The sequence below is a fragment of the Caulobacter sp. FG121 genome (assembly GCF_057809815.1).
Genome location: NZ_JBMDKR010000003.1, coordinates 1 through 440140, shown reverse-complemented (window position 1 = coordinate 440140; position 440140 = coordinate 1). Strand labels below are relative to the sequence as shown.

At 67.1% G+C, this 440140-nt stretch carries 454 protein-coding genes, 8 tRNA genes, 3 rRNA genes and 2 pseudogenes (1 of these 467 cut by a window edge); 270 read left to right on the top strand and 197 right to left on the bottom strand.

Annotation, left to right across the window (positions count from 1 at the left end):
• Positions 1–352, bottom strand: the 5' portion of a protein-coding gene (locus tag ACODSL_RS11105; RefSeq protein ID WP_488900736.1) for an aminopeptidase P family protein. Its footprint begins 1460 nt before the window's first position; 352 of the gene's 1812 nt are visible here — the first part of the coding sequence; the start codon lies at positions 350–352; the stop codon falls past the left edge of the window.
• 105 nt (positions 353–457) lie between these two features.
• Between ACODSL_RS11105 and ACODSL_RS11100 the strand changes: the two genes are divergently transcribed.
• Positions 458–994 (top strand): carbonic anhydrase, encoded by a 537-nt coding sequence (locus ACODSL_RS11100; protein ID WP_488900735.1) that lies wholly within the window; start codon positions 458–460, stop codon positions 992–994.
• A gap of 4 nt (positions 995–998) precedes the next feature.
• Here the strand turns inward: ACODSL_RS11100 and ACODSL_RS11095 are convergent, their stop codons facing one another.
• The 4 genes from ACODSL_RS11095 to ACODSL_RS11080 form a co-directional block, all read right to left on the bottom strand.
• A complete protein-coding gene (locus ACODSL_RS11095; protein WP_488900734.1) occupies positions 999–1409 on the bottom strand; it encodes a hypothetical protein in 411 nt (136 codons plus the stop codon).
• Between the two features lie 67 nt (positions 1410–1476).
• Entirely contained in the window at positions 1477–2343 is an 867-nt protein-coding gene (locus ACODSL_RS11090) for a 50S ribosomal protein L11 methyltransferase (RefSeq protein WP_488900733.1), read from the bottom strand.
• A gap of 141 nt (positions 2344–2484) precedes the next feature.
• Positions 2485–3459: a hypothetical protein gene (locus ACODSL_RS11085; RefSeq protein ID WP_488900732.1), complete on the bottom strand. Its 975-nt coding sequence runs from the start codon at positions 3457–3459 to the stop codon at positions 2485–2487.
• Between the two features lie 195 nt (positions 3460–3654).
• The gene (locus ACODSL_RS11080; RefSeq protein WP_488900731.1) at positions 3655–3984 is read right to left on the bottom strand and encodes a hypothetical protein; all 330 of its coding nucleotides are present in this window, start codon (positions 3982–3984) and stop codon (positions 3655–3657) included.
• Between the two features lie 118 nt (positions 3985–4102).
• Between ACODSL_RS11080 and ACODSL_RS11075 the strand changes: the two genes are divergently transcribed.
• Complete coding sequence (locus ACODSL_RS11075; RefSeq protein WP_488900730.1) at positions 4103–5275, top strand: low temperature requirement protein A; 1173 nt, start codon at positions 4103–4105, stop codon at positions 5273–5275.
• A gap of 3 nt (positions 5276–5278) precedes the next feature.
• Here the strand turns inward: ACODSL_RS11075 and ACODSL_RS11070 are convergent, their stop codons facing one another.
• Complete coding sequence (locus ACODSL_RS11070) at positions 5279–7600, bottom strand: ATP-dependent helicase (RefSeq protein WP_488900729.1); 2322 nt, start codon at positions 7598–7600, stop codon at positions 5279–5281.
• A 98-nt stretch (positions 7601–7698) separates the two neighbouring features.
• On the opposite strand from ACODSL_RS11070, the gene ACODSL_RS11065 reads away from it, so the two are divergent.
• Complete coding sequence (locus ACODSL_RS11065) at positions 7699–7902, top strand: hypothetical protein (RefSeq protein WP_488900728.1); 204 nt, start codon at positions 7699–7701, stop codon at positions 7900–7902.
• Between the two features lie 102 nt (positions 7903–8004).
• The gene (locus tag ACODSL_RS11060; protein WP_488900727.1) at positions 8005–8796 is read left to right on the top strand and encodes a Coq4 family protein; all 792 of its coding nucleotides are present in this window, start codon (positions 8005–8007) and stop codon (positions 8794–8796) included.
• Here ACODSL_RS11060 and ACODSL_RS11055 read toward each other — a convergent pair.
• From ACODSL_RS11055 to ACODSL_RS11045, 3 genes are read right to left on the bottom strand one after another with little or no spacing between them, the layout of a single operon-like run.
• Positions 8793–9020, bottom strand: a complete 228-nt coding sequence (locus ACODSL_RS11055) for a ribbon-helix-helix domain-containing protein (protein WP_488900830.1) — start codon at positions 9018–9020, stop codon at positions 8793–8795. The two genes, ACODSL_RS11060 and ACODSL_RS11055, sit on opposite strands and share 4 nt — an antisense overlap.
• Before the next feature lie 5 nt (positions 9021–9025).
• Positions 9026–9202, bottom strand: a complete 177-nt coding sequence (locus ACODSL_RS11050) for a DUF4169 family protein (protein WP_488900726.1) — start codon at positions 9200–9202, stop codon at positions 9026–9028.
• Positions 9199–10077: a DUF6807 family protein gene (locus ACODSL_RS11045; protein WP_488900725.1), complete on the bottom strand. Its 879-nt coding sequence runs from the start codon at positions 10075–10077 to the stop codon at positions 9199–9201. The genes ACODSL_RS11050 and ACODSL_RS11045 overlap by 4 nt, the downstream gene beginning before the upstream one ends.
• Before the next feature lie 125 nt (positions 10078–10202).
• Between ACODSL_RS11045 and ACODSL_RS11040 the strand changes: the two genes are divergently transcribed.
• The 5 genes from ACODSL_RS11040 (at position 10203) to ACODSL_RS11020 (ending at position 13073) form a co-directional block, all read left to right on the top strand.
• The gene (locus ACODSL_RS11040; protein WP_488900724.1) at positions 10203–10439 is read left to right on the top strand and encodes a DUF2171 domain-containing protein; all 237 of its coding nucleotides are present in this window, start codon (positions 10203–10205) and stop codon (positions 10437–10439) included.
• 67 nt (positions 10440–10506) lie between these two features.
• Positions 10507–11127: a glutathione S-transferase family protein gene (locus ACODSL_RS11035; protein WP_488900723.1), complete on the top strand. Its 621-nt coding sequence runs from the start codon at positions 10507–10509 to the stop codon at positions 11125–11127.
• A gap of 63 nt (positions 11128–11190) precedes the next feature.
• On the top strand, positions 11191–11433 hold the full coding sequence (locus ACODSL_RS11030; protein ID WP_488900722.1) for a DUF3297 family protein: 243 nt from the start codon (positions 11191–11193) through the stop codon (positions 11431–11433).
• Positions 11434–11481: 48 nt separating this feature from the next.
• Positions 11482–12564: a class A beta-lactamase gene (gene bla / locus ACODSL_RS11025; RefSeq protein ID WP_488900721.1), complete on the top strand. Its 1083-nt coding sequence runs from the start codon at positions 11482–11484 to the stop codon at positions 12562–12564.
• A 32-nt stretch (positions 12565–12596) separates the two neighbouring features.
• On the top strand, positions 12597–13073 hold the full coding sequence (locus ACODSL_RS11020) for a hypothetical protein (protein ID WP_488900720.1): 477 nt from the start codon (positions 12597–12599) through the stop codon (positions 13071–13073).
• On the opposite strand, the gene ACODSL_RS11015 is transcribed toward ACODSL_RS11020, so the two are convergent.
• Positions 13070–14155, bottom strand: coding sequence for an alkene reductase (locus tag ACODSL_RS11015; protein ID WP_488900719.1), 1086 nt, complete (start codon positions 14153–14155; stop codon positions 13070–13072). The two genes, ACODSL_RS11020 and ACODSL_RS11015, sit on opposite strands and share 4 nt — an antisense overlap.
• Positions 14156–14287: 132 nt before the next feature.
• Between ACODSL_RS11015 and ACODSL_RS11010 the strand changes: the two genes are divergently transcribed.
• On the top strand, positions 14288–15079 hold the full coding sequence (locus ACODSL_RS11010; RefSeq protein WP_488900718.1) for an acid phosphatase: 792 nt from the start codon (positions 14288–14290) through the stop codon (positions 15077–15079).
• Position 15080: 1 nt separating this feature from the next.
• On the opposite strand, the gene ACODSL_RS11005 is transcribed toward ACODSL_RS11010, so the two are convergent.
• The 3 genes from ACODSL_RS11005 to ACODSL_RS10995 all read right to left on the bottom strand — a co-directional run bounded on the left by ACODSL_RS11005 (position 15081) and on the right by ACODSL_RS10995 (position 17484).
• Positions 15081–15521 (bottom strand): DUF695 domain-containing protein, encoded by a 441-nt coding sequence (locus ACODSL_RS11005; RefSeq protein ID WP_488900717.1) that lies wholly within the window; start codon positions 15519–15521, stop codon positions 15081–15083.
• Between the two features lie 4 nt (positions 15522–15525).
• Positions 15526–16728: a pyridoxal phosphate-dependent aminotransferase gene (locus tag ACODSL_RS11000; RefSeq protein ID WP_488900716.1), complete on the bottom strand. Its 1203-nt coding sequence runs from the start codon at positions 16726–16728 to the stop codon at positions 15526–15528.
• A gap of 99 nt (positions 16729–16827) precedes the next feature.
• Positions 16828–17484 carry an AAA family ATPase gene (locus tag ACODSL_RS10995; protein ID WP_488900715.1) on the bottom strand — a complete coding sequence of 219 codons (657 nt, stop codon included), beginning with the start codon at positions 17482–17484 and terminating at the stop codon, positions 16828–16830.
• Between the two features lie 208 nt (positions 17485–17692).
• Here ACODSL_RS10995 and ACODSL_RS10990 point away from each other — a divergent pair, with 208 nt between their 5' ends.
• The 11 genes from ACODSL_RS10990 to ACODSL_RS10940 all read left to right on the top strand — a co-directional run bounded on the left by ACODSL_RS10990 (position 17693) and on the right by ACODSL_RS10940 (position 30194).
• Positions 17693–18418 (top strand): TVP38/TMEM64 family protein, encoded by a 726-nt coding sequence (locus tag ACODSL_RS10990; RefSeq protein WP_488900829.1) that lies wholly within the window; start codon positions 17693–17695, stop codon positions 18416–18418.
• 74 nt (positions 18419–18492) lie between these two features.
• Positions 18493–20439, top strand: a complete 1947-nt coding sequence (locus tag ACODSL_RS10985; protein ID WP_488900714.1) for an alkyl/aryl-sulfatase — start codon at positions 18493–18495, stop codon at positions 20437–20439.
• 11 nt (positions 20440–20450) lie between these two features.
• Positions 20451–21101 carry a glutathione S-transferase family protein gene (locus ACODSL_RS10980; protein WP_488900713.1) on the top strand — a complete coding sequence of 217 codons (651 nt, stop codon included), beginning with the start codon at positions 20451–20453 and terminating at the stop codon, positions 21099–21101.
• A gap of 178 nt (positions 21102–21279) precedes the next feature.
• Positions 21280–22848: a 2-isopropylmalate synthase gene (locus ACODSL_RS10975; RefSeq protein WP_488900712.1), complete on the top strand. Its 1569-nt coding sequence runs from the start codon at positions 21280–21282 to the stop codon at positions 22846–22848.
• A 9-nt stretch (positions 22849–22857) separates the two neighbouring features.
• Positions 22858–23736 carry a DMT family transporter gene (locus tag ACODSL_RS10970; RefSeq protein ID WP_488900711.1) on the top strand — a complete coding sequence of 293 codons (879 nt, stop codon included), beginning with the start codon at positions 22858–22860 and terminating at the stop codon, positions 23734–23736.
• A gap of 170 nt (positions 23737–23906) precedes the next feature.
• Positions 23907–24950: a rod shape-determining protein gene (locus tag ACODSL_RS10965; protein WP_488900710.1), complete on the top strand. Its 1044-nt coding sequence runs from the start codon at positions 23907–23909 to the stop codon at positions 24948–24950.
• A 48-nt stretch (positions 24951–24998) separates the two neighbouring features.
• A complete protein-coding gene (mreC, locus tag ACODSL_RS10960) occupies positions 24999–26087 on the top strand; it encodes a rod shape-determining protein MreC (protein WP_488900709.1) in 1089 nt (362 codons plus the stop codon).
• The gene (locus ACODSL_RS10955; RefSeq protein WP_488900708.1) at positions 26084–26599 is read left to right on the top strand and encodes a hypothetical protein; all 516 of its coding nucleotides are present in this window, start codon (positions 26084–26086) and stop codon (positions 26597–26599) included. Before mreC ends, ACODSL_RS10955 begins: the two co-directional genes overlap by 4 nt.
• Positions 26596–28584 carry a penicillin-binding protein 2 gene (mrdA, locus tag ACODSL_RS10950; RefSeq protein WP_488900707.1) on the top strand — a complete coding sequence of 663 codons (1989 nt, stop codon included), beginning with the start codon at positions 26596–26598 and terminating at the stop codon, positions 28582–28584. Before ACODSL_RS10955 ends, mrdA begins: the two co-directional genes overlap by 4 nt.
• On the top strand, positions 28581–29738 hold the full coding sequence (rodA, locus tag ACODSL_RS10945) for a rod shape-determining protein RodA (protein WP_488900706.1): 1158 nt from the start codon (positions 28581–28583) through the stop codon (positions 29736–29738). Before mrdA ends, rodA begins: the two co-directional genes overlap by 4 nt.
• 84 nt (positions 29739–29822) lie before the next feature.
• On the top strand, positions 29823–30194 hold the full coding sequence (locus tag ACODSL_RS10940) for a four helix bundle protein (RefSeq protein ID WP_488900705.1): 372 nt from the start codon (positions 29823–29825) through the stop codon (positions 30192–30194).
• A 31-nt stretch (positions 30195–30225) separates the two neighbouring features.
• On the opposite strand, the gene pip is transcribed toward ACODSL_RS10940, so the two are convergent.
• Both pip and ACODSL_RS10930 read right to left on the bottom strand, forming a co-directional pair.
• Positions 30226–31221 (bottom strand): prolyl aminopeptidase, encoded by a 996-nt coding sequence (gene pip, locus ACODSL_RS10935; RefSeq protein ID WP_488900704.1) that lies wholly within the window; start codon positions 31219–31221, stop codon positions 30226–30228.
• Between the two features lie 80 nt (positions 31222–31301).
• Positions 31302–32303, bottom strand: coding sequence for an alpha/beta fold hydrolase (locus ACODSL_RS10930; RefSeq protein ID WP_488900703.1), 1002 nt, complete (start codon positions 32301–32303; stop codon positions 31302–31304).
• A gap of 99 nt (positions 32304–32402) precedes the next feature.
• Between ACODSL_RS10930 and ACODSL_RS10925 the strand changes: the two genes are divergently transcribed.
• Complete coding sequence (locus tag ACODSL_RS10925; RefSeq protein WP_488900702.1) at positions 32403–33629, top strand: multidrug effflux MFS transporter; 1227 nt, start codon at positions 32403–32405, stop codon at positions 33627–33629.
• Here the strand turns inward: ACODSL_RS10925 and ACODSL_RS10920 are convergent.
• Positions 33614–33997: a DUF423 domain-containing protein gene (locus ACODSL_RS10920; protein WP_488900701.1), complete on the bottom strand. Its 384-nt coding sequence runs from the start codon at positions 33995–33997 to the stop codon at positions 33614–33616. The two genes, ACODSL_RS10925 and ACODSL_RS10920, sit on opposite strands and share 16 nt — an antisense overlap.
• A 109-nt stretch (positions 33998–34106) precedes the next feature.
• On the opposite strand from ACODSL_RS10920, the gene ACODSL_RS10915 reads away from it, so the two are divergent.
• The 9 genes from ACODSL_RS10915 (at position 34107) to ACODSL_RS10875 (ending at position 45839) form a co-directional block, all read left to right on the top strand.
• A complete protein-coding gene (locus ACODSL_RS10915; protein WP_488900700.1) occupies positions 34107–35216 on the top strand; it encodes an Rv3169 family protein in 1110 nt (369 codons plus the stop codon).
• Complete coding sequence (locus ACODSL_RS10910; RefSeq protein WP_488900699.1) at positions 35213–36226, top strand: phosphotransferase family protein; 1014 nt, start codon at positions 35213–35215, stop codon at positions 36224–36226. Before ACODSL_RS10915 ends, ACODSL_RS10910 begins: the two co-directional genes overlap by 4 nt.
• Positions 36223–36654 (top strand): hypothetical protein, encoded by a 432-nt coding sequence (locus ACODSL_RS10905; RefSeq protein ID WP_488900698.1) that lies wholly within the window; start codon positions 36223–36225, stop codon positions 36652–36654. Before ACODSL_RS10910 ends, ACODSL_RS10905 begins: the two co-directional genes overlap by 4 nt.
• Before the next feature lie 2 nt (positions 36655–36656).
• Positions 36657–37697 (top strand): DUF1176 domain-containing protein, encoded by a 1041-nt coding sequence (locus ACODSL_RS10900; protein ID WP_488900697.1) that lies wholly within the window; start codon positions 36657–36659, stop codon positions 37695–37697.
• Positions 37698–37724: 27 nt separating this feature from the next.
• Positions 37725–38897, top strand: coding sequence for an MFS transporter (locus tag ACODSL_RS10895; RefSeq protein ID WP_488900696.1), 1173 nt, complete (start codon positions 37725–37727; stop codon positions 38895–38897).
• Between the two features lie 81 nt (positions 38898–38978).
• On the top strand, positions 38979–39191 hold the full coding sequence (locus ACODSL_RS10890; protein ID WP_488900695.1) for a hypothetical protein: 213 nt from the start codon (positions 38979–38981) through the stop codon (positions 39189–39191).
• 160 nt (positions 39192–39351) lie between these two features.
• Positions 39352–41832, top strand: coding sequence for a coiled-coil domain-containing protein (locus ACODSL_RS10885; protein WP_488900694.1), 2481 nt, complete (start codon positions 39352–39354; stop codon positions 41830–41832).
• Between the two features lie 129 nt (positions 41833–41961).
• On the top strand, positions 41962–44610 hold the full coding sequence (ppc, locus tag ACODSL_RS10880; protein ID WP_488900693.1) for a phosphoenolpyruvate carboxylase: 2649 nt from the start codon (positions 41962–41964) through the stop codon (positions 44608–44610).
• 80 nt (positions 44611–44690) lie between these two features.
• A complete protein-coding gene (locus ACODSL_RS10875; RefSeq protein WP_488900692.1) occupies positions 44691–45839 on the top strand; it encodes an acyl-CoA dehydrogenase family protein in 1149 nt (382 codons plus the stop codon).
• 13 nt (positions 45840–45852) lie between these two features.
• On the opposite strand, the gene ACODSL_RS10870 is transcribed toward ACODSL_RS10875, so the two are convergent.
• The 6 genes from ACODSL_RS10870 to ACODSL_RS10845 form a co-directional block, all read right to left on the bottom strand.
• Entirely contained in the window at positions 45853–46515 is a 663-nt protein-coding gene (locus ACODSL_RS10870) for a TetR/AcrR family transcriptional regulator (protein WP_488900691.1), read from the bottom strand.
• Positions 46516–46600: 85 nt separating this feature from the next.
• On the bottom strand, positions 46601–47884 hold the full coding sequence (locus tag ACODSL_RS10865) for a sulfatase family protein (protein WP_488900690.1): 1284 nt from the start codon (positions 47882–47884) through the stop codon (positions 46601–46603).
• Positions 47885–47894: 10 nt separating this feature from the next.
• Complete coding sequence (locus ACODSL_RS10860) at positions 47895–48749, bottom strand: class I SAM-dependent methyltransferase (protein ID WP_488900689.1); 855 nt, start codon at positions 48747–48749, stop codon at positions 47895–47897.
• Positions 48739–49920: a vWA domain-containing protein gene (locus ACODSL_RS10855; RefSeq protein ID WP_488900688.1), complete on the bottom strand. Its 1182-nt coding sequence runs from the start codon at positions 49918–49920 to the stop codon at positions 48739–48741. Before ACODSL_RS10855 ends, ACODSL_RS10860 begins: the two co-directional genes overlap by 11 nt.
• A gap of 203 nt (positions 49921–50123) precedes the next feature.
• Positions 50124–50639 carry a GNAT family N-acetyltransferase gene (locus ACODSL_RS10850; protein WP_488900687.1) on the bottom strand — a complete coding sequence of 172 codons (516 nt, stop codon included), beginning with the start codon at positions 50637–50639 and terminating at the stop codon, positions 50124–50126.
• A 42-nt stretch (positions 50640–50681) separates the two neighbouring features.
• Positions 50682–51722 (bottom strand): alpha/beta hydrolase family protein, encoded by a 1041-nt coding sequence (locus ACODSL_RS10845; RefSeq protein ID WP_488900686.1) that lies wholly within the window; start codon positions 51720–51722, stop codon positions 50682–50684.
• Between the two features lie 102 nt (positions 51723–51824).
• Here ACODSL_RS10845 and ACODSL_RS10840 point away from each other — a divergent pair, with 102 nt between their 5' ends.
• The 5 genes from ACODSL_RS10840 to dxs all read left to right on the top strand — a co-directional run bounded on the left by ACODSL_RS10840 (position 51825) and on the right by dxs (position 56592).
• Positions 51825–52745, top strand: coding sequence for a histone deacetylase family protein (locus tag ACODSL_RS10840; protein ID WP_488900685.1), 921 nt, complete (start codon positions 51825–51827; stop codon positions 52743–52745).
• Positions 52746–52806: 61 nt separating this feature from the next.
• The gene (locus tag ACODSL_RS10835; RefSeq protein WP_488900684.1) at positions 52807–53427 is read left to right on the top strand and encodes a phosphoglycerate mutase family protein; all 621 of its coding nucleotides are present in this window, start codon (positions 52807–52809) and stop codon (positions 53425–53427) included.
• A gap of 74 nt (positions 53428–53501) precedes the next feature.
• On the top strand, positions 53502–53756 hold the full coding sequence (locus ACODSL_RS10830; RefSeq protein WP_488900683.1) for an exodeoxyribonuclease VII small subunit: 255 nt from the start codon (positions 53502–53504) through the stop codon (positions 53754–53756).
• Positions 53753–54634: a polyprenyl synthetase family protein gene (locus ACODSL_RS10825; RefSeq protein WP_488900682.1), complete on the top strand. Its 882-nt coding sequence runs from the start codon at positions 53753–53755 to the stop codon at positions 54632–54634. The genes ACODSL_RS10830 and ACODSL_RS10825 overlap by 4 nt, the downstream gene beginning before the upstream one ends.
• 41 nt (positions 54635–54675) lie before the next feature.
• Positions 54676–56592: a 1-deoxy-D-xylulose-5-phosphate synthase gene (gene dxs / locus ACODSL_RS10820; protein ID WP_488900681.1), complete on the top strand. Its 1917-nt coding sequence runs from the start codon at positions 54676–54678 to the stop codon at positions 56590–56592.
• A 1-nt stretch (position 56593) separates the two neighbouring features.
• On the opposite strand, the gene ACODSL_RS10815 is transcribed toward dxs, so the two are convergent.
• From ACODSL_RS10815 to flgF, 5 genes are all read right to left on the bottom strand, one after another.
• Positions 56594–57055, bottom strand: a complete 462-nt coding sequence (locus ACODSL_RS10815; protein ID WP_488900680.1) for a hypothetical protein — start codon at positions 57053–57055, stop codon at positions 56594–56596.
• Positions 57056–57129: 74 nt separating this feature from the next.
• On the bottom strand, positions 57130–57858 hold the full coding sequence (gene flgH / locus ACODSL_RS10810; RefSeq protein WP_488900679.1) for a flagellar basal body L-ring protein FlgH: 729 nt from the start codon (positions 57856–57858) through the stop codon (positions 57130–57132).
• A gap of 12 nt (positions 57859–57870) precedes the next feature.
• Positions 57871–58611, bottom strand: a complete 741-nt coding sequence (gene flgA, locus ACODSL_RS10805; RefSeq protein WP_488900678.1) for a flagellar basal body P-ring formation chaperone FlgA — start codon at positions 58609–58611, stop codon at positions 57871–57873.
• A 1-nt stretch (position 58612) separates the two neighbouring features.
• Positions 58613–59401: a flagellar basal-body rod protein FlgG gene (gene flgG, locus ACODSL_RS10800; RefSeq protein ID WP_488900677.1), complete on the bottom strand. Its 789-nt coding sequence runs from the start codon at positions 59399–59401 to the stop codon at positions 58613–58615.
• A 14-nt stretch (positions 59402–59415) separates the two neighbouring features.
• The gene (gene flgF, locus ACODSL_RS10795; RefSeq protein WP_488900676.1) at positions 59416–60150 is read right to left on the bottom strand and encodes a flagellar basal-body rod protein FlgF; all 735 of its coding nucleotides are present in this window, start codon (positions 60148–60150) and stop codon (positions 59416–59418) included.
• A 214-nt stretch (positions 60151–60364) separates the two neighbouring features.
• Here flgF and ACODSL_RS10790 point away from each other — a divergent pair, with 214 nt between their 5' ends.
• From ACODSL_RS10790 to ACODSL_RS10770, 5 genes are read left to right on the top strand one after another with little or no spacing between them, the layout of a single operon-like run.
• Positions 60365–60985 (top strand): flagellar basal body-associated FliL family protein, encoded by a 621-nt coding sequence (locus tag ACODSL_RS10790; protein WP_488900675.1) that lies wholly within the window; start codon positions 60365–60367, stop codon positions 60983–60985.
• A gap of 26 nt (positions 60986–61011) precedes the next feature.
• On the top strand, positions 61012–62127 hold the full coding sequence (fliM, locus tag ACODSL_RS10785; protein ID WP_488900674.1) for a flagellar motor switch protein FliM: 1116 nt from the start codon (positions 61012–61014) through the stop codon (positions 62125–62127).
• Positions 62124–62585, top strand: coding sequence for a DUF6468 domain-containing protein (locus tag ACODSL_RS10780; protein WP_488900673.1), 462 nt, complete (start codon positions 62124–62126; stop codon positions 62583–62585). The genes fliM and ACODSL_RS10780 overlap by 4 nt, the downstream gene beginning before the upstream one ends.
• The gene (locus tag ACODSL_RS10775; protein WP_488900672.1) at positions 62582–63508 is read left to right on the top strand and encodes a MotE family protein; all 927 of its coding nucleotides are present in this window, start codon (positions 62582–62584) and stop codon (positions 63506–63508) included. The genes ACODSL_RS10780 and ACODSL_RS10775 overlap by 4 nt, the downstream gene beginning before the upstream one ends.
• Positions 63509–66457 (top strand): tetratricopeptide repeat protein, encoded by a 2949-nt coding sequence (locus ACODSL_RS10770; RefSeq protein WP_488900671.1) that lies wholly within the window; start codon positions 63509–63511, stop codon positions 66455–66457. It begins immediately after the preceding gene.
• Between the two features lie 22 nt (positions 66458–66479).
• Here ACODSL_RS10770 and ACODSL_RS10765 read toward each other — a convergent pair whose 3' ends face one another.
• The 3 genes from ACODSL_RS10765 to ACODSL_RS10755 form a co-directional block, all read right to left on the bottom strand.
• Positions 66480–67247, bottom strand: a complete 768-nt coding sequence (locus ACODSL_RS10765) for a hypothetical protein (protein WP_488900670.1) — start codon at positions 67245–67247, stop codon at positions 66480–66482.
• A 149-nt stretch (positions 67248–67396) separates the two neighbouring features.
• Positions 67397–68212, bottom strand: coding sequence for a flagellar type III secretion system pore protein FliP (gene fliP, locus ACODSL_RS10760; protein ID WP_488900669.1), 816 nt, complete (start codon positions 68210–68212; stop codon positions 67397–67399).
• Positions 68212–68508, bottom strand: coding sequence for a flagellar biosynthetic protein FliO (locus ACODSL_RS10755; protein ID WP_488900668.1), 297 nt, complete (start codon positions 68506–68508; stop codon positions 68212–68214). Before ACODSL_RS10755 ends, fliP begins: the two co-directional genes overlap by 1 nt.
• A 127-nt stretch (positions 68509–68635) precedes the next feature.
• On the opposite strand from ACODSL_RS10755, the gene ACODSL_RS10750 reads away from it, so the two are divergent.
• The 4 genes from ACODSL_RS10750 (at position 68636) to ACODSL_RS10735 (ending at position 70362) form a co-directional block, all read left to right on the top strand.
• A complete protein-coding gene (locus ACODSL_RS10750) occupies positions 68636–69028 on the top strand; it encodes a flagellar basal body rod protein FlgB (protein ID WP_488900667.1) in 393 nt (130 codons plus the stop codon).
• Between the two features lie 11 nt (positions 69029–69039).
• Positions 69040–69459 carry a flagellar basal body rod protein FlgC gene (flgC, locus tag ACODSL_RS10745; protein ID WP_488900666.1) on the top strand — a complete coding sequence of 140 codons (420 nt, stop codon included), beginning with the start codon at positions 69040–69042 and terminating at the stop codon, positions 69457–69459.
• 13 nt (positions 69460–69472) lie between these two features.
• A complete protein-coding gene (gene fliE, locus ACODSL_RS10740; protein WP_488900665.1) occupies positions 69473–69781 on the top strand; it encodes a flagellar hook-basal body complex protein FliE in 309 nt (102 codons plus the stop codon).
• Between the two features lie 134 nt (positions 69782–69915).
• Positions 69916–70362, top strand: coding sequence for a hypothetical protein (locus ACODSL_RS10735; protein ID WP_488900664.1), 447 nt, complete (start codon positions 69916–69918; stop codon positions 70360–70362).
• A 56-nt stretch (positions 70363–70418) separates the two neighbouring features.
• Here the strand turns inward: ACODSL_RS10735 and ACODSL_RS10730 are convergent, their stop codons facing one another.
• Complete coding sequence (locus ACODSL_RS10730) at positions 70419–71216, bottom strand: kinase (RefSeq protein WP_488900663.1); 798 nt, start codon at positions 71214–71216, stop codon at positions 70419–70421.
• A 101-nt stretch (positions 71217–71317) separates the two neighbouring features.
• On the opposite strand from ACODSL_RS10730, the gene fliQ reads away from it, so the two are divergent.
• The 5 genes from fliQ to ACODSL_RS10705 all read left to right on the top strand — a co-directional run bounded on the left by fliQ (position 71318) and on the right by ACODSL_RS10705 (position 77553).
• Entirely contained in the window at positions 71318–71581 is a 264-nt protein-coding gene (fliQ, locus tag ACODSL_RS10725; RefSeq protein ID WP_488900662.1) for a flagellar biosynthesis protein FliQ, read from the top strand.
• A 3-nt stretch (positions 71582–71584) separates the two neighbouring features.
• Positions 71585–72337 (top strand): flagellar biosynthetic protein FliR, encoded by a 753-nt coding sequence (gene fliR, locus ACODSL_RS10720; protein ID WP_488900661.1) that lies wholly within the window; start codon positions 71585–71587, stop codon positions 72335–72337.
• On the top strand, positions 72338–73441 hold the full coding sequence (gene flhB, locus ACODSL_RS10715; protein WP_488900660.1) for a flagellar biosynthesis protein FlhB: 1104 nt from the start codon (positions 72338–72340) through the stop codon (positions 73439–73441).
• A gap of 45 nt (positions 73442–73486) precedes the next feature.
• Complete coding sequence (gene cckA / locus ACODSL_RS10710) at positions 73487–75592, top strand: cell cycle histidine kinase CckA (RefSeq protein ID WP_488900828.1); 2106 nt, start codon at positions 73487–73489, stop codon at positions 75590–75592.
• 113 nt (positions 75593–75705) lie between these two features.
• Positions 75706–77553, top strand: coding sequence for a DUF885 domain-containing protein (locus ACODSL_RS10705; protein WP_488900659.1), 1848 nt, complete (start codon positions 75706–75708; stop codon positions 77551–77553).
• 43 nt (positions 77554–77596) lie between these two features.
• Here ACODSL_RS10705 and ACODSL_RS10700 read toward each other — a convergent pair whose 3' ends face one another.
• Positions 77597–78340, bottom strand: a complete 744-nt coding sequence (locus ACODSL_RS10700; protein ID WP_488900658.1) for a site-2 protease family protein — start codon at positions 78338–78340, stop codon at positions 77597–77599.
• A gap of 64 nt (positions 78341–78404) precedes the next feature.
• Here ACODSL_RS10700 and ACODSL_RS10695 point away from each other — a divergent pair, with 64 nt between their 5' ends.
• A complete protein-coding gene (locus tag ACODSL_RS10695) occupies positions 78405–79502 on the top strand; it encodes a phosphatidylinositol-specific phospholipase C1-like protein (protein ID WP_488900657.1) in 1098 nt (365 codons plus the stop codon).
• Here ACODSL_RS10695 and ACODSL_RS10690 read toward each other — a convergent pair.
• Positions 79499–81127 (bottom strand): EAL domain-containing protein, encoded by a 1629-nt coding sequence (locus ACODSL_RS10690; RefSeq protein ID WP_488900656.1) that lies wholly within the window; start codon positions 81125–81127, stop codon positions 79499–79501. The genes ACODSL_RS10695 and ACODSL_RS10690 overlap by 4 nt on opposite strands.
• A 321-nt stretch (positions 81128–81448) precedes the next feature.
• Between ACODSL_RS10690 and recA the strand changes: the two genes are divergently transcribed.
• The 6 genes from recA (at position 81449) to ACODSL_RS10660 (ending at position 88176) form a co-directional block, all read left to right on the top strand.
• Positions 81449–82516 (top strand): recombinase RecA, encoded by a 1068-nt coding sequence (recA, locus tag ACODSL_RS10685; RefSeq protein WP_488900655.1) that lies wholly within the window; start codon positions 81449–81451, stop codon positions 82514–82516.
• A 411-nt stretch (positions 82517–82927) separates the two neighbouring features.
• Entirely contained in the window at positions 82928–85561 is a 2634-nt protein-coding gene (gene alaS, locus ACODSL_RS10680; RefSeq protein ID WP_488900654.1) for an alanine--tRNA ligase, read from the top strand.
• Positions 85562–85621: 60 nt separating this feature from the next.
• Positions 85622–86077 (top strand): hypothetical protein, encoded by a 456-nt coding sequence (locus tag ACODSL_RS10675; RefSeq protein WP_488900653.1) that lies wholly within the window; start codon positions 85622–85624, stop codon positions 86075–86077.
• 626 nt (positions 86078–86703) lie between these two features.
• Positions 86704–87270, top strand: a complete 567-nt coding sequence (locus ACODSL_RS10670) for a DUF2939 domain-containing protein (protein WP_488900652.1) — start codon at positions 86704–86706, stop codon at positions 87268–87270.
• 112 nt (positions 87271–87382) lie between these two features.
• Complete coding sequence (locus ACODSL_RS10665; protein WP_488900651.1) at positions 87383–87766, top strand: VOC family protein; 384 nt, start codon at positions 87383–87385, stop codon at positions 87764–87766.
• Positions 87766–88176, top strand: a complete 411-nt coding sequence (locus ACODSL_RS10660) for a VOC family protein (RefSeq protein WP_488900650.1) — start codon at positions 87766–87768, stop codon at positions 88174–88176. The genes ACODSL_RS10665 and ACODSL_RS10660 overlap by 1 nt, the downstream gene beginning before the upstream one ends.
• 102 nt (positions 88177–88278) lie before the next feature.
• Here the strand turns inward: ACODSL_RS10660 and ACODSL_RS10655 are convergent, their stop codons facing one another.
• Positions 88279–89490: an NADP-dependent isocitrate dehydrogenase gene (locus ACODSL_RS10655; RefSeq protein ID WP_488900649.1), complete on the bottom strand. Its 1212-nt coding sequence runs from the start codon at positions 89488–89490 to the stop codon at positions 88279–88281.
• A 183-nt stretch (positions 89491–89673) separates the two neighbouring features.
• Here ACODSL_RS10655 and ACODSL_RS10650 point away from each other — a divergent pair, with 183 nt between their 5' ends.
• On the top strand, positions 89674–92163 hold the full coding sequence (locus ACODSL_RS10650; RefSeq protein ID WP_488900648.1) for an ATP-binding protein: 2490 nt from the start codon (positions 89674–89676) through the stop codon (positions 92161–92163).
• Here ACODSL_RS10650 and bla (ACODSL_RS10645) read toward each other — a convergent pair.
• Positions 92160–93173: a class A beta-lactamase gene (gene bla / locus ACODSL_RS10645; RefSeq protein ID WP_488900647.1), complete on the bottom strand. Its 1014-nt coding sequence runs from the start codon at positions 93171–93173 to the stop codon at positions 92160–92162. The genes ACODSL_RS10650 and bla (ACODSL_RS10645) overlap by 4 nt on opposite strands.
• Before the next feature lie 125 nt (positions 93174–93298).
• Between bla (ACODSL_RS10645) and ACODSL_RS10640 the strand changes: the two genes are divergently transcribed.
• The 5 genes from ACODSL_RS10640 to fghA all read left to right on the top strand — a co-directional run bounded on the left by ACODSL_RS10640 (position 93299) and on the right by fghA (position 98799).
• A complete protein-coding gene (locus ACODSL_RS10640) occupies positions 93299–94081 on the top strand; it encodes an RNA methyltransferase (protein ID WP_488900646.1) in 783 nt (260 codons plus the stop codon).
• Positions 94082–94104: 23 nt separating this feature from the next.
• Positions 94105–95385 carry a DUF1254 domain-containing protein gene (locus tag ACODSL_RS10635; RefSeq protein WP_488900645.1) on the top strand — a complete coding sequence of 427 codons (1281 nt, stop codon included), beginning with the start codon at positions 94105–94107 and terminating at the stop codon, positions 95383–95385.
• A 7-nt stretch (positions 95386–95392) separates the two neighbouring features.
• Positions 95393–96637 carry a DUF1254 domain-containing protein gene (locus tag ACODSL_RS10630; RefSeq protein WP_488900644.1) on the top strand — a complete coding sequence of 415 codons (1245 nt, stop codon included), beginning with the start codon at positions 95393–95395 and terminating at the stop codon, positions 96635–96637.
• A 62-nt stretch (positions 96638–96699) separates the two neighbouring features.
• The gene (locus tag ACODSL_RS10625; RefSeq protein ID WP_488900643.1) at positions 96700–97809 is read left to right on the top strand and encodes an S-(hydroxymethyl)glutathione dehydrogenase/class III alcohol dehydrogenase; all 1110 of its coding nucleotides are present in this window, start codon (positions 96700–96702) and stop codon (positions 97807–97809) included.
• 150 nt (positions 97810–97959) lie between these two features.
• The gene (gene fghA, locus ACODSL_RS10620) at positions 97960–98799 is read left to right on the top strand and encodes an S-formylglutathione hydrolase (RefSeq protein WP_488900642.1); all 840 of its coding nucleotides are present in this window, start codon (positions 97960–97962) and stop codon (positions 98797–98799) included.
• Positions 98800–98909: 110 nt separating this feature from the next.
• On the opposite strand, the gene ACODSL_RS10615 is transcribed toward fghA, so the two are convergent.
• Entirely contained in the window at positions 98910–100352 is a 1443-nt protein-coding gene (locus tag ACODSL_RS10615) for an FAD/NAD(P)-binding protein (RefSeq protein WP_488900641.1), read from the bottom strand.
• Between the two features lie 178 nt (positions 100353–100530).
• On the opposite strand from ACODSL_RS10615, the gene ACODSL_RS10610 reads away from it, so the two are divergent.
• The 5 genes from ACODSL_RS10610 to ACODSL_RS10590 all read left to right on the top strand — a co-directional run bounded on the left by ACODSL_RS10610 (position 100531) and on the right by ACODSL_RS10590 (position 103817).
• Positions 100531–100953, top strand: coding sequence for a hypothetical protein (locus ACODSL_RS10610; protein ID WP_488900640.1), 423 nt, complete (start codon positions 100531–100533; stop codon positions 100951–100953).
• A gap of 61 nt (positions 100954–101014) precedes the next feature.
• Positions 101015–101383 carry an ExbD/TolR family protein gene (locus tag ACODSL_RS10605; RefSeq protein ID WP_488900639.1) on the top strand — a complete coding sequence of 123 codons (369 nt, stop codon included), beginning with the start codon at positions 101015–101017 and terminating at the stop codon, positions 101381–101383.
• Between the two features lie 180 nt (positions 101384–101563).
• Positions 101564–102181, top strand: coding sequence for a 30S ribosomal protein S4 (rpsD, locus tag ACODSL_RS10600; protein ID WP_488900638.1), 618 nt, complete (start codon positions 101564–101566; stop codon positions 102179–102181).
• A gap of 145 nt (positions 102182–102326) precedes the next feature.
• Positions 102327–103403, top strand: a complete 1077-nt coding sequence (locus ACODSL_RS10595; RefSeq protein ID WP_488900637.1) for a WD40/YVTN/BNR-like repeat-containing protein — start codon at positions 102327–102329, stop codon at positions 103401–103403.
• A 42-nt stretch (positions 103404–103445) separates the two neighbouring features.
• Complete coding sequence (locus tag ACODSL_RS10590; protein ID WP_488900636.1) at positions 103446–103817, top strand: hypothetical protein; 372 nt, start codon at positions 103446–103448, stop codon at positions 103815–103817.
• Here ACODSL_RS10590 and ACODSL_RS10585 read toward each other — a convergent pair.
• From ACODSL_RS10585 to ACODSL_RS10565, 5 genes are read right to left on the bottom strand one after another with little or no spacing between them, the layout of a single operon-like run.
• On the bottom strand, positions 103777–104112 hold the full coding sequence (locus ACODSL_RS10585) for a hypothetical protein (protein ID WP_488900635.1): 336 nt from the start codon (positions 104110–104112) through the stop codon (positions 103777–103779). The two genes, ACODSL_RS10590 and ACODSL_RS10585, sit on opposite strands and share 41 nt — an antisense overlap.
• 5 nt (positions 104113–104117) lie before the next feature.
• Positions 104118–104531 (bottom strand): acyl-CoA thioesterase, encoded by a 414-nt coding sequence (locus tag ACODSL_RS10580; RefSeq protein ID WP_488900634.1) that lies wholly within the window; start codon positions 104529–104531, stop codon positions 104118–104120.
• Between the two features lie 20 nt (positions 104532–104551).
• Entirely contained in the window at positions 104552–104893 is a 342-nt protein-coding gene (gene grxD / locus ACODSL_RS10575) for a Grx4 family monothiol glutaredoxin (protein ID WP_488900633.1), read from the bottom strand.
• 59 nt (positions 104894–104952) lie between these two features.
• Positions 104953–105801, bottom strand: coding sequence for an aldo-keto reductase family protein (locus tag ACODSL_RS10570; RefSeq protein WP_488900632.1), 849 nt, complete (start codon positions 105799–105801; stop codon positions 104953–104955).
• 3 nt (positions 105802–105804) lie between these two features.
• A complete protein-coding gene (locus tag ACODSL_RS10565; RefSeq protein WP_488900827.1) occupies positions 105805–106035 on the bottom strand; it encodes a BolA/IbaG family iron-sulfur metabolism protein in 231 nt (76 codons plus the stop codon).
• A 148-nt stretch (positions 106036–106183) separates the two neighbouring features.
• Between ACODSL_RS10565 and ACODSL_RS10560 the strand changes: the two genes are divergently transcribed.
• Positions 106184–106825, top strand: a complete 642-nt coding sequence (locus tag ACODSL_RS10560) for a hypothetical protein (RefSeq protein ID WP_488900631.1) — start codon at positions 106184–106186, stop codon at positions 106823–106825.
• Positions 106826–106828: 3 nt separating this feature from the next.
• Here the strand turns inward: ACODSL_RS10560 and ACODSL_RS10555 are convergent, their stop codons facing one another.
• Together ACODSL_RS10555 and ACODSL_RS10550 are read right to left on the bottom strand one after the other, a co-directional pair.
• On the bottom strand, positions 106829–108067 hold the full coding sequence (locus ACODSL_RS10555; protein WP_488900630.1) for a serine hydrolase domain-containing protein: 1239 nt from the start codon (positions 108065–108067) through the stop codon (positions 106829–106831).
• Positions 108068–108187: 120 nt separating this feature from the next.
• Entirely contained in the window at positions 108188–108553 is a 366-nt protein-coding gene (locus ACODSL_RS10550; protein ID WP_488900629.1) for a hypothetical protein, read from the bottom strand.
• Positions 108554–108681: 128 nt separating this feature from the next.
• On the opposite strand from ACODSL_RS10550, the gene ACODSL_RS10545 reads away from it, so the two are divergent.
• Positions 108682–109593 (top strand): M20/M25/M40 family metallo-hydrolase, encoded by a 912-nt coding sequence (locus tag ACODSL_RS10545; protein ID WP_488900628.1) that lies wholly within the window; start codon positions 108682–108684, stop codon positions 109591–109593.
• Positions 109593–110075 (top strand): CinA family protein, encoded by a 483-nt coding sequence (locus ACODSL_RS10540; RefSeq protein ID WP_488900627.1) that lies wholly within the window; start codon positions 109593–109595, stop codon positions 110073–110075. Before ACODSL_RS10545 ends, ACODSL_RS10540 begins: the two co-directional genes overlap by 1 nt.
• Positions 110076–110157: 82 nt before the next feature.
• On the opposite strand, the gene purL is transcribed toward ACODSL_RS10540, so the two are convergent.
• Positions 110158–112359 carry a phosphoribosylformylglycinamidine synthase subunit PurL gene (gene purL / locus ACODSL_RS10535; RefSeq protein ID WP_488900626.1) on the bottom strand — a complete coding sequence of 734 codons (2202 nt, stop codon included), beginning with the start codon at positions 112357–112359 and terminating at the stop codon, positions 110158–110160.
• A 58-nt stretch (positions 112360–112417) separates the two neighbouring features.
• Here purL and ACODSL_RS10530 point away from each other — a divergent pair, with 58 nt between their 5' ends.
• Positions 112418–113026: a peptidylprolyl isomerase gene (locus tag ACODSL_RS10530; RefSeq protein ID WP_488900625.1), complete on the top strand. Its 609-nt coding sequence runs from the start codon at positions 112418–112420 to the stop codon at positions 113024–113026.
• On the opposite strand, the gene ACODSL_RS10525 is transcribed toward ACODSL_RS10530, so the two are convergent.
• The 4 genes from ACODSL_RS10525 to purC all read right to left on the bottom strand — a co-directional run bounded on the left by ACODSL_RS10525 (position 113027) and on the right by purC (position 115312).
• Complete coding sequence (locus tag ACODSL_RS10525) at positions 113027–113557, bottom strand: hypothetical protein (protein WP_488900624.1); 531 nt, start codon at positions 113555–113557, stop codon at positions 113027–113029. It lies immediately after the preceding gene.
• A 76-nt stretch (positions 113558–113633) separates the two neighbouring features.
• The gene (purQ, locus tag ACODSL_RS10520) at positions 113634–114296 is read right to left on the bottom strand and encodes a phosphoribosylformylglycinamidine synthase subunit PurQ (RefSeq protein ID WP_488900623.1); all 663 of its coding nucleotides are present in this window, start codon (positions 114294–114296) and stop codon (positions 113634–113636) included.
• Positions 114297–114536, bottom strand: a complete 240-nt coding sequence (gene purS, locus ACODSL_RS10515; RefSeq protein ID WP_488900622.1) for a phosphoribosylformylglycinamidine synthase subunit PurS — start codon at positions 114534–114536, stop codon at positions 114297–114299.
• Between the two features lie 17 nt (positions 114537–114553).
• Positions 114554–115312, bottom strand: coding sequence for a phosphoribosylaminoimidazolesuccinocarboxamide synthase (gene purC / locus ACODSL_RS10510; protein ID WP_488900621.1), 759 nt, complete (start codon positions 115310–115312; stop codon positions 114554–114556).
• 230 nt (positions 115313–115542) lie between these two features.
• Between purC and ACODSL_RS10505 the strand changes: the two genes are divergently transcribed.
• Positions 115543–115860, top strand: a complete 318-nt coding sequence (locus ACODSL_RS10505) for a DUF1476 domain-containing protein (protein ID WP_488900620.1) — start codon at positions 115543–115545, stop codon at positions 115858–115860.
• Here ACODSL_RS10505 and ACODSL_RS10500 read toward each other — a convergent pair.
• The 5 genes from ACODSL_RS10500 to ACODSL_RS10480 form a co-directional block, all read right to left on the bottom strand.
• Positions 115857–116303: a DNA-deoxyinosine glycosylase gene (locus ACODSL_RS10500; RefSeq protein ID WP_488900619.1), complete on the bottom strand. Its 447-nt coding sequence runs from the start codon at positions 116301–116303 to the stop codon at positions 115857–115859. The two genes, ACODSL_RS10505 and ACODSL_RS10500, sit on opposite strands and share 4 nt — an antisense overlap.
• 43 nt (positions 116304–116346) lie before the next feature.
• Entirely contained in the window at positions 116347–117663 is a 1317-nt protein-coding gene (purB, locus tag ACODSL_RS10495; RefSeq protein ID WP_488900618.1) for an adenylosuccinate lyase, read from the bottom strand.
• A gap of 31 nt (positions 117664–117694) precedes the next feature.
• Positions 117695–119197: a spinster family MFS transporter gene (locus ACODSL_RS10490; protein WP_488900617.1), complete on the bottom strand. Its 1503-nt coding sequence runs from the start codon at positions 119195–119197 to the stop codon at positions 117695–117697.
• Between the two features lie 87 nt (positions 119198–119284).
• Positions 119285–120667: a spinster family MFS transporter gene (locus ACODSL_RS10485; protein WP_488900616.1), complete on the bottom strand. Its 1383-nt coding sequence runs from the start codon at positions 120665–120667 to the stop codon at positions 119285–119287.
• Between the two features lie 36 nt (positions 120668–120703).
• On the bottom strand, positions 120704–122047 hold the full coding sequence (locus tag ACODSL_RS10480) for a spinster family MFS transporter (protein ID WP_488900615.1): 1344 nt from the start codon (positions 122045–122047) through the stop codon (positions 120704–120706).
• Positions 122048–122158: 111 nt separating this feature from the next.
• Between ACODSL_RS10480 and ACODSL_RS10475 the strand changes: the two genes are divergently transcribed.
• The 3 genes from ACODSL_RS10475 to msrQ all read left to right on the top strand — a co-directional run bounded on the left by ACODSL_RS10475 (position 122159) and on the right by msrQ (position 124402).
• Positions 122159–122785, top strand: coding sequence for a glutathione S-transferase family protein (locus ACODSL_RS10475; protein WP_488900614.1), 627 nt, complete (start codon positions 122159–122161; stop codon positions 122783–122785).
• Positions 122786–122882: 97 nt separating this feature from the next.
• The gene (gene msrP, locus ACODSL_RS10470; protein WP_488900613.1) at positions 122883–123806 is read left to right on the top strand and encodes a protein-methionine-sulfoxide reductase catalytic subunit MsrP; all 924 of its coding nucleotides are present in this window, start codon (positions 122883–122885) and stop codon (positions 123804–123806) included.
• On the top strand, positions 123806–124402 hold the full coding sequence (msrQ, locus tag ACODSL_RS10465) for a protein-methionine-sulfoxide reductase heme-binding subunit MsrQ (protein ID WP_488900612.1): 597 nt from the start codon (positions 123806–123808) through the stop codon (positions 124400–124402). The genes msrP and msrQ overlap by 1 nt, the downstream gene beginning before the upstream one ends.
• On the opposite strand, the gene radC is transcribed toward msrQ, so the two are convergent.
• Positions 124399–125091, bottom strand: coding sequence for a RadC family protein (gene radC / locus ACODSL_RS10460; protein WP_488900611.1), 693 nt, complete (start codon positions 125089–125091; stop codon positions 124399–124401). The genes msrQ and radC overlap by 4 nt on opposite strands.
• A 113-nt stretch (positions 125092–125204) precedes the next feature.
• On the opposite strand from radC, the gene ACODSL_RS10455 reads away from it, so the two are divergent.
• Positions 125205–125498 carry a BrnT family toxin gene (locus tag ACODSL_RS10455; RefSeq protein ID WP_488900610.1) on the top strand — a complete coding sequence of 98 codons (294 nt, stop codon included), beginning with the start codon at positions 125205–125207 and terminating at the stop codon, positions 125496–125498.
• Complete coding sequence (locus tag ACODSL_RS10450; RefSeq protein WP_488900609.1) at positions 125437–125724, top strand: BrnA antitoxin family protein; 288 nt, start codon at positions 125437–125439, stop codon at positions 125722–125724. The genes ACODSL_RS10455 and ACODSL_RS10450 overlap by 62 nt, the downstream gene beginning before the upstream one ends.
• Here the strand turns inward: ACODSL_RS10450 and map are convergent.
• Both map and ACODSL_RS10440 read right to left on the bottom strand, forming a co-directional pair.
• Positions 125721–126551: a type I methionyl aminopeptidase gene (gene map / locus ACODSL_RS10445; protein WP_488900608.1), complete on the bottom strand. Its 831-nt coding sequence runs from the start codon at positions 126549–126551 to the stop codon at positions 125721–125723. The two genes, ACODSL_RS10450 and map, sit on opposite strands and share 4 nt — an antisense overlap.
• Positions 126552–126659: 108 nt before the next feature.
• Positions 126660–127076, bottom strand: a complete 417-nt coding sequence (locus tag ACODSL_RS10440) for a hypothetical protein (protein ID WP_488900607.1) — start codon at positions 127074–127076, stop codon at positions 126660–126662.
• A gap of 147 nt (positions 127077–127223) precedes the next feature.
• Here ACODSL_RS10440 and ACODSL_RS10435 point away from each other — a divergent pair, with 147 nt between their 5' ends.
• Positions 127224–127880, top strand: a complete 657-nt coding sequence (locus tag ACODSL_RS10435; RefSeq protein WP_488900606.1) for a glutathione S-transferase family protein — start codon at positions 127224–127226, stop codon at positions 127878–127880.
• Here the strand turns inward: ACODSL_RS10435 and ACODSL_RS10430 are convergent.
• Positions 127877–128176 (bottom strand): annotated as a pseudogene (locus ACODSL_RS10430) (DNA/RNA nuclease SfsA); the annotation flags it as partial. The gene ACODSL_RS10435 and the pseudogene ACODSL_RS10430 sit on opposite strands and share 4 nt — an antisense overlap.
• Before the next feature lie 49 nt (positions 128177–128225).
• On the opposite strand from ACODSL_RS10430, the gene ACODSL_RS10425 reads away from it, so the two are divergent.
• On the top strand, positions 128226–129851 hold the full coding sequence (locus tag ACODSL_RS10425; RefSeq protein ID WP_488900605.1) for a recombinase family protein: 1626 nt from the start codon (positions 128226–128228) through the stop codon (positions 129849–129851).
• Between the two features lie 126 nt (positions 129852–129977).
• Here the strand turns inward: ACODSL_RS10425 and ACODSL_RS10420 are convergent, their stop codons facing one another.
• The 5 genes from ACODSL_RS10420 to ACODSL_RS10400 form a co-directional block, all read right to left on the bottom strand.
• Entirely contained in the window at positions 129978–130751 is a 774-nt protein-coding gene (locus ACODSL_RS10420) for a hypothetical protein (RefSeq protein WP_488900604.1), read from the bottom strand.
• A gap of 190 nt (positions 130752–130941) precedes the next feature.
• Positions 130942–131628, bottom strand: coding sequence for an OB-fold protein (locus tag ACODSL_RS10415; RefSeq protein ID WP_488900603.1), 687 nt, complete (start codon positions 131626–131628; stop codon positions 130942–130944).
• A 188-nt stretch (positions 131629–131816) separates the two neighbouring features.
• Positions 131817–132911 (bottom strand): hypothetical protein, encoded by a 1095-nt coding sequence (locus ACODSL_RS10410; protein WP_488900602.1) that lies wholly within the window; start codon positions 132909–132911, stop codon positions 131817–131819.
• A 98-nt stretch (positions 132912–133009) separates the two neighbouring features.
• On the bottom strand, positions 133010–133213 hold the full coding sequence (locus tag ACODSL_RS10405; protein WP_488900601.1) for a CopG family ribbon-helix-helix protein: 204 nt from the start codon (positions 133211–133213) through the stop codon (positions 133010–133012).
• Entirely contained in the window at positions 133210–133908 is a 699-nt protein-coding gene (locus ACODSL_RS10400) for a recombinase family protein (RefSeq protein WP_488900600.1), read from the bottom strand. The genes ACODSL_RS10405 and ACODSL_RS10400 overlap by 4 nt, the downstream gene beginning before the upstream one ends.
• Before the next feature lie 1173 nt (positions 133909–135081).
• Between ACODSL_RS10400 and ACODSL_RS10395 the strand changes: the two genes are divergently transcribed.
• Positions 135082–135312 (top strand): hypothetical protein, encoded by a 231-nt coding sequence (locus tag ACODSL_RS10395; RefSeq protein ID WP_488900599.1) that lies wholly within the window; start codon positions 135082–135084, stop codon positions 135310–135312.
• On the opposite strand, the gene ACODSL_RS10390 is transcribed toward ACODSL_RS10395, so the two are convergent.
• Complete coding sequence (locus ACODSL_RS10390) at positions 135313–135627, bottom strand: hypothetical protein (protein ID WP_488900598.1); 315 nt, start codon at positions 135625–135627, stop codon at positions 135313–135315.
• A 92-nt stretch (positions 135628–135719) separates the two neighbouring features.
• Positions 135720–136190 (bottom strand): hypothetical protein, encoded by a 471-nt coding sequence (locus tag ACODSL_RS10385; protein ID WP_488900597.1) that lies wholly within the window; start codon positions 136188–136190, stop codon positions 135720–135722.
• A gap of 569 nt (positions 136191–136759) precedes the next feature.
• Between ACODSL_RS10385 and ACODSL_RS10380 the strand changes: the two genes are divergently transcribed.
• Entirely contained in the window at positions 136760–136942 is a 183-nt protein-coding gene (locus ACODSL_RS10380; RefSeq protein ID WP_488900596.1) for a hypothetical protein, read from the top strand.
• 33 nt (positions 136943–136975) lie between these two features.
• Here the strand turns inward: ACODSL_RS10380 and ACODSL_RS10375 are convergent, their stop codons facing one another.
• On the bottom strand, positions 136976–137269 hold the full coding sequence (locus ACODSL_RS10375; RefSeq protein WP_488900595.1) for a hypothetical protein: 294 nt from the start codon (positions 137267–137269) through the stop codon (positions 136976–136978).
• A gap of 14 nt (positions 137270–137283) precedes the next feature.
• On the opposite strand from ACODSL_RS10375, the gene ACODSL_RS10370 reads away from it, so the two are divergent.
• Positions 137284–137664: a hypothetical protein gene (locus ACODSL_RS10370; RefSeq protein ID WP_488900594.1), complete on the top strand. Its 381-nt coding sequence runs from the start codon at positions 137284–137286 to the stop codon at positions 137662–137664.
• A gap of 106 nt (positions 137665–137770) precedes the next feature.
• Here the strand turns inward: ACODSL_RS10370 and sfsA are convergent.
• Positions 137771–138544 (bottom strand): annotated as a pseudogene (gene sfsA, locus ACODSL_RS10365) (DNA/RNA nuclease SfsA); the annotation flags it as partial.
• A gap of 122 nt (positions 138545–138666) precedes the next feature.
• Here sfsA and ACODSL_RS10360 point away from each other — a divergent pair.
• The 4 genes from ACODSL_RS10360 to ACODSL_RS10345 all read left to right on the top strand — a co-directional run bounded on the left by ACODSL_RS10360 (position 138667) and on the right by ACODSL_RS10345 (position 140212).
• Entirely contained in the window at positions 138667–139428 is a 762-nt protein-coding gene (locus tag ACODSL_RS10360) for a competence/damage-inducible protein A (protein ID WP_488900593.1), read from the top strand.
• Positions 139429–139477: 49 nt separating this feature from the next.
• Positions 139478–139771, top strand: coding sequence for a hypothetical protein (locus tag ACODSL_RS10355; RefSeq protein WP_488900592.1), 294 nt, complete (start codon positions 139478–139480; stop codon positions 139769–139771).
• Positions 139772–139803: 32 nt separating this feature from the next.
• Positions 139804–140067, top strand: a complete 264-nt coding sequence (locus tag ACODSL_RS10350) for a hypothetical protein (protein ID WP_488900591.1) — start codon at positions 139804–139806, stop codon at positions 140065–140067.
• A 60-nt stretch (positions 140068–140127) separates the two neighbouring features.
• A tRNA-Leu gene (locus tag ACODSL_RS10345) sits at positions 140128–140212 on the top strand.
• A gap of 108 nt (positions 140213–140320) precedes the next feature.
• Here ACODSL_RS10345 and ACODSL_RS10340 read toward each other — a convergent pair.
• A complete protein-coding gene (locus tag ACODSL_RS10340) occupies positions 140321–141010 on the bottom strand; it encodes a TorF family putative porin (RefSeq protein WP_488900590.1) in 690 nt (229 codons plus the stop codon).
• Between the two features lie 272 nt (positions 141011–141282).
• Positions 141283–142086 (bottom strand): SDR family NAD(P)-dependent oxidoreductase, encoded by an 804-nt coding sequence (locus tag ACODSL_RS10335; protein WP_488900589.1) that lies wholly within the window; start codon positions 142084–142086, stop codon positions 141283–141285.
• A gap of 87 nt (positions 142087–142173) precedes the next feature.
• Here ACODSL_RS10335 and queF point away from each other — a divergent pair, with 87 nt between their 5' ends.
• Positions 142174–142629 carry a preQ(1) synthase gene (gene queF / locus ACODSL_RS10330; RefSeq protein ID WP_488900588.1) on the top strand — a complete coding sequence of 152 codons (456 nt, stop codon included), beginning with the start codon at positions 142174–142176 and terminating at the stop codon, positions 142627–142629.
• On the opposite strand, the gene ACODSL_RS10325 is transcribed toward queF, so the two are convergent.
• The 3 genes from ACODSL_RS10325 to ACODSL_RS10315 are packed head-to-tail and all read right to left on the bottom strand — an operon-like array spanning position 142626 to position 144536.
• A complete protein-coding gene (locus tag ACODSL_RS10325; RefSeq protein ID WP_488900587.1) occupies positions 142626–143309 on the bottom strand; it encodes a P-loop NTPase family protein in 684 nt (227 codons plus the stop codon). The genes queF and ACODSL_RS10325 overlap by 4 nt on opposite strands.
• A gap of 9 nt (positions 143310–143318) precedes the next feature.
• Positions 143319–143933, bottom strand: a complete 615-nt coding sequence (locus ACODSL_RS10320; protein WP_488900586.1) for a nitroreductase family protein — start codon at positions 143931–143933, stop codon at positions 143319–143321.
• 6 nt (positions 143934–143939) lie between these two features.
• Positions 143940–144536 (bottom strand): hypothetical protein, encoded by a 597-nt coding sequence (locus ACODSL_RS10315; RefSeq protein WP_488900585.1) that lies wholly within the window; start codon positions 144534–144536, stop codon positions 143940–143942.
• A gap of 164 nt (positions 144537–144700) precedes the next feature.
• Between ACODSL_RS10315 and cysE the strand changes: the two genes are divergently transcribed.
• The 4 genes from cysE (at position 144701) to ACODSL_RS10295 (ending at position 146836) form a co-directional block, all read left to right on the top strand.
• Positions 144701–145531, top strand: coding sequence for a serine O-acetyltransferase (cysE, locus tag ACODSL_RS10310; protein ID WP_488900584.1), 831 nt, complete (start codon positions 144701–144703; stop codon positions 145529–145531).
• A 113-nt stretch (positions 145532–145644) separates the two neighbouring features.
• A complete protein-coding gene (locus ACODSL_RS10305; protein ID WP_488900583.1) occupies positions 145645–145848 on the top strand; it encodes a DUF3126 family protein in 204 nt (67 codons plus the stop codon).
• Positions 145848–146426: a DUF4166 domain-containing protein gene (locus tag ACODSL_RS10300; protein ID WP_488900582.1), complete on the top strand. Its 579-nt coding sequence runs from the start codon at positions 145848–145850 to the stop codon at positions 146424–146426. The genes ACODSL_RS10305 and ACODSL_RS10300 overlap by 1 nt, the downstream gene beginning before the upstream one ends.
• Before the next feature lie 83 nt (positions 146427–146509).
• Positions 146510–146836 carry a hypothetical protein gene (locus ACODSL_RS10295; protein ID WP_488900581.1) on the top strand — a complete coding sequence of 109 codons (327 nt, stop codon included), beginning with the start codon at positions 146510–146512 and terminating at the stop codon, positions 146834–146836.
• Between the two features lie 48 nt (positions 146837–146884).
• Here ACODSL_RS10295 and ACODSL_RS10290 read toward each other — a convergent pair whose 3' ends face one another.
• Positions 146885–147652, bottom strand: a complete 768-nt coding sequence (locus ACODSL_RS10290; protein ID WP_488900580.1) for a PhoH family protein — start codon at positions 147650–147652, stop codon at positions 146885–146887.
• Positions 147653–147961: 309 nt separating this feature from the next.
• Here ACODSL_RS10290 and ACODSL_RS10285 point away from each other — a divergent pair, with 309 nt between their 5' ends.
• Together ACODSL_RS10285 and ACODSL_RS10280 are read left to right on the top strand one after the other, a co-directional pair.
• Positions 147962–148489, top strand: coding sequence for a gamma carbonic anhydrase family protein (locus tag ACODSL_RS10285; protein WP_488900579.1), 528 nt, complete (start codon positions 147962–147964; stop codon positions 148487–148489).
• 167 nt (positions 148490–148656) lie between these two features.
• Positions 148657–149436 carry an enoyl-CoA hydratase-related protein gene (locus ACODSL_RS10280; RefSeq protein ID WP_488900578.1) on the top strand — a complete coding sequence of 260 codons (780 nt, stop codon included), beginning with the start codon at positions 148657–148659 and terminating at the stop codon, positions 149434–149436.
• A gap of 193 nt (positions 149437–149629) precedes the next feature.
• Here ACODSL_RS10280 and ACODSL_RS10275 read toward each other — a convergent pair whose 3' ends face one another.
• The 4 genes from ACODSL_RS10275 to ACODSL_RS10260 all read right to left on the bottom strand — a co-directional run bounded on the left by ACODSL_RS10275 (position 149630) and on the right by ACODSL_RS10260 (position 153819).
• Positions 149630–151063, bottom strand: coding sequence for a DEAD/DEAH box helicase (locus ACODSL_RS10275; protein WP_488900577.1), 1434 nt, complete (start codon positions 151061–151063; stop codon positions 149630–149632).
• A gap of 243 nt (positions 151064–151306) precedes the next feature.
• Entirely contained in the window at positions 151307–152329 is a 1023-nt protein-coding gene (locus tag ACODSL_RS10270; RefSeq protein ID WP_488900576.1) for a nucleotidyltransferase family protein, read from the bottom strand.
• Between the two features lie 135 nt (positions 152330–152464).
• Positions 152465–153415 (bottom strand): SDR family NAD(P)-dependent oxidoreductase, encoded by a 951-nt coding sequence (locus tag ACODSL_RS10265; RefSeq protein ID WP_488900575.1) that lies wholly within the window; start codon positions 153413–153415, stop codon positions 152465–152467.
• Positions 153416–153450: 35 nt separating this feature from the next.
• Positions 153451–153819 carry a putative quinol monooxygenase gene (locus ACODSL_RS10260; protein ID WP_488900574.1) on the bottom strand — a complete coding sequence of 123 codons (369 nt, stop codon included), beginning with the start codon at positions 153817–153819 and terminating at the stop codon, positions 153451–153453.
• Positions 153820–154001: 182 nt separating this feature from the next.
• Between ACODSL_RS10260 and ACODSL_RS10255 the strand changes: the two genes are divergently transcribed.
• From ACODSL_RS10255 to ACODSL_RS10240, 4 genes are all read left to right on the top strand, one after another.
• Positions 154002–154598: a hypothetical protein gene (locus ACODSL_RS10255; RefSeq protein ID WP_488900573.1), complete on the top strand. Its 597-nt coding sequence runs from the start codon at positions 154002–154004 to the stop codon at positions 154596–154598.
• 124 nt (positions 154599–154722) lie between these two features.
• Entirely contained in the window at positions 154723–156378 is a 1656-nt protein-coding gene (locus ACODSL_RS10250) for a choline dehydrogenase (RefSeq protein WP_488900572.1), read from the top strand.
• A gap of 151 nt (positions 156379–156529) precedes the next feature.
• Positions 156530–157471 (top strand): aldo/keto reductase, encoded by a 942-nt coding sequence (locus ACODSL_RS10245; RefSeq protein WP_488900571.1) that lies wholly within the window; start codon positions 156530–156532, stop codon positions 157469–157471.
• A 231-nt stretch (positions 157472–157702) separates the two neighbouring features.
• Positions 157703–158722, top strand: a complete 1020-nt coding sequence (locus tag ACODSL_RS10240) for a hypothetical protein (RefSeq protein ID WP_488900570.1) — start codon at positions 157703–157705, stop codon at positions 158720–158722.
• Between the two features lie 6 nt (positions 158723–158728).
• Here ACODSL_RS10240 and ACODSL_RS10235 read toward each other — a convergent pair whose 3' ends face one another.
• On the bottom strand, positions 158729–159274 hold the full coding sequence (locus ACODSL_RS10235) for a PAS domain-containing protein (RefSeq protein WP_488900569.1): 546 nt from the start codon (positions 159272–159274) through the stop codon (positions 158729–158731).
• A gap of 156 nt (positions 159275–159430) precedes the next feature.
• On the opposite strand from ACODSL_RS10235, the gene ACODSL_RS10230 reads away from it, so the two are divergent.
• Both ACODSL_RS10230 and ACODSL_RS10225 read left to right on the top strand, forming a co-directional pair.
• Entirely contained in the window at positions 159431–160321 is an 891-nt protein-coding gene (locus ACODSL_RS10230) for a hypothetical protein (RefSeq protein ID WP_488900568.1), read from the top strand.
• A gap of 63 nt (positions 160322–160384) precedes the next feature.
• Positions 160385–161149 (top strand): PIG-L family deacetylase, encoded by a 765-nt coding sequence (locus ACODSL_RS10225; protein WP_488900567.1) that lies wholly within the window; start codon positions 160385–160387, stop codon positions 161147–161149.
• On the opposite strand, the gene ACODSL_RS10220 is transcribed toward ACODSL_RS10225, so the two are convergent.
• The 5 genes from ACODSL_RS10220 to ACODSL_RS10200 all read right to left on the bottom strand — a co-directional run bounded on the left by ACODSL_RS10220 (position 161116) and on the right by ACODSL_RS10200 (position 167396).
• A complete protein-coding gene (locus ACODSL_RS10220; protein WP_488900566.1) occupies positions 161116–162285 on the bottom strand; it encodes a Gfo/Idh/MocA family protein in 1170 nt (389 codons plus the stop codon). The two genes, ACODSL_RS10225 and ACODSL_RS10220, sit on opposite strands and share 34 nt — an antisense overlap.
• A gap of 20 nt (positions 162286–162305) precedes the next feature.
• The gene (locus tag ACODSL_RS10215) at positions 162306–162740 is read right to left on the bottom strand and encodes a hypothetical protein (RefSeq protein WP_488900565.1); all 435 of its coding nucleotides are present in this window, start codon (positions 162738–162740) and stop codon (positions 162306–162308) included.
• A 2-nt stretch (positions 162741–162742) separates the two neighbouring features.
• Entirely contained in the window at positions 162743–165649 is a 2907-nt protein-coding gene (locus tag ACODSL_RS10210; protein WP_488900564.1) for a M16 family metallopeptidase, read from the bottom strand.
• A 92-nt stretch (positions 165650–165741) separates the two neighbouring features.
• Positions 165742–166755 carry a glutathione S-transferase family protein gene (locus ACODSL_RS10205; RefSeq protein ID WP_488900563.1) on the bottom strand — a complete coding sequence of 338 codons (1014 nt, stop codon included), beginning with the start codon at positions 166753–166755 and terminating at the stop codon, positions 165742–165744.
• Positions 166756–166769: 14 nt separating this feature from the next.
• Positions 166770–167396, bottom strand: coding sequence for a hypothetical protein (locus ACODSL_RS10200; RefSeq protein WP_488900562.1), 627 nt, complete (start codon positions 167394–167396; stop codon positions 166770–166772).
• 124 nt (positions 167397–167520) lie between these two features.
• Here ACODSL_RS10200 and chrA point away from each other — a divergent pair, with 124 nt between their 5' ends.
• Positions 167521–168831, top strand: coding sequence for a chromate efflux transporter (chrA, locus tag ACODSL_RS10195; RefSeq protein WP_488900561.1), 1311 nt, complete (start codon positions 167521–167523; stop codon positions 168829–168831).
• 263 nt (positions 168832–169094) lie between these two features.
• On the opposite strand, the gene hfaD is transcribed toward chrA, so the two are convergent.
• From hfaD to hfaA, 3 genes are read right to left on the bottom strand one after another with little or no spacing between them, the layout of a single operon-like run.
• Entirely contained in the window at positions 169095–170348 is a 1254-nt protein-coding gene (gene hfaD, locus ACODSL_RS10190) for a holdfast anchor protein HfaD (protein WP_488900560.1), read from the bottom strand.
• Positions 170266–171279 carry a holdfast anchoring protein HfaB gene (gene hfaB, locus ACODSL_RS10185; RefSeq protein ID WP_488900559.1) on the bottom strand — a complete coding sequence of 338 codons (1014 nt, stop codon included), beginning with the start codon at positions 171277–171279 and terminating at the stop codon, positions 170266–170268. The genes hfaD and hfaB overlap by 83 nt, the downstream gene beginning before the upstream one ends.
• Positions 171279–171704, bottom strand: a complete 426-nt coding sequence (gene hfaA, locus ACODSL_RS10180; protein ID WP_488900558.1) for a holdfast anchoring protein HfaA — start codon at positions 171702–171704, stop codon at positions 171279–171281. Before hfaA ends, hfaB begins: the two co-directional genes overlap by 1 nt.
• A 120-nt stretch (positions 171705–171824) precedes the next feature.
• Here hfaA and ACODSL_RS10175 point away from each other — a divergent pair, with 120 nt between their 5' ends.
• Positions 171825–172496 (top strand): rhomboid family intramembrane serine protease, encoded by a 672-nt coding sequence (locus ACODSL_RS10175; protein WP_488900557.1) that lies wholly within the window; start codon positions 171825–171827, stop codon positions 172494–172496.
• A 61-nt stretch (positions 172497–172557) separates the two neighbouring features.
• The gene (locus ACODSL_RS10170; protein WP_488900556.1) at positions 172558–172986 is read left to right on the top strand and encodes a CBS domain-containing protein; all 429 of its coding nucleotides are present in this window, start codon (positions 172558–172560) and stop codon (positions 172984–172986) included.
• Here ACODSL_RS10170 and ACODSL_RS10165 read toward each other — a convergent pair.
• On the bottom strand, positions 172983–173420 hold the full coding sequence (locus ACODSL_RS10165) for an RrF2 family transcriptional regulator (protein WP_488900555.1): 438 nt from the start codon (positions 173418–173420) through the stop codon (positions 172983–172985). The two genes, ACODSL_RS10170 and ACODSL_RS10165, sit on opposite strands and share 4 nt — an antisense overlap.
• 968 nt (positions 173421–174388) lie before the next feature.
• On the opposite strand from ACODSL_RS10165, the gene ACODSL_RS10160 reads away from it, so the two are divergent.
• From ACODSL_RS10160 to ACODSL_RS10115, 10 genes are all read left to right on the top strand, one after another.
• Positions 174389–175870: ribosomal RNA gene (locus ACODSL_RS10160) — 16S ribosomal RNA — on the top strand.
• Positions 175871–176048: 178 nt separating this feature from the next.
• Positions 176049–176125, top strand: a tRNA-Ile gene (locus ACODSL_RS10155).
• A 55-nt stretch (positions 176126–176180) separates the two neighbouring features.
• A tRNA-Ala gene (locus ACODSL_RS10150) sits at positions 176181–176256 on the top strand.
• Positions 176257–176502: 246 nt separating this feature from the next.
• Positions 176503–179291: ribosomal RNA gene (locus ACODSL_RS10145) — 23S ribosomal RNA — on the top strand.
• A gap of 73 nt (positions 179292–179364) precedes the next feature.
• Positions 179365–179479 (top strand): 5S ribosomal RNA (rrf, locus tag ACODSL_RS10140).
• Together the 16S, 23S and 5S rRNA genes with 3 tRNA genes alongside form the textbook arrangement of a ribosomal RNA operon.
• Positions 179480–179550: 71 nt before the next feature.
• Positions 179551–179627, top strand: a tRNA-Met gene (locus ACODSL_RS10135).
• Between the two features lie 63 nt (positions 179628–179690).
• Positions 179691–180242, top strand: a complete 552-nt coding sequence (locus tag ACODSL_RS10130) for an MOSC domain-containing protein (protein ID WP_488900554.1) — start codon at positions 179691–179693, stop codon at positions 180240–180242.
• Positions 180243–180288: 46 nt separating this feature from the next.
• Positions 180289–181089, top strand: coding sequence for an alpha/beta fold hydrolase (locus ACODSL_RS10125; protein WP_488900553.1), 801 nt, complete (start codon positions 180289–180291; stop codon positions 181087–181089).
• On the top strand, positions 181086–182678 hold the full coding sequence (locus ACODSL_RS10120; protein ID WP_488900552.1) for a phytoene desaturase family protein: 1593 nt from the start codon (positions 181086–181088) through the stop codon (positions 182676–182678). Before ACODSL_RS10125 ends, ACODSL_RS10120 begins: the two co-directional genes overlap by 4 nt.
• Before the next feature lie 232 nt (positions 182679–182910).
• A complete protein-coding gene (locus ACODSL_RS10115) occupies positions 182911–183105 on the top strand; it encodes a hypothetical protein (protein ID WP_488900551.1) in 195 nt (64 codons plus the stop codon).
• 24 nt (positions 183106–183129) lie between these two features.
• Here ACODSL_RS10115 and ACODSL_RS10110 read toward each other — a convergent pair whose 3' ends face one another.
• Positions 183130–184344: an LLM class flavin-dependent oxidoreductase gene (locus tag ACODSL_RS10110; RefSeq protein WP_488900550.1), complete on the bottom strand. Its 1215-nt coding sequence runs from the start codon at positions 184342–184344 to the stop codon at positions 183130–183132.
• Positions 184345–184813: 469 nt separating this feature from the next.
• On the bottom strand, positions 184814–185386 hold the full coding sequence (locus tag ACODSL_RS10105; RefSeq protein ID WP_488900549.1) for an SOS response-associated peptidase family protein: 573 nt from the start codon (positions 185384–185386) through the stop codon (positions 184814–184816).
• Between the two features lie 45 nt (positions 185387–185431).
• On the opposite strand from ACODSL_RS10105, the gene rlmJ reads away from it, so the two are divergent.
• Together rlmJ and ACODSL_RS10095 are read left to right on the top strand one after the other, a co-directional pair.
• Positions 185432–186259 carry a 23S rRNA (adenine(2030)-N(6))-methyltransferase RlmJ gene (gene rlmJ, locus ACODSL_RS10100; protein WP_488900548.1) on the top strand — a complete coding sequence of 276 codons (828 nt, stop codon included), beginning with the start codon at positions 185432–185434 and terminating at the stop codon, positions 186257–186259.
• Between the two features lie 78 nt (positions 186260–186337).
• The gene (locus ACODSL_RS10095; RefSeq protein WP_488900547.1) at positions 186338–186898 is read left to right on the top strand and encodes a hypothetical protein; all 561 of its coding nucleotides are present in this window, start codon (positions 186338–186340) and stop codon (positions 186896–186898) included.
• Positions 186899–186915: 17 nt separating this feature from the next.
• On the opposite strand, the gene ACODSL_RS10090 is transcribed toward ACODSL_RS10095, so the two are convergent.
• From ACODSL_RS10090 to ACODSL_RS10080, 3 genes are all read right to left on the bottom strand, one after another.
• A complete protein-coding gene (locus tag ACODSL_RS10090) occupies positions 186916–187284 on the bottom strand; it encodes a hypothetical protein (protein ID WP_488900546.1) in 369 nt (122 codons plus the stop codon).
• A 68-nt stretch (positions 187285–187352) separates the two neighbouring features.
• Positions 187353–188333, bottom strand: coding sequence for a methylmalonyl Co-A mutase-associated GTPase MeaB (meaB, locus tag ACODSL_RS10085; RefSeq protein ID WP_488900545.1), 981 nt, complete (start codon positions 188331–188333; stop codon positions 187353–187355).
• Positions 188334–188342: 9 nt separating this feature from the next.
• Complete coding sequence (locus ACODSL_RS10080; protein WP_488900544.1) at positions 188343–188660, bottom strand: heavy metal-binding domain-containing protein; 318 nt, start codon at positions 188658–188660, stop codon at positions 188343–188345.
• 198 nt (positions 188661–188858) lie between these two features.
• Here ACODSL_RS10080 and ACODSL_RS10075 point away from each other — a divergent pair, with 198 nt between their 5' ends.
• From ACODSL_RS10075 to ACODSL_RS10065, 3 genes are all read left to right on the top strand, one after another.
• On the top strand, positions 188859–189335 hold the full coding sequence (locus ACODSL_RS10075) for a DUF4112 domain-containing protein (protein ID WP_488900543.1): 477 nt from the start codon (positions 188859–188861) through the stop codon (positions 189333–189335).
• Positions 189336–189393: 58 nt separating this feature from the next.
• Positions 189394–190017 (top strand): DUF4112 domain-containing protein, encoded by a 624-nt coding sequence (locus tag ACODSL_RS10070; RefSeq protein ID WP_488900542.1) that lies wholly within the window; start codon positions 189394–189396, stop codon positions 190015–190017.
• Between the two features lie 64 nt (positions 190018–190081).
• Positions 190082–190921: an SDR family NAD(P)-dependent oxidoreductase gene (locus ACODSL_RS10065; protein ID WP_488900541.1), complete on the top strand. Its 840-nt coding sequence runs from the start codon at positions 190082–190084 to the stop codon at positions 190919–190921.
• Between the two features lie 158 nt (positions 190922–191079).
• Here the strand turns inward: ACODSL_RS10065 and scpA are convergent, their stop codons facing one another.
• Positions 191080–193242, bottom strand: coding sequence for a methylmalonyl-CoA mutase (scpA, locus tag ACODSL_RS10060; RefSeq protein WP_488900540.1), 2163 nt, complete (start codon positions 193240–193242; stop codon positions 191080–191082).
• A gap of 3 nt (positions 193243–193245) precedes the next feature.
• Positions 193246–194685 (bottom strand): methylmalonyl-CoA mutase subunit beta, encoded by a 1440-nt coding sequence (locus tag ACODSL_RS10055; RefSeq protein WP_488900826.1) that lies wholly within the window; start codon positions 194683–194685, stop codon positions 193246–193248.
• A 177-nt stretch (positions 194686–194862) separates the two neighbouring features.
• On the opposite strand from ACODSL_RS10055, the gene ACODSL_RS10050 reads away from it, so the two are divergent.
• The 4 genes from ACODSL_RS10050 (at position 194863) to ACODSL_RS10035 (ending at position 197736) form a co-directional block, all read left to right on the top strand.
• Positions 194863–195870 (top strand): NAD(P)H-dependent flavin oxidoreductase, encoded by a 1008-nt coding sequence (locus ACODSL_RS10050; RefSeq protein ID WP_488900539.1) that lies wholly within the window; start codon positions 194863–194865, stop codon positions 195868–195870.
• Positions 195871–196003: 133 nt separating this feature from the next.
• Positions 196004–196741 carry a DUF2793 domain-containing protein gene (locus tag ACODSL_RS10045; protein ID WP_488900538.1) on the top strand — a complete coding sequence of 246 codons (738 nt, stop codon included), beginning with the start codon at positions 196004–196006 and terminating at the stop codon, positions 196739–196741.
• 4 nt (positions 196742–196745) lie between these two features.
• Positions 196746–197279 carry a hypothetical protein gene (locus ACODSL_RS10040; protein WP_488900537.1) on the top strand — a complete coding sequence of 178 codons (534 nt, stop codon included), beginning with the start codon at positions 196746–196748 and terminating at the stop codon, positions 197277–197279.
• A 58-nt stretch (positions 197280–197337) separates the two neighbouring features.
• A complete protein-coding gene (locus ACODSL_RS10035; RefSeq protein WP_488900536.1) occupies positions 197338–197736 on the top strand; it encodes a DUF2177 family protein in 399 nt (132 codons plus the stop codon).
• Here the strand turns inward: ACODSL_RS10035 and ACODSL_RS10030 are convergent.
• Together ACODSL_RS10030 and ACODSL_RS10025 are read right to left on the bottom strand one after the other, a co-directional pair.
• On the bottom strand, positions 197729–198322 hold the full coding sequence (locus ACODSL_RS10030) for an NUDIX domain-containing protein (RefSeq protein ID WP_488900535.1): 594 nt from the start codon (positions 198320–198322) through the stop codon (positions 197729–197731). The genes ACODSL_RS10035 and ACODSL_RS10030 overlap by 8 nt on opposite strands.
• A 26-nt stretch (positions 198323–198348) precedes the next feature.
• Positions 198349–198423 (bottom strand) — tRNA-Thr (locus ACODSL_RS10025).
• A 94-nt stretch (positions 198424–198517) separates the two neighbouring features.
• Between ACODSL_RS10025 and ACODSL_RS10020 the strand changes: the two genes are divergently transcribed.
• From ACODSL_RS10020 to ACODSL_RS09950, 15 genes are all read left to right on the top strand, one after another.
• Positions 198518–198652: a hypothetical protein gene (locus ACODSL_RS10020; protein ID WP_488900534.1), complete on the top strand. Its 135-nt coding sequence runs from the start codon at positions 198518–198520 to the stop codon at positions 198650–198652.
• A complete protein-coding gene (locus tag ACODSL_RS10015) occupies positions 198649–199026 on the top strand; it encodes a DUF6968 family protein (protein ID WP_488900533.1) in 378 nt (125 codons plus the stop codon). Before ACODSL_RS10020 ends, ACODSL_RS10015 begins: the two co-directional genes overlap by 4 nt.
• A 96-nt stretch (positions 199027–199122) precedes the next feature.
• Positions 199123–200418 (top strand): UDP-N-acetylglucosamine 1-carboxyvinyltransferase, encoded by a 1296-nt coding sequence (gene murA / locus ACODSL_RS10010; RefSeq protein WP_488900532.1) that lies wholly within the window; start codon positions 199123–199125, stop codon positions 200416–200418.
• Positions 200419–200420: 2 nt separating this feature from the next.
• On the top strand, positions 200421–200852 hold the full coding sequence (locus ACODSL_RS10005; protein ID WP_488900531.1) for a DUF2948 family protein: 432 nt from the start codon (positions 200421–200423) through the stop codon (positions 200850–200852).
• A gap of 59 nt (positions 200853–200911) precedes the next feature.
• Positions 200912–202192, top strand: coding sequence for a histidinol dehydrogenase (gene hisD, locus ACODSL_RS10000; RefSeq protein WP_488900530.1), 1281 nt, complete (start codon positions 200912–200914; stop codon positions 202190–202192).
• Between the two features lie 128 nt (positions 202193–202320).
• Positions 202321–202797: a UPF0262 family protein gene (locus tag ACODSL_RS09995; RefSeq protein ID WP_488900529.1), complete on the top strand. Its 477-nt coding sequence runs from the start codon at positions 202321–202323 to the stop codon at positions 202795–202797.
• Positions 202798–202803: 6 nt separating this feature from the next.
• On the top strand, positions 202804–203259 hold the full coding sequence (locus ACODSL_RS09990; RefSeq protein WP_488900528.1) for an arsenate-mycothiol transferase ArsC: 456 nt from the start codon (positions 202804–202806) through the stop codon (positions 203257–203259).
• 92 nt (positions 203260–203351) lie between these two features.
• Entirely contained in the window at positions 203352–203570 is a 219-nt protein-coding gene (infA, locus tag ACODSL_RS09985; RefSeq protein ID WP_004617696.1) for a translation initiation factor IF-1, read from the top strand.
• Between the two features lie 2 nt (positions 203571–203572).
• Positions 203573–204151: a Maf family protein gene (locus ACODSL_RS09980; RefSeq protein ID WP_488900527.1), complete on the top strand. Its 579-nt coding sequence runs from the start codon at positions 203573–203575 to the stop codon at positions 204149–204151.
• On the top strand, positions 204148–205191 hold the full coding sequence (locus tag ACODSL_RS09975; RefSeq protein ID WP_488900526.1) for a ribonuclease E/G: 1044 nt from the start codon (positions 204148–204150) through the stop codon (positions 205189–205191). The genes ACODSL_RS09980 and ACODSL_RS09975 overlap by 4 nt, the downstream gene beginning before the upstream one ends.
• On the top strand, positions 205188–205367 hold the full coding sequence (locus ACODSL_RS09970; RefSeq protein ID WP_488900525.1) for a DNA gyrase inhibitor YacG: 180 nt from the start codon (positions 205188–205190) through the stop codon (positions 205365–205367). Before ACODSL_RS09975 ends, ACODSL_RS09970 begins: the two co-directional genes overlap by 4 nt.
• A 92-nt stretch (positions 205368–205459) precedes the next feature.
• A tRNA-Phe gene (locus ACODSL_RS09965) sits at positions 205460–205535 on the top strand.
• 476 nt (positions 205536–206011) lie between these two features.
• Positions 206012–206911 carry a MotA/TolQ/ExbB proton channel family protein gene (locus ACODSL_RS09960; RefSeq protein WP_488900524.1) on the top strand — a complete coding sequence of 300 codons (900 nt, stop codon included), beginning with the start codon at positions 206012–206014 and terminating at the stop codon, positions 206909–206911.
• Positions 206912–206917: 6 nt separating this feature from the next.
• Positions 206918–207370 carry an ExbD/TolR family protein gene (locus ACODSL_RS09955; protein WP_488900523.1) on the top strand — a complete coding sequence of 151 codons (453 nt, stop codon included), beginning with the start codon at positions 206918–206920 and terminating at the stop codon, positions 207368–207370.
• A gap of 3 nt (positions 207371–207373) precedes the next feature.
• On the top strand, positions 207374–208087 hold the full coding sequence (locus ACODSL_RS09950; RefSeq protein ID WP_488900522.1) for an energy transducer TonB: 714 nt from the start codon (positions 207374–207376) through the stop codon (positions 208085–208087).
• Between the two features lie 130 nt (positions 208088–208217).
• Here the strand turns inward: ACODSL_RS09950 and ACODSL_RS09945 are convergent, their stop codons facing one another.
• A complete protein-coding gene (locus tag ACODSL_RS09945; RefSeq protein ID WP_488900521.1) occupies positions 208218–209102 on the bottom strand; it encodes an alpha/beta fold hydrolase in 885 nt (294 codons plus the stop codon).
• Positions 209103–209194: 92 nt separating this feature from the next.
• Between ACODSL_RS09945 and ACODSL_RS09940 the strand changes: the two genes are divergently transcribed.
• The 8 genes from ACODSL_RS09940 (at position 209195) to ACODSL_RS09905 (ending at position 219178) form a co-directional block, all read left to right on the top strand.
• Positions 209195–209271, top strand: a tRNA-His gene (locus ACODSL_RS09940).
• Between the two features lie 165 nt (positions 209272–209436).
• Positions 209437–210723, top strand: a complete 1287-nt coding sequence (locus tag ACODSL_RS09935; RefSeq protein ID WP_488900520.1) for a parallel beta-helix domain-containing protein — start codon at positions 209437–209439, stop codon at positions 210721–210723.
• On the top strand, positions 210720–211832 hold the full coding sequence (locus ACODSL_RS09930; protein WP_488900519.1) for an SO2930 family diheme c-type cytochrome: 1113 nt from the start codon (positions 210720–210722) through the stop codon (positions 211830–211832). Before ACODSL_RS09935 ends, ACODSL_RS09930 begins: the two co-directional genes overlap by 4 nt.
• Before the next feature lie 5 nt (positions 211833–211837).
• Positions 211838–212821: an acyltransferase family protein gene (locus ACODSL_RS09925; RefSeq protein WP_488900518.1), complete on the top strand. Its 984-nt coding sequence runs from the start codon at positions 211838–211840 to the stop codon at positions 212819–212821.
• Between the two features lie 70 nt (positions 212822–212891).
• A complete protein-coding gene (locus ACODSL_RS09920; RefSeq protein ID WP_488900517.1) occupies positions 212892–215003 on the top strand; it encodes a PQQ-dependent dehydrogenase, methanol/ethanol family in 2112 nt (703 codons plus the stop codon).
• A gap of 8 nt (positions 215004–215011) precedes the next feature.
• On the top strand, positions 215012–217003 hold the full coding sequence (locus tag ACODSL_RS09915; protein ID WP_488900516.1) for a TonB-dependent receptor: 1992 nt from the start codon (positions 215012–215014) through the stop codon (positions 217001–217003).
• A 31-nt stretch (positions 217004–217034) separates the two neighbouring features.
• Entirely contained in the window at positions 217035–218012 is a 978-nt protein-coding gene (locus ACODSL_RS09910) for an NAD(P)/FAD-dependent oxidoreductase (protein WP_488900515.1), read from the top strand.
• On the top strand, positions 218009–219178 hold the full coding sequence (locus tag ACODSL_RS09905; RefSeq protein WP_488900514.1) for an acyl-CoA dehydrogenase family protein: 1170 nt from the start codon (positions 218009–218011) through the stop codon (positions 219176–219178). The genes ACODSL_RS09910 and ACODSL_RS09905 overlap by 4 nt, the downstream gene beginning before the upstream one ends.
• A 39-nt stretch (positions 219179–219217) precedes the next feature.
• Here ACODSL_RS09905 and ACODSL_RS09900 read toward each other — a convergent pair whose 3' ends face one another.
• Positions 219218–219937 carry an energy transducer TonB gene (locus ACODSL_RS09900; RefSeq protein WP_488900513.1) on the bottom strand — a complete coding sequence of 240 codons (720 nt, stop codon included), beginning with the start codon at positions 219935–219937 and terminating at the stop codon, positions 219218–219220.
• Positions 219938–220117: 180 nt separating this feature from the next.
• Here ACODSL_RS09900 and ACODSL_RS09895 point away from each other — a divergent pair, with 180 nt between their 5' ends.
• Positions 220118–220957 (top strand): transglycosylase SLT domain-containing protein, encoded by an 840-nt coding sequence (locus tag ACODSL_RS09895; RefSeq protein WP_488900512.1) that lies wholly within the window; start codon positions 220118–220120, stop codon positions 220955–220957.
• Here ACODSL_RS09895 and ACODSL_RS09890 read toward each other — a convergent pair.
• Together ACODSL_RS09890 and ACODSL_RS09885 are read right to left on the bottom strand one after the other, a co-directional pair.
• Positions 220954–222147 (bottom strand): CaiB/BaiF CoA transferase family protein, encoded by a 1194-nt coding sequence (locus ACODSL_RS09890; protein WP_488900511.1) that lies wholly within the window; start codon positions 222145–222147, stop codon positions 220954–220956. The genes ACODSL_RS09895 and ACODSL_RS09890 overlap by 4 nt on opposite strands.
• A 68-nt stretch (positions 222148–222215) precedes the next feature.
• A complete protein-coding gene (locus ACODSL_RS09885) occupies positions 222216–223997 on the bottom strand; it encodes a hybrid sensor histidine kinase/response regulator (protein ID WP_488900825.1) in 1782 nt (593 codons plus the stop codon).
• Positions 223998–224171: 174 nt separating this feature from the next.
• Between ACODSL_RS09885 and spbR the strand changes: the two genes are divergently transcribed.
• From spbR to ACODSL_RS09870, 3 genes are read left to right on the top strand one after another with little or no spacing between them, the layout of a single operon-like run.
• On the top strand, positions 224172–225311 hold the full coding sequence (spbR, locus tag ACODSL_RS09880) for a pole-localized protein SpbR (protein ID WP_488900510.1): 1140 nt from the start codon (positions 224172–224174) through the stop codon (positions 225309–225311).
• Between the two features lie 40 nt (positions 225312–225351).
• On the top strand, positions 225352–226131 hold the full coding sequence (locus ACODSL_RS09875) for an NUDIX hydrolase (protein ID WP_488900509.1): 780 nt from the start codon (positions 225352–225354) through the stop codon (positions 226129–226131).
• A 35-nt stretch (positions 226132–226166) separates the two neighbouring features.
• The gene (locus ACODSL_RS09870) at positions 226167–227291 is read left to right on the top strand and encodes a glycoside hydrolase family 130 protein (RefSeq protein WP_488900508.1); all 1125 of its coding nucleotides are present in this window, start codon (positions 226167–226169) and stop codon (positions 227289–227291) included.
• Here the strand turns inward: ACODSL_RS09870 and ACODSL_RS09865 are convergent.
• The 3 genes from ACODSL_RS09865 to ACODSL_RS09855 form a co-directional block, all read right to left on the bottom strand.
• The gene (locus ACODSL_RS09865; RefSeq protein WP_488900507.1) at positions 227288–227773 is read right to left on the bottom strand and encodes an Hpt domain-containing protein; all 486 of its coding nucleotides are present in this window, start codon (positions 227771–227773) and stop codon (positions 227288–227290) included. The genes ACODSL_RS09870 and ACODSL_RS09865 overlap by 4 nt on opposite strands.
• 94 nt (positions 227774–227867) lie before the next feature.
• The gene (locus tag ACODSL_RS09860; protein WP_488900506.1) at positions 227868–228647 is read right to left on the bottom strand and encodes an NAD kinase; all 780 of its coding nucleotides are present in this window, start codon (positions 228645–228647) and stop codon (positions 227868–227870) included.
• 35 nt (positions 228648–228682) lie between these two features.
• On the bottom strand, positions 228683–229795 hold the full coding sequence (locus ACODSL_RS09855) for a DUF2336 domain-containing protein (protein WP_488900505.1): 1113 nt from the start codon (positions 229793–229795) through the stop codon (positions 228683–228685).
• A gap of 101 nt (positions 229796–229896) precedes the next feature.
• Here ACODSL_RS09855 and glpK point away from each other — a divergent pair, with 101 nt between their 5' ends.
• Complete coding sequence (gene glpK, locus ACODSL_RS09850; protein WP_488900504.1) at positions 229897–231390, top strand: glycerol kinase GlpK; 1494 nt, start codon at positions 229897–229899, stop codon at positions 231388–231390.
• A 2-nt stretch (positions 231391–231392) separates the two neighbouring features.
• A complete protein-coding gene (locus tag ACODSL_RS09845) occupies positions 231393–232127 on the top strand; it encodes a TlyA family RNA methyltransferase (protein WP_488900503.1) in 735 nt (244 codons plus the stop codon).
• A 64-nt stretch (positions 232128–232191) separates the two neighbouring features.
• On the opposite strand, the gene ACODSL_RS09840 is transcribed toward ACODSL_RS09845, so the two are convergent.
• Both ACODSL_RS09840 and ACODSL_RS09835 read right to left on the bottom strand, forming a co-directional pair.
• Positions 232192–232803 carry a glycine zipper 2TM domain-containing protein gene (locus tag ACODSL_RS09840; protein ID WP_488900502.1) on the bottom strand — a complete coding sequence of 204 codons (612 nt, stop codon included), beginning with the start codon at positions 232801–232803 and terminating at the stop codon, positions 232192–232194.
• Positions 232804–232851: 48 nt separating this feature from the next.
• Complete coding sequence (locus ACODSL_RS09835) at positions 232852–233271, bottom strand: glycine zipper 2TM domain-containing protein (RefSeq protein WP_488900501.1); 420 nt, start codon at positions 233269–233271, stop codon at positions 232852–232854.
• 194 nt (positions 233272–233465) lie between these two features.
• On the opposite strand from ACODSL_RS09835, the gene ACODSL_RS09830 reads away from it, so the two are divergent.
• Entirely contained in the window at positions 233466–234692 is a 1227-nt protein-coding gene (locus ACODSL_RS09830; RefSeq protein ID WP_488900824.1) for a class I SAM-dependent RNA methyltransferase, read from the top strand.
• A 91-nt stretch (positions 234693–234783) separates the two neighbouring features.
• Here the strand turns inward: ACODSL_RS09830 and ACODSL_RS09825 are convergent, their stop codons facing one another.
• Positions 234784–235860: a PA0069 family radical SAM protein gene (locus tag ACODSL_RS09825; RefSeq protein ID WP_488900500.1), complete on the bottom strand. Its 1077-nt coding sequence runs from the start codon at positions 235858–235860 to the stop codon at positions 234784–234786.
• A 74-nt stretch (positions 235861–235934) separates the two neighbouring features.
• Between ACODSL_RS09825 and ACODSL_RS09820 the strand changes: the two genes are divergently transcribed.
• Complete coding sequence (locus ACODSL_RS09820; RefSeq protein ID WP_488900499.1) at positions 235935–236375, top strand: glycosyltransferase; 441 nt, start codon at positions 235935–235937, stop codon at positions 236373–236375.
• Positions 236376–236399: 24 nt separating this feature from the next.
• Here ACODSL_RS09820 and ACODSL_RS09815 read toward each other — a convergent pair whose 3' ends face one another.
• From ACODSL_RS09815 to ACODSL_RS09795, 5 genes are all read right to left on the bottom strand, one after another.
• On the bottom strand, positions 236400–238061 hold the full coding sequence (locus tag ACODSL_RS09815) for a transglycosylase SLT domain-containing protein (RefSeq protein WP_488900498.1): 1662 nt from the start codon (positions 238059–238061) through the stop codon (positions 236400–236402).
• A 99-nt stretch (positions 238062–238160) separates the two neighbouring features.
• On the bottom strand, positions 238161–238763 hold the full coding sequence (locus tag ACODSL_RS09810; RefSeq protein WP_488900497.1) for a CDP-alcohol phosphatidyltransferase family protein: 603 nt from the start codon (positions 238761–238763) through the stop codon (positions 238161–238163).
• Positions 238750–239022, bottom strand: a complete 273-nt coding sequence (locus ACODSL_RS09805; protein WP_488900496.1) for a Rieske (2Fe-2S) protein — start codon at positions 239020–239022, stop codon at positions 238750–238752. Before ACODSL_RS09805 ends, ACODSL_RS09810 begins: the two co-directional genes overlap by 14 nt.
• Positions 239022–240206, bottom strand: coding sequence for an iron-containing redox enzyme family protein (locus ACODSL_RS09800; protein ID WP_488900495.1), 1185 nt, complete (start codon positions 240204–240206; stop codon positions 239022–239024). Before ACODSL_RS09800 ends, ACODSL_RS09805 begins: the two co-directional genes overlap by 1 nt.
• A gap of 1 nt (position 240207) precedes the next feature.
• A complete protein-coding gene (locus ACODSL_RS09795) occupies positions 240208–240858 on the bottom strand; it encodes a RibD family protein (protein ID WP_488900494.1) in 651 nt (216 codons plus the stop codon).
• Positions 240859–241018: 160 nt separating this feature from the next.
• Here ACODSL_RS09795 and ACODSL_RS09790 point away from each other — a divergent pair, with 160 nt between their 5' ends.
• Genes ACODSL_RS09790 through ACODSL_RS09780 form a run of 3 tightly spaced genes read left to right on the top strand, consistent with a single transcriptional unit; the run spans position 241019 to position 243824 of the window.
• Positions 241019–241957, top strand: a complete 939-nt coding sequence (locus ACODSL_RS09790; protein ID WP_488900823.1) for an ABC transporter ATP-binding protein — start codon at positions 241019–241021, stop codon at positions 241955–241957.
• On the top strand, positions 241957–242718 hold the full coding sequence (locus tag ACODSL_RS09785) for an ABC transporter permease (protein ID WP_488900822.1): 762 nt from the start codon (positions 241957–241959) through the stop codon (positions 242716–242718). Before ACODSL_RS09790 ends, ACODSL_RS09785 begins: the two co-directional genes overlap by 1 nt.
• A 5-nt stretch (positions 242719–242723) precedes the next feature.
• Positions 242724–243824 (top strand): NADH:flavin oxidoreductase, encoded by a 1101-nt coding sequence (locus tag ACODSL_RS09780; protein ID WP_488900493.1) that lies wholly within the window; start codon positions 242724–242726, stop codon positions 243822–243824.
• Positions 243825–243876: 52 nt separating this feature from the next.
• Here the strand turns inward: ACODSL_RS09780 and ACODSL_RS09775 are convergent, their stop codons facing one another.
• The gene (locus tag ACODSL_RS09775) at positions 243877–244689 is read right to left on the bottom strand and encodes a uracil-DNA glycosylase (protein WP_488900492.1); all 813 of its coding nucleotides are present in this window, start codon (positions 244687–244689) and stop codon (positions 243877–243879) included.
• A 142-nt stretch (positions 244690–244831) separates the two neighbouring features.
• On the opposite strand from ACODSL_RS09775, the gene ACODSL_RS09770 reads away from it, so the two are divergent.
• The 3 genes from ACODSL_RS09770 to ACODSL_RS09760 all read left to right on the top strand — a co-directional run bounded on the left by ACODSL_RS09770 (position 244832) and on the right by ACODSL_RS09760 (position 249287).
• A complete protein-coding gene (locus tag ACODSL_RS09770) occupies positions 244832–246505 on the top strand; it encodes an electron transfer flavoprotein-ubiquinone oxidoreductase (RefSeq protein ID WP_488900491.1) in 1674 nt (557 codons plus the stop codon).
• Positions 246506–246563: 58 nt separating this feature from the next.
• Complete coding sequence (locus ACODSL_RS09765; protein WP_488900490.1) at positions 246564–248306, top strand: tetratricopeptide repeat protein; 1743 nt, start codon at positions 246564–246566, stop codon at positions 248304–248306.
• A 111-nt stretch (positions 248307–248417) separates the two neighbouring features.
• Entirely contained in the window at positions 248418–249287 is an 870-nt protein-coding gene (locus ACODSL_RS09760; RefSeq protein WP_488900489.1) for a 4-(cytidine 5'-diphospho)-2-C-methyl-D-erythritol kinase, read from the top strand.
• 207 nt (positions 249288–249494) lie between these two features.
• On the opposite strand, the gene ACODSL_RS09755 is transcribed toward ACODSL_RS09760, so the two are convergent.
• Positions 249495–251024, bottom strand: coding sequence for an ammonium transporter (locus ACODSL_RS09755; protein WP_488900488.1), 1530 nt, complete (start codon positions 251022–251024; stop codon positions 249495–249497).
• 29 nt (positions 251025–251053) lie between these two features.
• Positions 251054–251392, bottom strand: a complete 339-nt coding sequence (locus tag ACODSL_RS09750) for a P-II family nitrogen regulator (RefSeq protein ID WP_488900487.1) — start codon at positions 251390–251392, stop codon at positions 251054–251056.
• Positions 251393–251796: 404 nt separating this feature from the next.
• On the opposite strand from ACODSL_RS09750, the gene ACODSL_RS09745 reads away from it, so the two are divergent.
• From ACODSL_RS09745 to ppdK, 4 genes are all read left to right on the top strand, one after another.
• Positions 251797–252132 (top strand): hypothetical protein, encoded by a 336-nt coding sequence (locus tag ACODSL_RS09745; RefSeq protein WP_488900486.1) that lies wholly within the window; start codon positions 251797–251799, stop codon positions 252130–252132.
• A 111-nt stretch (positions 252133–252243) separates the two neighbouring features.
• Complete coding sequence (locus tag ACODSL_RS09740) at positions 252244–253149, top strand: glycine--tRNA ligase subunit alpha (RefSeq protein WP_488900485.1); 906 nt, start codon at positions 252244–252246, stop codon at positions 253147–253149.
• A 4-nt stretch (positions 253150–253153) separates the two neighbouring features.
• Positions 253154–255352, top strand: a complete 2199-nt coding sequence (gene glyS / locus ACODSL_RS09735; protein WP_488900484.1) for a glycine--tRNA ligase subunit beta — start codon at positions 253154–253156, stop codon at positions 255350–255352.
• Between the two features lie 187 nt (positions 255353–255539).
• A complete protein-coding gene (gene ppdK / locus ACODSL_RS09730) occupies positions 255540–258230 on the top strand; it encodes a pyruvate, phosphate dikinase (protein ID WP_488900483.1) in 2691 nt (896 codons plus the stop codon).
• Positions 258231–258281: 51 nt separating this feature from the next.
• Here ppdK and ACODSL_RS09725 read toward each other — a convergent pair whose 3' ends face one another.
• On the bottom strand, positions 258282–258659 hold the full coding sequence (locus ACODSL_RS09725; protein WP_488900482.1) for an endonuclease domain-containing protein: 378 nt from the start codon (positions 258657–258659) through the stop codon (positions 258282–258284).
• Positions 258660–258726: 67 nt separating this feature from the next.
• Between ACODSL_RS09725 and ACODSL_RS09720 the strand changes: the two genes are divergently transcribed.
• Positions 258727–259335, top strand: a complete 609-nt coding sequence (locus ACODSL_RS09720; protein ID WP_488900481.1) for a GNAT family N-acetyltransferase — start codon at positions 258727–258729, stop codon at positions 259333–259335.
• On the opposite strand, the gene ACODSL_RS09715 is transcribed toward ACODSL_RS09720, so the two are convergent.
• The 4 genes from ACODSL_RS09715 to ACODSL_RS09700 form a co-directional block, all read right to left on the bottom strand.
• Complete coding sequence (locus tag ACODSL_RS09715) at positions 259332–260033, bottom strand: VIT1/CCC1 transporter family protein (protein WP_488900480.1); 702 nt, start codon at positions 260031–260033, stop codon at positions 259332–259334. The two genes, ACODSL_RS09720 and ACODSL_RS09715, sit on opposite strands and share 4 nt — an antisense overlap.
• The gene (locus ACODSL_RS09710) at positions 260030–260314 is read right to left on the bottom strand and encodes a SemiSWEET family sugar transporter (protein WP_488900479.1); all 285 of its coding nucleotides are present in this window, start codon (positions 260312–260314) and stop codon (positions 260030–260032) included. Before ACODSL_RS09710 ends, ACODSL_RS09715 begins: the two co-directional genes overlap by 4 nt.
• 95 nt (positions 260315–260409) lie before the next feature.
• A complete protein-coding gene (locus tag ACODSL_RS09705; RefSeq protein WP_488900478.1) occupies positions 260410–261342 on the bottom strand; it encodes a hypothetical protein in 933 nt (310 codons plus the stop codon).
• Positions 261343–261379: 37 nt separating this feature from the next.
• Positions 261380–261739: a hypothetical protein gene (locus ACODSL_RS09700; RefSeq protein WP_488900477.1), complete on the bottom strand. Its 360-nt coding sequence runs from the start codon at positions 261737–261739 to the stop codon at positions 261380–261382.
• A gap of 202 nt (positions 261740–261941) precedes the next feature.
• On the opposite strand from ACODSL_RS09700, the gene ACODSL_RS09695 reads away from it, so the two are divergent.
• Positions 261942–263165, top strand: a complete 1224-nt coding sequence (locus tag ACODSL_RS09695; RefSeq protein ID WP_488900476.1) for a M48 family metallopeptidase — start codon at positions 261942–261944, stop codon at positions 263163–263165.
• A 138-nt stretch (positions 263166–263303) separates the two neighbouring features.
• On the opposite strand, the gene ACODSL_RS09690 is transcribed toward ACODSL_RS09695, so the two are convergent.
• A complete protein-coding gene (locus tag ACODSL_RS09690; protein ID WP_488900475.1) occupies positions 263304–264419 on the bottom strand; it encodes a beta-ketoacyl-ACP synthase III in 1116 nt (371 codons plus the stop codon).
• Between the two features lie 245 nt (positions 264420–264664).
• On the opposite strand from ACODSL_RS09690, the gene ACODSL_RS09685 reads away from it, so the two are divergent.
• From ACODSL_RS09685 to ACODSL_RS09670, 4 genes are all read left to right on the top strand, one after another.
• A complete protein-coding gene (locus ACODSL_RS09685) occupies positions 264665–265165 on the top strand; it encodes an outer membrane beta-barrel protein (RefSeq protein WP_488900474.1) in 501 nt (166 codons plus the stop codon).
• Between the two features lie 192 nt (positions 265166–265357).
• The gene (locus ACODSL_RS09680; protein ID WP_488900473.1) at positions 265358–265852 is read left to right on the top strand and encodes a porin family protein; all 495 of its coding nucleotides are present in this window, start codon (positions 265358–265360) and stop codon (positions 265850–265852) included.
• Positions 265853–265962: 110 nt separating this feature from the next.
• Positions 265963–266370 (top strand): hypothetical protein, encoded by a 408-nt coding sequence (locus ACODSL_RS09675; RefSeq protein WP_488900472.1) that lies wholly within the window; start codon positions 265963–265965, stop codon positions 266368–266370.
• Positions 266367–267329, top strand: coding sequence for a sterol desaturase family protein (locus ACODSL_RS09670; RefSeq protein ID WP_488900471.1), 963 nt, complete (start codon positions 266367–266369; stop codon positions 267327–267329). The genes ACODSL_RS09675 and ACODSL_RS09670 overlap by 4 nt, the downstream gene beginning before the upstream one ends.
• On the opposite strand, the gene ACODSL_RS09665 is transcribed toward ACODSL_RS09670, so the two are convergent.
• The 3 genes from ACODSL_RS09665 to ACODSL_RS09655 all read right to left on the bottom strand — a co-directional run bounded on the left by ACODSL_RS09665 (position 267280) and on the right by ACODSL_RS09655 (position 269316).
• Positions 267280–268260: an NUDIX hydrolase gene (locus ACODSL_RS09665; RefSeq protein ID WP_488900470.1), complete on the bottom strand. Its 981-nt coding sequence runs from the start codon at positions 268258–268260 to the stop codon at positions 267280–267282. The genes ACODSL_RS09670 and ACODSL_RS09665 overlap by 50 nt on opposite strands.
• Before the next feature lie 96 nt (positions 268261–268356).
• The gene (locus tag ACODSL_RS09660) at positions 268357–268596 is read right to left on the bottom strand and encodes a hypothetical protein (RefSeq protein WP_488900469.1); all 240 of its coding nucleotides are present in this window, start codon (positions 268594–268596) and stop codon (positions 268357–268359) included.
• 66 nt (positions 268597–268662) lie between these two features.
• The gene (locus ACODSL_RS09655; protein ID WP_488900468.1) at positions 268663–269316 is read right to left on the bottom strand and encodes a YfbR-like 5'-deoxynucleotidase; all 654 of its coding nucleotides are present in this window, start codon (positions 269314–269316) and stop codon (positions 268663–268665) included.
• Between the two features lie 109 nt (positions 269317–269425).
• On the opposite strand from ACODSL_RS09655, the gene ACODSL_RS09650 reads away from it, so the two are divergent.
• Positions 269426–270238 (top strand): universal stress protein, encoded by an 813-nt coding sequence (locus ACODSL_RS09650; RefSeq protein ID WP_488900467.1) that lies wholly within the window; start codon positions 269426–269428, stop codon positions 270236–270238.
• Between the two features lie 22 nt (positions 270239–270260).
• On the top strand, positions 270261–270635 hold the full coding sequence (locus ACODSL_RS09645) for a hypothetical protein (RefSeq protein WP_488900821.1): 375 nt from the start codon (positions 270261–270263) through the stop codon (positions 270633–270635).
• Here ACODSL_RS09645 and ACODSL_RS09640 read toward each other — a convergent pair.
• From ACODSL_RS09640 to ACODSL_RS09625, 4 genes are all read right to left on the bottom strand, one after another.
• Complete coding sequence (locus ACODSL_RS09640) at positions 270619–271383, bottom strand: hypothetical protein (RefSeq protein WP_488900466.1); 765 nt, start codon at positions 271381–271383, stop codon at positions 270619–270621. The genes ACODSL_RS09645 and ACODSL_RS09640 overlap by 17 nt on opposite strands.
• Positions 271384–271542: 159 nt before the next feature.
• A complete protein-coding gene (locus ACODSL_RS09635) occupies positions 271543–272415 on the bottom strand; it encodes an AAA family ATPase (protein WP_488900465.1) in 873 nt (290 codons plus the stop codon).
• A 123-nt stretch (positions 272416–272538) separates the two neighbouring features.
• Complete coding sequence (locus ACODSL_RS09630; RefSeq protein ID WP_488900464.1) at positions 272539–272730, bottom strand: hypothetical protein; 192 nt, start codon at positions 272728–272730, stop codon at positions 272539–272541.
• 30 nt (positions 272731–272760) lie between these two features.
• On the bottom strand, positions 272761–274563 hold the full coding sequence (locus ACODSL_RS09625; RefSeq protein ID WP_488900463.1) for a tetratricopeptide repeat protein: 1803 nt from the start codon (positions 274561–274563) through the stop codon (positions 272761–272763).
• 201 nt (positions 274564–274764) lie between these two features.
• Between ACODSL_RS09625 and flbT the strand changes: the two genes are divergently transcribed.
• From flbT to ACODSL_RS09565, 12 genes are all read left to right on the top strand, one after another.
• Positions 274765–275190: a flagellar biosynthesis repressor FlbT gene (gene flbT / locus ACODSL_RS09620; RefSeq protein ID WP_488900820.1), complete on the top strand. Its 426-nt coding sequence runs from the start codon at positions 274765–274767 to the stop codon at positions 275188–275190.
• Entirely contained in the window at positions 275150–275512 is a 363-nt protein-coding gene (gene flaF / locus ACODSL_RS09615; protein ID WP_488900462.1) for a flagellar biosynthesis regulator FlaF, read from the top strand. The genes flbT and flaF overlap by 41 nt, the downstream gene beginning before the upstream one ends.
• A gap of 235 nt (positions 275513–275747) precedes the next feature.
• Positions 275748–276581, top strand: coding sequence for a flagellin (locus tag ACODSL_RS09610; protein ID WP_488900461.1), 834 nt, complete (start codon positions 275748–275750; stop codon positions 276579–276581).
• A 260-nt stretch (positions 276582–276841) separates the two neighbouring features.
• Complete coding sequence (locus tag ACODSL_RS09605; protein WP_488900460.1) at positions 276842–277672, top strand: flagellin; 831 nt, start codon at positions 276842–276844, stop codon at positions 277670–277672.
• A 117-nt stretch (positions 277673–277789) separates the two neighbouring features.
• Positions 277790–278074 carry a hypothetical protein gene (locus ACODSL_RS09600; protein WP_488900459.1) on the top strand — a complete coding sequence of 95 codons (285 nt, stop codon included), beginning with the start codon at positions 277790–277792 and terminating at the stop codon, positions 278072–278074.
• A 177-nt stretch (positions 278075–278251) separates the two neighbouring features.
• Complete coding sequence (locus ACODSL_RS09595) at positions 278252–279085, top strand: flagellin (protein WP_488900458.1); 834 nt, start codon at positions 278252–278254, stop codon at positions 279083–279085.
• Between the two features lie 61 nt (positions 279086–279146).
• Entirely contained in the window at positions 279147–279701 is a 555-nt protein-coding gene (pseH, locus tag ACODSL_RS09590) for a UDP-4-amino-4,6-dideoxy-N-acetyl-beta-L-altrosamine N-acetyltransferase (protein ID WP_488900457.1), read from the top strand.
• An 85-nt stretch (positions 279702–279786) separates the two neighbouring features.
• Entirely contained in the window at positions 279787–282678 is a 2892-nt protein-coding gene (locus tag ACODSL_RS09585; protein ID WP_488900456.1) for a hypothetical protein, read from the top strand.
• Positions 282679–282739: 61 nt separating this feature from the next.
• Complete coding sequence (locus tag ACODSL_RS09580; RefSeq protein WP_488900455.1) at positions 282740–283408, top strand: hypothetical protein; 669 nt, start codon at positions 282740–282742, stop codon at positions 283406–283408.
• 15 nt (positions 283409–283423) lie between these two features.
• Positions 283424–283807: a hypothetical protein gene (locus tag ACODSL_RS09575; protein ID WP_488900454.1), complete on the top strand. Its 384-nt coding sequence runs from the start codon at positions 283424–283426 to the stop codon at positions 283805–283807.
• 165 nt (positions 283808–283972) lie between these two features.
• Positions 283973–284452: a single-stranded DNA-binding protein gene (gene ssb, locus ACODSL_RS09570; RefSeq protein WP_488900453.1), complete on the top strand. Its 480-nt coding sequence runs from the start codon at positions 283973–283975 to the stop codon at positions 284450–284452.
• Between the two features lie 137 nt (positions 284453–284589).
• Positions 284590–285513, top strand: a complete 924-nt coding sequence (locus ACODSL_RS09565) for a DMT family transporter (RefSeq protein WP_488900452.1) — start codon at positions 284590–284592, stop codon at positions 285511–285513.
• Between the two features lie 18 nt (positions 285514–285531).
• Here the strand turns inward: ACODSL_RS09565 and ACODSL_RS09560 are convergent, their stop codons facing one another.
• Positions 285532–286050 (bottom strand): superoxide dismutase family protein, encoded by a 519-nt coding sequence (locus tag ACODSL_RS09560; protein ID WP_488900451.1) that lies wholly within the window; start codon positions 286048–286050, stop codon positions 285532–285534.
• Between the two features lie 157 nt (positions 286051–286207).
• Between ACODSL_RS09560 and gyrA the strand changes: the two genes are divergently transcribed.
• The 5 genes from gyrA (at position 286208) to ACODSL_RS09535 (ending at position 291863) form a co-directional block, all read left to right on the top strand.
• Entirely contained in the window at positions 286208–288988 is a 2781-nt protein-coding gene (gyrA, locus tag ACODSL_RS09555; RefSeq protein ID WP_488900450.1) for a DNA gyrase subunit A, read from the top strand.
• 18 nt (positions 288989–289006) lie between these two features.
• On the top strand, positions 289007–289501 hold the full coding sequence (coaD, locus tag ACODSL_RS09550; protein ID WP_488900449.1) for a pantetheine-phosphate adenylyltransferase: 495 nt from the start codon (positions 289007–289009) through the stop codon (positions 289499–289501).
• Positions 289502–289665: 164 nt separating this feature from the next.
• Positions 289666–290544, top strand: a complete 879-nt coding sequence (locus tag ACODSL_RS09545) for a peptidylprolyl isomerase (protein ID WP_488900448.1) — start codon at positions 289666–289668, stop codon at positions 290542–290544.
• A 13-nt stretch (positions 290545–290557) separates the two neighbouring features.
• The gene (locus ACODSL_RS09540; RefSeq protein ID WP_488900447.1) at positions 290558–291391 is read left to right on the top strand and encodes a peptidylprolyl isomerase; all 834 of its coding nucleotides are present in this window, start codon (positions 290558–290560) and stop codon (positions 291389–291391) included.
• Between the two features lie 4 nt (positions 291392–291395).
• Entirely contained in the window at positions 291396–291863 is a 468-nt protein-coding gene (locus ACODSL_RS09535) for a peptidylprolyl isomerase (RefSeq protein ID WP_488900446.1), read from the top strand.
• A gap of 38 nt (positions 291864–291901) precedes the next feature.
• Here ACODSL_RS09535 and ACODSL_RS09530 read toward each other — a convergent pair whose 3' ends face one another.
• From ACODSL_RS09530 to ACODSL_RS09520, 3 genes are read right to left on the bottom strand one after another with little or no spacing between them, the layout of a single operon-like run.
• On the bottom strand, positions 291902–292561 hold the full coding sequence (locus ACODSL_RS09530) for a beta/gamma crystallin-related protein (RefSeq protein ID WP_488900445.1): 660 nt from the start codon (positions 292559–292561) through the stop codon (positions 291902–291904).
• A gap of 33 nt (positions 292562–292594) precedes the next feature.
• Positions 292595–293608, bottom strand: coding sequence for an endonuclease/exonuclease/phosphatase family protein (locus tag ACODSL_RS09525; protein ID WP_488900444.1), 1014 nt, complete (start codon positions 293606–293608; stop codon positions 292595–292597).
• 58 nt (positions 293609–293666) lie between these two features.
• Complete coding sequence (locus ACODSL_RS09520) at positions 293667–294272, bottom strand: hypothetical protein (RefSeq protein ID WP_488900443.1); 606 nt, start codon at positions 294270–294272, stop codon at positions 293667–293669.
• A gap of 99 nt (positions 294273–294371) precedes the next feature.
• Here ACODSL_RS09520 and queA point away from each other — a divergent pair, with 99 nt between their 5' ends.
• Complete coding sequence (gene queA, locus ACODSL_RS09515; protein WP_488900442.1) at positions 294372–295463, top strand: tRNA preQ1(34) S-adenosylmethionine ribosyltransferase-isomerase QueA; 1092 nt, start codon at positions 294372–294374, stop codon at positions 295461–295463.
• Positions 295464–295564: 101 nt separating this feature from the next.
• Positions 295565–296674 (top strand): tRNA guanosine(34) transglycosylase Tgt, encoded by a 1110-nt coding sequence (gene tgt / locus ACODSL_RS09510; protein ID WP_488900441.1) that lies wholly within the window; start codon positions 295565–295567, stop codon positions 296672–296674.
• Positions 296675–296707: 33 nt separating this feature from the next.
• Here tgt and ACODSL_RS09505 read toward each other — a convergent pair whose 3' ends face one another.
• Positions 296708–297325, bottom strand: coding sequence for a hypothetical protein (locus ACODSL_RS09505; protein WP_488900440.1), 618 nt, complete (start codon positions 297323–297325; stop codon positions 296708–296710).
• Between the two features lie 116 nt (positions 297326–297441).
• Here ACODSL_RS09505 and ACODSL_RS09500 point away from each other — a divergent pair.
• The 5 genes from ACODSL_RS09500 (at position 297442) to ACODSL_RS09480 (ending at position 301066) form a co-directional block, all read left to right on the top strand.
• Positions 297442–297516, top strand: a tRNA-Lys gene (locus ACODSL_RS09500).
• A 45-nt stretch (positions 297517–297561) separates the two neighbouring features.
• Positions 297562–298140 carry a hypothetical protein gene (locus tag ACODSL_RS09495; protein ID WP_488900439.1) on the top strand — a complete coding sequence of 193 codons (579 nt, stop codon included), beginning with the start codon at positions 297562–297564 and terminating at the stop codon, positions 298138–298140.
• 164 nt (positions 298141–298304) lie between these two features.
• The gene (gene cysT / locus ACODSL_RS09490; RefSeq protein WP_488900438.1) at positions 298305–299180 is read left to right on the top strand and encodes a sulfate ABC transporter permease subunit CysT; all 876 of its coding nucleotides are present in this window, start codon (positions 298305–298307) and stop codon (positions 299178–299180) included.
• On the top strand, positions 299177–300019 hold the full coding sequence (cysW, locus tag ACODSL_RS09485) for a sulfate ABC transporter permease subunit CysW (protein WP_488900437.1): 843 nt from the start codon (positions 299177–299179) through the stop codon (positions 300017–300019). Before cysT ends, cysW begins: the two co-directional genes overlap by 4 nt.
• Before the next feature lie 18 nt (positions 300020–300037).
• Positions 300038–301066 (top strand): sulfate/molybdate ABC transporter ATP-binding protein, encoded by a 1029-nt coding sequence (locus ACODSL_RS09480; RefSeq protein WP_488900436.1) that lies wholly within the window; start codon positions 300038–300040, stop codon positions 301064–301066.
• Between the two features lie 83 nt (positions 301067–301149).
• On the opposite strand, the gene ACODSL_RS09475 is transcribed toward ACODSL_RS09480, so the two are convergent.
• From ACODSL_RS09475 to ACODSL_RS09465, 3 genes are read right to left on the bottom strand one after another with little or no spacing between them, the layout of a single operon-like run.
• Positions 301150–302127, bottom strand: coding sequence for a transglutaminase family protein (locus ACODSL_RS09475; protein ID WP_488900435.1), 978 nt, complete (start codon positions 302125–302127; stop codon positions 301150–301152).
• On the bottom strand, positions 302127–303071 hold the full coding sequence (locus ACODSL_RS09470; protein WP_488900434.1) for an alpha-E domain-containing protein: 945 nt from the start codon (positions 303069–303071) through the stop codon (positions 302127–302129). The genes ACODSL_RS09475 and ACODSL_RS09470 overlap by 1 nt, the downstream gene beginning before the upstream one ends.
• Complete coding sequence (locus ACODSL_RS09465; RefSeq protein WP_488900433.1) at positions 303068–304528, bottom strand: circularly permuted type 2 ATP-grasp protein; 1461 nt, start codon at positions 304526–304528, stop codon at positions 303068–303070. The genes ACODSL_RS09470 and ACODSL_RS09465 overlap by 4 nt, the downstream gene beginning before the upstream one ends.
• Positions 304529–304794: 266 nt before the next feature.
• Here ACODSL_RS09465 and ACODSL_RS09460 point away from each other — a divergent pair, with 266 nt between their 5' ends.
• From ACODSL_RS09460 to astB, 6 genes are all read left to right on the top strand, one after another.
• Positions 304795–306606 carry an autotransporter assembly complex protein TamA gene (locus ACODSL_RS09460; protein WP_488900432.1) on the top strand — a complete coding sequence of 604 codons (1812 nt, stop codon included), beginning with the start codon at positions 304795–304797 and terminating at the stop codon, positions 306604–306606.
• Positions 306603–310799: a translocation/assembly module TamB domain-containing protein gene (locus ACODSL_RS09455; protein ID WP_488900431.1), complete on the top strand. Its 4197-nt coding sequence runs from the start codon at positions 306603–306605 to the stop codon at positions 310797–310799. Before ACODSL_RS09460 ends, ACODSL_RS09455 begins: the two co-directional genes overlap by 4 nt.
• 154 nt (positions 310800–310953) lie before the next feature.
• Positions 310954–312204: a hydrolase gene (locus ACODSL_RS09450; RefSeq protein WP_488900430.1), complete on the top strand. Its 1251-nt coding sequence runs from the start codon at positions 310954–310956 to the stop codon at positions 312202–312204.
• Positions 312204–313208, top strand: coding sequence for an arginine N-succinyltransferase (locus tag ACODSL_RS09445; RefSeq protein WP_488900429.1), 1005 nt, complete (start codon positions 312204–312206; stop codon positions 313206–313208). The genes ACODSL_RS09450 and ACODSL_RS09445 overlap by 1 nt, the downstream gene beginning before the upstream one ends.
• On the top strand, positions 313205–314659 hold the full coding sequence (astD, locus tag ACODSL_RS09440) for a succinylglutamate-semialdehyde dehydrogenase (protein ID WP_488900428.1): 1455 nt from the start codon (positions 313205–313207) through the stop codon (positions 314657–314659). Before ACODSL_RS09445 ends, astD begins: the two co-directional genes overlap by 4 nt.
• Before the next feature lie 133 nt (positions 314660–314792).
• A complete protein-coding gene (gene astB / locus ACODSL_RS09435) occupies positions 314793–316127 on the top strand; it encodes an N-succinylarginine dihydrolase (RefSeq protein WP_488900427.1) in 1335 nt (444 codons plus the stop codon).
• 52 nt (positions 316128–316179) lie between these two features.
• Here the strand turns inward: astB and phhA are convergent, their stop codons facing one another.
• Both phhA and hspQ read right to left on the bottom strand, forming a co-directional pair.
• Positions 316180–317058, bottom strand: coding sequence for a phenylalanine 4-monooxygenase (gene phhA / locus ACODSL_RS09430; protein ID WP_488900426.1), 879 nt, complete (start codon positions 317056–317058; stop codon positions 316180–316182).
• A 220-nt stretch (positions 317059–317278) separates the two neighbouring features.
• Positions 317279–317608, bottom strand: a complete 330-nt coding sequence (gene hspQ, locus ACODSL_RS09425; RefSeq protein WP_488900425.1) for a heat shock protein HspQ — start codon at positions 317606–317608, stop codon at positions 317279–317281.
• Between the two features lie 161 nt (positions 317609–317769).
• Here hspQ and ACODSL_RS09420 point away from each other — a divergent pair, with 161 nt between their 5' ends.
• From ACODSL_RS09420 to ACODSL_RS09410, 3 genes are read left to right on the top strand one after another with little or no spacing between them, the layout of a single operon-like run.
• On the top strand, positions 317770–318882 hold the full coding sequence (locus ACODSL_RS09420; protein WP_488900424.1) for a Ppx/GppA phosphatase family protein: 1113 nt from the start codon (positions 317770–317772) through the stop codon (positions 318880–318882).
• Positions 318879–319592 (top strand): RlmE family RNA methyltransferase, encoded by a 714-nt coding sequence (locus ACODSL_RS09415; RefSeq protein ID WP_488900423.1) that lies wholly within the window; start codon positions 318879–318881, stop codon positions 319590–319592. The genes ACODSL_RS09420 and ACODSL_RS09415 overlap by 4 nt, the downstream gene beginning before the upstream one ends.
• Before the next feature lie 7 nt (positions 319593–319599).
• Positions 319600–320157 (top strand): hypothetical protein, encoded by a 558-nt coding sequence (locus ACODSL_RS09410; RefSeq protein WP_488900422.1) that lies wholly within the window; start codon positions 319600–319602, stop codon positions 320155–320157.
• Between the two features lie 7 nt (positions 320158–320164).
• Here the strand turns inward: ACODSL_RS09410 and ACODSL_RS09405 are convergent, their stop codons facing one another.
• Positions 320165–320767, bottom strand: a complete 603-nt coding sequence (locus ACODSL_RS09405; RefSeq protein WP_488900421.1) for a GNAT family N-acetyltransferase — start codon at positions 320765–320767, stop codon at positions 320165–320167.
• 154 nt (positions 320768–320921) lie between these two features.
• On the opposite strand from ACODSL_RS09405, the gene guaB reads away from it, so the two are divergent.
• The 23 genes from guaB (at position 320922) to der (ending at position 339783) form a co-directional block, all read left to right on the top strand.
• Positions 320922–322385, top strand: a complete 1464-nt coding sequence (guaB, locus tag ACODSL_RS09400) for an IMP dehydrogenase (RefSeq protein ID WP_488900420.1) — start codon at positions 320922–320924, stop codon at positions 322383–322385.
• 28 nt (positions 322386–322413) lie between these two features.
• Positions 322414–322809, top strand: a complete 396-nt coding sequence (locus ACODSL_RS09395) for an MAPEG family protein (protein ID WP_488900419.1) — start codon at positions 322414–322416, stop codon at positions 322807–322809.
• Between the two features lie 14 nt (positions 322810–322823).
• Positions 322824–324095, top strand: coding sequence for an RsmB/NOP family class I SAM-dependent RNA methyltransferase (locus ACODSL_RS09390; protein ID WP_488900418.1), 1272 nt, complete (start codon positions 322824–322826; stop codon positions 324093–324095).
• Positions 324092–324442: a hypothetical protein gene (locus ACODSL_RS09385; RefSeq protein ID WP_488900417.1), complete on the top strand. Its 351-nt coding sequence runs from the start codon at positions 324092–324094 to the stop codon at positions 324440–324442. Before ACODSL_RS09390 ends, ACODSL_RS09385 begins: the two co-directional genes overlap by 4 nt.
• Positions 324439–325995 carry a glutamine-hydrolyzing GMP synthase gene (gene guaA / locus ACODSL_RS09380; RefSeq protein WP_488900416.1) on the top strand — a complete coding sequence of 519 codons (1557 nt, stop codon included), beginning with the start codon at positions 324439–324441 and terminating at the stop codon, positions 325993–325995. The genes ACODSL_RS09385 and guaA overlap by 4 nt, the downstream gene beginning before the upstream one ends.
• Before the next feature lie 10 nt (positions 325996–326005).
• Complete coding sequence (locus ACODSL_RS09375) at positions 326006–327370, top strand: DUF6880 family protein (RefSeq protein WP_488900415.1); 1365 nt, start codon at positions 326006–326008, stop codon at positions 327368–327370.
• A gap of 133 nt (positions 327371–327503) precedes the next feature.
• Positions 327504–328577 (top strand): sensor histidine kinase, encoded by a 1074-nt coding sequence (locus tag ACODSL_RS09370; protein WP_488900414.1) that lies wholly within the window; start codon positions 327504–327506, stop codon positions 328575–328577.
• 124 nt (positions 328578–328701) lie between these two features.
• Complete coding sequence (locus ACODSL_RS09365) at positions 328702–329163, top strand: DUF3237 domain-containing protein (RefSeq protein WP_488900413.1); 462 nt, start codon at positions 328702–328704, stop codon at positions 329161–329163.
• Between the two features lie 90 nt (positions 329164–329253).
• A complete protein-coding gene (locus ACODSL_RS09360) occupies positions 329254–330375 on the top strand; it encodes a dipeptidase (protein WP_488900412.1) in 1122 nt (373 codons plus the stop codon).
• A gap of 69 nt (positions 330376–330444) precedes the next feature.
• Entirely contained in the window at positions 330445–330798 is a 354-nt protein-coding gene (locus ACODSL_RS09355; RefSeq protein ID WP_488900411.1) for an ArsC family reductase, read from the top strand.
• A gap of 82 nt (positions 330799–330880) precedes the next feature.
• The gene (locus ACODSL_RS09350; protein ID WP_488900410.1) at positions 330881–331303 is read left to right on the top strand and encodes a hypothetical protein; all 423 of its coding nucleotides are present in this window, start codon (positions 330881–330883) and stop codon (positions 331301–331303) included.
• The gene (locus ACODSL_RS09345; protein WP_488900409.1) at positions 331300–331905 is read left to right on the top strand and encodes a glutathione S-transferase family protein; all 606 of its coding nucleotides are present in this window, start codon (positions 331300–331302) and stop codon (positions 331903–331905) included. Before ACODSL_RS09350 ends, ACODSL_RS09345 begins: the two co-directional genes overlap by 4 nt.
• A gap of 94 nt (positions 331906–331999) precedes the next feature.
• The gene (locus ACODSL_RS09340) at positions 332000–332197 is read left to right on the top strand and encodes a hypothetical protein (RefSeq protein ID WP_488900408.1); all 198 of its coding nucleotides are present in this window, start codon (positions 332000–332002) and stop codon (positions 332195–332197) included.
• Positions 332198–332201: 4 nt separating this feature from the next.
• Entirely contained in the window at positions 332202–332639 is a 438-nt protein-coding gene (locus ACODSL_RS09335) for a hypothetical protein (protein WP_488900407.1), read from the top strand.
• Between the two features lie 2 nt (positions 332640–332641).
• On the top strand, positions 332642–333154 hold the full coding sequence (locus ACODSL_RS09330; RefSeq protein ID WP_488900406.1) for an RNA polymerase sigma factor: 513 nt from the start codon (positions 332642–332644) through the stop codon (positions 333152–333154).
• The gene (locus ACODSL_RS09325; RefSeq protein ID WP_488900405.1) at positions 333151–333450 is read left to right on the top strand and encodes a hypothetical protein; all 300 of its coding nucleotides are present in this window, start codon (positions 333151–333153) and stop codon (positions 333448–333450) included. The genes ACODSL_RS09330 and ACODSL_RS09325 overlap by 4 nt, the downstream gene beginning before the upstream one ends.
• 117 nt (positions 333451–333567) lie before the next feature.
• A complete protein-coding gene (locus tag ACODSL_RS09320; protein WP_488900404.1) occupies positions 333568–333957 on the top strand; it encodes a DUF6249 domain-containing protein in 390 nt (129 codons plus the stop codon).
• 32 nt (positions 333958–333989) lie between these two features.
• Positions 333990–334568 carry an RNA polymerase sigma factor gene (locus ACODSL_RS09315; RefSeq protein WP_488900403.1) on the top strand — a complete coding sequence of 193 codons (579 nt, stop codon included), beginning with the start codon at positions 333990–333992 and terminating at the stop codon, positions 334566–334568.
• Positions 334561–334944, top strand: coding sequence for a hypothetical protein (locus tag ACODSL_RS09310; protein ID WP_488900402.1), 384 nt, complete (start codon positions 334561–334563; stop codon positions 334942–334944). The genes ACODSL_RS09315 and ACODSL_RS09310 overlap by 8 nt, the downstream gene beginning before the upstream one ends.
• Before the next feature lie 16 nt (positions 334945–334960).
• On the top strand, positions 334961–335788 hold the full coding sequence (gene panB, locus ACODSL_RS09305) for a 3-methyl-2-oxobutanoate hydroxymethyltransferase (RefSeq protein WP_488900819.1): 828 nt from the start codon (positions 334961–334963) through the stop codon (positions 335786–335788).
• A gap of 89 nt (positions 335789–335877) precedes the next feature.
• Positions 335878–336639 carry a tetratricopeptide repeat protein gene (locus ACODSL_RS09300; protein WP_488900401.1) on the top strand — a complete coding sequence of 254 codons (762 nt, stop codon included), beginning with the start codon at positions 335878–335880 and terminating at the stop codon, positions 336637–336639.
• Positions 336636–338006, top strand: a complete 1371-nt coding sequence (locus ACODSL_RS09295) for a PQQ-like beta-propeller repeat protein (RefSeq protein ID WP_488900400.1) — start codon at positions 336636–336638, stop codon at positions 338004–338006. Before ACODSL_RS09300 ends, ACODSL_RS09295 begins: the two co-directional genes overlap by 4 nt.
• A gap of 115 nt (positions 338007–338121) precedes the next feature.
• On the top strand, positions 338122–339783 hold the full coding sequence (gene der, locus ACODSL_RS09290) for a ribosome biogenesis GTPase Der (RefSeq protein ID WP_488900399.1): 1662 nt from the start codon (positions 338122–338124) through the stop codon (positions 339781–339783).
• On the opposite strand, the gene ACODSL_RS09285 is transcribed toward der, so the two are convergent.
• The 15 genes from ACODSL_RS09285 to ACODSL_RS09215 form a co-directional block, all read right to left on the bottom strand.
• Positions 339780–340532, bottom strand: a complete 753-nt coding sequence (locus tag ACODSL_RS09285) for an SDR family NAD(P)-dependent oxidoreductase (RefSeq protein ID WP_488900398.1) — start codon at positions 340530–340532, stop codon at positions 339780–339782. The genes der and ACODSL_RS09285 overlap by 4 nt on opposite strands.
• Positions 340533–340582: 50 nt before the next feature.
• On the bottom strand, positions 340583–341437 hold the full coding sequence (locus ACODSL_RS09280) for a universal stress protein (RefSeq protein ID WP_488900397.1): 855 nt from the start codon (positions 341435–341437) through the stop codon (positions 340583–340585).
• Positions 341438–341506: 69 nt separating this feature from the next.
• Positions 341507–342508: a bile acid:sodium symporter family protein gene (locus ACODSL_RS09275; RefSeq protein ID WP_488900396.1), complete on the bottom strand. Its 1002-nt coding sequence runs from the start codon at positions 342506–342508 to the stop codon at positions 341507–341509.
• Positions 342505–344001, bottom strand: a complete 1497-nt coding sequence (gene purF, locus ACODSL_RS09270) for an amidophosphoribosyltransferase (RefSeq protein ID WP_488900395.1) — start codon at positions 343999–344001, stop codon at positions 342505–342507. Before purF ends, ACODSL_RS09275 begins: the two co-directional genes overlap by 4 nt.
• Complete coding sequence (locus ACODSL_RS09265) at positions 343998–344615, bottom strand: CvpA family protein (protein ID WP_488900394.1); 618 nt, start codon at positions 344613–344615, stop codon at positions 343998–344000. The genes purF and ACODSL_RS09265 overlap by 4 nt, the downstream gene beginning before the upstream one ends.
• Positions 344606–345967: a DNA repair protein RadA gene (gene radA / locus ACODSL_RS09260; protein WP_488900393.1), complete on the bottom strand. Its 1362-nt coding sequence runs from the start codon at positions 345965–345967 to the stop codon at positions 344606–344608. The genes ACODSL_RS09265 and radA overlap by 10 nt, the downstream gene beginning before the upstream one ends.
• Before the next feature lie 84 nt (positions 345968–346051).
• The gene (gene alr / locus ACODSL_RS09255) at positions 346052–347092 is read right to left on the bottom strand and encodes an alanine racemase (protein WP_488900392.1); all 1041 of its coding nucleotides are present in this window, start codon (positions 347090–347092) and stop codon (positions 346052–346054) included.
• A gap of 107 nt (positions 347093–347199) precedes the next feature.
• Positions 347200–348687, bottom strand: coding sequence for a replicative DNA helicase (locus ACODSL_RS09250; RefSeq protein WP_488900391.1), 1488 nt, complete (start codon positions 348685–348687; stop codon positions 347200–347202).
• A 183-nt stretch (positions 348688–348870) separates the two neighbouring features.
• On the bottom strand, positions 348871–349458 hold the full coding sequence (gene rplI / locus ACODSL_RS09245; RefSeq protein ID WP_488900390.1) for a 50S ribosomal protein L9: 588 nt from the start codon (positions 349456–349458) through the stop codon (positions 348871–348873).
• Between the two features lie 13 nt (positions 349459–349471).
• Positions 349472–349759, bottom strand: a complete 288-nt coding sequence (gene rpsR / locus ACODSL_RS09240) for a 30S ribosomal protein S18 (RefSeq protein ID WP_488900389.1) — start codon at positions 349757–349759, stop codon at positions 349472–349474.
• A gap of 14 nt (positions 349760–349773) precedes the next feature.
• A complete protein-coding gene (gene rpsF, locus ACODSL_RS09235) occupies positions 349774–350187 on the bottom strand; it encodes a 30S ribosomal protein S6 (RefSeq protein WP_488900388.1) in 414 nt (137 codons plus the stop codon).
• 208 nt (positions 350188–350395) lie between these two features.
• On the bottom strand, positions 350396–350938 hold the full coding sequence (locus ACODSL_RS09230) for a peroxiredoxin (RefSeq protein WP_488900387.1): 543 nt from the start codon (positions 350936–350938) through the stop codon (positions 350396–350398).
• 54 nt (positions 350939–350992) lie between these two features.
• Positions 350993–351961, bottom strand: a complete 969-nt coding sequence (locus ACODSL_RS09225) for a hypothetical protein (RefSeq protein ID WP_488900386.1) — start codon at positions 351959–351961, stop codon at positions 350993–350995.
• Positions 351962–352063: 102 nt separating this feature from the next.
• Positions 352064–353137, bottom strand: a complete 1074-nt coding sequence (locus ACODSL_RS09220; protein WP_488900385.1) for a zinc-binding dehydrogenase — start codon at positions 353135–353137, stop codon at positions 352064–352066.
• Between the two features lie 70 nt (positions 353138–353207).
• Positions 353208–353837, bottom strand: coding sequence for an HAD hydrolase-like protein (locus ACODSL_RS09215; RefSeq protein WP_488900384.1), 630 nt, complete (start codon positions 353835–353837; stop codon positions 353208–353210).
• A gap of 105 nt (positions 353838–353942) precedes the next feature.
• Between ACODSL_RS09215 and fabD the strand changes: the two genes are divergently transcribed.
• The 7 genes from fabD (at position 353943) to gmk (ending at position 360063) form a co-directional block, all read left to right on the top strand.
• Positions 353943–354887: an ACP S-malonyltransferase gene (fabD, locus tag ACODSL_RS09210; protein WP_488900383.1), complete on the top strand. Its 945-nt coding sequence runs from the start codon at positions 353943–353945 to the stop codon at positions 354885–354887.
• Between the two features lie 124 nt (positions 354888–355011).
• Positions 355012–355752 carry a 3-oxoacyl-[acyl-carrier-protein] reductase gene (fabG, locus tag ACODSL_RS09205; RefSeq protein WP_488900382.1) on the top strand — a complete coding sequence of 247 codons (741 nt, stop codon included), beginning with the start codon at positions 355012–355014 and terminating at the stop codon, positions 355750–355752.
• 125 nt (positions 355753–355877) lie between these two features.
• Entirely contained in the window at positions 355878–356117 is a 240-nt protein-coding gene (locus ACODSL_RS09200; protein ID WP_488900381.1) for an acyl carrier protein, read from the top strand.
• 118 nt (positions 356118–356235) lie between these two features.
• Positions 356236–357516 (top strand): beta-ketoacyl-ACP synthase II, encoded by a 1281-nt coding sequence (fabF, locus tag ACODSL_RS09195; RefSeq protein ID WP_488900380.1) that lies wholly within the window; start codon positions 356236–356238, stop codon positions 357514–357516.
• Positions 357517–357551: 35 nt separating this feature from the next.
• Entirely contained in the window at positions 357552–358538 is a 987-nt protein-coding gene (gene mltG, locus ACODSL_RS09190; protein WP_488900818.1) for an endolytic transglycosylase MltG, read from the top strand.
• Positions 358539–359420, top strand: coding sequence for a YicC/YloC family endoribonuclease (locus tag ACODSL_RS09185; RefSeq protein ID WP_488900379.1), 882 nt, complete (start codon positions 358539–358541; stop codon positions 359418–359420). It begins immediately after the preceding gene.
• Positions 359410–360063 (top strand): guanylate kinase, encoded by a 654-nt coding sequence (gene gmk / locus ACODSL_RS09180; RefSeq protein ID WP_488900378.1) that lies wholly within the window; start codon positions 359410–359412, stop codon positions 360061–360063. The genes ACODSL_RS09185 and gmk overlap by 11 nt, the downstream gene beginning before the upstream one ends.
• A gap of 31 nt (positions 360064–360094) precedes the next feature.
• Here the strand turns inward: gmk and ACODSL_RS09175 are convergent, their stop codons facing one another.
• The 7 genes from ACODSL_RS09175 to lptF all read right to left on the bottom strand — a co-directional run bounded on the left by ACODSL_RS09175 (position 360095) and on the right by lptF (position 368694).
• A complete protein-coding gene (locus ACODSL_RS09175) occupies positions 360095–360823 on the bottom strand; it encodes a hypothetical protein (protein ID WP_488900377.1) in 729 nt (242 codons plus the stop codon).
• A 109-nt stretch (positions 360824–360932) separates the two neighbouring features.
• Positions 360933–361745, bottom strand: a complete 813-nt coding sequence (gene rsmA, locus ACODSL_RS09170) for a 16S rRNA (adenine(1518)-N(6)/adenine(1519)-N(6))-dimethyltransferase RsmA (RefSeq protein WP_488900376.1) — start codon at positions 361743–361745, stop codon at positions 360933–360935.
• Complete coding sequence (gene pdxA / locus ACODSL_RS09165; RefSeq protein ID WP_488900375.1) at positions 361742–362743, bottom strand: 4-hydroxythreonine-4-phosphate dehydrogenase PdxA; 1002 nt, start codon at positions 362741–362743, stop codon at positions 361742–361744. Before pdxA ends, rsmA begins: the two co-directional genes overlap by 4 nt.
• A complete protein-coding gene (locus ACODSL_RS09160) occupies positions 362740–364095 on the bottom strand; it encodes a peptidylprolyl isomerase (protein WP_488900374.1) in 1356 nt (451 codons plus the stop codon). The genes pdxA and ACODSL_RS09160 overlap by 4 nt, the downstream gene beginning before the upstream one ends.
• A gap of 59 nt (positions 364096–364154) precedes the next feature.
• Positions 364155–366410 (bottom strand): LPS-assembly protein LptD, encoded by a 2256-nt coding sequence (locus ACODSL_RS09155; RefSeq protein WP_488900373.1) that lies wholly within the window; start codon positions 366408–366410, stop codon positions 364155–364157.
• Entirely contained in the window at positions 366407–367552 is a 1146-nt protein-coding gene (lptG, locus tag ACODSL_RS09150) for an LPS export ABC transporter permease LptG (RefSeq protein WP_488900372.1), read from the bottom strand. Before lptG ends, ACODSL_RS09155 begins: the two co-directional genes overlap by 4 nt.
• Positions 367549–368694 (bottom strand): LPS export ABC transporter permease LptF, encoded by a 1146-nt coding sequence (lptF, locus tag ACODSL_RS09145; protein WP_488900371.1) that lies wholly within the window; start codon positions 368692–368694, stop codon positions 367549–367551. The genes lptG and lptF overlap by 4 nt, the downstream gene beginning before the upstream one ends.
• Positions 368695–368846: 152 nt before the next feature.
• On the opposite strand from lptF, the gene ACODSL_RS09140 reads away from it, so the two are divergent.
• The 4 genes from ACODSL_RS09140 to ACODSL_RS09125 all read left to right on the top strand — a co-directional run bounded on the left by ACODSL_RS09140 (position 368847) and on the right by ACODSL_RS09125 (position 371549).
• Positions 368847–370325, top strand: coding sequence for a leucyl aminopeptidase (locus ACODSL_RS09140; protein WP_488900370.1), 1479 nt, complete (start codon positions 368847–368849; stop codon positions 370323–370325).
• A gap of 9 nt (positions 370326–370334) precedes the next feature.
• Entirely contained in the window at positions 370335–370793 is a 459-nt protein-coding gene (locus ACODSL_RS09135; RefSeq protein ID WP_488900369.1) for a DNA polymerase III subunit chi, read from the top strand.
• Positions 370790–371110 (top strand): I78 family peptidase inhibitor, encoded by a 321-nt coding sequence (locus ACODSL_RS09130; RefSeq protein ID WP_488900368.1) that lies wholly within the window; start codon positions 370790–370792, stop codon positions 371108–371110. Before ACODSL_RS09135 ends, ACODSL_RS09130 begins: the two co-directional genes overlap by 4 nt.
• Positions 371111–371174: 64 nt before the next feature.
• A complete protein-coding gene (locus tag ACODSL_RS09125; protein WP_488900367.1) occupies positions 371175–371549 on the top strand; it encodes a c-type cytochrome in 375 nt (124 codons plus the stop codon).
• Between the two features lie 15 nt (positions 371550–371564).
• Here ACODSL_RS09125 and ACODSL_RS09120 read toward each other — a convergent pair whose 3' ends face one another.
• Complete coding sequence (locus tag ACODSL_RS09120) at positions 371565–373451, bottom strand: ABC-F family ATP-binding cassette domain-containing protein (RefSeq protein WP_488900366.1); 1887 nt, start codon at positions 373449–373451, stop codon at positions 371565–371567.
• Between the two features lie 109 nt (positions 373452–373560).
• Here ACODSL_RS09120 and ndk point away from each other — a divergent pair, with 109 nt between their 5' ends.
• The 3 genes from ndk to ACODSL_RS09105 all read left to right on the top strand — a co-directional run bounded on the left by ndk (position 373561) and on the right by ACODSL_RS09105 (position 375371).
• Positions 373561–373980, top strand: a complete 420-nt coding sequence (gene ndk / locus ACODSL_RS09115; RefSeq protein WP_488900365.1) for a nucleoside-diphosphate kinase — start codon at positions 373561–373563, stop codon at positions 373978–373980.
• 78 nt (positions 373981–374058) lie between these two features.
• Positions 374059–374697, top strand: a complete 639-nt coding sequence (locus ACODSL_RS09110) for a YoaK family protein (RefSeq protein WP_488900364.1) — start codon at positions 374059–374061, stop codon at positions 374695–374697.
• Between the two features lie 50 nt (positions 374698–374747).
• Positions 374748–375371, top strand: a complete 624-nt coding sequence (locus ACODSL_RS09105) for a hypothetical protein (protein ID WP_488900363.1) — start codon at positions 374748–374750, stop codon at positions 375369–375371.
• 105 nt (positions 375372–375476) lie between these two features.
• Here ACODSL_RS09105 and ACODSL_RS09100 read toward each other — a convergent pair whose 3' ends face one another.
• The 4 genes from ACODSL_RS09100 to purM all read right to left on the bottom strand — a co-directional run bounded on the left by ACODSL_RS09100 (position 375477) and on the right by purM (position 378272).
• On the bottom strand, positions 375477–375677 hold the full coding sequence (locus ACODSL_RS09100; RefSeq protein ID WP_488900362.1) for a hypothetical protein: 201 nt from the start codon (positions 375675–375677) through the stop codon (positions 375477–375479).
• Positions 375677–376450: a hypothetical protein gene (locus ACODSL_RS09095; protein ID WP_488900361.1), complete on the bottom strand. Its 774-nt coding sequence runs from the start codon at positions 376448–376450 to the stop codon at positions 375677–375679. Before ACODSL_RS09095 ends, ACODSL_RS09100 begins: the two co-directional genes overlap by 1 nt.
• Before the next feature lie 49 nt (positions 376451–376499).
• Positions 376500–377108: a phosphoribosylglycinamide formyltransferase gene (purN, locus tag ACODSL_RS09090; RefSeq protein ID WP_488900360.1), complete on the bottom strand. Its 609-nt coding sequence runs from the start codon at positions 377106–377108 to the stop codon at positions 376500–376502.
• Positions 377109–377249: 141 nt separating this feature from the next.
• Positions 377250–378272, bottom strand: coding sequence for a phosphoribosylformylglycinamidine cyclo-ligase (purM, locus tag ACODSL_RS09085; protein ID WP_488900359.1), 1023 nt, complete (start codon positions 378270–378272; stop codon positions 377250–377252).
• A 102-nt stretch (positions 378273–378374) separates the two neighbouring features.
• Between purM and rnd the strand changes: the two genes are divergently transcribed.
• Complete coding sequence (gene rnd, locus ACODSL_RS09080) at positions 378375–379553, top strand: ribonuclease D (protein WP_488900358.1); 1179 nt, start codon at positions 378375–378377, stop codon at positions 379551–379553.
• 6 nt (positions 379554–379559) lie between these two features.
• Here the strand turns inward: rnd and ACODSL_RS09075 are convergent, their stop codons facing one another.
• On the bottom strand, positions 379560–380126 hold the full coding sequence (locus tag ACODSL_RS09075; protein ID WP_488900357.1) for a hypothetical protein: 567 nt from the start codon (positions 380124–380126) through the stop codon (positions 379560–379562).
• 119 nt (positions 380127–380245) lie between these two features.
• On the opposite strand from ACODSL_RS09075, the gene ACODSL_RS09070 reads away from it, so the two are divergent.
• Entirely contained in the window at positions 380246–381091 is an 846-nt protein-coding gene (locus ACODSL_RS09070) for an HAD family hydrolase (RefSeq protein WP_488900356.1), read from the top strand.
• 79 nt (positions 381092–381170) lie between these two features.
• Here ACODSL_RS09070 and ACODSL_RS09065 read toward each other — a convergent pair whose 3' ends face one another.
• The 7 genes from ACODSL_RS09065 to ACODSL_RS09035 form a co-directional block, all read right to left on the bottom strand.
• Positions 381171–382313: a surface-adhesin E family protein gene (locus ACODSL_RS09065; protein WP_488900817.1), complete on the bottom strand. Its 1143-nt coding sequence runs from the start codon at positions 382311–382313 to the stop codon at positions 381171–381173.
• Between the two features lie 127 nt (positions 382314–382440).
• The gene (locus tag ACODSL_RS09060; RefSeq protein WP_488900355.1) at positions 382441–382836 is read right to left on the bottom strand and encodes a DUF1801 domain-containing protein; all 396 of its coding nucleotides are present in this window, start codon (positions 382834–382836) and stop codon (positions 382441–382443) included.
• Positions 382833–384296 (bottom strand): Ppx/GppA phosphatase family protein, encoded by a 1464-nt coding sequence (locus ACODSL_RS09055; protein WP_488900354.1) that lies wholly within the window; start codon positions 384294–384296, stop codon positions 382833–382835. The genes ACODSL_RS09060 and ACODSL_RS09055 overlap by 4 nt, the downstream gene beginning before the upstream one ends.
• Before the next feature lie 31 nt (positions 384297–384327).
• Positions 384328–386532, bottom strand: coding sequence for an RNA degradosome polyphosphate kinase (locus ACODSL_RS09050; protein WP_488900353.1), 2205 nt, complete (start codon positions 386530–386532; stop codon positions 384328–384330).
• A gap of 296 nt (positions 386533–386828) precedes the next feature.
• Positions 386829–387893, bottom strand: a complete 1065-nt coding sequence (locus ACODSL_RS09045; protein WP_488900352.1) for an NAD(P)-dependent alcohol dehydrogenase — start codon at positions 387891–387893, stop codon at positions 386829–386831.
• Between the two features lie 43 nt (positions 387894–387936).
• The gene (locus ACODSL_RS09040; protein ID WP_488900351.1) at positions 387937–388428 is read right to left on the bottom strand and encodes a hypothetical protein; all 492 of its coding nucleotides are present in this window, start codon (positions 388426–388428) and stop codon (positions 387937–387939) included.
• 93 nt (positions 388429–388521) lie between these two features.
• Positions 388522–389178 (bottom strand): P-loop NTPase family protein, encoded by a 657-nt coding sequence (locus tag ACODSL_RS09035; protein ID WP_488900350.1) that lies wholly within the window; start codon positions 389176–389178, stop codon positions 388522–388524.
• A gap of 203 nt (positions 389179–389381) precedes the next feature.
• Between ACODSL_RS09035 and aspS the strand changes: the two genes are divergently transcribed.
• Positions 389382–391163 (top strand): aspartate--tRNA ligase, encoded by a 1782-nt coding sequence (gene aspS, locus ACODSL_RS09030; RefSeq protein WP_488900349.1) that lies wholly within the window; start codon positions 389382–389384, stop codon positions 391161–391163.
• A 15-nt stretch (positions 391164–391178) separates the two neighbouring features.
• Here the strand turns inward: aspS and ACODSL_RS09025 are convergent, their stop codons facing one another.
• The 3 genes from ACODSL_RS09025 to ACODSL_RS09015 all read right to left on the bottom strand — a co-directional run bounded on the left by ACODSL_RS09025 (position 391179) and on the right by ACODSL_RS09015 (position 395405).
• On the bottom strand, positions 391179–392090 hold the full coding sequence (locus ACODSL_RS09025) for a pentapeptide repeat-containing protein (protein WP_488900348.1): 912 nt from the start codon (positions 392088–392090) through the stop codon (positions 391179–391181).
• A gap of 98 nt (positions 392091–392188) precedes the next feature.
• On the bottom strand, positions 392189–392680 hold the full coding sequence (locus tag ACODSL_RS09020; protein WP_488900816.1) for a pentapeptide repeat-containing protein: 492 nt from the start codon (positions 392678–392680) through the stop codon (positions 392189–392191).
• 211 nt (positions 392681–392891) lie between these two features.
• Positions 392892–395405 carry a TSCPD domain-containing protein gene (locus ACODSL_RS09015; RefSeq protein WP_488900347.1) on the bottom strand — a complete coding sequence of 838 codons (2514 nt, stop codon included), beginning with the start codon at positions 395403–395405 and terminating at the stop codon, positions 392892–392894.
• Between the two features lie 192 nt (positions 395406–395597).
• Here ACODSL_RS09015 and ACODSL_RS09010 point away from each other — a divergent pair, with 192 nt between their 5' ends.
• Entirely contained in the window at positions 395598–395993 is a 396-nt protein-coding gene (locus ACODSL_RS09010; protein WP_488900346.1) for an NADH:ubiquinone oxidoreductase subunit NDUFA12, read from the top strand.
• A gap of 7 nt (positions 395994–396000) precedes the next feature.
• Positions 396001–396597: a DUF2155 domain-containing protein gene (locus ACODSL_RS09005; RefSeq protein ID WP_488900345.1), complete on the top strand. Its 597-nt coding sequence runs from the start codon at positions 396001–396003 to the stop codon at positions 396595–396597.
• On the opposite strand, the gene aat is transcribed toward ACODSL_RS09005, so the two are convergent.
• Genes aat through ACODSL_RS08985 form a run of 4 tightly spaced genes read right to left on the bottom strand, consistent with a single transcriptional unit; the run spans position 396561 to position 399558 of the window.
• Entirely contained in the window at positions 396561–397211 is a 651-nt protein-coding gene (gene aat, locus ACODSL_RS09000; protein WP_488900344.1) for a leucyl/phenylalanyl-tRNA--protein transferase, read from the bottom strand. The two genes, ACODSL_RS09005 and aat, sit on opposite strands and share 37 nt — an antisense overlap.
• Positions 397212–398555: an acetyl-CoA carboxylase biotin carboxylase subunit gene (gene accC, locus ACODSL_RS08995; RefSeq protein WP_488900343.1), complete on the bottom strand. Its 1344-nt coding sequence runs from the start codon at positions 398553–398555 to the stop codon at positions 397212–397214. It abuts the gene before it with no gap.
• Positions 398556–398564: 9 nt separating this feature from the next.
• Entirely contained in the window at positions 398565–399080 is a 516-nt protein-coding gene (accB, locus tag ACODSL_RS08990; RefSeq protein WP_488900342.1) for an acetyl-CoA carboxylase biotin carboxyl carrier protein, read from the bottom strand.
• A 22-nt stretch (positions 399081–399102) separates the two neighbouring features.
• The gene (locus ACODSL_RS08985) at positions 399103–399558 is read right to left on the bottom strand and encodes a type II 3-dehydroquinate dehydratase (protein ID WP_488900341.1); all 456 of its coding nucleotides are present in this window, start codon (positions 399556–399558) and stop codon (positions 399103–399105) included.
• 66 nt (positions 399559–399624) lie between these two features.
• Between ACODSL_RS08985 and thiS the strand changes: the two genes are divergently transcribed.
• From thiS to ACODSL_RS08970, 3 genes are all read left to right on the top strand, one after another.
• A complete protein-coding gene (gene thiS, locus ACODSL_RS08980) occupies positions 399625–399825 on the top strand; it encodes a sulfur carrier protein ThiS (RefSeq protein WP_488900340.1) in 201 nt (66 codons plus the stop codon).
• Between the two features lie 228 nt (positions 399826–400053).
• Positions 400054–400266: a cold-shock protein gene (locus ACODSL_RS08975; protein ID WP_488900339.1), complete on the top strand. Its 213-nt coding sequence runs from the start codon at positions 400054–400056 to the stop codon at positions 400264–400266.
• A gap of 198 nt (positions 400267–400464) precedes the next feature.
• Positions 400465–400716: a hypothetical protein gene (locus tag ACODSL_RS08970; protein WP_488900338.1), complete on the top strand. Its 252-nt coding sequence runs from the start codon at positions 400465–400467 to the stop codon at positions 400714–400716.
• A gap of 143 nt (positions 400717–400859) precedes the next feature.
• On the opposite strand, the gene ACODSL_RS08965 is transcribed toward ACODSL_RS08970, so the two are convergent.
• The 4 genes from ACODSL_RS08965 to ACODSL_RS08950 all read right to left on the bottom strand — a co-directional run bounded on the left by ACODSL_RS08965 (position 400860) and on the right by ACODSL_RS08950 (position 404018).
• On the bottom strand, positions 400860–401201 hold the full coding sequence (locus tag ACODSL_RS08965) for a hypothetical protein (RefSeq protein WP_488900337.1): 342 nt from the start codon (positions 401199–401201) through the stop codon (positions 400860–400862).
• 86 nt (positions 401202–401287) lie between these two features.
• A complete protein-coding gene (locus ACODSL_RS08960; RefSeq protein WP_488900336.1) occupies positions 401288–401491 on the bottom strand; it encodes a hypothetical protein in 204 nt (67 codons plus the stop codon).
• A gap of 227 nt (positions 401492–401718) precedes the next feature.
• Positions 401719–403308, bottom strand: a complete 1590-nt coding sequence (locus ACODSL_RS08955; protein ID WP_488900335.1) for a HAMP domain-containing sensor histidine kinase — start codon at positions 403306–403308, stop codon at positions 401719–401721.
• Positions 403305–404018: a response regulator gene (locus tag ACODSL_RS08950; protein ID WP_488900334.1), complete on the bottom strand. Its 714-nt coding sequence runs from the start codon at positions 404016–404018 to the stop codon at positions 403305–403307. The genes ACODSL_RS08955 and ACODSL_RS08950 overlap by 4 nt, the downstream gene beginning before the upstream one ends.
• Positions 404019–404150: 132 nt before the next feature.
• Between ACODSL_RS08950 and ACODSL_RS08945 the strand changes: the two genes are divergently transcribed.
• Positions 404151–404942, top strand: a complete 792-nt coding sequence (locus ACODSL_RS08945) for a thiazole synthase (protein ID WP_488900333.1) — start codon at positions 404151–404153, stop codon at positions 404940–404942.
• 111 nt (positions 404943–405053) lie between these two features.
• The gene (locus ACODSL_RS08940; RefSeq protein ID WP_488900332.1) at positions 405054–406727 is read left to right on the top strand and encodes a hypothetical protein; all 1674 of its coding nucleotides are present in this window, start codon (positions 405054–405056) and stop codon (positions 406725–406727) included.
• A gap of 2 nt (positions 406728–406729) precedes the next feature.
• Here the strand turns inward: ACODSL_RS08940 and ACODSL_RS08935 are convergent, their stop codons facing one another.
• From ACODSL_RS08935 to ACODSL_RS08925, 3 genes are read right to left on the bottom strand one after another with little or no spacing between them, the layout of a single operon-like run.
• The gene (locus tag ACODSL_RS08935; RefSeq protein ID WP_488900331.1) at positions 406730–407485 is read right to left on the bottom strand and encodes a DsbA family protein; all 756 of its coding nucleotides are present in this window, start codon (positions 407483–407485) and stop codon (positions 406730–406732) included.
• A gap of 52 nt (positions 407486–407537) precedes the next feature.
• Positions 407538–408950: a M48 family metalloprotease gene (locus ACODSL_RS08930; RefSeq protein ID WP_488900330.1), complete on the bottom strand. Its 1413-nt coding sequence runs from the start codon at positions 408948–408950 to the stop codon at positions 407538–407540.
• Between the two features lie 50 nt (positions 408951–409000).
• Complete coding sequence (locus ACODSL_RS08925) at positions 409001–411688, bottom strand: Rne/Rng family ribonuclease (RefSeq protein ID WP_488900329.1); 2688 nt, start codon at positions 411686–411688, stop codon at positions 409001–409003.
• A 495-nt stretch (positions 411689–412183) separates the two neighbouring features.
• Between ACODSL_RS08925 and ACODSL_RS08920 the strand changes: the two genes are divergently transcribed.
• The 3 genes from ACODSL_RS08920 to prfB all read left to right on the top strand — a co-directional run bounded on the left by ACODSL_RS08920 (position 412184) and on the right by prfB (position 416966).
• Positions 412184–413305, top strand: coding sequence for an N-acetylmuramoyl-L-alanine amidase family protein (locus ACODSL_RS08920; RefSeq protein ID WP_488900328.1), 1122 nt, complete (start codon positions 412184–412186; stop codon positions 413303–413305).
• 56 nt (positions 413306–413361) lie between these two features.
• Entirely contained in the window at positions 413362–415797 is a 2436-nt protein-coding gene (locus tag ACODSL_RS08915; protein WP_488900327.1) for a penicillin-binding protein 1A, read from the top strand.
• Positions 415798–415843: 46 nt separating this feature from the next.
• Positions 415844–416966 (top strand): peptide chain release factor 2 gene (prfB, locus tag ACODSL_RS08910; RefSeq protein WP_488900326.1). Its coding sequence is split into 2 segments (ribosomal slippage): positions 415844–415912 and positions 415914–416966, totalling 1122 coding nucleotides; the frame shifts between segments, so codons are not numbered across the junction.
• Positions 416967–417143: 177 nt separating this feature from the next.
• On the opposite strand, the gene ACODSL_RS08905 is transcribed toward prfB, so the two are convergent.
• The 4 genes from ACODSL_RS08905 to tyrS all read right to left on the bottom strand — a co-directional run bounded on the left by ACODSL_RS08905 (position 417144) and on the right by tyrS (position 420895).
• Positions 417144–417638, bottom strand: a complete 495-nt coding sequence (locus ACODSL_RS08905) for a bactofilin family protein (RefSeq protein ID WP_488900325.1) — start codon at positions 417636–417638, stop codon at positions 417144–417146.
• Positions 417619–418776: a peptidoglycan DD-metalloendopeptidase family protein gene (locus ACODSL_RS08900; RefSeq protein ID WP_488900324.1), complete on the bottom strand. Its 1158-nt coding sequence runs from the start codon at positions 418774–418776 to the stop codon at positions 417619–417621. The genes ACODSL_RS08905 and ACODSL_RS08900 overlap by 20 nt, the downstream gene beginning before the upstream one ends.
• Before the next feature lie 275 nt (positions 418777–419051).
• Complete coding sequence (locus ACODSL_RS08895) at positions 419052–419510, bottom strand: peroxiredoxin (protein WP_488900323.1); 459 nt, start codon at positions 419508–419510, stop codon at positions 419052–419054.
• A gap of 68 nt (positions 419511–419578) precedes the next feature.
• Positions 419579–420895, bottom strand: a complete 1317-nt coding sequence (tyrS, locus tag ACODSL_RS08890) for a tyrosine--tRNA ligase (RefSeq protein ID WP_488900815.1) — start codon at positions 420893–420895, stop codon at positions 419579–419581.
• A gap of 215 nt (positions 420896–421110) precedes the next feature.
• Here tyrS and ACODSL_RS08885 point away from each other — a divergent pair, with 215 nt between their 5' ends.
• The 3 genes from ACODSL_RS08885 to ACODSL_RS08875 are packed head-to-tail and all read left to right on the top strand — an operon-like array spanning position 421111 to position 423403.
• Positions 421111–421656 carry a DOMON-like domain-containing protein gene (locus ACODSL_RS08885; RefSeq protein ID WP_488900322.1) on the top strand — a complete coding sequence of 182 codons (546 nt, stop codon included), beginning with the start codon at positions 421111–421113 and terminating at the stop codon, positions 421654–421656.
• Positions 421653–422855 carry an exo-beta-N-acetylmuramidase NamZ family protein gene (locus ACODSL_RS08880; protein ID WP_488900321.1) on the top strand — a complete coding sequence of 401 codons (1203 nt, stop codon included), beginning with the start codon at positions 421653–421655 and terminating at the stop codon, positions 422853–422855. Before ACODSL_RS08885 ends, ACODSL_RS08880 begins: the two co-directional genes overlap by 4 nt.
• 11 nt (positions 422856–422866) lie before the next feature.
• A complete protein-coding gene (locus tag ACODSL_RS08875) occupies positions 422867–423403 on the top strand; it encodes a DUF1697 domain-containing protein (RefSeq protein ID WP_488900814.1) in 537 nt (178 codons plus the stop codon).
• A gap of 166 nt (positions 423404–423569) precedes the next feature.
• Here ACODSL_RS08875 and ppa read toward each other — a convergent pair whose 3' ends face one another.
• Positions 423570–424097: an inorganic diphosphatase gene (gene ppa, locus ACODSL_RS08870; protein ID WP_488900320.1), complete on the bottom strand. Its 528-nt coding sequence runs from the start codon at positions 424095–424097 to the stop codon at positions 423570–423572.
• 5 nt (positions 424098–424102) lie between these two features.
• Positions 424103–424753 carry an alpha/beta hydrolase gene (locus ACODSL_RS08865; RefSeq protein WP_488900319.1) on the bottom strand — a complete coding sequence of 217 codons (651 nt, stop codon included), beginning with the start codon at positions 424751–424753 and terminating at the stop codon, positions 424103–424105.
• A gap of 151 nt (positions 424754–424904) precedes the next feature.
• Between ACODSL_RS08865 and ACODSL_RS08860 the strand changes: the two genes are divergently transcribed.
• The 10 genes from ACODSL_RS08860 to ACODSL_RS08815 all read left to right on the top strand — a co-directional run bounded on the left by ACODSL_RS08860 (position 424905) and on the right by ACODSL_RS08815 (position 432748).
• The gene (locus ACODSL_RS08860; protein WP_488900318.1) at positions 424905–425354 is read left to right on the top strand and encodes an Rrf2 family transcriptional regulator; all 450 of its coding nucleotides are present in this window, start codon (positions 424905–424907) and stop codon (positions 425352–425354) included.
• A complete protein-coding gene (locus ACODSL_RS08855) occupies positions 425351–426475 on the top strand; it encodes a cysteine desulfurase family protein (RefSeq protein ID WP_488900317.1) in 1125 nt (374 codons plus the stop codon). The genes ACODSL_RS08860 and ACODSL_RS08855 overlap by 4 nt, the downstream gene beginning before the upstream one ends.
• On the top strand, positions 426475–427944 hold the full coding sequence (gene sufB / locus ACODSL_RS08850; protein ID WP_488900316.1) for a Fe-S cluster assembly protein SufB: 1470 nt from the start codon (positions 426475–426477) through the stop codon (positions 427942–427944). The genes ACODSL_RS08855 and sufB overlap by 1 nt, the downstream gene beginning before the upstream one ends.
• On the top strand, positions 427941–428315 hold the full coding sequence (locus tag ACODSL_RS08845) for a VOC family protein (RefSeq protein ID WP_488900315.1): 375 nt from the start codon (positions 427941–427943) through the stop codon (positions 428313–428315). Before sufB ends, ACODSL_RS08845 begins: the two co-directional genes overlap by 4 nt.
• Entirely contained in the window at positions 428315–429064 is a 750-nt protein-coding gene (gene sufC / locus ACODSL_RS08840) for a Fe-S cluster assembly ATPase SufC (protein ID WP_488900314.1), read from the top strand. The genes ACODSL_RS08845 and sufC overlap by 1 nt, the downstream gene beginning before the upstream one ends.
• 169 nt (positions 429065–429233) lie before the next feature.
• Positions 429234–430271 (top strand): Fe-S cluster assembly protein SufD, encoded by a 1038-nt coding sequence (gene sufD / locus ACODSL_RS08835; RefSeq protein ID WP_488900313.1) that lies wholly within the window; start codon positions 429234–429236, stop codon positions 430269–430271.
• The gene (locus ACODSL_RS08830) at positions 430268–431485 is read left to right on the top strand and encodes an aminotransferase class V-fold PLP-dependent enzyme (protein WP_488900312.1); all 1218 of its coding nucleotides are present in this window, start codon (positions 430268–430270) and stop codon (positions 431483–431485) included. Before sufD ends, ACODSL_RS08830 begins: the two co-directional genes overlap by 4 nt.
• A 4-nt stretch (positions 431486–431489) precedes the next feature.
• Positions 431490–431852, top strand: a complete 363-nt coding sequence (locus ACODSL_RS08825; RefSeq protein ID WP_488900311.1) for an SUF system Fe-S cluster assembly protein — start codon at positions 431490–431492, stop codon at positions 431850–431852.
• 2 nt (positions 431853–431854) lie between these two features.
• Positions 431855–432244 (top strand): HesB/IscA family protein, encoded by a 390-nt coding sequence (locus tag ACODSL_RS08820; RefSeq protein ID WP_488900310.1) that lies wholly within the window; start codon positions 431855–431857, stop codon positions 432242–432244.
• Between the two features lie 87 nt (positions 432245–432331).
• Positions 432332–432748, top strand: a complete 417-nt coding sequence (locus tag ACODSL_RS08815) for a hypothetical protein (RefSeq protein WP_488900309.1) — start codon at positions 432332–432334, stop codon at positions 432746–432748.
• A gap of 3 nt (positions 432749–432751) precedes the next feature.
• Here the strand turns inward: ACODSL_RS08815 and ACODSL_RS08810 are convergent, their stop codons facing one another.
• Both ACODSL_RS08810 and ACODSL_RS08805 read right to left on the bottom strand, forming a co-directional pair.
• Complete coding sequence (locus ACODSL_RS08810; RefSeq protein WP_488900308.1) at positions 432752–433546, bottom strand: lysophospholipid acyltransferase family protein; 795 nt, start codon at positions 433544–433546, stop codon at positions 432752–432754.
• 9 nt (positions 433547–433555) lie between these two features.
• The gene (locus tag ACODSL_RS08805) at positions 433556–434116 is read right to left on the bottom strand and encodes a TetR/AcrR family transcriptional regulator (protein WP_488900307.1); all 561 of its coding nucleotides are present in this window, start codon (positions 434114–434116) and stop codon (positions 433556–433558) included.
• A 78-nt stretch (positions 434117–434194) separates the two neighbouring features.
• Here ACODSL_RS08805 and ACODSL_RS08800 point away from each other — a divergent pair, with 78 nt between their 5' ends.
• The gene (locus ACODSL_RS08800) at positions 434195–434590 is read left to right on the top strand and encodes a TfoX/Sxy family protein (RefSeq protein WP_488900306.1); all 396 of its coding nucleotides are present in this window, start codon (positions 434195–434197) and stop codon (positions 434588–434590) included.
• 118 nt (positions 434591–434708) lie between these two features.
• On the opposite strand, the gene ACODSL_RS08795 is transcribed toward ACODSL_RS08800, so the two are convergent.
• The 3 genes from ACODSL_RS08795 to ACODSL_RS08785 all read right to left on the bottom strand — a co-directional run bounded on the left by ACODSL_RS08795 (position 434709) and on the right by ACODSL_RS08785 (position 437968).
• Positions 434709–435512: an enoyl-CoA hydratase/isomerase gene (locus tag ACODSL_RS08795; RefSeq protein WP_488900305.1), complete on the bottom strand. Its 804-nt coding sequence runs from the start codon at positions 435510–435512 to the stop codon at positions 434709–434711.
• 73 nt (positions 435513–435585) lie between these two features.
• Entirely contained in the window at positions 435586–436728 is a 1143-nt protein-coding gene (locus ACODSL_RS08790; protein ID WP_488900304.1) for an MFS transporter, read from the bottom strand.
• A 184-nt stretch (positions 436729–436912) separates the two neighbouring features.
• Entirely contained in the window at positions 436913–437968 is a 1056-nt protein-coding gene (locus tag ACODSL_RS08785; protein ID WP_488900303.1) for a diguanylate cyclase domain-containing protein, read from the bottom strand.
• Between the two features lie 190 nt (positions 437969–438158).
• Here ACODSL_RS08785 and ACODSL_RS08780 point away from each other — a divergent pair, with 190 nt between their 5' ends.
• On the top strand, positions 438159–439616 hold the full coding sequence (locus ACODSL_RS08780; RefSeq protein ID WP_488900302.1) for a coniferyl aldehyde dehydrogenase: 1458 nt from the start codon (positions 438159–438161) through the stop codon (positions 439614–439616).
• A 102-nt stretch (positions 439617–439718) separates the two neighbouring features.
• Positions 439719–440084, top strand: a complete 366-nt coding sequence (locus ACODSL_RS08775; RefSeq protein WP_488900301.1) for a hypothetical protein — start codon at positions 439719–439721, stop codon at positions 440082–440084.
• The last annotated feature ends 56 nt before the right edge of the window (positions 440085–440140 follow it).

The window sequence follows — 440140 nt, the reverse complement described above, 5'->3', positions numbered from 1 at the left end:
CGAGCACCGCGCCCTGGCCGGCGGTCTCGAGATAGGCGGGCACGCCGCCGTCGACGAGGTCGCGGATCTCGAACACGGACCCGTCGACCTGCTCGCGGACCTGCAGGGTGTAGCGACCATCGACGAACACCGCCGCCCGGTCCTTCAGGATCACGGCGGCGCCGGCCGAGCCGGTGAAGCCGGTGGCCCAGGCGAGGCGGTCGTTGGCCGCGGGCAGGTATTCGTTCTGATGCTCGTCCTCATGCGGAATGAGGAAGCCGTCCAGGCCCTGGGCCTGCATCGCCGCACGGATCAGCGGCACGTGACGGGGGCCGAAGCCCGGCTCGGTCGATTCATCGAAGGTCTGGCGCATGCTTCCGAACCTATTCATCCGGATCGGTTCGCGCCACCACCGCGAAACCGATTGCTAACCGACGCACGCCAGCGTGATTCCAGGATCGTTCAGGATCGGGGCCCCATGACCTGCTGCAGCCACATCAATCTTCCGCGCATGACTCGCCGCCGGGCCATGCAGGCCATCACGCTGGGCGCGGGCGTCAGTCTTCTGTCGACCCTGCAGCCCGGCGTCGCCCGCGCCGGCGGCCATACGGAGATGCTCCTGCTGACCTGCATGGACTTCCGTCTGGTCGACGACATCGAGACCTACATGAACGCCCGGGGCCTGAAGGACAAATACGATCACGTGGTCCTCGCCGGGGCGTCCCTCGGCGCGCTGAACGACCGGTTCCCCGCCTGGAGCGAGGTGTTCTGGCAGCATCTCGATCTTGCGATCGAGCTGCACGAGGTACACCGCGTGATGGTGCTCGATCATCGCGACTGCGGCGCCTACAAGATGATTCTCGGCGAGGCCGCGGTGAAGGACGCCGACACGGAACTCAAGAGCCACGTCAAACAGCTCTATCTGCTGCGCTCGGCGATCCTCGCGAAACACCCACACATGGAAGTCGAGATCGGCCTGATGGCGCTGGACGGCGCGGTCACCCAGATCGTCTGACCGCCTACTGCGGCAGCGGCTCAGGCGGCGGCGTGTCGGTCGTCTGCGAGCGGCCGATGACGGCGGCGTCGCTGGCGCTCTGCGCGGCCTGATCGGCGGCGGCTCGGGCGTCACCGGCAGCCCTGGCGGCTTCAGCTGTAGTTTGATCGGCCCTCGCGCTGGCCGCGTCACGAGCCATGTCGAGGTTTGCCTGGGCCCCGGCGAGGGCGCCTTCGGCACGGCCAAGATCCTGCGCCTGGGTGATGGCGGTCGAATCGGGCTCCGCCGGCGTCTGGCTGGTCACCATGAAGGCGACAGCGATGATGGCGACGACCGCCACGACGGCGGCCACAACCCATGGCGTGGCGTTTCCGCTGCGCACACCGGCGGCGCGGCTGTCGCCCGGAGGCGGAGTCTGGGGATCGGTGTAGGTCATGGGCGGCCCTCCGTGGGGATCAGCCCCCGACCGCAGGACTAACGCCGGGCCGTGACGGCGGTTCCGGTCAGGCCCGCTGCAGCACCAGCGTCGCCCAGGCGTCGCGGTGGATGCGGCGCACGACGCGGAAGCCCTTGGACAGGTAGGCCGCTTTGACACGGCGCTCCTGCGTGCGCAGCAGACCCGACAGGATGGCCATGCCGCCCGGCCGCAGGGCGCCCTTGATGTCCTGCGCCAGGGCGACCAGCGGCGGCGCGAGGATATTGGCGAACACGAGGTCGTAGGGCGCGTCCTGGCGCACCAGCCGGTGGTTCAGGCCGGAGGCGTGGACGAAACGCGCTTTCGCCGCGTTCTCGATGGCGTTCTCGTTGGCAATGCGCACCGACGGGCCGTCGATATCGGTGCCGACCGCTTTCTTCGAGCCGGTGCGGGCGGCGGCGATCGCCAGCACGCCGGTGCCGCAGCCCACGTCGAGCACGCGGCCGAACCGGCGGGACTTCAGCAGGTCGTCATAGGCCTTGAGACAGCCGGCCGTGGTGCCGTGGTGGCCCGTGCCGAAGGCAGCACCGGCCTCGATGCGCAGCTTCACCGCGTTGACGGGAGCCCGGCCGGTGTCGTGAACGCCATAGACGAAGAAGCGGCCCTCGCGAACCGGCGGCAGGCCAGACAGGGCCATGGCCAGCCAGTCGGCGTCTGCCAGGGCCTCCACGATCACGGTCAGGCCGCCCGAGGCGATCAGGCTGGCCTCGATGCCCTCGGCCTCCTCGGTCGAGGTGGGGAAGGCGTCGATGCGCCAGATCCCCTTGTCCTCGTCCTCTTCAAGGATCGAGTAGGTGGCGCCTTCCAGCATGGGATTGGCGTCAAGGGCGTCGGCGGCGGCCTCGGCCAGGGCGCGCGGGCCCCGGGCGATGATCTGGAGAGCTTGCTCGGTCATGGCGTCCCATAGACCCTTTCCGGATCGGATGAACATCCGATCCGGACAAAAAGGGTCTAATCTTTGGCTGGAGAGCCCGTCGGGGCGGCGGAACCGGGCCCACTTCCGCCTGACGGGCTCTCGCGGGAGGGACGCCCGCCGTCACGCGGCCTTGCGCGGTGCGCGGGCCGGGCGCGCCCAGTCCGGGGCCATTCCGTCGCGCCAGCGGATGCAGCCGGGGGCCGACAGGTCGACGTCGAACCGGCGGACGTGGGCCCGTTCGACGTTGATGGCCGGCGGAGCCCAGGACTTCAGCGCACGGGCCGCCAGCAGATAGGCCGGCGCCAGCAGCTGGGCCGGGCCACGCGACTTCGGAGCCCAGCCGGCGGCGCGGCGCAGCCTGCCGTTGGTGTAGAAGACGCTGTTGGTCAGCATCGACTGCGGCGAGGAGAACTCGACCGAAATCGAGACGTTCAGGTCGTCGCCGTTGACCACGCGGTGCGGCGAATGCTGCGGCCAGAAGGCCGCCTGGCCCGGCTCCAGCTGGACGGGGACGCCGTGGTCCTCGAACGACGCGCTCCACGGCAGGTCGGACAGGTTTTCCTTGAGCAGAATGGCTTCCAGCGCCGCCTCGGTCACGATGTCCTGGCGCGGCGGATAGACGTGGATCGTCTTGTGGCCGCGGACATGCCACAGCATCGTCTCGGCTGGATCGACGTGGAAGAAGATGCCCATGCGCGGGCTGGAGATCAGCACCGCCGCGTTGGCGGTCAGCGCCGGCAGGCCCGTTTCCTTCGAGAACTCGCCCATCAACTTGTCAAACACGACCTTGTAGCGCGGGTTCTTCGTCATCGCGCTGCGAGGAGACACCCAGAGCGCGCCCCTGCGGGCCGCCTCGACCAGTTCCGCGCCGCTGAGATCGCCGGCGTCGCCCGCGATCCACGGCTCATCGGCCGGCGGGTTGGGCTGCATGGTGCAGACCGTCACCTCGTCGCGCGGGTGCTCGTCGATGAGCCGCGCCAGGGCCTCGTCGGTGAACAGGCCCGTCTCTTCCAGCCGGTGGTTGAAGCGCAGGATCTCCTTGCGGACGACCGTCTTCTGGTCGGCGGAGAGCGGCGGAAGAATGCGGTCGGTCATGCCGGGTGTCCCTATGCGGCGCAGTCTGGAACTCGCCTGCAAGGGATTTGCCAAGTGGGGACGGATCCTCCCCATCGGGGGAGGTGGGCCGGCGAAGCCGGGCCGGAGGGGGTCCGCTCAGATGACGGCCGACGTTTCGGGGGACCCCCTCAGTCGGCTCCGCCGACAGCTCCCCCGAGGGGGGAGCAGCCTTCGCTAGTGTTTCGGCCCACCGAGCAAACCCGATGAATCCGTGCTGTATCGGTCCGTCGACGGTGGCGGGCTCATCGGCGGAAACACAGCCGCGACGGGCTTCTTCGGCGTCATGGGCGAGGCGCTCATCGGCTGGCCCATACCGGCCAGGATGTCGCCATCGGCGCTGGGATAGCGGACCGAGGTCGCCTCCGGCTCCGCCGCGACCGCGCCCTGGCTTCGGGCGGCCTCAATGATCGCGTTCGAGCGGCCGGCGGCGTAGGGCCGCTGGTCGACGGCCTGGCCGTGACCAAACGCCAGCGTGCCGGCCAGCATCAGGGGGATGAGCATCATGGTCGTCTCCGTCGCGCGTCGCAGGCACAGCGTCGCAAGCGGCGGATGGTTGCGCCCGGCGCTCTGGCGGCGGCGCGGGATTCGCGGCTAGGCTCGGCCCGAAACGGGTGAGGGCGCCATGGCGGGACCACGAGGCGGGCTGCTGAGAAACCGCGATGGCGGTCATGCCCGCGTGGGCTTCGTCGAACTGTTCTTCGACCTGGTCTTCGTCTTCGCCGTCACCCAGCTCAGCCACAGCCTGATGGCCAAGCCGACCTTTGAGGGACTGGTTCACGTCACGCTGCTGATGATGGCCGTCTGGTGGTCGTGGATGTACACGACCTGGGCGACCAACTGGCTCGACGTCGAACATCGGCTGGTGCGGGGTGTGCTGTTCGCCCTGATGGCGGCGGGCGTGGTGCTGTCGGCGGCCTTGCCTGAGGCTTTCGGTGGTCGCGGCCTGGCCTTCGCCGTCGCCTACGGATTCATCCAGATCAGCCGCACGGCGTTCATCTGCTGGGCCATGCGTCACCAGGAGGTCCAGTACCGCAACTTCATCCGCATCCTGGTCTGGCTGACGATTGCGGCCGGCTTCTGGATCGTCGGCGGCCTGGCCGATCCCCAGACGCGGTTGGCCTGGTGGGCGCTTGCGCTGGGCATTGAGTACGTCGGGCCGGCCGCGCGCTTCTGGGTGCCGGTCATGGGCGCCTCCAACGTCTCGGACTGGACCGTCGAAGGCGGCCACCTGGCCGAGCGCTGCGGCCTGTTCATCATCATCGCGCTCGGAGAATCGATCCTCGTCACCGGTGCGACGTTCGCCGGCCAGCCGGTCTGGTCGCCGCTGACGATCAGCGCGTTCGCCAGCGCCTTCGTCGCCACCCTGGCCATGTGGTGGATCTACTTCGCCGCCAACGCGGAGGCCGCCAGCGAGGAGATCTTCAGGTCCGACGACCCCGGGCGCATCGCCCGGCTGGCCTATACCTATGTCCACATCCTGCTGGTCGCCGGGATCATCGTCTCGGCGGTGGCCGACGAGTGGGTGCTGGCGCATCCAGCGGGCCACACCGACCTGCCGACGGCCCTGGCCCTGCTCGGCGGGCCCGCCCTGTTCCTGCTCGGCAGCCTGCTGTTCAAGCTGAGCATCTGGAAGCGCTGGGCGCTGTCGCGGATGGTCGGCCTGGGGTTGCTGGGCGTGCTGGCGGCGGTCGTGGGGCAGGTCACGCCGCTGACGCTCAGCTGGCTGGCGACGGGGGTCCTGCTGGTGGTCGCGGTGTGGGAGACAGTTCTCTACAGCGGGGAAGGGAACAGCTGAGGCTCACCCCTTCTCCACGAACCCGTCGAGCACCTTCTTGTCGCCGGCCTTGTCGAAGCTGACGCTCAGCTTGTTGCCTTCGACCGCCGTCACCTTGCCGTAGCCGAACTTGATGTGGAACACGCGGTCGCCGCGCTTGTAGTCGCTCGCGGCCGAGCTTTCCGACACTGCCACCAGCCTGCCTTCGCCTTCCAGCACCTGGGTGCGGCCGGCCGGGCCGCCGTGGTAGCCGCGCTCCTGGGCGCGCTTCCAGCCGGGGGAGGAGTAGCCGGCGCCGAAGGTGCGGTCGTCGTCCCAGCGGCTGGAGGTCGGCTGGGCCATGCCCGGGCCGCCGCCGTAGTAGCCGGTCTCGCTGCTGGCCTCGACATTGGCCAGCGGCAGTTCGTCGACGAAACGGCTGGGCAGCTGGCTTGTCCAGCGGCCGTAGACCATGCGGTTGGCGACGAAACTGATGCGCGCCTCCTCACGGGCCCGGGTCACGCCGACGTAGGCCAGGCGGCGTTCTTCCTCGAGGCCCTTCTCGCCGGACTCGTCCATGCTGCGCTGGCTGGGGAAGACGCCTTCCTCCCAGCCCGGCAGGAAGACCAGCGGGAACTCCAGCCCCTTGGCCGCGTGCAGCGTCATGATCTGCACCGCGTCGTCGCCCCGGCCCCGGTCGAGGTCCATGACCAGCGAGACATGTTCAAGGTAGTCGCCGAGCGTTTCGAAGGCGGCCATCGCCTGGACCAGCTCCTTGAGGTTCTCCAGCCGGGTCTGGCTGGTCGGTCCCTTGTCGAGGCGCAGGGCGTCCGTGTAGCCGCTTTCCTCGAGGATCATCTCGGTCAGGCGATCGTGATGCGTGCCGGTCGCCGACTGGTGGCTCCAGCGGTCGAGATCGCGGATGAAGGTGGCCAGCGCCGTGCGGGTGCGGGCCGCCAGCTCGTCGGTCTGGACGATCCCGCGCGCGGCCGTCACCGCCGAAACGCCCCCGCCCCGGGCGATCTGCAGGATCTTCTGCACCGTGGTGTCGCCGATGCCCCGCTTGGGCACGTTGATGATCCGCTCGAAGGCCAGATCGTCGTCCGGCGACTGGACCAGCCGCAGATAGGCGTGGGCGTCGCGGATCTCGGCCCGTTCGAAGAAGCGCGGTCCGCCGACCACCGTGTAGGGGATCTGCAGCATGACGAAGCGCTCTTCGAACGCTCGCATCTGGAAGCTGGCCCGAACGAGGATGGCGGCGTCGCGGAACTTGCGGCCGTCCTTCTTCCAGCGCTCGATCTCCTCGGCGACGAGGCGGCTCTCAGCCTCGCCGTCCCAGACGCCGCGCACCCGGACCTTCTCGCCGCCGTCCTGGTCGGTCCACAGGGTCTTGCCGAGGCGGCCCTTGTTGACCGCGATCAGGCCGCTGGCGGCGGCGAGGATATGGCTGGTGGAACGGTAGTTGCGCTCCAGCCGGATGACGGCCGCGCCGGGGAAGTCGCGCTCGAAGCGCAGGATGTTGTCCACCTCCGCCCCGCGCCAGCCGTAGATCGACTGGTCGTCGTCGCCGACGCAGCAGACGTTCTGCCGCTTCTGCGCCAGCAGCCGGAGCCAGAGGTACTGGGCGACGTTGGTGTCCTGGTATTCGTCGACGAGGATGTAGCGGAAGCGGTCGTGATATTCCGCAAGTACATCAGGGTGTTGCTGGAATATCGTCAGGTTGTGCAACAACAGGTCGCCGAAGTCGCAGGCGTTCAGCACCCGCAGGCGCTCCTGGTACATCCGGTACAGCTGCTGGCCGCGATTGTTGGCGAACACCGCGCCTTCCGACGGCGGCAACCGGTCCGGCGTCCAGCCGCGGTTCTTCCAGTGGTCGATCAGGCCGGACAGGGTCTTGGGCGTCCAGCGCTTGGCGTCGATGTTCTCGGCCTGGAGGATCTGCTTGATCAGCCGTTCCTGGTCGTCGTCGTCCAGGATGGTGTAGCTCGACTTCAGACCGACCAGCTCGGCATGGCGGCGCAGGATCTGGGCGGCCACCGAGTGGAAGGTGCCCAGCCAGCGCAGCCCCTCGGCCTGCGGGCCGATGATGTGGGTGATCCGCTCGCGCATCTCGCGCGCGGCCTTGTTGGTGAAGGTGACCGCCAGCAGCTCCCAGGGCCGGGCCCGGCCGCTGGCGAGGATGTGCGCCAGGCGAGTGGTCAGCACGCGGGTCTTGCCGGTGCCGGCGCCGGCCAGCACGAGCACGGGCCCGTCGACAGCCTCGACCGCCGCGCGCTGCTCGGGGTTCAGGCCGTCGAGATAGCCGGGTGCGCCGTCGACACGGGCCAGGTCGCTGATGCGGGGTTGGGGCAGGGGAGAGTCGGACATCGGAACATATGTAGCACACGCCGCGCCGCGCTTAAGCGGAACCGGCGATGATCGCGCGCCGTTATGCGCATCACATGCTTCCGGGAAGGAAACACTCCATGGCTGAACAATCTTCTGGCGGCGGCTCGCCCGTCCTGGCCTTCATCGTCGGCGGCCTGGTCGTCGTTGTCGCGATCGTCGCCTTCATGATCTACTCCGGACGATCGCCCGTTCCGGACAAGTCGATCGACGTGAAGATCGAGGCGCCTCAGCTGCCTGACGCGCCGAAACTGCCGGACGCGCCGTTGCCCAACCCGCAATAGTCGCGGCGAAAAAGTCACGGTGGCGGGTCTGTGAATGCGAGGCCCTTGCAAAAAGATGACGGGGTCGTCATCTTCGGTCCTGCACTTCTCAGGAACGCTCCCATGGCCTTTGATTCCGCGCCCGCTACCGACGCCCCGCGCGCCGCGACGACCGCTCGTGACCGCAATGCCTTCCGCCTGCAGCCGCTGCGCGCGGCGCGGGCGCTCGGCAAGCTGATCAAGGACAAGGAAGACACCGCCCAGGTGTTCGAGATCATGCGCGCGCTGTCCGGCAACACGGTGGTCAATGGCTACCGGCGCCTGATCTCGACGCCGCAGGGCGGCCGTCTGGCCTATGAGCGGGAAGAGTTCTGCGAGCGGCTGTCGAATACGGCCTGGCTGAACACCTTCGGGCCGGGCACGGTCGGCGAGGCCTATCGCAACTTCATCGCCCCGCGCGGCCTGTCCGCCGAGGGTCTGGCCGAGGAAAGCCGCAAGACCGCCGACGGCGAGATCGACGCGCCGCATCCGCTCGCCTGGTACGGCCGCCGGATGCGCGATGTGCACGACGTCTGGCATGTGCTGACCGGCTACGGCACTGACGGCCTCGGCGAGGCCTGTGTGGTGGCCTTCTCCTACAGCCAGACCAAAAGCCTCGGCTTCGCCCTGATCGCCCACGCCGGCGCGCACCAGTACCAGAAGATCGGCAACGGCCATCCCTACCGCAAGGCGGTCATGGAGGCGTTCCGGAACGGCAAGAAGGCCGCCTGGCTGCCGGAAGTCGACTATGTGAAGCTGTTCGGCGAGAACCTCGAGGCGGCCCGCGCGCGGCTGGGCATCAACCCGCCGTCGACCTATCTGAGCATTCCCGCTGACCAGCGCGACCGGCCGCTGAGCCGCAAACTGGACGCCTAGTCCTTTTCCTCTCCGCGTAGCGGGGAGCGCGGGTTTTGCAGCGCGAACACCCTACAAGCGCTCGCCAGCGGCCGATCGCCGCGCGCGTCGTCGATCCGCGCGATCAGCCCGGCCAGACTGACGCCGTCCGCCGCCGCCGCGGCATCCAGCACCGCCCAGAACTCCGGCTCCAGCGCCAGAGATGTGGCGTGGCCGTGCAGGTTCACGGACCGCTTCTGCAGCAGGCCCTTCACGTGTCGCGCTTCGAGCCGTCGAGGTCGCGCTCGGCCTTCTCGCGTTCGGCTTCGACGCGGGTTTGCTCGGCCTTGGAGCGGCCGAACCGGACGCGGTTCTCCGCCGCCGTGGCCTTGGCCTCGGTCTTCGCCTTGGCCTTGCGGAAGCGGTTCAGGTTGACGGGTTCGGTCATTGGCCGGTCGGGCGAATGATCAGTGTCGATTGCAGGCGCAGGGGTTTGTCCTTTGTCAGGACGACCGGCGCGCGGCCCGGCCAGACGCAGTTCTGCATCGACGGCTCGCGTCGCAGGATCCACAGGCTGACCGGCCGGCCGTTGACCTTGCAGGCCATGCCGACGGCCCATTTTGACAGACCGGGTTGTCCGGGCCAGGTGAAGCCCATCGAACTGCCGGCCGTGACCGGCGTCGGCTGCGGCGTCACCGCCTTGCCGGCCGAGGCGAATACCAGCTTCTCCGGAGCGACGAGCCGCACGGCGAATCCGCCATAGCCTTTCGCGTCATCGCTGCCGCCGAGCGCCAGACCGTCTACGAGCGGGGTGATGGTGGTGTCGAAGTCGATGCGGCGCGTACCGTCCTTCAGCGGCTGGATACGGAGCTTCGTCACCTCGCGGGCGACAAACACCAGCTCGGGCCGACTGTTGACGATCCAGTCTACCTGCAGGGTCAGAATGCCGACGCCGCCGATCTCGCCGCCGAAGTTGGTCTGTTTCACGAACCCGGTGAGGCCCTTCATGCCCCAGCCATCCGCGGCCTGTTCGCTGCCGAGCCGCACCTGCCGCCATGCCCAGAATACGCCGCGCTGTTCCGGCAGCACGGCCGGTCGATCCTCGGTCAGGATCGTGCCGTCCGGGGCGTAGAGCGGGTGGATATAGTTCAGCCGCCCGGGTTCGACCGCCGGGTCCGTGGGCTTGGTGCGGTAGAACAGCACCGGCTGGTCGCTGTCAGTGATGGTCACGCCGTCGGGGCCGATGCTGGCGTCGAGGCCCGGGCGGGCGAGGGCGGCGGCGGGAACCAGGGCGAGCAGCGCCGCGACGAGGAGAGCCTTCATGCCGAAACCTTCAATTGGCGTGGGACGGGACTGAACAAGAACGGTGGTCGATGCGCAACCGGTTGAGGGGCGCGTCCGTTAGATGACCGAGGCGGGGCGCCCATTTCATGACCGGAGACAAGACTATGATCGATGCCTCTCGAATTCGCGAACATCTCGAAGTGGTCGGCTCGGACGACAAGCATGTCGGCAAGGTGGACAAGGTGCTGGGCTCCGACATCGAGCTGGCCAAGTTCGACCTCGGCGGCGGCTTCAAGCATCACCTGATCCCGACCTCGTGGGTCGATTTCGTCGACGACGAAAAGGTCCACCTGAACGTCACCGCCGATGCCGCCAAGGCTGCGTGGCGCGAGAAGCACTAGGCGCTCGACAGCGTCCGGCTTTTGATCGAAAGGGCTCCTCGTCTCCAGCAGGCGAGGGGCCTTTCGCGTGTACAGACTCTACTGGTCTCCGGGCGCCGCCAGCCTCGCCGTTCACTGGATGCTGCTGGAGCTGGGGGTTCCGTTCGAGCTGGAGCGGGCCGACATCGACAGCGGCCAGAACCGGTCGCCCGACTACCTGAGGCTCAATCCCGAAGGCAAGGTGCCGACCCTGATCGTCGACGGCGCGCCTGTCCGCGAGACGACGGCGCTGCTGATGCTGCTGGCCGAGCGGCATCCGGCGGCCAAGCTGGCTCCGGCCGTCGGCGCCCATGACCGGGCCGCCTGGCTCGAGTGGATGCTCTATCTGGCCAACACCCTGCTACCGGCCTTCCGGCTGTGGTTTTATCCCGACGACCTGGCGGGCGTTGACCGCGATGCGGTCCGGACGACGATCGAGGCCGCGTTCGACCGCGTCGACGCCCATCTGGCGGGGCGGCGGTTCATGATCGGCGAGGGCCTGACCACCGTCGATTTCCTGGCCGCCATGCTCATGCGCCGGTCGCGCAACATGCCCCGGCCGGCGGCCCGCTGGACCAGCATCGCGGCCTACCTTGAAGGGATCCGCGCTCTTCCGGCGCTGCGCGAGGCGCATCGTGTCGAAGGACTGAGCGACTGGATCGACGGCTGACGGTTGGAATCCGCCGCCACTGTGGCTATCAACCGCGCCTTCACGCGTTGAAAGCCGACCGACATGAGCGACACCCCTCCCGACCGCCTTGCCACCAACCCGAAGAGCCCGTTCTACGATCCGGCGATTCTGGAGCGGGGCGTGGGCATCCGCTTCAAGGGCGAGGAAAAGACCAACGTCGACGAATACTGCGTCAGCGAGGGCTGGGTGCGCCTCACGGTGGGCAAGACTCTCGATCGTCACGGCAATCCGATGACTGTGAAGCTGCAGGGAACCGTCGAGCCCTATTTCCGCGATATCGCCTGACGCTTTAGAGCGGTGGCCCTGCGGCCCGGACGATGGTCAAATGCGGCCATGACGCGGGGCAGATCACTTCTGGGCGGACTATTGATCGGCGGCGTCGTGCTGACCGCGCTGTCGGCCACGCCGACACCGCCATGGAGTCAGCACGCGGATCTGCTGTCCGCGCCTCTGCCCCAGCCGCCGCCGACCCAGGAACAGCTGCTGGCAGCGGACATCGATCGCCTCGGCGAGACGTTTGACGGCCAGGCCGGCATCGCCGTGCTCGATGTCGCGAACGGCTGGTCGGTCGACTACAACGGCCAGGCCCATCTGCCGCAGCAGAGCGTCAGCAAGCTGTGGGTCGCGATCACGGTGCTGAACGCCATCGACCGCGGCGACTTCAAGCTCGACGACACCGTGGTGATCCACAAGGAGGACCTTAGCCTCTTTCACCAGCCCCTGCGGGATCGCGTCGGTCCGGGCGGCTATCGCGCCAGCATCGCCCAGCTGCTGGCCGCGGAGATCCAGCAGAGCGACAATGCCGCCAACGACGCCCTGATCCGCAAGGTCGGCGGGCCGTGGGCCGTGCAGGTCGCCATCGTCAGCAAGTCGCTCGGCGAAATCCGCTTCGGCCCCGGCGAGAAGGAGATGCAGACCCGCGCCGCCGGCCTGACCTGGAAGCCGGAATACAGCTTCGGCCGGGCCTTCTGGGAAGATCGCGACAAGCTGCCCCAGGCGCAACGCAGGGCGGCGCTGGAGGCCTATCTGGCCAATCCGCCGGACGCCGCCAGCCCGCTGGACATCGTCGACACTCTCGGACGGCTACAACGGGGCGAGCTGCTGTCACCGGAGTCGACGGCGTTTCTGTTGCACCTGATGGCCGGCACCGAGACGGGCGTCGGGCGGCTCAAGGCCGGTCTGGCGCCGGGCTGGACGCTGCAGCACAAGACCGGCACGGGCCAGGTGATGGGATCACTCGCGACCGGGCAGAACGACGTCGGCCTGCTGACGTCGCCGGACGGCCGGGTCTATGCGGTCGCCGTTATGATCGGCCAGTCGCGGGCCTCGTTCGAGACCCGGCAGGACCTGATGCGCGCGGTCGCCCGCGCGGTCATATCCCGCCACCCGCCGCCGCCGCCGACGGCCGCCTCGTGAAGCCCTTCCGGGCAGGCAGCGTGGCGGGTCTGGTGCTTCTGTCAGCCCTTGTCTGCGCCTCAACCGCCCAGGCGCGGGGCTGGATGTGGATCAGCCAGAGCGCGGGCCACGACCCCGTGGCCGCCATCGGCGACGATCACGGCTCCAGCATCAGCATCACCTGCCAGTCCGGCCCCAAGGCCGGCTATTTGCTCATCATCGATGGACCCAAGGCCAACCTGAGGCCCGGGCGTGGCGTGCTGACGGTCATCGAGGGCCGTCATCCCGTCGCCGTACGCCTGGACGCCATTCTGTTGCCCTGGCGCGGCGTCGTGCAGTTGACCGGCCGGGGCACGGATCTGGCGACCCTTCGGGCGATCGAGACCCTTTATCAGGCGAAAGGCCCGATCGTTATTTCGAGCGGGACCTTCCGGTTCAGCGTCAGTTCGCTCGGCATCCGCTGGGCCATGGCCCCGCTGATCCGTCGCTGTGGCGATCCCTCGACCCTGATCCGCCGGGCCCGGCCCTAGCCCGCCTCGGCCAGGGTCGGAAAGTCGGTGTAGCCGCGCGCGCCGCCGCCGTAGTAGCTCTGGCGCGGCGCATCGATCAGCGGCGCGTCGAGGCGCAGGCGCTCGACAAGATCCGGATTGCCGATGAAGGCCCTGCCGAAGGCGATCATGTCCGCCGTATTCTCCGCCCGCGCCTTCAGCGCCAGATCGCGATCGTAGAGATTGTTGGCGATGGTCACGCCGTTGAACAACCGGCGGATCTTCTGCAGATCGAACGAGGGTTCGCAGTCGCGGGAAATGCCCGTGTCGCCCTCGACCAGATCCAGCCAGCCGATCTTCAGGGCGTTCAGCTGCTCGACCACATAGGTGAACAGCGGCTCGGGGTCGCTGTCCCAGGCATTGTAGGCGTGGCCGATGGGGGCCAGGCGAATGGCTGTCCGCTCGGGGCCCCAGACGTCGACCAGCGCCTGCAGCACCTCGACCAGGAGCCGTGCGCGGTTCTCGATTGAACCGCCATAGGCGTCAGTCCGCTTGTTGGTCATGTCGCGCAGGAAGGCGTCGATCAGATAGCTGTGGGCGGCATGCAGCTCCACCCCGTCGAATCCGGCGGCCTTGGCGCGCACCGCGGCCTGGCGGTAGCTGTCCACTAGCCCGGGCAGCTCGGCGATGTCGAGGGCGCGGGCTTCCTCATAGTCGGCGAAGCCGCTTTCGACGAACATCTGGCCCGGCTGCTTCATCACGCTGGGCGCGACCGGCGCGCCGGCGCCGTTCGACAGCGACGAGTGGCTCAGCCGCCCGGCATGCCACAGCTGGCTGAAGATCAGTCCGCCCTTCGCATGGACCGCATCGGTCACCTGCTTCCAGCCGGCGACCTGGCCGTCGTCCCACAGGCCGGGGCAGTAGGCGCCGCCGCGACCGCCGGGCGTCACGGCGGTCGCCTCGGTGATCAGCAACCCCGCCGAGGCGCGCTGGGCATAATACTCCGCCTGCAGCGGTCCGACCTTGCCGGCCATATCGGCCCGGGTGCGTGTCAGGGGCGACAGGGCGATACGGTTCTGCAGCCGCAGGCCATTGGCCTCGAAAGGATCAAACAGGTCAGTCATGGTGCGGCTCCGCCAGCGTCAGGGACGAAGCCTGCCCCGTTCCGTGGGGAGAGGCGCAAGGGGGATTTTGGCTATGCGCGTCTTGCCTGATCATGTGATCCTTGAATCAGCGGGAGTCGGGGAGAGCGAACCATGAGCCAACATCATTCGAAGGGCGGCCTGATTCTGGCGGTCACGGGGCTGCTCGCGGCGGTTTGCCTGGGCGGTCTGGCCGTAGCCCAGGTGGCTGCGCCATCCGGGTACCTCGGCGAGATGCCGTTCGACGCCGCCGCGCTGATCGGTCCGCCGCCGGCGTCTGGTTCTCCTCGCGCCGAGGCTGATCGGGCGATCTTTCGCGCGACCCGGGCGATGAAGGGCACGCCCCGCTGGGACCTGGCGGTGGCTGACTTCGAGCCGCGGCGGGTCGCGGTCAACTTCAGTTGCTCCATCGGCGTCCAGATCGACCCGGCGACCATGCCGAAGACCATGTCCCTGATCACCCGGCTGGGCCTTGATGTCCGTCAGGCCACCTATGGGCCGAAGCGGGCCTATGGCCGGGCACGACCCTACAAGGTCGATCCGGGCGAGACCTGCGGGGCTCTGCCGGCCACCGAGGACAACTTCGACTATCCGTCCGGCCATGCGGCCCTTGGTTGGGCGCTGGGGCTGGTGCTGGCCGAGATGCTGCCTGAGCGTTCCACCGCGATCCTCGTTCGCGGCCGGGCTGTCGGCGACGGCCGGATCGTCTGCGGCGTGCACAATTCCAGTTCAGTCATGGCCGGCCAGACCATCGGCGCCGCGCTCGTGGCGGCGGAACAGCGCAACCCGGACTTCCAGGCAGATTTCGCGGCGGCGAAGGCCGAGCTGGAGGCGGCGATCAAGGCGCGTCCGCTGGCGGAAGGCTGTGACGCCGAAGCGAAAGCCTTGGCGGGCCCGGCCTGGTAGGTCAGTTCGGGCGCGGCAGCAGCTCGGAGAGGCCTTCCCACTCCGGATCTTCGAAGGCCCCGAATTCCAGTGGATATTCGGGATGGCTGCCCAGGGCTTCGTTCAGCGAGCGGAAAAAGGCCTCGGGATCGCGGGTGTAGTAGCGCCATTCGCGAACACCGCCGCCGGTCAGGCTGGCGACCTGGGCGGCGTCGCCGCGCGCTTCGACCTGCGTTCGCACGGCGTCCTCGAAAGCGTCCTGCAGACCGCTTTCAATGTCATCGGGCATGCCGTCTTCGTCCGCCGACTCGCAGGACCAGCCGACCTGGATCAGGTGGCGCCATTCTTCCCGCGCGGCCGGGGAGGGCAGGTGCGAGCGGAACCGAACGATCATCGACACGCCGTCATCGGCCTCGGCTTCGCCGACCGTCCACATGTCGTCCTGAAACGGGCTGTCCGCCATGGCCCTACTTCAAATTTCCGCAGAAGCGCTGGATCCGGCCGCAGGCGTCCTCGAGGATATCCTCGCTGGTCGCGTAGCTGATGCGGAAATAGGGCGACAGGCCGAAGGCCGCGCCATGGACCACGGCCACGCCCTCGCTCTCGAGCAGCTCGGTGGCGAAGTCCTCGTCGGTCTCGATGACCTTGCCGCCGGGGGTGGTCTTCCCGATCAGGCCGGCCACGGACGGATAGACATAGAAGGCGCCCTCCGGGGTCGGGCAGTGGATGCCGCTGGCCTGGTTGAGCATCGACACGACAAGGTCGCGACGGGTCTGGAAGAGCTTCGCGTTGGGCTTGATGAAATCCTGCGGCCCGTTCAGCGCCTCGACAGCCGCCCACTGGCTGATCGACGAGGGATTGGACGTCGTCTGGCTGATCATCTTGCCCATGGCCTTGATCAGCTCCACGGGGCCGCCGGCATAGCCGATACGCCAGCCGGTCATGGCGTAGGCCTTGGAGACGCCGTTCATGGTCAGGGTGCGGTCGTAAAGCCTCGGCTCCACCTGGGCGATGGTGGTGAACTCGAAGTCGTCGAACATCAGGTGTTCGTACATGTCGTCGGTCAGCACCCAGACCTGCGGGTGGCGCAGCAGCACATCGGCCAGCGCCTGCAGATCGGCGCGGCTGTAGGCGCCGCCGGTCGGGTTGGACGGGCTGTTGAGGATCAGCCACCGGGTGCGCGGCGTGATCGCCGCTTCCAGGGCCTTCGGATCGAGCTTGAAATTGGTCTCGACCGTCGTCTCCACCGCCACCGGCTCGCCGCCGGCCAGCAGGACCATGTCGGGATAGGACACCCAGTAGGGCGCGGGGATGATCACCTCGTCGCCCGGGTTCAGGGTGGCCATCAGGGCGTTGAAGATCACTGGCTTGCCGCCCGGGCCGACATGGATCTGCGCCGGGGTATAGGTGAGGCCGTTCTCGCGGGCGAACTTGGCGCAGATAGCCGCCTTCAGCTCGGGCATGCCGTCCGGGTCGGTGTACTTGGTCTTGCCCGCGCGGATCGCGGCGATGGCCGCTTCCTTGATGTTCTCGGGGGTGTCGAAGTCGGGTTCGCCGGCGGAGAGGGCGATCACATCGCGGCCGGCGGCCTTCAGGGCGCGCGCCTTGGCGCTGACCCCGATCGTGGGCGACGGCTTGACGCGGCGAAGGGCTTCGGACTCGATCGACATGGTTCTGCGGGGCTCCCCGGACTCGGAGTGTCAGGATTGCCCGGGGTCATAGACGCGCCCGTGCTGCGGCGCAACGAAACGGCGGCCGGGATGACCCCGTCAGGCCCGCTCGGCGGCCAGCCCCAGCCCGAGGCGCCGCTCCAGGTCGCGCCAGAGGCCGGCGATTTCCCGGGCGGCGGTCGAGTCCGGGGCCCATTCGGCGACGGACGCGCCATGGGCGATCGCGGCCTGGTAGGCGGCGCGGGCGCGCAGGCCGACGGTCGCCAGCGGCAGACCGCCGAACCGCAGGGCCTCGATGGCGCGCAGAACCGCCGGCGGCTCAACGCCTTTCCGGCTTGGCGGCGCCTGGTTCAGGACCACAACGCCGGTCCGACCCAGACGCCGCACGGCATCAGCCGAACGGACGACAGACGCGACATCGAGGAAGTTGGGACGGCTGACCAGCACACAGAGGTCCGCGAGGTTCATCGCAAGGGCGACCTCGGCCTCGGGGGTCGAAGGCGTGTCGATGACCAGCAGGTCGACGCCTTCCCGCCCGGCCGCCATGTGCAGCTGGAACAGCTTGCCGGCCGAGGTTTCGACCAGCGAAGGGCCTGGCCTGGTGCGGGCTTTCAGGGCGTCTGTCGCCGATCGTTGCGGGTCGATGTCGGCGAGAAGAACGCGGGATCCGGCAGCGAACGCGGCCAGCGCGATATTGACGGAGACGGTGGTCTTCCCGACGCCGCCTTTCCGGGATGTCACGACTATGGTTTTCATCGCACCCGATCACCTTGATCGATCAATGTTCTGTTAACCGTTTGGTCTCAACGCGACCAAGGTCAATGCGCAAAGGGCCCCGAAATGGGGCATCGGCCCCGTTAGCTGATCATTGTTCCATTTTGCGGCGTTCGCGCGTGGCTTCGCCCGCCGCGAATGCGCCGCGTTCGTGCTTGACCCTCAGGGTATGATCGGCGAGGCCTTGGCGATGAAGCGCGCCTTCCAGTTTCTGATGAACATGGACGCCAAGGCCTGGCGGACGGTCGTCATGGCCTTTCTGCTGTTCGGCGGAGTGGGCGTGGTGTTCCTCTTCGCCGCCCCGTTGCTGGGTCTGAACGGCGAGACGACGGTCGAGCACTGGCTCAGCGCCGCCCGCGGACCCTGGGCTCTGCCCGTGGCGGTCAGCGCCTTCGCCGTGCTGGCCTTTGTCGGCGTGCCGCAGTTCGTGCTGATCGCCGCCGCCGTCGTCGCGTTCGGTCCCTGGATCGGACTGGCCTACAGCTGGATCGGCACGCTGGTCTCCTCGACCATCGGCTTCTGGCTGGGCCGGGCGTTCGGCGGGCGACTGATCCGCGATGTGGCCAGCGAGGGCGTGGCGCGGTTCATGAAGCTGATCGGCCGCAACGGCTTCATGGCCAGCCTGATCGTGCGTCTGGTGCCGGCGGCGCCGTTCATCGTCGTCAACATGGCGGCCGGCGTGGCGCCGATGCGCTTCCGCGACTTCTTCGGCGGTACGGCGATCGGCATTATTCCCAAGATCGCCCTGACCGCCTTCGCCGGCAATTCGATGGTCCAGGTCCTGCGCGGCGGCGGGCTGCAGCACGTCGGGCTGATCGTTCTGGCGGCGGTCATCTGGGTCGGCGGCGCCTGGGTCGCGCGGTCATGGTTGCGCCGTCGCGAGGATGAGGTCGAGCAGGAAGGCAGCGGCGAGTAACTGTAACCCGGGTGTCAAAGTTTCACCGGTGATGCGTTACCACGGGTTCCAACGAGAAGACTCGGGAGGACCCCATGCGCCACCTCATCACCGCCCTTGCGGTCTCGCTGGCGCTTGCCGGTCCGGTCGCCGCCGCCGACGCACCATCGGCCGCCACCGTGAAAGCGCAGGCGGACCTGAAGAAGACCCTGCCCTTCGAGGATCGCCAGGACTTCGATTTCGCCTCGCGCGGCTATCTGGGAACCCTGGCCGATCCGGTGATCCGCCGCGCCGATGGCGCCGTGGTCTGGGATCTGTCGGCCTATGACTTCCTCAAGGGCGACGCGCCCGACACCGTCAATCCGAGCCTGTGGCGGCACGCCCAGCTGTTGGCGAAAAGCGGCCTGTTCCAGGTCAGCGACACGATCTGGCAGGTGCGCGGCTTTGATCTGTCCAACATCACCTTCATCAAGGGGGAGACCGGCTGGATCGTCATCGATCCGCTGACCACGGCCGAGGTGGCGAAGGCGGCCTACGCCCTGGTGACCGAAAAGCTCGGCGCCCGGCCGATCGTGGCGGTGATCTACACCCACAGCCACACGGACCACTTCGGCGGGGTCAAGGGCGTCATCAGCCAGGCCGACGTCGACGCAGGCAAGGTGCAGGTCATCGCCCCGCAAGGCTTCCTGGAGGAAGCGGTCAGCGAAAACGTCATCGCCGGCGTGGCCATGAGCCGCCGCGCGACCTACCAGTTCGGCCTGGGTCTCGACCCCGGCGCGGAAGGCCTGGTCAACTCCGGTATCGGCAAGGCCGTATCAAAGGGGACCATCACCCTGATCGCGCCGACCATCAGCATCGACCACACCGGTCAGACCCTCGTCGTCGATGGCGTGAAGATCGAGTTCCAGGTCACGCCGGGCACCGAAGCGCCCGCCGAGATGAACATCTTCTTCCCGGACCTGCGCATCCTCTGCATGGCCGAGAACGCCAATGTCACCATGCACAATGTGCTGACCCCCCGCGGCGCGGTGGTTCGCGATTCCCGCGCCTGGGCGGCCTATCTGTCGGAATCTATCCGTTTGTTCGGAGACCGCACGGACGTGATGTTCACCAGCCACGGCTGGCCGCGGTTCGGCGGCCAGGTGGTGCGCGACTTCCTCGCCGACCACCGCGACGCCTACAAATACCTGCACGACCAGACCGTGCGGCTGATGAACCAGGGCTATGTCGGCGACGAGATCGCCAACCGCATCGCCCTGCCACCCGTGCTGGCCCGCGAGTGGTTCAACCGCGGCTATTACGGCAGCATGAGTTTCAACAGCCGGGCGGTCTATCAGCGCTACATGGGCTGGTACGACGCCAACCCCGTGCATCTGGCGACCCTGCCGCCGGCCGACGAGGCGGGCCGCTACGTCGCGGCGATGGGCGGAGCGGACAAGGTCCGGACGCTGGCGCAGGCGGCCTATGACAAGGGTGACTACCGCTGGGCGGCGATCCTGCTGAACAACATCGTCCTGTCCGCACCGACGGACACGGCGGCGAAGGAAGCACTGGCCAGGACCTATGACCAGATGGGCTACCAGACCGAGAACGCGATCTGGCGCAACATGTACCTGACCGGGGCCGACGAGCTGCGACACGGGGTGAAGCCGGCGATGGCGGCTGGATCCGCCGACGTGATCGCCAATCTGCCCTCGCCGATGATCTTCGACCTGCTGGCCGTGCGGCTGGACCCCGTCAAGGCCGGCGACGGCGAACTGCGCGTGCTGTTCGTCTTCACTGACCGCGGCGAGCGTTACCTCGTGCAGGTGCGGCACGGGGTGCTGACCGCCGAGCCGGCCGCCGAAGGCGTCAAGGCCGACGCGACGCTGACCCTGCCGCGGGTGCTGCTGATGCAGTCGCTGTTCACCGGCGCGCCGCTGGGGCCGAAGGTGGCGTCGGGCGAGGCGAAGATCGACGGCAATCCCCTGGCCCTGCAGAAGCTGGTCAGCTGGTTCGACAAGCCGGCGGGGGCCTTTCCGATCGTCACGCGGCCGGAGTAGCCTGCGGCGTCATGATGACGCTGCACTACTTTCCGGGTTCCTGTTCCCTCGCCAGCCACATCGCACTGGAGGAGGCGGGGGCCGACTATCGCGCGGTGCGGGTCGACCTGCGGGCCGGCCAGCAGCGCACCGACGACTATCTTGCGCTCAACCCGCTCGGCCGGGTCCCCGTACTGGTGGTCGACGGGGTGGCGCTGGTCGAGAACGCGGCCATCCTGGCCTTCATCGCCCAGCGGTTTCCGGCGGCGGGCCTGGCGCCGGTCGACGACCCGCTGGCCTTCGCAAGGGTGCAGGGCTTCAACCTGTTCCTCGCCAGCACCGTGCATCCGGCCCACGCCCACGGCGTGCGCGGCTACCGCTGGGCCGACGATCCGGCGGCCATCGCGGCCATGAAGGCCAAGGTCCCAGAGGTGATCGGCGACTGCTTCGACCTGATCGAACGCGACTGGTTCGTCGGGCCCTGGGTGATGGGCGAAGCCTACACAGTCTGCGATCCCTACCTGTTCACGCTGGCTCGCTGGCTGGAGGAGGACGGGGTCGACCCGACGCGCTTCCCGAAGGTCGAGGCGCATCGACAGCGGATGGCCGAGCGGCCCGCCGTTCGGAAGGTTCTTGCCGCCGAAGGGGCTGTCGAGCCTCTCTGGCGCAAGACTGTTGCTTGAATCAGCGGATTCCGCTATCTGATCAGGCATGCAACGTGATCGCGCCGATCTGCTTCTACTCGCGCTGGGGCTTAGCCGCCCCTGGGCGTCCGCCTGACCGCTTGACCGCGGCCTGGCGCTCAGGGGCCATTTCGATCCGCACCCTGATCCCGGCATTCGACCTTTGCAGAGACGTTTCATGACCGCCCCCGTATCCGCCGCCTCGCGCGACCGCGTCATCATCTTCGACACCACCATGCGTGACGGCGAGCAATCGCCCGGCGCCTCCATGAGCCACGACGAGAAGCTCGAACTGGCCAAGATCCTCGAGGAGATGGGCGTCGACGTCATCGAGGCCGGCTTCCCGATCGCCTCCAACGGCGACTTCGAGGCCGTCCGCGCCATCTCGCAGATCGTCACCGAGAGCACGGTCTGCGGCCTGGCCCGCGCCGCCGCTGTGGACATCGACCGCTGCGCCGAGGCCATCAAGCCCGCCAAACAGGGCCGCATTCACACGTTCATCTCCACCAGCCCGCAGCACCGCGACTACATCCTGAAGCTGTCGCAGGACGAAGTGCTGGAAGCGGTGGTCCAGTCGGTGACACGCGCCCGCAACCTGTGCGGCGATGTCGAATGGTCCGCCCAGGACGCCACCCGCACCGAGCCGGACTTCCTCTATCGCTGCGTGGAAGCCGCCATCAATGCCGGCGCCCGCACGATCAACCTGCCGGACACGGTCGGCTACAGCTTCCCCGAAGAATACGCCCAGATGTTCCGCAATGTGATGCTGAACGTGCCGAACGCGGACAAGGCGATCTTCTCCGCCCACTGCCATAACGACCTGGGCCTGGCCGTGGCCAATTCCATCGCCGCCGTCCAGGGCGGCGCGCGCCAGATCGAGTGCGCCATCAACGGCATCGGCGAGCGCGCCGGCAACGCCGCGCTGGAAGAGATCGTCATGGCCCTGAAGGTCCGGGGCGAGACGCTGGGCTTCGACAGCGAGGTGGATCCGATCCACATCACCCGGGCGAGCCGTTACGTCTCGGCCATCACCGGTTTCCCGGTGCAGTTCAACAAGGCCATCGTCGGCAAGAACGCCTTCGCGCACGAGAGCGGCATCCACCAGGACGGCATGCTCAAGAACGCCGAGACCTACGAGATCATGAAGCCGGAGGACGTGGGGCAGGGCGCCACCAATCTCGTCATGGGCAAGCACTCCGGCCGCCATGCGTTCCGCGAGAAGCTGAAGGCGCTGGGCTACGATCTGGGCCAGAACGCCCTGAACGAGGCCTTCGTCCGGTTCAAGGAACTGGCCGACAAGAAGAAGCACGTCTTCGACGACGATCTGATCGCTCTCGTCGACGACGCCCTGGCCCGCGGCTCGGAGCGTATCCGCGTCGTGCACCTGCGCGTTGTCGCCGGCACCGAAGGTCAGTCGGCCGAGCTGACGCTGTCCGTCGACGACGTCGAGAAGAAGGCCGAGGCCAGCGGCGACGGTCCCGTCGACGCCGTGTTCAACGCGATCCACGAGATCGTGCCGCACAAGGCCGCGCTGCGCCTGTTCCAGGTGCACGCCGTCACCGAGGGCACCGACGCCCAGGCTCAGGTTTCCGTGCGACTGGAGGAGGACGGCCGCATCGCCACCGGCCAGGCGGCCGATACCGATACGCTCACCGCCAGCGCCAAGGCCTATGTGAACGCGCTCAACAACCTCTTTTCCCGCAAGGAAAAGGGCAAACCCGACACGGCGATCGCGAGCGGGTTCTAACCCCGCTCCATGCTCTGGATTCCCATCACTGTCGCCGCGGCCGGTTTCCAGGTCGCGCGGAACGCTGCGCAGCGCAGCCTGCTCGGCGGGGCCGGCCCCTGGGGTGCGACGCTCGTGCGGTTTCTGTTCGGGCTGCCGTTCAGCCTCCTGTTCGCGTCGGTCGCCCTGTTGCTCATGCCGTCCGAGCTGCGCCCGTCTCCCGTCAGCCTCGGCTGGGCAGTTCTGGGTGGCGCGATGCAGCTGGGCGCCACGGCGGCGCTGCTGACGGCCATGCATCGCTCGAGCTTCGCGCTCGGGACCGCGTTTCAGCAAAGCGGCCTGCCGTTCGCGGCGATTCTGGGCCTGCTCGTCTTTCATGATCACCTCAGCCTGCACGGCTGGGGCGGGGTGCTGCTGGCCTCGGCCGGCCTGCTGGTGCTGTCCTGGCCTCGCGACGGCGATGCGACGCGCGACTGGACGGCCGCCGGTCTCGGAACGCTCTCGGGCTTCTGCTTCGCCGTCTCGGCCAACGCCTTCCGCCAGAGCGCCCTGGCGCTGGACCCAGGCCACCCGATTCCCGCGGCGCTGGTCACGGTGGCCATCGTGCAGGCGATGCAGTCCGTGGCCCTGACGTCCTGGATGGCGCTCCGGGACCGCGCATCGCTCGGTGTCGTGATCGGATCCTGGCGCGTATCGCTGGGCGCCGGGCTGTTCGGCGCCCTTGCGTCGGCGGGCTGGTTCACCGCCCTGGCCCTGTCGCCGGCGGGTCCGGTCCGGGCCGTCGGGGTGGTGGAAATGCCGATCGCGGCGCTCGCCGGACGCCGTCTTTTCGCCGAGAGGGTGACGTTGCGCCAATGGCTGGCGGGCGGCGTCACGGCGCTCGGCGTCGTCCTCGCGGCGTTCGGTTAACCCCCGGCCGCAATAGACCTTGAAATCAACACGTTCGCGGTGCAAACGGCGTGTCGTCAGCTTGTCCTGCCATCCCGCGACGCTGCGCCCACGGGCGCGCTCGCGGATTGGTGCGAGGCTTGCAGGACACGCCTCGCCCGTCCCAAAAGCTCTCAGACTCAAGGCTCTGAATGTTCGGCTCACTCTTCGGCGCCATCTCGAACGATATCGCCATCGATCTCGGCACCGCCAACACCCTCATCTACATGAAGGGCAAGGGCATCGTGCTGAACGAGCCGAGCGTCGTGGCGCTGCGCAATGTCGGCGGCCGCAAGATCGTTCACGCCGTGGGCATAGAGGCCAAGCAGATGCTGGGCCGCACGCCGGGCCACATGGAAGCCATCCGCCCGATGCGCGACGGGGTCATCGCCGACTTCGAAGTCGCCGAGGAGATGATCAAGTACTTCATCCGCAAGGTTCACAACCGCAAGGGCTTCGTGAATCCCAAGGTCATCGTCTGCGTGCCGTCCGGCGCCACCGCCGTTGAACGCCGGGCGATCAATGACTCGTGCCTCAACGCCTCCGCCCGCCGGGTCGGCCTGATCGACGAGCCCATGGCCGCGGCCATCGGCGCCGGTCTGCCGATCCATGAACCAACCGGTTCGATGGTCGTCGACATCGGCGGCGGCACCACCGAGGTGGCCGTGCTGTCGCTGTCCGGCATCGTCTATTCGCGGTCCGTCCGCGTCGGCGGCGACAAGATGGATGAGGCGATCATCAGCTACATGCGTCGTCACCATAACCTGCTGATCGGCGAGACCACCGCCGAGCGGATCAAGAAGGAAATCGGCACCGCCCGCGCGCCGGCCGACGGCGAAGGCCTGTCGATCGACGTCAAGGGCCGCGACCTGATGCAGGGCGTGCCCCGCGAAGTGCGCATTTCCGAGAAGCAGGCGGCCGACGCCCTGGCCGAGCCGGTCAACCAGATCGTCGAGGCGGTGAAGGTCGCGCTGGAGGCCACGCCGCCGGAACTGGCCAGCGATATCGCCGACAAGGGCATCATGCTGACGGGTGGCGGCGCGCTGCTGCGCGGGCTCGACGCCGAGATTCGCGACCACACCGGCCTGCCGGTGACGGTGGCCGATGACCCGCTGTCCTGCGTCGCGCTCGGCTGTGGCAAGGTTCTTGAACACCCGAAGTGGATGAAGGGCGTGCTGGAAAGCACTCTCGCGTAACATCAGCCTATGAGTCGGCGCCGGGGGTGGCGCTGACGGAGACATCGGGTGGCTCTGCGTCAGGACTCGTTCGGCGAATTGAAGGTTCCACTGACCTGGATGGCGGTGGTGGCCCTGATCGTCTGCGGCGTCGTCGGTGTCTCGATTCTGCTCAGCGACCGTCGTGAAACGTTCCAGACTGAAGCCTACGGCGCCGCGCGTCAGGCCGTCGACACGGTCTCCGCGCCGGTGGGCGGCGCCGTCGCCGCGCCGGGTCGCTGGACGGGAGATCTGCTGGGCTGGCTGCGCAGCTACGCCGCGGTGGCTCACGAAAACCGCCGCCTGAACAAGGTCATCGCCACGCTGCAGCTGCAGGCGGACGAGGCGGTCAGGCTGCGCGACGAGAACGAGCGTCTGCGCGCCATGCTCGGCGTACGCACCGATCCGCCGATCCCGATGGTTACCGCCCGGGTTGTGACCGACTCCCGGGGTCCCTTCGCCAATGCTCGCCTCGCCAACGCCGGCAGTGATCTCGGCGTGGTCGTCGGCTATCCCGTGCTCACCGAACGGGGCCTGGTGGGCCGTATCGTCGGGGTGGCGGGCAACGCCAGCCGCGTGCTGCTGCTCACCGATGTCGCCTCGCGCACCCCGGTGATGATCGACCGCAGCAACGCCCGCGCCATCCTGACCGGCGACGGCGGCCCCAATCCGAAACTGGAATACCTGCGCGGACGAGACGCCGTGCATCAGGGCGACCGTGTGCTGACCAGCGGCGACGGCGGCGTGCTGCCGCGCGGTCTGCCGGTCGGGCGGGCAGTCAAGGGCCTCGACGGCCGCTGGCGGGTGGTGCTCGACGCCGACGCCGGCGCGATCGACTGGGTCCGCATCCTGAAGTTCAAGGACTACTCGCAGCTGGCGGACCAGGCCGCGCTGGCCCAGACGCACCTGCCGCCGGTGATTACCGAGAACCCCGACGAGCGGATCATCGGCGCACCGGCTCCGCCCGCGCCTGCCGCGACGGCTCCGCCGGTTGCTGCGGCTCCGCCGCCGAAGACCACGGCGGCGCCCGCCAGGCCGGTGACGCCGCCCGCGAAGACCTCGTCGCCGCCGACCGCTCCGGCGCCGAAGACGACTGCCCCGGCGAGGCCCGCTCAATGAGCTTCTCGGCCGCCCGGCCGCTTGACCCCTGGCGCTGGATCGGCGTGCCCGCGCTGCTGTGCCTGGGCGCCACCATTCTGCTCGCCGCGCCGATCCAGCTGTTCGGCCTCCGACTGCCCGAGCCGATCTTTCCGATGGTCTGCGCCTTTGGCTGGGCGGTGATCCGGCCGTCGATCCTGGCCCCGGTGGTTCTGCTGCTGATGGGCCTCTTTCTCGACATCTACTGGGGCGGCGCGCTCGGCCTTTGGGCCGTCTCGCTGCTGCTGGCCTATGCGGTCACGCTGTCGATGCGCAACATGATGACCGGCCAGAGCCGCCCCATGATGTGGGCCTGGTACGCCGGCATGACGTTGGCCGCGCTGACCACGGGCTATCTGATCACCATGCTGGACGTGAAGGCCGCGCCGAGCCTCGTCGCCGTGATCTGGCAGTTTCTCGCCACCGCCATCCTCTACCCGTTCGCCCACCGGCTGATCGACCGCTTCGAAGACGCGGACGTGAGGTTCCGATGAGCGAACCGACAATCTTCTTCAGCGAAGTCAACGAGAAGCAGGGCGCCTTCACGCGGCGCGCCTTTCTCATGGGCGGCTTGACGGGCGCGGGGCTACTGGCCCTGACCGGTCGTCTGGTTCACCTGCAGATCGTCGAGGCGCAGCGCTACCAGAAGCTCGCCCAGTCCAACCAGTTCAACTTCCGCCTCGTGCCGCCGCCCCGCGGCCTGATCCTCGATCGCAACGGGGTCACGCTGGCCTCCAACCGACCCAACTTCCGCCTGCTCGTCGCGCGCGAGACGGACATGGACGTGGAAAAGACCGTCGACGATATCGCCACGCTGGTGACCATCGACGCCAAGAAGCGCGAGCGGCTGATCAAGGACATCAAGCGCGCACCGAAGAAGGCTCCGGTCCAGGTCATGGAGGACATGAGCTGGGAGGAGTTCTCGCGCATCAACGTCCGGGCGCCGGAGCTGGCCGGTGTGACGGCCGACATGGGCGAGGTGCGGGTCTATCCCTACGGCGGCGCGTTCGCCCACGTCATCGGCTATGTCGCGCGGGTCAACGACAAGGATATCCTTTCGGCCAAGAAGGCCGGCATTAGCCCCGACCCTTTGCTCTACAACCCGGGCTTCCGCATCGGTCGCCAGGGCGTGGAGAAGGCCTTCGACGTCGAGCTTCGCGGCAAGGCCGGGGCTCAGAAGCAGGAAGTCGACTCACGCGGCCGCGTCGTGCGCCAGGACCCCGGCGGCGATATTCCCGCCACGCCGGGCAAGGAGATCCGGCTGACGCTGGACGCAGACATCCAGAACCGCGCCCTTGAGGTGATGGGCGAGGAAAGCGGCGCCATCGTGCTGATGGACTGCCGCAGCGGCGACCTGCTGTGCATGGCGTCCACGCCCAGCTTCGACGCCAACCGGTTCGTCAAGGGCCTCGCCGGTCCCGAGTATCGGGCGCTGGCGCAGTACGAGCGAAAGCCGCTGCTCGACAAAGCCATGAGCGGTACGTATCCGCCCGGCTCGACCTTCAAGCCGATGGTGGCGCTGGCGGCGCTGTCGGCGGGCGTCAATCCGGAGGTGCGCGTCAACTGCGGCGGCAGCTGGTTCTTCGGCGGCCGAACCTGGCACTGCTGGGGGCGGCACGGCTCGCAGAACATGCACGATGCGATCAAGAATTCCTGCGACATCTACTTCTACCAGACGGCGCTGAAGGTCGGCCCCGACCCGATCGCCGCCGCTGCGCACGCTTTCGGCCTCGGGGGCACGTTTGACATCGGCATCCCGGGCCAGAAGAAGGGGCTCGTCGGCACCCGCGAGTGGAAGCGCAAGAACCTGAAACGCGAACCTGTCTGGCAGCCGGGCGACACCGCCAACTACGGCATCGGACAGGGCTATATCGGCGTCAATCCGCTGCAGTCCGCCGTGATGACGGCCCGCCTCGCCAACGGCAAGAAGGCGCTCAATCCACGCCTGATCAAATCGGTCGGCGGCGTCGACCAGCCTCACGGCGACGCGGTGCCGGACCTGCCCTACGCCAAGGAACTGCTCGACTACGTCCGCGGCGGCATGATCGCCGTGGCCAACGACACCTCGGGCACCGCCTTTCGCCAGAGCCAGTTGGGGCTCGGCGACATTCTCATGGCCGGCAAGACCGGCACGGCCCAGGTACGGGTCTTCAAGGACGGCGAGTCGCGCAAGAGCGCCGGCGTGCGCTGGGCGCTGAAGGACCACAACTGGTTCATCGCCTTCGCTCCGATCGATGATCCGCGCTACGCCATCTCGGTGCTGATCGAGCACGGCGGACTGGGCGGCGCCACGGCCGCCGCGCCGCGCGCGCGCGAGGTCATGCGGGTCGCCCTGCTGAAGGATCCGGAACTGCGCGCGCGGATCGAAAAGCCGCTGCCGATGCCGGAAATCGATCCCAATGCGCCGGTCGAAGGCGCAGCGCCGCTGCCCGCAGACGTCGGTGCGCCACTGCTCACGCCGACAGGAGCGCCGCAATGACCCTCAGCGGCGGCCTGACCCGTCCAGGTGAACGCGATCGGCTGATCGTCAAGTTCACCGAGATCGACTGGACCTTCTGCCTGATACTCTGCCTGATCGCCGGGGCGGGCGGGATGATGATGTTCTCGGCCGCCGAGTCGTCGTGGATGCCCTGGGCGGCGCCTCACCTGATCCGCTTCGCCGTGTTCTTCGTGATGATGATCGTCCTGGCGATGGTCGATCTGCGCGTCTGGTTCGCCGCGGCCTATCCCGTCTATGTGCTGGCCCTGATCCTGCTGGTCGGGGTGGACCTGTTCGGCGACAGCGCCAAGGGCGCGCAACGCTGGCTGGAACTGGGCCCGCTGCGCTTCCAGCCGTCCGAGGTGATGAAGATCGGCATCGTGCTGGCCCTTGCGCGGTTCTACCACGGCATCTCCGCCGACAACGCCCGCTTCAGCTGGTGGCTGCTGATCCCCGTGGGCATGATTGGCGCGCCAACCCTCCTCGTCGCGCTTCAGCCGGATCTTGGCACCGCCATTCTGATCGCCGCGACGGGCCTGGCGATCATGATCCTCGCCGGCCTGTCCTGGCGCGTCATCACGGCCGGTGTCGTCCTTGGCGTGGGCGCGGCCATCCCGTTCGTCATGTTCGTTCTGCACGATTACCAGCGACAGCGGATCCTGACCTTCCTGCACCCGGAGAACGACCCGAAGGGCGCCGGCTATCACATTCTCCAGTCCAAGATCGCATTGGGGGCGGGCGGCCTGCTGGGCAAGGGCTACGGCCTCGGCAGCCAGAGCCAGCTGGACTTTCTGCCCGAGAAGCACACCGACTTCATGTTCGCCACCCTGGCGGAGGAGTTCGGCTTCGCCGGCTGCTTCTCGGTCCTGTTCCTGTACGGCGCCATCATTTTCATGGCCCTGCGCATGGCGTCGGTGAGCCACAGCCACTTCGGCCGGCTGAGCGCCGCGGGCGTGACGGCGACCTTCGCGCTCTATGTGCTGATCAACGGCGCCATGGTCATGGGACTTGCCCCCGTCGTGGGCGTGCCGATGCCGCTGCTCAGCTATGGCGGCACCGTCATGCTGACCGTGATGATCGGGTTCGGGCTCGTGCAGTCGGTGCGCGTGCACCGCTATTCAGAGGTCACCAGCGGTCGCGGGTCGCTGATGTGATTTTGGGTAGATTTTGATAAGAATACTACTAAGGATAGTAGGGAGTAGGGAGTAGGGAGTAGGGAGTAGGGAGTAGGGGTGCACATGGCGTCCTACCGCGACCTGCTGGTTTGGCAGAAGGCCATGGATCTTGCGGAGGGCGCTTACGCCGTCGCGAAGCTGCTTCCTAAGGCGGAACAGTTTCGCCTTACAGCCCAAATTCTGCGCGCTGCCGTCTCAGTGCCCGCAAACATTGCCGAGGGCCGGGCCCGAACCGGCAAGCGGGAGTTTCTGCATTTCCTGAGCATCGCCAGCGGATCGCTCGCGGAGACTGAAACCCTTCTTATTATTGCGGTGCGATCTGGCCTCTTGGAGCGAACAAGCGCGTTGCCCGTCTTTCAGACCGCTGAAGAGGTCGGGCGCATGCTGACGGCGTTGAAGCTGGCTCTGAGGAGCAAGGTCGGAACAGCGACCTGAACGCTACTCCCTACTCCCTACTCCCTACTTCCTACTTCGCCCGCGCCGCCTCGTCCGTCGCCCTGATCAGGGCGTCTATCACGCCCGGCTCGGTCGAGGCGTGGCCGGCGTCCCAGATGATGTTGAAGCGGGCTTCGGGCCAGGCCTTGTGCAGGGCCCAGGCACTTTCCAGCGGCGTGACCACGTCGAAGCGCCCCTGGACAATCCAGCCCGGGATCTTGCGGACCTTCTCGACCTGTTTGAGCAGCCAGCCGTCCTCGGGGAAGAAGCCCCGGTTGGCGAAGAAGTGGCATTCGATACGGGCGAAGGCGATGGCGAAGTCGACCTCGTTGAACTTGGTCGGGCGCGCCTCGGGGCCACGGATCGACAGGGTGTCGCCTTCCCACTGGCTCCAGGCCGCAGCCGCCTCGGCCTGCACCTTGCGGTCGGAGTGGACCAGGCGCTTGTGGTAGGCGGCGATCATGTCGTGCCGCTCACCCTTCGGGATCGGCCCGACAAAGCGCTCCCAGGCGTCGGGGAACAGGAACGAGGCGCCGTCCTGATAGAACCACTTCAGCTCGCGCTGGGTCAGCAGGAACACGCCGCGTAGCACCAGACCCTCGACCCGGTCGGGATGGGTGATGGCGTAGGCCAGCGCCAGGGTCGATCCCCAGGAGCCGCCGAACACGGTCCATTTCTCGACGCCGAGGTGGACGCGGAGCCGCTCGATGTCCTCGATGAGCGACCAGGTGGTGTTGTCTTCGAGGCTGGCATTCGGGCGGCTCCTGCCGCAACCGCGCTGGTCGAACAGAGCCACGCGCCATTTCGCCGGGTCGAAGAACCGCCGCATGGTCGGGTTGATCGCCCCGCCCGGGCCGCCGTGAAGGACGACGGCCGCCTTGCCCATCGGATTGCCGCACTCCTCGTAATAGAGCTCGTGCGGCCCGCCGGTCTGCAGCCAGCCGACGTTATAGGCATCCACCTCCGGGTAAAGGGTCCGGCGGGAGCCGGTATAGCCGGGGGCGGGCGGCGACGCTGAGCGATCCATGCGGCCGTTCTAGCGCCGCGATGGTCCGGGGGCCAATTACAAAGGGCGCTGCCGGGGACATGGACCGCAAGTACGTGTCCCTAGAGCGGGAAACGCCGTCCCAGCCAGTCGAGCATGATGCGGTTGACCTGTTCCGGCTCTTCCTGCTGCGTCCAGTGGCCGGAGCCGGTGACCAGCTGCTTTTCCAGATCCGGGATCAGGTTTTCCATGCCGTCGGCGGACGAGGGGGGAAGGACCGCGTCCTTCTCGGCCATGATCATCAGGCTGGGCTGGCGAACGCGGTGCTCCAGGCCCTCGGACCGCTGCCAGTTGCGGGTGAAGTTCCGGTACCAGTTGATGCCGCCGGTGAAGCCGGTGCGCTCGAAGGTCTCGACGAAGGTCTCGAACTCGTCGTCGGTGAGGAAATAGGGGCGGGGATCACCGGCCGGGTCGTAGGCGGCGATGGCGTCGACCATGGCGAACAGCGAAGGGTCGCCTTCCTTGCGCTCGGTGGCGAAGCCCTGTGACGCCCCGGGCATGTCGATCGGCCGCCGCAGGAACATGTCCATCACCTTGCGGGCGTCGGCGTTGAGCACGGCGTCAGCCTCGCCCGGCGTCTGGAAGTGGACGATGTACATCCGGTCGCCCATCCGCTTGCGCATGATGGCGATCGGATCGACGGGCGCGCGTTCGTTGAAGGGCGTGTTCAGGCCGATGACGCCCGCGACCCGGTCAGGATGACGGATGGCCATGTACCAGACGATGAAGCCGCCCCAGTCGTGGCCGACGAAGATCGCCTTCGCGATCCCTTTGTGGTCGAGCAGCGCGACCAGGTCGGCGCAGAGGTTCTCGATGTCGTAGCTTTCGACGGCGTCGGGCCGGTCGGTCAGGCCGTAGCCGCGCTGGTCCGGCGCGATGACCCAGCGCCCGGCTTCCGACAGGGCCTTGATCTGGTGGCGCCAGGAGAAGGCCAGCTCCGGAAAGCCGTGGCAGAACACCAGCGGCACGCCTTCGCCCTGCGGTCCGGCTTCATAGTAGGCCATGCGGATGCCGTTGACGTCGGCGTACTGCACGGGCGGCATCATGGCGGTGAGAGCGGACATCTGGCGTTCCCCGGCTTGTTTTCCGAACCGTGACGGGTGGTCGTCGCGGAAGGCAAGGGGGGAGACAGCCGGCCTTCACCGCACTAAACACGGCCCACCTTGAGCCAGACCGCCCCCCCGCCTTCGCCGTCTGCCACGCCCTGGGGCCTGGTCTTCCTGCTCGGATCGCTGACGGCGTTCGCGCCGATGTCGATCGACATGTACCTGCCGGCATTCCCGACTATCGGGGCGGCGTTGCACGCCAGCGCCAGCCAACAGCAGGCGACGCTCGCGGTCTTCCTGTTCGGCATGGCCATCGGCCAGTTCCTTTACGGGCCGGCCTCCGACCGTTTTGGCCGACGCATCCCGATCATGGTGGGGATCACGGTCTATGTCGCCGCCTCGATCGCCTGCGCCCTTGCGCGGGGACCGGAGTGGCTGATCGCCGCGCGCTTCGTCCAGGCGCTCGGCGGATGCGCGGGCGCCGTGGTGGCGCGTGCGGTGGTGCGTGACCTGTTCGACCATACCGAGACGGCGCGGATGCTGTCCCTGCTGACCCTGATCATGGGCCTCGCGCCGATCCTCGCGCCGATGTCCGGCGCCGTAGTGCTGCAGGCGCTGGGCTGGCGGGCAATCTTCTGGGTGCTCGCGTTGTTTGGCCTGCTGTGCGGGCTGGCGGTCTTCTTCCGCCTGGACGAAAGCCGCTCAGAAGCGACGGCGGCTCAAGCGCGATCGGAGAACCCGCTCAAGGCCTACCGGGTGCTGCTCTCAAACCGTCGATTGATTGGCTATTCGCTGGGGGGCGGGCTGAACGGTGCCTTGCTGTTCACCTACATCTCCTCGTCATCGAACCTGATGATCGAGACCTACGGCTTCACGCCCTTCCTCTACACGGTCGTCTTCGCCTGCAACGCGTTCGGGGTCATCGGGGCGGGGCAGGTCAACCGCATGCTGCTGCGCGTCCGCACGCCTGATCAGGTTCTGGCCCAGGCGAGTCTCGCGGCGCTGGGCTTCGGCGCGTTGTTGCTCGTTGCGGCTCTGACCGGCCTTGGCGGCAAGTGGACGGTGCTGCCGCTCCTGTTCGCCTGTCTGGCCAGCTATGGCCTGATGGCCGGGAACACCATGGCGGGGGCGCTGAGCGTTGATCCGAAGCGCGCCGGTTCGACGTCCGCCCTGATGGGGGGACTGTCGTTCGCGGCCGGGGCGTTCGCCTCCTGGCTCGGCGGCGTCCTGCACGACGGCTCCGCCCGGCCGATGGCAGCGGTGATGATGGTCTGTCTGCTCGGATCGAGCGCGGCCCTCTGGGGGCTGGCGCTTCCGCGTCGCCGCGATCAGGCCGCGGGCTGATCCACGTCGCGCGCCGACCAGGCGAGAATCGCCCAGCCGGTCAGGAAGCCCAGACCGCCCAATGGCGTCGCGAACACCAGCCAGTGCGGTCCACCCAGCGCCAGGGCGTAGAGCGATCCCGAGAACAGCACCGTCCCGCCGAGGAAGAAGGCCGGGGCGAACCGGGCCCGCTTTGCGCCGATGTTCATGAAGGTCGCGCAGGCGAACGTCGCCATGGTGTGCATGAATTCATAGGTCGCGCCGGTCTTCAGCCAGTCCTTCGCGACGGGGTCCGAAACACCGTGCGCCGCGAAGGCGCCGATGGCGATGGCGGCGAATCCGCTGATCGCGGCCAGCGTCATCCAGGTCCGTCTCGTCCAGCCGATCACGCTTTCCCCTCCGTCACGGTTGCCTAGTCAGGTTGTCATCGTTCACCTTGCAGGCTGTAGGCCCGAAACGCTCACGTGAGAAGCGGCGGTCCGTTGGAGGAACAAGGCCATGGCGCTCACCAAAGGCGACGATTTCCCGATCCACCAGACGGCCGAGCCGATCGCCTATTCGGGCACCGACCGGAACTTCTATGACCGGTACTTCTTCAACGGCTATCACCCGCAGAGCGGCGAGGACTTCTTCGCCGCGGCCTTCGGGGTCTATCCGCATCTGAACGTCGTCGACGCCGCTTTCGTGGTCGTGCGCAACGGTGTCGAGACCGCGCTGCACGCCAGCGGCTGGCTGGTCGACCGGCTGGACCTGAAGGTCGGGCCCGTCGCGATCGAGATCCTCGAGCCGCTGCATCGCCTCAGGCTCACGGTCGATTCGCCGGAGCATGGCCTGAAGGCCGAGATCACCTTCGAAAGCCGCGCTCATCCGATCGAGGAGCCACGCTTTGTCCGTCGCCAGGGCACACGGACCTTCATGGACTACACGCGCCTTACGCAGAACGGCCACTACACGGGCTGGATCGAGCTGGACGGCGAGCGTCGCTCGGTCGACGGCTTCGCCGGCACCCGGGACCGCTCGTGGGGCGTTCGTCCCGTCGGCGCCCGCGACAGTCAGGAGGTCGTCCCGCAACAGCCACCGCAGTTCTACTGGCTGTGGTCGCCGTCCAGCTTCGAGGACGGCAGCTTCTTCTTCCACAGCAACGAGGACGCCACCGGCCGGCCGTGGAACACGCGCGCCGTCTGGACCCCGGACGGGTCGACCGAGGACGGCATGGAGCACCTCAATGGCGCGGCCGCGATCGAGTGGAAGAGCAACTCCCGCCATGCGAAGAGTGCGGTCGTGACCCTGACCGACGACTACGGCAAGCCGGCCGGTTCGGTCGCCTTCCAGCCGATCTACGAGTTCCAGATGATGGGCCTGGGCTACACCCATCCCAAATGGGGCCACGGCCAGCTGCATGGTCAGCTGACCGTCGAACGGGAAGATATCAAGCTGTCCGAGGCCGACCCGACGCTGCCGTTCAACCTGCACGTCCAGGCGCTGTCGGACGTTGTCTACACCGACGCGGCGGGCAAGGTCCGCAAGGGCCGGGGTGTGCTGGAGCAATTGGTGATCGGTCCCCACGGGCCGTCGGGCTTCACCGGCATCATGGACATGGCCAAGTGACGCTTCAGGACCAGCTCGAGGCCTATCTGACCCGCATCTGGGAGACGCCGGCGCGGGTCACGATGATCGCGCGGATCCCGGGCGGGGCCAGTCGTGAGACTTACCGGTTTGATGTCGAGGTCAACGGCGGGACACGTGGTCTGATCTTGCGGCGCGACCCTGTCGGCAGCCTGATCGACACCGAGCGCAAGCTGGAGTTCCTCGCCTTCCGTTCCTTCCACGGCAAGGGCTTGCCCGTGCCGGAAGCTGTGGCCCTTGAGGAAGAGGGCGCCGAGCTCGAACGGCCATTCTTCATCATGGGCCGCATCGATGGCGGCAAGGCGCAGAGCCCCTTCACCCTGCCACCTTACGGCGACCATGCGAGGTCCATCGGCGAACAATTCTACGGCCACCTCGGCAAGATCGCCGCCGCCGATCCCGCCACCCTTCCCATCGCAGAGGCGACCGCCTCTCCGGCGCTCGACGCCTGCTGGAAGAAGGAACTCGACTACTGGGAAGGCGTCATCGACGCCGACGAGGAGCATCCGCAGCCGATCGTGCGCGCCTGCATCCGCCGCCTGCGCGCCAATCCGCCGCCGCCGGCCCAGAAGCTGTCGGTCGTGCACGGCGACTATCGCACTGGCAACTTCATGCATGACGGCGCCGGCAAGGTCATCGCCCTGCTGGACTGGGAAATGGCCCATATCGGCGATCCGCTCGAGGACCTCGGCTGGGCCATGGAGCCGCTTTGGTGCTACGGCGAGTCCGATCGGGTGTCGGGCATGCTGCCGAAGGCCGAGGCCATCGCCATCTGGGAACAGGCCAGCGGCCTGAAGGTCGATCCCGTCGCCTTCGCCTGGTGGGAGCTTTTTGCGTCGGTGAAGGGCCAGGCCATCTGGATTTCCTCGGCCAACGAGTTCCGCGCCGGCGGCTTCAAGGACCCTGTACTGGGTCTGTCGGGTTGGTACACGGCGCGCCTGCAGGACCTCGTGCTGTCGCAACGGCTCGCCGCCCTGGAGGCGCTCACATGACCCCGACCGTGCCCGAGCTGCTGCTCGGCAACTTCCTCTGCCTGATGGACCCGCCGCCGCCGGAGTCGAGCGGCGATTTCCTCCAGAGCCGCATCGGCGTGACCGGCATGATCAGCCTGCTGTGCGCCCAGGAAGCCGAACGCGGCATCGCCGCCCGGGTCTGGGAGAACGGTGCGATCCGGTCGTTGCTCATCCGTGTCGCGCCGACCTACGGGGCCGCCTTCGCCGACGCCGCGAAAGGGGAGGACACCGACCTCTCGCTCGCCGCCCTGGACGCCGCCAACGCGACCCTTCGGCGGGCGCTCATCGCCCTGCACATCGCGGTCGAAGACGCGCGCGACGCGGCGCTGGATACCGACATCCGCGGGCTCTACGTTCAGATGGCCGAGGCGCGTCGCCTCGATCTGCCGCCGCTGCCCGCGAGTTGACCATGCGCACTCTCGTCGCCCTGACCGCCGGACTGACACTGCTGACGGCGGGCGCGGCCGGGGCGAGCGGGGTAAAGACCTTCCGGGACTGGACGGCGGTCTGCGACAACCTCAACACCTGCGTGGCGTTCGCGACGCCGGCCGCGGATGCGGCTGAAGTGGCCTGGCTGCGGCTGGAGCGGACCGGCGAGGCCGGCGCGCCAGTGTCCATGGTGATCGCCGTCTATGCCGAGGATGATCCCAACGTCGGCGGCGGCCCCTGGTTTCTCGATGTCGACGGAAAGCCGGTCCCCGGACTCGGCGCGCTCTACCCGGTTCAGGACGGTAGCGGCTACTGGCGCATGGAAATCCCGGCGGCCAACGCCCGCGCGCTGGCCATCGCGGCCCGCGACGGCGCGGTGCTGAAGCTGACCCGCCGCAAGAAGGATCCGCTGACCCTGTCGCTGTCCGGCGGCGCGGCGACCCTGATCTGGATCGACGAGCAGCAGGGCCGGCTCGGCTCGCCCACGGCCCTCAGCCGCGGCGCCGGAACGCCAAAGGCCATCACGGTTCCGGCGATGCCCGGCATCGCTCCCGGCGCGGCCATCGCCCAGACGGATCTGCCGAAGAGCGTCCCGGCGGCGGTGATGCGTCTCCTGCCGGACTGTGAGGACATGTCTGACCGCCATGTCGAACCGCTGATCGCGCGCCTGGCGCCCGGCGTTGTGCTCTACGCGCCGGTCTGCAGCCTCGGCGCCTACAACGCCGTCCACAACCTGATCCTGGCCGGCGAGCACGGGGAGGGCGCACGGACCATCGCCTTGCCCTTGCCCGCGGGCTATGGCGGCGGCGGGATCAGCGATCCGATGAACCTCGACTACGACCCCGACACCCGCATCCTCGGCAGTTTCGCCAAGGGCAGGGGTCTTGGCGACTGTGGCGACGAGATCCAGTGGATCTGGGACGGCAAGGCTTTTCAGCTTCTGACCGCGCGGGTGATGCCGTTCTGCAGCGGCGTGCCCGGCGATGACTGGCCCAGTCTCTATCAGGCAGTGGTTCGCTAAGTTCACTCGACTCTGATAGCGCAGGCCATGTTTCGCGCCACTCTGCTCGGCCTGTTCTACTGCTCGATCTTCATCGGCACGGGGGCAAGCCTGCCCTACATGCCGGTCTGGTTTCGGGCTCACGGCCTTACCGGGTCCCAGATCGGCATGATCCTCGCCGCGCCGATGCTGGCGAGGATATTCATCGCACCGGCGCTTGCGGTCTGGGCCGACGGCTTCCGCCTTCGCCGCACGCCGATGATGCTGTTCGGGGCGGCGGCTGGCGTCAGCTACGGTCTGATCGGGCTTGTCAGCGGTTTCGGGCCCTGGCTGGTCTTCTGGCTGATGGCCTCCAGCCTTCTGTCGACGGTCGTGCCGTTGGCCGACGTTCTGACGATGCGCCGTGCCCGGGTCGAGGGGTTCAACTACGGCCTGCCGCGCGGCATCGGCTCGATGGCGTTTGTTGTCGCCAACATCGGCATGGGCGCCCTGATCGGTCGTTTCGGCCCTGACATCGTCATCCCCTGGATTTGCGCCGCCGGTCTGTTGGCCGGATTGGCCGCGCGGTTCCTGTTGCCGTCGGATCCGGTCCACGAAACGGGCGAACGGCCCGGCCGCAGGGATCGCTGGCGGGGCGTCTCCGAACTGCTGCGCAACCGACCGTTTCTTCTCGCGGTCGGCTCGACAGCCCTGATCCAGGCGACACACGCCTTCTACTACGCCTTCTCCGCCTTGCTCTGGAAAGCCCAGGGCGTTTCCGCCACCGTCGTCGGGCTGCTGTGGGCCACGGGGGTGGCAGCCGAGATCGCCTTCATGTGGTTCTGCGAGCCGTTGCGCAGAAAACTGGGGCCAGAGCGTCTCGTCATCCTCGGCGGCGTCGCCGCATTGGTGCGCTGGACGGCCTTCGCCTTCGCGCCGCCGGTGTGGCTGCTGTTCCCGCTGCAGACCCTGCACGCTCTCAGCTTCGCGGCGGTGTTCATGGGGTCGCTGCAGCTGATCGAGCGCAACGCCCCGCCCCACAGCGCTTCCGCCGCCCAGACCATAAGTTCCGCCGTGTCGGGCGGGCTGGTCGTCGGTCTCGCCACCCTGGCCAGCGGCCCGCTGTTCGACAGGTTTCATGAGCATGGCTACCTCGCGATGTGCCTGCTGGCGCTCACCGGTCTGGTTGGCGCCTGGCGCCTGGCCGTCGCGGGCCGCGCCGCGCGAAGGGTCGAAACATGACCAAAACTTCACCAGTCAGGTGATTGAAGGCGGCGCGGCGCTGATGGATAACAGCGCTATCGCAAGTTGGGGGACGGGCCGGTGCGGGCTCTGCTTGAGATCTTCGCCGCCATGGTGCTGTGGGCGGCTTCCGTGGCCTTCGCGCAGTTCGGGATCGAGCTCGACAGCGAGCCTGCGGCGACACGTCACGCGCCCACGGCGCGGCGAACGGCGCCAACGTCGGACACCCCGGCCCCGACACCGGCTATCGCCCCCTGCGCCAAGCCCGGAAAAGCCCGGATTCACGACATTTGACGTCTATCCGCGGTCGATCCTCGCCCGGACGTTAACGAAACCTTTTCAAGCCCTTTTCGCGGGCGAGTTTCACCGTTAGGTTTCTCCTGGCGCGCGAGGTGTGGGGCCGGCGATCGCGCACCATTGACTTCTGCGGCCCCTGCAGGACCACGACCCGCGAATGACGGCCAGGAAGACCCGCTCTCCGTTCGACTTTTCCCGGGCTTCCCGGGATGTCGCCGCCTCGCAGCAGGTCGCTGAAGCCCTCTCGAAGATCGAGCTGGAGGCGCCGCCGACGCTCGAGGCCGAGCTGGAAATGCGGCAGGCGCCGCCGACCGTGAGAATGGCCTCCGAAGACACCGCGCCGCCGACACCCGTTCATGCCGTTGACCCTGCGGCCGAGCCGCCCCTTCCGCCGGCGGTGCTGGCCCGGACCGAGAAGGTCAAGGAACCCTCCGGCAGCCCGATCTGGATCGGCGCGTTTCTGGTCAGCGCCCTGTGGGCGGTGGCGCCCGTGGCGTTCGCGCTGGGATGGAGGTGGAAGATCGAACCGCTTGGTGACGATCCGCTCGCGCTCGGCCTGTTCACGGTCCTGGCCATTGGCCCGGCGGCGCTCGTATTCGTCGGCGCCTACGCCCTGGTTCAGGGTCGTAAGCTGGCCGCTGAACTGCGCCGCGCCCGCGAAAGCACGTCGCGCCTCCTCGGTCCCGCGGCCATGGCCGCCGCCGAGACCGGCTCGGTGATCGAGTCCGTCCGCCTGCAGATCGCCAGCGCCACCGGCGCCGCCCACGAGGCGCGCGAGACCATGCTGGCCCTGCGCCAGGCGATGGCCGAGGAGACCGAGCGCCTGGCCGAAGCCGCCGCGCAGTCAGCCCGTGTCGCCGCCGACCTGGCCTCCACCCTGGGTGACGAACGCGAGCAGCTCAGCAGCCTGAGCGGTGAGCTCGACGCCAGGGCGACGGCCGTCACCGACTCGATCACCAGCCAGGCGCGCATGGTCGCGGAGGCCTCCGACCTCGCCGAAACCCAGCTTCGCGAAGCCGAGGCCGCCCTGGCTGCCCGCGCCGCCGATCTGGCCGCGGCGGCCGGTGAAGCCAACGACGCGGCCCGCGTGGCCGGCGAGGATCTGGCTCGCCAGGTCGCCCGCCTCGAGACCGCCGGCGTCGGCGTCGGCGACCAGATGCGTCTGGTCGAGGAAGGCCTGACCCAGCAGCGGGCTTCGCTGGTCACGGTCGCCCACGCCCTGCGCGCCGATCAGGAAGATTTCGCAGCCCTGGCCGAGAGCCGCGCGGCCCAGCTGTCCGAGTTCATGATCCACGCCACCGAGGGCGCGACCAATCTCGGTGAACAGGCCGCCAGGGGCGCCGAAGCCCTGCGCCAGCTGATCGCCGACGCCGCCGAACGGTTCGAGGCGCTCACCGAACATGCCCGCGCCGAACGCGCGGCCCTGGGCGACGAAGCGGCCCAAGCCGTAACCCTGCTCGGCGCCGCCGCTGCGCGTGAACGTGATGGTCTGGAAGACGATCTGAAGCAGGCCATCGAACGACTAGGTTCCGCCGCCCAGGCCGCCCGGGAAGTCGCCGAAGGCCACGCGGATGCCGCCAGCCAGCGGGTCGACCAGTTGAGCGAGGCTGCCTTTGCCGCGCACCAGAAGGCCGATGCCGTCTTTGAAGCGCGCCTGACCGAGGCCCGCGACCTCATCGAGCAGTCGGCCCAGATGGTCGAACAGGCCGGCGCCGTCACGGCCCAGAAGCTGGAGCACGGGGTCTCCGTCGCCCGTGAGGCGCTTGGCGAACTCGAGCACATGCTGGGTGAAGTCGACGCCCGCGCGTCCCGTCTGCCCGACGCCGCCCGCGCCCGCGTGGAGGAAGTCCGCGTCTCGGTCGAACAGAGCATGGACGACCTGCTGGCCGCCGCCCGCCGCGCCGCCGATGAAACCCAGACCATCGACGCGGCCTTCCAGGAACGCGTCCGTCGCAACTACGACATGCTCAGCGAGGCCGTGAAGGTCATGGGCGTCGTCGCCGGCGCCGCAGGGACCGCCGCGCCGGCCATCGGTGCAAACCGCACCCAGCGCGCCGAACCGGCTCGCAGGCCCCCTGAAGCCGCTGCCGGTCCCGCCGAAGCCGCCGGCCTGCGTCCACGTCTCAAGCTGACGCCGACAGCCACGGATCAGGAATTCCGCAGTGTGTTCGAAACCGCCGGCGGCCACGCGCCGTCGCCCCAGCCCGCGCCCGAGCCCGGCGAGAGCGGCTGGAGCTGGAAGGACCTGCTGACCTCGATCGACGACGACGAGAGCGATCCAGAGAGCCTCGCCGAACGCATGGCCGCCGAGATCGCGGGCATGGGGATCGACCCCGCCGCCCTTCTTCCGCGCAACCGCATCGACGAGATAGCCGCCGCCGTTCAGACCCGCGACATCGAAGGCGCCCGCGAAGTCGTTCGCCGGCTCGCGCCGGCCGCCATCCGCCGCCTTGTCCGCCGCCTGTTCTCCGACGCCGCCATGCGCGGGCAGACCGAGCGCTTCCTGCAACGCTTCGGCGGAATGATCGAGGAGGCCGGCGAGCGCGATCGCAGCGGCCTGCTGGCCGGGACCCTGTTGGCCTCCGAGGGCGGCCGGGCCTATCTGCTCCTCGACGCCGCGGCGGGCGATCTCGGCTGACCCGGACTGACGTTCAACGCCCGGCGCCGTCGATTGTGATCAAGGGCCCGCTTTGACATAAGGATGGGCATGTCGCGTCCTCCCAGCTTGCAGATTCCCCGGTCGGCCTCCGGTCCGACGAGCCGGCACGTGCGGCAGAACGTCAAGCTGATGGACGACCTCCTGCTGGAGGCGATCCGCTATCTCGATGGCGAGGATGCCGCCGCGCTGGTCGGCAGCGCCCGTCGGGCGGCCGCCGAGGGCGGTGATGCTCCGCACCTGGGCTTCCTGTTCAACGCCGTGACACCCGATGAAGGCATGCTGCTGGCGCGGGCCTTCGCCTGCCACTCGATGCTGGCCAACATTGGCGAGGATATCGCCGGACGCCGTCGTCAGGCCGAGGACGAGGGGCATGGCAACGCCGCCCGGACGGTCTCGGCCGCGCTGGAGTCGCTGGGCCTCGGCGCCGAGGCTCTCGCGGACCTGAACGTCGTCCCTGTCCTGACAGCCCATCCGACCGAGGTGCGTCGCAGGGCGCTGGTCGATCGCGAGGCGGAGATCTCGCGACTGATGGCGCTGCGCCGCCACCACCTGCCGGTCGACCTGGACAAGCGTATTCGCGAGAGCCTGTTCCGCGAGGTGGCGCTGCTCTGGCGCACGCGTCTGCACCGGCCCGAGAAGATCACCGTACGGGACGAGATCCGCAACGCGCTGTCGATCGTGCGCACGTCCATGCTTCCGGCCCTGATCGACCTCTATGAAAACTGGAGCGACGTGATCGGGGAGGGCGGGGACGTGCCGCCCATGCTCAAGCTGGGCAGCTGGCTGGGCGGGGACCGTGACGGCCATCCCGGCGTGACGGGCGAGACCCTGCGCCTGGCCCTGGGCTCGCAGGCCCGCGTGATCCTCGATGTCTATGCCGCCGAGGTGCGGCGGCTCTGGTCCGATCTGGCCATCTCCGACGCCTACGAAGGCGCGTCCGAAGCGCTGCTGAACCTGGCCCGGACCTCGGATGACGCCTCGATCCACCGTGCCGACGAGCCCTACCGACTGGCGTTGGAGGTGGTGTTCGACCGCCTGTGCGCGACATCGCTGAAGCTGACCGGGGCCATGGTGGCGTTCGCCACGAACACGCCGCCGGACTCCGCCCCCGCCTATGACGGCCCGAAACAGTTCGTGGCGGATCTGGAGACGGTGCGTGAGTCGCTCGCGTCACACGGCGGTGAACGGCTGATCGGGCCACGTCTGACGACGCTGCTGCAGGTGGCGCGGGTCTGCGGCTTCCATCTTCTGGCCATCGACATGCGCCAGAACGCCGACGTCCACGAACGGCTTGTTGCTGAACTGATCACCCGCTCGGGACAGGATATCGACTACCTGGCGCTCGACGAAGACGCCCGGGTCGCGCTGCTCCTTGGGGAGATGGCCCACCAGCGCCCGCTGCGTTCGCCCTTCGCCGACTACAGCGAGGAGACCACGCGCGAGCTGGCGACCCTTGAGGCGGCGGCCGAGGCGGTGACCCTGTACGGCCCCGACGCCATCGGCGGTTATGTGGTCTCAAAGACCGCCAGCCTGTCCGACATCCTCGAGCCGCTGGTGCTATTGGCCCAGGTCGGTCTCGTGCGCGGCGGGTCAAACCCCCAGGCCCACGTGCGGGTCTCGCCGCTGTTCGAGACCATCGAGGACCTCGACAACGGCCCGGCCATTCTGCGGCAGTGGCTTGAGTTGCCGCTGACCCGCGCCCTGCTCGGGTCGAAGCCGGTGCAGGAAGTGATGGTCGGCTATTCCGACTCCAACAAGGACGGCGGCTATGTCGCCTCCCGGCGCGGCGTGGCGCGTGCGGCCTCGGCGCTGGCGGCGGTCTGCGACGAGCTGGGCGTCGGCCTGCGCATTTTCCACGGCCGGGGCGGTTCGGTCGGCCGGGGCGGAGGGCCGGCCGCCGAGGCCGTGCTGGCCCAGCCGCCCGGCACCGTGCAGGGCCGCCTGCGGATGACCGAGCAGGGTGAAATGATCGCCCGCCGGTATGGCGACCAGCCGACCGCGCGCCGCAATCTCGAAAGCCTTGTCGCCTCGGTGCTGATCGCCAGCAACGACCGGCGCTCTACCGGCCCCTCGTCATCCGCCGCGACGGCGATGGACGCCCTCGCCGCCGGCTCGTTCGCGGCCTATCGCGCCATGGTCTACGAGACGCCGGGCTTCACCGACTTCTTCTGGGCGGCGACGCCGATCAGCGAGATCGTCCAGCTCAACATCGGCAGCCGGCCGGCCTCGCGCACAGCCAGTCGCGCCATCGAGGACCTGCGGGCCATCCCCTGGGTGTTCAGCTGGTCGCAGGCGCGGTTCATGCTGCCCGGCTGGTTCGGCTTCGCCGGCGGCGTCGCGCGCGCCGGTCTGACCATCCCGCAGCTGACGGACCTGGCCGGCGAGTTCGATTTCTTCGCGGCCCTGCTGTCGAACATGGAGCTGGCCCTTGCCCAGAGCGACATGGCCATCGCCGCGCGCTACGCGGGCCTCGCCCGGGACGTGCCGAACGCCGGCGCGATCATGGATGCGATTCGGGCCGAGCATGAGCTGGCCGTGGACGTCGCCCTGGCCATCCGCGGCGGGACCCAGCTGCTCGATGACCGGCCTGACCTCCAGGAGTCGGTCGAGCTGGCCGCCCAGGCCGTCGACCCGCTGAACTACCTTCAGCTGGAACTGCTGTCCCGCCGCCGCGCCGGCGACCAGGACGAGCAGCTGCGGCTGGCCATCCAGCTGACCGTGGCCGGTGTGGCGGCGGGGCTGCGGAACACAGGCTGACGCTGCGGGAGGCTTCCCCTCCCGCTTCCGCTCCCTTACTGCACTGTCGAAACACCAAGCTCCACAAGGGACGCGCCACCATGGCCCTCGACGCCGAAACCCGGGACCAGTTCATCGACACCCTGCGCCGGTTCGTCACCGAACGGCTGCGGCCGCTCGAGGCCCAAGTGGCCAACGACGACAAGGTGCCCGACAGCATCATCAGGGAGCTGGCCGATCTGGGCCTGTTCGGGATCTCGATCCCCGAGGAATACGGCGGCCTCGACCTGTCGATGGAAGACGAGTGCCTGGTCGTGTTCGAACTGGGCCGCACCAGTCCGGCGTTCCGCTCGGAGATCGGCACCAACGTCGGCATCGGCAGCCAGGGGCTGGTGATGTTCGGCACCGACGAGCAGAAGGCCAAATGGCTGCCGGGCATCGCGTCCGGCGAGACGGTCACCTCCTTCGCCCTGACCGAACCGGAAGCCGGCTCCGACAGCGCCGCGGTGCAGACCCGCGCGACGCTCGACGGCGCCGACTACGTGCTGAACGGCTCCAAACGCTACATCACCAACGCCGGCAAGGCCGGGCTGTTCACCGTGATGGCCCGCACCAATCCGGACGTGAAGGGCGGCGGCGGGGTGTCGGCCTTCCTCGTGCCGAGCGATCTGCCCGGCATCACGGTCGGCAAACCCGAGAAGAAGATGGGCCAGCACGGCGCCCAGATCCACGACATCACCTTCGACAACGTCCGCGTTCCGGCCTGGAACCGTCTGGGCGGCGAGGGTGAAGGCTTCAAGGTGGCCATGCAGGTGCTCGACAAGGGGCGTCTACACATCGCCGCCCTGTGCGTGGGCGTGGCGGAGCGCCTCATCGCCGACAGCGTCGCCTACGCCGGCGAGCGCAAGCAGTTCGGCCAGGCGCTGGCGCAGTTCCAGCTGATCCAGGGCATGATCGCCGACATGAAGACCGAGGCCATGGCCGCCCGCGCCCTGGTCATGGAAGGCGCCCGCAAGCGCGACCGCGGCGAAAACATCGTGCTGGAAGCCGCCGCCGCCAAATACTTCGCCTCGGAGATGGTCGGCCGGGTCGCCGACAAGGCCGTGCAGATCTTCGGCGGCGCCGGCTATGTCGCCGATTACGGCATCGAACGCCTGTACCGCGACGTCCGGATCTTCCGCATCTACGAAGGCACCAGTCAGGTCCAGCAGATCGTCATCGCGCGGGAGACGATGAAGCGCGGCGGGTAGTCACCTTAATCGACTAGCGCAAAAACCCCGCCTCGGCGAAGTCGAGCATCCGCTCCAGCAGGGCGTCGACCTCGCCCTCGCGGGTCAGGCCGCCGGACAGGACGTGCAGCCGGTCCAGCTCCATGAAGCGGTTCTGGTGGATCATCCCCAGCACGAAGTGCAGCCGCCAGTAGACCTCTTCCGGCGGCAGGGCGGGCAAGGCGGCCAGCAGGGCGTCGGCGAAGCGCTTGAGGTGCGAGACGTCCGTGCCGAGCACCTCGCGGATCTCGGCCGTGCCCTCGCTGCGCGCGCGGATCAGGAACTGCAGCGAGATACGCCGGTCGTTCGACGGGTCCAGCCATTTGAGCGGCGGCGCGAACAGGGCGGTGAGGATCTCGCGCACCGGCGGCTTGCCGCCGTTGCGGTCGGCGGCCTCATGCAGCATCCGCGCGCGGTCGCGGTTCAGCTCCTGGGTCCGACGCCGAAAGATCTCGAACAGCAGGGCGTCCTTGGAGCCGAAATGGTAGTTCACCGAGGCCAGATTGACGCCCGCCTCGGCGGTGATGTCGCGCACCGAGACGTTCTGGAAACCGTGCAGCGCGAACAGCCGCTCGGCGGCGTTGAACACCAGCTGCTTGGTGGCGGCCTCGGCCTCGGGAGTGCGTGACTCCGCGCCGGGATCGTCGGTGTGACTCAAGACGCAGCCCTTCCATTCCGTGGGGGGAGCTTTACGGGCGATCTGTCGCCGCGCAAGGGGCGATGAACAGCTGTTTGGACGGGCCTCAGTCCGGGTGCCAGTCGGCGATGGACGGGCGGACCCACGGCGGGAACAGGTCGACCATCGTCTCGTACTTGTCCCGCGCAGCCTTGTGCCGCGCCTTCAGGTCCGCGACGACCTCGGGGTGCAGCGAGGCGACACTGTAGTTCTCGCCCGTATCCCGGCGGATATCGAACAGCAGCGGGTAGTTGAACCGGCCAACGTTCAGATGCCAGCCGCGCGTGTGGACCCGGGTGACGTACTTCCAGTCGGGCGTCCGGATGGCGGCGACCTTGGTGTTGTCGAACAGGATGATCTGGTCGTGCGGCGAAGGCGCGCCCCTGTAGATCACGTCGCCGATGTCCGCACCGTCCAGCTCCAGGTCGTCGGGCAGGGTCTGCCCCGCCAGCCGGGCGAGCGTCGGGAGCAGGTCGAGGTTGCTGGCGATGGCGTCGGTGACGACCCCGGCGGGCACGGTTCCCGGCTGCCGCAGGATGAACGGCACACGATAGCCGCCGTCGAAGCCCGCGCCGCCCTTGCGGTCGCGGAACGGCCCTGACGAGCCCTCGAACCACGGACCGTTGTCCGAGGTGAAGATCACGAGGGTGTTCTCTTCAAGCCCGAGCGCCTTCAGCCGGTCCAGCAGGGCGCCGACGTTGCGGTCGATCTCCTCGACCACGTCACCATAGGCGCCGGCCGGCGAATCCCAGGTCCTGTCGTCATTGCGGACCAGCGGCACGTGCGGCGCGGTGAGGGCCAGCAGGGTGAAGAACGGCCTGTCCCGATTGGCCTCGGCGAAGGCGAGCGTCTCGGCGAAGAACCGCTGTGTCAGCTTCGGGAAATCGACCGGGCTCTCGGTCAGCGGCGCGTCGCCGTCCTTCTCGAAATAGGCCAGCGGCTGCATGTCGTGGCTGTAGGGCAGACCCTTGAACACATCGAAACCGTGCACATTGGGCGGCCAGTACTGGCCGCGATGTCCCAGGTGCCACTTGCCGATCAGGGCGCTGGCGTAGCCGGCCGGCTTGAGCACCTTGGGGATCGTCAGTTCGGTCAGCGGCAGACCGCGATCCTCCGGCGACTGGATCACCTCGTGCGCCAGGTTCATGCGCACCGGATAGCGGCCGGTCATCAGGCCCGCGCGCGAGGGCGTGCAGAGATTGGCGCTGGCGTAGAAGTCGCTGAAGCGCGTGCCCTCCGCCGCCATACGGTCCAGGTGGGGCGTACGGATGATGGTTCCGCCGTCGCACCCCAGGTCGCCGTAGCCCAGGTCGTCGGCCATGATGATGATGACGTTGGGCGGTCGGCTCATGGCGGGTCTCTCAGGCGTTAGCCGTCACGATCCAGACGGAGGCGGGCAGGAACACGCCGCTGGGGCCGGCGTGCGGCTCGAGCGTGGCGCGCAGGCTGTCGATGATCAGGTCGCGTTGCCCCGGATGCTCGCGCAGCATCATGCCCAGCGGGCCGACACGCAGGGACAGGGCGACCGTCTCCTCCAGCGTGTTGCCGCCGATCAGGGCGTCGTGGGCGTCGATTTCGACATCCCGGAAGCCGCCGTCGGTCAGGATGCCGCGCACCCGGTCCGGATCGGCGAAGGCGAACGGGCCCGGCGCGAGCGGGTCGGCCGGTGCGGCGGGCGCGGGCACATGCTGCAACGCCGCCCGCAACGGCAGCTGCATCCATTCGTTTTCCGACAGCGGCCGCCAGCAGACGAAGGCCAGTCGGCCGCCGGGCCGCAGGGCCTGGTGGAGGTTCGCGAACGCCGCCGGCGGGTCGCCGAAGAACATTACGCCGAATCGCGAGAACACGCCGTCGGCGCCGCCTCGGGCGAAGGCACGGGTCTGGGCGTCGGCCTCGAGGAACCGCACGTTGGTCAGGCCCGCTTCGGCGGCCCGTCGCCGGGCTACGGCGAGCATCGGGGCGGAGATGTCCACGCCGAGCACCGACCCGTCGGGGCCGACCTCGCCGGCGAGTTCCAGGCTGGTCTGGCCGCAGCCGCATCCGACGTCGATCAGCCGTTCATCGCCGGCCGGGTCGAGCGCAGCGATGGCGGTCTGGCCAAGCGGCTTCAGCTGGCGATCGAGCCGGTCCTGCTGGTCGACCCAGGTCTCTCCCGCCGCCGCGTTCCAGTAGGCGATCTGGTCGGCGTTGACCGACGGCTCGGCGTCAGCGGCCACGAACCAGCTCGCGCATGGCCTTGTCCAGGCCGTCGATGGTCAGCGGGTACATGCGGTCGTTGACCAGCTGTTTCATGACCCCGATCGACTGGGTGTAGTCCCAGTGGCGCTCGGCGGTCGGGTTCAGCCAGACGACGTTGTTGTAGATCTGGGTCACGCGATCGACCCAGATGGCGCCGGGCTCCTCGTTCCAGTGTTCCACGCTGCCGCCGGGATAGGTGATCTCGTAGGGGCTCATGGTCGCGTCGCCGACGAAGATGACCTTGTAGTCGCTGGGGAACTTGTGGAGCACGTCCCAGGTGTTCTGCTTCTCGGTCTGGCGACGACGGTTGTCCTTCCACACGCTCTCGTAAAGGCAGTTGTGGAAGTAGAAGAACTCGAGGTTCTTGAACTCGGTCCGGGCCGCGCTGAACAGCTCCTCGCAGAGCTTGATGTGGCTGTCCATCGAACCGCCGATGTCGAAGAAGATCAGCACCTTGATCTTGTTCCGGCGCTCGGGGCGCATGGTGATGTCGAGATAGCCCTTGCGGGAGGTGTTCTTGATCGTGCCGTCGAGATCGAGCTCGTCCGGCGCGCCCTCTCGGGCGAACTTGCGCAGCCGGCGCAGGGCGACCTTGATGTTGCGGGTGCCCAGTTCGACGCTGTCGTCGAGGTTCTTGTATTCGCGCTTGTCCCAGACCTTCACGGCCTTGCCGTGACGGCCCTTGTCCTGGCCGATGCGCACGCCTTCGGGATTGTAGCCGTTGGCGCCGTAGGGGCTCGTGCCGCCGGTGCCGATCATCTTGTTGCCGCCCTCGTGGCGCTTCTTCTGCTCCTTGAGGCGCTCCTGGAGCATCTCCATCAGCTTGTCGAAGCCGCCCATGGCCTCGATCTCGGCCTTTTCCTCGTCGGTGAGGAACTTCTCGGTCAGAAGCTTGAGCCACTCGGCGGGGATTTCGGGATTGCCCTCGTCGCCGACCATCTCCAGGCCCTTGAACACATGGCCGAACACCTGGTCGAACTTGTCGAGGTTCTTCTCGTCCTTCACCAGGGCCGAGCGCGACAGGAAGTAGAAGTCCTCGACCCGGTGGTCGACGACGTCCTTGTCCATCGCCTCCATGAGCATCAGGTATTCCTTCAGCGTCACGGGGACCTTGGCGTCCCGTAGCTCGGTGAAGAAGCGCATGAACATGGCGGACTCTCGGGTGTCGAACGGTTGTTTGACAGAGGATGGGGGGCAACCGCCGGCTTGTCCAGTTTCGAGCGCTGACCCTGCCTCCTTCGAGACGCGATCCTGAAGGATCGCTCCTCAGGATGACGACCACCTTTGCCCGTCATGGTGAGGAGCGAGGCCTCAGCCGACCCCGGACCTGATCCGGGGCTCGAACCACGCAGTTATCCCCGTCGCAGGATGAACTCCCGGTCCCGCGTCTGGCCGACGATGAACTCGTACTCGCCGACCTTCTCGAACCCCATCCGGCTGTAGAGCCTCTGGGCGCCGAGGTTCTCGGACCAGACGCCGATCCACAGGCGGCGGGGGCCACTCTGCTCGAGCCAGGCGAAGGTCTCGGCCAGCAGACGCGAGCCGGTCCCGCCGCTCTGGAAGGCCTTGATCATATAGAGGCGTTTGAGTTCGCCGCAGTCGGGGGTGACCTCGTCATGGGGCAGGTCGCAGGGACCCGCCAGCGCATGGCCGACGACCGCGCCGTCAGCTTCGACCAGCCATGCGGCCTTGGTCGGGTCGGCAAGATCGCGGCGGGTCTTCTCCAGGCCGTAGGCGCCGTCCAGGAAGGACCGGAGATCCTCCGGCGGATACAGGTGGCCGAAGGTCTCGGTGAAGGTCTCGGCGCCGATGCGGCTCAGGGCCTCGGCGTCATCGGGACCGGCGCGACGGATCGTGGGGGCGGACATGGGCCCTGAATAGCGTCCGCTTGCCCGCGCGCAAGCCGCAGGTCACCGGATCGGCCCGCGCCAGCTGACTGCGGCGTCGGGGCCGGCGAAACCGGCCAGTCCGCCATCATGCAGATACGCAAGCGCCTTCGGGTCGTCCTTGAGCCAGGCGTCCCACCAGGCCAGGGACGCCGCCAGGATGATCTGCCGATGGCGCGCGTCGTTGGGACGGGGCGCGCCGCCGACTTCCTGCCGGCCGGAAAAGACCATGTGATCGCCGCCGGTCAGCAGCACCAGCATCGAGGGGCCTGCGACGTGGGCGAACGGCTGCTGGCGTCCGGCTACCACCTCGGCGTCGCTCTCGTCCGGACGGATGGTGAAGCTGTCTTCGGTGCCGGTCAGCGAAAGAAACGGCCGCGTCAGTCCTCCGAACGCCTTGTCGTTGTTCCCGTCCCGCGACGGCGAGGGGCTCATGGCCAGAAACGCCTTGAATCGCGGCTCCGGCAATGACCGGCCATTGGGATAGACCTGCCCGGCCATGGCCTGGGTCGTCACAGCGCCGAAGGAATGGCCGGACATGCCGACCCGGCGCATGTCCAGCAGGCCGTGGAGCGGGCCGGGCGCGGCGGTCATCGCCGTCAACTGGTCGAGGGCGAACGGGATGTCGAGGAAGCGGTTGATCGTCACCATCGGGTCGGCGGTCACCCGGGCCAGGGCAGCGCGGTCGACGTTGGCCAGGTCCGGGCGGATGCTCCGCCAGATCGACACGTCCGAGCCGGGATGCTGGACCATGACCACGACGTAGCCGTGGCTCGCCAGGTGCTCCGCGTAGTAGACGGCGCCCCGTCGCGAGCCGCCCAGGCCATGCGAGAAGATCACGACCGGCGCCGCGCCGGTTATCCCCTCCGGGTAACGGATCAGCCAGGGCACCACCCGGTCGCGTCGCGCGTCGCGCCACTCGCCCTCCAGCACCGCGACCTTGTAGGGGCCGGCTTCGCTGTAGGCGGGGGAAGAGGCCGCCGATGTCGCGGGCGGCGCGGCGATGGCCGGCGCCGAGAGCGTCAGGCCCGTGATCAGGGCCGCAAACAGTGACATCAGGCGCATCGGCGATCTCCGGGACTTTTCAGACTGTTCCAGTCTCACACGCGTCGACAGCGCCCATCCGTCGGTCTTCGCGCGCCGGCGCGGACGCTGTAGCCTGCGGCCATGACCTTGGCTCTATACACCCACCCCGCCATGCTCGGCCACGATCAGGGCGCCGGCCATGCTGAACGGCCCGAGCGCCTCGGCGCCGTGCTGGACGTTCTGGCCGACGATGCGACGCTCCGCCTTGACCGACGCGAAGCCCCGAGGGCGGAGGAGGCGGACCTCGCCCGCGTGCACGACCGGAGCTATCTCGACAGCATCCGCGCCGCCGGCGAGGCAGGGCGGATGGTGCGGCTTGACCCCGATACCGCGATGAACATCGGCAGCCTTGAAGCCGCCCAACGCGCCGCCGGCGCCCCGATCGCCGCTGTCCGGGCCCTCGCGGCGGGTGAGATTGAGCGGGCCTTCTGCGCCGTCCGGCCGCCAGGCCACCACGCTGAGCCCGACAGGGCGATGGGCTTTTGCGTCTATTCCAACCTCGCGATAGCGGCGCGCGTGGCGCAGGCAGCGGGGCTGGCGCGGGTGGCGGTGGTCGACTTCGACGTGCACCACGGCAACGGCACACAGGCGGCGTTCGAGCATGACCCGACGCTGTTCCTGGCCTCGATCCACCAGCGGCCGCTCTATCCCGGCTCGGGCGATCCCTCGGAGACCGGCGTCGGCAACATCATCAACGGCGTCGTCGGTCCCCATGCCCCGCGCGAACGGTGGCGCAAGGTGTTCGAGGGGCTGATGAGCCATGTCGACGCCTTTGAGCCGGACCTGATCCTGATCTCGGCAGGCTTTGACGCTCATGCCCGCGATCCGCTGGCCAGCCAGTCACTGGAGGCGGAGGACTTCGCCTGGGCGACCCGGGCGATCCTGGCAGTGGCGCGGGGCCGCGCGAAAGGTCGGGTTGTGTCCTCCCTCGAGGGTGGCTACGACTTGGAGGCGCTCGGGCGATCCGCTCTCGCGCATGTGCACGCGTTGCAGGCGGGATGACGGGGCGCCGGGGGAACGGTCCACGTCATGCGCGGCGTTTCTTCACCAGCCCCGGGGGATCATGGCCGAGGTTTTCTCCGCCGACGGAGCGACGACGCCGGAAGCCGCACGCACGGGTGCGGTGATTCTCGCGCGCCATGGCGAGCCGGACCTGTCCCGCAAGATCCTCCTCAACGCCGAGGGCTACCGCCGCTGGTGGAATGTCTACGAGACGAAAGGGCTGCGCGCGGGCCAGTCGGCGCCGGAGGACCTCAAGGCCGTGGCTGCCCGGGCCGGAGCCGTCATCGCTTCTGTCCGTCCCCGTTCCCTTGAAACCGCCCACGCCGTCTGCTGCGGCAAGGCCTTCGCGAGGGATCCGCTGTTCGTCGAGGCGCCGCTGCCGCCGCCACCATTTCCGGCCTGGCTGCATATGTCGCCCCGTGTCTGGGGGTTCATCTCGCGCTTCTGGTGGTGGTTCTTCGATCACAACAACGGCGAGGAAAGCCGCGCCGAGGCGGAGGCACGGGCAGATCAGGCCGCCGGCCTGCTGGCGGACCTGGCGCGGGACGGTCAGGACGTGCTCGTCGTCGCGCACGGCTTCTTCAACACCATGATCGGCGAGGCCCTGAAGCGTCAGGGCTGGCGCTGCACGCAGGATCAGGGATTCCGCTACTGGCGGGCCCGCACGTTCGAACGGATTTAGCGCCGGACGGGAATCGGCCGATTGCCCGGCTGGCCGAGCGTCTCTAGGCTGGCCGGACTCTCCTGGAACACGACATGACGAACGCCCCTGCCACCGATCCGGCCATAGCCGCCATGAGCTTCGAGGAAGCCCTCGCCGAGCTGGAGAAGATCGTCCAGCGGCTGGAATCCGGTTCAGCGCCGCTGGAAGAGTCGATCTCGATCTACGAGCGCGGCGCGGCGCTGAAGGGCCATTGCGAGGCGCGGCTGGAACAGGCGCGCCTGCGGGTGGAGAAGGTCGTCCTGAGCCAGGGCGGTGCGAGCGGCGTCGAGCCGGCCGACTTCTCGTGAGCCTGGCGCGCCGCATCGCCGAGACCGCCGATGTCGTGACGGTCGCGCTGGATGCGCTGTTGCCCCGTTCCGATGGTCCCGAGACGCGACTGATGGAGGCCATGCGCTACGCTGCGCTGGGGCCGGGCAAGCGATTGCGGCCGTTCTTCGCACTCGAGACCGGCAAGATGTTCGACCTGCCCGAGCGGCCGGTGCTGCGCGCGGCCTGCGCCCTCGAATGCATTCACGCCTACAGTCTGGTGCATGACGACCTGCCGGCCATGGATGACGATGACGTCCGCCGGGGCCGGCCGACGGTTCACAAGCAGTATGATGAGGCGACGGCCATTCTCGCCGGAGACGCCCTGCAGACGGCGGCCTTCGAGATCATGGCCCATCCCGACACCCATCCCGACGGCAACATCCGCGCCGAGCTGGTGCGCAGGCTGGCGATCGCTTCGGGCGCCCAGGGCATGGCCGGCGGCCAGATGATCGACCTGCTGGGGGTTCGCGAGGATCTGGGCGGCGTCGCCCGTATGCAGCGGCTCAAGACCGGCGCCCTGATCGCCTTCGCTTTCGAGATTCCGCTGATCATCGCCCACGCCCAGGACGCCGAGCGGCACGCCTTGATGGCTTTTGCACAGGACCTCGGCCTGGCCTACCAGATCGTCGACGATCTGCTCGACGCCGAAGGTGATCCGGACAAGTTGGGCAAGGCGGCCGGCGGCAAGGATGCGGCGCTGGGCAAAACCAACTATGTAACGCTCCTCGGGATCGACGCGGCGAAGGAACGGGTGGCTCATCTGGCCGACCAGACCCGCGCCCACCTCGACATGTTCGGCGAGCGCGCTGCAACCTTGCGGGCGTCCGTCGATTTCGTGCTGGACCGCAACTCCTAACCGCGCTTTCGTCGCGGACCTTCGTAATCGACGGATTTTTCATGCCCCCCGTAACCCCGTTGCTCGACAAGATTTCGTCGCCCGCCGACACACGCGGCCTTTCCATTCCGGAATTGAAGCAGCTGGCGGAAGAAGTGCGCGCCGAGATGATCGACGCCGTCTCGGTGACGGGCGGCCACCTTGGGGCCGGACTTGGCGTGGTCGAGCTGACCGTCGCGCTGCACCATGTGTTCGAGACCCCGACCGACATCGTCATCTGGGACGTCGGCCACCAGGCGTATCCGCACAAGATCCTCACCGGTCGCCGGGACCGCATTCGCACGCTGCGCACGGGCGGCGGCCTGTCGGGCTTCACCAAGCGGGCCGAGAGCGAATACGACCCGTTCGGCGCGGCGCACGCCGCCACCTCGATCTCCGCGGCGCTCGGCTTCTGCGCCAGCCGCGACGCCAAGGGTGAAAGCAACAAGGTCGTGGCGATCATCGGCGATGGCTCGATGAGCGCCGGCATGGCCTACGAGGCGATGAACAACGCCGCCGAAACCACAAAACAGCTCATCGTCATCCTCAACGACAACGACATGTCGATCGCGCCGCCCGTCGGCGGCATGAGCGCCTATCTTGCCCGCATGGTCTCGAGCGGCGGCTACCAGTCCCTGCGCAAGATCGGCCGCCATATGGCCGGAGCCCTGCCCAAGCCGCTTCAGCAGGCGGCCCGCAAGGCCGAGGAGTTCGCGCGCGGCATGGTCACCGGCGGCACCTTTTTCGAGGAGCTCGGCTTCCACTATGTCGGCCCGATCGACGGCCACGACCTGGACGCCTTGACCCCGGTGTTGAAGAACGCCCGCGAGTTCGAGGGCAAGCCGGTGCTGGTTCATGTCGTGACCCAGAAGGGCAAGGGCTACGCCCCCGCCGAGAACGCGGCGGACAAGTACCACGGCGTGGTCAAGTTCAATGTCGTCACAGGCGAGCAGGCCAAGGCCGCCGCCGGACCGCCCAGCTACACCAAGGTGTTCGCCCAGGCGCTGGTCAAGGAAGCGGAGCGGGACGACCGGATTGTCGCCGTCACGGCCGCCATGCCCTCGGGGACCGGGCTTGATCTGTTCGGCAAGGCTTTCCCTGACCGCACCTTCGACGTCGGCATCGCCGAACAGCATGCGGTGACCTTCGCCGCCGGCATGGCCGCCGACGGCATGAAGCCGTTCTGCGCCATCTATTCGACCTTCCTGCAGCGCGGGTACGATCAGGTCGTGCACGACGTCGCGATCCAGCGTCTGCCCGTGCGCTTCGCGATGGACCGCGCCGGTCTGGTCGGCGCCGACGGCCCGACCCACGCCGGCAGCTTCGACGTCGGCTTCATGGGCGCGCTGCCCGGAATGGTGCTGATGGCCGCCGCCGACGAGGTCGAGCTGGCCCGCATGGTCGCCACCGCCGCCGCCATCGACGACCGGCCCAGCGCCTTCCGTTATCCGCGCGGCGAAGGCCTCGGCCTCGACATGCCGGCTATCAACGAGCCGCTGGAAATCGGCAAGGGCCGCATCGTTCGTGAGGGATCGGCGGTGGCCATCCTGTCGTTCGGTACGCGCCTGGGCGAGAGCCTCAAGGCCGCCGACCTGTTGGCCGCGCGCGGCCTGACCGCCACGGTCGCCGACGCCCGCTTCGCCAAGCCGTTGGATATCGAACTGATCCTGCGTCTCGCGCGCGAGCACGAGGCCCTGATCACGGTCGAGGAAGGCGCCATGGGCGGCTTCGGCGCCTTCGTGCTGCAGGCCCTGGCTGAACACGGCGCTCTGGATCGCGGCCTGAAGGTGCGCACGCTGGTTCTGCCGGACGTGTTCCAGGACCAGGACAAACCCGATCTGATGTACGCCCAGGCCGGTCTCGACGCCGAAGGCATCGCCGCCGGCGCTTTGGCGGCTCTTGGCGTCACCAACGCCAGCACGGCGGGGCGCCGGGCCTAGGTCAGGCGCGACAGGCCGTGAAGAAGCGGGTCACGCTGGCCCGGTCGAGGGGGGAGGCGTCGAGGTTCACCTCGCGGCCGCGATCGATCAGCGACAGGTCACCGGTGCGGGAAAACCCGATCAGCGCAGGCATGTCGGTATGGGCGGCGGCCTGGATCATCTGGCCGGTGGCGGGGGAGGCAACCAGGGCGGCGGTCAGGGTCTGGCGCGCATCGCCGGATGTTAGAACCAGACCGTCCCGCGGCGAACCGCCCATCAGGGACACATCGACCTGCTTCGACCCGGGCGTGCAGGTCATCATCAGCACGACATTGTCGGATGCCGGCGCGCCGTAGGCGAGCTTGGGCCCCTCTCCGGCGTTGTTCTGGTAGCTCCAGGCGAAGCCGGGGGCAGCCGGACTGGACGCACAACTTCCGAGTGCTGCGCAGGCCATGGCGGTGATGATCGCAAGCATTCTGGACATGTGAACGCTCCTTCCCGAAGGCTGAACGCGCCGCCCCCCGCGAAGTTCACATGTATCAAGACCGGCGGTATCGGTCAGAACGGCGTGAAACGCTCCACCACGGCCTGCCCGGCGGGAGTCCGCTGCTGGCGGCTGATGTCGCCCCGGCCGCCGTAGGCGATGCGGGCTTCAGCGATCTGGGTGTGCTTGATCGTGTTGGCGGCGGAAATGTCTTCGGGACGCACGATGCCCGACACCGTCAGGCGGCGCACTTCGCCGTTGGTCATGACCTCCTGGGTTCCCTGGATGACCAGGTTGCCGTTCGGCAGCACGCTGGAGACAACGGCGGCGACAGTCAGGCTGATCTTTTCCGAGCGGGTCACCGCGCCGGCGCCGGCCTTGTTGCTGGTCGAGCCGGTCTCGATCATCGCCGAAGGGTCAAAGCCGCCCGGCAGGATCTTGCCGAGCGAGCTCTCCAGTCCAAACAGGTGCGGCACGCCCATCGTCTGGCCGGCCGTGCGTGAGGTGGTCGTGTTGTTCTGGGTTCGGGCGGAATCGTCGATGTCGATCTGGACCGTCAGGATATCGCCCACCCGGGAGGCGCGCTGGTCGACGAAGAAGGCGCGGGCGCCGGCGCGCCACAGCGAGTTGGCGCTGGCCGGCTGGGGCGTCTGCCCCGGGGCCGAGAGAACGGTCTGGTCGGCCGGCATCAGGGCCGAAGGGTAGCCGATCGGCGCCAGCTGGGGACCGGCGACCGCTTCCTTGACCGTTGTGCAGGCGGCCATGGGCGCCAGGACGACGGCGAGAAGAATGGCAATGCGCATGAGACGGATCCTCTAACGGGCGGCGTACTGGGGAGCGGCGGCGGCCTTCAGCCGTTGCGCGTCGGGTCCGGTGACGGCCTGGCCGGGCCCGGTCGCGACGGCCTCGATGATCTTCTTCGAGGCGGGATTCTGGACATTGAAGCTCTGGCCGACGGCGGCGGCGCCCAGGGCCTTCGCCTGAAGGGACAGGCTGATGCCGCCGGCCGACCAGGTCACCTGCACGGTATCGCCCGCCTTGATCACCTGCTGGGCGACAACGTCGCGCAGGCCGACCGTCGCGCCTTCACGCAAGGGGCGTTTAGCGGCCATGCCGATCACGGCGTCGGCGTCACGCGGGGCGTCGGCGGGCGCGCCGGCGACCTTGGCCCAGGTCATGTCTTCCGGCTGGACGATCTCGCCGGCGTTCAGGCTGCGGGCCCAGGTCAGGACCTCGACATTGCCGCGCTGGGCGGTCGCGGACGGGGCGTCGGACGCGCCGCCGCGCACGACGATGCGGCGCAGGCCCTGCGGGTTGCCCCAGTCGAGGCCCGACCGGCGGGCCAGATTCTGCACGGCCGCTGCGTCGAGCACCACGGAAGGGCCGGCGCGGGTCGCCACCAGCACGCCGGCGGCGCCGCCGGCGCCGTCGAACAGATCGCCGAGGGTGACGCGGCCGTCCCCGTCGGCGATGTCGGACTTGAGGCTCACCGTCCCGGCCAGCGCCGGAGACGCGATCAGCGCTCCGCAGAGCGCGGCGAGGAGGGCGCGGCGCATACTAGCCCTTCACCTGGTTGGCGGCCTGAAGCATCTGGTCGGCCGTGGTGATGACCTTCGAGTTCATCTCGTAGGCGCGCTGGGCGATGATCAGGGCGGTGATTTCGCTGACCGCGTCGACGTTCGAGGCTTCGGTGTAGCCCTGCAGCAGCTGGCCGAAGCCGACGGCGCCGGGCGTGCCCGTCGTCGCCGGGCCCGAGGCCCCGCTTTCCATGTAAAGGTTGTCACCCGTCGCCTCGAGGCCGGCCTCGTTGACGAAGGTGGCGAGTTCAATCTGGCCGGCGACCTCGGGCGCGGCCGTGCCGGCCTTGGTCACCTGGACCTGACCGGACTTGGAGATGGTCACATCGACAGCGTCCGACGGGAACGTGATCGAGGGCTGGATCTGGTAGCCGTCCTCGGTGACCAGCTGGCCCTGGTCGTTGAGCGACAGGTTGCCGGCGCGGGTGTAGGCGGTCTCGCCGGAGGGCATCAGCACCTGCAGGTAGCCGCGGCCCTGGATGGCCAGGTCGTACTTGTTTTCGGTGCTGGTCATCGCGCCCTGGCCGGTAATCCGGTAGGTGCTGCCGGTCTTCACGCCGCCGCCGATCTGGACGCCGGTCGGGACGACGGTGCCCTGGTCCGACGACTGCGCGCCGGCCCGTTCGAGGTTCTGGTAGAGCAGATCCTGGAACTCGGTCCGTTGGCGCTTGAAGCCGACGGTGTTCATGTTGGCGATGTTGTTCGAGATGACCTCGACGTTCAGCTGCTGGGCGGCCATGCCGGTCGCGGCGGTGCGAAGAGCCTGCATCAGACGTTACTCCCTCAGGCCACCCGCCCCAGCCGCTCGACGGAGCGACGGGACAGTTCGGCCGAATTTTCGATGGTTCGCGCCATGCTCTCGTAGGCGCGGCTGATTTCGATCAGGCGGGTGATCTGCAGGACCGAATTGACGTTGCTGCCCTCCAGCATGCCCTGGTGAACGCGCGCGGCGGACGCGGGCTGGGGCTGCAGGTTGGAGGTGTTGCGGAACTGGTTGTCGCCGGTCTTGGACAGGCTGGACAGATCCTCGAAGGTCACGACGGCGATCTTGCCGACCTTGTTGGCGCCCTGGCTGACTGTGCCGTCCGCGGCGATGGCCACCGGGCCCTGCGTCGGATCGATGACGATGTCGCCGCCCTCGCCCTGGACCGCATCGCCCGCCTGGGTGGTCAGCTTGCCGTCCGGGCTCAGTGTGAAGCGGCCGTCGCGGGTGAACTGCTCGCCCGTCGCCGTCTGGATCCTGAAGAAGCCCTGACCCTCGATGCCGAGATCGAACGCGCCGTCGGTCTGGCGCAGCGCGCCCTGGCTGAAGTCCCGCGTCACGCCGTCATCGATGGCGAACTTCAGGCTGGGCGGGCCGTCGACCATCTTCGCCCCGGTGGAGGGGTCGGTCTTGACCATCGTGCCCTCGACCTTGAACCCGGTCGTGTCGACGTTGGCGATGTTGTTGGCGACGATGTTCAGCTCACGCTGCAACGTCATCTGGCGCGACAGGGCGACGTACATCGCGTTGTCCATGACGGGCCTCCCGAAGCGATTTCGACGCGGATTGCGACATCTTCGGGCCTGCAACCTTCGGGCCAGTCTGAAAGCTCAATGATTTCAGCAATCAGAATGGTTAACGGGGCCGGGTGGGATGATCTTGCCGGGTGCATTCCGCCGCCCTTCAAAACCGATCCTTAACCAACGTGAACCAATGAAGGGAGGACAGGGACTCTAGGGAGCCGCGCGCGTGTCCAAGGACAAGGTCAAGGAAGCCGACACGGCCGCCGAAGGCGAGGGCGCGGCCGAAGGCGAAGACGGCGCGGCGGCGGGCAAGAAGAAGCTCCCGCTGAAGATGCTGATCATCGCCGGCGCGGCGGCCGTTCTGGTGCTGGGCGGCGGCGGCGGCGCGGCCTTCATGTTCATGAAGCCCAAGCCCGCGGCCGAGGCCGGAGCCCATGGCGGGCACGAAAAGCCCAAGAAGCCGAAGAAGAAGGAAGGCGGCCACGGCGGCGGCGGCGAAAAACCGGAAGCCGGCGCGGCCACCGTCAAGGAAGGTCCCGACGGCGTGGTGTTCTACACCCTGCCGGACATCGTCGTGAACATGCAGACGGCCGACGGCCGCCCGACCTTCCTGAAGCTGAAGCTGACCTTCGAGCTGCCCGACGAGGAGGCGGCCGACGTGCTCAACCCGAACATGCCGCGTCTGCAGGACATGCTGCAGACCTTTCTGCGCGAGCTGCGTCCCGAGGATCTGCAGGGTAGCCAGGGCAGCTACCAGCTGCGTCTGGAAATCCTTCGCCGGGTGAACCTCGTGGCCGCCCCGACCAAGGTCAACGCCGTTCTGATCGAGGAGATGCTGATCAGCTAGGCCCCGGCCTGGCTGAAGCGCGACCCATGGCAGACGAGTCCGAAGACCAGGCCGCGATGGCCCAATGGGCCCAGGAAAACGCACCGGCGGCTGACGCCGGCGCCGCGCCCGCGGACGACTGGGGCGGGCCGGCTCACGATGACACCCTGATCGGTTCAGAGCGGATCCTGAACCAGGACGAGATCGACAACCTGCTGGGCTTCGACCTCAGCGACGACGACGCCGCCGAACGCACCGGCATCCGGGCGATCATCAACTCGGCGCTGGTGTCCTACGAGCGTCTGCCGATGCTCGAAATCGTCTTCGACAGGCTGGTTCGCCTGATGACGACAAGCCTGCGCAACTTCACCAGTGACAACGTCGAGGTCAGCCTCGACAACATCAGCTCGATCCGCTTCGGCGACTATCTCAACTCGATCCCGCTGCCGGCCATCCTGTCGGTGTTCCGGGCCGAGGAGCTGGACAACTACGGCCTGCTGACGGTCGACTCCAACCTGATCTACTCGATCGTCGACGTGCTGCTGGGCGGTCGCCGCGGCACGGCCGCCATGCGCATCGAGGGTCGCCCCTACACGACCATCGAGCGGGTGCTGGTCCAGCGGATGGTCGAGGTCGTTCTGGCCGACGCCAAGGCCGCCTTCGAGCCCCTGACCCCGGTCAACTTCGTGCTCGACCGGCTGGAGACGAACCCGCGCTTCGCCGCCATCGCCCGGCCGGCCAACGCCGCCATCCTGGTCAAGCTGCGCATCGACATGGAAGACCGCGGCGGCCGCATCGAGCTGCTGCTGCCCTATGCCACGCTCGAACCCATCCGGAAGATGCTGCTGCAGCAGTTCATGGGCGAGAAGTTCGGACGCGACAACATCTGGGAAGGCCACCTCGCGACCGAGTTGTGGACCACGCAGATGGAGGTCCGCGCGGTGCTCGACGAGCAGCAGGTCGGTCTGTCGAAGGTTCTCGACCTCAAGGTCGGCGACACCTTCATGCTCAACGCCACCGCCGACAGCCTCATTGAACTGAGGGCCGGGGCCATTCCCCTGACGCGCGGCCGCATGGGCCGCCGCAACCACCATATCGCCGTGCGCTGCGAGGCGCCGCTGACACCGGCCGCCAAGCAGGCCGTGCAGAAGAGGCTCACATGAGCGTCGCCGCCATCGTCATGAACCTGGTCCTGTCCGGACTGCTGCTGGCCGCCCTGGCCTTCGGCTGGCGGCTGGAGCGGCGACTGAAGAGCCTCAAGGATAGCCACGACAGTTTCGCCCGCGCCGTGGCCGACCTCGACATCGCCGCCGCCCGCGCCGAGCAGGGCCTGGCCGATCTGCGCGCCGCCACCGATGAGGCGGCCGACACGCTGGCGGACCGGATCGAGGCCGCCAAGGCCCTGGCGATCCGCCTCGAGCGCGGTGTTTCCGCTTCCTCAACCTCGACCGTGCAGACTGACGACCGTCCGGCCGTTGTCGCCCCTGTTCGTGAGCGGGAGCCCTTTGTCCGGGCTGAGCCCGCTACCACGCCCAGGTCCCGCGCCCGGGTGGATGACGATCTGTTTGAGCCGGATGCCGACGCGCGACGCCTGCGCGCCATCCACGGAGGCCGCCGATGAAAAACATGCCCCGCATCCTGCCGCTGGCGGGCATCGCCGTGGTCGGCGTTCTGGCCGTCAATGCGATGGCCGGCGCCCGTTCGGCTTCTGACCTGTTTTCCGGCGCACGCGCCTTTGCCGAAGACCTGGCCGGCGGAAAGCCGGGCCAGGTGGCTCCCGCCGCGCCGCTTGATCCCTCCAAGGCGGGGCCGAAGCCCGCCGCTGTCTGCGCGCCGACGGCCGCGGAACTGGCCCGCGAGGCCAATCTGTCTCCGGCCGAACTGCAGACCCTGCAGAGCCTGAGCGCCCGTCGCGGCGAACTGGACCAGCGGGAAGGGGACATCGACCTGCAGCTGCAGCTGCTCGCAGCCGCCGAAGCCAAGCTCGACGCCCGGGTCAAGGCGCTCGATGGCCTGAAGGGTGATATCCAGGGCCTCCTGGGCCAGGCAGACGAGCAACAGCAGGCGGAAGTCATCCGCATGGTGGCGGTCTTCTCGGCGATGAAGCCCAAGGACGCCGCTGCGCGCATGGCGATCCTCGAGGACTCCGTCCGCCTGCCGATCGCCGCGAAGATGAAGGAGCGTACGCTCGCCGCTATCCTCGCCCAAATGGATCCAACGGTCGCCAAGAAGATGACCGAGAGCCTCGCGACCCGGTTCGCCGCCAATGCCAGCCTGGCCGCGGCGCGGACGGCCATCGCGCCTGTGCAGACGGCCGCCGCCGCGCCCGCGCCGTCGGCCCCGACCGCCGCCGCTCCGGCCGCGACGAAGCCCGCCGCCGCCGCCGCTCGTCCGGCTCGCCGCACGGCGGCTCCGAAGCCGACAAAGCCCGCCGTCAAGGCGGCCCCCGGTCCTGCCGCGGCCGCGCCCACGCCGGCCAAGGCGCCGCCCGCCACGAGTGGAGCCGCCACCCCACCCGCCAGCGCCGCGTCCAAGGGAGGCTAGGTGTCGCTTCGCACCCTCCTGCGTTCGGGTGTCGCCGCCGCCTGCATCGTCGGGGTGGCGGCTCCGGCCGTTGTGCCGACGGTTGCGCTGGCCGCGCGCCCGTTGCTGGAGGTGCGCACCGCCCAGGCGGCCCATCTCAGCAAGATCGAGTTTCAGTGGGCCGGCGGCGCGACCGTCTCGACCCGTCGCGCCGGCCAGACCCTGACGCTGCACTTCAGTCGCGACGCCAGCCCTGATCTATCGACCCTGCGGATCTTTCCGCCGAAGTGGCTGAAGGGCGCCGAGCAGCGCCACACGCCGTCGGGCCTCGAAATCGATCTGCTGCTGACGGATGACGCCGAGGCCAAGGTGGGCGCTGCGGACGGCGCCATCTTCGTCAACCTGTTCGAACGGCCCGCGACGCCTGAGGCGCCCGCTGCGCCGACCGTCGAGGCGGCCGCGACCGCGCCGGAGCCCGCGCCGCGCGCGCCAAGGCCCAATCCGATCCCGGCCGGCGGCGTCGTGCGCATGGCGCCGGAACTGGCTGGCGCGCAACTGAAGATGCGCTTCGACTGGGCCAATCCCGCCGGCGCGGCCGTGTTCAGGCGCGGCGAGGCGGTCTGGGTCGTCTTTGACGCCCCCGCGACACTTGACGTTTCCAGGGCGCCGCGCGGCGTCTCGCAATACAGCCGCGTTCAGGCCCTTCGCGGACGCGACTACTCGGCGCTGCGCATCGTCACGCCGCGCACCACGCCTGTGGCCGTGGTTGGCGAAGGATCCAGCTGGACCCTCGTGCTGGGGCCCGGCCCCAAGGTCGAACCCGGCAAGATCACGGTCGAGCGCGACGATGAATCGGCCGAAGCCGCCCTGACCGCCGTTCTGGCCGGCGCGACCGCCGCCATCTGGATGGACGATCCGGCTGTCGGCGACCGGATCGCCGTGGTCACCGCGCTGGCGCCATCGAAGGGCCTGTCCTCGCGGCGCGACTACGTCGAGATGGCCATGCTGCCGACCCTTCAGGGTCTGGCCATTGAGCCCTATGCAACGGACCTGAATGTCGCCGCCGATGGCGATCTGGTGCGGATCGGGCGCCCGACCGGCCTGGCCCTGTCCTCGGTGTCTGCCGGCGCCCGCAAGGTCGATGTCGCCGCCGGCGCGCCGCAGGCGGCCAGCATGCCGGGCCTGATCGATGACGCCTGGGGTCACACAGGCCCGGGCGGGTTCATGTCCCGGTACGCCGCCCTGACGGACGCCGCCGCCCGCGAGGCCGCCGGTCAGCCGGTCAAGGGCCAGCCCGGTCCGGTCGAGGCCCGTCTGGCACTGGCCCGGTTCCTCATCGGCGCCAACCTCGGCTATGAGGCGATCGGCGTACTCAACAACACCGCGCGTCAGGAGGAGTCGGTTCAAGGCAACGCGGAGTTCCGGGGCCTGCGCGGGATCGCCCGCACGCTGGTCGGCCGTGACAAGGAAGCCGAGACCGACTTCGCCACCAACATCCTCGGCGACGATCCCTCGACCGCCGTCTGGCGCGGCTATCTCGCCGCCCGGGCCGGGCAATGGGCCGACGCCCGCACCAAGTTCAACGCCGGAATCATGGCGATCGGCCAGTTCTCGCCCATCTGGAAGGCGCGCTTCCTCGCCGCCGATGCCCAGGCCTCGCTGGAACTGGGCGACCTCTCCGGGGCCGAGACCCGCATCACCGAAGCCCTTGCCGGCAGCCTGCCGGCGGAGGAGCAACTGCGCGTCCGCCTCGTGCAGGCCCGGCTGTTCGAAGCCCAGGGCCGCAAGCAGGGCGCGCTGAACGTCTATCTGGCCATCGCCAGGGCGCCGCTCGACCAGTTGGCGGCGCCGGCGATGCTGCGGGCGACCCGCCTGAAGCAGGAGCTCGGCCAGATCACCCCGGCCCAGGCGGCCAACACCTACGACGGACTGCGCTACCGCTGGCGTGGCGACTCGACCGAGCTGGAGACGATCCGCACCCTGGGCCAGCTCTACCTGGGCCAGGGCCGCTATCGGGAGGCGCTCGAGGCGCTGCGGTCCGCCGGCACGCGGCTGCCGGACCTGCCCGAGGCGGTCCAGCTGCAGTCGGATCTCGCCAATGCCTTCCGCGCCCTGTTCCTCGACGGCATGGCCGACGGCCTCGAGCCCATCCAGGCGCTGGCGCTGTTCCGCGACTTCCAGGAGCTGACGCCGCCCGGCGCGGACGGCGATCTGATGGTGCGCAAGATGGTCCGCCGCCTGGTCGACGTGGACCTGCTGACCGACGCCGCCAACCTGCTGCAGTATCAGGTCGAGAACCGCCTCGATGGTGTGCCCAAGGCCCAGGTCGCGACGGACCTGGCGCTGATCTACCTGATGGACCGCAAGCCGGAGCAGGCGCTGTCGGCGATCAACGGCTCCCGTACGACCGTCCTGCCCGGCAACCTGAACGCCGAACGCCGGATCCTGACTGCCCGGGCTCTGATGGCGCTCGGCCGGCTTGAGGCGGCGGCGGAGATCATCGAACCCGACAAGACGCCCGACGCCCAGGACGTGCGCGCCGAGATCGCCTGGAAAGGCCACGACTGGGCCCTCGCCGGATCGATGTTCGAGAGCTCGATGGCGGATCGCTGGAAGTCGCCGCTGCCGCTTCGGCCCGACGAAGAGTCCAAGCTGCTGCGCGCGGGCGTGGCCTACAGCCTGGCGGGCGATGACGCGGCCCTGACCCGGCTGCGCGATCATTTCGCCGGCTATATCGAGCTGGCCCGCAACCCCGACGCCCTGCGCGTGGCGTTCGCCGGCGTCGACGGCGGCGCCCTGACGGCCAACGACTTCAGCCGCACGGTGGCCGACAACGAAGGTTTCGCCGGGTGGGTCTCGAAGATGAAGGTCCGCTTCCGCGACAAGCCGGCGCCGCTGGGCCCGGCGGTGACGAGGACGGCCGCTGCGGCTCCCGCAACGGCCGCGGCGTCGGGGACGCCGCGGGGCTAACCGCAGCGTCCGAACGCTCTCTTCAGTGCGGCGGCGGTGGCGGGAAAGCGCGGCCGTCAATGGCTGCAGCCGGGCTGCCCGTGGCGGCTGCGGCGTAGACCGCATCACCCACAGGCGAGAACGCGATCAGGCGGACGGCGATCTGCACCGCCACGACGATCCCGACTGACAGCAACCAGGCCGGATGGACCCGGCCGTGAACCCGCTTGTCGCGCGCCATGCCGATCAGGGCGACGGCCAATGGGATGACAGTGGCGATCTCGAACGCCCAGGGCGCGAGCAGCGGCATCGGGATGATGCGGCCGATACCGGGCCCCATGAGCATCATGAACGCGCCGATCTGCAGGCGCGGATGCCAGTCCCGGTTCTTTCGCAAAACCACGGCGGCGACGACCATGCCGGCGGCGGCGAATACGGTCGCCGGATCGGCCAGAAGGAAGTGCTGCGGCTGGAAGAAGAACGGCACGCGACCCGTGCGCACGGCGGCGATGGTCACCAGTGGCCCCAGAACCAGCATCGCGCAAAGCCACGCGAGGGCGAGACCGCCCAGCGTCCTGTGCAGGCCGGTGCGGCCGCCGGCGACGAGCCACGCCTGGGTGACGACGATGGCGACCCAGCCCATGAAGGTGAGCGCGTGCAGATGGACGATCAGCGGTGCGCCGAAACTCGATCGCCCCATCGCCAGTTGGAGGACAAAGCCTCCGACCAGGACGGCGGCCATGGCGGTGATCGTCGTGCGATAGAAGCGCAGGTCGCCCGGCGCCGAGGTCACTTCAGACGCCGCGCTCATGCCCGAACGTCCTTGAAGACGACCGTCAGCGGCTCCATCGCCCGACAGCGCGAAGTGACATCACTGCGTGTTTGCATTCCACATCCCCCCGTTCGATGAACGCAAAGGGGGCCACGCTCTCGCCTTCGGTGTCAACCGGGGGAGGCGCTCTACCCCGGCGGCGGCAGACCGCTCTGGTGGAAGCTTTCCACCAGGCTCCCCGCCACCAGCCGCCAGCCGTCGACCAGCACGAAGAAGATCAGCTTGAACGGGAGGCTGACCACCACGGGCGGCAGCATCATCATGCCCATGCTCATCAGCACGCTGGCCACGACAAGGTCGATGACCAGGAACGGCACGAACAGCAGGAAGCCAATCTCGAAGGCGCGCTTCAGTTCGCTGATCATGAAGGCCGGGGTGACCACGCGGATCGGCGTGTCCTGCAGGGTGGCCGGCTTCTCGATCCGCGACAGCCGCACGAAGAGGGCGAGGTCGCCCCTGTCCACCTGGGCCAGCATAAAGCCTTTCACCGGCTCGCCGGCCGCCTCGAAGGCTTGTGGCAGCTCCATCTGCTTGTCGAGCAGGGGGCGCACGCCCTCGTCGTAGCTGCGCTGCAGGGTCGGGCCCATGACGATGGCCGTCAGGAACAGCGCCAGGCTGATCAGAACGGCGTTGGGCGGGCTCTGCTGCAGGCCAAGGGCCGTTCGCAGCAGGCTGAGCACCACGGTGATCCGCACGAAGCTGGTCGTCATGATGACGATCGACGGGGCCAGCGACAGCACGGTCAGCAGGCCGATCAGCTGTACGACCCGCTCGGTCAGGCCCCCGCCGGTGCCCAGATCGATATTGACCGCCTGGGCCAGGGCGACGGCCGGAACGATGAGGCTGGCCACGGTCACGCCCAGCGAGATCAGCGCGGCCCGGCGCATGTCCTGACCGTTGACGTTGATCACGGCCTTGAAGAAGCGGGTGAGGGCGGCGCGCATCAGGCGGCGGTCTCCGGTGTCTTGCGGCGGCGGGCGGGAGCCTTCAGCGTTTCCAGCGTGCGGCCGTCGCCCAGCAGGATCAGGCGTTCCTCATCGTCCAGCCGCACCAGCACCAGACGACGGGCGGGGTCGAGCACCAGCGTCTCAACCAGCGTCAGCCGGCGTTCCTTGCGGGGCATCTGCAGGCGCGACATGGCGTCGGGCCCGAACCGGCGCATGCCCCAGCCGGCCAGCATCACCAGGCCGAGCGTCACCAGCAGGGCGAAGGCGGCGCGGAGGATTTCGACGAAGTCCATGGAAAGGGCTCGGAAGCGGGCGCCGGATCGGCGCGCCCATGCTCTGCCCTGCAACCCTTAAGGCGCGATTAACCCTGTTTGTTCACCATGTCCCTTGATGGATATTTCCGGGATCCCTCTGTTCGCGATGCTGCGTCAGCGCCTCGGCTACGAGGGGCAGCGTCAGCGGCTGATCGCGCAGAACGTGGCCAACGCCGACACGCCGGGCTACGTCGGCCGGGATCTGAAGGCTTTCACCTTTTCCGCCCAGGTCCAGTCGCAGGCGGGACTGGCGATGATGTCGCCGTCCCAGACCGAGCCCGGTCACATGCCCGGCTCCTCGCGCCGTCCCGGCGGCGGTGGGCCCTTCCGGTCGGCCAAGGCGCCGGACTCGGAAACCACGCTCGATGGCAACGCCGTCGTGCTGGAAGACCAGATGATCAAGATGAACGAGTCGCGGATGGAGTACGAAGCCGCGATCGGATTCTACCAGAAATCCATGGCCCTGCTGCGGATGGCCGCCCGTCCGCCGGGCCGTTGAGCGAGGACTAGATGGCCGAGATCCGATCCCAGTCCGACGCGGCGATGTCCGTGGCAGCCTCCGGCATGCGCGCGCAGCAGGCGCGGATGCGGATCATCGCGGAGAACCTCGCCAACGCCAATTCGACCGGCCGGACGGCGGGCGCCGACCCCTATCGCCGCCAGGTCCCGGTGTTCGAGCCCCGGGCCGTCGATGGCGGCGAGGGTGTGAGCATGAACAAGGTCCAGCCGGACCAGTCCGCCTTCCGCTCGACCTTCGATCCGGGCCACCCGGCGGCGGACCCGCAGGGCTACGTCAAGCTGCCCAACGTCGACCCGCTGATCGAGGCGCTCGACATGAAGGACGCCCAGCGGGCTTACGAAGCCAACCTCAATGTCATCGAGACGGCGCGCGCGATGGAAATGCGCACCCTCGACCTGCTCCGGAAATAGGGTCCCCTAAGTCATGATGACCGCCATGGCCGCCGCCAAAGCTTACGCCTCAGCCGGCAGCGGCATGTCGCTCGGCGGCGCCGCGCCGGCCGCCAGCGGCGGTGGGCAGGACTTCGGCGACCTGCTGAAATCGGTGATGACAGATGCCGCCAAGGCGTCGAAGCACGCTGAACACCAAATCGCCGCCCAGGTCGCCGGCAAGGCCGAACTGGTCGATGTCGTGACGGCCATCTCCTCGGCCGAGGCCAGCCTGGAAACGGTCATGGCCGTGCGGGACCAGGTGATTTCCGCCTACCAGGAAATCATGCGGATGCCGATCTGACGGACCGCGTCAGGATGAACGCCACATAACGATATGCTCAGGTCAGGCTCACATCGTGCCTGTCATCTTCACCCTCGACACGTCCCGCTCCCCCGGATCTTCCGGGTCAGGGACCTCCTGAAGGAGTGAAGACCATGAAGAAGTTCCTGCTCGCCGCCGCCGCCATCGCGACCCTGACCGGCGCCGCCGGCGGCGCCGGCGCCGCCTCGGCCCAGACCTACGGCGCCCCGCATGGCCCGGATCGCGGCTACGGTGAAACCGATCGCGGCGGTCGCGGCGGCTACGACGACCACGGTGATCGCGGTGGCTACGGCGCCGGCGCTATCAACGCCCGTCAGAACGCTGTCGCCCAACGCATAAACCAGGGCGAACGGTCAGGCCGTCTGGACCGCCGCGAAGTGCGTGCGCTGCGCGCCGATCTTTTCCAGATCAACAATCTGGAGCGACAGTTCCGCATGAGCCGCGGTCTGGATCGTCGTGAAGTCGCGATCCTGACTACCCGTCTGGATCGCCTTGAGCGTCAGGTCTTCGCCGAAATGCGTGACGGCGACAGGTTCGCTGGCGGCCGTCGCCCTCACTAGGCGCTGAAAACCAAAGTACCCGGGAAGGGGGTGGCGAAAGCCGCCCCCTTTTCGCGTCATCGGGCGATATCGATTACCGACCGGTCCGGGTTCAGCCGCACGACCGCATCCGCCATGACACCACCGTCCAGCATGTGGCGGGTGATCCGCTCGAAGTGCTGAATGAACCGGGCCAGCGCCGCGCGCCGCTCCGGCGGCAGATCGGCGGGCGCGATCCCCATCAGGCCGGCCTCCTGCTCGCAACGCCAGTCCAGCACGCAGGCGAAGGACGGCGCGGCCAGAAGGACGATCGCATCGAAGCCTCTGAAGAAGGCCTGGTACCGCCCTGCCAGCGCCTCGTTGGCATAGCCGCGCCAGACGGCGTTGGGGTCCTCTTCGCGCTCAAGGGCGTTGACGGGTGCGGCCAGCATCGCCGGCGTCTGACGTGTCGCGCCGAGGCACCAGCCGTCGATCAGGACCACGCCGGGGCGGCCATGAAACACAGGCCAATTGGCGGCCGGCGCCCGGTCATCGGCCAGCTTGTCGAAGGCGGGCAGGCGCGTCTCGTCATCGGGACCGGCCGCCCGCAACGCCGCCACGGTCCGCTCGGCTAGGCCAAGATCATGGGTTCCCGGGGGGCCGCGCACGGCGAACAGCGGATGCACGGTTCTGGCCAGAACCGCCCGTTCGGCGCGCGTCAGATAGACGTCATCAAGCGAGAACGCCGCCCCGTTCAGTCGCGCCGCGGCTGCGCTCGCAAGGGTGGTCTTGCCTGAGCCCTGCGGCCCGGCGATGCCGATCAGCGGCGGCCGGTCAGGCGTCGCGCGCGCCGTCGCCAGGTCACAGACGAGATCAAGCAGGGCAGGCGAAATCATGCCGCCAGCGTGGGTCGCGCCGGGCGGTCCGTAAACCCGCATTAACCATAAACCGGCAGGGTGACGGCTCTTCTTCCCCGATTCCCGCGTGAGGCTTTTCCATGAATGGCGCCGAGGTTCTGGACGTCGGTCGCGACGCCATCTGGCTGACCCTGCAGCTGTCGGCCCCGGTCCTGATCGTCGGCCTGATCGTCGGCGTCGGCATCGGCCTGTTCCAGGCCCTGACCCAGATCCAGGAAGCGACCCTGGTCTATGCGCCCAAGATCGTGGCGATCTTCCTGTCGCTGCTGATCTTCCTGCCGCTCATGGGCGCCCTGATGGGCGGCTTCATGAACCACATCGCCGCCCGCATCGCGGCGATGTAGGCCGTGGAGGCCTACGCCACCGCCGCCCAGGTCTATGCCGCCGGTCTCGTGTTCTCGCGGATCGGGGCCATGGTCATGCTCGTGCCGGGCCTTGGCGACGCCAGCGTGCCGCCGCGCATCCGGCTGGCCTTCGCCCTGCTCATGGCGATCCTCCTGACACCGCTGGTGGCCCACAACGTGGTCCCCCCGCCGACGGTCGGGGAGGCCGCCGGCGCGCTGATCCGGGAGACCCTGATCGGCCTGATGATGGGCTCGGTCCTGCGGCTGTTCCTGTCGTCGCTGACGACCGCCGGTGAGGTCATCTCGATCCAGACCACGCTCGGCTTCGCCCAGACCGCCAACCCGGCCCAGGCCGCGCCCAGCACGACCATCTCCACCTTCCTGGCCCTGATCGGCACGGTGCTGGTCATGACCACGGACCTGCATCACCTGTTTTTCGCGGCCATGTTCAACTCCTACAAGCTGTTCCCGTTCGGCCATGCGCTGCTGGTCGGGGACGCGGCGACACTGGCGGTGCAGACGGTGGCCGGCTCTTTTGCCCTCGGCATCCAGCTGGCCGCGCCGGTGATCGTCTTCTCGATCGTCTTCAACATCGCCGCGGGCCTGGTCGGCCGGGCCATGCCCCAGTTCCAGATCTTCTTCGTCGCCACGCCGCTGTCGGTGATGCTCGGCCTGTCGGTCTTCGCGCTCAGCTTCGGCGTCATCGGCATGGTCTGGACCAGCCGGTTCCGCGATCTGCTCGAGGTCTTCAGCTAGATGGCCGAAGAGAACGACGCCGCATCGAAATCAGAAGAGCCGACACCGAGGAAACTCGAGGAAGCCCGCAAGAAGGGCGACGTCGTCCGCTCGCAGGACGTCTCCCAGCTGGCCTCGCTCATCGGGGCGTTCGGCATTCTGGCGGTCGGCGGCGGATGGCTGACGCGCGACCTGGCCACGCGACTGTTGCCATTCATCGCCCACCCGGCCGATTTCGACGTTTCAGGCGGCGGGCTGATGCTTGTCGCACAGGAGGCGGCCTGGGCTGCCGCGCCAATGCTGATCGCCGTCATGGGCGGCGCGGCGCTCGCCGGCGCCGCCGGCAACATCTTCCAGACCGGTCTGCTCTGGACCGGCGACAAGATGAAGCCAGACCTGAAGAAAATTTCTCCGCAGGAGGGGTTCAAGCGGATCTTCGGCATCGACGGCCTGGTCAACTTCCTCAAGTCTGGCCTGAAGATCCTCATCACCGGCGCGGTCGCCTGGTTCGCCCTGAAGGACAAGGGCGAGTCGCTGAGCCGTCTGGCGGCGATGGACCCGACGGCGGTGCTGCCGGTCAGCGCGGATCTGCTCAAGGCGCTGTTTTATGCAGTCATGGCTTTTTTGGCCGTGACCGCCGGCGTCGACTGGATCTGGCAGCGCCAGCGCTTCATGCAGCGCATGCGCATGAGCCGCGAGGAACTGAAGGACGAGTACAAGCAGAGCGACGGCGACCCGCACGTGAAGGCCAAGCAGAAGCAGATCCGCAACGAGCGCGCCCGTCGCCGCATGATGCAGAACGTGCCCAAGGCGACCGTCGTGATCATGAACCCGACCCACTACGCGGTGGCGTTGCGCTACGAGCAGGGCGTGACCCCGGCGCCGGAGTGCGTGGCCAAGGGCATGGACGAGCTGGCCCTGCGCATCCGCGCCGTCGCCGAGGAACATGGCGTGCCCGTGATCGAGGACGCGCCGCTGGCTCGTACGCTCTATGCGGCCGTCGAGGTCGACGAGCAGATTCCCGAAGCCCACTTCGAGGCCGTGGCCAAGGTCATCGGCTTCATCATGGGCGCCGGCCAGCGCCGGCAGGCCAAAAACGCCGGGCCACGCGCCCGGGCGCTTTAGCGAGTAAGCTTTATGAGTGATTCGACCGCCACTCCGGCTGGACTGATGGCAGAACCTGCGCCGACCAAGCTGCGCGAACGGCATTTCGACCCGCTGGCTGTCGCCGCGGGCGGCTTCTTCCTGCTCGCCGTCGGCTTCGCCGCCGTGCCTGTCCTGTCGAAGGCCAGCTCCGAAGCAATGGCCAGCGGCCTGCTGCTCGCCGGCCTCGCCGGGGTCGCGGTTCTGGGCCTGCTGGCCTTCCGCAGCAACAATCGTCCGATCATCATCGAGGACGAGGGCGCCGAGACCTTCATCGAGGCCCTGGGCGAGGCCGCGGCGGTCGCCGGCCCGGACGGCAGACTGCATGCGGCCAACGCGCCATGGCGCGCGGCTCTCGGCGCGCTCAAGCGTCTGCCCCGCAACGGCCACGCGGCGCCGGGTCTGTTCGCGGCGCTGGCCAGAGCCCGCAAGGGCGAGATCGCCCGCGCTTCCGTCAAGGTCGGTCGCGACGAGTGGCCGGTGTCAGTGGCTCCACTGGGCGCCGGTCGGTTCCTGCTTCGCCTGGATGCCTCCAGCGCCGACACCCTGCGCCTGACGGCCGAGGGACCAGCTTTGCCCGCGGTGGCGACGGCGCCCGCGGTGGTGACGCCGTCGGGCCCCGCGCGGCTTGACGCCCTTGCTGCCGCCTCGCCGTTCGGGGCGGCGATGCTCGACGGCGCCGAGGTCTTCGGCGCGGTCATCGTCGAGGCCAACCCGGCCCTGACCGCCATGACCGGCGGCAAGGCAGCCTCCGGCATGGCCTTCGGCGACCTGATCGACCCCGCCTCCCGCATCGACGCGGGCTTCGGCGCCGGCGAGGGCCGCGCCGGTCCGATCGAAGTGCGCCTGGCGCATGACCCGTCGCAGATCTCGCACCTGTACCTGGCCCGCACGGACGGACGACTGGTCGCCTATCTGGTCGACGTCACCGAGCAGAAGCAGATCGAGCTGCAGCTGGCCCAGAGCATGAAGATGCAGGCCATCGGCCAGATGGCCGCCGGCATCGCCCACGACTTCAACAATCTGCTGACGGCCATCCAGCTCCGGCTCGACGAGTTGCTCGAGCGCCATTCGCTGGGTGATCCAAGCTACGAGGGCCTGACCTCGATCAAGGGCGCCTCGGCGCGCGCCGCCGATCTGGTGCGCAAGCTGAAGACCTATTCCCGCCAGGAAACGGTCCAGCGTGAGGTGCTCGATCTCGGCGAAATGATCAGCGACTTCGAGGTGCTGCTGCGCCGGCTGCTGCGCGAGAACGTCAAGCTCGACACAGAGTACGGCCGCGACCTGCCGCTGGTGAAGGCCGACAAGGGCCAGCTCGAAATCGCGGTGATGAACCTGACCCTCAACGCCCAGGATGCGCTGATCAGCGCCAAGGGCGGCGGTCGGGTCTGGCTGAAGACCGCCAAGGTCACCTACGCCGAGGCCGCCGCGCTCGGCTACGGCGGCCCGCCGATGGGCGAGATGGCCATGATCGAGGTGGCCGATGACGGCCCGGGCATCCCGGAAGCCGTGATCGGCAAGATCTTCGACCCGTTCTTCACCACCAAGGCGGTGGGCGAGGGCACAGGTCTGGGCCTGGCCCAGGTGTTCGGCATCGTCAAACAGTCGGACGGCTGGATCGAGGTGCTGTCGCCGCCGGGGCAGGGCGCCACCTTCCGCATCTTCCTGCCGGTGCACGTGCCCAGCGCCACCGCGCCGCGCCCGATCACGGTCCCGGTCGCCACCATGGCCCGTCCCCGCGCGGCCCGCGACCTGTCCGGCAACGGCCGCATCCTGTTCGTCGAGGACGAGGAAGCCGTGCGCGGCATCGCCGCCACCCTGCTGCGCAAGCGGGGCTACGAGGTGCTGGAAGCCGCCGACGGCGAACAGGCCCTGACCCTGGCCGAGGAAAACGCCGGCGAGATCGACCTGCTGATCAGCGACGTGATGATGCCCGGCATGGACGGCCCGACCCTGCTCAAGAAGGCCCGCATCCACCTGGGCGATGCGCCGGTGATGTTCATCAGCGGCTACGCCGAAGCGGAGTTCTCCGACCTGCTCGAAGGCGAGACGGGCGTGACCTTCCTGCCCAAGCCGCTGGACATCAAGACCCTCGCCGAGCGGGTCAAGCAGCAGCTGCGCCCGGCGGCCTGACCCCGTCGGTTCAGCCCGTCCGCATTACGTCGAATTAACGCCGTCCGCGTTGCCGTAACGGCGCCATAGGCCTACCCCTCTGCGCAGATCATCAGCGCCTGGGAGGCCGCTCCGTGCAAAATCGTCGTCATTTCCTGTTCTCCGCCGCGGCCGCCACCGCCGTCGCCGCTTCGGTCTCGCCCGGGGGCGCCTTCGCGGCGATCGCCGCCTCGCCGGGCAGCGATCCAGCGACGGTGGCGAAGGCGACGGCCATCTATGACGCGCTTGTCGCCCGTCAGCTCCGCCGCTCGCCGGAAAGCGCCACGGGCCTTGGCCTCGACACGGGCGACATGGCCTGGACCAAGTCGCTGCTGTCAGACTTCTCCCTCGCCGCCCAGAAGGAGAACGCTCAGTACAACGCCGAGGAACTGGCGGCGCTGCGTACGGTCGACCGCAGCAAGCTCGCCGGTATGGACGCCGCAAGCTACGACACGGTCGAGTTCGTTCTGGCCAACAGCGACGAGTTCGCCACGAAGTTCGACTACAACGGCGCCTATGGCGGCGCGCCCTATGTCATCTCGCAGCTGACGGGCGCCTATCAGTCGCTGCCCGACTTCCTCGACAGCCAGCACACGATCGAGACGAAGGCCGACGCTGACGCCTACCTGTCGCGCGTCGAGGAATTCGGTCGCCTTCTCGACCAGGAAGTCGAGGCCGCGCAGCACGACGCCGCCCTCGGCGTCATTCCCGCCGACTTCACCCTCGACAAGGCCCTGATCCAGTTCAAGTCGATGCTCGGTGTCGCGCCGAACGCCTCGCCGCTGGTCCAGTCGGTGGCTCGCCGCACGAAGGAAAAGGGCATCGCCGGCGACTACGCGGGTCAGGCCGAGCGGCTCTACGCCGAAAAGGTCCGTCCGGCCCTGGCGCGCCAGGCGGCGCTGCTGGAAAGCTGGCGTCCCAAGGCCTCGCATGACGCCGGCGTGTGGCGTCTGCCGAAGGGCGAGGAGTACTACCTGACCTCGCTGGAGAACTACACGACGTCCAGGATCACCCCGGACGAGGTGCACCAGACCGGTCTCGATATGGTCGCTTCGCTCAGCGCCCAGGCTGACAAGCTGATGCGCAAGGTCGGCTACACCAGCGGCACCGTCGGCGAGCGCTTCCGCCAGATGTACGAGGACCCCAAGCAGCAGTACGCCAACACCGACGAGGCCAAGGTCCAACTGATCGCCGACCTGAACGCCAAGGTGAAGACCATCACGCCGCTGCTGCCGAAATACTTCGGCCAGCTGCCCAAGGCGCCGCTGGAAATCCGCCGGGTGCCCAAGGCGATCGAGGCCGGCGCGCCGGGCGGCTACTACAATTCACCGAGCCTGGATGGCTCGCGTCCGGGCATCTACTGGATCAATCTGCGCGACAGCGCCGAGCAGCCGAAGTTCACGCTCTCGACCCTGACCTACCACGAGGCGATTCCGGGCCACCACCTGCAGCTGTCGCTCAGTAACGAGGCCGGCGACCTGCCGCTGATCCGCAAGATGATCGGCTTCTCGGGCTACAGCGAGGGCTGGGCGCTCTATGCCGAGCAGCTGGCCGTCGAGATGGGCATGTATGAACACGACACGCTCGGCCAGATCGGCATGCTGCACGACGCCATCTTCCGCGGCGTCCGTCTGGTCGTCGACAGCGGCATGCACCACAAGCGCTGGAGCCGTGAGAAGGCGCTGAAATACTACATCGACAACATCGGCGATCCGGAGGCCGCGGCGATCACCGAGATCGAACGCTATGTCGTCTGGCCGGGCCAGGCCTGCAGCTACATGGTCGGCAAGATCGAGTTCCTGCGTCTGCGCGACAAGGCCCGGAAGGCGCTGGGCCGCAAGTTCGATATCCGCAAGTTCCACGACGCCTGCCTGCTGTCCGGCGGCGTGCCCCTGACGGTGCTGGAACGGGTCGTCGACGGTTACATCGCCGGCGCGAAATAGACCGGGTCAGCGCGCTCCGGCCCATGAGGCCGGGGCGCGTGGCCTACAGCTGCTTCCAGAAGTGGAAGGCGATGTAGCCATCGCGCACCTTGCCCATGTCGATGCCGAGTATGTCGGTGATCGACAGTGCGCTGGCCCACAGCACGTCCGACACGCCGGGAATGAAGAACACCGCGGCGATCAGCAGCAGGATGGCGAACCGTTCGACCGGCGCCAGCCGGGCCTGCAGGCCCGCCGGCAGGAAGGGGCGGACAACGCCGTAACCGTCCAGCCCGGGGACCGGCAGCAGGTTGAACACCAGCGCCATGGCCTGGAACAGCGCCAGCAATGCGATAGCCGGCAGGACTGGCCCCGCCAGCCCCAGACTGTCCGCCGCCACGAGGGCTCCGCCAAGCGCCATGAGCACCAGAAAGGTGCCGCCGGGCCCCGCCAGCGATGAGGCCGCCCGCCACAGCGGGCTGCGCATCAGGTCCGGCCGCAGATAGACCGCGCCGCCGGGCAGGGCGATGCCGCCGATCACCAGCACGATGACCGGGAAGACCAGGCTGGTCGACAGGTCGGCATAGCGCAGCGGGTCGAACGTCAGATAGCCGCGCGCCTCGACCGTATGATCGCCGGCCTTCCAGGCGACGAAGGCATGGCCGAACTCGTGCACCGCCAGGGCCACGACCCAACCGATCATCACGAACAGAAAGGTCAGCACGCCGGACAGCATCGGCGGCGCGACCGCCAGCGCCAGCCCGCTGAGCAACCAGCCGAGGATCAGCACCACACCGTTCCGACTCATGAACCACTCCAACCCCGGCGGGGGCACTATGCGCGAACCCGTCTAACGGGTGTAGCCTGCCGTCATGCTGATCCCGATCCTCGCCGCCGCCGCGCTCGCCATCGCTCCCGACTGCGATCTGGAACGCCCGTCCGGCGCGCCCGACTGTTCCCGCGAGGCGGTCGACGCCCTGTCGATGAGCCGGATGCAGGCGATCGGCACCCATAACAGCTACAAGCAGCCGATCTCGCCACCCGAGATGGCCCGCCTGACGCTGGCGGCGAAGGCGGTCGCACGCACCCTCGACTATGGCCACCCCCCGCTCGACGCCCAGCTGAACGCCGGCGCCCGCCAACTGGAACTGGACCTGCTGTCTGACCCCGAAGGCGGCCGCTACGCCGACCCGCTCGGTCGCCGCATGGCCCGGCTGACAGGCGCCAGTCTGCCTGACTGGGATCCGGAACCGATGAAGCGGTCGGGGCTCAAGGTGCTGCATGTACAGGACATCGACTACCGGTCCTCCTGCGCCCTGTTCACCGACTGCCTGAACACCATCGCGGCCTGGTCTGCGGCCCATCCGGATCACCTGCCCATCCTGATCCTCATCAACCTCAAGGAGGACGCGCTCTCGATCCCCGGCTCGGTCAAACCGCTGCTGTTCGACGCGGCGGCGATGGACGGCATGGACGCCGAGGTCCGCTCGGTGTTCACGAAGGACCAGCTGATCACCCCCGACCAGGTCCAGGCCGGCTATCGGACCCTGCGCGAGGCGGTGAAGGCGGGCGCCTGGCCGACGCTTGGGGCGGCGCGCGGCAAGGTGCTGTTCGCGCTCGACGCCCCGCCCGATCAGGTGGCGCGCTATCGCGCCGACCGCGCCGTGCTCGAGGGACGGGTGATGTTCGTCAACATCGACGAGGCCTCGCCGGCCGCCGGCTACATCACGCTCAATGATCCGGTCGGGGAGGGCGCGCGCATCCGCGCCGACGTCGCCGCCGGGCTGATCGTGCGCACCCGCGCCGACGCCGACACCGAGCAGGCGCGGACCGGCGACACCGCGCCTCGTGACGCGGCCCTGGCGTCGGGCGCCCAGTATGTCTCAACCGACTACATGACGCCGGATGCGCGCTGGACGGCGTATCGCGTTGGGCTGCCGGGCGGGATGACGGGAAGGGTCGGGCCCTAGCCCCACTGCTCCTTCATCCCGCTTCTCCGCGCCGCCACCGGCGAAGAGGTCTCCCGCACGATGGCAGGCTCGGGCCGGTCGGCCGGTCGGCCGTAAAGCCAGCCCTGGGCGAAGTCGACGCCGGCCAGGCGCACGGCGTCCTCGATTTCCGGCGTCTCGACCATCTCCGCGACGGTCTGCACCTTGAGCTCCTTGCACAGCTGCACGAGGTGCCGCACCAGCGCGCCGTCCCGGCCATCGCTCGCCAGCTCGCGCACATAGCGGCCATCGATCTTCACGATGTCGACCTTCAGCCGCTGCAGATAGGCGAACGAGGCCGCGCCGGCGCCGAAGTCGTCGAGGCAGACCTTGCAGCCCAGGCCGCGCAGGCTCTGGATATGCCGGTTGGCGACGTCGAGGTCGTCGATCGCGGCGCTTTCGGTGATCTCGAAGATCAGCCGGTTCTTGAGCCGGGCGTCGGCCTTGATCATCCGCTCCAGTCCGCCGACGAACATCTCGCTGCCGATCGACCGGCCGGAGATGTTGGCGGCCAGGGTGAGCTTGCCCGTGCGGTCCCCCTTGAGCTGGCGAACCACCTGTTCGACCACGGCCTGGTCGAGTTCGCCGATCAGGTCGAACTCCTCGGCCATGCGAACCATGCTGAAAGGACTGCCGCCGTCCTCGAAGCGGACCAGCGCCTCGTGGTGATGGGCCATGCCGGTCTGGATGTTGACCACCGGCTGATAGGCGAGGGTGAAGCGGCGCTGGCTGACGGCCGCGCCCAGCTCCCCGGCGCGCGTCAGGGTGCGACGGACCGAGCGGTCCATCGCCTGGCTGAGGGACACCGGCGGAACGTCCTTCAGCCCCTCGGCGATGAAGTCATCCAGCGCATAGCGCAGCGCGCGGGCCAGCCGGGCCGGCGACCCTGACTCGAGCGGTACGGCGTGGGCGGCCACGTCCAGGCCAGCGCCCCCGACGCTGCTGGTCATCAGGCGGCTGAGCCGTTTGATCAGGGTGGCGGGGTTCTCGCCCTGCTCGCGCAGGATGGCGAAGCGATCGTCGCCCAGCTTGGCGGCGGCCGAACCCTGGTGCGACTCGGCCCGCAGCGCGCCGGCGACCTGGCGCTCCAGCGCCGCCGCCGCTTCCGGGTCCAGCCCGTCACGCGCGTCGGTCAGGCCCGCCATTTCGATCATGGCCAGTTCCAGCTGCTGACCGGTGACCTTGGCCGCGTCCATCAGCGATTTGGTCATTGCCTCGAACCCGTCGCGGCCGAGCATGCCGTCCGTCGCGCCGGCGGCCTGCGGCGGCGGCGCCGACAGGATGGCGCAGGAAATCCGGCCCTCGTTCTCGGGCAGGCGGCGAGCGGTGAAGGACACCGCGCGTCCCGGCTGGCCCGCGACCCGCACGACCAGCGGCGGACGACGCGCGCCGTCTTCCAGGCCGCCGAACAGGGCCTCGAGCATCGGCCGGTCCGCCTCGACCACGAGATCGCGCCAGGATCGGCCGACCAGGGTCTTTTCGTCGGCGCCGAGCGTCGCCTGGGCCGCGCCCAGCGCCAGCAGGATCACCCCGCCGGACTCGATCTCGAGCAGCATGTCGGCGTTGGCGAAGGCGAGGCCGAGCAGGCGGCGGGCGGCGATGGTCAAGACAGACTCTCCGAGAGGATCGAAGCGATCCTGCCCTGAACGCCCTTAAGCCCCGGTTTCCGCTCCCGGCGCCTCGCCGGAAAAACCCGACCCAAAACGGGGTAACTCTGACCGAACGGACCGGACTCCTTCCGGTAGGCGGTCGCCGCGGTTCCGCCCGTCTCCGATCAGCCAGCGCGTCCCGCGACAGGCGTCTGCGGAGATCCAATTACAATTTTAACGCGTGACAATGAGAACATATTGCCAACAAGAACAAAGCATGATCATAGTTCGTCCGTGGGCCACGCGGCCCGACAGAATCGTGGAATAAGGACGGCTCCCATGAACCAGGCGGCTTTGAGACTCGTGACACGCGACGAAGGTGACAAGCAGCGCGCGCTCGAAGCGGCGCTGGCGCAGATCGACCGGGCTTTCGGCAAGGGCTCGGTGATGAAGCTCGGCTCCAAGAGCAAGATCGAGGTCGAGGCGGTTTCGACCGGCTCGCTGGGCCTCGACATCGCGCTCGGCATCGGCGGCCTGCCCAAGGGGCGGGTGGTCGAGATCTACGGCCCGGAAAGCTCGGGCAAGACCACCCTGGCCCTGCACGTCGTGGCCGAGGTCCAGAAGAACGGCGGCACGGCGGCCTTCGTCGACGCCGAACATGCGCTGGATCCGGCCTATGCCCGCAAGCTCGGCGTCAATCTGGATGATCTGCTGGTCTCCCAGCCGGACACCGGCGAACAGGCTCTGGAAATCACCGACACCTTGGTGCGGTCCAACGCCGTCGACGTGATCGTCATCGACTCGGTCGCGGCCCTGACGCCGCGCGCCGAAATCGAAGGCGAGATGGGCGACAGCCTGCCGGGCCTTCAGGCCCGACTGATGAGCCAGGCGCTGCGCAAGCTGACCGCCTCGATCTCCAAGGCCGGCACCCTGGTCATCTTCATCAACCAGATCCGCATGAAGATCGGCGTGATGTACGGCAGCCCGGAAACGACGACGGGCGGTAATGCGCTGAAGTTCTACGCCTCGGTCCGCCTCGACATCCGCCGCACCGGCTCGGTCAAGATCCGCGACGAGATCGTCGGCAACAATGTCCGGGTCAAGGTGGTCAAGAACAAGGTCGCCCCGCCGTTCCGCGAGGTCGAGTTCGACATCATGTACGGCGAAGGCATTTCGAAGCTGGGCGAGATCATCGACCTGGGCGTCAAGGCCGGGGTGATCGACAAGTCGGGCTCCTGGTTCTCGTTCGGCGACCAGCGCATCGGCCAGGGTCGCGACAATGTCCGCGAGTTCCTCAAGAAGAACGCCGACATCGCCGGCCAGATCGAGGCGGCCGTGCGCGGCAAGTCCGAGATAATCGAGGAAGAACTGCTGGTGGGTCCCAGCGAGGACGCCGACGAGGACTAGGTCCCGGCAAAGGCTTTCACGGCGCCTCTCCGCGCCGGGCGTTTGCCCACCCGCCGCCCGCGTGGCCCCGCGGGGCTCACCGTGAATGAGGGACGTCCGGCGCCACCGCCGGGCGTCCTTTTTCGCGTCGGCGGCTTCCGCATCCCTGAGGACGACGGCCCGTGCAACGCTGACGAATGAGAGTGTGCGTGGCGTTCGTGGCGCGTCGTGGCTCACAGTGAGCGGCTGCGCTGCGGCGGCGCCCTCCTGCACACGCCACAAGAGGCCGCCTGGGCCCCAGGCAGGCGCTCCCAATTCCCGTCCCGCGCGTGCTTTTCCTTTGTGACCCGCCCGCCCCTTGGTTAAGGAGCCGGTTCCATTCCATTTCCGGCGAGGGGCGTCGCCCCGGACCGACAGCGACCCGGCCGTACGATGAAGAGCCTCAACGACATTCGCAGCAGCTTCCTCGACTATTTCGGGAGCAATGGTCATGCCGTGACCCCGTCCGCGCCGCTGGTGCCGCAGAACGACCCGACCCTGCTGTTCGTCAACGCCGGCATGGTGCCGTTCAAGAACGTCTTCACCGGCGCGGAGACCCCGCCGTCGCCGCGCGCGGCCTCGTCGCAGAAATGCGTCCGCGCGGGCGGCAAGCACAACGATCTCGACAACGTCGGCTACACCGCGCGCCACCACACCTTCTTCGAGATGCTCGGCAACTTCTCGTTCGGCGACTACTTCAAGGAAGAGGCGATCACCCACGCCTGGACCCTGCTGACGCGCGACTTCGCCCTGCCGAAAGACAAGCTGCTGGTCACGGTCTACCACACCGACGACGAGGCGGCGGCGCTGTGGCGCAAGATCGCCGGCCTGTCGGACGACCGGATCATCCGCATCCCGACCAACGACAATTTCTGGTCGATGGGCGACACCGGGCCCTGCGGGCCCTGCTCGGAAATCTTCTACGACCACGGCGACCATGTCTGGGGCGGGCCCCCGGGCAGCGCCGAGGAAGACGGCGACCGGTTCATCGAGATCTGGAACCTCGTCTTCATGCAGTTCGAGCAGCATGCCGATGGCACGCGCACCAGTCTGCCCAAGCCCTCGATCGACACCGGCATGGGCCTCGAGCGCGTCGCCGCGGTCCTGCAGGGTGTGCACAACAACTACGACGTCGACCTGTTCCGCACCCTGATCGCCGCCTCGGAAGAGGCCACCGGCGTCAAGGCCATGGGCGACCAGGCGCCGTCGCACCGGGTCATCGCTGACCACCTGCGCACCTCGTCCTTCCTCATCGCCGACGGCATCACCCCGTCGAATGAAGGGCGCGGCTATGTGCTGCGCCGTATCATGCGCCGGGCCATGCGCCACGCCCACCTGCTGGGCGCGACCGAGCCGCTGATGCACCGCCTGGCCCCGACCCTCGTCGAGGCGATGGGCGTCGCCTATCCCGAGCTGCGCCGCGCCCAGCCGGCCATCGTCGAGACCCTGCGCCAGGAGGAGGAGCGGTTCCGCCGCACGCTCGGCCGCGGCATGATCCTGCTCGACGAGGCCACCGCCGGCCTGACCGCCGGCGGCCAACTGCCGGGCGACGTGGCCTTCAAGCTGCATGACACCTACGGCTTCCCGCTCGACCTGACCCAGGACGCGGTGCGGGCGCTCGACCTCACGGTCGACACCGCCGAGTTCGACCGTCTGATGGCCGAGCAGCGCGGCAAGTCAGAGGGGCTCAAGGGCACAGGCCAGCAGGTCGCCCAGGCCCAGTGGTTCACCCTGCGCGATCGCCTCGGACAGACGGTCTTCACCGGCTACGACGACGTTGACGGCACGGGCGAGACCCTGGCCATCGTCCGGGACGGCGCCGACACCGATAGCGCCGCCGCCGGCGACACGGTCCAGGTGCTGTTCGACCGCACGCCCTTCTATGCCGAGAGCGGCGGCCAGGCCGGCGACATCGGCCTGATCGACTGGGCCGGCGGCTCGGCGAAGGTCACCGACGTCCAGAAGCAGGCCGGCGACCTGTTCGTCCATGACGTCGAGATCACAGCCGGCGTGCTGAAGGCAGGCCAGGCCGTGTCGCTGCACGTCGACCCGGCCAACCGCACCACGACTCGCGCCAATCACTCGGCCGCCCATCTGATGCACGCGGCCCTGCGCAATGTGCTCGGCGAGCACGTCACCCAGAAGGGTCAGATGGTCGATGGCGAGCGCCTGCGCTTCGACTTCAGCCACGGCGGCCCGCTGACCGCCGACGAGCTGGCGCGCATCGAGGACGAGGTGAACGCCGTCGTCCTGCAGAACCGCGCCGCCGAGACGAAGATGATGGCCCCGCAACAGGCCATCGAGGCCGGCGCCATGGCGCTGTTCGGCGAGAAGTACGGCGACGAGGTCCGGGTCCTGACGCTGGGCGATAGCCTTGCCGGGCAGGGCGCCTATTCGGTCGAACTCTGCGGCGGCACCCACGTGGCCCGCACTGGCGACATCGGCCTGTTCAAGATCATCGCCGAGCAGGGCATCGCCGCCGGCGTGCGCCGCATCGAGGGCCTGACGGGCCTCGCCGCCCGCCGCTGGCTGCAGGACCAGGCCAACGTCGCTCGCGACCTGGCCGACCGCTTCAAGGTCCCGGTGCTCGAGGTCGGCGCCCGCGTCGACGCCCTCGACGCCCAGCGTCGCAAGGCCGAGAAAGAGCTGGCTGAAGCAAAGAGGGCCCTGGCCATGGGCGGCGGCGGCTCCGGTCCCGTGGCAGCCGAGGATATCGGCGGCGTCAGCTTCATCGGCAAGGTGCTCGATGGCGTCGGCGGCAAGGAGCTGCGCGGCCTGGCCGAAGAGTTCCGGAAACAGGCGGGCGTGGTGGCCATCGTTGGCACGGCCGACGGCAAGGCGGCGGTTGCCGTGGCCGTCGCGCCGGACCTGACGGGCCGCTTCAACGCCGCGGACCTCGCGAAAGCCGCCGTCATCGCCATGGGCGGCCAGGGCGCCGGCGGCAAACCCGACTTCGCCCAGGGCGGCGCCCCGGACGACAGCAAGGCTGCCGAAGGCGTCGCGGCGGTGCGGGCGGCGCTAGGGTAGCCTGACAGATAGAAAATATAGCAAGATAGGAAGCTTTCCAAATTTGCGTTGGAGAGCCCCATGCGCACGATCACCGTTTCTCTTGACGTCTTCGCCGAGATCTGGCGCAGGCGTCTTCCGGGCGAGGCCACGGAAAACGATGTACTAACTCGCGAACTTGGCGTGTCCGAAGCAGCTGCCGCCCTAACGGTCCCTGTGTCTACTCAAGAGGTCCAGGAGGGTTCGATTTTTGGGGAGAGTGACTTGCCGGCCGGGTTCCCCATCTACCGTCAGTTCAAAGGCCGAAAGTTTGAGGCCTCCAAGCGTGCGAATGGCTGGCTTGCATGGGATGGAAACGTCTATCCAACCCTCAATCGTTTGGGACGGGCAGCCGGGGCAAAGACGGAAAACGCTTGGAATAATTGGCGCTACAGGGACCGCGCCGGTCGAGAACGAGTGTTGACTGAGCTAAGACATCCGGACGTCGTTCGTGCTCGAGGGGATGCGGTCACACTAGCTGATCTTGAACTCGATTAGCGGGGCGATAGCAGGTAGGTTCAGTAAGAGCGGTGGCCGTCATCGATAGCAGGGTGCGATTCTTTCGACTTGCCGCGGACCGTCGGTGCAGGATCGCTCTAGCCCACACTCCGCCCTTCATCTCATGGCGAGACGATCGCCGACCGGTCCAGGTTGCTCAAGGGCGCTTCGCGTCGCGGAGCGATGGCCCGAAGGGCCACCCTTGACCAACCTGGACCGGTCGGCACGCTGGCCTGCATGAGATCAAGGCGGCCTTTCCTCTCCCGGAGGGAGAGGTGGCCCGGCGGAGCCGGGTCGGAGAGGGAGGCGCTTGTGCAGTCACGGCGTCGATCCTCTCCGCGAAGCGGGGAGGGGGACCGCCCGAAGGGCGGTGGAGGGGCGCCGCCAGTGCGAGCGACCCATCCTGAATTCCGGCCTATCCGGCAGCTCCGGCGCTGCCCCTCCACCATGCTCCGCATGGTCCCCCTCCCCACTGCGTGGTGAGGATAGAAGACTCTCGAGACCGATCCTCCCGCGACATTCCGCGACTCCCGCCCCCGCCGTCAGTCGCCCTACAGGCGAGCGCGACTTGCCAAACGGGCGCCATTGCGTGCTCTGATAGCCGGCACAGTTAACAGGCAGACCCCATGCGGTTCGACCTCTTCAAGATTGCCGTCACGGCGGCCCTGATCTTCGGCCTGGCGTTCGCCAGCGCACCCTACTTCGCGTTCCGTGCACTTCGGGCGGCGACGGCGGCGGAGGATGTGCAGGCGACGGCCGAGCTCGTCGACTTTCCGGCCGTGCGCAAGAGCCTGACCGGCCAACTGGCGCCGGACACGGCGACCGCCGGTGTCGAGCCGCCGTCGATCTGGCAGGATCCGCTCGGCGCGCTCAAGCGGGCCATCGAGCCGCTGGCGCCGCCCGAGCCAAAGGTCGACCGCTACCTGACCCTCCCCGGCCTGTCGGCCCTGTCTCGCGGCTACAACCCCGGCAAGGCCCCGCCGCCGGCCAGCCTGGTCGAGCCGCTGGGCGTGAAGGTCAAGGCCGCGTTGAAGGGGCCCTGGCCGACGATGCCCTACTGGGATCCGAACCGCGCCCGCATCGCCGTGAAGCGGCCGGGCGACGAGGCGAGGGTCACGGTGTTCACCTTCGAGCGCCGCGCCCTGTTTACCTGGAAGCTGGTCCACGTTCAGCTGCCCGAGGGCGAGCGCTAGCCGCACTTCTATTGCCACCATGATGTCAGCAGACGTTGACTAGAGAGACTCTCGTTCTTGTTTTGTTCGAACCCGCGCGATAGCGTTGGTCAACGAAACGGGAGAGGCCCTCATGATCGGATACGTCACCATCGGCGCGCTGGACGTCGGAGAATCGCTGCCCTTCTGGGACGCCGTTTTCGCCCCGCTGGGCTATGAGCGCGGCTTCTTCAGCAACGGCTGGGCCGGCTACGGCCCCAAGGGCGAGGCCCAGAACACCTACATCTGCCCGCCGTTCGATGGCCAGCCGGCGCGCGGCGGCAACGGCATCATGCCGGCCTGGCTCGCGCCGTCGGTGGAGGCGGTGAAGGCCGCCCATGCCGCCGGTCTCGCCCATGGCGGAACCGACGAAGGCGGACCCGGCCCCCGCCCTGAAGACTCCAAGGATTTCTACGGCGCCTACCTGCGCGATCCGACGGGCAACAAGTTCTGTCTCTTCGCGCGTGGACCGTTCTGATGGGCGGGATTTTGAGGCCGGTGGTCAGCTACCTGACGCTCGGCGCCGATGATATCGCGCGCGCGGTCGCCTTCTATGATCCGGTCCTGGCCGCGCTCGGCCTGCGCAGGGCCTGGCTCAATGGCGACTGGGCCGGCTACGGGCCGGAGGGCGACGATCACGGCACGCTGCTGATCTGTGCGCCGTTTGACGGCGAGGCCGCGCGGGCCGGCAACGGCGTCATGATCGGTCTGCATGCCGAAAATGCGGCCCAGGTCGACGCCTTTCATGCGGCGGCTCTGGCCAACGGCGGCGCCTGCGAAGGCCCGCCTGGACCCAGACCGGACTACGGCGAGGGCTACTATCTGGCCTACGTCCGCGACCCGACCGGCAACAAGCTGTCGGCGTTCTACCGGCCCGAACCGGCATGACGCCCGGCGACGAAAAAGGCCGCCCCTCCTGTCCAGACGGACGGGAAGGGCGGCCCCTGTCATTTGTGCGGGCGAGGACCGGAAGGTCGTTCCCGACCAAACCTAGGCCATCGCCGCCTTGAGGTTCTCGTCGACCTTGTCGAGGAAGCCTTCGGTCGTGAGCCAGGCCTGCTTGTCGCCGACCAGCAGCGCCAGGTCCTTGGTCATGAAGCCCGACTCGACGGTGTCGACGCAGACCTTTTCCAGCGTCCGGGCGAACTTGATCAGCTCGGCGTTGCCGTCGAGCTTGCCGCGGTGCTCAAGGCCGCGCGTCCAGGCGAAGATCGAGGCGATCGAGTTGGTGGAGGTCGACTCGCCCTTCTGGTGCTGGCGGTAGTGGCGGGTGACGGTGCCGTGGGCGGCTTCCGCTTCCATGGTCTTGCCGTCCGGCGTGACCAGCACCGAGGTCATCAGGCCCAGCGAGCCGAAGCCCTGGGCGACGATGTCCGACTGCACGTCGCCGTCGTAGTTCTTGCAGGCCCACACGTAACCACCGGACCACTTCAGGGCCGAGGCGACCATGTCGTCGATCAGGCGGTGCTCGTAGGTCAGGCCGGCGGCCTTGAACTTGTCGGCGTACTCGGCGTCGAACACTTCCTGGAAGATGTCCTTGAAGCGCCCGTCATAGGCCTTGAGGATGGTATTCTTGGTCGACAGATAGACCGGGTAGTTGCGCGCCAGGCCGTAGCCGAACGAGGCATGGGCGAAGTCGCGGATCGAGTCGTCGAGGTTGTACATCGCCATGGCGACGCCGCTGCCGGGCGCGTCGAACACTTCGTGCTCGATGACCTTGCCGTCGTCGCCGACGAACTTGATGGTCAGCTTGCCCTTGCCGGGGAAGCGGAAGTCGGTGGCGCGATACTGGTCGCCGAAGGCATGGCGGCCGACGATGATCGGCTGGGTCCAGCCCGGCACCAGGCGTGGCACGTTCTGGCAGATGATCGGCTCGCGGAAGATCACGCCGCCCAGGATGTTGCGGATGGTGCCGTTGGGGCTCTTCCACATCTTCTTGAGCTTGAACTCCTCCACCCGCTGCTCGTCCGGGGTGATGGTCGCGCATTTGACGGCCACGCCATGGCGCTTGGTCGCCTCTGCGGCGTCGATCGTCACCTGGTCGTTGGTGGCGTCGCGGTGCTCGATGGAGAGGTCGTAGTAGTCCAGCTCAAGGTCGAGGTAGGGGAAGATCAGCTTGTCCTTGATGAGCTTCCAGATGATGCGGGTCATCTCATCGCCGTCCATGTCGACGACAGGATTGGCGACCTTGATCTTGGCCATGGGGATGTTTCTCCGTTGGGCGCGCTTCTGCAGGAAAAGCGGCGGCGCACAGGGCCCCCGCGAGCGCGAGCCGGAGGGCTATAGCGCCAGATGCGCGGGGGAGCAAACAGGCGCAAAATCGGTCAACGGCCTGTTCAGGTCTGTCCGATAAGCCTGTCGCGTTGAGGGAGGGCCGACGGGTCCATGACGATTGTCGCCAAACCGCTGGCGCGGAAGCTGCTGGCCACCGTGGTCGTACTGTCCATCGCCGTGACAGGCCTTGCGACCGCGGCGACGTTCGCCTTCGTCCAGAAGGTGTCGATGGAGCGGCAGATCCGCAGCCTGCAGCTCTATGTGAAGGAGCGGACCAACACCGAGGACCGGCTGTTCTCGAACCTGGTCAAGGTCCACACGGACGCGACCCAGGCCCTCATGCGCCGTGTCGAGCGCCTCAAGGGCCCCGAACTCGACGCGCGGTTCGACCGGCTCTTCCCGCTCAAGGCCGACGGCACACGCCGCAGCGTCCCGGACCTTTTCGACGGCTCGACCCGAGGCGATGGCGCCTACATGTACGGTATGGGCGCCTTTCTCGCCGACGGCGCCCACATGACCGAACAGGACAAGGCCCTGTTCATCGCGTCGCTGCAGGTGGTTTCGCTGGCGGGCGAGGCGCAGCACTCGCGCTACGACAACTTCTACATGTTCACGCCGACCAACCGGATGGTCATGTATGGCCCGGATCGCGACGACCGGCTGATCTACTATCGCCAGGATGCTCCCGCGACGCTCGACTTCCGCAACGAGGAAATGACCGAGCTGACGCGCCCGCGGGCCAATCCAGCGCGCGTGATGAAATGCACCAAACTGCGCAAGCTGATGAGCGATCCGTCCGGCAAGGCGCTCACCACCGCCTGCATGACGCCGATCGACATTGACGGTCGGCATGTCGGCGCCTGGGGCACCACGGTGACGCTCGATTCCTATCTGATGTCCGCGGTCGGCGAGTCCGTTCAGGGCGGGGAGAACATGATCGTCTCGGGCGATGGCGAGCTCATTGCCGCGCCCGGACTTGGAAAGGGCGGGGTCGTCTCGCCCGCCGAGCTGGTGCACGAGCAGAGTCGCCGGGGCATCGGACCGCTGGTCAAGAGCATCCGCAAGCGGGGTGGCGCGTCGGGCGTGTTCCAGTCCGGCGAGCGCGTCATCGCCTATGGCCACCTCGAACAGCCTGACTGGTATTTCGTAATGAGCCTGCCGACGGCCGAGATCGCCGCGTCGGCCGCCCGGACCGCGTCCTGGGTTCTGTTGTTCGGGTTGATCGGGATGGTCGTCCAGGCCGTCCTGCTGTTCCGCTTCATCGGCCGCGAGGTCGTCAACCCGCTGGTGACCCTGTCCAGCGTCCATGCCCGCGACGGCGCCGCCTGCGCGCCCGAGGTCGAAGCCCGTCAGGACGAGATCGGCGGCCTGGCCCGCATGTTGCGCGCCCAGAGGGCCGACAACGACGAGCTGTTCCGCTCGCTGGAGCACCGCGTCGCGGCCCGCACGGCCGAACTGGAGCGGGCAAACCGCGCCAAGTCGACCTTCCTGGCCAACATGTCCCACGAGCTGCGCACGCCGCTGAACGGGGTCATCGCCCTGACCGACCAGCTGGCGGATACGGCCGACCAGACCCGCCGCCGCGAGCTGGCGAACCTCGTCTCGTCGTCCGGGCGACTGCTGGAGCAGGTGCTCAGCGACATTCTCGACGTTTCCAAGATCGAGGCCGGCCAGTTCCGTCTGTCGCCGGCGCCGTTCGAGCTGCAAGAGACTGTGGCGGCGATGGCCGACCTGCACCGGGCGTCGGCCGAGGCCAAGGGTCTGACCCTGTCCTGGAACATCGCGGAGGCGGCCCGGGGGGCCTGGCTCGGCGATAGCGGCCGGATCGCGCAGATCCTCAGCAACCTGCTCGGCAATGCGGTGAAATTCACCGATCGTGGCGAGGTGAACCTGACCGTCGACCGCGAGAATGACAGGCTGAAGTTCACCGTTCGCGACACCGGTGTGGGCTTCGACGCCGAGGCCCGCGAAAGACTGTTCCGCCGCTTCGAGCAGGCCGACGACTCGATCACCCGCCGGTTCGGCGGCACCGGTCTTGGCCTGTCCATCTGCTCGGCCCTGACCGGGATGATGGGTGGGGAAATCGACGCGACCGCGACGCCGGGCGAGGGGGCGGTGTTCACCGTCCTGTTGCCGCTGCCGCGCGCCGAGATGGCCGTCGATGAAGAACGCGCCGATCCCTCCGAAGACGTGAGTCTCGAGGGGCTGCGGGTGCTGGCGGCCGAGGACCATCCGACCAACCAGAAGGTCCTGCAGATCGTGCTGGAGCCGTTCGGGGTCGACCTGACCATCGTCGGCAACGGCGAGGAAGCGGTCGCGGCGTTTGCCGCCGGCGGCTACGACGCGGTGCTGATGGACATGCAGATGCCCGTCATGGACGGCCTGACCGCCACCCGCCTGATCCGCGGGCGTGAGGCCGCGGCGGGCGCCGAGCCGGCCCTGCTGATCATGCTGACCGCCAATGCGATGGACGAGCATGTCGAGGCGGCCCGCCTGGCCGGCGCCGACCTGCACGTGGCCAAACCGCTCCGGCCGGCCCAGCTGTTCGCGGCCCTGGCCATGGCCCGCCGCCCGAAGGACGGCGTCAGCGCGGCCGCCTAGCCGACGGCTTTGACGATGACGCGCATGACGTCCGCGAAGGTCTTGTCCTGGGCGGCCTCATCCTGAGGGGTTCCCAGCAGGAAGACGATCACCGCGTACCGCCGGCCATCCTTGAGTGTGAGGATGCCGATGTCGTTGACCACCGGCGTCAGGCCCAGATCGGTCGCTGACACCCCGGACTTGTGCGCCAGTCCGGCGCCTTCGGGCAGGCTGGCGGCGAGGCCTTTTGGACCAAACCGCGTCTCGCCCATCATTTGGAGCAGCATGGCGGTGCTGCGCTTCGACACGAGTTCGCCGAGCGCGAGCTTGCGCAGGAAGTTCAGCCCGCCGCTGGCCGTCATCGTGTCGCGCGGATCGACCAGGTAGCGCGCTGTCGCCGTGCGACGAACCGATTCCGGCACCCTGTTGCGAGCAGCCTCGAACGCCGGCCAGCCCTTCCAGGCGATGCGGAATGAAGCCATGCCGTTGAGCTCCGGCTGAAGTTCGCGTTCGTAGCGGTCGACGCGAATATCCTTGATGCCCCGGCCCCGCAGCCAGGCCGTCAGCGCTCCGGGACCGCCGATCCGGCGCATCAGGACGTCGGCGGCGGTATTGTCGCTGTCGCTGACGGCGCGCTCCAGGAGATCACGAACCGTATAGGTCGTGACGCCCGGCCAGGCGTCCGCCACCGGACTGTGGGCCGGCGAGATGTCCGGCTCCTCCAGCGTGATCGTCTCGTCGAGCGAGAGGCGGCCAAGATCGACCTCCGACAGCACCGCCGCGGCCAGCGGCGCCTTGAACACGCTCTGCATCGGAAAGGCCTTGTCGCCATTCCAGGCCCACACCTCGCCGTTAGCCAGATTCTGGACGGCGATCTCCATCGACGCGGGCTGTGCCCGAGCGGCGATTTCGCCGATCGCCTGGTCCAGCAACGCGGCGTCGATCGCGGGCGTCTCGGCGACGGTCGTGGTCTGGGATCGCTCGCAGGCGCAGAGCAGCAGGACGGCGATCAGGGGTAGGAGGCGGTGCATGATGATGACTCTAACGCCCGACCGCCGCGATTGCGCACACCGTGGGGATTTCTTTTCTGCTATCAGCGCGACCCTTCGCTAGAACAGGCCGGTCTCGATACGTGAACCAGAACGGAAGCCCGAGCGTGAATCCTCCCGTCGTCATCCTCAACGAACCCCAGCTGGCCGAGAACATCGGCGCGGTGGCGCGGGTGATGGCCAATTTCGGGTTGGCCGATTTGCGCCTGGTCCGGCCGCGCGACGGCTGGCCGCAGGAACGGGCCTGGCCCTCGGCGTCCGGCGCCGACTGGCCGCTCGACAACGCAAAGGTTTTCGACCGGCTGGAAGACGCTATCGCCGACCTGAGGCTTGTCTATGCCACGACGGCTCGCTCGCGCGGCACGCAGCTGCCGGTGCTGACGCCGCGCGAGGCGGCCGCCAATCTCCATACCGCCGTGGAGGCCGGGGAGGGTGTCGGGCTGCTGTTTGGCGGTGAGCGCGCCGGGCTCGAGACCGACGACATCGCCCTTTGCCACGGCATCGTCACCATCCCGGTCGACGAGCGGTTCCGCTCGCTCAACCTCTCCCAGGCCGTGGCGCTGAACGCCTATGAATGGCGCCTCGGCGTGGCCGATCGTCCCCGCGAGGCGTTCGCCGTGAACGTCGATGGCCCGGCTGATATGGCCACGGTCGTCGGCCTCTATGAGCAGCTAGAGGGCGAACTCGATGCGGCCGGCTTCTTCCATCCGCCGGAAAAGCGGCCGTCGATGGTTCGCAATCTGCGCATCTCCCTCGGCCGTTCACGTCTGACCGACCAGGAAGTGCGGACCTGGCGCGGGGTGGTCACCGCCCTGTCGAAAGGGCGCGGCCGCGTTCTGGAAAAACTTGCGCGTCAGCGGGCAGCCGCTAAGAATGAGACCAACGAGTAACAAAACGACTCCGGGAGGCTCTCATGGACCGCAGGACCCTGCTCTTCAGCGCGGGCGCGATCGGACTGGGAGCCGCCTTTCCCGCGCTCGCGGCAGAGGACGACAAGGCGGTCGCCCGCGACGCCTGGTTCTATGCCCTGCCGCTCATCGAGATGGCGACGACCCGGGCGCGGGGCCTTGCAGCCGGCGGAAAGATCAACAGCTTCGCTCCGGTGCGGGGCCTCGCCGATCACACCAGCCGGTTCGTGACCACGCCGAACAACGACACCCTATATTCCTCGGGCTGGATTGATCTGACCAAGGGCCCGGTGACCCTGACCGTGCCGCCGATGGGCTCGCGCTATTGGTCCGTCGCGGTGATGGACATGTTCACCAACAACAACGTCGTGCTCGGCTCGCGGACGGTCGGCGGCGACGGCGGCGCCTTCACCCTGGTTGGGCCGGGCGAGGATGCGTATCCGGACAACGCCGTCCAGGTCGCGACACCGCACGCCTGGGTGCTCGCGCGCGTACTGGTCGACGGGCCTGACGATGTTCCAGCCGTGCAGGCGCTGTTGAAGGCGCTGACCCTGACGGGCCCGACGAACACGCCGCCGGTTCCGGCCTATGCCGGGCGCGCCGCGTTGGCGGACGACTATTTCGCCAGCGCCCGGTCACTCCTGGCTAGCGATCCGGCGCCGATGACGGACCTGAAGCTGCTGCGCCGGACGGCGGCCGTTCTCGGTCCCAAGGCCGGCCCGCTGTCGGACGCCGCCAAGGCCGGCGTTGCGGAAGCCCAGACCATCGCCAAGGTCGCCTTCGGCCGCCAGAGCTACGTCCAGGGCTGGAGTTATCCGCGCGCCGATCTCGGTGATTTCGGCCAGGACTATCTCTATCGCGCCGCCGTGGCGCTGGGCGGGCTGGGCGCCCTGCCTGTAGCCGAGGCGATGTACATGCGCGCCCAGGGCGACGGGCAGGGGCTCTTCGCGGGCGACGGGCTCTACCGCCTGACCCTGCCGGCGCAGCTGCCGCTGGACGGCTTCTGGTCGCTGTCGATGTACGAGGCGACGCCGGACGGGCAGTTCTTCTTCACCGACAATCCGCTGAACCGCTACGCCATCGGCGATCGCACCCGCGGCCTGACACGCAACGCGGATGGCTCACTCGACATCTGGATCAGCCGCACGGACCCCGGCGGCGCACGCAGCCCCAACTGGCTACCCTCGCCCAAGGCGGGCCCCTACGCGCTGTTCCTGCGCGCCTATCTGCCGAAGGCGGAGCTGCTGGACGGCCGCTGGCGCTTGCCGGCGATCGAGAAAGTCTGAGGACGCCATGACCGACCTTCGCGCCGTGGCCCGGGACGCCTGGCTGTTCACGCTGCCCCTGCTCGAAATCGCGGCGGTGCGCACACGCGGCCAGGCCGTGGGGTCGGCGATGAACACCTTCTCTTCGATGCGCAATCTGGCCGACCATCGCCAGCGCACCGTGACCACGCCCAACAACGACACCCTCTACGCTACGGCGCAGCTGGACCTGTCGAACGGTCCGGTGACCCTGACCGTGCCGGCCTCTGGCGACCGCTATGTCTCGCTGCAGTTGATGGACGCCTGGAGCAACAGCTTCTGCCTGCTGGGCACCCGTACCACCGGCAATGGCGGCGGCGTCTACACGCTCGTCGGACCGGAGGAAGCGGCTTCGGGTCGTCAGGTCATTCGGTCGCCGACCCGCCACGTCTGGGCGCTGGCGAGGATTTTGGTCGATGGGCCGCATGATCTGGACGCCGCCCGCGTTGTCCAGGGCGGCTTCTCGGCCCAGGGACCGGACGTCCCGCCGGCGGCGACCTATGCCCGCCGCACGGACAGCTGGGCGGACTATTTCGCCAGCGCCGACGCCCTGATGGCGGCCAATCCCCCGCCGGTCACCGATCTGCGGCTGCTGCGCGCGATCGCGCCGCTGGGCCTGGGCGAGGGACGGTTCGACGCCGGACGTTTCTCCGCCGCGGAGGCCGCCCTGATCGAGGCCGGGGTCGAGGAGGCTCGCCAGGCCGTCCGCGGCGGCGGCGGACTGTCGGGAACCAACTTCATCGACGGCTGGGCCTATCCGGCGGCCAGTCTTGGCGACTTCCGCCAGGACTACGGCTTCCGCGCCGTCGTGGCCCTGGGCGGGCTGGCCGCCCTGCCTCTGGTGGAGGCGACCTATCTGCGCGCCGGCGCGCCGGAAGGCGGCGGCTCGTTTGACGGGACACGGAACTGGCGTCTGCACCTGCCTGCCGATCGCCAGATCCCGGTGGACAGCTTCTGGTCGCTGTCGATGTACGAGATCACGCCGGAGCGTCAGTTCTTCTTCACCGACAACCCTCTGAATCGCTACGCCATCGGTGATCGGACGCCGGGCTTGACCTGGAACGCGGACGGCTCGCTCGACCTCTGGATCGGCCACGCGTCCCCCGGACCGGAGCGGGAGTGCAACTGGCTGCCGGCGCCCGCCGGCCCATTCGCCCTGTTCATGCGCGGCTACCTTCCGAGACCAGAACTGCTCGACGGACGCTATCGCCTTCCGCCGGTCGTAGAAGCCTGACGCCGAGGCTTCACGAATGCGGCTGAGACGCTAGGTTGCGGGCGTTCAACAGGAGTCGCCCGATGAAGACCCGCGCCGCCGTCGCGTTCGAAGCCAAAAAGCCGCTGGAGATCGTCGAGGTCGACCTGGAAGGTCCTCGCGCCGGCGAGGTGCTGGTCGAGATCAAGGCGACGGGCATCTGCCACACCGACGCCTATACGCTCGACGGTCTCGACAGCGAGGGCATCTTCCCCTCGATCCTCGGCCACGAAGGCGCGGGCGTGGTGCTGGAAGTGGGCGCGGGCGTGACCAGCGTAGTCCCCGGCGATCACGTGATCCCGCTCTACACGCCCGAATGCCGGCAGTGCAAAAGCTGCCTCAGCCGCAAGACCAACCTCTGCACGGCGATCCGCGCCACCCAGGGCAAGGGCCAGATGCCCGACGGCACCAGCCGCTTCTCCTACAAGGGCCAGCAGATCGCCCACTATATGGGCTGCTCGACCTTCGCCAACCACACGGTGCTGCCCGAGATCGCGCTGGCGAAGATCCGCAAGGACGCCCCGTTCGACAAGGCCTGCTACATCGGTTGCGGCGTGACCACGGGCGTCGGCGCGGTGACCAACACGGCCAAGGTCGAGCCGGGCGCCAACTGCATCGTCTTCGGCCTCGGCGGCATCGGCCTGAACGTGATCCAGGGCCTGAAACTGGTCGGCGCCGACATGATCATCGGCGTCGACATCAACCCGGACCGCGAGGCTTGGGGCCGCAAGTTCGGCATGACCCACTTCGTCAACCCCAGGGACGTCAGCGGCGACATCGTCGCCCATCTGGTGGCCCTGACCGACGGCGGCGCGGACTACACCTTCGACGCCACAGGCAACGTCACGGTCATGCGCCAGGCGCTGGAGGCCTGCCATCGTGGCTGGGGCGAGAGCATCATCATCGGCGTGGCCGAGGCCGGCCGCGAGATCGCCACCCGCCCGTTCCAGCTGGTCACGGGCCGGGTCTGGAAGGGCACGGCCTTCGGCGGCGCCCGCGGCCGCACCGACGTGCCGCAGATCGTCGACTGGTACATGGACGGCAAGATCCAGATCGACCCGATGATCACCCACACAATGCCGCTCGAAGACATCAACAAGGCCTTCGACCTGATGCACGCGGGCGAGAGCATCCGCAGTGTGGTGGTGTTCTAGGATTGATCCTCCCCCATCGGGGGAGGGGGACCGCCGAAGGCGGTGGAGGGGGTCCGCTCAGATCGCAGGTGACCCCCTCAGTCCCTGCTTCACCTGCGGTTCCGCAGGGCCAGCTCCCCCGAAGGGGAGCATCTTTCAAGCGAGACCGCCATGACCGTCGAAATCCTCTCCACCCACCGCACGTTCGACGGCACGCTGCACTATTGCCGCCACCTGAGCGCGGCGACCGGCACGCCGATGCGGTTCACGATCTTCCTTCCGCCGGGTGAGGGGCCGTTCCCGGTGCTGGTCTGGCTGTCGGGTCTGACCTGCACGGAGGACAATTTCACGGTCAAGGCGGGGGCCTACGGCGCGGCGGCGGCGCTGGGGATGGCCATTGTCGCGCCCGACACCAGCCCGCGGGGCGACGAGGTCGCCGACAGTCCTGACTACGACTTCGGCAAGGGTGCGGGCTTCTACATCGACGCCACCCAGGCGCCGTGGGCGCCGCACTTCGCCATGGAAACCTACATCGTCCGCGACCTGCTGGAGGCGGTACACGGCGCCTTCCCGCTGGACCCGGCGCGGCGGGCCATCAGCGGCCATTCCATGGGCGGTCACGGGGCCCTGACGCTGGCGCTGAAGCACCCGGACCTGTTCCGCTCGGTCGGCGCCTTCGCGCCGATCTGCTCGCCGACGCGTTGTCCCTGGGGGGTGAAGGCGTTCACTGGCTACCTTGGTAGCGACCAAGAGGTCTGGGCCGGCCATGACGCCGCTCGGATGATCGAGGCCGGCGTCGCGAAGGGCCGCTACGCCGATATCCTGGTGGAGCAGGGGCTGGGCGACACCTTTCTGGCTGACCAGCTCAAGCCCGACCTGCTGGAAGCCGCCTGCGCCGCCGCCGCCCAGCCGCTGACGGTCCTGCGCCACGAGGGCTACGACCACAGCTACTTCTTCATCGCGAGCTTCATCGCCGACCACCTGGCCTGGCATCGGGAGCGGCTGGATTGATGCTCCCCATCGGGGGAGCTGTCGGCGAAGCCGGCTGAGGGGGTCCGCTCAGATCTTGGGTGACCCCCTCCGGCTCGCCGAAGGCGAGCCACCTCCCCCGATGGGGAGGATCAGATCCCAGCCCCCAGGTCCACGAACGCCTCCTCCAGCGAGGGCGTCACCACCGCGTCCTCGGCCAGCCGATGCGCCAGGCCGTCGACCTGGGCGGTGATCTCGGGGACGGCGGTGATTTCCCACCAGGCGGGGCGGGTCAAGGGGCCCAGCGCAAAAAGCCAGTTGGAGACCTCGCCGCGCGCGCCGAGCACCGCGCAGTCGGCGGTTTCCAGCCCCAGGCCGAGGTCATCCGGCGCGATCAAGCCCTTGCGGGCGAGGTCGGCATAGAGCGGGACTTCCAGGCCGTGCAGGTCGCTGCGCGGGCCGGTGCAGTTGACTACCTTCGCCACCGTCAGCCGCTCGGCCGCACCGCCGCCGCGCGGGTGCAGGGTGACCGCCACGCCCTCGCCGGTGGGGGTCCAGTCTCGGGTGCGGGCGGCGAGGACGCTGAGTTGTCCGGCCGCCATCAGGCCCTCGATCCGCTGGGCGATGCGCGGGGCCATGCGGTGGCGGTGGACGTCCCAGCGCGGCCGCTGGTGACGCAGGAACTGGCGCTTCTGGGCCGCTGTCCAGGTGGACCAGGTGCGGGCGATCACAGGACGCACGGCGTCAATCACGCGCTGCCAGGGCTGGCCGGCCGAATCCGCTCGCCGCACTTCGGCGCGGATGGCCTTTGACAGGGCCAGGGGGCTGGCCGGCAGCAGCGGTGCGAGGAACGGCTCCCAGTGCCCGCCGTAGCGGTGGGCACCCGGCAACAGGCCGCGCCGCGACACCGCCAGCATCGGCCCGCGATGGCCCTCCTCGGCCAGCGTCAGGGCAATGTCGACCATGGTCAGACCGGTGCCCAGCAGCAGTACGGGTGCGTCCGGGTCGATGCCGGTCAGGGCATCGGCCGCCCAGGGATCGGCGGCGAAGGCGGGGCTGTCGCGCAGCCAGCTGTCCGTCGGCAGGGGCGGGCGAGGCGGCAGGTTGCCGGTGGCCAGCACGATCGTGTCCGCCTCGACCTCGCGGCCGTCGCTGAGCATCAAGCCGCGCCGGGGCGGATCCAGCAGCCGCACCGCCTCGCCCCGCAGCACGGTCAGGCCGGGGCCGTTATCGGTCACCCGGGCGGCGGCGATCTGCTGCTGCAGGTACTGGCCCCAGAGTTCGCGCGGCGAGAACGCGGCGCTCATCTCCCCGCCGCTTTCGGCAAGGGCCTCCGCCATCTCCGCACGCCCGGCCAGCCAGTCGCCGTAGGCGGGGCTGAGACCGGCCTCCATGCGCGCCACAGGTACGTTGAGCAGGTGCGAGGGCGCGCAGGCGCCATAGGCCAGGCCGCGCCCCGGCCGGCTCGACGGATCGATCAGCACCACGCGCCAGTCCGGCCGCGCCCGGGTGAGTTTCAGCGCCAGAAGCGCGCCGCTGAACCCTGCGCCCACGATGGCGAGGGTCTTGCGGGCTTGAGGAGTATCGAATGCCATCGGCCCTGAGGATTCGAGGAAAGTGCCCTAGGGGCATCTAAGGCCAGTTCGCGAGTCGGGGGGAGGGAGATTGCAGCCCCCCGTTTTGGGGGGGCGCGCGCTCGATGCAGCGGCCTATCAGCTGTAATCGTCGGTACCGGGCGATTGGCGCCTCAACGCCGCGTGCCGTGAGCCCTCCATGTCCATCTTTCGAATTACTGGCGCGACCCTGGCGGCCGTCGTCCTCGCGTCAAGCGTTTCCGCCGCCAGCCCCGAACGTGAGGCGGCCGGATGGGCCAAATGGGTCGACTTCGGCCAGGGCATCCTGGACGCTCGGGAAGAATCGACGATCGGTCCGTTGAATCAGGCCTGCAAGGGCGTGCGCGGCATGCTCATTTCGCAAGGCTTCCAGTTTCCCTACTGGGCCCAGCAGCAGATGATGCTCTGCGACGGGCTGAGCGCGATTGCCAGGGGCGACCGCAAGGACGCCTGCAAAACGCTCAAGAGCGCCTCCAAGGAACTCGGCAAAGCCAAACCGGTTGTGCTCGAACCCCGCGCTGAACCCATGGCCAGCAGCCTCAAGCGGATCGCGGACGACGCGGTGGCGATCAACCACTGCTGAAGCGCGCGCGAGCGGGGCGGGCGTCGCGGGCGCAATTTCCGGCTGAATAGAGCGCACGGCCATGCATCAGGCTTCCGCACCGTCTGGCAGCCTTATGGCGACCGGCTTGTCGGGCCTCGAGGCCGAAGCGCTGTCCCTGGACCAGCCCGGGTGCTTCCTGCCGCCTCCGCCCGGCGACGTCGTCGACCCTCGCGAGCCGCTGTTCGTATCGCTTCGGAATGACTGCGAGATCTACGTTGTGGACCGCAAGGTAGCCTCGGTCACCCTTACGATGGAGGCCCGCCGCCGTCTGGCTGAGCAACCGTCGTCATCGGTCTGGGTTCGGGGCGCCGTCGGCGTTCCGTATGGCCGGGTGCTCGAGGCATTCGAGAGACTCAAGCGTGGCGGCCTTGGCGACCGCATCGCCCTGATCAACGAAGACCTTGAGTAGGCTTCATTTCCGCCACCAACGTTGACTCGCTGCTCCCCCTTCTTCATAAGCGCGCCTTCCTAACGCCGCCGGCTTGCCGGACGGCGTCTGGATTCCATGACGGGTGACACGAAGCCGCCGTTGAGATCGCGCCTCCACTTGCGGAGGAGCCGGCCCGGGTCGAACTGAAAAGAGCTACATATGTCCAAGCGCCATAGCGCCAAGTACAAGATCGACCGCCGGATGGGCGAAAACATCTGGGGTCGTCCGAAGTCCCCGGTGAACAGCCGCTCCTACGGCCCCGGTCAGCACGGCCAGCGCCGCAAGTCCAAGGTCTCCGATTTCGGCCTCCAGCTGCGCGCCAAGCAGAAGCTGAAGGGCTACTACGGCAATCTGACCGAAAAGCAGTTCAGCCGCACCTACACCGAAGCCGCGCGCCGCAAGGGCAACACGGCCGAGAACCTGGTCGGCCTGCTGGAAGCCCGTCTCGACGCGGTCGTCTACCGCGCCAAGTTCGTGCCGACCGTCTTCGCCGCCCGTCAGTTCGTCAACCACGGCCACGTGCTGGTGAACGGCAAGCGCGTCAACATCGCCTCCTACCGCGTGAAGGCCGGCGACGTCGTCAGCGTCCGCGAAAAGTCGCGCAACATGGCCCTCGTGCTGGAAGCCCTAAGCTCGGGCGAGCGCGACACCCCCGACTACATCACCGTGGACGCCCGCCACATGGCGGCGACCTTCGTCCGCGCCCCGGAACTGGCCGAAGTGCCTTATCCGGTGAAGATGGAGCCGAACCTGGTCGTCGAATTCTACGCCTCCTAAGGCCTGAACCGACCCAAGTTATTGCGAAGGGCCCCGGAGCGATCCGGGGCCCTTTTGCTATGGGCGCGACCTTACGGCCAATTCACTTGCCCCGACTGGCCACCGTCCCATTTCATGCCGAGGGCGAGCAGGGATGGGGTTGGCGATGGATCGCAGGGTGTTTCTGGGCGCGGGAAGCGTCGCGGCGTTGTGGCCGATGATCGCGGGCGCCGAAGCGCCGGCGTCCGCCTGGGTCAAGCTGCCGACCGAGCCTTACAAGGGCAAGCAGGACGACGTCGTGTTCGTCGACCGCCAGACCGGCTGGTACGGCAACGGCCTCGGCAAGCTGTTTCACACCACCGACGGCGGCCAGACCTGGACGAAGCAGCTCGACAAGCCCGGCACCTTCATACGCGCCCTGGGCTTCGTTGATGCGAAACTCGGGTTCCTCGGCAACATCGGCCCCGGCTATTTCCCGAATGTCTCCGACCTGGTGCCGCTCTACCGCACCCGTGATGGCGGTCAGAGCTGGGAGCCCGTGACCATTACCGGTCCCGCGGTGACGGGCATCTGCGCGATCAACATCTTCCGCGAGCCGTTCATCAACGCCGGGGTGCTGGACCATCGGGTGACCGTTCGCGCCGGCGGCCGGGTCGGCGGGCCGGCCCTGCTGGCGACCTCGCGCGACGGTGGCGAGACCTGGACGTCGGAGGATCTCTCGAGCCTCACGGCGATGATCCTCGACATCTGTTTCGTCAGCCAGAAGGTCGGCTTCATCGCCGGCGCGACCGACACGGATGTTCAGGCGTCCAAAGCGGTCATCCTGCGCACCGGCGACGGCGGCAAGAGCTGGAAGCGGGTCTACGAGGGCGGGCGCACGTGGGAGCTGACCTGGAAGATCGCCTTCCCGACCGAAAAGACCGGCTACGTCACGGTCCAGAGCTACAGTCCCGATCCCAAGGCCAGCCAACGGTATGTGGCCAAGACACGGGACGGCGGACTGAGCTGGAAGGAGCTGCCCCTGGTCGACAACGCCGCCGTGCGCGAATTCGGCGTCGGCTTTGTTGATGACAAGCACGGCTGGGTCGGCGCGGCGCCGGGCGGGTTCGAAACCCGGAACGGCGGCCGGACATGGGTGCCGGCGGCGATGGGCAACGCGGTGAACAAGGTCCGCGTCGTTCGGGATGGAGGGCGCACCACCGTCTTCGCCATCGGCGTCGAGCTGCATCGGCTCGACCTCTAGCGGGGTCTGGACAAGTCCGGGCGAGCCGTCTCTGTTCAGGCCATGAACCGTCGCTTCTTTCTCATCGCAGGAGCCCTGCTGCTCAGCGGATGCGCGACCCGGCTGGTCTCTTCTGCGCCGGACGCGGGGATGGTCGAGCTGGAGCCGCTGCTGGCGGTGAGGGTGGTGCGCGAGGGCCTGGCTATCCGCGTCGCCTCCAACGGCTGCACGGGCAAGGACACTATCGCCTGGTTCGTGGAGAAATCCGGCGGCCGCTATGCGCTGGCGTTCGGCCGCCGCCGGGTTGACAACTGCGCCCAACCGCCGACGACCGTGGACCTGACCTTCAGCTATGAAGAACTGGGCCTGCCCAGAGGCGCCCAGGTAGCGGTGGTCAATCCCGTGGCGGCCGGGCCCGCGCGCCATCGGCCTTGAGGGACCTGTGTCGCCATAGAGCGACCCGGAAGCTCCGCCAGGCGCCGTACAGGATCACCGCTAGGCAGAACGCAGACCAGACCGCCGCGATGATGGCCCAGCAGTGCCATAGCCAACCCCGCTTAAGGCCCATTTCGTCGGTTACCAGCAGCGGCGCCATCGGTGCGACGGCGATCAGGAATCCGATCGCCTTCGCGCGCCGGTCCGCTGACAAACCCGACCAGCCGCCATCGGTCAGGCCGAAATGCTGTAGGGCCCGCCAGCGGCGGTAGCGCCGCTTGAGGAAGCGGGCCACGGATCTCACGTGAACATGGCCTCCATCCACGCTGGCACCCGCGCCGGCCGTTTGGTGACGGCGTCGACCAGCACCCATTCGGAATGGGTCTGCGCGCACATTTCGCCGTCGGGTCCATCGATGCGGACGAAGCGGTCGAAGCGCGGGCCGCGGCGCTCGCCGACCCAGGTGCGGCCTGTGGCGTGCTCGCCGGGCATCAGCGGGCGGCGGTAGTCGATCTCATGACGCAGCACGATCCAGGCCCAGCGGGCGGCCTCCTCGGCCGGTGCGCGCGAGCGCCAGTGCGCGATGGCGATGTCCTGCACCCAGCCCAAGTAGACCACGTTGTTCACGTGGCCGTTCTCGTCGATGTCCGACGGCTTCGGCGTGAAGGGCAGGGTGAAGACCTGCCGATCCGATGGCGGTTCGAGCAGTTTCATCGGATCGCGCGATCAGCGGATCAGGATAGCAGGCCCTGGGTTTCCAGCAGCGTCTTCAGCTCGCCGTCCTGGAACATCTCGCGGACGATGTCGCAGCCGCCGACGAACTCGCCCTTCACATAGACCTGCGGGATGGTGGGCCAGTCACTGTAGAGCTTGATGCCGTCGCGCAGGACGTCGCTCTGCAGCACGTCGACGCCGACAAACTCTACACCGAGATGGTCGAGGATCTGTACGACCTGGGCCGAGAAGCCGCAGCGCGGCTGTTCCGGCTCGCCCTTCATGAACACCACGACGGGATGTTCGGCCACGGTGCGGGCGATGAAATCGTGGGCGGGGTTGGCGACAGCGGCGTCGGTCACGGCAGGGGCCTTTGGGCTTGAAACGTCAGCCTATCAGCTAGGCGCCCGGCCGGTTGCGGTCAAGCCCGGGCGGTCCTGCGACTGGCATCCTGGGAGAACCGCGCCATCTCGATCTGTGCGGCGACTCCGGTCGGCAGGTCCCGGTCCGGCACCTCGGCCAGCCGCGCCAGGCGATCGATGCGGTCAATTTCAAATCGCACGGTCGTCACCGCGGGCTCCGTGAGCACATAGGCCAGGCAGATTTCCTCGGCCGTCCAGCCGGGTGTGCTTTCGAGGAACTGATAGCCGCCGACGCCGGCCAATGGCTCCCTGCGTCGGCCCAGCACCGGCTTCTTGAACAATACCGGCTTGGGCTGCATCGACTCCGGCCAGACGTTGCGCGCGATGACGGCCAGGCCGCGTTCGGCGGCGGCCTTCAGGCGGTTGCGTTCGCGCCAGCCGGAAACCGGGCTGTAGCAGGTGGTCAGACAGTCGAAGGCGCCGCGCGAGATCAGCTGATCGGTTTCCTCGTCGTCGCTGGTCAGGCCGTAGGAGCGCACCCAGCGCATCAGCCTGATCCGTTCCAGCACGTCGGCGGTGGGCGGGGCGACGTCGAAGTTGATCAGATCCAGATACTCCAGACCCGTCCGCGCCAGCAGCGCTTCAATGGTTTGCCCGGGCTCAAGCGGCAGGGCCCACGGGCGCCAGGCAATGAACAGCAGGTCCCGCTCGACCTCGGCGAACGCGCCCGTGACGGCCTCGATCAGGATCGGAGAGTCGCCGGCGATCTCGAAGCCGTTGACGCCGAGATCCATGGCGGCGGCGATCAGGTTGCGCCAGTCGCGAACGGAATGTCGCACCGACCCGTCCAGCAGCAGGGACACCGCTGACACGACATGGCCGGACTTTCCGTAGGGCCGGTAGCGCATGGGTCAGTCCGCCGGGGGGGCTGTTTCGAGGGCGAGCGCGTGCAGGGCCCCGCCCAGCACGTCGGCGAGGGCCTTGTTGACCAGCTGGTGCTGGCGTACCCGGGGCAGACCCTTGAAGGCGGCTGAGACGATGCGCGCCTTGTAGTGGTCGCCGTCACCGGCCAGGTCGGTGATCACGATCTCGGCGTCCGGGAAAGCCGTCCGCAGGCGGGATTCAAGGTCGACGGCGGTCATCGGCACGGGGGCGGTCTCCGGAAGCAGCCCTCTTCATGCGCCACAATGCTTAACATCCGCTGGATGGCCCGGAACGGGGGCTGAGCGAATTGACGTGCGGGCGCCCGGGATCGGCGCCATGCTCACGCGTCCGTGATCGGAGAGCGCCATGAGAGTCCTGCTGGGTCTGTGTCTGGTGCTGCTGCTGGGCGCCTGCAATCGTGTTCAGACAGATCACCCGCTGTTTTCACCGGAAGACACACAGGGTGCGCCCCACCTCAGGAACGGGCTGTGGGTGGTGGACGACAGCCTGGGGGTCGTCGAGGACGACAAGCCCTGCCGGTTCGACGCCCGCAAGCCAGTGACCCGCTGGCCGGACTGCGCGGACTGGATGCTGGTCAGGGACGGCCAGTTGCTGGGCTACAGCCGGGACAAGGACGGGCCGGGCAAATGGGAAACTATCCCCTTCATTCTGGCCCGGGGTGCAACGCCGGTGCTTCAGCTCGGGCTGACCGACGACGACGGCGTGACCACCTACAGCTACTTCGGACTGCAACCGACCGGGAGCAGCGAGGGCGGCGTGACCGCCTTCCGCAGCTGGCCGGTCCTGTGCGGTCCGCCGCCGCCACCGGCGAAGACGGGCGACAAGCCCAGGTTCGTGACCCTTGAGCCGTTCCCCGGGATGACCGTGGTCGAAGACAATTGTACGGCGGACTCTACGGCGGCGGTCACCGCCGCCGCCGGCGCCAGCCGCGCCTGGACCGACGACGCTGTCGGTGGCGCCCGCTGGATCCGCGACACCTATCCCTAGGTCTCAGTCCTCGATCGCCGAATAGACCAGGCTCTTCAGCTGGCCGCGGAAGTTGAACGTCGCCGACGGCATCAGCTGGGTCATGAAGACCACCGAGAGGTCCTCTTCCTGGTCGGCCCAGAAGATGGTCGAGGCCGCGCCGCCCCAGTAGAAATCGCCGCTGGAGAGGCCGCCGGAGGCCGTCTGGTCGATGGTCATGGCGAAGCCCAGGCCAAAGCCGACGCCGGCGTTGGAGGTCTCCGAAAAGCCGCCGATGGCCATCTGGGTCAGGTCCTGATTGTCCTTCAGGTGGTTGTGAACCATCAGATCGAGCGTGCGTGTGCCGATTACCCGGACGCCGTCGAGCGATCCGCCGGCCCGCAGCATCTCGGCGAACCGGACATAGTCGGCCATTGTGCCGACGAGGCCGCCGCCGCCCGACTTGAACACCGGATCCTTGAGATAGGGGCTCTTCGTCGGGTCATCCGACAGGCGCAGGCTCTTGTCGGGCATGCGCATGTAGTTGGCGGCGAAGCGGTCGGCCTTGTCCGCCGACACATGGAAGGCCGTATCGACCATGCCCAGCGGTTCGAAGATCGCCTGTTTGAGGTAGTCCTCCAGCGGCATGCCGCTGACCCGTTCGACGAGAGCGCCACAGACGTCCGTGGCCAGGCTGTACTGCCAGCGCTGGCCAGGCTGGTAGCGCAGGGGCACGCGGCCGAGCTTCTCCAGGAACTGGTCGACGGTCTCGCCGTCGCCGCGACGCACGCCGATGGCGTCATAGGCCTTGTCCACCGGATGCTCGATCGGCAGGCCGGAGAGGTGGGACAGCATCGAGCCATAGGTCAGGCCGGCGGTGTGGCTGAGCACGTCGCGGAAGCTGACCGGCCGGGCCGGCGCCTCGGTGACCAAGCCGTCGCCTTCGCCGGACACCCAGACGCGGTGGTTCTTCCACTCGGGAATGTAGCGGTGGACCGAGTCGTCGATCTCGAACTTGCCCTGTTCCATCAGGGTCATCAGGGCGACCGAAACGATCGGTTTGGTCATGGAGTAGATGCGCACGATGGTGTCGTCGCTCCAGGCGACCCCGCGCTCGCGATCCCTCAGCCCGAAGCTCTTCGCATAGGCCTGGTGCCCGTGACGCCGCACCTCCACCTGGCAGCCGGCGATCTTGCCGGGCTGGATGTAGTTGCGCTCGATGTGGTCGGTGATGCGCTCAAGCCGATCGGCGTTGAGGCCGGTCCATTGCGACTGGGCGTCCATGTTTCGCTCCCGCTTTTCTCGTTGTCGGCATGATGGCCGGGCGAGGTGGGGGAGGGGAAGCAGAAAAAGCGGTATGCGACGCGCACTCCGGATCCTCCCCCAGAGGGGAGCAACCGAATCTCAGTGCCCCGTCCCCGGATGGGAACTCCACACCCGCCCGTCCAGCGTTCGCACCTCGACCGGCCCGCGCTGGCCCCGACCGACAAGGCCGCGGATGTCGCGGAACACGGTGTTCATGCTCTTGCGCGTTGTGGTGGTCAGGCAAACGGTCCGCTCGCCCTCGCGACCCCAGGCCGTTGTGGACGAAGTCCGGATCAGGCCCGGGTGACGCGCGACATAGGTCTGCACCCGGTCGAAGGCCCGCCCGTCGATGCCCATGGCATAGCTGCCGAACTGGACGCTGACATCGCAGGCTGGGCCCGTTGCCAGCGAGACGCCGGGCAGCAGAAGCACGGCGGTCAGGACGGTCGCGAGCAGGGCTTTCATGGTCCACCTGTTTCAATCGGCCCACATGGCCTGATGTGACCGTGACGGCGCCATCCTGAACGGCGCATGACCGGCTTGCACCGCCGCGCTCGCAGCCGCATTGAAGGTGCTGACTGTCCGGAGTTCCCATGCGTCGTTTGATTTCTGCGGCCTTCGCCGTCCTTCTTTCCGTCGCGCCGGCGATGGCCGCGCCAGGCGATCGCGCGCTGGAGGATGTCCGGATCCTGTCCGCCGACGACATGGCCGGCCGGGGGATCGAGACGGCGGGCTCGGCCAGCGCGCGGACCTATATCCGGGACCGGCTCGAAAAAATCGGTCTGGCGGTGGACGAACAGCCGTTCGCTTACACCCGCAATCGCGACGGCAAGGAGGTTCACGGCGTGAACCTGATCGCCCGGATCGCCGGAACGGCGCGCGGCGGCAAGGTCATCGTGGTCAGCGCCCACTACGACCATCTGGGGACCCGCGACGGCGTGATCTACAACGGCGCCGACGACAACGCCTCGGGCGTCGCCGGCTTGCTGGCGGTCGCGGAGGCCTTCAAGGCGGCGCCGCCGAAGCACGACATCATCCTCGTGGCGCTCGACGGCGAGGAGACCGGCCTGCGGGGCGCCAGGGCCTTTGTCGAGTCGCCGCCGGTTCCACTGGCGGACATCGGCCTGAACGTGAACTTCGACATGCTCTCCAAGAATGCGAAGGGCGAGATCTATGTCTCGGGCGGATCGGTGTTTCCGTGGCTGAAAACCCGTCTCGAACGGCTCGCCGGAAATGCGCCCGTGACGCTCAGGCTCGGTCACGACACCGACGCTGACGGGCCGCAGAACAACTGGACCACGCAGTCCGATCAGGGCGCCTTCGCCGCGAAGGGCGTTCCGTGGGTCTATTTTGGAGTCGAGGACCATCCCGAGTACCACAAGCCGACCGATGACTTCGCCACCGTGCCGCAGCCGTTCTTCAAGGGGGTGGTGTCACTGGTCGTGTCGGCGACCCGACTGTTCGACGATGAGCTGGATGCGATGATGAAAGAGGCCGGACGCTGATGCAGACCCTGATCCCCATCGCCACGCGCATCGGCGCCCGCCTGATCGCCCGCAAGGAAAGCGTGGCGGTCTCGGAATCGTCCTCGGGCGGTCTGGTGTCGGCGGCGCTGCTGGCCGTGCCGGGCGCTTCGGTCTGGTACCAGGGCGCCAGCGTCACCTACACGCCCAATGTGGCGAAGGGCCTGCTGGGCATCACCCGCGAGACCATGCCGCCGGGCATTCGCTCCTCGACCGAGCCCTATGCGCTGTTCATGGCCGGGGTTATCCGCGGGAAGCTGCGCGGGACCTGGGGCCTGTGCGAGACCGGCGCGGCTGGCCCCTCCGGCAACCCCTATGGCGACGCGGCGGGGCATACCTGTGTCGGGATCGTCGGACCGGTCGAGGCGAGTTTCACGCTGGAGACCGGCGAGAGTGACCGGGTGGAGAACATGTTGGCGTTCGCCAAGTTCGCGCTGGTGCGGTTCGAGGAAGTTTTGGGATAGGTCGGGGACATGTACCGCAGGTACGCGTCCCCTAAACCAGGCCACTCGATTGGGGGACACGTACCTGGGGTACATGTCCCCTTTAGCCCATATACCCCGGCAGCCAGGCTTCATGCGCCGTGCGCAGGGTCACCATCGGAATGCTGAAGAGGCCCTGCTTCGAGGCGAAGACCTCGCCGCCGGCCTGGCCGACGACGCTGGCGTGCAGGCCGGCGTCCGCCGCGGCCTTCAGCAGGTCCTCCGGGTCGGTGGTGGCGATGAGGTAGCGGGCCTGGTCCTCGCCGAACAGGAACGGATGGGCGTTGCCGGGGCTGGTCGCGTCAAGCAGCAGGCCGACGTTCGACGCCAGCGCCATGTCCGCCGCAGCGACGATGAGTCCACCGTCCGAAAGATCATGTACCACAGTCACTTGTCGTGATTTGATCAGACTTCGCACGAAGTCGCCGGTCTTGCGTTCCAGCGCCAGATCGACCGGCGGCGGGGCGCCGTCCTCGCGGCCGAGCACCTCGCGCAGATAGATCGAGGCGCCCAGTTCGCCGGCGTTGGCGCCCAGCAGCACGAGCGTGTCGCCGGCCTTCATGCCGGCGAAGTCGGCCCGCAGGCTGTACTCGGTCAGCAGGCCCACGGCGCCAACCGTCGGGGTCGGCGGGATCGCCGCGCCATTGGTCTCGTTGTAGAGGCTGACGTTGCCGCTCACGACCGGGAAGTCGAGCACGCGGCAGGCCTCGGCCATGCCGTCGATGGCCCGGACGATCTGGCCCATGATCTCGGGCCGCTCGGGATTGCCGAAGTTCAGGTTGTCGGTGATCGCGATCGGGTCGGACCCGACGGCCGTCAGGTTGCGCCAGGCCTCGGCCACCGCCTGCTTGCCGCCCTCGTAGGGATCGTTCTGGACATAGCGCGGGGTGCAGTCGCTGGTCACGGCCAGCGCCTTGCGCGTGCCGTGCACGCGGACGATGCCGGCGTCGGCGCCGGTGGCGCTGTCTTCAAGCGTGTCGGCCATGACGTGGCGATCGTACTGCTCCCACAGCCAGCGCTTGGAGGCCATGTCCGGGCAGCCGATCACCTGCAGCACGGCCTTCTCCCAGTCGGCCGGGGCGGGGACCTGCGCCGGATCAAGCCGCGGCTGTTTCACCGGCTCGGTCCAGGGACGATCATAGAGCGGCGCGTCCTCGGACAGGGGCGCCAGCGGGATGTCGCAGACCACCTCGCCCTTGTGCTTCAGCACGATATGGCCGGTCTCGGTGGTCCAGCCGATGACGGCGGCATCGAGGCCCCACTTCTCGAAGATGGCATGGCCTTCGTGCTCGCGGCCGGGCTTGAGGATGGCCAGCATCCGCTCCTGGCTCTCCGACAGCATCATCTCGTAGGCGGTCATGCCCTCTTCGCGCTGGGGCACCAGGTCGAGGTCGAGTTCGATGCCGACCTCGCCCTTGCCGGCCATCTCGACCGAGGAAGAGGTCAGGCCGGCCGCGCCCATGTCCTGGATGGCGGCCACCGCGCCGGTGGCCATCAGCTCCAGGGTCGCCTCGATCAGCAGCTTCTCGGCGAACGGGTCGCCGACCTGCACGGTCGGGCGCTTCTCGTCGCTGTCCTCGTCGAACTCGGCGCTGGCCATGGTCGCACCATGGATGCCGTCGCGGCCGGTCTTGGAGCCGAAATAGACCACCGCCAGACCGGGGCCGGGCGCGGCCGAGTAGAAGATCTTGTCGGCGTCGGCCAGGCCCACGCACATGGCGTTGACCAGGATGTTGCCGTCGTAGCCACGGTGGAAGTTGGTCTCGCCCGCGACGGTCGGCACGCCCACGCAGTTGCCGTAGCCGGCGATGCCGGCGACCACGCCGCCGACCAGCCGTTTCGTCTTCGGATGGCTGGGGTCGCCGAAGCGCAGGGCGTTCAGCAGGGCGACAGGCCGGGCGCCCATGGTGAAGACGTCGCGCATAATGCCGCCCACGCCGGTCGCCGCGCCCTGATAGGGCTCGATGTAGGACGGGTGGTTGTGGCTCTCCATCTTGAAGATGCAGGCCTGGCCGTCGTCGATGTCGATGACGCCGGCGTTTTCGCCCGGCCCGCAGATCACGCGGGGCCCGGTGGTCGGGAACTTGCCGAGGTGCTTGCGCGAAGACTTGTAGGAGCAGTGCTCGCTCCACATCACCGAGAAGACGCCGAGCTCCACATGATTGGGCTCTCGGTTCAGGCGGCGGACGATGAGCTCGTATTCCTCGGGCTTGAGGCCGAACTCGACGGCCGTGGCGGCCATACTCTTCGCGGGGGAGGCGGTCATGGCAGGCTGTTAGCGGATTCCGCTCGAAATGTCAGGACGGGCGAGTGAAGATGACGGCATGAAACAGGATCGCAGAACGGTCGCCGCCGCCCTCGTCAGCCTTCCGCTGCTGGGCGGCGTGGCGCGGGCCCAGACACCGCCGGTTAAGGTCGTCATCGAGACCGCCGTCGGGACCATCACGGTGGAGCTTTACGGCGACAAGGCCCCGATCACGGTCGGCAACTTCCTGCGCTATGTCGACGAGAAGCGCTTCGACGGCGGCGAGTTCTATCGCACCGTCCGCGTAGAGGCCTTGCCGAACGCGGGGCTGGTGCAGGGCGGTTGCCACGGCGACCGCAAGCGGCTGTTGCCGCCGATCGCACATGAGCCGACCAGCCAGACCGGCCTCCGCCACAAGGTCGGGACCCTGTCCATGCCGCGCCGGGAACTGGGTTCGGCCAACGGCGAGTTCTTCATCTGCCTCGAAGACGCGCCCTGGTACGATGTCAATCCGATCAAGCCGGGCGACAACCTCGGCTACGCGGCTTTCGGCCAGGTGATCGAGGGCATCGACGTGGTGCTGGCCATTCACGCGATGCCGGTCTCCGCGACCGAAGGCGCGGACTACGGCATGGCCGGTCAGATCCTCGATCCGCCGGTGAAGTTCCGGTCGGCCAGGCGGGTCTGATCAGGCGCGCCGCAGCGCGCGGCGGCCGGCCCAGACGAAGCCTGCCACGAAGGGCAGCACCAGCAGCACCAGCAGGAGGCCGATCGCGGCGGCGCCGGGAATGGTCAGGTACTGTCCCAGCTGCACCTTGCTGGTGTCCGCGGTGACCAGCAGGTCCCGCGCCAGCGGCGCGCCGATGATCACGGCGAAGGCCAGGCTCGACAGGGCCACGAACGCCATCGCGGCGCGCGCCTTCGAGAGCGCCAGGAAGGCCCCCAGCACCGCGACAACCCAGACGGCTCCGGCGGTGATCGTCACCGGCAGGCCGCCGGCCGCGCTCAGCAGTCCGAAGCCGTAGCCCGCATACTGGGGATCGAGATAGCCGCGCACCGGGGCGGCGGAGTGAAGGCCCGCGACGACGAGATGGGCCAGACCGACAAAGGCGGCCGGCGCGCCGGCCTTCGCCCGCCGGGCCACGAGGGTCCAGATGAGCAGCAGAACCGCTGATACGCCCAGCGCGACCCAGGCCCAGTTGATCTGACTGACGTCCATGACCGTCTCCGAGGAAGGGCGGGCACCGTGGCCGAGCCGGGAAGGGCCGACCAGTGAATTCCCCGGTGGGCTGAACTCAGGCGCTGGCGAGCGCGCTCTGGAACAGCAGGGCGCCGTCGGCGGAGCCCAGCTCGACCTCGAAGGCGCGGTCGGGGTGGGGCATCATGCCCAGCACGTTGCCGGCCTCGTTGACGATGCCGGCGATGTCACGGGCCGAGCCGTTGGGATTGTCGAGGTAACGGAAGACCACCTGGCCCTGACCCTCGATCCGGTCCAGCGTCGCCTCGTCGGCGAAGAAATTGCCCTCGCCGTTGCCCACCGTCATCGTCACCTCCCGACGGCCCTGGTAGGCGGCGGTGAAGCGGGTCTGGGCGTTGGTGACCTCCAGCGCCACGGGCTTGCAGACGTATTTCAGGCCCTCGTTGCGCAGCAGGGCGCCGGGCAGCAGGCCGGCCTCGCAGAGGATCTGGAAGCCGTTGCAGATGCCGACCGTGGCCACGCCGCGCTCTGCCGCGGCCTTGACCGCCTGCATCACCGGCGACAGCGCCGCCATCGCTCCGCAGCGCAGGTAGTCGCCGTAGGAAAAGCCGCCTGGCAGCACGATCAGGTCCAGACCGTCCGGCAGGTCGCTGTCGCCATGCCAGACCATGTCGACGGAAGCGCCGGTCGAGCGCTCGATGGCGACCTTGCAGTCCCGGTCACAGTTGGAGCCGGGGAAGACGATGACGGCGGCTTTCACCTAGGCGATCTCCACCCGGTAGCTTTCGATAACGGTGTTGGCGAGCAGCTTGTCGCACATGGCCTTCACCTCGACCTCGGCGGTGGCCTTGTCGGCGCCGGGCAGGTCAAAGGTGATCACCCGGCCGACGCGGACGTCCTTCGCATCGGCCCAGCCCAGGCCGTGCAGGGCGCTCTCGACGGCCTTGCCCTGAACGTCGAGGACGCCGGGCTTGAGGAAGACGTGGACGGTGGCTTTCATCGGCAGACTCGAAATCCCTAGTGCAGGCCGCCGCGGATGACGGTCGGCATTTCCTTCATGATCCCCAGGCGACGGGCGACCTCGGTATAGCTCTCGATCACCTCGCCCATGTCGCGGCGGAAGCGATCCTTGTCGAGCTTTTCGTTGGTCGTCGAATCCCACAGCCGGCAGCTGTCCGGGCTGATCTCATCGGCCAGGATGATGCGGGAGAACTCGCCGTCGTAGATCCGGCCGAACTCGATCTTGAAGTCGACCAGGGTGATGCCGACGGCCGCGAACATCCCGCACAGGAAGTCGTTGATGCGCAGGGTCAGGGCCATGATGTCGTCGATCTCCTGGGTGGTGGCCCAGTTGAATGCGGTGATGTGCTCCTCGGCGACCAGCGGGTCGCCCAGCTTGTCGTCCTTCAGACAGAACTCGATGATCGAGCGGGGCAGGGGCGTGCCTTCCTCAAGGCCCAGGCGCGTCGCAAGGCTGCCGGCGGCGATGTTGCGGCAGATCACCTCAAGCGGAACGATCTCGACTTCCTTGATCAGCTGCTCGCGCAGGTTCAGGCGCTTGATGAAGTGGGTCGGGATGCCGATCACGCCAAGCTTGAGCATGACGAATTCGCTGATGCGGTTGTTGATGACGCCCTTGCCCTCGAGAACCGCCTTCTTCTGGGCGTTGAACGCCGTCGCGTCGTCCTTGAAATACTGGATCAGGGTGCCGGGTTCGGGACCCTCGTATAGGATCTTGGCCTTGCCCTCGTAGATCTTCTTGCGGCGGGTCGTCATCTGGGTGTTCCCCGTGGGGGCGCTTGGCGGCCATGAGAAACAAAAAGCGCGCGCGGGCGGGAGGCCGGCGCGCGGGGTTGTCGACTCAGGGCCGCTGTCGCTGAAGTCGACCCTGAAACTACCCGAACGGGGGAAGCCGCGCAAACCCGGAGCCGGTGGCCGCACGCATCTCATTGCGGCGGCGCACACAAGGGGATATCAGGGCGCCCGTAAAGACCACTGGAGTTTTCATGAGCACGTTCGACGATCGCGAAAAGGGCTTCGAGAAGAAGTTCGCGCATGACGCCGAGCAGGACTTCAAGGCCGCCGCCCGTCGCAACCGCATGCTTGCGGAATGGGCCGCCGGCCTGATGGGCCTGGAATCGGTCGAGGAATACGTGCGCGCCGTGGTGAAGGCCGATTTTGAACAACCCGGCGATGACGACGTCCTGCGCAAGGTCTTCGGCGACCTCAAGGGCTCGGGCGTGACCGTCAGCGAGGGCGAGGTCCGGATGAAGATGGACGAGCTGCTGGCCCAGGCCCGCGATCAGATGAAAAACGGCGGCTAGTCTTCGAGGGCCCTTCGCAGGCCCCTCCATCTGGCCGCCTTTTCGATGAAGCGCTGGCTTGCATGGGCCGGGCTGGACGACGGCAGCGTCACCAGTTCCAGCCGGTCTGCGTGCGTCGCCAGCAGCCTGCCGCCGTCCCGGGCCGCCTTGCCGCCGTTGAACGCCACCATCCGCAGGTCGGGCAGGGTCTCCACCAGCGCCGCCAGGTCGTTGTGCGTGGCGTCCCGGATGGCCGTGTCGAGGCTGCCGGGGCGCGTGGCCTCGCCGACAACGTCCCAGAGGCCGACCCGATGGCGCAGCAGCGCGGCCAGGCGGTCGTCATAGGGCAGGGCGGCGATCTCTTCGCCGATGACCTCACCCATCAGCCGCCAGAAGGCGTTTTGTGGATGGGCGTAGTAGCGGCCGGCCGCCAGCGAGGCCTCGCCGGGCAGGCTGCCCAGCACCAGCAGCCGCGTGTCTGCCGCGACGACCGGCGGGAAGCTGCGCTTACGCGTTGGCCTGTTCCCCGAACACCCGGGTGAAGATCGTGTCCACGTGTTTGAAGTGGTAGCCGTTGTCGAACAGGTCCTCGAGTTCGGCTTCGGTCATGTTGGCGCTGACGAACGGGTCGGCCTTGAGGAAGTCGATGAACCGGCCCTCGCCGCGCCAGACCCTCATCGCGTTGCTCTGGACGGCCGCATAGGCCTCCTCGCGGCTGACGTCCTTGTGGGTCAGGGCCAGCATGACGCGCTGGCTGTGAACCAGGCCGCCGAGGCGGTCGAGGTTCTTGAGCATGTTCTCCGGATAGATCACCAGCCGCTCGACCACCCCGGCCAGGCGGCGCAGGGCGAAGTCGAGGTGGATCGAGGCGTCCGGCGCGATACCGCGCTCGACCGAGGAGTGGCTGATGTCGCGCTCATGCCAGAGGGCGACGTTCTCAAGCGCCGGCACGACCGCCGAGCGGACCAGACGGGCGAGACCCGTCAGGTTCTCGGTCAGGATCGGGTTGCGCTTGTGCGGCATGGCCGAGCTGCCCTTCTGGCCGGGATCGAAGGGCTCTTCGGCCTCCAGCACCTCGGTACGCTGCAGGTGGCGGATCTCGATGGCCAGCCGCTCGATCGAGCTGGCGACCACGGCCAGCGCCGCAAACCAGGCGGCGTGGCGGTCACGGGGAATGACCTGGGTCGAGACGGGCTCGACGACCAGGCCCATCTTGTCGGCGACATGCTGTTCGACCCGCGGGTCGACGTTGGCGAAAGTGCCGACGGCGCCGCTGATGGCGCAGGTCGCGATCTCGAACCTGGCCATGGCCAGCCGTTCCTTGGCCCGCTGGAACTCGGCGTAGTGGCCGGCCAGCTTCAGGCCGAAAGTGGTCGGCTCGGCGTGAATGCCGTGGCTGCGGCCGACGGTCGGGGTCAGCTTGTGCTCGAAGGCGCGACGCTTGAGCGCGGCCAGCACCAGATCGACGTCTTCCAGCAGCAGATCAGTGGCGCGCGACATCTGCACGGCCAGGCAGGTGTCCAGCACGTCGCTGCTGGTCATGCCCTGGTGCAGGAAGCGGGCTTCGGGACCGACCACTTCCGACACGTGGGTCAGGAAGGCGATGACGTCGTGTTTGGTGGTCCGTTCGATCTCATCGATGCGGTCTGAGTCCCAGACGGCGTCCTTGCCGCCGGCCCAGATGGCCTCCGCGGCGGCCTTGGGGATCGTCCCAAGCTCCGCCATGGCGTCGGCCGCGTGGGCCTCGATCTCGAACCAGATCTTGTACCGGGTCTCGGGAGACCAGATGGCGACGGCGTCGGGGCGGGCGTAGCGAGGGATCATGCCGCCCGCTACGCCCTTGACGCCCTTACCGTCAACCGCCCGCGGTCGACTTCATGTGTTTGACCATGCCGATGGCCGCCAGGAAGTAGTGCACCGAGGCCCAGGCATAGAAGCAGAGCGAGATGATGATCGCCTGCCGCGTGCCCATCGAGCCGGCCGTGTGACAGGCCGCGCCCAGCGCCTCGGCCGCGCCCTCCGGCGCCTTGCCGCCGGGGCATTCCTTGATGAAGTCGCCGACGCCGACATCGCCGCTGAAGCCCTGGAACAGGCCCGCCACGCCGAGACCCGGGTGACTGAAGTTGAACTGGCCGAGCATGTCACTGAGCCAGCCGGTGAACACCGGCCCGCCGCCCAGGGCGATCAGGTTGAGGAAGAAGAACAGCAGGGCCGTAGCGGTCGCCCGCTGCGTCACCGGCACCGAGTTCTGCACCACGCCGAACGTCGGGCCCAGGTAGGTGTAGTGGAAGATGCCCGGCACCAGCAGGATCATGGCCGCGGCCTGCCAGGTGTTCTGCAGATAGGCGGCGATGTAGATCGGGGTGGCGATCATCAGGCCGATGGCCGGCACCAGCGGATACCAGATGGCGCTCTTGCGAGCCGCGCGATCCGCGACGAAACCGCCGACCAGCGTCCCGATGCCGGCCGAGAAGCCGCCGACCAGGCCGGTGATCAGGCCCACGGTCGCATAGTCGAGGCCGAACTGGCGGACGAAATAGGCCGGCACGAATGCGCCCGAGCCGTAGGATCCGAACGAGGCGATGGTTACGCCGAGCACCATGTGCAGGACCGGCCACTTGCCGAACAGCACCTTGGCCACGCCGCCCAGTTCCCGGAACTCCTCGCCGAGCGAGAACGGCTTCGGCGTCGCCGCGACGGGCGCGGTGACATCTTCCGGCTCGATCGGATGTTCGACGACGTCGGAATGTCCGCGCGGCGGCTCCTTGACCAGCCACTTGAACAGCAGCGCCAGGATCAGGCCTGGCAGGCCGACGACGACGAAGGCGACCCGCCAGCTGAAGGCCTGGGTCAGCCAGCCGCCCGCCACGGCGCCGATCATCGTCCCCAGCGGAATGCCAAAGGCGTAGATCGACAGGGCGGACGCCCGCTTCTTCGGTTCGAAATAGTCGCTGATCAGCGAATGGGACGGGGGCGAACAGCCCGCCTCGCCGATGCCGACGCCGAAGCGGAGGATGGCCAGCATGACGAAGTTCTGGGCGGCGCCGCACAGCGCCGTGAAGCCGGACCAGATGATCAGCGACCAGGTGATGATGTTGACCCGGCTCTTGCGCTCGGCCAGCCGGGCGATCGGGATTCCAAGGGTCGTGTATAGCAGGGCGAAATACAGGCCGCCGAGCAGCCCCAGCTGGGTGTCGGTCAGTTTCAGGTCAACCTTGATGGCCTGACCGATGGTGGCGATGATCGTCCGGTCGATGAAGTTGAACGTGTAGGCCGCCAGCAGCATGCCGAGCACGAGCGTCTTGTAGCCGTTCGTATAGATGGGCCGCGCGGTCCCCCCCGCCGTCGCATCGGTCATCCGGATAGTCCTCCCTTGTTCGTTGGCGGCACTCTAGCGGCGCCGACCAGCGCATCGCCAGCAGCGAATTGAAAGAGCGGTATGGCGTTAGCTGACCATCTCTTCGCGGATCGTCTTGCGCGCGGTCCAGAACAGGCCGGCGGCCACCAGGCCGAACAGGGTCGAAACGATCAGGGCCCAGCGGATCCCCTGGGCCGGGCCCATGCCCATCCCCTCGCCGAACAGGTCGCTGAGAATGCCCACGCCGAGCGGGCCCAAACCCAGACCGATCAGATTGATGATGAACAGGATCATCGCCGCGGCCGTCGCCCGCGCGTGCGGCGGCACCAAGCACTGCGCCGAGGCGTAGACCGGCCCGTACCACAGGGTGCCCAGCAGAGCCGGCACGGCCAGGATCGGGATCGCCCAGGCGGCCGATGGAACCGAGACCGCGGTGATGTAGATCGGAATGGTCACCAGGGAGGCGATGGCGGGCACCACGACGTAGCCGCGCAGGTCCTTGGCGGCGTAGCGGTCGGCGATCACGCCGCCCAGCCAGGCGCCCAGGATGCCTGCCACCCCGCCCATGGCGCTCAGCGCAACGCCCAAGAAGCCGCGCGATTCCAGTCCGAATGCGGCGGCCAGCCGGGCCACCTCGGCCCCGTGTTCGCGCAGGAAGAAGGACACCGTGAACGGCGCGTGGCCATAGCCGATGAAGGCCTTGATCGAGGCGGCGAAGGCGATCAGCCAGAAGGTCTTCTTGGTGGCCAGGATCGCCAGGGCGGCCTTCAGCGTCGGGCTGGCCGTGGCGACAGCGCCGCTGGCCAAGGCCGTGGCGGCCATCGCCGCCTTGAACTTCTTGCGCGGCTCGACCAGCGTCAGAGCGGCGATGATGGCGACGATGACTCCCGGTGCGCCGGCGATCAGGAAGGCCGTCCTCCAGCCGTAAGCGTCGGCGACCAGGCCGCCCAGCACCAGGCCCACGACCGTCCCCAGCGGGGTGCCGATGGAATAGAAGGCGATCGCCGAGGCGCGGTTTGCCTTGGGCACATAGTCGGTGATCAGCGAATGCGCCGGCGGCGTGCAGCCGGCCTCACCGACCCCCACCCCGATCCGGTAGAGCAGCAGCGACCAGAAGCTCCCGGCGACGCTGCACAGCGCGGTGAATCCGCTCCAGACGAAGACGGCTCCGGCGATGATGTACCCCCGGTGCCGGGTCTCGGCCATGCGGGCGATCGGGATGCCGAGGGTGGTGTAGAACACCGCGAAGGCGAGGCCCGACAGCGCGCCCAGCTGCCAGTCGCGCAGCCCGAACTCGATCTTGATGTCCTCCATCAGGATGTTGAGCACCTGACGATCAAGGAAGTTGAGCGTGTAGATGACCAGAAGCAGGCCCAGCGCGTAACGCCGGTAGGCGTCGCTCACCAGGGGCACGGCGGGGCTCGCGGAATCGGGGGCCAGGGCCTGGGACGGCGCGGTGGCGTCGGTCATGCGGGGCTTCCTTCCGGTTGAGGCTTCCAGGCGGTCCTAGCTGACCATGTCGCGCTTGATCGTGCCGCGCGCGATCCAGAACAGCACGGCCGCCACCAGCATCGAGGAGGCCGAGGTCATCAGGGCCCAGCGGATGCCTTCGCCGGCGCCCATGCCCAGTCCGTCGGCATAGAAGTCGCTCAGCGCCCCCACCGCCAGCGGTCCGAAGCCGAGGCCGATCAGATTGATGATAAACAGGATGACCGCGGCCGCGGTGGCGCGCGTTTGCGGCCGAACCAGCCCCTGTACGCTGCCGTAGACCGGGCCGTACCACATGGAATTGAGGAAGGTCGGAATGGCCAGCGCGGCCATGGCGGCGGCCATCGAGGGCGTGGTCATCCCGTAGATGTAGAAAGGCGCGCCGATGACGGCTGCGACGGCGGGCAGGGTCATCTGGCCCTGGGGGCCTTTCTTGCCGAGGCGGTCGCCGATCACACCGCCCATGAAGGACCCCAGGATGCCGGCGACGCCGCCGATGATCCCCAGGGCCAGTCCAAGGAAGCCCGCCGTCCCGAGGCCGAAGCCCTGGGCGGTGGCCGCCGCCTCGGCGGCGTGATTGCGGAAATAGAACGAGCCGATGAAGGCGGCGCTGCCGTAGCCGGCGAAGGCGATGATCGCCGCGCCGAACGCCATCAGCCAGAAGGTCTTCTTGGCGGCGATTTCGCGCAGGGCCTCGCCAACACCCGGGCCGGCGTGGGGAGCCCCCTTGATCGCCGCCTTGCGCGGTTCCTTCAGGGTGAAGAACGCCAACAGGGCCATCACCACACCCGGCGCGCCCGCCACGAGGAAGGCCGCCCGCCAGCCCCAGGCATCGGCGATCACCCCGCCCATGGCCATGCCGAGCAGCGAGCCAAGCGGCGTGCCGATGGAATAGAAGGCGATCGCTGAAGCGCGCTTGTCCCTGGGCACATAGTCCGTGATCAGCGAATGGGCTGGCGGGGTGCAGCCGGCTTCGCCGACGCCGACGCCGATGCGCGCGAGGATCAACTGCGGGAAGGTTTGTGCGACGCCGCACAGCAGGGTGAAGCCGCTCCAGGCGGCGATGGCGCCGGAGATGATCCAGGCCCGGTTGGCCCGCTCCGCAAGCCGGGCGATGGGCAGACCCAGCACGGTGTAGAACAGGGCGAAGGCCAGGCCGGTCATCATGCCCAGCTGCCAGTCGTGGAGGCCCAGATCCTTCTTGATCGGCTCGGCCAGGATGTTGACCACCTGCCGGTCGAGGAAGTTCAGCGTGTAGACGACGAGCAGGAGGGTCAGGGCGTAACGGCGGTAGCCGTCGCTGACCAGGGGGACAGACTCGGGAGCGACAGACTCCTCCGCCGGCGCAACTGCGTCGGTCATCTGAACGCTCCTCCCTGTCAAACGCTTGTTCTGTTTGTTGCGGCACCTTACGTGCGGGTCAGCGCGCAAAGGCAATAACGGCTGCGTGATCACAGGGAGGAGCAGGCGGACATGGAACTCGTCATCGGCACCAAGATCTGGTCGACCTGGTCGCTGCGGCCCTGGCTGGTGATCCGGCGGACCGGCGCGCCGTTCACCGAAACCCTCGTTCAGCTGCGTGAGGTCGAGACCTCCACGACAGAGATCCTCAAACACTCCCCCTCGGGCCTGGTGCCGGTGCTCAAGGACGGCGACCTGACGATCTGGGATTCGCTGGCGATCAGCGAGTATCTGGCCGAGCGCTTTCCGGCGGCGAATCTCTGGCCGTCGGATCCCGCCGACCGCGCCCTGGCCCGGGCCGCCACGGCCGAGATGCACAGCGGTTTCGGGTCCCTGCGCGGGGAGTGTCCGATGGACCTGTCCCTGATGACGAAAGCCGACCTGACGCCGGCGACGCAGGCCAATGTCCGCCGACTGGTCCAGCTCTGGTCGGGCCTGCTGGATAGATCCGGCGGCCCCTTCCTGTTCGGCGACTGGACCATCGCCGACGCGTTTTTTACCCCGGTGGCGACTCGTTTCCGCAGCTACGGCATCCACGCCAGCGACTACGGCGATACTGGCGCGGCCGGGCGGTACGTAGAGCAACTGCTGGAAACGCCGGACTTCCTCGCCTGGGAAAAGGACGCCACGACCGTTTGATCACGGACTGGCGCCCGCGAGTTGACTCGCCCGTGATCGAGCGGCGTGATCCAGAGGCGTTCCCAAACGTAGACTGTGCGGGGGCACGGAGACGACCATGCTGATCCGACACGCCGGCGACCTGACCGAAAACGATGTGACGCCGCACGACGTCTATCTGCGACGCCGCGAATTCCTCGCGCTCGGCGCCGCGGGCATCGGGCTGGGTCTGGCGGGCGAGGCCGCTGCGATCCCGTTGAAGGGCAATCCGAGCCCCTATTCGACGACCGAGCCGAAGACCTCGAAAGAGGACGTCACCGGCTACAACAATTTCTATGAATTTGGCGTCGACAAGGACGACCCGGCCCGCAACGCCGGCTCGCTGAAGACCAGCCCCTGGACCATCAAGATCGACGGCGAGTGCGCCAAACCGGGCACGGTCGACCTCGCCAGCTTTCTGCGCGGCAACACCCTGCAGGACCGGGTCTATCGCCACCGCTGTGTCGAAGGCTGGTCCATGGTCATCCCTTGGCTCGGCGTGCCGCTGGCCGATCTGCTGAAGCGTTACCAGCCGACCAGCAAGGCGAAGTACGTCGCCTTCGAAACCCTCTATCGGCCCGAGGAAATGCCCGGCCAGAAGCGCCGTGTGCTCGACTGGCCCTATCGCGAAGGTCTGCGCATGGACGAGGCGATGAACCCGCTCGCGTTCATGGCGGTCGGCCTCTACGGCGAGACCCTGCTGAACCAGAACGGCGCGCCGATGCGGCTGGTCGTGCCGTGGAAATACGGCTTCAAGAGCATCAAGAGCATCGTTCGCATCAGCTTCACCGAGACCCAGCCCCGTACCGCCTGGAACATGTCGGCGCCGCAGGAATACGGCTTCTATTCCAATGTGAACCCGCAAGTGGACCACCCGCGCTGGTCCCAGGCCTCCGAACGGCGCATCGGTGAATTCCGCCGCCGGCCAACGCTGATGTTCAACGGCTACGGCGACCAGGTGGCGTCGCTCTATCGCGGCATGGACCTGAAGAAGTTCTACTGATGAACCGCAAGACCGTGGACGGGATCGTCATCTGGGCGGTCTCGCTGGCCTGCCTGCTGCCCCTGCTGTGGCTGGTATGGCGCGGCTACCAGGGCGAGCTGGGCGCCAATCCGATCGAGAAGGTCATTCGCAATCTCGGCGTCTGGGGTCTGCGCCTGTTGATCATCGGCCTGACCATCACGCCGCTGGCCAGGATCCTGAAAAAGCCGCGCCTGATCCGGGTGCGGCGACCGATCGGCCTGTTCGCGTTCGGCTATATCGTGCTGCACCTGTCGACCTACATCGGCGTGGACCAGTATTTCGACTGGCACGCCATCTGGAAGGACATCCTCAAGCGGCCTTTCATCACGATCGGCATGGCGGCCTTCGTGATGCTGATCCCGATGGCGGCGACGTCGTTCAACGCCGCGATCCGCCGGCTCGGGCCGCTGAACTGGCGTCGACTGCACCGGCTGATCTACCTGATCGTGCCGATGGGCGTGGTGCACTATTTCCTGCTGGTGAAAGCCGATCACCGCCCACCGCTGATCTACGGCGCGATCGTGCTGCTGTTGCTGGGATATCGGGCGGTCGCGGCCGCCCGGGCAAGGGCCTAGAACAGCCCCAGCGCCTTGAAGCTGGCGACGCCCTCGCGGCCGACGACCAGATGGTCGTGCACCGAGATTTTCAGGCTGCGCCCGGCCTCGACGACCTGCCGGGTCATGTCGATGTCCTGGCGGCTGGGCGTCGGGTCGCCGCTGGGGTGGTTGTGCACCAGAATGACCGCGCTGGCCGACAGCTCGAGCGCCCGACGCATGACCTCGCGCGGGTAGACCGGCGCATGGTCGACGGTGCCGCGGTTCAGCACCTCGTCGGCGATCAGCTGGTTCTTGTTGTCGAGGAACAGCACCCGGAACTGCTCGCGCGGCTCATTGGCGAGGGCGACCTTCACATAGGCCAGCAGGGCGCTCCAGGAGCCAATGACGGTGCGCTTGCGGATCGTCTCGCGACCCACTCGCAGGGTGGCTTCGCCCAGCAGCCGCAGATCCAGCGCCGCCGCCTCGCCGATGCCCGGGACGGATTTCAGATCCTCCACCGACGCCGTCAGCACCGCCCCCAAGGCGCCGAACCGCGCCAGCAAGGCCTTGGCCCGCGGTTTGACCTCGCCGCGCGGAAAGGTGCGGAACAGGAACAGTTCGAGGATTTCGTAGTCAGGTAGGGCGTCGAGGCTCTTCAGCGCCCGCCCGCGCAGCCGCTCCCGGTGTCCGAGGTGGTGAGCCTGGGTCGTTGATACGTCCTGTGACAAGTGGCCCCGCGCCGCAAAGTCAGTTCTCGGGGTGATAATGCATTGCGCGGCAGGGTTGTGTAAACGGCACTGGTCGCGCAAGATTGACTTTGGATTTAATGTAGTTACATTAAATGGCGATCACCTACGATCCAAACAAGCGACTGATCACACTTCGCGACCGAGGAATGGATTTCGAGCGCGCGGTGGAGGTGTTCGACGGCGATGTCCTCGATTGGCCGGACGTCCGGTTCGACTACGGCGAATTGCGGATTGTGACGATCGGGTTTCTCGATGGTCGAATGGTAGTTGTTGTTTGGACGCCGCGTAGTGAAACCCGCCACATCATTTCGATGAGGAAAGCCAATGCCCGCGAGCAAAGACATCTTCGAGATCGATTTGCGGAAGATCGGCGAAGCCGAACCTGATGCGGCAGACTATGCGGAGATTCCGGAGCTCACGGATGAGTGGTTCGAACAGGCAGCCCACTACCGGGCAGGAGTTTTGGTGCGGCGTGGCCGTCCGCCTGCGGTCATTCGCAAGCAGCAGGTGACGCTCCGGCTTGACGCCGATGTGCTCGACACCTTCCGGAGCGGCGGTCCCGGTTGGCAGAGCCGCATCAACGCCGCTCTACGAAAAGCCCTTGAACCCTAGCCTTCGCCCTGGATCGCCGGCTTGAACTGGTCGGTCGGGGAGGCGGTGAACAGTTCCACGCCGTCCGCCGTCACACCGCAGCTGTGCTCGCACTGGGCCGAAGGCGACTTGTCGCGCGTCACGGCCGTCCAGCCATCGCTGAGCACCTTCACCTGCGGACGGCCGAGGTTCACCATCGGCTCGACGGTGAAGAACATCCCTTCGCGCAGGATCGGGCCTTCGCCCGGGCGGCCGAAGTGCAGCACGTTGGGGCTGTCGTGGAAAACCTTGCCCAGGCCATGGCCGCAGAAGTCGCGAACGACGCTGCAGCGCTGGGCCTCGACGTATTTCTGGATGGCATGGCCGATGTCGCCGAACGTGTTGCCGGGCTTGATGACCGCCAGGCCCCTCGCCATGCCTTCGTAGGTCACGTCGACCAGCCGGCGGGCGCGCGGCGAGACCTCGCCCACGCCGTACATGCGGCTGGTGTCGCCATGCCAGCCGTCGACGATGACGGTGACGTCGATGTTGGCGATATCGCCTTCGCGAAGGGGGCGGTCGCCGGGAATGCCGTGACAGACCACATGGTTGGTCGAGATGCACACGGTGTGCATGTAGCCCTTGTACCCGAGGCAGGCCGGCAGGCCGCCGTTGTCGAGCACGAATTCACGGGACAGCCGGTCCAGCTCGGCCGTCGTCACGCCGGGCGTAACGTGGGGGATCAGCATGTCGAGGCACTCGGCGGCCAGCCGGCCGGCCTTGCGCATGCCTTCCAAGCCCTCGGGGCCATGGATGCGGATCTCGCCGGTGCGGTACTCCGCGTCCGAAATCGAGTCGGTGAGGGTCATCAAGCGGTCCTCTCATCCCGTCGCCGCGGCGGGGACGATGCAAATGTCAGTCGAGCCTAGGTCGTCATTGTAGCACAAAAGGTCAACGGTCGGGCGGTCGGCTGGATCTCAGTCCAGGTATCTTTTTAGAACCGCCAACTCTGCATGCGCGATGGCGGCTTCGTCCGGACGGTCCACCCGGTCCATTTCTGCCGCTGTGGCGGCGATGGTCCCTGTCTCGGCAAGGAACAGGGCCGAGAGGTCGGCGGCCAACAGGGTCTTGCGAGGGACGTCCGCCGCACCGAACGCCGCGCCCGTGGCGACCCATTCCGAAGCGCCGCTCGTCAGGCTGACGGGCGCCGCCTGCGCCGGCGTCAAGGCCACGGCCTCGGTGTTGTCGATCAGGGCGATCAGCCGCCGCACCAAGCCGGTGGTGACGGCATCGCGCGCCTTCATCGCCTCGCGCAGGTCGCCCCGCAGTCGCGCTCGCAGGTCCCCGGCAGGGTCAGAGCCCTGGCCGCCGTTGGGAGCTGGGGTGTGGGTCATGATCGTTCCGCATCAGGCTGGAATGCCGACCAATAGAGCAAGCGGCCGGATAACGCGCCAGCGACCGAAGGGCGATGGGGCGGTTGATGGTGGGGGCGAGGTCTGTCAGCGTCCCTCCGTCGGGCCTGCAATCCCTGGAGAACGAAAATGGGTGACCTGATCCTGACGACCTATGACTGGGTGCCCGACGCGCCGCGCGGCTATGTCCGGGACCTGCGGGTGCGGTGGGCGCTGGAGGAGGCGGCTCTGGCCTATACCGTCGCGAGCACGCCTTTCGAGGACCGCAAGCCCGAGCATTTCGCACACCAGCCGTTCGGCCAGGTTCCCTGGCTGACCGACGGGGACCTGACGATCTTCGAGAGCGGCGCGATCCTGCTGCATCTCGGCGAGCTGAGCGACCGGCTGATGCCGGCGGACCGGCGTGGCAGCAGCGAGGTCAAGGAATGGCTGTTCGCCGCGCTCGCGTCCGTCGAGGCCGCGAGCCAGCCCTGGTCCTTCTTCAAGTTCATGGGCGCCGCCGACGAGACACCCATGCGCAAGTTCTTCGACGATTTCCTCTATCAGCATCGGCTCAAGCACATGGAAACGGTTCTTGCCGACCGCGAGTGGCTGGCCGGAAGCTTCTCGGTGGCCGACATCCTCATGGCGGATGTGCTGAGGCTTGTGGACCGGTTCGACGGGCTGGCGGACTATCCCGGTTGCAAGGCCTACGTCGCGCGGGCGACGGCGCGTCCGGCCTTCCTCAAGGCGCATGCCGACCAGATGGCCCACTTCGCGGCGGGCGACCGGGCGCGGGCTTCCTAACGCCGCCAGACCAGCCGTCGCTCTATCTTGATGGCGTCCGTCGTCATCGCGCAGGCGTAGACCAGCACCTCGACGCCCGCGTCGGCGGTGCGCTCCAGAGCGGCGGCGAATGCCGGATCAAGCTCTGCGCAGGCGCTGAAGGCCGTGCAGTCGGTGCGCTGGACGACGAACAGGGCCACCGCGCGGTCGCCGGCCGTGACCATCGCCTCAAGCTCTCTCAGGTGCTTCGTCGAGCGGGCCGCCACGCAGTCGGGAAACTCCGCCAGTCCCGGCGTGCGCGACAGGTGGACGTTCTTACTATGCATTGCTAATAACATGGCAAGGAATCGAAGCCGGTAAAGAGTCGTGACCGTTAAGGCGTTCTCATATTTTCGATTTTCGTCAGCCGTTCAGGCTCAAGGCGATTCCCTACGCCGCCAACTGAAGGCGGCTATGGATTGGGCTGCCGAACACCCAGAGGTCGAATTAGACACCAGTCTCCGCGACCTGGGAATATCGGCCTATCGCGGCGAACACAGGGTCAAAGGTGCATTGGCATCGTTCCTGAAGCGAATCGAGCGCGGCGACATCCCCAAGGGGTCCTACTTCCTGATTGAATCTTTTGACCGGCTCAGCCGGGAATCCGAAACCCAGGCCATCAACCTCTTGACCGGCATCACCCTCGCGGGTGTGAAGGTCGTGACCCTGACGGATAATGCGATCTACGACGAACATTCCGATGCAATGGACCTGATGCGGGCCATAATCGTGATGAGCCGTGCCCATGACGAGAATCGTAGTCGCGGCAAGAAGGTCAAAGACGCATGGATGGAGAAGAAACGTCTGGCGAGAGAAACGGGCGAAATCCTCAGCCGCCGTGGTCCCTACTGGGTTGAATTCAACGGCAAAGGCTTCGATTTGGTGCCGGATCGTGCCGCCATAGTCCGCCGAATGTTCGATGAAGCCATGGGCGGAATCGGAGCGGTCACGATTTCCGCCAGACTGAACGCCGAAGGAATCAAGCCCTTCGGAAAGGCCAACGGATGGCACGCTCACTACATCCTGACGACATTGCACAACCGATCTTGCATCGGAGAGTATCAGCCATCGAACGCCGTAAAACAGGGGAATGGCCGAACTCTTCGAACACCCGATGGAGACGGCATCCCCGGCTATTATCCGCCGGTGGTGTCCGAAGACGTTTTCAACCGCGTCCAAGCCGTCATCCATGACCGAAATCGAAAAGGGAAAGGTCGCGGTCGTCGCGGTAAGGCTTTCCCCAACCTTCTGATCGGCATGGGTGTCTGTGAACAGTGCGGCGGAACGGTCGGAATCCATAGCAGCGGGGCTAAATCCAGCGGGCCAATTCTTCGTTGTCTCAACGCCGTTCGAAATCACGGGTGCGACAACAAACGCCGCTATCCGATCAAGCCGATTGAAGACGAACTTTTCCAGTTCCTGGGAAAGGTCCGCCAACGCGAGAGAGTCGTAACGCCTGACGAAAATGCCATGATGGCCAAAATCGATGCCCGCGAAAATTTGAAGCGGACCATTGAAACGCTCTTGGATCAGGCCGAACGCGGCGTTCCCTTCGTCGAAGACCGCCTTCACCGTCGCAATACGGAATTGAAGGCGATTGAAAAGGAAATCAACGACCACAAAGTCGCGATCACTCACGCCAAGAGCACACTGACCAACGCCGATTTCGTCGCCGCATACGTCCACGTTTTGGAAGAATACAAAGCGGCCACCGGCCAACCTGATGAACTCTACCGAGTCAGAGCCAAGTTCAACGCCATGTTGGGCGAGTTCTTTGATTGGATCATGCCGATTCAGGATGGCTTTTGTGCGGCCCAGGGGCCGCACTGTTGGTTGATCTATCGGGACGGAATGGCTGAATTCGAAATCCCGGAAGGAACGACGAAAACATCAGCCGCCATTGAAGCCATCGTGGGTGAATTCCGGCACCTTTTCGACGACGAGTCGGCCTGATCAGCAGAACGCCAGCCTCAACATGGCTGCCTCACGCTTCGTGTTCGCGACCAAAAGCAGCCGGGCTTTGGTCTGCCAATAGGCGTATCCCGCCTTGTTGGCCCTCACAGTTCCGGAATTTGAAGTTCAATAGCGCCCCTTCATAGACGCGGATACCGTGAACCGGGGGAACTGCGGCGCGCGGCGCACACCGTTCATCAGGTCTTGATACAGGCGGCATGGCAAAGGATGAGAGCAGTCTGTAGGCAGGTCAAACCAGTAATGTGGGAATTCGCCAACCCTATATGAGCGGTCGAACTGGGGTTTGAGGTAATGGTAGATCGCCCATCGAATCTCATTCAGAAACTCAGCGATGGTGCTCGAATGATAGATCAGCACATCATCGTGAAATACGGCCTGGAACTCGTCAATCAGTTCATACGCTGCCGTATCGTCTACAACTTTACCATTTTCTTCCATAATTTTTTGAATAGTCGCGACGCGTCGATCCAGGCGAGCAAACGTATGCTTGGCGATATCGCCGCACGTTTTCAACAAAACAATCCTCTGAACTCTCAGATCAACTGGCACGCCCAGCGACGGCATCCATGTTTCTGGAAATTCACCGTAAGCATCAAGCCATTCAGCGAATGATTCCGTGACCTTGGCGAGTTCAGTCGAGTCATCCCCAAGAATTGGACTTCGGCAGATTTCGCCGAGAAAGAACAAAAATGTGGAATCGCTTCTTCGGGCCTGTTGAGCCACAGGCAGGCCAAAGCTTCGGTCTGCTGGCTTGGACAGGAAGTCAACCAGTAGAACTGCGAATAGTCGTCGGTGCTGTGCGGTCTCAAACATCAGGTTCGTGTCATGCAACCTCGACAGCTTGCAGAACACACCGAAGTTCACCATCCCGTCGATCATGTCCCATATACCCCGCAGAACAAGAATTTCTTGCTCCGTGGGTGAGAGATGCATCTTCCTTGCAGGACTTTCGGCCATATTCGTTAGATTGACCCTACGTATAGGCACGAAAAATTACAACGAGTTATCTCAGGCGAATGCTGTCTCGCAATTCGTTTTCTAATTCCGCACAATCTCAGATGCGACGATTCTATATGTCACCCAAGAAGCGACACTTGTCTAATCCTACCTCGCCAACTTCGTTCAATCGCTGCCCCGCGCGACAATACAAAATGATTGCGCCTCCTGACTTCGCATATAGTGGAATGAATTTCTCCATCCCGTTCGAGACAATCACATCTACATTTGCCAACCCATCTCGCGCTGATAGTGAAACGTAACTTCTTCCATCAGTGCGGACACCGGCATTTCGAACAATTCCATAAATGGCAATATATTTGTCTTTCAGTATTTCGTCTGCACGAATCTGATTCGTTTGATATTCATCGAAATATTGATCAGCACTTAGATTTGTAACTATCGTCGTATTGCGACAATTTTCAACAGTTAACCAACCTTCATATCTGCTCTTAGATAATTTGCACCGAGCCTTCAATAACTGATCGGGGACGAGATCGGACAATATTGAAGTTTCTGACTTCGAAAATATTGCCGAAACGCCTGTAAATTGGACGAAATTTGCGCCGTCGCTTCCAACTGAGATTCGTCTAATTTTTCCGACGATTTCAATATCGCCAGTTCGAAACGATTCTATTTCATGGTCACCACCCTGATCGATCAGACGCAATTCTTCGTTTGTCATGAGCGCGACATTTGATTGTCTTCCGGAGCAAGAAATCAAAAGCAGTGATATTATGATATATTGAAAGACCTTCATGTCTGTTTTCGCTTTGTTTAATTTCGCGAGGGCGGTGGGCTCCACTCGAACAGCATAAGTGGTCCTCGGCCAAATTTGAAAGGTGCTGGTGTCCAATCCCCCGAAGCTGATTTTGAAAAGGTAGGTCCGAAGTTGGCCTCCGCTCTTCGATCAGATGTCACCGCTCTCTGTTCGCGAAGCGGGTTGGCTCAGCGGATGTCATCCAGGTCGGGGAGGAACAGAAACGGGTCGGCGAACTCTTCCAGATTGGCAAGCTGGGGCGGCACGGCGGCAGGAACCATGAAGCCGCCGCCCAAGGAGAGGACCTTCTCGCGGGCCTGCTGTCGAAGCACCGGCGACACCGGCCCATTGCCCTCGGCCCAGGCACCGGTGAGGAGCCAAGAATCGTCAGCGAGGCGCGCAAACGTCAGGACAAGCGCCGCAGGCTCGTAGACGGCGGCGGCCCACGCACCGGACAGCATGCGCGGGGTCATCGACCTCAGGCAGTTTTTGAACCGGCCCGCGACCCGCGCCGCATTCGCAGGCGTGACGACTTCAAAGTCGGGATCATTGATGACGAGTGCCGACACCGAAGAATCGCACTTCTCAAGCCAATTCCTGATCCACCGCCGCGTCCCTCCGGAGATGAAGGCCGTCAAGGACTGCCTGATAGCGTCGTCGGTAGCCGAGGAAGAAAAACATCGGATGATTCCGAGGGTCTGATTCAGGCTCTCGGCCTGTGAAGGGTTGTGAATCCGATTCATAACCGCCGGGATCACCAGGACGGCATCCAAACGCTCCAAGGCTTCGAACGGCGGTTCGTCGATGTCGGCCATCTGCTCAAGCGTTCGCCGCCGCCGCCGCTGCATCGGCGCCGATGCCGTGAAGAGGTCCAAAAGTCGGACGTAAGCGGCACGAGAAAGCGGCTTTGCCCCAAACTTCCTGAGGGCGCCGATGTAGCCGTCCGGAACACTGCCCAGCCCGGCAACGAGAAGTTCACGCGGGCTCAGGACCGGAAGGACCTCGGCGACTTGCCGCAGCAAGTCGGCCCAGGTTCGATCATCAGCCACAGGCCGACCGTGAAGGCGTTGCAGAAAGAGCGCCGGATGGGTCAGCAGTCCGGCGGCCAGGATCGCGCCGAACGACTGCCGCCAAATCGGGCCGGTGCGGCAGGACATGCGAAGAAAGCCTGGGTTGGCCTCGTCCAAAATCATGGCCTGTTCGAGAATCCATCCGAACAAGGGGCGGGGAGTCTCGGTGTTGCGATGATCGTCGGGAAACTCAGGGGAGCAGAGAGATGTCATGTCGCCTCGCGAGGCGGCCAGGATTAGCCGCGTCTTCGCGGGGAGACCTTCCTGCGGGTGATATAAGTCATTGGTTGGATTCCTGCCGGGGCGAAGCCTCAGTCTAAGCGTCTCTGTAGGTCGCCTATCGCTCTCTCCACGGCGCGCAGTCGCTGCTCAACGGTCAGAGTCGGAGCATCGAGATAGGACTCCAACGCAGCCTTGACCAAAGAGGTGCGATCCCGGCCCTCGTCTTTCGCCCTGGCATCAAGCCTTTCGATCAGTTCGACGGCCAGCCTGACATTTATGGTGGGAGATTTCATGAGCGCGCTCCGTATCGCAGCAACAGGTCACGGACACCCTGCGGTCGCCAAGGCCCGCCACGAGGCGCAGACAAGCCACGGTCATTCAATCCCGCTGCGATCTCGGCCAATGAGATGGCGCCTTCCCGGCGGAGAGCCTCCACGACAGGTTTCAGCGCCTCGGCACGTTGACGCGACCGCGCGGTCCGGACTTCGGCGCTGGCAATCGCTCCAACACCGGCGTGATCTCCGATCCTCGGGTTGTTTCCTCCCAACGGCATGCCGCGCGCCTTCCTGGCCGCAAGCGCCAGCCGCGTTCTGTCCGCTGCCTGCCGCGCCTCCTCACGGGCGACCAACGCCATAATGCCCACCGTGAACTCACTGGCACCGGGCATATCGATGGCCAGAAACTCCACCCCCGACTTCTGAAGGCCGAAGAGAGTGTGGGGATCGCGACTCAAACGGCAGAGTCGCGCGATAATGAGAACGGCATTGTGGGCGCGACAGACTTCGACGGCCCGTTCGAGGCCGGGGCGAATCTGGCCACGACCGGATGAGACCTCGGTCACCTCTTCAATGAGATTCCAGCCGTCGCCCAGGAACCGCATGACCGCCTCTCGCTGCGCTTCGAGACCGAGGCCGGAGAGACCCTGTTTGTTGGTCGAAACTCTGTAGAGGGCCACACATCGGCGTTTCGGATTTGTCTGAACGTTCATCAAAGCAAATCATATAGATTAGAATTACATTTGCAATACGTTTGTCTTGCGCTCTCCTCGCGCCAAGATAAGTAGTAGGCGGCAAATCAATTTGCTTTCGATAAGCCCCGCGAGAACAATTTTGACAATCCGAGACGCGATCCGCCATAATGTCCATTAAGCGCGATGGCAATTAGACAGAGAAAACGATTCTATATGAACCTTATAAACAACTCATATTCCTCTCGACTGAAAGACGCATGGGCAAGTTTTGTTGCCAATTGCATCGAGGGGCAGAGGTTGTTTGCTGTTACGTTGAATTTTAATCCGGTTACGCACGGATGGTCCGGCCCAGTCTACCGAGTTGCCAAAAGCGGTCGCAAGTTCGCCATGCACCCAGGCCGAGGGGATTCCGCATCGCCATCCTCGCTAAAGGGATACAGGCCGATCCCTGTGAACACGGTGCGGCAGAAGATTTACGAAGTTTGGGGAAAGGTTGATCGCCTGCTATTCGGGCGCCGGTTCCACAACAGCAAAATCAGGACGAGCTATAGAGGATTCATCGAGCATCCGGACTCAAACATCCATGCCCATTTGGCATGGAATGTTCCGGATGATCTTTCGTCTCAGTTTTGCGAATTACTTCCCCAGAAATGGGAGTTCCTAATTCCTGGTGGCGAAGTGGAGATCGTGCCGATCTCGGACCCAGCCACCTGGGGTAGCTATTGCGTCAAAGCGCAGTCATTTTCGACTGAACCGCGAGATGATGCCTTCGTTGAAAGCGATAGGCGCCGCTAACCGCCTCCTGACCCTTCTGCGCGAGCGTCCCGCCCGCAGAGACTGGAGGCCGAATGATAGTTTCTGACGCGGATGGCCGAAAAGCCTCCATTGGATAAATGAATCCAAAATTCGAGATTCAATGGCAATCAAGATTTTAGTCTATCGGCAAATCACCTTTCTTGCGAGGCCATCATGTCAATAGCATCAAGTATAATCAGCCTTCGTTATCTCTGAAGCATATGACGTATTCTAAAGTTCCAGAGTTTGTGGATCAACATCCTCGACTTTGTGACTCGTGAAGAACTCGAACAGTCGCCAGATGACACGGCGATGGCGTTCATACATATCGTCCGGAGCTGATTGTCGGATCACGACCCGTAGGCGACGTTGGGAAGGTCGGCTAGTGTCGCTGTCATGATGCAGGGTGAAGCGCTGAAGAAGATCGATAGTGTCGATGGCAAGCGCTATGCCGAGCTATTGAAGCGTGACGGCTTCTTCTACTTTCAAGAATATTCCGAGGAAACCGACGGCGGATACACCTTTATGTCGCCGAGCCACTGCTCCGGTCTCTATGCAACACTGGTGGAAGCGGAAAAGGACATGATCGCAACGCTGCCTTGGCTACGCGAAAGCGAAGTCCGCTAACTACCCTTGGTCGACGTTGACGATCTTCCCCCAGCCTACCAACTGCGCGCCCTCCTGGACGCGCCACTCCTTTCCCACAACGAACGTGACGTCGTTCGGCCATGCGATGAATTGGATGTCTAGCAGCCGTTCTTCACCGGGACTGAGGGGATTGGCTTGCGAGACCTCAATAAGGCCCGTGGCCATCTGTCGATTGTCGGCGTCAAAGAAGTTGTGATTTGGTCGCCAACTACCCGCGACCGCGCGCGCGCGGCCTCCCTGCTCTGTTGGCAGAAGGCGGACGATTGCGCGCACCTGGACAAGCCCGCTACCCATAATGACCCTCACTAAAGGCCAGCCTACGGCACATCGACGATTGTCCGAAAGCCATCCCTAGGAGACGGCCCGCTCTCGACCCATTGCAGTCATTACCGCCGCCACGGCCAAGCTAGACGCCACCGATCTGAGGTGAACCGTTCGGATGCGATCTCAACATCAACCACCCGCCATGTCCCTTCTGCAGACGACCAACGGTAGGAACCTCGGCGTTCCAGTGTCATCTCACGACGGACGACGGCGAACGCACTGATGCGAACCTGAGCGGTTTGGGTCAGCGTTTCGATGATCTCGGCCCCGTCGACAGAGACGGCGTCGCGGTTATAGGACGACGACAACCGCTCAATCCCGCCCGCGAACTGGCGGGCGACTTGGCTTTTCAAGGTCTCAAAATCAATCAAGCGGTCATCCGCGCCGCGCCACTTCAGGCCCGGTGAGAACAGGTTCATGTAGCCAACGAGATCGCGATTATCGTAGGCCGCGTAGCTTTCACTATGTCGATGATCGAGAGCGGCCAACACTTCAGCTAGGGGCGGGTCATCAGTCGGGATCGTCATGCTCATAAGCTGTCACGGCCCCCACCGCGCGGCAACGTCCGCTCCCCGCCCTTAGCGGACATCCGGAATGTCCACTTGTTGGCGGTCACGCCGATGTCTGGTTTTGGGCTGAGACCCAACGCCCGCATTCGACCCAAAGCCGATGTTGACGAACAACTGCCAGCGCGCAACGCTGACTTGCATGCCGCTATTTACCTACACCATGACACTCGGATCGGAGACGCGAACCGCCGAGCTTCGCAGGAGCAATCCGCAGGGGTGGCTCAGTGAGGCAGTGAGAGAGGCATTTCCCGAAGTGTCCGCTCGGCGCGGGGCCGACCTAATCCGCCTTCGGCTTCAACGAGTAATCGGAATGGCCGAAACGTGGCAATGCACACTCTCCGACACGCCCTGCGACCTTAAGATCAAGGTCGTCAAGTCGAAGAAATAGGTGTCCGCTTCCCACCCTTTGCCGACGCTCAGAAGGACTGCTTGGTGACGATGGCTTCAAGGTCTGGTTCCAGACCGGTGGCCGGTGTCAGCGCCCGACCCGTTGCGGACATTGAAAGCGGGTGCGTGCCCTGTATTCTCCCCACATGGCAAAGGTTTCAAAATGGGTGGCGTCAGCGGTGTATGTCGGCATCTGGACGGTGCTCGGCGTGGCGGCGCTGGTTTTTGCTGGAAACTGGTTCGTGCTGCTAATGCCAATTATTTGGGGTTGGACCGCCTTCAATTTGGTCCAAGTCTGGCGCGGAAAGCGCGAGCGATTGTGGCACTAGCGGCAACGTCCGCTTCCGACCCATTGCGGTCATTCAGCCCTCAGGGCCGAGCATCTCTCGTAGCCACCAGACCCTCTGTTTCGCCTCGGAAAGGGCGGTTTCGCGGCTGTCATAGACCCCGCACGCAGGCCCCGAAGAACCCCAAGCTCCGCCGCGTTCAGCGGCCTGCCACTGGTATGAGAACAGACCATCGTCCCGCTCGACGACGATGATCCGTTCAATGTTGTCGGGTCGGGAGAATGTTCCGACGACTTTTCCAGCAGTCATGGCCCAACGGTATCCGCCGAACCGTCCGCTTTCCACCCGTTGCGGACGCATGTCAGCCATTGCATCGTCGCGAAATGGATGATCAGCGGCGTGACGCCCTCCCTACATTTTTCCTGTTGAGCGTTGCCTTCAACCTCGACCGCCTCGTGCTGGTCCTTGGCGACGGCGCTGATCGGCCTCTTCTGGAGGTCTCGTTCTCGCCGCCCCGAGCATTCCGTTGCTATGCGGAGAGCGACTATTGGCACTACCTGAATGCGTTCAACGGGACGGCATTGGTGAGCACGACCGACACCGGTTGCGGGATAGAACTCAGCACGGATGCGCCGTATCTGTTGGACTATCGCGCTCATGTCCGAGAACAAGAACCGGAGGAAACGTTCTCATGCCTCGTGAGGACACCTGATCATTGTGTCGAGGTCATCAGCTTCGAAAAACCGACGCTGAGATTTCTCTAACGTCCGCTTCCCACCCTCTGCCGACGTTGCGGATGTCCGGTTTGCGACCGGCCTAACGTCGCCATTCTATCTTGCGGTGGAGTTTGATGAAACCAGTCGTCATGGCGCAGGTGTAAACTAGGACCCCGACGCCTGTTGCGCTGGCGCGAAGTAGCGCGGCTGAGAACGCAGGATCGAGGTCGGTGCAGGCGCTAAACGCATCGCAGTCTTCTCGTTGAACCACGAACAGCACCGTAGCTTTGTCTCCGGCTGCAACCATCGCCCCTAGCTCTCGCAGATGCTTGGTGGACCGAGCGGCGACGCAATCAGGAAACTCAGCGAGACCCTTAGTTCTTGAAAAGTGACAGTTTTTCACCTCAACCCAGTGTCGTGGGGAGGGCGGGGCTGGCTGTTGTAAATTGGGCGGGCAATTGTTCACCTCGACCCAATGCCGCCGCTCGCTTGTGCAAGGGTCTCTACTATTAACAGTGGAGTTCTTGATCTCGAGCCAGCAGGCCGGTCGGTCTTCGGCCGTCAGCAGGAAGTCGACCCGACTGTTTTCGCCGTACTTCACCTCGCGCCGGTGAGTCGCGTAGCCCGTCAGCTCGGGAATCGCATCAGCCGCCAACGCCTCGGCGACAAGGCGGTTCGGCAGCATCGTGTTGATCCCCACCAGCCCGCCGTCCGCCTCGACAAGCTCCAGCGTCCAGGCCAGCTTGCGCTTGGGATCCTCCGACCGAGAGACCCAGCAGCCTAGCCCCGGCTGGTTCAGGCCCAGCATGGCGCCCGGGTTGGGGCAGTGCGCCGTGATCGCGGTCCCGTCATCGAGCAGGACATCGGCGAAGAACCGCTTGTAGCGGCTCACGAGTTGTCCGTGCGCGAGCGGGGATGGAAAGTTCATCGTATCGACCTAGGTCAGCCGAGGTCCGTGCGAAAGCCGGGCAGGCCTTTTTTCCTGACAACCCGGCGCCAGGCGCTAAAACATCACATGCCCCGCACGCGCGGGGCCGAACGGAGTTCCCGATGAGCCAGGATCGAGTCACTGCCGCCGTCATGATCATCGGCGACGAGATCCTGTCGGGCCGCACCCAGGACACCAACCTGTCGGCGATCGCGAAATACATCGGGACCTACGGCGTCGATCTGGCCGAGGCGCGGGTCGTGCCGGACGACGAGGACGAGATCGTCACGGCGCTGAACCACCTGCGGGCGAAGTACGACTACGTCATCACCACTGGCGGCATCGGTCCGACCCATGATGACATCACCGCCGACTGCGTCGCCAAGGCGTTCGGCGTGGCGCTGTACGAGCACCCCGAGATCATCGCCATGATGGAGGCGCGCTGGAAGAGCGAGCTGAATGCGGCCCGTCGCCGGATGGCCCGGGTGCCCGAGGGCGGCAGCCTGGTGAAGAACCCGGTGCAGGGGCCTCCGGGCTTCCAGATCGAGAATGTGTTTGTGCTGGCCGGCGTGCCGTCGATCATGCGCGGCATGCTGGAAGACGTTGGGCCGCGTCTGAAGGGCGGAGCGGTGGTCGTCGCCCGGACGCTCCGGGTCGACGGTTCCGGCGAAGGCAATATCGCCGCGCCGCTGGAAGCGGTGGCCAGGGCGCACCCGGCGCTGTCGCTTGGCAGCTACCCGTTCTTCTCCAACGAGGGTTACGGCTCCAACCTCGTTATTCGCGGGCGGGATCCGGCGGAAGTCGAGGCCACGCTGGCGGAACTGACAACGGCCTTGCGCGCGGCGGGGATCGAGGGACTGACTTCGCTTGACACCCAAGGTTAGGGCCGTCCATTTTGCAGCTATCGCTTCAGATTAGTATCGAGGTCGCCGTATGCGCCGTTTCTCTCTTGCCCTAGTGGCCGCTTTCGCCGTTGGATCGTTCGCGCCGATGGTTCAGGCCCGCGAAGCCACGCCCGCCGTCCCGGCGCCGGCGCCCTCCGCCAAGGGCGATCCCAACCGGATGATCTGCACGCGGGAACACGTCGTCGGATCGAACCGTCCCAAGAAGGTCTGCATGACGGCGGCCCAACGCGATGAAATTCGCGACCAGGCGCGTCGCAACATGGACGAAACTCGCCGCACGCCCGGCGGCAGGGAAATCATGCCGACCAACTCCGGGGCCTAGGTCGCCCTGCCAGCATTGAGGAGGAGACGTCGATGCGTCGCTTTGTTCTGTGCCTGAGTGTGATGATCAGCCTGCCGGCGGCTGCCGTGGCCGCACCCGGCGCTCCCACAACTGGAACGCCCGATCCGGACCGGATCGTCTGTTCCCGTGAACGGCCGGTCGGTTCCAACCGCCCGAAACTCGTCTGTATGACGACTGCCCAGCGCGATGAGCTGAAACTGGCCGCGGACAGGGCTTTCGACCCGACCCGCGCCTATGTGTCGGCGACCCCGCAGCCGGGCCGCGCGCGCCCATAGGCACCGGCGCCGGTTCCGACTGCGCGGGACACGGCGACTCGGGCTTACTGGCCCGGTCACGGGGACGTGGCGGAACTGGTATACGCAGCGGACTTAAAATCCGCGACCGCAAGGTGTGTGGGTTCGAGTCCCACCGTCCCCACCACCGCACTGAAAACGCGCCGCGACCCGCAACGAAAAAGCCGCCGCGGCGGACCGCGACGGCTTTCCGTGAGGGGCTCCGGGGAGGCGAAGCCGTCTCGGTGTCGCTGCCCTAGGGCAGGGTGGCCTTGAGGCTCAGGACCACGCGGCTGTCGCAGATCGATCCGCAGCCCAGGTCGCTGTCGTGGAAACGAAGGTCGCCGGAGATTTTGTCGGTGAAGGCGTAGGCCACGCCGATGTTGTAGGTCGTGTAGTCCAAGGCGCTGAAATCATTGATGGTCTGCTTGCCGACCGCCGCCGAGATCGTCCACTTGTCGGCCGGAGAAACCGAGGCGTTGGCTTCATAATAGAGCGCATCACCCACGCCGCCGAAGAACTCCGGCGAGTAATAGGCGGCGGCGCCGAGGGTGAACGGACCGGCCGGCACGGAGGCGGCGGCCTTGAATTCCCAGTAGGCGTAGTCCGAGCTGCTCGGCGCGTTGACGTAGCCGTAGTAGATCGCGCCGAAGTCCAGGCTGACGGGGCCGGCCGTCGGCTTCACGCCGACGTAGGCGTCAATTTCGGCGTCGGTGCTGTCGTAGAAATCGACATTCGACGCCCACAGGCCGCCGTAGAAGATGCCGCTGGACACGTCCACGCCGCCCTGGATGGCCGGGCTTTCGTCGGTCTGGCTGACACCACGGAACACGTAGTCCGACGTCGCGCCGATGTTGAAGGTCACCGTTGGATCATCGGCATAGGCCGCGCCGGCCATCGCGAACGACGCCGTGGCGGCGCAAAGAGCAAGTTTCAGAGCTTTCATCGCTATCCCCTTTTTGATCACCGGAACCCCCGCGCTTTTGTCGTGAGGTCCAGGTCGCTCCGCCGCACGGCGTTGAGCAAGACTGAGAGTGGTCGAAGCGTTCCTCTGGCCCTAACGGCGTGGGCCAGGATTGGCCCAACAGGCGTTTGGCTGTCGGCAAATTGTGCGCTGCAACCGGCATTCGCCCGTTTTATGGGCGCCTTCAGCCTCTCAGGCGGGCCCCGCCGCCACAATGCGAAATGCCCGACTCCCGCGTAAGGGGTGCGTAAGGATCAGCGCATCGACAGTGAGGCGAATCCGAGATGCGTCCCGGCGTCGACCAGCAGGGTCTCGCCGGTGACATGACGCGAAGCCGGGGACGCGAGGAACACGGCGGCCCCGGCGATGTCCTCGGCGGTCGAGGCGGCTTGCAGCGGCGTGGAGTTGATCACGCCTTGGCGCATGCGTTCGATCCGGTCGTCGGGCATGGCCTTGCCGAACCATGGCGTGTCGATGAATCCCGGGCAAATGGCGTTCACGCGGATCTTGGGCGCCAGGCCCCGGGCCAGCGACAGGGTCATGGTCGTCATGGCGCCCTTGGACGCCGCGTAGGGAACCGACGAGCCGATCCCCGTGACGCCGGCGATCGAGGCGGTGTTGACCACCGCGCCCGGCTGCGGCGCGGCCTCGAGCAGGGCGCGGGCCGCGCGCACCATCTGGAAGGCCCCCACGACGTTGACCTTGTAGAGCCGCAGGAAGTCGTCGGCGTTCACGGCGTCCAGGTCGCCATGGTTGGGCGCGAATTTGGTCACCCCGGCATTGTTGAACAGGGCGTCGATGCGGCCAAACGGCGCGGCCGCGGCGGCGATCTTCTGGCAATCGGCGTCTTCGCCGACGTCACCCTGGACGACCACGGCCTTGGCGCCCTCGGCTTCGCACAGACGGGCCGTCTCCTCCGCCTCGGCCTTGCTGGAGGCGTAGTTGATGATCACGGCCGCCGCGCCGCGTGAGGCGGTCTCCACCGCGATGGCGCGGCCCAGTCCCGTCGAGCCGCCGGTGACCACCACCACGAAGCCATCGAAATCCTTGCCGGCCATGATCATCTCCCTGAGCCCGTTTCGAGATCTGATAGCGCGGGCCGGCGGCCTTGTCCCGTCCGGAGCGGAGGTCTAAAGCCGCTCGCCATGAGCGAACTGCATCTCACCCAGCTGGGTCAGGCCGTCGAAGGGCCCGCCCGTCCCGAGGACGCGGTCCTCGAACGCGTGCCGAACCCGCAGAACGACACCCTGTATCTGGCCCGCTTCGTGGCGCCGGAGTTCACGTCGCTGTGCCCGGTGACCGGCCAGCCGGACTTCGCCCACCTGGTGATCGACTATGCGCCGGGCGACTGGCTGATCGAGTCCAAGTCGCTGAAGCTCTATCTGGGCGCCTTCCGCAATCACGGCGCCTTCCATGAGGACTGCACCGTCGCCATCGGCCGCAAGATCGTCGAGATCGCCGAGCCCAGATGGCTGCGTATCGGCGGCTACTGGTATCCGCGCGGCGGCATTCCGATCGATGTCTTCTGGCAGACCGGTCCGGCGCCGGAGGGGCTGTGGGTGCCCGACCAGGGCGTCGCGCCCTATCGCGGCCGCGGCTAGGGTCTGCCTTCCGAAAAAGTAAGCCCCGCAAGACCGAAGATGTCCTGGATCGCCGGATCAAGGCCGCTGGTCCGGGCAGGGACGGCGGGAAAGGCCAGCACTGGCTCCCGAAAGCGCCGTAGCATATCCCGGCAATGGTCCTGGTAGGCCGACCAGAACCTGATCAGTCCATCGATGCCCCGCCAGGCATTCGCTCGGGCGACCGGCGTGGCCTCGACATAGCGAACCAGGTTGTCGGTCCATTCGGCCCCTCGCAGGGGAATCAGAAAATCGCGGTAGTGGCTCTCGGGGTCTTCGATATCCAGAAAGAGGAACCGGGGAGCCGCTGGCTCGACCAACGCCGACCATCGGTCAAAATAGTCGGCGATCTCCTCGGCCTTGCGTCGGTTCGCGAACATGAACCTGATCGTGCTCTGCATGGCAGCGCCATCGAGGATCAGCACACCGTCCTCTCGGGTCAAGAAAGCGCGGAAGGCTTCTAGACACCGGTTCGGGAAATCCGGTTCGACAGCAACTGCCCGTAGGGTCGCCGGGACCACCGGATGATCGCGCAACTCTTCGAGCCACCACCGGGCGGCCTGCTGTCGGGCGGCGCAGGCCTCGTTCAGCCGTTGGGCGGTCGTGCTCTTGCCAGAACCTGGAATGCCTTCGACTAACCACAGCTGCCGCATCAGCTCCATGGCGTTGGCTCAGGCGCCCCATAAGCTGGTCAACGCGGCGACGTCAGGCCGGACCCGCTCGTGGGGTGGCTCTGTGGCCGTGCCGATGAATACGAAGCCGGCGATCTGCTCGTCCGCGGACAGGCCCAGCGCCGCCCGGGCATCCGGATCATAGGCGTACCAGTCGGTGATCCAGTTGGCGCCGTAGCCCATGGCCGTGGCGGCATAGAGCAGGGTCGTGCAGACGGCGCCGGCGGATAGAAGCTGCTCCCAGGCGGGGATGTCGCCCTCCACGGTGCGCGCGACCACGGCCACGCCCAGCGGCGGGGCCTTCAGCTTGCCCAGCTTGGCGGCCAGTTTCGACGCCTCGGGCCTGCGCGCGGCGATCCCGTCCAGCCGGTCCGCCAGGACAGCCTTGGCCTCTCCCTTGAGCACGACGAAACGCCAGGGGGCCAGCTTGCCATGGTCAGGCACCCGCGCCGCAAGGGTCAGAAGATCGGTCAACTCGGTATCCGACGGCCCCGGCGCTCGCAGGGACAGGGCGGAGGCCGACCGGCGGCGGGCGAGAAAGGCCAGCACCGCCGGCGCGTCCGTCACGGGCAAGGCCTCGCCGAACGCGGGCGTTTTGGGGAGATCGTGGCTCATGGCGACCTAGACGGTGGTGGGATCGTCTTCGTGTTCGAACATCGGACGAAGCAGGATGCGGGTATCAGGCTTGATCAGCCGATAGGTCGAGTCGAACTCGGGCGCCGCCTCGCCATCCAGCGTGACATGGCCACGCAGGTCGCCTGTCGCCTCATCGCGGCCATAGGCCTCGCAGGACTTCTTGCCCTCGAGATGCGCCATCGACTGGGCGATGATGGCCAGGATCGGCGCGGCCTGCTCCACCGGGGCCGGCTGATTGTCCATCAGAACAACGATGTCCAGATCGTCGAAGCGGAACACCGAACAGAGGGCGTCGCCTTCGATCTTCATCGTTTCGCGAACGACCATCTCGAGGTTCGGCTGGTCCGACATGCGATAGCGACTGACCTGCTGGATCTGGTTGCCCGGCAGCACGTCGAGAAAGGCGACATCCTCGCAACTCTGGTCCGTGTCCTGCCAGGCCGAACACCAGACCTGGTCGGACTTGAGTATGGACACCAGACTGTCCCGGCTGACGGGCTTCTCGGCCGCCGACGCTCTTGCGGGCAGGGCGGTCGGCAGCGAGAGGGCGGCGGCGATGGCTAGCGATATCCAGAGGCGCATGGGGGACACGCTAGTGCCTTTCCTTGGCGAAGGGAAACGGGCCGAACAGGCCATGCCTTGGCGAACACCGGTTTGCCTCCCATATGAGGCGGAAGGGCGGCCGAACGGCAAAATGGCATCCGGTGTGCTATGATGGCGATCGAACGGATTATGGGAGGGCCGACATGGCCAGACAGTTGGAAGTCGTCGAGGCTTCGGTGGCGCCGCCCGTATGGGCCGCTCTGCGCAACGAGGCCGAGCGCGCCGCGCGCGATGAGCCGACTCTCGGCAGCTTGCTGAACGCGGTCATCCTGTCCCACGGTTCGATGGCCGAGGCGCTGTCCTACCAGTTCGCCCGCAAGATCGGCGACCAGGAGCTGCGCGCCATGAGCGCCCGCGAGATCGCCGATGAGGCCTATGAGGCCGACCCGTCGCTGATCGCGGCCGCCGAGGCCGACCTGAAGGCCGTTTTCGAGCGCGACCCGGCCTGCAAGGGCTATGTCCAGCCATTCCTGTTCTTCAAGGGCTTCCAGGCCCTGCAGACCCATCGCGTGGCCCACTGGCTGTGGACCCACAGTCGCGACACCCTGGCCTTCTACCTGCAGAGCAAGATGAGCGAGGTCTTCCAGGTCGATATCCACCCGGCGGCCAGGATCGGCCGGGGCATCTTCTTCGACCACGGCACGGGAATCGTCATCGGCGAGACCGCAACGGTCGGCGACGACGTCTCGATAATGCACGGCGTGACCCTGGGCGGCACGGGGGCCGAGCGTGGCGATCGCCACCCCAAGATCGGCAGGGGTGTCCTGCTGAGCGCCGGCGCCAAGGTGCTCGGCAACATCACGGTCGGCGACTACGCCAAGGTGGCGGCCGGATCGGTGGTCCTGAAGAACGTGCCGTCGCACTGCACGGCAGCCGGCGTGCCGGCCCGGCTGATCAACTGCCCGACCTGCGACGAACCCGCCCGCACCATGGACCACACCCTGTCTGACGAGATCTTCGACTACGTCATCTGACGGTCAGCGGCCCGGGGCCTGAAAAAACCGGGGGCGGATCGAAAAACGCGTTTCCCCTTTGGCCGCGCCCGCTCTAGGTTCCGCGGCCAATCCCCAATGCCCGGAGCGACGTCGTGGACGACAAGCATATCAAACAGGTCGAAGCCCACCTCAAGCGCACCTTCGGCAACCCGCACGTTGCGGTGATCGCCCGCAAGCAGAAGGACTCCGCCGAGGTCGAGCTCAAGGGCGAGTTCATCGGCGTGATCTACGAGGATGAAGACGAGCCCGGCTCGTTCATGTTCGAGATGGCCATCCTCGCCGAAGACCTGGAATAGTGGTCGCTACGGTCGGTCCTGATCAACAGGCCGGCCGAGAGCGCCCTGACCCGACGCACCTTTACGCCCGCCTTCTCGGCGAAGCCTGGCCACGGCTGCCGGAGCTGATCCGCCGACTGCATTCCGTTGACGGGACGACGACCGCGGCCGGCCGGGCGCGGGTCGAGCGCGGCGCGGGGCCACTTGCGCGCCTCATCGGTTGGTTTGCCGGTTTCCCGCCCGCCCACGACGACGTCGCTGTTCGTGTCACGTTCGAACGGCGCGGCGATATCGAGATCTGGCGCCGCGATTTCGGCGGTCACGTCTTTCAAAGCACACAGGAAGCCGGAGGGGGCGGCCAGCTGGTGGAGCGCTTCGGCCCGGCGGCCTTTTCGATGGCCGTCATCCGGGATGGCGAGCGCCTTGGCCTAAGGCTCCTGGGCTGGCGGCTGTTCGGCCTGCCCATGCCGCGATGGACCGCGCCGGTCAGCACCGCCTGGGAGGGTGTCGAAGATGGTCTGTTCCGGTTCTTCGTCGAAATCAGCCATCCGCTCCCGGGTTTGATCGTCCGCTACCAGGGGCGGCTGTCCGTCTCTTGATGTCCGTCAACGCCTTGAAGGCTTCGCGGAACCTAGTGTGTCTCTGGCCCGTTACCGGGCCTCTCTCTCCACTGGAGACACCCATGCCCAACTCGATCATCAAGACCGCCGTCCGCCAGGGCGACGATTTCCTGGACGACGCGCTCCATGCCTTGAAAAAGGCCACGAAACACATCGGCGAGGATGGCCATGACGCCATGGGCAAAGCCGTCGCCGATCTGACGAAGGCCACCGAAGCACTCGTGGAAGAGGCCCGGACCAAGGCTGTTCCGGCCGTCAAGGACGCGGCGAAGGATGTCGCCAAGGCCGCGAAAGCCCATCCGGTGGCGGCTACCGCGCTGGTCGCCGCGGCGGTGGCGCTGATCGGGCTGGCGGTCAGCCGGCGCAATGCCGGCGATACAGAAGTCTGACGTCATCGGGCGGAGCCGCCAATACGGCCCCGCCCTTCGACTCTATGGCTAGAGGACTTGCAGCATCTCCGCGACCAGCGGGTGGCGCACGATGTCCTGTTCGGCCAGCCGCACGACGGCGATGTTCGGCACCGCTTCGAAGCGGTCAGCGACGTCGCCGAGGCCTGACATGCCGGTCAGAAGGTCCGACTGGTTCGGGTCGCCCGTCACGACCATTGTCGAATGCCAGCCCAGTCGGGTCAGCAGCATCTTCAGCTGGCCGTAGGTGCAGTTCTGCGCCTCATCGATGACCACAAAGGCGTTGTTCAGCGTGCGGCCGCGCATGTAGCCCACCGGCGCGATCTCGATGGCGCCTTCGGCGATCAGAGCCCGCACCCGTTTCATCGAGAGCCGGTCCGACAGGGCGTCGTAAAGCGGGCGCAGATAGGGAGCCAGCTTGTCCTCCATGTCGCCGGGCAGGTAGCCGATCGACTCACCGGCCTCCACGGCGGGGCGTGACAGCACGATCCGGGCGACCTTGCCGGCTTCCAGCGCTTCCACGGCCTTGGCGATGGCCAGATAGGTCTTGCCGGTGCCTGCCGGACCCAGCGCCATGACCAGGTTCTTGGCGTCGATCGCCTTGATAAGCTCGGCCTGACCCTCCGATTTCGGTTTTATTGTCTTGAGATACCCCTGTTCGCGATCCTCATCCCGGCCGAGCGGTGACCAGCCGTTGCCCACCGGCAGGCGACGGACCTTGCCGCCGTCGTCGTTGTGGAACTGGGTCTGGTCAAAGGCGCCTTCGCGCACGGTCCGCTTCAGGGCACGCTTGGTCATTTAGGTGGCCTCCAGTGGGGCATGAAAAAAGGGCGACGCCGGAACGGCTCGCCCTTGGATCGACATGACGGATGAAGGAGCGCGTGCGTGGCCCGGCGGCTCACCGCGGCTTCGCGAGACTGGCGGCGCCCAATGACGCCGAAACACGATACGCGGCACCCTGTTCTCCGTTGTCAGGAGACCGCGAACGAATGTCCGCGGCGGGATGCGAAGGGGTTCGCACCCCCTCGAATCGCCTGACAAGGATGATGCTAACTTGGTTTATGAGCCGTTAATCAAGCGGCCATTTCAAATATAGGGGGCCTACGGATGACTGTTTATGCTTTGGGCGCCTTGGCGCCGCGGGTGCCTTCGGACGATGAATACTGGATAGCGCCGACCGCGTCGGTGATGGGCGATGTTATTATGAAGAAAAACGCCAGCATCTGGTGGGGCGCGGTGGCTAGAGGTGACACCGATACCCTTACAATCGGCGAGAACAGCAACATCCAGGACGGATCTGTGCTTCACGCGGACAAGGGTATGCCGCTGCTGATCGGCGCCAATGTCACCGTCGGCCATATGGTGATGCTTCACGGCTGCACCATCGGCGACAACAGTCTGATCGGTATCGGCTCGATCGTGCTCAATGGCGCGAAGATCGGGCGCAACTGTTTGATCGGGGCAGGGGCCCTGATTCCCGAGGGCAAGGAGATCCCGGACAACAGCCTGGTCATGGGCGCGCCGGGCAAGGTGGTCCGCGAGATCGGCGAGCAGCAGGCGATGGTGCTGCAGGCGTCGGCGCTGCACTACGTCGAGAACTGGAAGCGGTTCCGGCGGGATCTGGTCGCCCTTTGACGGCCTGCGTGGTTCGAGACGCGGCCCTGGGGGGCCGCTGCTCACCATGACAACCACAAATGCCCGTCTTCCTGAGGAGCGAGCCTCAAGCGAGCGTCTCGAAGGACGCACATTGACGGACCATAGGGAAAGGGCGCGACCTTCCGGCGAAACAGGGAGACGCTTCCATGGCCTACGAATTCATCAAGGTCGACCGGGAGGGGCCGGTCACCATCTTCACGCTCAACCGGCCGGAGGTGATGAACGCCCTCCATTCGCCGATGCATTTCGAGCTGGACGAGGCGTTCAACGCCTTCGCCGCCGATCCGGAACAGTGGGTCGGCATCGTCACCGGCGCCGGCGACCGGGCCTTCTCGGCCGGCAATGACCTCAAGCACCAGGCCACGGGCGGGGCCATGGGCAGCCCGCCGTCGGGCTTCGCCGGCCTGACCAGCCGCTTCGACCTCGACAAGCCGCTGATCGCGGCGGTCAACGGCGTGGCCATGGGCGGCGGTTTCGAGATCGCCCTAGCGTGCGATATCGTCATCGCGGCCGAAACGGCGATGTTCGCGCTGCCGGAACCGAAGGTCGGCCTGGCGGCGCTGGCCGGCGGTCTGCACCGCCTGCCCCGACAGATCGGCCTCAAACGCGCCATGGGCATGATCCTCACAGCTCGCCGCGTGCCTGCCGCCGAGGGCCAGGCGCTCGGCTTCGTCAACGCCGTGGTGCCGGCCGCCGATCTGATGGCGGAGGCGCGCAAGTGGGCGCAGATGATCTGCGAGTGCAGCCCGATGTCGATCCGGGCCAGCAAGCAGGCCGTGATGCAGGGCCTCGACCAGACCCTGACCGAGGCCATCGGCGGCCAGTTCAAATTCCCTGCTGTCGGCGCCCTGTTCCGTTCCGAGGACTTCAAGGAAGGCCCGATGGCGTTCGCGCAAAAGCGCGCGCCGCAGTGGAAGGGGAAGTAATCTCCTTCTCCCGGAGGGAGAAGGTGGCCTGCGGAGCAGGTCGGATGAGGGATTAGGGACGGCTCACGCAGACTCGCCGGCGCCGCAACGCCCTCACCCTCCCGTCGCATCGCGCCGGGCCCCTCCCTCTCCCGTTGGGAGAGGGCTGTAGAAAGAAGGGCGGCTCCGTTGCCGGGGCCGCCCTTTGCCGTTCCTAGGAGGCGCTGACCGCGCCGCCGCCGCCGCCGGCGTTGGACCGGTTGCGGCCGCGGTTACGGGGCTTCTTGCGCTTGGGCGCTGCCTCGCCGGCGGCCGCCATGGCCAGCGGCTCATAGCCGGCCGGACGGTGACGGGCGCGCTGGCCGCGGTCGGGCTGGGCCTTGCCGCTGGCGTCGAGCGCCGCCGGCTTCTTGTTGCGGCCGGGCTGACCGCCGCGACCGTTCACGGCGCGCGGATCGCGATAGGGCTTCTCCGGCTCGACGCTGGCCATGGCGGCCTGGGCCTGGGCCAGGACCTTGTCGTTGCGACGGTCCCAGGCGGGGATCACCTGGCGGGTGACCTTCTGGATGTCGCGCAGCAGGTTGCGTTCGTCGTCGGCCACCAGCGAGATGGCCGCGCCGCCGGCGCCGGCGCGGGCGGTCCGGCCGATGCGGTGGACATAGGCTTCCGGCACGTTGGGCAGTTCGAACTGGATGACGTGGGTGACGCCGTCGACGTCGATGCCGCGGGCGGCGATGTCGGTGGCGACCAGCGCGCGCATCTTGCCGGCCTTGAACTCGGCGAGGGCTCGCTCGCGCTGGCCCTGGCTCTTGTCGCCGTGGATCGAGGCGGCCTCGATGCCGATGGTGGTCAGGCCCTTGGCGACGCGGTCGGCGCCGCGCTTGGTGCGGGTGAACACCAGCACGCGCTTCATGGCGGGATCATCGAACAGCTCGGCCAGCAGCACGCGCTTGCGGGCCGTCTCGATGAACAGGACCTTCTGCTCGATTTTCTCGACGGTGGTCGCCTGCGGCGTGACCGAGACCTTCGACGGGTTCGGGTTCAGCAGCTCGGCGGCCAGCTTCTCGATCTCCGAGGGCATGGTGGCCGAGAAGAACAGGTTCTGGCGCACGCGCGGCAGGGTCTTGGCGATGCGGCGGATCGGCACCACGAAGCCCATGTCGAGCATCTGGTCGGCCTCGTCGAGGACGAAGATCTCCGTCTCCGACAGGTTGGCGACCTTCTCATTGATGTGGTCGATCAGGCGGCCGGGGGTGGCCACCAGCACGTCGACGCCGCCGGCCAGGGCGCGGACCTGCGGGCCGTACTTCACGCCGCCGAACACGACCTGGACGGTCATGCCCATGCCGGCGCCATAGGTGCGGAAGCTCTCGGCGATCTGGGTGGCCAGTTCACGGGTGGGCGACAGGACCAGGCAGCGGCAGCCGCGGCGCGGGGCCGGGCGGCGGTTGGCGGCCAGGCGATGCAGGATCGGCAGGGCGAAGGCGGCGGTCTTGCCGGTGCCGGTCTGGGCGATGCCCAGCACGTCCTTGCCGTCCATCACGAACGGAATGGCCTGCGACTGGATCGGGGTCGGGGTGGTGTAGCCCTCGGCGGCGAGCGCGGAGAGCAGCTGCTTGGCGAGGCCAAGCGAAGCAAAATTGGTCAAGGGTCGTCTTTCAAATGCGACTTGCGCCGCATGACCAGACGGTCTGCGGGCGAAGCGGGGGTCAGTTTGGGAAACGCCCCGCGTATGGCGTCGCTATGGGGAGGATCGGTATCGATGCCCGGGCGGAACGCAGAGGTTCCTTACGCGGCCAGGCAGGACCGATAGCGCGGAATGCTCCGCGACAGCGTGCATGTGGCAGTACAGCATGGGAAAGTCAAGGAAACAGACTTTTACAAGCGCAGGCTATTGGGTGGTCCTGCCAAGCAACCTGGCGACGCCCGGCGCGCGGCGAAGGCTGTTCTCGATCCGCTCGCGCCAGCGGGCGCCGCGCTGCATGGCATCCTCGAACGCTTCCGACAGGTCTTCCTGACGGTCCTCCACCAGAATGGCCGTCAGGATCTCCGCCTGCATGAGGTCCTTGCGCGCCTTTAGGCTGTTGGGTCCTTCCCGGCGGCGGTCGGCGACGATGAGCTTGTGGATCGCGAACCGTTCAGGCCTGGGGATCTTCACCAGAATGCCGTCGCGGTAGACCGCCGCCGCGTCGATCGGCTCAGCGATCAGGTAGTTGAGATGGTGCAGCGACTGGGCGTTGACGCCCAGGGCGGCCAGGTCGAGCAAGCCCTCATCCTCGTCGAACGAGGGGGCCAGAAACTCAACCAGGGTTTCCGTTCCAGACTGCCGCCAACGCCAGACTTTGCCTGGATCTAGGGACGGGACGGGGGAAAAGCTCAGATCATTGAACACGTCCGCGAGCGCGGGCTCGACCGTGTCCTCCAACGCCAGCGACAGTTTCTCGAAACTGGCGATATCGATGTCGTTGGTCATCGCCGTTTGGTCGAATGACAGCCGCAGACCCAATTCACCTTCGTATAGCCGGAAGGCGGTTGTTCCGACGATCACGCCGCCCAGACGGAACGCGCCGGCCCTGGAGAGCGCTGAGACGAGGCTGCCGGTCGCGCCGTCCATGCCGAGCAGCCGCTCGCTCCTGAGAAGTCGCACCAGTCGTGCCCGCGCCTTGCGTCGGTCATCCTTGGCGCCCTTCAGGCCTTGAAATTGTTCGATCCTTTGGCGGAGCGGTCCGGAGTCCTCGCCCAGATACCGCTCCTTTGTCTCAACGCCGACGCGATAGCGGTCGTACCAGTAGGTCTTGCCTTTTCGCTCTCTCCGGGTCGGCGTCCCACGAATATCGGAAACTGCTTCGTCGAGCAGTAGCGTTACGAGGTCATGGTAGGCGGCGGCCGCGGTCGGAGTTTGGCGGCGGATCATGATTTCACCCATTGCCACGCAAATATCCTATTGCGTGGCAAAATCAATACCACACAATAATATTATCGCGTGGTAAATCGCGTGGCGCTCAACGGCAGAGGCGTCTTTGGGCCGACGTCAGAAGCGGCCCATGCCTCAAAACCGCTCCCCCACCATCTCTTCGCTCAGCGCCCACAGCGCCTTCGCCCGTTCGGGATCGAGCGCATAGCCGCGCACGCCGCCGCGGCCTTCTTCCTGGGGTTCGGCGACGTGGCAATCCTCGCAGTAGAGGCCGCCGACTTCGTCCGCCGGGGCCACGACGGCGGCCCAGACCGTCGTCGCGGCGCCCTGCGGGATCGTCTTGAACTCGAAGGCCGGCGCGCCGGCTTGTTCATTGGCGGTGTTGATCGAGCTGATCATGTCCTGGACCAGCGCAGGCGTCATGTGCCGACCGAGCTCGGTCTGGATTCCGCCGGGATGGACGGAGGCCGCGCGGACCCCGTTCGCCCGATGGCGGCGGTCGAACTCCACGGCGAACAGAGCGTTGGCGGTCTTGGCCCGGCCATAAGCCCCGAACTCTGTGTAGGGCGTATGATCGAAATTGGGGTCGTCGAGGTCCACGTCAGAGAATCGGTGCCCGGCCGAGGACAGGCTGATCATCCGCGCGCCGGGCTTCAGCAGCGAGGCGATGCGGTTGACCAGCACGAAGTGGCCCAGGTGATTGGTGCCGAACTGGGTCTCGAAGCGGTCCTCGGTCCGCCCGAACGGGCAGGCCATGACGCCGGCATTGCAGATGACCACGTCGAACGGCGCGCCGGCCGCGACCAGCGCGTCGGCGCAGGCCCGCACGCTCTTCAGCGAGGCCAGGTCGAGCTTCACCAGCGAGATCGACCCGCCATGGGCCGCCTGTTCGCGCACCACCTGCGTCGCCGTCTCTCCCTTGGCCAGATCCCGCACCGCCCCGACCACCGTCGCGCCGTGCGCCGCCAGCGTGCGACAGGTCTCGACACCCAATCCTGCGGATGCCCCGGTCACGAGGATTCGCTTGCCCGTCAGACGGACGCCCTCAAGGACGTCGTCGGTGGTGGAGGTCGCGCCGAAGCCCATGGCCAATTCCTTTGCAGCGTTGTGAATGAATGCAGCTAGAGCCCGACGCCGCCGACCGGCACGGTCTCGAACCTTTCGCCGAAGCCGGCGATGATCGGACGGGCCTTAGCGATGGCGGCCTGCACGGCCGGCAGCTTCAGCGAGTCGGCGTGGTGTGGCCTGTCGGCCCAGACCTCTGTAATCCAGATGGCGTCTGGGTTCGCCGGGTCCCTGGCGATGATGTAGCTCAGGCATCCGGGCATCGCGCCCGTACCGTCCAGCAGGATGCCGATAAGCGCCTCCCGCTGGCCCGGCGTGGCGATCATCTTCCCGATCAGGCCGTATTTTTCGACGTCGTCGCCCATCGCGACCTCCGGAACCAGGGTTGCGAGAGCAGCGACGGTGGCGGCGCGGCGCGTGAACATGGGCGGAGTATGGGGCGGGGACGCCGCAACGCCAATCCTCACGGCCATGCAGAGAGGAAGCGGGAATACCGCCGTTCTCCCAACATGAACGATCGGTAACCATACGTCTCCGGACCGGTTCAGGAACAGCCGCCCAGTCTCGGCCTCAGCGAAATCATTCGCGGGGCCAACAGGAGGCTACAATGTTCAGGACCATTCTTTCCGTCGCCGGCGTCGTCGCCACGGTATCCATCGCGTCATCGGCCATGGCCGGACCCACCATCGCCGGACCCATCACGGCCAAGGGCATCACCCCGGCGCATCAACTGCCTGCGGGCGCCACGATGCCGACCCTCTCGCTCTACTGCACGGTCGATCCCTCGATCGTCAGCGTCACCCTGACCAAGGGCGCGCGGCGAGGCCAGGTGCAGATCAGCTACGAGGTCGTCAACGCCGGGAGCTCGGCCTGGCGTTCGGGTGGCAACCAGCAGGCGGTCTATCTGAGGGCAACCAACGCCAACACCGGCGGCGTCTTCAACAGCGAGCGTCCCCTGACGGCCGCCGCCGCCGCCGGCGCCTCGATGCAGCGATTCACCACGCCGATGATCAACAACGCCTTCGACGACTTCGAATTCGCCGGAAGCCTCGACCTGCGCATCGGCTATGACCCGGACATCCTCATCGACGGCAACCGCTGCAACGACGATGCGGACACTGGCAACAATGTCGTCCATCTCGATAACGGCGACATCCTCGGCTTCATGAACGGTCCGGCGCGCAGCCAGACCTTCCGTCCGTAAGATCGACGTTTGGACGGTCATGAGAGGGGAGGGCCTGGCGGCCCTCCCTTTTCTCGTTGCCCAAAGCTGACGCCGGCGTCACTAATCCCCTCAACAAGGATAACCTGCCCAGGGAGACGCCGGCGTGGCCGACCGTTACGACTACATCATCATCGGCGCCGGCTCGGCCGGCTGTGTTTTGGCCAATCGTCTGACCGAGGACGGGACGAAAACCGTCCTGCTGCTGGAAGCCGGCGGCAAGGACAACTCGATCCTCGTCAAGATGCCCGCCGGCGTCGGCAGTCTCATTAAAGACAAGGGCGTATATAACTGGGGCTTCTGGACCGAAGCCGAGCCCAACCTTGAAAACCGCAAGCTCTGGTGGCCGCGCGGCAAGGGGTGGGGCGGATCGTCGTCGATCAACGGCATGATCTACATTCGCGGCCATGCCCGGGACTACGACCAGTGGCGCCAGATGGGCCTGACCGGCTGGGGGTATGCCGACGTGTTGCCCTACTTCAAGCGTTCGGAGAGCCTCGAAGGCGGCGGTGACGCCTGGCACGGCGGCGACGGCCCGCTTCATGTCTCCAAGGCGTCCACGCCCAACCCGATCTACGCCAAGACCATCGAGGCCGGCGCCCAGGCCGGCCACATGACGACCAAGGACTTCAACGGCTTCCAGCAGGAGGGCTGGGGCCCGTACCAGCTGACCATCAAGGACGGCGAGCGCTGGAGCTCGTCCAAAGCCTATCTCTATCCGGCCCTCAAGCGCCCGAATCTCACCTGCGTGACCGGCGCCCGGACCAGCCGCCTGATCCTCGACGGCAAGCGGGTCACCGGCGTCGAATATCTGGTCGACGGCGCGACGGTCACCGTCCACGCCAACGCCGAGGTCCTTGTCTGCGCCGGCGCGGTGCAGTCGCCGCAGATCCTGCAGCTGTCGGGCATCGGTGATCCGGAAGACCTGACGCCGCACGGCATCGAGGTGCTTCACGCCCTGCCGGGCGTCGGCAAGAACCTGCAGGACCACCTGGACGTCTGCATCTCCTGGGAATGCCCGCTGCCGATCACCGCCTATTCGCGGACCAAGGGCCTGAAGACGCTCGTCACGGGCCTCAGCTACATGCTGTTCAAGAAGGGTACGGGGCGCCAGCAGATGCTCGAATCGGGCGCCTTCCTGCGCTCGCGGCCGGATCTCGACCGCCCGGACCTGCAGTTCCACACGGTGCTGGCGATCATGCAGAACCACGGCAAGACAGTCGTCCAGAAGGACGGCTTCACGCTGCACGTCTGCCAGCTGCGTCCGGAAAGCCGGGGCAAGGTCGGCCTGCGCTCTGCCGATCCGAACGATGATCCGACGATCTTCGCCAACTACCTGGCCACCGAGGAAGACCGCCGCGCCGTGCGCGAAGGCGTGAAGATGGCCCGCAAGGTCGCGGCCCAGCCGGCGCTCGACCCCTATCGCGACGAGGAATACTCGCCCGGCAAGGCGGTGCAGACCGACGACGAGATCGACGCCTGGATCCGCAAGAACGCCGAGACGATCTATCACCCGGTCGGCACCTGCCGCATGGGCGTGGCCGGCGACGCCCAGGCCGTGGTCGATCAGGAACTGAAGGTCATGGGGCTGGAAGGCCTGCGGATCGTCGACGCCTCGGTCATGCCGACCCTGATCGGCGGCAACACCAATGCTCCGACCATGATGATCGCCGAAAAGATCAGCGACGTGATCCTCGGCAAGGCTTCCCTGCCGCCGCAGGACGCGCCCGTCTATGACGGCGAGACCGTGAAGGCGGCGTAGGACGCCTTTTCCCAAAGGGAGAAGGAGGGGCCCACGTCGTCAGCGTGGGAGGTTGAGGGGTTAGGGCTTGCCGGGTGGGGGCGTAATCCCTCACCCTCCCTCCGCTTCGCGGCGGGCGCCTCCCTTTCCCGTCGGGAGAGGGAACACTCTCATGGAACACCGCCCCCTCGGCCGTTCAGGCCTGTCGATCGCCCCGCTCATGCTGGGCGGCAACGTGTTCGGCTGGACCGCGGACGAGAAGACCTCGCACGCCATCCTCGACGCCTTCGTCGCAGGCGGCTTCAACGCCATCGACACGGCGGATGTCTATTCCGCATGGGTCCCGGGTAACACCGGCGGCGACTCCGAGAAGGTTATCGGAACCTGGCTCAAGGCCCGCGGCCGGCGCGACGACGTCATCATCGCCACCAAGGTCGGCATGTGGCCGGTCCATCCGGGTCTGAAGGCCGCCAACATCATCACCGCCTGCGAGGATTCGCTGGTCCGGCTGCAGACCGACTACATCGACCTCTACCAGTCCCACCGTGACGACGCCGACGCGCCACAGGATGAGACGCTGGAGGCCTATGGCCGGCTGGTGAAGGCGGGCAAGGTGCGGGCGATCGGGGCTTCGAACTTCGAAACCGATCGGCTGGCGTCCGCCGAGGCGACAAGCAAGGCGCATGGCTATCCCCGCTACGACACTCTGCAACCGGCCTACAACCTGATGGATCGCGCCATCGAAGGTCCGCTGCAGCAGCTATGCCTGAAGGAAAACGTCAGCATTATCAGCTACTACGGCCTGGCCAGCGGCTATCTGACCGGCAAGTACCGGTCGATGGAGGATCTTGGCAAAAGCCCGCGCGGCGGCGGCATGAAGAAACATCTCGAAGGTGAGAAGGGTCCGAAGGTCCTGGCCGCGCTCGATTCAGTCGCGGCTGACGTGGGCGCCTCGCCGGCGCAGGTCGCCCTGGCCTGGGTCATGGCCCGGCCGGCGGTCGCAGCCCCCATCGCCAGCGCCACCAGCCTGGTTCAGCTGGAAGAACTGATGGGCGCGGCGCGGCTGGCGCTGGACCCGGCCCACATTGCCCGACTGGATGCCGTAAGCGCCTGAATTCCCGCTCCGGGCGAGAAGGATTCCGCAATGTCGTGTCTGGCGTGTATCCTGAGCGTCACGAAGGCGGGGTTGTCGGGATAGGGGCCAATGGCAGATGACCTGAAGGTTCACAGGGGACGCCTCCGACTGTTCCACTGGATCGAGGACTGGCCGCTAAAGACCCGAACCATCGACTGGTATCGCTCGATCATCAGGAATGACGAGAGCTACGCCGATCAGGTCCAGGTCATGGAGAAGTTCTTCTCCAACCCCATAGACATGTTTCCCTTCAAGGCCGGCCTGGATCAGCCGGCGCGATTTTTCCGCATTCAGGAAGAGGAAATCGCTGGTCGGTTTCCCGGCAACCGGGGGTACGTCGGCGACGCCGATATTCGTGACCTGTTCAAGACCTTCGCCGACATCTTCCAGCGAAACATTCTCCTGTTCGTCGTCGCCAAAAAGCTTCTCCTGATTGGCTTCGTCTCGCTCCTGATCGGGGTGTTCTTCAACAACGACTTCCTGAACGAAAAGATCTGCCGGGTCCCGGTTCTCGGTGACGAACCTTGCCGTGGCGGATGGCTGGATTACGGCCTGCCTCTCGCTGGCGCGTTTGGCGCAATCGCGGTGTTGATCGTCATCTTCCGCATGCTCAACGGATACCTCGCGGAACGATATCGGGAGCTTTTGCGAGCGTCCGCCAATGCGGTGAGCAAGTCTGCCCTCGGGCGCACCCAGTCGCTCTACAATCTCTTCGGCGAGCTGATGCACCAGATTGACGAGGAGAAGATGAGCCTGAAGGACGGCGACCGCCGCAACTGGCCGCGCGAAGCGGGCCGTTGGATGGTGATGGCGTACTGGGTCTCCCAGCGCCTTGAATACATTGAACGTCATGTTCAGATCCAGATGTGGCGGATCCGCCGCGCCCACTTCTTCGTAAACCGGGGCGGTCTGGCCGCGACCTGGCTAATCGCTCTGGGAAGTGTCGTCGCGATCGGTCTGGCGATTTGGCTCAATCGGGACGATCTGGCTCATACGCACCAATTGAAGTGGCCAATCCTGGGCCTGGTCGTGCTGGTGATCGGGTATCTGAACCATGCATCCTACGCGACGGAGTCCTGGCGAACGCCGTTGGGACTGGTTCGCGATACGCTCAAGACCGACCTGTGGGCGAGCTATGGAAGCCTGAAGATGCACGAACGGCTGGGCCGGCAGGTTCACAACGACAAGCAGAACCTGGTCGAGGCCGACGACTTCAAGCGCGGACACTGATGTAAGTCAGGCAATCCTGCGCCCGTCGACGGCCGCGAGGCGCAGGGACGGCGCGGCCTCGCCGCCATCGCCGCGGCTGATGCCGCCTATGGCCAGGGCGAGGGCCGGTTGTCCGCGCAAACGCGAGATCAGGGCCGTCGGCTGATACAGGCCGATGAAGCGGTCGACGATGCCGGCAGGGCCACGCAAGGGCGCCAGCAACACCTCCATGCTGACCGGCGCGATGCCGTCCGCAAGGATGTCGGCGTGAACCACGAGCGGTTCAGGGCGTCCGCGGCTGAACTCAAGCGCCGACTTGAGCTGCCAGCGGTCACCCGGGCGCCACAGGGTCAGCAGGCATTTTCCGCGCAGGTCCGCGCGGTGAAGGTCGGACACGAAACCGCCAGCGAGGCGGAACGGAAACGTGCCGTCCGCGGCTCGCCCGACGATCAGAATCTGCGGCAGCAGGTCGTGAAATTCCATGGGATCGACGTCCGACCGCCAGGGTGCGGAGCCGCGACCCGCACGAGCGCGCCAATACTCCGTCAATCGTTCCGTGTTGGGATGGACCATGGTTCGGCCCTCCGCCCCGAACGGCCCTGTGCGGCCGCACGAGGGTTGCAGGGAAATCCCGGGCCAGGCCTGCAGTGTTCCGTTCCGGGACGCATAGTCGCCTCCGGCGCGATTTTTGCATGTAGGCGCGCACGGAATCTGGAGGGGACTCGTCCCATGGCGTCTCGCAATCTGTTGATGGCTCTGGTCGGGGGAATCCTGATCTGGTTCGCCTCATCCGCCATCCCCGGCGACAAGGCCGCCGCCCAGTGCTGCGCGCCGCCGCCGCCGTGCTGCACCCCTCCGTCACCGCCGCCGTGCTGTACCCCGCCGTCGCCGCCGCCGTGTTGCACGCCGCCCGCTCCGCCGCCGCGGCCGCCAAGCCCGCCCAGCTGCTGCACCGCCGGCGGCCGGACCAACATCATCGTCAACTCCAACGCCGTGGCTGTCTCGGTCTCGGGCGCGGCCGCCGGAGCCGGGGCCATCGCCTATGGCGGCGGCGGAGGGGGCGGCGGCTACTACTCTCCCCCGGTCGCGACTGGCGCCATCCAGGGGCTCGACGTCCAGGGCGTCCAGCGCACCCGCCAGGTGTCCTACGAGGCCAGCCGCACGCGCAGCCGCCGTGTCGTCATCCAGGCCTTCTGCCTCGACGACCATGACATTCCCCACCCCGCCAGCCAGGTGTTCCCGGAACGCGATGTCGACGACCTCTACGACGGGGAACTCTTCCGTTGCATCGCCGGGACGCGGATGCAGATCACCATCGCCGAATGGGTCGAGCAAATCTCCTTCTCCGGGGGCCAGACGATGATCTGCGCCAAGGGCGAAGCCCTTTACCGCTCGCGCGGCTCCGCCGCCGACGCCGGCCAGCTGGTCTGCCGTCCGCAAAAGCCCGCCCGGGATTGCAATGAGCGCAGCCTGCTCCGCCGCTTCGGCGCCGGCATCAAGGTGCTGACCATTGTGACGGTCGAGAAGTACACGGCCTACCGGGAGGAAACGGTCACGGAGTCGACGTCGGCCAGCTACAGCATGAGCCTCGACGGCGGCGTGGGCGGTACGGTCTACTAGCGGGCCGCCGCGAACCCCGGCATCCTCGGTCGTCCGGCATTCGCGGACGCCGGGGACCGCCGCATGACCGCCATTCTGGCCATTCACGCCCATCCGGACGACATCGAGACGCTCGGCGCGGGCGCGTTGGTGCTGCTGGCGGCGGCCGGTCACGCCGTGACTCTCGTTACCCTGACGGCCGGGGAGGGCGGAGCCACCGACACGACGCCCGAGGAGACGGCCGCCATCCGCAAGGCGGAAGCCGCGGCGGCCGCTGCGATTATCGGCGCGCGATATCGCTGCGGCGACCTGCCGGACCTGGGGGTTTTCAGCGACGACGCCTCACGCCGTCGGGTGACCGAGCTGATCCGCTGGGCCCGGCCGGACATCGTCATCACCAGCTCGCCGGTTGACTACCACCCGGACCACGAGGCGACGAGCCAGCTGGTGCGGGATGCCTGCTTCGCCTCGTCGGTCCCGAACTACCATACGGGGGAGTCCCAGGCGCTCGCGGCCATTCCCCACCTCTATTTCATGGACCCGATTGGCGGCCGGGATCGCGAGGGCGCGCCCGTCATTCCGGACTTCGGCGCTGACATCGAGAGCGTCTTTGCGAAGAAGCACGCCATGCTGGCCGCCCACGAGAGCCAGATCCGCTGGGTGGCGCGGCAGCACGGCATTCCGGATCAGGTCGCGTCTCTGGAAAAGTGGGCCCGGCGGCGGGGACGGGATTTCGGGGTCGCCATGGCCGAAGGCTTCCGGCAGTACCGACATCACCCATATCCGGGCTCACCGCTGCTCCAGGACCTGCTGGGTCAGGCCCTGCTGACGCCTCTGGCGGCGTCGTAGCGGGCCCACATCGGGGCGCAGTCGATCATTGTCCGTTCGGCCATCGACTGGTCGATCGCCATGACGGTCAGGCCGGCCTCCATCGAGTCCCAGGGGGTCACGGGGAACGGAGAGCCGGTCTCCAGCGTGGCCTTGAGGTCGCGGGCCATCGATTGATCGGCCCCGTTGTGGCTGTCGGCGGTACGGCCGCCGTAGTCGATGCGTTCGGGCCTGGCACGGTCCATCACGCCCCGGACCATCAGCTGATTGCGCACCAGGTCGGCGATCAGGGTGCCTTCCGTGCCGGCGATATACCAGCGCCGCTCGGCCAGGGAGACCTGACTGTTGGCGTGAAAGGTCAGCCGCACCTGGTTCTCGTACTCGACCATCGCCGTCTGATGATCGGTGACGTCCATGTCCGACTGGAAGCTGTCATTGGCGCCGGACCAGCCGGCGTCACGCAGTGCGAAGGCGGCCTCTCCGGTGCTGTAGATCCGTGGTGCGTCCGCCCGTTCCGGCGTGAAGATCCGCCGGCCGCCAAAACTCGCCACCCGCGACGGCCGCGCGCCGACGATCCGGCCGAAGATATCGAAGTCGTGGCAAACCTTGTCCAGCAGGTAGGACCCGCCCCACTCCTGCCGGCGGCGCCAGTTGCGCGCCAGATAGCCGCCATGCTCGGGCGGCAGGTGCTCGGTCGCGTCGATGGAGATGATCTCGCCGAGTTGCCCGGAATCGACGCGGGCGATGACCTCCCGCACGATCGACATCGAGCGCATCACCAGCCCGATATACAGCGGCGGCGCGCCGGCAGCGGCAAGGCGTCGGGCAAGCGTTTCCGTTTCGGCTTCCGTCCGCACGATCGGCTTTTCCGCGAAGATCGGCCAGCCGGCGTCAAGCGCCTGATTGAGGTGCTCGAGATGCAGGTGGTTGGGCGAGCCGATCATCACCAGGTCGTATGGGCCCCGGGCCAACAGGTCGGCGATGCTGTCGCAGGCCCGTCCGGCGTCAATGCCGGCCTCGGCCAGGATCGGCGCCCCGACCGGAGCGGGATCGACATGGGCCGCGACATTGAGGTCCCAGCCGACCTCCTGCATGGCGGACAGCACGTGGGCGATGCGCTGACCGAGTCCAATGACGCCGATACGACAGGTCTTCATCGCTCCCCCCGGATGCGTCGTCAGGTCGCCGGCAGGGCCCTGGCCCGCACGAGGCATGATTCGAGCACCGGCTTGTACAGGTCGAGGATCTTGCGCGGCGCCTGGGGATCACCCTTGAGGGGCCCGATCTGCTTCGAAATATCGGTCCTGGCGGCAACGATCAGCGCCTTCAGGGCGTCCTGGCCGACCGCAGGGGCGAGAGCGTCGACGCGGCCTTTCAACTGCGGCTCATAGGCGCTGACCGACGTCACCAGGGCCTTGTCGGCATCGGTAGCACCTGACTCGGGATGATCGATGATGGACTCGTACAGCCCCATCGCCGCCGCGCACTGAAACAGTCCGCCGACCTCCTGGGCGGGCGTCTCCTCGGCCCGGGCGGGCAATGCCAGAAGCAGGCCGGAGGCGAGGGCGAGCGGGAGAAGGCCGTTCAGACGCATGGCGTTCACTTTCATCACGATCACTTCCCGGCCGGCTGGACAACGAGACGCCAGGCCTTGTTCGGGTCGAGATAGGCCTTCGCCGCGACCTGGACATCGGCGGCGGTCACCCGCTCGTAGCCGGCGAGCAGGGACCGCGTTGCGGTCAGCCGGCGTGGGTCGGTCTGGGCGCCGCCCAGCTCTTCCAGCCAGTACTCGTTGGTCGCGCGGGCCTTTGTCAGGCGTTCCAGCCGGGGCTTGAGCGCCCGGTCCATCTCGTCGGACGTCGGCGGTGTCGCCTGGAGGTCGGCGGCGATCTTCAGCGCATCGCGGAAGAAGCCGTCCACCAGCGCCGGCGGCACTTCGACCCGGGCGGAGACGTAGCCCCAGTCGGTCCAGACATCGCTGGCGGTCCAGCTGGCGCTCGGCGAATAGGTCGCGCCCTGGGCCTCGCGCAGCTCGTCAATCAGACGCAGCTCCATGATGTCGGCCAGGACGGCGGTGTTCCGCGCGAGCTGGACATTGTGGAAGAAGTCATCGGTCCGCCAGGCGAGGAAGGCGATTGCCTGGTCCGGTCGCCCCTTGTGGGGCAGCACCAGCGGCTGGGCGGCGGGGGTCGGGAAGCCGGTCTTGCCGACGACGGCGCCCGGCACGTCCGGACGCTTCGGCAGGGCGCCGAAGGTCGACGCGACCGCCGCGATGGCCTTGTCGACGGAAATATCGCCAACGATCACGACCTCGATGGGGCCGCCCACCAGGGCGTCACCGTAGGTGCGCTTGAGCGCGTCTGCGCTGACGCCGGCGATGTCGCTCTTGCTCGGCCAGGTCCAGCGGCGGTCCCCTGCGTGCAGCAGGCCGGCAAGATCGCGGCTGAACACCCCGCTGTCGGTCGCTTCGTACTGTTCGCTCAGCGTCGCGGCGTAGGTTCGCATGCGCTGCAGCGCCTCGGGCCGCCAGCCGGGCTCGGTGGCGTAGGCCGCGAGCACCTGAAGCTGTGTTGCGACATCATCAGGCCGAGTTGAGCCCGACAGGGTGAAGACATCGTCCTCGACACCGAACCGCGCGCCGTACGTCTTCGAGACCAGCACTCGCTCCATGTCCTCGGAACTGATCTTCGCGAGACCGCCCTGGACCAGCGCGCTGGTGGCCCAGGACAGGGATTGCTGGTCCGCGGGCTGACTCGCCAACCCGCCGCCGATCCGCACCTTCACCAGCACCTGGTCGTCGCGGAACTTGGTCGGCTTGATCGTCAGCCGCACCCCATTGGCGAAGCGGACAAAGGTGGTGTCCAGGTCGACCGCGTCGGTCTGCTCGACAACCTGGCCCGGCGTTCCGAAGGACTCGTAGGGCCAGATCACCTGGCGCGGTCCGACGGGCGCCGCCACGGCGATCTGCTGTGACTTGGTCCAGGCTTCGGTGACGGCGAGCTCGTTGCCGTCGATGGGCGTCGGCGTGGCGACGAAAATCAGCGGGCCGGAGCCCGTGAAAGCCGCCTTGGCGGCTGCGGACACAGCATCGGCCTTCACGTCCTTCACCGCAGCCTCGAACTGGGCGAGGTCCTGGGCGGGGCTGGTCATGACCTCTTCGTCGCCGACGGCGTCGATCAACTCATTGGCCAGCTGCGGCGTGCGACGGGTGGCCGCCGAGGCGACGCGCGCGGTCAGCCACTGGCGATAGTCCTGGATCTCGCGGTCGAGCTCTTCCTGGCGCACGCCGTACTGCACCAGCCGGCGCTGCTCGCGCTCCGCGGCGCCGAGGGCAGCCTGCCATTCCCCCGGACGGGCGGTGACGGCGATTGTGGAGACTTTCGCGGCGTCGGTCTGGTTGCCCGAGAACCCGCCGGCGGCGATGAACGGCGGCTCCGCGCCACGGGCGAGGGCCTCAAGGCGGCGGTTCAGCACGGCGAAGCCCAGTTGCTGAAGCCAGTCCTGCCTGCGCTTCGCGGTCGTGTCGGGTCGCAGATCCGGCGCCGAGACCCAGCCAATCTGCAGGGACGTCGGCGAGCCCGGCTCGACGATGATCTGCGTCTCCTGGCCCCGTTTCGCGACAGGGCCCAGGTTCGGGTCCGCGCCGGCGGGGCTCGCGTTGCTCCAGCTACTGAAGCCGGCCTTGATCTTCGCCTCCATGGCGTCGACGTCGAAGTCGCCCACGGCGACCAGCACGGCCCGTTCGGGCCGGTAGTAGCGATTGTAGAAGTCGACGATCTGCTCGCGCGGCGCACCCCGCAGCACATCGACCTTGCCGATCGGCATGCGCTTCGGCGGCAGCTGGCCGCGCAGGATAAACTCAAGTCGCGCCTTGTAGACGCGCAGCCCGGGGCTGTCGCTGGTGCGCTCCTCGGACAGCACGACACCGCGTTCCCGGTCGACCGCATCGCCGGCGATCAGCAGCTCACTGGCCGTCTCACGCATCACCTTGAGTGACAGGTCGACGGTCTCGTCGTCCGTCTGCGGCAGGTCGAGCTTGTAGGTGGTCTCTTCGAAGTTGGTCGAGGCGTTGGTGTCGGCGCCGAAGGCGAGCCCCCTGCGTTCAAGCATCTTGACCATGTCGCCCTCGGCGATGCCCTTGCTGCCGTTGAAGGCCATGTGCTCGAGGAAGTGGGCAAGGCCCTGCTGGGCGTCGGTCTCCATAAGCGACCCGGCGTCGAACCGAAGGCGCAGCGACGCCTGTCCGGGCGGCGAGGCATTGTGGATGATGGCGTAGCGCATGCCGTTCGGCAGCGACCCGAAGCGGATGTTCGGATCCGCCGCAACGTCACTGACCGCCTGGGGCCACTGGCCCGGCGCCAGTTTCACCGCATGGGGCGCTGTCGACGCCGGAGTCGCGGCGGCGACCTCGTCGCGTGATTTGCCGAACGGAAGGCTCGGCAACTTGCCCGAGGCGCCGGCGCAGCCGACGAGGGACAGGGCCGTCACGGCGACGAAGGCCGGGCGGACGAAGGGGTGCATACGGTGATGAACTCAATCTGGGCTGGAAGGATTGAGCGCACCTTCGCCGGGCGATGCGGCGAAGGCAAGGCGGGAAGGGGGCGTCCCGTGTCCTAGCCGAACATCCCCACCCATCCGGTTCCGGCCAGGGCCGCGTCCACCAGCCCTCGGTCAACCGCTCCCAGCGCCGCATACTCCTCACGCAGCCAGCCCAGGCATTTGGCCTGGTAGGCGAACGGCTGCTGGCTCCAGGGCTGGCCGTCGATCTCGGTTTCCACGCTCTCGGCGCCGGACATCACCGCCTTGGCATTGGCCGCCATCAGGGGCGCGTAGACGCGTCCTGTCTCGGCGAGAATGGCCTTGAGCGTGTCGGGGAGGTTCGCGGGATCGAACCAGTCGCTGTCGGCGGGCTCCAGGCCGCACAGGTCCTCGACGATCTGCACCCAGGCCATCACCCGGGGCGCCCGTCTGGCCGCCAGGGTGGTCGGCGTCGGGTCGAACGCGGCGAGTTGGGTCAATTGCCCGTAGATGCCGAAGTCCCCGGCGCCGGGCCGGCCGCCGAGCAGAAACGCGTGCTGCTTGAGGTGGTTTTCGAACAGGTCGAGCAGGCGAACATAGCTGGCCTCGATCACAGGCCCGGTCACCGGGTTGGACCCGACGTAGCGGAGGCGACTGATCTGGCGCTCCGAGAAGGCCTTGCCCATCGTCGCAAGCATGTCGTCGCTCAGGGTTCCACGCCACGACGGCAGGACGCCGGAGGCCTGGTCGATGTCGGCCTTGTAGACCCAGCGATAGTGGAACATCGCCTTGGTAAGCCACTCATCCCCATAGTCCTCGAGCAGGGAGTCGAGGAAGGCGAGGGCGGGATTGGCGGGTCGCAGCGCGCGACCGACGTATTCGCGCTCGAACCGGTGGATCAGCGGGGTCGAGTCCGTGACCGCCGCCAGGACGCCGTCCTCGCCCGGCAGGTAGAAGGTCGGCAGCAGCCGCACCTTGGGCGTGGGATAGTCGGCGGGTTCCCGGCCGGGCCAGAACAGCCGGTAGGGGATGCGCCGATACCGCAGCACGGCCAGCATCTTGCGGCTGTAGGGCGAGCCGGGCGCGCCGCTGAGGGCTACGGTGTCCATTAGGAGTCTCCGGGTCAGAGGACGAGCTGGGCGATCTGGGCGAAGGCCGCGACCAGCAGCAGAATCAGCGCAACCCACAGACGGGGCGGCATGAGCAGCATCAGGATCGGCCGGGTCGGGAAGGAGAAGGTCTCCGCCGTGCCGAGAATCTTGAAGTCGTGAATGCCCTGGAACTTCGGGTGCGTGGCCATGGCGATCATGTCCCTGCGGCTGCGGTAGCGCATGTAGCCGATGATCGACCAGCCGGGGTCGGGGCCGACCTTCCAGGCGTCGACATAGCCGGCGATCTTGCGGGCGGCGAGCGCAGGGTGGCCGCCGCGGGCCATCAGGGCCGGCATGAAGGTGCGGGTATAGCGCTGCATCAGCTTCTGCCGGGGCGTCGGCGCGCCGGTCTCGGGGTGCGGCGCCTCGCCCGTGGCCACCTTGACCAGGTTGAACATGAAGAACTCACGGCCGTCGTCGGCCTCAAGGAAGGCGCGCACGATGGCAGGGTCGTTGTGCTCCGCGCTCTTGCCGGCTTCGACCTTCGCCATGAAAGCCGCGATCTCCGCGGGCTTCAGCGGACCCCGCCAGTTGTCGTACCAGGCGCGGAACAGAACGTAGACCGCCAGCGCGCCCGCCCAGAGCCAGGGATTGATCATCAAGCGCCTCCCGCAGGGCCGCGACCGGCCTCGAATAAGTTGGCATGGATAATGCCAATATATTTGCGGAGGGGAAGAGCGAACGGCGAGATTTGAGATCGTCACAGGGCGCTGCTAGCCTCACATGATGATCGCACCGGCGACTTCGACCGTGACGCCGAGCCTGCGCGACCTGACCTTGACGTCATTCAAGATCGGCTGCCTCGGCTTCGGCGGCCCGGCCGGGCAGATCAGCCTGATGCATCGCGTCTTCGTCGACGAGAAGAAGTGGATCGACGAGCCGCGCTACCTGCACGCCCTGAGCTTTTGCACCCTGTTGCCGGGCCCGGAGGCGCAGCAGCTGGCGACCTATGTCGGCTGGACGCTGCGGGGGACCCTCGGTGGCCTGATCACGGGCGCGCTTTTCGTGCTGCCCGGGGCGGCGGTGGTCTTCGCCCTGGCCTGGCTCTATGCGGCCCACGGCGACGTCGCGTCGGTGGCGGCGGCGTTCGGCGGGGTCAAGGCGGCGGTCATGGCGCTGGTCGCAGAGGCGTTGTTGCGAGTCGGCAAGCGCGCTCTGAAGGGGCGGTTCGAAGCAGCGATCGCCGTCGCGGCTTTCGTGGCGCTGGCGCTGTTCGCCCTCCCGTTCCCACTGGTGGTGCTGATCGCGGCCCTCGTTGGCGCGGCGCGCGGAGCGTCTGATGCCGTAGCGGACGCGCTTCCCGTCGAGACCGGCGGCGGCCCGGGCAAGCGCCGAACCCTGGCCACTGCAATGGTCTGGCTGATCCTGTGGCTGCTGCCGCTCGTGGTCAGCGGGCAGTTGCTCGGCGCCGGTCACTGGCTCACGCGGGTAGGCACGGTTTTCGCCACCCTGGCGGCCACCAGTTTCGGCGGCGCGTACGCGCTCCTGGCCTGGCTGCAACAGCAGGCGGTTGACGCCCAGGGCTGGCTGACCACCGCTAGGATGGTGGATGGATTGGGTCTGGCGGAAACGACACCGGGCCCGCTGGTGCTGGTCAACACCTTCGTCGGCTTCATGGCCGGCTGGAACGCGACGGGCGGCGCGGCGGGCTGTGCCGCGCTCGGGTTCCTGATGGCCCTGTGGCAGACCTTCGTCCCATCGTTCCTGTTCATCTTCGCTGGGGCGCCCTGGTCGGAGACCCTGCGCCGCAGCCGGATGACGCGCGGGGCGCTGGGGGCGGTCATGGCGGCGGTCCTTGGCGTCATCGCCAGTCTGGCGCTGTGGTTCGCCATCCATGTGCTGTTCGCGGGCAGCACGGCTTATCGCTGGCCCTGGGGCGGCCGGGTGTGGCTGCCGGACCTGACCAGCCTGGACTGGATCACGGCCGCCCTGGCCCTGGTCGCGGGCATCGCCCTGATCCGCTTCAAGACAAACGTCGTCCTGGTGATCCTTGGCTGCGCGGCGGCGGGTTTGGTGCGGTGGGCGGTGGGGTAGGGGGCTCTGCGCTCCATTTCCTGTTGGAAGGGCTCGACGCAGCGGCCCTGCCGCCGCGCAGTCGCGTCCCAATTTTTCTCCGTCATCCTCGGGCTTGTCCCGAGGACCCATGCACATCGACCTTCATCGTCGACGCGGCGATGGCGGAGGCCGCCCGACCGCCCGGGTGTTCATGGATCCTCGGGACAAGCCCGAGGATGACGGGGGAGGGGGCAGCCGTGCGCGCCTTCGCCGACAGGCAGTGAAGTGATTGCCGTCCGCTTCTACGTGCCCGGCCGCGTAACGTAGAAGCTGGCGTTGTTGCCGACGGCGGTGGACGTCGAGTTGACTACCCGACCGGAGCCGATGGTCGTTGTCGAGGTCGCGCCCACGTCGGCGCTGTTGGTTTGGCGACTGTCGACGGTCATCGAGCCGTAGCAGGTGGTGCAGGCATAGCCGGTCGTGTCGTTGCCGACGGCCGTGGCGCGGGAATAACCGTCGTAGCCGTCCGTACCCTCGAAACGGGCGATCGCCTCGACGCCGCCACCGGTGTTCAACTGGACGTTCTCCAGCACGACGGCCTCGCCGGAATTGCCGGCCAGGGTCGAGTTGCCGACCGCGTAGGCCGTCGCGGCGCCCTCGCCGAACTGGTAGGCGGTACCCTCGGCCTGTGCCCGAACGTAGGACTGGTTGAACTGCGTGGCGTCGAGGTCGAGCAGCGGGCCCTGGTTGGTCGCGACGGCGACGTTGCCGCTGGCGCTGGCGCTTGTGCTGGCGGTCTGGACGTTGCCATAGGCCGTGAACTGGCTGGCCTGGGTCAGGGCGGCCGTCTGGCTCTGGAATACAGCCACCCGCGCGGCCGACGAGTCGGTCCCGACCAGACTCATGGTGTTGCCCGAGGCTACGCCGGAGACGTCCGCGGTGCCGCTGACATAGCCGATGATCGCGCCGCCATCGGCCAGGACCGACGCGCCGCTGGTCTGGTTGACCCGGACGCCGGCCGCGCCGTTGGTCAGACCAAGGGACACGCTGTTGACCGCGGCCGTCGTCGCCAGGCCGACGTCGCCGGCTTCCGCCGAATCCGCCTCCAGCATGCCGCTCGCGGTCACATTCGGGGCGGCGGTGGCGATCTGGGTGTAGACCCCGACCATCGTGCCCTGCGTCGTGCCGGCCTCGACGGCGTTGCCGATGGCGGTGGTGTTGATCTGTGAACTGTCGCCCAGCCGGCCGGTCGCGTTGACCGTGGTCGAGGCGATGGCCGAGCCGGCCATGGTCTGGTTCGACGTGATGGTCAGATCCGCGCCGTCGGTTGCGCCAATCAGGTTGTTGCCGGTGGCGTTGGTCTGGGCGCCGACTCCGTCAGTCACCGAAACGACGTCTATGACCTGGGTCGCGAAGACGTCGCCCAGCTGGATCTGGTTGTTGATGACCGGGCTGGGCGGTGTCTGGGCCTGGCTAGTACCGGCCGCGCAAAGGAGCGCGATCACCGGTGCTGCGGCCATCGTTCCAGCGATCAGGCTGCGCGCGGGTCGAGGCATTGTTGGTTCCCAGGTTGTTGTAGGCCGGCGTGAAGCCGCCCGTGGCGCCCGTGGTGCCGCCCCCCAGCGGATCGGAGGTCATGCAGGCCTGCGGGCCGGGCATGCCGTATAGGTTGGCCGACATCTCGACGACGGCCCGTTCCACCAGGGACCGGACGGCCAGCTGGACCGGCTCGAGCGCGCCAGTGCCTCCGGAAATGTCGAACACGTTGCCGTTCAGGAAGTCGAACAGACCCAGGCCCACTTCGCGGCCGACGATCTGCTTCTGGTAGGAAATGACGTCCACCACCTCGAGCGTGCGGGTGTTTACCAGGCGGATGTCCATGGCGATGTTCATCACGAACACCCTGGCGCGGAAGCTGCCCTTGGCCCCTTCGGCGTCGCGGTCGCCGACGTTCGCGTCGGCCCCGGCGGAGCGGATGTTGTAGTTCAGTTCGGTGATGCCGCCCGTGATGTAGAAGTCCGAACCGGCGACCTGGCCCGAGAAGATTTTCCGCGGATCGACCGGTCCGTCGACGCCGGGGGTCGGGCCATCGGTGATCAGCTTGTTGTTGGCGTACTTCAGCTCGAGTTCGGACACGGAGGTGTCGAACCGCTCGACCTGCGGGATGCCGGCCTTGGCCAAGGCCGTCATCGCCATCAGCGAGGCGCCCTGGGTGATCTTGCGGCCGGAGCCGTCGGCCTCTTCCTTGCCGGTCAGGTCGCTGATGCGGCCGACCGAGATGCGTGGTGCGCGCAGATTATACTGACGGGCGTACTGGGCGATGCAGACGAGGGCGTCGGTGTACGGCGTCGGGTTCGCCGTGACCGGCGCGGTTCCGATGGGGGGCGCGTACAGCCCGTTCGGCCCGGCCGATGGCGTGGCGCAGGCGGACAGGATCAGCGAGGAGGCGGAAAGCAGCGCGCCGATGCGCGCTCCGGCACTGGCCATCACTTGCCCCCGCTGGTGGTCGTCCCGGCACTGACATCGCCGGTGTTGGTCTGAACCGACGTCACGATCACGGTGTTCCAGTTGCCCTGGGTGACCACGACGAGGTTGTTGCCGATCGCGGTCGAGTTGCCGCCCGAACCCACGCCCGAACCGCTGCTGAACACGCCGCCGCTGATCCGCGAGAAGTTGCTTTGCGTCTCACCGCTCTGAATGACTCCGTCGACGATCAACCGGTTGCCGGAGGAGTCGCGCGTGCCGTAGTCGACGCCGCGGTTCTCCTGGCCGGAGGTCCGACCATAACCGGCGTTGAACGAAGCCGAGTTCGTGCTCATCTGCTGGGCCCCGGCGGCGGACACGCAGGCCAGACCGGCCAGCGCCGCAATGGCGCCGAACGCGAAAAGGCTCTTTGAAAAAGTCGCCGCCATGAAAAAACTCCGCGCGGATAAGAAGCACGCCTGCGCACAAGCAATGGGCGTGCCAAATCAGGACAGCTTTCATCCTGCGGGCGAACCCTTGGTGATTTAGTTAAGGCGGAAGGAAAACCTGTGAGTGATGTCGACGCCGAAACAACCCGGCCAGAGCGCCCTGTCCCGGAGCCGTTCTTCAACGCGCCGGGGGTGAGTCTGGCGCTGATCGCGCTGCTCGGAATCGCTTATGGCGTACAGGTTCTCGCGCTTTCTCCCGAGACCGTGGCCACTCTGGCCTTGTCGCCGACAGCATTGGCCGAGGGGCGGTGGTGGACTCTGGTCAGCCACATGTTCCTTCACGCCAATCCGGTTCATCTTTTGATGAACGCAGGCGCCGCGCTCGCCTTCGGGCCGGCGGTCGCCCGGCACTTTGGACCGGGCCCGCGGTCAGCAGGGATCTTTTTGCTCTTCTTCCTGAGCTGCGGCGTGATCGGAGGGCTGGGCTATGTCGCGCTTCACCCCGGCGGCGTGGCCATGGTCATCGGCGCGTCAGGGGCGATCAGCGGCCTGTGGGGCGCGGCGGCGCGCCTGCTGAGGCGACGCAGCGGGCTTTGGGGCATCTGGGAAGGTCCGGTGCGCGCCCAGATTATTGTCGTGGTGATCTTCAATGCCCTGATCGGACTGATGGGTGTGGCTGCGGGCGGCCTGCGGATAGCCTGGGAGGCCCACATCATCGGCTTTGTCGTCGGACTGCTGCTGATCGGGCCGTTCACCCGCCTTGCACGGCCAAGTGACCGACAGGAGCGTTGATTCCGGGCGGCGTTTGGGGGAGCCTGTCCCCAACATATATATAAAGAGGGAGGTACCGGCTTTGCTCGTTTCCCAGATCCTCAAGGACAAGGGCGACCTTGTCTTTACCGCCGGCCCCGGTGAGACCGTCGGCGCGGTCGCCGCCCTGCTTCATTCCAGACGGGTCGGCGCCATGGTTGTGGTCGATGGCGAGTCGGTGGTCGGGATCGTCTCCGAGCGCGATATCGTCCGGATGGTCGCGAAGGAGGGGGGCGGGGGCCTCGCCAGAACAATCGATATCTGCATGACCCGCGATGTCGTCTTCGCCACGCCTGACGAGACGCTGGATTCGCTGTTGGCTCGGATGACGGATCGCCGGATTCGCCATTTGCCGGTCATGCGGGGGGGCCGTCTCGCCGGCATCATCTCGATCGGTGATCTCGTGAAGCACAAGATCAACGAGATCGAGGCGGAAGCCGACGGTCTGAAAGCCTACATCGCGGCCGGCTAGATGGCCCCGGGAATCTCCGCGGCCTCGGCCTTGGCCGCGTCGGCCAGGCTGTAGCCCTCCAGAACGTCGGCCGTGGCGTCTCGCGCTCGGAGCAACGCTTCCCGGAGCGAACAGCCTTCCAGCGTCGGGCAATCATCGCATTTGCGAAACGCCGTGCGGCTGACGCAGGGCGCCAGGGCGAGCGGCCCGTCGATAACCCGAATGACCTCGGCGAACGAAATGGCGTCCGGCGCGCGGCCAAGGGAGTAGCCGCCGAACTTTCCGCGTCGGCTGCGAACGATTCCCCGGCGCGACAATTCGAGCAGAATCGCCTCGAGAAACTTCCGCGGCGCGTCGGCCCGGGTGGCCAGGTCGGCGGCCGTGACCTGTCCACCATCCTCGCGTGTCAACTCGACGAGAGCGCGGAGCGCGTACCTGGCTTTATGCGACAACATATAGAGTGCCTCTCCCGTCCCGTGTTTGCCGGGCGGGAAGGGGGTTCGCAAGCGGCTGCCGGATGGTTCAGGCGACAATTGTTGCGATGGGGGGTTGCGAGTCAGCCGGCCCTGCCGATACAAGCCGCGCTCGCTCGGAGCCGCGGCCCCCACAGCGAACATCGAAAGCTCCAAAGGCTCTTGATTTTCGCGGGTTTGGTCGCTAGGTTCCGCAGCCTCAATCGACTCGGTGACGGTTACTGGAGAGGGAAGCCCCTCGGCGGCCCTTCACCCCGTTTGCGTCTGATATCCGGCTCCGGCCTGGTGTCGGAAGTTTACCGGAAATGGTTGGTTGACGGAGGGACGATGCTTCGACTAGAAGCGCCGCTCCCCGCCGGAACGGAAAGGTTTTCCGCCCGGCACACCAAGACGATCGGTTCTGTTTCTAAATAGAGCCAATTGACTTGATCTAAGGCTTCTAAGTAAAGAAGCCGCCTCCTGGAGGGTTCGGAAAGTTTCCGGTCCAAAGGGCGCGAGAAAATCGGTTCTTCTGGAAAGAAACGGTTGACGCGATCGGGCGGTTTCTTTTATAGACGCCGCTCCCGCCGGTCCGGAACATTCCGGAATGACGGGATCCGCGAAAACCGGAATGCTTCGTAAGAAGTCGGTTGACACGGAAAAACGGAGCGACTAGATACGCCGCTCCTCGCCGACACCGGGCGCTAAACGGTGGGCAGGGGCAACCCGGTCGGGTCTTTGACATCGTTGATTTGGAAAGAGAAACGCAGGCGGCGGCGTTTTGCGGACATAGCAAGTATGTCCTCGATACGCTGACAATTGCGGTCTCTTGAAGACACCATGAATATCGGTCGTCACGCTTCGGCGCGGCGGCCAATGTGAATGGGAACTCGTCAAGATACTATGCAAAACCAGAACGATTGATCTCGGTATTCCAACTGAGGTCGGTAATTTTGGGTTAGCGGTCAACTCAACCTGAGAGTTTGATCCTGGCTCAGAGCGAACGCTGGCGGCAGGCCTAACACATGCAAGTCGAACGGATCCTTCGGGATTAGTGGCGGACGGGTGAGTAACACGTGGGAACGTGCCTTTTGGTTCGGAACAACTCAGGGAAACTTGAGCTAATACCGAATGTGCCCTTCGGGGGAAAGATTTATCGCCATTAGAGCGGCCCGCGTCTGATTAGCTAGTTGGTGGGGTAAAGGCTCACCAAGGCTACGATCAGTAGCTGGTCTGAGAGGATGATCAGCCACATTGGGACTGAGACACGGCCCAAACTCCTACGGGAGGCAGCAGTGGGGAATCTTGCGCAATGGGCGAAAGCCTGACGCAGCCATGCCGCGTGAATGATGAAGGTCTTAGGATTGTAAAATTCTTTCACCGGGGACGATAATGACGGTACCCGGAGAAGAAGCCCCGGCTAACTTCGTGCCAGCAGCCGCGGTAATACGAAGGGGGCTAGCGTTGCTCGGAATTACTGGGCGTAAAGGGAGCGTAGGCGGATAGTTTAGTCAGAGGTGAAAGCCCAGGGCTCAACCTTGGAATTGCCTTTGATACTGGCTATCTTGAGTATGGGAGAGGTTAGCGGAACTCCGAGTGTAGAGGTGAAATTCGTAGATATTCGGAAGAACACCAGTGGCGAAGGCGGCTAACTGGCCCATTACTGACGCTGAGGCTCGAAAGCGTGGGGAGCAAACAGGATTAGATACCCTGGTAGTCCACGCCGTAAACGATGAGTGCTAGTTGTCGGCATGCATGCATGTCGGTGACGCAGCTAACGCATTAAGCACTCCGCCTGGGGAGTACGGTCGCAAGATTAAAACTCAAAGGAATTGACGGGGGCCCGCACAAGCGGTGGAGCATGTGGTTTAATTCGAAGCAACGCGCAGAACCTTACCACCTTTTGACATGCCTGGACCGCTGCAGAGATGCAGTTTTCCCTTCGGGGACCAGGACACAGGTGCTGCATGGCTGTCGTCAGCTCGTGTCGTGAGATGTTGGGTTAAGTCCCGCAACGAGCGCAACCCACGCCTTTAGTTGCCATCATTCAGTTGGGCACTCTAAAGGGACCGCCGGTGGTAAGCCGGAGGAAGGTGTGGATGACGTCAAGTCCTCATGGCCCTTACAGGGTGGGCTACACACGTGCTACAATGGCGACTACAGAGGGTTGCAAGCCAGCGATGGTGAGCCAATCCCCAAAAGTCGTCTCAGTTCGGATTGTTCTCTGCAACTCGAGAGCATGAAGTTGGAATCGCTAGTAATCGCGGATCAGCATGCCGCGGTGAATACGTTCCCGGGCCTTGTACACACCGCCCGTCACACCATGGGAGTTGGTTCTACCCGAAGGCGATGCGCTAACCGCAAGGAGGCAGTCGACCACGGTAGGGTCAGCGACTGGGGTGAAGTCGTAACAAGGTAGCCGTAGGGGAACCTGCGGCTGGATCACCTCCTTTCTAAGGATGTTCCTCCAGGTCTCACGGCCTATTGGGACGTCTATGAACAAATACAGGTGCAGAACGTCGCCGTCTTCGTTTCTCTTTCCAATCGCTGCTGACCATCGGGTTGGCAGCGCGATCGCGAGCCAGGGGCGCTTCCCAAGCAGTTGGGCAATCAGTCCTGAGCGGCCGCTATAGGCCCGTAGCTCAGCTGGTTAGAGCGTACGCCTGATAAGCGTAAGGTCGGCAGTTCGAGTCTGCCCGGGCCTACCACAATCCCTTACGGCCGGATCGATGACAGCTCTCCTGGGCGCACCTTAAAGATAAAGGGGCCATAGCTCAGTTGGTAGAGCGGGTGCTTTGCAAGCATCAGGTCGTCGGTTCGAACCCGTCTGGCTCCACCATCCTTCTTTGAAGGTATTCTCGCGATCGGGAATGACAGTTTGCAGCCGCTTCATGCGGATCTGCGAAATGACATCGTAAATGAAGGGTCAGTCCGGCGCCTTCGTCTCCCCTTGGGGACGGAACGCGTTCAGAGGACGGACCTGAGAAGACATCATTGTCTGACAAATACAAAGCGCATGGATGGCGTCGGTCGTGGTTCCCTAGAACCTGGCCGGCAATAGCCGTTCATGAGTTTTGCTGAGAACGATCAAGCGCATAAGGGCTTCTGACGGATGCCTTGGCATTGAGAGGCGATGAAGGACGTGGCACGCTGCGATAAGAGCCGGGGAGGCGCGAGCACCCTTTGATCCGGCTATCTCCGAATGGGGAAACCCACCTTTACGGTCTGCCAATTCGTTTCTGACTTCGGTCAGGACCGGGTTTGGTTGATCGTTGAAAGGTATAATGACCTGAATACATAGGGTTATTAAGCAAACCCGGGGAACTGAAACATCTCAGTACCCGGAGGAAAGGACATCAACCGAGACTCCCGTAGTAGTGGCGAGCGAACCGGGACCAGGCCAGTGCTGTCGTGACATAAAGCCGAACGATCCTGGAAAGATCGGCCATAGCGGGTGATAGCCCCGTAGGCGTCAAATAGCGACAGACTCGAGTAGGGCGGGACACGTGAAATCCTGTCTGAACATGGGGGGACCACCCTCCAAGCCTAAGTACTCCTCAATGACCGATAGTGAACAAGTACCGTGAGGGAAAGGTGAAAAGCACCCCGACAAGGGGAGTGAAATAGAACCTGAAATCGGAAGCCTACAAGCAGTCGGAGCCTCCAAGCGAGGTGACGGCGTACCTTTTGTATAATGGGTCAGCGACTTCATGTGCCGTGCAAGCTTAAGCCGTTAGGTGTAGGCGCAGCGAAAGCGAGTCTGAATAGGGCGAATAAGTACGTCGCATGACGACCCGAAACCAGGTGATCTATCCATGAGCAGGTTGAAGGTAAGGTAACACTTACTGGAGGACCGAACCCGTGAATGTTGAAAAATTCTGGGATGACTTGTGGATAGGGGTGAAAGGCCAATCAAACCTGGACATAGCTGGTTCTCCGCGAAAACTATTTAGGTAGTGCGTTCGATGTATTCCTTGGGGGGTAGAGCACTGGATGGATGCGGGCTGCGCGAGTGGTACCAATTCTAACCAAACTCCGAATACCCAAGAGAACTATCGGGCAGACACACGGCGGGTGCTAACGTCCGTCGTGAAAAGGGAAACAACCCTAACCATCATCTAAGGCCCCCAAGTTCTGGCTAAGTGGGAAACGATGTGGGATTGCTTTGACAACCAGGATGTTGGCTTAGAAGCAGCCATCATTTAAAGAAAGCGTAACAGCTCACTGGTCAAGCGATCCTGCGCGGAAAATGTAACGGGGCTCAAGCCAGACGCCGAAGGTATGGGTGTGCACTCTGTGCACGCGGTAGCGGAGCGTTCCGTAAGCCTGCGAAGGTCAGCTGCGAGGCTGGCTGGAGGTATCGGAAGTGAGAATGCTGACATGAGTAGCGATAAAGAGTGTGAGAGACACTCTCGCCGAAAGCCCAAGGGTTCCTGCGTAAAGCTAATCTGCGCAGGGTTAGTCGGCCCCTAAGGCGAGGCCGAAAGGCGTAGTCGATGGGAACCAGGTTAATATTCCTGGACCAGCTGGAAGTGACGGATCCCGTAACTTGTCTGACCTTATTGGATTGGAAGGGCAGGGAAGGGGTCCCAGGAAATAACTCCAGCGGAGACCGTACCCGAAACCGACACAGGTGGGCAGGTAGAGTATACCAAGGCGCTTGAGAGAACCATGCTGAAGGAACTCGGCAAATTGCACGCGTAACTTCGGGATAAGCGTGACTCTGCTTAGGGCAACCTTTGTAGAGTGGCACAAGCCAGGGGGTAGCGACTGTTTATCAAAAACACAGGGCTCTGCGAAGCCGCAAGGCGACGTATAGGGTCTGACGCCTGCCCGGTGCCTGAAGGTTAAAAGGAGGGGTGCAAGCTCTGAATTGAAGCCCAGGTAAACGGCGGCCGTAACTATAACGGTCCTAAGGTAGCGAAATTCCTTGTCGGGTAAGTTCCGACCTGCACGAATGGCGTAACGACTTCCCCACTGTCTCCAGCATGGGCTCAGCGAAATTGAATTCCCCGTGAAGATGCGGGGTTCCCGCGGTCAGACGGAAAGACCCTATGAACCTTTACTGCAGCTTCGCCTTGGCGTTAGCAACAACATGTGTAGGATAGGTGGGAGGCTATGAATCCGGGGCGCCAGTTCCGGGGGAGCCATCCTTGAAATACCACCCTTATTGTTGTTGACGTCTAACCGCGGCCCGTTATCCGGGTCCGGGACATGGCGTGGCGGGCAGTTTGACTGGGGCGGTCGCCTCCTAAAGTGTAACGGAGGCGCGCGATGGTGGGCTCAGACCGGTCGGAAATCGGTCGTCGAGTGCAATGGCATAAGCCCGCCTGACTGCGAGACTGACAAGTCGAGCAGAGACGAAAGTCGGCCATAGTGATCCGGTGGTCCTGCGTGGAAGGGCCATCGCTCAACGGATAAAAGGTACTCTAGGGATAACAGGCTGATTTTGCCCAAGAGTCCATATCGACGGCAAAGTTTGGCACCTCGATGTCGGCTCATCACATCCTGGGGCTGGAGCAGGTCCCAAGGGTTCGGCTGTTCGCCGATTAAAGTGGTACGTGAGCTGGGTTCAGAACGTCGTGAGACAGTTTGGTCCCTATCTGCCGTGGGTGTACGAGACTTGAGAGGATCTGTCCCTAGTACGAGAGGACCGGGATGGACATACCTCTGGTGGACCTGTCGTGGCGCCAGCCGCGCAGCAGGGTAGCTAAGTATGGAATAGATAACCGCTGAAAGCATCTAAGCGGGAAACTAACCTCAAAACAAGGTCTCGCTGAGAGCCGTGGTAGACCACCACGTTGATAGGCCAGGTGTGGAAGTGCCGCGAGGCATGCAGCTTACTGGTACTAATTGCTCGATCGGCTTGATCGTTCTTAGTTGAACTCATGAAGCGCCGTATTTGCGGCAATGATGTCTTCTCATTCATTCAAATCCCTTCCGCCGACCTGGTGGCTATGCCGGGGGTTCCCCACCCGATCCCATTCCGAACTCGGTCGTTAAGTCCCCCAGGGCCAATGGTACTTCGTCTCAAGGCGCGGGAGAGTAGGTCGCCGCCAGGTCCGCCGAAGGGATTTGAATGATGATGTCCTCCAAATTGACCCTTCATTACGATACTTTACGTCCGGATTGCCGCGGGATGGAGCAGCCCGGTAGCTCGTCAGGCTCATAACCTGAAGGTCGCAGGTTCAAATCCTGCTCCCGCAACCAAAATTCGAAACCCGTCAGATCCTTGTCTGGCGGGTTTTGTCGTTTCCGCGCTACAGAATGCCCGTGAGCAGCAAAAATCCCCGCATTCTGGCTGTCAGCCGCGGTGACCGACATGGTCCCGGCAAGGCCAGCCAGTCCGTGATCCGTCTGATCGCCGGGCTCGGTGTCGAGAATGACGTCCACGCCGGCGTCACGGTGAAGCATCGCTCCCGTGTCGCCCGCGATCCCTCCCAACCGAATCTGCGCCAGGTGCATCTGATCCACGCCGAACTGTTCGACGAGCTGGCTCTGGCCGGCTACGCGATCACGCCCGGCGCCATGGGCGAGAACATCACCACCCGCGACGTCGACCTGCTGGGTCTGCCCGCGGGCGCGTTGCTGTGTCTGGGCGCCGAGGCGGTCGTGCAGGTCACTGGCCTGCGCAATCCCTGCTTCCAGCTTGATGACCTGCAGCCGGGCCTTATGCGCGCCTGCCTCGGACGCGGGCCGGACGGCGAACCGGTCCGCAAGGCAGGCGTAATGGGAATCGTCCTGACAGGCGGCGACCTCCGGCCCGGAGACGCGATTTCGATCCGCCTGCCGGCTGCCCCGCACGTCGCGCTGCGCCCGGTCTGAGCCACCCCCTCTTTCCCCGCCCGCCGGCTCATGAGAGAGAAGCCCCATGAGCTTTGTGACGGCAAACGGACTGCAGATCTGGGTCGAGCGTAGGGGCGAAGGCGAGCCCCTGCTGTTCATCTCGGGCAGCGGGAGTGACCTGCGGCGCAAGCCGGGGCCCCTGGACGGGCCCCTGAGCCGCGACTTTGAAATGGTGGCCTACGACCAGCGCGGGCTCGGCCAGAGCGACAAGCCGGATGGCCCCTACACCATGGCTGACTATGCCGATGACGCGGCTGGTCTGCTCGATGAACTGGACTGGGCGACGGCCAACGTCGTGGGCGTGTCCTTCGGCGGCATGGTCGCTCAGGAGCTGGCGATCCGGTATCCGGAGCGTATTCGCAAACTCGTGCTCTGCTGCACGTCGCCCGGCGGGGCCGGGGGCGCGTCGTATCCGCTGCACACGCTGATCGGGATGGATCCCGAAGCCGAGGCCCGGCTGATGATTCCGATCTCAGACATTCGGCACGATGCGGCCTGGCAGGCTGCCAATCCTGATATCTACAAGGTCATGTTCGACCTGCGCACCAGCGACCCCTGGGCCGGGGAGCCGCGTCGGGCGATGGGTGCGGAACTGCAATTGCTGGCGCGCCGGGACCTGGACACGTGGGACCGCCTGCCGTCGATCACCGCCCCAACTCTCATCTGCGGTGGCCTTTACGACGGGATCGCCCTGCCCGAAACCCAACAGCGAATGGCCGAGCGCATTCCAAACGCCCAGCTCCGCATGTTCGAAGGCGGCCACATGTTCCTGATCCAGGACCGGGCCGCCTTTCCCGCCATTTCCGGATTCTTGAAAGCCCAATGACCGACGCCATCATCATCGGCGGGGGTCACAACGGCCTCGTCTGCGCCTTCTACCTTGCCCAGGCCGGACTGAAGGTGACCGTGCTCGAGCGACGGGATGTCGTCGGCGGCGCGGCCGTTACCGAAGAATTCCATCCGGGCTTCCGCAACTCGGTCGCCAGCTACACGGTGAGCCTGCTCAATCCGAAGGTCATCGCGGACCTGGAGTTGCCTCGACATGGCCTGAGGGTCATCAATCGGAAGGTGTCCAACTTCCTCCCGACAGCGGATGGCGGCTATCTCGCCACGGGCGGCGGCCGGACGAAGGAGGAGGTGGCGAAGTTCTCGGTGAAGGACGCCGAGGCGCTGGACGCCTACAACGCCCGGCTCGAAGCGATAGCCGACATCCTGCGCGCGCTGGTGCTGCAGAGCCCGCCGAACATGACGCAGGGCAGCCTCGTCGAGGCGATTCCCGAGTTGCTGAAGAGCGCCTGGCTCGGAAAACGGATTTCCAACCTCGACACGACAGGGCGGCGCGATCTGCTGGCGATGTTCTCCCAGTCCGCCGGCGATTGGCTCGATGGCTGGTTCGAGAGTGAGCCGATCAAGGCGGTGCTCGGCTTCGACGGCATCGTCGGCGCCTTCGCCAGCCCCTATACGCCCGGCACGGCCTATGTGCTGCTGCATCACGTCTTCGGCGAGGTAAACGGCGAGAAGGGCGCCTGGGGACATGCGGTCGGCGGCATGGGGGCGATCACCCAGGCGATGGCGGCGGCCTGCCGCGAGAAGGGCGTCGACATCCGCACCGGCGTCAGCGTCGCCGAGGTTCTGACCGAGAAGGGCCGCGCCGTCGGCGTGGTCACCGCGACGGGCGAGACGCTGCGCGCACGGTCGATCGTCTCCAACATCCATCCGCAGCTGCTGTTCCAGAAGCTGGTCGATCCGGCGGTGCTGCCGGCGGACTTCAACGAGCGGATCACGCGTTACCGCTCAGGGTCAGGCACCTTCCGCATGAACGTGGCGCTGAGTGAATTGCCACGGTTCACCTGCAAGCCCGAGCCAGGCGACCACCTGACCGGCGGCATCATCATCGCCCCGGACATGGCCTACATGGAGCGGGCCTATGCCGATGCCCGCCGGGACGGCTGGTCGAAGGAGCCGATCGTCGAGATGCTGATCCCGTCGGTGGTCGACGAAAGTCTGGCTCCGGCAGGGAAACACGTCGCCAGCTTGTTCTGCCAGCATGTCCAGCCTGTACTGTCTGGCGGTCGCAGCTGGGATGATCATCGCGAGGAGGTCGCCGACCTGATGATCGACACGGTCGACAAATGGGCGCCGGGCTTCAAGGCCTCGGTCATCGCGCGGCAGATCAACAGTCCGCTCGATCTCGAGCGGACCTTCGGTCTGGTCAACGGCGATATCATGCACGGCGTCCTGAGCCTGGATCAACTGTTCTCGGCGCGTCCCGTCCTTGGACACGGGGCTTACCGCGGGCCGCTGAAGGGGCTTTATCTCTGCGGCGCCGGAACCCACCCCGGCGGCGGTGTCACGGGCGCGCCTGGCCACAATGCTGCAAGGGAAATCCTGAAAGATGTTCGTCGAAGGGTTTGAGGCTGCATCTCAGTATCATGGGGGGGCGAAAAAGTAGAGCCACGCTCTTGCCTTGACTGGCGAAAATCCCGAGGCCGCCTGTTTAAAGGGCACTATTGACCAATAGATGCGTTTCACTCATTTCAAGTGGTGTTCTGTCACACGCATGGTGTAACAGACGACCTGTACTTTTGGGTGGTGTGTCATGTTTGTTTGGGGTTCGGGTCGAGATACGTTCGAACGTGAAGTGCGAATGGAGGTCGAGTACCTCACCAAGGTCTATGGCGATGACGCTTTGCGCATCGCCGGTGAGAAGGCGGCGCGCCCGTCCAATCGGACAGGTCGCCGGAAAGTTCTGGATGAAGCCTGTCGCCGCCTGAGCAGCGGACCGACGCCGACGCGGAAGCGCCTGCTGGACCGCTTTATCGGCAAGCAGGCGTCGCAATAGGCGGCTCGTCTATTTCCTGACGGCCTATTCGGCCGCCGGCTTCTTTCCCAGTCCCATCGCTTCAAGGATTTCGGGACGGATGTTGTCCGTGCCCTTGGCCTGAATGTGCTGCGCCACCCGCGTCCCGACGGCGGCCATGGCCTCGCCGATGAAGCGCGGCCGGTTCTCGGCGGCCCAGGTGAGCGACGCCTCGCGATTCTCGTTGAGCCCCTGGAACTTCGGCGCGACGTAACGGGCGAACAGCTCGTAGGACTTTCGTTTGGCGTCCCAGCTTGCCCAGTTGTGATCCATGAACAGGAAGGCGCCGAAGCCGCCTGACTGGGTCTGGAGCCGCTCGATCTGGGCGATCGCGTCCTCAGGCGTGCCGATTACGGCCATGCCCGAGGCGATCAGGGCATCGACCGGATCGCTGCCGTCCTGCGGCGCCAGGGGCAGGGCCGCGACCTCCTGGAAGTAGTACAGCCAGTCCTGCAGGCCGAAGCGCACGTCCTCGCGGGCCTGTTCACGGGTCGCGGCGATATGCATCGGGCCGACGAGGCGCCAGCCGGACCGGTCCATGACGTTGCCGGTCTCGCGCGCCTTTTCCTCGGCGATGGCCCAGTTGGAGGCCAGGGCGTTGAAGCCGCCCGACTGGGTCGCGCCGATCGACAGCAGGCCCAGGCCATGGCGGCCGGCCGCCGTCGCGCCGGTCGGCGAGACCTGGCTGGCGGCGCAGATTTCGACCGACGGACGGCTGTAGGGCGTCATCTGCAGACGCGCCTCGTTCAGCTCGAACCAGTCGGTCTTCTTCGTCACAAGCTCGCCGCGCAGCAGCGGGACGAGCACATCGATCGCCTCGTCCATGCGGTCGCGCTGGGCGGAAACCGGGATGCCCATCATGAAGGCGTCCGAGGGCAGCGCGCCCGGGCCGACGCCGAACATCACCCGGCCGCGGGTGATGTGGTCAAGCTGGTTGATCCGGTCCGCCAGCATCAGAGGATGGTGATAGGGCAGGGAGGCGACGCCCGTTCCAAGGCGGATGTGCTTCGTCCGTTCAGCGACCGTGGCGATGAACAGCTCAGGGCTGGCGATCAGTTCGTAGCCCGCTGAATGGTGCTCGCCAATCCAGGCTTCGTCATAGCCCAGCCGATCCATGTGCTGAACCAACTCAAGGTCGCGCTCCAGCGCCAGGGTGGGGTTCTCGCGCAGCGGATGGAAGGGGGCGATGAAAGCCCCGAAGCGCATTTTGGCGCCGGCCATGGTGTGTCCCTCCCAGGAGCATCATTGGTTATCTGCGATCAGTCTAACCTCGCGGGAAAGCCTTTCCAGATCAAAAGACGGGGCGCCCTAGCGGCAAGCGGTCGATTTTTCAGGCTACCGGAAGGGAAACGGTCCACGTCCGCCACAGGGGGGCTGAGGCCCGCTCCACACTTCAATCCCCGCTTCGCGCGCGCCACAGGCGGAGCAGCGCATCCGGCGTCCCAGCATGTGCAGGCGATCCGCCGAGCCGTTTCCGGCCAGCCACCACCCGGCGTCCACGATCGCGACGGACTGGCAGCGCGGGTTGAGACAGCGTGCGCGCAGATGCATGCCCGCGCGCAGTGCCGACGCAACCGGCCAGCCTCGAACTTCGTCGGCGAGATGCAGCCTTTGCGGGAGCGGAAGAGAACCATCCATGAGAACCTCGATGTTCTCAATTTGTTCTCATGCGCCGATCGGAGTCAACGCGTCAGCTTGCCTTCTTCGCGACAGTGAAGGTTCCCGCCGGACTTGGCGCCATAAGTTCCGCCTCCGGGGCTCCGGCCAGCCAGTCCCGCCACTGGTCCGGCATCAGGCAGACCGGCTGGCGGCCGTGATAGGGCTGGATATCGGGGCCAGGCTCGCACGTCAGCACCGTGAACCGGTCGCCCCGCACGTGGCCGGCCAGCGCGAAGATTTCCACGCCGGGCGCGCTGAACAGCCACCAGTCCTTGCGTTTCTGGCGCGGCTCGACCGGGTCGGTTGTCTCGTAGAATCCCGCCGCCATCACAAGGCAGCGGGAGGCCCGCGGAAAGACGCGACCCTCGGTGCGGAAGTTGATCACCGGTCCGCCCTTGTCGCGGGGAAAACCCCAGGCCAGCCAGTCCATGCGGCCGCCGTCGCCCTCTGGCAGGACGACACAGGCCGGATCGGTTGGCCGGATGTCGCCCGTGACGCCGCGATTGGGACGGGGACTCTCCGGCCAGAGGATCGGGATGTGGACCTGCGAGAAGGCCCACTCGACCCGCTCCGGCGTGGAGGGACTGAGGAAGGTGTTGCACATGAGGGCCAGCCTAGCGCGGCGCTGAAGTTCCGCTAGAGATGCAACATGAACTATCGCCACGCCTTTCACGCCGGGAACTTCGCCGATCTGGTCAAGCACGCCACGCTGACCCTTCTGCTTGACGCCCTGACGGCGGACCGCGCGCCGCTGACCGTGGTCGACACTCACGCCGGGGCCGGCGGCTATGACCTGGATGGCGAACTGGCGCGACGGACCGGTGAGGCGGCCCAGGGTGTCTTCCGCCTGATGACGGCTGACGATTCGCCGCCGCCCTTCGAGCGGCTGAAGGCGGCCGTGCGGCGAGGCAATCCCGGGGGAGGCGTACGCTTCTATCCCGGCTCCCCCAGCCTTATCGCCGCCGCCTTGCGCAAGGGCGATCGCTATGTCGCCTGCGAATTGCGCGACGACGACGTCACCCTGCTTCAGGAGACGCTGGCGCCGTTTCCGGGCGCCCGGGCCGAGCAGACGGATGGCTACGCCGTGGCCGCGAGGGAGGCCGGCAAGGGCGGCCGGGTGTTCATTCTGATCGACCCGCCGTTCGAACGGGGTGACGACTACACCCGGATCGCCGCGACGCTGGCCTCGGTGATGCTGCTGGACCCTGCCGCCTGCGTTGCCGTCTGGTTGCCGCTGAAGGACCTGGAGACCTTCGACAGCTTCCTGCGATCGGTTGAGCCGGCCTGCGCCGACCTGCTGATCGTTGAGGCGCGCCTCAAGCCGCTGACCGATCCGATGAAGATGAACGGTTGCGCCATGGTCATCGCCAACGCGCCGGTTGGACTGAGCGCGGATCTGAGCGCGGCGGCGGACTGGGTAGTGACGCGGCTGGGCGAAACAGGTGGAAAGGCCGAGGTCTGGACCACGGCAGGGTAATGAATATTTCGCACTTGCGATATGGGAATTCGTGTTATGTTGCGCTGCACAATTGGCCGCGCGCCCCGGAGACCCGCCATGGACAAGTCCGCCTTTCCGACCGTCGACACCGAAAAGATGATGCGTCTGCCCGTCGGCGCGATCTCGCCGCTGTGGCTGATGTTCGCCGGAGCCGCGACGGTCGGGGCCGCCTGGTACTGGAGCCGCACCTTCTTCAAGCCGACCAATCTCGAAGCCCTGATCGGACTTCCCGACGCTGCTGCGCCGACGCTGGAAGCGGTCGTCGAGGCGGCGGATGTTCTGGCTGAAACGACTATCGAGGTGGTCGAGGCTGAACTGGAAGCCCTTTCGGACGTGGCGGACGCCATGGTTGAAGCCGCGCCGGAGCCGGTCGCCGAGATCCTGGCGGCCATGGCGCCCGAGCCTGTCGCTCCGGCTGCGCCGGATGACCTGACCGTGCTGACCGGCATCGGCCCGAAGCTGGCAGCCACCTTCGCTGAACGCGGCGTCACCACCTTCGCCCAGATCGCCGCCTGGACCGAAGAGGACACCGCCCGCTTCGACAAGGAGCTGAAGCTGATGGGTCGTATCGGCCGCGAAGCCTGGATCGCCCAGGCGACCCGCCTGGCCGCCCACTAGGCGTCAGGCGTCAGGCGTCAGTGCGGCGAAAGAACCCGGTCGAGCTGGGCTTTTGCCTCTTCCTCGGTTCGCCGCATCGTCTCTTCGTCCGTACCGCAGGTGACCGAGGTCGCCGTCCGGCGGCAGCGATATTCGCCATCGGCGGGCGCGGCTGAAGTCGCCGCCGCTTTGGCGGCCGCTTCCCGGGCGTTGCGCTCCCGGAACAGATCCGCGACCGACGGCGTCGGGACAGTCGCTGGGGCCGTCGCGGGAGGTGCTGCCGCAGGGCTCGCGGTCGGCGCAGAGGAGGGCCAGGCCTGTGACCTCAGAAAGTCACCGCCCGTCGGCGGGGCGGCCGGCGGCGCCTGGCATGCCAGCCCGGCCAGTAGGGCGATAATCGTGACCATGTCTGCTCCCGCGATGTTTGGGAGAGTTGGCCTGCACCGCGTCGGGGCGGCATGCCGCAGAGGGGGGGCTAGAGTCCGAAAGCCCTGAGCAGACGGTCTGCTGCCGCCGAGGCCGGCAGCCGGCCAAGGCGGACGTCCCGCTCCAGGTCCGGCGACTGCGCGGCGACATCCGGATGACCCCTGAACGCCTCTTCCAGCCGATCACTGACCATCGCCCACATCCAGCGGGTGTTCTGCGCCGCCCGCCGCGCCGCTCGCTCGCCATTGGCGCCCATGACCTCGCGGTGGCGCTCGATCTGCGCCCACAGGCGGTCGAGGCCGTCGTTCTTCAGACCGGACGCGGTGATCACCGGCGGCGTCCAGTCCGGCGAGGCAGGGGCGATTATGTGCAGCGCCGTGCGGTACTCCCGCGCTGACCGCTCGGCCCGTTCCGGATCGGCGTCGGCCTTGTTGATCACGATCAGGTCGGCGATCTCGATCAGACCTTTCTTGATGCCCTGCAACTCGTCGCCGCCGCCGGGGATCAACAGGGCGAGGAAGATGTCGACCATGTCGGCGACCGCCGTCTCCGACTGACCGACCCCCACCGTCTCGACGATCACCACGTCGAAGCCGGCCGCCTCACAGAGCAGCAGGGCTTCGCGGGTCTTGCGGGTGACGCCGCCCAGGGTTCCGCCGGACGGGGACGGACGGATGAAGGCCTCCGGATCGACCGACAGCCGCTCCATGCGTGTCTTGTCGCCGAGGATCGAGCCGCCGTTGCGACTGGAGGAGGGGTCCACCGCCAGCACGGCGACCTTGTGGCCGGCGGCGGTCAGGTTGCAGCCCAGGGCCTCGATGGTGGTCGACTTGCCGGCGCCCGGCACGCCGGTGATGCCGATCCGCTGCGCCTTGCCGGTGTGCGGCATGAGCCGCTCCAGCAACGCTCGGGCCGACGCCTGGTGATCGGCGCGACGGCTTTCCACGAGGGTAATGGCGCGCGCCAGAGCGGCGCGATCGCCGGCGAGAATGCCGTGTTCGAGGGAGGCGATGTCAGGGGTGCGGGTCACCGACCCGGTCTAGATGACGACGGCCGTTCCCGAAACCGAAACCATCAGCATCTGCGCCTGGGGGCCGACGGTGTTGTAGTCGAGGTCGACGCCGATGATGCAGTTGGCGCCGAGTTTCTCGGCTTCCTTCTCCAGCGCCTTCATCGCGTCCTCGCGGGCGCGCGCCAGGACGCGCTCATAGGAGCGCGAATGTCCGCCGATGAAATCGCGGATCGCGCCGAGAAGGTCGACAACGACGTTCGCGCCCAGAATCGCCTGGGCGTAGATCGCGCCCTTGTATTCCTTCACCGGCCGACCCTCGATGAACGGGGTGGTCGTGATCAGCATGCGCGACTCCCGGCAAACGACTTGCAAGTATTAAGGCTAAACGCCCCAAACGGCGAGGGTTCTCCTGACGGGCGAATTTGGCGCCCAAACGCAGTCGTCGTTGCGTGAAAAGCACGTCATCGCCCTTCCGACAGCGCTCCGGTTATTGCACAGTGTCGGCCTGCGACGGTCCTCCCTGTGCCGTCGGGAGACGCCGTGATGTTCCTCGCCCGATCGCACCTCGATCTGCACAACATCAAGAACAGCATCGAGCGGACGAAGAAGATGTCCGACGGCATCGTCAAGATCGGCCCGTTCGGGTTTGGTCTGGACGCCTTGCTGGGCTTCGTGCCCTGGGCCGGCGGCCTCTACAGCGGCGGGGCGGGGTTCGTGCTGTGTATCGATGCAATCCGGGCGCGGGCCGCGCCGATGGTTGTGGCCGAGATGGCCCTGATCCTCGCGGTCGATACGCTCGCGCCGTTCATTCCCAAGGCCGGCGGCGTCATCGACGCCCTGTTCACCGGCCACAAATGGGCCGCAGACCTGCTGCTGCGTCACATGGATGAAACCATCTATTTCGAGGGCAACCGCGAGCAGGCCCAGAATTCTTCGGAATACCGGGACCTGATGGCTCGCGTCCGCGCTGGCAAGGAAAAGCGCCGCGTGGTGTTCCTTGGGAAGCCTCCGAAGGTCTAGTTCGCGCGCCATTTGGGGGCTAGCGGAACCTGTCGCGCCCGACCTAGGTTAGCGTTCCATGACCCGCGAAATCGCTCACAGCGCCTGGAAGTCGGCCGAGACGGTCAAGAAGCTGTCTGACCGGGTTATCGGCTTTGGTCCGTTCGGCGTCGGCGTCGATGGTCTGCTCGCCTGGATCCCGGGCGCGGGTCTGCTCTACAGCGGCGGAGCGGCCATCTATCTTCTCTATCTCGCTGTGCGGTCCGGGGCCGGTTTCAGCGCAATCGCCAAGATGGCCGGCGTGCTCGGCATCGATGTGCTGATGTCCGGCGTGCCGCTGCCGGTGCTGCCCGACATCGCCGACATGCTCTGGCAGGGCCATCTAATGGCCGCCAATTCCCTGCAGAAGGACATCGAGGCGCGCCACGGCATCCCGCCGTCGCATATCGAGCGGGTCGAACGCGAACGGCTGAAGCGCGGTCGTGGGCTGGGATGGATCAGCTGGGTGTTGCTGGTCGCGCTGATCGCGGCTGTCTGGCGCTCCGACTTCAACGAAACGCTCAGCCTCGGCTGGTGGCCGGCGTTCAGGGCGTCGACGCTGTCGCTGGCCGGACAGACGGTCGGCCTGCCGATCGCCGCTGGCGTCATCGTGCTGCTGATGTTCATCATCAACGCGCTCAACAGGGGCCGGCGCCGGGCCTGACCGCCGTGGACGCCGCCGTCCGTGCTCCCTAGTCTGCCGGAAACAGATCCGCGGGGAGGCGGCCATGAGCGAGCGACAACCCTATGTGCGACCGCCTAGCGCCGAGTCCCTCGGCCAGGCGCCGGGCCGCGGCCGGCTTGCGGGGCGCAGGATCCTTGTCGTTGGCGGGGGTCAGCAGGTCGTCGACGCGGCAACCGACCCTGTCGGCAATGGGCGGGCCATGTCGCTGCTGTTCGCCCGCGAAGGCGCCGCCGTCGCTGTCGCCGACCGTGATCGGACGGCTGCGGCCGCCACGGTGGATCTGATCACCGCCACGGGCGGCATCGGCCGGATCATCGAGGCCGACATATCCCGCGAGGCCGACATTGTCCGCATGATCGCCGAAGCGGTGGAGACGCTCGGTGGTCTGGATGGCCTTGTGCTCAACGTCGGCATCGGCGTCGGCGGCCTGGGGCTCGGCGCGGTCAAGGCCGACGAGTGGGACACGGTCCTGGGCGTCAATCTGCGCGGACCGATGCTCTGCTGCCGCGAGGCCCTGCCGCAGCTGGCCGAGGGAAGCTCGATCGTGTTCATCTCCTCGATCGCCGGCCTCGTCGCCGGCTCGCGTCTGCCGGCCTATGACGCCTCGAAGGCGGCGCTCGGCGGGCTGATGCGGCATGTGGCGCTCGAGGGCAGCCGCAAGGGCGTACGGGCCAACATCGTCGCGCCGGGACTGGTCGATACGCCGCTGGGCCGCCGCGCCACCCAGGGCCGCCCGAGCCGGGGCACGGCGCCGCAGTTCTTCGGCAGGCAGGCGACCGGCTGGGAAATCGCCTACGCGGCGCTGTTCTTCATGAGCGACGAGGCCGTGTACGTCACCGGCCAGACCTTGGCGGTGGATTCAGGGCTCACGGGGATCAGCTAAATCGCCCCTCTCCCAACGGGAGAGGGAGGGGCCCACGCCAACGGCGTGGGAGGGTGAGGGCGTTACGGCGTCGGCGCGTTTGCCGGACCCGTCCCTGATCCCTCATCCGACCTGCTCCGCAGGCCACCTTCTCCCTCCGGGAGAAGGAAGGGCCGCGACTACTCCGCCGCCTGCGTCTGCTCATACCCCAACTGGCGGTTCAGCTTCTCCAGCAGCTCGATGGCCGACTCGGCGATCACCGTGCCGGGCGGGAAGATGGCGGCGACGCCGGCGTCCTTGAGCGCCTGCCAGTCCTGTTGCGGGATCACGCCGCCGATGACGGCCATGATGTCGGGACGACCGGCCTTGCCCAGTTCGGCGATCAGCTCCGGCGCCAGGGTCAGGTGGCCGGCGGCCAGCGAGCTCGCCCCGACGACGTGCACGTCGTTCTCCACCGCCTGGCGGGCGGCCTCGGCCGGCGTCTGGAACAGCGGGCCGATATCGACGTCGAAGCCCAGGTCGGCGAAGGCCGTGGCGATGACCTTCTGGCCGCGGTCGTGGCCGTCCTGGCCCATCTTGGCGATCAGGATGCGCGGGCGGCGGCCGTCGGCCTGTTCGAAGGCCTCGACCATCGCCTTGGCGCGGCTGACCAGCGCGTTGGATCCGGCTTCGGACACATAGACCCCCGTGATCGACTTGATCTCCGCCCGGTGCCGGCCGAAGACCTTCTCCAGAGCATAGCTGATCTCGCCCACGGTGGCCTTGGCCCGGCCGGCGTTGACCGCCAGCTCCAGCAGGTTGCCGTCAGCGCGGGCGCCGGCTTCCAGCGCGTCGAGCGCCGCCTGCGCCTCAGCTTCGTTGCGTTCGGCCTTGAGTCTCTTCAGCTTTTCCAGCTGGGCGTTGCGCACGGCGGTGTTGTCGACCTTGAGCACCGGGATGTCGTCGGCGACCTCCGGCTTGTAGCGGTTGACCCCGACTACGCTCTGGCGGCCGCTGTCGATCCGCGCCTGGGTGCGGGCGGCGGCCTCCTCGATGCGCAGCTTGGGCAGGCCCTGCTCGATGGCCTTGGCCATGCCGCCAAGTTTCTCGACTTCCTCGATATGCTCCAGCGCGCGAGCGGCCAGATCGTGGGTAAGGCGTTCGACGTAGTAGCTGCCGCCCCAGGGGTCGGCGACGGTCGTCGTGCCGCTCTCCATCTGCAGGAACAGCTGGGTGTTGCGGCTGATGCGGGCCGAGAAGTCGGTCGGCAGGGCCAGCGCCTCGTCGAGGCTGTTGGTGTGCAGGCTCTGGGTCTGGCCGTTCACGGCGGCCATCGCTTCCACGCAGGTGCGGGCGACGTTGTTGAACACGTCCTGGGCCGCCAGCGACCAGCCGCTGGTCTGGCTGTGGGTGCGCAGGCTGAGCGAGCGGCTGTCCTTCGGATCGAACTCCCGCTTCATCAGGCGGGCCCAGAGCAGGCGCGCGGCCCGCATCTTGGCCACTTCCATGAAGTAGTTCATGCCGATGGCCCAGAAGAACGACAGGCGCGGCGCGAACTGGTCGACGGTCATCCCGGCGGCGATGCCGGCGCGGACGTACTCGACGCCGTCGGCCAGGGTGTAGGCCAGCTCCAGGTCGGCCGTCGCCCCGGCTTCCTGCATGTGATAGCCGGAAATCGAGATCGAGTTGAACTTCGGCATCTTGCTCGAAGTGTATGAAAAGATGTCCGAAATGATCCGCATCGAGGGCAGGGGCGGATAGATGTAGGTGTTCCGGACCATGAACTCCTTGAGGATGTCGTTCTGGATCGTCCCGGAGAGCTTGTCCGGCGAAACGCCCTGTTCCTCCGCGGCCACGATGTAGAGCGCCAGGATCGGCAGCACCGCGCCGTTCATGGTCATCGAGACGCTCATCTTGTCGAGCGGGATGCCGTCGAACAGGGTGCGCATGTCGAGGATGCTGTCGATGGCCACGCCGGCCATGCCGACGTCGCCCTTCACCCGTTCATGGTCGCTGTCGTAGCCGCGGTGGGTGGCCAGGTCGAAGGCCACCGACAGGCCCATCTGACCGGCCGCCAGATTGCGGCGATAGAAGGCGTTGGAGTCTTCGGCGGTCGAGAAGCCCGCGTACTGCCGCACCGTCCACGGGTTGGTGGCGTACATCGTCGGATAGGGACCGCGCACGAACGGCTCGATGCCCGGATAGCCGTTCAGGAAGTCGAGGCCGTCAACGTCCTCGGGGCCATAGGCGGCCGCGACGGCGATGCCTTCCGGCGTATTCCAGACGGGGCCATCGGTCGGGGCCGCGCCGGCCGGAGCGCCGGCGGTGAAGTCGAGCCGGGCGAAGTCGGGGAAGGTGGTCACGGCTCAGGCCTCCTCGAACGCGGCGGCGAAACGGATGGACGGCAGGGGCGGGCAGGATGAGTCCGGCCCGGGCAGCCTGGGGTCAGGTCCGGCGACCGCGAAGGCGGCCGGATCGACGACCGCAACGTCCGGCGTCTTGTCGTCGGCGTTGGGGAACACCGTGACGCCGAGGATCTTGCGCGACTTGTCGGCGTAGGCCTTCGACTGGGCCTCGCGGGCGGCGTTGACCGCCTCGGCGATGACGCCCGACTGCAGGGCGGCGATGATGCCGCCGGCCGCCTCGATGGCCTGGAAGCCGGTCCAGGCGGACTGGGCGATCTGGTCGGTCAGGGTGTCGAGGTACCAGGCGCCGCCAGCCGGGTCGGCGACGCGTCCGAGGTGGCTCTCTTCCATCAGGACAAGCTGGGTGTTGCGCGCCTGACGACGGGCAAAGGCGGTCGGCAGGCCGATGGCGTCGGTGAAGGCGCCCAGCACGACCACGTCCGCGCCGCCGACGGCGGCCGCGAAGCCGGCGCTGGTCAGACGCAGCAGGTTGGTCCAGGCGTCGGCTCTGGCCAGCATGCGATGGGACGAGCGGACTTCCACCCGCGCCGGAACAGTCACGCCACAGGCCTGCGTGACCCGGGCCCACAGAGCGCGCGCGGCGCGGACCTTGGCGATGCCGGTGAAATATTCGCCGTCGAGACTGACCCCGAGAACGATGCGCCGGAACGCCTCGTCCATCGTCAGGCCGGCGCGGACCATCGCCTTGGCGTAGGCGAGGGCGCTCGCCGTCATCACGGCCAGCTCCTCGGTGTTCGAGCCACCCGATTCATGCGCTGCGCGCCCGGTGGCGAGGAACAGGCTGGCCTTGCTGTAGGTCGTGGCCAGGCGCGCAGCGACCGTCGCGGCGGAGATGATGTGGCTTTCGATCGGTCCGGGGCTGGCGCCCGTCTCGGCGAAGGTCGTCAGCGGGTCCATATGGAAGGCCAGCGGCGCGTTCGGCGCAGCCTTGGCCAGCGTTCCCAGCCAGTCGGCGGCGCGCGGCCCGAGATAGCCTGCGTCCAGCGCCACGGGGGCAAGGTCGAGCATGACGCCGTCCAGCGCCTTGGCCAGATCTTCGGCCGAGCCGACGGCGACGCCGGCCTGACCGGTCGGGTCGACCGCGAGCAGCAGCGAAGCCGCGCCGCCTTCAAGATCCTTCAGCCCCTCGGCCGCGGCCTGGCGCGGATCGGCATGGGCCACCCGCATGCGCAGGTCCCAGGGGCGATCTGCGTCGCGGACGCTGAGGTCGCGAACGACATCCGGGGCCGTGTCGGCGGTATAGAGCGGCTGGATGCTCAGGCCGTCGGCCGTGTGCTTGACCAGGGCGTCCTCGAAGGACTCGCCCTTGAGGGTCTTTTCCACGACGCGAAGCCAGGCCTCACGGGTGGGCGGCGCGAAGTCATCGGCCAGCGGCAGGATCGTCCCGGACAAACCTTCGATCTCCCCAAGTGCAATGCAGCAATTCCGCTGGCGTGATGCGCCCCTGCCGTAAGGTGCGTCAAGCGGAGGGAGGCGGCGCCCGCGGAGACAGGCTCTTGCCGGGGTCGAACGGTTGTTCTATTTACAACGTATATTCATAGACGGAGACGACCGACCATGGCCCTGCCGCCGATCCTGCGCGACCGCCTGCGACTGCCGGCCATCGCCTCGCCGCTGTTCATCATCTCCAATCCGGACCTGGTGATCGCCCAGTGCAAGGCCGGCATCGTCGGCTCGTTCCCGTCGCTGAACGCTCGGCCGATCAGCCTGCTGGACGAGTGGCTCGACCGGATCACCAGCGAGCTGGCGGCCTGGGACAAGGCCAATCCGGACCTGCCGTCGGCCCCGTTCGCGGTGAACCAGATCGTGCACAAGACCAACAACCGCCTCGACGAGGACATGGCCCTTTGCGCCAAATACAAGGTGCCGGTCGTCATCACCTCGCTGGGCGCCCGCGAAGACGTCAACGAGGCTGTGCATGGCTGGGGCGGCATCACCCTGCACGACGTGATCACGGACAGGTTCGCCCACAAGGCCATTGAGAAGGGCGCCGACGGGCTGATCCCCGTCGCGGCGGGCGCGGGCGGTCATGCCGGCGGCCTGTCGCCGTTCGCCATGATCCAGGAAATTCGCCAGTGGTTTGACGGCCCGGTGGCGCTGTCGGGCGCCATCGCCAACGGCGCGGCGATCCTCGCGGCCCAGGCCATGGGCGCGGACCTCGCCTATATCGGTTCGGCCTTCATCGCGACGAAGGAAGCCAACGCCGTCGAAGGCTACAAGCAGATGATCGTCGACAGCTCCGGCGAGGACATCGTCTATTCCAACCTGTTCACCGGCATCCACGGCAACTATCTGCGCCCGTCGATCATCGCGGCCGGCATGGACCCCGACCATCTGCCGGAGAGCGATCCTTCGGCGATGAACTTCGGCTCGGGCGGTAATACCGAGGCCAAGGCCTGGAAGGACATCTGGGGCTGCGGTCAGGGCATCGGCGCCGTGAAGTCGGTGCTCACCGCCGGCGAACTGGTCGCGCGGCTGGCCTTGGAATACGAGGCGGCCAAGGCTGATCTGGTGGCCAAGACGGCGTTGACCAGCGGCAAACATATGGCTTTCGCCGCGGAATAGCCGGGGCGCTTCTCAACGTTATCAGAGACTTGCGCCCGGAGATTCCCCTGGAACTCCGGGCGTTCCTGCTTTCGGCGCTGCGGAGCTCGCGGGCGACTGATCCTTGTCGTGACGAACGACAGGGAGCCTCCGCATGTCCGATGACGCCACCCCCCGCCTCGGTCTGCCCTATGTGGCGGCCGGCCAGGCGCAGAAGCATGTAACCGTCAACGAGGCCTTCGCCCGGCTGGACGGTCTGGTCCAGTCGGCGGTGGTGAGCCGCACGGTTTCAGCGCAGCCGGCCGATCCCGCCGACGGAGCGCTCTACCTGCTGCCCGACGGTGCGACGGGCGAGGCGTGGAGCGCTGAAAGCGCCGGCGCGCTGATGCGCTTCGAGGCCGGAAGCTGGCGGCGACTGGAACCTACGGACGGGCACCTGGTCTGGGTCGCCGATGAATCGGTCGCCCTGGTCATGGATGGCGGCTGGCAGACCCTGTCGAGCCGACTCGCCTTCGAGTCCTTGATCGCCGCCGTGTCGCCGGGCGGGGCCCGCATCCGTGTCGCCATCCAGGAAGAGGACGTCACTGTCGCCGGCGCCACGGTCGACACGGCCATGGTCATTCCGGCCCGGTCGATCGTCCTTGGAGTTGCCGCGCGAACCCTGGTCACAGTGACCGGCGCGACGGCCTACGACTGTGGCGTGTCGGGCGACGCAGGGAAGTTCGGCGGCTCGCTGGGCGTTTCGGCCGGGGCGACCAACATCGGCGTCATCGGTCCGACGGCGTTCTATTCGGATACGGCCGTCAGATTGACCGCCCTCGGCGGCGCGTTCACCGGCGGCGTCGTGCGCCTGGCGCTCTACCTGATCCAGTTCGACGCGCCGGGAGCCTGAAGCCATGACCCTGGACGTCATCACAACGGCAAGCGGTGGTCTGGCCGGCGGCGCCCTTGGCGCGGCCTTCGGAGCCCTCGGTTCGATCCTCAATCGGGGGATCGGCATCTTCGAGACGCGCGAGAAGCGCAAGGACCGGCAACTCGAGATGGCGCATGAGGTCGAGCGCTGGGGGCATGATCTGAGACTGGCTTCGGAGGCGCGCGCCGGCCGGATGGAGGAGGGCCGTCTCGCCCTGGTCCAGACGGACGCGGAAGGCTCGTGGCGCGGCCTTGAGGCCTCCATCGGGGCGGACCAGGCGGTCGGCCAGAGCTGGCCGTGGGTCGCCGCCGTGCGGGCCTTGACCCGCCCGGCCCTGACCCTGCTGTTGTGGGTCCTGTTCGCCTTGCTGTTCATGGCGGCGATGAGCGGAGCTCTCGCGGCTGAGGCCGCTGCGGGGGTCGTGCACACGGCTGTCGAGACGATCGCCTTCTCCGCCTCGACGGCTCTGGCATGGTGGTTTGGCGACCGCGCGCCACGACGGGAGGCCCCCCGATGACTTGGCGGGGCGAGCGCGCGGTCTAGGTTCTGCCAAGACCTGAACCGAGGACCCCGCCATGAGCTGGATCGCCGCCTATATCGCCGCCGCCGTGAGCTTCCTCGCGCTTGACGCCCTCTGGCTCGGCGTTGTGGCGCAGAAACTCTACCAGCGTGAATTCGGGCCGATGCTGCTGGAGAAGCCCAACATGACCGCGGCGGCCGCCTTCTACGTGCTCTATCTGGTCGGGGTGGTGGTCTTCGCCGTGAAGCCGGCCCTGGAAGCCGGCGGCTGGACGCGGGCGTTGCTCCAGGGCGCGCTGTTCGGGCTGGTCGCCTACGCCACCTACGACCTGACCAACCTCGCCACCTTGAAAGGCTTTCCCGTTCGGGTGGTCGCACCGGACCTGGTCTGGGGCATGGTGGTGACGAGCGTCGCCGCGCTGGCCGGCTACGCCGCCGCCTCTCGCATCAGCTGAACAGATCCGGCCGGCGGATTCGGAGGGTCTGGACCAGCACGCGGGTCTTGGCGTCGGCCGCAAGGTCACTCTCCATCAGCGACCACAGGTCATCGAGCGCCATCTCGACGACGGTGATGTTCTCGTTCTCGTCGTCCAGACCGCCCCCCGCGCCCGTGCGCTGGGCGTCATCGTAGGCGGCCAGGAAGAGGTCGATTCGCTCGGTCGAGATGCCGGGCGAGGTGAGGATCGCCCCCGCCGGCTCCAGGTCATCGACCTCAAGGCCGGCTTCCTCAACCAGTTCGCGACGTGCGCTCTGGAGTGCGGTTTCACCCTGGTCGACGATTCCCGCTGGCGCTTCGACCACATCGCCACCCCCGGCGAATCGCAGCGCGGCGCGCGGCATGGTCACCAGCAGGGCCATGCGGGTCTTCGGATTGTAGGGCAGCACGGCGGCGGCGCGACCGTGATCCTCGACATAACGGTCATAGGTCGACCCGTCCGGATTGGTCAGGTCCACGAGGTGCAGATCCAGCCACCCCGAATGGACGGTTCTCACCGGCATGTCTGCCGGAGGGAAGCCGCCATCTTTTCGGGGTCGTCTCATCGTCTCTCTCCCTCTGGTTCAGGGAATGGTGCCGCCGGGCAGGATTGAACTGCCGACCTCAGCCTTACCAAGGATGCGCTCTACCACTGAGCTACGGCGGCGAAAGACGAGGCGCGCCTGATAGCGAAACCCGGGCGGCATGGGAAGGGCTAATCCTGCTTGACCTGTCGCTATGCGCAATGCGCTGCTGACCAGATGACGAACACGCCGCAGAAGCCGCCCTCGCCGAACGCCGACCGGGAAGCGAAACTGGCCCAGGCCCTTCGCGCCAATCTCAGGCGGCGCAAGGCCGCACCGCGGGACACCGCCAAGCCGGAGGGCCCGGAATGATCAACCATCTGGCAAAAACGGCCCGCCTCGCGCCGAGACCCTACAAGACCATTCGGAGATTGCGCGCCGCCACCCCACCGCAGGGTGATCCGTTCGACGTCGTAGTCGAGGTTTCGGACGCCTTCCCGATCGAGGACACGCATGACTGGGCCTGCGCGCTGCGGATCGTCGGGCTGGATCCGGCGCATGTGGCTGAGCACGGACGGGCTTTTTTCGGCGTAGATCCGATGCAGGCGATCGAACACGCGCTGTTCTTCGCCCACGTCGAACTTGAGCTGGCCCTTGAAAAATATGGGCTGGAGTTTGCCGAAGGCGGTCCCTACACGCCCGCGACCCTGTTCCGGCGTCCGGGCGAGGCCGGGCATCAATCATAAGTGAGTCTTGCGCGGGGGCTTGCGCCCGCTAGAACCCGGTCCTCACATGTGACGCGCCGCCGGAGCGACAGGCTGCCGGCGTTTCGAGGGACCTGAATGGACCGCATCGCCATCATCGGCGGCTCGCGGCTGCACGGAAGTATTCCGATCAGCGGCGCCAAGAATTCCGCCATCAAGCTGATGGCCGCCAGTCTGCTCACGGACGAGCCGCTGCACCTGACCAACATGCCGCGCCTGGCGGACACGCGATTCCTGGGCACCCTGCTGACGCGGCTGGGCACGATGGTCGACGAGCGGGAAGGGCCCGCCGGGTCCGAGACGGTCCTGCACACGCCGGAGATTGTGTCGTCGTTCGCGCCGTACGATCTGGTTCGCCAGATGCGGGCCAGTTTCAATGTGCTGGGCCCCCTGATCGCGCGCACCGGCCAGGCCAAGGTCAGCCTGCCGGGCGGCTGCACGATCGGCGCCCGACCGGTGGATCTGCACCTCAAGGCGCTGGAGGCGCTCGGCGCGCAGATCGACCTGCACGAGGGCTATGTCTACGCCCAGGCCCCGAGGGGCCTGAAAGGCGCGGAAATCGAGTTCCCGTTCGTTTCCGTCGGTGCGACCGAGCACGCCATGCTGACCGCGGTGCTGGCAAAGGGCGTGACCGTGTTGAAGAACGCCGCCTGCGAGCCTGAGCTGGGCGATCTCGCGGACTGCCTCAACAAGATGGGCGCCAAGGTCGAGGGCGCCGGCACGCCGGTTATCCACATCACGGGCGTCAGCCGCCTGTCGGGCGCGAAGCACGCGGTGATCACCGACCGCATTGAAGCGGGCACCTATGCGGTGGCGGCGGCCATGGCCGGCGGCGAGGTGCGTCTGACCAACACACGCGCCGACCTGATCGAGGCGCTGTTGCTGAAAATCGAGGAAGCCGGTGCGGATGTCGAACGTCTGAACGACGGCGTCATCATCCGCCGCAATGGCGCGCGGCTGAAGGCGGTCGACGTGGATACAGGCGTCTTTCCGGGCTTCGCGACGGACCTGCAGGCGCAGTTCATGGCCCTGATGACCCTGGCAGACGGCGAGAGTGTCATTCGCGAGCACATCTTCGAGAACCGGTTCATGCATGCTCCGGAACTCGCGCGCCTGGGCGCCGACATTACTGTGTCCGGCGGCGAAGCGCGCGTGCGGGGCGTTGACCGTCTCGAGGGCGCCCAGGTCATGGCGACCGACCTGCGGGCGTCGGTCAGTCTGGTGATCGCCGGGTTGGCCGCCGAGGGCGAGACCATGGTCGGCCGGGTCTACCATCTGGATCGCGGATTCGAGCGGCTGGAAGAGAAGCTGGGCGCCTGCGGGGCCAACGTCCGGCGAATCAAGGGTCAGGCTCCTGCCGAGGTCGAGGACTGACCGTGACCGATGTCGCGCCGCTGCGCCTGCTGGCCCAGGACGCCGAAGACCTGTCGGTGATCTCGGCCGCCCTGCAGGACGCCGTGGCGAAGATCGGCGACATTGCCTTCGAGCCGAAAGCGCGGCGGCTGACCGTGGCGTTGAACCGCTACCGCTGGGAGCGCGACGAACGGACCCACGAACGAGTGCGGTCCGGACTGCAGCTGGCCGGGGTCCTGGGCGTCCAGAGTCGCAAGCTCCGGCGGGATGCGAAGAACGCGGTGGTGGAGCTGCTGTCGCTGAGCTTCGAGCCGGGCGAGGCGCCGGGCGGGGCGGTGGTGTTCACCTTCGCCGGTGGCGGCGACTTGCGGGTCGAGGTTGAATGTATCGAAGCCGTGCTGGCCGACATCTCGACGCCCTGGCCGACGCCCCGGACCCCGACCCACGGGGACTGAGCCGTTCAAACGGGGCAATGAAGGCTTGAGTTTGCGGTGAAAACGGCCATGTAGCCGCCATGCGCCGTTTCCGCTCCACAGACCCGGATTTCACCGCCGCCTTCAGGGATTTCCTGAACGAACGGCGAGGCTCGCCCGCCGATGTCGACGCGGCGGCCGCCGAGGTGCTGGCCGCCGTCAAGGCCGACGGCCTCAAGGCTGTGCTTGACTACACCCGCAAGTTCGACCGGGTCGAGCTGACCGAGGACACTGTCCGGGTCACCGCCGAAGAGATCGAGGCCGGGGTCGCCGCCTGCGAACCGGCCGTGCGCGAGGCCATCGCCTTCGCCGCCGCCCGCATCCGCGACTACCACACCCGCCAGAAGCCCGCTGACCAGCGCTGGACCGATGACGCCGGGGTCGAGCTGGGCTGGCGCTGGACGCCGCTGGAGGCTGTCGGCGTCTATGTGCCGGGCGGCCGGGCGGCCTATCCCTCGACCGTGCTGATGAACTGCGTCCCGGCCGCCGTCGCCGGCGTGGACCGCATCGCCATGGTCACCCCGCCGGGCAAGCTGCAGCCGGCCGTGCTGGCCGCCGCGAAGGAGGCTGGCGTCACCGAGATCTGGCGCATCGGCGGGGCCCAGGCGGTGGCCGCCCTGGCCTGGGGCGCCGGGCCGATCCAGCCGGTCGACAAGATCGTCGGCCCCGGCAATGCCTACGTGACGGCGGCCAAGCGGCGGCTGTACGGGGTGGTCGGCATCGACGCCCTGGCCGGACCGTCCGAGATCGTCGTGGTCGCCGACGCAGACAACAGTCCCGACTGGATCGCCGCCGACCTGCTGTCGCAGGCCGAGCACGACCCGGCCGCGCAGTCGATCCTGATCACCGACGACGAGGCGTTCGCCGCCGCGGTCGAGGCCGCCGTCGAGCGCGGCCTGAAGACCCTCGCCACCGGCGAGGATGCCGCTGCCTCCTGGCGCGACCATGGCGCGGTGATCATCGCGCCACTCAACGAAAGCCCGGCCCTGGTCGACCTGATCGCGCCGGAGCACGTCGAGTTCTGCGTCGCGGCTCCAGAGGCGCTCGCCGACCGGGTTCGGCACGCCGGGGCCATCTTCCTCGGCCGTTACACGCCCGAGGCCATCGGCGACTATGTGGCCGGATCGAACCACGTGCTGCCGACGAGCCGCGCGGCGCGGTTCCAGTCCGGTCTTTCGGTCTATGATTTCCTCAAACGAACCTCGATCGTGAAATGCGACGCCGCCGCTTTCGGCCGTCTGGGGCCGCACACCGTGGCGCTGGCCGAGGCCGAAGGCCTGCCCGCGCACGCTCTTTCGGCGGCGCTCAGACTGCAAAAATAGCCCTGCGTCCTTCGAGACGCGGCTTTCGGCCGCTCCTCAGGATGACGAACAGGGTGAGCATGCACTAAAGCTCGTCCTGGTGAGGATCGATCCCTCAGGATCGCGTCTCGAACCACGCACTGGGATTCATGACCGACGACCGCGCCCTGCATCGCCTCCAGGCAATCAATCTCGACGAGGATTCCCTCGGCGCGGTGTCGCGTGACCAGGAGCAGGAGCGGCAGATCGCCATCTTCGATCTGCTGGAGGACAACTATTTCCAGCCGGAAGGCGCGGCGGGCGGTCCCTATGACCTGACGATCGCGCTGGCCGAGAACCGGCTGGCGATGCACATCACCGGACCGGCCTTCGATCAGATCCACCTGCTGTCGCTATCGCCGTTCCGGGGCGTGATCCGCGACTATTTCATGATCTGCGCCAGCTACTACCAGGCCATTCGCAACTCCACCCCGGCCCAGATCGAGGCGCTGGATATGGGGCGGCGGGGATTGCACAACGAGGGCTCGACGCTGCTGCAGGCCCGGCTGGAGGGCAAGGTCAAGACGGACCTGGACACGGCGCGCCGGCTGTTCACCCTCATCTGCGCCCTGCACTGGCGGGGCTGACGGCAGGTGGAGGGGCTCCCCGGGGCGGTGCTGTTCACCTGCAACTTCAACCGGGTGCGCTCGCCGATGGCCGAAGCGTTGATGAAGATGGTCTACGGCGACCGGGTGTTTGTCGACAGCGTCGGCCTGCGCCGCGAGGCCGGCGAGACGGAGGTCGACCCCTTCGCGGCCGCGGTGATCGACGAGATGGGGGGCGACCTGACCGGGTTCCGGCCCAAGATCTTCGACGATCTCGAGGACGAGTCGTTCGACATGGTCATCTCCCTGACGCCGGAGGCGCAGCACAGGGCCGTCGAGCTGGCCCGGGGCAAGGCGGTGGACATTGAATACTGGCCAACGCTCGATCCCACGCTGGCGGAGGGAACGCGGGAGCAGCGGCTGGACGCCTACCGGCAGGTGCGCGACGAACTCGCGCGCCGCATCCGTGAACGGTTCGGCAAGGCGTCGACTTTCGGGGGCTAGCCGCGCTATACTGAGGACTTGGAGCCTCGGCTCGCGTCCCGAATCGTGTTCGGCGCGGGCCGTTTGCTTATTTGGACGTATTCGAGAGGCCTATGGCTAAAGAAGAACTTCTTGAGTTTCCCGGCACCGTCAGCGAGCTGCTGCCGAACGCCACATTCCGCGTGAAACTGGAAAACGATCACGAAATCATCGCCCACACCGCGGGCAAGATGCGCAAGAACCGCATCCGCGTGCTGGCCGGCGACAAGGTGCTGGTCGAAATGACGCCCTACGACCTGACCAAGGGGCGCATCACCTACCGCTTCAAGTGAGCATGTCGAAAGGCCCTCTGGTTCTGGCCAGCGCCAGCCCCAGACGGCTCGAGTTGCTCAGACAGGTCGGCATCACGCCTGACCTCGTTGACCCCGCAGACATCGATGAAACGCCGGGACGTGACGAGACGCCGCGACGTCTCGCCCTGCGCCTCGCGCAGGAAAAGACGGCAGTCATCGCCGCACGACGGCCGGGGGCCTTTGTTCTGGGCGCGGACACGCTGGTCGCGGTCGGTCGACGCATTCTCAACAAGCCTGAAACCGAGTCCGAGGCCCGCGCCATGCTCGCCCTGCTGTCGGGCCGCGCGCACATGGTGCTGACCGGCGTGGTCGTCCGGGCTCCGGATGGCCGGTCAGCGGAGCGTGTCGTTGAGACCCGGGTCCGGTTCAAGCGTATCGAATCCAGGGAGGCGGAGGCCTTCATCGCGGCCGGAGACTGGCGCGACGCCGCCGGCGGCTACAAGATTCACCAGCGGGCAGGGGCCTTCGTGACCGGTATCCAGGGTTCCTACTCTTCCGTCGTGGGGCTCCCGCTCTACGAGACCGTCAACCTGCTCACTGGCCTGGGCTGGCAAGCGTGAGCGGCCGCCAGTTCTTCCTTGATCGCGGCGTCGGCGAGATGCGCGGCGTGGTCACGCTCGAAGGCCGGCCTGAGCGGCTGCTGATCCAGCGAGACGGGGACGTGCCTGCCCTTGAGCTGTTCGCGCGCAATGTCGCGCGGGTCCGGTCGGTCGCAAAGGCCATCGGCGTGGCCTTTCTCGACCTGCCGGGCGGTGTTGAAGCGCTCTACTCCCTTAGGGCCGATGAAGTGCCTCCCGTGCGCGGCGCCTCGATCGAGGTTGAGATCCGCACCGAGGCCCGCCAGGACAAGCTGGCCACGGTGAGGCTGATCGGCCCGGCCGAGGGCGAGCCTCGCCTGCTGCAGGCCGCACCGGACGTCGAGGCCGAGATTCGGGACCTCGCCAAGGGCGGAAAGGTCGTCGAGGGCTTCGGCGCCCGGGAGGCGGCCGACGCCGCGGAGGCCGAGGCGCTCGAGACGATTCACCCGCTGCCCGGAGGCGGGTCCATGGCCATCGAGCCGACCAGGGCGCTTGTCTCGATCGACGTGGATCTCGGGGGGCGTCCCGGTAGCGACACCAAGCGCGCGGCGCGGCTCGCCAACCTGACGGCTATCGGCGCGGCGGCGCGGCTGCTCCGCCTTAAGGGGCTGGGCGGTCTGGTCATCTTCGACTTCGTCGGCCGGGGACATGACGGCAAGGCTCTGCTGGGGGCGGCACGCGCGGCGTTCGGTCCCGACAATCCCGGCGTGGCCATCGACCAGATCAGCCGTTTTGGCACACTCACCCTGACCGTGCCCCGGCGGCGGCGTCCGGTTCTGGATCTTCTGACGGACGCGAAGGGCGACCTGACGCCCCTGACGGCCGCGCTGCGCCTGGCGCGGCGACTGGAGCGGGAAGGGCGCGCGGACCCCGGCGGCCGTCTGGCGGCCGTTTGCGCGCCGTCGGTGCTGGCGGCGTTCACGCCGCTGCGCGCAGGCGTCACTGACAAGCTTGGAGCCCGTTTCATTGTCGAAGCCCGGGAAGGCTGGCCGGTCGACCGCCTAGAGGTCTCCGGCGCATGACCGAACCCGCCCGCAAATGCGCCCGGTGCGACAAGCCTATGGATCAGACCTACCGGCCGTTTTGTTCGAAGCGCTGCGCCGATATCGACCTGCAGAAGTGGCTCACCGGGAGCTACGCCATTCCCGGTACCGAGACGGATGACGAATCCGATGGGCCTGAAGGCCAGGGACACTAGTTTGCGGTTGTCCCGAAACCGCGCTGGACTTGCCGCGGGGGCTCTTTTATAGACGCGGCTCCCGCGACGCGGGGCGCCTTTTTCGGGCCTTTGCCTGGGTAGCTCAGTTGGTAGAGCAGCGGATTGAAAATCCGCGTGTCGGTGGTTCGAATCCGCCCCCAGGCACCATCCCCGCCCGCGCATTCGCCCCTCGCGAGAAGTTCTCAAAAAGACCCGCGTTCGGCCACTGATGTTGCGCCGCAACATGCATTTTCCCCAGCGGGGGGAAAAACTCCTGATCCTTCCCGATAATCAGATTGTGCAGTGCAAAAAAAGTGATCTCCCCCTTGATTTTGGGGAATGAAATCACCCTGCAAACACTCTTGACGATGCGAATGGGGGTTGCCAAAGGGCCCCTGTGCCAAGTCTAACTTGGCCGATCGACCTGACGGACTTCGGTTTGTCGGGCCGTCTTGCGCCTTCGAAACGCCATGTCTGAGAACGAATGTTCCTGGCAAGCGTTGCGGGTCGGTGCAGCGACAGCGATTTTCCGGCATTGGAGTTGCAAGGCTCCAAGATCGGCGATGTTTTCATAGTAGGGTGGAGACGCTTCGCGCGACGACCCTCGGTCCAAACTAGCTAGACCAACCAGGAACTGGCGAAAGATGCTCGACAACAAACGAATGACCCCCCTCATCGCTATCCTCGGCGCCGCGGCGCTGTTGATGAGCGCCCCGGCCTTTGCGCAGACTCCGGCGGCTCCGGCCGCTGATGCTGCCGCGGCCGCCGCCCCGGCTGGCGACGCCGCGGCTCCCGCCGCTGACGCCGCCGCTCCGGCGCCGGAAGCTCCGGCCGCCGCGCCGGCTCCCAAGAAGGAATCGCACATCACGCCCGTCACGATGTTCATGGACGCCAAGGCGGTCGTGAAGGTGGTGATGCTCGGCCTGCTGCTGGCTTCGGTCTTCTCGTGGACCCTGCTGGTGACCAAGCTGCTCGAATTCGGTTCGCTGAACCGCAAGTCGGACCGCTTCGTCGAAGCCTTCCGCGGCGCCAAGTCCATCGCTGACATGGGCCGTATCGCCCTGTCGGACGAATTCGAAGGCAACCCGCTGGCCGACATGGCCGCCGCGGCGGCTTCCGAAGTGGAGCTGTCCCGTCAGGCCGGCCTCGCGATCAACGGCGCTCACCGCGACACCACGATCATGCGTGCGCAGACCGCCGTCTCCGCTGTTCAGTCCTCGCTGGCCAAGCGCCTGTCGAGCGGCATGCAGTTCCTCGCTTCGGTGGGTTCGTCCGGTCCGTTCATCGGTCTGTTCGGCACCGTGTACGGGATCATGAACTCGTTCATCGGCATCGCCGAATCGAACACGACCAACCTGGCCGTCGTGGCCCCCGGCATCGCCGAGGCCCTGCTCGCCACTGGTATCGGTCTGTTCGCCGCTATCCCCGCGGTTATCTTCTACAACTACTTCCAGACGCGGGTTTCCGCGTACGGAACGCGGTCGGATGGTTTCAACGCTGAGCTGATGAACAACATCTCGCGGCAGCTCGACAAAGGGGCTTAAGCACAGATGGCCGCCAAACTCTCGGGCTCCGGCGGCGGTGGCAGGTACCAGGTAGAGCAGAACAGCGAAATCAATGTGACGCCCTTCGTGGACGTCATGCTGGTCCTCCTGATCATCTTCATGGTTGCGGCGCCGCTGGCATCGGTCTCGATCGAGGTGAAGCTACCCACCGCGGTAGCCAAGCCTCGACCGAACCCGCCAACGCCGATTTACATCTCGATCCAGAAAAGTGGGGACGTCTTTATCGGCGACAACCCGACTGACCTGGCTTCGATCGGTGCGGATCTCAAGACGCAGATCCGCGTGCGTGACCCCTCGAAGGAGCGGATCTTCATCCGCGGCGACAAGGAGGTCCGGTACGGCGACTTTATGCAGCTGATGAACGCTCTGCAGGACAATGGTTTCTACAGCGTGGCCCTCATCGGTGAGGACAACAGTCAGCCCGGCAGTGGTGGGTGACGCATGGCAGAGCATGAAAACGACGCTCCGCACCGCGTCCACAACCCCTTCGACGCTCCGGCGCCGAAGAATGGTGGCGGGTTCCTGGTCGGCCTCGCGCTCGCGGTCGCGCTTAACGCCGGTCTGATTTTCTGGGTCGCCCACTCGCGGTTCCAGATCAAGGAGAAGCTGTTCGAGGACGAGAAGATCAACACCGAGTTGATCAAGCCGCCCCCGCCGCCGCCGCCTCCGCCTCCGCCGCCGCCGCCGACGGACAAGCCGCCGCCGCCGCCGCCCGTTCAGGCGCGTCCGCCGGCTCCGATCGCCGACGCGCCGCCTCCGATGGTGACGCTGCCGGTGCCGCCGACGCCCAAGCGGGTCGAAACCCAGGCTCCGCCTGTGTTCGCGCCGCCGGCGCCGCCGGAACCCCCGCGTCCGTCGGTCATCAGCAACCCCGACTGGTCACGGAAGCCGACGTCGGACGACCTGAACCGCTTCTATCCGGATCGCGCTCAGCGTCTGGAAAAGTCGGGCCGGGCGACGATCCTGTGTCGGGTGAAGGCGAACGGTACGCTTGAAGGCTGTGAGGTGGTTTCGGAAGATCCGCCGGACATGGGCTTCGGCGAAGCGACCCTGAAGGCCTCGCGTCTGTTCAAGATGAGGCCCCAGACCCGCGATGGCGCACCTGTTGACGGCGCTACGGTCCGAATCCCGCTGGTGTGGCAACTGCCGCAGTAGCTACGGGCCAAACCCAGATGCGAACGCCCCGGAGGGAAACCTCCGGGGCGTTTTGCTGTGCGCGGCGAGTGGCCAAGGCGCCTGTCAGTGTCGGGGTCCGGGATACGCTCGCCGGTGACCGATCACAGGGCTAGCCGACGAGCCCCTTCTCCTTCAGCCAGGCTTCCAGCCGGGCGTTGACGGCCTCCGGCGCCTCCTGCTGAACCCAGTGCGACACGCCGGGGAGGCGCTGCAGGGTGAAGTCCTTCACATATGGGCCGTAGCCCTCCGTCAGTTCGATGCCGAGCGCGGTGTCCTCTTCACCCCAGATCATCAGGGTCGGGATGTCGATCACCGGGGCGGTGTCCGGGGCCCACTTCTTCATGCCGTTGCGCGCGCCCGCCCGGTACCAGTTGACCATGGCGGTCGCGGCGGCGGGCTTGAGCGCGTTCTGGCGGTAGTGATCGAGGTCGGCCTCGCTGAAGCGACTCTTGTCGACCGCCATCTCGCTGAACGCCCGGCCGATGGCGCGCGCGCCGTTTGCGGTCAGGGCCAACTCGGGAAGCCACGGGATCTGGAAGAAGAACACGTACCAGGACTTCTTGCGCTGCGCCGCGTTTGTGCGGATGTCCGCCTGGAAGACCGCCGGATGCGGCACGTTCATGATGACCAGACCTTCGAGGTCCCGGATCCGGTCCATCGCGAAGCACCAGGCGACGATCGCCCCCCAGTCGTGGGCGATCAGCAGGCGCCGCTTGGCGCCAAGCGCGTCGAACACCGCCCCGGCGTCGGCCATCAGGTTTTCGAGGTCGTAGGCCTTCACGCCCTTCGGCCGGCTGGAATCGCCGTAGCCGCGCTGGTCAAAGGCGACGGCGCGCCAGCCCAGTTTCGCCAGGAGCGGCAGCTGGTGCCGCCAGGAATGCTTGCTCTCCGGGAAGCCGTGCAGGAACAGGGCGACATCGTCGCCTTCACCGGCTTCATCAATGACGAACGACAGGCCGTTGGCCTCTATGGTGCGGGTTGTGATCGTGCTCATGGACACAGGGTGGCGTCGCCGCCGATTTGGCGCAAGCACCGCTCTTGATCGCACGGCGCGGTGCGACTAAACCCCTCCCTTCGCGAAAGCGCGCCGCCTTAGCTCAGTTGGTTAGAGCGCCGGTTTGTGGAACCGGAGGTCCTCAGTTCAAGCCTGAGAGGCGGTACCATCGCGAAGGTCCCACCCTTCTGAACAACGGCCCGCATCCTTCCCTGCGTGGGGGAACAGGCGCCGGCGGATAGACGAAGGGGTTCCATGACCCTTCACCTCATGCGACTTTCCCCCGCAACCGGGGCCGGAAGAGTCCCGGCCGATCGGGAAGGGGAGATCATCCATGGGGCAGGGCTGGAATCGCGCTTTCGGCGCGCTGTTGGTCACCGGTGTGCTGGCGCTGGCGGGATGTGGCGGCGGCGGCTCGGCGGCCAAGCCGAACACCACCTATCAGGACACCCTCATCCAGCAGCTGATCGACGCCAAGCCTGGCGACGTGATCACCATTCCCGCCGGCGTCTACGCCATCGATAGGGGCCTGAGCCTCGACGCGAACGGCGTGACCATTCGCGGCGCGGGCATGGACAAGACCATCCTCAGCTTCAAGGGTCAGGCGGCCGGCGCCGAGGGGCTGCTGGTCAACGCCAGTAACTTCACCATCGAGGATCTGGCCATCGAGGACGCCAAGGGCGACGGCCTGAAGGTCAACGAGGGCGAGAACATCATCATCCGCCGGGTCCGGGCGGAATGGACCGGCGGCCCGAAGACCAGCAATGGCGCCTACGGCCTGTATCCCGTCCAGGTGCGCAATCTGCTGATCGAGGACAGCGTCGCCATCGGCGCGTCGGACGCGGGCATTTATGTCGGCCAGTCCAACAATGTCGTCGTGCGCCGCAACCGCGCGGAGTTCAACGTCGCCGGCATCGAGATCGAGAACACCCAGAACGCCGACGTCTATGACAACCTGGCGACCAACAACACCGGCGGCATCCTGGTGTTCAACATGCCCAACCTGAAGGTCTCGGGCTTCGCTACGCGCATCTTCCGCAACCGTGTCGAAGGCAACAATACCGGCAACTTCGGTCGCAAGGGCTCGGCTGTGGCCTCGGTTCCCGCCGGCTCGGGCGTGGTGATCAACTCCAACGACCAGGTGGAGATCTTCGACAACGACATCGGCGGCAACACGACCGCCAATGTGATCATCTCGAGCTACTTCTCCACGGGCTATATGAACGCCAAGGGCGTGGCGCCGAACTTCGATCCCTGGCCGGAGGCGATCTTCATCCACGACAACCGCTTCACGCCCGGCGGCAACAAGCCGGACGGTCTGGACCTCCAGGCGCTGCGGGTGGCCATGTTCGGCGTGACCGGGAGCCTGCCTGATGTGCTGTGGGACGGCTATGTCGATGTGAAGAAGTTCAAGGGTGGCAAGGTGGACCCGGCGCTGGCCGTCTGCATCGACAACGGCGCGGCCCAGACGCTGAATGCGGACGCGCCGCACAAGTACAAATCGCCCGCTCTCGCGGGGGACACGGTCCGGTGCCGACTGACGCCGCTGCCGGCGATCAATGTCGCCGCCGCCGGCCCCGTCCCGGCCGAGCGCGAGGTTCCGGCTCCCGGCAAGCCGTGAAACGCCTCGCCCTCCTTCTGATCGCGCTCGCCCTTTCGGCCTGTGCGCCCGGTCCGCTGACGCCGCGCTTCATCGGCGACGGCATGCCCGAAAAGCTGTCCGACTGGGGCGTCATCGGCGTCCGGCAGGGGCGTCTGGTGCTGGCCGACGGGGTGCAGCCCTATGAACTGAATACGCCGCTGTTCAGTGACTACGCCGGCAAGTTGCGCACGGTCTGGATGCCGAAGGGCCAGCCGGCGACTTGGAAGGCAGACACGGCCTTCGACTTTCCGGTCGGCACGGTCGTGACCAAGACATTCTACTATCCCAAGGGGCCGGACGGGACGCTGTTGCCCGGCGACGACCTGCGGCTCAGCGAAACGGGCGCTGCTCTGGATCTGTCAAAGGTGCGGCTGGTCGAGACCCGGGTGCTGGTGCGCCGGGCGGGCGGCTGGGCGGCTTTCCCCTATGTCTGGAACGACGCCCAGACCAGCGCGACGCTGAAGCGGATCGGGGCGGCCATTCCGATGACCCTGACCCGGCCTGGCCGCAGCGACCGGTTCATCTACGAGGTTCCCAACGTCAACCAGTGCGCCGGATGCCACGCGACCGATCATGCCGCGAAGGCGCTGCTGCCTATCGGTCTCAAGTCCCGGCATCTGGACCGCGAGGTGACGCTGGCGCGGGCCCGGTTCAATCAGCTCGACCGCCTGGTGCTGGTCGGCTACCTGCGCGGCCTGCCGCCGGCCGCGGCGCGTGTCCGTGCGCCGGACTGGCGCGACGAGACCGTTCCGCTCGAACCCCGCGCCCGGGCCTGGCTCGATATCAATTGCGGGCACTGCCACAGCCCGAAGGGGCCAGCGGACACCTCCGGCCTTTATCTCGATTCCGCCTCGCCGGCCGGCGCCTCACTGGGCCTGTGCAAGCCGCCCGTCGCGGCGGGGCAGGGGACCGGCGGCTTCAACCACGACATCGACCCCGGAAAGCCGGATACATCAATCCTCATCTACCGCACGGGTTCAACCGACCCCGGCGCGATGATGCCCGAGCTTGGCCGCGCGCTGGCGCATGATGAGGGCCTTGCCCTGCTGCGCCGCTGGATCGCCGGCATGCCGCCCGGCTGCCCCTGACCGGCATGGACAGCCACCGCACCTGGCTGTCGATCCAGCACCTGCGGGGCTTCGCAGCGCTGTCGGTCGCGCTGTTCCATGCCTGTCAGTGGTCGCAGATCAATTTCGCCACCGGCCAGGCGGGCGTCGACGTGTTCTTTGTCATCAGCGGATTCGTCATGTGGACCACGACCTGCGGCGCGCCGATCCGTCCTCTGGACTTCCTGCGGCGACGACTGGTTCGGGTCGCGCCGCTGTACTGGGTGATCACGCTCGCGCTGGCGGCGGGCGTGTTGCTGTTTCCCGCGCGGTTTCCGGATCTGGCGCTGACGCCCGGCCACGTCCTGCTGTCGATGGCCTTTGTCCAGCACATGAACCCGGCCGGGCAGCCGTTTCCGCTGCTGGCGCCCGGCTGGACGCTGAACTACGAGGCCGTTTTCTACCTGGCCTTCGGCGCCTTGCTCTGGCTGCCGACGGCGCGGCGGATGTTCGCCCTGACCGCAGCCCTGATGGTGCTGGCCCTGGCGGGCTTCGCCTGGCCGCCCGCCTATCAGATGCTGCTCAATCCGCTGTTTCTAGAGTTTCTCGCCGGGGTCTGGCTTGGCCGCATGGCGCAGCTTCAACTCCTCCCGGACCGGTCATTCGGATGGCTGCTCCTGGGCGCCGGGATGACCCTGTTCGCGGTGATCCAGATGATCAACATGGACTGGGACCTGTGGCGTCCGATGGTCTGGGGCGCGCCGGCGGCGCTGCTCGTGGCCGGCGCGGTGAGTATCGAGGCCGATGGCGGCTGGAAGGCGATCCCCGGGATGAAGATACTCGGCGACGCCTCCTATTCGATCTACCTCGTTCACACCCTGACGGTCGGGGCCCTGGCCATGACCATCGGCGCCTGGAATCCCCCGGTGTTCATTCCGCTGGCGATGATCGTGGCGGTGGGGTCGGGCCTGGCCTGCTGGGCATTCCTCGAACGCCCGATGCTCGTTCTGCTGCGTCGGCGGCTTGCCTGACGCTGGGGAGCGTCCGCATACTCCCCGCAACATCGCGCGACAGACGCGGTTTGACTCGGGAGCTCGGGAAATGAAGCGGATCAGCGCACTGGCGGTGACTCTGGCGGCCGTGGCCATGCTGGCCGGCTGCGGAAAGTCCACGGCGGACATCGACGGCAAGCGGATCGCCGCTGCCGACAGCCATCCGGGCGAGTGGGTCACCCATGGCCGGACCTACGGCGAACAGCGCTTCAGTCCGCTCGACAAGGTCAATCTGAACACGGTCGGACAGCTCGGTCTGGCCTGGAGCTTCGACCTTCCGGAGACCCGGGGCGTCGAGGCGACGCCGCTGGTGGCCGACGGGGTAATGTACACCACCTCGTCCTGGTCGATCGTCCGCGCCTTCGACGCGAAGACCGGCAAGCTGATCTGGGAGTATGACCCGCAGGTGCCGCGCAAGACGGGCGTGAAAGCCTGCTGCGACAGCGTGAACCGCGGCGTCGCCCTCTGGCAGGGCCGGGTCTATGTCGGCGCGCTCGACGGCCGTCTGATCTCGCTCGATGCGAAGACCGGCAAGGTCAAATGGTCGGTCGTCACCGTCGATCAGAACAAGCCCTACACGATCACCGGCGCTCCCCGCGTCATCAAGGGCAAGGTGCTGATCGGCAACGGCGGCGCCGAGCTCGGCGTGCGCGGCTACCTGTCGGCCTATGACGCCAACAACGGCAAGCTTCTGTGGCGTTTCTTCACGGTGCCTGGCGAGCAGGCGACGGATGGCGCGGCCTCCGATGACGCGATGAAGATCGCCCGGCCGACCTGGAAGGGCGAGTTCTGGAAGGTCGGCGGCGGCGGCACGGTCTGGGACTCGATGGCCTACGATCCGGACCTGGATCTGCTGTACATCGGCGTCGGCAACGGCTCGCCCTGGAACCGCGACATCCGCTCGCCCGGCGGCGGCGACAACCTGTTCCTGTCGTCGATCGTGGCGCTCAAACCCGACACAGGCAAATACGTCTGGCACTACCAGACGACCCCGGGCGAAAGCTGGGACTACACGGCCACCCAGCACATCATCCTGGCCGACCTGACCATCGCCGGAAAGCCGGTGAAGGCGCTGATGCAGGCGCCGAAGAACGGCTTCTTCTATGTGATCGACCGGACCAACGGGAAGCTGATCTCGGCCAACAACTATGTGCCGCAGACCTGGGCGACCGGTGTGGACCCGGCCACGGGCCGTCCGGTCGAGACGCCCAACGCCCGCTATGGCAAGGGTCCGTCGGTAGCCATGCCGGGGCCGCTGGGCGGCCATAACTGGATGCCGATGGCCTTCAGCCCGAAGACCGGGCTGGTCTACATTCCCGCCCAAGAGATCCCGTTCCCCTACATGCAGCCCGGCGGCGCGAACGCCAATTTCCGCTACGAGCCGGGCGCCTGGAACATCGGCGTCGACAGTCTGATCGCCGCGATGCCGGACGACGAAGCCGGCATAAAGGCCATCCGCGCCAGCCTCAAGGGCCGGCTGATCGCCTGGGATCCGATTGCCCAGACTGAAAAATGGAGCGTGCCGCACGGCGGTCCGTGGAACGGGGGCGTCCTGGCGACAGCGGGCGGCCTTGTCTTCCAGGGGGCGGCGACCGGTGAACTGGCCGCCTATGACGCGGCTACCGGCAAGAAGGTCTGGTCGTTCGACGCCCAGACCGGGATCGTCGCGCCGCCGATGACCTACGAAATCGACGGCGAGCAGTATGTCGCGGTCATGGCCGGCTGGGGCGGCGGCTTCGCCCTGACGATCGGCGCGGGCGCTGATCCACGCTCTGAGGGCGTGCGCCGGGTGCTGGTGTTCAAGATCGGCGGAAAGGGGGCCCTCCCGCCGCGGCCCGTCTCGAGCAAGGCCTTCTCGGACCTGCCGCCAGTGACGGGCACGCCGGCCCAGATCGCGGCCGGCAAGCTGACCTTCGCCACCTACTGCGGCGTCTGTCACGGCTCGAGCGCGGTGTCGGACTTCTCGATCCCGGACCTGCGCTACTCGCCGGTGATCACCGACGCGGCCGCGTTCAAGGGCGTGGTGATCGACGGGGACCGCGTCGAGAACGGCATGGTCTCCTTCAAGCGCTACTTTGATCCGGCCAAGGCGGAGGAGGTGCGGCAGTACCTGCTCTCACTGGCCACCGCCCAGAAGGCCGCCGCAACGGCGGGGAAATAGCGTCACGCATGATCGCCGCCGAGCCGCCGCCTACGGTCGACACAGTCGTCGTTGAGGCGGCCCGACTTCCTCCGGCTCCGACCGACGCCGCCTTCTCGGTGGTGACGGTCGGGGCGGAGGCGATCGCCACGGCCCCGCGGGTCGATGGGGCGCTGACGCTTGTTCCTGGCGTCCAGCTGTTCCGTCGGACCTCCAGCGCGGCGGCAAATCCGACGACACAGGGGATCACGGTTCGGGCCATCGCCGGTTCCGGCGCGGGCCGTGCGCTCGTCACGCTCGACGGTGTGCCCCAGGGCGACCCGTTCGGCGGCTGGGTGCTTTGGTCCGGCCTGCCGCCTGCCGACATCGAGGGGGCGTTGGTTGTGCGTGGCGCCGGGGCGGGCCCCTATGGCGCCGGCGCCTTGACCGGAACGATCCAACTGGCTGAGCGCACCCGCGTTTCCGCCCATGGCGACTACGAGGTCTGGGGCGGCGAAAACGGTGAAGCCGGCGCATCGGCCGCCCTGGCCGCCGGCGATGTCCTGGTTGTGGGGGCGAGCCAACGCACCGACGGCTGGATCCCTGTCCGCAAGGGCGCCGGAGCCGCCGACCAACCGCTGGTCTATGAGGCATCCAGCCTGGCCCTGCGGTACGCGCCTGAACTTTCAGGCGCCGATCTGGCCCTGCGGATGGCGGGCTACCGGGAAGAGCGCCAGAGCGGCCTCGCCGGCGCGGCGTCGCGGTCGACGGGCGTTTCGGCATCGGCGACCCTGACCGGCGCTTCGGTCGGCATCGGCACTGACTGGCGACTGCAGGCCTGGGTCAGGCGCTCCGATCTCGAGAACAGTTCAGTTGCCGTTGGTGCGGGACGGGCGTTCACCACGCCGGCCAACGACCAGTTCGGCACGCCGGCGCTTGGAGCCGGCCTGAATGCGGCCCTGCGCCATTCGACGCCGGACGGCGGCTGGGAAGCGGGCGCGGACGTGCGCTACGCGGACGGGGAGACGCGGGAGCACTTCCGGTTCCTCGGCGGGGCCTTTACCCGCGGCCGTGTCGCCGGCGGGGCGCAATATGTGGCCGGGGTGTACGCCGAGCGGTGGCGGCAGTCTGGCGACTGGCTTCTTACGGGCGGGGTGCGCCTCGACCGCTGGGCCAGTTTTGACGGAAGGCGCGACGAGCGCGATCTGGCGACCGGCTTGCCGACCCTGGCGCTTCAGCCCGCCGATCAGGACGGCTGGCAGCCGACCGCCCGGGCGGCCGCACGTCGTGATCTGGACGGCGGCTACGTGCGGACGGCGGCCTATGCCGGATTCCGACCACCGACGCTCAATGAACTCCACCGTCCGTTCCGGGTTGGAAATGACGTCACCGAGGCCAATGCGGGCCTGGAGCCGGAGAAACTCTACGGCCTCGAGTTCGGCTTCGGCGGGGATGGCGTGGTCCGCTGGAACGCGACCCTGTTCGCCAACCGCCTGGAAGGTGCGGTGACCAACGTGACGATCGGCTTTGGCCCTGGCTCGTTCCCGGTGGCGGGCTTCATCCCTGCCGGCGGCGTGCTGCGCCAGCGACAGAACGCGGGCGATATCGACGCCTGGGGCCTGGAAGCTGATGTGGCGGGTGATCTCACGTCGACGCTGGCCTGGACGCTGTCCGGCGCCTGGACCCGCGCCGAGGTCGATGGCGGAACGGCCGCGCCGCAACTGACCGGCCGGCGTCCGGCCCAGACGCCCCGCCTGTCGGCCAGTGGCGCGGCCGTCTGGCGCCCGTCCACGGCGGTCACGGCGCGCCTGACCGTGCGTTATGAAGGCGAACGGTTCGAGGACGACCTGAACCAGCGGCGGCTGTCGCCCTCTACGTCGGTTGAGGTTCGCGCGGACTGGCGGGTGGCTTCCACGGTCGGACTTTATGCGGCGGTGGAAAACCTCTCCGACGCCCGCGTCGAGACCGGTCAGACCGCTGACGGGATCGAGAGCTTCGACATGCCGCGGACAATTCGGCTTGGCCTGATCTGGCGGCCTTGACCTTTTCGCGCGGGGGCGGTGATTGCGCCTGATGTCGAATGGTCCTGGCGAGAAGGTGACGGTAGCGGGCGCGGGCGCGCTCGGACTTTGCATCGCCCTCGAACTGGCGCGGCGGGACCACGAGGTGGTCGTCTGCGATCCAGCCTCGCCCGGCGACAATGCGTCCGGCGTCGCAGCCGGCATGCTGGCGCCGGTATTCGAAACAGTCACCGATCCACGCGCCGGAGATCACCTGACGCTGCTTCGCGCCGCGCGTGATCTGTGGCCGGACTTCGTGCCGGTGGTCCTCGACCGAACAGGCGCTGTCTGGCGCGGAGGCGAACCCGGCCGCATCGAGGCGCGGCTGGATGCGCTCGGCGCCCGCTGGCGGCGGACGTCGGATGGTCCCTTCACGGACGAGGACTGGCGGCTCGATCCTGGCGCCGCCATGACCCTCCTCTTTGCCCTCGCGGAACGGGCCGGGGTGCGCTTCGAGGCCCGGGCCGTTGGACCGGACGAGCCGGGGCTACTCGTGGTCGCCACGGGCGCTGGCGGGGCGGGCCTCACGCCGGAGTTGTCGTGGCTGACGCCGATCAAGGGACATATCCTGCGGGTCACAGGCGGGCCGACATCCGGACCGGTGCTGCGGGGCGACGGTGTCTATCTTTGCCCCGATCCCGTCGCGGCGATCCTGGGCGCCACCATGGAAGCGGGCGTCGACGACTCGCGCGTCGATCCGGAGCAGGTGGCCGGCCTCCTGCAGCGCGGGGAGGGACTCTGGCCCGGCATTTCAGACCTGCGCGCGCGCGCGGAGGTCGGCGTACGGGCGGGGACCCCCGACGGCCTGCCGCTGGTCGGATGGAGTCGGCGCGACAGGGTTCTGCTGGCTGTCGGCGCGCGCCGCAACGGCTGGCTGCTGGCCCCGCTTGTCGCCCGAACCGTCGCGGCCTATGTCGCGGGCGACGATCCGGGACCCTTCGCCGCGCGGCTTGATCCGCGTCGGTTCGACAACGCAAGCGAGGACGCATGAGCAGCTTCTGGCCGACCGAAGAGCAGGAAGCCATCCGCGAGGCGGTGGGCCGCATCTGCGCCGACTTCAATGACGAGTACTGGCGTCGCACGGACGAGACCGGTGAGTTTCCCGAAGCCTTCGCCACGGCCATGGCCGCCGGCGGCTGGCTGGGCATCGCCATGCCGGAGGAATACGGCGGCGCGGGACTCGGCCTGACCGAGGCGGCCCATGTCATGCAGACGGTTACCCAGTCCGGCGCGGGCTTCACCGGCGCGAGCGCCATTCACCTGAACATCTTCGGCCTGATGCCGGTGGTGAAGTTCGGCACCGACGACCAGAAGCAGCGCCATCTGCCGAAAATCATCGCCGGCGAGGACAAGGCCTGCTTCGCGGTCACTGAACCGAACAGCGGCCTCGACACCGCCAACCTGGAGACCCGCGCCGAGCGGAAGGGCAACGGCTACGTCATCAACGGTCGGAAGATCTGGACCACCATGGCGCAGCGCGCCAACAAGATCCTGATCATCGCCCGAACCACCCCGAAGGATCAGACCGCCAAGCCGATGCAGGGGCTGAGCCTGTTCTATACGGACTTCGACAGGGCCCGGATCGACGCCAAGCCGATTCCGAAGATGGGCCGCAAAGCCGTTGAATGTAATATGCTTTTCATCGAGGACCTTGAGGTCCCGGCGGAGGATCTGATCGGCGAGGAAGGCAAGGGCTTCCAGTACCTGATCAGCGGGCTGAACCCCGAGCGCGTGCTGTTCGGCGCTGAGGCCGTGGGGCTGGGCCGCGCGGCTCTGGCCAAGGCCGCGACCTATGCCAATGAGCGGATCGTGTTCGGTCGGCCGATCGGCCAGAACCAGGGCGTCCAGCACCCGCTTGCCAAGGCCTGGGCGGAACTGGAGGCGGCCAACCTGCTGGCCTTCAAGGGCGCCGCCCTCTACGACGCCGGCAGGGACTGCGGGGCCGAGGCCAACGCGGGCAAGTACCTCGGGGCCGAGGCCGGGTTCCGCGCCTGCGAGGCCTCCCTGCTGGCCCACGGCGGCATGGGCTACGCCAAGGAGTACGATGTCGAACGGTACTTCCGCGAGGCGATGATCGCGCGGATCGCCCCGGTCAGCCGCGAGATGATCCTCAACTTCATCGCCGAGAAGGTGCTGGGGCTCCCGAAGAGCTACTGAGGCAGAGGACAGGCGCCGAGGCGACTGTCCCCGCTCTCGTCAGGCCGGCAGGTCGAAGCGCACGGGGATCTTGACGATCGCGCCGTCGACGGCCTGGCCGTTCACGGTCTGGGGTTTCATCCGGAAGAACGGCGCCAGCTTGAGCGCCGCCTTGCCGAACTGGAAGTCCGACGGGTCTTCCACGACCACCTGACAGCCACCGACCGTGCCATTGGCGGCGACGATACAGGCCAGCGTCGCCTTGCCGGGCACGCCCATCCGCTGGGCCCGGTCTGGGAAGACGCGCGCCATCTGGTCGGCGCTGGGCTTGCGGATCCAGTCGGGGTGGACGACCAGCGGCGTCTCGGGGATCGTCACGCCCGTGCCGGCTATTGTGATCGGCCCGGTGTCCAGCACCGCGATCGGGCCGATGTCCGTGACGTTGCCGCTGGACGGATTGGCGGGCAGGGCATCGACGGTCGGAAGGCGGTCGACGACAGGCTGATGAATGTTGATCGTTGATTGCGGACGGGGACGATCCGGGACGGGCTTGTCCGGCGTCACGGGCGTGGACCTGGGCGTGATGTCGATCATCGGCGCGCTTCGATCGGGCTCCGGTCCATAGATCGGCTTGATGACGTCGAAGGCCGCAAGGGCCAGATAGGCCCCGATCGCGGCGTGGACTGCGACTGACAGGCCGATGGCGACCGTAGTGCCGGTGGACAGTCGCCGACGGCGCTCCGTCCCTTGATGACCGGCGAGTACCTGTTGAGCGATCATGGCGACCCTCCCTGGGCCTGGTTGTAGTTGACGTAACGTCACCCTGATGGCGTGAACCGGCAATGAATTTCGGGGAACACCCCGCAAAATCAACGAACGTTCGTTTGTTTGGGCCAGCCGCGTGGTCAGTCGTAATCATGGTTAACCGCCGATTAACCATGTGGGCTCAGGACTCCCTCCATGGCGGTCCAGGGAATCAGGGGAGTCGTTGAAGCGGCTATCCAGCGCGCGTCGCAGGCGACCGGCGTGGATTTCTCGTTCCTCATGCGCACGGCCAGCCGTGAAAGCGGCTACAATCCCTCTGCCAAGGCCCCGACGTCCTCAGCCGCCGGGCTGTTCCAGTTCACCGAACAGACCTGGCTGGCGACGCTCAAGGCGCATGGCTCCAAGTACGGCTACGCCCGCTATGCCGACCTCATCACCCGGGGTGGCGACGGGCGGTACCGGGTCAGCGGCGACGACGCCCGCAAGGCGGTGATGAACCTGCGTTTCGACCCGCATGCGGCGTCGCTGATGGTCGGCGAGATGACGACGGACAACGCCGCCTACCTGGCGGGCCGGATCGGGCGCCAGCCCTCGGCGGGCGAGCTCTACGCCGCCCACTTCCTTGGCCCGCAGGGATCGGCCCGTCTGATCAGCGCGACCCGCACAACGCCCGGCGCCCCGGCCGCCGCGCTGTTTCCGGATGCGGCCGCGGCCAATCGCTCGATCTTCTATCGCGATGGCCGCGCCCTGACGGTCGCGGACGTCTACAACAACCTGACGCGGACAGCCGGCGACGCGGGCGCCGGGCCGACGGTCCAGCCCGATCAGGGATTCCTGCAGTATGCTGGCGCTCGCCGCTCGGATCAGGCGTCGCGGCAGCAGGAAGCCCTGGTGGACTTCATTCTCCGAGGGTCGCAGGGCGTCGACGGCGCAGGAACAGGCGTCAGCAGCGGCGGGAGCGGCCGAAATCTTGGCTCCTCGCTGCTTACCGCCGAAATGCTGCGCGTCCTGTCGGATGCCAGCAAGGATCGCTAGAAGACCGCCTTGCTCTCGTGAAGAGCAGCGATTTCGCTCGCCGAGTATCCCAGTTCCGCCAGGACCGCGTCCGTATGCTGGCCCAGCGACGGCGGGCCGGATTTCGGCGTGTCGTCGTAGCCCGAAAAGCGGGCCGGCGAGGCGGGCGAGCGGAAGCTGCCGCCCTTGCCGTCCGGCGTTTCAACGAAGCAGCCGGCGGCGTCGGCCTGGGGGTCGCGCGTCAGTTCGCCGGGCGTCTGATAGGGGGCCCAGGTGATGTCGTATTCGTCCAGCCGGGCGGCCATGTCTTCGTAGCTGTAGCCGGCGAATGCTGCGTCGAGGATTTCGACCAGCGCCGGGCCGTTCTCGCGTCGGGCCCGGCTGGACGCGAACTGCGGGTTCTCGACCAGGTCGGGGCGGCCGACGGCGGCGGCGATCTGCGGCCAGTCCTTGCCGCCGGTGCGCACCAGCAGGCAGATCCAGCGCCCGTCGGCGGTCTTGAAGAAGTTGGCCAGCGGCTGGACCGCCTGGGCGCGGGGCCGCGTCGATGCGAGCTTCCCGAAGCGCAACTGGATCGCCATGTCCGAGCCGATGGAATAGACGCCGGTCCGCAACAGCGACGTCTCGACAAGCCGGCCCTTGCCGGTGCCGTGCCGCTCATGCACGGCCGCCAGGATGGCCGCCACCGTGCTCAGCGAGGTGATGTGGTCACCCATCGCCGTGCGGATGGGGAAGGGGTCGACGCCCTTGGGCGCTGTGATCGAGCCGACGCCGGCGCGGGACCAGAAGGCCGCCACATCCATGCCGGCCCGATCGGCGTCCTCGCCTTGCAGGCCGTAGCCGGTCAGGCTGCAGTAGATCAGCGAAGGATGCACCGCGTTCAGGGAGTCGTAGTCTAGCCCGGCCCGCTTCAGCGATCCCGGCCGCACATTGGTCAGGAAAATGTCAGCGGTGAGAGCCAGCTTGATCGCGGCGTCGCGACCTTCGGGTCTGGATATGTCCAGCACCACGCCACGCTTGCCGCGGTTGTCGAGCTCGAACACCGGATTGCCGTGCGCTTCCGCGTCCATGCCGTCGAAAAAGTTGCGCATCGGGTCACCGGCCGGCGCCTCGATCTTGATCACGTCCGCGCCCCAGTCGGCCAGGATCCCGCCGGCGCCCGGGGCGGCGATGTAGCTCGCCAGTTCGACGACTCTCAGGCCTTCCAGCAAACCCTTATCCCCCCAACCGTTCCTCTTGTGAGGTCATCATGGCGGGGCGAGGAAGGCCGGGGAAGGGGTCACGCCACGGAACGGGCCTCATCAATTTGGGGCTGCCGCACACGAGCGGCCGAATCGGCGACGGCGCGCGCGACCCCGGAGACGGTGACCGGCTTGCGCAGGACCGTGTCGCAGCCGGCGTCCAGGCATTCGCGGGCTTCATCGGCGTCGCCGTCGATGACGGCGATGATCGGCGCGTTGGCGATCACGGTGGGCAGGCCCCGGATCGCGGCGGCGGCGGCCGGACCATCCATCTGGGGCAGGCGGCCATCCAGCATCACCAGGTCGAAGTCGGCCACCTGGGCCAGCTCCAGCGCGCGACGACCGTTGTTGACCCCGACGACCTGATGGCCGAGTTGCTCAAGGATCGCACGCAGCATGGCGGCGTTCAGGGCGTTGCCCTCCGCCACAAGCACCCGCAACGGCCGCCCGGCCTGCGAGGGCGCGGGCGGGGCCGAGAAGGCCTCGCCATCCTCGCCGCGCGCGACGGCGACTTCGTTCCACGGCAATTCCAGCGTGAAGCAGCTGCCCACGCCGGGCGCGCTCTGGCTGACCAGGGCGCCGCCCATCAGTCCGGCCAACTTGCGGGCCAGCGACAGGCCGAGGCCCGCGCCGGGAATTCCGGCGCCCGTCCGCTCGACGCGCCGGAACGGCTCATAGGCCTGCTCCAGTTCCTCGGCGGAGAGGCCAGGGCCTGTGTCGGCGACGGCGACGGCGATCACGCCATCGCGGCGTTCGATGCGAACCTCGATGCGCCCCCGGACGGTGTACTTCACCGCGTTGCCGATCAGATTGGACAGTACCTGGCGGGTGCGGGTCAGGTCTCCGACCACCGCGCCCGCGCGGGCTTGCTCAAGGTCGGGCTCCACGTGCAGGGCGAGTTCAACGCCCTTGGCGGCGGCGTGCGGGCGGTTGAGCAGAACCAGATCACGGGCAAGTCGGACAGGATCGAACGGCGCACGCTCCAGCGACAGGCGACCGGCCTCCGCCGCTTCCGAATCGAGCGTGGCGTTGAGCACCGAAACCAGATCCTGGGCGGCGTCGAGGGCCGCCGTCAGCTGTTCGCGCGAGGGTGCGGCCCGCCCCCCCTGGCCGACGGCGGAGGCCAGCACATGGGTCACGCCGGTCAGACCGTTGCGAATCTCATGGCTCAGGGTCGAGACGATGTCTGACTTTGACCGCGCCAGACGTTCGGCCTTCTCGAGCGAGGCGGCCCGCGCGCCGATAAGGGCTTCCCGCTCAACGGCCATCGCGAACTGGCCGCGCAGCAGGCGATTGAGGATCAGACACAGCGCCATGGTCAGGGCCAGGGCGCCCCAGGCCAGAACCGCGTCCGGCCGGCTGTCGTGATGTCGGAACAGGCCGATCAGCGGCGCCGCGGCGGCGGCCGGGCCAATGATCAGCAGGCCGGCCAGCGACGGCGCGGTGAAGAAGAAGCAGGCCACGGCTCCGGCGACGGCGACCATCAGCAGCGCCTCGCGCGCCGGGCCCGCGCCCTCGGCGAAGGCGGCGATCTGGGCGCAGGCGCCCGACCACAGCAGGCCGCCAAGGATATGCACCCGCGCGCGCCGCGCGATGTCACGGCTCTCCTCGGTCCGCAGCCAGTTCACGACCGCGTAGAAGACGCCCCAGTTGATGGCGAAGACTGCGAAGCTCGCGGCCATCCAGACGCTGTTGGGCGCGAAGCTGCCCGCCCAGACGTAGATCGGCAGGCTGACCCCGAATAACGCCAGCGCGTAGGGCAGAAGGCCCCGCTGCGCCTCCAGCGATTGCAGCGTCACGGCGTCCCCGCCGCGCCCCATGCGGTCTGTCAGGTCAGGCGATGCGGTCACCAGAGAGCCCTCGATCATGCGCGCGAAGGGTAGCCGAGGGGTGTTTGCGGGCCGTGAAGGGAGAGAGTTAATCGGCGGTCAGTCTTCGTTAAGTTTAACAACTGATGATCACCGCAGCGTCGGCGACGCCGGGTGGGAATCGAGATGGGAACGACACGCGCAGCACTGACGGATGTGGATCTCCGCACCCTGCTCAAGGGCGCAACGGCCGATGAGCGCGCCGTGGCGGCCCACAAGCTCTGTCGCACCATCGATCATGGCGAGATGACCGCCGAGGAACGCGAGGCGGCCGGCGACATCCTGCGGGTCATGGCCGCCGACGCCGCCGAGCTGGTGCGCCGCGCCCTGGCTGTGACGCTCAAGTCGTCCAACATCCTGCCGCACGACGTGGCATTGAAACTGGCCCGGGACGTCGAGTCGATTTCCCTGCCGATGCTGAACTTCTCGCCGGTGTTCACCGACGATGATCTGGCCGAGATCGTTCGTCTCGGCGGCCCGGTGCGCCAGCTGGCCATCGCCAAGCGTCCGAAGCTCTCCGAGAAGGTCACTGGCGCGATTGTCGAGTACGGCGCCGAGGCGGCGGTCCAGACGGCCTGCGCCAACGACAACGCCGCTTTCACTGAAACCGTCCTGCAGAAGGCCCTCGACCGGTTCGAGAAGTCCGAGCAGGTGCTTGCCGCCGTCGCCTATCGCAATGCCTTGCCTCTGGCGGTGACCGAGCGGCTGATCACCATGGTCGGCGACCAGGTTCGCGATCACCTGATCAACAACCACGCCATTTCGCCGGAGACGGCGCTGACGATCGCCACGGGCGCGACCGAACGGGCGACCGTCGATCTCGTCGACCAGGCGGGGCGCGCCGCAGATCCCAAGGCTTTTGCCGCGCATCTGAACAAGGTGCAGCGACTGACCGCGTCGCTGTTGCTGCGATCGCTGGCCCACGGGCATATGACCTTCTTCGAATGCGCGGTCGCCGAGCTGGCGGGCGTGCCGCATCACCGCACCTGGCTGATGATTCACGATGCCGGGCCGCTGGGCCTGCGCGCCATCTATGACCGTGCCGGTCTGCCGGCGCGGCTGTTCGCCGCGTTCCGCGCGGGTGTCGACACGTTCCACTCGATGGAATTTGACGGCGGGCTGCGTGATCGCGAACGCTTCCAGGAACGCATGCTGCAAAGGTTCCTGACCCAGCCGCAGGGCGCCGCGCGAGACGATGTCGACTATCTCATCGACAAGATGGACCGCATCTCCCGCGAGTCCCGTCGGACCGTTGACGTGGCGTGAGGCTTGCCGAACGGGTGTTTGAGGCGCGATCCTTCGCCTCATGACCGATCCAGTCGCCATCCGTCCCGCCGCCACCATCCTGCTCGTCCGCGATGACCCGACCTTCGAGGTCCTGATGGTCAAGCGGCATCACCAGATCGATTTCGCCTCGGGCGCCCTGGTGTTTCCAGGCGGAAAGACCCACGCCGGCGATCACGACGAGGCCTGGGCCGACTATGTGACGGGCTGGGACGCGACGCCCGCCGAGAAGCGGCCGCTGCGCATCGCCGCAATCCGCGAAGCCTACGAAGAAGCGGCGATCATCATCGCCAATGACGCGAAGGGCGCGCCCTTCCGTGGCGATGACCGTGCCGGCGCGGCGCGCGAGTCGGTGTCGAAGGACGAACGACCCTTCCTCGACCTGATCCGCGAACTGGACCTGAAGCTCGACCTGCCGGCGCTGACCACGTTCGCCCGCTGGATCACGCCGGACATGATGCCCAAGCGTTTCGACACCTGGTTCTATCTGGTGCGGGCGACCGGCGAGCAGCTGGCGGTCTGTGACGGCTACGAGACGGTGGACGCCGAATGGGTGGCGCCGTCAGAAGCCCTGCGGCTCGAACAGGCCGGCGAGCGCACGATCATCTTCCCCACCCGCATGAACCTCAAGCTGCTCGCCGAGGCCCAGAGCGCCCAGGACGCCATCGACCGCGCCAACGCCCGCACGCTGGTGCCGGTGCTGCCGGTGGTCGAGCGGCGCGAGACCGGCGCGGTGCTGGTGATTCCGCCCGACGCCGGCTACGGCGACATCGTCGAGCCGATGAGCAACATCCGCGCCTAGCCGGAACAGGCCCCTCCGGCGTCCGTTCCAGACGGATGGCCTATGAAATCGATCGCCTGATCTTCACGCCTGAAGACGTTGACCTTGCACGCTCACCGTTACGGGCGGGATTGCCGCTCGGCTCGACCTTCGTACTCGGCGCCTTCAACCCCGGACTGGCGGTCCTGCCCACCGGCAACCTGCTTATGATGGTCCGGGTGGCCGAGGCGCTGGCCCAGCCGATGACCGGTCATGTCGTGCGCGGCATTCGCTGGGCGGCGGGGCAGGGGTACGGCGTCGTCGAATGGCCGCTGGCCGGCGCGGACGTGACTGATCCACGCGTGTTCGCCCTGCCTGATGAGTCCAACCGGACAATCGGGCTGACCTCGCTGTCCTGGCTCTTGCCGGTGGAGCTGACCCCTGATGGCCTGTCGGTCGTCCGCGTCCACTATGACCGCGCGATCGGTCCGAGGGCCTCCTGGCAGGACTACGGCGTCGAGGACGCCCGTATCAGCCGTATCGGCGACACCTTCTACATGACCGCCTGCAGTGTCAGCGCCGAACGGCATTCGACCGCGCTGTACACGTCACGCGACGGCCTCGACTGGACGCTTCAAGGCATGGTTCTGGATCATCAGAACAAGGACATGCTGCTGTTCGAGGGGCTGATCGACGGGGCCTTCTGGGCCCTGACACGTCCGCTCGGCAGCCTGTACTTCGCCTACCCGCCGGACAGTCCCTGGCGCGGCGGCCCCTCGATCAATCTGGCGACGTCGCCCGATGCGCTGCACTGGAAGCCGGTGGAGACAGGTGGGTTGAGGGCCCGGCGGCTTTCGCCGGCCAGCGAAAAGATTGGCGGCGGCGCCCAACCGGTTCTGACGCCGGACGGCTGGCTGGTTCTGTACCACGGTGTCGAAGCCGGCGGCCGGGTCGGGACCTATCGCACCTACTGGGCCCTGCTGGATGCTCTGGATCCAAAGCGCGTGCTCAGGAGCGAGGACCAGGTCGCCGTGCTGGAGCCAAACGTCATGCTGACTGCGCCCCTACGGGACCGAATGTACCTCGACGGAGTCGTGTTCACGACAGGCCTCGCCGATGGCGGCGACCACTGGATCGTGCTGTCAGGCGAAGCGGACCTCGCCTGTCGAGTCACTCACATTCCAAAGTCGGTGTTCCGCTAGGCGGTCGCCAGTTTGGCGACGCGGCCTTCCAGCTCCTCGACCAGTCCCCGACCGACGGGGTGGTCCTCGGTGCGGATGTTTCCGCGGACCGCGGCCTTGATGCCGTCGATGTGGGCGTCAACGAGGAACATCGGCGCTTCGAGGCGGGTGTCCGGGTCGTCGATCAGCTTGCACAGCGATCCCGCGATGCGGGTCACAAGCGGGAACTCGTTGGTGGCGCCGAGGCCCTTGAGGTCATGGGCGCGCAGATAGAGCGTTTCCGCCGTTTCCGTGGTCAGGCCGTCAGTGCGGATGCTCTGGCGGGCAGCCTCGAGCTTGACCAGCTCATCATTGAGCCACTCGCCGAAATTGCCAGACAGGCTCTTGAGCGCGGCCTCGGCCTTGGCGATCGCCGCCGGGTCGATGCCGCCCAGCCGACCCCCTACCTTGAGGCGCAAGGTGTTCGGAGCCTGGATAAACTGGACTGTCGGATTGTCGCTCACGCGTCGCCTCCCATGGCGTTGACAGCCACAACGCTAGGGCAATGGGGTTAACAACCGGTGAGACTGAACTTGCCCGGACCTGTCGGCTTTCGCGTCAGGCGGAGAATTGTTCGGCCAGGACGCGTTCTTCCAGGCTGCGCCCGGCGTCGAACAGCATCGAGAGGCTGACGGCGCGGTCCTCGGACACGTGAACCTCGACGACGTCGCGGATTTCGACGTTGTCGGCCACCGCGCTCACGGGGCGCTTGTCCGCCTCAAGCACCTCAAACGTGACGCGGGCGGTGTGGGCGAGCAGGGCGCCACGCCAGCGTCGCGGCCGGAAGGCGCTGATCGGCGTCAGCGCCATGACGCGGGCGTCGATCGGGATGATCGGGCCGTGGGCGGAAAGATTATAGGCGGTCGAACCCGCGGGCGTGGCGACCAGCGCCCCGTCACAGACCAGCTCGCCCATGCGCACCTTGCCGTCAATGGAGATGCGCAGCTTGGCCGTCTGCCGCGTCTGGCGCAGCAGGGACACTTCGTTGATGGCAAGGGCCCGGTGCTGCTTGCGTTTGGAGTCGATGGCGACCATCGCCAGGGGATGGATCACGGCCCGTTCCGCCGCGCTGATCCGTTCCAGCAGATCGTCCTCGCTGTATTCGTTCATCAGGAAGCCGACTGAGCCACGGTTCATCCCGTAGATCGGTTTCCCGTCGGCCAGCGCGCCGTGAAGGGTTTCAAGCATGAAACCGTCGCCGCCGAGGGCCACGATCACCTGGGCGCTCTCGCCGGCGTCGCCGTAGCGGGCGATCAGGCGCTCGCGAGCGTCCTGCGCCTCGGGCCTGTCGCTGGCGAGGAAGGTGACGCGGCTGGTGTTGGGCTTCGAGTTGAACATCGCCGGGCGAGCAAGGCCTTATGGCGGAGGGCTTGTCAAACGGAGGAAACAGCCTTGCGGAACGCGACGCCTGCGATGTCGGCGTCAAACGGTCCAAAGGCGCCCGTCGCGCGCCGGCCCGCCTCGGCGCCGCCGCCTGGGCGTCCCTGGTTCAGACCGCGCACGGCTTCAAGAATGGTCGGGAAGACACCCCGGTCCATGCCGATGGCGGCGCAGGCCAGCGCCAGCAGTTCGGGCCGGTCGCCATCGATCGCGCGCCGGATATGGTCCTGGTCGAAGCCGCCCAGCCGGGACATGGCCGTCACGAACAGGGTCAATCGCCCTTCCCGCAGGGCCCGGAGCAGGAAGCTCGGCCGGAGCTGGCCGGCGTCATTCAGCTTGTCGACAAGCCGCGTCTCCAGCGCCTCGCGCTCGGTGTCGGACTTCGCCGGCTCCGCCGGCTTGCTGGCCAGCGCGGCGTGAGCCTCATGGACGGTCTGGGCGAGGGCCGCATCCAGGTCGGCGGGATTGAGGCGGAAGCGCTCGATCAGCGACGCCCGCAGCGACTGACCGACCCAGAGGTAGAGCTGCCGCGCCAGATCCGATGACAGTCGCGGATGACGGGCGAGGGGACTGCGCAGGGCGGCGACGCCACGGGCCTGTTCGACGAGGCGTTCCATCGCGGAGGCCGTGATGTCCGCGGAGTCGTTTCCGGCAAGGGCGGTCAGAACCGCCGGCTCGCTTTGCTGCAGGATGGCCTCGACAACGGGGGCGGTCAGGCCGCCGCGACGGGCGATGGCGATTTGATGGTCGAGGGTCGACTCGACCAGAAGCCTGATCAGGTCATGGTCGCGCAGGACGGGACTGGCGCTGATGATCGGGGCGGCGATCTCGATGTCGTCCAGAACGAGGACATTGATGAGGGCCGGGGGGACCCAGGCGGCGGGGGCGATCTTTTCGGCGAGGCGTCGGCGAATGTCCCGTTCCGCGTCGGCGACGAGAACCATGAACACGCCCCCGACCAGTTCCCGCACCTGGGGCTGGGCCACTTCATCGAGATCGGCGCGGTCGCAAAGGGCGACGATTGCGTCCAGCAGGCGTTCACGGTCCACGGGATGCCGGCTCTTGGCCAGCAGCAGCAGGTCAGCGGCTTCTACGGCGATCGTCACGTGGGGGCCCCGTCCCGACTGTCGGGCTGAAGCATGACCCTGCTCTCACCCCGTGAAAACATGCTTAAACGACGGAAAGATCGGCAGGGGAGTCGAATCGTATGGCGGATCCGGTAATTCTGGCGCTTGACCAGGGAACGACCAGCACGCGGGCGATCGCGTTCGACATTCTGGGCCATGCGCTGGGTGAAGGCAGCCGGCCGTTGCGCCAGAGCTATCCGAACGACGGCTGGGTCGAGCACGACGCCGAAGAAATCTGGAACGCCAGCGTCGCCGTGCTGCGGGAAGCGCTTGAGCGATGCGCCAGACCGGTAGGCGACGTCGCCGCCATCGGCATCACCAACCAGCGCGAGACGGTGGTCATCTGGGACAAGGCGACCGGCCGGCCGATACACCCGGCGATCGTCTGGCAGGACCGACGGACCGCGCCCACCTGCGATCGACTGGTCAAGTCAGGTGCGGAAGAGCGGGTGACCGAGGTCACCGGCCTGCTGCTCGACCCCTATTTCTCCGGCACCAAGATCGCCTGGCTGCTGGACAACGTCGACGGCGCGCGGGCGCGGGCCGAGCAGGGCGAACTGCTCTGCGGCACGATGGATTGCTGGCTGATCTGGAAGCTGACCGGCGGAAAGGTCCACGCCACCGACGCGACCAACGCCTCCCGCACCCTGCTGTTCGACATCGGCGCCCAGCGCTGGTCGGATGAAATGCTGGAATTGTTCAACGTGCCGGGGGCGATCCTGCCCGCGGTCCTCGATTGCGCCGCCGACTACGGCGAGACCGACCCGGAAATCCTCGGCCGGCCCGTGCCGATCCGCGGCGTCGCCGGCGACCAGCAGGCGGCGCTGATGGGTCAGGGGTGCGTGCGCCCTGGCGAGATGAAGGCCACCTACGGCACCGGTTGCTTCATGCTGCTCAACACCGGGACGCAGAAGGCGCTCAGCCGTTCGCGCCTGCTGACGACGGTCGCTGCGCGGCTGAACGGCCAGACGACCTATGCGCTGGAGGGCTCGATCTTCGTCGCCGGGGCGGCGATCCAGTGGCTCAATGAGGGGCTGGGCCTGGCCGGCGGGCCGCGCGCGGCCGAGTCGCTGGCGAAGACGGCGAAGCCGGACAGCGCGGTGGTGGTCGTGCCGGCCTTCACCGGTCTGGGCGCGCCCTGGTGGGACGCCGGCGCGCGCGGCGGCATCTTTGGTCTGACCCGCGACTCGGGCCTGGCCGAAATCACCGCGGCCACCTTCGACGCCTGCGCGCTGCAGACCCGCGACCTGATCGAGGCCATGCGCGCCGACGCGCCACACGCGTTCGGCGACAAGGCCGAACTGCGCATCGACGGGGGCATGTCGCAAAGCCCCTGGTTTTCGCAACGGCTGGCGGATCTGACCGGCTTCCCGGTCTGCCGCGCGAGCTATCAGGAGACCACGGCGCTTGGCGCCGCCCTGTTCGCCGGCCTCGGCGCGGGTCTGTTCAAGACGGTGGAGGAGGCGGCTTCCGCCCGGCCGGATGCCGAACTGCTGACGCCGACCCATGACAGTCGCATGCGCGAAACCGCCTACGCTCGCTGGCTCGACGCCGTGCCGAGGGTGCGATCGTAACGTTGGCGACGCGCCGCCGCATAGATCTTCTCCTCGTCGAACAAGGCCTGTTCGACAGCCGCGCGCGGGCTCAGGCGGCCATCGCGGCAGGGCGAGTGACCGTTGACGGCCGCACCGTCTCCAAACCCTCTGAAATGGTCGATGAAGGCGCTCTGGTCACCGCCGAGGCCGCCCATCCGTGGGTCGGGCGCGGCGGGCTGAAGCTGGACCACGCCCTGACGCTTTGGCCGGTTCCGGTCGAGGGGCGGGTGGTGCTTGATGTCGGCGCCTCGACGGGCGGGTTCACGCAGGTCTGCCTCAGTCGCGGCGCGGCGCGGGTCTATTCGGTCGATGTTGGTCGCGACCAACTTCACCCGACCTTGGTCGGCGACCCGCGCGTGGTCGAGCTGTCGGGTATGGACGCCCGGATGCTGGACCCGACCCTTATCCCGCAGGCGCCCGACCTGATCGTCACCGACGTCAGCTTCATAAGCTTCGCCAAGGCCCTGCCGGCGGCGCTGGCCCTGGCCGGGCCGGGGGCGGACCTTGTCGCCCTGGTCAAACCCCAGTTCGAGGCCGGCCGCGACCGCGTAGGCAAGGGCGGGATCGTCAAGGACGAGGCGGTACGGAGAGAGACGCTCGCCGACGTGGCCGGCTGGCTGGAAGGGCAGGGCTGGACCGTCCGCGAGACGACTGACAGTCCGATCACCGGCGGCGACGGCAATGCCGAATTCCTGCTGTGGGCCCTCAAGCGCTGACCACAAGGAATAGGCCGCCCGCGTTCGGCGGACGGCCTGCCCTCAGCGAGGTTGTCGAAAGGGGTTAGTCGACGACCTGATATCGACCGCTGGAGTCGCGGCAGACGCGCACGAACCGCTTCTGGACGCGGCCGTCCGGCAGATAGATCGGGCTCTCGGCCAGGGTGCAGTTGTCGGCCGGGGGAGCGTCCGTCACCGGGCGGGCATAGGCGCCGTCCTGGTCGTCGCCGTAGCGGTCGTCATAGGCGCCCTGCTGGTAGCCCTGCTGGCTGTCGGGATAGCCGTAGTAACCCTCCTGCGGCGGCGGCGGGGCGGCGTAGCCCTGCTGATAGGACCCCGGCTGACCGGGTTCACAGGCCGCCGCCGTCTTGCCGACGTTCGCGCCGATGACTGCCCCCAGGATGCCGCCGAGGACGGCCCCTTCGGTGCGGTTGCCACGCGCGGCGACATTGCCGCCCGCGAGGGCCCCGAGACCCGCCCCGACAAGGGCGCCGCCCGTTCCACGGCTGGTCCGCTCGCGCTGGCAAGCATCATAGCGGTAGCCGTTGTTGTAGCCGCCTGAACTCGGCGGATAACCCTGGGCCGACGCAAAGGTCGGAACCATCGCCAGGCCGGCGACCATGGTCATGGCCGCCAGACCGGCGACGCCGCGGGTCAGTTTGGAACGGGTTGTCATTGAGGCTCTCCCTTGAGCTGGAACTTGAGAGCGGCCGTGCGTCCGGGTTTAGCCCCGGCCGCTGGGTCGCCAATCGCCGTTGCGTCCGCGGCAGACTTCAAAGCCATGCCAGCGACCGCCGTAATATTCCTGGACCCACTTGCACTGACCGCTGCGGGCGCTGACGCGCTTCGGGTAGTTCGAGCAGTGGAAATTGTCGCGAGCGATCTGGTTGCCGGCGATGGCGCCGACCGTGCCGCCGAGCACGGCTCCTTCAACCTTGTTGCCGCGCGCGCCGACAGCCGCGCCGAGGGCGCCGCCGACCAGGGCCCCGGTGACGGTGCCCTTCTTCTTGGCCTGCTGGCGCTTGTAGCTGCAGACGTCGCCGCGGCCATAGCTGCGCGCCGACTGGGCGTCGGCGAACGTCGGGGCCATGAAGGCCGGGGCGGCGATCGCGATCGCGGCGGTGAGGGACAGAATGGTGCGCATGACACGCTCCCTTCGCTTCTGAGGCGAGTTTCCCCGCCGTTGATGTTGAGAAGATGGCGGGTCCAACCTGAACGGCCGTTGAGCAGCCCGTTCATCTTCGTTCATGAAGGCTGACCGATTGGCAGCCCTCTCGCCTCGCAACAATGGTATCGGGGGCTCCCGGGTTCCCGCTGGAGAGTTTGTTGGCCGATCTCATCGACATTTCCGTCACAGGTGTAGGCGCCCAGGGTGATGGCCTGGCGCCGGGCCCGTTGTTCGCGCCGCTGACGCTGGGCGGCGAAACCGTACGCGGCCATCGCGACGGCCAGCGGGTCGAGGTGGTCGAGATCGTCACCGCCAGTCCGGATCGGGTGACGCCGCCCTGTCCGCATTTTGGAACCTGCGGTGGTTGCGCGCTGCAGCACTGGGCGTCCGCACCGTATCTGGCCTGGAAGGGCGATCTGGTCCGCACCGCGCTCAGCCACGAACATATCGAAACCGAGATCCTGCCGACCTTCGCCTCACCGCCCGGCTCGCGCCGACGGCTGGCCCTGCACGCCCGCGGCGGCAAGGGCGGGGTCAAGCTGGGCTTCAAGGAACGCCGCAGCTGGTCGCTGGTCGATATCGAGACCTGCGTCATCGCCGATCCGCGTCTGGTCGCGGCCCTGCCGGCGCTGCGCGCCCTGGCCAGGCCGTTTCTCGAGCATCCGAAGTCCGCCCCGACCCTGCATGTGACGCTGACGGCGACCGGCCTCGACGTCGATGTCACCGGCGTTGAGCGCAAGAGCGGCGGCCTGTCCGCCGACGCCCGTATGCGCGCGGCCGAGGCCGCGTCGGCCGGCGACATGGCCCGCGTCACCCTGGCCGGCGAGATGGTCTACCAGGCCCGCCAGCCGATGGTCCGGCTTGGGCCCGCCACCGTGGCCCTGCCGCCCGGCAGCTTCCTGCAGGCCGTGCCGCAGGCTGAGGCCGCGATGGCCGCCTTCGCTGTTGAAGCCGTCACCGGCGCGCACCGCATCGCCGACCTCTATTGCGGTGTCGGGACCTTCACCTTCCGGCTGGCGATGATTGCTCCGGTTCTGGCGGCGGATTCCGCGGCCCCGGCCATCGCCGCCCTGCGCGCGGCCACGGCCAGCGCCGCCGGCCTCAAGCCGATCACCGCCGAGGCCCGCGACCTGGCCCGACGGCCGATGCTGGCCGCCGATCTTGCCAAGGTCGACGCCGTGGTCTTCGACCCGCCCCGCGCCGGCGCGCTGGAACAGGCGCACGAGATCGGCCGCAGCAAGGTCTCCCGCGTGGTCGGTATCTCCTGCAACCCGGTGACCTTCGCCCGCGATGCCCGGGTCCTGGTCGAGGCCGGCTTCTCGCTGGAGCGCGTCCTGCCAGTCGACCAGTTCCTCTGGTCGCCGCATGTTGAACTGGTCGGGGTGTTTTCGCGCTGAGCAGTCGGGGACATGTACCGCAGGTACGTGTCCCCTAAACCAGCCGCCGCTGAATCTCGATTGGGGGACACGTACCTGCGGTACATGTCCCCTACCCAAACAAATCCATCTGATCCCCGGCCTTCGGCGACACGCGAAACGCGGCCACATCCAGCGGCTCGCGCGGCTGGTCCAGGCCGTAGCGCTTGCGCGCCGCCCTGAACCGCGCGGCGACCAGATCGGCGAGGGGGCCTTCGCCCCGGCCGCGGACGCCGAACTCGGACGTGTAGGTCTTGCCGCGTCGCATCTGCCGGATCAGCGACATGACCCGTTCCGCCCGGTCGGGGTGGTCGGTCTTGAGCCACTCCTGGAACAGGTCGGTGATCTCCAGCGGCAGCCGGATCATGACATAGCCCGCCCCCGTCGCCCCCGCCTCGGCCGAGGCCTCCAGCACCGCTTCCAGCTCGTGGTCGTTCAGGCCTGGAATGACCGGCGCGAACATCACCATCACCGGACAGCCCGCCGCCGTCAGCTGCCGCACCGCGTCCAGCCGCCGTTGCGGCGTCGCGGCGCGGGGCTCCATGCTTCGGGCCATTTTGCGGTCCAGGGTGGTGATCGAGATAGCCGCCCGCGCCAGCCCCGCCTTGCCCATCTCGCCCAGGATGTCGGCGTCACGGGTGATCAGGTTTGACTTCGTGATGATCGTCAGCGGGTGATTGAACTGCCGCAGAACTTCGAGCACCTGCCGGGTGACCCGCAGCTTGCGCTCCAGGGGCTGATAGGGGTCGGTGTCCGCGCCGATCTGAATCGACCTCGGTGCGTAGGCCTTGCGCGACAGTTCCGCCGCCAACAGTTGCGCGGCCTCGGGCTTGAAAAACAGGCGTGACTCGAAATCCAGCCCGGGCGACAGGCCGAGGAAGGCGTGGGCCGGTCGCGCGAAGCAATAGATGCAGCCGTGCTCGCAGCCCCGGTAAGGGTTGATCGACCGGTCAAAATGGATGTCCGGACTGGTGTTCCGGGTGATGATCGTCCTGGCCTTGTCGGGCAGAACCACGGTCTGGAGCTGCGCCGGCTGGGGGTCGTCGAGGGTCCAGCCGTCGTCGAAATCCTCGCGTTGCGCCGCGACAAACCGGCTGGTGGCGTTGCTGCGCGCGCCACGGCCTTTCACCAGAGGTTTGGACGGAGCCATGGGGCATTGTGTGTCGACGATGGGAACAAAACAAGAACTATTGACCGCCGGGCGCGGGCGGGCTCCATAGCCTTATGATCTCCGTCATCATCCCGACCCTGAACAACGCGGCGACCCTGCCTGCCTGCCTCGGCGCGCTGGTGCCGGCGGCGGTGGATGCCATCGTCACCGAGGTGATCGTGGTCGATGGCGGGTCGACCGACGCGACGCTTGAGATCGCCGACGACGCCGGGGTCAAGCGCGCGGACAGTCTGCAGGCGGCTGTCGGGGCGGCGAAGAGCGACTGGCTGCTGCTGCTGCCTGCGGACCTGCGGCTGGAAACCGGCTGGGACGCAGAGGCGGCGACGCATCTTCAGACGTCCGGCGGGCGAGGGGCCCGCTTCCGGTCCGCCCTATGGTGGCCGCTGAGGCTTGGCGATCGGCGCGCGCTGCTGATCCGGAAGGATCGTTTCGGAAAGCCGCTGGGCAAGGTCCGACGGCTGGACAGCCGGGCGTATGCCATTGGCCCCCAATAGCCTCCGCGGCGTTTTGGGGAAGGGCTACCGGTCCAGCCGGATGTCGATGATCGGCTCGCCGCGCGCGACGGCATCGAGCGTGCGGGTCTCGCCGCCGAAGCGGCGCTTGTAGGTCCAGTAGGCGACCATGACCTTCTCGACGTAGTCGCGGGTCTCAAGCGCCGGGAGACTTTCCATGACGAGCAGACTGTCTGCCCCCGGGCCGACCTTCTTCAGCGTATTCAGCACTGTGCCGGCGCCCGCGTTGTAGGCCGCCACGGCGCGCAGGACGTCGTAGGCCTCGGGTCCACCGCCAAGCGCCCGTTCCATCAGCCAGGTGAAATAGTCCTGGCCGACCCGTAGATTGGTCGGGGCGTCGAGCAGCGGCATCGGGTTGACCAGCAGCTTGTCGTCCCCGGCGGCGCGGGCGGCCGCGACCGGGCGCACCTGCATCAGCCCCATGGCCCCGGCCCCCGACACAGCGAACGGGTTGAAGCGGCTTTCCTTCCAGACCAGGGCGTAGACCATCGCCTTGTCGAGCGTGAACCCGCCCTCCGGCCAGAGGTCGGGCGCCGGATAGTCCTCGGGCGACCGTCGCCGCACGGCCGGTCGACGCAGGGGCAGGATCGGTGCGGAGTCGGCTGCCGTGGTGATCGGGGCGTTCAGGGCAAGGGTCAGCGCCTGCCACTGCCGCCGCTCATCCGCCGTCTTCGCCAGGGTAAGGCCGGCGCGCAGTTCCAGCCCGGCGTCGGTGGCGCGGCCGATCTGCATCAGGGCGGTGGCCCGCCTGGCGCGCGGCGTGGTCTTGACGAAGCTGTACAGGGACTGGGGCTCTGGCTCGGGCGTTCGCGCGATTGCGGCGCGGCTCAGACCGAACTCGCCCACGGCCTGCGCCAGCGCCTTCCTGTCCCGAACGCCGGCGTCGGCTCGCTGGCCGCTGAGTTCAAGGCTGCGCGCCGCGACCATTCCGTAGAAGGTGTGGGGGGCCCTGGCCGCCAGATGGAGAAATTCGACCGACTGCCCGGCGTCGCCGAGTTTCGCGGCGGAGCGGGAGGCCCAGAAGGCGCCGCCGGCGCGGAGCCAGTCGTCCTGGTCCTCGTCCAGCGCTACCGTGCGGAACCAGTTGCGCGCCTCGTCGTAGCGCGCCAGACGCCAGGCCGCGAGCCCGGCGATCCAGCGCTCGCCCGCGGCCGGCGCCAGCGTAAGCGCCCGGGTGGCGTCGCCGGAATAGTACGCTTCGCGGGCGGCGCGGCCGCGGTCGGGACTGGCGGGGCCGCCGGCCAGACCTGACGCCGTCTCGACGCGGCCCCAGATACGGGACACTTCCATGAATGCGGGCGGCTTCGGATCGGCCACGCCAGATGGCTTGCGCTTCAGTGCAAGGGCGTAGACCCGCTCGGCGCCGGGCAGGTCGCCATAGGTCTTCAGCCAGCCGGTCAGTTCTTCGAAGGTCGCCGACCATGCGGTCGGGTGCATCAGCTTCTGGAAGGCCAGATGGCCCGCCAGCGCCTTGTCCTTGACGCGGGCCATGGCCGCGTCGGCATCCTCGAAATCACCGCGCTGGGTCGCCGCGAAAGCTTCGCGATAGGCGCGCTCGTCCATTGGCGACAACACCTGGGGACCGGCCGCGAAGGCGGTCCTGGCGGTCAAAAGAGTTGCTGCCGCCATGGGCAGAGCCATGATCAGCGCGCGCCGCGAGGTCGTCATGCTGTTCACCGCGTCTGTCCGATCCGGGCGACGCGGCCCCTTCCCGATGGAGCCGGCAACCTACCGGCGCGGGCGCCGCAAAGGAAGCCCGTTCGCGCGTCAGGCGGGTCCGGCGGAGGGCACGGGGCCAAACCCATGCGGCGCGTTCAGGTCCTCGCCTCCGCGCAGCATGAAGATGACCTGTTCGATGCGGCTGAAGCCCACGACCACCGCGACGATGGTGATCAAGCTTTCGGCGCCCGAGAAGGCGATCAGCGGCCACAGACAGAACAACAGGAAGGCGCCGACCTTGGCCGACCAGAAGTGGAACATCATCAAACGTCGGCGCATCGCCCAGGAGACGACCAGATAGAGCAGGGGGCCGCCGAACAGGATGACCGCCGCCACGGCCTGGCGTCGCATCAGATCCGGCCAGGCCAGGATGAGGAACACGAGGATCCCGATCGAGAAGATGTTGTCGACCGCCGCGTCCAGCTGCGCGCCATATCGCGAGGCGCGGCCGGTGCTGCGGGCGATCCAGCCGTCGAAGGCGTCAGTAAGGGCGGCCAGCACATAAAGCGCCAGCGCCGGGGTCTGCAGGCCCGCCAGCAGCAGGGCGATGATCGGCGCGATGAGGAGCGCCCGGCTGAGCGTGACCAGGTTGGCCCACTTCAGTTCGCCGTCCTCGAACACCAGGGTTGCGGGAAAGCTATGCGTCGCCATCGGCGCCTCCAGCAGGACTTTCCACCAGCTTCACCGTTGATGGGCGGGCGAGCAAGCTTTCGACCGTGAACGCATTGTGGTGCATCGGGCAGACGACACGTCCCTGATCGTCGACATGGCCGAACTTCAGCGGTCCGCCACGATGCGGGCAGGCGTTGCGAACAAGGTAGAGCTGATCGTCGACGCTCAGGACGAAGTAGTCTTCGCCGTCACGCCGGATGGGCGGCAGGTCGCTGCCGATCCAGACCGAGTGGGGCATCAGACCGCTTCCGTCAGCCGGCCGGTCGCCCCGGCAGGGAAGCGGCTGAAGTCGGCCGCCGTCACCGCGCCGATCGCGCCGACCTGGATCCTGGCAGACGGTTCCAGCGGCGTCTTCGGCGTGACCAGGGGGCCGTCATGCGGTCGCAGGCCATAGATCGCCGTCTGCGCGGCCTCGAACGCCGATAGCAGCGCCAGCTGACCGGCGCCGTTGCGCGCGAACACCGCCCGCGTCAGCTCGGCTCCGGCAATGATCTCCCCGCCGATCTCCGGACCGAACCGGTCGACGAATGGCGCGATCACCTCGTCGAGGACCATCCGGGTGTGATGCAGGTCGATGTGCGCGTGCTCGGCGAAGTAGCGGGCGACCGCCTGGGGATGAAAGCGGCCGAGGTAGCGCGCGTGGAACAGCGTCGAGCGCTGATAGGCGGTCTCGGCGAACAGCAGGAAGCCCACCTGCCGGAAAATGTTGCGCGGGTTCTGGAACAGCCAGTGGATGGCGTTGTGCAGGACCAGCGTGTTCGTGTCGAACAGCCGCCAGTAGCCGTTGTAGCGGTCGTCGAGGCCGAACGAGCGCATCGTCGCGCGGTAGAGCACGCTGTGCTTGTGACCGTGCGCGCCATAGCCGAACTCGTCGATCAGGATGCGGAAGAGGGCCGACTGGGGCGCGCCGAATTCGCCGATCACGCCCAGCGCCGAAGCCGATGCCTCCGCCAGCAGGTCCGCCGACGATTGTACGAGGAAGTTCCGGTAGTGGTCCTCGCGGTGGGCGACGCCGGCCAAGGCATCGAGAAAGGCGTCCGACCCAACCGCGCGCAATTCGGGCAGGAGCCGGTCCACATAGGCGAGGACGTCGCCGTCGCCGGTTGATACGCCGGCCTGAAGCGGGACGATCAACTCGTCTTCCAGCGCGTCCCTTACGGCGGTCAGGGCGTGCATTCGCTCTTCGCCGTAGTGGGTCGTCAGATGCTCCAGCACCGACCCGCCCGACGCGGCGTCCGGCAACAGGACGTAGCGCGCCTGGTACGCCCGCAGCAGCGCCTGATGCTTCACGTGCAGGATCAGGGCTTCGTCGGCGTCCGCGGACAGGGGATCAATGCCGCCGTCGTAGGCCGGCGCTGGATTTGACCCCGCCGCCCGCGCCAGCAGCACGCCCAGCTCGTTCAGCGCCCCCGCCGCGATCATCTCAGGCGTCCGCGGGCCGGTAGACCGACACCCCGATGCCGCCCTTGATGAACAGGTCCTCGAGGCGCCAGCGCGACAGATTCATGGACGTGCCGTTGAGGTAGGTCGGAGCGTCGGGAGCTCCGGCGATGACCGGGATGTGCTTGATGATGATGCGCGAGACGAGGTCGGCCTTGAACAGGCTGGACAGCAACTCGCTGCCGCCCTCGGCGATCATCGTGCGGACGCCGCGATCGTCCAGCAAATCCATCAACGCTTCCAGATCGACCTGGTCGTCGCCGCAGACCACGACGTCGACGTGATCCCGCGACTCCAGCGCCGCGATCGCTTCCGGCGTGGCGCGCCTGGACACCGCGACCAGCGTCGGCACGCCGTCGTTCATCAGGGTGCAGTCTGCGGGGAGGTGGCCGTCGGAGGAGGGGATCACCCTGAGCGGGTTTCGGCCCCGTACGTGGCGAACGGTGAGCTCGGGATCATCCACCCGCACCGTATTGGCCCCGACCATGATGGCGTCATTGGCCGCGCGCTGACCGTGGAACCAGGCCTTCAGCTCATCGCTGGAGTAGAGGAACAGGTCCTTGCTGGACGCCGTCTTGCCCAGCGACAGCTTGCCGTCGATCGTCAGCTCAGACAGCGTGGTGATTTCGACCATGGTCCCCCCTGACGTCATCTCTCGACGTCAACATCTCACGATTGCATGCGTTGCAGAACGCGATTGGACCGGACTGGTTCATACAGAAACCGGACTGGTTCATACAGAAAGAGGACGGGGGCTGGTCAGGGCGGTCCGGGGTCCCTATTTCGGCTGCACCATCCGGGGGACGTTCGTGCAACCCATCATATCCATCGCCGGTCTGACCAAGACCTATGCCGGCGGCTTCCAGGCGCTCAAGGGCGTCGATCTCGACATCAGACAGGGCGAGATCTTCGCCCTGCTCGGGCCCAACGGGGCAGGGAAGACGACGCTGATCGGCGTGGTCTGCGGCATCGTCAATGCCACCTCCGGGACCGTGACTGCTGACGGCCACGACATCGTCCGCGACTATCGCCAGGCTCGAACCAAAATCGGTCTGGTCCCGCAGGAACTGAGCACCGACGCCTTCGAGACGGTCATCGCCACGGTGAAGTTCAGCCGCGGTCTGTTCGGCAAGGCCCCGGACCCGGCCTACATCGAGAAGATCCTTCGCGACCTCAGCCTGTGGGACAAGAAGGACAACAAGATCATGACCCTGTCCGGCGGCATGAAGCGCCGGGTCATGATCGCCAAGGCCCTCAGCCACGAGCCGAAGATACTGTTCCTCGACGAGCCCTCCGCCGGCGTCGACGTCGAGCTGCGACGGGATATGTGGCAGATGGTCCGGGCCCTGCGGGACAATAGCGTGACCATCATCCTGACGACCCACTACATCGAGGAGGCCGAGGAGATGGCCGACCGGATCGGGGTGATCAACAAGGGCGAGCTGATCCTGGTCGAGGACAAGGACGTGCTCATGCGCAAGCTGGGCAAGAAGCAGCTGACCCTTCAGCTGCGTGAGCCGCTCAAGGCCCTTCCCAAGGCCCTGGAGGACGAGGCCCTGGAGCTCAGCGCCGACGGCGCCCAGCTCACCTACAGCTTCGACGCCCAGGCCGAGGAAACCGGCATCGCCGATCTGCTCAGGCGGCTTGGCGAGCAAGGCATCGACTTCAAGGATCTGCGCACCGAGGAAAGCTCGCTGGAAGAGATCTTCGTCAACCTGGTGAGGGCGGGATGATCAATCTTCATGGCGTGAAGGCCATCTACCGGTTCGAGCTGGCCCGCTGGTTCCGCACCCTCATGCAGTCGATCCTGGCCCCGGTCATCTCGACCTCGCTGTATTTTGTGGTCTTCGGCTCGGCCATCGGCTCGCGCATGACCACCATCGACGGGGTCAGCTATGGCGCCTTCATCGTGCCCGGGCTGATCATGCTGTCGATCCTGACCGAGAGCATCTCCAACGCCAGCTTCGGCATCTATATGCCCAAGTGGTCGGGGACGATCTACGAGCTCTTGTCCTCGCCGGTCAGCTGGATCGAGACCGTGATGGGCTATGTCGGGGCCGCGGCGACCAAGTCGGTGCTGCTCGGGCTTTTGATCCTGGTCACGGCGCGGCTGTTCGTGCCGTTCGAGATTGTCCATCCCGTCTGGATGCTGGCCTTCCTCGTGCTCACCGCCGTCACCTTCAGCCTGTTCGGTTTCATCATCGGTCTGTGGGCCGACGACTTCCAGAAGCTGCAGATCGTGCCGACCCTGATCGTCACGCCGCTGACATTCCTGGGCGGCAGCTTCTATTCGATCAGCATGCTGCCGCCGTTCTGGCAGACGGTGACCCTGTTCAACCCGGTGGTCTATCTGATCAGCGGCTTCCGCTGGGCCTTCTACGGCAAGGCCGACGTCAACATCGGCATCAGCGTCGCCGCCACGGCCGGCTTCATGATCGCCTGTCTCATCGCCATCCGCTGGTTCTTCCGCACCGGCTACAAGATGAAAGCCTGACCCGCATGTCGTCCGCTGACCTGTTCGCCCCGCTGACCTTCGCCCATGGCCCGGCGATGAAGAACCGCCTGATGCTGGCGCCGCTGACCAACACCCAGAGCCACGCCGACGGCCGGCTGTCGGATGAGGAATTCAAGTGGCTGACCATGCGGGCCGAGGGCGGCTTCGGCCTGACCATGACCTGCGCGGCCCACGTCCAGCGTATTGGCCAGGGCTTCCCCGGCCAGCTCGGCATCTGGTCCGATGACCATCTCGAGGGCCTGACGCGTCTGGCCGCGGCGATCAAGGCAAACGACAGCCTGGCCGTAGTCCAGATCCACCATGCAGGCATGCGCTCGCCGGCCGACCTGATCGGCGAGGCGCCGGTCTGTCCGTCGGACAACGACGAATTCAAGGCCCGCGCCCTTACCGGCGCCGAGGTCGAGCAGCTGCGCGATGACTTTATCGCGGCTGCCGTCAGGGCAAAGAAGGCCGGTTTCGACGGCGTCGAGGTGCACGGCGCCCATGGCTATGTGCTCAGCCAGTTCCTCTCGCCCGAGGTCAACCAGCGCACCGACAAGTGGGGCGGCAGCCCTGAAAACCGCGCCCGGTTGGTCGTCGAGATCCTCATGGCCATCCGCGCGCAATGCGGCGATGACTTCCAGGTCGGCCTGCGCCTGTCGCCGGAGCGGTTCGGCATCGTGCTGGCCGAGTGCCGCGATCTGGCCCAGCGGCTGATGACCGAAGGCCTGATCGACTATCTCGACATGTCGCTTTGGGACGTGCGGAAAAAGCCGATGGACGAGGCCTTCGCGGGCCAGAGCCTGATCAGCGTCTTCACCGGCCTCGATCGCGGCGCGGTGCGCCTGGGCGTCGCCGGCAAGGTCATGTCGAACGCGGACGCCGAATGGTGCCTCGAAGAGGGGTGCGACTTCGTCCTGATCGGCCGTGGCGCCATCCTGCACCATGACTGGCCGAAGCTGGCCGCCGCCGTCCCCGGCTTCACGCCGATCGCGCTGCCGGTCACGCGCGCCCATCTCGCGGCCGAGGGCCTGAGCGGGAAGTTCATCACCTACATGAGCGCCTGGAAGGGGTTCGTGGCCGAGGACGAGTCCGTTCCGGCGTGAATGCTGTCGACCGGAGCCTTGGTCGGTCGGGTCCCAGGATGGCGTAGAGCCGCTATTCCGGCCGCCCGGGCCGATCGAGCCGCTCGGTAAGCGTCAGCATATCCGCCCAGGCCTTCTTCTTCGCCGCCGGCTGGCGCAGCAGGAAGGCGGGATGCAGGGTCGGCAGAGCCGGCAGCACCGTTCCGTCCTCACCATGCCATTCGAACCATCGACCGTGCAGCGACAGGATACCCTCGTCCCGTTTGAGCACCGACTTGGCCGACGCCCCGCCGGCCAGCAGCAGCATCCTGGGCTGCACCAGCTGGATCGCCCGGTACAGGAACGGCGCACAGACGGCCTGTTCGGCGAGCGTCGGAGTCCGGTTGCCCGGCGGACGCCAGAAGACCGTGTTGGTGATGAACACCCGACCCTCGAGGCCGGCAGCCTGCAGCATCCGGTCGAGCAGTTGGCCGGCCTTGCCCACGAAGGGCTCGCCACGCGCGTCCTCTTCACCGCCCGGACCTTCGCCGATCACCATCACCGGCCCCTCGGGGTTGCCGCGCGAGAAGACCGCCTGTTTCGCCCCCTCGAATTTCAGGCCGCATCCGTCAATGGCGGCGATGGCGGCGGCCAGGGCGTCGAGCGTGTCGGCTTCCGCCGCGCGGGCCCGGGCTTCGGCGACCGCGGCGCTGACATCCACGGCGGGCTTTGGACCTCCCGCCGGGGTCGCGGACTGGATCGGGCGAGGCGGCGTCGCCTTCGCCTTCAGCCGCGCCGCGCCCTCGGCCAGCCGGTCGACAGGCTCGTCCGCATAGCAGGTATCCACGCCGGCCTCGGCCCAGAAGGCGAGGGCGCTTTCCACGGCTCTGGTGTGGGGACTGCTCACGGGTTGATCTAACCCCGCGACGGGGCGCAGGGCGAGTCTCGACTGTCCGATGAGGGACGATTGGGGACCTGGACGCCTTTCCCGCTTGACCGCCCCTGCGTCGCCTTCGAATAAGGCACTGATACGCGAGGGGAACCAGACCATGACCGAAGCCGTCGAACGCGAGTCCATGGAGTACGATGTCGTCATCGTCGGCGGTGGTCCCGCCGGTCTTTCGGCGGCCATCCGGCTCAAGCAGCTGGCGGAGGCCGCAGGAACCGAGGTTTCGGTCGCGGTGCTGGAAAAGGGCTCCGAGGTCGGCGCGCACATCCTCTCCGGCGCGGTGCTGGACCCCAAGGCTCTGGCCGAACTGTTTCCCGACTGGAAGGCGCTGGGCGCGCCGCTAGAGACGCCGGTCACCCACGACAAGTTTCTGATCCTCGGTCCGCAGGGCGAGCTCAGCCTGCCGATGTTCGCGCTGCCGCCGTTCATGCACAACGAGGGCTGCTACATCGGTTCGCTGGCCAACGTCTGCCGCTGGCTGGGCGGACAGGCCGAAGCGCTCGGCGTCGAGATCTATCCCGGCTTCGCGGCCTCGGACCTGGTGTTCCGCGAGGACGGCTCGGTGAAGGGTGTCATCGTCGGCGTCGTCGGCATCGCCAAGGACGGCCACCACAAGGACAGCTACGAGCCGGGCATGGAGCTGCACGGCAAGTATGTGTTCATCGGCGAAGGCGTGCGCGGCTCGCTGGCCAAGCAGCTGGAAGCGAAGTTCGACCTGCGCGCCGGCAAGCAGCCGCAGAAGTTCGGTATCGGCATCAAGGAGCTCTGGCAGGTGCCGGACGCCAACTTCCGGCCGGGCCTGGCGCAGCACACGACCGGCTGGCCGCTGGACAACAACACCGGTGGCGGCAGCTTCATGTACCACTTCGGGGACAACTACGTGACCATCGGGTACGTGGTGCACCTGAACTACAAGAACCCTTGGCTGTCGCCGTTCGACGAGTTCCAGCAGTTCAAGCATCATCCGTCGGTGAAGCCCTACCTCGAAGGCGGCAAGCGCATCGCCTACGGCGCGCGCGCCATTACCGAGGGCGGCTGGCAATCGATCCCGAAACTGACCTTCCCGGGCGGCGTGCTGATCGGCTGCTCCGCCGGTTTCGTGAACGTGCCGCGCATCAAGGGCAGCCACAACGCCATGAAGACCGGCATGCTGGCCGCTGAGGAGGCCTTCAAGGCCCTGCAAGCCGGCCGCGAAGGCGATGAGCTGACCAGCTACACCGAGGCCTTCGAGAAGAGCTGGGTGGCGAAAGAGCTGAAAATCGTCCGCAACGCCAAGCCGCTGCTCAGCAAGCTCGGGACGTTCCTCGGCGGGGCGGTCGGCATGTTCGACATGTGGGTCAACCACCTGACGGGCGGCTTCTCGTTCTTCGGCACGCTGAAGCACGGCAAGACCGACGCCGCCTCCACGGGGCTCGCCAAGGACTATCCGCAGCTCAAGTATCCCAAGCCCGACGGCGTGATCAGCTTCGACAAGCTGAGCTCGGTGTTCCTGTCGGCGACAAACCACGAGGAAGACCAGCCTGCGCACCTGACGCTCCGGGACCCCTCCGTGCCGATCAACGTCAACCTGCCGCTCTATGGCGAACCGGCCCGGCTCTACTGCCCGGCGGGGGTCTATGAGGTGCTGTACGACGAGGCGGGGAACAATCCGAAGTTCCAGATCAACGCCCAGAACTGCGTCCACTGCAAAACCTGCGACATCAAGGATCCGTCGCAGAACATCGTCTGGACGACCCCGGAAGGCGGCGGCGGCCCGAACTATCCGAACATGTAGTCACGCGCGACGAGCGAGGCGCCTTGCGGGCGCCGCAGTTTGCGGCAAGGTGAGGCGCATGAAAGCACGCCTCGTCCTGCCCGCAATCGTTCCGCTTGTCCTGCTGGCCGCCTGCGCCACAACAGGCGCCCCGGCGTCGTCCGCCGGTCTGAGGCCGGCCCAGGATGTCGCGTTCAGCGACGCTCGACCGGGGTCGGCCTATGGCCTTTATCTCGCGGGCCAGGCGGCGATGAACGACGATGACGCCGTGGTCGCGTCGCAGTACTTCGCCCAGGCCGGACAGACAGGCCTGGATGCCACCTACTTCCGCGAACAGGCCTTTATCGCCGCCCTGATGGCCGGCGAAATTCCTCGCGCGGCCCAGCTGTCGCCGGCGGAGGAAGGCACGCGCCCTGTCATTCTGCGTCTCGGCGCCTTGAGCAAGGTCGTCGCCGGCATCGGCGAGGGCGACGGCAATACGGCTGTCGAGGTGCTCGCCAGCGGCGCGGTCAACGTGCCGCACCGTCCGGCCGCGGCTCTGCTGGCGCCGTTCGCCGCCGCCGTCGCCGGCGACAAGGTCGCGGCCCTGGCCCGGCCGGAGCTGCGCGGCGATCGTCTGGTCGAGGTCTTCGGTCAGCTGGGTCAGGCCCAGCTGTTCGAACGGGCCAAGCGTTATGATGAGGCCGAAACCGACTACATGGCGCTGGTCGGCATCAATGGCGCCGAGGCCCTTTTCGCCCCTGACTACGGCGCCTTCCTCGAACGCCGGGGGCGTTGGGCCGACGCTGTTGCGCTGTACGACCGGATTCTGGCGACGGCTCCGAAGGATCTGACGCTTCAGGCAGCCCGGGCGCGCGCCGCGACCCGGAAGGGCGCGCCGCCGTTGCCGACGCTTCGTCAGGGCGCTGCGCGAGGCATGGTCGCCCAGGCCGCCCAGATGCTCAGCGATCGTCAGTACGAAATGGCCGTCGCCTACTTCCGCATGGCGCTCTATCTGGATCCCAGCCGCGATGAGGCGCGCGTCCTGATGGGAGACGGCATGGCCGCCACCAAGGATGTCGAAGGCGCCCGCACCGCCTATGCCGACGTCAAGGCGACCTCCCCCCAGTACAGCGTCGCGCGCGCCAAACTGGCCTGGACCTATCAGCAGTCGAAACAGGGCGAGATGGCGCTCAAGCTGGCGAAGGAAGGCTATGACGCCGCGCCCGGCGATGACGAGGCGGCGGTCACCTACGCGGACCTGCTGCGCGCCAATGACAGGAATGCCGAGGCGGTCAAAGTCATCAGCGAGGTCATCGCGAGGGCCGGCGCCAATCCGGACTGGCGGCTGCTCTACATGCGCGGCGTGGCCCTGCAGTTGACCGACCGCTGGCCGGAGGCCGAGCGCGACCTGAAGGTCGCCCTGGCGAGCCAGCCGAACGAACCGGAACTGCTGAACTTTCTCGGCTACAGCTGGATCGACCGTGGTGAAAACCTGGCCGAGGCGCTCGACATGGTGAAACGCGCGGTCGCGGCGAATCCCCGGTCGGGCCCGATCGTGGACTCACTCGGATGGGCCTATTACCGCCTGGGTGACTACCGCAACGCCGTGGAGCAGCTGGAAGCGGCCGTGCTGCTGGAGCCGGCCGACGCGGAGATCAACAACCACCTGGGCGACGCCTACTGGCGTGTTGGCCGCCGGCTTGAGGCGGAATTCCAGTGGAAACGGGCCCTCGCTCTGGACCCTCCCGCGAAGATCAAGGCGGAAGCCGAGGCCAAGCTGAAGTCCGGACTGGGCCCCGCCGCGCCGGCCGCGGCGCCGGTGACGGCGGCGAACCCCTAGATCCGCTCATCCCCGCGAAGGCGGGGACCCAGGCTTTTTTCTGGAACGACGGCGGCGTTGATCGTTAAAACATCTGGGTCCCCGCCTTCGCGGGGATGAGCGGAGAATTTTGTGGCCCTGTCAGCCTTCGCGCCGGCCAAGGTGAACCTGTTCCTGCATGTCGGGCAGGTCGGTTCGGACGGCTACCACCCGCTGTCCAGCCTGATGGTCTTCGCGGACGTCGGCGACACCCTGTCAATCCAGCCCGCCGAGGCGCCCGCGTTCGAGGTCACCGGACCGTTTGCAGGACTGATTGAGGACGGTCCTGCCAATCTCGTGGTCCAGGCGGCGCGCGCGCTGTTCGAGCACATCAAGGGCCCCCAGCCGCCTTTCCGGCTGATTCTCGACAAGCAGTTGCCGGTGGCCGCGGGTCTCGGCGGCGGTTCGGCGGACGCCGGGGCCACGCTGCGGCTGCTGCGGTCGGCGCTCGAACTGCCGGTGCAGGACGAGATGCTGACCGCCATTGCGGGCCGACTGGGCGCTGACGGGCCGGTCTGCCTTTGGGGCAGGGCGGCGATGACGTCCGGCCGCGGCGACCGCCTCGCGCCGCCGCCGGGTCTGCCGGAGCTCAACGCGGTGCTGGTCAATCCGGGCGTCCCGTCCTCGACGGCGGGCGTCTATCGCGCCTTCGACGCGGCGGGCTTCATGGGCGACGCCGGCGCGCCGTCCCTGCCGCCGGCCTTCGAGAGCGCCGAGGAAACGGCCGCCTTCATGGCCTGGTGCCGCAATGATCTGGAAGCCCCGGCGGTCAGCCTCGAGCCGGCCATAGGCCAGGTGCTGGAGACCCTGCGCGGCGAGCCGGAGACGCTGCTGGCCCGCATGAGCGGTTCGGGCGCGACCTGCTTCGCCCTGTGCGCCGACGACATCCAGGCCGAGGGGTTGGCCGAACGCCTTGAGCAGATGCGCCCCGACTGGTGGGTGCGGCGGTGCAGGCTTTCATGAATCCTTCTCCCGGAGGGATAAGGTGGCCTGCGGAGCAGGTCGGATGAGGGATCAGGAACGGTTCAGGCAAGTCTGTCGGCTCCGTAACCCCTCACCCTCCCGTCGCTCCGCGCCGGGCCCCTCCCTCTCCCTCGGGGAGAGGGAACAAAAAGAAAGGGCGCGGACCCTTTCGGATCCGCGCCCCGGTACGCTGAACTGTCGTGACGACTAGCTGTGGTAGGCCCTTTCGCCATGTTCGGAGATGTCGAGGCCTTCCTCTTCCGTCTCCGGAGCGACGCGCAGACCGGTGATCAGCTTGATCACGGTGAAGACGATCGTCGAACCGATGCCGGACACCAGGATCGTGGTGACCACCGCGATCAGCTGGGCTTTCATCTGGGCGCCCAGCGCATAGACGGCCGTGTCACAGGTCGACAGGTCGCCGTCGAGGCCGCAGGTCGTGTAGTCCACGATGCCCGCGCCGCCCCAGGCCGGATTGACCAGCAGACCGGTGGCCAGGGCGCCGACGATGCCGCCGACCGCGTGGATGCCGAAGGCGTCCAGGCTGTCGTCGTACTTCAGGGCGTTCTTGATCACCGAGCAGAAGAACACGCAGATCGGGCTGACGATCAGGCCCAGCAGCAGCGCGCCCATCGGGCCGGCGAAGCCGGAGGCCGGGGTGACGGCCACGAGACCGGCGACCATCCCCGAGGCGAGGCCCAGCATGGAGGCCTTCTTCCGCGTGACCCACTCGACCAGCACCCAGGAGAAGCCCGCCGAGGCGGTCGCCAGGAAGGTGTTGATCATGGCCAGCGAGGCGTAGCTGTTGGCTTCCAGGTTGGAGCCGGCGTTGAAGCCGAACCAGCCCACCCACAGGAGGCCGGCGCCGACCAGCGTCAGCGTCAGGCTGTGCGGAGGCATCGGCTCTTTCTGGTAGCCGCTGCGCTTGCCGAGGAAGATCGCGCCGACCAGGGCCGCGATACCGGCGTTGATGTGAACCACGGTGCCGCCGGCGAAGTCGATGGCGCCCTTGCCCCACAGGAAGCCGGCCTGGATCGCGTCTTTCGGATGCAGGGCGACGGCGTCGGGACCCGACCACCACCAGACCATGTGGGCCATCGGATAGTAGACGACCAGCGGCCACAGGATGGCGAACAGCACGGTGGCGCTGAACTTGATCCGTTCAGCCAGACCGCCCAGCACCAGCGCCGCGGTGATGGCAGCGAAGGTCATCTGGAAGCAGATGAAGGTGTATTCCGGGATCACCACGCCGGTGGAGAAGGTCGCCACGTTCGAGGCCGGCGTCACGCCGCCCAGGAACAGACGACTGAGCCCGCCCACGAACAGGTCGGCCTTGCCGCCATCGGTGAAGGACAGGCTGTAGCCCCACAGCGCCCAGGTGATCATGCCGACCACCGCGACGGTGGAGACCTGCATCAGCATGGACAGCATGTTCTTCTGGCGGACGAGGCCGCCGTAGAACAGGGCCAGGCCCGGGATGATCATCAGCAGCACGAGCAGGCTGGAGACCATCATCCAGGCGTTGTCGCCCTTGTCGACCGTATCGGTGATCGTGGCTTCAGCCGGCGCCGCCGCCGGCGCGGCGGGAGCCGCCTCGGCCGGGGCCGGCGTCGCGGCCGGAGCAGCGGCGGCTACGGGAGCCGCCTCCTGCGCGAAGACCGGAGCCGCCAGCGGCGCCCCGGCCAGAACGGCGACGGCGGTCAGCGCCGCCAGCCGTCCAAGAAAATTCGGTTTCATCGTTGCTATCCCCTTGTCCCGATGATGTTTCAGAGCGCCGCCGAACCGGTTTCACCGGTCCGGATACGCACCGCGTCCTCGACGTTCAGGACGAAGATCTTGCCGTCCCCGATCTTGCCCGTGGCCGCCGCGGCCGTGATGGCCTCGACCGCCTTCGCCGCTGCGGCGTCGTCGACGACCGCTTCGAGCTTCACTTTCGGCACGAAGTTCACCTGGTACTCCGCCCCCCGGTAGATTTCGGTCTGGCCCTTCTGCCGGCCGTAGCCCTTGACTTCGGAGACCGTCAGACCCTCGACGCCTGCGCTGACGAGGGCTTCACGCACCTCGTCGAGCTTGAAGGGTTTGACCACCGCAATGATCAGTTTCATCCGTCTTGCTCCCGCAGTCCGGTTGCCCGGCGTGCGTCCCTGATTTTCCCGTGCGACCGGTCACGCCGCGGCGCCTGTCCGCGATCTGCCGATCCGTCTGCCACGCTAGCGGTGAGGCCCGCCCGGGCGTGTGCGCTGCACAATGAAGAGGGGGGAAAGCGGATATTCGCTCAATGCCTGGGCGGGCGGGGGAGCCGGCGCCCGAAAAATGGGCGCCGCCGGGCGTTGGCGGAGGGGCCCGCCGCCGATGAACGACTTGGCAACCAACCGGACGGTGGCGGCGCTCCGGGTTTCGCCGGACCGCATCACACCGGAAAGGCCGCATGGAACCGGGCCGGGGGTCTGCGCGTAGCCTTTCCGGTCGGGGGACGACGCATCCGCGTTACGACCATGAGGTTTACACGATGTCCCTGATCAGAGTTTTGACCGCGACCGCCCTCTCGACGCTGCTGGCTGGTCCCGCCTTCGCCCAGACACCTCCGGCTCCCCGGCCGCCGGCCGAACCCATGCCGCCCATGTCGGCTCCCATGGCCACGCCCATGCCGCCGATGGCCGATCCGTCGGCGCCGGCCGTCATCCTCCAGAGCTCGCCGACCCCGCCGGAGCAGGCCTGGGCGCTGAAAGCCGGCGATCCCCATGTCGTCACCAACGGCCCCGTGCCGGATACGGCCGAGAACCGGGCGAAGTACGGCCAGCCGATGTCCAACGGCGGCCAGCGCACCAAGCCCGTCGGCAACTAGGCCACGCGCCGGCGCGATGATCCCCGGGAGGGGCTTGTCCCCGCTCATCGCTTGAAGCAGAAGGCGGCGGGCCCTATGGTCCGCCGACTTTTTTGCACCTGCGAAGAGACCATGACGGCCGCCGCCAAACCCAAGTCCTTTCAGGCCCTGATCATGCGGCTGAACCAGTACTGGGGTGACCAGGGCTGTGTGATTCTGCAGCCCCACGACGAACAGGTCGGGGCGGGCACGCTTCATCCGGCCACGGTGCTTCGCGCCCTGGGCCCGAAGCCGTGGAACGCCGCCTATGTGCAGCCCTCGCGACGGCCGGGCGACGGTCGCTACGGCGAGAACCCCAACCGCCTGCAGCACTACTACCAGTACCAGGTCATCCTGAAGCCGAACCCTGCCAACATGCAGGACCTCTATCTGGGCTCCCTGCGCGCCATCGGCCTGGACCTGAAGCTGCACGACATCCGCTTCGTCGAGGACGACTGGGAGAACCCCACGGTCGGGGCCTGGGGCCTCGGCTGGGAAGTCTGGTGCGACGGCATGGAGGTGTCGCAGTACACCTACTTCCAGCAGGTCGGCGGCCTGGACGTGTTCCCGGTGGCCGGCGAGCTGACCTATGGCCTCGAGCGCCTGGCGATGTACGTGTTCGGCGTCGATAACGTCTACGACCTGCCGTACAACGATCCTGACAGCCCGCTGGGCGCGATCAGCTACGGCGACGTGTTCCTCGAGAACGAGCGCCAGCACTCCGAGGCCAACTTCCACGGCTACTCGGTGGAGACGCTGAAGCGCCAGTTCGAGGACATGGAGCGGGAAGTGCCGCTGATGCTGGCCCGCAACTACCAGAACAAGGCGCTGGTCCTGCCCGCCTACGACATGGTCCTCAAGGCCAGCCACCTGTTCAACCTGATGAACGCCCGCGGCGCGATCGCCGTGGCCGAACGCGCCAGCTACATCGGCCGCATCCGCGACCTGTGCAAACTGTGCGCCCAGGCCTGGGTCGATCAGCAGGACGAGGCCGCGTAAGCCGATGCCCCAGCTGCTGCTTGAACTGTTCTCCGAAGAGATCCCCGCGCGCATGCAGGGGAACGCCGCCCGTGACCTGGAGCGGATGGCCCGCGATGGCCTGGCGAAGGCCGGCCTGATCAGCGAGGGCCTCAAGGCCTTCGCCGGCCCGCGGCGCCTGACGCTGGTGGTCGAGGGACTGCCTGTGGCCCAGCCGGACGTGTCCGAGGAGGTCAAGGGCCCGCGCGTCGGCGCGCCCGACCAGGCCATGGACGGCTTCCTGCGCAAGACCGGCCTGACCCGCGAGGCGCTGGTCGAGCGCGACGGCCTGTATTTCGGCCATATCCACAAGTCCGGCCGCCCGACGGCCGAGATCATCGCCGAACTGGTCGAACAGATCGTGCGCGGCTTCGCCTGGCCCAAGTCGATGACCTGGGGCACGGGCAAGCTGCGCTGGGTCCGCCCGCTGCAGCGCATCCTCTGCGTCTTCAACCGCGAGATCGTGCCGCTGGAGATCGAAGGCATCGTCGCCGGCGACCTCAGCGAAGGTCACCGGTTCATGACCGAGACCCGCGTGTTCCGCGCGCGAGACTTCGACGAGTACCACGAGGCCCTGGCCGGCCATTACGTCGTGCTGGACGTCGAGGAGCGCAAGCAGCGCATTCTCGAGGGCGCCCGCACCCTGTGCTTCGCGCGCGGTCTGGAACTGGTCGAGGACGACGGCCTGCTGGAAGAAGTCGCCGGCCTGGCCGAATGGCCGACCCCGATCCTCGGCGACATGGACCCGGCCTTCCTCGACCTGCCGCCCGAGGTGATCCGCACTTCGATGCGCACGCACCAGAAGTACTTCGCCGTCCGCAGGCCGGGCGAGCCGGGGCTGGCCCCCAACTTCCTCGTCGTGGCCAACATCGAGGCAGCCGACGGCGGCCGCGAGATCGCGCTGGGCAACGCCAAGGTGCTGTCCTCGCGTCTGTCGGACGCGCGGTTCTTCTGGTCGGAAGACGTCAAGGCCGGCTTCGAGCCGTGGCTGAAGAAGCTGAACGGCGTGACCTTCCACGCCAAGCTCGGGGCCATGGCCGAGCGGGTGGAGCGCATCGTCGCCCTGGCCCGTGAAATCGCGCCGCTCGTCGGCGCCGATCCGGACAAGGCCGCCGAGGCCGCGCGTCTGGCCAAGGCTGACCTCGCCTCCGAAATGGTCGGCGAGTTCCCCGAACTGCAGGGCGTCATGGGCGGCTACTACGCCCGCGAATTCGGCCTCGACCCGGAGATCGCCGACGCGATCCGCGACCACTACCGCCCGCAGGGCCCAGGAGACGCCGTGCCGACCGCGCCGCTGAGCGTGGCCGTGGCCCTGGCCGACAAGCTGGACACGCTGGTCGGGTTCTTCGCGATCGACGAGAAGCCGACGGGGTCGAAGGACCCCTACGCGCTGCGCCGGGCGGCGCTGGGTGTGATCCGGATCATTCTGGAAAACTCGGTTCGTGAAAGCCTACTTCGACCACTCTCTCGCTCGCGCGCCCGTGCGCTTATTTCGCGGTTGCCGCTGATATCTGAAAACCTCGACCAGCGGACTTTTGCTGAGATTAGGGCTCTTGGCATTGACAGGGCCGTCAAGACTGGGCCGCTGATGGATGAAGCTGCCGCAGAGATCGCAGAGCTTCTTGAGCAACATCGGGTCAAGGGCACTTTCGTCGCAGCTCCAGAAGACCACATCCTCCTCGCCTTCTTCGCCGATCGCCTGAAGGTCCTCCTCCGCGATCAGGGCAAGCGCGGCGACCTCGTCGACGCCGTGTTCGCGCTCGGCGACGACGACCTCGTGCGGATCGTCGCCCGGGTCGAGGCGCTGACCGGCTTCCTCGCCACCGAGGACGGGACCAACCTGCTGCAGGGCTACAAGCGCGCCGCCAACATCCTCAAGGCCGAGGAGAAGAAGGGCCCGCTGCCGACCGGCGAACCGACGCGCGCCGCCGCGCCGGCGGAGGAGGGCGCGCTGTTCGACGCCTTGGCCGTCGCCGGGCCGAAGCTGGACGCGGCGCTCGCCGCCGAGGACTTCACCGGCGCCATGACGGCGCTGGCCGCCCTGCGCGGCCCGGTCGACGCCTTCTTCGACAAGGTGCTGGTCAATTCGGACGTGGCCGCGGAACGCGACAATCGCCTGCGGCTTCTCAAGCTGGTTCAAACCGCCATGGGTCGCGTGGCGGACTTTTCGTTGGTGACGGGGTAGGGAGCGTTGCTGAACCACCCTGCGTCCTTCGAGACGCGATCCTTCGGGATCGCTCCTCAGGATGACGGAAAGGGGGGATCGCAAAATTGTTCGTCAGGGTGAGGAGCGAGCCTCAAGCGAGCGTCTCGAACCCCGCACTGACGGGCTCGATTGAGTGCGTTGAACTGGAATTGAGGACAGGCTGGTAATGTCGGACACGCTCACCACCACCCGCTGGGTCTATGCCTTTGGCGGCGGGTCCGCCGATGGCGACGCCTCGATGAAGAACCTGCTGGGCGGCAAGGGCGCCAACCTGGCGGAGATGTGCTCCATCGGCCTGCCGGTGCCTCCGGGCTTCACCATCACCACCGAGGCCTGCGTCCACTACTACGGCCACGGCGACACCTATCCCGCCGAGCTGGCCGGGCAGGTCGCCGAGGGCTTGGCGACGGTCGAGAATATCACCGGCAAGCGCTTCGGCGACCCGGCCAATCCGCTGCTGGTCTCGGTCCGCTCGGGCGCCCGCGCCTCGATGCCGGGGATGATGGACACGGTCCTCAATCTCGGCCTGAATGACGAGACAGTTCAAGGGCTTGCGGCGCTGTCCGGAAACGAGCGCTTCGCCTTCGACAGCTATCGTCGTTTCATCCAGATGTACTCGAACGTGGTCCTCAACCTGGATCATCACCGGTTCGAGGAGATCCTCGATGACCACAAGGACCGCCTGGGCGTCCACGTCGACACCGACCTGACCGCCGCGGACTGGAAGGTCGTGGTCGGCGACTACAAGGCCGCCGTGCAGCAGGACCTCGGCCAGCCGTTCCCGCAGGATCCCCAGGAGCAGCTGTGGGGCGCGGTCGGCGCGGTGTTCGCCAGCTGGATGAATGACCGGGCCAAGTTCTACCGCCAGAACTTCGGCATCCCGGAAAGCTGGGGCACGGCCGTCAACATCCAGGCCATGGTGTTCGGCAACCTCGGCGACACTTCGGCGACCGGAGTGGCCTTCACCCGCAATCCGTCGACCGGCGAGAACCGGCTGTACGGCGAGTTCCTCGTCAACGCCCAGGGTGAGGACGTCGTCGCCGGCATCCGCACGCCCCAGTCGCTGACGAAGGCGGCCCGCGAGGAGATGGGCGACCGTAACCCGAGCATGGAAGAAGCCATGCCGACGGTGTTCGCGGAGTTCCACGACGTGGCCCGCAAGCTGGAACAGCACTACCGCGACCTGCAGGACATCGAGTTCACGGTCGAGCAGGGCCGGCTGTGGATGCTGCAGACCCGCAACGGCAAACGCACCACCCGCGCTGCCCTCAAGGTCGCCGTGGACATGGCCGCCGACGGCGTGATCACGCGCGAAGAAGCCATCCTGCGCGTCGACGCAGCCGAGCTGGACCAGCTGCTGCACCCGACCATCGACCCCGCCGCCGAGCGTGATGTCGTCACCCGCGGTCTGCCGGCCTCGCCAGGCGCGGCCACCGGCCGGGTGGTGTTCAGCTCGGAAGAAGCCGAACGGCTCGGCAATGCCAAGGAACCGGTGAAGGTCATCCTCGTGCGCCGCGAGACCAGCCCCGAGGACATCAAGGGCATGTACGCCGCCCAGGGCATCGTCACGGCGACCGGCGGCATGACCAGCCACGCCGCCGTGGTGGCGCGTGGCGCGGGCATCCCCTGCGTCTGCGGCGCGACCGACATCCGCGTCGACGCCGACGCCGGTCAGTTCACCATTCGAGGTCGCGTCTTCAAGGAAGGCGACATGATCACCATCGACGGCGCGACCGGCGAGGTGATGGCCGGCGAGACGCCGATGATCGAGCCCGAGCTGGGCGGCGACTTCGATACCCTGATGAGCTGGGCCGACGGCATCCGCCGCCTGAAGGTCCGGGCCAACGCCGAGACGCCCAATGACGGCCGCACCGCCCGCCAGTTCGGCGCCGAGGGCGTGGGCCTGTGCCGCACCGAGCACATGTTCTTCAACGAGGACCGGATCACCGCCGTGCGCGAGATGATCCTGGCCGATGACGAGCAGGGCCGCCGCGCGGCGCTGGCGACCATCGCGCCGTTCCAGAAGGCCGACTTCGTCGAGCTGTTCACCATCATGGAAGGCCTGCCGGTGACCATCCGGCTGCTCGACCCGCCGCTGCACGAGTTCTTCCCGACGGGCGAGGATGACCTGAAGGCCGTGGCCGACACGCTGGGCATCACGCTCGACGCCATCGAGCAGCGCCTGCTGGTGCTGCACGAGTCCAACCCGATGCTCGGCCACCGCGGCTGCCGCCTCGGCATCAGCTATCCCGAGATCTACGAGATGCAGGTCCGGGCGATCATGGAAGCGGCCTGCGCGATCGCGAAGTCGGGCAAGCCGGCGCCGGTGCCGGAGATCATGCACCCGCTGGTTGGCAAGGGCGAGGAGATGGTCTTCCTGCGCAAGCTGACTGACCGCACGGTGAAGGCCGTCCTGGAAGAGCAGGGCCTCGATCTGGCCTACCAGGTCGGCACGATGATCGAGCTGCCGCGCGCGGCCCTGCGCGCCGCCGACCTGGCCGAGGCCGGCGCCGAGTTCTTCAGCTTCGGCACCAACGACCTGACCCAGACGACGTTCGGCATCAGCCGTGACGACGCCGGCAAGTTCCTCAATGCCTATATCGAGAAGGGCATCTTCGAGCAGGACCCGTTCGTTACCCTCGACCAGGACGGCGTCGGCGATCTGATCCGTATCGCCGCCGAACGCGGCCGGGCCGTGAACCCGGGTCTGAAGCTGGGCATCTGCGGCGAACACGGCGGCGACCCGGCCTCGATCGCCTTCTGCGAAAGCGTCGGCCTCGACTACGTCAGCTGCTCGCCCTTCCGCGTGCCGATCGCGAGACTCGCGGCGGCGCAGGCGGTGCTGAACAAGCGGTAGAGAATCCTCCCCATCGGGGGAGGTGGCTCGCCGAAGGCGAGACGGAGGGGGTCACCCGGGCCGTCGGCCGCCGATCTCGTGCAGGATCGTGTGCAACGCTGAATTCAGATCGGTCAGCACATAGCGCGCGGGCAATCGAAGGGTGCGGATCCCGCTCTCCGCGAGCCAGCGATCACGGTAGGCGTCCCGTTCCTGTCGATCACCGACATAGTGGCTCGCGCCATCAACTTCGACGGCCAGCTTCGCTTCGGCGCAGTAGAAGTCGAGAATGAAGGGCCCGATGGGATGCTGTCTTCGAAAGCGAAGACCTTCGAGCCGACGACCCCGAAGTTGCCGCCACAGCAGAACCTCCGGTAGGCTCAGTTCCCTTCTGAGCTCCTTGGCCAACGAACGAACTTGTGCGGGTGCATCCATTGCGACCGCCGCCATGAAAATACGCGTTGAAATATTTGAAATGTAGCGGTGCGCGCAAGGATTGTGTGGATAGGATTGCGACTTGAGCGGACCCCCTCAGTCGGCTTCGCCGACAGCTCCCCCGAGGGGGGAGCATCTTTCACTCGTCACCCCCACCCGCGAGCATCTCCCGGCCTACGTCGCCGCGCTCGAACGCGGCTGGTCGCCGGACAATGTGCGCGGCAAGGCGGCGGCCGATGAGCAGCTGGCGAGCATCGAGGTTGATGCGGACGGGTTTCTCGCGGGTCTGGACGATCCGGACGCCAGGGGCGGGCCGATTCCGCAGCCGGACGGCAGTTTCAGCGAGCGCCTGCCCGGGTTCCACCGCTGGATCCGGGACGGTGAGTTCTGCGGTTCGATCAGTCTCCGCTGGCGCCCGGGTACGGAGGCCCTGCCGCCGACCTGTCTGGGCCACATCGGCTATGCGGTGGTTCCCTGGAAGCAGGGGCGGGGGCATGCGTCGGCTGCCTTGGGGTTGCTGCTGCCGCGCGCGCGCGAAACCGGCCTGCGCTGGGTCGATCTGACGACCAACCCTGACAACATCCCGTCGCAATGGGTCATTCAGAACAATGGCGGGGTCCTTGTCGGGCCCTTCGACAAGCCGGCGGTCTTCGGCGGCGGAACCGGCCTGCTCTGGCGTATAACCTTCTAGGCCGCGACGCCGAACAGCGTCCCGACGCCGGCTGTCGCCGCCATGGCAAGGGCCCCCCAGAAGGTCACGCGCGCTGTGGCCTTGAGGATGTCGGCTCCGCCGGCCTTCGCGCCGATGGCGCCGAGCAGCGCCAGGAAGGCCAGCGAGGCTACGGATACCGCCACCGTCAGGCTGCCCAATGGGAACAGGAACACCATCAAAAGCGGCATGGCCGCCCCGACTGAAAAGGTGGCGGCGGAGGTCAGCGCCGCCTGGATCGGCCGGGCCTGGGTGATCTCGGAGATGCCCAGTTCGTCGCGGGCGTGGGCCGCCAGAGCGTCGCCGGCCATCAGCTGACTGGCCACCTGGACGGCGAGATCCTCGGTCAGGCCGCGACTGACATAGATGGCGGCCAGCTCGCGGTGTTCGGCCTCGGGATCCACGGCCAGTTCCGCGGTCTCACGGGCCAGATCGGCCTTCTCCGTGTCCGACTGGGAGCTGACGGATACATACTCGCCCGCCGCCATCGACATCGCGCCGGCCACAAGGCCCGCGATGCCGGCCACCAGCACTTCGGGCTTGCCCCCGGCAGCCGCCGCGACGCCGACGATCAGGCTGGCGGTCGAGACGATGCCGTCGTTGGCGCCGAGCACGGCGGCGCGCAGCCAGCCGATGCGGGCGACCAGATGGCTCTCGGCGTGGGATTTCAGACGGCTCATGGCGCGGCGCTCCGGGCCGCCAGTGTGTTGGCGACCTTGATCCACAGTACGGCCGACAACGGGAACAGCTGAATGATATTGCTCAAAATCAGGGGCCAACTGCCGATCATCACGCCGTAGACGGCCCACAGGACGATCGCGCCGGTGTAGGCGCTCTGGGACACCAGCGAGATGCTGGCCGTGTCCCGCGTCCGGATCGTGCGGATCGACTGGGGAAACCAGCACAGCGTCGAGGTCGCAGCGGCGACAAATCCGATGGCTTCAGCAACGGGCGTGGTCAAGGCGGGTTTCTCCGGGCGCCAACGGCCCGCAGCCATCATCGCGCGAGTCGCGACGGCAACGGGCAGGCTATTGGCTCCCGGACCCCGGACAGGTCCTACGCGTTCGCTGACATGCCTTCGGGGGGCGTCTGGGTGATGGCGCCGATATGGCGGAGCCGGCGGACCATCCGGGTCAGGTCGGCGCTGCTGCGCTGCTGTACGGCGAGTTCCCGCCTGCGCTGCTCGCCCGGCTCCGTCGTGGCCAGCCCGAAGGCCAGGCTTTTCTGAAACAGCCAGCTGTTGCGGACCAGGGCGAGGAGGTTGCGCCGAACGGTCTCACGCGGAATGCCGAGCCTCGCCGCCAGGGCGCTGGCGGTGACCGTCTGGCGGGCGGACGTAGGCGGCGGGTCGTCATGGTCGGCATAGACCACTGTCGGGCCGTCGCTGAAGTGGAACGCTGTGCTGTCGGCCATCGCCAGAAACAGATAGGCCCCCATCAGCGAGGTCGGCGTGACGTAAGCGCGCAGGTCGACCGTGCCGCGCAGGACGTGCTGGGTGACAATGCGGACCGCCCCCCACATCGCCGGGAAGGGGACAGCAGACAGCCGCTCGGCGCTGGCTAGGCCCGCGCATTCACCTGCCGCCAACCTCTCGATGGCGTCGCCGAGCGCGGTCATGTAGCGCATCAGCATCGGCCTGAACCTCGGGTCCAGCATGGTTTCCGGCGCGATCATGAGCCCGGCCCTGGTGGCCTGAATGAGACCTTCCTCCACGAGCAGCTTGACCTTCACGCGGGTGGTTTCGCGGGGAAGCCCCAGGGATTCGGCCACTCTCTGGACCCGGATCGGCCGGCGCAATTCGTCGGGAAAGGTGGTGTGAGCGTATAGCCGGGACAACGCCGGGTCATCGTCGAGTACGCCGACGTTGGCGGCGGACACCGCGGCGAAGATCAGGCTTTTCTCAAGGTCGCCGTTCAGGGCTTCGCAGGTGGCCTGGATGATTTCCAGGTTCAGGCGGATGTTGGTCCGGAGAATGTGCCTTAGGTTCATATCCGCACGGGGTTCGAGGGGCGTCGAAAGACCCCTATCACACCGATGGAATCGCAAGCCTTGATCCAAACAGGTGCTGGCCCTCGAGGGTCAGGCCCCACCGATGACTGTCTTCGCCAAAGGGAAGATGGAGCAGGCTGCGGGTTCGCCTGGACTGGGCGACGGCCGCGAGGTGCGCATGGAAGGCGTCATAGATGGCCTGCTTCTGGCCCGCCGATGCGCGGAGGCTTCGGCCGGTGCGCCGGGAGGCGATGAAGTTGCAGACCTCGTCACGATGGGCCTGGCCGCGGAAGTGGAGCAGGGCTTCGACGATCTCGGCGATGATCGGGTCGACCCGCGCGGGGCGACGGGCGGCGGCGGCTTTCCGGGGCGCTGGATAGGCGATGACGTTGGACATTGCGAAGGCTCGAGCAGGATCGTTCGTCTAAGAGGCGTGCGGCTCAGGCAGTGTCGAGTCGACGGGCGCCAGATTTGGGCGCCGCCTGGTCGCGACTTTGCTTCACGCTGGCCGGCCGGGCGGCCGTGACCGGAAATTCACCTGACAAGTCGGCTCGGTCGTGGCCTCCTGCGCGCAATTGAACCGGGGAGGAACGCGCGCCATGGCCGCGATGACTGCAACATTCGACGCTGCGGCGGAGACCGCAAGGTATCTGGCGACGCTGTCGCCGGAAGCTCACGCCAAGGCCACGGCCTACACGCAGGGCGGCCACTGGCTGCTGTTGTGGGGCACGTTGATCGCCATCGCCGTGTCCTGGATCATCGTCCGCACGGGCGTCCTGTCCCGGATCAGCAAGGGCAAGGCGGGCTGGCTGCCCGTCCTGGCCGTGGTCCCGGTCTGGTTCGTTCTGGATTCGCTGCTCAACCTGCCCTGGTCGGTCTACAGCGGCTGGTGGCGTCAGACCCAGTACGGCCTCAGCAGCCAGGCCCTGTCAGGCTGGTTCGAGGACTGGGGCAAGGGCCTGGGCGTCGGCCTGATCACCAACATTATCCTGTTCAGCGTGATCTACTGGGTCATGCGCCTCTCGCCCAAACGCTGGTGGCTGTGGGGTGGGCTGGTCTCGAGCGCCTTCCTCGTCTTCGCCATCGTCCTGTCGCCGGTCCTGATCGAGCCGATGTTCAACAAGTACACCCCGGCCCCTCCGGGAGCGGTCCGGGACACGGTCGTCGAGATGGCCAAGGCCAACGGTGTGCCGTCGGACAAGATCTTCATCTACAACGGATCCAAACAGTCCAATCGCTATACCGCCAACGTATCGGGGATGTTCGGCTCGGCGCGGGTGGCGATGAGCGACACCATGTTCCAGAAGGGCGCCGATATCGCCGAAGTGCGCGGCGTGGTGGGTCATGAGATGGGCCACTATGTGCACATGCACGCCCTGTGGTTCGCCGGGGCGTTCAGCCTGATGGCCATGCTGGGCTTCTGGCTGGCCAACCAGCTGTTCCCCCTGGCTTCCCGACTCATGAGATCGGGCGTGGAAAGCATCGCTGACCCGGCGGGCCTGCCGGTGCTGACGGCGGTGCTGGCGGTCCTCAGTCTGTTGGGAACGCCGTTGCAGAACAGCGTCATTCGCCTGGCCGAGGCTGACGCGGACAACTTCTCGCTGCAGCGGGTCAACGAGCCTGACGGCCTGGCCAAGGCGCTGGTCAAGACCATCGAGTACCGCGCGGCGACGCCCGGCAAGCTCGAGGAGATCCTGTTCTACGACCATCCTTCGGTCGGCTGGCGCGTTCGCAACGCCATGGACTGGAAGGCCGCTCACATGAAGCCGGACGTGGTCAATGTGGACCTGACGCCGGTGGCGGCCGAACCGGCGCCGAAGTAGCGTTGCAAGATTCCTCCCCCGTCGGGGGAGGTGGATCGCCGCGAGGCGAGACGGAGGGGGTCCGCTCAGGTCGTGGGGGACTCCCTCAGTCAGCTTGTTCGGGTCTACAGCTCCCCCAAGGGGGAAGCATCCGGCCGCCTATCGCTTCCTGACGAACACCGTGCCGGCCGAATACCCGGCGCCGAAACTGCAGATCAGGCCGGTCTCGCCCGCCCCGAAGTCTTCGTTGGCCCGGTGGAAGGCGATGATCGACCCGGCCGAGCTGGTGTTGGCGTAGGTGTCGAGGATGATGACATTCTCTTCCGGCGTCGGGTCGCGGCCCAGCACCCGGCGGCCGATCATCTCGTTCATGTTGATGTTGGCCTGATGCAGCCACAGGCGCTTGAGGCCCGTCGGGTCGATGCCGAGGTCGGCGGCGTGGTCGACGATCATCTGGCTGACCATCGGCACGACCTCGCGGAACACCTTGCGGCCTTCCTGGACGAACAGCTTGTCCCTGGCGCCGATCCCCTCGGGGGCGGCGTTGTTGAGGAAGCCGAAGTTGTTGCGGATGTTGTTCGAAAACTGGGTCTTCAGGCGGGTGCCGAGGATATCCCAGCCACCCTCTGCCTGGTCGGCGGCCTCGACGATCACGGCCGTCGCCACATCGCCGAAGATGAAGTGGCTGTCGCGGTCCTTGAAGTTCAGATGGCCGGAGCAGATTTCCGGGTTGACCATCAGCACGGCCTTCGCCGAGCCGCCGGCGATGAAATCCGCCGCCGTCTTGATGCCGAACGTAGCGCTCGAGCAGGCCACGTTCATGTCGAAAGCAAAGCCCTCGATGCCCAGCGCCTGCTGCACTTCGATAGCCATGGCCGGATAGGCGCGCTGCATGTTGGACGCGGCGCACAGAACCGCGCCGATCTCGCTGACCGGCTTGCCCCACCGGGCGATGGCTTCCCGGGCCGCGGCGACCGCCATCTCGGCGAGGATCGAAATCTCCTCGTTCGGACGCTCGGGAATGACCGGCCGCATGATGTCAGGGTCGAGGATGCCGGCCTTGTTCATGACGAACCGGGCCTTGATGCCGGAAGCCTTCTCGACGAACTCGGCGGAGGAGGGGGTTAGCGCCTCGACCGTTCCGGCCGCGATTTCGGCGGCGCTGGCGGCATTGAACCGCTCGACATAGGTGTTGAAGGCCTCGACCAGTTCGACGTTGGAGATGCTCTGTTCGGGTGTGTAGAGCCCGGTGGCGGCAATGACGGCCTGATGCACGATCGTTAGGTCCCGACGATTTTGACTGTTGGCGGCTTGATAGCGCAGCGCGGCCTCGCAGGGAAACACAGGGCGGATTTGCGATGCAGATGAACCGCGCGCCGGACCGCCGCTTGCGTGCCATTGTCGCAACACCTGTTTCCCAAATGGCACGGATTGGGCCCGACAATCCTTGACGTCGTGGCCTCGCGTTGCGACCTTTCCGTGAACGCGCCCCGGGGGGGCGCCCGAAAGGGGATACCCGTATGAAGAAGATTCTTTCCGCCGCCGCCGTGGCCGCCGCTCTGCTCGCCGCTCCCGCGATGGCCCAGGCTGCCGACGTTTATGGCAGCATCGGCCTCGGCACCGTTGACTCCAGCCCGGTTCGTCTCGGCGCCGTTCAGGTTCGCGGCGGCCTGCAACTGACCCCGTTCATCGGCGTCGAAATCGAAGCTGCCAAGGGCATCTCCGGTGACAAGGTGTTGGCCACGGACATCGACATGTCCAGCGAAGCCGGCGTGTTTTTGACCGCTCGCTGGAACTTCGCCGAAAAGGGCGCGCTGGTCGGCCGGGTCGGCTACGCCCAGGCCAAGTTTGAAGCCTCGATCGGCCCGGTGACGGTGTCCGACACGCAGGACGGCGCGGCCTTTGGCCTTGGTCTCGAAGGTCAGGTCTCGGACAACAACAGCCTCCGCCTCGACTGGACCCGTTATGCGTTCTCCACCGACGCTGACGCCTGGACCGTGGCGCTCGTCCACAAGTTCTAGTCGTTCCATCGACTGACTTTCAGGAAGGCCTCTCCCGGCGACGGGGGAGGCCTTTTTGCTGTCCACGGCTGTGGCCTCCGGGCAACGCTACAAACCGGCCTCATTCCGTCCGCCGAACCGCCTCCTGCGCGCCGCGTTTGAATCCTAGGTCCGAAGGGCTGGGGAGCTGAAAGCGTCTAGGAGTACAAGACGATGAAGTCTCTCATGATGGCGGCCGCAACGGCCGCGTTTACCGTGGTCGCCGTTCCCGCCGTGTCCCATGCCCAGGACGTCTACGTTACGGTCGGATATGCCAATGCCGACACGGACGCTGGCAAACTCGGGGCGCTGCAGGCTCGCCTGGGCTACAGGTTCACGCCCAATGTCGGTGTCGAAGGCGAGGCCTCGTTCGGGGTCAAGGACGACAACACCGGCGGCGTGAACGTCAAGCTGAAGGACGAGTTCGGAGCCTATGTGGTCGGCTTCGTGCCGGTGACGCCCCAGGCGGAAGTGTTCGCCCGCGTGGGCTACAGCACCACCACGTTCGATACCTCGCTCGGGGACCAGGATCGGGACGGCATCGCCTATGGTGTCGGGGGCCAGTACCACTTCACCGACAAGGATGGCGTGCGCCTCGACTGGACCCGCCACGACTATGACGCCGGCAATGCCGACGTTTATGCCCTGTCCTACACGCGCAAGTTCTGATCGCGACCGATCGGTTCGAACCGGTAAGCCCCTTCCGGCGACGGAAGGGGCTTTTTGGTTGACGTCGGCCGCCTCGCGGGGACACTCCCCGCCGGGGAGACGGCGCAACCGTGAACGAGCAACTGATAAAACTCGCCGCTTCGGCAGGCTTCGTGGTCTTCATGATCATCGTCGCGGGGCTGGCGCGCATCGCAAGGCCCGTGGCGCCGCTCGATGAGTCGTCCGCGCGCGACCTGCTGGCCGCCGAGTTTCCTGACCGTACGCCCGACCTGCTCTGGGTCGCCGGCGATGGCGCGGGCGTCGTGGCGCGGGCCGGAGCGGACGCGCTGGTCCTCTACAGGCTCGGCGACTCCTGGGTCGCGCGGACAATGCCGTGGCGGCTGGCGCTGGCCGCGCCCGTACGACGGGGCAAGGTTCTCCTGAAACTGCGCGATCCCGCTGCGCCGATGGCCCGCCTCGCCGTCAGCGGCGTGACGCCCTGGCCCCCCGAAATCCTGCAGGAAGGCCTGGCCGCATGACCCTCGATCCCATCAAACCGGCCTTCAATCCTGTTGACCTTGCCGTGCCGATGTTCGTCGTCACCATCGTGGCGGAAATCCTGCTGGCGAAATTCCGCAAGGTCCGCGCCGTCTACGAGGTCCGGGACACGGCGACGTCGCTCGGCATGGGGTTCGGCAGTTCCGTCGCCGGCGCTTTGACCGCCGGAGCGATCTTCGTCGTCACGATGTGGGCCTATCAGCATCGCCTGTTCACCCTGCCCATGAATGCCTGGTGGGCCTGGGTGGCGGTCTTCTTTCTCGAGGACCTGACCTACTACTGGTTCCATCGCATCTCGCATGAGCGGCGGTTCTGGTGGGCCAGTCACGTCAACCACCACACCTCGCAGCACTACAATCTGGCGACCGCCCTGCGGCAGACCTGGACCGGCGGCGTGGCGGGCACCTGGCTGTTGTGGATTCCGCTGATCCTGCTCGGCTTTCCGCCGGCGATGGTCGCGATCCAGAAGGGGATCAGCCTCGTCTACCAGTACTGGATTCACACGGAGGCGATCCGGCGGTTCCCGCGCTGGTTCGAGGGGGTGTTCAACACGCCGTCACATCACCGCGTCCACCACGCGCGCAATCCGCGCTACCTGGACTCCAACTACGCCGGAATCCTGATCATCTGGGATCGCATGTTCGGCACCTATGTGCCCGAGCTGGACGAAGAGCCCTGCCGCTATGGCGTCGTGCACAATCTAGGCGATTTCAACATCTTCCGGGTGGCCTTTCACGAATGGATGGCCATCGGCAAGGATCTGGCCGGGTCCCGGTCGCTTCGCGAGGTCGTCGGCTACCTGTTCGGTCCGCCGGGCTGGAGTCCCGACGGCTCGCGCGACACCTCGGCGACCTTGAAGGCGAAGTGGCGTGCGCGTGAAGCGGGGGCGGTCAGTCCCGAAGCAGCGGCAGAGACAGTCCCCCTGCAGGCCGCTGAGTAAGCAGCTCGCGGCGAAACCGGAACAGTTCGGCCGGTCGGCCGCCCGTCTCGGTATCCATGCGACCAAGGCCTTCTACGAGGTCAATACGCTCGACCACCCGGCGGAAGTTCTGCTTGTGCAGCGGCACGCCCGCGATCGCCTCGACGGCCCGTTGAAGCGCCGACAGCGTGAACTCCGGCGGCATCAGTTCGAAGACGACCGGCCGGTATTTGGTCTTGCCACGCAGCCGACCCAGGCCCGTGGCCAGAATGCGCCGGTGATCCGACAGCATCGGCTCGCCGAGGGCCGCGGACAGGGCGCGGGGTTCAATGGTCGACTCGCCGCGTTCGCGGGCGCGATCCCGATCGGCCTCCGGCGCCAGGCCGGCTTCGTAGAGTAGCTCGTAGCGGTCGAGCACCCGCTCCTCGTTCCAGCGTGCGTCGTCGAGCGCGAACAGCAGGCGGGCGCGGGCCAGCCTCGCCTCGTCCTTGCCGGCCCAGGCGCGGAGCGCCGGGGCGATCGCTTCGTCAATCAGGGCGGGGCGGCCCAGGCGCCAGTCTTCCCATGGGAAAAATCGCGTCCAGGGGGCCCAGGCGCTGTCCGGCGCGTCGGTATCGATAGCGCTTGGCGTGAGCGCCAGATAGCCGACCGACACGACCCGCGCGGCGCCTGCCCCGATCTCGGCGCGCGGCGCGTCCCGTCCCTTGTTGCCGAAGGTGTAGAGCTGTTCGACGTAGCCGAGATCGAACCGGGTCTGCTCCGTCACGAAGTCGCGCAGGGCGATTTCAAATGTCCGGTGTTCCTCCGGATCGAACGGCCCGAACGGCAAACCCGCCAGACTGGTCACGCGATCCGTGGCCCGGTCGTGCGGACGCACCGTCAGAACCACCGCTTCGCCGCCGCGAATGGCCATGATGACGGCGGAGAGGCCGATAACGACGGATTGGGACATGCGACGAGGGGCTGGAGGTCAGGAATCAGCCATTAGCCGAGCCGGGCAATGGCGTCACCTGGACCTTACTAGCCCAAAGCTCCCAATCCCTAGCCCCTAGTCCTTTACGTGCGTCCGGGGCCGGTCGCCGCCGTCGGATCGTTCGGTCTTCCATTCGCCGCGCTCGGTTTCGTAGCTGATTGTCTCGTCGTGACCGCCGACCCTCTGCTCGGCCGCCGCGCGATACGCCGCGCGCGAGGCTGCTTCGTGAGACGGAAAGGTCTCCGAGAACACGTCGCCGACCTTGTAGGCCCAGCCGCCGTCATGTTCGACGATTTCGTAGGTGACTTCAGACATGGCAGGTCTCCGTGATTGTCCGGGACCAACGTCCCGGACGCCGCACCGTTGCCGACCGCCTCCGTCCTATTCGGTATCGAACGCCGCCTGTACGGGTTCAAAACCGGCCGCTTCCGACAGCACATGGAAGCGGTGGACGTAACGCTTCTGGGCTTCGCTCGGGGGCTGCGGGTCGATGACAAGGCTGTACCCGGGCGGCGGCGCGCCGAAGATGACCAGGGCCTCCTCATGACCAAACCCGGCCAGCTGCGTGGCCTCGAAGAAGGCGCAGGCGCGGTCGGCCTGTTTGATCAGTGTCTTGATCGCCGCGGGCGTCTTGGCCGGCAGGCCGAAACGGGCGTGGATGGCGTGCTCCAGGCGCTCCTCGAAGTCCCTGTAGTTGACCCCGAGCGCCGCTTTGAACGGGCTGATCATGTCGCCGATCACGTACTCCGACGCGTCGTGGAGCAGGGCTGCCAGCCGCCATTTGGGATCGACGGTAGGCTGGATATGGGCCACCAGTTCCTCGACCACCATCGAGTGCTGGGCAACCGAAAAGCCGTGTTCACCAATGGTCTGACCGTTCCAGCGGGCGACGCGGGCCAGGCCGTGGGCGATGTCCTCGATCTCGATGTCGACAGGCGAGGGATCGAGCAGATCCAGGCGTCGACCGGACAGCATGCGTTGCCAGGCCCGTGGCGCCGACTTTCCCGCGCGCGTGCTTCGCAGCCCTTTCGCCACCCGTTCGTTCCTTACATTGGCAGGGCGTTTCAACTGGCGCATTGGTTGATAAAGATCAATGTCTGCGGGTGCTCTAGCGATCACGGTTCGGTTTGAAGGAGACTCTCTAATGAGCTGGGCGAGGATCATGGCGCCGCTCGCGGGCGGAGCCCACGACGCGGAACTTCTAAAGGCGGCGGTTGCGCTTGCGACGCCGTTCAAGGCCGAGGTCGCTGCGGTGCATGCGCCGGCCGACATCGCCGACCTGATGCCATGGATGGGCGAGGGGTTCATGGGCGGTGTTCAGATCACCGCCATGGACAGCCTCAAGGAGGCCGCGGCCGAAGGCGAGCGCATGGCTCGCGGAGCTGTCGAGGCCTGCGGCTACGACAAGGCGACCCTGATTTCGCTGGAATCGCCCGTCTGGGCCGGGCTTTCGATGGAAAGCCGGCTGTCCGACGTCGTGGTGTTCGACACCGAGGCCGCGCGCGGGAGGGGCCCGCTGGCCGAATCGTTCCAGCAGATCGTCGCCGATGAGCAACGCCCCGTCATCGTCGCCCGCCCGGGACTGAAGACCGGCGGCGTCGCCGTAGTGGCCTGGGACGGCGGCAAGGAAGCCAGTCGCGCAGCCCGCACAGCCTTGCCCCTCCTCGAAAAGGCCAGTCGAGTTGTCATTCTGGCGGCCCCCGCCGCCTCATCGCGGACCTTCGAGGCCACGCGTCTGCAGGCATTCTTCGCCGCGCGCGGCGTAACCGCGGATGTCGAGTTGCTGGAGGGGTCAGGCGACGCGGCTCACCTGTTGCTGGGTGCAGCCGAGCGGGCCTCCGCGAGTATTCTGGTCGCCGGCGCCTTCGGCCACCCGCGGCTTCAGGAATACATTTTCGGCGGCACCACGCGCACCCTGCTCAACAACGACGGACCGTCGCTGTTCCTGTCGCACTGATTTCAGAGAATTGAGGATGACCATGACGCTTTCGCGCATCGTGCTGCGCCTTGCGCGCAATCCCGGCACCGAGTTCGCGGACGGAGACGACCACCGCGGCTATAGCCTCGTCGCGCCGCTCTCGGCCGACGGACGGCTGGACGTGGCGAGCTATGCGGCGCATCGCGCCGACTGTTCGGTTCGGCGCTTCGCGCCCGACGAAGACGCCGTGACAGGCGTTCTGAAGCACCGGGGTCAGACTTGGTACTTCGACTATGACGCCGCCGACGACGCTGACAACGAACCGGTTCACCGCCTGGGTGAGCACCGCTTCGTTGTCGGGGAATACGTCTCCGTGGCCGACGAGGACGGCCGGATGCTGGCCTACAAGGTGACCGAGGTCACTCCGACCCGATAACGATGTTGGCGTTGCGTCGGCCGCCGACGTTGTGGCGGACCAGGGCGTCGACGTCGGCGAAGGTGTCGTCATCGCTATGGTGGCCGCGTTTCGCCTTCAGTGTGGCGATGACCAACGGTCCACCGCGCGGGCCGCGGGCCTCGTAGCCGACCACGGCCCAGTCTCCGGTGGTCTTGTCGCTGGCCAGAATGAAGCGTGAATAGACGCCGCCGTCGTCATGGCGGCGCCGGCGGCTCTCGCTCTCGACCTTCGTTCCGTTGACCTCGACATTGCGCTGGACGCGGATCTCGGCGCCGTCGTCGTTGGCCTGGATGCTGGGCCCGCCGGCCCCGCCGACCTTGACGTTGGCCGAGTCCCCGGATGTCTGGATGGAGATGCCGGGCAGACTGATATCGACGTCGTCGCCGCTGTTCGCCGTGGCCCCCTCCGCTGGACCGGCCACGGCCGGCTGAGCCTTTGGCATGAGCGCGCGGAGCTCGGCCTCGACGGGTGACAGGACTGCCACGGCGTTGCCGTTCTCCAGTTTCGCGAGCTTCAGCGTTACCTCGACCCCGTCCGCGGCATAGGCGCAGCTCAGGCCATCTGGCGACGCGGTCGTCAGCTTCAAGCGGCCCTGGGTCGCGGGACAATCGAGTCTGCTGATCACCTTCATCTCGCGAGCGGCATGCTGACGGGCGGCGTCGGGGTGGTCGCAGGCGGCCAGGGCCAGGGCGGTGCAGCCGGTGGCCAGCAGGGCGATACGGTTCATGTCGGAAGTCCCTCGGGAGCTATCTTGTAATGCAAGAGTGCTGCGCCTGGTCCGGACCGTCCAGTGAAATCGCGGTAACGCTGCGACATGAAAAAGGGGGCGGGACACTTGCGCGTCCGCCCCCGTCTCCAGCCATTGAAGGCGCTATGCCCTCGACGTTTACTGCCCCGGACGCGTGTTTCCCGAGCCTTCTCGGCGGGCCAGGAAGGCCAGGCGCTCGAACAGATGGACGTCCTGTTCGTTCTTCAGCAGGGCGCCGTGCAGCGGCGGGATCAGCTTGGTGGGATCCTTTTCGCGCAGCATGGCCTCGTCGATGTCCTCGACCATCAGAAGCTTGAGCCAGTCGAGCAGTTCGCTGGTGGACGGCTTCTTCTTCAGGCCCGGCACCTTGCGCATGTCGTAGAAGATGCGCATCGCCTCGGCGACCAGCTTCTCCTTGATGCCGGGGAAGTGGACGTCGACGATTTCCTGCATCACCTCGGCTTCCGGGAAGCGGATGTAGTGGAAGAAGCAGCGGCGCAGGAAGGCGTCCGGCAGTTCCTTCTCGTTGTTCGAGGTGATGATGATGATCGGGCGGACCTTGGCCGAGATCGTCTCGCCGGTTTCGTAGACGAAGAACTCCATGCGATCGAGCTCCTGCAGGAGGTCGTTCGGGAACTCGATGTCGGCCTTGTCGATCTCGTCGATGAGCAGGACGGGGCGCACGTCGCTGGTGAACGCCTCCCAGAGCTTGCCCTTCTTGATGTAGTTGGTGACGTCCTTGACGCGCTCGTCGCCGAGCTGGCTGTCGCGCAGGCGGGTCACGGCGTCGTACTCGTACAGGCCCTGGCTGGCCTTGGTCGTCGACTTGATGTGCCAGGTGATCAGCGGCGCGCCCATAGCCTTGGCCACTTCGTAGGCCAGCACCGTTTTGCCGGTGCCCGGTTCGCCCTTGATGAGCAGCGGGCGCTCCAGCGCGACGGCGGCGTTCACCGCGACCTTCAGGTCCTCGGTGGCGATGTAGTTGGACGTGCCTTCAAAACGCGAGCTCATGTCATCCCCTGGGCGCGCTTTCGCGCATTCGAACAAACGTTCAATTCAGGGGGCAGACTAAAGCCCAATCCGCGACATTCAACCCGGTTTCGGCGGACCGGACATGACCGGTCCGCCGGCCGTTCAGTCCGCGCCGGGATTGATGGATACCGGGTCGCTGGCGGGGAAGGTCTCTTTCAGGCCCTTGTCGAGCTGATGATCGACATGGGGATCGGCATCTTCGGCGATCTTCTCGGACGGATCGACCGGTGTGTCCTTGGGGTCAACAGGGGTTTCATGGGTCACGGGAAAAACTCCGAAAGCGCGGGCGAACATCGCCCGCCACTCCCGGAATCAACCCTCGGCTCAGGCCTTGGTTCCTGCCGCGAGCCGGTCCGTAAGCGCTTCGGCCATCGCCTGCATGGCCGGACCCCACTGGCCCAGCGCGGGCGGCCGGAACACCCGCGTCTGCGGATACCAGGGGTATCGGTCAGTTCCCAGGAGGGGCCAGGCGCCCGGCGTCGAGAGCAGCCACAGCGGCGCGCCGCTGGCGCCGGCGAGGCAACTGGTGGCGTTCGAGGGACCCATGACCAGATCCAGCGCGCAACAAAGCGCGGCCACGTCGTCCAGGTCCTTCTTCAGGTCGATCTCCGGAGGAGACCAGATCTCGACCCCGAGATCACGTCGCGCGGCTTCGAGCTCGGCGGCGCAGTCGCCATATTGCAGGTTGACGAAGGTCACGCCCGGAACGGCCAGAACCGGCTTCCACTGGTCAAACGGCGAGTAGAACCGGTGGCGGGCGCCGGCCTGGATCAGGCTCTTCCAAAGGAGGCCCACGGTGGGGCCGGCGGGAACCTGTGACCGCCACCAGGCGACACGCTCGGGATCGGGCTTCAGGAACCCGGTCCGGTCGGGATAGGCCGCGACGGTCGGGCGAAACCGTCGCAGCATCGAGGCGATCGGCGAATAGACGTCAAGCGTGCCGTGGTCGTGGATAAAGGGCGCGCCGCGCACGGTGTGCCCGTCGACATTCCAGGTGCTGTGAGGCCCGACATCCGCGGTCGGGAATGACCGCTGGAACAGGGACACGAGCCGGGGCTCCACGGCGATGTACAGTTTCCCCGAAGGTCCGAGGGCTTCCAGCACATCCGGAATGATGTTCGCGAACATGACCTCGTCGCCGAGCCCCTGTTCGCCCATGATCAGCAGCGTCTTGCCCGCGAGATCTGTGTCAGGCGTCCAGCGCGGCGCTTCGATCATGAAATGGGTGACGTCGGCGAAGGCCGGGTTCAGACGCACTTCGTAGTCGTCCCAGCCCTCGGCGATTTCCCCGCGGGCGATGCGGATGGTCGAACGGGCGAGAAGCATCATAAGCCGCTCGTCCTCGCTCATCGGCGAGGCGAGGGCGGTCTGGCAGTCGTCCAGCGCGCCGTCCAAATCGCCCAGCACCAGCCGGGCGTTGCCGCGATTGTAACGGGCCTTGGCGAAGGCGGCGTCCTGGCTGAGCGCTTCATCGAAGAAGGTGACCGACATCTGCGGGTCGCCTTCCTCGCCGACGACTGTGCCCAGGGTATTCCACAACAGCGGGTTCTTCGGGTGGGCGGCGATGGCGGGCTTGAGAATTTCGATCGCCTCGGCGAAGCGCATCTGGTCGCGCAGCGCACAGGCCAGGTTGTTGGCCCCCTCGTGCGACGTCGGATGTAGCGTGAGGTAGTGCAGGAACAGCTTTTCGGCCGTTTCCTTCAAGCCCATGCGATAGGCGAGGCGGCCCATGTCATTGGCCACTTCCGCATGGTTCGGGATCAGGGTCAGGGCCGTTTCATAGCAGCGTACGGACGAGGCGAAATCACCGGCTCGTTCACGGGCGATGGCCAGCAGGTACCAGCCAAAGCCGTTCCGCTCGTCCATTTCCAGGGCCTTGATGGCAAGGTCTCCGCCCCGCTGGAAATCGTCGGCCTGCAGAGCCGCCACGGCATCCTGCAGCAGGGGCTGCACGGCCAGAGCGCGCAATTCGCCGACCGCTTCATTGAGGCGGGCGAGGGCGTCCCTGGAGCCGGCCTGACCGCTTGCCGCGCCGGCCATTCGGAGGCGCGTCGGAACAGCCGGGGAGTCCGGAAAGCCGAGCGCCGCGGCCGAGGCGGCGGACTTGGCGGCGGGTTGCGGAGGCATGCGGACAGCGCCCTTCCAGGTGACTCAAGGCAGGCGCTCAGATCACCTGTTTATGCTTAATCCCGACTTAAGGCCGGCTCCGCGACCGGATGCCGCACAACATCCCGTTAACCATGCGCCTTTAGCCTTCCTTCAACAGGGCGGGCGGATTCTCGACGAAAGTTGGCGACCGCGCCGCACGCCACCCGGAGATCGACTGTCGTGCCGTTGAAACTGTCACTGAAGCCCGGTGAAAGGTTTGTCCTCAACGGCGCCGTCGTTCAGAACGGGGATCGGCGCGGCGTCCTGATCCTGCAGAACAAGGCTTCAGTCCTTCGCGAGAAGGACATCATGCAGGAGGAGGAGGCTGTCACACCGGCGCGTCACGTCTACTTCCCGGTGATGATGATGTACCTCGATGAGGCCAATGCGCTGAAATACTACGACGAATTCGTTCGTCGCCTGTCGGAGTTCATGGGCGTTATCCGCAATCCGGACGTCCTGGCCGACTGTGTCGCCATCTCCCGCCACGCCATGGCGCGCGAATACTACAAGGCGCTGATGTTGTGCCGGAAACTGATAGAGTACGAAGACGAGAGGTTGGGTAATGGGGCTGCAGGCGTATCAGCAGGCCGCGGCGCGGACTGAAAACCCGCGCGACGCCGAGTATCGCCTCTTCGGTCAGGTTACGCGCGCCCTGCTTCAGGCCGCGGATGTGCCTCCGGAAGACGTTCGCGGTCGTATCGACGCGCTCGACTGGAACCGGCGCCTGTGGTCCGCCCTGGCGACAGATTGCGCCGACCCCCAGAATGTTCTGCCCGAAGGGCTCAGGGCCCAGATCATTTCCCTCAGCCTGTGGGTCAGCCGGCACACCAGCGCCGTCATCCGCCGTGAGGAAGAGATCGCGCCGCTGATCGATATCAACCGCATCATGATGCAGGGCCTGTCCGGTCAGACCGAGGCCGCCTGACGTCGATTTTGCCGCCGTGCGCGATGCGTCCGGCAAAAGTTACCGTGTAGTCGGAACGTCTCTGCCCATGGCGGGGCTGCCCCCGTTTTGGTGTAGTAAAGCTCAATAAATTCAAGCCCGAAAATCGTTCACATGACGATGTTCGATGGCGCGCGCCTTGCGAGGTGATGCGTGGGCAAGAACGCCCGCCCGGCCAAAAGGCCGTGATCCCCCGACCAGAATGGAAGGACCGCCGATGCTCAGCAATTCGGTGAATACCAACGTGGGCGCAATGGTTGCGCTCCAGAACCTCAACGCGACCAACATGGAACTGTCGCAGACCCAGTCCCGCGTGAACACCGGCAAGAAGGTGGCGTCGGCGAAGGATAACGGAGCGATCTGGGCTATTGCCCAAACGCAACGTGGCACTTCCCAGGCCCTGAACGCCGTGCGGGATTCGCTTGATCGCGGTTCGTCCACAATCGACGTGGCGATCGCGGCAGGTGAATCGGTCTCCGACTTGCTGTTGCAGATGAAGGAAAAGGCCCTGGCGGCGTCGGATGCTACGCTCGACACCACCAGCCGGTCCGCACTGAACGAGGACTTCAAGGCTCTGCGGGATCAAATCTCCAAGGCCGTGTCGAACGCCGACTTCAATGGGAGCAATCTCATCAAGACCGGCGCTACGGCGATTGCAGCTCTCGCCAATGCGGATGGAACGTCGAAGATCACTGTCGCCGCCGAAGTCATGGCGCTTGGCGGTGCGATCGTGACGGTGGCCGCGACGGGAACGATCGGCACCGTGACCACGGCCACGGCGATGATCACGACGGTCTCCACCTCCATCACCAACACCGGCGCGGCTCTCGCTCGTCTGGGCACCAAGTCCAAGGCGTACGACAGCCACCGCACCTTCGTCGGCAAGCTGCAAGACAGCCTCGACGCGGGCGTGGGCAATCTCGTTGACGCTGACCTCGCGAAGGAAAGCGCCAAGCTCCAGGCTCTGCAGACCAAGCAGCAGCTCGGGATCCAGGCGCTCTCGATCGCGAACTCGTCATCGCAATCGCTGCTGTCACTGTTCCGAGGATAGGTCGCGAAGCCGGGCGGAGGCACCCTCCGCCCGGCAGCCTTTTGCCGGGTCACCCGGCAGAAGTTGCTTACCATGCCCGAAGGTCGGCAGAAAATGCCGGGGCCATATGTCCCTAACAGACCTATAACCCAATTAAATCAATAAATTAGACGATCCTGGCGAGATGGCCAAAGTGGCCCGGCGATTGCTTCCTATCCAAGCGGACAAAATGTCCCCGGCCGTCAAAATGACGTCGGACACCTGGAAAAGGGAATATCGTCATGGCGCTGAACAGCGTTAACACGAACACGGGCGCAATGGTCGCCCTGCAGAACCTCAACGCCACCAATGCTTCGCTGGACACCGTCCAGAGCCGCATCAACACCGGCAAGAAGGTTGCTTCGGCCAAGGACAACGGCGCCATCTGGGCCATCGCCCAAACCCAGCGCGGTACGTCGCAGGCCCTGAACGCGGTCAAGGATTCTCTCCAGCGCGGTCAATCCACCATCGACGTCGCCATCGCCGCCGGCGAAACCGTTTCCGATCTGCTCGTGCAGATGAAGGAGAAGGCCCTGGCGGCTTCGGACACCACGCTGGACACCGCCAGCCGTTCGGCCCTCAGCGAAGACTTCAAGGCGCTGCGTGACCAGATCGCGAAGTCGGTGACCAACGCGGACTTCAACGGCTCGAACATGATCAAGGCTTCGGGCGCCACCATCACGGCCCTGGCCAACGCGGATGGCACCTCCAAGATCACCGTCGCGGCCCAGTCGCTGGCTCTCGGCGGCGCCAACGTCACCGTCGCCGCCACGGCGTCGCTGAGCACCGCCACGATCGCGGCCGCTCTGGTGACCACGGTCAGCACCTCGATCACCAACGTCGGCGCGGCTCTGGCCAAGCTCGGCACCGGCTCGAAGTCGCTGGAAGCTCACCTGAGCTTCGTCGGCAAGCTGCAAGACAGCCTCGACGCCGGCGTGGGCAACCTGGTTGACGCTGACCTCGCGAAGGAAAGCGCCAAGCTGCAAGCCCTGCAAACCAAGCAGCAGCTGGGCATCCAGGCGCTGTCGATCGCCAACTCCTCGTCGTCGGCCCTGCTCGGGCTGTTCCGCTAGGCAAGCGTGGGGGCGGGCGTCTGACGCCCGTCCCCTGTCGCGGAGGCGGAGGCCGAAAGGTCTCCGCTGGCCGCCAACAGGAGGGTCGTCGGCCGAAAAGGGTCGACGCCAGGAGACATGAAAAGCACCATCGCACCCGTTCTGCCGATCCAGGACGCCGCGGTCTTTGTCGCGACACCCGTTGTTGCGCCGGATACCGCTGCCGCGCGGCCGGAAGCGCCCCGCCAGAATGCCGACCTTCGCCTGATCATTGAAGAAGACCAGGCTTCGGGAACCTTCATCTACAAGACCCTCGACCGCCGGACCGGCGAAATCGTGAAGCAGTTCCCTCGGGAGCAGGTCATTCGATTGAAGGACACGGCGTCCTACGCCCCTGGCGACGTGATCGACGCCCAGTCCTAGCGGATCTCCGCACCGGTCCAGACGGGCCGCTCCGAAGTTTTCACCGACGTCGCGCCGCGACGGCGGCCGTCATGGTTTACCGATATTAACCATAAGCGAACGTTCTCCCGCCTAGATTTCGAAGGGGCGGCTCGGTGAGTCGCGTCACGTCGAGAAACGCCGTGCGAGGAGAAGCTCATGTCGATCAGCGTCCATACCAACCAATCTGCGCTGGTTGCGCTTCAGAACCTCAACAAGACGAACGATGATCTGGCGGGCGCGCAAAACCGCATCAGCACCGGCCTGAAGGTTCAGGGCCCCAAGGACAATGCTTCGGTCTGGGGCATCGCCCAGGCGCAACGCGCTGACGTCGGCGCGCTTGGCGCGGTCAAGATGAGCCTCGATCGGGCCCAGTCGATTTCCGATGTGGCTATATCAGCCGGCGAAACCATTTCCGACCTGCTCATTTCGATGAAGGAAAAGGTCACCGCGGCGATGGACCCGTCGCTGGACACGGTGTCGCGGACCGCTCTGAATGCCGACTACAAGTCTCTGCTGCGGCAGATTACCCAGGTCGCCGGCGACGCGGAGTTCGATGGCGCCAACCTGCTGGACAATTCGCTGGGCGCGGGCATCCGTTTCCTCGCAAACGCCGACGCCAACTCGTTCATCACCCTGAGCGCCAAGAACATGTCTCTTGGCGGGGCGATCATCACCATGAGCGCGACCTCGTCGATCGGCACGATGACGTTGGCCACGACGATCCAGGGTTTGCTGACGAGCTCCATTTCAAACGTCAACCAGGCGCTGGGCGACCTCGGGGCCCAGTCCAAGCAACTCGAGGCCCACAACAAGTTCGTATCCAAGCTGACCGACACCCTGAACTCGGGCATCGGAAACCTGGTCGACGCCGACCTGGCCAAGGAAAGCGCGCGCCTGCAGGCCCTGCAGGTCCAGCAACAGCTCGGCGCGCAGGCGCTGTCGATCGCCAACCAGGCGCCGCAGATCATTCTGTCGCTGTTCAAGGGGTGAGCCCGGCGGTGGCGGCGGCCTCTGGCCCCGCTGAGCCGCGCAGGGGCGACGAGGCAGCTGCATGATCGAGCTTCGCGATCTTCTTCCACAAGACGAGGAGCGCCTTTTCCAATGGCGCGCCGAACCCGATGTCGCGCGCTGGATGTCGGACGCCGATGTTTCAGGGCGAGGCGCACACCGGGCCTGGTTTGATCAGATCCAGAGCGATCCGGACATCAAGGGCTGGCTCATCCAGAGCGGCGGACGCCCCGCCGGACTGCTGACATTGACGGGCCTCGCCGGCCATCATCGGCGCGCGGCGTGGAACTGGTTCATCGGCGATCGCGAGGCGCGTGGTCGCGGCGTGGGGCGGGCGGCGCAGGTGCTGGGGCTTGATCAGGCCTTCCTGGGCCTTGGCCTTCACAAGGTGTGGGCCGAAGTGATGGCCGACAACGACGCCGCGATGAAGGTCCAGACCGGAGCCGGTTTCCGCCGTGAGGGCTATCTGCGCGGTCATGTCCTGAAAGCGGGTGCGCCGCGTGACGTGGTCATGCTCGGCATTCTTGCGGAAGAATGGGTCGCGCTTGCGCCGGGCGCGCGGCGAAACCTCGTCTCGGCGGGGCTGATCGCCGCCTGAGCGATCCTTCCTCTGGCTTTGCGCCTTAACCCGCTGTCAGCCCTTGTCGGTCATGCTGCCGCTGCGAATTTCCGCCGGGATCTGAATGGCCGTCACCTTCGATACCAGCAGCCTCCTGAGCTACTATCAGGCCAGGCAGGGACAAACCACGGCGGCGCCGACAAGCGTTGGCGCCGGCGGGGGTGCGAAGAAGTACGCCCCGACACCGCCGTGGGCGACGACGTCTGGCGCGGCGAGATCGAGTGATCTGGTCAAGAAGGCGATGGCGGGTTCCCGTTTCATCGATGAGTCCTCGGCGAAGCTCGACCTGGAAGGCGCCAGCGCCGACTACAAGAAGCTGTTCGCCGTCTACCAGGGGCTGAACACCCTTTACGGCCTGGGCGAGCGCCTGCAGGCGAAGGGCGTCTCGGCGACCGAGAAGAACCGCATCGCGGACATCTTCACCCGCGGGATGACGGAAATCGCCGGCTATACCGACAAGGCCAAGCTCGAGCAGATGCGGCTGACGCGCGGGGACACGATGATCTCCGACAAGTCCGCGGTCGGCGTGCCCCGGTCGAAATCCCAATACCTGACAGGGACGGTCTTCACCGGAACGCAGAACGCTGCCGTGCCCGACTTCGCTGGCGATGTGGCTTTCACCATTTCGGTCAAGCGCGGGACGGCGACGCATACGATCCAGGTGGATCTGGCGGACATGGGTTCGGCCACCCGCTCAATGGGCGCCGTGACCTCGTTCATCAACTCCAAGCTGGAGGCGGAGGGGCTGCAGACGCGGTTCAGCGTCGTGCGCACGGCGGGCGAGCCGCGCAAGGTGACCACCGGCGGAACCACCGTGACCCTGCCGGCCGTGGCGGACAACTTCGCCTTCAAGATAACCGGCGATTCCACGGAGCAGACGACATTTTCGGCCGCGACGACCAAGCCCTCGGTCTACGTCACGACCTACGCCGGCAATCCGGATCCCGACAAGAACGTCAAGACCGACGACGGCAAGTTCGAGACGACCCTGGTCAAGCTGGACGGATCCGCGGTCGGCGCCGAGGGCGCGCGCATTTCGTCCAAGGGCCTGGAAGGCACGATCAAGACGGTGCGCGGCTCCAAGGTCGGCGCCGATGGCTCGCTGTATGTCCTGGCTGACGTCAACACGTCCGTCGACGGCCAGACCGTCAAGGGGGAGAGCGATGTCGCCCTGCTCAAATATGACAGCACCGGCCAGCTGATGTTCGCCCGCACTCTGGGTGCGGCGAGCAACGCCCAGGGTCTGGCCATGACGGTCGCCGACGACGGTCGTGTTGCGATCGCCGGCAAGGTCGTCGGGGAGCTGTCGGGCGCCACGGAGGGGCCGATCAACTCGGGAGATGGCACAGGCCTGACCGACAGCTTCGTCACGGTTTACGACGCCAAGGGCGACGAATCCTGGACGGCGCGGAGGGGCGCGCTGAAAGATGACGAGGCCACGGCCGTGGCGTTCGGGGAGGGCGGTCTGGTCTATGTCGCCGGTCGCACCAAGTCGACACTGCCCGGCGGTGGCGTGAACCAGGGCGACTGGGACGGCTACCTGACGGCCTTCGCGGCGGACGCCAAGGGCTCGCCGAAGGCCCTCTTCACAACCCAGTTCGGGACGGCCGGCGCCGATACCGTCAGCGGCATGGTCGTGGATGGCTCCAAGGTCACCCTGGCGGGTGTCGAAAGCGGCCGCGGCGTACTTCGCAGCTTCGACGTCACACCGACGGTCACGACCACGGAAAAGGTCGTCGCCAACGGCGTCACCACCATCAACGTCACCAACACGACCAACGGGTCCTCGACCACCACCAGCAATGTCTACGGGGCGCCCGACGGGTCCAATACCGCCTCCACGACAACGACCGTTCATACCTCCGCCGCCAGTTTCGCGACGGGCTCCACGCGGGACCTTGGGGACCTGCAAGGCGGGCAGATCGCCGGAATCTCGCTCGAGGGCGGTGATCTCTGGGTGGCCGGTACGACCCGCAACGCGGCCCTGTCGGTGGCAGGAACCGCCAACGCCTACAACGCCGGCATGGACGCCTTCGCGGCCCGCCTCTCGACCGACCTGTCCAGCGCGGCTGGCGACCGGCTGACCTATTTCGGCGGCACGACCGACGATACGGTGACGGCCATGACGGTCTCCGACGGCAAGGTCTGGATCGCCGGCCTTGCCGCTGCGGACCAGCCGGGCGCGACCGCCATTTCGACCAAGGACGGCTACATCGCCCAGCTGGACCTCGTCACGGGAACGGCCTCCGCCCAGCGTGTCACCGGCAAGGACGGCTATGCCGCGGCCACCTCGATCGCGGTCGACGCAACGGGCGCGAGCGCCCTGGACAAGCTGGGGCTGCCCAAGGGGACGCTTCTCTACGCCGACTCCGCGAAGGTCGCGGCCGCGACATCCGCCCGCCCGGGGGACAGCTTCCAGATCCGCACCGCCGAGGGCGGCCGGCTGGCCACGGTGACCCTGGAGGCCGGCGACACGCTCGACACTCTGGCGATCAAGGTCAAGCGCGCTGCCGGTTCCAAGGCCAAGGTGGAGGTCGTCAGCGATGGTGACTTCCGCAGACTCAAGATCACCCCCGCGACCAAGAATTCGACCGTCGAGGTCCTTCCCGGCAAGGGCGACTCTGATTTCCTGGCGTCGCTAGGCCTGACGCCGGGTGTGATCCGCAACACAATCGTCGGCGCCGACGGCAAGAGCGCCTCGGCCGACGGCGGTGGGCCGGTGTTCGGCCTCGGCCTGCCGGCGGAGCTTGATGTGAGCAGCGAGACGGCGGTCAAGAACACCCTGGCGGTGCTTTCGAAGTCGCTGAGCAAGGTTCGTGACGCCTACCGCCAGCTCGAAGCCGCGGCCAAGCCGCAGCCGGTGACGCCGAAGGGCCAGAGCGGCGCCGTCCCGGCCTATCTTACCAGCCAGATCTCGAACTATCAGGCCGCTCTTGATCGCCTGGGCGGCGGTTGATCCCCCGCGATCGTTCACGCGGACTTGAAAGCGACACGGCCGCAAGATAGCGATTGCAGTCATGGAATTTCTCAAGGACCGCCGGATCGTCCTGGCCATTGGAGGCGCTGTCGCGCTGCTCCTCGGCATCCTGATCGCGGCGACGATCATGCGTGGCGACAAGGGCCCGACCAAGCCGCCGCCCGCCGCGACAGGCGGTCTGGTCGTCGAGACCGGCCGTGACGATGACACCAGGCTCGACCCGACCCGGCCGATCCGCTGTTTCGTCAGCGGGGTTTTCGCCGGTGAACTGACACTGACCGAATGCGCCAAGCGGAACGGCGTCGCCACTGACGCGCTCGATGTCGGGGTCGACGAGACGGGGGCCCTGGCGGCGGCCAACCAGGCGGGGACGGTTCTCGCGCCGCTTCCGCCGGTTCAGGCCACCCCACAGCCGCCAACAGCGACGGCTCCGACGTCCAGCCCGACCGCGCCGACGCAGGTGTCCGGGGAGACCTGCTGGCGCTACGCGGGCGGCGGCTGGTCAAAGGTTGGCGACATGGACCTCAACAGCTGCGTCCAGACCCTCTACGCGGGCCAGTGCGAACAGCGGGGCGGGGCATCCTACGGGCGCTGGGGCGATCAGACCGTGCGACTGGTGCGCGACAAGGTCGAGATTTCCTCGGACAACCGCCGCTTCCACACCCTGGTCGAACAGGGTCCCAACTGCTCCATCCCGCCGGTCGGCTAGGCAAGGACCATCGCAATGCTCAAGCATGCCGCGCTTCTGACGCTCGCCGCCGCCGCCGTCATTCTCGGCGCCTGCGAGGCGGAGCTTGAAGCCCCTCTCGACAAGGGCGTCTGTTACGCGGTCGGGACCGGCCCGGACGGCAAGATCAAGTTCAACGTGGTGGCGCGCAATCAGCCCAACATCGAGAACTGCGCCGCTCAACTCGAGGGCATGCGCCTGCGCTTCCTGCGCATGGGCGGTCAGACCCGTGAAATTTCCGGGGCTTACCAGGGCAGCTTCATCTTCCTGCGTCGGGACGGAATCTATCGCGCCCAGCACTGGGAAGGAAACCAGTACCTGATGCTGGTTCGCAGCGGCGATGGCCGGCTGGTCATTCCCGGCGCGGTCCAGCGCCAGTAGCGCCTTCCGACCCTGACTCCTCACCCGAAGAATGCTGTGCATAAGCCCTTGCGCGGGAGAACAAAGTGTGAACTCATGGGTTTTATAAATGGTTAACGCTCGCTAGTCTGGGCGTCAGATTCCGGCGCGACAGGGTCGCCGGGCGTGAGAAAACGGAGCAATTCCATGGCGGGCAGCGTCAACAAGGTCATTCTCGTCGGCAATCTGGGCAAAGACCCGGAAATCCGCACGCTCAACTCTGGCGACCGGGTCGCCAATCTCAGCATCGCGACGTCCGAGTCGTGGCGCGACCGCGCCAGCGGCGAGAAGAAGGAGCGCACCGAGTGGCACCGCGTGGTCATTTTCAACGACAACCTGGTGAAGGTGGCCGAGCAGTACCTCAAGAAGGGCTCGACGGTTTACATCGAGGGCGCGCTGCAGACGCGCAAATGGTCGGACCAGCAGGGTGTCGAGAAATACTCCACCGAAGTCGTGCTGCAGAAGTTCCGCGGCGAGCTGACGATGCTCGGTGGTCGCGGCGACGGCGGCGGCGCGATGCGTGACGAGGGCGGCGATTTCGGCGGCTACTCCGGCGGTGACCGGGCCCAGCCGAGCGGTCCGAAGGAAAGCTTCAGCGCCGACCTGGACGACGAAATTCCGTTCTAGGCGCTATCTCCCGTCCGCTCGCCTCCCTCCTGCGCGGCGAGCGGATTCCTGCCTGGCGGACGGGCTTCAACGGCCAACGCAACCACAGTCCGTAACGCCTTTTGACTGACGTCGGGGTTCCATTGCGTCTGCCCGCCATGCGAGGAGGAGGCGTGGCTTCCTCGTCCGACAGATCTCCTTTCGCGCCCGCCGAATGGGCCGCCATCGCGGCGATCATCGTCGTCTGGGGCGTCAACAACGCTGCGGCCAAGGTCGCGACGGGCGTGCTGCCGCCGTTCTTTGTCGGCGGGGTGAGGTTCGCCCTCGCGCTCGTGGTGCTGATTCCATTCCTGCGGCCGCCGTTCCCGCCCTGGCGCCAGATCCTGCCGATCCTGCTGCTGCTCGGGCCGCTCCACTTCGGCCTGATCTACTTCGGCTTCTCGATCGTGAAGAACCTCAGTCCGCTGGTGGTCTCGCTGCAGCTGTGGATCCCGATGACGGCTTTCTTCGCCTGGCGGGTGCTGGGAGAGACGATGTCGCGCCCTGCGCTGGCGGGCATGGCGGTGGCCTTTGTCGGCGTGGCCTGGATGAGCCTCGATCCGCACGCCGCCGCCGACCTTCCCGGCATCCTGATCGGCGTTGTGGCCAGCGCCATGTGGGCGCTGGGCACCGTGTGGGTCCGGCGGACGCCGGGCGTGGGTCCACTGAAGATGCAGGCTTTGACATCAGCGGTCGGCGCACCGGTGTTGCTGGCGGCGTCCTTCCTGTTCGAGCCACATGTGCTGGAGCGCGCCGCGGGGGCCAGTTGGCAGATCTGGGCCCTGGTGGCCTGGGCGGCCCTGGCGTCGACGGTCGGCGCGTCAGCCCTGTTGTTCTGGCTGGTTCAGCGTCGTGAACCCGGGCGGGTCACGCCCTGGTTCCTGCTGACGCCGTTGCTGTCCTGCGGCATCGGAATCGGTCTGATGGGCGATACACTCACGCCTCAGCTGATGCTCGGCGGCGCGGCGACCCTGGTCGGCGTCGCGCTCGTCGCGCTGTCCGAACGCAGGGCTGCGGCCAGGGCGGTTGCGACGGCTCCCTGATCCGGCCCGACGGTCCTCTCAGGGCCCCTTGATGACGGCGCAGGCCACCCGGGCGCCGGCGCCGCCGATCGGCTGACTGGTGTGATCGTCAGGGGCGGCGTGGATCACCAGCGCCGAGCCGTCGGCATCGAGAAGCGGCGCCCGGTCGGCGACAGACAGGGACACCGACGGGGTGAAGATCTCCGCGATGGCCGTGCCATCAGCCGCCGCATAGAGGTTCGGCAGGTCGCCGGTCTCGTTGGCCGCCGGATTCAGCAGGCCATGCGCCACGGGCATGTCGTGGTGCATGTGACCCCCGGCCGACTTGAAGTCGGCGCTCGAGCAATCAGCCTTTTCGTGGAAATGCAGGCCGTGCCAGCCCGGCGTCAGGCCTTTGGCCTCGACCCGGACGATCAGCCCGCGGGGGGCTTCGGTAAGGGTGGCGCTGCCCATGTCCTGTCCGGCGGGGCCTTTCAACGGCACGGTGACCGGCGCGGGACCGGCGAGGGCGGGGAAGGCGATCGCAGCGATGGCGAAGGGAAGGATCAGACGACGCATCGACAAGCTCCTGGCAGGACCTGAAAATCCCGGCAAATCGTCGGAATTGACGCTCCAGAGGCCTGAAAAAGCCGTCCGAAAGATGGCGCCCGACGCCCCTGAATGTTAACGAGGGACAGGACGCTTCCTGTCCGATTCTGACAGCAAAATCCCGCACTTGACCGACGACACCCTTACCCCTCCGGAAGACGCCCGGCGCGGGGCCGTGAGCCCCATCGCCATCGAGGATGAGCTGAAGCGCAGCTACCTCGACTACGCCATGAGCGTCATCGTCAGCCGCGCCCTTCCGGACGTCCGCGACGGCCTCAAACCCGTGCATCGCCGCATCCTGTTCGCGATGAACGAGAACGGGTTCAATTCCACGGCGGCCTACCGCAAGTCGGCCCGCACCGTCGGCGACGTGATCGGTAAGTATCACCCGCACGGCGACGTGGCCGTCTACATGGCCCTGGTGCGGATGGCGCAGCCGTTCTCGATGGGGCTGATGCTCATCGACGGGCAGGGCAACTTCGGCTCGGTCGACGGCGATATGCCGGCCGCCATGCGTTACACCGAATCCCGCCTGACCAAGGCGGCCGAGGCGTTGCTGGCTGACATCGACAAGGACACGGTCGACTATCAGGAGAACTACGACGGCACCGAAAGCGAGCCGAAGGTTCTCCCCGCCCGCATTCCCAACCTGCTGGTCAACGGCGCCGGCGGCATCGCCGTCGGCATGGCGACCAACATCCCGCCCCACAACCTCGGCGAAGTCGTCGACGCCTGTCTGGCGCTGGTGGACAATCCCGACATCGGGATGGACGAGCTGCTCGACATCGTGCCGGGCCCGGACTTCCCCACGGGCGGCGAGCTGATCGGCCGCAGCGGCGCACGCCAGGCCCTCATGACCGGCCGCGGCTCGGTGGTCATCCGTGGCGTCGCCACCGTCGAGGAACTGCGCAAGGACCGTGAAGGCATCGTCATCACGGCGATCCCCTTCCAGGTCAACAAGGCCAGCCTTGTCGAGCACATCGCCGATCTGGTGCGCGACAAGAAGCTCGAAGGCATCAGCGACATCCGCGACGAGAGCGACCGCAACGGCATGCGTGTCGTCGTCGAGCTCAAGCGTGACGCCCAGGGCGAGGTGATCCTCAACCAGCTTTACCGGTTCACCGCGCTGCAAAGCAGCTTCAGCTACAACATGCTGGCGCTGAACCACGGCCGGCCGGAGCAGATGGGCCTGCAGGCCATGCTCCAGGCCTTCATCGACTTCCGCGAGGAAGTGGTCGTCCGCCGCACGCGGTTCGAACTCGGCAAGGCCCGCGACCGGGGCCATGTGCTGGTCGGTCTCGCCATCGCTGTCGCCAACATCGACGAGTTCATCCGCATCATCCGCAGCTCCGTTGACCCCGCCGAGGCGCGCGAGCGCCTGTGCGGTCGGGACTGGCCGACCACCGATATGATGCCCCTGATCGAACTGATCGCCGATCCCCGCACGGTGATCACCGGCGGCGATCAGGTTCGTCTGTCGGACGAGCAGGCCCGCGCCATCCTCGGCCTGACCCTCAGCCGCCTGACCGGTCTCGGCCGCGACGAAATCCTGAGCGAGGCCACGACCCTGGCCGGCTCAATCGCCGAACTACTCGAGCTGTTGTCGGACCGCGCCAACATCATGGCCGTGGTCCGCGCGGAGCTGGTCGAGGTCCGGTCGAAATTCGCCGAGCCGCGCCGCACCGTCTTCGGCGAGGGCGGCGCGGACATGGACGACGAGGACCTGATCCCGCGCGAGGACATGGTCATCACCGTCACGCACGGCGGCTATGTGAAGCGCACGGCGCTCTCGACCTACCGCAGCCAGCGCCATGGCGGCAAAGGCCGGTCCGGCATGTCGACCAAGGACGAGGATGCCGTCACCCGTGTCTTCTCCGCTTCGACCCACGCACCGGTGCTGTTTTTCAGTTCGGGCGGCAAGGTCTACAAACTGAAGGTCTGGCGCCTGCCGCTCGGCACGCCGACCTCGCGCGGCAAGGCGTTCGTCAACCTGCTGCCGATCGAGCAGGGCGAAAGCATCACCTCGATCCTGCCGTTGCCCGAGGACGAGGCCCAGTGGGACCGGCTGGACGTGATGTTCGCCACCCGGTCGGGCAATGTGCGCCGCAACCGGCTCAGCGACTTCGTGCAGATCAACCGCAACGGCAAGATCGCCATGAAGCTGGACGAGGGCGACAGCATCGTCGGCGTCGGCCTCTGCAACGCCGAAAACGACATTCTGCTGACCACGGCGCTCGGACGCGCCATCCGCTTCCAGGCGAACGAGGTGCGGGTCTTCGCCGGCCGCGATTCCACGGGCGTGCGCGGCATTCGCCTGCAGGAGGGCGACGAAGTCCTGTCGATGGCCATCCTCGGCGGCGTGGCGGCGACGCCTGCCGAGCGGACCGCCTATCTGAAATACGAGCGCGCCCGTTTGCGCGCCCAGTCCGACGACGATGCGGACGACTCTGCCGCCGTCGTCGAGGATGACGATGACGCCGACGGCGAGGCCGATCTGAGCCCCGAGCGCATCATCGAACTCGGTGCGGCGGAGGAATATATCCTCACGCTTTCGTCCGAAGGCATCGGCAAACGCACCAGCGCCTATGATTTCCGGCGCACCGGACGGGGTGGTCAGGGCCTGCTGGCCCAGGACCTTACCCGCAAGGGCGGCCGCCTCGTCGCCAGTTTCCCTGTGGAGCAGGCTGACGAAATCTTGTTGGTGACGGACGCGGGCCAGTTGATACGGTGCCCCGTTGCGAATATCCGCATCGCGGCGCGCAACACCCAGGGCGTGATCGTCTTCCGCACGGCGGAGAACGAGCATGTCGTGAGTGTCGAGCGTCTCGAAGCCACGGGTGGCGACGAACCGGGCGAGGACGCAGACGGCGTGACGGACGACGGGGGCGACCAACCCTCCGCGGACTAGCGTCGCAAAGGGGGACGGGTGGCGAGAGTCGGGCTGTATCCGGGCACGTTTGATCCGATGACCAACGGTCATCTGGACATCATCGGCCGGGCCGTGAAGCTGGTGGACAAGCTGGTCATCGGTGTCGCGATCAATGAAGGCAAGGGGCCGATGTTCTCGCTCGATGAGCGGTGCGCCATCGTCCGGGACGAGACGGCCCACCTTCAACGGGTCGCCGAGATCGAGGTCATTCCCTTCAAGGGGCTGCTGATGCACTTCGCCCGTGAGGTCGAGGCCGGCATCATCGTTCGCGGCCTGCGGGCCGTGGCCGACTTCGAATACGAATTCCAGATGACCGCCATGAACCAGCAGCTCGACCGCGAGATCGAGACGGTGTTCCTGATGGCCGACCCGCGCCACCAGGCCGTGGCGTCTCGCCTGGTGAAGGAGATCGCCATCCTCGGCGGCGACATCACCAAGTTCGTCACGCCGGGCGTGGCGACGCGTCTGCTGGAAAAGGTCGGGCGGGCGTAGGCGGATTGAGGGGTCCGAGACGGGCCTTCGGATCTGCTCACGATCACGGAATTTGCCCGTCTTCCTGAGCAGCGCGAAGCGCGTGTGGAAGGACGCAGGACTTGTCGCTGATGCCGTCGCGGGCTACCCGGGCTGACGGGGCTATCCGAGAGAGTGCACAACACATGAAATCCGCGCCGATCGCGCTCGCCGCCCTGCTGTTTTCCGTCGCGCCGGCCGCGATGGCAGCCTCGCCGCCAAAGGCGCCGCCGGCGCTGCAGTATCCGGCGACGGACTGGCGTACCCCCGACCCGGACAACATCCTCATCATCGACACCAACAGGGGGCGGGTCATCGCGGAACTGGCGCCCTGGGCGGCGCCGGCCAGCGTCGCGCAGGTCAAGACGCTCGTCCGTCAGGGCTTTTATGACGGACTGACCTTCTTTCGCGTCATCGACGACTTTATGGCCCAGACGGGCGATCCCCGGAACGAAGGCACGGGTGGGTCTGAGCTGCCCAACCTGAGGGACGAGTTCCAGTTTCGCCACGGCCGGGACCTGCCGTTCGCCTCGCTGGGCCGCATCGCGCCGGACAACAAGATCCCGTTCCTGACCGAGGCGGGTTTCATCGACGGGTTCGCGATCCGCGGAACGCCGCAGATGCAGATGATGGCGTCGGCGGACGGCAAGGTGTCCGGCTGGCCGCTGTTCTGCGCCGGGGTTCTCGGCATGGCCCGCGCCAATTCGCCCGACACGGCGAACAGCCAGTTCTACATGATGCGGCAGACCTACCCGTTGCTGGACGCCAACTACACAGCCTTCGGGCGCGTGCTCGGCGGTCTGGACGTGGTCCGGGCGATCAAGACGGGCGAACCGGTCCCATCGCCGCAGGACAGCATGCTGAAGGTGCGAATTCTGGCCGACCTTCCGGCGGCGGAACGACCGTCAGTGCAGGTGCTCAACACCAACAGCCCGTCGTTCAAGGCGATTCTGGACGCGGCCCGGGCGTCCGGCGCCGGCGCGGGTTCGGCCTGCGACATCCCTGTTCCTGTCAAGATCGGCTGAGGAGACCGCCGCCATGCGCTCGACCCTGTTGCTCGCTGCCGCCCTGACGCTGGTTGCTCCGGCGGCGATGGCGAAGCCCAAGGCTCCGGCCGCCGCCGACTGGCGCACGCCGGACCCTCAGAACGTCCTTGTTATCGACACCAACAAGGGACGGGTGGTCGTCGAGCTGGTTCCCGAGGTCGCGCCGGGGCATGTCGAGCGTCTCAAGGTACTGGCCCGCAAGGGAACCTATGACGGCCGGACCTTCTTCCGGGTCATCGACCGCTTCATGGCCCAGACCGGCGATCCGCAGGACACAGGGGAGGGCGGCACGGACCTTCCCAACCTCAAGGCCGAGTTCACCTTCCGCCGGGACGCAACGTCTGGCGTGGTGGTCGCGGCCAGTCCCTGGGGGACGGACGAAGGCTTCCTCAAGTCGCTGCCCGTCGTCGGTCAGGCGTGGAGCTGGCACGACATGACCCAGGACGGGAAGGTCGCGACCTGGGGCAGCTATTGTCCCGGCGTCGTCGGTATGGCCCGCGATGACAATCCCGACAGCGCCAACAGCCAGTTCTTCCTGATGCGCCAGCCCTACCTGTCGCTCGACAAGCGCTACACGGCGTTTGGACGGGTGATCAGCGGTCTGGACGCGATCCGCGCGATCAAGACCGGCGAACCTGTGCCCGCGCCGCAGGATCGGATGGACCGCGTCCGCGTTCTGGCCGATATACCCGCCGCCGAACGGCCAACCGTCAGGGTCATCGACCCGGCCGGCGCGTGGTTCAAGGCCGAGATCCAGCGAGTCCGCAAGCTCAAGGGCGCGGACTTCTCGCTATGTGATGTGACCATTCCTGCGGAAGTGAACTGAACCCATGACGACAGACGCCGAAAACACCCTGCTGCTGACCACCGACACCGGCCTGGTCACGATCAAGCTGCGCCCCGACCTGGCCCCCGGCCACGTTGAACGCATCAAGGAACTGGCGCGGGAGGGCTTCTACGATGGCGTGGTCTTTCACCGCGTGATCCCGGGCTTCATGGCCCAAGGTGGCGACCCGACCGGCACCGGCTCTGGCGGTTCGAAGAAGCCCGACCTGAAGGCGGAGTTCTCGCGCGAACCGCACGTGCGCGGCGTCTGCTCGATGGCCCGCACGAGCGCGCCCCACTCGGCTAACAGCCAGTTCTTCATCTGCCTGGACGATGCGACCTTCCTCGACAACCAGTACACGGTCTGGGGCGAAGTCGTGGACGGCATGGACCATGTCGACGCCCTGCCCAAGGGCGAGCCCCCTCGCCAGCCGGGCAAGATCGTCTCGATGAAGGTCGCGGCGGACGCCTGACCGGTCAATCCCTCCCCCTGAGGGGGAGGGACCCATCCTTACCGCCGCGGCGGCGGCAGGCGACGGATCGAGCTGACCTTGTCGTTGCCGCCGATGGCCTTGAGGTTCGGATTGTCGGCGCTCACGGTCCAGCACTGACCGTTGAAATCCGTGCCTGCGCAAAGCTGCCAGGTTCCGCTCACCACGCGAACCGAGGTGATCTGGTCATCCAGCCCTGACCCGGTGAGGTCTGGCACGGACGACGAGATTTCCAGCCGCATGCCACGGTAGTCGGGGTTTTCGTAGACGATGAGGCCAACCGGTCCTGTCCCGCCGCCGCTCCAGCCGCCGCCGGAACCGCCGCTCGATCCGCCTCCGCTGTTCCAGCCGCCGCCATAGCCGCCGCTCGATCCGCCGCCATTGTTCCAGCCGCCGCCAGAACCGCCGCCGTTGCCGCATTGCAGGTTGCCGTTGACGTTGACGATCCCGCCAGACGAACAGTTTCTGTATGTGATATTGGTGTCGAACAGCCCGCCGGCCGGGCCGACGCAGCGGGCATACAACTGGCCGTTGAAGGCGGTGATTTCACGGCAGCTGGCCTGATAGGAGCCGCCGGGAATGGGGTCATAGGCTCCGTTCCAGGTTGGCGCGGCCGAAGCGGCCGTTGACAGCAGCAGCAGGCAGGCGCTCGCGATGGCGGCGCGGCTGATCGTCTTCATGATAACCCCCAATGGTTGTCGCGTTGACCGACCCTAGGGGCGCCTCTGCCCTGCCGTCCAGTCGGCGTTCGGCGCGAGGGTCACCACTATGGGGAAATGGTCCGACCCAAGCGTCGGTCCACGCCGGACCGATACCGTGCGCCAGCCCTTGCCCGCATAGACCTGATCGATCGGCAGGACCGGAAAGGGGAGCGTCAGGGGGAATTCGGAGGATCGGCCCGCCGGCCAACTCGCCAGCGCTCGTGTCCGGCGCTCAAGGCCGAATAACCTGTCCTGGCGTCGCATGGAAAAGGACCAGGGGGTGCTGTTCATGTCGCCGGCAACGATCAGGCGGTCTTTCGCAAAACGCTTCAGCACCTTGGCGAGCCACATCGTCTGCTGTTGCTGGGGGCCTGCCGGAATGGGCCAAGTGTAGTGAATGCCGACAACCGTGAACGTGCCGTGTTGATCCCGGAACGTCGCCCAGGCGCCGGGAAGCGTGCCGGCAAGCGGGTCCCCGGCAAGGCCGCCTCGGGCGACCGGCTTATGCTTGGCCAGGATCAGGGTCGAACAGGGCGAGGGTTCAGCGCAGGTCGTTCGGCTGGGGTACCGGTCGGACAGAGCCTCAAGCACGGCGTCCGATTCACCCGCGCCTTCCTCGACGACGACGATGTCGGGGTCGGTTTTCAGGATCCACCGCGCCGTTGCGCCCGGATCGCGATTCCGGACCCAGGTGTTGAACTGAACGATGGTCAGCGTTTCGCCATCGACCCTGCCGCGGGTCCATTTTGTCGCTGCGGTCAGGTCCGGCAACATCAGGGTCAGGGCGGACAGAGTGCCGATCAGAGCCAGCACCGGCGTCGTGCGCCCGTATCGGCCGGTGACGATCCAGACGAGAGTCGCCGCGAGTACGCCCGCGAGGTAGATCGGCGTGAAATGGGTGAGGACATCCAGCCGGTCGCTGAACCGACCGCCCTGCGCGGCAAGCGCCAGCAGGGTGAAGCAGCAGGCCGCTACCATCGCGAAGGCCCGCGCCAGTTCGCGCATTGCTCTGAGAATCATCCGCATGTTCAGGCTCTAGCACGGGCGAGGTGCAGGCTTCATGCAACACGGGTCACGAGATGGATCAGTCGCCGACCCAGTAGGTGAACGACACCTTTCGCGCTGGTGCATTGCCCACCTTCAGATCGCCCGTGAGCACCGTACCCCCGCTTGAGCCCTCGCCGCGAGCTTTCGTCAAAGCGGCCTGGTCGAAGGCGCCGCTGAAGATGACTTCGCCAAGCTTCGGGTCATGGCCCCTGAACTGCAGCTTGCCGGCGTCGAAGCTGTAGGCGTCGGGCAGGACCCGCAGGCTGACACTGTGACCTTCACCGCCCAGTTCATTGGGAGCCATAGGGCTGGTGACGTCGTCGAAGGCGATCAGCACGGGCCCGAAGGTCGAGGTGCGGTCACCCGTCTCCCAGGTCTGGAAGTCGCTTGGCGCGCCGATCGCCAGATGCGTGAACTGGTAGTCGCCGACCCTGACGTTGGTCGGGCTCAGATAGTAGCCGGAGGCGTCCAGTCCCTGCTGCGAATGGAAACCCGTCGCAACTGGAATGGTCGGCTCAGCCGCGGCGGGGGCCGGCGCCACGACGACAGGAGGCGGGGCGGCGGCCTGTTCGGCGGGTTTGCGGTTGCAGCCGGCCGTGAAGGCCAACACTGCGGCTGCCATGGCGATAGTCCGGAAGCGCATGCAATTCCCCTTCAATCGTCGGCGCATCAACGCCACGGCCCTTCGGATTTGTCCATCACCCGCTTGACGTCGGCGCGCCGGCGTGGCGCTTCCGCCACCATGCGTGTCGCCGATTTCGATTTTGACCTGCCTGAGAGCCTGATCGCCCTGCGCCCGGTCACGCCGCGCGAGGCGGCGCGGCTGCTGATGGTGACCCCGGGCGAGGATCTCCGGGATCTGACGGTCGGCGACCTGCCGTTGCAGCTGCGCGCCGGCGACGCTCTGGTCTTCAATGACACCCGGGTGATCCCGGCGCGGCTCGACGGCCTGCGCGAGGCGCGAAGCGAGGGCGGCGGCGATGGACATGCCGTGGCAGTCGAGGCGACACTTCACAAGCGGCTGTCGGCCAACCGCTGGAGCGCCTTCATGCGGCCGGGCAAGCGGCTCAAGGTCGGCGATCGCGTTCGCTTCGGGACCACGAGCGATCGGGCCTGCGAGGGCGCGGCGCTCGACGCCACGCTGGTCGCCAAGGCCGAAGGCGGCGAGGTCGAACTGGCCTTTGACCTATCCGGCCCCGACCTCGATATCGCCATCAACACCCGCGGCCACATGCCGCTGCCGCCCTATATCGCCGCCAGGCGCCCTGAGGACGAGCAGGACCGGACCGACTACCAGACCGTCTACGCACGCGAGGACGGCTCGGTCGCCGCGCCCACCGCCGGCCTGCATTTCACGCCTGACCTGCTGGCCCGGCTGGCGGCGGCCGGTGTTTCGCAGCACTTCGTCACGCTTCATGTGGGCGCGGGCACCTTTCTGCCGATGAAGGTCGACGACACTGACGACCATCGCATGCACGCCGAGTACGGCGTCGTTCCGGCTCACACGGCGGCGGCGCTGAATGCGGTTCATGCAGCCGGCGGGCGGATCATCTGCGTCGGCACCACCTCCCTGCGCCTGCTGGAGAGCGCGGCGGGCGAGGACGGCGTGATCCAGCCCTGGTCCGGCGAGACGGCGATCTTCATCACGCCCGGCTATCGCTTCCGCGCCGCCGATGGCCTGATGACCAATTTCCATCTGCCGAAATCGACGCTGTTCATGCTGGTCAGCGCCTTCGCCGGGCAGGCCCTGATGCGCGAGGCCTACGCCCATGCCATCGCCACGGGCTACCGCTTCTATTCCTACGGGGATTCAAGCCTGCTATGGCGCGCCTAGCTCCTCCCGTTTCCCCGGCGAAGGCCGGGGCCCAGATTCACATGCTGAGGCTGGCGGGTTTCATCTGGATCCCGGCCTTCGCCGGGAAGACGGCTTAGAGATTGGCGACTTTCCCTTTTGAACTGACGGCCACCGACGGCGCCGCGCGCACCGGCGTCCTGAGGACTCCGCGCGGCGATATCCGTACGCCGGCCTTCATGCCGGTCGGCACGGCCGCCACGGTCAAGGCCCTGACCGTCGATCAGGTCGCCCAGACCGGCGCCGACATCATCCTCGGCAACACCTATCACCTGATGCTGCGGCCGACGGCGGAACGGGTAAAGCGCCTCGGCGGCCTCCATCGCTTCATGCGGTGGGACAGGCCGATCCTCACCGACAGTGGGGGCTTCCAGGTCATGAGCCTGAGCGGCATCAGCAAGGTCACCGAAGAGGCCGTGACGTTCGCCAGCCACCTGGACGGCAGCAAGCATGTGCTGACGCCGGAACGGTCGATGGAGATCCAGGCCGATCTGCTGGGCAGCGACATCGTCATGCAGCTGGACGAATGCGTCGCCTGGCCGGCCGAGGAGGCGAGGGCGCGACAGGGGATGGAGCTGTCGGCCCGGTGGGGCGCCCGATCAAAGGCCGCGTTCGGCGAGCGCGAAAGCCAGGCCCTGTTCGGCATCCAGCAGGGTTCGACGTTCGAGACCCTGCGCCGCGAATCTTCCGACCGTCTGATCGAGACCGGGTTCGACGGCTACGCCCTCGGCGGCCTGGCGGTCGGGGAGGGCCATGAGGCGATGTGCGAGGTGCTCGACTACGCGCCGGCCATGCTGCCCGCCGACCGACCGCGCTACCTGATGGGCGTCGGCAAGCCGATCGATCTGGTCGAGGCGGTGTATCGTGGCGTGGACATGTTCGACTGCGTCCTGCCGACGCGCTCGGGCCGTCATGGTCAGGCCTGGACCTGGTCAGGTCCGCTGAACATGAAGAACGCCCGCTTCGCCGAGGACGACACGCCGCTGGACGAGACCAGCGCCTGTCCGGCCAGCAGCGGCTATTCGAAGGCCTATCTGCACCACCTGATCCGTTCGGAGGAGATCCTCGGCCAGGTGCTGCTCAGCTGGCACAACATCGCCTTCTTCCAGGCCCTCACGGCGGCGATGCGGGCGGCCATCGCCGAGGGCCGGTTCGAGGCGTTTCGCCGCGATTTCAAGGCTGGCCTGTCGTAGCGGACACGTCTCCGCGGTACAGGTCCCCAGCCTCTAGTGAATAGGATAGCGCGGTCCTGGCTTGCGCGCCGGCTCTCGCGGAATGTCCGAGCGGACGTGCGAGGGGGTCGCGGGCGGATTGCAGCCCCGGGCCTCGCCAAGACCCTTGAGGTAGCCTCGCCGTATGCCGCCGGCGGTAATCGCCGCCCTGACCAGCTTGTCATGCTGCTCGGCGCCGCTGAGCTTGCGCACCCAGCCCCGCATCGGGATCAGGTCCTGGGCCGCGGAGGCGATCATGCCCAGCGCCGTTTCGCCTGCGACGTCGCGACCCTTGGCGATCAGGGCGCGATCGTCCGGTGAAGAGGGGTCGTCGATGTCCGGACCAAGCGCCTCGTTCAACGGTCTAAGAAGGGCGATCAGCTCGCTGCAGGTCGCCGGTCTGGGCCGCTGATAGGGGTCCTCAAGCGCTTCAAGCAGGACCGTCGGGATCTTCGATCGCAGCAGATTCAGGTCCCGCATCGGCGCGCTGACCGCCCCGGTCACACTTCCCTTGTTGATCTGGTCCGTGGTCCGGACCTGCGACTGGGAAGGGTCCTGTGGCTGGGCTGCCGCGAGCGGCGCGCCGATACAGCAACCTGTCAGGACGAGAGAGGCGAGCACGATCTTGCGCATGCGGCGATGCTAAGCACGACGTCCGGCTTCCGCCAAGCGTTCGGCGCTTGCGGCGCAGAGGGCCCGCCACTATGGTCCGCGCCGCTTCAGGGGGCAGAAAACGCCGCCGCGCAAGCGGGCCGGTAGCTCAGTGGTAGAGCATTCGACTTTTAATCGAATGGTCGTGGGTTCGACCCCCACCCGGCCTACCATTCTTCCTGTCGTGACAATCGGCGTTCGCTGAACGACTGTGGGGCATGGCGATAGAGGTTCCCAATTTCGGCGTGCCCGACGACACCCTGGTGGCGGTTGTCCTTGGGGCGCTGCTCGCGACCGTCGGCGGATTCGTGGCGGCGCGATTCGAGGCGTGGCTGCGCCGGCGCGAGCGGGAGCAGGACGCGGCCCTGCTGCTCGGCGAAATCGTGTTCACCTTCGTGATGATCCTGAGGCTTGCCGACGAGTCTCGCCGGATCGGAGATCCCTACGGTCCGATCACCCTGCGGATGCTGGCCGGAGCCCGACGCGAGGCGGACGCCTATGAGCGGAATCGTGAGCGGCTGCCGGACTTGCGTGGCCCAGAGCTGCGCGTGGGCATGCACAAGCTGATGGTCACGTTGATCATGTCGCTGGACGGAATTCTGGAAGGGACGAAGCGGCTCGAGGATTTGCCCTCGACAAAGGCGGGCAAGGAGGTCGCGGCTGGGATCATGGAGTCCCGCGATCAGGGATTCGACTTCATCATGGAGACGGTTCCGTCGCTTTCCCCTTTGCTGAAACACCTGAGCCGCACGGCCCGCGTTTCGTTTGATGATCACGAGGCCGTCGTCCGGTCCTGAGAGCGTCAACCACAGCAGCCATCACAGGAGCCGCAGAAATTCTGCATTGTCTACTGAGCCGGTGGGATTAAACGCCTTTTGTCGGGGCCTCCGCCCCCGCAACGAACCGGGGCCGCATGCGTTCGCATGGGCGGCCGCAGCAGAGGCCGAGCCGCAGAGCGACGATGACCGCCACCGACGCCGCCCTTCCGCTGGCCACGCCGCGCGCGCGAAAGCCGTTGCTACGGCGGCGGAGCGCTATTCCGGGCTTTTCCATCACCATGGGCGTAACCCTGACGGTCCTGTCGCTGGTGGTTCTGCTCCCGCTGACGGCCGTGGTCATCAAATCAGCCGGCCAGACTCCCGCCCAGTTCATCGCCGCAGCCTTTTCAGAACGGGCGATGAAGGCCTATCAGCTCACGTTCGGCGCCTCGGCCATCGCGGCGGTGATCAACGGTGTGTTCGGCGTTCTCACCGCCTGGGCGCTGGTGCGTTACCGTTTCCCCGGCAAGGCGGTGATCAACGCGATCGTCGACCTGCCGTTCGCCTTGCCGACAGCGGTGGCCGGCATCGCGCTGGCGACCCTCTATGCGCCCAACGGCTGGATCGGGGCCCAGCTCGCGTCCCTCGGCATCAAGGCCGCCTACAATCCCACCGGTGTGGTCATCGCCCTGACCTTCATCGGCCTGCCGTTCGTGGTCCGAACGCTTGAGCCGGTGATGCGCGATCTGGCCGCCGACGTCGAGGAGGCGGCGGCATCACTGGGCGCCAATCGCTTGCAGACGATCCTGCGCGTTGTCCTTCCGGCCCTGGCCCCGGCCTGGCTGACCGGGTTCGCCCTGGCCTTCGCGCGGGCTGTCGGCGAGTACGGCTCGGTGATCTTCATCGCCGGCAACATGCCCTACCGGTCGGAGATCGCGCCGCTGCTGATCGTCATCCAGCTGGAGCAGTACGAGTACGCGGCGGCCGCCAGCATCGCGGTGGTCATGCTGGGCGTGTCCTTCCTGATGCTCTTCATCATCAACGCCATCCAGGCCTGGGCGCGGCGGTACGGTCAATGAGCGCGCGCGCCCGCTTGTCGAACGAGGATCCCGCCTGGGTCCGCCTGACCATTCTGACGCTCGTGCTCGGGTTCCTGGCGCTGGTGCTGATTCTGCCGCTTGTTTCGGTGTTCGTCGAAGCCCTGCGAAAGGGTCTGCTGACGGCGCTGGAGGCGATCCGCACGCCTGACGCTCTGGCGGCGATCAGGCTGACCCTGATCACGGCGGCGATCACCGTGCCGTTCAACGCCCTGTTCGGCCTGTGCGCCTCCTGGGCCATCGCCAAGCACAGCTTTCCGGGCAAGGCCTTCCTGATCACCCTGATCGACCTGCCGTTCTCGGTCTCGCCGGTCGTGGCGGGCCTGATCTATGTTCTGGTGTTCGGGGCCCAGGGCTGGTTCGGCAACAGCCTGATCGAGCACGACATCAAGATCATCTTCGCCATTCCAGGCATCGTGCTGGCGACCATCTTCGTCACCTTCCCCTTCGTCGCCCGCGAACTGATCCCGCTGATGCAGGAGCAGGGGACCGACGAGGAAGAGGCGGCCGTCTCGCTCGGCGCGTCGGGCCTGCGCACCTTCTGGAGCGTGACCACGCCGAATGTTCGCTGGGGACTGCTGTACGGCGTGCTGCTGTGCAATGCCCGGGCGATGGGCGAGTTCGGCGCCGTGTCGGTCGTGTCCGGACATATCCGGGGCCTGACCAACACCATGCCGCTGCATGTCGAGATCCTCTACAACGAGTATGACTTTGTCGGCGCCTTCGCCGTGGCGGCGCTGCTCTGCTTGCTGGCGGTGGTCACCCTTGTGCTGAAGAGCCTTCTCGAGCTGGCCCAGCCGGGCCACAAAACTGCGCACTGACCGGAGCCTTCCCGCCCCATGACCATCCAGATCCGCTCGGTGGACAAGTCATTCGGCCGCTTTCCGGCGCTGAACGACGTCAGCCTCGATGTCGCGCCCGGCGAGCTGCTGGCGCTGCTCGGCCCGTCGGGTTCGGGCAAGACCACCCTGCTGCGCACGATCGCCGGTCTTGAGTTTCCGGAAGCCGGGCAGGTTCTGTTCGACGGGGCCGACGTAACCTATGCCAGCGCCGCCAGCCGCCGCGTCGGCTTCGTGTTCCAGCAGTATGCGCTGTTCAAACACATGACGGTCGCTCGCAACGTCGCGTTCGGTCTCGACGTGCGCAAGGGCAAGGACAAGCCTCCGAAGGCCGAGATCGCGTCGCGCGTCGACGAGCTGCTCAAGCTTGTCGAGCTGGGCGGCCTGTCGAAGCGCTATCCCTCGCAATTGTCGGGCGGCCAGCGGCAGCGGGTCGCGCTGGCGCGGGCGCTGGCGGTTTCTCCGCGCGTGCTGCTGCTTGACGAACCGTTCGGCGCGCTCGACGCGACGGTGCGCAAGTCGCTGCGCAAGGAACTCCGCCGTATCCACGACGCCACCGGCGTCACCACGGTGTTCGTGACCCATGATCAGGAAGAGGCGCTGGACCTCGCCGACCGGGTGGCGATCCTCAATCACGGACGGATCGAACAGGTCGGAACGCCCGGCGAGGTGCACGACAACCCCGCCAACGCCTTCGTCTGCGGCTTCGTTGGCGAGGCCAACAGCTTTGAGGGCGCGGTGAGCCATGGTCGCTTTGCGGCCGGCGCGGTCGACCTCGCGGCGCCGGGCGTGGCCGATGGACCCGCGGTGGCCTATGTCCGGCCCTACGACATCGCGCTGGGCGGCGAGCAGGGCTTCGCGGCCAACATCACCCGCATTGGCGTCGACGGCGCCGTGGCCCACATCGATCTGGTGCTGGCCGACGGCCTGCGCTTCGAGGCCCAGATTTCCCGCGAACAGAGCCGTACGCTGTCCGTCGGCGCGACTGTCCGGGTCAACGCCCGCGTGGCGCACGTGTTCAAGGCCTAGATCCCTGGACGATCTGTCGACCGCACGTCGGGCTCGTCGCGTGTCGTTGGCCCATGCCTTCGTCGGGGCACAGGCCGTGCGCTCTACTGCTGTTGTTGCTGCTGCTGTTCCTGCTGTCGCCGCGCGTCATCGGACGACCGGCGCCGGCCGCCGGGGAAGCTCGGCCGGGCCATGCGCAGGAATTCGGGCTCGGCCAGCGCAGCCTTGGCGCGCGACACCGCCACGGCGACCGAGAGGTGGCTGTCAGCCTCACCCTTGTAGACCCCCAGCGACGGCGGAACGTCGGCGTAGTCGCGACCGACGGCCACGGCGATGTGGCGCTCACCCGTCAGTGTGTTGTTGGTCGGGTCAAAGCCGGTCCAGCGCAGCGTCGGCAGGAAGGCCTCGACCCAGGCGTGGGTCGCTTCCGGGTCCGACCGGTCGCCGTGCTGGCGGTCGGTGAACAGATAGCCGGAGACATAACGGGTCGGAATGCCCCAGCCCCGGCAGATGGCGATCATGATGTGGGCGAAGTCCTGACAGACGCCCCGCCCGACGCCGAGCGCCAGATCGATCGGGCTGTCGGCGGTCGTGACACCCGGCGCGTAGTCGAAGGCGGCGTAGAGGGCTTCGTTCAGCGCCCTGAGGGCCGTCAGCGGGTCCTTGTGGCGCAGGATGTCGAGGTTCTTTTCCTGCACGAAGGTGTCCAGCGCCGTCGACGGGGTCGCGAAGCCGTGCGGCCGCAGGAAGTCGAAGCATTCGCCGCGCACGAAGTCGCTCCTCAGCCGGTCCCATTCGCCCATGTCGAGGGCGTCCGGGAGGATCGGATCGGGCTGCGTCTCGACGGCCGACCGCGCTTCGATGCGCAGGGTGTCGTGCGACTGGGGGACGTCGAAGTGGTAGACGGCGTTGCCGAAGCTGTCGGCGTAGGAAAACAGCTGGGCGCGCGGATCGAGATCCAGGTCGAAGCTGATCAGCCGCTGCCGTGCGCTCTTCTGGGGCTGCATGCGCAGCTCCATGACGCTCTCCCGGACGGGGCGCTCGTAGTGGTACTGGGTGACGTGCCGGATTTCGAGAAGCATTACGCTGGCAACTTCATTTCGAGGGAATAGGCGACGAAGGTGTCGAACACCGCGTCGTGGATGCCGGCGCATTCGCTGATCACGGTACCGAGCAGGGCGCTCGCCCCGACCGATTCCAGTTCGGCGACGTCGGCGTACTGCAGGCGCGCCTTGAGCCGGCCGGCCAGCCGCTCCGGCGCCGCGAGCCCGCCGGTCGCGACGTGCCGCGAAACCCCGACGAGGTGTTCCTCGATCCTTGTGGTCGCGAACCGGATCGATCGCGGGAACTCCTCGTCGAACACAAGGAATTCGAGGATGTGCCGGGGTTCGATTTCGGCGGTATAGCGCCGCAGATAGGGCTCCAGCGCGCAGCCCATGCGAAGCAGGTTCATCAACGCTATGCGGTCGGTGACCCGGGCATGGCGGCCATCGCCGAAACAGGCCTCAAGCAACCTCGCGATCAGCTGCGCGCGCTCGAGGTGGGCGCCGAGCATCAGGAACCGCCAGCCCTCACCATGGCTCATGGTGGCGTCAGCCGCGCCCTTGAACAGGTGAAGGTCGGCGATGGTGTCGTGCAGGAAGGCCGACGACCCGCTCTCGAAGGCCGCCGAGGCGCCGTCGCCCGTGACTTTCAGATAGAGCAGATTGAGCCGTTCCCAGGTCTCGGTCGTGATCTGGTCGCGCACCTGGCGGGCGTTTTCGCGGGCCAGCGACAGGGACACCACCACCGAGTTGTGGTCTTCCCGGTCCAGCACCAGCGATCTGGCCGCTTCATAGGTCCGCGCCGCGCGGGCCATGTCGGGATCGCCCACGGCGGACAGGGCGATGTAGGCCGTCTGGGCGGCGGCGTCGGACCGATCGAGGGTGGCGTTGAGCATCACGTCGGCCAGACGCGAGAAGTGCTCGGCCCGTTCGAGATAGCGGCCGATCCAGTAGAGACTGTCGGCGACCCGGGCGAGCATCATGGCAGGGTCTCCTCGACGGAGTCGTCGTCGGCCAGAATCCAGGTGTCCTTGGACCCGCCGCCCTGGCTGGAATTGACCACCAGCGAGCCGCGCCGCAGGGCCACGCGCGTCAGGGCGCCGGGCGTCACCACGATCTTTTCCCCGGACAGGATGAAGGGTCGCAGATCGACGTGCCGTGGCTCGATCCGACCGTCGATCAGGCACGGGGCCGTGGACAGCTGGATCGTTGGCTGGGCGATGTAGTTGGCCGGATCGGCCTTCAGGGCCTCGGCAAACACCTCCCGCTCTTTCCGCGAGGCGTGCGGTCCAACCAGCATGCCGTAGCCGCCGGAAGCCCCGACCGCCTTGACCACCAGCTTGTCGAGGTTGCCCAGGACGTGCGCCAGCTGCGCCGGTTCACGACAGAGAAAGGTCTCGATGTTGGGCAGGATGGCGTCTTCGTCGAGATAGTAGCGGATGATTTCGGGCACATAGGCGTAGACCGCCTTGTCGTCGGCGACGCCGGTGCCCGGCGCGTTGCACATCACGACATTGCCGGCGCGGTAGGCGTTGAAAAGGCCCGCCACGCCCAGGCCCGAGTCCCGCCGGAAGGTGAGGGGATCGATGAAGTCGTCGTCGACCCGGCGATAGATCACGTCCACCCGTCGAAGGCCGGTCGTGGTGCGCATGTAGACCATGTTCTCGTGCACCACGAGATCGCGCCCTTCGACCAGCGGCGCACCCATCAGGCGGGCGAGGTAGGCGTGCTCGTAGTAGGCGCTGTTGTAGACGCCGGGCGTCAGCACCACGACCTGCGGATCGGGGCGCCAGTCGGGCGCCATGCTCTTGAGGGTCGCCAGCAGCAGGTCGGGATAGCGCTCGACCGGCCGTACGTTGGCGGCGCGGAAGGTGCCCGGGAAGGTCCGCTTGGCCGCGTCGCGGTTGGCCAGCATGTAGGAGACGCCAGACGGGACCCTGAGGTTGTCTTCCAACACGGCGAACTGGCCGTCCTCGCCGCGGATCAGGTCCGACCCGCAGACGTTGGCGTAGGCCTTGTGCGGCACATAGAGGTGCTGCATTTCCCGGCGATAGGACGGCGCGCCCAGCACCAGTTCCCGCGGCACGATGCCGTCCATCAGGATCTTCTGCTCGCCGTAGATGTCGTCGAGGAACATGTTCAGCGCGCGCAGGCGCTGGATCAGACCGGCCTCGATCTTGTTCCACTCATCGGACGGAATGATGCGCGGCACCAGGTCGGTCGGAATGATCCGTTCGGTGGTCGTCTCGGCGCCATAGACCGTGAAGGTGATGCCCTGCAGCAGGAACGAGCGCTCAAGTGTCTTCTGCCGGTCCGCAAGGGCTTCCGGCGACAGGGTCGTCAACCGCGTGTGGACGGATGCGTAGTGATCCCGCACATCGCCGCCCGCCGCATACATTTCATCGAAGGCAGCGCCTGGCAGGTAGGCGGCTTCGGTCATCGGCAACCCCGGCGGCGGTTCGTCGTTTAGTGTCGTTGCGAGGGTCAAGCCGAGGTCCGTTTCTTTATCGGCCTGAACGGCCTCTTCACGCTTCATTCCTAACGCTCTTCGCGAGATGCCGGGGGCGTTTCGGACTGAGTCGCTGTCCGAAGCCTCGACTGCCCGGCAATTGTGCAACTTTCTCAGCCTATGCAAAGGGCTGGATGGCGTGACAGCCGCATCGGGCCCGACTAAACGGTCCCGGGGCGCAAACGGAGGAAGACAGTTTGGCGCCTGCGCGCATCGTCCTGGCCTTGTCGACCCTCGCGGCGTTCACGACGCTTGCGGGGCCGGTGCTGGCGGAGACCCCCAAGGCGGCGGTCCAGGGCGTTACGGACGCTGAACTGCGGGAACAGATCGAACGGGCGGTCGGTCAGGCCAAGTCCACGCCGCAGACCCGCTTCGAGGCCCGTCGGCGTGCGCGCGACGCGGCCGAGGACGCGATTGCCGCCCTGCGCACCCAGGGCTACTACGACTACGAGGTCCAGCCCGATGTCGTGGATCGCGACGAGGATGACCGGGGTGAGCCGCCCACGGCAGTGCTGATCATCAAGCCTGGACCGCGGTCGCGGTTCGCGGCTCCTGACATTGAGTGGATCGGCAAAGAGCCGTTGCCGGGGGTTGTCATCGCGGCTGAACAGGCCATGGCCCTTCGCCGCGGTGCTGCCGGCAAGGCCGCTGACGTGCTTGCCGCCGAGGGCCGCATCGTCGCCGCCATCCAGAAGCGAGGTTATGCGGACGCCATGCCGGGCGCGCGCGAAGTGGTCGTCGACCACGCCGACCACACAGTCCGCCCGACATTCCGGATCATTGCCGGCGAGCTGGTCCTGATGGACGGGGTAACGGTCGATCCGGCCGGCCGCACCAATCCGGCCTGGGTCGCGTCGCTGGCGCCCTGGAAGCCCGGCGACGTCTTCAATCCGGAGCAGGTGGCCGAGCTGGAACGCCGGCTGCTCGACACGGGCGTGTATGATTCCGTCTCGGTCTCGCTTCAGCCGGGCGACAAGGCGGACGCCCAGGGGCATCGGCCCGTGCTCGTCGCCCTCACCGACCGCCCACCGCGCACCCTCGAAGTCAGCGCCGGCTATTCGACCAGCGAGGGCGCGGGCCTTGATCTGCGCCGCACCCGGTACAACCGGCTGGGCCGGGCGGACACGACCACCTACACGCTCAGGCTCGCGGAGCTGGAGCAGCGGTTCGAGGGGCGGTTGACGCTACCCCACTGGCGCAGGCCGCAGCAGACGCTGACGGTCGTTGCGGGGGTCTACAATGAGCAGACCGACGCCTATGACGCCATGGGCCTGCTCGCGACGGGCGACATCACCCGACGGTGGGGAAAGACCTCCTACATCACCGGCGGCATCTCCTTCGACGCCAGCCGAAGCGCGGAAAAGACCCAGATCAACAACACGCTGATCAAGGGCGCCGAGCGCAATATCCTGACATCGTCGATCCTCGCCGCGGTGGCGCTCGACCGGTCCGATGATCCGCTCGATCCGACCCGTGGCTGGCGGGTGGAGGCGCGCGCCGAACCCACGGCGGCGATCGGTGACCTGCAGGCCCTCTATTTCCGGGTCCAGGTTCAGGGATCAGGCTACCTGCCGCTAGATGAAGACGCGCGAACGGTGTTGGCGGGAAGGATCAAGGTGGGTTCCATCGTCGGCGCCGTTCTTGACGATGTCGCCGCGCCCCGCCGGTTCTACGCCGGCGGCGGCGGATCCGTGCGCGGCTACGCCTGGCAGGCCATTGGCCCGCGTCTGGCGGACAACACCCCGCAGGGCGGCCTGTCCGTCTTTGAGGCGTCGTTCGAGGTGCGCCGCAAGCTGACCCAGCGATGGGGCGTCGTTGCGTTCGTAGACGCCGGCGCGGTGGGCACCGACGCCTATCCTCACGGGGATGATTTTGGCGCTGGCGCCGGCATCGGCGTCCGCTATGACCTCGGCTTTGGGCCCATTCGGGCCGACGTCGCCGTGCCCCTGGACAAGCGGAAGGGCGACGCCGGCTTCCAGGTCTACATCAGCATCGGACAGGCGTTTTGAGCGAGACCGCGCCCCCGACGAAGGAAACACCGCGTCGCCGGTTCGTCCCGTCGAGCGGACCGGGCTGGATCATGCTCGTGTCGCTGCTCGCGGTGCTTCTGGTGGGCGGAGTCGGGCTTCTGACGCGCTTCGGCATCAATTCGGCTCCCGGCCTGATGTTTGTCGAGGCGCGGGCCAGCGGGCTCAAGCTCGGCCGCTACGGCAAGCTGAAGATCGAGGGCCTGCATGGCGACATCTGGCGCAATTTCACCGTCCGCCACCTCACCATAAGTGACGAAAAAGGCGTCTGGCTCGACGCCGACAATGTTGTTGTCGCCTGGCGCTACCAGGAACTGTTCCTTCGGCGTTTTCATGCCGACAGCCTGACCGCCGGATCGGTGCGGATTCTGCGGCGTCCGACGCTGACGCCCAAGACGGTCTCCCGCAGCCTGCCGGTGTCGGTGAACATCGAAAAGGCCCGGCTGGTCGTCGAGACCCTGCCGGCCTTCAGCTACAGCCGCGGCCTGTTCGACGTGGTCGGATCGCTGGATATCGTGCGCAAAGGTCCGGCTCACGTTCGGGCAGGTGTGGGCAGCCGGCTACATCCGGGCGACCGCCTCGGCCTGGCGATCGATACCGGCAAGGGCAAGCCCTTGGTGGTGATCGCCGACGCAGCCGAGGCTGGTGGCGGCGCGATCGCCGGCTCCCTCGGTCTGGCTTCCAACAAGCCCTTCACCCTCAAAATTCGGGCCGGCGGCGCGGTTGGCGCGGGGCGCTTCAGCCTGCTGGCGCAAACCGGCCAGGCCATACCTGTCCAGGCGTCGGGCGCCTGGGGCAAGGCGGGTGGCTCGGCTTCTGGGCGCATCTCGCTGATCGCCTCGTCGCTGACCGCGCGTTACGCGCCCCGGTTCGGCGACGAGGTCAGGTTCGACGTCAAAGGCGTCAAGGCCGGGAGCGGTCTCTATGCGATCAACGGGCGGGCCGACAGCGCCACGCTTTCGGTGACCGCGCGTGGCGAGGCTGATCTCGGCAAACGACTGACAGGCCCCGGCGGTCTCGCGATCACGCTGGCGACGCCCGCGCTCGACAGGATTGCGGTCAAGGTCATCAACGGCTCGGCGCGATCCCAGGGCCGGTTCAACCTCAATGGCGCGGACTGGACCTATACGGGTACGATCGCTGCCTCGAATTTCAAGGCGGCCGGCTATGGCCTGGCGCAGGTCGCGGGACCCGTCACCGTCGCCCGTCGCAAGGGTGAACTGACCGTTCAGGGGACCCTCAGTGGCGCGGGCGGCGCCGGCAAGGGGTATCTGGCGGCGCTTCTCGGCGGCCGGCCGGTCGCGGATGTGCAGTACGCGCGCCTGGCCGATGGCCGCCAGCTCATCCGCCGGCTCAAGGCCACGGGGGCGGGCCTCAAGCTCGACGCAACGGGTGAGCGTACCCTGCTCGGCGGCCTGTCGTTCAAAGGCGACGCGCAGCTGACCAACCTGGCCGCGGCCCGGGTGGGATCCCGGGGAACGGCAACAGCGGCCTGGTCCGCGTCCCAGCGCGGTGGCGGCAAGCCCTGGACGATCACCGTTGACGGCAAGGGCGCCGGCTTCGCGACCGGACTGGCCGAACTGGATCGCCTGCTCGGCGCAACGCCCCGCTTCAAGGGCAAGGCCGAGATCGGCGGCGGCCGCGTCGCCGTGCAGTCGGCAGAGCTCAACGGGTCGCAGACTTCCGCCCGCGCGGCCGGCCTGATCGGTCCGTCGGGCGCGCTCAAGCTCAGCCTGGACTGGAACGCCAAGGGGCCGTTCCGGGCCGGGCCTGTCGAGGTCTCCGGAGACGCGAAGGGGACCGGGGCCATTAGCGGCACGGTCTCCGCGCCGAGAGCCGATCTGACCGCGGACTTCGCGACGGTGGCTGTCCCGCGCATGACCCTCTCGGGCGCGCACGTCATCCTCAGCTTCCTGCGCGGTCCGGGCGGAACCGACGGCGCTGTCGCGATCACCGCGGACAGTGAGTACGGACCAGCGCGCGCGCGCGCGGCCTTCAACATCGCTGACGGCGGCGTGGACCTCAGCGGCCTTGACGCCGATGCCGGCGGCGTGAAGGCGACCGGGTCCCTGGCGCTGCACAGGGGACGGCCGTCCACGGCGGATCTTGTCCTGGCGATCAGCCCCGGCGCTGTGCTCACCGAGGGCACGGTGACGGGCTCGGCGCGCATCGTCGACGCTGTCGGCGGCCCTCGCGCGACGCTCAATCTTGCCGCCCGCAACGCGGCGATCCGGGGCGCCAGCGGGCTTCGCTTCTCATCGGCGACCTTCACCGCGGATGGCCCGCTCGAGCGGCTGCCGGTGGCGATCGACGGCCGCGGCGCCTATGGCGCCAACAGCTGGCGATTCAAGGGCTCCGGCTTCTACGCCCAACGCGGCGAAAACACGGGCCTGGCGCTCGACGGCGAGGGAAAGTTCGGCACGGCCGAGTTCAGGACGCTCGAATCCGCCCGGATCGGCTTCGGCGGCGGCCAGAAGTTCGCGAACCTGAATCTCGACATCGAAGGGGGCAAGGCCGCGATCGTATTCCGCTCCGACGCTGGAGCGGCCAACCTGCGAGCCAGCCTCACGGGCGTTTCGCTCGGCGCCCTGAACGAGGATCTCGCCGGACAGTTCGATGGCGATCTGACCCTGCAGGGGCAGGGAGCCCGGCTGAGTGGCAACCTCGACGCCACCCTGAGGGATGCGCGGGCCCGCGGCGCCGGCAAATCCGTCTCGGTCAACGGCGAGGTCAAGGCCGTGCTGGCGGACACGAGCCTGTCGATCACCGGTACGGCGACCAACGCGGGCGGCTTGCGGTCGGCCGTCAGCCTGGTCCTGCCGGTGGAAGCATCTGCAGCCCCGTTGCACCTGGCGATCGCGCGGCAGCAACCGATGCGCGGCCAGTTCATGGCCGAGGGTGAGATCAAGCCCTTGTGGGACCTCCTGGTCGGTGGCGAGCGCAGCGTCTCGGGCCAGGTGTCCATGGCCGGCACGATCGCCGGCAGTCTGGCTGATCCGCGGCTGGCCGGAAGGGCGGAGCTTGCGCGCGGCGCCTTCGAGGACGGCGTCATCGGCCTGAAGCTCGAAGATCTCTCGATTGTCGCGGTGCTGTCTGACAACGCGATCGACGTGAGCCGCTTCTCGGCCACCGATGGCCGCGGCGGCCGTATCTCCGGCGGCGAACGGGGGCAACTGTCCGGCGGCGGTCGCATCAGCCTTCAGCGCGACGGGATCAGCACGTTCAAGGTCAATCTCAAGGACTTCAAGCTGATCGAGAACGACGCGGTCACGGCGATCGCCTCGGGCGATACGACCATCAACCGCGCGGCCGACGGCAAGGTGCAGGTTTCCGGCGCCCTGACCATCGATCGGGCCACGGTGGCGGCCAATCCGCCGACCCCCAGCGGTGTCGTGCCGATGGAGGTGGTCGAGATCAACCGGCCCGACACCGGCGAGGCCGAGGTCCTGTCCGAGCCGTCACGTGGACTGGTGGTCGCTCTGGACGTTTCACTTAAGGCGGCGCGCGGCATCTTTGTCGAAGGCCGGGGGCTGGACGCCGAACTGTCGCTGGACGCTCACGTCGGCGGCACAACGGCCCGACCGGTTCTGGATGGTGTCGCCCGGGTCGTGCGCGGTGAATACGACTTCGCCGGCAAGCGCTTCGAGTTCGACCAGCGTGGCGCGGTCTATCTCGCCACATCGCCCGAACGGATCCGGCTCGACCTGACCGCCACCCGCGACGATCCGGCCTTGACGGCTGTCATTCGTGTCCGGGGGACGGCGGCCAAGCCGGAAATCACCCTGACGTCGACGCCGGTGCTGCCGAACGACGAGGTGCTGTCGCGCATCCTGTTCGGTTCGTCGGCCGCTCAGCTGTCGCCGCTCGAGGCCGCCCAGCTGGCCTCGGCGCTCGCGGCCCTGGCCGGCGGCGGCGGCTTCGACGTGATCGGCAACCTCAAGAACTTCGCCGGACTGGACCGCCTGGTGTTCGCCGGCGGCGGCGCGGGTTCGGCCATGACCGTGGCCGGCGGCAAGTACCTGACCGACGACGTCTACCTCGAGATCATCGGCGGCGGCCGCGAAGGACCGGCGGCGCAGGTGGAATGGCGGGTGAAGCGCAATCTGTCGGTCATCTCGCGGCTGCAGGGCGCCGGGGGCGGCAAGCTGTCGGTGCGCTGGCGCCGGGACTACTAGCGTCGCCGCAGGGGGTTCACCTTCCGTCATCGCGCGGCTATCAAGGGACATCGGTGATCCCCGTCTTGCGCCATTCCGGCGGGTCGCCTTCACGAAACACGCGTCGACAATCGTCCGCGGCAATGGCGTCGGTAAAGCTGGATTGAGCCCGCCGATGCGCCTGTCACCGGAAGAATCCTCTGTTCTGAACGCCCTCGGCGAACAGGGGTCTGTCATGGTTGAACGCGCGGTCGGCTGGTGCGCGGTCAACTCCGGCAGCCGCAATGTTCCGGGTCTTTCAACCACCGTCGGCATCCTCAGCGACGCCTATGCCGTATTGCCGGGCGAACTGGTCCAACGGCCGCTGGCGCCATCCATCGAGATCGCCGCCGATGGTCGTGAAAAGGAACAGGCCCATACCCCCGCCATCGCCGTCACCGTCCGGCCGGAGGCGCCCGTACAGGTGGTCCTGACCGGCCACTACGACACGGTCTTTCCCGCCGAGAGCCATTTTCAGACGGTCGTGACCCGTGCCGACGGCGCCCTGAATGGCCCCGGCATCGCCGACATGAAAGGCGGCATCAGCGTGATCCTCGCCGCCCTTCAGGCCTTCGAGACCCACGCCGACGCCGCCAGGGTCGGCTATCGCGTTCTGCTGTCGCCAGACGAGGAGATCGGCTCCCTGGCTTCGGGCCCGGTGCTGGCCGAGTTCGGCCGGCTGGGCCACATCGGCCTGACCTACGAGCCCTCGATGCTGCCTGACGGCACTCTGGCCAGTGAGCGCAAAGGCTCGGGCAATTTCCACATCCGCGTCACCGGGCTCAGCGCCCACGCCGGAAGGGCTTTCAACGAAGGCCGCAACGCCATTACCGCCGCCGCCCGCATCGCCGGGGCGCTGGACGCCCTCAACGGCCGCCGCGACGGCGTGACCCTGAACATCGCCAGGATCGACGGCGGCTCGCCGCTGAACGTCGTGCCGGACATCGCCGTGCTACGGTTCAATGTCCGCTTTCCCGATGCGGATGCCGCAATCTGGCTCGAAGCCGGCATCGCCGAGGCCATGAAGGCCGGGCAGGGCGATGGCCTCGACGTCAGCCTGCACGGTGGTTTCACCCGCCCGGCCAAGCCGTTCAACGCCGCCCAGACCGAGCTCTTCGGCAAGGTGAAGGTCGTCGGCGCCCTGCTCGGCCAGGACATCGGCTGGAAGCCCTCCGGCGGCGTCTGTGAGGGCAACAACCTGTTCGCCGTCGGCCTGCCAAATGTCGACACCCTCGGCGTCTGCGGCGGCGACATCCACAGCGAGGCTGAATTCGCCTGGCCGGACAGTTTCGCCGAACGGGCCCAGCTCTCGACCCTGATCCTCATGAAGCTGGCGTCGGGCGAGATTGATGCACGGGGCATCCATGCCCTGATGGAGTCCCGTTGATGCTCGTCGTCCGCCCCGCCGTTCCCGCCGATTACGACCAGTTGATGGAGCTGGCGGTCCTGTCGGGCCGCGGCTTCACCAGCCTGCCGGAGGACGAACCGACCCTGCGCTCGCGCCTGGAGCTATCCGCGGCCAGCTTCGCCGGCGAGGTCGCCGCGCCGGAGTCCTGGTTCACCCTGATGCTGGAAGATACCGACACCGGCGGTATCGACGGCGTCGCGGGCGTGAAAGCCAGCGTCGGCCTCAAGCGGCCGTTCTTCTCGTTCCGCGTGGTGACCTTGGCGCAGTCTTCGCCAACGCTGGACATGCGCTTCGATCACCAGGCGCTGGTGCTGGTCAACGAATGCGCGGGCTGGTCCGAGGTCGGCTCGCTGTTCCTGCGGCCCGAAAAGCGCAAGGGCGGGGCCGGGCGACTGCTGGCTCAGTCTCGCTACATGCTGATCGGCATCGAGCCGCAGCGGTTCGCCGAGATGGTGCTGGCCGAATTGCGCGGCTGGTTCGACGAGGACGGCAGCTGTCCGTTCTGGGAGGACGTGGCCAGCAAGTTCTTCAACCTGCCGTTCGACGAGGCCGACCTGATGAGCGCCTCGACCAACGGCCAGTTCATTCTCGACCTCGCGCCGCGTCACCCGATCTATTCCGGCCTGCTGCCGGAGAAGGCGCGCAAGGCGGTCGGGCGGGTGCATCGTGATGGCGAAGCCGCGCGGGCCATGCTCGAGCGCGAAGGCTTCCGGTATCAGGGTCTGGTCGATCTGTTCGATGCCGGCCCGACCATGGGCGCGCCGCGAGACGACATCCGCACAGTCAAGGATGCGAAACGCCTGACGGTGCGCATCGGCGAAGACGCCTTCGGCGAGGAAGCGCTCGTTTCGACCCATGACATCGCGAATTTCCGGGCCGTGCGGGCTCCGGTGCTGGTGGATGGCGAGGCGGCGGTGCTGTCGCGTGAGGCGGCCGAGGTCTTGCGGATACGCGAGGGCGATCTGGTGAAGGTGAAGGCATGAGCCGCGGTCTCTATATCAATGGCCAATGGGCGCCTGGACACGGTCCGGCTCTGACCTCCATCGACCCCGCCACCGGACAGCCGGTCTGGCAGGCCGCCACGGCCGCATCCGACGATGTCGCCAGAGCCGTCGCCGCGGCTCGCGCCGCCTTCCAGGACTGGGCCGACCAGCCGCGGGAAGAACGGATCGCCGTCCTGCGCCGCTACAAGGCGGCGCTCGACGCCCGAAAGGACGCCTTCGCCGAGGCGCTCAGCCGCGAGACGGGCAAGGCGCTGTGGGAAACGAAGGCCGAGCTCGGCTCGATGATGGCCAAGGTCGACGTCTCGATCGCCGCCTATGACGAGCGGACCGGGGTGCGCGAGTCGGCCATGCCGTTCGGCCGGGCCGTGCTGCGCCACCGGGCGCATGGCGTGATGGCCGTGCTCGGCCCGTTCAACTTTCCGGGCCATCTGCCCAACGGCCACATCGTCCCCGCCTTGCTGGCCGGCGACACCATCGTCTTCAAGCCGTCGGAGGAAACACCCATGGCCGGCGAACTGCTGGTCGAGGCGCTCGAGGCCGCCGGCCTGCCGCCGGGCGTCGTCAATCTGGTCCAGGGCGGCCGCGAGACCGGCGCGGCCCTGATCGAACAGGAGATCGACGGCCTGCTGTTCACCGGCTCGGCCGCGGCCGGCAGCCATTTCCGGCGGGTGTTCGCGGACCGGCCGGACGTGATCCTGGCGCTGGAGCTGGGCGGTAATAACCCGCTGGTGGTCTGGGACACGGCCGACGCCGAAGCCGCCGCCGCCCTGGTCATCCAGTCGGCCTTCATCACCACCGGCCAGCGCTGTTCCTGCGCGCGCCGCCTGATCGTGCCTGAGGGCCATGAGGGGCAGGCGGTCATCGACGCCGTCGTCGCCCTGTCCGACCGGCTGATCGCCGGCGCCTGGGACAGCACGCCCGAGCCTTTCATGGGTCCGTTGATTTCGGCCCGCGCTGGCCGTCTGGCCCGGGAAGCTGCGGCGCTGTTCGAGGGCAAGGTGATCCGCCAGGCGCGCGCCATCGACGGCCTGAGCGAAGCCTTCATCACGCCGGGGATCATCGACGTCAGCCATCATGAAACGCCGGACGAGGAGATCTTCGCGCCGGTGCTGCAGGTGCGCCGCGCGGCGACCTTCGACGGGGCCATCGCGCTCGCCAACGCCACCCGCTACGGCCTCAGCGCCGGCCTGATCAGCGACGATCAGGCCCGTTGGGACCGCTTCCAGCAGCGCATCCGCGCCGGCGTGGTCAACTGGAACCGCCCGACCACGGGCGCGGCCGGCGCGGCGCCGTTCGGCGGCCTGGGCGCTTCCGGCAACCACCGGCCCAGCGCCTACTACGCGGCCGACTACTGCGCCTATCCGGTGGCCAGTTTCGAGGCGGATGCGGTGGTCCAGACGGTGGGCGAGATCAAGGGGCTGAGGGGGTGAGTTGCGCTGTCGTGCGTCCTTCGAGACGCGATCCTGAGGGATCGCTCCTCAGGATGACGAACACCTTTGCCCGTCATGGTGAGGAGCGAGGCCCCAGCCGAGCGTCTCGAACCACGCAAGCTGGATCCGCGACATGACCCACGCCGTCGAAGCCAACTGCGACGGCCTCGTCGGCCCTACCCACAGCTTCGCCGGCCTCGCGCCCGGCAATCTGGCCAGCGAGATCAACAAGGGCGACCCGTCCAATCCGCGTTCGGCGGTGCTGGAAGGGCTCTCCAAGATGCGGCTGATGGCCGAGCTCGGCCTGCCGCAGTTCGTGCTGCCGCCGCATGAGCGGCCCGACGTCGGCTTCCTGCGCCGCATCGGCTTTTCCGGCACGGACGCGGCCGTCATCGAGACGGCGGCGAAGCAGGCGCCGGAGCTGCTCAACACCGCCTGCTCGGCGTCGCCGATGTGGGCCGCCAACGCCGCCACGGTGACGCCAAGCGCCGACGCGGTCGACGGCCGGGTGCACTTTACCCCCGCCAACCTGCTGACCAATTTGCACCGCAGCCTCGAGGGCGAGCAGACCACGCGCGCCCTGCGCCGGCTGTTTCCGGACGAGGCCCGGTTCGCCGTGCACGATCCGCTGCCCGCCGCGCCGCACTTCGCCGACGAAGGCGCGGCCAACCATGTGCGGCTGTGCGCCGACCACGGTGAGGCCGGGATCAACCTGTTCGTCTGGGGCCGCGAGGCTTGGGAGAGCTGGCAGGGCCGCTTCCCCGCGCGCCAGACGCTGCAGGCGTTCGAGGCCGTCGCCCGCCGCCACGGCGCGTCCGGTGCGGTCTTCGCTCGCCAGGCCCGGACGGCCATCGAGGCCGGGGTGTTCCACAACGACGTCGTCTGTGTCGGTGCGAAGACCTGCCTGTTCTATCACGAGGCGGCCTTCGAGGACGTCGCGACCGTCCAGGCCGACATCCGCGCCGCCGCTGCGAGGAAGTTCGAGCCGCAGTTCGTCGAGATCGCGCAGGCGGACCTGCCGCTTGGCGACGCGATCCGGTCCTACCTGTTCAATTCGATGCTGGTGAGCCTGCCCGGCGAGGACCGGTTGACCCTCATCGCGCCGATGGAAACGGCCGAGACGCCGCGCGCGAAGGACGCGGTCGATCGGGCCATGGCCTCCAACGGTCCGATCGGCGCGGTGCGTTACGTCGATGTACGCCAGAGCATGCGCAACGGCGGCGGGCCGGCCTGCCTGCGGCTGCGCGTGGCGCTCACCGACGCCGAACTGGCGGCGACCAATCCGGCCCAGCGGTTTGACGCGACCCTGCATGATCGCCTCACGGTCTGGGCCAACAGCCACTACCGCGACCGTCTGCGCCCTGCCGACCTCGCCGACCCCCAGCTACTGGTTGAGAGCCGCCGGGCGCTGGACGAACTGACGGGCATTCTGGATCTGGGCGGCGGCTTCTATCGGTTCCAGCGGTAGAACCGGGGACATGTACCGAAGGTACGTGTCCCCCAAACGGGCAGCCACGGGGTTAGGGGACACGTACCTGCGGTACATGTCCCCGCGCATACTTTTGCGTGCCCCGCGTGAACACCTTGTCGCCGCCCAGCACCGCGTCGATCGCTACGTCCGCTGCACCGTCCAGCCGCTCATAGATCGGGGCGAAGTCCTGCAGGGTCGCGTCGAGCAGGGCCTGCAGCGAGGGGATGACGAAATAGACCTGCTGGAAATCGTCGATCCGGTAGGGCGTCCGCATCAATCGCTCGAGGTCAAAGCCGATGCGGTTGGGGGAGGGGTCTTCCAGGGCGAAGATCGACTCCGACCGCGAGGAGACAATGCCGGCGCCATAGATGCGCAGCCCCTTTGCCGTCTCCAGAAGACCGAACTCGACCGTGTACCAGTACAGCCGCGCAAGGTTGTGCAGCTGCCCCCGACCGGCGGCGCGCAGCCCGCCCTTGCCGTAGGCCTGCATATAATCGGCGAAGATCGGATTGGTGAGCATCGGCACATGGCCGAAGACATCATGGAAGATGTCCGGCTCCTGCAGATAGTCGAGCTGGTCCTCACGGCGGATGAACTGACCGGCGGGGAAGCGACGATTGGCCAGATGCTCGAAAAACACATCGTCCGGCACGAGGCCTGGCACCGCGACCACCGTCCAGCCCGTCAGGCGGTGCAGGTCCTCGTTGATCTTGCGGAAGTCGGGGATGCCGCCCCGGTGCAGGTCCAGCGCATCCAGCCCGTGCAGGAACTCATCGCAGGCATAGCCGGGCAACAGCGCGGCCTGCCGCTCGTACAGCGTGTCCCAGATAGCGTGTTCCGCCGGGGTGTAGGCGTCCCACCCCTGGTCGATCGTCCAGTCCGCCGCCGCGCCGGGGGGCGAACCGCTCGTAAAGCCATCTGCGATCATGAGGGTGAGGTTAGGGCGGAACTTGCGAAAAGTCCGTTCGAAGGCGCCCCGGTTTGGCTGGTTTCGGGGAAGGATGTTGCGCGGCTCGAGCCCGGGATCCAGCCTGGTGTCGGCTGATGCCGCGCTCCTCGCCATGACGAACAGAATCGCAACCCACCCCTCTTCGTCATCCTGAGGAGCGGACCCTCAGGTCCGCGTCTCGAAGGACGCAACGACGAGGCTAGTGCGCGATACGCGGCCGCATGTTGTAGTGGCCGTCCTCAAAGCCCTCGAAGATGAGGGACGCGTGCGGGTGGCCCACCGGTTCGCCCGTATCGTCCGGCAGCAGGTTCTGCTCCGATACATAGGCGACGTAGGTGTTCTCGTTGTTCTCGGCCAGCAGGTGGTAAAACGGCTGATCCTTGCGGGGACGAATGTCCTCGGGGATCGATTCCCACCACTCGTCGGTGTTGGCGAATTCCGGGTCGACATCGAAGATCACGCCCCGGAACGGAAAGATCCGGTGCCTGACCACCTGGCCGATCGCGAATTTGGCAAGTCTGGCGTTCATGATCCCGGAAATCTAGCGCGTCGCCCCTGACTGAGAGATGAACGTAGACGGCGGTCGACGTTAGGCAAGTCAATGCCTTCCGCTACGCGAAACGGGCCGCTACAATCCCTCTCGAAACGAGGCGCCCGTTCCTGGACGCCTGCGCAGACAGGTAAACTGCCATGTCGGAGGCGCCCCGTGCGCAAGGCGGACCCCGCGGGGACCGCCAGAGGCCCCATGGCGGGCCACCACCGGCCTATGCCGCGCTGGACCTTGGCACGAACAATTGTCGTCTGTTGATCGCCACGCCCACCCCGGGGGGATTTCGCGTCGTCGAGGCCTATTCCCGCATTGTCCGGCTGGGCGAGGGGCTGACGCTAACGGGCCGTATGTCCGACGAGGCCATGGACCGGGCGGTCGCCGCCCTGACCGTCTGCGCCGAGAAGATCCGGCGTCGCAAATGCGTGCGTATCAAGGCCATCGCCACCCAGGCCTGCCGCCAGGCCGAGAACGGTCCGGAGTTCATCGCGCGCGTCGCCAGCGAGACCGGCCTGCGGCTGCAGATCATCACGCCGAAGGAGGAGGCGCACCTGTCGGTCGCCGGCTGCGTCAACCTGCTCGACCGCGCCGCGACGGCCGCGCTGGTGGTGGACGTCGGCGGCGGTTCGACCGAGCTCTCATGGGTCGACCTGAAGGGGCAGGGTCTCGACGCCGGGCCACGTCAGTTCGCGCCGTGGCGGCTGCCGATCAAGGCCTGGCTGTCGGTGCCGATCGGCGTTGTCACGCTCGCCGAACGCTTTCCGGAGGCCGGCGACGACGTCCAGGGCTGGTTCCGGGCCATGGTCGATGCGGTCAAGACGCGGATCGCCGCGTTTCCGCACGCGGACTCGTTCCGGGACATCTTCGCCGCCGGCGGCGCGCATCTGGTCGGCACGTCCGGCGCCATCACCAGCCTTGCCGGCCTGCATCTGGATCTGCCCCGCTACGATCGCAGCGTTGTCGATGGTCTGTGGATGACGAAGGGGGAATGCGAGGCGACCACGGCCCGCTTGCTGGCCTGGACCCCGGCCGAGCGGGCGGCGCAGCCCTGCATCGGCCCCGACCGCTCTGATCTGGTGCTGGCCGGGGCGGCGATCCTCCAGGCCGTTCAAGAGCTTTGGCCCTGTGAGCGGGTGAGGGTGGCCGACCGGGGCCTGCGCGAGGGGCTGCTGATGAGCCTGATGAGCGACGAACAGCCCCGTCGGCGACGCAAGCGGGGCGGATCGGCGCGGAAACCTGTACAAGCCTCCGCATGAGTGACGAAGAGCCTCCCCCCAAGCGCCGCATGGTCCGTCTGCCGACGGGCGGCAACGACGGCGTTGGCCGCGGCAAGCCCGCGCGCCTGAAGACCGCCAAGGGCCGCCGGCCCTCGTCCCAGGCGTGGCTGGAGCGGCAGATCAACGACCCGTTCTCGGCCGAGGCGCGCGCCATGGGCTATCGCAGCCGGGCAGCCTTCAAGTTCACCGAGATCGATGACCGCTTCAAACTGGTCAAGCCGGGCTGCCGGATCGTCGACCTTGGATGCGCGCCCGGCGGCTGGGTGCAGATGGCCATCAAGCGCGGGGCGGGGAAGATCGTCGGCATCGACCTGCTGCCCGTGGATCCGCTGCCCCCGGCCGAGATGATCCAGATGGACTTCACCGATCCGGCGGCCGGGCCGCTGCTGATCGAAATGCTCGGCGGGCCCCCGGATATCGTGTTGTCGGACATGGCGCCCAATACCGTCGGCCACCGCGAGACCGACCACTTGCGTATCGTCGGCCTGATCGAACTGGCGGCGGCCTTCGCCATCGACGTGCTAAAGCCCGGCGGCAGCTTTGTCGCCAAGGCCTTCCAGGGCGGCGAAACGGCCCAGATCATCCGCGACCTGAAGAAGCACTTCGACAAGGTCCAGCACGTGAAGCCGAAGGCCAGCCGGGCGGACAGCTCCGAGGTGTTTCTGGTGGCGACGGGCTTCAAGGGGTAGGGCGCGCTTGACCGGCCTCGTCGCCAACCGGATCTGCGGAGACTGCACCGTGTGTTGCACGGTTCTGCCGATCGAAACGGACGGGTTTTCCAAGTCGTCGGGCGTGACTTGCCGGCACTGCCTGTCAGGCTGCGCGATCCATGTGGATCGGCCGGCGCCCTGCCGCGCGTTCGATTGCGGCTGGCTGCAGCTGCCGATGCTCGGCGACGCATGGCGGCCCGACCGCAGCGGCATCCTGATCATGGCGGATGACGATGACATTCCGGCCCGCTACATCGAGCGGCCCGGGATCAAGCTCCTGCTCGTCGGGGCGCGTGGAGCGTCGTTGAGCCTTCCGATGCTCGGCTATGTGGCCGGCCTCATAGACGGCGGCATACCGACCTTCATCGCCGTGCCGGGACCGCCCGGCTGCTTCTTCGCAAAGGCATTTCTCAATGATCGGCTGGCGCCGGCGGTCGCGCGGCGAGATGGCGGCGAGATTCTGCGAGGACTCCACACCGTGCTCGACATCCTGGAGGCTGGCGAATTCGACCTGATCCCGTCGAATCCGTTCAATCCGGGATGACGGCGTGTCAGGCCGCTGGTCGGCCCCTCGCCGCCCGATACATCGGGATCAATCCCGGATGGTCGCCCGGCTTGATCAGGCCGATGACCTCGAAGCCGTGGCGCTCGTAGAGCGGAACGTTCTTCGGGCTGGAGCTCTCGAGGTAGGCCGGCAGGCCCTCCGCGTCGCAGCGAGCGAGGCCCGCTTTCAGCAGGGCCGACCCCAAACCCTGGCCTTGCCGCGAGGGATCGACGCCGATCATCGACAGGTACCAGTGCGGTTCCTTGGGGTGGAAGTCGCCCATCAGGTCGCCGAGCGCGCCCAGAACAGCCTGCCGCTCCGGGGTCACGGTCTCGCCGACGAGGGTGATGATCGCGTCCCGATCGGCCTCCGCGCCGGGGGCGAGCCAAAGGGCCGCGCCCTCGTCCGCTATCCAGGCGGATCCGGCCGCAATCGCACTGCCGGCCATGGCTGTCGCAAGCCTCGGGAAGTTGCGCAGATAGCCGCCGGCCGTGGGGAACATGTAGCGGACAGGCGCGTCAGTGCTGAAGGCGAGGGTCAGGGTGTCCATCACCGGGTGGCGCTCGACGGGGCCGTCGACCGGCTGCGCGATCCGCAGGTGAAGTTCCATCGTGGTCTGATCCAGAATCTTGCTCTTGAGGATCGTAGGACCGTTTCGGCGTTCCGTCCCCTGGTCAGAGGCCGAATCCGCCCTTCAGCGGCCTCGTCACCGTTGACACCGACCCCCTTTGCCACGATACCGCGCCCGCAAAACGGAGACTCCCATGGAGATTCGCGAAGGGCTCACCTTCGACGATGTTTTGCTCGAACCCGGTCCCTCGGAAGTGATGCCTACCCAGGTGTCGACCGTGTCCCGGTTCACGCGTGAGATCAGTCTGAACATCCCGCTCGTGTCCGCCGCGATGGACACGGTAACCGAAAGCCGGCTGGCTATCGCCCTGGCCCAGGCCGGCGGCATGGGCATCCTCCACCGCAACCTGACGGTCGACGAGCAGGCCGATCAGGTGCGCGAAGTGAAGCGCTATGAAAGCGGCATGGTCATCAACCCGCTGACCATCAATCCCGACACCACCCTGGCCGAGATCCGCGAGATCAAGGCGCGGCGGAAAATCTCGGGATTTCCGGTGGTTGAACCGGGAACCGGCAAGCTCGTCGGCATCCTGACCAACCGCGACATGCGCTTCGAGACCGACGACCGGCTGAAGGCCTCGTCACTGATGACCCGAGTGGGTCTGATCACGGTGCGTGAAGGCATCGACTCGGCCGACGCGCTCAGTTTGCTGAAGACCAACAAGATCGAACGCCTGATCGTCGTCGATGACGACGGCCGGGCCGTCGGCCTGATCACTGTCAAGGACATCGACAAGGCCACTGAACATCCGCACGCCGCCAAGGACGAGAAGGGCCGCCTGCGGGTCGGCGCCGCCTCGACGGTCGGCGACGCGGGCTTCGAGCGCTCTCTGGCGCTGGTCGAGGCCGGCGTGGATGTGATCATTATCGACACCGCCCACGGCCACTCGAAGCAGGTGGCTGACGCCGTCCAGCGCCTCAAGCGCGAGACCAACCGCGTCCAGATCATCGCCGGCAACATCGCTACCTACGACGCCGCCCGCGCCCTGATCGACGCCGGCGCCGACGCGGTGAAGGTCGGCATCGGCCCGGGCTCGATCTGCACCACGCGCATCGTCGCCGGCGTCGGCGTGCCGCAGCTGACGGCCATCGCCGAAGCCTACCGCGCCGCCCGCGACAGCGACGTGCCGGTTATCGCCGATGGCGGCATCAAGAACTCGGGCGACCTGGCCAAGGCCATCGCCGCCGGCGCCAGCGTGGCCATGATGGGCTCGATGTTCGCGGGCACCGAGGAAGCGCCCGGCGAGGTGTTCCTCTACCAGGGCAGATCCTACAAATCCTATCGCGGCATGGGCTCGCTGGGGGCCATGGCTCGCGGCTCGGCCGACCGCTACTTCCAGAAGGAAGTCACCGACACCTTCAAGCTGGTGCCGGAAGGGATCGAGGGGCAGACGCCGTTCAAGGGTCCGATCGCTCCGGTCATCCACCAGCTGGTCGGCGGATTGCGGGCGGCCATGGGCTATGTCGGCGCGCCCGACATCCTCGAGTTCCAGAAGCGGGCGAAGTTCATCCGCATCACCGGCGCCGGCCTGCGCGAGAGTCACGTCCATGACGTGATGATCACGCGGGAAGCGCCCAACTACCCGAGCGCCATCTGACGCCGGGATCAAACGGGGGGACTAGAGTATGACGTTCGAGCTTTGCATCCTTGGCTGGACCCTGGTCCTGGCCTTCGTCCAGATTCTAGCGTTCGACATGGCCCGCACAGGCCAGTACGGCCTGAAGTGGAACACCGGCGCGCGGGATGAGGAAATGCCGCCGCTGTCGCCCATCGCCAGCCGGTTGCAACGGGCGCAATACAATCTGTTCGAGACCCTGCCGCTGTTCATCGCCGCCGTCCTGATCGCCCATGTCGCGGGCAAGAACAGCGACCTGACGCACAACGGCGCGCTGATCTATCTGGCGGGTCGTGTCCTGTACGTGCCGCTCTACGCGTTCGGCGTGAAGCAGATCCGCTCTCTGGTGTGGGTCGGCAGCACTGCCGGGCTTCTGATGATTTTCTGGGCCATCCTGGCTCCTTGATAGCGGGTGTTTGATTGCGTGACGGCGGCAGGTTAGCGGCGGCGATCCAGGTCCTCGAGGATATCGAGACGCGTCACAAACCTGCCCGCATGGCGCTCAAGGGCTGGGGCGAGTCCGCGCGATACGCGGGCTCGAAGGACCGGGCCTTTGTCTCGGGCCTGGTCCTCGACGTGCTGCGCAAGCGGCGATCGCTGGGCTGGACGATGGGCGAGGACACCGCGCGAGCGGCGGCACTCGCCGCCGTCCGCTTTGGCTGGGGCTGGCCCCTCGACCGGGTCGCCCAGGCGGCCGGCGACAGCGAGCACGGCATCGGCGGCCTGACCGAGGCCGAAACGGCTTCCCTGACCACGCCCAATACGACGCCGGCGACCGCGCCGGTGGCAGGCGACTATCCCGACTGGCTTGAGCCGCACATCAGCCGCGTGTTCGGCGAGGCGAGGGGGGCTGAGCTGGCCGCGCTCGCCGAGCGGGCGCCTGTCGACCTGCGCGCCAATCGGCTGAAGACTGATCCCGAGCGCGCGGCCAAGGCCCTGCAGCCGCTGCACGCGATCGTGGCCGGCGTCCTGCCCGACGCCTTCCGCATCCTTGCCCCGGCGGCCACCGACCGCGCCGGCTCGGTCGAGACCATCCCGCAGTTCGGCAAGGGCTGGTTCGAGGTCCAGGACCTTGGCAGCCAGATCGCCGCCGCCTGCGCCGGGGACATCAAGGGCAAGCAGGTGCTCGACTTCTGCGCCGGGGGCGGGGGCAAGACGCTCGCTCTGGCCGCAGCCATGGGCAACACCGGCCAGCTCTACGCCCACGACAGCGACGCCCGGCGGATGGCCGATATCATCCCCCGCGCCACCCGCGCCGGCGTACGCAACCTGCAGATCCGCTCGCCGGTCGAGGCCGAGCCGCTCAAGGGCATGGACGCGAAGATGGACCTGGTGTTCGTCGACGCCCCCTGCACCGGCGCGGGCACCTGGCGGCGGCATCCGGACTCCAAGTGGCGCCTGTCGCCGGAGCAGCTGGAACGCCGCATGGCCGAGCAGGATCATGTGCTCGATCAGGCCTGCGCCTATGTGAAACCGGGCGGCCGGTTGATCTACGTGACCTGCTCGATCTTCGCCGAGGAGAACGAGGACCGCATCGCCGCCTTCCTGGCGCGGACGCCGGGCTTCGCTGTCGTCCCGGCCGCGTTCGAGGCGGTCGCGGAACATGCCACGCCCGAAGGCTTCCTGCGCCTCACGCCCCTCAACGCGGGGACGGACGGCTTCTTCGTGGCGGTGCTGGAGAAGGTGAAATGATCGGCCTGATCCTGCTCGCAGCCGCGACAGTCTGGCCCGACCTGCCGACCACCGGGTTCATCACCGGCCGCGTCGCCACCGACGCCGATGTCATGGCGGGCAACGCCGCTTTCGCCACCGGCGGCGCGCCGGGTCAGGTCAAGCCCATGACCCTGCGGATCCCCCAGTACGCCTGTTGGTCCAGTGAAGACGCGGGCCGCCAGCGGGTGATCCTGATCCAGGCCGAGACCGGCCCGATGGGCGACATGGTCGGACTGCGCACACCGCGCGACGAAAAGATCGTCGCCACGCTCCCCGAAGTTCAGCTGCTCGGACAGCAGCGCCCCACTGACAAGGACTGCCAATGAAGCCCGCCCACCAGCCCGTCCTGATCGTCGATTTCGGCAGCCAGGTGACGCAGCTGATCGCCCGCCGGGTGCGGGAGGCGGGCGTCTATTGCGAGATCCATCCGTTCGACAAGGTCGAGGCGTTGGTCGACGCCTTCCAGCCGGCGGCGATCATCCTGTCCGGCGGTCCGGCCAGCGTGCTGGAGGCCGACAGCCCGCGCATCGGGACCAAGCTGTTCGAGCTCGGCGTGCCGATGCTCTGCGTCTGCTACGGCGAGCAACTGCTGTGCGACGTGCTGGGCGGCAAGGTCGAGGGCGGCCATGCCGGCGAATTCGGCCGCGCTGAACTGGCCATCGGCAAGGCCAGCCCTCTGTTCGACGGCCTGGCCGGCGTCGGCGGTCTGGAAACCGTCTGGATGAGCCACGGCGACCGCGTCACCGCCATCCCGGCCGGCTTCGAGGTCATCGCCACCTCGACCGGCGCGCCCTTTGCCGCCATCGCCGAGGACGCCCGGAAAATCTACGGCGTGCAGTTCCACCCCGAGGTCATCCACACGGTCAACGGCGCCAGGATCTACCGCAACTTCCTGTTCAACATCGCCGGCCTGCGCGGCGACTGGACCATGGCGGCCTTCAAGGCCGAGTCGATCGCCCGCATCCGCGAGCAGGTCGGCAAGGGCCGCGTGATCTGCGGTCTCAGCGGCGGTGTCGACAGCTCTGTGGCGGCGGTGCTGATCCACGAGGCCATCGGCGACCAGCTGACCTGCGTCTATGTCGACACCGGCCTGATGCGGAAGGGCGAGAGCGAGCAGGTCGTCTCGCTGTTCAAGAACCACTACAACATCCCACTGATCCACGTTGATGCGTCTGATCTTTTCCTTGATGCGCTCGAAGGCGTCAGCGACCCCGAGACCAAGCGCAAGACCATCGGCAAGCTGTTCATCGACGTGTTCGACGAAGAGTCGGCCAAGATCGAGGGCGCCGAGTTCCTCGCCCAGGGCACCCTCTACCCGGACGTTGTCGAGAGCGTCAGCGCGCGGGGCGGCCCCAGCGCCGTCATCAAGAGCCACCACAACGTCGGCGGCCTGCCCGACTACATGAAGCTGAAGCTGGTCGAGCCGCTGCGCGAGCTGTTCAAGGACGAGGTGAGGGCGCTCGGCGTCGAGCTGGGCCTGCATCCGGACTTCGTCGGCCGCCACCCCTTCCCGGGGCCGGGCCTGGCCATCCGCATCCCCGGCGAGATCACCCGCGAGAAGGTCGCTGTGCTGCAGCAGGCCGACGCCATCTATCTCGACGAGATCCGCAAGGCAGGGCTGTACGACAGGATCTGGCAGGCCTTCGCCGTACTGCTGCCGGTCAAGACGGTCGGCGTCATGGGCGACGCCCGCACCTATGAGAACGTCCTGGCCCTGCGCGCGGTCACCTCGACCGACGGCATGACGGCCGACTTCTTCGAATTCCCCTGGGAGGTCCTCGGCCGGACCGCCACCCGGATCATCAACGAGGTCCGCGGCGTGAACCGCGTCGTCTACGACGTCACCAGCAAGCCGCCGGGCACCATTGAATGGGAATGATCCCGACCGCATGACGGCGAAGAAGCCCCCGGCCTCGGCCAAGCGGCTGACGGCGAGCAACCTTGAAGCCCTGGGGGCCGAGGCGCTGGCGGCGCTGTTGCTCGAACTCAGCGACAGCCAGCCGGCGCTCAAGCGGCGGCTGCGTATGGAGCTTTCCGGCGAGATCGGCGCGGCGGCGCTGGCGGAAGAGATCGACAAGCGGCTGGCGATGATCGCCGGCAGCCGCGCCAAGGTGTCCTGGCGCAAGCGGCCCGAATTCATCCTCGACCTGACGGTCCTGCGCCGGATGATCGCCGGCAAGCTGGCCGATCTGGACGCCGGCATCGCCATGCGGCGGCTGTGGACCTTTCTCGATCTTGCCGATGGTCTGTCCTTGCGGGTCAAGGATCCCAAGGGGGAGCTCGACCAGGTGTTTGCTGCGGCAGCCGCGGACATGGCATCGCTGGCGCCGCGCGCGCCGGCTGACATCGCCCTGGCCGGCGAGGTCGCCGACATGCTCTTCGGCGGGAGCTCGGCCTGGGGCGAGCGACTGGGGCCGGCGCTGGCGGCCTTCGGCCAGCCGTTCGCAGCGGCCGTGCTGGGTGAGCTCAACAACCGTATCGCCGCGCGTCCCGCGCTGAAGCCGTCGGCGCGGGTGATCCGCGCCGTGGCCGACGCGGCCGGCGACGTGGACGCCTTTCTCGAGACGGTGCCGACGACCTTGCGCCATGATCCGGGCACCGCCGCCGCGGTGGGCCGTCGGCTGCTGACGGCCGGCCGGATCGACGAGGCGCTCGCCACGCTTCAGGCCGCCGATCCGCGCAACCGCGCCCGGGGCCTCGACGAGCGCCCCGATCCCGGCGCCGAGCCCTGGTACGCGGTCTGGATCGAGACCCTGGACCAGGCCGGCGAGACGAAAGCCGCCCACGAGGAGCGCTGGGCGACGTTTGAGCGGACCCTGTCGGCCGCGCAACTTCGCCGCTTTCTCAAAGCCTTGCCGGACTTTGATGATGTGGAGGCTCTGGATCGGGCCTTCGAGCACGCGGCGCGATATCCGGCGTTCGGCGACGGACTGGCGTTTCTGATGGACTGGCCCGCGCTGCCGGAGGCTGCGGCGATGATTCTGGCTCGCCGCGACGAGGTCGCCGGCGACGCAGGTGATCTCGCCGAGTGGTCCTCACGTCTGGACGCCCGCTACCCGAAGGCCGCGCTGGTCCTGCTGCGGGCCGCCATCGCGACGCTTTGGGCGGACCCTCGCACCCGCGCCGAGGCCGAGCCGCTCGCCGACGAGGCCGAAGCCCTGGCGCGTCGCATTGGCGATCTCGACGGTCTGGAAAGCCATGAGGCCTTCGCATTGCGCCTCACCGCCCGGCGGTCGGGGCCCTGGCGGCGATAGCGTGTCGCCATGGCCTGAGCGATCGGCGGTACCCCGAAACCATTTCTATGCCGCTCACAACTGGCCCATATAGGGCAAGGGCCATCGCGCGCTGTGCTGTTCCGCGCGCCGTACCCGTGGGTAGTGACGGCGCATGTCCGATGAAGATGACAAGCCGGCCGTCGGAGCCCTTCTGGACACGCCGCACCTGGCCGAGGCGCTGGAAAGCGACCGGTTCAAGCAATTCCTCGATCACATGCCGCTGGCCGTTGCAGTGGCGGAACTGCATCCGTCGGAGCGGGTGACCTACGCCAATCTCGAGTTCGAGCGGTTGACCGGACAGGCAGCAGAGTCTGTCCGGGGCAAGTCCTGGGACGTGTTGAACGTGATCGCCTCGGCCGCCGAAGGGCGCAAGCTCAGCGACGCCATCGCCGCGGACGAGGACTACATCGGCGCCTTTGACCTGGATGGCGAGGGCGGTCCGCTGTCCGTCGATGCCTGGTCGAACATCATTCAGGATGATGACGGGCATCCGATATTCCGGCTGGTCGCGTTGGCGGAGGTGAGGCGGAGCGACAGTGCGCTTCTCGAAACCCAGATCCAGGAAAAGGATGTGCTGCTGCAGGAGCTGCAGCATCGGGTGAAGAACAATCTCCAGATGATCACCGCCCTGATCCGGCTGGAGGCCCGCAACGCGCCGGATCACATTGACGGTGAGCCCTTCGACCGTCTGGCCGGCCGCGTCGGCGCGCTCGCCATCCTCTATCAGACCCTCGCCAATGACTCCTTCAGCGAGAGCGTCGATCTCGGCGTCTATCTCAGCCAGATCGCGTCGGCGGTCATGCAGGCTCACGCGGTTGAAGGCATCCACCTCAATCTGCAGGTCGATACCTGGCCTGTGTCGATCAACGTAGCCATGCCGGCGGGGCTGGTGGTCAACGAGGTTCTGACCAATTCCCTGAAGCATGCCTTCGTCGGCCGCGACGGCGGTACGATCAGTCTGCACAGCCTGATTGACGACAACGGCTGCACGGTGACGATTTCCGATGACGGCGTGGGCCTGGCGCAAGGCGCCGTCTGGCCGAAGCCCGGCCGGCTGGGCGTGCTGATCGTGCAATCCCTGCGTCAGAACGCCCGGGCCAGGGTCGACGTCGAGTCCAGTCCGGGCGCCGGCATGCGCGTGACGGTGTTCTTCGCCCGCGCGGACGCGGCGCCGAACCCCGCCTGACCCTGCGGGCCGCGCCGGGCAATCGTCGCGCGGATCGGGATCTGCTGCGGAGGGCCGGCAGGCCGCGTTCTGTACCGACGGGGACGACTCCTCTCGAGCAGGTTCAGGTGCTAGGCCCGTAGCCATGAAGAGCCTGCGTTACAGCCTGCTGACCACCCTGACCCTGACGGTCGACTTCCGGGGCATGACCACGATTGGCCAGACGCCGGCCGGCCTGCGACGCATCGCGCCGGTGACCGGCGGGACCTTTGTCGGCGACCGGCTGAACGGGACCGTGCTCGGCGGCGCGGACTGGGTGATCAACCGCCCGGACGGGATGATGGTCATCGATGTCCGTCTGACCCTGAAGACTGACGACGGCGTCCTCGTCTACCTGACCTATCAGGGCCGCTTCGTCGCCGGGCCCGACGTCATGGCGCGTTTCGGCAAGGGCGCGTTGCTGGACCCCTCGGAATACTCGCTGGCCATCGTCGCCCGTTTCGAATGTGGCGACGAACGCTACAGTTGGCTCAACGACGTGGTCGCGGTGGGCACAGGCGAACAGACGGCGACCGGCCCGGTCTATTCCATCTTCCAGATCGGCTGATCGGCCTCTGGCGCGCCCGAAAATGAGCGGGAATTCACTTGCCCGCTTCGGTCGGTCTGATCAGGGTTCCTGCGAACTGGGGAACACCGAATGGACCGTCGTACGCTTCTGACGTTGATCGCCGCCAGCCCGCTGGCCCTGTCGCCTGCCTCGGCGTTGGCTGCCGGTCTTTCGCAAGACGCCTGGCGCAGAATGATCGTCATCGATGGCCTCGGCGGGCCATCCGACCCCGATTACGTCGAGGGCGCGACGCGCCTGTCGCCCCGAGGGCGCGCTGAACTGCTCGGGACGGGAATCACCGCCTTCAACGTGACGGTGGCCCCGCCGGGCAACAACCCGGACGCCTTTGAAACCGCGGTCGCCGGTCTCGCCGACAATGACCTGATGCTCGCCGACAACGCCGACCTGATGGTCCCCGCTCTCAGGGCGTCGGACATTGCCGCCGCCAAGCAGGTCGGCAAGATCGCCATCATCGCCGGCTTCCAGGACACCACGGCGATCGGCACCCGCCTCGAGCGGGTGGCGATGTTCAAAAATCTCGGACTGCGCATCCTGCAGTTGACCTACAACCGGCGCAATCTGTGCGGCGACGGGGCGCTGGAGTCGGCCAACGCGGGCCTGTCGAAACTCGGCCATGAGACCATCGCCGCGATCGAGAAGGCCAAGCTTCTTCTCGACCTGTCTCACGGCGGACAACGCACCATCGCCGAGTCCATCGCCGCGGCTACACGGCCGATGACCATCAGCCACACGGGGTGCCGCGCGCTGAACGACAATCCGCGCAACACCACCGATGCCGAGCTGAAGGCCATGGCTGACAAGGGCGGCGTGGCGGGCATCTACTTCATGCCGTTCCTGAGCGCTGACAGCAAACCGACCCGGGATGACCTCATCCGCCATTTCGAGCACGCGGTGAATGTCTGCGGCGAAGATCACGTCTCGATCGGTACGGACGGCGGCACCAGCGCCCTTGTGATCGATGACAAGGGCCGCGCCGAGGCGAAGGCCGAGTACGAACGTCGCGCCGCGGCCGGCATCGCCGCGCCCGGCGAAGGCCCTGACGTTTTCACCTATGTGGCCGACTACAACAGCCCGATGCGCTTTCGCATGCTGGCGGACGACCTGATCGCACGCGGCTGGAAGGCGACTCGGATCGAGAAGGTTTTCGGGGGAAATCTGATGCGGCTCTACGGAGAGGTCTGGGGCGGCTGAGACGTAGCGTCGACTCCCGTTTGGCGGTAGGGCGGACGCAGGCTCACCCGGACCCGGATCGACTCCCCAATGACTGTCACCCTGCACGGCATCAAGGCCTGCGACACCATGAAGAAGGCCCGCGACTGGCTGGACGGTCATGGCGTGGACTACGCCTTTCATGACTACAAGGCCGTCGGCATCGACGCGGCCACGCTTCAGCGCTGGGCGGCGAAGGTCGGCTGGGAGCTGCTGCTGAACCGGGCCGGCACAACCTTCCGCAAACTGCCGGACGCCGACAAGACGGGCATCGACGAGGCGAAGGCGATCGCCCTGATGGTCGCCCAGCCCTCGATGATCAAACGGCCGGTGCTGGACGTCGATGGCGCCCTGACGGTCGGATTCAAGCCGGACACCTATGCGTCGGTGTTCCCGCGCGGCTGACCGCGCCAGCTGCGGGGTCTTCGGGGATGCATCGCGCCCGCGGATGAGCAACTATGCGCGGGTCTGAAGGGGGAGGGTGGCTTTGACCGATACGAAGGCGAAAGCCGGGCCGCCACGCTGGCTGACCAGTGTCGCGGCGGTGCTGGTCGGGTTCATGGTGGTGGTGGCGCTGTCGACGGCCGGGGACTCGGTGATGCACGCCACGGGCGTCTTCCCGCCGGCTGACCAGAAAATGGAAGACCCGCTGCTGTTTTTGCTGGCGCTGGCCTACCGGGGCGTCTTCACGGCGGTGGGTGGGTGGTTGACGGCCCGGCTCGCGCCCGGCGCGCCGATGAAGCACGTGCTGGCGCTGGCGATCATCGGCGGCCTGGCGGGCCTACTGGGAATCGTCGCGGCGGTCGCGACCGATCTCGGGCCGGTCTGGTACGCGGTGGCTGTCGCGGTGACCGGCCCGCTGTGCGCGCTGGGCGGCGGTTGGGTTCACCTGAAGCGGGCAGGGCGATGATCAGGATCCACAACTTTCCGCGCGGCGCGCGCGGCGTGCGGGTCTTCTGGGTCTGCGAGGAAATGGGGGTTCCCTACGAGACCTCGCCCGTCACGTTTCCGCCGAGCGCGGAATACCTCGCGCTCAATCCGCTCGGATCGGTCCCGTTCCTCGAGGATGACGGTGTGGCGATCAACGAGTCGGTGGCGATGATGCTATACGTCGCCCAGCGGTATGGCCCGACGCCCCTTCTGCCCGTGAACGACGGTCCGGCGCTGGCGAAGGTGCTGCAGCTGACGGTGTTCAGCGAGGCCAGCCTGGGCGGAACCCTGAACCCGCTTATGGCGGCCCGGTTCGGCGCGCCCGAGGCTGACAAGCAGAACTGGTCGGTGCGCACCATGAATGCCCGGGCCGAACAGTTCATCGGATTCATCGAGGATCAGCTGGGCGACCGTGCGTTCATGGTCGGCGACGATCTGACCCTGGCCGACATCGCGCTCAGCACCACGCTGGGCATCTGGAAGGGGGCGCTGAACGGCGCGATCCCGGACCGGCTGGCAGCCTGGCGCGACCGGCTGGCGGCGCGCCCGGCCTGTCAGCGCGCCCAGGCCGCGCAGGCCTGAAAATAATTTTGCATCCGCTGCATCCGTCGCCAGGATCGGCGGCGACTACCTCATAGAAAGACGCAAACGATGCGTCGGGGCTGGAGGCAAGATCATGGAAGACCTGTTCCGTTCATTCTGGTGGCTGATGTTCCCGCTGGCGTGGATGCTCATCGGCGGCTTCCGGGGGTGGCTCGACCTGCAACGCCGCCGCGACAGCCTCAACCTCATCAAACACTTCGCCGACAGCGGCAGGGACATCCCGGCCGGCCTGATCGACAAACTCGGCGGCCGCAACCGGACCGGAGGATAGGACCATGGACAGCTTCGAGGACCTGTTCCGGTCATACTGGTGGCTGATGTTCCCGCTGTTCTGGTTCATCGCCGGCGCATGGCAGAGCCTGCTGAACCTGCGGCGTCACCGCGACACGCTCGACCTGATCAAGACCTACGTGGCCAGCGGCAGGGAAATCCCGCCCGGCCTGATGGAAAGCCTCAACAAGTCCTCGTCCGATGACGACTGGGACCGCGACGAGGGCCGCGGCCGCCGCATGCGGCGCTACTATGGCGGACGCGGCGTCGGCGGCTGGCCGAATGTGGCGCTGTTCGGCTCGCTGGCCCTCGGGTTCGGCTACGCCGCCCAGACAGACCTCTATGAGGCGGGGCCGGCGTTCCTGATCGTCACCTTCGTGATGGGCGCCCTGTGCCTGTCCTCGCTGGTGGCGACCCTGATGATGCGGTCGCCGAAGGACTGACGGTGGATGCGCCGCTTGTCCGGGCGGCGAGGGGCGGCTCCCAGGCCGCCTTCGGGCGGCTCGTAGACCGACACCAGCAGGGTCTGCGACGGTTCCTGCGCCGCGCCGCGGGCGCCGATGCGGACGACGTCGCGCAGGAAGCGTTCGTCACCGCTTGGAGCAACTTGGGCCGGCTGCGCGATGACGAGGGGTTTCGGCCCTGGCTCTATGGCATCGCCTGGCGAAAGGCCTTGACCCTGAACCGTTCCGCCGCCCGCTCCGCCCGCCGCGACCACGCCTGGACGCAGGAGCGGGACGAGCAGACCTCAGGTCTGGCGGCCGAGGACCGCATGGCGCTCGAGGCCGCCATGGCGACCTTGCCTCAGGACCAGCGCGCCGCGGTGACCCTTTGCCTCGCGGACGGCTGGTCGCACGGCGAGGCGGCGGACGCCCTGGGTCTGCCGCTGGGCACGATAAAGTCGCATGTCGCGCGCGGCCGGGATAAACTGCTGAGTGTATTGGGAGACAAGCCATGACGGCCGAGCAGCGTCTGTCCGCCTTCCTCAAGGAAGGCCGGGGCCCTGTACAGGATCCGGTCTTCACGGCCGAGGTCGCGCGGAAGGTGGCCCAGCGAGAGTTGCTGGCCGGGCTTGCGAACAGCGCGGTGCTGGCGCTCGCCGCCGCCGTGGCCCTCTGGGCCTGTGCGCCGGCGCTCGGCGCCCTGATCGAGCCGGTGTCGCGGATGCTGTCGCCGGTCGCCGCGGTGCTGACCCTGACGGCCGCCTTTCTGGTGATCAGCCGGAACCTCTCGGTCCTCCGAATCCGGCTGTAGTTCGCGTTACGAAGATTTCATCCGGCGCCCCGCATCCGTTGGGACCCACCGGCGCCTCTACCTAGTCAGAAGGCGAACGCACAGACGCTTCGCCGCCGAGATCGAGGAGAGAAAAACGTGACCGGAGCCGAAATCCTGATTCCCCTGGCGCCCTTCGCCATGGTGACCGCCATCATCGTCGTGCCGGCCTGGCTGAAGAGCCGTGAACGCCGCGAAATGCAGGCCACGCTGCGCACCGCCATCGAAAAGGGCCAGCCGCTGCCGCCCGAGATCATCGACGCCATGACCAAGAACGTGAAGGTCGCGCCGACGTCCCTCAGCGACATTCGCACCGGCGTGATCTGGCTCGCCATTGGCCTGGGTCTGGCCGCCTTCGGCTTCATGATCGGCTTCGAAGACGCCGACGCCTATCACCCTCTCCTGGGCATCGCGACCATCCCGTCGGTGATCGGGCTGGCCTACATCGTCCTCAGCTTCTTCAACCCCAACAAAGCCAAGCAACCCTGATCCGATCAGGGCTGGAAGGGGAGCGCACCACCATGGCCGGGGTCAGAACACCCGCCAGTCTGCATGATGTCGAGCTCGCCGCTCTCGCGGCGGCGGGCGACCGGCCGGCCTTTGGCGAACTCGTTCGCCGACACGGCTCGGCGGTGCGGGGGCTGCTGCGGCGCATGGGCGCCGAGCCGTCGCTGGCTGACGACATCGCGCAGGACGCCTTTCTCGCGGCCTTCGAGCGTATCTCGGAGTTTCGCGGCGAGGGCGCTTTTTCGGCCTGGGTCCGCAAGATCGCGGCGAGGCTCTACGTGCGCCGCTGGCGCAAGGAGTCGCGCTTTGATGTCGAGGCCGAGGAGATTGAGGACGGTCACGGCGGGGAGGCGTCCGCGGCCGCCCGCATCGACCTGGACGAGGCGATGAAGACGCTTTCGCCCGCGGAACGGATGTGCGTTTCGCTCTGTTACGGAGCGGGCGTCTCGCATGCCGAAGCAGCCGAGGCCTTGAATGCGCCTCTGGGAACGGTCAAATCCCATGTCAAACGTGGTCTGGATAAGCTCCGGCTCCGACTTGCGCCGCCTGAAGGCGCGCACGGCGAGCCGACGGGGAGAGAAGGTCATGGCTGAACTCGATTTCGAGATGCGGCTGGACCGGATGTTCAACGAACCCCCGGTCATGCCTGACGCCGAAGCTTTCGCCCGGCTGGTCGAGCTTCGGCTCGACCGGGGCTGGAACCTGCGACAGGTCGGCATCGGCGCCGCGGGCCTGGTGGCCGGCCTTATCGGGGTCAGTCAGCTGCTCGGGTCGCGGTTGCTGTTCGACGCCGGCGAGGTGACCCAGCGCAACGCCGTGGCCTTCACCAGCAGCGTGAACGGGCTGGTCAGGACGGGCGAGAACATCTCGGCCCTGCCGTTCGGCGGCGAGGCCCTGTGGCTGGCGGCGGCTCTGGGTGTTATGGCGCTGGCGTTCGCCGTGACCCGCGCGGTGGAAGAGTTCCAGTAACCCGCAGGAGGCCTTCCTGTCCGCCCATCGTGAAGAGACCATCCGTCGCCTCGCCGCGCCGGACATCGCCGCCCGCAAGGGCGGCGTGCCGATCGTCTGCCTGACGGCCTACACCGCGCCGGTGGCCGCGATCCTCGACGAGGCCTGCGACCTGATACTGGTCGGCGACTCGGTGGGGATGGTGGTGCACGGCCTGCCCAACACGGTCGGGGTCACGCTCGAGATGATGATCCTGCACGGCCAGGCCGTCATGCGCGGGTCACGCCGCGCCATGGTCGTGGTCGACATGCCCTTCGGTTCCTACGAGGGGTCGAAGGAAGACGCCTACGCCAACGCCGCCCGGGTCATGAAGGAGACGGGCTGTCAGGCCGTGAAGGTCGAGAGCGGCCCGACGGTGCCCGAAACCATCGATTACCTCGTCAAGCGCGGCATCCCCGTGATGGGTCATGTCGGGCTGCGGCCCCAGGCTGTACTGGTGGACGGCGGCTTCAAGGCCAAGGGTCGCACGGAAGACGAGCGCACGCGCATCCTCGCCGAGGCGCGGGCCACGGCCGACGCCGGGGCGTTCGCGGTCGTCGTCGAGGGCGTCGCCGAGCCGCTCGCGCGGGACATCACCGCCGGCATCCTTCCGCCGACCATCGGAATCGGCGCCAGCGCCGGCTGCGACGGCCAGATTCTGGTCACCGACGACATGTTGGGCCTGTTCGACTGGACCCCGAAATTCGTCCGGCGCTACGCTGACCTCAAGGGCGAAATCGCCGCCGCCGCCCGGTCCTATGCCGACGATGTCCGCGCCCGAACCTTCCCGGGCGAGGCGGAGACCTATTTCTCGAAAAAGTCCTGAGGACCTCGGCGTCACGCCGCGTTGCAGCGGAGCGGCTCACCCTATAGGTTCCGCAGCCTCAATCAGCGGATTTCGCGGAGCGCCCGTTCGTGGTCGATGTTTTTGAAGAAGTCGAGGACCAGATCCGCGTCGAGCGGTATCGCGCCCTTGCGATGAAGGCCCTGCCATGGGCGATCGGCATCGCCGCGGCCGCCCTCATCGTGGCGCTCGCCTTCTGGGGCTGGGACTCCTATTCGAAGTCCCAGGCGAACAAGGCCTCCGAAACCTACATGGCCGCGCTCGAGGCCAGCGCCCAGGGCGACACCAGCGGCGCCTACGCCAAGTTCGGTGAAGTCGCCAAGTCGCCGGCCAAGGGCTATCGCGCACTCGGCCTGATGGCCCAGGGCGGCATGCGCATGGAAGCCGGCAAGGCAGATGAGGCCGTCGCGCTCTGGGACAAGGCCGCCGGCGCCGCCAGCGATCCGGTCCTCGGCGACCTCGCCCGCCTCAAATCCGCCTTGGCGCTTCTGGATACGGCTTCCTACAAGGATATCGAGGGCAGGCTGACCCCCCTGATGGAAGACAATCGTCCCTACCGCCTCCAGGCGCGCGAAGCGCTTGCCTTCGCCAAGATCATGGCCGGCAAGGCCAGCGAAGCGAAGGCCGATTTCACCTACCTCTCACAGGTGCTCGGCGCGACCGACGGCATGCGTCGCCGGGCCCAGGCCGCGATCTCCTTGATCGATTCCGGCTCAGCCGCGGCCATTCCGGCCGCCGCGAAGGCCGCCGCCCTTCTGCCGCCGCCGCCCCCGCAGATGCCGGAGGGCCTGATGGGCCCCGGCGGTCCGCAAGCCCAGGGAACTCCTCAATGATCTCGCGTAACGTCGGCGTCGCCGTCCTGATCGCCGGCGCCATGGCGCTTGGCGGATGCTCCACGGTCAGCGCCGTGGGCGACGCCGCGGGCAAGCTCGTTCCGTCCTTCGGCAAGAAGCCCAAGCCGCAGGAAGTCGCCGGCGACGGTCGCCGCATCTCGATCATCGCTTTTGACCAGCGCGTTACGGCGACGGACGCGCTCAAGGGCGTCGACTTCTTCCTTCCGCCGGCCCTGCCGCAGAGTGACTGGCCTCAGCCGGGCGGCCTTGGTGAATCCAACGTCGAGAACGTGGAGGCCGCGCCGGCGTTCGAAATCGCCTGGCGTCGCGGCTTCGGCAAGGGTTCGGACCGCGCCTTCCACATTACCGCCGGCCCGATCATCGCCGGCGGCCGCGTCTATGTGATGGACGCGGTGACCGATATCGCTTCGATCGACGCCCAGACCGGCGCCATGGTCTGGAAGTCGTCGTTCCGCCCGCACACCAAGCGCGACAAGGACGGCTTTGGCGGCGGCATCGCCTTCGCCGATGGCAAGCTCTACGCCTCGTCGGGCTTCCGCGTGGTCGCCCAGCTGGACGCGATGACGGGCAAGGTTGGCTGGACACACAAGACCGACTCGCCGGTTCACGGGGCGCCGGTCGTCAGCCACGGCCGCATGTTCGTCGTCAGCACCGACAACGAGCTTCTAACCTATGACACGGCCACCGGTGCGCCGGGCTGGACCTATCAGGCGCTTGTCGAACCGGCCCGCATTCTGGCCTCGCCCAGCCCGGCGCTTTCGGGCAACACCGTGGTCGCCGCCTTCGCCTCGGGTGAAGTGGTCGCGCTCAGCACCGCCAACGGCAACGACCTGTGGAACAACACCCTGTCCAAGTCGAGCCGGACGACGGCCCTGTCCGAGATCCGCGACGTCGCGGGTCGCCCGGTCATCCACCAGGGCGACGTCTACGCCGCCAGCCATGGCGGCATCTTCGCCTCGACCGATCTGCGCACCGGCCAGGCGCGCTGGTCGCTGCCGGTTGCCTCGATCGACAGCCCGCTGCCCGCCGGCGACGTGGTCTACCTGATTTCGCAGGCCGGTGAAGTGATCTGCGCGTCCCGCGAAAACGGTCAGGTCTACTGGATCAAGGACCTGAACGCCGGGATCAAGAAGAGCAAGGATCGCTCGCTGTTCAGCGGCCCGCTGCTGGCCTCCGACCGCCTCGTGGTCGTCTCCAGCGACGGCCGCGCGATCGCCCTGAACCCGAAGACCGGCGACGTCCTGAAGACAATCAAGATCGGGTCGCCGGTCCTGACCACGCCCGTCGCGGCCAACGGCATGATCTATGTCGTGACCGACAAGGGCGAACTGGTGGCGATCAAGTAGCTTTCCGTGGTATTGGCGCGGCCCCGCAGGCCGCGCCATCCAATCTTCGCCGCGTCTGCTATCCTGTGACCGCGTTCCTTTCGGGGGCGCGGTCGAAGTCGTTTAAGAAGTCAGCATGCCTCTCAAACTCGCCATCGTCGGCAGGCCGAATGTCGGCAAGTCCACGCTGTTCAACCGGCTGGCGGGCAAGAAGCTCGCCATCGTCGACGACCGTCCGGGCGTCACCCGCGACCGTCGCTTCGCCAGCGGCAGCCTTGGCGATCTGGAGCTGATCCTGATTGATACGGCCGGTTTTGAGGACGTCGACGACGACAGCCTCGAGGCGCGAATGCGCGCCCAGACCGAGCTGGCGATCCAGGAAGCCGACGTGGTCCTGTTTCTGGTCGACGCTCGCGAGGGCATCACGCCGGGCGACGAAATCTTCGCCGGCATTCTGCGTCGATATCAGCGACCGGTCATCCTCGCGGCCAACAAGGCCGAGGGCCGGGCCGGCGACACCGGCATCGCCGAGGCCTGGTCTCTGGGGTTCGGCGAGCCGCTGGCCATCTCCGGCGAACACGGCGAAGGGATGGCCGACCTCTATGCCCTGTTGGCGGGCTTCGACGCGGAAATCGGCTTCCAGGAGGAAGAGGACACCGCCGACAAGCCGATCCTGATCGCCATCGTCGGCCGCCCGAACGCGGGCAAGTCGACCCTGGTCAACCGCCTGATCGGCGAGGACCGCATGCTGACTGGCCCCGAGGCCGGCATCACGCGGGACGCGATATCGGTCGAGTGGGAGTGGAACGACCGCAAGATCCGCCTGGTCGACACCGCGGGCCTGCGCCGCAAGGCCAAGGTTCAGGAGAAGCTGGAAAAACTCTCCACCTCCGACTCGATCCGCGCCATCACCTTCGCCGAGGTCGTGCTGCTGGTGATGGACGCCACCCATCCGTTCGAGATCCAGGATCTGCAAATCGCCGACCTGGTCGAGCGCGAAGGGCGGGCGCTGGTCTTCGTGCTGGCGAAGTGGGACCTCGTCGAGGATCCGCAGGCGCGCCTGAAGGCCTTCCAGGAACACGCCGAGCGCATGCTGCCGCAGGTCAAGGGCACGCCGGTGATCGCGCTGTCGGCCGAGACCGGCCGCGGCGTTGAACGCCTGATGCCGGCGCTGACCAAGGTCTACGAGAACTGGTCGACCAAGGTGAAAACGCGGGACCTCAACGACTGGCTGGCGATGGCCGTCCAGCGCCATCCGCCGCCCGCGGTCGGCGGCAAGCGGATCAAGCCCAAATACATGGCCCAGACCAAGGCCCGCCCGCCGACCTTCGTACTGTTTTCCAGCCGGGCCGAACAGATGCCTGAGCAGTACCGCCGCTATCTCGTGAACTCGATGCGCGAGAGCTTCGACCTGCCGGGCGTGCCGATCCGCCTGACTCTGAAGAGCAACAAGAACCCCTACGCCGAGGGTGAAGCCAAGGGCGGGGCGCCGTCCTACCAGGCCGGCGGGTTGATCAAGAAGGAAAAGGCCATGGCGCTCGCAGCCGAGGCCAAGGCTGCCCGCGCCGAAGAGATCGCCAACGCCGAGGCGGGCATCGAGAAGCCCAAGCCGGTCAAGAAGACGGTGGTCAAGCTGACCGGCGTGAAGGCCGCCAAAGCCCGCGCCGCCGTGGCGCTAAAGTTCACCAAGGCCAAGGGCGCCAAGGGCTCCCGCCCGGGCATCCAGAAGCTGCGCGGCGGCGGTTCCGTGAAAGGCCGTCCGCCCAGGCCGACGACCCGGACGGGGAAGAAGAGTTAGTCGCCCGCGGAAATAGCCCCGCCGGCGGCTTTCCACTCGCTGAACAACACGGTGTTGTCGGGCAGACCCAGATTCGCCTGGGCCAGTTGCACGACCAGCGGCGCGATCTCGGCCGGGTCGGTGATCGTGGCGGGGTCCTCGCCCGGATAGGCCTCTGCGCGCATCTTCGTGCGCATGGCGTCGGGATCGAGCAACACCGCGCGGATGGCGGTTTCTTCCATCTCGTCGGCCCAGCAGCGCACCAGCGCCTCCATGCCCGCCTTGGTGGCGGCGTAGGCGCTCCAGAAGGCCTTCGGACGCACCGCGCGCCCTGAGGTCAGGAAGATCGCCCGACCGGCGTCAGAGGCCCGCAAAAGCGGCTCGAACGAGCGGATCAGGCGCCAGGTGGCGGTCAGGTTCACCGAGACGACATCGTCCCAGCGCTTGATGTCCATATGACCGGTCGGCGTCAGGGCGCCGAGGATGGCCGCCGAATGCACCAGCACGTCCAGACGGCCGAACCGCTCGAAGATGTGCGCGCCCAGGGCATCCAGGCCGTCAGGTTCTTTCAGGTCGATCGGCACCAGCGTCGCGTGTTCACCGGTCGCCGCGAAGATCTCGTCGTCGAGCGCTTCCAGCGCGCCCTGGGTGCGTCCCAGGGCGATGACATGGGCGCCAGCGCGGGCGAGGCCCAGCGCGGCCTGATAACCGATGCCGCGGGTCGCGCCGGTGACGAGGGCGATGCGGTCCTTGAGAGCGAGGGAATCCATGCGCGCTGTTTAGCGGCCCTGCTCGCGAATGTCGCGATCCAGGACGATGATCAGCCGGCGGGGACGGCGATCAGCGCCCGGCCGGCGTGACGCAATACCTGCTCGGTGGTGCTGCCGCGCAGGATGTCCAGCACGCCGTCATGGCCGTCGGTCGCCATGATGATCAGGTCGGCGTCGATGGCGTCAGCGGTGGCGACGATCTGTTCCACCACCGGTCCCGATCCCCGCCGGTGCTCGATCCTGAAGCCGGCTTCGCGCGGGTCGGGCATGATCGGCTGATCATCGCCGACGTGAAACAGGTGAATGACCGTTCCGGCGTCACCAAGGAGAGTCGTCATGTCCATTGCGAACGCGAGGGCCTTGTCCGGGGCGGGGCTGCGGCTGAAGGGCACCAGGATGTTGCGAAGCCGGGCCTGACCATCGACGGGATCAACGAAGCCGTGGCCGTTCCGGGGCAGAAACAGCGCCGGCAATCCCGACTTGCGGGCGACGGATTCGGCGACGGAGCCGTGGAGCCAGCGCGACAGGCCGTCACGCGCTTCGCTGGCCATGACGACAAGGTCCAGGCCGTACTGATCGACCAGCCCCTGGATCCCGTGAACCGGATTATGGTCGGGGATGTCGATCTTGCGCACGTTGACGCCCAGGGTTTCCCGCACCGCCGTCTTGGGCGCGTCCTCCGAGAGGAGATGCCAGCGCGCCAGCGTGGCGCGAACGCCGGGGAAAGCTTCCCATTCGGCGCCCGCCTGGGCCCGATCCGGCGCCGTGTGAACCACGAAGAACTCGCCCCGCGCGGCCAAAGCCAGCTTCAGCGCATGCGCGAAGGCCGATGCCCCTTCAGGGGACAGATCGGTGGCGTGCATGATGCGGCCGAAGCGCTGCCGGGCGGCGAGAGTCTGGTCCATGTCGCGTCTCCTTGGCGTCGGTTTCAGTCGACCCGAACCATAGGCGCCGGGGCGGCAGCGGCCTTTGATTCAGGACAAGCCCGGCACGGATCGATCCGGCCGGGCGGCGTACCGTTGGGCGATCACCGCGCAGGCCATCATCTGCATCTGGTGGAACACCATCAGCGGAATGATCATCAGGCCGGCCGTGGCCGCCGGGAACAGAATGGCGGCCATCGGGGCGCCGGTGACAAGGCTCTTCTTCGAGCCACAGAAGACGATAGTGATCTCGTCTTCGGTCGAAAATCCGAGCGCCTTCGCCAGCTGTCTGGATCCGGCGAGGACGATGGCCAGCATCACCGCGCTGAGCAGAACCACCACGGCCAGCTCCCAGCCCGAGATCTGCTTCCAGACGCCTGCGATGACCGCGCCGCTGAAGGCAGAATAGACGATCAGCAGAATGGAAAAGCGGTCGACGAGACCGATGATCTTCTTGCGTCGTTCGAGCCACGGCGCGACCCAGCGCCGCGCCAGCTGTCCGGCGATGAACGGCGCGAGCAGCTGCAGGGCGATCGACTGGATGGCGCTGAAGCTGAGGGCGTTGCCCTGGGCGTGGAGCAACAGGCCCACGAGCAGGGGCGTCAGGACCATTCCGAGCAGGTTGGAAGCGGACGCGCTGCAAACAGCGGCGGCGATGTTGCCCCGGGCGATCGAGGTGAAGGCGATCGAGGATTGCACCGTCGACGGCAGGCACGCGAGGAACAGCACGCCCATCGCCAGCGACTTCGGCAAGAGGCTTTCGGGCAGCAGTCCTGCCGCCAGGCCCAGGAGCGGGAAGGCGACGAAAGTGACCGACAGGACGGTCAGATGCAGGCGCCAGTGGGTGATCCCGGCGACAACGGCTTCGCGCGACAGCTTGGCCCCGTGCAGGAAGAAGAGCAGGGCGATCACACCCTTGGCGGCCAGGGAAAGGCCGCCTGCGACCTCGCCGCGCACGGGCAGAAACGAGGCCAGAACGACCGTGCCCAGAAGGGCCAGCACATAGGGGTCGGGTTTCAGGCTCTTCAGCCAGCCCGTGCCCGCCTGACTCACGCGCTGACCAGGAACGACAGCTGGCGGCTGTTGTCGTGGCCGCCCTCGGCGATTTCGCGATCGAGCAGGCGGGTTGGATAGTCGCCGGTGAAATAGTGGTCGGTGAACTGGGGACAGGCCGGATCGCGCGGACCGGCCTCCAGCGCCCAGTAGAGCCCCTCGACCGACAGGAAGCCCAGGCTGTCGACCTCAAGAAACGCCGTCATCTCGGCCAGCGACTTGCGCGCGGCCAGCAGCTTGTCCCGGTCAGGCATGTCGATGCCGTAGAAGTCCGGCCACATGATCGGCGGACTGGCCGAGCGCAGGTGAACCTCGGTCGCGCCGGCCTCACGGACCATGCGTACGATCTTGCGGCTGGTGGTGCCGCGCACGATCGAGTCGTCGATCAGGACGACCCTCTTTCCTTCGAGCACGGCCCGGTTGGGACTGTGCTTCATGCGCACGCCCAGCTCCCGTACGCTCTGGGTCGGCTGGATGAAGGTGCGGCCGACAAAGTGGCTGCGAATGATGCCCAGCTCATAGGGAATGCCGCTGGCCTGGGCGTAACCGAGCGCAGCCGGCACACCGCTGTCCGGCACCGGCACGACGACATCCGCGCCGCATGGCGTCTCCTCGGCCAGCCGCATGCCCATCCGCTTGCGCACGCCATAGACCGACCGGCCGTTCACCACGCTGTCCGGACGGGCGAAATAGACATACTCGAACACGCAGGGGCGGGCCTTGCCGGTCTGGAAGGGCTTGAGGCTCTCAACGCCCGTCTCGGAGATGACGACGATTTCGCCATGCTCCACGTCGCGCACAAAGGTCGCGCCGATCATGTCCAGGGCGCAGGTCTCGGACGCCAGAACCGGCTTGCCGTTCAGATCGCCCAGCACCAGCGGCCGGATACCCAGTGGATCACGCACGCCGATCAGCTTCTTGTTGGTCAGGGCCACCAGGGCGTAGCCGCCCTCGATCTGGCCGATCGCGTCGATGAATCGATCGACCACCCGCGCCTTACGGGACCGGGCGATCAGGTGCAGGATCACTTCGCTGTCCGAGGTCGACTGGAAGATGGCGCCGTCCGACACCAGCTGCTCGCGCAGGGTCAGGAAATTGGTCAGATTGCCGTTGTGGGCCAGGGCCACGCCGCCGGCCTCAAGATCGGCAAACATCGGCTGGACGTTGCGAATTCCGCTCCCGCCCGCTGTGGCGTAGCGGGTGTGGCCGATAGCGTACTGGCCCGGCATGCGATCCACCAGGTCGGGACCGGTAAAGGCCTCGCCGACATGGCCGATGTGACGTTCCGTGGTGAAGCTGTGGCCATCGAAGGCGGCGATGCCGCAGGCTTCCTGGCCGCGATGCTGCAGGGCATGCAGGCCCAGCGCCACAACGGCGGCGGCGTCCGTGACGTCGAACACGCCGAAGACGCCGCACTCCAGTCGCAGGGTGTCGTCGTCGGGATCGCGGGCGGGGATATGAACCTGTCGGTCGCTCGTCCGGCTAGCGGTCATCGGGTTTTCTCCACCAGATCGTCCACGGCGTTGCGCTCGAGCGCCTCATAGCCCTTTTCGCCCGGCTTGGGCGCCAGGACGCCGTCGCGGACCGCCTTCTCGACCTTCGGCGCCACCGATCTGGCCACCGAAAAGCCGTTCGGCGCAAAGGCCTTGAGCAGGCGCCCAGAGGCTTCCGACACCGGATAGAACACCCCGCTGGTCACCCAGCGCGGCGCTGTCTCCACGGGCGTAGCCATGTGGAACAGCAGGTTGAACCCGCCCAGCAGCACCAACGCGCGGATCAGGCCGAAGCCCGTACCGACACCGCGGTCCAGCACGCCCATGGTCTGCGTCTCGCGGACGCGGCTCTCCAGGTTCGCGCCGAGCAGTCTCACGGCGATATAGGTCAGGCCAAAGACGATTAGAAGGGCCAGGGCGACCCCCGCCCAGTCGGGATCGATCAGCGCCTTGCCGGCCGGCGCCGTGAACCGCAGGCAAACCACCGCCAGAATGGCCGCCAGAAGGAACGCAAGGATCGTCATCAGCTCCTTCGTCGCGCCCCGCGTGAAGCCGATGATCGCCGAGACCAGCAGCAGCGGCCCCGCGATGAAGTCGAACTGCGTCAGCTCCATTGCTGTTCTCCGATGCGGGTCACGGCGTCCACCAGGCGCGAGACGCCGGTCACCGCGAGCGTGTCGCCCGCGCCCATCGGGGCCAGGGCCCGTCTGAACCCCAGCTTCGCGGCTTCCTTGAGGCGGGTCTCGGCCCGACCGACGGGGCGGACCTCTCCGGACAGGCTGACCTCGCCGAACACGACACAGTCCTGGGGAAGGGCCTCATCGAGCGCCGAGGAGGCCAACGCCGCCGCCGCCGCGAGGTCGGCGGCCGGTTCGGTGATGCGCAGCCCGCCGGCGACATTGAGGTAGACGTCCTTGTTGCCGAAGGCGAGACCGCAGCGCGATTCCAGCACCGCCAGCACCATCGCCAGTCGACCGGAGTCCCAGCCGACCACGGCACGACGCGGCGTTCCATAGGCCGAGGGCGCCACAAGGGCCTGAAACTCCACAAGGACCGGCCGTGAACCCTCGATGCCGGCGAACACCGCCGCGCCGGCCGCTCGCTCGCCGCCCTCGTTGAGGAACAGCGCCGAGGGGTTGATCACCTGGCTCAGGCCGACGTCGCCCATCTCGAACACGCCGATCTCGTCGGTGGCGCCGAAACGGTTCTTGGCCCCGCGCAGAATGCGGAAGGGGTATCCCCGCTCGCCTTCGAAGCTCAGCACCGCATCGACCATGTGTTCCACGACCCGCGGCCCGGCGATCTGGCCGTCCTTGGTGACGTGGCCGACCAGGATCACGGCCACGCCGCGCTTCTTGGCCAGTCGGACCAGTTCGGACGCGCAATTGCGCACCTGGGTCACCGAGCCGGGTCCGGCCTCATGGGCGTCGCTCCACATGGTCTGGATCGAGTCGATGACGACGAGGTCGAAATGCTCCTTCTTCAGGCCATCCATGATGTCGCGCAGGGCCGTCTCGGCGGCCAGCTTCACCGGGGCGTGGGCCAGACCCATGCGGGCGGCGCGGCCCCGAACCTGTTCCACGGCCTCCTCGCCGGAAATGTAGGCGCAGGACACGCCGCGCAGGGCTGCCTGGGCGACGACCTGCAGCAGGAGCGTTGACTTGCCGACCCCAGGGTCGCCGCCGAGCAGGATGGCGCTGCCGGGCACCACGCCGCCGCCGCAGACCCGGTCGAATTCGTCGACGCCGGTGGCGATGCGGGGGGGGGCGGGGGTTTCACTCTGCAGGCCTTCGAAGGCGAGGCCGCGGGTCTTGGTCGCCTTGCTCGCCGTCATGGATCCGGGCGCGCGGGACGTCACCTCCTCGACAAGGCTGTTCCAGGCGTTGCAGGCGGGACATTGCCCCGCCCACTTCGACTGGGCCGCGCCGCAGGCCTGGCAGACATAGACGGCGCCGTCGCGGGCCATGCGAACTCCTGATTCGGGATCGGGGCCACCATAGCGGTAAACCCCGGCCGTGGCGCGGGTGTTCCGCCTTCGTTCGCGCCCTCTTTATACGCCGCCGACGTAACGACGTTCGGCGCGGTTCGACAGGCGGGTCAGCAGTTCATAGGCGTTGGTTCCCGCTGCCGCCGCCGCGTCGTCCACCGGCAGGTTGGGCCCGAGGATTTCGACCAGCGCCCCCGGCGTCGCCGTCGCGCAGCCGGTCAGGTCGACGGCGATCATGTCCATGGAGATGCGGCCGACCATGCGGCGGCGCGCGCCTTCAAACCAGACCTGACCGTCGGGACAGGCGGACCAGGGGACGCCGTCCGCATAGCCGGCGGCCAGAATGGCCACGGTCAGCGCCCGCTCGGCGGTAAAGGTCCCGCCATAGCCGATGGTCTCGCCGACCGGGACGTGCCGGACCTGCAGGATTTCCGCCTCGAGCGTTGCGACCGCGCGGATGCGGCCGTCAGTCCGACCCTGCGGGCCGCCGCCAAACAGGCTGATGCCCGGCCGGACCTGGTCGAACCCGTAGTCAGGGCCGAGGAAGATGCCGCCTGAACTGGCCAGACTGGCGGGCGCGGCGGGGAACAGCGCCCGCGCCTCGCGAAAGCGGGTCAGCTGGAGCCGGTTCATCGGGTGATCCGGCTGGCCGGCGCAGGCCAGATGGCTCATGACCAGCACGACGTCTCTCCGGCCGGCGAGCGTCTTCGCCTCGGCGAGGGAAAGGCCCAGCCGGTTCATGCCGGTGTCGACATGGATGGCGGCGGGCCCGTCCCAGACAGCGGCCTGGTCGAGGCTGTTGATCACCGGCGTCAGGTCGGCATCGATCAGGCGTCGTCCTGACTCAAGCGTCGGTCCGTCGAGCACATAAATGGTCGCGGGACGGTCGCCGAGCGCGACACGCAGGGCTTCGCCTTCGGTGAGGCGGGCGACGTGGAAGCTGCGCGCGCCCTCGCGCCACAGCCGCAACCCTGCTTCAATGGCCCCGATGCCGTACCCATCGGCCTTGATCGCCGGCGCGGCTTCGACGCCGGCGATGTCCCGCAGCGTCGCGTAGTTGCGGGCGAGAGCGTTCAGATCAAGCGTGAGAAGCGCGGTTGTCATGGCAGCGGGCGTAAGGGAGGCGAGGGGCAGGCGTCAACGATCCGCGGCTTCCATCGGCCGGATGGGCGCCAGAATTGACCGAACTTCCCGCCTTCCGCGCGAAGACTCTACCGGACGTCGAAACGGCCTTCACGGGCGAGGTTGCCGAACTTGGTGGTGTCGCCGTGGAAGTGCAGCTTTACCGTGCCGATCGGACCGTGACGCTGCTTGCCGATGATCACTTCGGCGACGTTGTTGATCTTCTCCAGGTCTTCCTGCCAGGTCATGTGTTCGGGCGTGCCCTCGCGCGGTTCGGCGCGGCTGAGGTAGTAGGCCTCGCGATAGACGAACATGACGACGTCCGCGTCCTGCTCGATCGAGCCCGATTCCCGCAGGTCCGAGAGTTGAGGCCGCTTGTCCTCGCGGTTTTCGACCTGACGCGAGAGCTGGGACAGGGCGATGACGGGCACACCCAGTTCCTTGGCCAGGGCCTTGAGGCCGCCGGTGATGGCCGACACTTCCTGCACGCGGTTGTCGCCCTTTGAGCCGTCTGTGGTCACCAGCTGCAGGTAGTCGACAACGATCAGGTCGAGGCCGTGCTGGCGCTTCAGGCGTCTGGCCCGGGCGGTCAGCTTGGCGATCGACAGGCCGCCGGTCGCGTCGATGAACAACGGCGCTTCCTGCACCTCGATGGCCCCGTCGCGGACCCTGCCGAACTCGCTGGCGTCGATCTCGCCCTTGCGCAGGCGGTCCGACGAGACGCCCGACACATCCGCCAGCAGACGCATGGCCAGCTGCTCGGCGCTCATTTCCAGCGAGAAGAAGGCGACGACCCCGCCGTTGACAGTCTTGCGCGTCCCGTCGGGCTGCGGCTCCCACGCGTAGGCGCGGGCCACGCTGAAGGCGATGTTGGTCGCCAGCGCCGTCTTCCCCATCGACGGTCGGCCGGCAAGGATCAGCAGGTCCGAGGGGTGAAGGCCGCCCAGCTGCTTGTCCAGATCGGTCAGGCCAGTCGAAACGCCGGCCAGGCCGCCGTCGCGACTGTAGGCTTCCGCGGCCATCTGCACGGCCCCGGTCAGGGCGTCGGCGAAGTTGACGAACCCCGTCGATGCGGTGCCGCTTTCGGCCAGGGTGTAGAGTTTCTGTTCGGCAGCCTCGATCTGGTCGCGCGCCGAAATGTCGGCGTCATGCGCCTGGGCCTCGACAGTGATCTCGCCCCCGATGCGGATCAGGTCGCGACGCAGCGCCAGATCATAGATTGCGCGGGCATAGTCAGGCGCATTGGCCGCCGGCGGAGCGCGGTCGACGAGGTCGGCCAGATAGCGGACGCCGCCCAGTTCCTCGAACGCCGGATCCTGCTTGAATTCGTCGGCGAGCAGGATCGGTTCGGCCAGCTGACCCTTGCGGATATGGGATTCGAGCGCCGCAAACAGCCGCTGGTGGAACGGTTCGTAGAAGTGGCGCGCCTGCAGCCGGTCGCTCAGCCGCTCATAGGCGGCGTTGTCATAGAGCAGGGCCCCGAGCAGGGCCTGCTCGGCCTCGATGTTCGACGGCGCCACCGCGAGGGGCGCGTCATTGTGGACCGGACGGAGATCGAGCGCTGGAACGAGAGCCATGAGCCTAGGTTAACGAAGTCGGTTCGCGGCCGCGCGGATCGATCCGTCGCACCCGCGATTCAGTTGTGGAGTTCCATGTATGTTCGCACGGCTCCGGGCGGGCCGGCCTACACATGTGCGCGACATGAAAAAGGGCGGCCCGGAGAACCGGACCGCCCTGATTTTTCAGCCTTTGGAAACGACCTAGCGGTCGTCGCCGAAGCCGCCGTCGTGCGAGCCGGCGCCGCCCTCGAGCATGTCGGCCGCGGACTCGGCCGCCAGGGCCGCGTCTTCGTCGTACTGCGAGGCGATGACGTTCTCGCCCTTGGCCTGACGCTCAGCTTCGTCCGCGGAGCGGGCGATGTTGATGTTCACCGAAACGGTGACTTCCGCGTGCAGCTTCACCTTCACGGGGTGAACGCCCAGGGTCTTGATCGGCTTGTCGAGGATGACCATCGCGCGGTCGATCTTGCCGCCGGCGGCGTTGACCATGTCGGCAACGTCGCGGCCGGAGACCGAGCCGTACAGCTGACCGGTTTCGCCTGCCTGACGGATCAGGATGTAGGACGTGCCGTCGAGGGCCGTACCCGCTTCAGCGGCGGCTTCCTTGGCGTGGGCGTTGCGAACCTCGATCTCGGCGCGCTGGGCGTCGAAGACCTTCAGGTTGGCGGCCGTGGCCCGGAGCGCCTTGTGGCGGGGCAGGAGGTAGTTGCGCGCGAAGCCGTCCTTGACGGTGACGACGTCGCCGAGGGCGCCGCGGCCCTCCACGCGTTCGAGCAGGATAACTTTCATCGGTCCGGTTCCCTTACTTCACGACGTAGGGGAGCAGGGCGAGGAAGCGGGCGCGCTTGATGGCGCGGGCCAGCTCACGCTGCTTCTTGGCCGAGACGGCGGTGATGCGCGACGGCACGATCTTGCCGCGCTCGGAGACGTAACGCTGAAGGAGCTTGACGTCCTTGTAGTCGATCTTCGGCGCGCCGGCGCCCGAGAACGGGCAAACCTTGCGACGACGATAGAAGGGGCGACGGGCGCCGGCGGCGGCCGGAGCGGCCGAGGGGGCGTCGTCTTCAGGCGAGATATCGATATCGGACATGATCTGTTTCTCCCTTACGCCGGCACGAAGTCGTCGCGGGGACGATCGCCACGGTCGGGACGATCGCCACGTTCAGGGCGGTCGGGACGGTCGCTGCGATCGCGATCGCGGCGGGCGAGAACCGGCGACAGTTCCAGGTCGAGTTCCTCGACGCGGACGGTCATGTAGCGCAGCACGTCTTCGTTGATCGACAGCTGGCGTTCCATTTCCTTCACGGCCGGCGCCGGAGCGTCGATGGCCATAAGGGAATAGTGACCCTTGCGGTTCTTCTTGATGCGGTAGGTGAGGTTACGCAGGCCCCAGTACTCGATCTTGGCGATGTGGCCGCCGAGACCTTCAATGATGGCCTTCATATCTTCGTTGAGTTGCTCAGCCTGTTGGGGCGAGATGTCTTGCCGTGCGATGAGCACGTGTTCGTAAAGCGCCATGTTTTCCTTCTTCCGTTTGGAAGGCGGCGCGGCTCCGGGCGGAAGCTCCCGAAGTCACGATGGGTCTGTTCGCGGCGGCCGGGAGTTTCCCGACCTGAAAGGCTCCGCGAGAGACCGCCTTCCGTGAAGGGCGCGCTAGTAAGCGAGATTGGCCGCAAAGGCAAGCGCGGCCGGGGACATGTACCGCAGTCGCCTGTCCCCTTCGCTCCTACTTCGGGTGCGTCCTGCGCCAGGCGGTGACGGCTTCCTTGGCCTTGGCGATGTGCGAGGTCGGGTCGGTGAGGGCCGTGTAGGCCAGCAGGATCTTGCCGTCCGGCGCGATGACGTAGGTGACGCGGTCTGACAGGCTCGGCTTGAAGGCCAGCACGGCGTCGTAGGCCTTGATCGTGTCGGCGCTCACCCCGGCGACCGGGAAGGCGTCCCGGCATTCTTCCTTCGAGAACTTCGCCAGATCTTCGACCCGGCCGGCGGTGACGCCGACGACGCTGGCGCCCATGGCGGCGAACTCCGGTGTGGCGACGGCGAACTCATGCGCCTCGATGGTGCAGCCGGAGGTGTAGGCTGACGGGAAGAAGTACAGCACCACGAGCTGGTTCTTCTTCAGGGCCGTCGATAGCTTGAATGGCGAGGGCTGGCCGCCCTTGAAGGCGGTGGTGGTGAAGTCGGGAGCGGTCACGCCGACCTTCAGCGCCGCAAAGGCGGGGGCCGCGACGAGCGACAGGGCGACGGCGGCGGCGGCAAGGCGTTTCATGACAGGGACTCCCGGTTCACCGGGATAGTTAGACCGTCCGGCGAGGGCGTCCAGTCATGGTTGTGTAGCGGCCCCGGCGACCAGCGCCGAGCCGTCCCAACGCCACCAGGTCCGTTTGCAGTCCTTGCCGTTGAGACCGCAGTCGTCTGCGCCGCCGAGCGTTACAAAGGTCGCCGCGACCCCGGTCACGTCGAGCCCCCATTCGACACCCTCGCCGCGCCAGGCGGCGACATGGCCCGCCGGGGTGCTGACAAAGACGATGATCGGCAGCATCGGCACGCTCTCGGGCGCATCCTCGGCCCAGGCGCAGGTGTCATAGGGGCCGCCGACAACCCAGTCCGGTTGCCCGTCGGCGTTCAGGTCGCCGAGTTCGGTGACGAAGGCCTCCTCGTAAGGATAGGTCCGGCCGAGCGCCTTGCAGCGGGCCGTGCGCTCCGCCAGGGCCGCGCGCACAGGCGCCGGCAGGCTCGCCTCGGGCGGAATGACCAGCCGCACGGGACCGCCCGCCAGGAAGGTCTCGCCCCCGGTCCCGACCCGAGCGACGAAGCGGTTGATCGAGCCGGACCAGGCGTAGCTGCGCGGGCAGGGATCGACGCCGAACCCGCCGCAGATCGAGCCGTGGAAGTCGACGTCGAGCCGTGTTCCGGTCCTCGCGCGACGGAGCTTGATCATCCGGACCTGGGTATCCATCACTAGATCGAAGCCGCCGGTGGCGTTCGACACCCAGAGCTGCTGCCGGCAGCCGCCGGTGCCGCAGAAGTAGGAGGCGTTGGGGGCCTTCTCGAAGTCGACGCGCCAGTCCGCGACGCCGTCGTCATTCACCACCACGCGGCGGAACATCGCCGCCGACGCCGTGAAGGCCGGAGGATTGTAGTCGGCGTCGTCCGGATCGTGGGGATCCGGCGCCATGACCGCATCGATTTCGGCCTGGACCGCCCGGCGGATGCTGTCGGGCGCGGCGGCGGCATAGGCGCCTCCGGCCGAAACCAGCAGCGCGATCAGAGCCAGCACAATCTTCTTCACAGCGACCCCACGGCGACGGAATGGCGCGTGCGGGCAGGCCGCACGACGATCCGCCACCGTGGCGCGTCGCCGGCCGTTCCGCATACCCTCATACGGGGGGCGTCAGAGCGCCGGGTCGACCAGGATCTTCACATTGGTCTCCGGATTGCCAAGATCGACGAAGGCCTGGGCCACGCCGTCGAGACCGACCTTTGCGGTGATCAGCGGCTCCACATTGATCCGCCCTTCGGCGATGTCACTGAGCGTCTGGGCGAATTCGTCGGGCTGGTAGCCGAGCACGAAACGCAGATCGAGCTGCTTGTTGATCGCCAGCGAGGGCTCGATCCTGTCCGGCTCCATGCAGACGCCGGCGACGATGATCTGGGCCTTGGGCGGGCAGCCCTCGATGACGCTCTGCAGTACGCCCGGCGCGCCGACGCATTCGAAGACGACGGGGCGGCCGAAGCTCTGGCCGCCGAACATCGCCGCCTGCATGCCGGCAAGGGTCGAGGGCACGCCGAACTCGGTCCATTTGGTGTGCGGGCCTGTCTCGGCCGGGTCGACGATGACGTCTGCGCCCATGGCCTCGGCGGCGGCGCGGCGGCGCGGCGAGAAGTCCGCCGCGATGATCGGGCCGTGACCGCGCATCTTGAGCGCGGCGATGACCGCCAGGCCGACAGGGCCGCAGCCCAGCACCAGGGCGACGGAATTCTTGTCCAGCGCAGCGCTGGCCACGGCATGCACGCCGACGGCCATCGGCTCGGTCAGTGCGGCGTGATCGGTCGACAGGCCGTTGGGCACCTCCAGCAGAAGGCCCTCGGTCAGGATCATCCGCTCGGCGAATCCGCCGGGATACTTGTTGGAATAGCCGACTGCGTCGAAGCCCTCTGGGCCCAGGTTGACCGGCATCGAGACGACGCGCGTGCCGGCCTTGAAACGGTTCGCTCCGGGGCCACCTTCTAGCACCTCGGCGCAGAACTCGTGGCCGAAGACGATGTCCTTCTTCGGGTCCATGTCGCCGCCGCCGCCGGACCGGCGACCCATCTCGACCATGTGATCAAGGTAATGCAGGGCATGCAGGTCCGATCCGCAGATGCCGCAGGCGAGGGTCCTGACCCGCACCTGGCCGGGGCCCGGATCGCGCTCCTCGATCGTGTCGCACACCAGTTTGCCGGCTCGCCGCACGACTGCGCGCATGGTCGTTCTCCCTGTTTTCTTTCGAGCCTAGGGGATGACGTGAGGGCAACGCCAGCGCCAACAGCCGGTATCAGACCAGGTGGGCGGTGATCTCTGCGACAGTCTCGAAGACCGCGTCCGGCTTTTGACTCCTGAGGGCGTCGGGCGCCGTGTACCCCCAGCACACCACGCCGGTCGCGAGGCCAACTTCACGCGCGGCGTCCAGGTCCCGGATTTCGTCGCCGATGCTGATCGTCTCGCCGGGCTTCACGCCGAGTCGCTTCAGCACCTTGCGGAACTTGCTCGCCTTGCCGAACATCGAGGCCCCGCAGTTGAACATGCCGATCAGCTCGCAGAGCTCGGGCCCCAGAACGATGCGGATGTTCTCTTCGGAGTTGGAGCTGACGACCGCCATCGTCACGCCCGCCGCGTGAACCGAGCGCAGCATGTCCTCGACGCCGTCGAACAGGGCGATCCGGCCGGCGTCTTCCTTCATCAGCTTCTGGAAGTGCGCGGCGATCGCCGGCACCTTCAGCGCCGGCAGCTTGTGGATCTTCATCATCTCCCGCGCGCTCAGATGGCGCAGGGTGTCGAGCTGGCTTCGATCGATCTTGCGATAGCCGAATCTGTCCGCCAGCGCGTCCGACGTATCCAGCATCCAGCCGAACGTGTCGCCGAGCGTGCCGTCGAAGTCGAAGATGACCAGTTTGTACGCGGCCAATGAAATCTTCCTGATGCGGAACGGAAAAAACCGTGACGGTTGCCCGTTGTGCACCTTTCCCCTAACCGTGCGCGCCGGATTCGTCACTTATTCGGAGAGGACCCCATGAGCCTCGCCTTCATCTTTCCCGGCCAGGGCAGCCAGACCGTCGGCATGGGCGCGGACCTCGCCGAGGCCTTCGCCAGCGCCCGCGAAGTGTTCCAGGAAGTCGACGACGCCTTGTCGCAGAAGCTTTCGCGGCTGATGCGCGAGGGGCCGGAGACCGACCTGACGCTGACGGAAAACGCCCAGCCGGCGTTGATGGCCGTCAGTCTGGCGGTCATGCGGGTGCTCGAAAAAGAAATGGGCGTTCCGGTCGAAAAGGCCGCCTTCGTCGCCGGTCACTCGCTCGGCGAGTATTCGGCGCTCGCCGCCGCCGGCGCGATCAGCCTGACCGACACGGCCCGCCTGCTGAAGCTGCGCGGCCAGGCGATGCAGCGCGCCGTGCCCGTCGGTCTCGGCGCCATGGCCTCGCTGATCGGTCCGAAGACAGACGTCGCTCTCGCCGAAGCGGCCGCGGCCGCGGGCGCCGAGGTCGGCGTCTGCGTCGTGGCCAACGACAACAACAACGGCAATGTGGTCATTTCCGGCGACAAGGCAGGCGTCGACCGCGCTATCGAGAAGGCCAAGGAGCTCGGCGCCCGCGCCATTCCCCTGAACGTTTCGGCGCCGTTCCACTGTCCGCTCATGCAGCCCGCCGCCGACGAGATGGCCACGGCGCTGGCCGGCACGACCATCCTGGCGCCGCGCGCGCCGCTGGTGGCCAATGTCACGGCGCGTCCGACGCTCGATCCGGAAGCCATCCGCAAGATGCTGGTCGAACAGGTCACAGGCCGCGTCCGCTGGCGCGAGAGCATGATCTGGCTGGCCGGGGAGGGCGGTGTTACCCGCTTCGCCGAGGCCGGCGCCGGCAAGGTCCTGTCCGGCATGGCCAAGCGCATCGCCCCCGACGCAGAGGCTACGCCGCTGAATACCCCGGCGGATCTGGAAGCGTTCGCGAAGAGTCTCTGAGCCCCTGATCCGTTCATCCCGGCGAAGGCCGGGACCCAGGCTTTTTCACTAGGCCCGGAGGATACGGACAGGAACACAAACAAACCTGGGTCCCGGCCTTCGCCGGGATGAGCGGGAGAAGAGAATGTTCGACCTCACCGGCAAGACCGCCCTCGTCACCGGCGCCACAGGCGGCATCGGCGGCTCCATCGCCCGGGCGCTGCACGCGCAGGGCGCTCACGTCGTCCTCTCGGGCACCCGCGAGGCGGCCCTTGAAGCCCTTGCCGCCGAACTGGGCGGGCGCACCAGCGCGGTGACGGCCAACCTGTCCGACTCCGACAGCGTCGACGGCCTGATCGCGGCCGCCGAGGCGGCTGCGGGGCTGCCGGTTGACATTCTGGTGGCCAACGCCGGCATTACCCGCGACGGCCTGATGCTGCGGATGAAGGACGAGGACTGGGAACAGGTAATCAAGGTGAACCTGGAGTCCTATTTCCGCCTCTCCCGCGCCGCCCTGAAGGGCATGATGAAGCGCCGCTGGGGCCGGATCATCGGAATCACCTCCGTCGTCGGCGTCACCGGCAACCCTGGCCAGGCCAACTATGCCGCGTCGAAGGCCGGCATGATCGGGTTTTCCAAGGCCCTGGCCCAGGAAGTCGCCACGCGTAACGTGACAGTGAACACCGTCGCCCCCGGGTTCATCGCCAGCCCCATGACCGAAGACCTCAACGACGCGCAACGCGCGGCAATCCTTGGGAAAATCCCGTCCGGCCGGCTCGGTTCGGGCGAGGATGTCGCGGCTGCCTGCGTCTATCTTGCGAGCGAGGAAGGCGCCTATGTCACGGGTCAGACCTTGCACGTGAACGGCGGCATGGCGATGATCTGACGACCACCATCGATCCGTCGGCTGGCCGCTGGCCTCCCCCGATGGAACATGGTAGCGAAGCCACCGATTTCCCGAGACCGCCGCGGCGGCCGGGACAACTAAAGACTTAAAGAGGACCAGAACGAATGTCCGACATTCTCGAGCGTGTGCGTAAGATCGTCATCGAGCATCTCGACGCCGATCCCGAGAAGGTCACCGAGAAGGCGAGCTTCATCGATGACCTGGGCGCTGACAGCCTCGACAACGTCGAGCTGGTGATGGCCTTCGAAGAGGAATTCGACATCGAAATCCCCGACGACGCCGCTGAACACATCCAGACGGTCGGCGACGCCGTGAAGTTCATCTCGGAAAAAGTCGGCGGTTGATCCGCTGACCCTTTTCCGGTCGATTCACCGCCGCGCGGTGTCGGGATTCCCCGACGCGCGCGGCGGCTTCGTTTTGAGCTGACCCCGGGCGGTCTTCCGGGGCGAAGGAGTTGATCCCATGCGGCGTGTCGTCGTCACCGGTCTTGGCCTCCTGACCCCGTTGGGGCATGGCGTCGAGACGACCTGGAAGGGCATTCTGGCGGGCAAGTCGGGCGCCGGCCGGATCACCACCTTCGATCCCGAAGAGTACGCCTGTCAGGTCGCCTGCGAGATTCCGCGCGTCGACGGACGGGGCGGCGGCGGCCCCGATGTCGAGGGCGCGTTCAATCCCGACAACACGATGGCCCCCAAGGACCAGCGCAAGGTCGATGATTTCATCCTGTACGCCATGGCGGCCGCCGACGAGGCGGTGAAGGACGCCGGCCTGACCGAGGTCGACGAGGAAACCGCGCTGCGCACCGGCGTGATCATCGGCTCCGGCATCGGCGGCCTGGCGACGATTGCCAAGACGGCGCTTGAGCTGGCCGAGAAGGGCCCGCGCCGGATCAGCCCGTTCTTCATTCCCTCGGCGCTGATCAATCTGGCCTCTGGCCAGGTCTCGATCCGCTATGGCTTCAAGGGCCCCAACCATTCAGTGGTCACCGCCTGCGCGACCGGCGCCCATGCCATTGGGGACGCGACCCGGCTGATCAAGTACGGCGACGCCGACATCATGATCGCCGGCGGGGCCGAGGCCTCCATCTGCCCGCTGGGCGTCGCCGGCTTCATCGCCTGTCGCGCCATGGCCACCGACTTCAATGACAAGCCCGAGACGGCCTCGCGTCCCTACGACAAGGACCGTGGCGGCTTCGTCATGGGCGAGGGCGCGGGCGTGGTGGTGCTGGAAGAGTACGAACACGCCAAGGCCCGCGGCGCGACGATCTACGCCGAAGTGGTCGGCTATGGCCTCTCCGGCGACGCCTATCACATCACCGCCCCGTCCGAGGACGGCGACGGCGGCTTCCGCGCCATGACGGCGGCGCTGAAGGACTCCGGCCTGGCGGCCAGCGACATCGACTACGTCAACGCTCACGGCACCTCGACGATGGCGGATGGCCTGGAGCTCGGCGCGGTCACCCGCCTGCTTGGCGATCATGCGAAGAACGTGTCGATGTCCTCGACCAAGTCGATGACCGGCCACCTGCTGGGCGCGGCCGGCGCGGTGGAGGCGATCTTCTCGATCCTCGCCATGCGGGACCAGATCGCGCCGCCGACGATCAATCTCGACAACCCCGAGTTCGACACGCCCATCGATCTGGTCCCGCACAAGGCGAAACCGATGGCCATCGATGTGGCCATGTCCAACAGCTTCGGATTCGGCGGCACCAACGCCTGCGTGATCTTCAAGAAGGCCCCGTGAGCCGAAAAGCCACCCGATCCACTGGTCTGCCGCTGATGCGTCGCCTGTTCATCATGGCGTCGAGCGCGTTCGCGACCTTGTCCCTGGCCGTCATGGTCGTCGGCCTGTGGGGCGTCTGGAGCTACCGCGGACCGGGTCCCGCAACGTCAGACGGCCAGCCGGCCGTGGTCATGCTGCGCAAGGGCGCCGGCCTCAACGAGATCGCCGGCTCGCTCGAGCGTGCCCATGTGATCCGGTCGAGCGCGATCTTCATCGCCGCGGCCCAGGTGACGGGCGCGGCGCGCAGCCTCAAGGCCGGCGAATACGAGTTCAAGTCCCGGGCCTCGATGGCGCGCATTCTCTCCGCCATCCGCGCGGGCAAGACGGTGCGCCACCAGGTGACCATCCCCGAGGGCATCACCTCGGACATGGTCATCGACATTCTCAACGCCGAGCCGGCGCTCTCCGGCGTCGCGCCGACGCCGCCGGAAGGCGCCATCCTGCCGGAGACCTATGACTTCCAGCGCGGCGAGGACCGCGCGGCGGTGCTGCAGCGGATGATGGACGCCCGCGACAAGCGGCTGGCGACCCTCTGGGCCCAGCGCAAACAGGGTCTGCCTATCCGCACGCCCGAAGAGGCGGTGATCCTCGCCTCGATCGTTGAGAAGGAAACCGGCGTCGCCCGAGAACGGCCTCAGGTCGCCTCGGTGTTCATCAACCGGCTGCTCAAGGGCATGCGGCTGGAGAGCGATCCGACGATCATCTACGGCATCACCAAGGGCCGGCCGCTCGGTCGACGCATCCTGCTGTCCGAACTCCAGGCGCCGACGCCCTATAACACCTACGCCATCAACGGCCTGCCCCCGACGCCGATCGCCAACCCGGGCGGCGCCTCGCTGGCCGCGGTGCTGAACCCGCCGTCGACGGACTACATCTTCTTTGTCGCCGACGGTTCCGGCGGCCATGCCTTCGCCGCGACTTATGAAGAGCACGAGCGCAACGTCGCGAAGTGGCGCGCCTGGCGCGCGCGGACAGGCAAGTAGGTGGCGCTTTCGGGCATGACCGGGTTCGCCCGGGTCGAAGGGGCCGAAGGGCCCTGGTCCTGGGCGGTCGAGGCCCGCTCGGTCAATGGCCGCAATCTGGAAGTCCGGTTTCGCGGCCCGCCGGGGTTCGAGCATCTCGAAAAGAGTGTTCGCGACGGCGCCCAGACCCGCTTCCAGCGCGGCCAGATGAACGTGAACCTCCAGGCCAAACGCGCCGAGTCGTCGGTGGCGGTTTCGGTCAACGTCGATCAACTCGACCGCTATCTCGCCCTGCTGGCCCCCATGGTGAAGGCGGGGCGGGCGCAACCGCCCTCGGCGGACGGCTTGCTGGCCCTGCGGGGCGTGCTGGAGGCCGTCGACGCCGAAGATGATCCCGCTGTCCGCGCGGCGGTCGAAGCCGCCATGGCGACGAGCCTGCTGGCCGCGCTTGACGCCCTCAAGGCGTCACGGCTGGCCGAGGGCGCGGCTCTGCTTCCGGTCCTGACGGCGCAGATGGATCGCGTGGCCGATCTGGTGAAGGCCGCGGACGCCGAAGCGGCCGGCCAACCCCTCGTGATCCGCGACCGTTTTGCCCGCCGCCTGAAGGAGCTGGCGGGCGAAGCCGCCTCGGAAGACCGGATCATCCAGGAAGCCGCGGCCCAGGCCGTGAAAGCGGACGTACGCGAGGAGCTCGATCGCCTGGCGGCGCACATCGCCGCCGCGCGCGATCTGCTGGCCTCCGACGCCGCCGCTGGCCGCCGTCTGGACTTCCTGACCCAGGAATTCATGCGTGAGGCCAACACCCTCTGTTCAAAATCGGCCACGCCGGCCTTGACCGCCATCGGCCTCGACCTCAAAGCGGTGATCGAGCAGTTCCGCGAGCAGGTGCAGAATGTCGAGTGAAGAGCCCCGGAAGACACGGGGCCTGATGCTGATGATCGTGGCGCCGTCCGGGGTGGGCAAGACCTCGCTGACCCGTCGTCTCGTCGCCGACCATTCCGACCTGCATCTGTCGATCTCGGCGACAACGCGTCAGCCGCGGCCCGGCGAGCACGAAGGCCGCGACTATCATTTCGTCGACCGCACCGAGTTCGATCGAATGATCGAGCAGGACGACTTCCTCGAGTGGGCCGAGGTCTACGGGAATCGCTATGGCAGCCCGCGCGGCCCGATCATGGAAGCCCTGGCCCGCGGCGAGAGCACCCTGTTCGACATCGACTACCAGGGCGCGATGAAGATTCACGCCCAGGCGCCAGACGACTCGGTTCTCGTCTACATCCTGCCGCCGTCGCTGGCCGAGATGAGCCGTCGCCTGCTGGCCCGCTCGCAGGACAGCGAAGAGGTCATCCGCGAACGCATCGCCCGGGCCAAGGACGAGCTCGTTCAGTGGGAGACCTTTGACTACGTGATCCTCAACGAGGATTTCGACCGGGCCTACGCGGACCTCGCCCACATCTACCACGCCGAACGCCGCAAGGCCGTCCGCAACCTGTGGATCGCCCCGTTCGTCGACGAGCTGCTGGCCGAGGAACTGCCGGAGCTTTAGAGGGCCAGGGCGCTGTTCTGCCCTTACGCGGCTATTGGCTTTGCGGCGTGGGATCCCTGCAGTCGTAGGCCGCGCAGTAGCGGCGGCGCAGTTCGTCTCCGGCCCGGATCAATTTCGGATCTGGAGACTGGGCGCCATTCAGCGTCCTGAAGTCCGGCAAATTCCCGCCGGGAGGCAATCCCGCGTTGAGGTTCCTCAGCTGCTCAAGCGAAAGCGTTCGGGCAAACCGGAGGGATAGTCCCCGCGCCTCGCCTTCCGGGTCGGCTGGGAGAAGCTCGTCGATCCAGGACTGGACGACGGCCTGCCTGTCCGGGGCGACGTCGGCGACGATCCGGCCCGAAGCCTGACCGCGGACGATCCGCTCGGCAATCGGGCGCGCCAACGCCATCGCTTCTTCCGAAGGCTCCGGACCCACGTAGGGCGGGAAAGGCGGCGCGGCGGGAAAGATCATCGTGAACCGCACCCGTGTGGGCGTGGGATGACCGTCCACAAGCTTGGGTGAAAGTCGACCCGTCGAGACTCCCCCAAGCGCCACGCGCTCGTAGCCAACGCCTTCGGGGATCGCGCTGACGACCTTGCAATCCTCGGGTATGCCTGAGACCGGAAGCTGGCAGTCCAAGGTGACCTTGCCGGGCAAGCCGATGAAATCGGCGAAGATGGTACGCCCTGACGGCTCGGCCTGTTTGATCCATTCGGGATTGACGGAGGCCGCGTCCGGGGCGGCCGTCTGTGCGAAGAGCAGAAGAAGCGAGAGGATCATGCGGGTGCTCGACGATCGCCGGCCGGTCGGGGGACCTTGCCCGGTATCGGGCAACGCTAAAGCAGCCGGCCTCGGTCTGTCATCCCTTCAACGGACGATGCGATCGTTCTCAGAGCGCTCGCGCTAGCCTCAGGAACCCTTCGACCGGAACGGTCTCGGCTCTCACGCCCGGATCGATGTCCGCCCTCACGCACAGCGCTTCCCCGCCCAGCATTCTGAGACTGGACCGCAGCATCTTTCGCCGCTGTCCGAAGGCGGCGGCGGTGACCTTTTCCAGCGCGGCGATTTCCGCCTCAGGCGGTCGGTCGGACAGCGGATCCAGCCGTACGACGGCCGAGGCGACCTTTGGCGGCGGGGTGAAGGCGCGGGCGGGGAGGTCCATGACCACCCTGGCGCTGCACAGCGCCTGGCAGATCACGCCCAGCCGGCCGTAGGCGTCCGAACCGACCGGCGCGGCGATGCGGTCGGCGACCTCCTTCTGGAACATCAAACTCATCGACAGCGGCCGCCATGGCCCTGTCAGCCATTTGATCAGCAGCGGCGTGCCGACGTTGTAGGGCAGGTTGGCCACCACATGGCCGGGGCCGCCGGCCAGGGCCGCCTCGTCGACCTTAAGGGCGTCGCCCTGCACCAGGGTCAACCGGCCGTCGGCGGCCTGCGCCAGCTCTTCCAGTAGCGGCAGGAAGCGCGGGTCTTTCTCGATGGCGATGACGGTCGCGCCGGCCTCGAGTAGGGCGCGCGTCAGGCCGCCGGGGCCCGGCCCGACCTCAATGACGGTTTGACCGTCCAGCGGACCGGCCAGCCGGGCGATCTTGCGGGTGATGTTGAGGTCCAGCAGGAAGTGCTGGCCAAAGCTCTTGTCGGCCAGCAGGCCGTGTTCCCCGAGGCTGTCGCGGAGGGGCGGGAGGGAGTCCAGGTTCATCCCCGGCGGTCCGCGATCTGCGCCGCAAGCCGGATCGCCGCGATCAGGCTGTCGGGACGGGCCAGGCCGCGCCCGGCGATGTCGAAACCGGTGCCGTGATCGGGCGAGGTGCGCACGATCGGCAGCCCCAGGGTGACATTCACCCCGCCCCAGAAGTCGAGCATCTTCACGGGAATCAGCGCCTGGTCGTGGTAGAGGCAGATGGCGGCGTCGTAGCCGGCGCGGGCCTCGGCATGAAACAGGCTGTCGGCCGGCAGGGGTCCCTTCAGCGTCACGCCCAAGTCAGCCAGCGCCCGGACGGCGGGCTGCAGGATGTCGATCTCCTCTCGCCCGATCTCGCCGGACTCGCCCGCATGTGGATTGAGGCCGCAGAGCACCATCCGGGGGGCGGCGATGCCGAAGTCACGCCGGAGCGCGCGCGCGGTCACCAGCGCCGTGTTGACGACGCCCTCGACCGTCAGCTGACTGGACACCTTCGCCAGTGGCGTATGGATCGTCACCAGCGCGGCGCGCAGGTCGCCCGCGACCAGCATCATCACCGGCCCGCGCGGCCCGTCCTGCTGGCCGGCGGCGGTCAGGTCGGCGAGGAATTCGGTGTGGCCGGGGAACCGGAATCCGGCGGCGTACAGCGGAGCCTTGGCGATCGGGGCGGTCACCAGGCCGCTGACGTCGCCCGACAGGGCCAGCCCCGCGCCGGTCTCGATCCAGCGGATCACGGACCCGCCGTTGGCGGGGTTCGGCTGACCGGCGACAACTGGCGTCGACAGCGGAATGTCGAGGATCGGGATCGCGTCGGCGAAGACCTCCAGGGCCTCCTTCGGCCCGGTGACGGCGCGGACGGGCGCCGGTGCGCCGGGCGCCGAGGCCAGGGCCTGGACGTCGCCGACAACCATGAAGGCGGGTCCCTGCTCGCGCAGGGCTCGCCACGCCTTGACCGTGATCTCCGGACCGATCCCGGCGGGATCGCCCAGGCTCAGGGCCAGAGGCGCTGCCGTCACCGCGTTTCGATGGTCGCGCTGGTGCGCAGATCGCGCAGGATTCGCTTGGAGATGTTCGACAGCTGGACGCTGATCAGGCGCGACTCAACCTGTTCCGGCGTCGGCAGCTGCGCGCCGCTGGCGCGGCGGCCGCAGACCATGATCAGGTGCAGACCGAGCGAGGTGCGGATCGGCTGAGACAGCTGGCCGTCCGTTGTGGCGGCCACCGCCGTCTGGAAGTCCGGCGCCAGCGTGCTGATGTCGGCCTCACCCAGATCGCCCGCCAGAACCGACGGATCGGCGCCGGCCTTGGCTTCCAGGTCGGCGCAGCCGGTGATCTTCTTGCGCAGACCCTCCAGCGTGTTCGCTGCGGCCTGGATCTGCTCCGGTGTCGCGGTTTCCTCGAGGGGCACGGCGATCTGCTTGAGCGTGACCATGGTCACGTTCGAACCGGCGCGCTTGTCGCGCAGGTAGATGATGTAGACGCCATCCTGGGTCGGAATCGGCGGCGACAGCTGGCCCGGGCGCAGCTGGTCAAGCACGGCGTCGACTTCGGAGGGCATCTCGCCGGCGCCGATCCAGCCGGCGTCGCCGCCGTTGGCCGCGGTCGGCGAGGCCGAGAACTGGCGCGCGACGGCCGGGAAGGGCGCGCCCTTCTGCATCTGGTCGATCAGGGATTGTGCGCCCTGGACGGCGACGTCCATGCCGCCGACACGGGCGGCCTCGATATAGACTTCGCTGATCTGGTACTGCGGCTTGCTGGCCTGGGCGGCCAGGCGATCCAGCGTCGCCTTGATCTGGTCGCGTCCGATCCGCAGGCGGCCCCGGAAGCGACCGCTGATGTAGCCCTGCCAGCTGATCTCGGCGCGGAGCTGGGCGCGCAGGGTCTCCGGGCCAATGCCGGCGGCGCGCAGCTGGGCGATCAGCTGGTCGGTCGTCATGTTGTTGGCGCCGCGGGCCATGTCGGCGATCGCGGAGTCGACGTCGGCGTCCGACGCGACGATGTCGATCTTGTTCTCTTTCTCGATCCGGCGAAGTTCCTGCAGCTGCAGGCGTTCCTCGATCAGCCCGCGCAGGGCCTCACGCTGAAGCTGCGGCAGGTTTTCCTCGGTCGGCTGGATGCCGGCGGTCAGCACCAGAAGGCGCATGCGCTGGACCAGGTCATAGGTCGAGACGATGTCGTCGTTGACGATCGCCGCGACACTTTCGGAAACGGTGGGCAGGGGCGCGTCGGCGGCCGTGATGGTCGGTGCGGCCGGCGGCGCGTACACGGCGGCGGGCGCATCCTGGGCGGACGCTATGGGCGCCAGGCCGAGGCTCACGACGGACACAGCCGCCATCGCCAAGCCCGTCATGCTACGCACCGACTTCATCAATCTGGTCGTTCCCTTGAGAGTTTGGCCCGGCCGAGTCGTGGGGCCCCGGCCGAATTTCATTGCCTGTAGCCTTTATCGCCCAATGTGGCGAGCGTTAGGCGCAGGATCACCGAGTCCGACGGGCCCAGGGTGCGGTTATAGGTTTCCTCGTGCACCCAGACGACCGCGAGGTCGATGCAGTCGTCCCGGTACAGCGCGCCGAATTCCTGGCGGCGCCACACATCGCTCTCGATGTCGCGCACGCCGGCAAAGGTCACGCCCCAGTTGCCGGCCACCATCACCTGGCCGGCGAAGTCGATGTCCTCGCGCTGGACGCCGGTGATGTCCTGGTTGTCGCGGAGATAGCGCACAAAGCCCTGGGCCCGGTCCGACTCGACGTTGACGCCGACCTCGAGCCGCTGGACGTCCCAGTTCTTCGCGTCGAACCGGGCGCGGGTGAAGAAGTTGATGCCTTCGACAGGCGTGCCTTCCGCCGCGACGATCCAGTCGGACGCCTTGGGCTGAAGGCCGCTGCGCAGGGGGAACTGCTTGTCCGGCTCGGCGCGGAAGCTGCGCCCCAGCAGGACGCTCAGGCCGCGCCCGTCGTCGTAGAGCAGGCTGGCCCGGACGCCGGTGTTGATCCGCTGGCCGCCCTCGTAGAGGTCGAATCCGGGGAACTTGTTCGCGCGCAGCAGATTGGTCTCGTCGAACTCGAGAACCGAGCTGTCTTCGTTGGTGACCAGCGGGTTGGGCTTGGTGTCCGGCGACAGCGCCACCTGCAGCAGCGGTTCAAGCACCAGTGTGCGGTCGCCGTCGCGCCGGTAAAGCGGATAGCTGACGTCTACCCCGGCGACGCCGACAGCCCGCGTGATCGTGTCGCTTTGACCAAGATTGGGCGGTGGCAGGTCGCTGACCGCGAACACATCGGTGCGCGCTTCGGCGAAGGGCGACAGCCGCAGGCCGCTGGCGAAGGTGAAGTTGCGGCGCCAGTCGACGCCGGCCGAGGCGCGCTGACTGTCCGTGCCGGGTTGGGTGGCGACGAACTGTGACTGCTCGCGCGTCAGGCCGACAGCGCGGCCTCGAACACGCAGACGGCCTCCAAGCACCGGACCTTCCGGCTCCCAGTAGCCTTCGACCAGCGGTGCGATCGTCGGGAAGGTGCGGTCGTTGTCGCCCGGGCGCAGGCCCTGGATGCTGACGGCGGCGATGCTGAAATAGGACCGCTCGTCCTGACGAACGGCGTAGACCTGCGAGGTCAGCCGCTTGTCGTCGGACGGCACGAGTCCGCGCTGCGCATAGACGTCGCTGATGTCGTACTTGTCGAACAGCAGGTCTTCCGACGATCGTTCCGCCGCGAAACCCCAGCGCCAGTGATCGGCCAGGTCGAACGCCCCGTCGGCCAGTACATAACTGCGCGAGGTCAGGTCGCCGATGCGATCGCCGTCGCTGCTCAGATCGTGTTCGTAGGTGTAGCCGAAGCGGGCGTTGATCTGGCCGTTCTCGAACCGCCGACGCCACTGGAAGTTCACGAACGGGTTCACCTTGGTGTTCAGCTGCGGGCTGATCACGAGGTCCTGGGAGGGCGAGATGATCCAGGCGTAGGGCTGTTCATAGGACAGGCCACGGCGCTCTGACGCGACGATCTTCGGCGGCAGCAGACCCGACTTGCGGTCTGCGCTGGGGTCGGGGTGCCAGAACACCGGTGCGTAGAAGACGGGGATGCCGAACAGCTCGATGACGGCATTCCGGTAGTAGATGATCTGCTTTTCGCGATCCTCGACGACCTTGTCGGCGCGAATCGACCAGGTCGGCGGACGGCTCGGATCGGAGGCGCAGATCTCGCAGGGCGTATAGATCGCCTTGTTGAGTTCGTTGACGGTGTCGCTGCGACGGACAGCCGTGGCGGCGGCGATTTTCACATTGTTCGCCAGCCGGGCGGAGAAGCCCTGGGCGACGCCGGAGCGCAGTTCCTCGTCGAGGATCATCACGTCAGCGAAGCTGACGGCGCCCGAGGGATCGATGATCACGACCTTGTCGCGGGCGGTGATGACACCGCTCTTGATGTCGTAGATCACTTCGCCGGCGCGCAGGGTCCGGCCGCGATAGCGGATTTCGACGCCGCCGCGGGCGGTAACCAGCTGCTGGCCGTCGTCCTGGATGAGCAGGTCCGATTCCAGATAGAATCCACGGTCGCCGAGACCGTCGTCCTCGGCGGCGGCCACCGGCGCTGTGGCGACAGCCTGTGCGGCCGCGGGCGCGACGAAGGCCAGCGCCATCAAGGCGCCGCCGGCCAGCAGGCCGGCGCGTCCGGCATAGCGTCGAGCTTGGCTCATCTGGCCGTCTTTCTCCCGGGTGCGCGAGTCCGCGCGATTCCCCCGTCTTCCGTATAGCAAAGCAGGGTCAGTCCCGATAACAGCGCCAGCAGCGGCGGCGCCCAGGCGGCGGCGAAGGCCGGAAGGATCTCGGCCTTGCCCAGCGCGCCGCAGAACTGGTTGAAAAAGAAGAAGATGAATCCCAGCGCGACGCCCGACGCGGCCAGCGCGGCCAGCCCTCCCAGTCGCATCAGCCGCAGCGAAAACGCCGCCGCGAGCACGGACAGGGCCGCGTAGAGCAGCGGGGTGGCCAGCAACTGGTGCAGCCGCAGGCGGTAGGGCAGAGCGGAGAAGCCGGCCGCCTCGGTCCCGCGGATGGTCGCCGGCAGGCGCCAGAAAGCGATGGCGTCGGGGGTCGTAAAGCGTTCGATGGCCGCCTGCTCATCGAGCGTCGACGGGATGGACAGGGTTTCGGAGCGCACCGAACCCGCGCCCGGCGCGGCCTCCCGCACCCCGCGCAACCGCCAGTATCCCGGCATCAGACGCGCCTCCTCCGCCTCGAGCCGCCTGGAGAACTCCAGCCCGCCGTTCGGGGTGACCCGGTAGATAAACATCGAGACATCCTTGAGGCGGACCGAGCCGTTGATCTCGTCGTGAGCGCGAGCCCGGATGACGACCTGCGAGGTGGCGTCGCCCTGTCGCAGCCAGGTGTCCTTGGCGGCGGAGGTCTGGAACTCGGCGGCGATGGCTGTCCGCGAGCGTTCGAACGACGCGCCGAGCATGGCGGCCAGCGGATTGAGCGCGGACACCGTAACCGCGCCGACCACGAAAGCGGCGGCGGCGGCCGGCAGTATGAACCGCCAGGCCGAAACCCCGGCCGCACGCATGGCGATCAGCTCGCTGCGGCGGTTCAGGCCGACGAACGCGGCGAGGGTGCCGAACAGGAAGGCGAAGGGCAGCAGGGTCAGGATCGTCGACGGCGCCTTGAGCAGCGTCAGCCACAACAGGCGGGGGAAGCCCGCGTCGCCGCGACCGCCCACCGTGCGGGACACTTCAACGAAATCGATCAGCAGGATGACTGCGCCGATGACGGCCAGCGCGCCGGCCACGCCGGCGAGCGTGCGGGTCAGCACATAGCGCTCGAGGCGACCGATTCCCTTCATGCGGCCGCTCCGCGGGCCCGACCGACGACGATCGGCAGCCATTCGCGCCAGCCCTGACGCCGTTCGACGTCACGGAACAGCTGGCTGAACGCCCAGGCGCCGGCCAGGATCGGGATCAGGTACTGCAGAATGTTCAGCCACGGGCTGTCCTCGCAGGCCGACTGCACGGCGAAACCGATAATCCGCACCACCGCCGCCAGCGCGCCGGCGATGGCGATCCGTCGCCCGTACCCCAGGCGGTTGAAGCTGGAGCCCAGCACAGCGGCGAAGGCCATGGCCATGAAGGTGATGCTGTAGAGCGGCGACGCGAGGCGTGAATGGCCTTCGGCGATCAGCTTCTCCCGGTTCTTGCGCTCGTAGGATTTCGACAGGTCCGGGAACAGAAGCTCGTGGAGATAACGGTCCGACGCTTCGTACGTGACGCCATCGCGGGTCTTCAGGAACGGCGTCAGGTCGAGGGCATATTCCTCGAACGACAGGTAGTTCAGTACGCCGGTGCGCGAGAACTCCTGGTTGGATCCGTTGCGCATGACCAGGACCGGCTGGCCTTCGCGATAGGTGATCCGGCCTTCCTTGGCGGTGTAGGTGGTCGCGCCGCCCTTTTCGGTCCGGTGATGGATGAACAGGTTGCGGATCTTGCCGTCGCTCTCGACGGTCTGGCCGTAGACGGTCAGGCGCGGCGCCGGTTCGGTGAACTCGCCTTCGCGCACCAGCGTCGCCGCCAGGTCGGTCTTGGCGGCGTAGAAGATCTCGCGCATCGCCCGATAGGACGCCGGTTGAACCCACAGGTTCACGGCAAGGCCGATCAGGGTCGCCATCACCGCCAGCCGCATGCCCGGCGCCATGACCCGCCAGCGGCTCATGCCCGCGGCGTAGCAGACGACCAGCTCATGCTCGGCATGCAGCCGGTTGAGCGCCACCAGCGCCGCGACGAACACGGCGATCGGCAGGATCAGGTTCAGCAGCTGGGGCATCGCCAGCACGATGACCTTCAGAAACACCCAGGCCGTCTGACGCTGCTCGATGATGATGTCGAGCTGTCCCAGGCTCTGACTCAACAGGCCGACCGCGCCCAGCGCCGCCGCCGCGAGGAGCGTCGGGGTCAGAAGCTGGCGAAACAGATAGCGCTCGATAAGACGCATCGTGGAGGAAGCTGAACCCGTCTGGAGTCTGGGGAAACCCCAATCAGGGGGCCGTCCGTTCTATACGCCCGTCCAAGGCCGATACAACCGCCCAAGCTTTCCTATGGTCGCGGGTTGGACTATGCCCGCCAGACAGATTTGAGGAGTGCTCCATGCGCATCGCTTTCGCCGCCGCTGACCGGACGGTCGCCCCCACGGGCGGCGCCGTCGCCGTGATGGCTTTCGAGGGGGGCAAGCTCTCCGCTGCCGCCGAGGATTTGGACAAGGCCGCGAGTGGCGCGGTCTCGCGCGCCATCGCCGCCGGTCGTTTCACGGGCAAGCCCGGCCAGACGGTCGAACTGGTCGTGCCTGCGGGCCTGGACGTTCAGCGTCTGCTCGTTGTCGGGGCCGGCGCGGACTGGAACGCGGACGCCGCCGAGCGTTTCGCGGCCCAGGCCTTCCAGAGCACCAAGTCCAGCGGCTCTGACACCCTGCACGTTCTGCTGCCGGGCGCGACAGCGGCTGAGGCGGCGCAGGCTGCGCTGGGCGCGACCCTTGCGGCCTACCGCTTCGATCGCTACCGCACGACCGAGAAACCTGAGGCCAAGCCCTCGGTCCAGACTGTTGTCATCCACGCCGACGATCCCGCGGCGGCCGAGGCCGCCTATGCGCCGCTCAAGGCGCTGGGGGAGGCGATCTACTTCTCGCGCGATCTGGTGTCCGAGCCGCCGAACGTCCTGTACCCGGCCGAGTTCGCCAAACGCGTCAAGGCGCTGGAGTCGCTGGGTCTCGAGGTCGAGATCCTCGACGAGGAAGCGATGATGAAGCTGGGCATGGGCAGCCTGCTCGGCGTTGGCCAGGGCAGCGTTCGCGACAGCCAGCTGGCCGTGATCCAGTGGAAGGGCGGCGGCGACAGCCAGCCGATCGCCTTTGTCGGCAAGGGCGTTTGTTTCGACACGGGCGGCATCAGCCTGAAGCCGGCCGACGGCATGGAAGACATGAAGTGGGACATGGGCGGCGCGGCCGCCGTGGCCGGCGTCATGCACGCGCTGGCCGGCCGCAAGGCGAAGGTCAACGCCGTCGGCATCCTCGGCCTGGTCGAGAACATGCCCGACGGCAATGCCCAGCGCCCGGGCGACGTGGTCACCTCGATGTCGGGCCAGACCATCGAGATCATCAACACTGACGCCGAAGGCCGCCTCGTTCTGGCCGACGCGCTCTGGTACTGCCAGGACCGTTTCAAGCCGAAGTTCATGGTTGATCTTGCCACGCTGACCGGCGCGATCATCATCTCTCTGGGTAACGATCTGGGCGGTTTGTTCAGCAATAACGATGAGTTGTCAGACAATCTTCTGGCCGCCTCGAAGGCCGAGGCCGAGCCGCTTTGGCGGATGCCGATGCCCGATCAGTACAACAAGCAGATCGAGAGCATGATCGCCGACCTCAAGAACACCGGAAACGGCCGGGCGGGCGGATCAATCACGGCGGCGCTGTTCCTGCAGAAGTTCGTCAACGGGCTGCCCTGGGCGCACCTCGACATCGCCTCGACCGCCTGGAAGAAGCCCTCGACGGTTCCGACCATTCCGGACGGCGCCACCGGCTTCGGCGTGCGGCTGCTGAACCGGATGGTGGCGGACAAGTACGAGGTCTAGGGTTCGGGCATGGCCGAGTCCTGCGAAGTCTGGTTTTACCACCTTGAGCGCTCGTCGCTCGATCAGGTGCTGCCCGACCTGCTGGACAAGACGCTGAAGAAGGGGTGGCGGGCCGTTGTCCGCACCCCGGGACAGGAACGGCTCGACCATCTCGACAACTGGCTGTGGAGCTTTCGCGACGAGAGCTTCCTGCCGCACGGCCTGGCCGGCGAGCCCTTCGCCGAGCACCAGCCTGTGCTGCTGACCACCGGTATGGAAACGCCCAATACCGCCCAGGCGTTGTTCCTGGTCGACGGCGCCGAGCCGGGCGACCTGTCATCGCACGAACGCTGCATCGTCCTGTTTGACGGCCGCGACGAGGCGGCGTTGGCCCAGGCGCGGCAACGCTGGAAGGCCTTCAAGGCCGAAGGTCGTCCGATCAGCTACTGGCGGCAGGGCGACCAACGGGGTTGGGAGAAAATCGCGTGAAGCAACTGACCTTGTTCGTGTTTTTCAGCCTGGCCGCCTGTGCGGCCGCGCCATCGCCGCCACCCGCGCCACCTGCAAGCATCGCCGACGCCCCGACAATTCCGCTACCGCCGCCCGCCCGGCCGGATGCCTGCGGCGCCCGGGATCTGCAATGGCTCGTCGGCCAGCCCCGCAGCCGCATTCCGGTGCCCACCGATCCGTCAAAGCGACGGGTCGCCTGTACCACCTGCCCGGTGACGATGGATTACCGTCCGGACCGACTGAATATCTTCTTCGATTCCGAGACCGGGGTGATCAAGGAAGTTAAGTGCGGTTGATCCCGGTCAAGGTGTCCGGTGCGGAAGCGTCCAGAGTCGGTTGATCGTCCGTTCGGAGTTCACCGTGTCCAGATCCACAGTTGCCCTGAGCCTGGCGCTCCTGCTCGCGTCGGCGACATCCGTTCCGGCGATGGCCGCCGATCCCGATCCGGCCACACTGGCCTATGGCCGACGCGTCGCGGACCATGCCTGTGGCGGATGCCATGCGGCCGGAGAGGGCGCGAGCCCGCTGGCCGACGCGCCGCCGTTTCGCACCCTGCACAGGCGTTACCCCGCCGGAGGCCTGGCCCAGCTGCTGGACGAGGGCATGCTGCCGTCGCAGGCGATTCAGGAAGAGGGCTCGCGCCCGACTCATCCCCGGATGCCCGTCGCGACGCTCGATCCTGACGAAGTCTCGGCGCTGACGGCCTATCTGCGGAGCCTGGAGCCAAAGCGCTAACGCGCGGGGGCTCTCTTATCCTTCCGCCGCCGCCAGCTGTTCGGCGATGGCCATCCATTCGGACTCGGCCTTGTCCACCGCGGCCTGGGCCTTGATGCGCTTCTGACCGAGATCCGCCGCCTGTCCGGGGTTCTTCACGTAGAGCGCCGGATCCGCCAGCACGACGTCGATCTCTTCCAGCGCTTTGGTCGTGCGTGTGACCACGGCCTCGGCGGCCTCCAGCTTGCGCTTCAGGGGTCCGGCCTGGGCGGCTGACGGGCGAGGCGGAGGCGGCGGTGCGGCCTTCACCGGCTCGGGTTCCGTTGCTTTCACCTGGGTTGGGGCGCGGGCGGCGACGCGAGCCTTGTCGATGACGAACTTCGCGTAGTCGTCCATGTCGCCGTTGAACGGCTTGATCGTGCCATCCGCCGCCAGCCACAGCCGGTCGGCAACCAGCTCCATCAGCGAGCGGTCGTGGGTGATCAGGATCACCGCGCCCTCATAGTCGTTCAGCGCATCCAGCAACGAGCGGCGACTGTCGATGTCGAGGTGGTTGGTCGGCTCATCGAGGATCAGCATGTGCGGCGCATCCATCGCCACCATGTTCAGCAGCAGCCGCGCCCGCTCGCCGCCCGACAGGTTAGCGACGGTGGTTTCCTGTTTCTCGAAGCCCAGGCCGAACTGCGCCAACCGAGACCGGCGGGAGGACTCCGACGCGTCCGGCATGGCCCGTCGGATGATCTCCAAAGGGGTGTCCTCCGGATCCATCGCCTCGATCTGGTGCTGGTGGAACCAGCCGACCTTCATCTTGCGGTCCCGATGGAATTCGCCGCTCTGCACGCCCAGCGCGCCGGCGATCAGCTTGGCGAAGGTCGACTTGCCAGCCCCGTTGACGCCCAGCAGACCGATGCGGTCATCCAGGTCCATGCGCAGGTTGAGATTGCGCAGGATCGGCTTGCTGTCCTCGTATCCGACATTGGCCTTCTCCAGCCGGATCAGCGGCGGCGCCAGCGGGCGGGGCGGCGAGGGCAGGGTGAAGGGCGCGACGCGCTCCTCGATGGTCGTGGCCACCGGCTCCATCTTGGCCAGCCGTTTCATCCGCGACTGCGCCTGCGCCGCCTTGGAGGCCTTGGCCTTGAAGCGGTCCACGAAGGCCTGCAGGTGGGCGCGCTCGGCGTCCTGCTTGGCCTTGGCCGACAGCTGCAGGCGCGATTTCTCCGCGCGGCGCTTTTCGAAGTCGTCGTAGCCGCCGGTGTAGATTTCCAGCTTGGCCGCCGCGAGATGCAGGATGTGGGTGCAGCTGTTGTTCAGCAGTTCGCGGTCGTGGCTGATGATCAGCGCCGTGTTGGGATACTTCTTCAGCCGGGCCTCAAGCCAAAGGGCGCCTTCGAGGTCGAGGTAGTTCGTCGGTTCGTCGAGCAGCAGCAGGTCAGGCTCGCTGAACAGGGCGGCGGCAAGCGCCACGCGCATGCGCCAGCCACCGGAGAACTCGGCCATCGGCCTTTGCAGATCTTCGACGGTGAAGCCCAGACCGGCGAGAATTTCCGCAGCGCGCGAAGGCGCAGAGTCGGCATCGATCTCGATCAGCCGGGTCCAGATGTCGCCCATCTCTTCGGGATCGGCCGTCTCCAGCCGGGTCAGCAGTTCGTGCCGCTCGTCGTCGGCCTCGAGGATGGTGTCGATCAGCGAGACCGGCGTCGCGGGATGCTCCTGCGCCACCTGGCCGATACGGGTGTTCTTCGGCAGGCTGATCTCGTCGCCGCCGGCCTGCAGCTCGCCCATGATCAGCTTGAACAGGGTCGACTTGCCGACGCCATTGCGACCGACGAGGCCCACCTTGGAGCCGGGCGGCAGGGAAACGCCCGCCTTGTCGAAGAAGCGTCGCCCCCAGGCGTTAAAGGTGAGGTCGTTGATCTGAAGCATGGTGGGGGGCCTAAAGCCCTTTTCGAGAAGTGTTGGCGGATCGGGGGCCCGCCGCTATAAGCCCGCGACCTCCCAAACACCACCTCATGTGTAAGGCTCTGAACTAGCCATGACTGAACGCACTTTCTCGATCATCAAGCCCGACGCCACGCGCCGGAACCTCACGGGCGCCGTCAACGCCGTCATCGAAGGCGCGGGTCTGCGCATCGTGGCGCAGAAGCGCATCAAGCTGACGGAAGCCCAGGCTAAGAAATTCTATGAAGTCCACGCCGCCCGCCCGTTCTACGGCGAACTGGTCGGCCAGATGACCGCCGAGCCGGTCGTCGTCCAGGTGCTGGAAGGCGACAACGCCGTGGCCCGCTATCGCGAAGTCATGGGCGCCACCAACCCGGAACAGGCCGCCGAAGGCACGATCCGCAAGCTGTTCGCCCTGTCGATCGGCGAGAATTCGGTGCATGGCTCCGACAGCCTCGAGAACGCGGGCATCGAAATCGCCCAGTTCTTCACGGACGCCGACATCGTCGGCTAGGGCCATCAGGCTTTTTTGCATGACACGGCGCGGCCGGATCGGTGACGATCCGGCCGTTGTCGTATCCGGAGCGAGGGCATGAAGGACTATGGTCGTCGAGATGTGGCCCTGGCCGCCGCCCTGTCGGGCGTTGCGGGCTATGTCGACGCGATCGGCTTCCTCAAGCTCGGCGGCTTCTTCGTCTCCTTCATGAGCGGCAACTCGACCCGGCTGGGCGTTGGACTGGCGACCGGCCACGTCCAGGCGGCGGTGACGGTCCTGTCCATTGTCGCGCTGTTCGTTACCGGCGTCGTGCTCGGCGCCCTTCTGGCTCGTCGGGTGGGCGAGGATCGTCGTTCCGCGGTGCTGGTGCTGGAAGCCGGCCTCCTGACCGCGAGCGCCGGGTTATTCATGGTTGGGTATGGCGCGGCTGGCGTCGCCGCGATGGTGCTGGCCATGGGCGCGGAAAACGCGGTGTTCCAGCGCAACGGCGATGTCGGCGTCGGCCTGACCTACATGACGGGCGCGCTGGTCAAGGCTGGCCAACGGATCGCGGCCGCGCTTACGGGCGGCGACCGCTGGGCCTGGGGGCCGTACCTGCTGCTCTGGGCCGGACTGACGGCGGGCGGAGCGATCGGCGCGGCGGCCTACCTGCTGGTGGGGACCCTGGCGCTCTGGGGCGCTGCGGCGGTGGTCGCGGGTCTGGCGATCATACGGCTGGTCGAAGAGCGCGCTTAATCAGGCGTTCAGCCGTGGCGACCTAGAGACGCCCGAAGGCAGGGGTCGCGATGAACATCCAGATGACATGGGCGCGGCGCGCGTTGCCGGGCCTGATACTGGCGGCGCTGCTGGCGGGATGCTCAGGCGGTGGCGCGCCGTCGGCCCCGGCTTTCGGTGACGGTCTGGCCGCGACGAAGCTCGATCCGGTGATCGACGCCTGGATCGCGGGTGACTCCGCGGCTCTGACGGTGGCGTTACAGACGGTCAGGGCCGACAGCCTCGCCGCGCGATCGGCGCCCGACTGGGAGACAGCCTGCACTGAACCGGCCATGGCCGCCCGGGCGGCCAATCTGACCGCCATCCTGGCCGAGGGGCTCAACGAGCCAACCGTGCTGGCCATGCCGGATCTGGCGCGGATGGACTTTCTGGATGTGCTCGGACAAGGCAAGGCCTGGGGCCGCCATGACATCCAGATGCCGATCGAGCCGGACTGCGCCGCGGTCGACCGGACTGCCCAGAAGCACGTGGCCGCCGAGTGGCGGCTGCTGCTGGCCGAGATGCCAACTCGACACGCCGTCTGGTATACCGAGCTCAAGGCGAAATACGGGACCGAGTACGGCTCGCGGCTTGTGCTGGCGGCCGACCTGCTGCGCCGCAACGGCGTTCCCAGCACCGTCTATGGCGACGACTGACGGGCCTGCTGAACGCGGGGACGCGATCCCTGCCAGCTCCGAGACAGACCCCCCTCCCGTCATCCTCGCGACAAGCCCGAGGATGACGGATCTATCGAGAGGAGGTCAGACCAGGTCCGGATAGCTCTCGCGGGCTTCGTCGTCCGTGATCGCCTGCGTTCCACGCGGGGTCTCCTCCCACCAGCTCTGGCAGGCGTCGCAGCGGTAAAGCACGGCCCCGCCGGCGTTGGCGCCGAGACGGTTGGGGAGGCGGCCGTCGACCAGCCACTTGCGGCGGCAGATCTCGCAGCCGCGCAGGCGGCCCATCAGCGTGGCACGCAACCTTGCGCGGCCGGATTCGCTGATCCGGGGCGGGCGAAGACGGCCACTTCCTGCTTCGCGATCTGGTCGAACACTTCGAACCTCGGCCGAACGGGGCCAATGGCCCCACTGCCGAGCAGCGTCGGCCCGTCATGGATTTCCAAAGTCGCCCCACTGGCCGACAAGCCATCGAGCGCCGGCTGGTATCCTATGCGACCCGGTCGCGGCTGCGACGTACTGAAGGCGATCGTCTCGATATAGGCGGGTGTCCGCGCGATCACGCCGTAGGATTCGCGGACGTCCACCAACGACTTGCCGCCGGCCTGCAGAAGCCATCGTCCCTTCTGATCCGCCCGCGCATACGCCTCGCCTGGATCGCCCCAGATATAATTCGGCATTGCCGCGGCGATCTTGGCGTCTTTCAGTTCCAGGACCCCGCCTCGCATCCGGTAGGATCGGCTGAGGATCAGGGAAGGATGACGGATCGTCTTGGGACCGATCAGGGCGCGACCGGCTGCAGTTGGCGTCCAGCTGTCAAAGGGTCGGGTCGTCTTGACGGAGATGAAACCGCCGCCGAACCGCATGGTGTCGCCCGCGACGTCCCAGCTGTTGCCCGGCAGCAGACGGAGAGAGGCAATCTCGAAGACATAGGGCGTGCCGCTCACTTTGACCGACTTGGAGCAGGTGTAGACCGGCCCGGTGGCCTGCGCGAAAGCCGGCCCTGATGCCGTTATGGCAAGTACGCCAAGGCCCGCGAGAATTGTTCGTTTGAATTCCACCTGACTACGTCCCCTGTCGAGCAACGCTAGCGACCATGGCGGGCGAACGTCAACCGTCGGACCGGGTCCGGGTCCCGACCAACCGCGCCAACGCCGCCGGATAGAGCCGGTGCTCGGCGGCCAAGACACGTGCGGCCAGAATCGCCGGCGTGTCGTCGGCCAACACCGGGACGCGCGCCTGGTCGAGAATCGGGCCCTCATCGACTCCAGCTGTAACGAGATGCACCGAGCAGCCGGCCTCGGCGTCGCCGGCGTCCAGTGCGCGCTGGTGCGTGTTGAGGCCGGGGTATTTCGGCAGCAGGGACGGATGGATGTTCAGCATGCGGCCGGCCCAGGCCTCGGCCAGGAAGGGCGTCAGCACCCGCATGTAGCCGGCGAGGGCGACGTATTGCGCACCGGCCTCCCGGAGCGCCGCGTCGATCAGCCGTTCATGCGCTTCGCGGTCCTTCCCATGCGGCCGGTGGTCGATCGCCAGGGTTGGCACGCCCAGCGCCGCGGCCTTCGCGAGGCCCCCGGCGTCGGGGTTGTTCGAAAGGACCAGCACCACCTCATAGGGGCAGTCGGCGGCGCGCGAGGCCTCGATCAGCGCGACCATGTTCGACCCGTCGCCCGAGATCAGGATGGCGACAGGGGTTTTTGAGGGAAGCGGGTCAGTCATTGCGTGGTTCGCGACGCGGACCTGAGGGTCCGCTCCTCACCATGGCGAAGACCATTGAAGGCCGACCCACTGCATCATCCTGAGGAGCGAGCCTCAAGCGACCCCGGACTTGATCCGGGGCTTGGAGGACGCACATGCGCGTCAGCCCTTCGCCAGCTCGCCGCACACGAAGGCGTCCTCGCCGGCGTCCAGCAGGTCGGCCAGCACGCCGGGAGCCTCGTCGCGTGCGACGATCAGCAGGAAGCCGACGCCGCAGTTGAACGTGCGGCGCATCTCGTGCTCGGCGATGCCGCCGATTTGCTGCAGCCACTGGAAGGTCGGGCTGAGGCTCCAGGCGTTCCAGTCGAAGCGCGGGATCAGTCCGTCCGCGATGGCGCGGGGCGGGTTCTCGATCAGGCCGCCGCCGGTGATGTGGGCCACGCCCTTGATCCGGCCGGCCTTGATCAGGGGCAGGGTCGATTTCACGTAGATGCGCGTCGGCGTCATCAGGCTTTCGGCCAGCGTGCCGGCGCCGAACGGGCTCTTCGCGTCCCAGGCCAGGCCCGAGCGCTCGACGACTTTGCGCACCATCGAATAGCCGTTGGAGTGCGGGCCGCTGGAGGCCAGGCCGATGAGCACATCGCCTGCGCGCTGGTCGTCGAGGCGCGGCAGCACGCCGTCGCGGTTGACCGCGCCGACGGTGAAGCCGGCCAGATCATACTCCCCGTCGCCGTACATGCCCGGCATCTCGGCCGTCTCGCCGCCGACCAGCGCGCAGCCGGCCAGCTTGCAGCCCTCGGCGATGCCGGCGACCACACGGGTCGCGGTGGCTACGTCCAGCTTTCCCGTGGCGAAGTAGTCGAGGAACAGCAGCGGCTCGGCGCCCTGGGCCAACAGGTCGTTGACGCACATGGCCACCAGGTCGATGCCGACCGTGTCGTGCAGGCCCGTCTCGATGGCGATCTTCAGCTTGGTGCCGACGCCGTCGGTGGTCGAAACCAGCAGAGGATCAACGTAGCCGGCGGCCTTGAGGTCGAACAGCGCGCCGAAGCCGCCCAGTCCGCCCTGCATGCCCGGGCGCGCGGTGGCCTTCGCCAGGGGCTTGATGGCTTCGACGAGCGCATTGCCGGCGTCGATATCAACGCCCGCCTGGGCATAGGTAAGGCCGTTGGGCCGATCGGTCATGGGGTGCTCGGGGAGGCTTCGCGGCAACGATTGAGAACGAAAATAAGGCGCAACGACCTGATCTCTTGCAGACTCGGCCCTAGGCGGCGCTATAGCTACCCGATGCAGCCTATTACGACCACCGCCCAGCTGGCGGATTTCTGCAAGTCTCTCCAAGGACAGCCGTTCATCGCCGTGGACACCGAGTTCATGCGCGAAACGACGTACTGGCCGAAGTTGTGTCTGATCCAGGTGGCGGCGCCGAACGGCGCCGAGGCCTGCATCGATCCGCTTGCCGACGGACTTGATCTCAGCCCCCTGCTCGACATTCTCCGCGACGAGACGGTCGACAAGGTCTTCCATGCCGCCCGCCAGGACGTTGAAATCTTCAACAACCTGGGCGCCATGCCCCGGCCGTTGTTCGACACCCAGATCGCCGGCATGGCGGCGGGCTTCGGCGAGCAGATCGCCTACGACGCCTTGGTGCGCCAGATGCTGAAGATCGACCTCGACAAGTCGAGTCGCTTCACCGACTGGGCCCGGCGTCCGCTGAGCGACAACCAGCTGACCTACGCCATCGCCGATGTGACCCATCTGGCCGAGCTCTATCCGAAGCTGCGCGCGCGGCTTGAGAAGGACGGACGCCTTGCCTGGGTCGAGGAGGAGATGGCGGCCCTGACGGACCCGGCGCTCTACGATGTAGAGCCGGAGAACGCCTGGAAGCGCCTCAAGCCGCGCAAGCATGTCCCGAAATATCTTGCCGTGTTCAAGGCGGTCGCCGCCTGGCGCGAGCGCACGGCGCAGCAGCGCGACCAGCCGCGCGGACGCATCCTCAAGGACGACGCGATCGACGAACTGGCCGCCCAGGCGCCGACCGACGCGGCGGCCATGGACCGGCTGCGCGGGGTCCCCAAGGGCTTCTCGGGGAGCAAGTTTGGCCCCGATCTGCTCGAGGCCATCCGCGAGGCGCTCAAGGATCCCGACGGCTACGCCCCCAAGATCGACCGCGAGCGCGGCCCGCAGAACGCCGCCGCCGGCGCGGTCGTGGAGCTTCTGAAGGTGCTGCTCAAGGCCCGGGCCGAGGACGCCGGCGTGGCGTCAAAGCTGCTGGCCACGGTTTCGGACCTGGAAAAGATCGCCAACGACGACAACGCCGACGTCGGCGCCCTTCAGGGCTGGCGGCTGGAGGCGTTCGGCACCGACGCCCTCAAGCTGAAGCGCGGCGAACTGGCTCTGGTGCTGGACGGCACGCGGGTGCGGGTCGTCGAGGTTCGCCGGGCCCCGAAGACGGCGGCCGGCTGACCTCCGTCAGGAACCGACCGCCGGCAGGTACTGGGCGAAATAGAACGCCATCAGCACCAGGGTCAGCACCGGCATCAGGCGCTGGACCCAGCGATTGCTGATGAACAGCGCCGCCAGCAGGATGGCGAACATCGGCGCGGCGGCCGTCAGGTTCGAGGCCGAGAAGGCCTCGCTCATCAGGGTGGCGTTCAGCCACGCGCCGAGCGCCATGTAGGCCAGCAGGGCGCCGAGATAGCGCCGCCGGTTGGCCATGTGGAACGCCCACAGATCGATCTCGCCGTCGCCGTCCATGTCCGGCGTGGCGAAGATGGCGCTGTAGAACAGCACGCCGCAGGCCAGCAGGGTCGCGCCGACATCGGCCGCGCTCCAGCGGGCGTGATCGTGCAACTGCCAGAGGCTGGCCCAGATATCGATGTGCGAGAACAGCAATACGACGAGCCAGAGGAGATAGGTCGGCGACCATCTGACCCGTTTGCCGTGCTTCATCAGCTGCGCGTGAGTCTCGAGGATCCGCGCAAGACCCAGCGAGATGACCACCGACAGCAGGATCATCACGTATTCGAAGATCGTCATGCGCCGTTTCCCCCGAGCACGAGCCGACAGGCTGGCATGCCGATCAGCGGTCGTGAAGGGGCGTTTCCCAACCGGCGCGGCTGGCGTTATGTGTTCGGCCGCAAGTGACAGGAATTCCGATGTCCCAGCCCGTTCGCACCACCGCCCTGATCTACGACTTCGACGGCACCCTGGCCCGCGGCAACATGCAGGAGACCAGCTTCATCCCGTCGCTGGGCATGACGCCGAAACAGTTCTGGTACGATACCGTCCGGCCGCGGACGATCGCCGCCGATGGCGACGATATCCTGATGTACATGCAGCTGATGCTGCAGACGGCGAGGGACCAGGGCACGACCGTCACCCGCCAGATGCTGCGCGATCACGGCAAGGACGTGCCGCTGTTCGAGGGCATCAAGGACGGCAGCTGGTTCGACCGGATCAACGCCTTCGGCGCCAACTACGGCCTGACGATCCACCACTTCATCCTCTCCAGCGGGCTGCAGGAGATGATCGAGGGCTGCCCGATTCACGACCGGTTCGAGCACGTGTTCGCCTCTCACTACGTGTTCGACGAGGATGAGGTGGCCATCTGGCCGGCGGTGGGCATCAACTACACGACCAAGACCCAGTACCTGTTCCGCATCAACAAGGGCGTGCACAACAACTGGGAGCATGAGCGGATCAATCGCTACATGCCCGACGAGGACCGGCCTGTGCCGTTCGAGCGGATGATCTTCATCGGCGACGGCGACACCGACGTGCCGACCATGAAGATGATGCACACCAAGGGCGGCCACTCGATCGCCGCCTACGACCCCCGCACCGAACCGCGCGACCAGGACAAGCTGCACCGGCTGATCGCCGACGACCGCGTCAACTTCGTCGCCGCCGCCGACTATCGCGAAGGCACGGCCATGGACCTGATCGTCAAAGGCATCCTCGGCCGTATCGCGGTGCGCGAACGGACGATGCCGGCGGGGTAGGGCGCCGCGGCGACATTTACCGCAGGTACGCGCCACCTGTTACCGCCGGTGTTTCAGACCTTGCGGCGCGGATCGTCGGTCAGCGTTGCGCGCACGCGGCCTTGACGATGGCGTCTGCCTCCCCGCCGACCTTGGCCTTTCTGAAGATCGGGTCGACCGGCGTTGGACCGCTGGTACGGCCGGAAAGGCCACGTCCGGAATAGAAGGTGATCTCGCGCTGGCGGTACTCGTGGCCGGCGCAACGAACGGTGTATGTGCTTAGTGTTGAAAGATAGGCCAAGTTTCGTGATGGCGGGGCCGTGTACTCATGCCGCACACGGATGGTGCGCACGCCCTGTGTTGAGGCCGGTGAGGCAGGTTCAACGAAGACCTCGTTACCGGAGGGGTGGGTGAAGACACGGGTCCACCCGGACCTTGCCGGAGTCGCGACGGGGCGTGTCGGCGATGTCTCGGTGGGCCTGGCCGAAGGGTACGAAAAGGCTCCGCAAGCGGCTACGACGACAGCGTCGTCCACTTTGCCCGCCATGGCCGTTGCCCACGGCGCGACACCAGCCAACCGACGGACCTCACCGGCCATGTCTGGTTTGGTGTAGTAGGCCGTCCAGGTGGCTCGGTACTGACGCGTAGCACAGCGCACTACGTATCGTGATACTGAAGAGCCCACCGGAATGCCCAGGTAGCTCTCGCCGGTTTTGTATTCATTTTGAACGAGCAGACTCTTTTCGACCGGCGTCCAGGAGAGCTGAACCGGAACGGTCGCACGGACGACCAAGCCCTCACTTGTTGTTCCGATGTTGAAGTAGCTACCCCAAGGCACGACTGTGCCAGATCCGCGATCCACGCAGGCAATGCGCATGTAGACCTCGGGATTTGTCCCGGCCTGGACCGGCCGTCGCGGCTGTGCGGTCCCGCGCCGGACCTCGCCGGTGCGGTTGGGGCCTGCGTAGTAGGAAATCTCCAACTGGCGGTACTCGCGGGTGGCGCAATTGAAGTCGTAGGTTTCGCTTCCGGATCGCGCCTGGATGCCGGCGACGGCCTTTGGGCGGGCGAATTCGACCCGCACCGTCAGGGACCGTTCCTGCGCGGTCGAGGCAGAGGGCGGCGTTACGTAAATCCGGTTTCCGTCCGGCTCGATGGCGAACAAGGTCCAGGCGGCCTGGGCCACCGCCGCGCCGGCGGCCAGCAAGGCTAGGGCCGCCGCGACGGCAACAGATGCACGCATGATGGACAACCCCCGTCCCTGAACCGAACTATAGCCCGGCCCTAGCGATTGTCACCGGAGCATGCAGGCCGATTTGGTTGCCGCGCCGGTTAGTGTCGGGGTCCCACGCCTTCGGTAGATTTTCCGGTTACCGCCCACGATACGTCAGGGCCTGGCCAATGCAGAAGGCCAGCACCTCCCTCAGCGGCGCCTCGCCCAGCGATAGCAGGATCGCGCGGTTGCCTTCGAAGTGAAGGGTGTCGCTGTAGAGGTCGCGAAAGCCCGGCACGAGGGTCGTCTGGCAGTGGAAGTAGAGGGCATAGCGGTCCAACGAGCCCTTCAGGGCATCGATCCTCACTGTCGTCCCGACCTTCGTGCCGATGGGCCGATACGCCGGTTGGCCCCATTTCAAGGTCTCGCTGAGCGGCGTTGTCGCCGTTTCGAAGACGAGGTCGCGCAGGTCCAGGAGGGCGGCGCGCAGAGGGAGCGGGTGGCCAGCAAAGGCAGCCTCGATGGCGAGATTCGCGAAAGGCGGCCCCGTCACCCCCGCCGGACGTCCAGCTTCACGCCCAGAAGGCTCGCCAGTTGCGTCGCGCGGCGGGCGGTCTGTTCACCCAGCAGCATGTCGGACCAGCCTTCGGCGGCGGTGAGGACCAGCTTGCCGTCCGCCAGTCCGAGCCTCGACTGCGCCAGCAGCACCGAACTGCGTCCCGAGAGATCGCAGCCGAGCCGGATCGCCGCGCCAAGCGCCCGTGCCCGTCGCCGCTGCGGCTCGCTGAGCAGGCGGGACAGGGTCGCGCCCTCGGGAACGGACGAGGCGGAGGTGTGACGGGCGAAGGCCGCCACGGCGAGGAAGGCGCGCTCCGTATGGCTCTGGCCGGCGACGGGCGCCCGCAACACCTGCTCGAAGACCAGATCCGCGCGATGATCGGGATGCAGTCGGGCGCCGAGATCGGCCAGCCGGCAGGCCGCCGCGCGCAGCACGCCGTCACGGGAGCCGAACGCCGCCGGCAGGGCTTCGAACACCGGGCCCAGCCAGGCCTCCAGCGTCGGTCCCAGTGTTTCATCGATACCCTGCTGGCCGGTCAGAGCCGCGCAGCCTTCGATCAAGGGATCCAGCCGTCGGGTTTCCGGGGGCATGGCCTCCAGCAGCAGGCCTTCGCGCAGGCCGTAGGCCGAGATGGCGATGCGCTCGATGCCCAGCTGATCGATCAGCGCCTCGAGCACCATGGCCGCGTGAGGCAGGGTCTCGAGGCGCTTCTTTGACACTCCCTCGATCGCTTCCAGCGAAGCGCGCGACTGGCGGCTGATGAAGCGGGCGGCGTCCAGCGCATCGGCGCGGCTCATCTCGTACTGGTGAACGATCTGCAGCGGGTAGCCGCTCATCCGCATATGCAGCAGGGCCAGGTTGCGCCATGCGCCGCCAACGGCCTGGAAGCTCGTCGTCCGGAAGCGTGGCGCGTGCGGCGCGAGACGACCCGCGATCTCGTCGCGCAATTTGTCCGGGCGCACACCGGCCAGGGCGAAAGGGCCCAGCGCCAGGGTCGCGCCTTCGACGGGGCCGTCGCCGGTCAGTCGGACCAGCTCAAGGCTGGCGCCGCCGAGGTCGCCCACCACGCCATCGCCTTCAGGCGATCCGGCAAGCACCCCGAGCGCGGCATAACGCGCTTCTTCCTGACCGCTCAGCACCCGCAGGGTCAGGCCGGTCTCGGCCTGCACCCGTCCGACAAAATCCGCCCCATCAAGGGCTTCGCGCACGGCCGCGGTCGCGGCGGTGAAGATATCGTCCGGCCTCGCCGCGTCGAGCACCGCCCGGAACCGTCGCAGCGCTGACAGGGCCGCGTCGACGCCGCCGGGCGACAGCCTGCCGCTCGTCCCGAGGTCCCGGCCGAGGCCGGCCAGCACCTTCTCGTTATAGACCGTCCAGATCGCGCGCCCGTCGAGCCGGTACAACACCAGACGCACGGAGTTGGAGCCGACGTCGATGACGGCGGCGTCGCGCACGCTTCGGGTGCGGCTTTCCAGAGTCGACGTGCTAGCGCCGAGGGCCGACATGATCGAAGGCTTGAGGCAGGTCGCGCACCTTGTGTCCCCGGCCTGACAGGCTGGGATTGGTCATGAAGTATTCGTGGGCCGAGAAGGCGCCCGGGCGGTCCCATGCGGGATCCCGGTGATAGCCGCCCTGGCTGTCCAGCGTCCAGCTCTGCGCCTCGTCGTTGAGGTTGGCGACCATGATCTGCTGCAGCACCTGCTGGTGGACCGTCGGGTTATCGATCGGCGTGAGGGCTTCGACCCGGCGGTCAAGGTTGCGCGGCATCCAGTCGGCCGAACTGATGAACACCTTCGAGCGGTTGCTCGGCATCGGCTTGCCGTTGGCGAAGGCGACGATCCGGCTGTGCTCCAGGTAGCGGCCGACGATGCTCTTGACCCGGATGTTGTCCGAAAGGCCCGGCACGCCCGGCCGCAGACAGCAGATGCCGCGCACCACCAGCTCTATGCGCACGCCGATCTGACTGGCGCGGTAGAGTGCGTCGATAATCTCGGGATCAACGAGGGCGTTCAGCTTGACCCAGATGCCGGACGGCTTGCCGGCCAGGGCGTTCTCGGCCTCGGTCGCGATCAGGCCCATCAGGTCGGTCTTCAGCGTCTCGGGGCTGTAGCTCAGCTTCTCCAGCCGCTGCGGCTGGGCATATCCGGTGATGTAGTTGAACAGCCGCGCAGAGTCGCGACCCAGCGCCGGGTCGGTCGTGAACAGCGAAAGGTCCGTATAGATCCGGGCCGTGGTCGGGTGATAGTTGCCGGTGCCGAAGTGGCAGTAGGTGCGGAGGGTCTCGCCTTCGCGCCGGACGACCAGGCTGAGCTTGGCGTGGGTCTTGTACTCCACGAAGCCGAACACGACGTGCACGCCCGCCCGCTCCAGGTCCTTGGCCCAGCGCAGGTTGTTCTCCTCGTCGAAGCGCGCCTTGATCTCGACCAGGGCGGTGACGTTCTTGCCGTTCTCGGCCGCCTCGATCAGGGCGGCGACGATCGGGCTGTCCTGGCTGGTGCGGTACAGGGTCTGCTTGATCGCAAGCACATGCGGGTCGCGCGCCGCCTGGCGCAGGAACTGGACCACCACATCGAAGCTCTCGAACGGGTGGTGGACCAGGATGTCCTTTTCGCGGATGGCGGCGAAACAGTCGCCGTCGTGGTCGCGGATCCGCTCGGGGAATCGCGGCACGAACGGCTTGAATTTCAGCTCCGTCCGGCCATCGGGGATCAGCTGGTTCATCTGGGCCAGGCCCAGCTTGCCGTCGATCAGCACCACGTCTTCGGGGTCGCAGTGCAGGCTGTCGAGGATGAAGGCGCGCAGGTCCGGCGGCATGGCCGTCTGCACCTTGACCCGCACAACAGAGCCCATGCGCCGGCGCTTCAACTGCGCCTCGAACTCGCGGACCAGGTCTTCGGCCTCTTCCTCGATTTCCACGTCGCTGTCGCGGATCAGCCGGAACAGACCGCGGCCCTCGACCTCGCATCCGGGGAACAGATGGCCGATGAACAGGACCAGCAGGCTTTCCAGCGCGATGAAGCGCTGCTCGCCCTTGCGCGCGCGCCCGGACTCCGACGGCAACGGCCAGAAGCGCCGCACGGACGAGGGCACAGGCACCAGGGCGTAGAGTTCCTTGCCGTCCGGCCGGCGCAGCTTCAGCGCCAGGGCGAATCCGAGATTGGGCAGGAAGGGGAAGGGGTGGGCCGGATCGATCGCCAGCGGCGTCAGCACCGGGAAGATGTGGTTGAGGAAGATATGCTCGGCCCGCTCGCGGTCGGCCTCGACCACATCGCGTGCTTCCAGCAGCTTGATGCCTTCGCCCTGCATGGCCGTGCGCAGCTCGCGCCAGATGCGCTGCTGATCTGTCATCAGCTCGGCGGCCGAGGCGTTGACCTTGACCAGCTGTTCGGATGGGGTGAGCCCGTCCTGGCTGACCACCCGCACACCCTCACGCACCTGACCCTTCAGGCCGGCGACGCGGACCATGTAGAATTCGTCGAGGTTGTTGGCGCTGATCGACAGGAACCGCAGCCGTTCCAGCAGCGGATGACGCGGGTTCTCCGCCTCTTCCAGCACCCGGCGATTGAACGCCAGCCAGCTGAGCTCGCGGTTGAAGAAGCGATCGGGCGAGGCCAGCAGGGCCTCGTCGATCCGCGGCTGGCGCGGCGCGTCCGGAACGGCCGAAGGATCGGTGATGGCGGCGTCGGTCATGGGGCCTCTGCGTCGAGCGGGTTGTCGCTTGGCGCGGGGCGTGTCGCAAGGGGGCATGACAGGGGTGTTACACGCAGGGTGTTACGGTTTTGTCGCCGGGTGGCGGATGTCGCACAAATTGCTCCGTCATCCTCGGGCTTGTCCCGAGGACCCATGCACAACGGCCCAGGCAGCAAATGCGCAGAACGGCCTGCGCACTCTTTTCTTCGATCACGTTCAGGCGTCCCCCCGGGGTCGGCCAGAGGCTGACCCGAGGACGGGCTCTGGAACAAGTCCGACGATGACGTGGATTTCGTTCAGGCCGCAGCTCGCTCCGCGGCCAGCGACGCCATATCGATCACGAAGCGGTACTTCACGTCGGACCGCTCCATTCGCTCGTAGGCGTGGTTGATGTCCTGCATCGCGATCATCTCGCAGTCCGGTAGCACGTCGTGCTCCGCGCAGAAGTCGAGCATCTCCTGGGTCTCGGCGATGCCGCCGATCGGTGAGCCGCTGACCCGGCGTCGGCCGCCGAGCAGCAGGCCGCTGTGGAACGGCGGCAGCTCGTCGATGGCGCCGACGATGACCAGCGAGCCATCGATGTCGAGCAGCGGGAGATAGGGCTGCAGCTTGTGCGCCACCGGGATGGTGTCGATGATCAGGTCGAAGCCGTTGCGCGCCGCGCGCATGGCGTCACGGTCGCTCGACAACAGCACCTGGTGGGCGCCAAGAGCCTGTGCGTCGGCCCGCTTTGACTCCGAGCCGGTGATCACCGTCACCTCGCAGCCCATGGCGACGCCGAACTTCACGGCCATATGGCCAAGACCGCCGAGGCCCGCGACGCCGAGCCGCGTGCCCTTGCCGGCCTTCCAGGTCTTGAGCGGCGAATAGGTGGTGATGCCGGCGCAGAGCAGGGGCGCCACGCGGGTCAAATCGAGGCTCTCGGGGACCTTCAGCACGAAGGCCTCGCGCACCACGATATGATCGCTGTAGCCGCCGTAGGTCGTCTCGCCGGTGATCCGGTCCTTGCCGTTGTAGGTGCCGGTCGAGCGGTTGCGGCACAGCTGCTCCTCGCCCTTGCGGCACTGGTCGCAGTCCATGCAGCTGTCGACGAGACAGCCGACGGCGGCGAGATCCCCCTCCCTGAATTTGCGCACCTGCGGCCCGACGGCGCTGACCCGACCGACGATCTCGTGGCCCGGACAGCAGGGATACATCGTGCCGCCCCAGTCGTTGCGGGCCTGGTGCAGGTCGGAGTGGCAGACGCCGCAATAGAGGATGCTGATCTTCACATCGTCCGGCCGGAGGGCCCGCCGGTCGAAATGGAAGACCGCCATGCCGCTGTCGGGAGCGGAGGCGGCGTAACCGAGGGCACTAGGCATGGGCGTCCTTTGGGTAGCGCGAAGGTTCGAAGGGGCGGTCGCGTCAGAAACGAGGCAGCTGCTTGATGAGGGCCGCGAGGTCGAAGCCGGCAAGCAGCCGACCATAGGCGACCATGTAATAGACCGCGAACAGAAGCGTCGCGATCCGGACGTAGAGGAAGATCGCCCGTGTGCGCCAATAGACCTTCACGGGCTTTCCATCCCTGACCCGGATCGTCCGCTGCCAGCCAAGACCCGGTTCGCCGAACCGGTTCTCGAGCGAGGCCAGGTAGGATCCGATCCCATAGATGGAGTCGCTATGGTCCTTCCGGTAGGCGGCGAAATAGTGGGTGACCAGAAACGGGACCCAGGCCCCGGCTAACGCCATCGGTCGGCTCAAGTGATCGGCGTAGGTCAGCAGCCAGGCGGCGGTCGCGAAGACCGAGACGAAGAAGAAATTATAGATCTGGCCGATCTGCGTCAGCTTGACCAGCATCTCGTCCCGGAGAGCCCGATACTCGACGATATGAAAGGGCTCGTTCCTGTCGTCGTCCATGACCCTGTCCGGTCCTGTTGCGCTGGCGTCCGGAGCGGAGTTTCGGCGACTTTTGCAGATTGGTGCAAGGCGCGTCGCGACAAGGGCCGTCGGTTAGTCTTCGAACAGGTCCGCCGTCTCTTCCAGCACTTCCCGGGCCAGCGTCCGGTTGACCGGTCTGCCCTGTTCGGCCGCCGCCTCGTCCAGCCGGGCGACGACGGCGCGCGCGGCCGTCACGGACCGCTCCATCCGACGCAGCAGGAACTCGTAGAGGTCCGGAGCGGCGCGGATGTGCTTCTCGCGGAACAGGGACTCCAGCACCGCGATCAGCAGGGCGTCATCGGGCGCATCGATCTCGGCCACCGTCAGGGCGTTCAGCCGCGAGCGCAAGTCGGGGAGGGCAGCGGGCCAGGCCGTCGGTCGGGTCCGGGCGGTCAGCAGCAGGCCGCCATCGGTCGGGGCGCGGTTGATCAGGTGGAACAGCGCCTCGTCGCCGATGGCGTCGGCGTCCTCGACCAGCACCGGCGCGCCCTCGGCCAAGGGGCCGCCAGCATAGCGCACCGCACCGGACCGTTCAGCCCATACGGTCGCCAGATGGGTCTTGCCCGCGCCCTCAGGCCCGACCAGCGCGAGGGCGCCGCCGGGCCAGCGCGGCCATGCGTCGACCAGCGCCACCGCCCGCTCATTGGCCGCCGAAGTCGCGAAGGCCGCCCGGGTGAACACGGGCGGGCTGGCGAGGCGCAGGCTGAGCTGTTTGGCGCGGACGGTCACGGGTGCGGTTTACCATGCGGGGTCAGTCGCGCGAGCCGGGGCGGCGGCAGGGGCGGGGATAGGGCGCTTCGGGCTGTGGATGGAATGGGCGGGGACACGCGCTGAAGTGCTTGTCCCCCGCGCGAACCTTGACAATCCGAGGGACGCATGCGCCCTTCCGCGCCTCCGAAATTCGCGCTTCGGCGCCTGAAAACGACCTGAAAATGCACGCTTATCGCACCCACACCTGCGGCCAGCTCCGCGCTTCCGACACCGGCGCCGCTGTGCGCCTGTCCGGCTGGATCCACCGCAAGCGCGACCATGGCGGGCTGGTGTTCGTCGATCTGCGCGACCACTACGGTCTGACCCAGCTGGTCATCAGCCCGGAAACCCCCGGTTTCGACCTGATCGAGCGTATCCGCACCGAGAGCGTGATCCGCGTCGACGGCGAAGTCGTTGCCCGCTCGTCGGAGACCATCAACGCCAACCTGCCCACCGGCGAGGTCGAGCTGCGCGTGACCGGCATCGAGGTGCTGTCCGAAGCGGCCGAACTGCCCCTGCCGGTGTTCGGCGAGCCAGACTATCCCGAGGAGCTGCGCCTCAAGCACCGTTACCTCGATCTGCGCCGCGAGACCCTGCACAAGAACATCGTCCTGCGGTCGAAGGTGATCCACTCGATCCGCCACCGCATGGTCGGCCAGGGCTTCCTCGAGTACCAAACGCCGATTCTGACGGCGTCCTCGCCGGAAGGCGCGCGCGACTTCCTGGTTCCGTCGCGGCTGCACCCGTCCAAGTTCTACGCGCTGCCGCAGGCTCCGCAGCAGTTCAAGCAGCTGCTGATGGTCTCGGGCTTCGACCGCTACTTCCAGATCGCGCCCTGCTTCCGCGACGAGGACCTGCGCGCCGACCGCAGCCTGGAATTCTACCAGCTCGACGTCGAGATGAGCTTCGTCACCCAGGAAGACGTGTTCGCGGCCATCGAGCCGGTGATGCACGGTGTGTTCGAGGAGTTCGCCGACGGCAAGCCGGTGACGCCGTACCCGTTCCCGCGCATCGCCTATGCCGACTCCATCGCCTGGTATGGCAGCGACAAGCCCGACACGCGCAACCCGATCAAGATGCGCGACGTGTCGGAGAGCTTCCGCGGCGGCGGCTTCGGCCTGTTCGCCAAAATTCTCGACGCCGACGCGAAGAACGCTGTCTGGGCCGTGCCCGCGCCGGGCGGCGGCTCGCGCGCCTTCTGCGACCGCATGAACAGCTGGGCCCAGGGCGAAGGCCAGCCGGGCCTCGGCTATGTGTTCTGGAGCGAGGACCAGGGCGGCTGGGGCGGCCCGATCGCCAAGAACCTCGGCGCCGACCAGACCCAGGCGCTGATGGACAGCCTCGGCCTCGGACAGGGCGACGCCGCCTTCTTCGTCGCCGGCGATCCGAAGGTCTTCTACAAGTTCGCCGGCTCGGCCCGCACCCGTCTGGGTACGGAGCTGAAGCTGATCGACGAGGGGCGCTTCGAGTTCTGCTGGATCGTCGACTTCCCGATGTTCGAGTGGAGCGACGAGGAGAAGAAGGTCGACTTCAGCCACAACCCCTTCTCGATGCCGCAGGGCGGGATGGAGGCGCTGGAGACCCAGGATCCGCTGTCGATCCTAGCCTACCAGTACGACATCGTCTGCAACGGCTATGAGCTGTGCTCGGGCGCGATCCGGAACCACAAGCCGGAGATCATGCTCAAGGCGTTCGAGATCGCCGGCTACGGCCAGGATGTGGTCGAGGAGCAGTTCGGCGGCATGCTGAACGCCTTCCGCTACGGCGCGCCGCCGCACGGCGGTCTGGCCCCCGGCATCGACCGTATCGTCATGCTGCTGGCCGGCCAGACGGCGATCCGTGAGGTCATCGCCTTCCCGCTGAACCAGCAGGGTCAGGATCTGTTGATGAGCGCGCCGTCAGAAGTGTCCGACAAGCAACTGAAAGAGCTGCATATTCGTCTCGCGCCGCCGATCAAGGGCTGACGCCGGCATCCGGACCTAGTCCCGGATGGAGATGATCTGGCGGTTAAAGGCGCGCGGCGCGGGCGGCGGCTTCGGCGGGCTGACCCGCGCTGGCGGCGCCGGGGCGGCCGGCGGCGCTGGCGGGGCTGGTGGCGTGCGAACGATGATCATGCCGCGGCAGGCCTTGACCCGAAGTCCGGCCGGCAGGCGGGTCTTCTCATCTCCGCAGGCGTCGTCGAGCTGGTCCTGACGCAGGCCGCGGGCCCCGGCCAGATTGGCGCCGGCGAGGATCGTCCCGTCGAGGCTCACCCCGCGGAAGTCCGCGCCCTCGAAAGTCGAGCCGGTCAGCACCGCCCGATCCAGTGAGGCGCCCTTGAACGACGCGCCGTCGAACCGCGACGCGCTCATGAGTGCGCCGTCAAGCTCGGCAGAGGCGAAGATCGCGCCCTGGCCGTTAACGTGCAGCAGCTTCGCCCGCGGCAGTTCGGCGCCGTCGAACCGGGTCGAAACCAGGCTGGCGAACATCAGGTTCGCCCCGGGCAATTCGGCGCCGGTCAGGCTGGCGGTGTTGAAATTGGCGCGCATGAAGTTGGCCGACGGCGCTTCCAGGCCGTCCAGCCGGGCGCCGGCGAAGTCCGCGCCGCCGAAGTCGCTGTTGGCGATGGTCGCGCCGCGCAGGTCAGCGCCCGACAGATGCGCCCGCTGGAAGTTCGAGCCCATGAAGGTCGCGCCGCGGAGGTCAGCGCCGATGAAGGTCGCCTCGGCGAAGGCGGCGCCGGCGAACCGTGCTCCCGTCAGCCGCCGTCCGGACAGATCGCATTTGCCGCAGCTGCCGCCGAAGGAAACAAGCCGTGCGACGTCACGATCGTCGATCATGGCCTGGGCGTGTCCCACAAGGCCGAGGCTGGTCAGGACGAGGCTCGAAAAGGCGATCGCGAAACGGGTCATGGACCGTCAGGGGCTGCGGCTCGGAGAGAGCCTGTTCGCTATCCGGTTTGCCGCGACACTGCCCGGAAGGCCACTTAAATCGCGGTAATGACTTGGGTTTAACGACAGGCGGGGATGCGCAGTCCGGCGGGAAGAGTCGTCGCCTCGTCGCCACAGGCCCGGCTCAGCTGGGCCAGGGTCAGTCCGGTCGCGCGGCTCATCTCGGCGCCGGAAAAGTTCGCACCGGCCAGCGTCGCGCCCCTGAAGTTCGCCCCTTGCAGGTAGGCGCCGACGAAGGTCGCATTGGTAAGGTTGGCCCCGGCGAAGCTGGCGCTGGAAAACACGCCGCCATAGGCGTTTACGTCGCGCAGGTCCGTTCCCGCGAAGCTCGTCCGGTTCATCACCGACAGGCTGAGGTCCGCCTGGCGCAGGCGCGAACCGGACAGGTTCAGGCCCTTGAGCGTGCGGTTCGACAGCTCGGCCTGGAACAGGTTGCAGCGCGGGCAGCTCGCCCCGCCCTGCACGCGGGCGATCTGGCCGGCGTCCTGGGCGAAGGCCGGAGTCGCGGCGGCGAGCATGGCGGCGAGGCCGAAAGCGGCAAAGGGTTTCATCACGGCACGGATGCTCCGTTGGGCGTCGGATTCACCCTTAACCGTGCAAGCTTAAGGCCAGATGACCTCTCATACCCGTCATCGTCGGACTTGTTCCGACGACCGAGGAACACCCATCCATCCAATCAGAAAGGTTGCTTCGACCGCGCGCGATCGGCATGTGTCCGCGTGCATGGGTCGTCGGAACAAGTCCAACGATGACGGAGCGGGATCAGCTCGCCCCGCACGCGCCGCAAACGCCGCCGATGACCGCCAGGTCGCCGCAGGCCGGGCAGACTCCCGCCGCGCGTTGCTGCAGTTCGTCGGACAGCTCGCCCTTGCGGCCGGCGAACGGCAGGAAGACCAGATTGTCCGGCGCGGATCCGCGCGCGAAGCCCTTCGAGATGAACTTTGACGCCGGCTGGGGCTCTTCCTGGAGGGCGACGGCGGCGTCATCCGCCTTGCCGCGACCGAGGCCGTCCGCGTTGAGCGCTTCGCCGTCGGCGTTGGCCAGATCGTGACGGCCCAGGTAGCTGACGCCCAGTTCGCGGAACACATAGTCGAGGATCGAGGTCGCCGACCGGACCGTGTCATTGCCCGTCACCGGCCCGGCTGGTTCGAACCGCGTAAACACGAAGGCGTCGACGAACTCGTCCAGCGGCACGCCGTATTGCAGGCCTATCGAGATCGCGATGGCGAAGTTGTTCATCAGGCTTCGGAAGGCGGCACCCTCCTTGTGCATGTCGATGAAGATCTCGCCGAGCTCGCCGTCGTCGTACTCGCCCGTGTGCAGATAGACCTTGTGACCGCCGACGGCGGCTTTCTGGATGTACCCCTTGCGGCGGTCGGGCAGCTTGCGTCGGGCGCGCTCCACTTCGACTTCGACACGGCGCTCGACGATGCGTTCCTCGATGATCGTCTCGGGTCGGGCGGCCTTCGGCGCCTCGGGCTCGGGCAGGGCGAGGCCGAAGCTGGCCGGGGCCGCCTCGCGCACCAGCCAGACCGCGCTGACGCCAGCACCCAGGGCCTGAGCCAGCATCGCAGCAGCTTCGGCGGGCGTGGCCTTAAAGGGCAGGGCGATCCGAGTCAGGCCGGGCCGTCCCGTCGCGGCGTCGACAGCGGCGGCCATGGCCAGCCGGTCGGCGAGCGACGTCAGCTCGAAAACGGCCCGCTGCGCTGGATCGAGCGCGGGACAATCGTCCAGGCCGGCGGCCCCCATGGCGAAGCGTTCAGCGGCGGCCACCTGTTCGAGGGAGAACCCGGCGAAGGCGAGGGTGTCGAACGCCGGATCTTCCAGCGCCTCGGCGGGAGCGCCCAGCACGTCGCAGACGAAACCGGCGCCGAGAATGGCGGGCGTGAAAGCCTGGGGCAGCGACGTCACGAAAACCAGGTGGTTCTCGGCGGCGCTGATTTCGTGGTCGGTGAGGCCCAGCGCGTGTAACTCGGCGTGGCCGACGCCCGGCGCATCCTCGAGCGTGCCAGCCCCGAGCGCGTGGAGACGCGCGGCATCCAGATCGGCGCCCAGCACCGACAGGCCGCGCAGGGCGGCCTCCGACAGCACCGGCACGACTTCGCCATCGAAGGTCTCGGCGTGGACAACGACGCGGGGCACGGGCGCGACGCCCAGGCTGACGCCGCCGAGGCGGAGTGAAAGCTCGGCGTCCTCGAACGCTGCGATAGTCAACGCCGGCAGATCCGGAGTTTCGCCATCGAGGTTTCGTGCGACGTCGGCGGCCAGGGCCCAGAGGTCGGACGCGGCGCGGGTGGCATCTTTGGTGTTCCACGCCAGCCCGTCGGCCATCAGTTGCTCTGCGACGCCGGCCAGGGTCAGCCGCGGCGACTCGCCGGCGCGGGCGGCCAGCTTGATCGCAAGGCCCGCGACGCGGACGGCGGCAGTCAGGTCTTCGGAATTCAGGCCGCGGACGTGGATCGCCGCGCAAGGGCCGGCGGCGAGGTCGTGAAGCCGTTCCGCCGTCGCCTGGTCGCGGGCAAGCGCCAGCCGGCCCGTGCGCCAGGCCAGCAGGCCCGGGCGGTCCAGATCGTCGTCGGCCCCTCCAAAGGCCAGCATCAGCGGCGGCGGCGCCATGTCCAGCAGCGCTGGCCCGGCGTTCTCGCCGGCGAAGCCCAGGGCTATGGCGTCGGCGATCGACGCGTCGTCGGCGCCGGCCAGCCTGGCGGCGTGGGCGGTCCGGGCCAGCGCCGGATTACCGGAAGGATCAGCGCAGGCGGCGGGATCGCCCTCGCAACGGCGCACGGCGTCAGAAATGGCGTTGAGGCGCGCGGCCAGCGTTTCCGTCGATCGTTCAGCCAGCGCCCGGCCAAGAGAGTCTGCCGACAGATGGTCAGCAGCAGCCCGGAAGGCAGGATCGGTCACGGAAGGGGCGGGGGTGTCCGCAAATACCTGACGGCTGGCGCCGAACGCGACCAGGCCGCCAAGCATGGCGGCGGTCAGCTCCGCTTCAAACGCCAGCAGGTCTGCGCGGCGATCGAAAAGGCCGAGAGTCGCGGCGCGCGCGATCAAGGTGTCGGTGAAACGCGCCGGTCCGCCGGCCAGCAACGCCGTGCCGTCGCGCTCTCGACCCGGCGCCTCGGGCGCAACGGAGTCGGCCCAGTCAAGCCAGGCTTCGACCCTGGCGCTGGTCCAGCCCCGCGGCGCGATCACGCCGGTCAGGGCGTCGGCGGTTTCCACCGTCCGAAGTTCGACTTGCGGCGCGACGGCCCTGGCCAATCGCCTGGCGAAACGCATCGACCCGACTCTCCACTGCACCCTCGCGCAAGGCTAGAGAGCGCATGGAAGCCGGGCAATAGATATGGCGTGCGACACGGGAGCCATCCACAAGATGTTGCGTTGCGACGCCCCGGCGTGGCGCTGGACGCGGAGGGAGCGCGCCGCTATGGTCCCTGCTACCTCAAGACCTTGTCTTCAGCGGATTTGCGCGTGCTCAAAGCGATCTTCACCTGGTGGAACGGCGCCACGATCGGCCAGAAGTTCCATATCGGCCGCCGTGGCGTGTTCGTCGGTCAGGACGAGCTCGGCAATCGCTATTACGAGGCTCGCGACAACCGTGACAGCTACGACCAGCGCAAGCGTCGCTGGGTGATCTACAACGGCTACGCCGAGGCCTCGAAGGTAACGCCCGACTGGCACGGCTGGCTGCGCTACACGTTTGACAATCCGCCGACGATCGAGCCGCTGCTGCGCCGGTCGTGGGAAAAGGACCACCGCCCCAATCTGACCGGCACAGTCCATGCCTGGCGGCCCAAGGGGTCGATCGCCCAGGGCGGCGAGCGCGACCGGGCGACCGGCGACTATCTGCCATGGACGCCCGAGTAGCACGCCGATGCGGCTGAAAATCTCCCTGCTGGCGGCTGCGGTGCTGTTGAGCGCCGCCGGACTCGTGCAGGCGCGCCAGGCGCCACCGCCCGAGCCGGTCAGCAGCCCGCCGCCGGGAGCGCCGGGCACGTCCGGTGAGCCTGCGCCAGAAGAGCCGCCGCCGGGGCCGGCCGTCCCAACCCCCAACTCAGAGACGGCCCCGACCACAGCCGAGACGCCCGCCACCAGCAGCAAGCCGAAGTCTCAGGCCGTCGAGAAGCCGGCCGACCCGACGCGTCGCGCCCGTTCCGGCGCCGCCATCATCCAGGCGATCGACAAGGTGACCGCCGAGACGCTGCGCTTCGAGGCTCCGATCGGTCAGCCGATCCGCTACAAGACCCTCGTCTTCACCGTCCGCGCCTGCGAGACCACCGCGCCGGACGAGGATACGCCGGACTCGATGGCCTACATGACGATCGACTCCCAGCCGAAGTCGCTGACCGGTCGCGCGCCGCCGCCGCCAAAGCAGGTGTTCCGCGGCTGGATGTCGGCGGCCTCGCCGGGTCTCAACCCGTTGCAGCACCCCGTCTATGACGCCTGGTTGATCGCCTGCAGGGCTTCCTGACCGGACTCGACGAAGCGGTGGAAGTCGGCCTCGAGCGCCAGCGCTTCCGCCAGTTTCCGGCGGTAGGCCGCGCGGGGAATTTCGACCGCACCGAACTGCGCCAGATGATCGGTCATGAACTGGGTGTCGAGTAGCCGGTAGCCCCCGACGATCAGCCGCGCGACGAGATGCACGAGTGCGACCTTGCTGGCGTCGCGGGCGGTGCTGAACATGCTTTCGCCGAAGAAGGCCCCGCCCAGCGACACGCCGTAGAGGCCGCCGACCAACTGGCCGTCCAGCCGGCATTCGACGCTGTGCGCGCGACCGGACTGGTGCAGCCGCTCATAGAGCATCTGGATGGGCTGGTTGATCCAGGTTTCCGGTCGCCCGGGACGGGACGCCGCGCAAGCCTCGACGACGCCGGCGAAATCGCTGTCGATGCTGACCTGGTAGCGGCCAGACCGCACGGTGCGCGCCAGTCGGGACGAGACGTGGAAGCCGTCGAGCGGGATCACGCCGCGCTTCTGAGGATCGATCAGGAAGACCTGATCATCCTCACGGGAGTCGGCCATCGGAAAGACGCCGCGACGATAGCAGTCGACCAGCTCTTCGATGTCGAACGCGTCGTGGGCCACCTAGCCCTGCGCTTTGATCCACTGCTCCAGCCAGTGGATGTTGTAGTCGCCGTTGCGGATGTCTTCCTGCTGAAGCAGGTCCTGGAACAGCGGGATCGTCGTGTCGACGCCGCTGACCACCATCTCGCCCAGGCAGCGCTGGGTGCGGGCGATGCATTCGGCGCGGTCACGGCCGTGGACGATCAGCTTTCCGATCAGGCTGTCGTAATAGGGCGGGATGGAATAGCCGTCATACAGCGCGCTATCGAGCCGCACGCCCAGGCCGCCGGGGGCGTGGAAGCCGTTGATGGTGCCGGGCGACGGCGCGAACGTGCGGGCGTTTTCGGCGTTGATGCGGCACTCGATGGCGTGGCCTTCGAAGACCACCTCGTCCTGCGTGAACGAAAGCGGCAGGCCGGCGGCGATGCGGATCTGTTCCCGCACCAGGTCGATGCCGGTGATGGCTTCGGTGACCGGGTGCTCGACCTGCAGACGGGTGTTCATCTCGATGAAGAAGAACTCGCCCTTTTCCCAGAGGAACTCGATCGTGCCGACGCCGAGGTAGCCGATGGCCTTGATGGCGTCGACGACCACCTTGCCGATGGCGACCCGTTCGGCGGCCGACAGGGCCGGGGAGGGGGCCTCTTCCATGACCTTCTGGTGGCGGCGCTGCAGCGAGCAGTCGCGTTCGCCCAGGTGCACGACGTTGCCGAAGCTGTCGGCGATGACCTGCAGCTCGATGTGGCGCGGCGTCTGGAGATAGCGCTCCATGTAGACCGCGTCGTCGCCGAAGGCCGCGCGGGCCTCGCTCTGGGCGGTGGCGACGGCTTCGGACAGGTCTTCACGGGTCTCGGCGACCTTCATGCCGCGCCCGCCGCCCCCGGCGGCGGCCTTGATCAGGACCGGGAAGCCGATCTTGTCGGCGGCCGCGAAGGCCTCTTCCTCGGTGGTCAGGGCGCCGTCCGAGCCGGGCACGACCGGGATGCCGGCGGCCATGACGGCCTGTTTGGCGGTGATCTTGTCGCCCATCATCCGGATGTGTTCCGGCTTGGGCCCGATGAAGGTGTAGCCGTGCGCGCCGACGATCTCGGCGAAGCGCGCGTTTTCCGACAGGAAGCCGTAGCCGGGGTGAACGGCCTGGGCGCCGGTGATCTCACAGGCGGCGATGATCGAAGGGATGTTGAGATAGCTCTTGGCCGCCGGGGCCGGGCCGATGCAGACGCTCTCGTCGGCCAGCCGCACCCACATCCCGTTGGCGTCGGCCTCGGAGTGGACCGCCACGGTGGCGATGCCCATTTCCTTGCAGGCGCGGTGAACCCGCAGGGCGATTTCGCCGCGGTTGGCGATCAGGATCTTGTCGAACACGGCTCTGGCCTACTCGATGATGACCAGCGGCTCGCCGAATTCGACGGGCTGGGCGTCAGACACCAGGATCTCGACGATCTTGCCGGCCTTCGGAGCCGGGATCGGGTTCATGGTCTTCATGGCCTCGACGATCAGCAGGGTCTGGCCCTGGGTGACGGTCTGGCCAACCTTGACGAACGGGTCGGAGCCCGGCGTGGCCTGCAGATAGATGGTGCCGACCATCGGCGACTTGATCGTTTCGCCGTTGTGAGCCGGAGCGGCCGGGGCGGCTTCAGCGACCGGGGCAGCGACCGGCGCGGGCGCGGCGGGGGCAGGGGCCGCGGCGGGGGCGGCGACCTGATGGGTCATAGCCGGCGCCATCTGCTGAACGGTCACCTCCCGGGCGACGCGGATCTTCAGACCGCCGCTCTCGACCTCGATTTCCGTCAGGCCGGTATCCTTGAGGATGTCGGCCAGCTTGCGGACCACGCGGGTGTCGATGGCCTGGGGTTCGCCGGACTCGGGAGCGGCCTTGGGACTGGACATGAAGCTTTACCTTGTCTGCGGATCAGGCCGAGGCGCCGGAGGCGCCGATCAGGCCGGCGGCGGCCTCGACCGCCAGTTCATAGCTGTTCGCCCCGAAGCCGGAGACGACTCCGGTGGCGGCCAGCGACACATAGGTCTTCCTGCGAAACGTCTCCCGCGCCGCCGGGTTCGACAGATGGCACTCGATGATGGGTATATCGAGAGTCTTCAGCGCGTCGAGCAGGGCCACGGAAGTGTGACCGTAGCCCGCGGGGTTGATCACGAGCGCCGACGCCTCGGTCCGGGCCTGCTGGACCCAGTCGATGAGTTCGCCTTCGTGGTTGGATTGCCGGAACACGATCGAGTAGCCGAGGCCCTTGGCCCGGGCTTCGCAGCGGGCCTGGATATCGGCCAGCGTCTCTCGTCCGTAGATCTCGGGCTCACGGACCCCCAGAAGATTGAGGTTGGGGCCGCTCAGCACATGGATCGGTTTCGCCATCAGGCCCCGCCGTCGTTTCGGCGGCCCTTGTATCTTCGCCGGGCCGGGGTCACAAGCTGCAGCGTCATGCGCGTGTATATCAATGGCGAGGAACGGGAGGTCGAGGCGGTCGCAACCGTCGCCGATCTCGTGGCGGCGCTGGGTCTGGAGACCCGCAAGGTGGCCGTCGAGCGCAACCTCGAAATCGTCCCCAGGAGCCTGCACGCGGCCACGCCGGTGCACGATGGCGACCGCTTCGAGATCGTCACGTTCATCGGCGGGGGATAGACAATTTCGGCAGTGTTTCTGGCGGCCGTTTCAGTAGTGCCGGAAATAATATCTTGCCGGTCATGCGTTTTCGTGAGACCTCCAAGCCATCGAAGTTCGATCTGGCGCGGCCAGCCGTTTCGGTATCCCGTCCCGGGACGCCCGAAGTAGCCCTCCAAAACCTCTGAGAATTTGATCGCGCAGCCGCATCTCGCGGGCTGAAATTTATGTCTACAAGGCTACAATACTATGGCTACCGGAACAGTTAAGTGGTTCAACGCGACCAAGGGCTTCGGCTTCATCGCGCCTGACGCGGGCGGCGGCGACGTGTTCGTCCACATCTCGGCGGTCGAGCGCTCCTCGCTCGGCTCCATCCATGAAGGTCAGAAGCTCAACTATGAGCTCGAGCGCGACCAGCGCAGCGGCAAGACGTCCGCTGGCCAGCTGACGTCGGCCGACTGAGGCTTTCAGCTTCATTCAGATACTGACGACGGGTCGGCTCACGCCGGCCCGTTTTCTTTTGTGCGCCTGTCATGGAACCGTCCGTGCTAGGATGCGCGACGCTTCCGATGGGAGCCCTGCCGGCGACTCGCCCATCCGCCGTCCTGCCCGATCAGTGTCCCGTCATTCGCGGGACTGCGGGGGAGAAAGGCGAAGACCATGAGCATCGCGAACCGTCCGGTCCCGAAGCACGACACGATTCTGCTGCTGCGCAGCGCCATCGCCGAAGCCGGCGAAAAGGGGTCGGACCTGTCGGCCATGACCCTGCATCTGACCCATCGCGACGCGGCCCTGCTCAAGCGCAGCCCGACCGTGGCCATGGAAGAGATCAGCTTCCTCGGCGGTGAGATGCGCTTCCTCGGTGTTAAGGTCGAAGTCGGCCAGGTGACCGTCAGCGCGCTCGGGGCGTAATTCCCGCTGATCCTCCCCTCTGGGGGAGGTGGCTCGCCGACGGCGAGACGGAGGGGGTCCACTCCGGTGGAAACACCCCCTCAGTCAGCCCTTCGGGCTGACAGCTCCCCCAGAGGGGAGCAACCAACCCTGTGTTTCCTCGGCTAGTCCGAATACCGGACCTGGAACTCGGCGCCGTCGTCCTCGACGTTCTCGAGGGTGACGGGCGTGTCCACGCCGTCTTCCTGCGTCAGAACGGCCTCGCCGCCTTCGAGATCGTCGGCCAGAGCCGTGAAGTCGCCGTCGAGCGAGCCGCTGGCCACGGACCGGTCTCCGTCCGCATAGAGGTCCATCTGGTAGCCGACAGCGAAGATGCGACCGGCGGCCATCAACGTGCCGTCGCCGCGCAGCGTCTTCAGCAGCTTGAGCGATCGCTTGCCGCGGCGTGACCCGAACCCGGGTCCCTTGGCGGCTTTTGGCGGTTCTGGCTTGTCTGACGGCGGCAATCGACTCTCCCGGGCGCCGCGGGCCGGGGGGCGAGGGGCGAGGACGGATTATGCGCCCCGGGGGACGGCGCGACCAGCGCTAACGGTCAGATGCCACGCTGGGCGCCCCGCCTCAGCGCCGCGATGGTCGCTGCGGCCAGGGTTCCGCACTTCCAGGCGCTGTCCCGGTTATCAGCCATGCCGCTGGCGGTGACCACGGCGTCCAGATCCATCAGGGCCCAGAGCCAGCGATCAGCTTCCGGCTGGACGACGATGGCGTAGCCGCTCTCGGCGGGCGCGGGCTGCAGCATGTGAGGTCCTCCCTATTTCTCCGATGCTGGACGGGCCGCGCCGAGCGGTGAGGGAGGGGATGTGGAGATGAAGTGCAGGGGGCGACGGCTTTCAGTTGCTCCCCATCGGGGGAGCTGTCGCCGCGAAGCGGTGACTGAGGGGGTCCGCTCAGATGTCCACAGCTCGGGGTGACCCCCTCCGTCTCGGCTTAGCCGAGCCACCTCCCCCGAGGGGGGAGGATCTTCAGTCAGCCGCCGACCTCCGCGACCGGCAATACGACCTCGAACCTCGCCCCGCCCGCCGAGGACGCCAGACTGACCCGGCCATGGCTTGCGGCCAGCAGGGAGCGGGCGATGGGCAGGCCAAGGCCCGTCCCGCCCGCTGCCCGGCGGCTGGTGAAGAAGGGCTCGAACAGGCGGTCGCGATCAGCCTCGGCCACGCCGGGGCCATTGTCGGAGACCGACAGGATTACGGCCGCAGCGTCGTGCGTCGCCGAAACCCAGGCCCGCGTTGCGCCGACCAGGCGACTGTTTTCCAACAGGACCGTCAGCACCGTCTCGATGGCCTCGGCCGGTACGGCCACGGCCGGCAGATCCGGCGGCAGGCCCGCCTCGATGGACAGCGTCGAGCCGCCGAGCGCATCAACCATCCGGTGGACGATGTCGCCGACGTCGACGGCCTGGCCGACCCCGGGCTGGGCCATGTCGGCGCGCGCGAGGTCGAGCAGGCGGGTGACCAGCTGGGTCAGGCGGGCATTGTCGTCGGCGATATTGGCCAGGAAACGCGCCCGATCCTCGTGGCTCATGGTTTCACCATGGTCCTGCAACAGCTCGATCGCTCCGCCGATGCCCGCCAGCGGCGTCTTGAACTCGTGGCTGACGGCGGCGGCGAAGTCGCGGAGATAGCGGGAGCGTCGGTCGATGGCCTCGGCCATGGCCCGGAAATCCTCGTAGAGCTGACGGATCTCGATGGCCGCCGTCGCCGGCGTTTCGGGAATGTCGCCGACTCCCGCCGCCACGTCGCGCGAGGCGCGGCTGAGCGCCACGATTGGACGGGTGATGCCGCCGGCGATCAGGCCCGACAGCATCACCAGGATCAGGATCAGTCCGGCCAGACCGGCGAGGAACTTGCCGCGGTCCTCGTAGAGCCCGCCGAACAGGGCGCGGGGCGACCGGGACAGCAGCAGTACGCCCTCGACCTTGCCATTGACGACAATTGGCCGGGCGTAGTGCAGACGAATGCCCGAGGCGCGGCTCAGCCATTCGAACGAGTAGCGCGGGCGGTAGTCGGACTGGCGGCGCAGCACGGTGCGGGTGTCGCCGCGCAGGGCCGCAGCGACCTCTGGCAGGCGGCGCAGGCTGCCTCCGCGACCCAGTCCCTGGACGACCACGCCGTTTCGATCGAGCACGACCACCGAGGCCAGGGTGGTGCGCGTCGTCTCGTCGATCACCCGACGTAGTGCAGGCAGCGCCGCTATCGCCGCCGGATCGGCCGGCGCCGCGCCGCGCAAGGCCGGCGGACGGGCAGGCAGCACCGGAGACCGACTGAGGTCGATCGTCGTATGTTCAGGCGTGTAGTAGCCTGGCGCGGTCTTGTCAGGCGGGTTGGTCGACGGCGCGATACCCGGCCAGAGAGTCGCCGCGGCGGCGGTCAGGGCCGCGCCCTGGGACACCAGTTCGACCTCGGTCTGGCGGACCAGGGTGTTCTCGTACACGCGCAGGAAGACGGCCCCGGCCACCGGCATGGCGGCGACGCCGAACAGCACCGACAGCAGGATTGTCCGCAGCTTCAGCCGCGGCCAGATGCGTTTGAGCGCGGCCTTGACCCTGGCGATCAAGGAACCTGGCCGGTGCAGGCTCCGAGCCGGTAGCCGACCCCGGCGCGCGTCTCGATCACGTCGTGGCCCCCGAGGGCGGTGAACTTGCCTCGCAGGTTCCGAACATGGCTGTCGATGGTGCGGTCGGTGATGGCGAAGCCCGGGCCGTGCAGCCGGTCGATGATGGCGTCTCGGCTGAACACCTTGGTCGGGGTCGAGGCCAGCGTGCGCAGGATGCCGAACTCGGTGACGGTCAGGGCTGCCTCGCGGTCGTCCCACAGGGCGGTCCAGCCGTCGGTGTTGAGGGTCAGGCGGCCGCGCACGATGGCGGCCTCGTCGTCACCGGCGGCGGGCGGCGTGGCGCGGCCGCCGGCGCGGCGCAGGATGGCCTGGACCCGGGCGGTCACCTCGCGCGGGCTGAACGGCTTGACCACATAGTCGTCGGCCCCCAACTCGATGCCCAGCACCCGGTCGATCTCATCGTCGCGCGAAGACAGGAACAGGATCGGCAGGTCGCCCTGGGCCCGCAGCCGGCGGCAGACCTCGAGTCCGTTCAGGCGCGGCATGTTGATGTCGAGAATGACCAGGTCCGGCGCGTTCGCGGCCACCGCCGCCAGCGCCGCCTCGCCGTCCTCGGCCTCGCGCGCTTCCAGCCCCGCCTTCGTCAGCGCGAAGGCCAGCAGCTGGCGGATATGGGGGTCGTCATCGACGATCAGGATCGAACGGGTCATGGGCGCATCATCCGCCGACGCCGCGCCGGGTCAACGGGGGAGGGGTGCAGGGGACGAACGGCTGTGATGCAGATTTGGTGCAGATGCGTCCGCGTTCTTCTCGCGGGGCGCGACACGGCGTAAACCGCCGCCATGACCGAGACCCTGACCCCCGCCGCCGACACCTGGACCGTCGCCGGCCGCACCTTCACCTCGCGCCTGATCGTCGGCACGGGGAAGTACAAGGACTACGCCACCAACGCCGCCGCCGCCGAGGCGGCCGGGGCCGAGATCGTCACCGTGGCCGTGCGCCGGGTAAACATTTCCGACCCCAGCCAGCCGCTGCTGATGGATTTCGTCCGGCCCGACCGGTTCACCTACCTGCCCAATACCGCAGGCTGTTTCACCGGCGAGGAGGCGGTGAGGACCCTGCGGCTGGCGCGCGAGGCTGGCGACTGGTCGCTGGTCAAGCTGGAGGTGCTGAGCGACCCGAAGACCCTCTATCCGGACATGGAAGAGACCCTGAAGGCGTTGAAACTGCTGGTGAAGGAGGGTTTCGACGTGATGGTCTACTGCACCGACGACATCGTCTACGCCCGCAAGCTGGAAGAGGCCGGCGCCGCCGCCATCATGCCGCTTGGCGCGCCGATCGGCTCGGGCCTCGGCATCCAGAACAAGGTCAACATCCGCCTGATCGTCGAGCAGTCCAAAGTGCCGGTGCTGGTCGACGCCGGGGTCGGCACGGCCTCGGACGCGACCATCGGCATGGAGCTGGGCTGCGACGGCATCCTGATGAACACCGCCATCGCCGAGGCCAAGGACCCGATCCGCATGGCCCGCGCCATGAAGTACGCGGTCATGGCCGGGCGGGACTCCTACCTCGCCGGCCGCATGGCCCGCCGGATGTACGCCGACCCGAGCTCGCCGCTGGCGGGGCTGATCTAGAGTCGCCGATTGTCTCGCAATGTCCCGGCAGTATCGGTCCCGGGAGTCCCGTTCTCCGGATTGCGCGGGACCTGACCTCTGATAGCCTCGGCGGCAGCAGAGGGGGTCCATATGCGCATTGGTCTGTTTGCCGGCGTCGCCGTGGCAGGATTCGTCATCGGCCTCGCCGAGCCGTCCCGGTCGGCGGACGAGCAGGTCATCGACGCCCTGACCCTGTCGATGATCTGTGGCAACGAGGCGGAAAGTTCGGGCGGAAGCGCGCCGCCGGTCGCCGCCGCGGCGCTTAAGCTGTCGCAGGGCTTCGGCAATGGCGGATTTTCGATCAGCACCGGCAATCCCGAGGCCCAGCGCTGGTTCAGCTTCGGCATCCAGCTGGCCCAGGCCTTCGCCCATGAGGACGCCAAGGCCGCCTTCAAGGAGGCCGCACGGCTCGATCCCGCCTGCGCCATGTGCGTCTGGGGCCAGGCCTTCGCCGAAGGGCCGACGATCAACTACGGCATCAGCGGCGAAGAGCGCGCCAAGGCCCTGGAACTGGCGGTCAAGGCGCAACAGCTGGGCACGAGCGCGACGGCGAAGGAGAAGCGCCTGCTGGCCGCGATGGTCCGGCGCTACCAGCGCATCGGCGGCGATGGCGCATATGCGGCGGACATGGTCGCGATCGCCGCGACCTGGCCGGACGACGACGCGCTGCAGGTGCTCGCGGCCGAGGCGTTGATGGACACCAGCAGTAAGGCCCGCGTGCGTGAAGCCGACGCCCTGCTCGAGCGGGTGCTCGCCCGGTCGCCGGACCATGTCGGCGCGATCCACTTCTACATCCACTCCAGCGAGTGGATCGACGAGGGCGGCAAGGCCGAGCCCTACGCGGACAAGCTGGGCCGGCTCGCGCCGGCGGCCAGCCATCTGATCCACATGCCGTCGCACACCTACTATGTGGTTGGGCGCTACCGCGAGGCGGGCCGAGTCAATCTGGCGGCCATCGCCGTCGATACGCAACGCATGAAGGCCGACGGCGCCGCGACCGGCTGGAAGATCCCCTACTACGGCCACAACGTCCGCTTTGCCGTGGGCGGGGCGATGATGGCCGGCGACGCCGAGGCGGCGCTGTCGATCGCGGACCTCTACACCAGCGTACCGGTCGAGATTGCCGAGAAGCAGCCGTGGCTGCAGGCCAGCGCGGGGTCGGGCTGGTTCGCGCTGGGGCGCTACGGCGATCCGGACAAGGTGCTGGCCATGGCCGGGCCCGGCGACCGCCTGCCGCTGGTGCGGGCGATGTGGCGCTATGGCCGGGGTGAGGCGCTGGCGCGCAAGGGCGACGCGAAGGGCGTGCTGGCCGAGGCCGCCGCGCTGACGCCGACGTCAAAGGAGATGGCGGGGTACCGCCAGGGCGGACCGACTGCCGGGGCCCTCATCCTGATCGCTCATGAAACCCTGCTGGGCCGGGCGGCGATGCTGGAGGGGCGTTACGGAGATGCGGCGGCGGCGTTCCGCAAGGCCGCGGCGAAGCAGGAGAAGGTGTTCGGCTTCGGCGGCGACCCGCCGATATGGTGGTATCCGGCGCGGCGCAGCCTGGCGGCGGCCCTGCTGGCCGGCGGCCACGCCGATCAGGCGCTGGTCGAAGCCAACGCGGTGCTGGCCAAGTGGCCGAAGGATCCGATGAGCCTGCTGGTGCTGTCCCGGGCCGAAGCGGCCCTGGGTCATCAGCCGGCGGCCGTTGACGCCCTGACCCGCGCGAAGGCCGGCTGGAGCGGCGGCGCGGTCGAGGGGCTCAGCCTGAACGGGATCTAGCGTCAGCTCGCCGGGCGGGGCGCGCCCTTGCCCGGGCCCGCCGAGGCCTGTTGATCCGAACCCGGCTTGCGGCGGAGTTCCGCGGCGATGGCGGCCTTCAGAGCGTCCGGATCGGCGCCCGGAATCAGCGTGTCGCCGACGATGAAGGCCGGCGTGCCCTCGATGCCGAGGCCGCTGGCGATACCGTGGACGTCCTGCAGGTAGCGCTTGCGGTCGGCGGAGGCCTGGGCCTGACGGGCCGCCTGCGGGTCGATGCCGTGGGCGGCCATGATGCGCGCGGCGACGGCGTCATTGAGGGGTTTCGCGGCCATGAAGTCGCGGTGCAGCGCCGAATAGGCCGCCGGCGATGTAGTGAGCGATGCGGCCGCCGCTGCGAACTCGCTGGTCTCGCCAAAGATGACCATGTCCTTGAACACGAACCGCACCTGCGGATGGGTGCGCGCCAGCTCGAGAATCTGCGGGGCGATCAGCTTGCAGTAGCCGCAGTTGTAGTCGAACAGCTCGACGACAGTGATCTTGCCATCAGGGTTCAGGACCTGGTCGCGCGGGTCGTTCTCCAGCTGCTGGCGGTAGGCGCCGAGCGACTCCCGGGCCTGTTTGGTCTTCAGGGCGGTGCTCACCTCGATGAGGATTTCCGGATTGGCCAGCAGATAGGCCCGCACCTTCTGGCCAAAGGCCGGGTCGACCTTGGGCGTGGTCGACGAAGAGCCGCAGGCGGTCGTCAGGATGGCGAGGGCGGCGATCAGCATCGTACGCATCGGGAAACTCCGGCGGATTTGAACTCTGGGACGGATTGTCTGGCGTCGCGGGTCAACGGCGACGAGAGGTCGAGCCTTCGTCGGACAGCACCCGCAGATCGAGGTCTGTCGGGTTCGAGGCCATGATGATGTCGGTGGCCCGGAGCCATTCGACGGTGCTGCGATCAAACAGCTCCCGGGCCCGGACGGCGAAGTTGCGGGATTCGCCCAGGGCGCCGATGGCGAAATACTGTTCGGCCGTGGCCAGCCGGGCCAGGCCCTCATCGCCGCGGGCTTCGTAGGCCATGGCCAGCAGACGCCACGCTTCGGCGTTGTCATCTTCCAGCAGCGTCACGCGCTTGAGCTCGGCGATCCCTTCGTCGCGCTTCTTTGCGTCGTTCAGGTTGATCAGCGTCTGACCCAGGTTGATGCGGAGAAGGGCGGCGTCCGGCTTGAGGGCGACCGAGCGGCGCTGCGGCTCCTCTGCTTCGGCCACGCGGCCGAACTCGAACAGGATCTGACCCTTCAACTCCCACAGGTAGGGGTTGTTCGGCTGTTCCACGAGCATGGCGTCGATCAGCCGGATCGCACGGTCCGGATCCTTGATCTGGTAGTAGGCGATGGCCCGGGCATAGCGGGCCGGATAGCTGGTGTCGGTTTCCTTGTATTTGGTCAGCGACAGCTGCGGATTCACGAAGCCATCGATCTTGGCCTTCATGATCTGGAATTCGAGGACGTCCGCCGCCGAATCCGCAGCGGGGAAACTGGCCTGGGCCTCGACCCGGCTGCGCAGGAGCTCAATCCGCTGCGACGACAGCGGGTGGCTGCGGAAATAGGGGAAGCGGCGATCCTGGGAGAAGACCTCCTGGTACCGGAACTTGTCGAAGAAATCGACGAGCCCCTTGCCCGACTGCCCGGTCTTCTCGAGGAATCCGACCGCAGCCTGGTCGGCGCGGCCTTCCTGTTCGCGGCTGTATCCCAGAGCGCCGAGGGCGCCGAAATACTGCGAGTTCGCCATCAGGATCGCGCCCGCGTCAGGCGCGCCGGCGAACATGGCCAGGACGCCCAGACCCATGGTCAGCAGCATCGGCTTGAGGCCGGCCCGGGTCAGCTCGCCCGAGCGGATCGGGTGGCCGCCAGCGAGGTGGCCGGTCTCGTGGGCGATAACCCCTTTGAGCTGGTTGGGGGTCTCGGCCTCGAGGATCAGCCCGGTGTGGAGGCCGAGTTGCTGGCCCTGGGTGGCGAAGGCGTTCAGAGTCGGGTCGCCGATCAGGAGGATGCGGACATCCTCAGGATGCAGGCCCGCGGCGCGAAAGATCGGGTCAGCCTCATGGTGGAGGATTTCCTCGATCTCGGTGTCGCGCAGCAGGGTAGGGCCCCGCTCGGAGGACTGCGCCCAGACAGGCGCGGCCTGGGTCATCATCGCCGCGGTGAACGCGGCGATGATGCCGAGGGTCCTGCCAGGCTTCCGGATCGGGGAGGTCATGCCGCAATACTCTCCGTCGCGCCCCCGCGCGTGATTACCCTACCGGCCCGTTAGCCACGGCGCCACCAGCCTCGCTTGGGCTTCTCTGGCGGAGCGACAATCTCAGCCGGATCGGGCTGAACAATGGCGGCCGCCGGCGGCGCGACGATTTCGGCGACCGGCTCGACGACCGGTTCCGGGGCCGCCTCGACAGCAGCTTCGGCGGCGACAGCTTCCGGCTCAGGGGCCGGCTTGGCTTTCGCGCGCGACCGACCCTTGGGCTTGGCCGGCGGCGTCGCTTCCGGTTCGGGCGCGACGTCGACCAGGGTTTCGGGAACCGGCGTGGCGACCGCTTCGGTCACGACATCGGCGACCTCTTCGACCGGCGCGGCCGTGGCCTTTCCGCTGCGCGGCTTGCGGGCGCGGCGCTTGGCGCCGGCTTCCGGCTCCGGCGGCAGTTCGACCCAGATGTCGACGTCGGACGGCGTCGAGGCGACGACGGGCGCCGCCTCGACAGGCGCGGCTTCGGTGCGAGGGGCCGGTTCACGGCGAGGCGGACGGCTGTCGCCGGCCGGGGCGGGAGCGCCGCCTTCGACCAGCGTCGCCGGATCATGCCAGACGAACGGATCGTCGCCGAACGGCACGCGGGGGCGGGTCCAGGAGAATCCGTCCTGCGGGCGGGCGTCGTCCCGCATGCGGCGTCCGCCACGACGGCCGCGGCGGCGGCGGCGCTGGGCTTCGCTGTCACCACCTTCGGCGTCGGCGTCGTCGCGGGCCGGCGCTTCGGCCGGAGCGGCGGCGGCTTCCGCGACATCGCCCTCATCGCGACGACCACCGCGACGGCGACGGCGACGGCTGCGGCCATGACGGCCGCCGCCTTCACCGGCATCACCGTCCTCGCGCGGGGCGCGGCCTTCACGGGCCGGTCGAGGCTCGCCTTCGTCCTCGTCTTCGTCGTCGGACAGGCCGCCTTCGTTCTCTTCGGCCTCTTCTTCCTCTTCGTCTTCCTCGTCTTCGTCCTCGAAGTCGGCGCCGTCATCCAGCAGATCGTCTTCAGGGTCGTAGGCGACGCGTCCGGCCGCGGGGAGCGGCTCGAGGTCATGCAGCGAATGCTCGCCGCTGGCCGTGCGTTCGATCTCGTGGTCGGCCTGGCCGAGCGCGGCGTCGATCTGCACCGTGACGAACAGGTGATGCGTCTGGTGCACGCGCGTCAGATAGGCGCGCTTCTCGTTGAGGATGTAGAGCCCGACGGCTGGCGACACCTTCAGCGTCACCTCGCCGCCGCCTTGCAGGGCTTCCATCTCCACGGCGCGCAGGGCGGCCAGGGCGCTGGACTCGGCGGAGCGAAGGCGGCCGGTGCCCGCGCAGTGTTCGCAGACGTGGGTGGTCCCTTCCAGCACGCCGCTGCGGCGACGCTGGCGGCTGATTTCCATCAGGCCGAAGGAGCTGATCTTGCCCATCTGGATGCGGGCGCGATCGTCCTTGAGGGCATCCTTGAGCTTCTTCTCGACGGCGCGATTGTTCTTCGCCTCATCCATGTCGATGAAGTCGATGACGATCAGGCCGGCCAGGTCGCGCAGGCGGAGCTGGCGCGCGGCTTCCTCGGCCGCTTCCATGTTGGTCTTGAGCGCCGTCGCCTCGACGTTGCGCTCGCGGGTCGACTTGCCGGAGTTGACGTCGACCGCGACCAGCGCCTCGGTCTGGTTGATCACCAGATAGCCGCCGGACTTCAGCGGCACGACCGGCGTGTAGATCTGTGACAGATGGCCCTCGACCTTGTGCGCCACGAACAGCGGCGTGGGCTCGCGGTACAGCTGGACCTTCTTGGCCTGCGACGGCATCAGCATGCGCATGAAGTCGCGCGCATCCTTGTAGCCACGCTCGCCCTCGACCCAGACCCCGTCGATGTCCTTGTCGAACAGGTCGCGGATCGCGCGCTTCACGAGGTCTTCTTCCTCGTAGATCAGTGCCGGCGCGATCGAATGCAGCGTCGTCTCGCGGATATTTTCCCAGGCACGCAGCAGATAGTCGTAGTCGCGCTTGATCTCGGTCTTGGTGCGCTTGGCACCGGCCGTGCGGACGATCAGGCCCATGCCTTTCGGCACGTCCAGGCTCTGGACGATCGTCTTGAGCTTCTTGCGGTCGGTGACGGTGGTGATCTTGCGGCTGATACCGCCGCCGCGGGCGGTGTTGGGCATCAGGACGCCGTAGCGGCCGGCCAACGACAGGTAGGTGGTCAGGGCCGCGCCCTTGTTGCCGCGCTCTTCCTTGACGACCTGAACCAGCATGATCTGCCGGCGGCGGATCACTTCCTGGATCTTGTAATTGCGCATCAGGCGACGGCGGCGGCGGGCCACCTCTTCGTCCATGACGTCGTCTTCGTCCTCGGAGGCCTCGTGATCGTCATCGTCGTCGTTTTCCGACGTCGGGGCGGCCGAGCGGCCACGGCCGCGGGTCTCGGGCTCGTCGTCATCCTCGGCCTGGGCGCGCATCAGCGCTTCGCGGTCGGCGAGGGGGATCTGGTAGTAGTCGGGGTGGATCTCGTTGAAGGCCAGGAAGCCGTGACGATTGCCGCCGTATTCGATGAAAGCCGCCTGCAGGCTGGGCTCAACCCGCGTCACCTTGGCGAGGTAGATGTTCCCGCGAAGCTGTTTCTTGTTCTGGCTTTCGAAATCGAACTCTTCAACCCGGTTTCCGTCCACGACGACGACCCGGGTTTCTTCCGGGTGGGCCGCGTCGATAAGCATTTTCTTGGTCATAAAAAGCGTCTCCCCGGCGCGCGGCGGGCGCAAGGCCCGGTCGCCGGCATGATGTGAAGGCGCGCTCCGTGTGGCCGTCCGACGCGCAGCGATCTGCGGTGCGAAGGGGCGAATGCCAGGCCAGGGCGTGTGCGCAGCCCATGAGGAAATTTCCTTGTCGCGCCAGGATCAGCGCGGGATCAGATGGTTGCGTCGATCGCCGGTGGGCGATGGGCCCGACGCGCGGCCTTGAAGTGTCTCGTGCGCGGAGAGTTTCCGTCAGTCGCGGGAACCGGCGCGCAAGGGGACCTTACCCCTATCCGGGCGCAAAAGGAAAGCGCGTCGCAATCGCCGGTCGTAGGCAATGGCTTAACCAAATCGATACACGTCGAGGGCGATGATGCTCGATCAATCGCAAAGCGATGTGTGGGACGTAGAATGCGGGCGTTGACGACCGGTCGATTTCTGACGGGATGGAGAGGCTTTGCCCTCCTGGCCTGCCTGAGTCTCGCGGTCATGAGTCTCGGCGGCGTCGCCCGCGGATCCTCCAGCAACAGTGGCCTGCTCAAGGTCCGCGTCGGCGGCGACCAGACCGAAACCCGTGTCGTCCTTGATCTCGACCGTTCGGTGACGGGCAAGCTCGTCCAGGACGGGGCCGGCGGCAAGATCGTCGTCGCCCTCCCGCGCCTCGACACCTCCGGCGATCTGAGCGGCGGCGGGCAGGGGCTGGTGCGGCGCTGGAACGTCGAGCGAGGCGCAACCGCCCTGAAGCTCAATATTGATCTGGCGCGCGGCGCCGAGGTTCGGCGTCGCTTCCTTCTGCCGCCCGGCGATGGCGTGTCGACCTACCGCTATGTGATCGACCTGAAGGCGCTCAACGCCACGCCTGGCAAGGGGCCTGTGGCCCGACCCGAGCCGCCGGCCCCCGTGGCCGCCGCCCGCGCGTTCCGTCGCAGTGGTCCGCGCGTTGTAGTCATCGACGCGGGGCACGGCGGCAAGGACCCCGGCGCCGGTGGTACGACCGCGCATGAAAAGGACGTCACCCTGGCCGCCGCCAAGGCGCTCAAGGCCCGCCTCGAGCGGACCGGCCGGTATCGTGTCGTGCTGACCCGCTCGACCGACGACTACATCCCGCTCGAAAGCCGGGTGCAGATCGCCCGGTCGGCCGACGCGGACCTGTTCATCTCGCTGCACGCCGACTCGGGGCCCACGACGGCGATGCGGGGCGCGAGCGTCTATACCCTGTCGGAACGCGGTGAGAGCCGCGTAACCAAGGTCCTGCGCAAGGACGACTGGCTGATGCCGGTGAATTTCCCGGGGGCGGACCGGACGGTCGGCGAAATCATCCTCGATCTGACCCAGCGCGCGACTCGCAACCGGTCGGCGGATTTCGCCGAGATGCTGCTGACTCACATCGCCGATGAGACGACCCTGTTGCGCCGCAGCCACCGGGACGGAAATCTGATGGTGCTTCTGGCCCCGGACGTCCCTGCCGTGCTGCTGGAAATGGGCTTCATCAACAATCCCGCCGATGAGCGACAGCTGACCAATTCCGCAAGCCGCAAAAGGCTTATGGACGCCGTGGGCGACGCCGTGGACGCCTGGTTCGCCGGCCAGGCTGGACGCGCGAACACTTAGCCGCTTCCTGACGCGGGAGCCGTTGGCGCCCGGCTCCAGTCAGGCTAAGCAGGCCCATGCTTGAGAAGGCCCTACTGCGTCTTTGGCCGTTTGAGGAGCCGCCCGAACGATGGGTGGCCATCGTCGGCGTCAGTGTGCTCAGCCTCATCGCCGTGGCGGGGTTCACGCTGGCGATCTATGCGGCGTGGCTGTTCCACGACATGCCGGACGCGGGCGACCTCACCGACTACCGGCCGCCCACCGCGACGCGCGTCTATGCCTGGGATGGCACGCTGATCGGCGAATTTTCGCGCGAACGGCGGATTTTCATCCCCTACGACCAGATTCCGCCCCGCCTCGTGCAGGCGTTCCTCGCCGCCGAGGACCGCAACTTCTTCCAGCACAGCGGTGTTGACGTGCAGGGTCTGTCGCGGGCGATGATCAAGAATGTGCTGAACGCCATTCAGGGCCGGCGACTCGAAGGCGGGTCCACGATCACCCAGCAGGTGGCCAAGAACGTCCTGCTGACCAGTGACGCCACGGTCGGCCGCAAGCTCAAGGAAGCGATTCTCGCCCGGCGACTCGAACAGACCCTGACCAAGGACCGCATCCTCGAACTCTATCTCAACGAAATCTGGCTGGGGTACCGGTCGTTCGGCGTAGGCGCGGCGGCTTACAACTACTTCGGCAAGCCGGTTTCCGATCTGACTCTGGCCGAGTGCGCCTATCTGGCGTCGCTGCCCAAGGGGCCGGACAACTACCATCCGATCCGCCGCAAGAAGAACGCGATCGGCCGTCGCAACTGGGTCCTCAGTCAGATGGCCGAGCTGGGCTGGGTCAGCCATGCGGACGCTGCGGCGGCGATGAAAGAGGACCTCAAGGTCCAGGCCGCGCCCTCGCGCGCCAAATATCGGGACGCAGACTATTTCGTCGAGGAAGTCCGCCGCCGCGGCATGGTCACGCTCGGTCCGCGCCTCAGCGAGGGCGGCTACTACATGCGGACGACGCTTGATCCGCGGCTGCAGACGGCCGCGCGCGTCGCGCTGATGGACGGGCTCGAGAACTATGACCGCCGCCACGGCTGGCGCGGGGCCTGGGGCACGACTGACATGGCGCCGGGCTGGGAAAAGGCGGCCATGAAGAAGACGCCGCCGTCCGAGCGTCGCGGCTGGCGGGCGGCCGTCATCGAAAGCGTCGCCGGCGGGGTGCGTGTCCGTCCGGCCAAGGACTACGGCCCCGGCGCTCTGGCCGGCGAGGACGTGGCCTGGGCCAAGGCCGGCAAGGGCCTCAAGGTCGGTGATCTGGTGTTCGTCGAGCCGACCGCGTCGGGCGTCTATCGCCTGAAGCAGGTGCCCGCGGCCAACGGCGCCCTGGTGGCGATGGAACCCCACACCGGCCGCGTCCTGGCGATGGTCGGCGGTTATTCGTTCTCGCTGTCGAGCTTCAACCGCGCCACCCAGGCGATGCGTCAGCCCGGCTCGGCTATCAAGCCATTCGTCTACGCCGCGGCGCTGGAGCCCGACGGCGGCTTCACCCCGGCCAGCTACGTCACCGACGCCCAGATCGTCTTCAAGGGCGGGGTCAACGGCGAGGACTGGACGCCCGAGAACTACAACAAGAAGTACTACGGCTCGATGCCGCTGCGGCGTGGGCTGGAACTGTCGCGCAACGCCATGACCGTGCGCCTCGCGCAGGGCGTCGGCATGAAGAAGATCGTCGATCTGTGCGTCAAATTCGGCATTGTCCGCTCGATGGAGCCGGTGCTGGCGATGGCGCTGGGCGCCGGTGAGACCACTCCGTTCCGCCTGACCGCCGCCTACACGGCCTTCGTCAACGGCGGTCGCCGGGTGGAGCCGCATCTGATCGAACTGGTCGAGGACCGGGAAGGGCGCGTGATCTATCGCGCCGACAAGCGGGACTGCCCGCGCTGTACGGCCGGATTCGGCGGCGAGGAGAGCCCGCGCATCGCGACGGCCGGCGAGCAGATCATCGACCCCGTTACCGCCTACCAGATATCCTCGATGCTCCAGGGCGTGGTTCAGCGCGGCACGGCCACCCAGGCCCTCGTGCTCGGACGGCCGGTTGGCGGCAAGACCGGAACCACCAACGAGTACCGCAGCGCCTGGTTTATGGGGTTCACACCGCAGATCGTGGTCGGCGTCTTCATCGGCTTCGACGACAACAGGTCGCTGGGTGAAGGCGAGGCGGGCGGTGTGTCGGCCCTGCCGGTGTTCATCGACTTCATGCAGGAAGCCATCAAGGGCGTGCCGGTGCAGGACTTCAAGCCGCCCAAGACCGCCAAGTTCGCGGTCGTCGGCGGGCAGCGTGAGGCCTTCCGGCCGGGCACGGAGCCGCATGGACCGGTGGGGCCCGTCGCGCCGGTCAACGCCGCCGGTCCGGTGAACTACCAGAACGCCTGGCCGGGCGGGCAGCTGAACAGCGAGCAGCCGCCGTCGGCGCCCAAGGCTCCGCCGAAACCCAAGATCCCCGACGACCTGACGGGATTGTATTGAGGCGACGCGCGGGGTAAGGCCCGCGCCCGCTTGATCGGAGACTTTCATGAGACCGGATGTTGAGGCCGCCAAGGCCGACATCGAGCAGTCCGCCGGACTGCTCAGGAGGCGTCTTTGACTGGGATGCAGCCCTAAGACGCCTGCACGAGCTGGACGCTCGTTCCGAAGACCCCACGCTGTGGGACAAGCCCGCCGAGGCCCAGGCCCTGATGCGCGAACGGCAGCAGCTGGCTGACCGGGTCGAGGCGGTTCGCAGCCTCGAACGCGATCTCGCCGACGCCGTCGAATACGCCGAGATGGCCGACGCCGAGGGCGACGAGTCCTCGCTGGAGGACGCACGGGCGAAGCTGAAGACCCTCAAGGCCCGCGCCGGCAAGGCGGAGCTGGAGGCGCTGCTGTCCGGCGAGGCCGACGGCAACGACGCCTATATCGAAATCAACTCGGGCGCCGGCGGCACGGAGTCCTGCGACTGGGCCAACATGCTGCTGCGCATGTACACCCGCTGGGCCAACGCCCACGGCTACAGCGTCGAGCTGGTCGAAGAGACCGGCGGCGACCAGGTCGGCATCAAGTCGGCGACGCTGCAGGTCAAAGGGCCCAACGCCTACGGCTGGCTGAAGACCGAGGCAGGGGTGCACCGTCTGGTCCGCATCAGTCCCTATGACGCGGCGGCCAAGCGGCACACCAGCTTCGCGTCCGCCTGGGTCTATCCGGTCATCGACGACACCATCGAGATCGAGATCAACCCGGCCGATGTGCGGACCGACACCTACCGGGCCAGCGGCGCCGGCGGCCAGCACATCAACAAGACGGACTCGGCCGTGCGCCTGACGCACATCCCGACCGGCATCGCCGTGGCCTGCCAGGCTGGCCGCAGCCAGCACCAGAACCGCGAGGAAGCCTGGAAGATGCTGCGCGCGCGGCTGTACGAGATGGAACTGCAGAAGCGCGAGGCGGCGGCCCAGGCCCTCGAGGACCAGAAGACCGATATTGGCTGGGGTCACCAGATCCGCAGTTACGTCCTGCAGCCCTACCAGATGGTCAAGGACCTGCGGACGAGCGTCGAGACCTCCGACACCGCCGGCGTTCTGGACGGTGATCTCGACCAGTTCATGGGCGCCGCCCTCGCACAGCGAGTCGGCGCGACGCGGGATGCGGTCGAGGGGTAGGCCCGCCTCAACCTTCTCCCCTTGCGGGAGAAGGTGGCCCGCGAAGCGGGTCGGATGAGGGGTCGAAGATCGGACCTGACAAAGCGCATGTCGACGAAACTGACGGAGCCGGGAGACCCCTCATCCGTCAGGCTCCGCCTGACACCTTCTCCCGCAAGGGGAGAAGGAAAGCGGGTGTCAGCCGACCTTGGGCGGGATGCCGAGGCCCTGGCCTTGCGGCGCCTGGGGCGCGGGCGAGGGGTTGTGCTGCGGCTGCGGCGGGCGCTGGAACTTCAGGCTGCGGCCCTGGAAGAAGGCCCCTGTTTCCATCGCCAGCTGCTCGTGGGTGATGTCGCCGTCAACGTAGGCTGTCCCATAAAGACGCACCTGCTTGGCGGTCACCGAGCCGATCACGCGACCGCGGATCTCGGTGGCTTCGGCGTAGACCGAGCCCTCGATATGGCCGGTGTCGCCGACCGTCAGGCGGGCCACCCGGACATCGCCGCGGACCACGCCATCGATCTGCAGCTCGCCGTCGCCGACGACGCCGCCCTCGATCGTAATCCCGTCGCTGATAAGGGATGCCACCTTCGGTCGCGCCTTGGGTTGCTCGGGCGCAATGGGGGCCGGTGCGGACACCGGAGCCGAAACGGCCGTGGGTTTGGGCGGGGTCTTATTCTGCTTGCTGAACATATTCGCCGGCCTTCAAGTATCGGTTGGGGTTCTGCGCCCGGCCATTGACCCACACTTCATAGTGCAAATGTGGGCCAGTCGACCGGCCGGTCGACCCCATCGATGCAATACGCTGGCCAACTGTGACGCGCTGCCCGATCGAGACATTGTAACCGGCCAGGTGGGCGTAACGCGTCTTGAATCCGGCGCCATGGTCGATCTCGACCGTGTTGCCGTAACCCGACCGAACGCCCGTGAACGACACGACGCCCGGAGCGGTCGAATAGATCGGCGTGAAGGTGGCGCCGGGGAAGTCCAGGCCGGAATGGAATGCCGGCCGGCGCGTGAAAGGATCCAGACGCACGCCGTAGCTGCTCGACTGCGCCGCGGCGCTGGTCGGGCGGAAGAAGGGCAGGCCGCGCGCCGCATCGGCGAGGGCTCGCATGTCCGACATGTTGGTCGCCGCGCGCTGGATGCGCTGGGCGAAGCTTTCATCGACGTCCAGCACGGCGGCCAGGGCGCGCGGGTCGCGGGCCTCGATCAGCGGACCGCCGAGGGCGCCGCCGCGACCGGCGTAGCTGTCAGGGTTCAATCCGGCCAGGCGGAAGGCGAGGCGGAGGCGTTCGGCGCGGCTGAGGGCGTAGCTCTCGGCGGCGGTGATCATCCGCTCCTGATCCATCAGCGTGTACTGCACGCGCTGGATCGGCGAGCCGCCGTTGAGGCGGGGTTTGGCGGGGGCGAGGGCCTGTGCGGCGCCGGGCGCGCCGCGGAAGCCGGAGTCGGTCAGAAGCTGGGCGAGCGCGGCGTGGCGTTTTTCAACGGAATTGGCCAGTTCGACCAGCGAGCCGTCGGTCTGGGACAGCTGTTGCATCGCGCTGTTGAGGCGCGCCTGGCGGTCGGCGGTGACCCGTTCCCAATAGGCGTCGCGGCGGCCGAGTTCCTGATCGGTGGCGCTGACGGACAGGGCGCTGACCAGCATGGCCGCGGTGCAGACACCCATCCACAGGGCCGCCGCGCCGATGATCCCGGCGCCCATGATCTGTTTGCTGGTGGAGAGCACGAAGCCGCGCATCTCACCACCCGAGCGGATGTAGAGATGCCGTTCCGGAAACAACTCCTCCAAGGCTCGCAAAATTCTGCGCAAGCGTGCTGTGGCCATGGCCCCCGAACCCGAATTTCTCGGTGATCGCGATATGTGATGAATACGGGGAATCACGCAAGGCCCTTCGCGCGTCAGGTGTGCGCGGATGGGGGAATCTGGCCTTGTCAGGTCAGGGTTAACCACGATGTGATCGATGCGCCAGTTCTTCGCGTCGACTTTGCGCGCTGGGCGGGAATATTCGGGCGTATCTGCGGCGTTTTCGCAACACCGGACGTTACCCTTGAGTAACGGTCTGGATTTCCGACAGGTGCGACCGATTGCCGCCCTTGTGGCTAAAGGGCTCGCGCGGCGGCGAGAACGTCGGCCGCGTGACCCTTCACCTTCACTTTTCGCCAGATTTTCCGGATCACGCCTTCGCCGTCGATCAGCCAGGTCGACCGGTCGATGCCCATGTATTCCCGGCCGTAGAGGCTCTTCTGGACCCAGGCGCCATACCGCTCGATGACATCGGTGTCGGCGTCCGATCCCAGCTCGACGGTCAGGCCGTGTTTCGCGCGGAACTTGCCGTGTTTGACGGCGGTGTCCTTTGAGACGCCGACCAGCACCGCGTCAGCCGCGTCGAAATCGGCCTTCGCGGCGGAGAACTCGATGTTCTCGGTAGTGCAGCCAGGCGTGTCGTCCTTCGGATAGAAGAACAGCACGACCTTCTTGCCCTTCAGGGCGGACAGGGAGACGCGGCCCGTGTCGGTGGGCAGGTCGAAGTCCGGGGCGGTGTCGCCTTCAGTCAGCATGTCTCTCTCCACAACAATCATTGTCATCCCGGCCGGTTCGCCTTCGGCGTCCGGGTTGACATAGATGGCTAGACTGGCCGGACCAGGACGATCTTCTTCTTGCCCGCGCCAAGCTTGATCACGCCGTCGACAAGGTCAGCGGGGGTGAGTTCGCGATTGGCGTCCAGTTCCTGGGCGTCGTTCAGGCGCAGGCCGCCGCCCTGGGCGAGGCGGCGGGCTTCGCCGTTCGAGCCGGCAAGCCCGGCCGTCACGGCCAGCTTGGCCAGCTGTATCCCTGCCGCCAGTTCGGCCGCCGCGATCTCGACGGTCGGCAGGTCGTCCGAGAGGGCGCCCTGTTCGAAGGCTTTCTCGGCTGCGTCTCGCGCGGCTTTCGCCGCCTCGGCGCCGTGGAGCATGCGGGTGGCTTCGTCGGCCAGCACCTTCTTGGCGTCGTTGATCGCCGCGCCGTCGAGCGCTTCCAGTCGGGCGATCTCGTCCAGCGGCAGATCGGTGAACAGGCGCAGGAACCGGCCGACATCGGCGTCCTCGGCGTTGCGCCAGAACTGCCAGTAGTCGTAGGGCGACCGCATGTCGGCGTTGAGCCAGACCGCGCCCTGGGCCGTCTTGCCCATCTTGGCGCCCGAGGCGGTCGACAGCAGGGGCGTGGTCAATCCGAACGCCGGCTTCTGGTCCACGCGGCGGATCAGTTCGACGCCATTGAGGATGTTGCCCCACTGGTCCGAGCCGCCCATTTGAAGCGTCACGCCGTGACGGCGGTTCAGCTCGAGGAAGTCGGTCGCCTGCATGAGCATGTAGTTGAACTCGATGAAGGTCAGCGGCTGCTCGCGATCGAGCCGCAGCTTGACCGAGTCAAAGGCCAGCATGCGGTTGATCGTGAAGTGGACGCCGTACTCGCGCAGGAAGTCGATGTAGCCGAGCTTGCTCAGCCACTCGTCGTTGTCGATCAGCAGGGCGTCGGTCGGACCGTCGCCGAAGGTCAGGAACTTGCCGAAGGCCTGCTTCTGACTGGCGATGTTGGCCTGGATTTCCTCATGGGTGCGCAGCTGGCGCGTCTCGTCCTTGCCGGACGGGTCGCCGACCTTGGAGGTGCCGCCGCCGACGATGACGATCGGCTTGTGGCCGGCCTGCTGCAGCCGGCGCAGCATCATGATGGTGATCAGGTTGCCGACGTGCAGGCTCGGCGCGGTGGCGTCGTAGCCGATGTAGCCGGTGATGATCCCGTTGCTCGCCGCCTCGTCCAGCTCCTCCGGATGGGTGATCTGGTGGATGTAGCCGCGGTCCCGCATCAGCTGCAGGAACGTCGACTTGAACTGGGGTTCGGCGGTCATGGGGATGGAGTCTCCTTGCGCGGACGGCTCTAGCACGTCGGGCGGGGAGGGGTTCAAGGTCGCGGGCACGGAAAGGTCTCCTCGGGGTGAGGCCGGAGACTGTCTGCGTTGAAGTTCAGAGCATGCCGCCGGCGGTGTGGCGGCATGCGATCGCACAGCCGCTCGTCAGGACGAGCGGGCGTAATAGAGGCTGCAAAGGGCGCGGCGAGCGATCATGGGTTGCTGAATGCCTCCGCCATTGACCGGCGTCAAGGTGAGGGTATCGAAGGGGTATGCTGCTGACGCTGACACCCCACCCCGATACGCCGTGCGAGTCGGTGACAAGGATCGAGGTGAACCTCGCGTTCGCGACGCCTGCGACTCTCGCCCTGCGCTTTGTCGCCGCTGGCGATATCGCAGAGGTCCGCTGGCCTGAGCCTCTGGAACGCGCGCGCGTGGATGACCTCTGGAAACACAGCTGCTTCGAGGCTTTCATTCAGCCGGCCGCTGACGAGGCCTACTACGAGATCAACCTGTCGCCCTCGAACCGCTGGGCGGGCTACCGCTTCGATCGGTACCGCGAGGGCATGAGTTCGCCCGACGGTCTCGCGCTGACTCATATGACCCGCAGAGCGTCGGCCAGTCTCTTCGAGCTCGTGGCGACGCTGGACATGTCCGGTCAGGCCGACCTGACGGCTGATCTCCCGGCAAGGCTGGGCCTTTCGACGGTCATCGAGGAAAGCAACGGCCGCAAGTCCTACTGGGCGCTCGCCCATGCGCCGGGTAAGCCTGACTTTCACCATCCCGACTCCTTCGCAGCTACTCTGGAGCCCGCATGAACTTCGGCATCGATCGTCTGCTCGCCGACCCCTCCCTGCGAGCCGACCTGAAGGGCAAGCGCGTGGCCCTGCTGGCGCATCCAGCCTCGGTGACGGCGGACCTGGCCCATTCGATCGACGCCCTGGCGGCCTGCCCTGACATCCAGATCACCGCGGCCTTCGGACCGCAGCACGGCATGCGCGGAGATCTGCAGGACAACATGATGGAGTCACCGGACTTCACCGACCCGGTCTACGGCTTTCCGGTGTTCAGCCTGTACGGCGAGACGCGCCGGCCGACCGGCCAGGCCATGGGCACGTTCGACGTACTGCTGGTCGACATGCAGGACCTCGGCTGCCGCATCTATACCTTCATCACCACGCTGCTCTACGTGCTCGAGGCCGCCGCCGGGCACGGCAAGGAGGTGTGGGTGCTTGACCGCCCCAATCCCGCCGGCCGCCCGGTCGAGGGGCTGACCCTGCTGCCGGGCTGGGAAAGCTTCGTCGGCGCCGGGCCGCTGCCGATGCGCCACGGCCTGACGCTGGGCGAGCTTGGCCAGTGGTTCGTGCGCACGCGGAGCCTCGATGTCGTCTATCGCGTGATCGAAATGGAAGGCTACGACCCCGCCGCCGCGCCCGGCTACGGCTGGCCGCTGGGCGAGCGCAGCTGGATCAATCCCAGCCCCAATGCGCCCAACCTGTCGATGGCCCGCGCCTATGCCGGCACCGTGATGCTGGAGGGGACCAACCTCTCCGAAGGTCGCGGAACGACCCGGCCGCTGGAGCTGTTCGGCGCGCCGGACATCGACGCCCGCAAGATCATCGCTGAAATGCAGGCGTTCGCGCCGCAGTGGTTGAAGGGCTGCCGCCTGCGCGACATCTGGTTCCAGCCGACCTTCCACAAGCATGTCGGCCAGCTGTGCAACGGCGTGCAGATCCACGTCGACGACCCGTCCTACGACCACGCGGCGTTCCGGCCGTGGCGGGTGCAGGCGCTGGCTTTCAAGGCGATCCGACGGCTGTATCCTGACTACCACCTGTGGCGGGACTTCCCGTACGAGTACGTGTTCGACAGGCTGGCCATCGACGTGATCAACGGCGGGCCGGGCCTGCGCGAGTGGGTTGATGATCCGATGGCGACGCCCGGCGACCTCGATGCCCTGACCACGCCCGACGAGCAGGCGTGGATCGCTGAGCGCCGGCCCTACCTGCTGTACTGACCGCCGTGACGATGCGCATCGCCCTGCTCAGAGGCGTCAATGTCGGCGGGGCGAAGAAGGTCGCCATGGCGGATCTGAAGGCCATGGTCGAGGCGCTCGGGTTCACGCATGTGAAGACCCTGCTGGCCAGCGGCAATGTGGTGTTCGAGGCGGGCGACCAGAGCGACGAGGCCGTGGAGGCGCTGCTGGAGCGGGAGGCCGAGGCGCGGCTGGGTCTGGTCACCCGGATGATCGTGCGCGGTCCGAAGACCTGGCGGTCGATGATTGAAGCCAATCCAATGCCGCGGGAGGCCGAACGTGAGCCGTCGCGGTTTCTCGTCAATGTCGCGCGCGAGCCTGTGACGCCGGACATGCTGGCGATGATCCGCGCCGTGGCGACGCCGGGCGAGCGGGTCGAGGCGGGAGACCGATGCGTCTATGCCTTCTTCGGCGACGGCATCGCGGACTCGAAGGCCGCGCTGGTGTTCGGCAGGAAGGCGCTGGGGCTGACGTCGACCGGGCGAAACTGGAAAACGGTGCTGAAGATCGCAGGGTTGATCGGGGCTTAGACTTTCCTCTCCGCGAAGCGGGGAGGGGGACCGCTCGGAGAGCGGTGGAGGGGCAGCGCCAACGCGAGCGGCCACATCCTGAATTCCCGTCCTTCCGGCGAGCTCGGCGCAGCCCCTCCACCATCCTCCGGATGGTCCCCCTCCCCTCTGCGAGGGGAGGAGTGGCTTATTTCTTCGCCCGTTCAATCCCCTCCAGCACCATCTGACGGGCCTGGGCCGCGTCGCCCCAGCCCTTGACCTTGGTCCACTTGCCGGGCTCGAGGTCCTTGTAGTGGGTGAAGAAGTGCTCGATCTGGTCGAGCGTGATCTGGGGCAGGTCGGTGTAGTTGCGCACGCTGTCGTAGCGGGCGGTCAGGTGCGAGGACGGCACCGCGATCAGCTTCTCGTCGATGCCTGCCTGGTCTTCCATCAGCAGCACGCCGACGATGCGGCTGCTCATCACCGCGCCGGGCGCGATGGCACGGGTGTTGACCACGATCACGTCGACGGGGTCGCCATCACCGGACAGCGTATGGGGGATGAAGCCGTAGTTCCCCGGATAGCGCATGGCCGTATAGAGGAAGCGGTCGACGACCAGCACGCCCGCGTCCTTGTCGAGCTCGTACTTGATCGGCTCGCCGCCGATCGGCACCTCGACGATGACGTTGACGTCTTCCGGCGGGTTCACGCCGATGGCGATGGCATCAAGGTTCATGACGATCAGGCCGGATCGGCTTCCAGACGCTTGTCGAGATAAGCCCCGACGCGCTTTTCGACTTCGGGCAGGTGCTCGGCCCAGAAATGGGTCGCGCCCTCCACCAGCTCATAGTCGATGACGATGCCCTTCTGCGTCCGCAGCTTGGAGACGACGCGCTCGACCTCGACCGGCGGCACGACCGTGTCGGCCTGGCCGTGCAGGATCAGGCCGGAGGCCGGGCAGGGGGCCAGGAAGCTGAAGTCGTACATGTTGGTCGGCGGCGAGACGCTGATGAAGCCGTCCGTCTCCGGGCGGCGCATCAAGAGTTGCATGCCGATGTAGGCGCCGAAGCTGTAGCCGGCGACCCAGAACTGGCTGGCCTGCGGATTGGCCGCCTGCAGCCAGTCGAGCGCCGTGGCTGCGTCGGCCAGTTCGCCGATACCGGCGTCGAACTCGCCCTGGCTGCGGCCGACGCCGCGGAAGTTGAAGCGCAGCACCGAAAAGCCGCGCTTCATGAACAGGTGATAGAGCTGCACCGACACCGGGTGGTTCATGTGGCCGCCGGCCCGCGGGTGCGGGTGGAGGATCAGGGCGATGGGCGCGTTCTCGCGCTTGCCCGGTGAATACCGACCTTCAATCCGGCCGGCCGCGCCGGTGAGCACCACTTCAGGCATGCGTTTTTCCCGTCCTGCCGAGCCGTGGAATACTTGACCACTGCGCTTGGTTTTCCTAGATCAGCGACGTCCGCGTCGGCCTTCGACAAGGCCTTGCGGGCGAGGCGCGGCCTTAGCACAGGCCGCGCGCCGGATGCCAGGGAATCTCGCCATGCGCCTGTCCACCAAGGGCCGCTACGCCGTGATGGCCATGACCGACCTTGCCGGACGGCAGGGCGCGGACGATTCGGTGCGCGCCGTGTCGCTCGCCGAGATCGCCGCGCGGCAGCAGATATCGCTGTCCTATCTGGAGCAGTTGTTCGCGCGCCTGCGCCGCAAGGGGCTGGTCAAGAGCGTGCGGGGGCCCGGCGGCGGCTATCGGCTGGCGCTGAGCGCGGGCGAGACGACGGTCGCCGACATCGTGCTGGCCGTGGATGAGCCGCTGCGCGCGACCCGCTGCGGCAAGCCGGCCGGGCGCGGGTGCATGGTCGGCGGCGAGCGCTGCATGACCCACGACCTTTGGGAAGAGATGGGCCGCCAGCTGCACAGCTATCTGGCCTCGGTCTCGCTGGCCGATGTGATTTCCGGGAAGCTGCGCATGGCCGCGCCGGAGGCCGCGTGACCGTCTATCTCGACTACAACGCCACCGCTCCCGTCCGCCCCGAGGCAAAGGATGCGGTCGTGCGGGCGCTGGAGATCGGCGGCAATCCCTCTTCGGTGCACGCCGCGGGCCGCGCCGCGCGATCGCTGATCGAGGCGTCGCGGGCGCAGGTGGCGGCGCTTGTGTCGGTGCTGCCGGGCTCTATCACCTTCACCAGCGGCGGGACCGAGTCCAACGCCCTGGCCATCGAGAGCGCCGTCTCGGCGGGCTTCGACCGCATCCTGCTGGGCGCGACCGAGCATGGCGCCGTTGCGGAGAACGTCCGCGCGGCCGGTGTTCCGGTCGAGGTCTGGCCGGTGGACGCCGACGGCGTCGCGGACCTGGCCTGGCTGGCGCAGGCGCTCGCGAAGGGCGGCAAGCCGCTGGTCTGCCTGATGCTGGCCAACAACGAGACGGGCGTGATCCAGCCGGTGGCGCAGGCCGCCGCGCTGGTGCGCGAGGCCGGCGGCTGGCTGCATGTCGACGCTGTTCAGGCCGCGGGCAAGATCGCCATCGATTTCAACGCGCTCGGCGCGGACACACTGGCGCTGGCGGCGCACAAGATCGGCGGGCCGTTCGGCGTCGGGGCGCTGGCCGCCGGGCCGCGCGCGACGCTGGTGCGACGGCTGCACGGCGGCGGGCAGGAGCGCGGCCGACGCGCCGGGGCCGAGAACCTCTCCGGCATCGCCGGGTTCGGCGCGGCTGCAGACGCCGCTGTCCGCGACCTCGACGCCATCTCCGCCCAGGCCTCCTGGCGCGACACGCTGCAGGATCGGGTGGAAGCCGCCGGCGCGATCGTGCTCGGCAAGGGCGCGCCACGCTTGCCGCAGACGCTCGGTTTCGCCGCGCCGGGCTTCGATGCCCAGATGCAGGTCATGGGTATGGATCTGGCGGGCGTGATGATCAGCGCCGGCCCGGCCTGCTCGTCCGGCAAGATGAAGCCCAGCGATGTCGTGGCCGCGATGGGCCGGGCTGATCTGGCGCCCAGCGCCATCCGTATCAGCGGCGGCTGGGCAAGCACGGAACAGGACTGGATCGCCGCCGGCGACGCCTGGCTGGACCTGTATGCGCGCCACACGGCGCGCCGGAAGGAAGTTGCGTAATGGCCGCCGTCAAGGAAACCGTCGACGCGGTCGCCGAGCTGGAAAAGTACCAGCACGGCTTCGTCACCGACATCGAGCAGGACTTCGCGCCCAAGGGGCTGAACGCCGACATCGTGCGGTTCATCTCGGCCAAGAAGAACGAGCCGGAGTGGATGCTGGCCTGGCGTCTGGAGGCCTTCGAGCGCTGGCTGGCGCTGGAAGAGCCCGACTGGGCCAAGGTCAACTATCCCAAGATCGACTACCAGGACTCCTACTACTACGCCGCGCCGTCGCAGAAGGCCGGGCCGATGAGCCTGGACGAGGTCGATCCGGACATCCTGGAGACCTACAAGAAGCTCGGCATCCCGCTGCGCGAACAGGAAGTGCTGGCCGGCGTGCAGGGCGCGCCGCGCTACGCCGTCGACGCTGTGTTCGACAGCGTGTCGGTGGTCACCACCTTCAAGAAGGAGTTGGCGGCCGTCGGGGTGATCTTCTGCCCGATCAGCGAGGCGATCCGAGAACACCCCGAACTGGTCAGGAAATACCTCGGCTCGGTCGTGCCGGTCAGCGACAACTATTTCGCCTGCCTCAACAGCGCGGTCTTCAGCGACGGCAGCTTCGTCTACATCCCGCCGGGCGTGCGCTGCCCGATGGAGCTCAGCACCTATTTCCGCATCAACGCCAAGGACAGCGGGCAGTTCGAGCGGACCCTGATCATCGCGGATAAAGGTAGCTACTGCTCCTACCTCGAGGGCTGCACCGCGCCGATGCGCGACGAGAACCAGCTGCACGCCGCCGTGGTCGAGCTGGTCATCCTGGAAGACGCCGAGATCAAATATTCGACGGTCCAGAACTGGTACCCGGGCGATCCGGTCACCGGGAAGGGCGGCATCTACAACTTTGTCACCAAGCGGGCCGACTGCCGGGAAGCCCGGGCCAAGGTCAGCTGGACCCAGGTCGAGACCGGCTCGGCGATCACCTGGAAATACCCGTCGTGCGTCCTGCGCGGGGAGGGCAGCTCGGGCGAGTTCTATTCGATCGCCGTGACCAACGGCCACCAGCAGGCCGACACCGGCACCAAGATGATCCACCTGGGCGCCAACACCCGCTCGCGGATCATTTCTAAGGGCATCTCGGCGGGGAAGTCGTCCAACACCTATCGCGGGCTGGTCTCGGCCCACCCGAAGGCCGTCGGGTCGCGCAACTTCACCCAGTGCGACAGCCTGCTGATCGGCAAGGACTGCGCCGCCCACACCGTGCCCTACATCGAGGCCCGCAACGGTCAGAGCGTTTTCGAGCACGAGGCGACGACGACGCGGCTCTCCGACGACCAGCTGTTCTATTGCCAGCAGCGGGGCCTGGACACGGAGTCGGCGGTGGCCTTGCTGGTCAACGGCTTCGTCCGCGACGTGCTCCAGACCCTGCCGATGGAGTTCGCGGTCGAGGCGCAGAAGCTGGTGGCAATTTCGCTTGAAGGGAGCGTGGGATGACCCTCCGTGCCATTGACCACGTTCAGCTGGCCATCCCCGTAGGTGGAGAGGCGCAGGCGCGCCCGTTCTACGGCGACCTGCTGGGCCTGACAGAGGTCCCCAAGCCCGCCGAGCTGGCCAAGCGCGGCGGCTGCTGGTTCGAACAGGGCGCGGTGAAGGTTCACCTCGGCGTCGAGCAGGACTTCCGCGCCAACGTGAAGGCCCATGTGGCCTTCGAGGTGGATGACGTCGCCGGGCTCGCCGCGCGGGCGGAGGCGGCCGGCTTCAGAACGCAATTCGATGACGACCTCGACGGCTTCGAGCGCGTCTATCTCTACGACCCCTTCGGCAACAGGCTCGAGTTCCTGAAGCCCCTTCCGGACAACGCCTGATGCTCTCCATCACCAACCTCCACGCCACCGTCGGCGAGAAGCAGATCCTCAACGGGCTGACCCTCGAGGTCCCCGCCGGGGAGGTGCACGCCATCATGGGGCCGAACGGGGCGGGGAAGTCGACGCTCAGCTATGTGCTGACCGGGCGGCCCGGCTACACCGTGACCGAGGGCTCGGCGACGCTCGACGGCGAGGACTTGCTGGCGCTGGAAGCCAACGAACGAGCGGCGAAGGGCGTGTTCCTGTCGTTCCAGTATCCGCTGGAAATTCCGGGGGTTCCGGCCCTGACCTTCATCCGCACCGCGCTCAACGCCCAGCGCAAGGCCCGCGGCGAGGCCGAGATCGCCGCCCCGGCCTTCCTCAAGAAGGCCCGCGAGACGGCGGCGTCGCTGAAGATCGACTTCGAGATGCTCAAGCGGGCGCTCAACGTCGGCTTCTCCGGCGGCGAGAAGAAGCGGATGGAGATCTTCCAGATGGCCATGCTGGAGCCGCGTTTCCTGATCCTCGACGAGACCGACAGCGGCCTGGACATCGACGCCCTGCGCATCGTGTCAGAGGGCGTCAACGCCATGCGCAGCCCCGACCGCGGCATGCTGGTGATCACCCACTACCAGCGGCTGCTCGACTACATCAAACCTGACCGCGTGCATGTGCTGAGCGCCGGGAAGATCGTCGCCTCCGGCGGACCGGAGCTGGCGCTGCAGCTCGAGGCCGAGGGCTACGACAAGTACGTGCAGGTGGCGGCGTGATGTTGGCGCTCGTCAAAGAACCCTTCCCCCTCGATGGGGGAAGGGCAGGGTTGGGGGTGCGTCCGCTGCCGCGCCCGGCCAGTCGAGGATCGGCGCCGATCTCGGCCTTCCTGTACCGTCTTGCCACCCCCCTCATCCCCGACCCTTCCCCCATCGAGGGGGAAGGGAGATGACCCTCGCCACAGCCATCGCAACCGGCGACCTGACCCAGCTGCCGTCGCGCCGCGACGAGGACTGGCGCTGGACAGACCTGCGCGGGCTATTGCGCAGCCTGCCGCCGGTCGCCGGCCAACCTGACGTGACCACGGACGGGTCGTTTGTGGCGCTCGGCGGCGAGGGGTTCCTGGTTCCGAACGGGCTTGTCGAGGGCTTCACCCACATTGAAGCCGAGCCAGGCAGGGACAAGCTGGCCCAACTGCGGTTTGTCGCCGCCGATGCCGCCTCGATCGCCACTACGGTGCTGGTCGCGGTACGAGCCGGCGCGACGCTGACGCTGCTGGAAAGCTATGAGGCTCTCGCGGACGGGGCGGTGTCGGCGATCACGCTCGACATCCATGTCGCTGAAGGCGGCAGGCTGGAACGCATCGTGCTTGCGGCGGATGGCGCCGAGAGCGTCACGGTCTCGACCGCGGCGGTGCGGCTCGCGCCGGGCGCATCCTTCAATCAGACGATCCTCACCAGCGGTGCGCGCCGTCAGCGGATCGAGACGCAGGTTCAACATCCGGGGCAGGGCGCCTCCGTCCGCCTAGACGGCGCCTACCTCCTCGCCGACCAGCGCCATGCCGACCTGACCACCGTCGTCACCCACGCCGGCCGTGATGGAACCACCTCGCAACTCACCAAGGGCGTCGTGCGCGACCAGGCGCGCGGCGTGTTCCAGGGCCGTATCGTGGTCGACAGGGGCGCCGACGGCACCGAGGCCCGCATGGGCCACCATGCGCTGATCCTGTCGGACAAGGCCGAGGTCGACGCCAGGCCCGAGCTGCTGATCTTCGCCGACGACGTCCAGTGCGCTCATGGAAACACCATCGGGGCCCTGGACGAGGCGGCGATCTTCTATGCCCGCCAGCGCGGCATGCCGGAGGCTGTCGCCCGGGCCATGCTGACCGAAGCGTTTGTCGGCGAAGTGGTCGACCGGATTGAGCACGAGGGCGCGCGGAATGTGGCGCGGGCGTGGGTGAGTGCGCAGCTGGGGGGTGCGGAATGACCCCGTTCGATCCCGAAACGGTGAGGGACCAGTTCCCCATCCTGTCGCGCCAGATCAATGGCAGGCCGCTGGTCTATCTCGACAACGCGGCTTCGGCGCAGAAGCCGAAGGCGGTGATAGACGCACTCGTCCACGCGATGAGCCGCAGCTACGCCAACGTCCACCGCGGCCTGCACACGCTCGCGAACGAAACGACGGAAGCCTATGAAAAGGCGCGAAAAAACGTTGCGCGCTTCCTGAATTGCGACACCGACGAGGTGGTCTTCACCAAGGGCGGGACCGAGGCGATCAACCTGGTCGCGGCGTCGTTCGGGCTGGGCCTGAAGGCCGGCGACGAGATCGTGCTGACGCAGATGGAGCATCACTCCAACATCGTGCCCTGGCACCTGCTGCGCGAGCGCAAGGGCGTCGTGTTGCGTTTCGCGCCGGTGCTGGAGGACGGGTCGCTCGATCTCGAGGGCCTGCGCAAGCTGATCACCGACAGGACCCGGCTCGTCGCCGTGACCCAGATGTCCAACGTGCTGGGCACGATCAATCCGGTCCGCGCCATCGCCGTTATGGCCCACGCCGTCGGCGCGGCGGTGCTCGTCGACGGCTGTCAGGGCGCGGTGCACATGCGCATCGACGTCAAGGCGCTGGACGCCGACTTCTACGTCTGCACAGGCCACAAGCTGTACGGCCCGACCGGCATCGGCGTGCTGTACGGCAAGTCCGAGCGGCTTGCCGCCATGCCGCCCTACCAGGCCGGCGGCGAGATGATCGGCACGGTCACCGAGGACCGCATCACCTACGCCGAGCCGCCCATGCGGTTCGAGGCCGGCACGCCGCCGATCCTTGAGGCCATCGCGCTCGGCGCGGCGCTGGACTGGCTGATGGGACTCGATCGCGAGGCCGTCGCGGCGCACGAACGCGCGCTGTACGACCGGGCGATCGAACGGCTCGATGGGGCCAACTGGCTGCGGATTCTCGGCACAACGCCGGACAAGGGCGCCATTCTCAGCTTCACGGTCGACGGGGCTCACGCTCACGACATCGCCCAGATCCTCGATCAGCAGGGGGTGGCGGTCCGCGCCGGAACCCATTGCGCCGAGCCGCTGATGGCCCGTTTCGGCGTGACATCGAGCGCCCGGGCTTCCTTCGCCCTATATAACACCCTGGATGAGGCTGACGCGTTCGTGGACGCGCTGGTCAAGGCCCGCAGCTTCTTTGCCTGAGATCATGACAGACACAGCGCCCATCGCCCCGCAGACGTCTTCCGCCATTCCCCAGGCGGAACTCGACGCCCTGACCGACAAGCTGGTCGAGAAGCTCAAGAGCGTGTTCGACCCGGAGATCCCCGTCGACATCTATGAGCTGGGCCTGATCTACAAGGTCGACGTCTCGGACGACTACGAGGTCAAGATCGACATGACCCTGACCGCGCCAGGCTGCCCGGTGGCCGGGGAGATGCCTGGCTGGGTCGAGGACGCTGTGATGGAAATCCCGGCTTTCAAGTCCTGCACCGTCGACCTCGTCTTCGACCCGCCGTGGGACCCCTCGCGCATGAGCGACGAGGCCAAGCTGCAACTGAACATGTTCTGATCATGGAAACGGTTCAAATCACCCCGCGTCCCCGCCGCCCGCGCCCCAAGGTCGTCACCCTGACCGACGCCGCGGCCGGGCGCGTGAAGGAGATCATGGCCCGGGCCGAGAAGCCCTACGCCGGTCTGCGCGTGGGTGTGAAGAACGGCGGCTGCGCCGGCTCCGAGTACATCATCGAATACGCCGAAACGGCTGATCCGCTCGACGAGGTGGTCGAGGATCACGGTGTCACGATCCTGATCGAACCGAAGGCCGTGCTGTTCCTCATCGGCGCCGAAATCGACTACGAAGTCAGCCGGCTGAGCAGCAAATTCGTCTTCCGCAATCCGAACGAGACGGACGCCTGCGGCTGCGGCGAGAGCGTGACGATACAGCCTGCGGCGGAACGCTAGAAATCCACGTTTCGGGTAACCGCCCAGTGGCGGAACGGTGTTCTCGCAGTAGCCTGAGGGTCTGATCCGCACGAGGGGGACCAACCCATGTTCATTCCGGCAATCGCCACCGCCGCCGCTATTCTGGCCTTCGGCGCAGGGCCCGCGAACCCGTTTCCGAACGTGAACCCGGACAAGTTCGAAGGGCTCGCCAGCGACAGCTTCGCCGCCTGGTCCTACGGCTGGGATTCGGTGAAGACGAACGGCGCCGTGAAGACGCTGCTTGTCCAGACCCACTATCAGACACCGACCCCGATGCCCGGCAGTCCGGCGCCCGCCGCCTACTCGATCCACACTATGGCGATCAACTGCGCCGGCAAGACGGTGAACGTCATCAACGGGGCAAACTACTCGGCGAGCCAGGTCTTTCTGAGCATCGGTTCCTCGACCGGGACCTTCCCGTGGTCGGACATGACAACAGGATTTCAGTCCTTCGCCACCCAGGTCTGCGCGACCAGCTTCTGATCCTCAGGCGGCGGCCTCGACGGTCGCCGCCGCCTTCCGCACCTCATCCGGCGTCGGGACCAGCACCGAGGGTTTCACGGGCGCGCCGGTGGCCTGCGCGATCAGCTGCTGGCTGCGGGTCTCGATGACGTCCTCCAGACGGGTCAGGAACGGCGTGCGGTCGAGTCCCGTCTCGATCGGGTCGAGGAACTCGATCGTGGCCGTGCCCGGGCGCTTTATCTTCGACGTCTGCTCCCAGAAGCAGCCCAGGTTGGTCGCCACCGGCACGACCGGCAGATTGAAGTCGCGGCTCATGTAATAGACGCCGGTGCGGTAGCGGAACCGCTCGCCGGGTTTGGCCAGATTGCCTTCCGGATAGATCAGGATGCGACGCCCTTCGGCCGCCACCTGGGCCGCGCTTTCCGACAGGGCCTTGCGGGCTTCAGGGCCGCCGCAGTTGTCAACGATGATCGCGCCGAACTTGCGCAGGATCGCCCCGACCAGCGGGAAGCGCTCCATGTGATCGCCGGTGACGAACGACAGGTTGTCGACGTTCGCGAACATGACGAAGCCGTCGCCCCAGCTGTGGTGTTTGGCGGCGATTATGAAGGCGCCTTTGGGCAGCTTTTCCTGGCCCTTCAGTTCGATCTTGATGCCGGCCAGCGCGTCCATCGCCCACAGCATGCGACGCGTGTAGAGCCGGATCGCCCCGGTCATCGGCGCACGGCCCGGCGCCAGCGCCAGGATGGCGGCGCTGAGGCCGTAGAAGATCGACAGCACCCAGTAGTAGGCGTTGAACAGCCGGTTGCGGAAGGTCATCGGATTTCCCTATCGGGCGAACAGCAGCGCCTGGACGCCGGCGGTCATCAGGTCGGCGTGGGCGGAGAGGGGATCGTCGCCGAGGCGGCCGTAGACCCGGTTCTGGGCGGTCTGGGTGATCACGCCGATGGCCATGGCGGCCAGCACGCGCGGGTCGGCAGGCGGAATTTCGGCGGCGATCATTGCCTGTTTGATGACGTTCTCGGTCACCGTGACCGGGTCGCGGCCATCCTCCTGGTACCAGGGGATGAAGCGGTGAATCTGGGTCAGGTGGAAGCTGAATGTCAGCCAGTCCTCGTCGGCCACCTCGCAGTAGGCGGTGACGATGGCGGCGGCCTTGGCCTTGATGCCGACGGCCTGGGCGGCGCTGTCCTCGATCAGGGTCGACAGCCGCCGGTGGGTGGTCATGAACAGGCTGACCGCCAGTTCGTCCTTGCCCTTGTAGTGGCGGTAGAGGGCGCCCTCGGACACGCCGGCGGCCGTTGCGATGGCGCGGGTCGTCGCTGCGTCGACGCCCTCGCGAACGAAGACTTCCAGAGCGGCGCGCTCGATGCGAGGTTTGGCGGACATGGGGACGACTCCTTGCGTGAGCATTTGCTCACATTCGCCGGGCGTCCGCAAGTGAACAATTGATCACGCAGGACCGGAATGGCTGTCAGCGCCGAGTTTCTCGACCATTTGCACGAACTGCTGGCCGGTCTCGGCCCCCTGACGGTGAAGAAGATGTTCGGCGGCGCCAGCCTGCAGGTTGATGGCGCGGCCTTCGCCCTGGTGTTCGGCGAGACCCTGTACCTCAAGGTGGACGACGAGAACCGCGCGGCCTTTGAGGCGGAGGGCTCGGGTCCGTTTGTCTACAGCATGAAGGACGGGCGTGAGGCGTCGCTCGGCTACTGGAGCCTGCCCGAGGGCGGTCTGGATGATCCCGACGAGGCGGTGCGCTGGGCACGGCTCGGCGTCGAGGCGGCCTTCCGGGCGAAACGGCCGAAAGCGAAGAAGGGCCGGGCGATGCGCGACGACATCGGACCCGGCCCCTGGGATGGCTAAATCCTCCCCATCGGGGGAGGTGGCTCGCCTTTGGCGAGCCGGAGGGGGTCACCCCAAATCTGAGCGGACCCCCTCAGTCAGGCCGTTGGCCTGACAGCTCCCCCGAAGGGGAGCATCTCTACCGCCCCGTGAACGCCGCGACGCGTTTCTGCAGGAAGGCGCTGACGCCCTCGACGAAGTCGTGGGTCTTCCCGGCGATCTTCTGGGCCTTGCGTTCGGCGGTCAGCTGGCCGGACCAGTCGCTGTCGAGGCTGTCCCAGATCAGGCGACGAATGCCGCCGAGCGAGGCCGGGCCATTGGCCAGTTCCTTGGCGATTCCGATCGCGGTGGCGAGCAGGTCGGCGTCGGGGACGACCCGGTTGACCAGGCCCCACTCGAGCGCCTTGGCGGCGCCGATCTTTTCGCCCAGCAAGGCCATTTCCATGGCCCTGGCGCGGCCGATGGCGCGCGGCAGCAGGTAGGTCGAGCCGCCGTCCGGCACCAGCCCGATGCGCCGGAAGGCCTGCAGGAAGTAGGCGCTTTCGCCCGCGACGATCAGGTCGCCGAGCAGGGCGAAGGAGCAGCCGACGCCGGCCGCCGCGCCGTTGACCGCCGTCACCAGCGGCACCGGCAGGTCGCGCATCTGGCTGACCAGAGGGTTGTAGACCGTTTCCAGCGCCCGGCCGGCGTCCGGCTTGCCGTCGACGTCCAGCTCGCGGCCCGTGGCTCCGCCGCCGCCGAGATTGGCGCCCGAGCAGAACCCGCGGCCTTCACCGGTCAGCACCACGGCCCGGGCGACGACCTTGCCCGCGGCGATGGAGGAGAGGGCGTGGCTCAGTTCGCCGGCCAGATCCAGGCCCGCGGCGTTCATCGTCGCGGGATCGGACATGGTCACCACGGCCACGCCGTCGGTCACTTCAACCTTGATTTTCGTGTAGTCCACCCGAGCATCCTCCGAGGGTTTCTTATGCGGACTGGCTAGCCCCCATAACGCCGGGGAACGCCAATGAATATTTTCAGACCGGGCCGCGACCGTAGTAGCGCCACAGCTGCAGCACCAGCAGCACCGCCGCGACGAGGGCCAGCAGGATCGGGAGCGACAGGGACTGGCCGAGGCTCGCAATCCCCGCCGCGACCGTCAGGCCGACAAAGCAGCCGATGTCCCAGGCCCCTTCGGTCGCCATGTGAAAGCGGAACGTACAGGGCGAGGCCTTGGCCATGTTGTAGACCGGCGTCATCAGGACCGACGTGACGATCGCCGCCAGCAGGGCTCCCGCCGCATTGGCCAGTACCGCCAGCCAGGGGGTGTGCAGGCTGCCGGCTCGCAGGATGACCACGACCGCGGCGATCCCGTAGGCGATCAGGGCCGATCTCCGGCCATGGCCGAGATCGACGTGCCGGCCGAGGGCGAGGCTGCTGATCGCGCCGACAACGGCGGCCACGGCCGCAGCGCCGCCGTAGGCCAGGAAGTTTTCGCCGAGGGTGACGAACAGGGCGACCAGCCAGACGAAATGGTAGGTCGCCGCGAACAGCCCGTCGCAGACCATGAGGCCGAGGGCCATGCGAGATACCGGTGGGCCGGGCGATAGCTCGCTGGATACGGCCACGTTCGGCGCGCCGATCAACGGAACGATCGCCATCAGCTGGACCAGGCCGACACAGAGAAAGGTCGGCATCGGCCCGACCGTGGACAGGCCCAAAGCGCCGAGCAGCGGCGCGACGATGCCGACCAGCGCGACGAGCGCTTCCCGGAAACCGATCTGGCCGCCCCGGTCATCGGATTCGCCGATGGCCGCGAAATAGGCGTGAAAGCTGAGCCAATAGAGCAGGTAGCCGAGCGCGGAGACGGCGCACAGCACCAGCAGGAGCGGACCGACGCCGTCGACCAGCGCCAGCAGCGGGTAGTCAAGCGCCGTCAGCACGGTTCCGGCCATCAGCAACGGCTTGACGCCCCAGCGCTTGGCGAACGGGAGAACAACCGGGCGCAGCAGAAACCGTCCACCGATGATGCCGGCCTGGAACAGCAGCGCCAGCGGGACCGGGACCCCGGCTTTGAGCAGGAAGACCAGGACGAACAGGCCGCCCGCTTCCTGGGCGAAGGCCTGCAGGGTGTAGTGGAGATTCACGCGATTGATCGCGTCGTTCCTGAGAAAGGACATGGAGACCTGAAGGGAATGTGTGAACGCGGCTTCGCCCGGCGCAGGGCGCCGGGCGGTGCGGATCGTGCCAGCCTCGGCCAGCGGTTAGCGGATGCGTTCACACATCGGTGGCGGTTCCTTCGACGGCGAAGGCTCGCACGGGACTTTCAAGTCGGCAAGACGGGCAGATCGACAAGCCGGGGCGTCAGGCCGCCGCGGCCAGCTTCTCGCCATTGGTGACGCGATTACGGCCCGAGCGCTTCGAGGTGTAGAGGGCGGCATCGGCGCGTTCCATGACGCAGCTGCCGGTTTCCCCTTCGCGGCGGGTGGCCAGGCCGGCGGATACGGTCACTGTACCCAGATCCTCGTTGGTCGACCGACGCTTCAACATGCGCGAGGCGACCTCTTCACGGATTTCCTCCAGGCAGGCTTCAACCAGTCCGGAGTCTTCACCGGGGAAGATCATGGCGAACTCTTCGCCGCCATAACGGGCCGAGAAGCGCGGCGTGGCGCCCAGACGGCCGATGACGCTGGCGACGAAGCGGATGACCTGGTCACCGGTCTGATGGCCCCAGGTGTCGTTGAAGCTCTTGAAGTGGTCGATATCCAGCACAGCCAGGGTCAGGGCCATACCCGTCTCATCTGCGTCGGCGCAGGCGCGGGCCAGCTCGTCGTCGAACGCGCGACGGTTCGCCAGGTTGGTCAGTCCATCGGTGGTCGCGTCACGGCGAACCTGTTCGAGATGTTCCCGCAGCCGCTGGACTTCGCCCGTCGATTCCGCGAGGCGCTTTTCGAGGGATTTGTTCTCTTTCTGCACCCGGCGGGTCGCCGAGGAGAGCGAGTCGACCATGGCGCGGACCTGCTCGACGCCCTCGGCCTCACTCAGGTCCTTGCTGGCGCCGGCCAGGGTGTGGCCATAGGCCTCATTGGATTTCTGGGCCTGCTGGATGGCCTTGGACACCGAGTCCAGTTCCTTCGACAGCTGATCCCCGGCGTCGCGAATCTGTTCGTTCAGGCGGGCCTTGGCCAGATAGGCCGCCGCGAGGTCCTCGCTGATGCTCTCGGTCAGGGGCTCGCCCAGCAGGATCAGCCTGCCCAGTTCAACGGCCAGGGCGCCTTCCGGGTCGGCGACATAGTGCGACCAGAGCTCGAAATTCAGGGGCGTCGGCCAGACATGATGGCTTTCCATCAGGTCCAGAGCCTTGCGGGCGACCTTGTAGGCCTCCGGCCCTCTCAGAATGGTTTCGACTTCGCCGGACATTGGTCATTCCCCCTTGGCGCAGGCCGCCCTTCGAGCGGGTCTGAGCTGTAGATGGGCGAGCGTATGCCGAAAGGTCCGAATGACCGGTTAAAGGGATAACGCCGGTCGCTTGCGGCGCGACGAAGGTGCGGTCATTCTGATCGTCGATCACCTGAGCCGGGGGCAGCCCGGCCTGTCCGGAGGGACCCCCATGAACGCACCCGCCAATCTCGGCATCGAAGGTCATACGGCCGCGATGCTGGCCATCCTTGATCGTCAGAAGGCGGCGCATATCCGGGACGGGGCGCCGAGTGCTGAAAAACGCATCGAGTGGCTCGATCGCTGCATCGGCATGCTGGTCGACCATGCCGTCGACATTCAGGACGCGCTGAATGCCGATTTCGGCAACCGCTCGCGGGAAGCCAGCCTGCTGACCGACGTGTCCGGCTCGATCGGCCCGCTGAAGTTCGCAAAAGAAAACGTCCGCAAGTGGATGAAGGCGCAGAAGCGCAAGACCACGCCGGCGATCCTCGGCCTGCTCGGGGCCAAGGCCGAGATCCAGTACCAGCCCAAGGGCGTGGTGGGGGTGATCAGCCCGTGGAACTTCCCCGTCAACCTGACCTTCGCCCCGCTGGCCGGCATCCTGGCCGCCGGTAACCGGGCGATGATCAAGCCGTCGGAGTTCACGCCCGTCACCTCCGAGCTGATGAAGACCATGTTCGCCAAGGCCTTCACCGACGACGAGATCGCCGTGATCACCGGTGGGCCGGAAGTCGGTCAGGCCTTCGCCGGGCTGCCGTTCGACCACATGATCTTCACCGGCGCGACGTCGATCGCCCGCCATGTCATGCGCGCCGCCGCCGAGAACCTGGTGCCTCTGACGCTTGAGCTAGGCGGCAAGAGCCCCGTGATCATCTCACAGAGCGCCGACATGGCCACCGCGGCCGCGCGGATCATGAACGGCAAGACGCTCAACGCCGGCCAGATCTGCCTCGCGCCTGACTACGTCAATGTTCCCGAGAACCGGGTGGAAGAGTTCGTCACCGAGGCCACCAGCGCGGTGACGCGGATGTTCCCGACCCTGAAGGACAATCCCGACTACACATCCGTCGTGGCCCAGCGGCACTACGACCGGATCAAGGGCTACATCGACGACGCCCGCGCCAAGGGCGCCGACATCCGCGAGATCAACCCGGCCGGCGAGGACTTCAGCCAGCAGGAGCATCGCAAGATCCCGCCGACCCTGATCCTCAACGCCACCGACGACATGACGGTGATGCAGGACGAGATCTTCGGTCCGGTGCTGCCCGTGAAGACCTACAATGCCGTCAGCGAGGCCGTGGACTACATCAACGCCCACGACCGGCCGCTGGGCCTCTACTGGTTCGGGACCGACGAGGCCGAAAAGGACCGCATCCTCAATCACACCACCAGCGGCGGCGTGACGGTCAACGATGTGATCATGCATGTGGCCCAGGAAGAGCTGCCGTTCGGCGGCGTTGGTCCGTCAGGCATGGGCAGCTACCACGGCCATGACGGCTTCCTCGAGTTCAGCCACAAGAAGGCGATCTACACCCAGCTTAAGAAGGACATCGGTCCGCTGCTTCAGATGCGGCCGCCCTATGGTCCGGCTATCCGCAAGTTCCTTGGCGCCTCGCTCAAGCGTTAGGCGAGCCCGTTCATATCCGCGTCAGGCGGGATGTCGTATTGCAGCTTTCGTGGCGGCATACGATATCCGCCTGACGGGGCGCTTCGCCCCAGGGAGATGACCATGCGTACGGCCGTTACCGGCCTGCTCGTTTCGTTGCTGGCGGTTTCGACCGCTCAGGCGAAGCCTGACTTCAAGGCCCAGGCGCGGTGTATCGCGACCTATGAAGTCGCCGCCGGCCTTCTGGAAGCCGATGCTGACGCCGCCACCGGCGCGGACAAGACGATCATCCGCAAGCGCATCGCCAAACTCGACACGAGCCGGGAAAAGCTGTCGCTCGCCCTCGCCACGCGCACCGATCTGACGCCCGCCGACAGCAAGACCAGCCAGCTGGAACGCAAGGCCGAGGAGGCGCGTCTCGACAAGCTCGAGTCGTCGGCGGTCCAGGCGGCCGCCGACGCCTGCGACCAGATCACTACGGCGAGCTAGCTGTCGTTTCCAAGAAGGTTGTTCACACGCTGCCATGGTGTGAGGCCGTTGATGCC

What these genes read in the sequence shown, in the direction of transcription:
- ACODSL_RS10105 (WP_488900549.1), bottom strand. Translation starts at nt 185,386, where the DNA reads ATGTGCAACACCTTCCTCAGTCCCTCCACGCCGGAGCGGGTCGAGTGG.
- ACODSL_RS10390 (WP_488900598.1), bottom strand. Translation starts at nt 135,627, where the DNA reads ATGGGTAGCGGGCTTGTCCAGGTGCGCGCAATCGTCCGCCTTCTGCCA.
- ACODSL_RS10035 (WP_488900536.1), top strand. Translation starts at nt 197,338, where the DNA reads ATGAGCTGGATCGCCGCCTATATCGCCGCCGCCGTGAGCTTCCTCGCG.
- ACODSL_RS10885 (WP_488900694.1), top strand. Translation starts at nt 39,352, where the DNA reads ATGACGGCCAGGAAGACCCGCTCTCCGTTCGACTTTTCCCGGGCTTCC.
- ACODSL_RS10750 (WP_488900667.1), top strand. Translation starts at nt 68,636, where the DNA reads ATGCTGCGTCAGCGCCTCGGCTACGAGGGGCAGCGTCAGCGGCTGATC.
- ACODSL_RS09065 (WP_488900817.1), bottom strand. Translation starts at nt 382,313, where the DNA reads ATGCGTGCATCTGTTGCCGTCGCGGCGGCCCTAGCCTTGCTGGCCGCC.
- ACODSL_RS09705 (WP_488900478.1), bottom strand. Translation starts at nt 261,342, where the DNA reads ATGAACCTAAGGCACATTCTCCGGACCAACATCCGCCTGAACCTGGAA.
- ACODSL_RS09345 (WP_488900409.1), top strand. Translation starts at nt 331,300, where the DNA reads ATGATCAGGATCCACAACTTTCCGCGCGGCGCGCGCGGCGTGCGGGTC.
- ACODSL_RS09860 (WP_488900506.1), bottom strand. Translation starts at nt 228,647, where the DNA reads ATGTTCAACTCGAAGCCCAACACCAGCCGCGTCACCTTCCTCGCCAGC.
- flgH (WP_488900679.1), bottom strand. Translation starts at nt 57,858, where the DNA reads ATGCGCATTGCCATTCTTCTCGCCGTCGTCCTGGCGCCCATGGCCGCC.
- ACODSL_RS09625 (WP_488900463.1), bottom strand. Translation starts at nt 274,563, where the DNA reads ATGCCTCCGCAACCCGCCGCCAAGTCCGCCGCCTCGGCCGCGGCGCTC.
- ACODSL_RS09870 (WP_488900508.1), top strand. Translation starts at nt 226,167, where the DNA reads ATGGCCTATGAAATCGATCGCCTGATCTTCACGCCTGAAGACGTTGAC.
- ACODSL_RS10505 (WP_488900620.1), top strand. Translation starts at nt 115,543, where the DNA reads ATGAGCACGTTCGACGATCGCGAAAAGGGCTTCGAGAAGAAGTTCGCG.
- ACODSL_RS10840 (WP_488900685.1), top strand. Translation starts at nt 51,825, where the DNA reads ATGACCTTGGCTCTATACACCCACCCCGCCATGCTCGGCCACGATCAG.
- ACODSL_RS11030 (WP_488900722.1), top strand. Translation starts at nt 11,191, where the DNA reads ATGAGCGACACCCCTCCCGACCGCCTTGCCACCAACCCGAAGAGCCCG.
- ACODSL_RS11075 (WP_488900730.1), top strand. Translation starts at nt 4,103, where the DNA reads ATGGCGGGACCACGAGGCGGGCTGCTGAGAAACCGCGATGGCGGTCAT.
- fliE (WP_488900665.1), top strand. Translation starts at nt 69,473, where the DNA reads ATGATGACCGCCATGGCCGCCGCCAAAGCTTACGCCTCAGCCGGCAGC.
- pip (WP_488900704.1), bottom strand. Translation starts at nt 31,221, where the DNA reads ATGGATCGCTCAGCGTCGCCGCCCGCCCCCGGCTATACCGGCTCCCGC.
- thiS (WP_488900340.1), top strand. Translation starts at nt 399,625, where the DNA reads ATGCGCGTGTATATCAATGGCGAGGAACGGGAGGTCGAGGCGGTCGCA.
- ACODSL_RS09565 (WP_488900452.1), top strand. Translation starts at nt 284,590, where the DNA reads ATGCGAGGAGGAGGCGTGGCTTCCTCGTCCGACAGATCTCCTTTCGCG.
- ACODSL_RS10970 (WP_488900711.1), top strand. Translation starts at nt 22,858, where the DNA reads ATGCTCTGGATTCCCATCACTGTCGCCGCGGCCGGTTTCCAGGTCGCG.
- ACODSL_RS09295 (WP_488900400.1), top strand. Translation starts at nt 336,636, where the DNA reads ATGATCTCGCGTAACGTCGGCGTCGCCGTCCTGATCGCCGGCGCCATG.
- ACODSL_RS09335 (WP_488900407.1), top strand. Translation starts at nt 332,202, where the DNA reads ATGGACAGCTTCGAGGACCTGTTCCGGTCATACTGGTGGCTGATGTTC.
- ACODSL_RS09120 (WP_488900366.1), bottom strand. Translation starts at nt 373,451, where the DNA reads ATGCTTCAGATCAACGACCTCACCTTTAACGCCTGGGGGCGACGCTTC.
- ACODSL_RS09575 (WP_488900454.1), top strand. Translation starts at nt 283,424, where the DNA reads ATGCTCAAGCATGCCGCGCTTCTGACGCTCGCCGCCGCCGCCGTCATT.
- ACODSL_RS08975 (WP_488900339.1), top strand. Translation starts at nt 400,054, where the DNA reads ATGGCTACCGGAACAGTTAAGTGGTTCAACGCGACCAAGGGCTTCGGC.
- ACODSL_RS09955 (WP_488900523.1), top strand. Translation starts at nt 206,918, where the DNA reads ATGGCCGCCAAACTCTCGGGCTCCGGCGGCGGTGGCAGGTACCAGGTA.
- ACODSL_RS10850 (WP_488900687.1), bottom strand. Translation starts at nt 50,639, where the DNA reads ATGTCCGCCCCCACGATCCGTCGCGCCGGTCCCGATGACGCCGAGGCC.
- ACODSL_RS09015 (WP_488900347.1), bottom strand. Translation starts at nt 395,405, where the DNA reads ATGCGTTTCGCCAGGCGATTGGCCAGGGCCGTCGCGCCGCAAGTCGAA.
- ACODSL_RS10530 (WP_488900625.1), top strand. Translation starts at nt 112,418, where the DNA reads ATGAAACAGGATCGCAGAACGGTCGCCGCCGCCCTCGTCAGCCTTCCG.
- ACODSL_RS10815 (WP_488900680.1), bottom strand. Translation starts at nt 57,055, where the DNA reads ATGTCCAGAATGCTTGCGATCATCACCGCCATGGCCTGCGCAGCACTC.
- flgC (WP_488900666.1), top strand. Translation starts at nt 69,040, where the DNA reads ATGGCCGAGATCCGATCCCAGTCCGACGCGGCGATGTCCGTGGCAGCC.
- ACODSL_RS10525 (WP_488900624.1), bottom strand. Translation starts at nt 113,557, where the DNA reads ATGGACGTCAGTCAGATCAACTGGGCCTGGGTCGCGCTGGGCGTATCA.
- ACODSL_RS10410 (WP_488900602.1), bottom strand. Translation starts at nt 132,911, where the DNA reads ATGACATCTCTCTGCTCCCCTGAGTTTCCCGACGATCATCGCAACACC.
- ACODSL_RS10255 (WP_488900573.1), top strand. Translation starts at nt 154,002, where the DNA reads ATGTTCAGGACCATTCTTTCCGTCGCCGGCGTCGTCGCCACGGTATCC.
- ACODSL_RS09635 (WP_488900465.1), bottom strand. Translation starts at nt 272,415, where the DNA reads ATGAGCTCGCGTTTTGAAGGCACGTCCAACTACATCGCCACCGAGGAC.
- ACODSL_RS10405 (WP_488900601.1), bottom strand. Translation starts at nt 133,213, where the DNA reads ATGAAATCTCCCACCATAAATGTCAGGCTGGCCGTCGAACTGATCGAA.
- ACODSL_RS09340 (WP_488900408.1), top strand. Translation starts at nt 332,000, where the DNA reads ATGGAAGACCTGTTCCGTTCATTCTGGTGGCTGATGTTCCCGCTGGCG.
- ACODSL_RS10090 (WP_488900546.1), bottom strand. Translation starts at nt 187,284, where the DNA reads ATGGTCACGATTATCGCCCTACTGGCCGGGCTGGCATGCCAGGCGCCG.
- ACODSL_RS09970 (WP_488900525.1), top strand. Translation starts at nt 205,188, where the DNA reads ATGACCGAACCCGCCCGCAAATGCGCCCGGTGCGACAAGCCTATGGAT.
- ACODSL_RS10775 (WP_488900672.1), top strand. Translation starts at nt 62,582, where the DNA reads ATGAAAAACATGCCCCGCATCCTGCCGCTGGCGGGCATCGCCGTGGTC.
- ACODSL_RS09140 (WP_488900370.1), top strand. Translation starts at nt 368,847, where the DNA reads ATGCGCATCGCTTTCGCCGCCGCTGACCGGACGGTCGCCCCCACGGGC.
- ACODSL_RS09530 (WP_488900445.1), bottom strand. Translation starts at nt 292,561, where the DNA reads ATGAAGACGATCAGCCGCGCCGCCATCGCGAGCGCCTGCCTGCTGCTG.
- ACODSL_RS10295 (WP_488900581.1), top strand. Translation starts at nt 146,510, where the DNA reads ATGCCCAACTCGATCATCAAGACCGCCGTCCGCCAGGGCGACGATTTC.
- ACODSL_RS10830 (WP_488900683.1), top strand. Translation starts at nt 53,502, where the DNA reads ATGACGAACGCCCCTGCCACCGATCCGGCCATAGCCGCCATGAGCTTC.
- aspS (WP_488900349.1), top strand. Translation starts at nt 389,382, where the DNA reads ATGCACGCTTATCGCACCCACACCTGCGGCCAGCTCCGCGCTTCCGAC.
- ACODSL_RS09800 (WP_488900495.1), bottom strand. Translation starts at nt 240,206, where the DNA reads ATGATCGCGGCGGGGGCGCTGAACGAGCTGGGCGTGCTGCTGGCGCGG.
- ACODSL_RS09470 (WP_488900434.1), bottom strand. Translation starts at nt 303,071, where the DNA reads ATGATGCTCGCCCGGGTCGCCGACAGTCTCTACTGGATCGGCCGCTAT.
- ACODSL_RS09825 (WP_488900500.1), bottom strand. Translation starts at nt 235,860, where the DNA reads ATGGCTCCGTCCAAACCTCTGGTGAAAGGCCGTGGCGCGCGCAGCAAC.
- sufD (WP_488900313.1), top strand. Translation starts at nt 429,234, where the DNA reads ATGACCCTCGCCACAGCCATCGCAACCGGCGACCTGACCCAGCTGCCG.
- ACODSL_RS09670 (WP_488900471.1), top strand. Translation starts at nt 266,367, where the DNA reads ATGACCCTCGATCCCATCAAACCGGCCTTCAATCCTGTTGACCTTGCC.
- ACODSL_RS09695 (WP_488900476.1), top strand. Translation starts at nt 261,942, where the DNA reads ATGGCCGCGATGACTGCAACATTCGACGCTGCGGCGGAGACCGCAAGG.
- ACODSL_RS09815 (WP_488900498.1), bottom strand. Translation starts at nt 238,061, where the DNA reads ATGACGACCTCGCGGCGCGCGCTGATCATGGCTCTGCCCATGGCGGCA.
- ACODSL_RS10360 (WP_488900593.1), top strand. Translation starts at nt 138,667, where the DNA reads ATGAGCCAGGATCGAGTCACTGCCGCCGTCATGATCATCGGCGACGAG.
- ACODSL_RS08915 (WP_488900327.1), top strand. Translation starts at nt 413,362, where the DNA reads ATGCTTGAGAAGGCCCTACTGCGTCTTTGGCCGTTTGAGGAGCCGCCC.
- ACODSL_RS08935 (WP_488900331.1), bottom strand. Translation starts at nt 407,485, where the DNA reads ATGCGTACGATGCTGATCGCCGCCCTCGCCATCCTGACGACCGCCTGC.
- ACODSL_RS08805 (WP_488900307.1), bottom strand. Translation starts at nt 434,116, where the DNA reads ATGTCCGCCAAACCTCGCATCGAGCGCGCCGCTCTGGAAGTCTTCGTT.
- flaF (WP_488900462.1), top strand. Translation starts at nt 275,150, where the DNA reads ATGGGGCTGCAGGCGTATCAGCAGGCCGCGGCGCGGACTGAAAACCCG.
- ACODSL_RS09375 (WP_488900415.1), top strand. Translation starts at nt 326,006, where the DNA reads ATGACGGCGAAGAAGCCCCCGGCCTCGGCCAAGCGGCTGACGGCGAGC.
- ACODSL_RS11010 (WP_488900718.1), top strand. Translation starts at nt 14,288, where the DNA reads ATGAGCCAACATCATTCGAAGGGCGGCCTGATTCTGGCGGTCACGGGG.
- flgF (WP_488900676.1), bottom strand. Translation starts at nt 60,150, where the DNA reads ATGGACAACGCGATGTACGTCGCCCTGTCGCGCCAGATGACGTTGCAG.
- ACODSL_RS11015 (WP_488900719.1), bottom strand. Translation starts at nt 14,155, where the DNA reads ATGACTGACCTGTTTGATCCTTTCGAGGCCAATGGCCTGCGGCTGCAG.
- ACODSL_RS08945 (WP_488900333.1), top strand. Translation starts at nt 404,151, where the DNA reads ATGACCGAGACCCTGACCCCCGCCGCCGACACCTGGACCGTCGCCGGC.
- ACODSL_RS10875 (WP_488900692.1), top strand. Translation starts at nt 44,691, where the DNA reads ATGGCCCTCGACGCCGAAACCCGGGACCAGTTCATCGACACCCTGCGC.
- ACODSL_RS09805 (WP_488900496.1), bottom strand. Translation starts at nt 239,022, where the DNA reads ATGCCCCACTCGGTCTGGATCGGCAGCGACCTGCCGCCCATCCGGCGT.
- ACODSL_RS08900 (WP_488900324.1), bottom strand. Translation starts at nt 418,776, where the DNA reads ATGGCCACAGCACGCTTGCGCAGAATTTTGCGAGCCTTGGAGGAGTTG.
- map (WP_488900608.1), bottom strand. Translation starts at nt 126,551, where the DNA reads ATGACCCTCACCGACTCGATTTCGGACGCGGAGTACCGCACCGGCGAG.
- ACODSL_RS11045 (WP_488900725.1), bottom strand. Translation starts at nt 10,077, where the DNA reads ATGAAGGCTCTCCTCGTCGCGGCGCTGCTCGCCCTGGTTCCCGCCGCC.
- rpsD (WP_488900638.1), top strand. Translation starts at nt 101,564, where the DNA reads ATGTCCAAGCGCCATAGCGCCAAGTACAAGATCGACCGCCGGATGGGC.
- ACODSL_RS09580 (WP_488900455.1), top strand. Translation starts at nt 282,740, where the DNA reads ATGGAATTTCTCAAGGACCGCCGGATCGTCCTGGCCATTGGAGGCGCT.
- ACODSL_RS10625 (WP_488900643.1), top strand. Translation starts at nt 96,700, where the DNA reads ATGAAGACCCGCGCCGCCGTCGCGTTCGAAGCCAAAAAGCCGCTGGAG.
- ACODSL_RS10635 (WP_488900645.1), top strand. Translation starts at nt 94,105, where the DNA reads ATGGACCGCAGGACCCTGCTCTTCAGCGCGGGCGCGATCGGACTGGGA.
- purC (WP_488900621.1), bottom strand. Translation starts at nt 115,312, where the DNA reads ATGACGACCCGCCGCAAGAAGATCTACGAGGGCAAGGCCAAGATCCTA.
- ACODSL_RS11040 (WP_488900724.1), top strand. Translation starts at nt 10,203, where the DNA reads ATGATCGATGCCTCTCGAATTCGCGAACATCTCGAAGTGGTCGGCTCG.
- ACODSL_RS10595 (WP_488900637.1), top strand. Translation starts at nt 102,327, where the DNA reads ATGGATCGCAGGGTGTTTCTGGGCGCGGGAAGCGTCGCGGCGTTGTGG.
- ACODSL_RS09960 (WP_488900524.1), top strand. Translation starts at nt 206,012, where the DNA reads ATGCTCGACAACAAACGAATGACCCCCCTCATCGCTATCCTCGGCGCC.
- ACODSL_RS08865 (WP_488900319.1), bottom strand. Translation starts at nt 424,753, where the DNA reads ATGCCTGAAGTGGTGCTCACCGGCGCGGCCGGCCGGATTGAAGGTCGG.
- ACODSL_RS09005 (WP_488900345.1), top strand. Translation starts at nt 396,001, where the DNA reads ATGCGGCTGAAAATCTCCCTGCTGGCGGCTGCGGTGCTGTTGAGCGCC.
- ACODSL_RS08880 (WP_488900321.1), top strand. Translation starts at nt 421,653, where the DNA reads ATGAACTTCGGCATCGATCGTCTGCTCGCCGACCCCTCCCTGCGAGCC.
- ACODSL_RS09795 (WP_488900494.1), bottom strand. Translation starts at nt 240,858, where the DNA reads ATGGTCGAAATCACCACGCTGTCTGAGCTGACGATCGACGGCAAGCTG.
- ACODSL_RS10695 (WP_488900657.1), top strand. Translation starts at nt 78,405, where the DNA reads ATGCTGATCCCGATCCTCGCCGCCGCCGCGCTCGCCATCGCTCCCGAC.
- flhB (WP_488900660.1), top strand. Translation starts at nt 72,338, where the DNA reads ATGGCCGAAGAGAACGACGCCGCATCGAAATCAGAAGAGCCGACACCG.
- ACODSL_RS09820 (WP_488900499.1), top strand. Translation starts at nt 235,935, where the DNA reads ATGATCTCCGTCATCATCCCGACCCTGAACAACGCGGCGACCCTGCCT.
- lptG (WP_488900372.1), bottom strand. Translation starts at nt 367,552, where the DNA reads ATGAAGGGAATCGGTCGCCTCGAGCGCTATGTGCTGACCCGCACGCTC.
- ACODSL_RS09415 (WP_488900423.1), top strand. Translation starts at nt 318,879, where the DNA reads ATGAGTGACGAAGAGCCTCCCCCCAAGCGCCGCATGGTCCGTCTGCCG.
- ACODSL_RS09475 (WP_488900435.1), bottom strand. Translation starts at nt 302,127, where the DNA reads ATGCTTCTCGAAATCCGGCACGTCACCCAGTACCACTACGAGCGCCCC.
- bla (WP_488900647.1), bottom strand. Translation starts at nt 93,173, where the DNA reads ATGCACCGCCTCCTACCCCTGATCGCCGTCCTGCTGCTCTGCGCCTGC.
- ACODSL_RS09420 (WP_488900424.1), top strand. Translation starts at nt 317,770, where the DNA reads ATGTCGGAGGCGCCCCGTGCGCAAGGCGGACCCCGCGGGGACCGCCAG.
- ACODSL_RS10210 (WP_488900564.1), bottom strand. Translation starts at nt 165,649, where the DNA reads ATGCACCCCTTCGTCCGCCCGGCCTTCGTCGCCGTGACGGCCCTGTCC.
- ACODSL_RS10480 (WP_488900615.1), bottom strand. Translation starts at nt 122,047, where the DNA reads ATGACCGACGCAGTTGCGCCGGCGGAGGAGTCTGTCGCTCCCGAGTCT.
- ACODSL_RS09835 (WP_488900501.1), bottom strand. Translation starts at nt 233,271, where the DNA reads ATGCGCACCATTCTGTCCCTCACCGCCGCGATCGCGATCGCCGCCCCG.
- ACODSL_RS10265 (WP_488900575.1), bottom strand. Translation starts at nt 153,415, where the DNA reads ATGGGCTTCGGCGCGACCTCCACCACCGACGACGTCCTTGAGGGCGTC.
- ACODSL_RS10290 (WP_488900580.1), bottom strand. Translation starts at nt 147,652, where the DNA reads ATGACCAAGCGTGCCCTGAAGCGGACCGTGCGCGAAGGCGCCTTTGAC.
- ACODSL_RS10965 (WP_488900710.1), top strand. Translation starts at nt 23,907, where the DNA reads ATGTTCGGCTCACTCTTCGGCGCCATCTCGAACGATATCGCCATCGAT.
- ACODSL_RS09875 (WP_488900509.1), top strand. Translation starts at nt 225,352, where the DNA reads ATGACCGATCCAGTCGCCATCCGTCCCGCCGCCACCATCCTGCTCGTC.
- queF (WP_488900588.1), top strand. Translation starts at nt 142,174, where the DNA reads ATGAGCGAACTGCATCTCACCCAGCTGGGTCAGGCCGTCGAAGGGCCC.
- fliP (WP_488900669.1), bottom strand. Translation starts at nt 68,212, where the DNA reads ATGCGCGCCGCCCTCACCCGCTTCTTCAAGGCCGTGATCAACGTCAAC.
- ACODSL_RS10895 (WP_488900696.1), top strand. Translation starts at nt 37,725, where the DNA reads ATGTTTCGCGCCACTCTGCTCGGCCTGTTCTACTGCTCGATCTTCATC.
- hfaD (WP_488900560.1), bottom strand. Translation starts at nt 170,348, where the DNA reads ATGCCTCGACCCGCGCGCAGCCTGATCGCTGGAACGATGGCCGCAGCA.
- ACODSL_RS09700 (WP_488900477.1), bottom strand. Translation starts at nt 261,739, where the DNA reads ATGTCCAACGTCATCGCCTATCCAGCGCCCCGGAAAGCCGCCGCCGCC.
- ACODSL_RS10475 (WP_488900614.1), top strand. Translation starts at nt 122,159, where the DNA reads ATGGAACTCGTCATCGGCACCAAGATCTGGTCGACCTGGTCGCTGCGG.
- purF (WP_488900395.1), bottom strand. Translation starts at nt 344,001, where the DNA reads ATGACCGCTAGCCGGACGAGCGACCGACAGGTTCATATCCCCGCCCGC.
- ACODSL_RS11005 (WP_488900717.1), bottom strand. Translation starts at nt 15,521, where the DNA reads ATGGCGGACAGCCCGTTTCAGGACGACATGTGGACGGTCGGCGAAGCC.
- ACODSL_RS09545 (WP_488900448.1), top strand. Translation starts at nt 289,666, where the DNA reads ATGAAATCCGCGCCGATCGCGCTCGCCGCCCTGCTGTTTTCCGTCGCG.
- ACODSL_RS09885 (WP_488900825.1), bottom strand. Translation starts at nt 223,997, where the DNA reads ATGGGGCGCGGCGGGGACGCCGTGACGCTGCAATCGCTGGAGGCGCAG.
- ACODSL_RS09160 (WP_488900374.1), bottom strand. Translation starts at nt 364,095, where the DNA reads ATGAAGTCGGTGCGTAGCATGACGGGCTTGGCGATGGCGGCTGTGTCC.
- ACODSL_RS10205 (WP_488900563.1), bottom strand. Translation starts at nt 166,755, where the DNA reads ATGGACACCGTAGCCCTCAGCGGCGCGCCCGGCTCGCCCTACAGCCGC.
- ACODSL_RS11085 (WP_488900732.1), bottom strand. Translation starts at nt 3,459, where the DNA reads ATGACCGACCGCATTCTTCCGCCGCTCTCCGCCGACCAGAAGACGGTC.
- flgG (WP_488900677.1), bottom strand. Translation starts at nt 59,401, where the DNA reads ATGCAGGCTCTTCGCACCGCCGCGACCGGCATGGCCGCCCAGCAGCTG.
- ACODSL_RS11000 (WP_488900716.1), bottom strand. Translation starts at nt 16,728, where the DNA reads ATGTCGATCGAGTCCGAAGCCCTTCGCCGCGTCAAGCCGTCGCCCACG.
- ACODSL_RS10655 (WP_488900649.1), bottom strand. Translation starts at nt 89,490, where the DNA reads ATGGCCAAGATCAAGGTCGCCAATCCTGTCGTCGACATGGACGGCGAT.
- ACODSL_RS10125 (WP_488900553.1), top strand. Translation starts at nt 180,289, where the DNA reads ATGAGCTTTGTGACGGCAAACGGACTGCAGATCTGGGTCGAGCGTAGG.
- ACODSL_RS10605 (WP_488900639.1), top strand. Translation starts at nt 101,015, where the DNA reads ATGCATCAGGCTTCCGCACCGTCTGGCAGCCTTATGGCGACCGGCTTG.
- ACODSL_RS10370 (WP_488900594.1), top strand. Translation starts at nt 137,284, where the DNA reads ATGGATGATCAGCGGCGTGACGCCCTCCCTACATTTTTCCTGTTGAGC.
- ACODSL_RS09950 (WP_488900522.1), top strand. Translation starts at nt 207,374, where the DNA reads ATGGCAGAGCATGAAAACGACGCTCCGCACCGCGTCCACAACCCCTTC.
- ACODSL_RS09025 (WP_488900348.1), bottom strand. Translation starts at nt 392,090, where the DNA reads ATGACCCGTTTCGCGATCGCCTTTTCGAGCCTCGTCCTGACCAGCCTC.
- ACODSL_RS09610 (WP_488900461.1), top strand. Translation starts at nt 275,748, where the DNA reads ATGCTCAGCAATTCGGTGAATACCAACGTGGGCGCAATGGTTGCGCTC.
- ACODSL_RS10200 (WP_488900562.1), bottom strand. Translation starts at nt 167,396, where the DNA reads ATGATCAATCCCTGGCTCTGGGCGGGCGCGCTGGCGGTCTACGTTCTG.
- ACODSL_RS10435 (WP_488900606.1), top strand. Translation starts at nt 127,224, where the DNA reads ATGGGTGACCTGATCCTGACGACCTATGACTGGGTGCCCGACGCGCCG.
- ACODSL_RS10660 (WP_488900650.1), top strand. Translation starts at nt 87,766, where the DNA reads ATGGGCGGGATTTTGAGGCCGGTGGTCAGCTACCTGACGCTCGGCGCC.
- ACODSL_RS10285 (WP_488900579.1), top strand. Translation starts at nt 147,962, where the DNA reads ATGACTGTTTATGCTTTGGGCGCCTTGGCGCCGCGGGTGCCTTCGGAC.
- rplI (WP_488900390.1), bottom strand. Translation starts at nt 349,458, where the DNA reads ATGAAAGTTATCCTGCTCGAACGCGTGGAGGGCCGCGGCGCCCTCGGC.
- ACODSL_RS10995 (WP_488900715.1), bottom strand. Translation starts at nt 17,484, where the DNA reads ATGAAAACCATAGTCGTGACATCCCGGAAAGGCGGCGTCGGGAAGACC.
- ACODSL_RS09840 (WP_488900502.1), bottom strand. Translation starts at nt 232,803, where the DNA reads ATGACAACCCGTTCCAAACTGACCCGCGGCGTCGCCGGTCTGGCGGCC.
- ACODSL_RS08800 (WP_488900306.1), top strand. Translation starts at nt 434,195, where the DNA reads ATGGCTGTCAGCGCCGAGTTTCTCGACCATTTGCACGAACTGCTGGCC.
- ACODSL_RS09995 (WP_488900529.1), top strand. Translation starts at nt 202,321, where the DNA reads ATGACCGACGACCGCGCCCTGCATCGCCTCCAGGCAATCAATCTCGAC.
- ACODSL_RS10040 (WP_488900537.1), top strand. Translation starts at nt 196,746, where the DNA reads ATGACCCTGGACGTCATCACAACGGCAAGCGGTGGTCTGGCCGGCGGC.
- ACODSL_RS09495 (WP_488900439.1), top strand. Translation starts at nt 297,562, where the DNA reads ATGGCGATAGAGGTTCCCAATTTCGGCGTGCCCGACGACACCCTGGTG.
- cysW (WP_488900437.1), top strand. Translation starts at nt 299,177, where the DNA reads ATGAGCGCGCGCGCCCGCTTGTCGAACGAGGATCCCGCCTGGGTCCGC.
- ACODSL_RS10485 (WP_488900616.1), bottom strand. Translation starts at nt 120,667, where the DNA reads ATGACCGACGCCACCGCGCCGTCCCAGGCCCTGGCCCCCGATTCCGCG.
- ACODSL_RS09540 (WP_488900447.1), top strand. Translation starts at nt 290,558, where the DNA reads ATGCGCTCGACCCTGTTGCTCGCTGCCGCCCTGACGCTGGTTGCTCCG.
- ACODSL_RS09135 (WP_488900369.1), top strand. Translation starts at nt 370,335, where the DNA reads ATGGCCGAGTCCTGCGAAGTCTGGTTTTACCACCTTGAGCGCTCGTCG.
- rsmA (WP_488900376.1), bottom strand. Translation starts at nt 361,745, where the DNA reads ATGAACCTGGACTCCCTCCCGCCCCTCCGCGACAGCCTCGGGGAACAC.
- ACODSL_RS09595 (WP_488900458.1), top strand. Translation starts at nt 278,252, where the DNA reads ATGTCGATCAGCGTCCATACCAACCAATCTGCGCTGGTTGCGCTTCAG.
- ACODSL_RS10395 (WP_488900599.1), top strand. Translation starts at nt 135,082, where the DNA reads ATGATGCAGGGTGAAGCGCTGAAGAAGATCGATAGTGTCGATGGCAAG.
- ACODSL_RS09070 (WP_488900356.1), top strand. Translation starts at nt 380,246, where the DNA reads ATGTCCCAGCCCGTTCGCACCACCGCCCTGATCTACGACTTCGACGGC.
- ACODSL_RS10905 (WP_488900698.1), top strand. Translation starts at nt 36,223, where the DNA reads ATGACCCCGACCGTGCCCGAGCTGCTGCTCGGCAACTTCCTCTGCCTG.
- guaA (WP_488900416.1), top strand. Translation starts at nt 324,439, where the DNA reads ATGAAGCCCGCCCACCAGCCCGTCCTGATCGTCGATTTCGGCAGCCAG.
- ACODSL_RS09810 (WP_488900497.1), bottom strand. Translation starts at nt 238,763, where the DNA reads ATGGCGACGCATAGCTTTCCCGCAACCCTGGTGTTCGAGGACGGCGAA.
- ACODSL_RS10070 (WP_488900542.1), top strand. Translation starts at nt 189,394, where the DNA reads ATGACCCGCGAAATCGCTCACAGCGCCTGGAAGTCGGCCGAGACGGTC.
- ACODSL_RS08960 (WP_488900336.1), bottom strand. Translation starts at nt 401,491, where the DNA reads ATGCTGCAGCCCGCGCCCGCCGAGAGCGGCTACGCCATCGTCGTCCAG.
- ACODSL_RS08920 (WP_488900328.1), top strand. Translation starts at nt 412,184, where the DNA reads ATGAGTCTCGGCGGCGTCGCCCGCGGATCCTCCAGCAACAGTGGCCTG.
- ACODSL_RS09780 (WP_488900493.1), top strand. Translation starts at nt 242,724, where the DNA reads ATGTCGTCCGCTGACCTGTTCGCCCCGCTGACCTTCGCCCATGGCCCG.
- ACODSL_RS10115 (WP_488900551.1), top strand. Translation starts at nt 182,911, where the DNA reads ATGGAGGTCGAGTACCTCACCAAGGTCTATGGCGATGACGCTTTGCGC.
- purN (WP_488900360.1), bottom strand. Translation starts at nt 377,108, where the DNA reads ATGACTGACCCGCTTCCCTCAAAAACCCCTGTCGCCATCCTGATCTCG.
- ACODSL_RS09745 (WP_488900486.1), top strand. Translation starts at nt 251,797, where the DNA reads ATGTCCCTGATCAGAGTTTTGACCGCGACCGCCCTCTCGACGCTGCTG.
- ACODSL_RS09315 (WP_488900403.1), top strand. Translation starts at nt 333,990, where the DNA reads ATGGCCGGGGTCAGAACACCCGCCAGTCTGCATGATGTCGAGCTCGCC.
- ACODSL_RS09660 (WP_488900469.1), bottom strand. Translation starts at nt 268,596, where the DNA reads ATGTCTGAAGTCACCTACGAAATCGTCGAACATGACGGCGGCTGGGCC.
- ACODSL_RS09505 (WP_488900440.1), bottom strand. Translation starts at nt 297,325, where the DNA reads ATGCGCAAGATCGTGCTCGCCTCTCTCGTCCTGACAGGTTGCTGTATC.
- ACODSL_RS11070 (WP_488900729.1), bottom strand. Translation starts at nt 7,600, where the DNA reads ATGTCCGACTCTCCCCTGCCCCAACCCCGCATCAGCGACCTGGCCCGT.
- ACODSL_RS09765 (WP_488900490.1), top strand. Translation starts at nt 246,564, where the DNA reads ATGAAAGCACGCCTCGTCCTGCCCGCAATCGTTCCGCTTGTCCTGCTG.
- ACODSL_RS10545 (WP_488900628.1), top strand. Translation starts at nt 108,682, where the DNA reads ATGCGTCGTTTGATTTCTGCGGCCTTCGCCGTCCTTCTTTCCGTCGCG.
- ACODSL_RS09715 (WP_488900480.1), bottom strand. Translation starts at nt 260,033, where the DNA reads ATGAGCCGTCTGAAATCCCACGCCGAGAGCCATCTGGTCGCCCGCATC.
- ACODSL_RS08780 (WP_488900302.1), top strand. Translation starts at nt 438,159, where the DNA reads ATGAACGCACCCGCCAATCTCGGCATCGAAGGTCATACGGCCGCGATG.
- ACODSL_RS10700 (WP_488900658.1), bottom strand. Translation starts at nt 78,340, where the DNA reads ATGAGTCGGAACGGTGTGGTGCTGATCCTCGGCTGGTTGCTCAGCGGG.
- ACODSL_RS10245 (WP_488900571.1), top strand. Translation starts at nt 156,530, where the DNA reads ATGGAACACCGCCCCCTCGGCCGTTCAGGCCTGTCGATCGCCCCGCTC.
- ACODSL_RS08820 (WP_488900310.1), top strand. Translation starts at nt 431,855, where the DNA reads ATGGAAACGGTTCAAATCACCCCGCGTCCCCGCCGCCCGCGCCCCAAG.
- ACODSL_RS08830 (WP_488900312.1), top strand. Translation starts at nt 430,268, where the DNA reads ATGACCCCGTTCGATCCCGAAACGGTGAGGGACCAGTTCCCCATCCTG.
- ACODSL_RS09605 (WP_488900460.1), top strand. Translation starts at nt 276,842, where the DNA reads ATGGCGCTGAACAGCGTTAACACGAACACGGGCGCAATGGTCGCCCTG.
- astB (WP_488900427.1), top strand. Translation starts at nt 314,793, where the DNA reads ATGACCCACGCCGTCGAAGCCAACTGCGACGGCCTCGTCGGCCCTACC.
- ACODSL_RS10670 (WP_488900652.1), top strand. Translation starts at nt 86,704, where the DNA reads ATGCGGTTCGACCTCTTCAAGATTGCCGTCACGGCGGCCCTGATCTTC.
- ACODSL_RS09310 (WP_488900402.1), top strand. Translation starts at nt 334,561, where the DNA reads ATGGCTGAACTCGATTTCGAGATGCGGCTGGACCGGATGTTCAACGAA.
- ACODSL_RS09105 (WP_488900363.1), top strand. Translation starts at nt 374,748, where the DNA reads ATGAACATCCAGATGACATGGGCGCGGCGCGCGTTGCCGGGCCTGATA.
- ACODSL_RS10560 (WP_488900631.1), top strand. Translation starts at nt 106,184, where the DNA reads ATGAGAGTCCTGCTGGGTCTGTGTCTGGTGCTGCTGCTGGGCGCCTGC.
- chrA (WP_488900561.1), top strand. Translation starts at nt 167,521, where the DNA reads ATGATGATCGCACCGGCGACTTCGACCGTGACGCCGAGCCTGCGCGAC.
- ACODSL_RS10615 (WP_488900641.1), bottom strand. Translation starts at nt 100,352, where the DNA reads ATGGCATTCGATACTCCTCAAGCCCGCAAGACCCTCGCCATCGTGGGC.
- rlmJ (WP_488900548.1), top strand. Translation starts at nt 185,432, where the DNA reads ATGAACTATCGCCACGCCTTTCACGCCGGGAACTTCGCCGATCTGGTC.
- ACODSL_RS10400 (WP_488900600.1), bottom strand. Translation starts at nt 133,908, where the DNA reads ATGAACGTTCAGACAAATCCGAAACGCCGATGTGTGGCCCTCTACAGA.
- ACODSL_RS10450 (WP_488900609.1), top strand. Translation starts at nt 125,437, where the DNA reads ATGCCCGCGAGCAAAGACATCTTCGAGATCGATTTGCGGAAGATCGGC.
- ACODSL_RS09920 (WP_488900517.1), top strand. Translation starts at nt 212,892, where the DNA reads ATGAAGCGGATCAGCGCACTGGCGGTGACTCTGGCGGCCGTGGCCATG.
- ACODSL_RS09755 (WP_488900488.1), bottom strand. Translation starts at nt 251,024, where the DNA reads ATGAAACCGAATTTTCTTGGACGGCTGGCGGCGCTGACCGCCGTCGCC.
- ACODSL_RS08785 (WP_488900303.1), bottom strand. Translation starts at nt 437,968, where the DNA reads ATGTCCGGCGAAGTCGAAACCATTCTGAGAGGGCCGGAGGCCTACAAG.
- ACODSL_RS09645 (WP_488900821.1), top strand. Translation starts at nt 270,261, where the DNA reads ATGACGCTTTCGCGCATCGTGCTGCGCCTTGCGCGCAATCCCGGCACC.
- rodA (WP_488900706.1), top strand. Translation starts at nt 28,581, where the DNA reads ATGACCCTCAGCGGCGGCCTGACCCGTCCAGGTGAACGCGATCGGCTG.
- radA (WP_488900393.1), bottom strand. Translation starts at nt 345,967, where the DNA reads ATGGCCCGCGACGGCGCCGTCTATGTCTGCCAGGCCTGCGGCGCGGCC.
- ACODSL_RS10355 (WP_488900592.1), top strand. Translation starts at nt 139,478, where the DNA reads ATGCGCCGTTTCTCTCTTGCCCTAGTGGCCGCTTTCGCCGTTGGATCG.
- ACODSL_RS10045 (WP_488900538.1), top strand. Translation starts at nt 196,004, where the DNA reads ATGTCCGATGACGCCACCCCCCGCCTCGGTCTGCCCTATGTGGCGGCC.
- fabF (WP_488900380.1), top strand. Translation starts at nt 356,236, where the DNA reads ATGCGGCGTGTCGTCGTCACCGGTCTTGGCCTCCTGACCCCGTTGGGG.
- lptF (WP_488900371.1), bottom strand. Translation starts at nt 368,694, where the DNA reads ATGCGTCTTATCGAGCGCTATCTGTTTCGCCAGCTTCTGACCCCGACG.
- ppdK (WP_488900483.1), top strand. Translation starts at nt 255,540, where the DNA reads ATGTCGGACACGCTCACCACCACCCGCTGGGTCTATGCCTTTGGCGGC.
- ACODSL_RS10020 (WP_488900534.1), top strand. Translation starts at nt 198,518, where the DNA reads ATGACGAACACGCCGCAGAAGCCGCCCTCGCCGAACGCCGACCGGGAA.
- msrP (WP_488900613.1), top strand. Translation starts at nt 122,883, where the DNA reads ATGCTGATCCGACACGCCGGCGACCTGACCGAAAACGATGTGACGCCG.
- ACODSL_RS10065 (WP_488900541.1), top strand. Translation starts at nt 190,082, where the DNA reads ATGAGCGAGCGACAACCCTATGTGCGACCGCCTAGCGCCGAGTCCCTC.
- ACODSL_RS10015 (WP_488900533.1), top strand. Translation starts at nt 198,649, where the DNA reads ATGATCAACCATCTGGCAAAAACGGCCCGCCTCGCGCCGAGACCCTAC.
- ACODSL_RS09450 (WP_488900430.1), top strand. Translation starts at nt 310,954, where the DNA reads ATGCGCCTGTCACCGGAAGAATCCTCTGTTCTGAACGCCCTCGGCGAA.
- ACODSL_RS09725 (WP_488900482.1), bottom strand. Translation starts at nt 258,659, where the DNA reads ATGGCGGCGGTCGCAATGGATGCACCCGCACAAGTTCGTTCGTTGGCC.
- ACODSL_RS09520 (WP_488900443.1), bottom strand. Translation starts at nt 294,272, where the DNA reads ATGCGCTTCCGGACTATCGCCATGGCAGCCGCAGTGTTGGCCTTCACG.
- ACODSL_RS09175 (WP_488900377.1), bottom strand. Translation starts at nt 360,823, where the DNA reads ATGATCCTCTCGCTTCTTCTGCTCTTCGCACAGACGGCCGCCCCGGAC.
- cysE (WP_488900584.1), top strand. Translation starts at nt 144,701, where the DNA reads ATGGCCAGACAGTTGGAAGTCGTCGAGGCTTCGGTGGCGCCGCCCGTA.
- ACODSL_RS11090 (WP_488900733.1), bottom strand. Translation starts at nt 2,343, where the DNA reads ATGACCGAGCAAGCTCTCCAGATCATCGCCCGGGGCCCGCGCGCCCTG.
- phhA (WP_488900426.1), bottom strand. Translation starts at nt 317,058, where the DNA reads ATGATCGCAGATGGCTTTACGAGCGGTTCGCCCCCCGGCGCGGCGGCG.
- ACODSL_RS10380 (WP_488900596.1), top strand. Translation starts at nt 136,760, where the DNA reads ATGGCAAAGGTTTCAAAATGGGTGGCGTCAGCGGTGTATGTCGGCATC.
- ACODSL_RS10225 (WP_488900567.1), top strand. Translation starts at nt 160,385, where the DNA reads ATGACCGCCATTCTGGCCATTCACGCCCATCCGGACGACATCGAGACG.
- guaB (WP_488900420.1), top strand. Translation starts at nt 320,922, where the DNA reads ATGGAGATTCGCGAAGGGCTCACCTTCGACGATGTTTTGCTCGAACCC.
- ACODSL_RS10120 (WP_488900552.1), top strand. Translation starts at nt 181,086, where the DNA reads ATGACCGACGCCATCATCATCGGCGGGGGTCACAACGGCCTCGTCTGC.
- ACODSL_RS08825 (WP_488900311.1), top strand. Translation starts at nt 431,490, where the DNA reads ATGACAGACACAGCGCCCATCGCCCCGCAGACGTCTTCCGCCATTCCC.
- ACODSL_RS10350 (WP_488900591.1), top strand. Translation starts at nt 139,804, where the DNA reads ATGCGTCGCTTTGTTCTGTGCCTGAGTGTGATGATCAGCCTGCCGGCG.
- rpsR (WP_488900389.1), bottom strand. Translation starts at nt 349,759, where the DNA reads ATGTCCGATATCGATATCTCGCCTGAAGACGACGCCCCCTCGGCCGCT.
- ACODSL_RS10665 (WP_488900651.1), top strand. Translation starts at nt 87,383, where the DNA reads ATGATCGGATACGTCACCATCGGCGCGCTGGACGTCGGAGAATCGCTG.
- ACODSL_RS09905 (WP_488900514.1), top strand. Translation starts at nt 218,009, where the DNA reads ATGAGCAGCTTCTGGCCGACCGAAGAGCAGGAAGCCATCCGCGAGGCG.
- der (WP_488900399.1), top strand. Translation starts at nt 338,122, where the DNA reads ATGCCTCTCAAACTCGCCATCGTCGGCAGGCCGAATGTCGGCAAGTCC.
- ACODSL_RS10270 (WP_488900576.1), bottom strand. Translation starts at nt 152,329, where the DNA reads ATGATCCGCCGCCAAACTCCGACCGCGGCCGCCGCCTACCATGACCTC.
- ACODSL_RS10590 (WP_488900636.1), top strand. Translation starts at nt 103,446, where the DNA reads ATGAACCGTCGCTTCTTTCTCATCGCAGGAGCCCTGCTGCTCAGCGGA.
- ACODSL_RS09385 (WP_488900417.1), top strand. Translation starts at nt 324,092, where the DNA reads ATGATCGGCCTGATCCTGCTCGCAGCCGCGACAGTCTGGCCCGACCTG.
- ACODSL_RS10565 (WP_488900827.1), bottom strand. Translation starts at nt 106,035, where the DNA reads ATGACCGCCGTCGACCTTGAATCCCGCCTGCGGACGGCTTTCCCGGAC.
- ACODSL_RS09395 (WP_488900419.1), top strand. Translation starts at nt 322,414, where the DNA reads ATGACGTTCGAGCTTTGCATCCTTGGCTGGACCCTGGTCCTGGCCTTC.
- ACODSL_RS10050 (WP_488900539.1), top strand. Translation starts at nt 194,863, where the DNA reads ATGGCCCTGCCGCCGATCCTGCGCGACCGCCTGCGACTGCCGGCCATC.
- ACODSL_RS10080 (WP_488900544.1), bottom strand. Translation starts at nt 188,660, where the DNA reads ATGCTGATCACGACCACCCCGTTCATCGAGGGTCGGCCGGTGAAGGAA.
- ACODSL_RS08810 (WP_488900308.1), bottom strand. Translation starts at nt 433,546, where the DNA reads ATGACCTTCCGCAACCGGCTGTTCAACGCCTACTACTGGGTGCTGTCG.
- ACODSL_RS09285 (WP_488900398.1), bottom strand. Translation starts at nt 340,532, where the DNA reads ATGGATTCCCTCGCTCTCAAGGACCGCATCGCCCTCGTCACCGGCGCG.
- ACODSL_RS10420 (WP_488900604.1), bottom strand. Translation starts at nt 130,751, where the DNA reads ATGATCGACGGGATGGTGAACTTCGGTGTGTTCTGCAAGCTGTCGAGG.
- ACODSL_RS08790 (WP_488900304.1), bottom strand. Translation starts at nt 436,728, where the DNA reads ATGTCCTTTCTCAGGAACGACGCGATCAATCGCGTGAATCTCCACTAC.
- ACODSL_RS08885 (WP_488900322.1), top strand. Translation starts at nt 421,111, where the DNA reads ATGCTGCTGACGCTGACACCCCACCCCGATACGCCGTGCGAGTCGGTG.
- ACODSL_RS09525 (WP_488900444.1), bottom strand. Translation starts at nt 293,608, where the DNA reads ATGCGGATGATTCTCAGAGCAATGCGCGAACTGGCGCGGGCCTTCGCG.
- ACODSL_RS09600 (WP_488900459.1), top strand. Translation starts at nt 277,790, where the DNA reads ATGAAAAGCACCATCGCACCCGTTCTGCCGATCCAGGACGCCGCGGTC.
- purB (WP_488900618.1), bottom strand. Translation starts at nt 117,663, where the DNA reads ATGATCCCTCGCTACGCCCGCCCCGACGCCGTCGCCATCTGGTCTCCC.
- dxs (WP_488900681.1), top strand. Translation starts at nt 54,676, where the DNA reads ATGCCCCCCGTAACCCCGTTGCTCGACAAGATTTCGTCGCCCGCCGAC.
- ACODSL_RS09685 (WP_488900474.1), top strand. Translation starts at nt 264,665, where the DNA reads ATGAAGAAGATTCTTTCCGCCGCCGCCGTGGCCGCCGCTCTGCTCGCC.
- ACODSL_RS08875 (WP_488900814.1), top strand. Translation starts at nt 422,867, where the DNA reads ATGCGCATCGCCCTGCTCAGAGGCGTCAATGTCGGCGGGGCGAAGAAG.
- ACODSL_RS11050 (WP_488900726.1), bottom strand. Translation starts at nt 9,202, where the DNA reads ATGACCGAACCCGTCAACCTGAACCGCTTCCGCAAGGCCAAGGCGAAG.
- hisD (WP_488900530.1), top strand. Translation starts at nt 200,912, where the DNA reads ATGCGCCGTTTCCGCTCCACAGACCCGGATTTCACCGCCGCCTTCAGG.
- ACODSL_RS09230 (WP_488900387.1), bottom strand. Translation starts at nt 350,938, where the DNA reads ATGAAACGCCTTGCCGCCGCCGCCGTCGCCCTGTCGCTCGTCGCGGCC.
- ACODSL_RS09935 (WP_488900520.1), top strand. Translation starts at nt 209,437, where the DNA reads ATGGGGCAGGGCTGGAATCGCGCTTTCGGCGCGCTGTTGGTCACCGGT.
- ACODSL_RS09250 (WP_488900391.1), bottom strand. Translation starts at nt 348,687, where the DNA reads ATGGCTCTCGTTCCAGCGCTCGATCTCCGTCCGGTCCACAATGACGCG.
- purM (WP_488900359.1), bottom strand. Translation starts at nt 378,272, where the DNA reads ATGACCGATCGGCCCAACGGCCTTACCTATGCCCAGGCGGGCGTTGAT.
- ACODSL_RS10865 (WP_488900690.1), bottom strand. Translation starts at nt 47,884, where the DNA reads ATGAGCCGACCGCCCAACGTCATCATCATCATGGCCGACGACCTGGGC.
- ACODSL_RS10755 (WP_488900668.1), bottom strand. Translation starts at nt 68,508, where the DNA reads ATGGACTTCGTCGAAATCCTCCGCGCCGCCTTCGCCCTGCTGGTGACG.
- ACODSL_RS09445 (WP_488900429.1), top strand. Translation starts at nt 312,204, where the DNA reads ATGCTCGTCGTCCGCCCCGCCGTTCCCGCCGATTACGACCAGTTGATG.
- hspQ (WP_488900425.1), bottom strand. Translation starts at nt 317,608, where the DNA reads ATGAACGCCAGACTTGCCAAATTCGCGATCGGCCAGGTGGTCAGGCAC.
- ACODSL_RS09265 (WP_488900394.1), bottom strand. Translation starts at nt 344,615, where the DNA reads ATGGAGCTGACGCAGTTCGACTTCATCGCGGGGCCGCTGCTGCTGGTC.
- ssb (WP_488900453.1), top strand. Translation starts at nt 283,973, where the DNA reads ATGGCGGGCAGCGTCAACAAGGTCATTCTCGTCGGCAATCTGGGCAAA.
- ACODSL_RS10220 (WP_488900566.1), bottom strand. Translation starts at nt 162,285, where the DNA reads ATGAAGACCTGTCGTATCGGCGTCATTGGACTCGGTCAGCGCATCGCC.
- ACODSL_RS10765 (WP_488900670.1), bottom strand. Translation starts at nt 67,247, where the DNA reads ATGAGCGCGGCGTCTGAAGTGACCTCGGCGCCGGGCGACCTGCGCTTC.
- ACODSL_RS10855 (WP_488900688.1), bottom strand. Translation starts at nt 49,920, where the DNA reads ATGTTCATGCGCTTCTTCACCGAGCTACGGGACGCCAAGGTCCCCGTG.
- ACODSL_RS10930 (WP_488900703.1), bottom strand. Translation starts at nt 32,303, where the DNA reads ATGTCCGCTCTCACCGCCATGATGCCGCCCGTGCAGTACGCCGACGTC.
- ACODSL_RS09020 (WP_488900816.1), bottom strand. Translation starts at nt 392,680, where the DNA reads ATGAAACCCTTTGCCGCTTTCGGCCTCGCCGCCATGCTCGCCGCCGCG.
- ACODSL_RS10580 (WP_488900634.1), bottom strand. Translation starts at nt 104,531, where the DNA reads ATGAAACTGCTCGAACCGCCATCGGATCGGCAGGTCTTCACCCTGCCC.
- rpsF (WP_488900388.1), bottom strand. Translation starts at nt 350,187, where the DNA reads ATGGCGCTTTACGAACACGTGCTCATCGCACGGCAAGACATCTCGCCC.
- sufC (WP_488900314.1), top strand. Translation starts at nt 428,315, where the DNA reads ATGCTCTCCATCACCAACCTCCACGCCACCGTCGGCGAGAAGCAGATC.
- ACODSL_RS09915 (WP_488900516.1), top strand. Translation starts at nt 215,012, where the DNA reads ATGATCGCCGCCGAGCCGCCGCCTACGGTCGACACAGTCGTCGTTGAG.
- fliQ (WP_488900662.1), top strand. Translation starts at nt 71,318, where the DNA reads ATGAATGGCGCCGAGGTTCTGGACGTCGGTCGCGACGCCATCTGGCTG.
- ACODSL_RS10570 (WP_488900632.1), bottom strand. Translation starts at nt 105,801, where the DNA reads ATGCGCTACCGGCCCTACGGAAAGTCCGGCCATGTCGTGTCAGCGGTG.
- ACODSL_RS09535 (WP_488900446.1), top strand. Translation starts at nt 291,396, where the DNA reads ATGACGACAGACGCCGAAAACACCCTGCTGCTGACCACCGACACCGGC.
- ACODSL_RS10555 (WP_488900630.1), bottom strand. Translation starts at nt 108,067, where the DNA reads ATGGACGCCCAGTCGCAATGGACCGGCCTCAACGCCGATCGGCTTGAG.
- ndk (WP_488900365.1), top strand. Translation starts at nt 373,561, where the DNA reads ATGACTGAACGCACTTTCTCGATCATCAAGCCCGACGCCACGCGCCGG.
- ACODSL_RS10030 (WP_488900535.1), bottom strand. Translation starts at nt 198,322, where the DNA reads ATGAGACGACCCCGAAAAGATGGCGGCTTCCCTCCGGCAGACATGCCG.
- ACODSL_RS09355 (WP_488900411.1), top strand. Translation starts at nt 330,445, where the DNA reads ATGACTGTCACCCTGCACGGCATCAAGGCCTGCGACACCATGAAGAAG.
- ACODSL_RS09945 (WP_488900521.1), bottom strand. Translation starts at nt 209,102, where the DNA reads ATGAGCACGATCACAACCCGCACCATAGAGGCCAACGGCCTGTCGTTC.
- ACODSL_RS10780 (WP_488900673.1), top strand. Translation starts at nt 62,124, where the DNA reads ATGAGCGTCGCCGCCATCGTCATGAACCTGGTCCTGTCCGGACTGCTG.
- ACODSL_RS11100 (WP_488900735.1), top strand. Translation starts at nt 458, where the DNA reads ATGACCTGCTGCAGCCACATCAATCTTCCGCGCATGACTCGCCGCCGG.
- ACODSL_RS10110 (WP_488900550.1), bottom strand. Translation starts at nt 184,344, where the DNA reads ATGGCCGGCGCCAAAATGCGCTTCGGGGCTTTCATCGCCCCCTTCCAT.
- ACODSL_RS10240 (WP_488900570.1), top strand. Translation starts at nt 157,703, where the DNA reads ATGGAGAAGTTCTTCTCCAACCCCATAGACATGTTTCCCTTCAAGGCC.
- ACODSL_RS08950 (WP_488900334.1), bottom strand. Translation starts at nt 404,018, where the DNA reads ATGACCCGTTCGATCCTGATCGTCGATGACGACCCCCATATCCGCCAG.
- hfaB (WP_488900559.1), bottom strand. Translation starts at nt 171,279, where the DNA reads ATGGCCAGTGCCGGAGCGCGCATCGGCGCGCTGCTTTCCGCCTCCTCG.
- ACODSL_RS10650 (WP_488900648.1), top strand. Translation starts at nt 89,674, where the DNA reads ATGACGATTGTCGCCAAACCGCTGGCGCGGAAGCTGCTGGCCACCGTG.
- bla (WP_488900721.1), top strand. Translation starts at nt 11,482, where the DNA reads ATGACGCGGGGCAGATCACTTCTGGGCGGACTATTGATCGGCGGCGTC.
- ACODSL_RS10610 (WP_488900640.1), top strand. Translation starts at nt 100,531, where the DNA reads ATGTCCATCTTTCGAATTACTGGCGCGACCCTGGCGGCCGTCGTCCTC.
- fabG (WP_488900382.1), top strand. Translation starts at nt 355,012, where the DNA reads ATGTTCGACCTCACCGGCAAGACCGCCCTCGTCACCGGCGCCACAGGC.
- ACODSL_RS09585 (WP_488900456.1), top strand. Translation starts at nt 279,787, where the DNA reads ATGGCCGTCACCTTCGATACCAGCAGCCTCCTGAGCTACTATCAGGCC.
- ACODSL_RS09910 (WP_488900515.1), top strand. Translation starts at nt 217,035, where the DNA reads ATGTCGAATGGTCCTGGCGAGAAGGTGACGGTAGCGGGCGCGGGCGCG.
- ACODSL_RS08985 (WP_488900341.1), bottom strand. Translation starts at nt 399,558, where the DNA reads ATGGCGAAACCGATCCATGTGCTGAGCGGCCCCAACCTCAATCTTCTG.
- ACODSL_RS08905 (WP_488900325.1), bottom strand. Translation starts at nt 417,638, where the DNA reads ATGTTCAGCAAGCAGAATAAGACCCCGCCCAAACCCACGGCCGTTTCG.
- fliM (WP_488900674.1), top strand. Translation starts at nt 61,012, where the DNA reads ATGGCAGACGAGTCCGAAGACCAGGCCGCGATGGCCCAATGGGCCCAG.
- ACODSL_RS10940 (WP_488900705.1), top strand. Translation starts at nt 29,823, where the DNA reads ATGGCGTCCTACCGCGACCTGCTGGTTTGGCAGAAGGCCATGGATCTT.
- hfaA (WP_488900558.1), bottom strand. Translation starts at nt 171,704, where the DNA reads ATGGCGGCGACTTTTTCAAAGAGCCTTTTCGCGTTCGGCGCCATTGCG.
- recA (WP_488900655.1), top strand. Translation starts at nt 81,449, where the DNA reads ATGAACCAGGCGGCTTTGAGACTCGTGACACGCGACGAAGGTGACAAG.
- ppa (WP_488900320.1), bottom strand. Translation starts at nt 424,097, where the DNA reads ATGAACCTTGATGCCATCGCCATCGGCGTGAACCCGCCGGAAGACGTC.
- ACODSL_RS08815 (WP_488900309.1), top strand. Translation starts at nt 432,332, where the DNA reads ATGTTCATTCCGGCAATCGCCACCGCCGCCGCTATTCTGGCCTTCGGC.
- ACODSL_RS10675 (WP_488900653.1), top strand. Translation starts at nt 85,622, where the DNA reads ATGCGCACGATCACCGTTTCTCTTGACGTCTTCGCCGAGATCTGGCGC.
- ACODSL_RS10975 (WP_488900712.1), top strand. Translation starts at nt 21,280, where the DNA reads ATGACCGCCCCCGTATCCGCCGCCTCGCGCGACCGCGTCATCATCTTC.
- ACODSL_RS10955 (WP_488900708.1), top strand. Translation starts at nt 26,084, where the DNA reads ATGAGCTTCTCGGCCGCCCGGCCGCTTGACCCCTGGCGCTGGATCGGC.
- ACODSL_RS09560 (WP_488900451.1), bottom strand. Translation starts at nt 286,050, where the DNA reads ATGCGTCGTCTGATCCTTCCCTTCGCCATCGCTGCGATCGCCTTCCCC.
- ACODSL_RS09465 (WP_488900433.1), bottom strand. Translation starts at nt 304,528, where the DNA reads ATGACCGAAGCCGCCTACCTGCCAGGCGCTGCCTTCGATGAAATGTAT.
- ACODSL_RS10455 (WP_488900610.1), top strand. Translation starts at nt 125,205, where the DNA reads ATGGCGATCACCTACGATCCAAACAAGCGACTGATCACACTTCGCGAC.
- ACODSL_RS10980 (WP_488900713.1), top strand. Translation starts at nt 20,451, where the DNA reads ATGATGACGCTGCACTACTTTCCGGGTTCCTGTTCCCTCGCCAGCCAC.
- pseH (WP_488900457.1), top strand. Translation starts at nt 279,147, where the DNA reads ATGATCGAGCTTCGCGATCTTCTTCCACAAGACGAGGAGCGCCTTTTC.
- sufB (WP_488900316.1), top strand. Translation starts at nt 426,475, where the DNA reads ATGGCCGCCGTCAAGGAAACCGTCGACGCGGTCGCCGAGCTGGAAAAG.
- ACODSL_RS09680 (WP_488900473.1), top strand. Translation starts at nt 265,358, where the DNA reads ATGAAGTCTCTCATGATGGCGGCCGCAACGGCCGCGTTTACCGTGGTC.
- ACODSL_RS10165 (WP_488900555.1), bottom strand. Translation starts at nt 173,420, where the DNA reads ATGTTGTCGCATAAAGCCAGGTACGCGCTCCGCGCTCTCGTCGAGTTG.
- ACODSL_RS10835 (WP_488900684.1), top strand. Translation starts at nt 52,807, where the DNA reads ATGGCCGAGGTTTTCTCCGCCGACGGAGCGACGACGCCGGAAGCCGCA.
- cckA (WP_488900828.1), top strand. Translation starts at nt 73,487, where the DNA reads ATGGCAGAACCTGCGCCGACCAAGCTGCGCGAACGGCATTTCGACCCG.
- ACODSL_RS10230 (WP_488900568.1), top strand. Translation starts at nt 159,431, where the DNA reads ATGGCGTCTCGCAATCTGTTGATGGCTCTGGTCGGGGGAATCCTGATC.
- ACODSL_RS10630 (WP_488900644.1), top strand. Translation starts at nt 95,393, where the DNA reads ATGACCGACCTTCGCGCCGTGGCCCGGGACGCCTGGCTGTTCACGCTG.
- ACODSL_RS10440 (WP_488900607.1), bottom strand. Translation starts at nt 127,076, where the DNA reads ATGACCCACACCCCAGCTCCCAACGGCGGCCAGGGCTCTGACCCTGCC.
- fabD (WP_488900383.1), top strand. Translation starts at nt 353,943, where the DNA reads ATGAGCCTCGCCTTCATCTTTCCCGGCCAGGGCAGCCAGACCGTCGGC.
- ACODSL_RS09050 (WP_488900353.1), bottom strand. Translation starts at nt 386,532, where the DNA reads ATGACCGACGCCGCCATCACCGATCCTTCGGCCGTTCCGGACGCGCCG.
- ACODSL_RS09110 (WP_488900364.1), top strand. Translation starts at nt 374,059, where the DNA reads ATGAAGGACTATGGTCGTCGAGATGTGGCCCTGGCCGCCGCCCTGTCG.
- flgA (WP_488900678.1), bottom strand. Translation starts at nt 58,611, where the DNA reads ATGCGCCGCGCCCTCCTCGCCGCGCTCTGCGGAGCGCTGATCGCGTCT.
- ACODSL_RS08845 (WP_488900315.1), top strand. Translation starts at nt 427,941, where the DNA reads ATGACCCTCCGTGCCATTGACCACGTTCAGCTGGCCATCCCCGTAGGT.
- ACODSL_RS10985 (WP_488900714.1), top strand. Translation starts at nt 18,493, where the DNA reads ATGCGCCACCTCATCACCGCCCTTGCGGTCTCGCTGGCGCTTGCCGGT.
- mrdA (WP_488900707.1), top strand. Translation starts at nt 26,596, where the DNA reads ATGAGCGAACCGACAATCTTCTTCAGCGAAGTCAACGAGAAGCAGGGC.
- ACODSL_RS10845 (WP_488900686.1), bottom strand. Translation starts at nt 51,722, where the DNA reads ATGCGCCTGATGTCACTGTTTGCGGCCCTGATCACGGGCCTGACGCTC.
- ACODSL_RS10730 (WP_488900663.1), bottom strand. Translation starts at nt 71,216, where the DNA reads ATGATTTCGCCTGCCCTGCTTGATCTCGTCTGTGACCTGGCGACGGCG.
- glyS (WP_488900484.1), top strand. Translation starts at nt 253,154, where the DNA reads ATGCCCCAGCTGCTGCTTGAACTGTTCTCCGAAGAGATCCCCGCGCGC.
- ACODSL_RS10095 (WP_488900547.1), top strand. Translation starts at nt 186,338, where the DNA reads ATGGACAAGTCCGCCTTTCCGACCGTCGACACCGAAAAGATGATGCGT.
- gmk (WP_488900378.1), top strand. Translation starts at nt 359,410, where the DNA reads ATGTCGAGTGAAGAGCCCCGGAAGACACGGGGCCTGATGCTGATGATC.
- ACODSL_RS09200 (WP_488900381.1), top strand. Translation starts at nt 355,878, where the DNA reads ATGTCCGACATTCTCGAGCGTGTGCGTAAGATCGTCATCGAGCATCTC.
- ACODSL_RS10260 (WP_488900574.1), bottom strand. Translation starts at nt 153,819, where the DNA reads ATGTTCACGCGCCGCGCCGCCACCGTCGCTGCTCTCGCAACCCTGGTT.
- ACODSL_RS10315 (WP_488900585.1), bottom strand. Translation starts at nt 144,536, where the DNA reads ATGCGCCTCTGGATATCGCTAGCCATCGCCGCCGCCCTCTCGCTGCCG.
- ACODSL_RS09895 (WP_488900512.1), top strand. Translation starts at nt 220,118, where the DNA reads ATGGCGGTCCAGGGAATCAGGGGAGTCGTTGAAGCGGCTATCCAGCGC.
- ACODSL_RS10540 (WP_488900627.1), top strand. Translation starts at nt 109,593, where the DNA reads ATGCAGACCCTGATCCCCATCGCCACGCGCATCGGCGCCCGCCTGATC.
- ACODSL_RS09640 (WP_488900466.1), bottom strand. Translation starts at nt 271,383, where the DNA reads ATGAACCGTATCGCCCTGCTGGCCACCGGCTGCACCGCCCTGGCCCTG.
- alaS (WP_488900654.1), top strand. Translation starts at nt 82,928, where the DNA reads ATGAAGAGCCTCAACGACATTCGCAGCAGCTTCCTCGACTATTTCGGG.
- ACODSL_RS09925 (WP_488900518.1), top strand. Translation starts at nt 211,838, where the DNA reads ATGGACAGCCACCGCACCTGGCTGTCGATCCAGCACCTGCGGGGCTTC.
- ACODSL_RS09370 (WP_488900414.1), top strand. Translation starts at nt 327,504, where the DNA reads ATGTCCGATGAAGATGACAAGCCGGCCGTCGGAGCCCTTCTGGACACG.
- msrQ (WP_488900612.1), top strand. Translation starts at nt 123,806, where the DNA reads ATGAACCGCAAGACCGTGGACGGGATCGTCATCTGGGCGGTCTCGCTG.
- ACODSL_RS09365 (WP_488900413.1), top strand. Translation starts at nt 328,702, where the DNA reads ATGAAGAGCCTGCGTTACAGCCTGCTGACCACCCTGACCCTGACGGTC.
- ACODSL_RS10415 (WP_488900603.1), bottom strand. Translation starts at nt 131,628, where the DNA reads ATGAAGGTCTTTCAATATATCATAATATCACTGCTTTTGATTTCTTGC.
- ACODSL_RS09405 (WP_488900421.1), bottom strand. Translation starts at nt 320,767, where the DNA reads ATGGAACTTCACCTGCGGATCGCGCAGCCGGTCGACGGCCCCGTCGAG.
- ACODSL_RS10280 (WP_488900578.1), top strand. Translation starts at nt 148,657, where the DNA reads ATGGCCTACGAATTCATCAAGGTCGACCGGGAGGGGCCGGTCACCATC.
- ACODSL_RS09100 (WP_488900362.1), bottom strand. Translation starts at nt 375,677, where the DNA reads ATGGGCCGCCTGCGCGGCTGCGAGATCTGCCGCCGCAAGTGGCTGGTC.
- fghA (WP_488900642.1), top strand. Translation starts at nt 97,960, where the DNA reads ATGACCGTCGAAATCCTCTCCACCCACCGCACGTTCGACGGCACGCTG.
- ACODSL_RS09040 (WP_488900351.1), bottom strand. Translation starts at nt 388,428, where the DNA reads ATGGACGACGACAGGAACGAGCCCTTTCATATCGTCGAGTATCGGGCT.
- ACODSL_RS08775 (WP_488900301.1), top strand. Translation starts at nt 439,719, where the DNA reads ATGCGTACGGCCGTTACCGGCCTGCTCGTTTCGTTGCTGGCGGTTTCG.
- ACODSL_RS10320 (WP_488900586.1), bottom strand. Translation starts at nt 143,933, where the DNA reads ATGAGCCACGATCTCCCCAAAACGCCCGCGTTCGGCGAGGCCTTGCCC.
- ACODSL_RS10490 (WP_488900617.1), bottom strand. Translation starts at nt 119,197, where the DNA reads ATGACCGATGCGACGGCGGGGGGGACCGCGCGGCCCATCTATACGAAC.
- ACODSL_RS09900 (WP_488900513.1), bottom strand. Translation starts at nt 219,937, where the DNA reads ATGATCGCTCAACAGGTACTCGCCGGTCATCAAGGGACGGAGCGCCGT.
- ACODSL_RS10235 (WP_488900569.1), bottom strand. Translation starts at nt 159,274, where the DNA reads ATGGTCCATCCCAACACGGAACGATTGACGGAGTATTGGCGCGCTCGT.
- ACODSL_RS08930 (WP_488900330.1), bottom strand. Translation starts at nt 408,950, where the DNA reads ATGACCTCCCCGATCCGGAAGCCTGGCAGGACCCTCGGCATCATCGCC.
- ACODSL_RS11095 (WP_488900734.1), bottom strand. Translation starts at nt 1,409, where the DNA reads ATGACCTACACCGATCCCCAGACTCCGCCTCCGGGCGACAGCCGCGCC.
- ACODSL_RS11080 (WP_488900731.1), bottom strand. Translation starts at nt 3,984, where the DNA reads ATGATGCTCATCCCCCTGATGCTGGCCGGCACGCTGGCGTTTGGTCAC.
- ACODSL_RS08940 (WP_488900332.1), top strand. Translation starts at nt 405,054, where the DNA reads ATGCGCATTGGTCTGTTTGCCGGCGTCGCCGTGGCAGGATTCGTCATC.
- infA (WP_004617696.1), top strand. Translation starts at nt 203,352, where the DNA reads ATGGCTAAAGAAGAACTTCTTGAGTTTCCCGGCACCGTCAGCGAGCTG.
- ACODSL_RS10340 (WP_488900590.1), bottom strand. Translation starts at nt 141,010, where the DNA reads ATGAAAGCTCTGAAACTTGCTCTTTGCGCCGCCACGGCGTCGTTCGCG.
- ACODSL_RS09480 (WP_488900436.1), top strand. Translation starts at nt 300,038, where the DNA reads ATGACCATCCAGATCCGCTCGGTGGACAAGTCATTCGGCCGCTTTCCG.
- ACODSL_RS10335 (WP_488900589.1), bottom strand. Translation starts at nt 142,086, where the DNA reads ATGGCCGGCAAGGATTTCGATGGCTTCGTGGTGGTGGTCACCGGCGGC.
- ACODSL_RS09220 (WP_488900385.1), bottom strand. Translation starts at nt 353,137, where the DNA reads ATGCGCGCAGTCGTGCGGCGAGCCGGCAAACTGGTGTGCGACACGATC.
- ACODSL_RS10375 (WP_488900595.1), bottom strand. Translation starts at nt 137,269, where the DNA reads ATGGCTGACATGCGTCCGCAACGGGTGGAAAGCGGACGGTTCGGCGGA.
- ACODSL_RS10550 (WP_488900629.1), bottom strand. Translation starts at nt 108,553, where the DNA reads ATGAAAGCCCTGCTCGCGACCGTCCTGACCGCCGTGCTTCTGCTGCCC.
- ACODSL_RS09650 (WP_488900467.1), top strand. Translation starts at nt 269,426, where the DNA reads ATGAGCTGGGCGAGGATCATGGCGCCGCTCGCGGGCGGAGCCCACGAC.
- ACODSL_RS09665 (WP_488900470.1), bottom strand. Translation starts at nt 268,260, where the DNA reads ATGTCCCAATCCGTCGTTATCGGCCTCTCCGCCGTCATCATGGCCATT.
- glpK (WP_488900504.1), top strand. Translation starts at nt 229,897, where the DNA reads ATGGCGGATCCGGTAATTCTGGCGCTTGACCAGGGAACGACCAGCACG.
- ACODSL_RS09770 (WP_488900491.1), top strand. Translation starts at nt 244,832, where the DNA reads ATGACCGAAGCCGTCGAACGCGAGTCCATGGAGTACGATGTCGTCATC.
- ACODSL_RS11065 (WP_488900728.1), top strand. Translation starts at nt 7,699, where the DNA reads ATGGCTGAACAATCTTCTGGCGGCGGCTCGCCCGTCCTGGCCTTCATC.
- ACODSL_RS09155 (WP_488900373.1), bottom strand. Translation starts at nt 366,410, where the DNA reads ATGAGCCAAGCTCGACGCTATGCCGGACGCGCCGGCCTGCTGGCCGGC.
- queA (WP_488900442.1), top strand. Translation starts at nt 294,372, where the DNA reads ATGCGTGTCGCCGATTTCGATTTTGACCTGCCTGAGAGCCTGATCGCC.
- cysT (WP_488900438.1), top strand. Translation starts at nt 298,305, where the DNA reads ATGACCGCCACCGACGCCGCCCTTCCGCTGGCCACGCCGCGCGCGCGA.
- murA (WP_488900532.1), top strand. Translation starts at nt 199,123, where the DNA reads ATGGACCGCATCGCCATCATCGGCGGCTCGCGGCTGCACGGAAGTATT.
- ACODSL_RS10075 (WP_488900543.1), top strand. Translation starts at nt 188,859, where the DNA reads ATGTTCCTCGCCCGATCGCACCTCGATCTGCACAACATCAAGAACAGC.
- purS (WP_488900622.1), bottom strand. Translation starts at nt 114,536, where the DNA reads ATGAAAGCCACCGTCCACGTCTTCCTCAAGCCCGGCGTCCTCGACGTT.
- ACODSL_RS08895 (WP_488900323.1), bottom strand. Translation starts at nt 419,510, where the DNA reads ATGCTGACTGAAGGCGACACCGCCCCGGACTTCGACCTGCCCACCGAC.
- astD (WP_488900428.1), top strand. Translation starts at nt 313,205, where the DNA reads ATGAGCCGCGGTCTCTATATCAATGGCCAATGGGCGCCTGGACACGGT.
- ACODSL_RS10385 (WP_488900597.1), bottom strand. Translation starts at nt 136,190, where the DNA reads ATGAGCATGACGATCCCGACTGATGACCCGCCCCTAGCTGAAGTGTTG.
- ACODSL_RS10735 (WP_488900664.1), top strand. Translation starts at nt 69,916, where the DNA reads ATGAAGAAGTTCCTGCTCGCCGCCGCCGCCATCGCGACCCTGACCGGC.
- purL (WP_488900626.1), bottom strand. Translation starts at nt 112,359, where the DNA reads ATGACCGCCTCCCCCGCGAAGAGTATGGCCGCCACGGCCGTCGAGTTC.
- ACODSL_RS09630 (WP_488900464.1), bottom strand. Translation starts at nt 272,730, where the DNA reads ATGTTCGCCCGCGCTTTCGGAGTTTTTCCCGTGACCCATGAAACCCCT.
- ACODSL_RS11060 (WP_488900727.1), top strand. Translation starts at nt 8,005, where the DNA reads ATGGCCTTTGATTCCGCGCCCGCTACCGACGCCCCGCGCGCCGCGACG.
- ACODSL_RS09740 (WP_488900485.1), top strand. Translation starts at nt 252,244, where the DNA reads ATGACGGCCGCCGCCAAACCCAAGTCCTTTCAGGCCCTGATCATGCGG.
- rnd (WP_488900358.1), top strand. Translation starts at nt 378,375, where the DNA reads ATGCAGCCTATTACGACCACCGCCCAGCTGGCGGATTTCTGCAAGTCT.
- ACODSL_RS08925 (WP_488900329.1), bottom strand. Translation starts at nt 411,688, where the DNA reads ATGACCAAGAAAATGCTTATCGACGCGGCCCACCCGGAAGAAACCCGG.
- ACODSL_RS10900 (WP_488900697.1), top strand. Translation starts at nt 36,657, where the DNA reads ATGCGCACTCTCGTCGCCCTGACCGCCGGACTGACACTGCTGACGGCG.
- ACODSL_RS09750 (WP_488900487.1), bottom strand. Translation starts at nt 251,392, where the DNA reads ATGAAACTGATCATTGCGGTGGTCAAACCCTTCAAGCTCGACGAGGTG.
- ACODSL_RS10915 (WP_488900700.1), top strand. Translation starts at nt 34,107, where the DNA reads ATGGCGCTCACCAAAGGCGACGATTTCCCGATCCACCAGACGGCCGAG.
- accB (WP_488900342.1), bottom strand. Translation starts at nt 399,080, where the DNA reads ATGTCCAGTCCCAAGGCCGCTCCCGAGTCCGGCGAACCCCAGGCCATC.
- ACODSL_RS09280 (WP_488900397.1), bottom strand. Translation starts at nt 341,437, where the DNA reads ATGGACCAGACTCTCGCCGCCCGGCAGCGCTTCGGCCGCATCATGCAC.
- ACODSL_RS10325 (WP_488900587.1), bottom strand. Translation starts at nt 143,309, where the DNA reads ATGGAGCTGATGCGGCAGCTGTGGTTAGTCGAAGGCATTCCAGGTTCT.
- ACODSL_RS09980 (WP_488900527.1), top strand. Translation starts at nt 203,573, where the DNA reads ATGTCGAAAGGCCCTCTGGTTCTGGCCAGCGCCAGCCCCAGACGGCTC.
- ACODSL_RS09075 (WP_488900357.1), bottom strand. Translation starts at nt 380,126, where the DNA reads ATGACGATCTTCGAATACGTGATGATCCTGCTGTCGGTGGTCATCTCG.
- ACODSL_RS09045 (WP_488900352.1), bottom strand. Translation starts at nt 387,893, where the DNA reads ATGCCTAGTGCCCTCGGTTACGCCGCCTCCGCTCCCGACAGCGGCATG.
- ACODSL_RS10990 (WP_488900829.1), top strand. Translation starts at nt 17,693, where the DNA reads ATGAAGCGCGCCTTCCAGTTTCTGATGAACATGGACGCCAAGGCCTGG.
- spbR (WP_488900510.1), top strand. Translation starts at nt 224,172, where the DNA reads ATGGGAACGACACGCGCAGCACTGACGGATGTGGATCTCCGCACCCTG.
- ACODSL_RS08970 (WP_488900338.1), top strand. Translation starts at nt 400,465, where the DNA reads ATGAGCATCGCGAACCGTCCGGTCCCGAAGCACGACACGATTCTGCTG.
- alr (WP_488900392.1), bottom strand. Translation starts at nt 347,092, where the DNA reads ATGACAACCGCGCTTCTCACGCTTGATCTGAACGCTCTCGCCCGCAAC.
- ACODSL_RS08860 (WP_488900318.1), top strand. Translation starts at nt 424,905, where the DNA reads ATGCGCCTGTCCACCAAGGGCCGCTACGCCGTGATGGCCATGACCGAC.
- mltG (WP_488900818.1), top strand. Translation starts at nt 357,552, where the DNA reads ATGCGTCGCCTGTTCATCATGGCGTCGAGCGCGTTCGCGACCTTGTCC.
- ACODSL_RS09360 (WP_488900412.1), top strand. Translation starts at nt 329,254, where the DNA reads ATGGACCGTCGTACGCTTCTGACGTTGATCGCCGCCAGCCCGCTGGCC.
- ACODSL_RS09325 (WP_488900405.1), top strand. Translation starts at nt 333,151, where the DNA reads ATGACGGCCGAGCAGCGTCTGTCCGCCTTCCTCAAGGAAGGCCGGGGC.